The sequence below is a fragment of the Pseudomonas sp. GL_090 genome (assembly GCF_057837765.1).
Map to the genome: position 1 here is coordinate 5,220,179 of NZ_CM174452.1, position 461,373 is coordinate 5,681,551.

The following is a 461,373-nucleotide window of genomic DNA, read 5'->3' on the forward strand; positions in this document are numbered from 1 at the left end:
GCCCCGTTGCCTGACCACCACCGCCAACCGCCGATTCCAGAGCAGGGACAACAGCCCGAACAGGCTGACCACCAACACGCCCCAGCAAACCCACTGGTCGATCCGCTGCCAGAGGCCCGGCGCCTGTGGCACGGCAGCGCCGCCGAACCACTTCCGGCGAAGGTCGCGCAACTCCTGTTCAGGAAACGCCTCAAGCGCTTTGTTGAGGATACTCAGCAGCTGCGGCTGGCCTTTGCGCACCGCCAGATAATCCGCATCCCATTTGCCCGGCACCACGGCGCCGATCTGTAGCCGACCCGACGGAATAAGCTGGGCGCCGATTTCGCTTTCGAGGGTGGCGTAGGCTTCGCCGCTTTCCACCCAGGCACGGGCTTCGGCATAGGTTTTAACCGAACGCAACTCGATGGACGGGTAATTGCGACGCACCATCGCTTCCAGTGCATGCCGGGTCGGCAGCACCAGCACCCGCTTCGCCATATCCTCCAGCGACTGCACCGGCGGTGCCCCGGCCTGCCCGACAAAGACCCATCCTGCACCGCCGAACGCATGGCTGAAATCGAGAAACGCCTTTCGCTCGTCATTCATCGCCAGGGTCGTACTCAAATCCGCGGTGCCGCTTTCCAGATGGGCCAGCATCTGATCGGTGGAAAAAGACTCCTGGTAAACGAACCGCAACCCCGTCATGTCACTGATGCGCTTGAGCAGGTCACTGTTCAAGCCCGTCCATTGGCCATGTTCATCCTTGAACAGGTACAACGGGTATTCCAGTGCCGTGACCACGACCCGTGGATGGCTGGCCATCCATTGCAACTCCTGGTCATTCAGCACGACCTTTGTGCGGGGGGTAGACATCCCGCGTTCCGGAATAGATGCAGGGTTCGCCCCTCCCCATTCGGCGATTCCCAGCATGCCGAATAAAAACAGCCAGCGCACAACTGGCTTGAACACACTTGTAAACAGCATTCCCACGTCCTTGGTGATCCACTCGCCAGTCCCTTCGCGGCGATAACACGACAAGTGTGCATGCAGAAATGAAAAAGCCCGTCAGGAGACGGGCTTCAAAATGTTACAGCGCTGAAGGTTACAGCGGCTTGCCGCGGTTGCCATGCTTGCTGACAAAGGCCTGCACGGCCTTCAGGTCATTTGGCAATACGGTGCAACGTTCGTCTCGCTCAAACAAATCAGAAAGATGTACCGGCAGCTCGAGAGCTTTTCCTACACCGGCTTTTTCCACGGCGTCCGGGAATTTGACCGGGTGGGCGGTGCCCAGGATCACCATTGGAATGTCCAGGCTGCGACGGCATTCCCGCGCAGCTTTCACGCCGATGGCCGTGTGCGGATCCAGCACTTCGCCAGTCTGCTCGTAGACTTCGGCGATGGTTTCGCAGGTTTGCGCGTCATCCACGGCCAGCGAGTCGAACAACTTGCGGGCTTCGGTCCAGCGCTCTTGCTCGACGCTGAAGCCGCCGCCCTGCTTGAACGAGTCCATCAGCCCGGCGATTGCCGCGCCATTGCGACCGTGCAGGTCGAACAGCAGGCGTTCGAAGTTCGACGACACCATGATGTCCATGGACGGCGACAGCGTGGCGTGCAGGGTTTCCTTGACGTACTGGTTGCCGCTCATGAAGCGGTGCAGGATGTCGTTGCGATTGGTGGCGACGATCAACTGGTTGATCGGCAGGCCCATGTTGCGCGCCAGGTAACCGGCGAAGATGTCGCCGAAGTTGCCGGTCGGCACCGAGAACGACACCGAACGCGCCGGGCCGCCCAGTTGCAGGGCCGCGTGGAAGTAGTAAACGATCTGGGCCATGATCCGCGCCCAGTTGATCGAGTTCACGGCGACCAGGCGAGTGCCCTTGAGGAAGCCCTGGTCAGCGAAGCTCGCCTTGACCATTTCCTGGCAGTCATCGAAGTTGCCTTCGATGGCGATGTTGTGGATGTTCTCACCGAAGATGGTGGTCATCTGCCGACGCTGCACTTCGGACACCCGGTTGTGCGGATGCAGGATGAAGATGTCGACGTTTTCGCAGTGCTTGCAGCCTTCGATGGCGGCCGAACCGGTATCACCGGAGGTGGCACCCACGATAACCACGCGCTCGCCGCGCTTTTCCAGCACGTAGTCGAGCAAACGACCGAGCAGTTGCAGGGCGAAGTCCTTGAACGCCAGGGTCGGGCCGTGGAACAGCTCCAGCACCCATTCGTTGCCGTTCAGCTGACGCAGCGGCGCAACGGCGCTGTGGGCGAATACGCCGTAGGTTTCTTCCAGAATCTTCTTGAAATCGGCATCCGGAATGCTGCCGGTGACGAACGGGCGCATGACGCGGAAGGCCAGCTCGTGATACGGCAGGCCGGCCCAGGAAGCGATTTCTTCCTGGGTAAAACGTGGCAGGTTTTCCGGGACGTACAGACCGCCGTCGGTGGCAAGGCCTGCCAGCAGGACGTCTTCGAAATTCAGGGCCGGTGCCTGGCCGCGGGTACTGATGTAACGCATGACTGACTCCAATGGACAGTGTTCGTAGTGCCGGGCCCGCAAGCGAGCCCGGTCAACGATATCGGCTTAGTTCAGGTGCTCGACACGGATCCGTACGACCGGACCGACCACACCCGCCAGGGCTTCCAACGCAGCGATGGCATCGTTGATGTGCTGTTCCAGCACGCGGTGGGTCAGCAGGATCATCGGCACCAGGCCGTCGTGCTCCTCGGCTTCCTTCTGCATGATCGACTCGATGTTGATGCCGCGCTCCGAGAGGATGCTCGCGACCTGAGCCAATACGCCCGGATGGTCCTTGGCCTGGATGCGCAGGTAGTAGGCGCTTTCGCAGGCTTCGATCGGCAGGATCGGGTGAGCCGACAGCGAATCCGGCTGGAACGCCAGGTGTGGCACGCGGTTTTCCGGGTCGGAAGTCATGGCGCGAACCACGTCCACCAAATCGGCGATCACCGACGAAGCGGTCGGCTCCATGCCGGCGCCGGCGCCGTAGAACAGGGTCGAACCGGCAGCATCGCCGTTGACCATCACCGCGTTCATCACGCCGTTGACGTTGGCGATCAGACGATCGGCCGGGATCAGCGTCGGGTGCACGCGCAGTTCGATACCGGCCGCGGTGCTGCGCGCCACGCCCAGGTGCTTGATGCGGTAGCCCAGCGCTTCGGCGTAGTTCACGTCGGCGGTGGTCAGCCTGGTGATGCCTTCGGTGTAGGCCTTGTCGAACTGCAGCGGAATACCGAACGCGATGGACGCCAGGATCGTCAGCTTGTGGGCGGCGTCGATACCCTCGACGTCGAAGGTCGGATCGGCTTCGGCGTAACCCAGTGCCTGGGCTTCGGCCAAAACGTCTTCGAAGGTGCGACCCTTCTCGCGCATTTCCGTCAGGATGAAGTTGCCGGTGCCGTTGATGATGCCGGCCACCCAGTTGATGCGGTTGGCGGACAGGCCTTCGCGGATCGCCTTGATCACCGGGATGCCACCGGCCACCGCCGCTTCGAACGCAACGATCACGCCCTTCTCGCGGGCCTTGGCGAAAATTTCATTACCGTGAACGGCGATAAGCGCCTTGTTCGCGGTGACCACATGCTTGCCATTCTCGATGGCCTTGAGTACCAGCTCGCGGGCAACGGTGTAGCCGCCCATCAGCTCTATAACGATGTCGATCTCAGGGTTCGTGGCCACTTCGAAGACATCGTTGGTAATCGCAATACCGGTCGTTTGGAACTGAGGCTTTGGCGTGCGCATGGCAATTTGTGCCACTTCGATCCCACGCCCGGCACGACGAGCAATTTCCTCGGCGTTACGCTGAAGTACGTTGAAGGTACCGCCACCGACGGTTCCTAACCCACAGATGCCTACTTTGACCGGTTTCACTGTGAACTCCCCATAAAACGGCCGACTCGAGGCCGGCCGTGAAAACAACCGCATGTTCGCGGCTCTCTATTGATGGCCCGGCGAATGTCGCTGCCGGACCATGATCGTCAAGGCTTGCCGTGACGATGCGAATTTACTTCGCGCCCAGCGCCAGTTTGGCGACTTGTGGCGCAGGCTGGTAGCCCGGAATGACCTGACCGTCGGCCAAAACGATGGCCGGTGTGCCGTTCACGCCGATGGACTGACCGAGGGCGAACTGTTTGGAAACCGGGTTATCGCACTTGGCGGCCTTGATTTCCTTGCCGTCGACCATTTTGTCCATGGCCGCTTTCTTGTCTTTCGAGCACCACACCGCTTGCAGTTGCTCGTCACCCGGCGAGCCCAGGCCCTGGCGCGGGAACGCGACGTAGCGCACTTCGATGCCGCGCTTGTTCAGCTCAGGTACTTCGGCGTGCAGCTTGTGGCAATACGGGCAGGTGGTGTCGGTGAATACGGTGATGTGCGACTTGGTTTCGCCAATGGCCGGGTAGACGACGGTTTCGGCAACCGGGATGGCGTTGATCAGCCTGGAGATGCCCAGGCGTTCGGTCTTCTCGGTCAGGTTGACCGGCTTGCCGTCCTTGAGATCGAACAGGTAGCCCTGGACCACGTACTGGCCGTCGGCGCTGGCGTACAGCACACGGCTGCCCTTGAGTTTGACTTCATACAGGCCTGGCAACGGGCTGGCGGTGATGGTCTCTACCGGCACTTCGAGCTGGAGGTTTTCCAGGCTTTTACGAATGGCTTTGTCGGCCGCGTCATCGGCGACGGCAAAGGTGCTGACCAACGCAATGGCTGCGGCGGCGAAAATCTGGGTCAGACGCATGAGAACTCCTGAAGGCGAACATATGGGACGATCAGAACGCCCGTGCCGAAACACCGGGTCATAACCGCCCATCGTGCAAACCGGCCCAGCCTATCACATAAGGTCCGCATGGCCGAATGCACCTGATGCAAGACATTTGTGGCTCCCACAGGTTCTGCATCAACCTCTGGGATGGTGTTTGGCATGCAGGTCCTGCAACCGTGCCCTGGCAACATGGGTATAGATCTGCGTCGTCGACAAATCGCTGTGCCCCAGCAGCATCTGCACCACCCGCAGGTCTGCGCCGTGGTTGAGCAGGTGCGTGGCGAAGGCGTGGCGCAAGGTGTGGGGCGACAGCGACTTGCCGATCCCGGCCACCTTGGCCTGGTGCTTGATCCGGTGCCAGAAGGTCTGGCGGGTCATCTGCTCGCCACGCTGGCTCGGGAACAACACATCGCTGGGACGCCCGCCAAGCAGTTCGCCGCGGGCATCACGCATGTAGCGCTCGACCCAGACAATCGCCTCCTCGCCCATCGGCACCAGCCGCTCCTTGCTGCCCTTGCCCATCACTCGCAACACGCCTTGACGCAAATTGACTTGCTCCAGGGTGAGGCTGATCAGCTCGGTCACCCGCAAGCCACAGGCGTACAGCACTTCAAGCATGGCCCGGTCGCGCTGGCCAATGGGCTCGCTCAAATCAGGTGCCTTCAGCAAGGCTTCCACATCGGTCTCGGACAGGGACTTTGGCAGCGGCCTGCCGAGTTGCGGCATATCAATCCGTAGCGTTGGATCGACGGCAATCATCTTTTCCCGCAACAGATAGCGATAGAAGCCACGCACACCCGAGAGAAATCGCGCCGTGGAACGAGGCTTGTAGTTTTGCTCCAGGCGCCAGGCCAGGTGGTCGAGTATCAACTCGCGCCCGGCATTGACCAACTCCAGTCCTTTGTCCTGTAGCCAGCCGTTGAACAGCGCCAGGTCACTGCGATAGGCATCGCGGGTGTTATCGGAAAGGCCTTTCTCCAGCCACAGGGCGTCGAGGAATTGGTCTATCAGCGGGTGATCGATGGCAGGCATGGGCACTCGAATCACGCAGCCTGGAGGCCGCGCACAAAATTAAAATTGGACATGGAAACGGCCGCTAGTCTTTCATAGGCCGCCAATTCAAGGAACAGGGAGCAGCAATGAGCGAGCAGCAGATTTTATTGGCATTTGGCGGAATAGGCGCGGCGGCGCTGCTTTGCCAATGGCTGGCCTGGCGCTTGAAACTGCCGGCGATTCTTTTTCTGCTGCTGACCGGTATCCTGGCCGGCCCCGTGCTGCACTTGCTCGACCCGCGGGAGATGTTCGGGCCACTGTTGATGCCCCTGGTGTCCCTGGCGGTGGCGCTGATCCTGTTCGAAGGCAGCCTGACACTGCATCTGTCCGAGTGGCGCGAAATCGGCAGCGTCGTCCATCGCCTGGTCACCATTGGCGCCCTCTCTACCTGGGTGGTCATTGCTGTCGCCACTCACTGGCTGCTGGATTTCGACTGGATGCTGGCCATCCTGTTCGGCAGTCTGACCCTGGTGACCGGGCCGACCGTGATCGTACCGATGCTGCGCGTCGTGCGCCCGAAAGCGTCGATTGCCAACATCCTGCGCTGGGAAGGCATTGCCATCGACCCCATCGGGGCCTTGCTGGCGGTGGTCGTCTATAGCTTCATCATCGCCAGCTCCGAAGGTAACGGCCTCAAGGAAAGCCTGCTGACCTTCGGTGGCGTGATCTTGTGCGGCAGCCTGTTCGGTGTTTTTGGTGGCTGGTTGCTCGGCACCCTGATTCGCCGCCAGTGGCTGCCGGAATACCTGCACAACCTGGCAGCGCTCGCGGCAGTACTGGGTATTTTCATTGGCTCCAACGAAGTCACCAACGAATCCGGATTGCTGGCCGTGACCTTGATGGGCATGTGGCTGGCCAACATGAAAGGCGTGGACGTGCGGCACATCCTGCACTTCAAGGAGAACCTCAGCGTGCTGCTGATCTCCGGCCTGTTCATTCTGCTGGCGGCCCGGCTGGACCTGAACGCCATGATCAGCCTCGGGCCACTGGTGCTGATTCTGCTGCTGGTCATTCAGTTCATCGCCCGCCCTTTGAATGTGCTGCTGAGCACGGCGGGCTCCAGCCTGGGTTGGCGCGAGCGAGCGCTGCTGGCATGGATTGCCCCAAGGGGCATCGTGGCAGCGGCGGTGTCGGCCATCTTCGCCATTCGCCTGCATGAGGCCGGTCATCAGGGAGCGTTGCTGCTGGTGCCGCTCACCTTTGCGGTGATCATCGGCACGGTGGTGTTGCAAAGCGCGACGGCACGACCGCTGGCTCGCCTGTTGAAGGTAGCGGAACCGGCACCGAGCGGTTTCCTGATCATCGGCGCCAACGGGCCTGCGCGCACACTGGGCAAGGCACTGCAACAACTGGGCAGCCGGGTGCTGCTGACGGATTCGAGCTGGGAAAACATTAGTGCAGCGCGGATGGAAGGCTTGTCGACCTATTTTGGCAACCCGGCGTCGCAACATGCCGATGCGCACCTGGACCTGGTCGGCCTCGGGCATTTACTGGCGCTGTCACCCTCCGGCGAGATGAACACCCTGGCGCTGATGCGCTTTCGACATGAACTGGGCCATCAGCGCATGTTCGGCCTGGCCAGTGGCCAGGAAAACCGCCGCACCGACAAGCACCGCACCAGCCTGGAACATCGCGGCAATCAATTGGGCAGCGAAGCGCTGACCTACGCCAAACTCGCCAGCCAGCTGAGCCAGGGCGCCGAACTGTACAGCACAACGTTGACGGATGGTTTCAGCTGGGACGACTACCGCGCGCTGCATGGCGAGCGTGCGACCTTGTTGTTCGTGCGCGACGACAGCGGTTGGGTGCATGTAGTGACGCCAGACAGCACGATCAAGCCCGCAGCGGGGTGGACGTTGTTGGCGTTGATTCAGCCAGAGACTCAGCAATCCTGAATCGCTGAAAGATCGCAGCCTCCAGGGCCACGCGTATTTGTGGGAGCGAGCCTGCTCGCGAAAAACGTCTGGATAACGCGGCCATCCAGAAAGGACGCGTTATCGTTGACGTCCATCGCGAGCAGGCTCGCTCCTACAGGGTTTCGCGCAGACCCTGGCCATCATCAAATCGCAGACAACAAAAAAGCAGCCCGCAGGCTGCTTTTTTTTGCATCGGAAGCTGGACTTAAGCCAGTTTTTCCTTGATGCGAGCTGCTTTACCCGACAGGTCACGCAGGTAGTACAGCTTGGCTTTACGTACGTCACCGCGACGCTTGACAGCCATGCTGTCGATTTGCGGGGAGTAGGTCTGGAAAGTACGCTCTACGCCAACACCGTTGGAGATTTTACGAACGGTGAATGCACTGTTTACGCCGCGGTTACGCTTGGCGATAACAACACCTTCGAACGCTTGCAGACGCGAACGGTCGCCTTCCTTCACTTTCACCTGAACGACAATGGTGTCGCCCGGGGCAAAGGTAGGGATCTCTTTGGTCATCTGCTCTGCTTCGAGTGCAAGGATGATTTTGTTAGTCATGCTGTGCTCCTAAGGTAAATCGTCGGATCTACCATCGATACGTTGTTAACTATCGTCCCGCTCGCGGATGTATTCCTCGAGCAGCTTCTTCTCTTCTCCAGAAAGCGAGCGGCTTTCCAGAAGATCGGCGCGTCGTTCAAAGGTCCGACCAAGGGACTGCTGTAAACGCCAACGCCGGATGTGCGCGTGATTGCCACTTAGCAATACGTCGGGAACACGCTGATCCGCATACACCTCCGGTCGGGTGTAGTGCGGGCAATCCAGCAAACCATCCGTAAAGGAATCTTCCTCGGCGGAGTCCGCATGCCCTAAAGCTCCAGGCAGCAGTCGTGTAACCGCATCGATCAGGACCATCGCCGGCAGCTCGCCGCCAGACAGTACATAGTCGCCAATCGACCACTCTTCATCGACATGAGCATCAATAAAACGCTCGTCAATGCCTTCATAGCGGCCGGCAATCAGGATCAATGCATCCAGATTCGCCAACTCGCGTACCGCCGACTGATTCAGTTGACGGCCTTGGGGGGACAGGTAAATTACCTTCGCCGCCTCCCCGGCTGCTGCCTTGGCCTGAACCAGAGCATCTTCCAGGGGCTTGATCTTCATCACCATGCCCGGACCACCGCCAAACGGGCGATCGTCCACAGTGTGATGTCGATCCGTCGTGTAGTCTCGCGGATTCCAACAGGTGAGCTGCAAGAGCCCCTGTTTCACCGCCCGACTGGTGATGCCGTACTCGCTGATGGCGGAGAACATCTCGGGAAACAGACTGATCACTTCTACGCGCAGGTTAGCCACGTTTAGAAATCCGCATCCCATTCCACCTTCATCTCGCCTGCGGCAAGGTCGACAGCCAACACGCATTGCTCCGTATAGGGCAATAGGCGCTCGCGATCATCCAGGCTGCCAGCGCAAGGCTTGACCACCATTACATCATTGGCGCCGGTTTCCAGAAGATGATCGATTTTCCCGAGCAATTGCCCGAGTTGATCAATAACCTTCAGACCTTCCAGCTGGTACCAGTAGTACTCGCCGTCGGTCAATTCAGGGAACAGGTTGCGCGGCACACAGATCTCATAACCAGCCAGAAGACGAGCTTCTTCACGATCATCAAGACCCTTGAGCTTCGCGACCAGGAACTTGTCGTTCCCACGTCCGCTGACCAGCTCGACCTGTTTCACATTGCCTTCGCGCTTGAGCGTCCAGGTTTTGTACTGCAACAGGTTTTCAGTCGGATCAGTAAAGGAATACACCTTCACCTCGCCGCGAACGCCATGAACAGAATAAATTTTGCCAATAACGATCAAATCATCGGCAACAGCTGGCGTCGCGTTCATATTGCTCAGGCCGCAGCCTTGGCAGATTCCTTCAACAACTGAGCAACGCGCTCAGAAGGTTGTGCACCAACGCTCAGCCAGTAGGCTACGCGCTCTTGGTTCACGGACAGACGAACTTCCTGACCACGGGCAACAGGGTTGAAGTAGCCAACCTGTTCCTTGTGCGAACCGTCGCGCGGGTTGCGGCTGTCGGTTACGGTCAAGTGGTAAAACGGGCGCTTTTTGGAGCCGCCAAGGGCAAGACGGATTGTTAGCATGTGAACATCGTTCCTGTAGTCGGTGCTGCAAATCTAAAGGCACAGCGGGCATGGGTGCCCGAAAGGCCGCATATTCTAAGGAATATCCGGACTTTTGCAAATGACTTTTTCCGGCGGTCTATCGGCCGCCATGCAGATTTGCTATAGAGCCGTCGTTGAAAACGGCCGGTCAGCTCCCGCCAAGTGCGGGTTTGCTGTGTATCCCACGTCCGTGTGGGGCAGCGCCGACCTGATGGCCGGCGCGGATTCGTGTGTCCTTTCTCGCCAAAACTGAACAGTATTGGCGTGAAAGGACACTATATTTTCGGCATGCCACCGCCGGGCAACATTCCGCCCATGCCGCGCATCATCTTGGCCATTCCGCCTTTCGCGGAGAATTTCTTCATCATCTTCTGCATCTGCTTGTGCTGCTTGATCAAGCGGCCGATGTCCTGCACCTGGGTGCCGGAACCCATGGCGATCCGGCGCTTGCGCGAACCGCTGATCATCTCAGGGTCGCGGCGCTCGGCCGGGGTCATGGAGTTGATGATGGCTTCCATCTGCTTGAATTGTTTCTCTGCCGCGCCTTGGGCGTTGCCCATCTGCGCCAGATTCACGCCACCCATGTTCGGCAGCTTGTCCATGAGCCCGCCGAGGCCGCCCATGTTCTTCATCTGTTGCAGCTGGTCGCGGAAGTCTTCGAGGTCGAAGCCCTTGCCCTTCTTTAATTTCTTCGCAAGCTTGTCGGCCTTGTCCTTGTCGAGGGTCGCTTCCGCCTGCTCGATCAGGCTGAGCACGTCGCCCATGCCGAGGATGCGCGAGGCGATACGCTCAGGGTGGAACGGATCGAGTGCTTCGCTCTTCTCGCCCATACCGATGAACTTGATCGGCTTGCCGGTGATGGCGCGCACCGAAAGCGCGGCACCGCCACGGGCGTCGCCGTCGACCTTGGTCAGGATCACACCGGTCAGCGGCAATGCATCACCGAAGGCCTTGGCCGTGTTGGCGGCGTCCTGACCGGTCATGGCGTCGACCACGAACAGGGTTTCGACCGGATTGATCGCGGCATGCAGCGCCTTGATCTCGCCCATCATCTCTTCATCGATGTGCAGGCGACCGGCGGTATCGACGATGACCACGTCGATGAATTTGAGTTTCGCTTCCTTGATAGCCGCTTGCGCGATCTCGACCGGCTTCTGGCTCAGGTCGGACGGGAAGAAGGTAACGCCGACTTCACCGGCAAGCATTTCCAACTGTTTGATCGCCGCTGGACGATAAACGTCGGCGGACACGACCATGACCGTCTTCTTCTTGCGCTCTTTAAGGAAGCGCGCAAGCTTGCCGGCGGTGGTGGTTTTACCCGCGCCCTGCAAACCGGCCATCAGGATGACCGCTGGCGGTACGGCGCTCAGGTTCAAATCTTCGTTGGCCGCGCCCATCAGGCTTTCAAGTTCGGCCTGGACGATCTTCACGAAGGCCTGGCCCGGCGTCAGGCTGCGCGACACCTCGGTGCCTACGGCGCGTTCCTTGACCGAATTGACGAAGTCCTTGACCACCGGCAGGGCGACGTCGGCTTCGAGCAACGCCATGCGCACTTCACGCAGGGTGTCTTTGATGTTGTCTTCAGTCAGCTTGGCCTTGCCGGTGACATGGCGCAGCGTCTGCGAGAGACGGTCGGTTAAGTTTTCAAACATTGCGCGATCCTTTCAGGCCCTGTGTAGACCGGGATAATGGCGGCCCGGACCGGACTAAACGTGTGCTCGGCGAGCCTGCGGCGTGGGCAGGTCGCGGATTATAGCGAAGACTGTGGCCGGCGGACACCTCGCTGTCAGGTTGCGCGGTCTTTCGTGCGGTGGGGGTTCTATGCCAAACTCAGCGACTTTCGGGCTTGCCTAACAGGATTTATGCTCCCCTTGTCACCCAGCTTGCTAACTACCCTCGCCGCCGCCTGCTTGTATGCCGCTGCGACCATTTACCAGGGCACTCGCCTGGCGTCCGGCGCCAAGGTCAACAAACGCCTGCTGGTCATGCTCGGCGTGCTCGCCGTATTGGCCCACAGCGTCAGCCTGCTCACCCACCTGCTGACCCCGACCGGCCTGGCCCTGGACTTCTTCAGTGCCGCCAGCCTGATTGCCGTGGCGGTCATCGCACTGACCCTGCTGGCCTGTTCGCGGATTCCCGTAGAGAACCTGCTGGTCCTGCTGCTCCCCCTTGGAGCCCTGACCGTGATGCTGGCGCATTTCGCCCCCGCCGGTACGGTACAGGTCATCGATGAGGAGCCTGGCATCCTCGCCCACATCCTGCTTTCGATCCTGGCCTATGGCATGTTCACCATCGCGGTGTTCCAGTCCTTGCTGCTGCTGATTCAAGACCACCAGCTCAAGCACAAGCACCCCTCCGGGCTGATCAAGAACTTCCCGCCGCTGCAAACCATGGAAAGCCTGCTGTTCGGTTTCCTCTGGGCCGGCTGGACGCTGTTGTCGCTCTCGCTGATTTCCGGCTGGCTGTTCGTCGAAAACCTGTTCGCCCAGCATCTGGTGCACAAAACCCTGCTGGCCTGCCTGGCCTGGATCGTTTTCAGCGTGCTGCTGTGGGGACGCAATCGCCTTGGCTGGCGCGGGCACAAAGCCATTCGCTGGACCCTGGCCGGTTTTTGCCTGTTGATGCTGGCGTATTTCGGCAGCAAGCTGGTTCGTGAATACATCCTGCATATCTGACGGGCGGCATTAATGGACGACTTGCCCATAGGGCCGATGCTCGCGGTACTGACCCTGCTGGTTTTATGGTCGGGGCTGTTTACCGCCATCGAAGCGGCGCACCAGCATTTGCTGGCCCAGCGCACCGCAACGCGTTCCAGCGACAAACCGGTGGCGAAACTCAGCTTTCCCTTGGCCAGCCTGATCTTTTGCAACACCCTGTGCCGTGCGCTGGTGGTGGTCATCAGTACCTTGCTGGCCATTTTCACCTGGGCCGAGAACGGCCCGTGGGTCGCCTGCCTCGGAGCGGGCGCCATGTTGCTGGTGTTTTCCGACTACTTGCCACGTGCCCTCGCCACTCGCTATCCGGATGCGATCCTGGCCCAGGGCAACAACCTGCTGCGGCTACCGCTGAAAATCATCTATCCCGCGGCATGGCTGCTCAATAGCATCAGCCAGTTGCTGACACGGCCATTCGCCCGCAAGGCCAAAGTGGTGCAACAGAGTGAGGACGAAACGCTGACGGAGCGGCATGCGCCCTCTGAAACCGCAAGCCGCCCTCACCCGCTGCCAGGCATCCACGCGCTGGACAACATCACCGTCAATGACATCCTGGTACCGCGCAGCGACGTGGACGGCATCAATCTCGATGACTCCATCGAAGAAATCATCGAACAATTGCGCCACAACAGGCGCACGCGCCTGCCGGTGTTCCACAGTGATATCAACCAGGTCGAAGCCGTCCTCAACACCCGACACATCCTTCACCTGCTGCCCGATGCGAGCCTGACCCGGGAAGCGTTGCTGGCGGCCAGCCACGAGCCGTACTTCGTGCCGGAAAGCACCCCGTTGCAGCTGCAACTGCTCAATTTCCACAAGCAGCAGCGGCGCCTGGGCATGGTAGTCGACGAATACGGCGAAGTGCTGGGCATCGTCACCCTGGAAGACATTCTCGAAGAAATCGTCGGCGAGTTCGAAAGCCAGCAGAGCCTGGACAATCCGCACATTCATCCGCAAGCCGACGGGCGCCTGGTGATCGACGGTGCCGCGTCCATTCGCGAGCTGAACAAGAGCCTCGGCTGGCACCTGCCCAGCGATGGCCCGAAAACCCTGAACGGCCTGGTCACCGAGGCGCTGGAAACCATTCCCGAAAGCGCGGTGTGCCTGAAGATCGGCCGGTATCGCCTGGAAATTCTCGAGACCGAGGACAACCGTGTCACGCGGGTGCTGATCTGGCAGACCAGCTCGATGCCTGTGGTTATCTAACTATCGGGCAAGTCTTTTGTGGCCACTCAAGCCACTTGTTCGATCGTTAGCCACCTTTCTATAATCGTAGCGCTTACCCAAGCCTCGCCGGCCCCCGTGCTTACCCCGCACTTCGCAGCTTCCGGCCCGTCCACCCGCAAAGTCCGTAACAAACCGACGACTGTTCCTACCTTGAACAGCGACCGTGCCTCCACCCACATCCCTGGGTTCTCGACCATAATAATTCGCTCCACTGGAGCACATGACAGTCAGGGATAACCGCATGACGACCAGCACGAGCTACAGCGACTCCACACCTGCGCAACCGACGAACTCCGCCACCCGCGTGGCCACCGCAAGCTTCATCGGCACCGCCATCGAGTTCTACGACTTCTACGTCTACGCCACCGCCGCCGCGCTGGTGATCGGTCCGGTGTTCTTTCCGCAGACATCCGGCACCGCCCAGATGCTTTCTGCGTTTCTCACGTTCGGCATCGCCTTCCTTGCGCGCCCCCTGGGTTCGGCCCTTTTCGGTCACTTCGGCGACCGTATCGGCCGCAAGTCGACCCTGGTCGCCTCGCTGCTGCTGATGGGCGTCTGTACCACGCTGATCGGCGTGTTGCCAGGATACGACAGCATTGGCGCCTGGGCACCGATCCTGCTTTGCGTCCTGCGCTTCGGCCAGGGCCTTGGATTGGGCGGTGAATGGGGTGGCGCGGCATTGCTGGCCACGGAGAACGCGCCCAAAGGCAAGCGTGCGTGGTTCGGCATGTTCCCGCAGCTGGGTCCATCCATCGGTTTTCTGGCGGCCAATGGCCTGTTCCTGACTTTGGCCGTGGCACTGGACGACGAACAGTTCCGCTCATGGGGCTGGCGTATTCCGTTCCTGCTCAGCGCCGCACTGGTGATGGTCGGCCTGTACGTTCGCCTCAAGCTGCATGAGACCCCGGTATTCGCCAACGCCATGGCGCGCCAGGAACGCGTGAAGATCCCGCTGTTCGAACTGTTCGGCCAATACTGGTTGCCCGTCTTGCTGGGTGCCGGCGCGATGGTCGTGTGCTACGCGCTGTTTTACATCTCCACCGTATTTTCCCTGAGTTACGGCGTGGCAACGCTCGGCTACAGCCGCGAAACCTTCCTCGGCCTGCTGTGCTTCGCGGTGCTGTTCATGGCTGCCGCCACCCCGCTGTCGGCCTGGGCCAGCGACCGTTACGGGCGCAAGCCGGTGTTGATCATCGGCGGTGTGCTGGCGATCCTGTCCGGTTTCCTCATGGAGCCATTGCTGACCCAAGGTTCGACCTGGGGTGTGGCGCTGTTCCTGTGCATCGAACTGTTTCTGATGGGCGTGACGTTTGCGCCGATGGGTGCGCTGTTGCCGGAGCTGTTCCCCACCCACGTGCGCTACACCGGCGCCTCGGCGGCCTACAACCTGGGCGGTATCGTCGGTGCTTCGGCGGCACCGTTCTTCGCGCAGAAGCTGGTTGCGATGGGGGGGTTGAGTTATGTCGGCGGGTACGTGTCCGGGGCAGCGGTGTTGAGTTTGATTGCCGTGCTGTGCCTGAAAGAAACTCGACATAACGATTTGAATCGCGTCGCCTGACAGATTGCTATCGCGAGCAGGCTCGCTCCCACAGGGAGATGTATCCCTGTGGGTCGATTTGTCACAACTTTTCCCCCACCCATTGTCACCTCGCTCTACGCGCATCGGCTCATCCCCGCTATACTTCCCGGCTTTTCCTGAATAAATGCCAATAGGGTCCCGCCGCGCATGGATAAGACCTACCAGCCGCACGCCATTGAAACTTCCTGGTACAACACCTGGGAGTCAGAGAATTACTTCGCCCCGCAAGGCGCGGGCGAGTCCTACACCATCATGATCCCGCCGCCGAACGTCACCGGCAGCCTGCACATGGGTCACGGCTTTAACAACGCGATCATGGACGCCCTGATCCGTTTCCGCCGCATGCAGGGTCGCAACACCCTGTGGCAGCCGGGTACCGACCACGCCGGTATCGCCACGCAGATGCTGGTAGAGCGTCAGCTCGAAGCCAAGGGCCAGAGCCGCCATGACCTGGGCCGCGAGAAATTCCTCGAGAAAGTCTGGGAATGGAAAGATGAGTCCGGTGGCAACATCAGCCGCCAGATCCGTCGCCTCGGTTCGTCCGTAGATTGGAGCCGCGAGCGTTTCACCATGGACGACGGCCTCTCGGAAGCCGTTAAAGAAGCTTTCGTACGCCTGCACGAAGACGGCCTGATCTACCGTGGCAAGCGCCTGGTCAACTGGGACACCAAGCTGCACACGGCGATTTCCGACCTCGAAGTGGAGAACCACGACGAGAAAGGTTTCCTGTGGAACCTGAAATACCCGCTGGCCGACGGCGCCAAGACTGCTGAAGGCAACGATTTCCTGATCGTCGCGACCACTCGCCCGGAAACCATGCTCGGCGACTCCGCCGTGGCCGTTAACCCGAACGATGAACGCTACAAAGCCCTGATCGGCCAATTTGTCGAGCTGCCACTGGTTGGCCGCCGCATCCCGATCATCGCCGACGATTACTGCGACCCCGAATTCGGCACCGGCTGCGTGAAAATCACTCCGGCCCACGACTTCAACGACTATGAAGTCGGCAAGCGTCACAACCTGCCGCTGCTGAACATCTTCGACAAGAACGCCGCCGTTCTTCCAGCGTGCCAGGTGTTCAACCTCGACGGCACGCTGAACGAAAGCATCGACGGCAAGATCCCGGCCGAATACGCCGGTCTCGACCGCTTCGAAGCGCGCAAGCAGATCGTGGCCGCGTTCGACTCTATCGGCCTGCTGGTCAGCGTTGACGATCACGCCCTGAAAGTACCGAAAGGCGACCGCTCCGGCACTGTCATCGAGCCTTGGCTGACCGACCAGTGGTACGTGTCCACCAAACCTTTGGCCGAGCCTGCGATCGCCGCCGTTGAAGACGGTCGTATCCAGTTCGTGCCGAAACAGTACGAAAACATGTACTTCTCGTGGATGCGCGACATCCAGGACTGGTGCATCAGCCGTCAGTTGTGGTGGGGCCACCGGATTCCGGCCTGGTACGACGAATCGGGCAAGGTCTATGTCGGTCGCGACGAGGCCGAAGTGCGCGCCAGGCACAACCTCGGCCCGGACGTTGCGCTGCAACAGGACAACGACGTTCTCGACACCTGGTTCAGCTCGGGCCTGTGGACGTTCTCCACTCTCGGCTGGCCGGAAAAAACCGAGTTCCTGAAGAAATTCCACTCCACCGACGTCCTGGTGACCGGCTTCGACATCATTTTCTTCTGGGTTGCCCGGATGATCATGCTCACCATGCATTTGGTGAAAAACGAAGACGGCACGCCGCAGGTTCCGTTCAAGACCGTGTATGTGCACGGCCTGGTGCGTGACGGCCAGGGCCAGAAGATGTCCAAGTCCAAGGGCAACGTCCTGGACCCGCTGGACATCATCGACGGCATCGAACTCGAAGCCCTGGTGCAGAAACGCACCTCCGGCATGATGCAGCCGAAACTGGCGAAGAAGATCGAAAAGCAGACCCGCGACGAGTTCGCCGAAGGCATCGCCAGCTACGGCACCGACGCCCTGCGCTTCACCTTCTGCTCGCTGGCGTCCACCGGCCGCGACATCAAGTTCGACATGGGTCGCGTCGAAGGCTATCGCAACTTCTGCAACAAAATCTGGAACGCGGCGCGCTACGTGCTGGACAAGGGCGAAGACTGCGGCCAGAACGGCGAAGCCTACGAGTTGTCGCTGGCTGACCGCTGGATCATCTCGCAGCTGCAACGCACTGAAGCCGAAGTGACCCGCCAACTCGATCAGTTCCGTTTCGACCTGGCCGCACAGGCCTTGTACGAGTTCATCTGGAACCAGTATTGCGACTGGTACCTGGAACTGTCCAAGCCTGTGCTGTGGGACGAAAACGCACCGGTCGAACGCCAGCGCGGCACCCGTCGCACCCTGGTGCGCGTACTGGAAGTCGCCCTGCGCCTGGCGCACCCGTTCATGCCGTTCATCACCGAAGAAATCTGGCAGCGCATCGCGCCGCTGGCCGGCATCGATGGCAAGACGATCATGCTGCAACCCTGGCCAGTGGCCAACGAAACGCGCATCGATCAGGCGGCCGAAGATGACATCGAATGGCTCAAGGGCCTGATGCTCGGCACTCGCAACATCCGTGGCGAAATGAACATCGGCCCGGGCAAACCCCTGCCGCTGTTCCTGAAGAACGTCAGCGCCGAGGATCAGCGTCGCCTGACCGAGAACGAAGCCCTGCTGAAGAAGCTGGCGCGCCTCGAATCGATCACCGTACTGGCTGCCGGCGAAGAAGCACCGCTGTCCGCCACCGCGCTGGTCGGGGAGATGGAAGTGCTGGTGCCAATGGCCGGCCTGATCGACAAAGGTGCGGAACTGGCGCGTCTGGACAAGGAAATCCAGCGTCTGCAAGGTGAAGTGCAACGAGTCGGCGGCAAGCTGTCCAACGCCGGTTTCGTTGACAAGGCCCCAGCCGAAGTCATCGAGAAAGAACGCGCCAAACTGGCCGAGGCCGAACAGGCCCTGGGCAAGCTGGCCGAGCAGCATGCGCGGATTGCCAGCCTGTAACGGCAGATCGCGATGAAAGAGGGAGGCCAACAATGGTCTCCCTTTTTTATGCCTTTCACTTTCCTGCATCCAATGCAGATCCCCTGTGGGAGCGAGCCTGCTCGCGATGGCGGTGTATCAATCACCGATGATGGCGACTGACCCACCGCATTCGCGAGCAGGCTCGCCCCCACATTTGATCGGTGTTGCCCCACAGATGTGGGACAATGCCCGCCACTTTCAGCCATACCCGAATCGACCACCGCCATGACCGCCCCCCGCTCCCCCAAGCCTGCGCGCAAAAAGCCTGCCCCGAAGACTCCGGCCACGGCCGTCGCCCCGAAGGAAAAGGCCAGCCTGCACCCGCGCAATCGCCATCAGGGTCGCTACGACTTTCCGACGCTGATCAAAAGCGCCCCGGAACTGAAGAAGTTCGTGATCATCAATCCGTACGGCAAGGAAAGCATCGACTTCGCCAGCCCGGAAGCCGTGCGGGTGTTCAATCGGGCGCTGCTCAAGTCATTCTATGGCATCGCTCACTGGGACATTCCGGCCGACTACCTGTGCCCACCGGTGCCAGGCCGTGCCGATTACGTGCACTTCCTCGCCGATCTGCTGGCCAGCAGCAATGACGGTGTGATTCCCCGTGGCGCCTGCGTGAAGGTGCTGGACATCGGAATGGGCGCCAACTGCGTGTATCCGCTGATCGGTTACAGCGACTATCGCTGGCAGTTCCTCGGTTCCGATATCGATGCGACCGCCATCGCCGCGGCGAAGGCCATCATTCAGTCCAATGGCCTGAACAAAGCGATCCAGGTACGCCAGCAGAGCAACCCCAAGCAGATCCTCACAGGCTTGCTGGAGAGCACTGAGCGCTTTGACCTGACCATGTGCAACCCGCCATTCCACGCCTCGCTGGACGAGGCTACGCGGGGTAGTACGCGCAAATGGCGCGCCTTGGGCAAAGCCGATCCGAAACGCAAGCTTCCGGTGTTGAACTTTGGCGGGCAAGCGGCGGAATTGTGGTGTGAGGGCGGGGAGGTGCGTTTCGTCACGCAACTGATCAGCGAGAGCGCGCACGTGGCACAACAGGTGCTGTGGTTCAGTACGCTGGTGTCGAAGGCGTCGAACCTGCCAGCGATCCAGACGGCCTTGAGCAAGGCTGGCGCACTGGACATTCAGGTGGTGGAAATGGGCCAGGGCCAAAAGCAGAGCCGCTTCGTCGCCTGGACCTTCCAGACCAAAGCGCAGCAACAGGCCTGGCGTGAGCGTTGGGCGCTCAAAAACTGAGTTAAATCAATTGTGGGAGCGAGCCTGCTCGCGAAAGCGCTGTGTCAGTCGAATTCGATGATACTGACACACCGTATTCGCGAGCAGGCTCGCTCCCACAATGGTTGCAGGTTGTTTGCGATAAATCGCAGACACAAAAAAACCGTGCCCGGATCGCTCCGGTGCACGGTTTTTTCTTAACAAGTCTTACTTGTTAACAGCGTCGGTCAGGCCTTTGGCCACAACCAGCTTGATCACTTTCTTGGCAGCGATTTCGATGGCAGCGCCAGTCGAAGGGTTACGGCCAGTACGGGCAGGACGCTCAGTCACTTTCAGTTTGCCGATACCTGGCAGAGTGATTTCGCCGCCGTTTTCCAGCTGATCGGCAACGATTTGGCCCAGTTGGTCCAGAGCGTTACGCGCGGTGGTTTTCGGCGCGTCGATAGCTTCAGCGATGTCGGCGATCAGTTGGTCTTTAGTAAGAGCCATTTAGTGTTCCTTCCCTATCAAATTCATATGGATTGCAGAGTGCAATGTCAGCCATCGAGCCCGATCTTCTGGATCTGGCACCCTCGGCCAAATAACCTCGGGATCGGGGTTATAGATACCGAAATCAGGGTTTGGTTCGACCTGACAAATGCTGACTGCACGCTTAACGCAGTGACTTCGCGCAAGACCGGGCAAAGCTAGCACACAGACGTGGAAATATCCGCCTCTAGCTACCCATTTGGTCAGCTTTATTGCGCTAAAACAGGAAAAAAACGCATAAGCGCCGTCGGTCGCCCGTCAATTGCCCTTCGCACCGCGCCAAAACCAGTGGTTGCGGTACACTGGGCGCTTTTTCGGGGGAGCACGCCCTCCTCTCTTCATTCAGCCGAGAAGCCCATGCCGATCCGTCATTGCATCGTCCACCTGATCGACAAAAAACCCGACGGCACACCCGCAGTTCTCCACGCCCGTGACTCTGAACTGGCGGAGTCCGCGGCCATCGAGAACATGCTCGCCGACCTCAACGAAAGCTATAACGCCAAACAGGGTAAAGCCTGGGGCCTGTTCCATCCGGAATCCGGCGCGTTTCCGTTCAGCGGCTGGCTGAAGGAGTACCTCGAGGGCGGCCAGGATTTCACTGCATTCAGCCGTGTGGCGGTCGAGCATCTGCAAAAGCTGATGGAAGAATCGAACCTGTCGGTCGGCGGCCATGTGCTGTTCGCGCACTATCAACAAGGCATGACCGACTATTTGGCCATCGCCCTGCTGCACCACAGCGAAGGCGTGGCCGTGACCGACGAACTGGACGTAACCCCGTCCCGCCACCTCGACCTTGGTCAGTTGCACCTGGCCGCGCGGATCAACGTTTCCGAGTGGCAGAACAACAAACAATCCAAGCAATACATTTCGTTCATCAAAGGCAAGAACGGCAAAAAGGTTTCGGAGTATTTCCGCGACTTCATTGGTTGCCAGGAAGGCGTCGACGGTCCGGGTGAAACCCGCACATTGCTCAAAGCCTTCAGTGATTTCGTTGAAAGCGAAGATCTGCCGGAAGACGACGCCCGCGAGAAGACCAAGACCCTGGTGGATTACGCCAGCAGCCAGGCCAAACTCGGTGAGCCAATGGGCCTGGAAGAGTTGTCGGGGCTGATCGACGAAGAGCGCCCGAAGGCCTTCTACGATCACATCCGCAACAAGGATTACGGCCTCTCGCCGGAAATCCCGGCCGATAAACGCACCCTGAACCAGTTCCGCCGATTCACTGGCCGCGCCGAAGGCCTGTCGATCAGTTTCGAAGCCCACTTGCTGGGCTCGAAGATCGAGTACGACGAAGAAGCCGGCACGTTGATCATAAAGGGCCTGCCCACTTCGCTCACCGATCAGCTGAAGCGTCGCAACTGATGCTCGGCGGCGTACTGAAGAAATTCCTGCTGATCCTGCTGGTGGTCGTGGCCTATCAGAACTGGGGCAAGATCGAGCGGGTGTTCAACCCATCGCAAGTGCTGCCGGAGCAGACCCAGGCCAAGGCCAACGTCGTGCTCTACGCCACCGAATGGTGTGGTTACTGCAAGCTGACCCGGCGCTTCCTCGATCAGAAAGGCATTCCATACAAGGAGTTCGATATCGAGAAGGATGCCGTCGCGCGCGGGGACTATCAGGCGCTGGGCGGTGGCGGCATTCCGATCATCGATGTGAACGGGACGCTGATTCGCGGGTATGACCCGGATGCGATTCTGGCGGCGTTGAAGTAACTCTGTAGGAGCGAGCTCGCGATGAGGCCAACACAGCCAACAATTTTGTTGAATGTCAGTCCGCCATCGCGAGCAAGCTCGCTCCCACAAGGTTTTTGTCAGCTGGCTTCGATCCGGAAACCAAACCGCGGGAAGTGCACATGCACCACCCCGCCACGCTCGTCCTCTCGCCGTACAATCAGCTCCTCGCGGCCGGCAAACAGCAACTCCCCCGCCACCGGATCCACGCCGTAGTCCGTGGCGGCGATCACTACCTGCTGCCCCGCCTTGAATCCATTGGGATCGACAAACTGCTCATCCGGCAAGGCCGCTGGCGTGGACGTACGCGCCACTGCCAGAGCCTCCTCGGAACTCATCTCGCTGGATGCACCATGACCGAAGCCCAATACCCGCGCATGCCATGCATTGACTGCCGGATAAGCTTCGACCAGCGGAGCCGTCACCGGCGTGGCCTTGAGGAACCAGAGGCAATGAGCCAGGGCGAAGTCGGCAATCGACGGCTCACCGAACAGGAAATCCCCCTCTTCGCGCTGCAGTTGCAACTCCAGGCGCGACATGATCGTTGGCCACTGATGCTTCGCCTGTTCGGTAGACAATTTTGTCGCGCTACCACCACTGAACAAACCGGCGCGGTCGGCCAGAAACGCCTTGATCGCTTCCGGCGACAAATTGCCAAAGCGCACCGCGATCGACTCCGGCTGGAACACCAGGCTCACCGCATGCTGGAACACCACCGAATCAGCCCAGGCGGCAAACGATGCGGTGATCATTTCCTGACCTTCCGGGAAGAACGCCGGCAAGGCTTTCTCCTGCTCCAGTCGCCGGGCAATCAATGCCGTGTCGCAATAGATATCGGCACCGACCTGCAACACCGGTGTCTTGCGGTAGCCACCGGTCAACGCCGTGAGATCCGGTTTGGGCATTACTGGCGAAATCTTCACCGAACGCCAGGACAAACCCTTGAAACCCAGCAGCAGGCGGGCCTTCTCGGCAAAAGGGGACGTCGGGTAATGATGCAGAATCAACTCGGACATGCTCGGCTCCGCCGCAAGGATCAGGAGCCAGCAGCTTAGCGCGCAATCACCTGGCAGCCTACAGATCTGCCTGATGGGAACTGATCAGTCAGAGTGATAGGCCAGGGGCTGCGCTCGCCACCAGGCATTCCTTGGCGCTCTTCTTGAGTTTTTTGATCAGCCGCTCCTGACGCAACGCATCGCTTTTGTCGCGACAGCGCTCGGTGTAGACCAGGGCCATGGCAGGACTGGAAAGAAAGAATCGCGCGCCCTTGCCGCTTTGATGCTTGGCGAAGCGACGCACGGGATCATCGCTGATCCCACAATAGAGCGAACCGTTGGCCGCGCGAACGAGGTAGACGAACCAGCTTTTGCTCGTGGGGGTGTCGGTGTCGACAGGGCTTTCGCTTAGGGTGGTCACGTAACGATCAGGGCTTGAAGGGAAACAAGCCGCGATCTTATCAGCGACTGGCCTGGAATGCCTTCAGCCCCTTCAAGGCCTGTGAGCGAACAGCGTTGCGAACAAGTGGCGTCCAGCCCAGCAGCAGGCCTTTGAAACCCAGGGCCTGGCGCGACCATGCCCACAGGTCGAAACTGTCGTGATGCTCGCAGATCTTGCCATCGCGAAAGACAAAGCGTGCCTGGATGTCATTGACCACGGTATTGCCGGTCTGACTGAACAGATAGGTCGCGACCCAATGGGCGCTACCGGTACGATCATCGGCGCGGACGTTGTCGAATGTCAGGGAGAAATCCTTGGCACGGGTGGCGAGCATCCGCCACATGTCGCCGGCATCCCGGCCACGCAGTTCACCGAACGCCGGATCACTGAATACCACGTCATCGGTATAACAGGCGCTCATGGCCTCGGCATCCAGCCGCTGAAACGCTTGATAGAACCGGGTAATCAATGCGCTGTTGGCGTCACTCATGCACAAGCTCCGTAAAATCGAGAATACCTGCACGATAATCCGTAAATGCGCTGAACACTATTGGCATTCGCCACGCAAATATCGGGACTGCCTATCTACCACAGGCCTAGAGCGACATTCCGTTGTCACGGGCATAGGAGAAAAGATCGACATCCGTAGAGAGGCCCAGCCTGAGCATGGCCATGTTTTTTTGCTTGCTGATGGTTGAGACGCTGCGTTTGAAGTGGCTGGCGATTTCGCTGACGGTCATGCCGCTGGCCAGCATCCGGACCACTTCATGCTCTTTGGCCGACAACCGCGACTCGCGCAACGGGTTGCTCGTATTTGCCAACATCGTGCGCAAGCGCTCACTGAGGTAGCGTCGTCCGTTACTCACAGCGCTGATTGCCAGGAGCAGTTCGTTTGCCGAGTCGTCTTTGGTGACGATTCCGGACACCCTTTGAGCCAATGCCGCCCTCGCCGTCGTCGCACTGCTGAACATCGTCACCAAAATGATCGGCAGTTTCGGGTAGCGTCGTTGAATCGTACTCAGCATTTTCAGACCATCGGCATGCTGCCCGCCTGGCATGGCAAAATCGGTAATCAGCAAATCACAGGGCGTTTCTGCGAGCAGGTTCATCAGGCTGTCCGTACCATCAGCCTCTCCCACAATTTCACATTGCCGGCTGGCACTGATGAGCATCCGCAGACCGATGCGAACGACGCAATGGTCATCAGCAATTACGACTCGCACTGTGGGAAACCTCCTATTTGTGGCTGGAAGAGTCGGAAAATAGCGTTGTTCTCCACCCTCCACAACACCCTGAAAAACCCTCGTTTTTACTCTCCTCAATGTATTCAAGGGCCAGGGCTTTTTACCTGTCAAACAACAGAAATAACCTACATCGTTTCGCGCGAAAGGCTACAGAGCTGGCCTAACTCCTGAGCGTCTTCCGAAAGAATACTTTTTTCTCGCAACACTCTTTCATACAGACAGTCGCCCCTTTTCGTATTTGTTGCATTCCTCCCAAACACCCTTCTCGCTAACTTGTGCCTATCGAGCAGCCTGTCTGCACCGGCGTTGTGCCGGACCCAGCGTCACCTCATCCAACCTTTATTCAAGAACGAGTGAATACATGAACAAGACACTGACGACCCTAGGCACTGCATTACTCTTTAGCGTGACTTCGTTCGCTTACGGTAGCTCCAGCACCGACTTGACTGTCACGGGCGTGATTACACCGGCTGCCTGTACACCGAGCCTGTCCGGTGGTGGTGTTGTGGATTATGGAAAAATCTCTTCAAAGGACCTGAATCCGGACACCCACACCCAGTTTCAAGACAGAACCGTCCAACTGACCGTGAGCTGCGATGCACCTGTGAAGTTTGCAATTGTTCCCGTCGACAACAGAGCCGGCACCTCGTCTACTGCCGGTGCCTTCGGGTTAGGCCTGATCAACGGCAACGAAAAGCTCGGACGTTATTTTTTGCACTACGTGAATCCGGTCGCAAATGTTCCTTCGTTGGCGATTCAGTCTCAGGACAACGGCCAAACCTGGTTTGAACCTGATGACTCCGCACTGAAACCTGACAACCTGCTTTCATTCGGCAGCAGTAACGCGGGCGTCACGGCGCCCCACGATGTTCAGGATGTCATTGTGGACATTTTGCTCTTGACCGCCATAGCTCCAACCAGCGGCCTTACGCTGACCGACGAACAGAAAATCGACGGTTCGGCAACCCTGCAAATCACCTACCTGTAATTCGATAGCGTCTTCGGGCAACGGCTGACTCCAGCCGTTGCCCGTGCTCTGAAGGGTTCCCGCCAAAGTCCTCGCTTCTGCCTTTCGCGCTATCGGTGATTCCCGAGTACGGCCCATGTCAGCGATCTTTTTTCGTGACCATCAATAAGGCACGTCATGACGATGTTTTTAAAATTCGCACGCCATTTGATCCCCCTCGGTGTCGGTGCACTTGCATGGTTCCCGCCCCAGCTGGCTCAAGCCGACGGCATGGTTCCCGACACCTCCGTGGTGATCGTCAACGAGGCCAACGGTGAGGCATCCGTATCCGTGACCAATACCGATGACAGCCTGGTATTGCTGCACGTCACCCTTGAAAACATTCCAGAAGACACCGAGCCTCTGGTGTTCGTGACGCCACCGCTGGCACGGGTTGAACCGTCCAGGACCCAGTTGATCCGCTTCATCCTGCAATCGGAAAAGCCCCTGCTCACCCAGCGGTTGAAACGCGTGATCTTTGAAGGCATCCCCCAAGGCAAGCCCGTTGCCGAGGCCGGGCATGCCCGAGTGGGTGTAACGGTGCGCCAGAACCTGCCCGTCATCCTTCACCCGGCCGGCCTGGCGCCTAACCGCACACCGTGGACCGACCTGCGATGGTCGCTGCAAGATGGCCAACTGACCGTGAGCAACCAGACACCTTACGTCGTACGCCTGGCTCAGGAACTACAGATGCTGCCTTCCGGGGACCGCGCACTGCTACCGCGAACCTACCTGTTGCCCGGTGACCGGATCAGCGTGTCCGTGCCAGCAAGAACCGCCACCCAGGTACGCTTTCAACCGGCGACCGTCTACGGCTTTGCAGTGCCGCCCTACGACGCCCCGATCCCCCCTTAGAACCGGAACACCGATAACCCCAACCGGGAAAAGCGGGCGCTGATGTTCCAACGCGAACCTGATGCCGTAGTGGTTCAGGCCAGCGCACAGGTCAACCCAAATGAACCCCATGAACACTGTATTGAAATACCGTGGTGGCGAAGCCATGCCTGCTTTCAGGCGTGCCGACACTCGTCCTCGACTGCCGCCTCTGCGCACCGGCGTGGTGTTGCTGATGACCAACACGCTGATGGTGCTCGATGCCCGCGCCGAAGATCCCGGCAGTGCTTCGTTGCTGACCTCGTTCGACCAGAAGACGCTGCTCCAGCGCGGTATCGATCCGGCGCTGGCGACCCAGCTGCTGAACGCCCCGCGATTCACCGCCGGCCGCCATCCGATCACACTCACAGTTAATGGTCAGCGCCAGGGACGCGTAGACGTTACGTTCAACAATGAGGGCGACTTGTGCTTTGACCATGCCTTGCTTGATGCGGCAAACCTGAGCGAGCCCACCGCTCCCACCAACGACCCTCGTTGTTTTGACGTTCTCGGCACTTGGCCGCAAACACTGATCGAACAGGACCCCGCCAATCTCGGTCTGTCATTGATCGTGCCCACGGACGCCATGCGTGCGAAGGTTCGGGACTTCTCGGGTTATCAAACCGGTGGCGTCGCCGGGTTGCTCAACTATGACGTCAACAGTCTTTACAGCCAATACGGTGACCAATCGAATCGCTACCTGACGGCCAATACCGAAGTCGGTTTCAATGCCGGCGACTGGATCGTCCGCAGCCGCCAGGTGCAGACCTGGCACAATGATGTGTCCCGCACCAGCCACCTGGCGGCGTACGCCCAACGAACCTTCACCGGTCATCAAGCAGTGCTTCAGGCCGGTCAGATCAACCTCTATAACCCGGTACTGGCCACTGCGCAGATTACCGGCGTGCAGCTGATGACCGAGCAGGCGCTGCAGACCGAAAGCCAAGGCAGGCCCATCGAAGGCATTGCCCAGGACCAGGCCCGGATCGAAATTCGGCAGAACGGGTCGCTGATCCACTCGACCGTGGTGCCCGCCGGCCCCTTCTCCCTGAGCAACGTTCAGCGTCTCGACAGCCGTTCCGATGTCGAAGTCGTGGTCAAGGAAACCACTGGCAGCGAGCAGCGCTTTACCGTCCCGGCGTCTCTGCTCGGGATGGACCTCCCGGCGTCTGGCTTTTCGCTGACTGCCGGCCAGCTACGTCACCTCGGCGATTCACAGACCAACGATCCCTGGCTGATCAGCGGGAGCTGGAGCGGGGCATTGAATCCGCACGTCATGCTCAGCACGGGCGCCACGGGTGCCGCCGATTATCGTGCAATGGCCGCAGGCGTGGGCTTGCTGCCCTGGACCGATACGCAGCTGCAGACAAGTCTGCAAACCTCCGAAGTCAGTTCCGGTCACCCCGAAAAAGGCATTCAGGCCGATTTGAACCTTTCGCATCGCTTGGGTGAGCAATGGTCGATGAATGCCGGGATGTCCCACCGAACCTTCGGTTATCGCGAACTGTCGCAAGCGATGCTCGAAACCGAGTCGCCGCGCAACCGGTCCCGTTATCGCGATCAACAAAACCTGGGGCTGTCGTGGTCGCCTCCCGGGACTGGTGCACTCAGCGCCAGCCTCAGCCGCTCAACGTCCTTCGACGGACAAAGCAGCAGCCGCGCCATGGCATCCTGGGGCACCCTCATCGGCGGGGTATCGGTCTCTGCCACGGTGCAATGGCAAGTCAGCGGCACCCGGAACATCGATGACAGTGCCTATCTGAACCTCAGCATTCCTTTGGGTGAAAACCGTCGGGGGCGAACCTGGGTTCGCAGCTCTGCCGGCGAACATCGCAGCGGTGTGGGTTTGAACGAACAACTCAACGATCACTTGAGTTACCGGGTCGGCGTTGAGCATGACAGTCGCGACAGACAAGTGCAGTCTTCCGCCGGTGTTTCTATCCTGCCACGCTACAGCCAACTGGACGTAAGCTACACCCGCACTGATGCCGAGCGCCCCAGTTACCAGGTGGGAGCACGCGGTGGGGCGGTGTTGCATGGCGATGGCCTGACGCTGTCGCCTTATCCCGTGCGCGATACCTTCGCGTTGCTGTCGGTAGGCGATGCCGCCGCCATCAAAGTCTCCACCCCCAGCGGCCCGGTGTGGACCGATTGGCAAGGTCGAGCCGTGGTTCCACACGTGACGGCCTATGGCCGCAACCCGGTGGAAGTCGAAACCCGCTCGCTGCCGCGCAATCTCGATATCAACAACGGTCTGGCGGTGATATCCGCCGGGCGCGGCGCCGTCGACAAGGTCGAGTTCGGGGTCATCCAGACTCGCCGCGCCTTGCTCAAAGTCACCCAGGACAACGGCGCATTGCTGCCCCGTGGCGCGACGGTGAACACTGGCGATGGCGAGTTCGTCACGCTTGTACAGGAAGGCGGGCTGGTATTTCTGCCCAATGTCCTGGCGACTCCCACCCTTTGGATAACCGCACCTGGCCTGGACCGGTGTGAGTTGCACTTCGAGCTGCCGGCCAAGGCAGACTCCAAGGCGTACTTCGAAACCGCCCTCGCCCAATGCCGCACGCCATAAGGATGACTGCATGAAACTGTCCGCACCTTTGATGCTGACCTTCGCCACCCTGACGCTGGGCGGGCTCACGCCCAATGCCCGGGCGTTCGCCGATGAATGCCGGCTGAGCCTGAGCCAGTCGGTACTTGATTACGGTTCGATGCAAAGGGCGATTCGCACTCCCGAACCCCAGGAGCAAACCTTGGGTGAGCGTCGCGTGAGCTTGAACCTGAACTGCCCGCAACCCGCCGACATGAGTGTGTTCTATCGCGCCATCGCTGCGACAGCAGAGCGCTTTCGGCTCGCCGACCACGGCAGCTATACCGTGCACATCAGTGATGCGGTGCTAGATGGACAATCGGTGGACCTGGGTTTGATTTCCACTGCCGGCCAAGCACCGCAGTCCACAGCCTCAGGCCTGCCTTGGCGACCTGGGCAGGCCATCGTTCCAGTGCGCAGTGGCGCCGCCGTGCAAGGGCAAAACCTGTCAGCCCAACTTCAACTGACAGCCTGGACACAGGCGCAGGTGTCGCAGCTGCGTGACGCCGCTGTCTGGGAAACCTCCGGGTTGTTCGAGCCGGTCGCCGCGGGGCGCTCCGCGGAGATAACCCTGCGTGCACGTTTTGCGCCCGCCGCCTGTCACGTGAAACTGTCCAATGGCGGTCGGGTGGATTTCGGTCGGATGTCGAAAAACGATCTTGATCGCGACAACAGCACTCGCCTGCCACCCAAGGGCTTGACCCTACAGGTTGGCTGCGATGCACCGACCCCCTTTGCCCTGCTCATGCACGACAACCGCGCAGGCTCGGCCACCGTCAACAGCGAGATTTACTACGGCCTCGGTCTGGACAACAGCAGCAATAAAATCGGCCTGTATTCACTGAACGTCGACCCCACCGATGCCAGCGCCGACGATTTCGCCCGCCTGTACCGAACCGATTCCACCACCGACGGCGCGGCCTGGAGCCGCGCCAGTTCGAACCCGATACCGATGGCTCAGAGAAGTATTCTGGGATTTACCCATAATGCTGGCAGCCTCTCAGGCCCGGTGCCGATCCAGAACTTCACCACGAAGGTAACGGTAGAGGCGGTCATTGCCCCCACTTCGACCCTGGATCTCACCGACAAAGTGATCCTTGATGGTTCAGCGACACTGGAAGTCCTGTATTTGTAGCGCTTGACCGCTTTTAAGTTCTCTCGCTGACCACCTGCACATACAGCGCTCGCCCGGCTCCGAGGCCGGCGATGATCGCACCGAGGCCAATGACACCGAAAATCCAGCCCACGGCTGCCCAGCCACCGGTCCAGTCATGCACGATACCGACCGCGAACGGCCCCATGGACGCCAAGGTATAACCGAAGCCCTGGGCCATGCTCGACAGATTTGCCGCAACGTGGGAGTCCCGCGAGCGCAGCACGATCAGGGTCAAGGCCAGGCTGAACGTGGCGCCCTGCCCCAACCCCAGCACAATCGCCCAGCCCCACAAGCCATCGATTGGCGCATACAGGCAGCCGAACAAACCGCCGAGGGTCAAGGCCATCACGATCACAATCGCCAGGCGCTGATCCTTGCCGCGTGTCGCCAGCCATGGCGCGGCGAGGGAGCTGACCAGTTGCACGATCACCGAGCCCGACAGCACCAGCCCGGCCTGGGTCGGGGTCAGACCGCGCCCGATCAGGATCGACGGCAACCAGCCGAATACGATGTAGGCCAGGGACGATTGCAGGCCCATGTACAAGGTCACTTGCCAGGCCAGTGGATCGCGTAGCAATCCCCGAACCCGGTAGGCCACGTTGTGCGCGCCGTGTTTCTGGCCGACTTGCGGCAACCAGAACAGCGCGGCCGCCAATGCCGGAATCACCCAGAAGCCGAGGCCCATCGCCCAATTCTTGTCAAAGTGTTCGCTCAACGGCACGGTCGCACCCGCCGCCATCGCCGCGCCCAGGCACAGGGCCATGGTGTAGACACCGGTCATGGTCCCGGCCTGTTTCGGGAAATCGCGCTTGACGATGCCCGGTAGCAACACGCCGATCACGCCGATGCTGGCACCGGCCAGCACACTGCCGGCAAACAGGCCGATCTCACCGAACGAACTGCGCAGGATGATCCCGCCCGCCAGGGTCAGAAGAATGCCCAGCACCACCCGCTCCGCACCAAATCGCCGCGCCAGCACGGGTGCCAACGGCGCAAACAAGCCCAGGCAAAGCACCGGCAACGTGGTCAGCAATCCCGCCGCGGACGCCGACAAACCAAGGGACTTCGAGACCTCGCTGAGCATCGGCGCCATGCTCGACAACGCCGGGCGCAGGTTCAGCGCCACCAGAATCAGGCCCAGCAGCAACAGCCAGGGCCGGCGCAGAACCGGGTGGGTTTGCTGGACCTGTTCGTCATCGGCCTCGGCATCGATCAGCAGCTCCTCCAGCTCGGCCGAACGTTTGGAGGCTGTGGATAACTCACTGCGGTGCATGGACTTCTCGGTTTCAAGGTTCATTGATCAACTGCCTCGACAGGGCTTTGGCCCGTTCCGGGTCGCGTTGCTCGACGGCATCGAGCAACGCGATGTGCAGGTCGAACACTTCCTGACGGCGCGGGACGATGCTCAGGGTCTGGCGCAATTGCGCGCCGACGATGCTGGAGAAATAGCGATACAGCTCGCTGAGGGTCGGGTTGTGCGCGGCGTCCACCAGACGGCGGTGAAACACCAGGTCGCAGGCGATGTAGGTGTCGAGGTCTCCGTGATAGTGGCTGCCGCTGACGCCCAGGGCCTCGCGCAATGCCACCAGGTCTTCATCGGTACGGCGCATGGCTGCCAGGCCGATGGCCTCGACTTCGAGGATGTGCCGGGTTTCCCGGGCCTGCTCAAGGGAACAACGGGACAGCGCCTTCAAGGTATCGAGCGGATCGACCACCGCCCGCAGGTAACTGCCGTCGCCCTGCCGGATCTCGATCAACCCGGAAAACGCCAACACCCGCATGGCTTCGCGCACGGTGTTGCGGCTGATGCCCAGCTCGGCGGACAACTCAGGCTCGGTGGGCAAACGCTGGCCCACGGTCCAGTTGCCCTGATTGATGCGCAGACGCAACTGATCCAGAGCCTGATCGACCAGGGATCGCTTCACCAATGGAGAAATTTCTGACATGGAATTCGCCCTCTCATCCAATCATAGGATGAATTACCTGACATGTTAGTCAGCTTCATCCGAGAGAGCAACATGCCCCCCTGTAGGAGCGAGCCTGCTCGCGATGGACGTGAACGATGACGCTGGTTTTCAGTTACCCCCGCGGCGCTCTCAAGTCCATCGCGAGCAGGCTCGCTCCTACAGGGACGTGGTTTTCCTCACGCAAAAATAAACCCGGAACTCAGTCCGGGTTTATTTCAGTGCCTGGGGTCGATCAATGCAGGATCTGACTCAGGAACAGCTTGGTGCGATCATTCTGCGGGTTGTCGAAGAAGTCGTTCGGCGCAGCCTGTTCGACGATTTCACCCTTGTCCATGAAGATCACGCGGTTGGCCACGGTGCGGGCGAAGCCCATTTCGTGGGTCACGCAGAGCATGGTCATGCCGTCCTCGGCCAGGCCGATCATGGTGTCCAGTACCTCTTTCACCATCTCCGGGTCAAGTGCCGACGTCGGTTCGTCGAACAGCATGATTTTCGGCTTCATGCACAGCGCACGGGCGATCGCCACACGCTGTTGTTGACCGCCGGACAGTTGCCCCGGGTACTTGTGCGCCTGCTCCGGAATGCGTACGCGCTCCAGATAGTGCATGGCAATTTCCTCGGCCTTGCGCTTGGGCATCTTGCGTACCCACATCGGCGCCAGGGTGCAGTTCTGCAGGATGGTCAGGTGCGGGAACAGGTTGAAGTGCTGAAACACCATGCCGACTTCACGACGGATCGCTTCGATCTGCTTGAGGTCGTTGGTCAGCTCCACGCCATCGACCACGATGCGGCCCTGCTGGTGTTCTTCCAGACGGTTGAGGCAGCGGATGGTGGTGGACTTGCCGGAACCCGACGGCCCGCACAGCACGATACGCTCGCCCTGCTTGACGTTGAGGTTGATGTCCTTGAGTACGTGAAATTGACCGTACCACTTGTTCACGCCCTGCATCTGAATAATGCCTTCAGGGCTCACAGGCTGTTTGATTGCTTCGCTCATCACAAAACTTCCTAAATTAGGTAGCGACTTAGCGCTTGTGGCCAGTGTCGAGCTTGCGTTCCAGATGCATGGAATAGCGCGACATACCAAAACAGAAAATCCAGAACACCAGGGCGGCGAACACGTAGCCTTCGGTGGCCATGCCCAGCCATTTCGGGTCGGCGGCGGCTTGCTTGACGCTGTTGAGCAGGTCGAACAGGCCGATGATGATCACCAGGCTCGTGTCCTTGAACAGCGCGATGAAGGTGTTGACGATGCCGGGGATCACCAGCTTCAGGGCTTGCGGCAGAATCACCAGGCCCATGCTGCGCCAGTAACCCAGGCCCATCGCCGCCGCTGCTTCGTACTGACCTTTTGGAATCGCTTGCAGACCGCCGCGCACCACTTCGGCCACGTAGGCCGACTGGAACAGGATCACGCCGATCAGTGCCCGCAGCAGCTTGTCGAAGTTCATGCCTTCAGGCAGGAACAACGGCAGCATCACCGAGGACATGAACAGCACCGTGATCAACGGCACGCCGCGCCAGAATTCGATGAAGGTCACGCAGACCACGCGAATCGCCGGCATGTTCGAACGACGGCCCAGCGCCAGGACGATGCCCAGTGGCAACGCGCCGGCGATACCGACGGTAGCGATCACCAGGGTCAGCATCAGGCCGCCCCACTGGCTGGTCGCCACGGCGTCCAGCCCCAATACGCCGCCATGCAGCAGGCACCAGGCAATGATCGGGTACAGCACCAGGAAGCTCAGCCCGTACACCGCCTTGTGGTGAAAGCGCGAGATGAACAACGGCGCCACGCCGACAATCGCCAGCCACACCGTCAGGTCCACGCGCCAGCGCAGTACCGGCGGATAATAGCCGTACATGAACTGGCCGAAGCGCTGCTGGATGAACACCCAGCAGGCGCCCTCCTTGGTGCAGTCGGCCTGGCTGGTGCCGACCCAGTTGGCGTCAAGGATCGCCCACTGCAGGATCGGCGGTACCACCAGGTAGATGAGGTAGAACGCGAACAGGGTCAGCAGGGTGTTGAGCCAGCTGGAGAACATGTTCGCGCGCATCCACGCCACCGCACCGATGCTGCGGTTCGGTGGCGGCATGTCAGGTTTGAAAGTATGAGTACTCATGCGCTTTTCCTTACCGCTCGATCAGCGCAATGCGCTTGTTGTACCAGTTCATCAGCAGGGAAATGCTGATACTGATCGCCAGGTACACGCTCATGGTGATGGCAATCACCTCGATCGCCTGGCCGGTCTGGTTGAGCACGGTCCCGGCAAACAGCGAGACCATCTCCGGATAACCGATACCGGCCGCCAGCGAGGAGTTCTTCGCCAGGTTCAGGTATTGGCTGGTCAGCGGTGGAATGATCACGCGCAGGGCTTGCGGGATGATCACCTTGCGCAGGGTCGGACCGTTGCGCAGGCCGAGGGAATGCGCCGCCTCGGTCTGGCCATGGCTGACCGACTTGATGCCCGAACGCACGATCTCGGCGATGAACGCCGCGGTGTACACGGTGAGGGCCAGGGTCAGCGCCAGCAGTTCCGGGATCAACACCCAGCCACCGACGAAGTTGAAGCCTTGCAGCTTCGGCATTTCCCAGTGCACCGGTGCGCCGAAAACCAGCGCACACAGCGCAGGGATGACCAGGAACATCGCCAGGCCGACCCAGAACTTGTGGAATGGCACACCGGTGGCTTCAAAGCGCTTGGTCGCCCAGCGGCTCATCAGCACAATGGCGACGATGGCGACTACAACGCTGATCACAAACGGCCAGAAACCATCCGCCATCAACGCCGCCGGCATGTTCAGGCCACGGCTGCTGACAAAGAAGGTGTCGCCGAAGTTATGACTGTTGCGCGGCCCCGGCATGGTCAGGAACACCGCGAAGTACCAGAACAGGATCTGCAGCAGCGGCGGAATGTTGCGGAAGACTTCCACATACACCGTCGCCACTTTGGCGATGATCCAGTTCTTCGACAGCCGCGCCACACCGACGATGAAACCCAGGATCGTCGCCAGGATCACGCCGATGAAGGTCACCAACAGGGTGTTGAGCAGGCCGATGACAAACACCCGGGCGTATGTGTCCGCTTCGGTGTAGTCGATCAGGTGTTGAGCGATGCCGAAACCGGCACTGCGCTCCAGAAAGTCGAAACCGGAAGTAATGCCCCGGTGTTGCAGGTTGGTCTGGGTGTTATCGAACAGATACCAGCCCAGCGAGACCACCGCGATAATCGTGATGATCTGGAATACCCAAGCACGCACGCGTGGATCGCTGAGGCTGAGCCTCTGCTTTGGTGCGCCGATTGAATTTTGCATGAAGTGCCCCGGAAATAATGGAACAGAACATCACCCGGTGGTTGGCCCACCGGGTGATAGAACCATCAGCGCACTGGTGGTGCGTATTGAATGCCGCCAGCGTTCCACAGAGCGTTCAGCCCGCGGTCGATTTCCAGCGGAGTGCTCTTGCCGAGGTTTTTCTCGAACACTTCGCCGTAGTTACCCACTTGCTTGACGATCTGCACGACCCAGTCTTTCTTCACTTTCAGGTCTTTGCCGTATTCACCGTCGGTACCCAGCAGACGGGCAACGTCAGGGTTCTTGGTGCCCTTGGCTTCGGCTTCGACGTTCTTCGAAGTGATGCCGGCTTCTTCAGCGTTGAGCATGGCGTAGCCAGTCCAGCGCACGATGGCCAGCCACTCGTCGTCGCCATTACGCACGACCGGGCCCAGAGGCTCCTTGGAAATGGTTTCCGGCAGAACCACGTAATCCTTCGGCGAAGCCAGCTTGCTGCGCTGGGCGAACAGCTGGGATTTGTCGGAGGTCAGTACGTCGCAACGACCGGATTCCAGCGACTTGGCGCTTTCGTCGGAGGTGTCGAAGGTGATCGGGGTGTATTTCAGGCCGTTGCCGCGGAAGTAGTCGGAAACGTTCAGTTCGGTGGTGGTACCGGCCTGGATGCAGATGGTTGCACCGTCCAGTTCCTTGGCGCTCTTGACGCCCAGCTTGTTGTTTACCAGGAAGCCGATGCCGTCGTAGTAGGTAATGAAGCCCGGGAATTTCAGGCCCATGCCCGCGTCACGGGAGCTGGTCATGGTGGTGTTGCGCGACAGGATGTCGATTTCGCCGGATTGCAGCGCGGTGAAGCGCTCCTTGGCGTTCAACTGGCTGAACTTGACCTTGGTCGCGTCGCCGAAGACAGCCGCCGCTACTGCACGGCAGTAGTCAGCATCGATACCTACGATCTTGCCGGTGGAATCCGGAACCGAGAAGCCTGGCAAGCCATCGCTGACGCCACACTGCACGAAACCTTTCTTCATCACTGCATCCAGGGTTGCGCCCGCCTGGGCAAACCCGCTGACACCGAGTACCGCGGCTGCAGTCACGATCGCCAGGGTGGATTTCAACATCTTCATTCAAACCTCCAGTTTTGCTCTTGTTGTGTCGGAGCGTGAGTCCTGTCGCACCCTTTTGAGGCGTAGTCGACCCGTGTTGGCTTTTTTTGGGGTCAACCGACGTAAGACATTAGCTATGAGTCTAGTAGGAGAAAATCCAAGTCATGGAAAACTCGCTCTCACCAGTCGGCCGAACGGGGCTGTAGCCCTTTCACGTTCGCGAAGCCCCGTAGCGGCCCTTGGCGAACATCCATCACCGGATTCATTGCTATCCCACAGTCGGCAGTACACTGATAGTGTTACCGCCGGGCGCGAGATGTGTTGCACCGTTTCTCCATAGCAAAGCCCGTACCACACCGCTCGCCGAAGCTGTTCGGCTGCAGGTCAATAGCAAAACTTGTACGCTTGCGACACTTTCTTAACGGATCAACCTGACGCGCACTTTGATCACGCACTTATATGTGCGCGCACGCACAACATTGGAGCAGATATGACCGAGCCCTTGATTCTTCAGCCCGTGAAGACCGCAGACGCCTGCGTTATATGGCTGCACGGCCTGGGCGCCGATCGCTACGACTTCCTTCCGGTGGCCGAAGCGCTGCAGGAAACCTTGCTGAGTACCCGCTTCGTTCTCCCCCAGGCACCTCATCGTCCTGTCACTATCAACGGCGGCTACGAGATGCCGAGCTGGTACGACATCCTGGCCATGAGCCCGGCGCGCGCGATCAACCGCGAGCAACTGGAAGAGTCGGCGAATCGCGTCATTGAATTGATCGAAGTGCAGCGAGCCAGCGGAATAGACGCCTCGCGGATTTTCCTGGCAGGTTTTTCCCAGGGCGGCGCCGTGGTTTTCCACACCGCGTTTCTGAAATGGCAGGGCCCGTTGGGTGGTGTCGTTGCCCTTTCTACTTATGCACCGACCTTCAGCGACGAACTGCAACTGTCCGCCAGCCAGCAGCGGATTCCGGTGCTGTCGATGCACGGCCAGTACGACGATGTGGTGCAAAACTCGATGGGGCGCAGCGCCTACGAACATTTGAAGCTACGTGGTGTCACCGTGACATGGCAGGAGTACCCAATGGGTCACGAAGTGTTACCCGAAGAAATTCGCGACATCGGCGTCTGGCTCGCCGAGCGCTTGCGTTAAGCATTTCTGTTTAAAAGCGCCCTTTGATCCATCCCACTACGCCGCGCCCGATTCTTGCATTACACTGGCCGGCGTACATTCCTTAATCAATTGATGAGATGACCGTGCTCAAAGCACTCAAGAAAATGTTCGGTAAAAGCGAGACTGAGCAACTCGCGCCAGTTCCCAGCCCTGCGTCTCACGCTCCCGGCCACCGCACCGACGGTATTCAGTCTGAACGAGCCACCGCCACGGCGGCACCCAAGCATGAGCCGATGACCGCAATAGCTGACCAGCCGGCGGCGACAACAGCCACGGAGCAGCCGCTCGGCGAAACGCCGAAACCCGCCAGACCGCGCCGCGAACCCAAGCCCAAGGCCCCGGTCATCCCATGGAAACTCGAAGACTTCGTCGTCGAGCCCCAGGAAGGCAAGACCCGCTTCCACGATTTCAAACTCGCCCCGGAACTGATGCACGCCATCCAGGATCTGGGCTTCCCGTATTGCACACCGATCCAGGCCCAGGTGCTGGGCTTCACCCTCGCGGGCAAAGACGCCATCGGCCGCGCCCAGACCGGTACCGGCAAGACCGCCGCGTTCCTGGTCTCGATCATCACCCAGTTGCTGCAAACCCCGCCGCCGAAAGAGCGCTACATGGGTGAGCCACGGGCACTGATCATCGCGCCGACCCGCGAACTGGTGGTGCAGATCGCCAAGGACGCCGCCGACCTGACCAAATACACCGGCCTCAACGTCATGACGTTCGTCGGTGGCATGGACTTCGACAAGCAGCTCAAGCACCTCGAAGCCCGCCACTGCGACATCCTCGTGGCCACGCCGGGCCGCCTGCTGGACTTCAACCAGCGCGGCGACGTGCATCTGGACATGGTCGAAGTGATGGTGCTGGACGAAGCCGACCGCATGCTCGACATGGGCTTCATCCCGCAAGTGCGCCAGATCATTCGCCAGACGCCGCCGAAGTCCGAGCGTCAGACGCTGCTGTTCTCCGCGACCTTTACCGAAGACGTGATGAACCTGGCCAAGCAATGGACCACCGACCCGTCGATCGTCGAGATCGAGTCACAGAACGTGGCCAACGAAAACGTCGAGCAGCACATCTACGCGGTGGCCGCTGCCGACAAGTACAAACTGCTCTACAACCTGGTCAACGACAATGGTTGGGAGCGGGTCATCGTGTTCGCCAACCGCAAGGATGAAGTGCGGCGCATCGAAGAACGCCTGGTGCGTGACGGTATCAACGCCGCGCAACTGTCCGGCGACGTGCCGCAGCACAAGCGCATCAAGACCCTCGAAGGCTTCCGCGAAGGCAAGATCCGCGTACTGGTCGCCACCGACGTGGCCGGTCGCGGCATCCACATCGACGGCATCAGCCACGTGATCAACTTCACCCTGCCGGAAGTGCCGGACGACTACGTGCACCGCATCGGTCGCACTGGCCGCGCCGGTGCCGACGGTGTGTCCATCAGCTTTGCCGGTGAAGACGACTCCTACCAGCTACCGTCCATCGAGGAAAAGCTGGGGCGCAAGATCAGCTGTGAAACGCCACCGACGCATCTGTTGCGGGCCGTTGAACGCAAGCGTCCTCATTAAGCGACGCTGAAAAGACAAGCGCAGCCGGAAACGGACTGCGCTTTTTTTTGCTTTGGATATTGCTAGCGATAACTAAAAGTCCATAATGGACAAATTAGTTTACTTTCAATTCCGGAGCCGACCATGTCCAGTACGCCCCAAGTGATCAACCAGAATCAGGCTCGCGAGTTGCTGGCGCAGGTCGACGTACCGCAGATCCTGCGCAAAATGTTCCGTGACCTGGCGACCGGGCAAGCAGTGCAACCGGCGCAGCAACTGGTGGAGTTCCCACAGGGTGCCGGCGACTTCATCAACTACTTGGGTGTGCTGGCCGAAGACGGCGTGTACGGAATCAAGACTTCGCCGTACATCGTCCGTGATCAGGGACCATTGGTGACCGCGTGGACTCTGCTGATGTCGACGCAGACCGGTCAGCCGCTGTTGCTGTGCGACGCCGGTGAACTGACCACCGCACGCACCGCCGCGACCACCGCCGTAGCGGTCGACGCCCTCGCGCCGCTCACAGCCAATCGCCTGGCCATCATCGGCAGTGGCAAAGTGGCCCAGGCGCACCTGCACTACGTGAAAGGCCTGCGTGACTGGCAGAGCATCAACCTGTACGCGCCGAACCTGAGCGACGATCCTGACACCGCCGGTCTGCTGAAAAACATCGAGCCACGCCTGAACATCCTCGACAGTCGCGAAGCCGCCGTTGAGGACGCCGACGTGATCATGCTCTGCACCTCGTCCCCCGGCCCGGTGATCGACCCGTCTCACTTACGCAAACCGGCACTGATCACCTCCATCAGCACCAACGCGCCGCGCGCCCACGAAGTGCCGCCGCAGAGCCTCAACGACATGCAGGTGTTCTGCGACTATCGCCTGACCACCCCGGGCTCGGCCGGTGAAATGCTGATCGCCGCCGAACGGCACGGCTGGGACAAGAGCACGATTGTCGGCGACCTGCCCGACCTGATCAGTGAAAAAGTACAGCGTCCGGACTATGACCGACACGTATTCTTCCGCTCGATCGGCCTGGGCCTGGAAGACATTGCGCTGGCCAATGCAATCTATCGCCTGCAGCCCTGACACCGCGATCAACTGTAGGAGCGAGCCTGCTCGCGATGGTGTATCTGACACATTGATGTCGACTGACACACCATCGCGAGCAGGCTCGCTCCTACAGGGAGATCTCTTCAGTTTTGAGAATTACGCCCCAACAGGAGACGTTCATGAGCCAGGCAGATTTCATCATCATCGGCGGCGGGATTGCCGGTGCTTCCACGGGTTTCTGGCTGTCGCAGCACGGCCGCGTGATCGTGCTCGAACGCGAATCCCATCCGGCCTATCACTCCACCGGCCGTTCGGCTGCGCTGTACACCGCAGCCTACGGCACCCCGCAAGTGCGGGCATTGACCCTGGCCAGCCGCGATTTTTTCGACAACCCGCCCGCTGGCTTCTGCGAACACCCGCTGCTGACCCCGCGCGGCGAAATAACCGTGGATTTCACCGGTGACCCGGACGAACTGAACAGGCAGTACCAGAGCGCAAAAACCACGGTGCCGGAAATGCAATTGCTCGACGCCGACGCGGCCTGCGCGTTGGTGCCGGTCCTGCGCCGGGAAAAGGTCCACGGCGCCATCTACGACCCGACCGCCAGCGACATCGACACCGATGCCCTGCACCAGGGCTATTTGCGCGGCATCCGCCGCAACCAGGGCGAAGTGCATACCGACAGCGAAGTCGTGAACCTGAGTCGCGACGACAAAGGTGTATGGCAGGTTCAGACCAACAGCCAGACCTTCAGCGCGCCGATCGTCATCAACGCCGCTGGCGCCTGGGCCGACAAGATCAGCGAACTGGCCGGCGCCAAGCCCCTGGGCCTGCAACCCAAACGCCGTGCCGCGTTCATCTTCGCCGGCCCCGAAGGCGTGGACATCCACCATTGGCCAATGCTGGTCAGCCTCGACGAATCCTTCTACATGAAACCCGACGCCGGGATGTTCCTCGGTTCGCCGGCCAACGCCGACCCGGTGGACCCCCACGATGTGCAGCCCGAAGAACTGGACATCGCCATGGGCATTTACCAGATCGAAGAAGCCACAACCCTGACCATTCGCCGCCCGACCCGCACCTGGGCCGGCCTGCGCAGCTTTGTCAGCGACGGCGACTTGCTGTCCGGTTTCGATCCGCAGGTACCGGGGCTGTTCTGGGTCGCGGCACAAGGCGGTTATGGCATCCAGACCTCGCCGGCCATGGGCCAGGCCAGCGCGGCACTGGTGCGCGGCGCCGCGTTGCCCGAGTCGCTCGGCCATTTTGGCCTGAATGCCGAAATGCTTTCCCCTGCCCGCCTCGGCTGATCCTGATCCTCAGGTGACGTGCCCACACGATTACGGCACACTTTCAGCGCCCCTTTGATGGGGCGCTGACGCTGCCTGGAGTTCCACTGTATGAACGCCCCCGAAAAAGACTCGGCCCCGAACACCACGTCGCTGGATAACTTCCGGGCGATCGCCGATGCCATCGCCACGCTGTTCTTTCCCCACGCCGAAGTGGTGCTGCACGACCTGCGCACGCAAAAGGTCGACTACATCGCCAACAACCTGTCCAAGCGGGAAATCGGCGACGACTCGGCGCTGGAAGACATGCTCAGCGACGATGTCAGCGAACGAAACATCGGGCCGTACGAAAAGCTCAACTGGGATGGTCAGAAGATTCGCAGCCTCAGCACGGTGCTACGGGACAGCGAAGGTCACCCGCTGGCGGTGCTGTGCATCAACCTGAATATTTCGTTGTTCGAAAATGCCAAGGCCGCCCTGGACCTGTTCCTGTCGCCGACCAAGCTGATCCCGCAACCGGATGCACTGTTCCGCGATGACTGGCAGGAGCGGATCAACACCTTCCTCCACGCCTGGCTGCGCGAGCGCCAACTGAGCCTGAATCTGCTGACTCGCGACCACAAGCGTGAACTGGTGCTGGCGTTGCACGCCGAAGGCGCGTTCAAGGGCAAAAGCGCATCGAACTACGTGGCCAATGTGCTGAACATGGGCCGGGCGACGGTGTACAAGCATTTGAAGGAATTGAAGGGCTGAAGATTTGCCGTGGTCCCATCGCCAGCAGGCTGGCTCCCACATGGATTTGCGGTATAAACAAAACCTGTGGGAGCCAGCCTGCTGGCGATGGCGGTAGATCAGTCGCCGTAAATGTCGGACTTGAAATACTTGTCCGAAATCTTCTGGTACTCACCATTGGCACGAATGCCATCAATGGCCGTGTTCAGCTCGCTGACCAGTTCGGTGTTGCCCTTGCGCACGGCAATCCCGGCACCCTCGCCCACATATTTCGGATCTTTCAGCTCCGGCCCGACAAAGGCGTAACCCTTGCCACGGGGCATCGACAGGAAGTCATTGAGCGGAATGGTGTCGGCAAAAATCGCGTCGAGGCGACCGGCGGCCAGGTCCATGTAGATTTCTTCGTTGTTGCTGTAGCGCTTGACGTTGATGCCCTTGGGCTCGAACACCTCGGTGGCATAACGGTCGGTGGTGGTGGCGCGCTGCACGCCGACGTTCTTGCCCTTGAGGCTGGCGTACTGGTCATCCACCACCGCGCCATCCTTCATCACCAGGCGCGACGAGGTGAAATAGTACTTGTGGGTGAAGTCCACCGACTTCTTGCGGTCTTCATTGATGGTCATGGACGACAGCGCCATGTCGATTTTCTTCACCTTCAGGGAAGGAATCAGACCGTCGAACTCGCCTTCGACCCACACACACTTGGCCTTCATCTGTGCGCACAGGGCATTGCCGATGTCATAGTCGAAACCGACGATTTCGCCTTTGTCGGTTTTCGAGGCGAACGGTGGGTAAGCGGCCTCAATGCCAATGCGCAGGGTTTTCTCGGCGGCGAATACAGAACTGCACGCCAACAGGCTCAAGGCCAGACCGGTGATGAGGGGGAACTTCTTCATGTTCGTTTTCTCGCGGTTGTTGTTGGTTTGGCAAGACAGAAGAAAAAGCTGAAACGGGTGGAAACCTTTTTTGTACTTATAATTCCATCTTGGACTTTTATGTATTGGCCGTCAATCAGGCAAATGCAGCCCATGCCGGCCGATGGTCGGGTGGTGAATCATCAAGACTTTTAGTGATGCAGATGACGCCATCGCGAGCAGGCTCGCTCCTACATTGGTCCTGCGAACACAGATCCAGTGTGGGAGCGAGCCTGCTCGCGATGAGGCCCGAAGAGACAACAAAAAACTATAGGTTTACTGCTTCCAGCGATCCGCCGCCGCATGATCACTGTCACGCCCCTCGACCCAACGCGGCCCGTCACTGGTGTTTTCTTTCTTCCAGAACGGCGCACGGGTTTTCAGGTAGTCCATGACAAAGGCGCAGGCGTCGAATGCCGCCTGACGATGGGCGCTGGCCGCGCCGACGAAGACAATCGGCTCGCCCGGTTCCAGGGCGCCGATGCGGTGCAGCACTTCCAGCTTGAGCAACGGCCAGCGCTGCTCGGCCTCGATGGCAATCTTGCCGAGGGCCTTTTCGGTCATGCCGGGATAGTGTTCGAGGAACATCCCGGCGACGTCGAGGCCGTCATTGAAGTCGCGCACATAGCCGACAAAACTCACCACCGCACCCACGCCGACATTGGCATCGTGCATGGCATTGACTTCGGCACCCGGGTCGAACGCGGTGGACTGCACGCGAATCGCCATGGCTCAGCCTCCGGTCACAGTCGGAAAGAACGCCACTTCATCGCCCTCGCTGACCGGTTCGTCGAGCTGGCACAGGTCTTCATTACGGGCGCACATCAAGTTCTGTTCGCTCAACACCTCGGCACCGTCACGTTGGGCCAACAGCGCGCGGACGTCGTCGACGGTGGCGAAGTTGCCTTCCACTTTCACCGAGTCCACACCCAAAGCTTCACGATAACGGGCGAAAAACCTCACGGTAACGTTCATGGCTGCTCCGCCTGGAAATGTCCGCTCTTGCCGCCGACCTTCTCCAGCAGACGCACGCTTTCGATGGTCATGCCACGGTCCACGGCCTTGCACATGTCGTAGATCGTCAGCGCGGCGACACTGGCGGCGGTCAGGGCCTCCATCTCGACGCCGGTCTGCCCGGACAGCTTGCAGCGCGCCACGATGCGCACCGAATCGTCGCCTTCGGCACTGAGCTCGACCTTGACGCCGGTCAGCATCAGTGGATGGCACAGCGGAATCAAATCGCTGGTTTTCTTCGCCGCCTGAATGCCGGCAATGCGCGCCACGGCAAACACATCACCCTTGGGGTGGCCGCCGCTGACAATCATCTGCAGGGTTTCGGGCAGCATGCGCACCAGCGCTTGAGCGGTCGCCTCACGGAACGTCACGGCTTTTTCAGTGACGTCGACCATGTTGGCGCGACCTTGGGAATCGAGATGAGTCAGCACGGGATTACTCCTGATCAGGAGCGTCGATTGTAAACCTGCGGGTCAATTATTCGCACGCACGATTGTCGGCCCACCACAAACCAATATGGGAGCGGGCTTGCTCGCGATAGCGGCCCACCATTCACCTGAGATGTCGACTGATACACCGTCATCGCGAGCAAGCTCGCTCCCACAGGTTTTTCATACGCCCATAAAAAACCGGGCGACCTTGCGGCCGCCCGGTTCCGATGGACAGTTACAAATGCGATTCGGCGTATTCGGCCAGGATCGAGCGTGGTACCCCTTGCAGGGTGATGTGCACCCCGTTCGGGAAGTCCTTGAAGCGTTCAGTGAGGTAGGTCAGCCCGGAGCTGGTCGCGGACAGGTAAGGGGTGTCGATCTGCGCCAGGTTGCCCAGGCACACCACTTTGGAACCGGCGCCGGCGCGGGTGATGATGGTTTTCATCTGGTGCGGCGTGAGGTTCTGGCATTCGTCGATCAGAATCAGGCTCTGCTGGAAACTGCGGCCCCGGATGTAGTTGAGGGATTTGAACTGCAACGGCACTTTGCTGAGGATGTAGTCGACGCTGCCATGGGTGCTTTCGTCATCCATGTGCAAGGCTTCGAGGTTGTCGGTGATGGCGCCCAGCCACGGCTCCATTTTTTCCGCCTCGGTGCCGGGCAGGAAGCCGATTTCCTGGTCCAGGCCCTGCACGCTGCGGGTGGCGATGATGCGGCGATAACGTTTGCTGACCATGGTCTGCTCGATCGCAGCGGCCAGCGCCAGGATGGTTTTACCGGAACCGGCGGCACCCGACAGGTTGACCAGGTGGATGTCCGGATCGAGCAAGGCGTACAACGCCAGGCTCTGATAGATATCACGCGGCTTGAGGCCCCAGGCTTCCTGGTGCAGCAGCGGTTCCTGGTGCAGGTCGAGGATCAGCAAGCGGTCTTCTTCAATCTCCTTGATCCAGCCGACAAAGCCCTGTTCATCAATGATGAACTCGTTGATGTGCACCGCCGGCAGGTTGTCGATCAATTGCACCTGATGCCAGGTGCGGCCGTGGTCCTGACGGGTTTCGACCTTGCTCACGCGGTCCCAGAAAGAGCCGGTCATGTTGTGGTAGCCGTTGGGCAGCAAGGACACGTCATCGACCAGTTGGTCGGTGCTGTAGTCCTCGGCCGCGATCCCGCAGGCGCGCGCCTTGAGGCGCATATTGATGTCTTTGGTGACCAGCACCACGGGCTTTTTCGGGTCGCGCGCGTGCAGGTCGATCAGTTGGTTGATGATTTTGTTGTCGTTCAGATGCTCGGGCAGAATCAGGTTCGGCTCGGCATGCTTGCTCATCAGAATTGACAGCAAACCCTTGGGTCCGCTTTTACCACGCTGGATCGGCACACCCTGCTCGACGTCCTCGGGTGAGGCATCGCCCAGGGTCTTGTCGATCAGGCGGATGGCCTGGCGGCATTCGGCGGCTACGCTGTGATGCCCGCTCTTGAGCTTGTCGAGCTCTTCAAGCACGGTCATCGGGATCGCGACGTGGTGTTCTTCGAAGTTGAGCAGCGCGTTTGGATCGTGAATCAATACGTTGGTATCGAGTACATAAAGGATTGGCTGGTTGGAAGAAGAGCTACGTCCGTGATCATCCATACTCGGTCACCTTTGTGGGAGCCATTCGACGCAATACCTTGACGGTGCTGCGCCTCGAAGTGACTGCCGAATACACCTGCGGGGACTCAAGTGTTCTGCATACATGCGGGGTCTTGGAAGACGCCACCTGTGTTGCAGGTTTCGGCGGTCTGTCTTCGTAATACTCCAAAACGTGTGACAGAAAAAAGTACTTTGACGCTTTTTTGAAGTTTATTTTGCAGATTGACCAATAGCACTTGGCGGACTGCCATCACCCGTTTAAAGTCGGAAGTCCACCTGCAACGAATCCCCTTCCAGAATCGCCAAAAACCCAATGTTCACGGGGTTTTGTCGTTTTCAGCGAAACGCCTCCTGGCAATCCTCCCAGCCGATCCCGACAGGCGCCGTTTGCGTGACCAGCCACGGCAACGCCGTTTTCACTGCATCCTGTTTCACATTGAAATTGATCACGCCGTGCCGCCACAGCAACATCAGGGTCAGCACCCGTTGTGCACTTGGGTTGCCCTTGAGTTTGCCGGCACCGTCCTGGGCATCGATGTCCCACAACGCTACCTGCAACCCCTGAGTCTTGAAGAAACCTTCGGCATCGGAACGGCGCTGGCCATCGGGAGGACGGAACAGCGGCACGTAGTTCTCCGGCAGCTTGCTCTTGACCAGTTCAGCGCTGCGGCGCACCGAGTCCTGCCAGTCCTGCCAGTGGCTGTGGGAACGGAACTCCCAGCCTTGTACGCCGATGCACTGGCTCGAGTAGGTCCCTTGCAGGTTACTCACCGAATGCTCGGCCAAACGGGCCTGGATGTCCTTGCCAAGGACGAAGAACGTCCCGCTCAGGTTCGACTTGCGCAGGTACTCGGTGACCCAGTCAGTGTTATCCGGCGCGGCGTTGGCGGCGCTGTCGAACGTCAGCAGAAACAGCCGGTCATGCATCCCGTCGCCGCTGCGCTCATAGTCGCCAAAACGATCGACTTCGCTGCTGGTTTGCGGGAACAAGGCGGCCTTGCGCAACTGTTCGTCCAGGTACTGGGTGTGGAACACACGGCTCGGTTCGGCCCACTTGATGTAGTAGCTGTCTGTGCCGACCTGAAACTTGGCGGCCTGTTCGCGCAGAGTGGGCAGGTCTTCGACCAGAAAACAGAAGGAGGCATCCTGGTCGCAACTCTGTTGGGCGAAGTTGTAGTTGACCAGCAGCCGCTGCCACATACGCTGGCGAACCCGGTTGATCGACTCCAGATTGATCGTGCGCAGGCCCAGGCGCTGGGCCAGGGCGGGTTCATCCAGCGACTCGCTGGCCAGCAGGACACTGGAAAACATGAGGATCTCGGCCCTCGACGCCACGTCGAACAGCGTCGGGTTGCCGAGTTTTTCCGGCCAGGTGCTGCGGTCGAGCGTCGCCACCTCGCCCGGTGCCGCGATGGCGCCGAAGCTCAGTAGCCAGATCAAGATGAGAAAAGCGATACGCAATGGGATGTCTCCATAACAAAACCCGCGCGGCACTATAGCTGATCCAGACTCGACTCCCGCAGCAACACAGCCTCCTTGTAGGAGCGAGCCTGCTCGCGATAGCAATATTTCAGGCACCGCCTTTGGTGAATGTCATACCGCAATCGCGAGCAGGCTCGCTCCTACAGGTTTTGTGCAAGGCCACCGGCCATCACCTATGGACGCCATAGCTGGAGTCAACGAGGACAACCCCCTAGAATCGCCGCCACGATTAAAGGAGACGACTTCATGCTGATGGTGATTTCACCCGCCAAGACCCTCGACTATGAAACACCGCCCGCGACCCAGCGCTTCACCCAGCCGCAGTACCTCGACCACTCTCAGGAGTTGATCCTGCAATTGCGCGAGCTGACGCCCGCGCAAATCAGCGAGTTGATGCACGTCTCCGACAAGATCGGCGGGCTCAACGCCGCGCGTTTCGGCAGCTGGACGCCTGCGTTCACCCCGGAAAACGCCAAGCAGGCGCTGCTGGCCTTCAAGGGTGATGTGTACACCGGCATGAATGCGCAAACCCTCAGCGAAGCCGATTTCGACTACGCCCAAAAACACCTGCGCATGCTCTCGGGCCTCTACGGCCTGCTGCGCCCGCTGGACCTGATGCAACCCTATCGCCTGGAAATGGGCACCAAACTGGCCAACGCCCGGGGCAAGGATCTGTATGCCTTCTGGGGCACGCGCATCAGCGAATGGCTGAACGAAGCCTTGGTCGATCAGGGCGATGACGTGCTGCTCAACCTGGCATCCAACGAGTATTTCTCGGCGGTCAAGCGCAGCGCCTTGAACGCGCGCATCGTCAATACCGAATTCAAGGACCTGAAGAACGGCCAGTACAAGATCATCAGCTTCTACGCAAAAAAGGCCCGCGGCTTGATGAGCCGCTTCGTCATCGAAGAACGCATCAACGACCCGGCCACCCTCAAGCAGTTCGACGCTCAGGGCTATCGCTACAGCGCCGAACAGTCCAAGCCGGACAATCTGGTGTTTCTGCGCGACCACGCACCAGAGTGATGCATCCGGTCGGCGCACGACCTCCACCAACCCTCGTGCGCCGACCCTTGACTCACTTCAGCCTTCCCTGCCTTTTCGCCATTTTTATGGCGCCATAAAAATACCGTACGGTTTTCTAACTTTAGTTTCACTCGACTTCAATCATTTTTTTGCGTAGTGGCACTGACTTTTTTTAACAGTAGTGGCAAAAAAATATCCCCTCCGTTGAGCCGCCTATATATAAAGGGCGAAACGGCAAGTGCTATCAATTTGAAAGCAGTGCCATCTTTCTCAATATTTCAAAAAATTTCAGATTTCGCGATGAGCGGACTGGAACTATGTCCAAACGCGCCGCTCATACCACCGGTAACGATTCTCGCCGAACGTGTACGAGATAACTTACGCAGATAAGCGATTCATGTTGCGAAGTTGAAACACTAACTTGCGCTGACTAATCACTGATTTGGACAACAGCAACCGGACAGGAGATAACGCGGTATGACTATCCCCTACAAGGCCACGACAGCGCCCCTATAAACGTGCTCACCCGAGCACCCAACCGCTTGATCCACGGGCTTTCGGCCTGACATCAAGCGTGCAAGGCCGTTGCACCTGCATCCTTCCGACAGGAGGATCGGCTGCATAACAGGGCAAATCATAACAACAAGGCCTAGTTGCGCACACCTTGAGTGCATTTATTTAGACACTCGTAACTTATATGCCAGCACAGGGCATCGTTGTGCCTGTAAGGCACACTTGCGAGTGCACTAAAACACGCTGAACACCATTAACTCCGGCCATCTAATGGCTTGATGTATACAGGCTTGATAACAGAGAGGTAATTGCGATGCGCATCAGCATTTTTGGTTTGGGTTACGTCGGCGCAGTCTGTGCCGGTTGCCTGTCTGCACGGGGCCATGACGTCGTTGGCGTCGATGTGGCCAAAGACAAGATCGATATGATCAATGCCGGCAAATCGCCGATCGTTGAACCGGGCCTGGGTGAGCTTCTGGCCCAAGGCATCCAGACAGGTCGTCTGCGTGGCACCACCAACTTCGCCGAGGCGATTCGCGACACCGACCTGTCGATGATCTGCGTGGGTACGCCGAGCAAGAAGAACGGCGACCTGGAGCTGAACTACATCGAGGCAGTATGCCGCGAAATCGGTTTTGTTCTGCGTGACAAGGCCACCCGCCACACCATCGTCGTACGCAGCACCGTACTGCCGGGCACCGTGGCCAACGTGGTCATCCCGATTCTCGAAGACTGCTCCGGCAAGAAGGCCGGCGTTGATTTCGGTGTGGCCGTGAACCCTGAGTTCCTGCGCGAAAGCACCGCGATCGCCGACTACGACCTGCCGCCAATGACCGTCATCGGTGAATTCGACAAGGCGTCCGGCGACGTTCTGCAATCGCTGTACGAAGAGCTCGACGCACCGATCATCCGCAAGGACATCGCGGTCGCCGAGATGATCAAGTACACCTGCAACGTGTGGCACGCCACCAAGGTCACCTTCGCCAACGAAATCGGCAACATCGCCAAGGCGGTCGGTGTCGACGGTCGCGAAGTGATGGACGTGGTCTGCCAGGACAAGACCCTCAACCTGTCCCAGTACTACATGCGCCCAGGCTTCGCCTTCGGCGGCTCGTGCCTGCCAAAAGACGTGCGTGCCCTGACCTACCGCGCCGGTTCCCTGGACGTGGAAGCCCCGTTGCTCAACTCGCTGATGCGCAGCAACGAATCCCAGGTGCAGAACGCTTTCGACATCGTCTCCAGCCACGACAAACGCAAAGTCGCCCTGCTGGGCTTGAGCTTCAAGGCCGGCACCGACGACCTGCGCGAAAGCCCGCTGGTCGACCTGGCGGAAATGCTGATCGGCAAAGGCTATGACCTGAGCATCTACGACAGCAACGTCGAGTACGCCCGCGTTCACGGTGCGAACAAGGACTACATCGAGTCGAAGATCCCTCACGTCTCGTCCTTGCTGAACTCCGATTTCGACGCGGTGATCAACAACTCCGACGTGATCATCCTGGGCAATCGTGACGAGAAATTCCGCGCTCTGGTGCAGGAAGTTCCACACGGCAAGCAGGTGATCGACCTGGTGGGCTTCATGTCCAAGGCCACCAGCACAACTGCCCGTACTGAAGGCATTTGCTGGTAACCACGGTTCCGTAGGAGCTGGCGAAGCCTGCGATCCTTTGGCGCCTTCACGGGCGCCAAAGGTCCCTGGATCGCAGCCTGCGGCAGCTCCTACGGGCTGCTTTCTACGCCTGCCTAAACCCCATCGGGCCACCCCAAAGGCTCGCCCGAGATCGAGACGGATGCAGATTATGCACAGGCTAAAGCACGGCCTACTCCAGGCCGCCGGTTGGCTGTTCTACCTGAGTTTACTGATGGGCCTCGCCATGGCGTTGCCCGTGTCCACGTTCGACTCCGAGTCGAAGGACTTCATTTTCCTGATTGGCGCCGTGGGTATCTGGCGCTACTCGATGGGTGCCACTCACTTTGTGCGCGGCATGATTTTTCTCTACATCGTCTACCCGTACCTGCGGCGCAAAGTGCGCAAGCTGGGCAAAGCGGCTGACCCGTCCCACGTGTTCCTGATGGTCACCAGTTTCCGCATTGATGCCCTGACCACCGCGCAGGTCTACAGCTCGGTGATCCGCGAAGCCATCGACTGCGGCCTGCCGACCACCGTGGTCTGCTCCATCGTGGAAATGTCCGATGAGCTGCTGGTCAAAAGCCTGTGGAACCGGATGAACCCGCCGGCCCGGGTGAAACTCGACTTCGTGCGCATTCCCGGCACCGGCAAGCGCGATGGCCTGGCCTACGGCTTCCGCGCCATCTCCCGGCACCTGCCGGATGACCGCGCGGTGGTTGCGGTGATCGATGGCGACACGGTGCTGGCCGAAGGCGTGGTGCTCAAGACCGTGCCGTGGTTCCAGATGTTCGGCAACGTCGGTGGCCTGACCACCAACGAATTCTGCGAAGTGCGCGGCGGCTACATCATGAGCGAATGGCACAAGCTGCGTTTCGCCCAGCGCCACATCAACATGTGCTCGATGGCCTTGTCCAAGCGCGTGCTGACCATGACCGGCCGCATGTCGGTGTTCCGCGCCACCGTGGTCACCAACCCGGACTTCATCGCCGACGTGGAAAGCGACTCGCTGCAACACTGGCGCCTGGGTCGCTTCAAGTTCCTTACCGGCGATGACAAGTCGAGCTGGTTCAGCCTGATGCGCCTGGGCTACGACACGTTCTACGTGCCCGACGCGGCGATCAACACCGTTGAACACCCGCCGGAAAAGAGCTTCATCAAGGCCAGTCGCAAACTGATGTTCCGCTGGTACGGCAACAACCTGCGGCAGAACTCCCGTGCCCTTGGCCTTGGGATCAAACGCCTCGGCGTGTTCACCTCGGTGGTGCTGTTCGACCAGCGCGTGTCGATGTGGACCTCGCTGCTGGGCCTGACCGTGGCATTGATTGCCAGCTTCAAGTACGGCACCGCGTTCATCCTGGTGTACCTGCTGTGGATCGGCATCACCCGGTTCATCCTGACCTTGTTGCTGTCGTGCTCCGGACACCGGATCGGCCCGGCCTACCCGGCGATTCTCTATTACAACCAGATCGTCGGCGCGCTGGTGAAGATCTACGTGTTCTTCCGCCTCGACCAACAGTCCTGGACCCGCCAACCCACGTCTCTGACCCGTGATCTCGCCAGCTTTCAACGTTGGTTCAACACCTGGTCGTCTCGGACCATGACCTTCTCTGCCGGCAGCATTTTTGTCGCCGTGCTGCTGTTGATGGTCTGACCGAACTCGCCTGAATTAACTAGGAAAACGCCCCCTATGAATACCGCCGTCAACGCCAACGTAGTGCATGAATCCGAAGCCCAGCGCCAACACGCCCGCGTGAAAATCCCGGCCAAGCTGCGTTTCTTCGGCCCTGACCGGACACCGGTCGAAGCCCGGGTGATCGACCTGTCCGCCGGTGGCCTGGCGTTCAACGCCGGTCAATTGCCGCTGAAGATCGGTGACGTGTACAAGGCCCGCCTGCAATTCCTCATCGACAACCTCGGCCTGGCCATGGACGTCGAATTGCAGGTTCGCTCCTTCGACCGCCAGACCGGACGCGCCGGCTGCCAGTTCCAGAACCTGGAACCACGGGACATCTCGACCCTGCGCCACCTGATCACTTCGCACCTGGCTGGCGACATCGTCAGCGTGGGGGAAATGCTGGCGACCCTGCAGCGCGACAACTTCACCAAGGCGCGCAAGATGAAGGACGGCGGCCACGGCATGACCGCGTTCGGCCGCCTGAAAGCCGTGACCTTCAGCCTGGGGATCTTCGTTGTCGGCCTGGCTGCATTCGGTTTCATTTTCAAATCGGTGTACGGCATGTACTTCGTCAGCCACGCCCAGGCCGGTCTGGTCAGCGTGCCGGGCGTGAACATCACCATGCCCCGCGACGGCACCGTGCAGAGCCTGGTGAAAGCCGACGGCGTGGCCGCCAAGGGCGCACCGCTGGCAAGCTTCAGCACCAGCATGCTCGACGTGCTCAAGGGCCATCTGGACGAAGACCAACTGGCCCCGGCCAAGGTCGCAGAACTGTTCGGCAAGCAGATGACCGGCACCCTGACCTCGCCTTGCGACTGCACCGTGGCCCAGCAAATGGTCGCCAATGGTCAGTACGCCAGCAAGGGCGACGTGATCTTCCAACTGGTCCCGCGTAACAGCGAAGCCAATGTTGAAGCGCGCTTCTCCTATCGCCAGTTCGGCGACGTGCGTCCGGGTACTTCGGTGCGCTTCCAGGTCGCCGGCGAGGACAAGAGCCGCACCGGCAAGATCGTCAGCAGCACCAGCCTGAAAAGCGCCGATCTGTCTTCGGACATCCGCGTGCTGATCCAGCCGGACGAAACCCTGGACAGCTCCCTCGCCGGCCGCCCGGTGGAAGTGAACAGCGACCGTGGCCCGAACCTGAACTGGCTGGTCGACAAAGCCATGGCTGTCGGTCTTTAAGTCGAGGACATGCCTGTGACTATCACAAAAATCTCGAACACACCGCAATCCCTGTGGGAGCGAGCCTGCTCGCGATGGGATCGACGCGGTTTGTCTGAAGAACCGAGTCGCCTGCATCGCGAGCAGGCTCACTCCTACATGGGAACACTGTGTGCCGTTGCATTGGCGGTCAGCCTGGCCGGTTGCGCCGGCCTGCCCGACCAACGCCTGGCCAACGAAGCGCTCAAACGTGGCGATACCGCCACCGCCGCGCAGAATTACCGGCAATTGGCAGACCTGGGCTACAGCGAAGCGCAGGTCGGCCTGGCCGATATCCAGGTCGACAGCCATGACCCGGCGCAGATGAAACAGGCCGAGGCGACTTACCGCGCCGCGGCCAGCGTTTCGCCGCGCGCCCAGGCACGCCTCGGTCGTCTGCTGGTGGCCAAGCCCGGTTCCACCGAAGCGGAACAACACGAAGCCGAAACCCTGTTGAAAAAAGCCGCTGCGGCAGGCGAAGGCAACACGCTGATCCCGTTGGCGATGCTGTACCTGCAATACCCGCACAGCTTCCCCAACATGAACGCTCAGCAGCAGATCAGCCAATGGCGCGCCGAAGGCAAGCCGGAAGCAGGTCTGGCACAGGTGCTGCTCTATCGCACTCAGGGCACCTATGACCAGCATCTGGATGACGTGGAAAAAATCTGCAAGGCCGCGCTCAACATCAGCGATATCTGCTACGTCGAACTGGCCACGGTCTATCAGAAACAGGCCAAGCCAGAGCAACAGGCCGAGCTGATCAAGCAGATGCAAGCCGCGCACGCCCAAGGCACCGTTTCGGCGCAGCGCGTCGACAGCGTCGCCCGCGTGCTCGCCGATGCGTCCCTGGGCAAGACCGACGAGAAAACCGCGCAGTCGCTGCTTGAACCGATCGCACCGGGCTACCCGGCGTCGTGGGTCAGCCTCGCACAATTGCTCTACGACTTCCCGGAACTCGGCGACGTCGACCAGATGATGAAGTACCTGGACAACGGCCGCGCCGCCGACCAGCCCCGCGCCGAGCTGTTGCTGGGCAAGCTCTACTTCGAAGGCAAACTGGTGCCGGCCGACGCCAAGGTCGCCGAAGCACACTTCCAGAAAGCCGTCGGCCGTGAAGTCGCCGCCGATTACTACCTCGGCCAGATCTATCGCCGTGGCTACCTGGGCAAGGTCTATCCGCAGAAGGCCCTCGACCATCTGTTGACCGCTGCGCGAAACGGCCAGAACAGCGCCGACTTCGCCATCGCCCAACTGTTTTCCCAAGGCAAGGGCACCAAGCCTGATCCGCTGAACGCCTACGTCTTCAGCCAACTGGCTCTGGCCCAGAACACTCCGCAAGCCACCGAGCTTGCGCAAACAATCCAAACGCAATTGCCGCCCGACCGGTTGGCCGAAGCCCAACGCCTGTTGAAACAAGAACAGGCCGTGCGCGGTGCCCTGAGCCCGAACACGCCGGAACTGCACACCCTGCAAGAAGAAGTCAGCGAGGAATCGAAATGAAGTTAAATCCATTCATGAAGGCCGGCATCGGTCTGACATTCGCGCTGATCTGGTCTTGCCCGACGCTCGCTGCGATGACTGAAACCAAGAACTTCGGCCTGGACGTGAAAATCACCGGCCAGTCCGAAGACGACCGTGACCTCGGCACCGCGCCCGGCGGCGACGTCAACGGCGTCGGCCTGGACCTGCGTCCGTGGGTCTACGGCGAAAGCGGCGCGTGGAGCGCCTACGCCATGGGGCAGGCGGTGACGTCCACCGACATCATCGAGACCGACACCCTGCAACAATCCGATGGCGCCGAAAACACCGCCAACAATGATCGCCAGACCAAGAAAAACTACCTGGCCATGCGTGAGTTCTGGGTCGGCTACAGCGGCTTCACGCCTTACCCTGGCGAGATCCTGAAGTTCGGTCGCCAGCGCCTGCGCAACGACGACGGCCAATGGCGCGACACCAACATCGAAGCGCTGAACTGGACCTTCGACACCACCCTGCTGCGCGCCAACGTCGGTATCGCCGAACGTTTCAGCGAGTACCGCACCGACCTCAAGGAGCTGTCACCGCAAGACAAGGATCGCCTGCACGCCTACGCCGATGCCGCGTATCAGTGGACACCGGGCAACTGGGTCGGCATTCGTGGTCATCACACCCATGACAACGGCAAGCTCGACTACCCGGAGCCGGGTGTACCGACGGATTCGCTGGACAAGAAACAGAACGGCGACATCAGCTGGCTCGGCCTCACCGCCGACAGCGACGCCTACAACTGGCGCAATACCAATACCGTCAATTACTGGGGCAGCATCACCGGCATGAGCGGCGACATCGACAAGGTCAACCCGCTGAACGCCGATGGCACGCCGCCGACTGAAGCCAAGCGCGGTGAAAACCTCAACGGCTGGGCCACCGATGTCGGTGTGCGTTTGCGCCTCGATCCGCAATGGCAAGTCGGTGCCGCCTATGCCCGCGCCAGCGCCGATTACGAACAGAACGGTCTGGAAAGCAACCGCTCGAACTACACTGGCACCCGCTCGCGCGTGCACCGTTTCGGCGAAGCGTTCCGTGGCGAAATGAACAACATGCAGAGCGCCACCCTGTTCGGTTCGTGGATGCTCAACGACGAATACGACGCCAGCCTGATCTACCACAAGTTCTGGCGCGTCGACGGCAACAAGCCGGTCGGCAGCAATGGCATCAACGCCGTCGAGAACAACACCGACGATGTGACCGGCGCGATCCTCTCCAGCACTTCGCTGCCGCTGAACGATGGCGAGAAAGACCTCGGTCAGGAAATGGACCTGGTGGTGACCAAGTACTTCAAGCAAGGCTTGTTGCCGGCGTCGATGAGTCAGGCGATCGATGAACCTTCGGCCCTGGTGCGCTTCCGCGGTGGCGTGTTCAAGCCGGGCGATGCGTACGGCAAGGAAGTCGATTCGTACATGCACCGCGCGTTCATCGACGTGATCTGGCGCTTCTGATGCACATTGCGAAGGGAGTCTCCCAGATGAATCATCCAGCCCGAAAAGGCTCGATCAGCCTGTTGGCCGGCGCGATGCTGCTGGCCAGCACGACTGCCTTCGCCAATGTGGAGCCGGCCAAGCCGGCAACCGTGGCCAAGGAACTGCAACAGGCCAAGACCTATACCGTCAGCAGCGCACCGACCGCGCCGCTGGAACTGGCCAAGCCGAAACTGCCGGACGTTTCCGGCTACACAGCCGAGGCTATCGCCGCGAAAATCGTGCGCAGCAAGGCCGGCAAGATCAGCGTGCGCCGGATGATGCAGGAAGACGCCCTCAAGGACTTCATCGGTGGCGACAACAAGATGGCCGAGTGGGTGGTGCGTCAGCACGGCATCCCCCAGGCGATCTTCGTCGACGACGGCTACATGAACCTCAAGGACCTGGCGAAGAAGGTCCCCAAGCAGTACTTCAGCGAAACCTCGCCGGGTGTGTTCCTGGCGAAGTTGCCGATCGTGGTCGGTCGTCACGGCATCCTGGAAATCGACAAGCAGACCCAGGAACTGCGCCTGTCCCAGGAGGCCGGTGCGTTCCTGGTCAACGACGGCCAGCTGTTCGTTCGCGATACCAAAATCACTGGCTGGCGCGAGAAGGACAACGGCCCGGCGACGTTCAACTCGCCGAAGGAATTCCGTCCGTTCCTGCTGTCCTGGGGCGGCACCGAGACCTACATCGCCAACAGCAAGATCGCCAGCTTCGGCTACGCCAACAGTAAGTCCTACGGCGTGAGTATTTCCCAGTACACGCCGAACATGGCCAAGGTGCTCAAGCGTCCCGAGCCGACCGGCTGGATCGTCGGCTCCGAATTCTCGGACATGTGGTACGGCTTCTACTGCTACGAAACCCGCGACTTCGTGGTCAAGGGCAACACCTACAAAGACAACATCGTCTACGGCATCGACCCACACGACCGTTCCCACGGTCTGATCATTGCCGACAACACGGTGTTTGGTACGAAGAAGAAGCACGGGATCATTATTTCCCGAGAGGTCAACGACAGCTTCATCTTCAATAACCGCAGCTACGACAACAAGTTGTCAGGCCTGGTGATCGACCGGAACAGCGTCAACAACCTGATCGCCCACAACGAGATCTACCAGAACCACACCGACGGCATCACTCTCTATGAGAGTGCCGACAACCTGCTGTGGGGCAACCGCGTGTTGAGCAACAGGCGCCACGGCATCCGCATTCGTAACAGCGTGAACATTCGCCTGTACGAAAACGTCGCCATGGCCAACGGTCTGACTGGTGTCTACGGGCACATCAAGGACCTGAGCAACACCGACCGAGACATCAAGCTCGACCCGTTCGACGCCCAAGTGTCGCTGATCGTGGTCGGCGGTGAGCTGGCGGCCAACGGCAGCGGCCCGCTGTCCATCGACTCGCCGTTGAGTGTCGAGTTGTATCGCGTGTCCATGCTCGCACCGACCAAATCCAGCGGCATCAGCTTCACCGGCATTCTTGGCGAGCGCCAGGATGAAATTCTCGACCTGCTGGTGCGCCAGCAGAAAGCCGTGCTGATCGACCCCGTCGAACGCCAGACCGAAATGCGGGACTGAGGACAATCTTATGCACCCACACTTGATCAAATTACTCAGCCTGTCGGCCCTGACCGCCGGCATTCTCGCGGCCAGCGGCGGCGCGCGTGCCGACGAGGTCCAGGCACCGAAGTTCACCGCCGAACCCTGCTGCAGCCTGTGTCCTGCCGCCCACGATCCGAAGAACTACACCACCCGTTACCAGCAGAACTTCACCACGCTGGTACAGGCCCAGGGTGACTGGCTGTTCCGTACGCAAGAAGACTTGCGCACCGAATTCGACACCACGCCCGCCGGCTACAAACGCATGAAACAACTGCACGATGCGTTCAAGAGCAAAGGCGTGGAACTGGTTGTCGTGTACCAGCCGACCCGTGGTCTGGTGAACCGCAACAAGCTCAACCCGGCGGAGAAAGCCAGCTACGACTTCGACAAGGCGTTGAGGAACTACAAGTCCATGCTCGGTCGTTTCGCGCAGATGGGCTACGTCGTTCCGGACCTGTCGCCGCTGACCAACGAGTCGTTGCCCGACACCCTGCCCGCCCACGATTTCTACTTCCGCGGCGACCAGCACTGGACGCCGTACGGTGCCCAGCGCACGGCGAAAATCGTCGCCGAGAAGGTCAAGCAATTGCCTGAATTCGCCGACATTCCCAAGCGCGAATTCGAGACCAAAAAATCGGGTCGCATGGGCAAGACCGGAACATTGCACAACATGGCCGGTCAACTCTGTGGCACCAGCTACGCGATCCAGTACATGGATCAGTTCACCACCGAGCCGAAGGGCGAAGCGGGCGATGGCGACTTGTTCGGCGAGTCCGGTAACCCGCAAATCACCCTCGTGGGGACCTCCCACAGTGGCAAGAACTACAACTTCGCCGGTTTCCTCGAAGAGGCCATCGGCGCCGACATCCTCAACGTAGCGTTCCCCGGCGGCGGCCTGGAAGGTTCGATGCTGCAGTACCTGGGCAGCGACGAGTTCCAGAAGAACCCACCGAAGATTCTCATCTGGGAATTCTCGCCGCTGTACCGCCTCGACCAGGAAACCATCTACCGCCAGATGATGGCGTTGCTGGACAACGGTTGCGAAGGCAAGGATGCGCAGATGGCCGGCAGCGCCACGCTCAAGCCGGGCAAAAACGAATTGATGGTCAACAGCAAGAACCTGGACCTGCGCAATGGTAGCCACCAGGTCGACATCCGCTTCGCCGACACGTCGGTGAAAACCTTGCAAGCCACCCTCTGGTACATGAACGGTCGCCACGAGGACATCAAGATCGAAAAACCGGAAACCTCCGAGACTGACGGGCGTTTCGCCTTCGAGTTGCGCACGGACGAAGACTGGGCCTCGCAGAACCTGCTGGCCGTCGAAGTCCAGGGCCCGGAACAAGCGGGTGCCGCGCCACAGAAAGTCGAAGCGAAAATCTGCAAACGCAACGTATTCCCGGGCGCCGAACAGCGTACTGCTTCGGCCGGGCAATGAGGTCCGCCATGCGCAATCCGAAATTTTCAACACTGTTGGCACCGACGCTCTTGAGCCTGGCGATGTTCGCCGGGGCCACGCAAGCGGCTGCGCCACTGCGTCCACCCCAGGGCTATTTTGCGCCTGTGGATAAATTCAAGACGGGCGACAAGAGCGAAGGCTGCGATGCGATGCCGACGCCGTACACCGGCTCGTTGCAATTTCGCAGCAAGTACGAAGGTTCGGACAAAGCCCGCGCGACCCTGAACAAGCAGTCGGAAAAAGCCTTCCGCGAAAGCACCGCCGACATCACCAGGATCGAGCGCGGCACCAGCAAGCGCGTGATGCAGTTCATGCGTGACGGTCGCCCGGAACAGCTGGAATGCACGTTGAACTGGCTGACGACCTGGGCCCAGGCCGATGCATTGATGTCCAAGGACTTCAACCACACCGGCAAATCGATGCGCAAATGGGCGCTGGGCAGCATGGCTTCGGCGTATATCCGCCTGAAGTTTTCCGACTCTCACCCGCTGGCCACCCATCAACAGGAAGCCCGGTTGATCGAAGCCTGGTTCAGCAAGATGGCCGACCAGGTGGTCAGCGACTGGGACAACCTGCCGCTCGAGCAGACCAACAACCACTCGTACTGGGCCGCCTGGTCGGTGATGGCCACTTCCGTCGCCACCAACCGTCGCGACCTGTTCGACTGGGCCGTGAAGGAATACAAGGTCGGCGCCAACCAAATCGACGCCGATGGCTACCTGCCCAACGAACTCAAGCGTCAGCAACGGGCCCTGGCCTACCACAACTACGCCCTGCCGCCACTGGCGATGATCGCCAGTTTCGCCCAGGTCAACGGCGTGGACTTGCGCCAGGAAAACAATGGCGCACTCAAACGCCTGGGTGACCGGGTACTGGCCGGGGTGAAAGACCCGGATGAGTTCGAGGAAAAGAACGGCAAGGAACAGGACATGACCGACCTGAAAGAGGACATGAAATTCGCCTGGCTCGAACCGTTCTGCTCGCTCTACGTCTGTACGCCGGACGTGCTGGAGAAGAAGCACAAGATGCAACCGTTCAAGAACTTCCGCCTCGGCGGTGACCTGACCAAGGTCTACGACCCGGCCAATGAAAAGGGCAAGGGTTCCTAGGACAAACACAGATCCCTGTAGGAGCGAGCCTGCTCGCGAAGCGGTGTATCAGTCGACATCAACGTTGAATGTCAGACCGCAATCGCGAGCAGGCTCACTCCTACAGGTTCAGTGTCGAGTTTGAGATTTGTGAGTTAGCCCCCCGGATTTCCGTGGGGGGTTTGGGGGGGCCGTTGGCCCTTGACTGTTGGTTCAAACAAGGAGAGACCGGGATGGTTTTTTCATCCAACGTGTTCCTGTTTTTGTTCTTGCCGATCTTCCTCGGCTTGTACTACCTGAGCGGGCAACGCTATCGCAATCTGCTGCTGCTGATTGCCAGTTACGTGTTCTACGCCTGGTGGCGTGTGGACTTCCTCGCACTGTTCGCCGGCGTCACGCTGTGGAACTACTGGATCGGCCTGAAAGTCGGGGCCGCCGGGGTCAGGACCAAACCGGCACAGCGCTGGCTGCTGCTCGGCGTGGCCGTCGACCTGTGCATCCTCGGCTACTTCAAGTACGCCAACTTCGGCGTCGACAGCATCAACGCGATGATGACGTCGGTGGGTCTTTCGCCGTTCATCCTGACTCACGTGCTGCTGCCGATCGGGATCTCGTTCTACGTCTTCGAGTCCATCAGCTACATCATCGACGTCTACCGTGGCGACACCCCGGCGACCCGCAACCTGATCGACTTCGCGGCGTTCGTGGCGATTTTCCCGCACTTGATCGCCGGCCCCGTATTGCGTTTCCGCGACCTGGCCGATCAGTTCAACAACCGCACCCACACCCTCGACAAGTTCTCCGAGGGCTGCACGCGGTTCATGCAGGGTTTCATCAAGAAAGTCTTCATCGCCGATACCCTGGCGGTGGTGGCCGACCATTGCTTCGCCCTGCAAAACCCGACCACGGGCGATGCCTGGCTCGGCGCCCTGGCGTACACCGCGCAGTTGTATTTCGACTTCTCCGGTTACAGCGACATGGCTATCGGCCTGGGCCTGATGATGGGTTTCCGCTTCATGGAAAACTTCAAGCAGCCGTATGTCAGCCAGTCGATCACCGAGTTCTGGCGGCGCTGGCACATCAGCCTGTCGACCTGGCTGCGTGACTATCTGTACATCACCCTCGGCGGTAACCGCAAAGGCACGCTGATGACCTATCGCAACCTGTTCCTGACCATGTTGCTCGGTGGTCTGTGGCACGGCGCGAACATCACCTACATCGTCTGGGGTGCGTGGCACGGCATGTGGCTGGCGATCGAGAAAGCCATCGGCCTGAACACCTCGCCACGCAGCTTCAACCCGATCCGCTGGGCACTGACCTTCCTGCTGGTGGTGATGGGCTGGGTGATCTTCCGCGCGGAAAACCTGCACGTTGCCGGGCGCATGTATGGCGCGATGTTCAGCTTCGGCGACTGGTCGCTGTCGGAACTCAACCAGGCCAGCCTCACCGGTCTGCAAGTAGCAACGCTGATCGTGGCCTACGTGACCCTGGCGTTCTTCGGCCTGCGGGATTTCTACACCAATCAGCCTCCGGTCAAGACCAAGCCAGTCGTGAACGTCGACGCCGACGGCCCTGCCGCTGCAACACCGGGAACGATCAAGGCCGTGCCTGGGGATAACCCGGCGAGCATCCATCAGCCTGGCTACACCGTCGGCGTTGAAGCCCAGGTGCAGCCGGCCTACTGGACCGCTGACTGGTCGCGCTACGTGATGCGCGCCCTGGTGCTGCTGCTGTTCATTGCCTCGATTCTCAAACTCTCGGCGCAAAGCTTCTCGCCGTTCCTTTACTTCCAGTTCTGAGGGATCTGACCATGACCCGCTCATTACGCATCTTCTACATCGCGCTGTTCCTGGTGACCCTGCTGGTGCTCGGTCTGTGGTCGGTGCGCAGCTTCTTCGGCTTCAGCACCAACGCCGATGCGACAGTGCTCAACGGTCGCTGGACCAAGGCTGTGGAAACGCACTACGACGACGAGTTCCCGATCAAGCGCCTGGGCACCAACCTCTGGGCCGCGCTGGATTTCAAACTATTCAACGAAGGTCGTCCGGGCGTGGTGCTCGGTCGCGACCAGTGGTTGTACAGCGATGAAGAATTCCACCCGGTGGTCAACGAAGAGCTGAACCTGCAAGGCAACTACGCGCTGGTCGAAGGCGTGCGCCAAACGCTGAAAGCCAAAGGCGTGCAACTGGTGATGGCGGTGGTGCCGGCCAAGGTGCGCCTGTACCCGGAACACCTGGGTGAAGTGAAACCGGCGAGCATCCACGCCAACCTCTACAAGGACTTCCACCAGCGCCTGGCCGCCGCCCGGATTCCGGCCCCTGACCTGCTTGGCCCACTGCAACAGGCCAAGCAGGATGGCCAGCAAGTGTTCCTGCGCACCGACACCCACTGGACGCCGCAAGGCGCCGAGATCGCCGCCAACCGTCTGGCCAGGACCATTGCCGACAAGTACCCGCTGAGCGGCGAACCGCAGCGCTTCGTCACTGAACCGGCGGAGACCATCACCCACAAGGGCGACCTGCGTCTGTTCCTGCCACTGGACCCGCTGTTCGAAAGCCTGATGCCTAAGCAGGAGCAATTGCAAAAGCGCAATACGGTCGCGGCGCAAGATCAGCCAGCCGGCGACGACGCGCTGTTCGCCAACAACGAAGTGCCGGTGGCCCTGATCGGCACCAGCTACAGCGCCAACCCCAGCTGGAATTTTGTGGGTGCGCTCAAGCAAGCACTGAACAGCGACGTGGTCAATTACGCCGAAGACGGTCACGGCCCGATTCTGCCGATGCTCAGCTACCTCAAGAGCGATGCCTTCAAGAACAGCCCGCCACAGGTGCTGATCTGGGAGTTCCCTGAACGATATCTGCCTGTGAATAACGAAATCGGCGACGCCGACCCGCAGTGGGTCGCAGAGCTTAAACAAGCCGGCGCCCGCCAACAAAACGTAGCTGCAAACACTAAATCCGAGACGCCCGACCGGGCGCAAAACTGAAAGAGAGGTACACCATGACTTTCACTACAACTCCTCGTCGTCTCGCTAAAAGCTTTGCCCTGGTTGCCGGCCTCAGCGTGCTGTCGGTACAGGCTTTCGCCGCTGGCGACGCCGCCCTGTACGGCCCGGTCGCGCCGAAAGGCTCGACCTTCGTGCGCATCTACAACGCCAGCAACGCCGAAGTCAGCGCCACCGTCGGCAGCACCAACCTGAGCGATGTCGCGCCACTGTCGAGCACTGACTTCAGCTTCATGCCGGGCGGCGACTACAGCGCCAAGGTCGGTAGCCAGAACCTGCCGGTGAAACTGGCCGGCGACCACTATTACACCCTGGTCAACAACGCCAGCGGCGCACCGCAACTGATCGAAGAGCCGCCGTTCAAGAACAAACAGAAGTCCCTGGTACGTGTGCAAAACCTCAGCGACAAGGCGCTGACCCTGAAGACCGCCGACGGCAAGACCGACGTGGTTCCGAACGTTGCGCCCAAGGGTCGCGGCGAGCGTGAAATCAACCCGGTGAAGGTCAGCCTGGCCTTGTACGACGGCACCACCAAAGTCGGCGACGTGAAACCGGTCGCCCTGGAACGCGGTGAAGCCGCGGTGCTGTACGTCACCGGCAGCGGCAGCAGCCTGTCGCCGGTCTGGGTGAAACGCCCGGTGTCGACGCGCTAACAAATTATCCGGACTGGCGCATGTCCCCCCTGTAGGAGCGAGCCTGCTCGCGAAAAACGTCAGGGCAACGCGTTTAGCCAGACAGAACGCGTTTTCGTTGACGTCCATCGCGAGCAAGCTCGCTCCTACAAAGGCCAGCCGGACACGGAACAAAAACAAGAGTGAAACGACAGAACGCAGTAGCTCTAACCAATCGATATTCAAGGAGTAACAACATGATTCCGGTGATCTTGTCAGGTGGTAGTGGCTCACGTCTTTGGCCGCTTTCCCGCAAACAATTCCCTAAGCAGTTCCTGGCCCTGACGGGCGAACACACCCTGTTCCAGCAAACCCTGGAACGCCTCGTGTTCGAAGGCATGGACACGCCGATCGTGGTCTGCAACAAGGACCACCGCTTCATCGTCAACGAGCAATTGGCAGCGCGCAAACTGGAATCCCAGCGCATCCTGATGGAGCCGTTCGGTCGCAACACTGCGCCGGCCGTGGCCCTGACCGCGATGATGCTGGTCAATGAAGGTCGCGACGAGCTGATGCTGGTGCTGCCGGCCGACCACGTACTGGAAGACCAGAAAGCCCTGCAACGCGCCCTGGCCCTGGCCACTGTTGCCGCCGAAAACGGTGAAATGGTGCTGTTCGGTGTGCCGGCCACCAAGCCGGAAACCGGTTATGGCTACATCAAGTCGACCAACGACTCGCTGCTGCCTGAAGGCGTCAGCCGCGTCTCGCACTTCGTCGAAAAACCCGACGTGAAGCGCGCCACCGAGTTCGTCCAGTCCGGCGGTTACTTCTGGAACAGCGGCATGTTCCTGTTCCGCGCCAGCCGCTTCCTCGAAGAGTTGAAAAAGCACGATCCGGACATCTACGACACCTGCCTGCTGACCCTGGAACGCAGCCATCAGGATGCCGACACCATCACCTTCGACGAAGCCACCTTCGCCTGCTGCCCGGACAATTCCATCGACTACTCGGTGATGGAAAAAACCCAACGCGCCTGCGTCGTGCCGCTGACCGCTGGCTGGAGCGATGTCGGCTGCTGGTCGTCGCTGTGGGAGGTCAATGAAAAGGACGCCAACGGCAACGTCACCAAAGGCGACGTGGTGATCCAGGACAGCAAAAACTGCATGATCCACGGCAACGGCAAACTGGTGTCGGTGATCGGCCTGGAAAACATCGTCGTGGTCGAAACCAAGGACGCCATGATGATCGCCCACAAGGACAAGGTCCAAGGCGTGAAGCAGATGGTCAATACCCTCAACGAACAGGGCCGCACTGAAACCCAGAACCACTGCGAGGTCTACCGTCCGTGGGGCTCCTACGACTCGGTGGACATGGGCGGTCGTTTCCAGGTCAAGCACATCTCGGTCAAGCCGGGCGCTTGCCTGTCGCTGCAGATGCACCACCACCGCGCCGAGCACTGGATCGTGGTCAGCGGCACCGCCGAGGTGACCTGTGACGAGAACGTGTTCCTGCTGACCGAGAACCAGTCGACCTACATTCCGATCGCTTCGGTTCACCGTTTGCGCAACCCCGGCAAGATTCCGTTGGAGATCATCGAAGTTCAATCGGGCAGCTACCTGGGCGAAGACGATATCGAGCGGTTTGAAGATATCTACGGGCGCTCGACGCCGGTTGAGCGTGGCGTGTCGGTGAAAACCATCGCGCAGTAAGCATCTGTAAACTTAAGCCCCCGCTCAACTCGCTGCGTTCCCTATCCGCAGCGGGTTGGCCGGGGGATTTTTTTGCACTGAGTTTTTTAGTGCCTTGGCTGGCCCCTTCGCGAGCAGGCTCGCTCCTACAGTTGACCGAGTTCTACCTGGAGAAACGCAATCAAATGTGGGAGCGAGCCTGCTCGCGATGAGGCCATCACAGGCTCCACAAAAATCTCCCCCATCGCCAACCCCACCTACGCTTAGGTAGGATGACCCTCTCTACTCCCGAGATTTCACGTCATGTTCATCGGCGTCCTGCTGGTCATCACCTGGCTGGTCCTGTTGCTGCGCTATCCGGCCAAGGCCTTGCCCGTATCCGTGGCCGCCGCCGTGGGGCTGGGCATCGTCGCCACCTGGGTCATCTGGATGGACCACCGCGAGCTCAAGCAACTGCAACGCCTGGAGTTGCGCATCAGTTACGCGCCTCAACAATGCCCCGCCGACCGCCCGTTGCAATTGACCCTGAACAACGGCAATGACGTGCCGCTCACTGAGTTGCGCTGGCGGGTCACGGCTTATGCACCGGGCGATACGGTGAACCTGGCCGACAATCAATACACCGCCCCGCGCTATCGTGGCCCCGGGGAACTGCAGGCCGGTGGCAACTGGGAAGATTGCTTGCCGATGCCACCACTGCGCCCCGGCTACCGTCCGGAAACCCTGGAGTTTCGCGCCGAGCGATTGCAGGGTAGTTTTTCCGACTGACCCCTCCCCCATTTTTTGCACAAGGAATGCGCCATGCCCGTTGCGTTGATTACCGGTTGCTCCAGCGGCATTGGCCGTGCCCTTGCCGACGCATTCAAGGTCGCCGGCTATGAAGTCTGGGCCAGTGCGCGCAAGGCTGAAGATGTCGCCATGCTGAGTGCTGCCGGATTTACCGCCGTGCAACTTGACGTAAACGACGGTGTTGCCCTTGAGCAGTTGAGCGACCGCATCAACCAGGAGCGTGGTGGTCTCGACGTGCTGATCAACAACGCCGGTTATGGCGCCATGGGACCGCTGCTCGATGGCGGCGTGCCGGCCATGCAACGTCAGTTCGAAACCAATGTGTTCGCCATCGTCGGCGTCACTCGCGCAATGTTTCCCGTGCTGCGTCGGACCAAAGGACTGGTCGTGAATATCGGTAGCGTTTCCGGGGTGTTGGTCACACCATTCGCCGGTGCCTACTGCGCCTCGAAAGCCGCCGTGCATGCCTTGAGCGATGCCTTGCGCATGGAACTGGCGCCGTTTGGCGTGCGGGTCATGGAAGTCCAGCCGGGGGCCATCGCTTCCAGCTTCGCCAGGAATGCCGGGCACGAAGCCGAGCAACTGATCAGCGAACAATCCCCATGGTTTCCGCTGCGCGAAGGTATACGCGCCCGGGCCAAAGCCTCTCAGGACAACCCGACCCCGGCCAATGAATTCGCCGCCGGCTTGCTCAAGGCCGTGCAGCAGGACAAGCCACCGCGACTGATTCGCCTGGGCAATGGCAGTCGTGCGTTGCCGCTGCTCGCCGGGTTGTTGCCCAAGGGGCTGCTGGAATCAGGGCTGATGAAGCGGTTCGGGTTGCGTGGGCAGCTCTGAGACCGATTCGGTCGAGCGCGATGGCGCCAGAACAGACACTGCAAATTTTCAGGAATGACTTCCATGACCGACTACACCGAGTACTTCGACGAAGTGATCCAGGCCCACGTGGCCATCGAACAATGGCTGGCCGAAGAGCGCGACGCATCCGAACTCGAAAAACTGCTAATGCGCTTTTCGCCGCAGTTCTCCATGGTCTCGCCGCTCGGTCGGGTGCTGGATTTTGACGCGCTGAACGAATTGTTCACGCTGGCGGGCGGCAAGAAGCTCGGGTTTCGCATCGAGCTGAGCGAGTTACGCGGCATTGCGCTGCACGACGGCGGCGCGACCGTGAGTTACCGCGAGCAACAGACCGATGCGACCGGGCTGCACTCGGATCGGCGCTCGACTGTGGTGTTCGAGAAGGTGGAAGGCAGAATTCTTTGGCGGCATCTGCAAGAGACCTTCTGCTGAACACGACGACGATCAACTGTAGGAGCGAGCCTGCTCGCGATGGACGTCAACGATAACGCGTGCATTCTGAATACACGCGGCGCGCTCTGGTTCATCGCGAGCAGGCTCGCTCCTACAGGGGAATGGGTTATGCACCATCACCTTGCTTGACCACCACCGTACACGTAATCCCCGCCGCCAACAGCACACCCTCCGGCACCTCATCGATGTGAATCCGCACCGGCACCCGCTGTGCCAAACGCACCCAGTTAAACGTCGGGTTCACATCGGCGATCAGTTCACGGCTCTCCGGGTTGTCGCGGTCGTAGATACCGCGCGAGATGCTTTCCACGTGCCCCTTGAGCACTTCGCCGCTCATCAATTGCATGTCGGCCTTATCACCCACGCGCACATGGGGCAGCTTGGTTTCTTCGAAGAAGCCGTAGACCCAGAACGAGTTCATGTCGACCACGGCCATTTTCGCCTCGCCGATGCGTGCGTAGTCGCCGCGATGTACGTTGAGGTTGGTGACGTAGCCGTCCACCGCCGCGCGCACTTCAGTGCGCTTGAGGTTGAGTTCGGCGGCTTCCAGTTGCGCCTGGGCCTGCTGGTAATCGGCCAGGGCCGAATCGGCGAGGTTGCTGGCGTCGTCACGGTTTTCCCGGGAGATCACCAGGTTGTCCATATCGGCGCGACGATGGGCGTTGACCTTGCGCATCTCCCAGGTCGCCTTGCGCGATGCCACCAGACTCTGTGCCTGTTTCACCGCGAGACGGTAGTGCTCAGGGTCGATCTGCATCAGCAAATCGCCCTTCTTCACCAGCTGGTTGTCGCGTACCGGCACGTCCACCACTTCACCGGTGACGTCGGCGGCGACGTTGATGATGTCGGCCCGCACGCGGCCGTCGCGGGTCCAGGGTGTGTTCATGTAGTGCTCCCACAAGGAGCGGCCGATCCACAGCGCGAGGGCCAGCACCAACAAGGTCGCGAACAGGCTGAAAAACTTTTTCATCGGGGCATTCTTCAGAGATAGAGAGTCAGTGATAGAGAGTCAACGGTAGACAGTCAGCGCCAACGCGCCGAACAGACAGGTAAACAGGCTCAGGCGCAGCAACGCCGGATGCCAGAAAAAACGGTACAGGTCGAACCCGGACAGGAACCGGTCCAGCGCCCAGGCAAGCAGAGCCGCGATGAAAAACATCAGGGTCATGGTCGGCATGTACACGCCGTGGAAGGCGATTTCACGAGGCATGTTCAAGTCCTTGGGGCTGGCTGTTTGCGAAGGCGGCCAGCGGTGATTGCGGATCGAGCAGCGAGGTGCGGATGAAGTGCAGGTAGCTCTTCACCCGGCGCAACGCCGAGGTATCGAAGTGCGGGGCGAAGGGTTCGTCGGTGGACTGCACACGGCTGATCGCGTGATCGACGGCAATCAGCGCGCGTTCCAGGTTGCTGCTGTTCGGTTGCAGGAACAGCCGCACCAGCGCCCGCCCCATCACCCGGATCGCCTGGCGCCATGGCTGTGATTCGGCATAGGCCGGATGCACCGGCAGAATCGCCTGTTCCTTGCGCAGCTCGATGATCGAGTGACCGACTTCCAGCACCACGAACATCCAGCGCAGCAAGTCCCGCTGTACCTGCGGTTGACCGGCCGCGAAGCCGTAGGCCTGATGCACCAGATCGCGGGTGCGGCTTTCGAAACTCGACGCCAGCCCCTTGAGCTTGCCGCTGATGGCGTACACCACCTGAGCGCGCAAGTCCTGCTCCAGCCGACGCCACAGCCAGCGGCTGTTGGGCGGCAGAATGATCGCCCCGGCCGCCGCGCACACCAGCATGCCCAGCACCATGGCGATGTAGTCGTTGATGAAGGTGTAGGGGTTGTAGACCGTGAGGTTGTCCGGCACTGAACCGGTGCTGAAGAAGATCAGCAGGCCCAGGCCGACGCCGACGTATTGTGGCCGCGAGGTCAGGAACGAGCCGAGCACGATCACCGGCGCGAGCATCACGCACAGCAACGCAAATCCGTCGATCCACGGAAAAATGAAAAACATCTCGACGAAACCGATCAACGCCCCGAGCAACGTCCCGCACGCCATCTGAAAGGCCATGCGTTTCGGGTTCGGGGTGGCGGCGGACAGGCCCACGGTCGCGGCGGCAATCAGGGTCATGGTCGCGCCGCTCGGCCAGGCGGTTGCCACCCAATAGCTGCCCAATACCACCAGAATGAACGCCGCGCGAATCCCCGATGCTGCCGCTGCCATCCAGTTGGTTTGCGGAGTGAACGGCTCGTCCCAGCGCTCCCGTTCGTGACTGTGATCGGCCAGGGAAGCGTGGGTCTGTGCATAACTGTGCAGGTCGTCGACGAAGCGATAGAGCAGTTCGTACGCCGTATGGAAGTCCAGCAGTTCGTCTTCGCTCGGTTCGCTCTCCTGAAAGATCGCCCGCAGGCTGCGCACCCGTGCCGGCAACCCTGCCTTGTAGGCGCTCAGCGCCGTAACCAGACGCGCTGCATCGGCGCTGGTCAGCGCACGACCGCTGAAACCGTCGAGCAGTTCGGCGAGGTCTTGCAAACCCGGTTTTATCGCCGCCACGGCATGGTCCGTATTGTTGTTGCGCAAGCGTTCGAGCAACTGATGCAGGGCATTGAAGCGCGTGGTGATGCCCATGAACTCACTGTTCAGGCGACTGAGCCGGCCATTGCGCCGACGCATGTGCGGGTCTTCGAACACGGTGACGCTGCGCAAACCTTCCAGGCCCACGGCTTCGGCGATGAAACGCACGTTGCCGACCTCGAACGCGTCGCGCTGACTGCGGCCACGCAAGCCGTCGGTGACGAACAGGGCAAACACGCCGAAGCGCTGATACAGAGCGTTGCGCATGGCGGCACTGGCAGTTTGCGGCAGGATGGCTGCACTGATCAGTGTCGAACAGAGAATGCCCAACGAGATTTCCAGCACCCGCCAGACTGCCGCCATGAATGCGCCGTCCGGGTGGGCCAGCGCGGGCAAGCCGACCATCGCCGCGGTGTATCCGGCGAGTACGAAACCGTAGGCGCGGAAGTTGCGGCAGCGGGCGGCGCCGGCCGTGCAGATACCGACCCAGATCGCCAGCGAACCGAGGAACAGTTCAGTGTTCTGCGCAAACAGGGCGATCAGCGCGACCATCGCCGCCGACCCGGCCAGGGTGCCGAGAAAACGATAGAAACTCTTGGCGAACACCTGGCCGCTCTGCGGCTGCATGACAATGAACACGGTGATCATCGCCGTGCGCGGTTGCGGCAGCTCCAGGCGCATGGCCAGCCACAGTGTCAAGAAAGCCGCGAACAGCACCTTGAAGATATAGACCCAGGTCACGCCGTCGCTGCGTGCCCAGTCGAAGAAACCCCGACGCCATTCCAGGGAGTACAGCCAGCGCAAGGGTGCGGGCAAGGGAGTCATTTATTCCTGCTCAACAAGATTCGATGTAAACCCGGAACCTGTGGGAGCCAGCCTGCTGGCGATAGCGGAGTATCGGTCGACACCAATGTTGAATGTGCCGCCCTCATCGCCAGCAGGCTGGCTCCCACAGGAATTACATTCACCTCAGCAGAACCGGGGTTTTCGGTGCCTGGGTCTGTTCGGCTTTCGGCACGTCGTTGCCCGCCCCCAGGCCACCGCCCAGCGCCGTCACCAGTTCGGCATGGGCACTCAAGCGCGCCGCCTGAACCTGCTGCTGCACTTGCTGCTGCTTGAACAGCAGGGTCTGCGCGTTAAGCACGTTGAGGTAATCGGTCAGGCCACGCTGGTAGGCGATCATCGCGATGTCGTAGGTCTTCTGCGCAGTGGCCACCGACTCGGCGGCGAAAGCCTGCTGCTTGTCCATGGATTCGCGACGGATCAACTGATCGGAAATGTTTTTCAGCGCATTGACCAGGGTCTGGTTGTACTTGGCCACGGCGATGTCATAACCCGCCGAGGCTTCACCCAGCTCCGCACGCAAGCGTCCACCATCGAGGATCGGCAACGAAATCGCCGGACCCACGCTGTAGTTGAGCTTCTTGCCAGTCAAGAACTCCAGGGCCCCGCCCCCGGTGGCCATGTAGCCGAGGCTGCCGACCAGGTCTACGTTCGGGTAGAAACCGGCATGGGCGACATTGATGCCCCGCGCCTGCGCCGCCACTTGCCAGCGGCTGGCGACCACGTCCGGGCGTTGGCCGAGTAATTGCGCCGGCAGCGACGACGGCAGTTTCAGCGGTGCACCCAGCGACAGCGTTGGCCGCTGCAACTGCGCGCCTTCCCCCGGGCCCTTGCCGGCGAGGGCGGCGAGCTGGTTGCGGCTCAAGGCGATTTCTTCGTCGAGGGCGTCGATCTGGCGATGGGTTTCCGGCAGCGGCGTCTCGGCCTGGCTGACTTCGAAATGGGTGCCGATGCCACCGTCCAGGCGTTTTTGCGCCAATTCGAGAATCTGCTGTTGCTGATTCAAGGTCGCTTCGACGATATCCCGCTGGGCGTAATGCAACGACAACTCGATGTAGACCCGTACGATGTTGTCCTGCAATTCGAGCTGCGCCTGGCGCGCTTCGGCGACGCTCATGTGCGCCATGTCCACGGCGCGCTCGGTGGCATTGCTTTCGCGGCCCCAGAGGTCTAGGGCATAGCTGAAACCCAGCGCCGCGTTATTGTCCCAGGTGGTGCTGTTGGCCAGCTCGCCGGGGCCATAGAACTGGTCGGTGGGCCAGTTGTGGCGCTTGAGGGTCGAATCACCATTGATCTGCAGCGACTCGGCCGCTTCGGCCACGCCGGCCATGGACCTGGCCTGACGCACCCGGGCAGCGGCCATGGCCAGGGTCGGGCTGCCTTGCAGGGCGAGGTCGATCCAGCGATTCAACTGCGGGTCACCGTAGGCTTGCCACCATTGCGAGGTGGGCCAGTGCGCATCCTGCGCGGCGCTCTGGATCGCGTCGTCGGTGGCCAGTGAATTAGCCTCCAGCGCCTTGCCCTGCGGGGCAATACCTCCGGTTCCGATGCAGCCGCTGATTGCCAGGGTTAAAACCAAAACACTGAGCGGCTGGAGCGCTCTGCTGATGCGACGCGGCACTGCTGCGATTTCCTGAGGTGGGGAGTTCTTGAGGTGAACGCAATTCTATGGGGCGGCCTGAAAGGCGATAAGCTGGGATTCCTGTGAATCTTTGTTACCGTTAACGAGATAATCCGTTGGTAGATCTTTAGTCGCCTGTAAATAAACAGAAACTTCGTGTCACAATTTGCCATCGCACCCGAGAGCACCCCATGGACACTTTGCAAAACATGCGCGCCTTCAGTTACGTGGCCGAAGCCGGCAGCTTCACCGCCGCCGCCGTGCAACTGGACACCACCACGGCCAACGTCTCGCGCGCGGTCTCCAACCTGGAAGCCCACCTGCAAACCCGCCTGCTCAACCGAACGACCCGCCGCATCGCCCTGACCGAAGCCGGCAAGCGTTATCTGTTGCGCTGCGAACAGATCCTGGCCTACGTCGAAGAAGCCGAAGCCGAGGCCAGCGACGCCCACGCCCGCCCGGCCGGGCAACTGAAAGTGCACACCATGACCGGCATCGGCCAGCACTTCGTGATCGACGCCATCGCCCGCTACCGCAAGACCCACCCGGACGTGACCTTCGACCTGACCATGGCCAACCGCGTGCCAGACCTGCTCGACGAGGGTTACGACGTGTCCATCGTCCTCGCCAGCGAACTGCCGGATTCGGGGTTCGTCTCCCAGCGCCTGGGCATCACCTACAGCATCGTTTGCGCCTCGCCGGCCTACGTCAAAACCAACGGTTGCGCACAAAAACCCAGCGACCTGCTCAACCACGCCTGCCTGCGCCTGGTCAGCCCGGTGATCCCGCTGGAAAAATGGGCCTTCGACGGCCCTGATGGCCAGGAAGTGGTCACCATCAACAGCTCACCGTTCCTGGTGAACTCCGCCGATGCAATGAAATCCGCGATCATCAGCGGCATGGGCGTTGGCGTGCTGCCGCTGTACGCCGCGATCGAAGGCTTGCGCAGCGGCACGTTGGTCCGGGTGATGCCCAAGTACCGCTCGCAGGAGCTGAACCTGTATGCGATCTACCCGTCGCGCCAGTACCTGGATGCGAAGATCAAGACCTGGGTCGAGTATTTGCGCGGATCGTTGCCGGAATTGCTGGCGGCGCACCAAGCGGAACTGGCGGCGTATGAATTGAGCGGAAGCCTGGGTGGAGTTCGGGTGGCGAATTGACGCGCATACCCGTAGGAGCAACAGCAGATCGGCGTGCATCTCCGTAGGAGCGAGCTTGCTCGCGAAAAACCTGAGGGCGCCGGGGTGAATCTGGTTTCCCACGTTATCGTTGTCGTCCATCGCGAGCAGGCTCGCTCCTACAGAGGAGCACCAGCCTTCCAGCCAAACTGACAGCGCCGTCAGTTAGCCGTCACCCTCCTGACCGGCAAACAGGTTTATAAAGGAAAATACCAACCGTCTACCCAGCCCCGGCGCCCCACTCGCATGCGAATCCAGAAAAAACCCGCCCTGCTCGCCGCCCTTCTGATCGTTCTGGCAGCGCTGGGCCTGTGGTACGCCAACAAACCGGTCAAGGCCAAACTCGCCACCCCCACCGCCATCCCGGTACGCGTGGTCGCCGTCGCCGAAAAAGACGTGCCGCGCTACCTCAGTGGCATCGGTTCGGTGCTGTCCCTGCACAGCGTCGTGGTCCGCCCGCAAATCGACGGTATCCTCACCAGACTGCTGGTCAAGGAAGGCCAACTGGTGAAAAAAGGTGACCTGCTGGCCACCATCGACGACCGGTCGATCCGCGCCAGCCTCGACCAGGCCCGGGCACAACTGGGCGAAAGCCAGGCGCAACTGCAAGTGGCGCAGGTCAACCTCAAGCGCTACAAGCTGTTGAGTGTCGACGACGGCGTGTCCAAGCAGACTTACGACCAGCAACAGGCCCTGGTGAACCAGCTCAAGGCCACCGCCCAAGGCAACCAGGCCTCGATTGATTCCGCCGAGGTGCAGCTTTCCTACACACAAATTCGCTCACCGGTCAGCGGCCGGGTCGGTATTCGCACGGTGGACGAAGGCAACTTCCTGCGCATGACCGACACCAAGGGCCTGTTCACTGTCACCCAGATCGACCCGATCGCCGTGGAGTTTTCCCTGCCGCAGCAAATGCTGCCGACCCTGCAAGGCCTGATCAACGACCCACGGCACGCCCGGGTCAAGGCCTACATCGGGGCCGACACCGACGGCGAAACCGGCAACCTGCTCGGCGAGGGTCACCTGACCCTGATCGACAACCAGATCAACGCCAGCACCGGCACCATCCGCGCCAAGGCCGAGTTCGACAATCCGGGGCAGAAGCTCTGGCCGGGCCTGCTGGTGACGGTAAAGATTCAGACAGCCCTGGATAAAGATGCGCTGGTGGTGCCGCCGACAGTCGTACAACGCGGCCTCGACCAGCACTTCGTGTACCGGGTCAATGGCGACAAGGTCGAGGCCGTGCAGGTGCAGATGGTCTATCAAGGCAGCGGCCAGGACATCATCAAGGGTGTGAAGCCGGGTGATGTACTGGTCAGCGATGGTCAATCGCGGCTCAAGCCCGGCGCGACTGTGCAAGTGCTGACCGAGCCGCCGCAAGTGGTGCGATCGGAGGGCGCGCAATGAAGGGCCATGGTTCGATTTCAGCCTGGTGCATCGACCACCCGGTGGCCACGGTCCTGCTGACGTTCGCCCTGGTGCTGCTGGGTGTCATCGCGTTTGCGCGCCTGCCGGTAGCGCCGTTGCCGGAGGCCGAATTCCCGACCATCCAGGTGGCCGCGCAACTGCCCGGCGCCAGCCCGGAAACCATGGCTTCCTCGGTGGCCACGCCCCTTGAAGTGCAATTCAGCGCCATTCCCGGCGTATCCCAGATGACCTCGAGCAGTGCACTGGGCTCGACCAACCTGACCCTGCAATTCACCCTCGACAAGAGCATCGACACCGCGGCCCAGGAAGTCCAGGCAGCGATCAACACCGCCGCGGGCAAACTGCCCAAGGACATGCCGAACCTGCCGACCTGGCGCAAGGTCAACCCGGCCGACAGCCCGGTGCTGATCCTCAGCGTCAACTCGTCGCTGATGCCAGGCCCTGAGCTCAGCGACCTGACGGAAACCCTGTTGTCCCGTCAGCTCAGTCAGGTCGACGGTGTAGGCCAGGTCGTCATCACCGGTCAGCAGCGTCCGGCGATTCGCGTCCAGGTATCGGCGGACAAGCTTGCGGCCATCGGCCTGACCCTCGCCGACATCCGCCTGGCGATCCAGCAGACCAGCCTCAATCTGGCCAAAGGGGCGCTGTACGGCGAATCGAGCATCTCGACCCTGTCGACCAACGACCAGTTGTTCCACCCCGCCGAATACAGCCAGCTGATCGTTTCCTACAAGGACGGTGCACCGGTTCATCTGCGTGATGTCGCCAAAGTCGTCAACGGTTCGGAAGATGCCTACATCCAGGCTTGGGCGGGCTCACAACCGGGGGTCAACCTGGTGATCTTCCGCCAACCAGGCGCCAACATCGTCGAGACCGTGGATCGCATTCAGGCCGCCTTGCCGGCACTGGAGGCGATGCTCCCCGCCTCGGTGCAGGTCAAGACGCTGATCGACCGCACCCAGACCATCCGTGCCTCGCTGCATGAGGTGGAAATCACCCTGCTGATTGCAATCATGTTGGTGGTGGCCGTGATGGCGCTGTTCCTGCGCCAACTGTCGGCCACACTGATCGTGTCGGCAGTGCTCGGCGTGTCACTGATCGCCAGTTTCGCGCTGATGTATGTGATGGGCTTCAGCCTGAACAACCTGACCCTGGTGGCGATCGTGGTCGCCGTGGGCTTTGTGGTGGACGACGCGATCGTGGTGGTGGAGAACATCCACCGGCATCTCGAGGCCGGTGACGGCATGCGCGAAGCGGCGATCAAGGGCGCCGGGGAGATCGGCTTCACCGTGGTGTCGATCAGTTTCTCGCTGGTGGCGGCGTTCATTCCGCTGCTGTTCATGGGCGGTGTGGTCGGGCGACTTTTCAAGGAGTTCGCCCTGACCGCCACCTCCACCATTTTGATTTCGGTGGTGGTTTCTCTGACATTGGCGCCAACGCTGGCAGCGCTGTTCATGCGGGCACCGGTGCATCACGCTCATAGCAAACCGGGCTTTGGTGAACGCCTGTTGGCCTGGTACGAAAAAGGCCTGCGCCGCGCCCTCGCCCACCAGAAAATGATGATCGGCGTGTTCACTTTGTCACTGGGGCTGGCTGTTGCCGGCTACATCTTGATTCCCAAAGGTTTCTTCCCGATCCAGGACACCGGTTTCGTCCTTGGCACCACCGAAGCCGCTGCCGATATTTCCTATGGCGACATGGTGAAAAAACACCTGGCGATGGCCGAAATCGTCGCTGCCGATCCCGCAGTCGAAACGTTTTCACATTCCGTCGGCGTCTCGGGCAGCAACCAGACCATTGCCAACGGCCGCTTCTGGATCACCCTGAAAAAACGCGGTGATCGCGATGTCTCGGCCAGCCAGTTCATCGACCGGATTCGCCCGCAACTGATGAAAGTCCCGGGCATCGTGCTGTACCTGCGTGCAGGGCAAGACATCAACCTCAGCTCCGGCCCGAGCCGCGCCCAGTACCAATACGTGCTCAAGAGCAACGACGGTGCGACCCTCAGCACCTGGACCCAACGCCTGACGGAAAAACTGCGCGCCAACCCGGCCTTCCGCGACATTTCCAACGACCTGCAACTGGGCGGCAGCATCACCCACATCAGCATCGATCGCAGCGCCGCGGCACGTTTCGGCCTCACCGCCAGCGATGTCGACGAAGCCCTTTACGATGCCTTCGGCCAGCGCCAGGTCAATGAATTCCAGACCCAGATCAACCAGTACAACGTGATCCTGGAACTGGATACCAAACAGCGCGGCAAGGCCGAAAGCCTCAACTATTTCTACCTGCGCTCGCCCCTGAGCGGGGAAATGGTGCCGCTGTCGGCCCTGGCCAGGTTCGATGCGCCGACCATCGGCCCGCTGTCCATCGCCCATGACGGGATGTTTCCCGCCGCCAACCTGTCGTTCAACCTCGCCCCCGGCGTGGCGTTGGGCGATGCGGTGATCATGCTCAACCAGGCCAAGGCCGACATCGGCATGCCAAGCGCCATCAGCGGCAACTTCCAGGGCGCTGCCCAGGCGTTCCAGAGTTCGCTGGCCAGCCAGCCGTGGCTGATCCTGGCGGCGCTGTTGGCGGTGTACATCATTCTCGGTGTGCTCTACGAGAGCTTCGTGCATCCGCTGACGATCATTTCGACTTTGCCTTCAGCGGGCCTCGGCGCGGTGATCATGCTGTGGATCTGCGGCCAGGACTTTTCGATCATGGCGCTGATCGGGCTGGTGCTGCTGATCGGTATCGTCAAGAAAAACGGCATCCTGATGATCGACTTCGCCCTCGAAGCGCAGCGCAATGGCGGGCTGTCGCCTGAGGAAGCGATCTTCAAGGCCTGCATCACGCGGTTCCGGCCGATCATCATGACCACCCTCGCCGCCCTGCTCGGCGCCCTGCCGCTGATGCTCGGCTACGGCACCGGCGCCGAATTGCGCCAGCCCCTGGGGATCGCGGTGGTCGGCGGTTTGCTGGTGAGCCAGGCGCTGACGCTGTTCACCACGCCGGTCATATACTTGTGGCTGGAGCGTCTGTTCCATCGGCCTAAACCTGCGCCAGAACCGGTGCTGGCGACCACAGACTGAGGCGGGTCATGCGCGTTCTGATTATCGAAGACGAAGAAAAAACCGCGGACTATCTGCATCGCGGCCTGACGGAACAGGGTTTCACCGTGGATCTGGCCCGCGATGGTGTGGAAGGTCTGCATCTGGCGCTGGAAAGCGACTACGCGGTGATCGTCCTCGACGTCATGTTGCCGAGCCTTGACGGCTTCGGCGTGCTGCGTGCGTTGCGTGCACGCAAGCAAACCCCGGTAATCATGCTCACCGCCCGCGAGCGTGTGGAGGATCGCATCAAGGGCCTGCGCGAAGGCGCCGATGACTATCTGGGCAAACCGTTTTCCTTCCTTGAACTGGTGGCGCGCCTGCAAGCGCTGACCCGCCGTAGCGGCGGCCATGAACCGGTGCAGGTGAGCATCGCCGACCTGTGGATAGATTTGATCAGCCGCAAGGCCACCCGCGGCGGTACACGTCTGGACCTGACTGCCAAGGAGTTCTCGCTGCTTAGCGTGCTGGCCCGGCGCCAGGGTGAAATCCTCTCGAAAACCGCCATTGCCGAGATGGTCTGGGACATCAATTTCGACAGCGACGCCAACGTCGTCGAAGTCGCGATCAAACGCCTGCGGGCCAAGCTCGACGGGCCGTTCGAAGAGAAGCTGCTGCACACCATTCGTGGTATGGGTTACGTGCTGGAGAGCCGTGGTGTCCAGTAACAGCATTGCCCTGCGCCTGAGCGGCATGTTTACGCTGGTGGCGCTGTTGGTGTTTTTGTTGATCGGTTGGGCACTGTACCAGCAGGTCGACAAAGGCCTGGGCCTGTTGCCCGAAGCCGAACTCGATGCGCGCTACAGCGTGCTCGAATCCATGGTCGGCCGTTACGGCACGCCCGAGCACTGGGTGAGGATCAACAACAAGCTCAACCTGCTGAGCGAAGAAGACAAGCGCATCAGTTTCTGGATCATCAGCGGCGATCCACACTACGAATACGGCAACCTGACACCGCATATCCGCACCTTTGCCCAAGGCCCGCTGGGCACGCGCGACATGCATCTGCCGGAGCACCCGTATCCGCTGAAAGTGCTGGTCAGCGAGTTCCCGGCCAAGGACCAGCGCCCACCGCTGCGCTTCATGATCGCCATCGACACCGAAACGTTTTTCCATACCCAGCATCACCTGCTGGTCGCGCTGATCAGCCTGGCGATTGTCGGTGTATTGTTGGCCTCGGCACTGGGTTATTGGGTGGCGCGGATCGGCCTCAAGCCGCTGATCAAACTGTCCCAGGAGGCCCAGCGCCTGGCCCCGCCGTTGCGCTCGGGGCGCTTGCGATTGTCACCCTTGCCGCCAGAACTCGATCAGTTCGTCAGTTCGTTCAACTCGACCCTGGAGCGGGTCGAGCAGGCCTACTCGCGCCTTGAGTCGTTCAACGCCGATGTCGCCCACGAACTGCGCTCGCCACTGACCAATCTGATCGGCCAGACCCAGGTCGCATTGACTCGCGGACGCTCCGCCGAACATTACTTCGAAGTGCTTCAATCGAACCTCGAAGAGCTTGAGCGACTGCGTTCGATCATCAACGACATGCTGTTCCTCGCCAGCGCCGATCAGGGCAGCAAGGCGACCAAACTCACCTCGACCTCGCTGGCCGATGAGGTGGCCACGACCCTGGAATATCTGGACTTCATTCTCGAAGACGCCCAGGTCCAGGTCGAGGTCAGTGGTGACGCACAAGTGTGCATCGAGATCGCCCATCTGCGCCGGGCGTTGATCAACTTGTTGAATAACGCGGTGCAGCACACCGCGCCCGGGCAGGTGATTCAAGTGCGGATCGAAGCCCGGGAGCATCAAGTCAGCATCGGCGTCGCCAACCCCGGCTCGCCGATTGCCAGTGAGCATCTGCCGCGCCTGTTCGAGCGTTTCTACCGGGTCGATGCGTCACGCAGCAACAGCGGCCACAACCACGGTCTGGGGCTGGCCATCGTCAAGGCGATTGCGTTGATGCATGGTGGGGATGTGTTCGTGCGCAGTGACCATGGGATGAATACGTTCGGCATTCACCTCCCGGTATGAAACCCTATTCCCTTGTGGGAGCGAGCCTGCTCGCGATGCAGGCAACGCGGTGCAACCCAAGGACCGAGGTGCTGCTATCGCGAGCAGGCTCGCTCCCGCATTGGATCCGGGATGAACACATTTAGGCGGCCAACCCACTATTGCCATAACAGCAACAGTCCTTTCATGAATCCGCTCTTTTTCCCCTCGCCTCATATCCTTATCTTTGCCCGCACCAAACAGCACTTGCCAAGCAAGAAGGTTTTCAAGATGTCCAACAGTATGGGTATTGCCAGCGCTTTCGTTTTGTCCTCTTTGTTCCTGTCGCCGTTGGCGATGGCGGAAGAATCGCAGACGTTCGTCGCGCATAACGCCGCGCGCGCTGCGACGTTCGAAGAGCATCGGATCGAGATGACGGCCAAGGCTGTACAAGACTCTCAGGCCCCGCAGGCATCCAGTATCCAGACCCAGCCACTGGTCGAGAAGGACAGCTGACCGGCACCGATCACTCCCGTTTCCCTCGACACTTTTCATCGGCTCTTCCCATTGAAAAGTTGTCTCCAAAGCCGCTGTTGTCAGCGGCTTTTTTTATAGTGGCGACTCGGCCTTCATTGCAATTTCCGCAACGAAAGTCACTGACGCCCACGCCATTGATCAATCGCTCGAGCAACAGGAAGGATTCACTCGGCTGCTACGTTTATGCAACTACGCTTAGAGCGTCCCTTAAGCAGACGTCAGCCCTATGACCGCAAGCCGCACCGCACTTTTTCAAGGCCCGACCGGGCGACCCGAGATCATGGTGATCTTCGGCAGCACCCTGACCGTCATCTCGATCCTGTGCATCGTCACCTTTCTGCTGATCCGCGAACACGCCAACGCCCAGCAGACCGCCACCCGCAGCGCGACCACCATCGCGCAACTGATCGATGCCGATGTCCTGCGTACGGTCGAACTCTATGACTTGACCTTGCAGGGCCTGATCGCCGCCGCCCAACGGGACGACCTTAAACAGGTCGCACCGCAGATCCGTCATCTGGTGCTGTTCGACCGCTCCACCACTGCGCGCTACAAGGGCGATATCCTGCTGCTGGACAAGCACGGCGACGTGCTGGCCGACTCCTCATTGATCGAACCGAAACCGGGCAACTTCGCTGACCGCGATTATTTCCTGGCCCATGTCTTCAATCGCGACACCGGCATGTTTATCAGCCGGCCCTTCAAGCCACGCTGCGACTGCGATGACAGCGACGAATGGCGCATCAGTTTCAGCCGGCGCATTTCATCGCCCACGGGCGAGTTTCTGGGGGTTGCGGTGGCGTCGATGCGCATGAGTTACTTCGATCAGCTATTCAACAGCCTCGACATCGGCAACGGCAGTACGCTGGGCATCATCAATGATGACGGGATTCTCCTGGCACAGAAACCGTACCGTGAGCAAAACGCCATTGGCAAAAGCTTGTCCAGCCGTCCCAACGTCGCACGCATGCTGCACGAGCGCAGTGGTACCTTTGAAAGCGTGTCGAGTGTCGACCATCAACGGCGCCTGTACACCTTTACCCGGGTCGGCAATCTGCCGCTGACCGTCATCGTGGCCCTTTCCATCGACGAAGTGTTCGCTGCCTGGAACCGCACGGCCTATGCGATCAGTGGTGCAACAGGGGTTTTGTGCATCGGCCTGTTGTGGCTGACCTGGATGCTCTGCCGCGAGCTGCGACGGCGCCAAAGTGCCGAGCAGGAACTGGCGCAACTGGCGGCCACCGATGCCTTGACCGGCGTGGCCAACCGTCGCTCCCTTGATCTGACCCTGCGCCATGAATGGTTTCGCGCGCAACGCAGTGGCAAGCCGTTGTCGTTGCTGATGATCGATGCCGATCACTTCAAGGCCTTCAACGACCGGCACGGGCATCAGGCCGGCGACGACGCCTTGCGGGCATTGGCCGAGGTCATCCGCACCAATGTCCATCGCCCGGCGGATCTGGTGGCTCGTTATGGTGGTGAAGAGTTTTCGGTGGTCCTGGCCGAAACTGAAAGTGAAGGCGCGAAGCAGATCGCCGAGCACATCCGCGAGGCGGTGCAGAAACTGCCACTGGTGGACGCCGGTGAGCCGCCGATGAGCGTAAGTATCGGCATTGCCACCTGGACGTCGGGCAGCGATATCAATCTGGAACAATTGCTGTTCAGCGCCGACAAGGCGTTGTATCAGGCCAAGGAAGGGGGGCGTAACCGGGTGGTGACGGCCTGACCAACTGGCCCTATCGCGAGCAGGCTCGCTCCCACATTTTCACCGCGTTCCTCTGTGGGAGCGAGCCTGCTCGCGAAAGCGATCTGTCAGGCAACACATAAATTCGGGATATAAAAAAAGGCCACCCGAAGGCAGCCTTTAAAAAACTAGAGAGGTTTTTTGCTTACACGGCCGCAACCGGACGCATGTAAGAGATTGGTGCAGTACTGGCGTCTTCGAACGTCACGACTTCCCAGGCATCTGTCTGCTCAATCAACTTGCGCAGCAGCTGGTTGTTCAGTGCATGGCCGGACTTGAAGCCCTTGAACTCACCAATCAGGCTATTGCCCAGCAGGTACAGGTCGCCAATTGCATCGAGGATCTTGTGCTTCACGAATTCGTCTTCATAGCGAAGGCCGTCTTCGTTCAGTACGCCATCGGCGTCGACCACGATTGCGTTTTCAACGCTGCCGCCGAGTGCGAGGTTGTGCTTGCGCAGGTACTCGATGTCACTCATGAAGCCAAAGGTACGGGCGCGGCTGACTTCTTTTACGAACGAAGTGCTGGAAAAATCCACGCTTGCACTTTGGGTGCGGTCCCGGAAAACCGGGTGATCGAAATCGATCTCGAAGCTCACCTTGAACCCTTCGAAAGGGACGAAAGTGGCGCGCTTGTCGCCGTCTTCCACTGTCACTTCACGCAGGATGCGGATGAATTTCTTGGCGGCGTCCTGTTCTTCCAGGCCTGCCGATTGAATCAGGAATACGAAAGGTCCAGCGCTGCCATCCATGATCGGGACTTCGGACGCGGAGAGCTCGACGTAGGCGTTATCGATGCCCAGGCCAGCCATGGCCGAGAGCAAGTGCTCTACCGTGTCCACTTTGACGTCGCCATTGATCAGCGTGGTCGACATAGTGGTTTCACCGACGTTTTCCGCGCGGGCAGGAATCTGCACCACAGGGTCGAGGTCAGCGCGACAAAACACAATGCCAGTGTCGACAGGCGCAGGCTTGAGGGTCAGGTAGACCTTCTCCCCGGAGTGCAGGCCTACACCTGTGGCACGGATAATATTTTTCAGTGTGCGTTGTTTAATCATGGCTTGGGCCGCTTCAGCGCAAATTGCGAACTGGTATCAACAAAGGCTGGCGATGATAGCAGACCGAGCCTTTGCTGAACACCAATCACCTTCATAGCCCTGATACATTCCATCAATCGGCCTGACGACGCAGGAAAGCCGGGATGTCCAGGTAGTCCAGGTCATCTTGCGGATTCATCTTCGCGGCAGTCGCAGCCCCGGCCTGGGCCTGGTTGCGCATGACGGTCGGACGGTCCAGGTCACGGTAGTTCACCGCTGGAGCTTCCTGACGAACAGGGGCCTGTTGTGGCTGTGCTGCCATCGACGTGTGGACGGTGTTGTCGATGACCTTCACAGGCTTCTCGATTTTAGCGCCCAGACCGGTGGCAACGACAGTCACGTGCAGCTCATCGCGCATGTCCGGATCGATAACGGTACCGACCTTGACCATCGCGTGCTCGGAAGCGAATGCCTCGATGATGCTACCCACGTCGGAGTACTCACCCAGGGACAGGTCAGGACCGGCAGTGATGTTCACCAGGATGCCGCGTGCGCCTTGCAGGTTCACGTCTTCGAGCAGCGGGTTGCGGATGGCCGCTTCGGTCGCTTCACGTGCACGGTTCGGACCGCTGGCGCAGCCAGTGCCCATCATCGCCATGCCCATTTCGCTCATCACGGTACGCACGTCGGCGAAGTCGACGTTGATCATGCCCGGACGCTTGATGATGTCGGAGATACCGCGAACGGCACCGGCCAGTACATCGTCGGCCTTGGCGAAAGCCGACAGCAGGCTTGCGTCTTTACCGAGGATGGTCAGCAGCTTCTCGTTGGGAATGGTGATCAACGAGTCGACGCTTTCGGAAAGCATGCGGATGCCTTCGTCGGCGATCTGCATACGCTTGCGGCCTTCGAACGGGAACGGACGGGTCACGACCGCAACGGTCAGGATGCCCATTTCCTTGGCCACTTCGGCGATGATCGGCGCAGCACCGGTACCGGTACCACCGCCCATGCCAGTGGTGATGAACACCATGTTGGTGCCCTGCAGGACTTCGGCAATACGCTCACGATCTTCCAGAGCGGCCTGACGGCCGACTTCAGGGTTGGCGCCAGCGCCCAGGCCCTTGGTCACGCCCGTGCCCAGTTGCAGGATGGTCCGCGCGCCGATGTTTTTCAGCGCTTGAGCATCGGTGTTGGCGCAGATGAACTCGACGCCTTCAATGTTGCTCTTGACCATGTGGTTGACAGCGTTGCCGCCGCCACCGCCGACACCGATAACTTTGATTACCGGGCTTGCGGGGATGTTGTCTACGAGTTCGAACATTTTCCCTCTCCTTTACATTCTCTAGTTTTTTCGCCTACTGCGTGCTTCGGTGTAACGGTATTGCGGTAAATCTTCAGAAATTGCCCTGAACCCACTTCTTCAGGCGGTCCAGCAGCGGAGCCTGTGGTTCTTCGTTGCTATAGCTGTCGCGGCTGCCGATGCCCGAGAACGAGATGCCGTCGGACTGCTTCTGCAGGCCGTACATCAACAGGCCGACGCCGGTGGAATAGATCGGGTTGCGCACCACGTCATCCAGACCTTTCACGCCGTGAGGCACGCCCAGGCGCACCGGCATGTGGAAGATTTCCTCGGCCAGTTCGGTAGCGCCTTCCATCTTCGACGTACCGCCGGTCAGCACGATGCCGGCCGGGATCAGGTCTTCGTAGCCGCTGCGGCGCAGTTCGGCCTGGATCAGCGTGAACAGTTCGTCGTAGCGCGGCTCGACCACTTCGGCCAGGGCCTGGCGGGACAGCTCGCGCGGTGGACGGTCGCCAACGCTTGGCACCTTGATGGTTTCACCGGCACCGGCCAGTTTGGCCAGGGCGCAGGCGTAGCGGATCTTGATTTCTTCGGCGTACTGGGTCGGAGTGCGCAACGCCATGGCGATGTCGTTGGTCACCTGGTCGCCGGCAATCGGGATCACCGCGGTGTGACGGATCGCGCCTTCGGTGAAGATCGCGATGTCGGTGGTACCGCCACCGATGTCCACCAGGCACACGCCCAGCTCTTTCTCGTCATCGGTCAGTACCGAGTACGCGGAAGCCAGTTGCTCGAGAATGATGTCGTCGATTTCCAGACCGCAGCGGCGCACACATTTTTCAATGTTCTGTGCGGCGTTGACGGCGCAGGTGACCACGTGGACCTTGGCTTCCAGACGCACGCCGGACATGCCCAGCGGCTCGCGGACACCCTCCTGGTTATCGATCACGTAATCCTGCGGCAGGGTGTGCAGCACGCGCTGGTCCGCCGGGATCGCCACGGCCTGGGCGGCGTCGAGAACGCGCTCGAGGTCCGCCGAGCTGACTTCGCGATCACGAATCGCCACGATGCCGTGGGAGTTCAGGCTGCGGATGTGATTGCCGGCCACGCCGACGAACGCCGAGTGAATGCGGCAACCAGCCATCAGCTGCGCTTCTTCGATGGCGCGCTGGATCGATTGCACGGTGGACTCGATGTTCACCACCACGCCTTTTTTCAGGCCACGGGACGGATGAGTACCGATCCCGACGATTTCCAGCGTGCCGTCGTCCGCGACCTCGCCCACCAGCGCCACCACCTTGGAGGTGCCGATATCGAGACCGACGATCATTTTGCCGCTTTGCACGTTTGCCATGGGTCCTGCCTCTTCTTAATTCTTCGCGACAGCGGGTTGGGCTGCCGTGGGCGCTACAGGTTCCCGCCAGCCAACAGCGAGGCCGTTGGCGTAGCGCAGATCGATGCGCGCAATGTTCGTAATCTGTTCTTTGAGCGTCTTGTCATAGATGGCGATAAAACGGCGCATCTTTTCCACCTGGTTGCCGCGTCCCAGCAGCAGTTCGATCCCGGGACCCGCACTGCCTGGGCCGGTGGTCAGGAACCAGCTGCCGCGATCACGCAGCTCCAGGCGTGCAATCGAGAAGCCCAGCGGCCTGAGCATCTGGCTCAGCACCTGGTATTGCTGCATCACTTGCTGCTGGGCCCGCTGTGGGCCGAACAGCTGTGGCAGGTGTTCATAGTTCGCCAGCTCGCGCGGAGTGAAGGCCTGGCCCTGGTTGTTCAACAGCGACTCGTCGCCCCAGCGGGCCACCGGCAGTTGTTCTTCCAGGCGGATCACCACTTGATCCGGCCACACCCGGCGCACTTCGGCGTGGGCAATCCATGGCATCGTTTCCAGCTCGGTGCGCATGCTCGCCAGGTCAATGGTGAAGAAGCTCGACGCCACGTACGGGGCGATCCGCTGCTGCACCGCTTGCTGACTGATGTAACTGAGGTCGCCCTGCACGTTGACTTTGGTGATCGGTCTGTCGGCATACGGCAACAACCGCGTCGCGCCTTCATAAGTACCGACCCCCAAAGCCACCAGCAGTACCGGCCAGAACAACGCTTTGAGAAAACCGAAATTGGCTTTCGGCAGGCGCGCGGACATCGGCTCTTTGGCCACCATTCGGCTGGCGCCCCGCGGTACCGGCTTGCGGCCGGTCGGTGCGGTGGGCTGATGTCTGAGCTGAGCGCCTTGCATGGCCTTAACCTCTCGTCGACTCTTGGTTACCGGCAGTGTTGCCGACAACGCTCTCGGCCAGAATGGCCAGAACCAGTTGCTGGAAATCCAGACCGGCGGCACGGGCCGCCATCGGCACCAGGCTGTGATCGGTCATGCCCGGTGCGGTGTTGACTTCCAGGAACCAGAACTGCCCGTCGGCGTCTTGCATCACGTCTGCCCTGCCCCAACCGGCGATCCCCAGCGCTTCACAGGCTTTCGCCGTGAGGTCCATGAGTTCCTTTTCCTTGGCGCTGTCCAGACCGCACGGAATGCGGTACTGGGTATCGTTGGCGATGTACTTGGCGTCGTAGTCGTAGAAGCTGTGCGTCGTGCCCAGGGCAATCGGTGGCAACACCTGGTCACGCAGGGTGGCGATGGTGAACTCCGGACCGTGAATCCATTGCTCGACCAACACTTGCGAATCGTAGGTACTGGCCGCTTTCCATGCGTCGATCAACGCAGGAGAGGAACTCACTTTGGCCATCCCGATACTTGAACCTTCATGGGCCGGTTTGACGATCAAAGGGAAGCCCAGTTCCGTCGCCGCCGAAATACAATCGGCCTCGCTGCAAAGGACCGCGTGACGTGGGGTCGGAATGCCCAGGCTGTGCCAGACCTGCTTGGTACGCAGTTTGTCCATGGCCAGGGCCGACGCCAGGATGCCACTGCCGGTGTACGGAATGCCCAGGCATTCGAGCAGGCCCTGCATGCTGCCGTCTTCACCGCCACGACCGTGGAGGATGATGAAGGCGCGGTCGATCTTTTCGCTCTGCAGACGCTGCAGCAGGTCATCGCCCACGTCGAGGCCGAACGCGTCCACACCGGCGCTTTGCAGTGCGTCGAGAACGGCGTTGCCGGACTTCAGGGACACTTCTCGCTCGGCGCTCTTGCCGCCGAACAGCACGGCGACGCGGCCGAAGTCTTTCGGCGCGATCGTGGAGACCAGGTTGGCGTAGGCAGCACTCATTTCAACTTCCCCTTCTCCGGTGCGGCAACGGCACCGGCGAACAACTCACTTTTCAACAGTTTTGGTGCGAGACCGCCGATATCGCCGGCGCCCTGGCACAGCAGGATGTCGCCGGCACGCAGCAGCGGCTTGACCACTGGCGCGAGGTCGACACCACGCTCGATGTAGATCGGGTCCAGCTGGCCACGCTGACGGATGCTGTTGCACAGCTTGCGGCTGTCGGCCCCCGGGATCGGCTCCTCACCGGCCGGATAGACTTCCATCAGCAGCAGGACGTTGGCGTCCGCCAGCACATTGACGAAATCGTCGTACAGGTCACGGGTGCGGCTGTAACGGTGCGGCTGGTAGACCATCACCAGGCGGCGCTCCGGCCAGCCACCGCGTACGGCCTTGATCACGGCCGCGACTTCCGTCGGGTGGTGACCGTAGTCATCGACCAGCATCACATTGCCGCCGTCCACCGGCAGTTCGCCGTAGACCTGGAAGCGCCGGCCGACACCCTGGAACCCGGACAGACCCTGGACGATGGCTTCATCGCTGACGCCTTCGTCAGTGGCGATGCAGATGGTCGCCAGTGCGTTCAATACGTTGTGGTTGCCCGGCATGTTGACCGAAACATCCAGCGGCTCGCGGTCAGGGCGCAGCACGGTGAAGAAGGTCTGCATGCCTTGCTGGCGCACGTTGATGGCGCGCACGTCGCAGTCTTCGCCGAAGCCATAGGTGACCGTCGGGCGTTTGACCTGCGGGAGGATTTCACGCACCACCGGATCGTCCAGGCACACCACCGCCAGACCGTAGAACGGCAGGTTATGGAGGAACTCGACGAAGGTTTTCTTCAGCTTGTTGAAGTCGCCGTCGTAGGTCGCCATGTGATCGGCGTCGATGTTGGTGACCACGGCCACCAGCGGCTGCAAGTGCAGGAAGCTGGCGTCGCTTTCGTCGGCTTCGGCGATCAGGTAGCGGCTGGTGCCGAGCTGGGCATTGGTGCCCGCGGCATTCAGGCGTCCACCGATCACGAATGTCGGGTCCAGGCCACCGGCGGCGAACACCGAAGCGATCAGGCTGGTGGTGGTGGTTTTGCCATGGGTACCGGCAACGGCAATGCCGTGGCGATAACGCATCAGCTCAGCCAGCATCTCAGCACGCGGCACCACCGGGATACGGCGTTCCAGCGCGGTAGCGACTTCCGGGTTGGAGGTGTTCACGGCGCTCGACACCACCAGCACGTCAGCGGCCGCGGCGTTCTCGGCGCGATGGCCGATGAAGATCTGCGCCCCGAAGGACTCCAGACGCTCGGTCACCGGCGAAGCCTTCAGGTCGGAACCGGACACGGCATAACCCAGGTTCAGCAGCACTTCGGCAATCCCGCACATGCCTACACCGCCGATGCCGACGAAGTGGATACGGCGGATGCGGCGCATTTCCGGTTGCGGCATGGCTTTCTGACTCTCAACCATGGGCCACCTCCAGGCAGCTATCGACCACGTTACGGGTGGCATCGGGTTTGGCCAGGCGGCGTGCCGCGGTAGCCATTTCGTTGAGTCGTTGTGGTTGCATCAGGACCTCTGTCAGGCGAGCGGCAAGATCCGCTGCGCCAGTCGTTCTTTGTGGCATCAGGAAGGCTGCGCCTTCACGGGCCAAATATTCGGCGTTGCGGGTCTGGTGATCGTCGATGGCGTGAGGCAAAGGCACCAGCATCGAGGGCAGACCGGCGGCGGCCAGTTCACTGATGGTCAGCGCGCCTGCGCGACATACCACCAGGTCGGCCCAGCCGTAGGCTTGGGCCATGTCTTTGATGAAGGGCTGCACTTGCGCCTCGACGCCAGCCGCGCGATAGCGCTCTGCAGTCACTTCATCGTGGTTTTTGCCGGCCTGATGGAACACTTCCGGACGCAAGTCGGCAGCGACTTGCGACAGGGCTTCAGGCAGCAACTTGTTCAACGGCTCTGCGCCCAGGCTTCCGCCCAGGATCAGCAAACGCGCCTTGCGACCGGCCAGGGCAGGTCGCGATGTCTCGAGGAACAGCTCAGTGCGCACCGGATTACCGGTGGTCCGGCGGCTGTCCGACAGGGTAAAGGTGTCGGGGAACGCTTCACAGACTCGGGCGGCAAACGGCACCAGCAACCGATTGGCGGTACCGGCCACGGCGTTCTGTTCGTGAACGATCACCGGCACGCCGGCCAGTTTGGCCGCGACACCGCCAGGACCGGTCACAAAGCCACCAAAGCCCACGACACAGACCGGTTGCAGACGACGAATGATCGCCCGCGCCTGCCAAACCGACTTGAGCAACATGAACGGTGCCTTGAGCAGGGACAATTTGCCCTTGCCCCGCAGACCGCTGGCGTTGATCCGATGCAACTCGATACCGGCCATCGGCACCAGATCGTTCTCGATCCCTCGGGGTGTGCCGAGCCAGTGCACGGTATAGCCGCGCGCCTGGAATTCGCGGGCACAGGCCAGCGCCGGGAACACGTGGCCACCGGTGCCGCCGGCCATGATCATGACGTTAGCGCCCATGGTTCGGCTCCTCGGCGAAGTCGCTTTCATGGAACTCCATCTCTTCACTGCCCAGGTGGGTACGACTTTCCCACTCGATGCGCAGCAACAAGCCGAGACAGGCACAGCAGATCACCAACGAACTGCCGCCATAACTGAGGAACGGCAGGGTCAGACCCTTGGTCGGCAGCAGACCGACGTTCACGCCGATGTTGATCAGGAATTGACCGATCCACAGGAACGACAGACCGTATGCCACGTAAGCTGCAAAAAACTGCTTGGCCTTTTCAGCCCACAGTCCGATGTACATGCCACGAATACACACGAAGACGAACAATGCCACGGTGCACAACGAACCCACCGCACCCAGCTCTTCGGCCAGGACCGAGAACACGAAGTCGGTGTGGGCTTCCGGCAGGTAGAACTGTTTTTGCACGCTGTTGCCCAGGCCGACGCCCAGCCATTCTCCGCGACCGAAGGCGATCAACGCCTGGGACAGCTGATAGCCGGCGCCGAACTGGTCGGCCCACGGGTCGGCAAAGTTGGTCAGGCGCGCCATTCGATAGGGCTGCATCTGAATCAACAGCACCACCGCGCCGACAGCCAGCACCACCATCAGGGAAAAACGGAACAGCCCGACGCCGCCCAGGAACAGCATCGCCGCAGCGGCCCCCATCATCACGACGGTGGCACCGAAGTCCGGCTCCATCAGCAGCAGACCCGCCATCGGCAGCAGCACGATGAACGGCTTGAAGAAGCCCATCCAGCTTTCACGCACTTCTTTCTGGCGGCGCACCAGATAACCGGCGAGGTAGATCACCACGAACACCTTGGCGATCTCGGAAGGCTGAACGTTGAAGAAACTGAAGCCGATCCAGCGCATCGAGCCGTTAACTTCACGGCCGATCCCCGGAATGATCACCATCACCAGCAAGCCGAACGCCCCCAGCAGCATCAGCCAGCCCAGGCGTTGCCAGGTGGCGATCGGGATCATCATGGTGACGATGCAGGCACCCAGGCCCAGCACCACGTAAATAAGGTGGCGAATCATGTAATACAGGGCGCTGCCCGACTGCACGGCCGCCACTTCGGTCGATGCCGAGGCGATCATGATCAGCCCCAGGCCGAGCAGCGTCAGGCAACCGGCGAGCATCGGGAAATCAAGGTCGATACCGCGCCCGGTGATGAGTGGCGATGGATACGGCTTGATGATGCCTTTGAGGCTCATGCCAGATCCTCCACGGCTTGGACGAACTGGTGACCACGGTCTTCGTAGTTCTTGAACATGTCGAAACTGGCGCAGGCTGGCGACAGCAGCACTACGTCGCCCGGTTGGGCTGCGGCACGGCATTGCTCGACGGCTTCGACCAGGGAGCCGGCGCGGATCAGCGGTACGGCATCGCCGATGGCCTCGCCGATCTTGTCGGAGTCGCGGCCCATCAGGACCACGGCGCGGCAGTTGGCCGCCACCGGATCGCGCAGGTCCTTGAACTCGGCACCCTTGCCGTCGCCACCGGCGATCAGCACGACCTTGCCGTCGATGTCTGCACCCAAACCTTCGATGGCCGCCAGTGCGGCGCCGACGTTGGTGGCTTTGGAATCGTTGTAGTAGCCCACGCCGTCGAGGTCGCGGACCCACTGGCAGCGGTGCTCGAGACCGGCGAAGGTGCGCAGGCTCGACAGCATGGCGTCGAACGGCAGGCCGACCGCATGGCCCAGGGCCAGGGCCGCCAGGGCGTTGGACTGGTTGTGGGCGCCGCGAATCTTCAATTCGCGCACCGGCATCAGGTTCTGGAATTCGAAGGCCAGGTATTTCTCGCTGCCTTCTTCACGGATACCAAAGGCCTTGAAATCAGGTTTGCTCAGGCCGAAGGTCCAGCAAGGCTGACCTTCGCCCATCAACGGACGACTCAGGGCATCCTGGCGATTGACCACGAACTGCCTGGCGCCCCGGAAGATCCGGTGCTTGGCCAGGTGATAGGCCGGCAGACCGCTGTAACGGTCCATGTGGTCTTCGCTGATATTGAGCACGGTCGCCACTTCGGCGTTGAGCTGATCGGTGGTTTCCAGCTGAAAGCTCGACAGCTCCATCACGTACAACTCGATGTCGTCACTGAGCAAGTCCAGCGCCGGGGTACCGAGGTTGCCACCGACGGCAACTCGCTTGCCGGCCGCAGCCGCCATCTCGCCGACCAGGGTGGTCACGGTACTTTTCGCGTTGGAGCCGCTGATGGCCACGATCGGCGCCTTCGCGTTACGCGCGAACAGCTCGATGTCGCCGGACAACTTCACGCCACGGGCGGCGGCAGCCTGCAGGGCCGGGGTCGCCAGCGCCAGACCGGGGCTCACGTAGAGCTCGTCGGCACGGCACAGGAATTCGACGTCCAGCTCGCCACAACGCACTTCCACGTGGGGATAGTCACGCTTGAGCGTGGCCAGTTCCGGTGGATTTTCCCGCGTATCGGCCACGGCAAACGCCACGCCCTGGTTCGCCAGGAAGCGAACCAGGGACATGCCGCTCTTGCCGAGGCCGACAACGATGCGGAAGTGGTCAGAAGCGATCAGAGACACGTGTTTCTACCTCAGCTTCAGGGTGGCAAGGCCGATCAGCACGAGAATCACGGTGATGATCCAGAAACGGACGATCACGCGCGGCTCGGGCCAGCCCTTGAGTTCAAAGTGGTGGTGAATGGGCGCCATGCGGAAAACACGGCGACCGGTCAGTTTAAAAGAGGCAACCTGAATGACGACTGACAGGGTTTCCATCACGAACACGCCGCCCATGATGAACAGGACGATTTCCTGACGGACGATCACCGCGATGGTGCCCAGGGCCGCGCCCAGCGCCAGTGCGCCGACGTCACCCATGAAGACCTGTGCCGGATAGGTGTTGAACCAGAGGAAGCCCAGGCCTGCTCCGATCAGTGCGCCACAGAACACGATCAACTCACCGGCGCCCGGTACATAAGGAATCAGCAGGTATTCGGCGAATTTCACGTTACCCGACAGGTAGCAGAAAATGCCTAGGCCACCACCAACCATCACGGTCGGCATGATCGCCAGGCCGTCGAGGCCGTCGGTCAGGTTGACCGCGTTGCTCGAACCGACGATCACGAAATAGGTCAGGACGATGAAACCGGCGCCCAGCGCAATGCTGTAGTCCTTGAGCATCGGCAGGATCAGGGTGGTTTCCACCGGCGTGGCGGCAGTCATATAAAGGAAGATCGCCGCGCCCAGACCGAACACCGATTGCCAGAAATATTTCCAGCGGCTCGGCAAGCCACGGGAGTTTTTCTCGATGACCTTGCGGTAGTCGTCGACCCAGCCGATGGCGCCGAACAGCAGGGTCACCAGCAGTACGACCCAGACGTAGCGATTGCTCAGGTCAGCCCACAGCAGGGTGCTGACACCGATGGACGACAGAATCAGCGCGCCGCCCATGGTCGGCGTACCCGACTTGGACAGGTGCGACTGCGGGCCGTCGTTGCGCACGGATTGACCGATCTGCCGGTTCTGCAAGGTGCGGATCATCCATGGGCCATAGCACAGCGACAAGACCAGCGCGGTCAGTACACCGAGAATCCCGCGCAGGGTCAGGTACTGGAAGACCGCGAAGCCTTTGTAGAACTGTTGCAGATACTCCGCTAGCAGCAGCAGCATTAATGTTTCTCCAGACTGGACCCGCACAAGGCGGCGACGACGTTTTCCATCGCAGCGCTGCGCGATCCCTTGATCAAAATGGTGGTGTTTGTGTCTTGCTCGGCCCCCAGGGCCTTGATCAGTTCAGCCTGCGTGCTGAAGTGAAGAGCCTGTGGACCGAATGCGTTCACGGCGTGAGCCATCATTGGCCCGACGGCGTACAGCGCAGAAACCTTGCCACGGGCGTACTCGCCCACGTCGCGGTGCCCCTGCTCCGCCCATTCGCCCAACTCGCCGATATCCCCGAGCACCAGGACGGTGCGACCGGAAAAGCCGGCCAGTATATCAACGGCAGCGCACATGGAGGTGGGGTTGGCGTTATAAGTGTCATCGATCACGCGCATACCGTTGGTGGCCAGCTGCGCAACGGTGCGACCCTTGACCGGCTGCACCGCGCCAAGGCCGGTGGCGATACCGAACAGCGACACGCCCAGGGCATGGGCGGCAGCGGCGGCGGCCATGGCATTGGCGACGTTATGGGTGCCGAGCAGGTTCAGTTGCACGCGCTCCACACCTTCAGGGCAGTGCAGGTTGAACGCCGGGCAGCCGCGGGCATCGGTGGCCAGGTCACTGGCATGGAAATCGGCGCTCGAATTGCTCAACGCAAACGTCAGCACTTTGCGGTCACCGGCGCGGGCCTTCCAGATACCGAATGCCTTGTCGTCGAGATTGAGAACGGCGACGCCATCGGCATCCAGCCCTTCGATGATCTCGCCCTTGGCTTCGACGATTTTTTCCGGACCGCCGAACTCGCCGACGTGGGCGGTCCCGGCATTGTTGAGAATGGCCACGTGCGGCCTGGTAAGGCCGACGGTGTAGGCAATTTCACCCAGGCGCGAAGCACCCAGTTCGATCACGGCAGCGGAGTGTTCCGGCGCCAGTTCGAGCAAGGTCAAAGGCACGCCGAGATCGTTGTTCAGGTTGCCACGGGTGGCGAGTACTGCGCCGCGCGTACGCAGGATGCTCGCAAGCATCTCCTTGACCGTGGTCTTGCCGCTGGAGCCGGTGACGGCCGCGACCGGATGGGTGTAGGCGGCGCGATTCAGTGCGCCCAACTGGCCCAGGGCCTGGCGGGTGTCGCTGACCAGCAACTGCGGCAGCGTGCTGCCGGCGACTTCACGCTCGACCAGCGCAGCCACGGCGCCCTTGGCGGCGACTTCATTGAGATAATCATGACCATCGAAGCGCGGACCGGCCAACGCGATAAACAGTTGACCCGGCTTGATTGCACGACTGTCGATGCTGACACCGTCAAAGCTGGCATCGGCGGACAGCAGGCGAGCATTCAGCGCACCGGTCAGTTCACTCAGTTTCAATGCCTTAAGCATGGGCCACCTCCCACGCAGTCAAGGCATGATCGGCCTCGACCAGATCGGAAAAGGCATGGCGTTCGCCGTTGATTTCCTGATAGTCCTCATGACCTTTACCGGCCAGGACAATCACGTCATCCACCGAGGCACTGGCGATCAACCGGGCAATCGCCTGACCACGGCCGGCAATGAATTCCACTTTATCCACAGCCGTGAAACCGGCACGGATGTCATCGAAAATCACTGCTGGGTCCTCAGTACGCGGGTTGTCGTCGGTGACCAGCACGCCATCGGCCAGGCGCTCGACCACTTCGGCCATCAATGGTCGCTTGCCGCGATCGCGGTCGCCGCCACAGCCGAACAGGCACAGCAACCGGCCCTTGGCGTGTGGACGCAGGGCCAGCAGTACTTTTTCCAGGGCATCCGGGGTGTGGGCGTAATCGACCACCACCAGCGGCTGCGAGCCTCCGCCCAGACGCTGCATGCGACCGGCAGGGCCTTCCAGCTTCGGCAGCACCTCGAGAATTTCGTCCAGGGCGTAATCCAGACCGAGCAACGCGCCGACCGCCGCCAGGACATTGCTCAGGTTGAAGCGACCGAGCAAGGTGCTGCGCAAGTGGTGCTCGCCCTGTGGCGTGACCAGCGTGGCGCGCACGCCTTCGTCGTCGAATTGCGCCTGGCGGCAATACAGATAAGCACTGGAGTCTTCCAGGCTGTAGGTGATCAATCGCGATTCAAGCTTGTCGGCAGCCAGTTGCCGGCCAAACTCGTCGTCGAGGTTGACCACACGACATTTCAAGTCATTCCAGGCAAACAGCTTGCCCTTGGCTTCGCCGTAAGCCCGCATGGTGCCGTGGTAATCCAGATGATCGCGGGACAGGTTGGTCATCACTGCCACATCGAACGCCAGTGCAGTCACGCGACCCTGGTCCAGACCATGGGAAGACACTTCCATCGCCACGGCTTTGGCCCCGGCCTTTTTCAGGTCTGCCAGGGTCGCTTGCACGGCAATCGGATTCGGCGTGGTATGCAGGCCGCTTTCCAGCGCGCCGTAGAAACCGGAACCGAGCGTGCCGACCAGGCCGCAGTGCTGGCCGAGCAGGTCCAGTGCCTGGGCAACCAATTGAGTCACGCTGGTCTTGCCGTTGGTGCCGGTCACGCCCACCAGGTTCAGGTGATGGCTTGGCTCGCCATAAAAACGCCCGGCGATGTCCGACAGCTGAGCCGCCAGACCTTTGACCGGAATCAGCGGCACTTCAGTGATCGGCAGGACCGTGGCGCCTTCTACTTCATAGGCCACCGCGGCAGCTCCGCGCTGCAAAGCGTCGGCAATATGCGCGCGTCCATCGAACTTCCCGCCCGGCACGGCGAGGAACAGATCGCCCGCGCGCACTTTGCGGCTGTCCAGGGCGAGCTCGCGAATCAGCAGATCGTGACCGGCGTGAGGGAAAATCTTGTTCAGGCTCAGAGACATCAGCCGCGCCCTCCATTGGCTTTCAGCGGAACGACCGGTGTTGCGTTCGCTTGTTGAGTAGGTGGCAGGTTGTCCGGTGTAATGTTCATCAGACGCAGGGTGCCCGACATCACACGGCTGAACACCGGCGCGGAAACCAGGCCGCCGAAGTAACCGGCCTTGGTCGGCTCGTCGATTACCACCACTATGGCGTAACGCGGATCGCTCATCGGACCGAAACCGGCGAACAACGAACGGTAGGAGTTCTCGGCATAACCCTTGGTGCCGACCGAGGTTTTACGCGCAGTTCCCGACTTGCCACCCACGTGATACGCCGGCACCTGCGCACGGAATACACCGCGCGGGGCTTCGATCACTTGTTGCAGCATGCCTTGCATGGTTTTCGCGACGGCTTCCGGCAGCACCTGGGTGGTCTGCGGCGCCTTGTCGGTTTTGATCAGCGTCAGCGGTGCAAGGCGACCGTTGTTGGCCAGGGCCGAGAAGGCGTGGACCAACTGGATCGCCGTCACGGAAACACCGTAGCCGTAGGACAGCGTGGCGGTTTCAGCCTTGCGCCAATCGCGGTAGTTCGGCAGGTTGCCGACACGCTCACCCGGGAAGCCGAGGCCGGTATCCTGGCCAAGACCGACTTTCTGGGCGAGGCGGAAAATCGTCTCGCCGCCGATATCGAACGCGATCTTGCTCATGCCGACGTTACTGGAATTGATCAGGATGCCGGCCAGGTCGAGCACTGGACCTTCGCTCTTGGATACGTCCTTGATGGTGTACTTGCCAATCTGCAAGGAGCCCGGATACACCTCGACGGTATCGGTCGGTTTCCAGCGCCCGGTTTCGATGGCCGCGGCCATCGAGATCGCCTTCATGGTCGAACCCGGCTCGAACACGTCGATCATCGCGCGGTTACGCATCATCGCCGGCTGCAGGTTGCGACGGTTGTTCGGGTTGTAGGTCGGCTGGTTGACCATGGCGAGAATCTCGCCGGTCTTCACATCCATGATCACCAGGCTACCGGCCTTGGCACCGTTCTCGATGATCGCGTTGCGCAGTTCGCGGTTGGCCAGGTATTGCAGGCGCAGGTCAATGGACAACGCCAAGGGCTTACCGGCCTTGGCGTTTTTGGTGACCTGCACATCCTTGATCAGCCGGCCGCGCCGGTCCTTGATCACCTGACGCTTGCCGGGGACCCCGGCCAGCCATTCGTCGTAAGCCAGTTCGACGCCTTCACGACCATGATCGTCGATGTCGGTAAACCCGACCATATGGGCAGTGACTTCACCGGCAGGATAAAACCGCCGGAACTCTTCGATGCCATAGACACCCGGCACCTTCAGGTCGAGCACAGCCTGGCCCTGCTCCGGGGTCAACCCGCGCACCAGGTAAATGAATTCTTTGTTGGCCTGGGCTTCGAGACGTTCGGCCAGGGCTTTCGGGTCCTGCCCCAAGGCTGCCGCCAGTGCCGGCCACTTCTCTTTGGCCGTTTGCATTTCCTTGGCATTGGCCCAAAGGGTGGTGACCGGCGTACTCACGGCCAAAGGCTCGCCGTTTCGGTCGGTGATCAGACCACGGTGAGCCGGAATTGGAATATGACGAACACTGCGGGCATCGCCCTGACCTTTGAGGAAGGCACGGTCGACCACTTGCAAATCGATGATGCGCCAGGCAATCGCAGCCACCATGATGCCGAGCAAACCCAGCACCACGCGGAACCGCCAGGGAAAGAGTGCACCTTCGAGTTTCATCATGGCGCCACCATCTTCACGTCAGCGGCACCGGGGATGTGCATTTTCAATTGCTCGGTGGCCAGCACTTCGATACGGCTGTGAGCGGTCCAGGTGCTCTGCTCCAGAATCAACCGCCCCCACTCCGCCTGCGCCTTGTCGCGCACGCTCAATTCGTTGTACAGCGAATTCAATAGCTGACGGTTCCAGTGGGCACTGTAGGACACGCCGATGGCCGAAATGAGCACGCCGACAAACAGCAGCAGCATGAAGAAGCTTCCGCCGGGCAATGGCTTGGCGAAAAGCCTGCTCACCGCAGCTTCTCCGCCACACGCATGACAGCGCTACGGGAACGTGGGTTGGCTTTGAGTTCGGCGTCGGAGGCCGTCTGCGCTTTGCCATGGATTTTGATTTTCGGTTCGAAGGCGACATGCCGAACCGGCAGGTTGCGCGGCAGGTTGTCGGCTTCGCCTTTGACCAGCTTGCGCATGAACAGTTTGACGATACGGTCTTCCAGCGAATGGAAGCTGATCACCACCAGGCGACCGCCCACTTCCAGGCATTCCAGCGCGGCTTCGAGGCCGGTTTCCAGGTCACCCAGTTCGTTGTTGACGTGAATACGCAACCCCTGGAAGGCGCGGGTTGCAGGGTTCTTGCCCTTTTCCCACGCCGGGTTGGCGACCTTCAGGACTTCTGCCAGGTCACCGGTGCGTTCGAATGGCTTGATGTCGCGGCGCTCGGCCACGGCACGGGCCATGCGGCCGGAGAAACGCTCTTCGCCGTATTCCTTGAACACCCGGGCGATTTCTTCCACGGGCGCGGTGTTGACGAATTCGGCGGCGCTGATGCCACGGGACGGATCCATGCGCATGTCCAGCGGACCGTCGTTGAGGAAACTGAAGCCGCGCTCAGGGTCGTCGAGCTGTGGCGAAGACACGCCCAGATCCAGCAGAACGCCGCTGACCTTGCCGGCCAGACCGCGTTCGGCGACTTCCGAACCGAGCTCGGCAAAGCTGCGCTGCACAACGACAAAGCGGCCGTCTTCGGCCGCTAGCGTCTGCCCGGTGGCAATCGCTTGTGGATCTTTATCGAATCCGAGCAACCGACCATCGGGACCGAGCTGGCTGAGGATCAACCGGCTGTGTCCGCCGCGCCCGAACGTGCCGTCCAGATAGCAGCCATCAGGACGTACGGCGAGAGCCTCGACAGCTTCGTCAAGCAGTACGGTGATGTGGTTAAAGCCGCTATCAATAGTCACAGGATCAAATCACGCAGTTCATCAGGCATAGCGCCCGGTTGTTGAATGGCAGCCAGGTCAGCGGCAGAAACCGCGTTCCAGGCATCTTCGTCCCACAGTTGGAACTTGTTCAGTTGGCCTACCAACATCGCGCGCTTATCCAACTTGGCATATTCACGAAGACGCGGCGGAACCAGAAAACGACCACTGCCATCGAGCTCGAGGTCGACGGCATTACCAATCAGTAAACGTTGCAGGCGGCGGTTCTCTTCGCGAAGCGAAGGCAATGCGCGCAGTTTGGTTTCAATAATTTCCCACTCATCGAGCGGGTAAACACATAAACAAGGATCAACGGCATCAATTGTCACGATCAACTGACCGGAGCTGCGCGAATCGAGCTCGTCACGGTACCGGCTCGGCATTGCGAGACGGCCCTTTGCATCGAGACTGATAGCGTTGGCTCCGCGAAACACGTCAGCGTTTCTCCAAATTCTAGCGTTTTGAGTTCAAAAAACCCACTTCATGCCACTTTCCGCCACTTGTGCACACTATAGGAATGCGCCCACCACACCGTCAAGGCGCGGATTAAAGGAAAACCCTTACAGAACTGAGATTTAGGAGCATTAACGGAGGGGTAACGAGAATCTGGCAGATGAAACTGACCGATAACTTGAATCAGCACAGAAGGCTGCGTTCGAAAGTTAAAGTAATTTATTAAGAGTAAGATTTTTTTGGTATTACAAAAGAGGTTCTGCGGATGAATGTGTAAGGAGGGAAATTGCTATCACCCACCCCCTGCCCGATGATTCAAGCAGAGGAAAGAAAAAGGTGGAGAGTCGATCTGTAAGCCGGGTTCTGTCTTGAACAGTCATTCGTCTACGATGGCCATCACTGGACATCTTTAGCAACCTACCCGGTCCCAGCGCGGGCCACGCCTTGGGACCCTATTTGGTCTTGCTCCAAGTGGGGTTTACCTAGCCACGAACTGTTGCCAGACGTGCGGTGCGCTCTTACCGCACCTTTTCACCCTTACCGGCGCCGAAGCGCTTAGGCGGTTATTTTCTGTGGCACTTTCCGTAGGCTCGCGCCTCCCAGGCATTACCTGGCACTTCGCCCTATGGAGCCCGGACTTTCCTCCCCCCCCTAATTTTCATAGAGGGCAGCGACTGTCCGATCGACTCTCCGCCGCGAAGGTTACCGGCACAGCGCCCGAAGAACAAGCGCCAAGCGCCATTGAGCACGCCTGTGCGTCGGGTTTTACTCGCCCTTTTGCTGATCCAGCGCGATCTGGTACAGCACATTCTTTCGCTCGCCGGTGATTTGCGCCGCCAACGCCGCCGCACGCTTGAGCGGCATTTCTTCGAGCAACAGGTTGAGGATGCGCATCGCTTCGCTGCTGACGGCCCCCTCTTCCTCGGGCGCGGACCAGCCAGCCACCAGTACCACGCACTCGCCGCGCTGCTGGTTGCTGTCCGACTCGACGAACTCGCGCAACTCAGCCAGCGGCAGCCCCTTGAGGGTCTCAAACGTCTTGGTCAGCTCACGGGCAAGCAGCGCCGGACGCTCGGGGCCGAACACCAGCTCCATGTCTTGCAGGCATTCCAGAATTCGATGCGGAGCCTCATAGAAGATCAAAGTACGAGGTTCTTCCTTTACCTGCTCCAGACGCGCACGCCGCCCCACTGCCTTGGCCGGCAGAAAACCTTCGAAAATGAAACGATCGGAAGGCAGCCCCGCCGCCGACAGCGCTGCAATCAATGCGCAGGCACCCGGAACCGGTACTACATTAATGCCCGCTGCCCGGGCCTGCCGCACCAGGTGATAACCCGGATCGGAAATCAGCGGCGTCCCGGCATCGGAAATCAACGCCACGTTGTCACCGGCAAGCAGGCGCGTGATAAAGCGACTACCTTCATCCCGCTCGTTGTGCTCATGGCAGGCCGCCAATGGCGTCGAGATGCCGAAGTGCTGCATCAAGCGCTGGGAATGACGGGTGTCTTCCGCAGCGACCAGGGCCACTTCACGCAGAATCTTCAGCGCCCGCGCACTGATGTCATCCAGGTTGCCGATGGGCGTCGCCACCACATAAAGCGAGCCAGCAGCGGAATTCAAAGCACCTGGAGCAGTCAAAGCGCACACCTCATGATCGGTAAAAGTCGCCATTGTAGCGCGTAGCGAGACTCACGATACCCGCAAGCAAACGAGGTATCGGCGACTGTTTGTGCGCTGGAGCAACATTTACACCAGCTAAATTGATCGATTCACGCCAGTAACATCGCGCCCCGGCCAGTGCTTGGGTACAATTCCACGCTAATTTGATCGAGTATCAGGAACGCTTACATGATCGCTTGCCTGCGGCTGTTATCTGCCCTCTGCCTCGCTGCCTTGTTGACGGCTTGCGCCAGCTCGCCCTCCTCCAGCCTTGGCGAGCTTCCACGGACACCGGACGCCAGTATCGAGCAACTGCTCGAGAAGGCCTCCCAAAGCAAATCACCGGAAGATGCCGCCCTGCTGCGCTTGAGCGCTGCCGACCTGGCCTATCGCCAGGGCAATGCCGGCCAGTCCGCGCAAATCCTGCAACAGGTTCCTGTCGAACAACTCAAGCCGGGCCCGCAGGTTTTCGCCAACACCCTGGCGGCTGAACTGGCCATGACCCGCAATCAGCCCAAGGCTGCATTGGCCGCCTTGAGCCACCCAAGCCTGCAATACTTGAGCGAACTGCCCGACGAACAACAGGTCCGCACCGGCACCGTTCACGCCCGCGCACTTGAAGCCGATGGCCAGACCCTCGCCGCCGCTCGCCAGCGCATTTTCATCGCCCCGATGCTCGAAGGCGAAGCCGCGGGCAAAAACCACGAAGCCATCTGGACTCTGATCGCTTCGCTGCCGACCGATCAGTTGCAACCAAACACCACCGACGATCTCGGCGGCTGGATGGCCTTGGCGCTGGCCGTGAAATCCGCCGGCACCCTGGAGCAGCAACAGGCGGCCATCGACAACTGGCGCGCACAGAACCCGAAGCACCCGGCAGCCGTTCAATTGCCGCAGCCACTGACCCAACTCAAGGAGCTGGCCAGCCAGCCCCTGAGCAAGATCGCCCTGCTGCTGCCTCAGGACGGCCAGCTGGCCTCGGTTGGCAAAGCACTGCGCGACGGCTTCATGGCCGCTCACTACCAGGCCCAACAGGCCGGGCAGAAACCACCGGCCATCGAGTTCTATGACAGCTCGCGCCTGACTTCCATGGACGAGTTCTACCGCAAGGCCCAGGCCGATGGCGTGCAACTGGTCGTCGGCCCGCTGGAGAAGCCGCTGGTCAAACAGCTGAGCACTCGCCCGCAGCTGCCGATCACTACCCTGGCACTCAATTACAGCGAGGGCGATCAAGGCCCGGCGCAGCTGTTCCAGTTCGGCCTCGCCGCTGAAGACGAAGCCCGCGAAGTGTCGCGCCGCGCTCGCGCCGACGGCCTGCATCGCGCAGCCATCATGGTGCCGAAAGGTGAATGGGGCGACCGCGTGCTCAAGGCGTTCAGCCAGGATTGGCAAGCCAATGGCGGCACCATCGTCGCTACCGAGCGCGTCGACCAGCCGGTCCAGTTGGCCCAGCAGATTGCCGACATGTTCCAGTTGCGCCAGAGCGAAGGTCGCGCCAAGAGCCTGCAAAGCACCGTTGGCTCGCAAGTCGCTGCCCAGCCATCGCGCCGCCAGGACATCGAGTTCATTTTCCTCGCCGCAACACCGCAACAGGCCCAACAGATCAAACCGACCCTGAACTTCCAGTACGCAGGCGATGTTCCGGTCTACGCCACCTCCCACGTGTTCAGCGCCAGCGGTGACGTCAACCAGTACAACGACATGAATGGCATTCGCTTCTGCGAGACACCATGGTTGCTGGACGCCAATGACCCACTGCGCCGCCAGGTCACTGCTCAATGGCCACAAGCCGCCGGCAGTCTGGGGCGCCTGTATGCCATGGGCGTGGACGCCTATCGACTGGCGCCTCGCCTGGGCCAGCTCAAGTCCCTGCCGGACAGCCGCATCGACGGCGAGTCGGGCAGCCTTGGCATGTCTCAGAGCCAACGGGTCGTGCGCCAGTTGCCATGGGCCGAGTTCGCCAACGGCCAGGTTCAGCGCCTGCCGGACACCGCTCGCTGATGCCCGACAGGTCACGCCAGCAAAGCGGCAAGGATGCCGAGCGCCATGCGCTCGAGCATCTTCAACAACAGGGTCTGCGCCTGCTGGCGCAGAACTGGTTGTGTAAACGCGGCGAGCTTGATCTGGTCATGTTAGATGGCGATACAGTAGTATTCGTTGAAGTCCGCTACAGAAAAAACACTCAATGGGGTGGCGCGCTCGATAGCATCGATGAGCGCAAACGGCAAAAACTGATTTTCGCCGCGCAATATTTTCTTCAGCGCGAGCCGCGCTGGGCCAATTCCCCTTGCCGCTTCGACGTGATTGCCATCGACAGCAACCTCGATCAATTGAACTGGCTACAGAATGCCTTCGACGGCTGATCGCCGGCATTGCGAACCGGACACTATCACTCAACACTTTTGCTCTTTGCTTTGCGGGCTGCACATTCACGTGCCGAACAGCCGCGCTACTTAAGGTCACACAGATGGACATGCAATCGCGAATTCGCCAGCTTTTTCAGGCCAGTATCGACACCAAGCAACAGGCGATGGAAGTACTTGCACCGCACATCGAGCAAGCCAGCCAGGTCATGGTCAATGCCCTGCTCAACGAAGGCAAAATGCTTTCCTGCGGCAACGGTGGCTCTGCCGGCGACGCCCAGCATTTCTCGTCTGAACTGCTCAATCGCTTCGAGCGCGAGCGTCCGAGCCTGCCGGCCATCGCCCTGACGACCGACAGCTCGACGATCACCTCGATCGCCAACGACTACAGCTACAACGAAATCTTCTCCAAACAGATCCGTGCACTCGGCCAACCGGGCGATGTGTTGCTGGCTATCTCCACCAGCGGCAACTCGGCCAACATAATTCAAGCGATCCAGGCCGCACATGATCGCGAAATGATTGTCGTAGCATTGACGGGACGTGATGGCGGCGGCATGGCGTCGCTGCTATTGCCCGAGGACGTCGAGATTCGCGTACCGGCCAACGTCACCGCTCGTATTCAGGAAGTCCACCTGCTGGCGATCCACTGCCTTTGCGACTTGATCGACAGCCAATTGTTCGGGAGTGAAGAATGACCCCTAATCGCCTTGGCCTACTGGCCTTGACCCTGTGCCTCGGCATCAGTGGCTGCACCTCGGTGGTGACTGCCAGCCGTGAAGCACCGATTGAAGATGACCGCGGCACTCGCACACTGGGCAGCAAGATCGACGACTCCCTGATCGACACCAAGGTCGGCGTGAACATCGCCAAGGCCGACCCGGCCCTGGACAAGGATTCGCACATCGTCGTCACCAGCTTCAACGGTGTCGTGCTGCTCGCCGGGCAAACGCCACGCGCAGACCTCAAGGCCAAGGCCGAACAGGCCGCCGCCGCTGTCCAGCGCGTGAAACAGGTGCACAACGAACTGCAAATCCTGCCACCCTCCTCGTTGCTGGCACGCCAGAACGACACTTGGCTGACCACCAAGATCAAGGCCCAGATGCTCGCCGATGCGAACATCCCTGGTTCGCGCATCAAGGTTGTCACTGAAAACGGCATCGTCTACTTGCTGGGCCTGCTGACCAAGCAGGAAGCAGCGCAGGCGACCAACCTGGTACAGGGCGTTTCCGGCGTACAGAAGATTGTGAAGCTGTTCGAGTACATCGACTGAACCCCATCCTGTAGGAGCGAGCCTGCTCGCGAAAAACGTCCGGTGAATGCGCTCATTCAGACAACCCGCGTCATCGTTCACGCCCATCGCGAGCAGGCTCGCTCCTACATCGTTTGAAGGTGATGAAAAAAAAGGGTGATCCTTGCGGATCACCCTTTTTTATTTCACCACTTTCAGACTGGGGCGACCGCTTGGACGCGGTGGCTCACTGTCGGGTGGCGGAAGATCGTCATCCGGTTCGATCTCGTCGTCCTCGCCCATGGGCGACTCCAGATCGAACACCATGCCCTGGCCATTCTCCCGGGCGTAGATACCCAGGATCGAAGCAATGGGCACGTACAAGGTGTGCGGCACGCCACCAAAGCGCCCCTCGAAACTGACCGCCTCGTTATCCATGTGCAAGTGACGCACGGCTTGTGGCGATACGTTCAGGACGATCTGTCCGTCACTGGCAAACCCTTGAGGCACCTGCACCGACGGATACTCGGAATTGACCAGCATGTGCGGGGTGCAATCGTTGTCCACAATCCACTCATAGAGCGCGCGGACCAGATAAGGTCGACTGGAGTTCATAGCGGCTCCTTAAGCCTTAGCGCATGTCGCGTTCGACACCAGACAGACTCGCCTGGAAAGCCTCACGCGCAAACTGACGCTCCATATAATCAAGCAGCGGCTTGGCCGGCCGCGGCAGTTCTATACCCAGAATCGGCAATCGCCAGAGTATTGGCAATAGGCAGCAATCCACCAGACTTTGTTCCTCACTGAGGAAAAACGGTTTGTCGGCAAACAGCGGCGACACACCCGTCAGGCTTTCGCGCAACTCTTTTCGAGCCACGGCACGGGCCGCTTCCTTGGTCCGCGAATCCAGAATCAGGTCCACCAGACCACACCAGTCGCGCTGAATGCGGTGAATCAGCAGACGACTGTTGGCACGCGCCACGGGATAAACCGGCAGTAGCGGCGGGTGCGGGTAACGCTCATCCAGATATTCCATCACCACTGTCGACTCCCACAACGCCAGGTCGCGATCGACCAGCGTGGGCAGACTGCCGTAAGGGTTCACTTCAATCAGTTTAGGCGGCTGGCGACCAGCCTCCACGTAAATGATCTCGGCGCTGACACCCTTCTCTGCCAGTACGATGCGCACTCGGTGGGAATAGTGGTCGGCGGGGTCGGAGTAACAGGCCAACCGATTGGTCACGCCCATGGCGATCCTCCTCGCTTGTAGAAATTATCGAAAGCTCAAAAACGAGCGCGCCCAGAGGGCGCCTCCCGTAACGACTGGATCACCAGTTTCGCTACATATTCAGAGGCGCCCTTGGGCGCGCGCGATTAACAGCAATAGCTTGAAGCTTTATCAGTGCACGTCTTTCCAGTATTCGCGCTTGAGCAGGTAAGCGAATACGAAGAAGAACGCCAGGTACAACAATACGTATGTACCGATGCGCTGATGTTGCAGCTTAACCGGGTTAGCCGAGTAAGCCAGGAAGGTTACCAGATTCTTGACCTTCTCATCGAACTGCTCTGCAGTCAGGGCACCGCTTTTCGGCACGATGGTCAACTGATCGCACGCTTCGTGAGTCAATGGCGTGCCGGTCAACGGATCGAATTGCTTCTTGCCGTCTTCGACGATCTGAACCTGTTTGCAACCAACCACCTGGCGACCTTGCAGGCCGGCCAGGACGTTAGGCATGCCCACGTTCGGGAAGACCTTGTTGTTCACGCCCCATGGGCGCGCAGGATCTTCGTAGAACGACCTCAGGTAACCGTAGAGCCAATCGGTGCCGCGAACACGGGCAACCAGGGTCAGGTCCGGCGGCGCTGCGCCAAACCAGGCCTTGGCGTCCGCCGGCTGCATGCCGATGCTCATGTGGTCGCCGATCTTGGCGCCAGTGAACACCAGATTTTCCAGCATCAACTCATGGGGAATGCCCAGGTCGTCGGCGACACGCTCATAGCGTTGGAACTTGGCACTGTGGCAACCCATGCAGTAGTTGGCGAACGTACGCGCGCCGTCCTGCATGGCCGCTTTATCGGAAACGTCGATGTCGACTTTTTCCAGCTCGGGGCCACCGTGTTCGGCTGCGAAAGCAAACACTGGCAGTGCAGCAAGCATCAATACAGCAAATAGTTTTTTCATCAGCCAGTCACCCTTTCCGGAACCGGTTTGGTCTTCTCGAGCCTGGTGTAGAACGGCATCAGAATGAAGTAGGCGAAGTACAGGAAGGTACATACCTGCGACAGCAACGTACGCTCAGGGGTTGGGGCCAATACGCCCAGCACGCCCAGGATCACGAACGAGATGCAGAACACCCAGAGCCAGATCTTGCTCAGCCAGCCCTTGTAGCGCATCGACTTGACCGGGCTACGGTCCAGCCACGGCAGGACGAACAGCACAGCAATGGCCGCGCCCATGGCGATCACGCCCAGGAGCTTGTCCGGAATCGCACGCAAGATGGCGTAGAACGGGGTGAAGTACCAGACCGGAGCGATGTGCTCTGGGGTCTTGAAGGCGTTCGCCACTTCAAAGTTCGGCTTCTCGAGGAAGTAGCCGCCCATTTCCGGGAAGAAGAACACGATCGAGCAGAAGATGAACAGGAACACCACCACGCCGACGATATCTTTCACGGTGTAGTACGGGTGGAAGGCAATGCCGTCCAGCGGTATGCCGTTTTCGTCCTTGTGCTTCTTGATGTCCACGCCGTCCGGGTTGTTCGAACCGACTTCGTGCAACGCCAGGATGTGCAGCACCACCAGACCCAGAATAACGATCGGCAGAGCAACCACGTGCAGGGCGAAGAAGCGGTTCAGGGTAATACCGGAAATCAGGTAGTCACCACGAATCCACTGGGTCAGGTCGTTGCCGATGACCGGGATCGCACCGAACAGCGAGATGATCACCTGGGCACCCCAGTAGGACATCTGACCCCACGGCAGCAGGTAACCCATGAAGGCTTCAGCCATCAGCGCCAGATAGATCAGCATGCCGAAGACCCACACCAGCTCACGCGGCTTCTGGTACGAACCGTAGAGCAAGCCACGGAACATGTGCAGATAGACCACGATGAAGAACGCCGAGGCGCCGGTAGAGTGCAGCAGACGCAGGATCGAGCCGTACTCGACGTCACGCATGATGTATTCGACGGAAGCGAACGCCTCTTCCGCCGACGGGTTGTAGCTCATGGTCAGCCAGACACCGGTAACGATCTGGTTGACCAGAACGAGCAATGCCAGGGAACCAAAGAAGTAGAAGAAGTTGAAGTTCTTCGGAGCGTAATACTTGCTGAGATGGTCTTCCCACATCTTGGTGGCGGGAAAGCGTGCATCAACCCAATCCATGAACTTGCTCATCACGCTTTCTCCGTATCGACGCCAATGATAATAATTTCATCGGTCTCATAGGAATGCGGGGGAACTGGCAGGTTCAAAGGCGCAGGCTGCGACTTGTAGACGCGACCAGCCAGATCGTAGTGAGAACCGTGGCAAGGACAGAAATAGCCGCCTACCCAGTCTTTACCCAGATCCGCGGGTGCCACTTCGGGACGGAAGGTCGGCGAGCAACCCAGGTGCGTGCAGATACCGATCAGCAGCAGGACCTCGGGTTTGATCGAACGGGTTTCCGGATCAACATAAGTCGGTTGTGTCGAGTTCTTGGAGGTCGGGTCAGCGAGCTGGCCTTCGATCTTCTTCAGATTCCCCAGGATTTCCGGTGTACGGCGGACGATGAACACCGGCTGGCCGCGCCACTCAGCAATCATCTGCTGGCCTGGCTCGATCTTGCTGACATTCACTTTCACCGGTGCACCTGCGGCTTTCGCCTTGGCACTGGGAAACCATGACCCCACGAACGGGACCGCAGCCCCCACCGCTCCTGCAGCACCCACCACGGATGTGGCTGCTACCAAGAAGCGACGCCGGCCTGCATTCACGCCGTCATTGCTCATTCAGTCCTCTCCCATCAGCTTTGTGGCCTGTTAAATCAGGCGTCTACTAAGTAAAACTATGTACTTATAAAAATTTTGCCGAATGGTAATGAAAAGCCCCAATTCTGACAAGGTAATTACCGGAGCCCATCACCCCCAAGCCTTGTAGTATAGGGCGTCTGCGGATGTGGCAAGTTGTCACAGCGCAATTCTTTGATAAATCGCAGACATAAAAAAACGCCCAGCTCCGCGAGGAAACTGGGCGTTCTTTTTTGAACGTGAAAGCGAATTAACGCTTCGAGTACTGCGGACGCTTACGCGCTTTACGCAGACCGACTTTCTTACGTTCAACTTCACGAGCATCGCGGGTTACGAAGCCGGCTTTACGCAGGGCGCTGCGCAGAGTCTCGTCGTAGTCCATCAGAGCACGAGTGATGCCGTGGCGGATTGCGCCAGCCTGACCACTCACACCACCGCCGATCACGGTGACGTAGATGTCGAACTTCTCGACAGTCTCAGTCAGCTCCAGCGGCTGACGAACTACCATGCGGGCAGTTTCGCGGCCGAAGAAGTTATCCAGCGAACGGTTGTTGATGGAGATGTTACCAGTACCCGGACGCAGGAAAACGCGTGCGGTTGCGGTCTTGCGACGGCCAGTGCCGTAATTTTGAGTCGCCGACATAATGTACTATTCCGTTAAAACTTCAGTTCTTGGGGCTGCTGAGCAGTATGTGGGTGTGCAGCGCCCGCATAGACTTTCAGCTTACGGTACATGTCGCGACCCAGTGGGTTTTTAGGCAGCATGCCTTTAACCGCGGTCTCGATCACGCGCTCAGGGGCCTTGGCGATCAGCTTTTCAAAGTTGATCGACTTGATGCCGCCCGGGAAACCGGAGTGGGAGTAGTACATTTTGTCAGTGGTTTTAGCACCGGTAACACGGATCTGCTCAGCGTTGATTACGACGATGTAGTCGCCGGTGTCAACGTGAGGAGTGTACTCAGGCTTGTGCTTGCCACGCAGACGGCTCGCGATTTCGGTGGCCAGACGACCCAGGGTCTGACCAGCAGCGTCGACGACAAACCAGTCGCGCTTTACTGTTTCTGGTTTAGCAGTAAAAGTTTTCATTCTTTATAGCCTCAGGGGCCGCCCTGTAAATTAGACGGCGGATCTTACTGAATAGTGCGTACTTTGACAAGTCAAAGGCAGCCGGATACAGACGCTTTCGGGGGCTCGGGTCGGCGCGTCCGTTCAACGGCAAGATTCTTCGGCGGCGGCGCATCACTTCCACTGCAGAAAGAGGTGCGCAATTATGCAGATTGCGAAAAATAATTCAACCTGCTTTTATGATTGTTTTGCCCAAGGAGCACCCGATGGACTATCGCCAGCTAGGCCGGACCAATCTGAACGTGAGTGCCCTCTGCCTCGGAACCATGACCTGGGGCGAGCAAAACAGCGAGGCAGACGCTTTCGCCCAGATTGAGCGGGCCAAGCGTGCCGGGATCAATTTCATCGACACCGCCGAAATGTACCCGGTGCCGCCCAAGGCCGAAACCTACGCCACCACCGAACGCTACATCGGCAATTACTTTAAAAGCCGCGGCGATCGCGCCGACTGGATCCTGGCCAGCAAGATCGCCGGCCCCGGTAACACCATCGACTACATCCGCGATAGAAACCTGCGCCACAACCGCCAGCACATCACCGAGGCGGTGGATGCCAGCCTCCAGCGCCTGCAGACCGATTACATCGACCTGTATCAATTGCACTGGCCGGAGCGCAGCACCAACTTTTTCGGACAGCTGGGCTACAAGCACAAGATCGAAGCCAACCTGACCCCGCTCGAAGACACCCTCGAAGCACTGGACGAGCAGGTCCGCGCCGGCAAAATCCGCCACATCGGTCTGTCCAACGAAACGCCGTGGGGCACCATGCGCTTCCTGGCCCTGGCCGAAGCCCGAGGCTGGCCGCGCGCCGTGTCGATCCAGAACCCGTATAACCTGCTCAACCGCAGCTTCGAAGTCGGCCTGGCGGAAATCGCCATCCGCGAGCAATGCGGCCTGCTCGCCTATTCGCCGCTGGCGTTCGGTTTCCTGTCAGGCAAGTACGAAGGTGGCGCCCGCCCGCCAAAAGGTCGCCTGAGCCTCTACAGCCGTTTCAGCCGCTATTTCAACCCGCAGTCGGAAGCTGCCTGCAGCCGTTACGTGGCCCTGGCTCGCGAGCACGGCCTGGACCCGGCACAAATGGCCCTGGCGTTCGTGACGCAGCAGCCTTTCGTGACCAGCAACATCATTGGCGCGACGACGATGGAGCAACTGGAGAGCAACATCGCCAGTTTTGACTTGAAGCTGTCGGAGGAAGTACTGGAAGGGATCGAGGCGATTCACAAGGATCATCCGAATCCGGCGCCTTGATTGATTCATAGACCCAGTCGCGAGCAAGCTCGCTCCCACAGGTACAGCGCAATCCCTGTAGGAGCGAGCCTGCTCGCGATGACGGACGATCAGTCGCCGCAAATCAAAGCGACCGCGCAATAATCTCCTTCATGATTTCATTGGTCCCGGCATAGATCCGCTGCACCCGCGCATCCGCCCATGCCCGTGCGATCGGGTACTCCCACATGAACCCATAGCCACCGTGCAACTGCACACACTCGTCGAGCACCTTGCATTGCAGATCGGTGCCCCAGTACTTGGCCATCGCCGCCGTCGGCACGTCGAGCTTGCCTTGCAGGTGCAGTTCCAGACAGCGGTCGACGAAGACACGGCCGATCTGGATTTCCGTGGCCATCTCCGCCAGCTTGAACCGGGTATTCTGGAAATCCGCGATCGACTTGCCGAACGCCTTGCGCTCGCGGGTGTAGTCCAGCGTCCATTGCAGCGCCGCTTGCGCTGAAGCCAGCCCGCCAATGGCCACCGTGAGGCGCTCCTGAGGCAACTCCTGCATCAGGTAGGCAAAGCCCATCCCGGCCTGGCCCAACAGGTTTTCCTTGGGCACACGCACGTCCTGAAAGAACAGCTCCGAGGTGTCCTGGGCTTTCATCCCGACCTTCTCCAGGCGCTTGCCCTTGTCGAAGCCCGGCGTATCGGCTTCCACCAGAAACAGACTGGTGCCCTTCGCGCCAGCCTTCGGATCGGTCTTGGCAACGACGATTACCAGGTCGGCCAGGTAGCCGTTAGTGATAAAGGTCTTGGAGCCGTTGATCACATACTCATCGCCGTCGAGCACCGCCGTGGTTTTCACCCCTTGCAGATCGGAACCGGCACCCGGTTCGGTCATGGCGATCGCGGTAACCATCTCGCCGGACACCAGTTTCGGCAGGTACTTTTGTTTCAGCGCTTCACTGCCGTAATGCAGGATGTACGGCGCCACGATATCCGAGTGCAGGGAAAAACCGATGCCGGTCAGACCCAGTCGCCCCACTTCTTCGATCACCACCGCACTGTAGAGAAAGTCCGCCCCCAGACCGCCGTACTCTTCCGGCAAGTGCGAGCAAAGCATCCCCGCCTCCCCTGCCTTGTTCCACAGTTTGCGGTCGATATAGCCTTGTTTTTCCCACTGCCCATGGAACGGCACCGCCTCCTTTTCGAGGAACGTTCGCACGCTGTCGCGGAATAGCTCGTGCTCGGAACTGAACAGGGTTCTGGGGATCATGCGGCACCTTTTCTTTGTTTTTAGAAGGAGTTGACCTTCAGAGACTATGCCTCGCTTCCGATACAGGACACTGGACACATCCGACAAAAAATAAGACGATCCAGCCGTCTGGTGACCACTTCCCCCTATAAAAATAAAGTTGAATTATGTCTAACCAAGCCTCCACGCCCCTGCGGCGCGTCAGCATCCTGGCCATCGACCGGGTTTTCGCTTCCACCCTCATGCAAGCCAAGGATTTCTTCCACCTCGCCAGCCTGCGCTACGGCAAACAGCTGGGCCAGGGCCTGACACCGGCGTTCGAAACCCGTCTGGTCAGCCCCGATGGCAAACCGGTCAACACCTTCAGTGATGTGATGATTCCGGTAGATGGCGGGCTGGAAAACGCCGACATCATCATTCTTCCCGCGTTCTGGGACGATTTCGACAGCCTCTGCAAGCGTTACCCGCAAGTCCTGCCCTGGCTGCGCCAGCAACATGCACGCGGTGCCGTACTGTGCGGCGAGGCCACCGGTGTTTTCTGGCTGGCCGAAGCCGGGCTGCTCAATGGCAAGGAAGCGACCACCTACTGGCGCTTCTTCAATGCCTTCGCCGAACGTTTCCCCCAAGTCCAGCTCAATCAGGACAAGCACCTGACCGACGCCGACAACCTGTACTGCGCCGGCGGCACCACCTCGGCCTGTGACCTGTACATTTACCTGATCGAGCGCTTCTGCGGCGCCAACGTGTCCCAGGCCGTAGCCCGAGACATCCTCTATGAGGTGCAGCGAAGTTATTCGCCAGGACGGATTGGTTTTGGTGGGCAGAAGCTGCACCAGGACGTGATCATCCTGCAGATCCAGCACTGGCTCGAAGAACACTTCGCCGACAAGTTCCGCTTCGAAGACGTCGCCCGCGAACACGGCATGAGCATCCGCAACTTCATGCGCCGCTTCCAGACCGCCACCGGCGACAAACCCCTGCATTACCTGCAACGCCTGCGCATCGAAACCGCCAAGGGCCTGCTGTCCGGCAGCCGCAAGAGCATCAAGACCATCAGCTATGAAGTCGGCTATGACGATGCGAGCTTCTTCGCCCGACTGTTCCGACAGCACACGGAGTTGTCGCCGAATCAGTATCGGCAGCAGTTTCAGCAGGCGGCGTAGGCCTCAAGCCTCAAACAAACCCCATGTGGGAGTGAGCCTGCTCGCGATGACGTCGGCACATCCAGCATCAATGTGACTGACCCACCGCCTTCGCGAGCAGGCTCGCTCCCACAGGGATCCTGGTGAACCTATAACGCATAAAAAAGGCCTGCAATCGCAGGCCTTTTTTTATTTTCCGAATCGTCCTACGGCTTGTGCGCCCGGGCCAGGAATTCGTGGGATTGCATTTCCAGCAGTCGGCTGAGGGTACGCTGGAACTCGAAGTTCAGGCGGCCACCTGTGTACAGGTCTTTAAGCTCGACTTCGGCGGAAATGATCAGCTTCACGTTACGGTCGTAGAACTCGTCGACCATGTTGATGAAGCGTCGGGCGATGTCGTCGGTGGTGACGCTCATCTGCTCGACATCGCTGAGCAATACGGCGTGGAAGATCTTGCCCAGTTCGATGTAGTCGTTCTGGCTGCGCGGGCCGTCGCACAGTTCACGGAAGTTGAACCAGGCCACGTCATCGCAGGTGCGCAGGGCACGGATTTCACGGTTTTCGATCATCAGCACGTCATTTTCGACCGCTGCCGTGCATTCCGGCGTCAGCGCACGGAAGCTCTTGCGCAGGCTTTCGTTGGCGGCTTCGTCGAGCGGATAGTGGAACAGCTCGGCTTGCTCGAGGTGACGCAGACGATAGTCGACGCCGCTGTCGACGTTGACGATCTCGGTGTTCTGCTTGATCAGCGCAATGGCCGGCAGGAAGCGCGCGCGTTGCAGACCGTCCTTGTACAGGCCGTCCGGCACGATGTTCGACGTTGCGACCAGGGTCACGCCGTTCTTGAACAGCTCTTCCATCAGGGTGCCAAGGATCATGGCGTCGGTGATGTCGGAAACGAAGAATTCATCGAAGCAGATGACCCGGGCTTCGGTGGCGAAGCGCTTGGCGATGATGGTCAGCGGGTTTTTCTCGCCGCCCAGGGTTTTCATCTCTTCGTGCACGCGCTTCATGAAGCGGTGGAAGTGCGTACGGGTCTTTTCCTTGAAGGGCAGCGCTTCGAAGAAGGTGTCCACCAGGTAAGTCTTGCCGCGACCTACGCCGCCCCAGAAATACAGGCCCTTGACCGGGGTCTGATCCTTCTTGCCAAACAACTTGCCCAGCAGGCCCGGCTTGTTTTGCTCGGCCGCGACCAGGTCATCGTACAGGCGCTGCAAATGACGCACGGCAGTTTCCTGTGCGGCGTCATGGAAGAATTCCGGGCGTTTCAGATCAGCTTGATATCGTTCTAGGGGCGTCATAATTCGTTAGCAAGGCAACAAAAACGGGCCGACACTGTAGCGACGGCCCCGAGGAATGGCAATCGGCCCTTGGTCGGGCCGAACCGTTGTTTATTCCTGAACAGGCGTCAGGGCGATACGCAAGGCTTCAATAGCCGCGTCGCGTGCGGCGCTGTCGGCGAAGGCCGGGCTGTCGGCAACGCACTGGCCTTCCAGCCAGACGCTGAAGCCCAGTTCTTCACTGCGCACGTCCAGATCCTGGCCCGCTTGCAGCTGCTTGGTCACTTGCCCCGCGGTTTTACCGTCGGCGAAGTTGCGCGACAGCAGCAGTTGTTCGCCATCGGCCGCCAGCAGACGGAAGCGGAAACTGCCGTCGTCTTCACGGAAACTGACAAAACGTGCAGCCTTCACGGCTTTCTTCCTCGTGGTCGCCGCCACTTGAGCCTGGGCAACGAAGGAGCGCAGGCCCACCGCTTCACGCAGTTCGTTGAGGAAGGGTGTCGCTACCGAACGGGCCTTTTTCGCGCCGTGTTGCAGGATGTCTTCCAGATCCGCCGGACGCTCGATCAGCTGGTTATAACGCTCGCGGGATTCGCCCAGTTCGCTGTCCAGCAGCTGGAACAGGCGACTCTTCGCCTCGCCCCAACCCAGGCCCTGCAACAGTTCGCTGCGGAACTCGTCGGCTTGCGCCGGGGTGGCGAACGCCTGGAACAGGGTGAACAGGTGCGAGTTGTCCGGATCCTTGGCTTCGCCCGGCGCGCGGGAGTCGGTGACGATCCGCGAAATCGCGTCCTTCATCTCTTTGGCGCTGCTGAACAGCGGGATGGTGTTGTCGTAGCTCTTCGACATCTTGCGGCCATCCAGGTCCGGCAACGTGGCGACGCTCTCTTCGATCAATGCCTCGGGCATGGTGAAGAACTCTTTGCCCTGGCCAAACAGATGATTGAAGCGCTGGCCGATGTCCCGCGCCATTTCCACGTGCTGGATCTGGTCACGACCGACCGGCACCTTGTGCGCGTTGAACATCAGGATGTCCGCGGCCATCAGCACCGGGTAGCTGTACAGGCCCATGGTGATGCCGGCGTCCGGGTCTTCACCGGTCTCGACGTTCTTGTCCACCGAAGCCTTGTAGGCGTGGGCGCGGTTGAGCAGACCCTTGGCGGCAACGCAGGTCAGCAACCAGGTCAGCTCGGGGATTTCCGGGATGTCGGACTGGCGGTAGAAGGTCACGCGCTCGACATCCAGGCCACCGGCCAGCCAGGTCGCGGCGATTTCCAGACGCGAGCGCTGGATGCGCAGCGGGTCATCGCACTTGATCAGGGCGTGGTAGTCGGCCAGGAAGTAGAACGAATCGGCATTACTGTCACGGCTGGCGACGATCGCCGGGCGAATAGCGCCAGCGTAGTTGCCCAGGTGCGGCGTGCCGGTGGTGGTGATGCCGGTGAGGATACGGGTACGAGTCGTCATGGGTAATCGCTTGTCAGACTGCAATCAATTCGAGAGACGCGGCAGGATCAGATCCTTGAGATCGGTCAGCTTGCCATGAAAAAAGTGTCCGCATTCTGCCACTTTCAGCAGCTCATGGGGGCGTTCGAGCTTGTCGGACCATTCGTAAACAAGCTGCGGATCGATCACTTCGTCGGTTTCCGGCTGGATCAGGGTCAGTTCGCCCTGTTGCGGCAGCTGATCCTGAGCGCCCAGGCGCATGACCGCCGGCGCAACCATGAACAGGTGCTTGAGCGGCTCGCCCTGCGCTTCCAGACGCCCGCCGAGACTTGCTGCAACAAATCCACCGAAGGAGAAACCGAAAAGAGTCAGCGGCAATTGCGGGTGTCTGGCCCGGAACCATTCGGCGACCGCCTGGGCATCATCGACTTCGCCTGTGCCCATATCATGTGTACCTTCGCTGGCGCCGACGCCACGATAGTTGAAGCGCAGGGTGATCAAACCGGCATCACGCGCAGTGCGCTGCAGGGTCGAGACCACTTTGTTGAGCATGGTGCCGCCCTGCACCGGGTTCGGATGGCAGATGAGCGCCAGGCCACGCGGCTGCTCGTTGTCCAGGTACAGTGCTTCCAGTCGACCCGCCGGGCCATCAATCACTACAGGGGTTTCACGCATCAGCAAGGAAGGAACTCCGTGACCTCGGATCAGGTCGGCTCGTCTAGCAAATTGTCTGTGGCTGTCCATTGCGAGTGAATCGCGGTATACAGCGCAGGTTCGAGCCGTTAACGTAAAGCAAAGCCGTTTATAGAGGAAGGACTCGTGGAACACTCGCTCTTAGTTTGGTTGTTACCGACTCTTGCCCTGGTTGTGGGTGTCGCCATTGGGTTCCTGATCGCTCGCGTTGCGCCGAACGCCGCGCCCAGCCGCACGCAGCGTCAGCTGGACGATATTCAGGAACGTTTCGACAGTTATCAGAACGAGGTGGTGACCCACTTCAACAGCACCGCGACACTGGTCAAGAAACTGACTCAGAGCTATCAGGAAGTGCAAGACCATCTCGCCGAGGGCGCCAACCGACTGGCCCTGGACGAACAGACTCGCCAACGCCTGCTGGCCTCCCTGCACGCCGACGCGGCGCAGGCACCCCGTGAACGCCTGACGCCACCGCGCGATCAGGAGCCGCCACGCGACTACGCACCAAAAGCCCCGAACTCGCCGGGCATGCTCGATGAGCATTATGGCCTGAAGAAGTAAGCAGCTTTCGCGCATTGCAAAAAGCCCCCGGACAATCACTTGTCCGGGGGCTTTTTTATTTCTGATCCAGTATTTCTGGTGCCTGTCAGGTCCTCATCGCGAGCAGGGCTCGCTCCTACAGGGGAGTGCATTTCAAATGTGGGAGCGAGCCTGCTCGCGATGGGGCCGGGACAGGCAACACAAGATGATCAGCCCAAAACCTCACTGGCCACCTGATCGATCGCGTCCTTGGTGATGCCAACAATCAGGTCCGCCTCTGCTTCGGTGAGAACCAGCGGCGGCGCGAAGCCAAGAATGTCGCCATGGGGCATCGCTCGGGCAATCATGCCGCGTTCAAGGCAAGCCGCCGAGACTTTCGGGCCGACTTTCAGTGCTGCATCGAACGGTGTGCGCTGTTCGCGATCAGCCATGAACTCAACCGCTGCGAGCATGCCGTCGCCGCGCACTTCGCCCACCAGCGGATGCCCTTCCAGGCTTTCGCGCAACCGACGGTTGAGATAGCCGCCGACCTTCTCGGCATTGGCCGTGAGGTTTTCCCGTTCCAGAATATCGAGGTTGGCCAGCGCCGCCGCGGCACAGATCGGGTGCCCGGAATAGGTCCAGCCATGGCCCATGGCACCTTGGGATTCGGAGGCCTTTTCGATGACATCCCAGACTTTTTCGCCGACGATCACTGCCGACAATGGTGCATAGGCACTGGTCAGGCCTTTGGCGGTGGTAATCAGGTCCGGGCGCATGCCGTATCGTTGACTGCCCATCTTCGAGCCGAGGCGACCAAAAGCGCAGACCACTTCGTCAGCGATCAGCAACACATCGTATTTGTTCAGTACTGCTTGAATGGCAGCCCAGTACCCCGCCGGAGGCACGATGATGCCGCCCGTGCCCATCAACGGCTCGCCGATAAACGCCGCCACGGTGTCGGGGCCTTCGGCGAGGATCATTTTCTCCAGTTCGTCGGCGCAATAGCGCACGAATGCGGTTTCATCCATGCCGGCCGGCGCCTTGCGGTACCAGTGGGGGCACACGGTGTGCTTGATGCCTTCGGCCGGCAGATCGAAATGCTGATGGAAGCTCGGCAGGCCGGTCAGGCTGCCGGTCATGATGCCCGAGCCGTGATACCCCCGATCGCGGGAGATGATTTTCTTCTTCTGCGGGCGCCCCAGTACGTTGTTGTAGTAGCGGACCAGTTTGATCTGGGTTTCGTTGGCGTCGGAACCGGAGAGGCCGTAGTAGACCTTCTTCATGCCTTCCGGCGCCCAGTCGATAATGCGGCTCGACAGTTCGATGATCGCTTCGGTCGAATGCCCCATGTAGGTGTGGTAATAGGCCAGTTCCTTGGCCTGCTTGTAGATCGCGTCGGCGACTTCGGTGCGACCATAGCCGATGTTCACGCAATACAGGCCGGCGAAGGCGTCGATGAGTTCGCGGCCTTCGTGGTCGCGAATGCGGATGCCCGATGCGCCCTTGATGATGCGCCCCTTGAGTGCCCCGCTGGCGTGATCATGGGCGTGGGTCGAAGGGTGCATGAAATGCGCACGGTCTTGCTCGAACAGGGTGTCGAATTCTTGGCTCATGGTAGATCTCCTCAGAATTGGCCTTGATGGTGCAGGCAGAAGTATTTGGTTTCGACAAAGGCTTCGAAGCCCTCGGTGCCGCCTTCACGGCCCAGCCCCGAGGCTTTCATGCCACCGAACGGGATCGGATGGCCGGTGAACTTGACGCCGTTGACCGCGACCATCGCGTGGTCGAGACGACGAATCAGTGGGTAGATCAGGTCCAGGCGATTGGAACAAATGTAGGCGGCCAGACCGTATTCGGTGTCGTTGGCCATCTCGACGGCATGATCGAGGCTGTCGAACGGCATCACCCCGGCAATCGGTGCGAAGTTCTCTTCGCGGTAGATGCGCATTTGCGGCGTGACGTCGGCCAGCACCGTCGGCTGATAGAACAGGCCGCCGAGCGCATGGGCTTCGCCCCCCACCAGTCGTTGCGCCCCTTGTTGCAAGGCATCGGCCACGCGCTCGGCGGTAATATCGAATGCCGCCTGATGCATCAACGGGCCAATATCGACGTTCTGCTCCCGATCGCCCAGCATTGCCGGGCCGACCCGCAGCTCCCGCACCGCCGCGGCAAATCCCTTGAGAAATTCCGGGTAGATCGAGCGGTCGACCATGATGCGGTTGGCCGCGCAGCAATCCTGGCCGGAGGTCTGAAACTTGGCGGCAACCGCGACTTTTACCGCCAGCCCGAGATCGGCATCCGCACAGACAATGAACGGTGCGTTGCCGCCCAGTTCCAGCGAGACCTTCTTCACATCCGCGGCCGCCGCTTGCAGCACCAACTTACCCACGCGAGTCGAGCCGGTGAAACTCACCGAGCGCACGCGACTGTCCTGCACCAGGGTTTGCATGGCCATTTGCGGCTCGCCCAGCACCACATTGAATACGCCGGCCGGGAAACCCGCTTCCTCGGCGAGTTGCGCCAAAGCGAACGCCGAGTACGGCGTTTCATGGGCGGGTTTGATCACCACGGTGCAGCCGGCAGCCAGGGCGGCGGCGGCTTTGCGGGTGATCATCGCCGAGGGGAAGTTCCATGGGGTCAGCAAGGCGCAGACGCCGACCGGTTCCTTGACCGTGCCCAGGTGCGCGCCGGGTATGTGGCTGGGAATGTTCTGCCCATAAAGGCGCCGCGCCTCCTCGGCGAACCAGGGAATGAAGCTGGCCGCATAGGCGATTTCACCGCGGGACTCGGCCAGGGACTTGCCCTGCTCCAGGCTGAGAATCCGCGCCAGGTCTTCCTGATGCTCAAGAATCAATGCCGCCCAGCGCCGCAGAATCACCCCGCGCGCCTCCAGGCTTTGTTCGCGCCAATCGGCGAACGCGCGGTGCGCGGCACCGACGGCGGCGACAATTTGCGGCTGATCGAGCATCGGTACATGGCCGATGAGTTTTTGATCGGCCGGGTTATGCACGGCGATACTGTGACCGCTGTCGCTGTGGACCCAATGGCCATCAACGTAGCAAAGTGCCTTGAACAGCAGTGGATGTTTGTAAGTCATGGCGTTCACTCCAATCCGTGTGCGTGGAACCATGCTAGGTCAGCCGGGCGTTGAGAATTTGGCGTTTGAACGGGGTGCGGCAGGTGGTTTTTTCTGATTGAGCGGGGGTGAACAGCGGATTTTTCGGTTGGAGCAAAACCATTGTGGGAGCTAGCCTGCTAGCGATGGCGCCCTTTCAGTCACATCAATGTTGGATGTGCCGACGTCATCGCTAGCAGGCTAGCTCCCACAGGGGTTTTCAGTGTGCTCAGGAATCTTGAGAGAGTTCGGACGGCAACGCGCCGCTGGTCTTGATGGTTTTGGTGACGATGTAGGTGAAATAGCGTTCTATGCCCAGGTCGTCGAGCAGCAGTTGGTCGATGAAGCGCTGGTAATGATCGATGTCCGGTGCCTGGATCATCGCCATGTAATCGACGCCACCACCGGTGGCGTAGCAGAACGCCACTTCGGCAGCCTCGTTCATGCGCTGTTCAAAACGCCGCATGTCCTGCGCGGTGTGCCGGGCCAGGGTGATTTCCACCAGTACTTGCTGACTTTTGAACACTGCGTTCCAGTCGATCTGCGCGCGGTAGCCCTTGATCAGGCCAAGGGTTTCAAGCTTGCGCACACGCTCCCAGGCCGGGGTCACTGACAGATTGATCGCCTCAGCCAGGCTCGATTTGGTGATACGCCCGTCTTCAGCGAGGATTCGCAGGATTTTCAGGTCATAGCGATCGAGTTTGTGCATGGGCCGAGAATCTCCTGAATGTACGGGGAACCCTGCGGGAGCGAGCCTGCTCGCGATGGCGGTATGTCAGTCACGGCTCTATTGAATGTGCTGGCACTATCGCGAGCAGGCTCGCTCCCACAGGGGGTTTGGGTCAGGTCAACACATCGGCGATGACTGCAATGGTATCGCCACACCCCACCAGCCCCGGAAAATGCCGCGCCGCCAGCAGACCGCTGCGCGCCGCACGGTATTCCACCGGAGCAACGCCGCTGCGGGTAGCGTCGTAGACGCGGGCGATCACGTCGCCCTTGTTCACGTTATCGCCCAGATCCCGGCACATTTCCAACAAGCCGTCGTGCTCGCTGGCGATGAAGCAATCGCCGTCGGGCATGTCGAGCATGATCGAGGGCGCTGTCTGAACCTCGCCCTCAAGAATCCCGGAATGCACCAGCAGATTGCGCACGCCACGCTCGGCAATCGCCACGCTGCGCGCCGTCGACGAACCGCCGCCGCCCAACTCCGTCGTGACGAAGATTTTGCCTTGAGACTCAGCGGCGGTGTCGTACATCGCCCCGGCATCGAGCTCCAGCATGCGCATGCTGTATGGCGCATTGAAGGCACGCATTCCGGCCTCGCATTGCGCCTGCTGCTGTTTGTCCGGCAGCACATGACAAGCGGCGAACGGCAGGAAATCCAGGGTGCGACCGCCGGAGTGAATGTCCAGCACGATGTCGGCCAACGGCAGCAAGGTACGCGTGAAGTAATCGGCGATTTTCTCGGTCACCGTGCCGTCCGGCTTGCCGGGAAAGCTGCGGTTGAGGTTGCCCTTGTCGATCGGAGACGTGCGCCGCCCGGCATGAAACGCCGGGGTGTTCATGAACGGCACAATGATCACCCGCCCACTGACCTCGGCGGCGCTCAGCCCCTGGGCCAGCTTGCTCAGCGCCACCGGCCCTTCGTATTCGTCGCCATGGTTGCCACCGGTGAGCAACGCAGTCGGCCCCTCACCGCGTTGAATCACCGTAAGCGGAATCATCACCGCCCCCCAGGCCGAGTCGTCCCGGGAATACGGCAGTTTGAGAAAACCGTGCTGCACGCCTTCACGGGTAAAATCCACCGTGGCGCTGATCGGGTTGTCAGGCAATTCGCTCATGGTTCATTCCTTCACGAACAGTTGGCGTGGCACGTTGCACAAGGTTTCGACGCCGGTTTCGGTGATCAGAATGCTCTCGGTGATCTCCAGCCCCCAGTCGTCCATCCACAGGCCCGGCATGAAGTGGAACGTCATGCCCGGTTGCAACACGCTGGTGTCGCCGGGACGCAGGCTCATGGTGCGCTCGCCCCAATCCGGCGGGTAGCTGATACCGATCGGGTAGCCGCAACGGCTGTCCTTGTGGATGCCGAATTTCTCCAGCACCTTGAAGAACGCCACCGCGATGTCGCCGGTGGTGTTGCCTGGCTTGGCCGCTTCAAGCCCGGCGGCGATGCCTTCGACCACGGCTTTTTCACCATCGAGAAAATGCTGCGGCGGCTTGCCCAGGTAGATCGTGCGCGACAACGGGCAGTGGTAACGCTTATAGCAACCGGCGATTTCAAAGAAGGTACCGGCGCCCTTTTCGAACGGCGTATCGTCCCAGGTCAGGTGCGGCGCGCTGGCATCGGCACCGGTGGGCAACAGAGGCACGATGGCCGGGTAATCACCGCCATGACCGTCGGCGCCGAGGATGCCGCTGCTGTAGATCTCGGCCACCAATTCATTCTTGCGCATGCCTGGCTCGATCCGCTCGAGGATTCGACCGTGCATGTTTTCAACGATGCGCGCGGCGATGCGCATGTAGGCGATTTCCTGCGGCGACTTGATCGCCCGCTGCCAGTTCACCAACCCGACCGAGTCGATCAATTTAGCCTTTGGCAGGTTTTTCTGCAGCGACAGGAACGCGGCGGCGCTGAAGTAATAGTTGTCCATCTCCACGCCAATGGTCAACGCATCCCAACCCCGGGCGCTGATCACTTCCCGCGACAGGTAATCCATCGGGTGACGTTCCCGGGACTGCACATAGATGTCCGGATAACCGACGATATTTTCTTGCTGCATGAACACCGTGCGCCTGGCGCCGTTGGCATCCTGCCCGCGACCGAACCACACGGGCTCGCCGTCGAGCGCCAGCAGCACGCATTGATGAACGTAGAACGACCAACCGTCATAGCCGGTCAGCCAGGCCATGTTCGACGGATCGGTGACCAGCAACAGCTCGATGCCCTGCGCCTGCATGGCCACTCGCACCTTGGCCAGACGCTGGGCGTATTCCTCCCGCTGGAACGGAAGATTGACGACTATCTGAGACATGCGCATGCCCTCTGATAAATGACGCACGGATGAAAAAAGCGGTTTAACTGCCGAACTGAAAACCTTTGCCCGCCGAGCGCGCACGCTCGAAGGCCAGGTTGGCCATGGCCGTGTCCTGGGCGCCGGTGCCCGTGAGATCGCACAAGGTGATCTGCGTTGCGTCCGTGCGACCGGGCCGTTGGCCGGCCAGCACCTGGCCGAGCTCTGCGAAGCCCGATTCGTCGCTGACGACGCCCGCAGCGAGGGCGTGATGCAACTCGCCGAGGATGCGCGTCTGGCTCAAACGATCGGCCACGTAGCAGTCGACTTGCGCCAGCGCATGGGGGGAAATTTCGTTTTTGTGCTCGGCATCCGAACCCATGGCGGTGATGTGCAGGCCAGGGTGCAAATGGTGCACGTCAATCAACGGCTCGCGGCTCGGCGTGCAGGTGATCGCGATGTCGACATCGGCCATGGCCTCATCGATGCTCGCGCACGGTTTGACTGCCAGGCCACTGTCCCGAGCCAGCTCGACGCTAAAGGCCTGAGCCTTGGCGGAGTCCCGCGCCCAGACACGTACGCTGTCGATCGGCCGCACCAGGCGCAGGGCTTGCAGCTGCAACGCGGCCTGCTCACCGGCACCGATCAGCGCCACACTGCGGCTGTCCTCTCGCGACAGCGCCCGCGCCGCCACGGCCCCGGCCGCCGCTGTACGCACGGCGGTCAGGTAACCGTTGTCCAGCAGCAGGGCATCCAGCAGACCGGTGCGAGCGGACAGCAACATCATCATGCCGTTAAGGCTGGGCAAACCGAGTTTCGGATTGTCGAAAAAACCCGGGCTGACCTTGATCGCAAAGCGTTCCAGGCCCGGCAAGTAGGCGGTTTTCACGTCCACTTCGCCGTTATGTTCAGGAATGTCCAGGCGCAGGATCGGCGGCATGGCCACGGCAGCGGTGGCCAGCAGCACGAAGGCTTGCTCGATGGCTTCAATGCTTGGCAAATCCAGCGCCACGCAGGCACGCAGATCCGCTTCGCTCAACAAGGTTATTTCACTCATCAACGCGGCACTCCATTGAGTCGTTATTGTGGGAATTCATGCATCGGCACCTGTCAGCACGCGTAGATGCTGATCGATATCGACGTTGCGTCCGCTGACCACCACCACGACCGGCCCACGGGGCTCGATCAGGCCTTCAAGCAACGCGCCGATCCCCACCGCAGCCGCGCCTTCGAGCACCAGGCGCTCTTCGCGGTAGGCATGACGGATGGCGTTGGCAATGGAGGCTTCGCTGAGCAGATGCAGGTGGTCGCAGGTATCGCGGGTCATGGAAAAGGTGTAACGGTTGTCCAGGCCGATGCCGCCACCGAGCGAGTCGGCCAAGGTCGGCAGCTCTTCGACTTCCACCGGACGCCCGGCCGCGAGGCTGGCGTGCATGGCCGCGCCGCGCTGCATGCTGATGCCGTGGGTGACGATCTGCGGATTGGCACTTTTGAGTGCCAGCGCCACGCCGGCGAACAGACCGCCGCCGGACAACGGCACCAGCACCTGGGCGACGTCTGGTTGCTGCTCAAGGATCTCCAGCCCCAGCGTGCCCTGCCCGGCGATGATCGCCGGATGATCGAACGGCGGCAGCAGCGTCGCGCCATGTTCACAGGCAATCCGCTCGGCCTCACGCTGGGCATCATCCTGGGACTGGCCGACGATACAGACTTCGGCGCCTAGATCGCGAATGGCCTGTACCTTGTTGCCCGGCACCAGATGCGACAGGCAAATCGTCGCCTTCACGCCTTGGCGCGATGCGGCGTAAGCGAGCGCCCGCCCATGATTGCCGGTCGACGCGGCGACGACGCCACGCACCCTTTGCTCGGCACTGAGCTGTGCCACGGCATTGCTCGCGCCGCGTAACTTGAAGCTGCCGGTGATTTGCTGGGATTCAAGCTTGAGGTACACCGGCACGCCCAGCCGCCGGGACAGGCTGGGCGAATGCTCCATGGACGTACACCGGACCAGTGCTGCGATGCGCTGGCGGGCGAGGTAAATATCGTTGAGCTGTAGCGCTGACATGACCGCATCCCAATGAGGTATTGGGCGCAGTCTAAGAGGGCTGGATTGTCACGATGAATGTACTAGGGCAATTTAGTCGACAAACTTTTTTGCACCGATTACCCGCTCAGAAATCATGGATCTGCGGGTACTGACCGAAGATTTCGCGCATGCCCATCAGCGCATCGCGCATTTCGTCGTCGCTGCATTCGGCACCGACACACACCCGAACGGCCCGGGGCCTGGGCGTGCCACGCACCGTAAACGGGTCGGGCGAAGTGACCGCAATGTGCTTGTGCCGCAGCGCCCGCACCAGGCTGTCGACTTCCCAATGAGGAGGAATGCCGACCCAGGCACTCAACGCATAGGGATGCTGGCCGAGCAGGTACTCGCCCAGGTACTCGCTGACCATCGCTTGCCGACCGGACAAGAGTTGGCGTTGCAGGTCCACCAGGGTGTCGGCGCGCCCGTCGCGAATCCAGCGCGTGGCAATCTCCGCGACCATGGGCGTGGCCATCCAGCTGTTGACCCGCAAGATACTTTCGGTGCGCAACGCCAGCCGCTTTGGCATCACCAGATAACCGACGCGCAAACCGGTGAGCACCGATTTGGTCATGCTGGTGCAATAGAACGACAGTTCCGGCAAATAGTGGCTGATCGGCGGCGCACGGCGCTCGTCCAGCAGAGGGCCGTACACATCGTCCTCGATAATGTGCACGCCAAACCGCCGGGCGATCTCGGCAATTTCCCGTCGACGACTGTCCGGCATCAGGCTGGTGGTCGGGTTGTTCAGGTTTGGCGTACAGACCAGCGCGGTGATGCGCTCGTTGCTGCACATGTCCTCGAAATGCTCGGGATCGATGCCATATCGATCCATCTCCAGCCCCTTGAGGGTAAACCCGAGCACTTGGGAGTTGCCGATCACACCGTGGTCGGTCAGCCCTTCGCAAAGCACCACATCATCCGGGCCGGCAAGGGATGCCAAGGCCAGAAAGATTGCGTGGGCAGCGCCGTTGGTGATCAGGATGTCGTCGCGTTCGACCCGCAGGCCCTGCCGTGCGATCCAGTGCATCGCCGCTTCACGGTGCGACTCGAAACCGGCAATCGGGCGAAACGCGTGAATCCAGGGCTGATCCTCTTCGGTGCTGAGTTCGCGACAGGTTTCGCGCCAGAATTGGTCATGCTCTCGAGTGTGCATGATCCGAGTGATGGAAAAATCCACCAGCGCCCGTTCAGGGCTGTCGAGAATATAAGTGGCGACCCGGTCGCTCATTCGCCGCGAGACAAAACTGCCGCGCCCGACCTCGCACCTGACCAGGCCCTGGCGCTCGAGCTCCTTGTAGGCATTGGTGACGGTTTGCACACTGATGCCCATGGCATCGGCGACATTACGTTGCGGTGGCAGCCGCTGATCATTGGCCAGCACACCCTGCTCGATATCGTCGGCAATCGCCTGGACCAGGATCTTGTATTTCGACTCGCCGCTGCGGGCGATTTCCAATGCTGCCTTCCACTTGTCCATCGGCGCCGAACCCACGTGTTTGCCAGTGCCGACAGCATCCCGCGAGAAACCATGCAAAGCAATTGTCCTAGTGCAATGCAATCCTGCACAGTGCTTTTGTATGCTCGGTACAAGGTCGATGCACAGGCTGGGGAACCCGCCGCCAACAACAATCAATCGATCTGTACCGGAACTGTCTCTCCACGCTTTGGCTCAACAGGTGGACCAGCCCTCGTACGCTTTGCTCTTGTCACACTGCCTCCTACCACAGAGCCGTCAAAGACGGGTCCACAAGAAACAGGAGATTTTATCGATGAGCAATTCCATTCCCCGCACTCCCCATGTCTTGCGTCACCTGTTCGTGGCTTGTGCGATATTCGGCCTGGCCACCAGCGCCCACGCCACGACGCTGGAAACCATTACGAAAAACAGCAGCATCCGCATCGGCTACGCCAACGAAACCCCGTTCGCCTTTACCGAGACCGATGGCCGGGTCACCGGTGAATCGCCGGAAATCGCCAAGGTCATCTTCGCCAAAATGGGCATCAAGCAAGTCGATGGCGTGCTGACCGAGTGGGGCTCGTTGATCCCGGGCCTGCGCGCCAGTCGTTTCGACGTGATTGCCGCGGGCATGTACATCACGCCCGAACGCTGCAAGCAAGTCATCTTCACCGATCCGCAATACCAGTTGCCCGACGCCCTCCTGACCGCCAAAGGCAACCCGAAAAACCTGCACAGCTATGAAGACATCGCCAGGAACCCGGATGTGAAACTGGCGATCATGGCCGGCACGGTCAACCTGAAATATGCGCGGGACTCCGGGGTGAAGGACGCACAAATCCTCCAGGTGCCCGACACCACCGCGCAGTTGCAAGCCGTGCGCGCCGGTCGCGCCGATGCCGCCGTAGGCACCCAACTGACCATGAAAGGCCTGGCCGCCAAGGGTGGTGAAAAGGTCGAAGCGGTCACCGAATTCAAGGATGACCCGTCGCATACCGGTTACGGCGCCCTCGCCTTCCGCCCGGAAGACAAGGACCTGCGGGATGCGGTCAACGCCGAACTGAAAAAGTGGCTGGGCTCCGAAGAGCATCTCAAGACGGTCGCCCCGTTCGGCTTTGACAAATCCAACGTGACCAGCAAAACGGCTGCCGAGCTCTGCGCTCAATAGCCGAAACAGGCATGGCGCTTTGGCGCGGTGCCTATTTTCCTGCTGACTCCGGATGTTGAACCACGCAGGTGTGAACAATGGGTGAATTACTTCCGCTTTTGATACAAGGCGCCTGGGTCACGCTCCAGGTGACCTTCTTCGGCTCGATCCTGGCGATTGTCGCGGCCATTCTGGCGGCGCTGGGGCGCATGTCGCCGTGGCGGCCGCTGAGCTGGTTCTCGGTCGCCTACATTGAAGTGTTCCGCGGCACGTCGCTGCTGGTGCAATTGTTCTGGCTGTTTTTCGTGTTGCCGCTACCACCGTTCAATCTCGAACTGAGCCCCTACAGCGTCGCCATTGTCGGCCTCGGCCTGCACATCGGCGCTTACGGCGCGGAGGTGATGCGCGGTGCGATCAGTTCCGTTGCCAAAGGTCAGTACGAAGCGGCGACCGCATTGAACTTCAGCGGCTACAAGCGCTTTCGGCGAATCATTTTGCCCCAGGCGTTGCTGGCGGCCATTCCACCGGGCACCAACCTGCTGATCGAGTTGCTGAAAAATACTTCGCTGGTCTCGCTGATCACCCTGTCGGACCTCAGCTTCCGGGCCCGGCAACTGGACCAGGCCACTTTCCAGACCCTGGAAATCTTCAGCCTGGCGCTGGTGATGTACTTCGTTCTGGCTCAAGCGATCAACCTCGGCATGCGCAGCGTTGAGCGACGTTTGGCTCGCGGCCGGATGCGTGGAGGTCTGTCATGACCCTGTTCGATTGGACATATGCCTGGCAGATCCTGCCCGATTTGCTGCGGGCATCGCTGAACACCGTGGGCATTACCCTGCTCGGCTTCATGATCGCCATTGTGCTGGGATTGTTTCTGGCCATCGGCCGACGCAGTCGCCTGTTCTGGTTATCGTGGCCGACCGCCGGGGTGATCGAATTCATCCGCAGCACGCCGCTGCTGATCCAGGTGTATTTCCTCTACTACGTGCTGCCCAATTACGGCGTGAGCATGACAGCCATGCAGGTGGGGGTGATCGGCATCGGTGTGCACTACGCCTGCTACATCGCCGAGGTTTACCGCGGCGGCCTCGACGCCGTGCCGCGGGCGCAGTGGGAGGCCGTTACGGCGCTGAACATCGCGCCGTACAGCGCCTACCGCAACATCATCCTGCCCCAGGCCCTGCGGCCGATCCTGCCGCCATTGGGAAATTACCTGGTGGCCATGCTCAAGGACACGCCGGTGCTGTCGGCCATTACCGTGGTCGAGATCATGCAGCAAGCCAAGAACATTGGTTCCGAAAACTTCCGTTATCTGGAGCCGATCACCATGGTCGGTCTGTTTTTCCTCGCCCTGAGCATCGCTTTGGCTTATCTGGTACGGCGCCTCGAACTGCGCCTGGAGCTACGCTAATGATTTCTCCACTCTCGACCTCCAACAACCTTTCCCGGCGCGGCGACCTGACATCGCTGCATCCGCAAGGGGCCTGTGCCATGCCTGAATCGAATCCGGTCAAGCCGATTGTCAGCTTCCAGGACGTCACCAAGAGCTACGGCAATTTCACCGTGCTCGACCACTTGAACCTGGATGTCACTCCAGGCGAAAAAGTCGCGATCATCGGCCCCAGCGGCTCGGGAAAATCCACGCTGCTGCGGGTGTTGATGACGCTTGAGGGCATCGATGACGGACTGATCCGCATCGAGGATGATTTGTTGACGCACATGCCCAATCGCAACGGCGTGCTGGTGCCTGCCAACGACAGGCATATCCGTCGCGTTCGCGGCAAGATCGGCATGGTGTTCCAGAGCTTCAACCTGTTTCCGCACATGACGGCCTTGCAAAACGTCATTGAGGCGCCGGTGCAAGTGCTGGGCATGAAGCCGGCCGAAGCACGCGAACGAGCGGCGGACCTTCTGGAACTGGTGGGCCTGGGCAGCAAGCTGGGGCATTACCCTTCACAGCTGTCCGGTGGTCAGCAACAACGGGTGGCCATTGCCCGGGCGTTGGCCATGCGTCCCAAAGTCATGCTCTTCGACGAAGTGACCTCAGCGCTCGATCCGGAACTGTGCGGCGAAGTGCTCAACGTTATCCGCAAGCTCGGCGCCGAACACAACCTGACCATGCTGATGGTCACGCACCAGATGGGGTTTGCCCGGGAGTTCGCCGATCGTGTGTGCTTCTTCTACAAGGGTCAGATTCACGAGCAGGGCACGCCGGAGCAGATCTTCGAACATCCACAGCAGGAACGGACCTGCGCGTTTCTCAGCGCCGTGAAAGAAGCCAACTAACAGGCGTAACACCCAAAAACCAATGTGGGAGCGAGCCTGCTCGCGATAGGACCGTCACATTCAACAGTGATGTTGACTGACCGTCCGCTATCGCGAGCAGGCTCACTCCCACATTTTTTGTTTTGCGGTGTTATGGGTATTGCTGAACGGTACCCTGCTGTTGCTGGCCACCATACTGCTGGCCAGGAATCGCCTTGAGGTTGACCTCTACACGACGGTTCTGCGCACGGCCATTGACGTCAGCGTTGCTGGCCACCGGGCTATCCGGGCCGGCGCCGCGAGCGCTCAGGTTGGCACCGCTGACACCTTGCGAGGTCAGGTAGGTTGCCACGCTCTGGGCACGACGCTGGGACAGGTCCATGTTGTGCTGGCGGCTGCCGGTGCTGTCGGTATAGCCGACGATCTCGATCTGGTTCTGGTTGAACTCTTTCAGCGAGCCCGCCAGGTTGTTCAGCGGCTGATAGAAACCTGGGGCAATGTTCGCCGAATCGGTGGCGAACGTGATATTGCCCGGCATGATCAGCTTGATCTGGTCGCCCTGGCGCTGCACTTCAACACCGGTGTTGGCCATGCTGGCGCGCAGCTTTTTCTCTTGCTGATCGGCGTAGTAGCCGTAGCCGGCGGCGGAAGCACCGACCACCGCTGCACCGATCAGTGCGCCCTTGCCACGGTTATCGTGGTTGATCGCAGCACCGGCCAGCGCACCGGCCAGAGCGCCGAGGCCACCGTATTTCGCGGTCTTGCTCATGCCTTCGGAGCCGCTATCCGTCTGGCCCTGAGTCTGACCCTGACCGCCGTAAGGGTTAGGCGAGGCACAACCGGACAAAACGGCCACAGCTGTAGCGACAATCATCAAACGACGCGTGGTGAACATGTAAAGCTCCTACTTTTTTTTGCATTCTGTGGTGCAACGTTGGCAAGGCATCAGCCTTTGCGGGCGTTGGATCATGTTAATCAGTAAAAATTCCGAATGTTACAAATCAGCCCCGAACAAAGGGGTTCTCGCGCATTTCGTCGCCCAGAAGGGTATCCGGACCATGCCCGGTCACCACGGTCGCGTCTTCGTCGAGGGTGTACAGCCGCTGCTTGATCGAACGCACGATGGTCGCCTGGTCGCCGCCCCACAAATCCGTGCGCCCGACGCCGCGACGAAACAGCGTATCACCGGCAATCAGTAGCTTGGCCTCGGAAAACCAGAAGCTCATGGAGCCCGGCGTATGACCTGGCGTGTGCAGCGCCACGCCACAGCCGCAGGCCAGTTCTTCGTCATCGGCCAGCCAGCGATCCGGGGACGGCACCGGGGTATAAGGAACGCCGAACATCTGGCACTGCATTTCCAGGTTGTCCCACAGAAACTGGTCTTCCTTGTGCAAATGCAGGGTCGCGCCGGTTTTTTCCTTGAGTTGGCCGGAAGCCAGGAAATGATCGAGGTGCGCATGGGTGTGAATGATGCTGACCACTTTCAGCCCCAATGCATCGAGACGCGCCAGGATCAGCTCATGATTGCCACCCGGATCGACGACGATGGCCTTTTTCGTTATCGGATCGCCGATGATCGTGCAGTTGCACTGCAAAGGGCCGACGGGGAAGGTTTCGCGGATAAGCGCAGGTTTGACAGCGTCCATGGGTGTTCCTGGAAAAATGGATGGTCTATTTTGGCACAGCCCACCGACATCGCCGATGCCGTCCGCCGCTTATCATCTGCCTGATTGCAGAATCTACCTACATCATTGAAGGAAACGTCTGATTTAACTCCCGTGCCGCCTAGCCTAGCGTGCTCGCCCCTGCAATCAACACAAGGGCTGAATCATGGGAAGAGGAACAGCTAACGGGTTAGGTCAAGGATTGCACGGCGACCTGACCACCACAGGAGCCGTGTGTATCAGTAGCTTGCCCTGTGCGACGCATGGAGGGCGTGCTGTGCTACGACTCGGGGACAAGACCACTGCGTGTAAGAAATGCGGGAAAGACGGCGTTATCGTTGACAGCCTACCCGCCATGAAATGGCATGGGGTTCCAACTGTACTCGACGGAGCAGAAGTTCACTGCGGCTGCCCACCAGGTACCAATCGACTGATTGCTCCTGCACCTTCGCCTCGCGCTACACGCTCCGGACACATTCAAGGTGTTGCTCATCCGACAAGGCATTCTGACCAACCATCGACGACAGAATCTCTACAAAGCGATCAGATACTAGCTGAGAGGAAAACACGACCTGTCGTTTGCAATGACCCTGACATGATGGAAGAAGTAGCGAGCTACATTGCCGGGGAAATGAACCGCAATGTTACTCATCCGTCCGTGATGAAGATGAAGAGCCTCAACAATTTTGACGCTGATGCTGAACAAAAGAGGTTCAGAAAACTACCTTGGTACGCACGCCTTTCCCCACCCAACTTCAAAGCAATTGAGTCAGGAAATAAGGTGGCAGCTATGGCTCTTTGGGCAGAGCGTGTAGGTCAAAACAGACCCGGGGATCACAAGGTCATGATAGGGCTACAGTTTGGCGGACCTTGGCAAAAGCAAGGCATGTTCGACTACTTCTACGACATATGGTCAAACGTGCACTATGGGTACGTAGGGATGGCGGGAGGACTTTCCGAAAGTCTCCTTTTGGATGGAGCTGGAGTCGAACAAATTGCCTCAGATTCCATCCGTAAAATACAAAAGTGGGATAAAAGACCGGGTCCCCGTCGGTCGGAGGACATCGAAGGGATGCGAGCGTGGGACGACATCGGAGACAGGGTATCTATCAGCATTGGCATCAACCTTTACAGACTTCAACCGAACGGCGGGATAACCGTGAAGATGCTGATGGATGAAGTCTTAGGCTTACCACGCAGAAGCTGGGGGGATGGTATTCGTGACCATATCTGTAAGTAAGCCCCATTCCAGGATTACATGGTGTGGCTTGGTCATTCTACTGCTCGCACCCATCCTCTTTTGGTACTTCGCCGCACCTCAGGTGAACTTCTACTTTTCTGAAAAAGGCCAAGGGCGCCTAGGCTACATCCTGAATGTTCAGCACGAGATCTCAAAGGGAGAACTTTACCCCGGTGAAGTGACTGGAGGCCCCGGTCATATCTTCCCTGACGCGAAATTTTTTATGGAGTTTTACTGGAGCAACGGAGGTAAATCACACTGCATACGGATCAAACCGAAATGGCCAAACACAGATATCTACATTGGGCCAGACGGAGAAATTGAGAGTCGCACCGAGAGTGGCCGCATTGAACAGTGCGGGGCGCTCCCGGGCTGATTGCAGCCAATGTTTTCAAACCTGGCCCGTTTTTTGATCACAACTCCCCTCCTGCAACACAGAGCCACTAATACCAGCCCCCCCACAATAGAAGATCTGCTGCACGTTACACCAACACCCCCAATTCCTTGGCCCGCGCCACCGCCTGCGTACGCCGCTCGACCCCGAGCTTGCTGTTGATGTGGCTGGCGTGGGTCTTGACCGTGTGCAGCGAAATAAACAGCTGATCGCTGATTTCCTGGTTCGAACAGCCCTGGGCGATCAATCGCAGGACCGCCATTTCCCGCGTGCTGAGCTGTTCCGCCGCCGCGCAGGACTCCAGTCCGGGACGGGCGGCCAATGCCGGCAGTTTTTCACTGAGGCTCAGGGAAACGGGGGTCGGCGGACAGTTTTGAAGCTGCCCTCGCAGCCAGTCCGGCTGCTCGGCCAACAAACCTTCGAAGGGTTGCAGCACCCCTCCGCCGGCGGCGTCCAGCGCCTGGGCCAGCGCCTTGCGTGCTTCCGGTTCCCGTCCGCTGCCCAACAACAACGCCACTTTCTGGGTCAGCGCCATGACACTGAGCATCTGACGACCGCTTTGCTGGCCATGTTCGAGCAGCGCATTCAAACGCCCTTCGGCCAGCATCGGCTGGCCCTGGATGATGTCGAGCAAGGCTTGTTGCAATTCTATATGCAGCGGCAATTGCGGGTGGAACTCTGGTGGTGCGGCCGCGTTTTCGCCGTTATAGGTCTGCCCCAAGCGCGCCAGCCAGGCTTCGGCCAGATCGGTGCGCCCCTGGGCCAGCCAGAGCTCACATTTGACCAGGGTGATCATGGCCAGGTAGTAGATCGGCGGCACGTCCCAGATGTGCATCAGCCGTTCGGCTTCGGCCAGTTCGGCAAAGGCTTTGGCAAACTCGCCGCTGCTGCCTTCCAGCCTGGCAATCACGCAGTGGCCGATCAGCACGCTGATGTCACGACAGGCGCGCGCCTCGCTCAAACCGGTCTGCAATCGCACCCGCGCCAATTGCGGCTGCATGCGCAGGGCCAGCAAAAAGCCTTCGTACAAGGTCAGTCGGGCGCGAACCGCATACAGCCGTTGCGCAGACAAGCTCTGCAAACGCTGCATTCCCTGACGGACCTCTTCCAGCGCCCGACAGATTTCTCCGCGCGCTTGCAGCACCCGGGCGCGATCGTAGTGCGCCAGTGCTTCGAACAAGGGGTTGCCGACCCGTTGTGCCAGCTCCAGCGATTCGCGGTTAAGCCCTCGTGCCCGCCACAAATCACCGTCGGCAATGGCCAGGTTGGACAGGGTCGAGAGGCACATCAGGCGCTGGCCGTAACGCTTGGGCGGAAGACTTTCCAATGCTTCGCCGCAGTACTGCAGCGTCAGTTCGCGGTTGCCGCGCCCACGGGCAATGATGCCGCTCAACGCCAGCCATTGGGCCAGCATGGACTTCTGGGCGGTGGCCGACGGAGCAGGCAGGAAGCGGCTCAAATGGCTGGCCAGCTCCTCGGCGGCATCCAGTTGGCAAGCCATCCCCAGCGCCCAGCTATACAACACAATCAGTCGCGGCGTGCTGATCAGCAAGCTGTCAGGCAAGTCCATTTTCCAGCGCAGCAACATGCCGACGTTCTGCTCGGCCAGCAGTTGTTCTTCGGAAAGGTTCTGCACCAGGTTCGCCGCGACATCCAGGTGACCGGCACGCAAGGCCTGTTCCACGGCCTCATCGAGCAGGCCCTGGGCATTGAACCAGCGGCAGGCGCGCAGGTGCAGGCTGGCGGCCGGCACCATCGACTGGGAGGTCGGGCGCGTGCGCAACAGATCGGAAAACAGGTGGTGGTAACGATACCAGTGGCCATGTTCGTCCAGCGGCACCAGGAACACTTGGTGGGCGAGCAGGAAGCGCAGGATCTCCCCGCTGTCATGGGCATCGCGAACGGCGTCGCACAGTTCACTGCAAAAGCGTTCCTGGGGCGCCGTGTCATAGAGGAACGACTGGACCTCGGCGGGCAGGCAATCGATGACCTCTTCGAGCAGGTAATCGCGGATCAGCCCTTCCCCGCCGTGCAACGATTGCGGCAGCGCGCCGTCGGTACCCGCCTCCGAGGCGGCCAGCAGCCAGAAGCGCAACCCCGCGACCCAACCTTCGCTGCGCTGGATCAGGTTTTCCAGCGCCTCGCCGCGCAAGGAACTGCTGTGCCGGTCGAGCAGGCTCAAGGCCTCGTCGTGAGTCAGGCGCAGATCCTGTTCATGCAACTCAAGCAGTTGTCGCGACAGCCGCAGCCGTGCCAGATGCCAGTCGGGGCGCTGGCGACTGGTGACCATCACCAGCAAGCCATCGGGAAGATGATTGAGGAAAAATTGCAGGCAACGGTCCAGCACCGGCCCTTGGGCCAGATGGTAATCATCCAGCACCAGCAGCAATGGCGTCGCGGTGGACAGGTGCTCGGCCAACTCGTCAAGCAGTCCGTCGAGCCATTCTTCGAACGCGAACGGCTGATGGCGCTGGCGCATTTTCAACAGTCCGAGGGATTGTCTGCCCAAGTGCGGAAAGTAGTCCTGGAGGCCTTCCAGCAGGCGTTCGAGAAAACGCCCCGGGTCACTGTCTCTCGGGCTCAAGCCCAGCCAGAGACTTTGCCAGTGCGCCGGCAACCCCTGACAGAATTCCACCGCCAACGAACTCTTGCCGAACCCTGCCGGTGCGCTGACCAGCAATAACCTGCCACCGAGCCCGGCACTCAGGCGCTCGCACAAACGTGGACGCAGCACATGGCCGTCGGGCAACGGCGGGCGGAAGAAGCGCCCGTCGAGTGTCGCGACGGCAATGTTTGCAGAACCTGGGGATGTAGACAAATCAGTCATAGCCGGCTCTTGTTTGAAATGCGGGTGGCGGCGTTGCAGATGTCCGCAGACTAGCCGTAAACGGATAGGGAATGAAGGCAATTGCTACAAATGGCTACAAAAAGTCTACAAACAAAAAAAAACGCCCCGAACCAGTCGGGGCGTTTTCAGAGGGTGCGGCCTCTACTCAGCTCACCTTAGCGAACACCATCCTGACGCAGGGCGGCCGGGGTGAAGTCGCTGGTGGTGGCAGTGAAGCCGAAGTCATAAGCCGACTTCTCTTCGTTCTTCATGCCCAGCGCCAGGTAACGACCCGATTGCAGGTCATACAGAGCTTCCAGGGCATACCACGGCACTTGTTTGTCGTAATAGTTCTCGGCATGTGCCTCCCCTACGCGCCACAGTTGGCCACGACCGTCGTAATGGTCGATGACCGCTGCCTGCCAGGTATCTTCGTCGATGTAGAAGTCACGCTTGGCGTAGATGTGACGCTGACCCTCCTTCAAGGTGGCAACCACATGCCACACCCGGCGCAGCTCGTAACGAGCCAGGTCCTGGTTGATGTGACCGGCCTTGATGATGTCAGTGTACTTGAGGCTCGGGTCGTCGAGCTTGTAGGCGTCGGAGGCGATGTACATCTCTTTCTTGCCTTCGAGCTTCCAGTCGTAACGATCCGGTGCACCGTTGAACATGTCCAGGTTATCGGAGGTACGCAGGCCATCGGCCGCGGTACCCGGGCCGTCATAGGACACTTGTGGCGCACGACGCACACGACGCTGGCCGGCGTTGTAGACCCACGCCGAACGCGGCTCTTTCACCTGGTCGAGGGTTTCGTGCACCAGCAGCACACCACCGGCCAGACGTGCCGGGGCAGTCACTTTCTGCTTGAAGTAGAACAGGATGTTGCCCGGGTTCGCCGGATCGTAATCCTTCATCTTGTCGCGGAACACGAACTGGTCCTGGAAGTACACCAGGCTGAACGAGCCGTTCGGCTGTGGCGTGGCCTGAGTTACCAGGCGAGTCACGCTACCACCGCGATAACGGGTGATGTGGTTCCAGATGACTTCAACGCCGCTTTTCGGAATCGGGAACGGAATGGCGGTTTCAAAGTTCTCCAGGCCGTTGCCGCCGGACACCAGCTTGGTGTTGGTTGCGTTCTTCTTGATAGCGGCGAACACGTCATCCGGCACGGTGGCACCGCGATGGGACGGATAGACCGGCATCTTGTAGGTTTCCGGATAGCGCTTGAACATCGCGTACTGGCCCGGGGCGAGCTTGTCCTTGTACTGGTCGACGTTCTGCGCCGTGATGGTGAACAGCGGTTTTTCGCTGGCGAACGGATTGGACAGGAAACCTTTGCTGTCGACCGTACCGGCGTTTTTCGCCATCGGCTTCCAGGCCGGGATCGAACCGTCGGCGTTACCCGCCATTTCGGCGCCCATCGGGGTCAGGCTCTTGCCCAGCTTGTCGGCCTCGGCCTGGGGTACCGCTGCGATGACGCTGGTCGCCAGCAGCGAAAGGCCCAGAACACCGGCGTGGAACAGACTCTTTGTTATTTTCATATGTGTGTTCGTCCTGAAAATACTGTGCTTAGAAGTTCACGCCGAGGCTGAGCGCAACGAAGTCACGGTCATCCACGGTGGTGTACTTGCCGTCGAAGAAATTGGTGTAGGCCAGGCTTGCGGTGTAGGTGTTCTGGTATTCGGCGTCGACACCCAGGCTCACCGCCTTGCGGCCTTCCTCGAAGTTGCCGCCAGGACCAGGAGAGTAACCACTCACGTCATGGGACCAGGCAACGTTCGGCTTGAGGTTCACACCGGCAAACACGTCGTTGTATTCCCAGATGGCACGACCGCGGTAGCCCCACGAAGTCGCGGTGGTGAAGCCTTCGTCGGTGCAGTTGCGGCTGAGGTTGTTGGTCGGAGTACCCGGGCCGGCCCCGCCGATAGTGCTGGCGTTGAGCGCCACGCAGGTATTCTGGCCACCAGTAGCTGGCAACTCACCTGGACCGTAGACCGGGTCACGGCCATAACGGACATCGGAGGAACTTTCCAGCCCGCCGACGTGGGTCACGCCCACTTCGCCCACCAGGGTCAGGCGGCTGGCGCCCATGACCTGATCGAAGAAATGTGTCAGGGTGGTCTGGAACTGGGTGATTTCCTTGCGGTTATACCCGTGCAAGTCCTGACCAGGTACACCGTTGAGCAGCGAAGCGTTGCTCAGAGCGCCGCCCAACGGACGTACACCAGCGAACAGGATATCGGTGGAGTTGAGCTGCACCGGAGCGTTCGGACGGTAACTGATCTCACCGCTCCACGCCGTACCGGTAGGCAGGGTGGTGGAGAAGCTCAGGCCGTAGAGGCGGATGTCTTCCGGGTATTCGATGAAGTACTGCGAATTACCCGCCACCAGCAATGGCGCCAGTCGAGCGATCTGGCCACCCAGTTGCTGGAGTCCCGCTGCCGTATTGTAGACCGACTGCGGCGCACCGGTGGCGCTGAAGATCGGCGCACGGCTGTGGTAGTTCATGAAGTAGGCGCCGAACTCGGTGTCCAGCGGATCGAACATGTACTTGAAGGACGCGCCCCACTGGCCACTGTCACGAGCATCACGATCGGGGCCACGACGCACCAGAACACCTTCTTCGTTGACGTCGACGCCGTTGGCGGCCAAAGGCACCAGGGCAGCGGCCGGAATTTGCGAGCGCTTTGCCAGCACACGCAGGTTGTCGTCGCAGCCGTCGGCGACGATGTCCGGCTGGGAGAAGAACGTACCGCAGTTGTCGACGACGGTCTGGTCCCATTCAATTTGGTAGAACGCTTCGGCCGAGAGGTTTTCGGTCAGGCTCTGGGACACATAGAACATGTTGACCGGGATCAGGCCTTCCTTGATCTCGGCACCTGGACGGCGGAACGCGGAGACGTCGATCGGGTTGATCGAGTTGATGCCACCACCGATGAAGGTACTTTCACCCCAGCTCACGACCTGCTTGCCCAGACGCACGGAGCCTGGCTGATCGGCAATGGCGTAGTTGTGGTAGACGAAGGCGTCGAGGATCTGGCCGCCGGCGGACTTGGCGCCTTCCTTGCGGCCCTCGTCGCTGATGTCCTTGAACGGACGGCTTTCGTCCTTCAGTTCGAAGTCGTACCAGTATTTGCCACGGACGAAAACACCGGTATCGCCGTATTTCAGTTCAAGGTCATGGATGCCCTTGAAGATCTTCGAGAAGGTTTCCCCGCTCTTGAAGTTCAGGTGACCGTCATCAGAAGTCTGGGACAGGCCCTTGCCGCCGTTGTTGACACCGATGAGGTTCTTGTTGGCACTTTCGGTAGACCAACTGGCACCGATCGACAGGGATGAGTCGAATTGACCTTCGATTTCACCGACGTTGAAACTGACGCCGAATGCTGGCCCGGCGAGCGTAGAGGCAAGACTGACAGCCAGGGGCAGTTTCGCCCGGCGCCAGAACTGATTAACTGATGTCATCGACGCTACTCCATGTGCATTTTATTTTTATGGCAAGAGCACTTCTAAAAACGTTGTGGATAACCGGGAGCCATGGCATCCCAAAGTCATTCCAAAGTTGCATCGCCCCTGTTCGTGCGGTTGCCCCGTTCTTAAAAATCCTTGAGCAGACTATAGCCAGCAGGTAGTAGCGCTTGATCCCTCTAAAGTGTGATTTGCAGTTGCCAGCCACTCTGGAACAGTCCTTTCGCCAGTCCGACACCCGTCGGCACGGCAAGGATGGCTGAAAAATTCGATTTGACAAGCCAAGCGCTTGCTTGGTGGGGCCGGCGTGCCCTTTCGGGCACGCCAGGAGACGCTTAAAGCGTCGAGAGGAAGGTACTGTTGGTGGCTTGCCATTCGCTGATGTCGACACGAATGCGCTTCTTGTCGAGTTTGCCAACGCTGGTCTTGGGAATTTCAGTAACAAGGGCGATCTGGCTCGGAATCGCCCACTTGCTCAGGTGTCCCAGCTCCACAAACGGCTTGAGGTGTTCCTTGAGTTCCCGCGCCCCGATTACGTGTCCCTCACGGATCACCAGCAGGGCAAACGGCCGCTCGCCCCACTGCGGATCGGGGATCCCCACCACTGCTACTTCGCGTACCGCCGCATGACGGCTGATCAGGTCCTCCAGGTCCAGGGAGGAGATCCACTCGCCACCGGTCTTGATCACGTCCTTGATCCGGTCACGAATGTCGATCACGCCCATGCTGTCCAGGGTCGCCACGTCACCGGTGTGCAGCCAGCCTCCGGCCCAGAGCTCGGCGCCCTTCTGCGGTTCATTGAGATACCCCTCGGTCAGCCATGGCGCGCGTAACACCAGCTCGCCTTGGGTCTCACCGTCGGCGGGCAGGAAGTTGCCCTCGGTGTCGACGATCGCCGCCTCCACCAGTGGCCCCGGCACACCGGCCTTGATCCGGTAAGTGGTGCGTTCGTCTTCGGTACCCGCCATCAATTCGTCGTTCAAATGCGCGCACGACACCAGTGGCCCGGTTTCCGACATGCCGTAGGCGGCGGTCAACTGAATGCCTTTGGCCTTGGCCGCCTCGTACAGCGTGCGGTTCAGGGCGCTGCCGCCGATGACGATTTTCCAGCCGCCGAAGTCGACGTTCTGCGCGGCCTTGGCATTGAGGACCATCTGCAAAATGGTCGGTACGCAATGGGAGAACGTGACCTTCTCCTTGCGCCACAACTCCACCAGGTACTCCGGGTCATAGCGGCCGGGATACACCTGCTTGAGCCCGAGCATGGTCGCCACATACGGCAAGCCCCAGGCGTGGACGTGGAACATCGGGGTGATCGGCATGTACACGTCGTTGGTGCCCAGCAGGCGCACGCTGTCGATCGCGCCCATGATGGTCGACACGCCCATGGTGTGCAGCACCAGTTGCCGATGGGTGAAGTACACGCCCTTGGGATTGCCGGTGGTGCCGGTGGTATAGAACGTGGTCGCGACCGAGTTTTCGTCGAAATCCTCAAAGTCGTACTGCGGGCTCGCCGCGGCCAGCAGCTGTTCGTATTCGCCGACGAGGTTCGGCAGGTCCGCGGTTTTTTCCGGCAGGTCAGTCAGCAACAGGGTTTTGTCGACCGTGGTCAGATGCCCTTCGATGCCCTTGTAAAGGCCGACGAACTCGCTGTTGACCAGCACAAAGCGGTCCTCGGCGTGGTTCATGGTGTAGAGGATCTGTTCCGGCGACAGGCGCACGTTGATGGTGTGGATCACCGCGCCGATCATTGGGATGGCGAACATGCATTCCAGGTAACGATGGCTGTCCCAGTCCATCACACCCACGGCATCCCCGGGCTTGACCCCGGCCGCAGTCAGCACGTTGGCCAGGCGGGCTACCCGTTCGATCAGGGTCGGGTAGCTATAGCGCAACTTGTCGCGGTAAATGATCTCGCGGGTTTTCTCATAACGGGCACCGGACATCAGCAGCCGTTTGATCAACAGCGGGTACTGGTAAGCGCCTTCGGCCGGGGGGATAACGCGAGTCTGCAACATAATAATCCCTTTAATCTGACTGCACGGTCGTGACTGAAAGTACGCACTGTAGTGCCCTTGAAGGTCAGCCAAATCAGCCAAAGGAATGATTTGCAGAACCCTACGAATGCTAGCGTTGCGCCATCACCCACAGGGATTCTCGGCCTGCAGTCACTACGCAATCAATGCATCTCGGTAAAAGCCAGCTTCACGCCAATTGCAATCAGCACCGCGCCCATGGTCCGGTCGAACCAGTGACCCATGCGGGCGAAACCGGCGCGTACGCGCTGCTGGCTGAACAGCATCGCCACCAGGCAGAACCAGATCGCTGTCGCCACCGCCAGGTAAACCCCGTAACCGGCCTGCACGGCCAGTGGCGTTTGCGGATTGATGACCACAGTGAACAACGACAGGAAGAACAGGGTGGCTTTCGGGTTGAGACCATTGGTGACGAACCCCGAAGTGAAGGCACCACGGGCGGTGCGCTCCCCGGCTTCCTTGTGCAGATCGTCTGCCACAGGCTTGGCCGGTTGCGCGCGCAACGCCTTGTAACCGATGTACAGCAGGTAAGCGGCGGCCGCCCACTTCAAGGCATTGAACAGCACGATCGACTGGGACACGATCAGGCCGATACCCAACAGCGAGTAACCCACGTGCAGGAAAATCGCCGTACCCACACCCAACGCGGTCCAGGTGCCAGCGCGACGACCGTGGGTAACACTTTCGCGCACCACCACGGCAAAGTCCGGGCCGGGGCTGGCCACGGCCAGCAGGTGAATCAGGGCAACGGTCAAGAACTCGGTCCAGTACATGGGGGCTCCTTCAGGCCAAGCGTAACTATTTATTTCATCTGGTAGGCTGGCAGATTACGCCTTCAGTTCATTGCACAAAAGGTACAGTTGATGACGAACACTCGCCGCGCCGTATTCCTCGACCACCCGTCCCTGGACCTCGGCGACCTTGACCTTGCCCCGCTGCGCAACTGTTTCAGCGATTTGCAGCTGTTCGCCCAGACCTCGCCCGATCAAGTCATCGACCATCTCAAGGGCGCCACCGTCGCCATCAGTAACAAGATCCTGATCGATGCCGCCACCATGGCCGCCAGCCCTGATCTCAAACTGATCCTGATCACCGCCACCGGCACCAACAATGTCGACCTCGCCGCCGCCCGCGCCCACGGAATTACCGTGTGTAACTGCCAGGGTTACGGCACGCCATCGGTGGCGCAGCACACGATCATGCTGCTGCTCAATCTGGCCACGCGCCTGGCCGATTATCAAAAAGCCGTCGGCGAAGGCCGCTGGCAGCAGGCCAGACAGTTCTGCTTGCTGGATTACCCGATCGTCGAACTCGAAGGCAAAACCCTTGGCCTGCTCGGTCATGGCGAATTGGGCGGCGCGGTCGCACGGCTGGCTGAAGCCTTCGGCATGCGTGTTCTGCTGGGGCAAATTCCCGGACGCCCTGCCCGGCCGGACCGCTTGCCGCTGGATGAACTGTTACCGCAAATCGACGCACTGACTCTGCACTGCCCGCTCAACGAACATACCCGCCACTTCATCGGTGCCCGCGAACTGGCCTCAATGAAATCCGGCGCGTTCGTGGTCAACACCGCACGCGGTGGATTGATTGATGAACAGGCACTGGCCGACGCCTTGCGCAATGGACATCTGGGGGGCGCCGCCACTGACGTGCTGAGCGTCGAGCCTCCCGTCAATGGCAATCCGCTGCTGGCCCACGACATCCCGCGCCTGATCGTCACCCCGCACAACGCCTGGGGCAGCCGCGAAGCGCGCCAGCGAATCGTTGGCCAAGTGACCGAAAACGCACTGGGATACTTCAGCGGTAAGGCGCTGCGGGTCGTCAGTTGATAAACTGCGGCACTTTTTTCCACGGGAGCAGTTATGGATCCGCGCAGTGAAGTACTGCTTCGTCAGGCCGAGTTATTCCAGGGTTCGGTGTTGTTGGCCGGTTTGCCCGCCGACGACTTGCTGGGCCGCCTGCCCGACGCTCATGGCTGGTGCTGGCACGCCGGCGATCAGGCCGCGCTGGACGCCCGCTTCGCCGAGCGCAGCCATTTTGGTGTGAACGCGCCCGAGCGCGAGTTCGATACAGCGGTGGTCTTCCTGCCCAAGGCCAAGGACCTGACCGACTACATCCTCAACGCCCTCGCCTCGCGGCTGGCTGGTCGCGAGCTGTACCTGGTCGGAGAGAAAAAAAGCGGCATCGAAGGTGCCGCCAAACAACTCAATCCGTTCGGCAAGCCACGCAAACTCGACAGCGCGCGTCACTGCCAGCTCTGGCTGGTCACCGTGGCCAACGCGCCGCAAGCCAAACCGCTGGAAAGCCTGGCGCAGACCTACGAACTGCCGCTGGCCGAAGGCCCGTTGAAGGTCATCAGCCTGCCGGGGGTGTTCAGCCATGGCCGCCTCGATCGCGGCAGTGCGCTGTTGCTGGAGCATCTGGACAAACTGCCCAGCGGTCACCTGCTCGATTTCGGCTGCGGCGCAGGGGTTTTGGGTGCGGCGGTGAAGCGTCGTTACCCGCACAATCAGGTCACTTTGCTGGACGTGGATGCCTTTGCCGCTGCCAGCAGTCGTCTGACCCTGGCCGCCAATGGTCTGGAAGCCGAGGTGATTACCGGTGACGGCATCGATGCCGCGCCGATGGGTTTGAGTGCGATCCTGAGCAACCCGCCGTTCCATGTCGGCGTGCACACCGACTATTTCGCAACGGAAAACTTGCTGCGAAAAGCGGCAAAACATCTGAAAAACGGTGGCGAACTGCGCTTGGTCGCCAACAGCTTCCTGAAGTATCAACCGCTGATCGAAGAGCACCTTGGCGTGTGTGCGATCAAGGCCGAAGGACAGGGCTTTCGGATCTACCGGGCCAAGCGCGGATAGAACTTCTTTTGAAAAAGAAGGCTTGCCGAATGGATTCTGCCTAGGCAGAATCCGCTCCGTCCTAGGGGAGTAGTCTCCCACGAGCGCCACGCTCGTCCGGCATGCGTCAACATACTTGGTCAAAAGACCATGGCGCATGCGACCCAAGCATCCACATCAGATGGATCGCAGGGTTTGACAAGACCTATGACACGAACACCTTACCCGGGGCGGGAAGGCTGTACGTGTCATAGCCGTGTCGACCCGCCCCTTAGGAAAACCCTGATGCTGGATTCACTACTCGTACCTACCGCAATCGTTGCCTTGGCCGAAATCGGCGACAAGACGCAACTGCTCGCGCTCATTCTCGCTGCCCGTTTCCGCAAGCCCTGGCCGATCATCGCCGGTATCGTCGCCGCGACCCTGGCCAACCACGCGGCCGCCGGTGCGGTCGGTGCCTGGGTCGGGAGTTTCTTCTCGGACACGATGCTGCACTGGATCCTCGCCGCGAGCTTCGCCGCCACGGCGCTGTGGACCCTGGTCCCTGACAAGATGGATGACGACGAGGCCAGCACCGCCCGCAAGTTCGGGCCGTTCCTGACCACGCTGATCGCGTTCTTCCTGGCGGAAATCGGCGACAAGACGCAGATCGCGACCGTGATGCTGGCTGCGCAGTATCCGGAATTGTGGCTGGTGATCATCGGCACCACCCTCGGCATGCTGATTGCCAACGTGCCCGTGGTATTGGCCGGTAACTTTGCCGCGGACAAATTGCCACTGACCCTGATCCGTCGACTGGCGGCGTCGGCGTTCTTCGTCCTGGCGATTGTCGCGGTGTACAAGGCGATGCAGAGCAGCGGGTGGGTTTGACCCGATAGGTCGTTAGACCGCGTTATCGTTCATCTCGAGCAGGCTTGCTCCCACAGTTGGAATGCATTTCCCTGTGGGAGCGAGCCTGCTCGCGAAGAGGCCAGCAGCCTCAGCACATGACTATCAGGACTTCTTGGCCTGCTCATACAAAGGCATGACCTTCGGAATCGCCGCCTGCAACGCCGCAATACGGCTCGACGACGCCGGGTGAGTGCTCATGAACTCCGGTGGCGAACCTTCCGAAGCCTTGGTCATCTTGTTCCACAAGGTAATCGCGGCATTCGGGTTGTAACCGGCGCGGGCGGCCAGTTCCAGACCGATCAGGTCCGCTTCGTTTTCATTGGCGCGGCTGTTGGGCAAGGTCATGCCATAGTTGGCCACTGTATCGGCCAGAGCCAGTGTGTCCTGCCCCAACCCGAACAACGCACCCGCGCCCTGCTTCGCCATTTCCATGCCGTACGCCTTGGACATCGCTTCACGACCGTGCTCGCGCAGGGCGTGGGCGATTTCATGGCCCATAATCGCGGCGATTTCATCGTCGGTCAGATGCAGGCTGTCGATCAGCCCGGTGTAAAAGATGATCTTGCCGCCAGGACCGCAGTTCGCGTTGAGTTCATCGCTCTTGATCAGGTTGACTTCCCACTTCCACTGGGCCGCGTCCGGACGGAAGTTCGGCGCCTGGGCAATCAGCCGGTCGGCAATCAGCTGAACCCGCCGGGCTTCATTGCTGGTCTTGTCCAGCACACCTTTGCTCGACGCCTCGCCCACTGTCTTCTGATAGGACTGGGCGTACATCTGGTCGACCTCTTGCGCGGACAACATGCTGAACATGTACTGCTTGCGCTCCACACCCACGGCGCCGCCACTGGTGGTATTGACCGACTGGCAACCGGTGAGCAATAGCGCCGCGCTCAGTACACTGACAACCAAAATCTTGTTCATCAAAAAACTCCCTGAAAACATGCCGCGTATCCTAGGCGTGGAAATGTATCGACGCCAGATACGATGGACGTAAGACGCACAATTCAGACAAAGCTCACATCGTCGTTCAGCCACCCAATAACTCAACCCGGAGTGAGACACTCCGGCCCATTGAGCTTCGGATCATTCACCATGTTGGCCAAAACCCGTTCGCGCAATGCGGCAGGCTCACTGGCCAGCAAGGCTTGCAAAGCATGCAACGGCGTCTCGGGGTCCAGCCACACGGCCTGCCCCGCCTCATCAAGAATCAACGGCCGCCGCTGGCTCGCCGCCGGTTGGGTGATCACCGCGGTACTCAGCCACACCTGCTCCTGTACCGGGTAGGCCTCCCAGATCGCCGCAAAAAATAATGACGAGCCCTCCCCCGGCGTCAGCCAGTACGGGCGCTTGCGCGTCGTGCCGCGCCATTCGTAGAAACCATTGGCCGGCAACAGGCAACGGCGCTCGCGCAAGGCCTGGCGAAACATTGGCTGTTCGGCAACGGTTTCGGCGCGGGCGTGGGCCGGCGTGCGGGACAAATCGGTCAGCCAGGGTGGCGTCAGGCCCCAGCGCGCGCGTGCCAGCGTGCGCTGGCCGTCAGGCCCGGCCCGCAGCATCAACACCGAATCATTGGGGGAAATGTTCCACTGCGCCTGCTGGTCGGCGGGAAAACCGGGCAGCGCCGCGAAGGCGGGGTTCCAGCGAAACAGGGCATAACGTCCACACATGGGGCAACACGGCTCTTGATCAAACGAACGCCAGCCTAACAGACCAGCGTGCCGGGAAAGCTGTCCGGTTCATCGCCGGACAGCGGCAGCGCGGCATTGTACGCAGTGATCAGCTCGCGGGCGTATTCGGCCTGGTCGTTATCGACCGACAGCCCGAGCAGGCCATAGATCGGCAACTCGCCGCTGCCCCCGAGCAAATCACGGCCCACCAGATGCGCCTCGATGCCTTCGCTGGCGAGCATGCCCTGCAGCAACTCGCCTTCCATCAGGTTTTCCGGATCGTAGATGCGCTGCATACACGCTCCTCACTCGTTTTCGCTGAACACGTCGAGATGCCATTCCTCTTCATGAACCTGCAACACGAAGGTTATCGGCCGGCAGCACACCTGACAGTCTTCAATATAGGTCTGATCGCCACCGGACAAATCCAGCGTCGTCTCGACTTCCTCACCACAATACGGACATTCATATTGCGCAGTTTCCAGCATCGCGGTCTCCCAGGTGACTTGTGCGTATAATCGCCGGTCTATTTGCAGGGCTATTTTTGTCTGGCTACTTTTTCAGACCGTGCCCCGCCGGTTTTTCGATCAAAACCTTTACTTACCCTAGCCGTTTCTAACAAGAGAGCATGATGGGCGAATTCGATGCCATCCGACCTTACGACGACAGCGAAGTCCCGGCAGTGCTGGCACGGCTGCTTGGCGACAAGGCGTTTCTAGATATCCTCACCCACTTCCGCTTCCCGCGTTTCGCCGGCGCTTTAGGCTGGGCACTCAAACCTCTTATAGCCCATCGGCTGCGCCGTGAGTTTGCCGGCATTAACTCCGTGGCCACGTTACAGGACAAAGTCGAGGTTTACGTCGACCATACCATCGAGCGCGCCACCGACGGTGTCACCTATACCGGTGTGGAGCAATTCAAGTCCGGCAGCGCCTACCTGTTCATCGCCAATCACCGCGACATCGTGATGGACCCGGCCTTCGTCAACTATGCCGTGTACCACGCCGGCCTGCCGACGCCACGCATCGCCATTGGCGACAACCTGCTGCAAAAGCCTTTCGTCAGCGACCTGATGCGCCTGAACAAGAGCTTTATCGTGCACCGCTCGATCAGCGGACGCCGGGAGAAAATGGCGGCTTATCAATTACTGTCGGCGTACATCAACCATTCGATCCGCAACGATTGCGCCTCGATCTGGATCGCCCAGGCCGAAGGCCGCGCCAAGGACGGTGACGACCGTACCGAATCGGCAATCCTCAAGATGTTCCACATGAGCCGCAAGGACGAGCCGTTCGGCGAAGTCATCCGGTCGCTGAACCTGACCCCGGTGTCGATCAGCTACGAATACGACCCATGCGATCAGGCCAAGGCCCGCGAGCTTTACATTCGCGCCACCACCGGCAGTTACACCAAGGTGCCGGGCGAGGATGACGTGAGCATCGCCAAGGGCATCACCGGCTACAAGGGCCGAGTGCACGTGAACTTTGCCGCGCCGATCAGCGAACTGTTCGAAGACACCAAGCAATTGGCGATCGAGATGGACAGGCAAATCCTCAGTGGATACCGCTTGTTCCCCGTGCATTACCTGGCTTATGCACAGTGGAAAGACGCCGATCCGCAGTTGCAGGTGCCGAAAGCCGCCGAAATGTTCCCGGCGGAGGAACTGGCCAAGGCCCAGGAAGAATGGCAACGCCGCCTGGACGCCTGCCCTGAAGAGCATCGTCCATACCTGGTGCTTCAATATGCGACGCCGGTACGCAATCAGTACCGGGTGAAGGCAGGATTGCCGCTGTAAGCGGTTTCGGCCGAATGTGAAAACGGCGCCCTCGAGGCGCCGCTTTTGTATCTGTTCACCACAGGTTTTGCGATTACTCAGACCTGAGTGCTGATCCACGACACCAGCAGCGCCATCCCCATGCACGCAAAGCCGCAGATGTAAAAAAACCGGTTCATGCGCAAGGTCGCCCAGTCCAGCGTGGGCTCTACCTTGGGGCTGCTCTGGCGCTGCGCCTGCAAACTGGCCATCGCACGCAGTTCGCGGCGACGGGTGGCGTGCAGCAACCAGCCGCCCGGGAAGGCAAAGAGCAAGGCCAGCAGATTGATCAATTTGGCGGGATGGGCGGTAAACAGCGTCATCAAGTGCAGCGACATCACAAACCTCAAGTAAAACAGATGGCAGGTGCCGGGCCGGCGACCGCGGCGCGGATTCTACCGAAAGCGTCGGCACCTGCCCTCTGTTTCCGACAAATAACGAAGCATTTGATCAACGGCTGTCCTGAGTCACGGCTTCGTCATCTGTATCGGCGAACATGCGCGCCTCGAAACCGACACGGATCACGTCATGCTCCACGCCGAAAACCAGGATCGTCTTTACCTCATCACCCCCAGCGAAGAACAACAAGCCCTCGTCGGCAGCCTCGCCTTCAACGTTCAGGATCGTCATTGGCTGGTGTATTGCGCACTCGGTGGCCACCAGCATGCGGATTTGCCAGAGGCGGATTTGCTGACGGGCGTGAGCGTGCTGGACTTTTACTCGCAAGCCGCCTGACACCCCAGATCTCCTGTGGGAGCGAGCCTGCTCGCGATAGACTTGAAGACGCCGCGGGGTATCAGATTCCCGCGTAATCGTTAACGACCATCGCGAGCAGGCTCGCTCCTACAGGGGCTCGCATTACTCGCCGAGCACCTGACCCACGGTCGGGTCCTTGAACAGGCGGGTCAATGCATCACTGAGCACATCGCTGACCAGCTTGGTGTTGGTTTCCTGGTTCGGCGCCATACCGAAGCGCTGGTCCAGGGACGCACCATAACGGCCGCTGTAGCGACGGTTGGCGTTCTGCACATCGGAGCGGAAGGTCGCGCCGATGGTCGCTTCGGTCACGTACATGCCTTCTTTAGGCGACTGATACTTCAGCTCGGCCAGGGTCACGGTGATTTGCGGTGCGTTCGCCGCATTGGCGGTCGGGGTGAAGCCCAACAGGCGCACGGCAGCTTCGGCCTGAGCCTGCAGTTTCGGCAGGATCTGCGCGCCTTGTACGGTAATCGCGCTGGTCTCCGGGTACAGGCCACCACGGGTGCCGAGCGTTGGCGATGGACGTCCGTCCACCACACGCACCACTACAGGCTGACCGTGGCCGACGGGCGCCAGTTGAGCCGTCAGCTTGGGTTCCGGGCTCAGTTGTTGCGGGCTGTGGGCGCAGCCAACCAGGGTCAAACTGGTCACAGTGATCAAACCGAACAACAGGCGTTGCAACATGCTCTTCTCTCCAGAATCAGGCACAAACAGGCCGGCAGTATAGCGGTGCGCCACTGCGGGGAACCAGCACCGCACAGTGTTTGATGAAATCTCTGACAAACCCTTTGACCATGCGGTTCCTGTCACACAGATGTCACCCCCCATACACTTGCACGTAATGGCCTACAGGCAACCTTCTGGGCAGTCACCCAAACGGTACTTCGCCATGCGCCATCTGATCTCTCTGTTCGCGCCACGCCCACTGCATCGCTGCTTCGCCCTGCTCGACCGCAACGGCCACTGCCAGGCCTTCAAGCAATGCAGTCTCCAGCCCATGGGCGACGGCTGGGTTGAAATCGAAGAGATCCGCCTGAACTGGCTGAATCAGCCGCTGCCCGCCGGTGTCCGTGTCGTTTCGCAGCAGCACCGACCACGGTCTCGCGCACAGCAACTGCTGACGACCTGACCAAACACCTAATAAAAGTCATTAAACACGACCATTTCCCTGCGTTTCTTAGATACAATCTCCCCCCGATTATAAGGACGTCTCCTGATCGGGCCTCGCAGCATCGTCAATGCGCTTGTATTGACACCCCGCACCGCCCACAGAGAGCCGCCCACACAGATCGAGTGAAGCTGGCGCGCTTGCTGTTTTGTTGAGCAAAACCTCCACTTTTCGCGAATCTGCAGAGCTGTCATTACGCTCGGTCACTGAGCTGTTTGCCCGTTTTGCCTGCCCTGTATCCCACGGCGGCAATCCACCCGGGCACGGTGCCAGGCTGGGACAGCCCTTTTTGAGGTTCACGTCTTCAAAAGAGCGTGAAAAAAACGGGTTTTCACAACTTCACAAGAGTGTGGCGAGCAAATGAATAGTTTTGCGTCTGAACATGCACCATTAGCGTCTACAACAGCCCAACGACACAGGACCGAGTATTCCTCGAACACCGGAGCCTGAAGCCTGTCCGCTACGGATTTGGTTGCACAAACGGATGTATCGACCATAAGTCGAATTGCCTCCCGCGCGCTGAAATGAGTTCATATGGCTCATAGGCCCGGCAGGTAGCGTCCGTCGAAGTTGCGATAAATTGCGAAGATTCGGACATGGCGATCCTGCCATGAGATCCAGGGGCATCACTGACTCGCCCCGGAACGCCTGGCAGCCATGCCGACAATTTGGTGCTGCAGATTTTGGAGACGCGTTAAATGGCGCATAACGAAGCAGTCGACGTAGTACTGGTTGGGGCCGGCATCATGAGTGCCACCCTTGCAGTACTGCTCAAAGAGCTCGACCCCGCGATCAAGCTGGAAGTCGTCGAGCTGATGGATTCCGGTGCCGCGGAGAGTTCCAACCCGTGGAACAACGCCGGTACCGGTCACGCCGGGCTGTGTGAGCTCAACTACACGCCACAGGCCGCCGATGGCACCGTCGACATCAAGAAAGCCGTGCACATCAACACCCAGTTCGAGGTGTCGAAGCAGTTCTGGTCGTATTTGACCAGGAAAGGCACGTTCGGCTCGTGCAAATCGTTTATCAGCCCGGTGCCACACCTGAGTTTCGTACAGGGCGACAGCGGCGTGTCCTTCCTCAAGGAACGCTTCAAGGTGCTGAGCAAGCACCACGCCTTCGCCGACATGGAATACACCGAAGACAAGGCCAAAATGGCCGAGTGGATGCCGCTGATGATGCCTGGCCGCGATCCTGGTGAAACCCTCGCCGCGACCCGCGTGATCAATGGTACCGACGTCAACTTCGGCGCTCTGACCAACCAGTTGCTCAAGCACCTGACCAGCGCACCCGATGCCCAGGTCAAGTACTGCAAGCGCGTGACCGGCCTCAAGCGCAACAACGGCGGCTGGACCGTCAGCATCAAGGACGTCAACAGCGGCAACACCCGTGAAGTCGACGCCAAATTCGTCTTCCTCGGCGCTGGCGGTGCGGCACTGCCGCTGCTGCAGGCTTCGGGCATCGAAGAAAGCAAAGGCTTCGGCGGCTTCCCGATCAGCGGCCAGTGGCTGCGTTGCGACAACCCGGAAGTGGTCAAGCACCACCAGGCCAAGGTCTACAGCCAGGCTGCCGTAGGTTCGCCGCCCATGTCCGTGCCGCACCTGGACACCCGCGTGGTCGAAGGCAAGAAGTCCCTGCTGTTCGGACCTTATGCCGGCTTCACCACCAAGTTCCTCAAGCACGGTTCCTTCATGGACCTGCCAATGTCGGTTCGCGCCGGCAACATCGGCCCGATGCTGTCCGTGGCGAAAAACAACATGGACCTGACCAAGTACCTGGTCAGCGAAGTGATGCAATCGATGGAGCAGCGCCTGGAATCCCTGCGCCGCTTCTACCCTGAGGCGAAAGCCGAAGACTGGCGCCTGGAAGTGGCCGGCCAACGGGTGCAGATCATCAAGAAAGACCCGAAGAAAGGCGGCATCCTGCAATTCGGTACCGAACTGGTCGCGGCCAAGGACGGTTCCCTGGCGGCACTGCTCGGCGCTTCGCCAGGTGCCTCGGTGACCGTTTCGATCATGCTTGAGCTGATCGAAAAATGCTTCCCGGGCAAAACCAAGGGCGAATGGGCCAGCAAACTGGCAGAGATCTTCCCTGCCAGGGAAAAGGTCCTGGAAACCGACGCTGCGCTGTATCGCAAGATCAACACGCAGAACAACGTTGCCCTGGAACTGGTTGAAGCCAGCAGCGAGACCGAAAGCTACGCTTGATTCGGCCTTATGAAAAACGCCCCGTTCTCACTGAGAGCGGGGCGTTTTTTTATGGCTGAAATTTACTCAGCCGCGAGCTTTTTCGATCAGCTCGATGTAATCCGGCGCGTTGCGCTGATCCTGGATCAGTTCAACGAAGGTTTTGCCGTGTTCATCCTTGCCATCAACGTCGTAACCCGCTTCGACGAAGAACGTCAGGAAACGCGCGAAATCGTCAATGCGCAGGCCACGGTAGGCTTTGACCAGTTTGTGCAGGGACGGAGAAGTCGCGTCGACCGGTTCGAAATCGAGGAACAACTTGATCTGCTCATCACCGATCTCGTCACCAATCACTTGTTTTTTATCTTTACGCATTACCGACTCCAGCTTGCAGACATATCACGGGGCGGGCAGTTTACCCCTGCGCGGGCTCAAGGCTCAACGCGGACGAGTGCTGCCGGTGTGCAGATCGGCCCAGACATGGCCATTGGCGTAGCTGAGAAACTGGCAATACACCGTGTCGTTGCGCAACAAATCGATCACCACCCGGTATTGCGCCAGCGGGTAATAAAGGGTCAGGGTCTTGCTCTTATCGTCGAAGACCGGCTTCTTCAGGCTTTTGCTTTCACCATCGAAGTTGACCAGCACCTGACTGATGGTGGCACCCTTGTTCAGGGATTTGCCCTTGAGCCGAATCATCAGCGGTGAAGTGACCGGAATCGGCTGTTGACTGGATTGACGCTGGCTGCCTACCACCACCGAGTAATCGGTGACCTGCATCAGTTGCTGCTGCTCAGGCTCGCTGTCACGCAGGGTCAGGTCATCGGGCGGCAGGAACTGCGCATGCATGGGCGCCGGCGCGGCGGCCAGGGGCAGGCTGAGGGTCAGCAACAGAGCGGCGCAGCAGCGGATCAACAGGTTCATGACGGGCTCCAGGGGTGAACGCGTCCCCCTGTAGGAGCGAGCATGCTCGCGATGGTCGTCAACGTTAACGCGGAAAACCAGATGCCCCGCGGTGTCCTTGGGCTCATCGCGAGCAAGCTCGCTCCTACAGGGGGGTAGAAGATCAATCGAACTGCGCGCGCATCCACGCCTGATACTCGGCAACACCGGGCTCGCCCTCGCGCGGCGCCCAATGCGCCAGCTCACCCTCACCGACCGGGCGGTAAGGACCGGCCTTGCATTCGAACATCAGGCTGTCGGCCTCCAGCACCACCAAACCGTGGAACACACCGGTTGGCAGGTCCACGCCAACACAGTCGCCACCGGCCTGCAGCACGGTCTTGCTCAGCACCGCGCCGGTCTCGTCAAAGATCAACACGCCCAGCCGCCCCTTGAGGACCAACAGGGTTTCGGCCTTGTTGTCGCCCAGATGCCGGTGAGGCGGGACATAGGTGGACGGCTGCAACCCCACTGCCATGCGATGGCAAGCGTCTTCCATCTGATGGAAATTGTGATGCTGGCGCCCACGAGGATTGGCCGCGGCTTTCCCGGCCAGCTCGGTAAACAAGGTCTGATCCAGAAAGCTCGGCACGCTCATGTTCTTACATTCCTTTAACCGCAAAGATCCCGTTAGCATTACGCCAGTAACCTTTGTAGTCCATGCCGTAACCGAAGATGTAGCGGTCGATGCACGGCAGACCGACGAAATCGGCCTTGAGGTCTGGACGGGCCTTGCGGTCGTGGTCTTTGTCGATCAGCACGGCAGTGTGCACTTTGCGGGCACCGGCGTGTTTGCAGAAGTCGATGATCGCGCCCAGGGTGTGACCTTCATCAAGGATGTCGTCGATGATCAGCACGTCACGGTCGATGAAGGAAACTTCCGGCTTGGCTTTCCAGAACAGCTCGCCGCCGCTGGTTTCGTTGCGATAACGGGTGGCGTGCAGATAGGACGCCTCCAGCGGGAACTGCAAATGGGTCAGCAGTTTGCCGGCGAAAATCAGCCCGCCGTTCATCACGCAGAACACCACCGGGTTGCTGTCCGCCAGTTCTTCATTGATGTGTGCACCGACGCGGGCGATGGCCGCCTCGACTTCAGCTTCGGTGTACAGGCAGTCAGCCTCTCGCATGATTTGACGGATATGCTCGAGATCAGCGGACATGGCGCTCTCCAAGGGGGGACGGATTCGGAAAAGCGGGCAAAGGTACGCATCAAGCGAGGCCAGATCAAGCGTTTGTGGACTAACGTACTGTATGTCTATAGGACAACACCCTCGGATAGATTAATCTAGGCCGGTTTTTTTGCCCGCCGCCGGAGCCTTTCCCATGCCCATCCTCGAGATCCGCCACCCGCTGATCCGTCATAAACTTGGCCTGATGCGCCGCGCAGACATCAGCACCAAGAATTTCCGTGAACTCGCTCAGGAAGTCGGCGCCCTGCTGACCTATGAAGCCACCAAAGACCTGCCGCTGGAATCCTACGATATCGAAGGCTGGTGCGGCACTGTGTCGGTGGAGAAAATCGCCGGCAAGAAGATTACTGTCGTGCCTATCCTGCGTGCCGGCATCGGCATGCTTGAGGGCGTGCTCAGCCTGATCCCGGGCGCCAAAGTCAGCGCCGTGGGCGTGGCCCGCAACGAGGAAACCCTCGAAGCCCACACCTACCTGGAAAAACTGGTCCCGGAGATCGACGAACGCCTGGCCATGATCATCGACCCGATGCTCGCCACCGGCGGCTCGATGGTCGCCACTATCGACCTGCTGAAAAAGGCCGGTTGCAAGGACATCCGCGCCATGGTGCTGGTTGCCGCGCCGGAAGGCATTGCCGTGGTCGAGAAAGCTCACCCGGACGTGACCATCTACACCGCGTCCATTGATCAAAAACTGAACGAACACGGTTACATCATCCCGGGCCTGGGCGATGCTGGCGACAAGATCTTCGGCACCAAGCAGAAGGACGCGTGAGCATGCAGCAAGAGTTCAACGATCCGCTCTGGCGCACGGTGCTGTCCGGCGCACAGATGCTGTTCGTGGCTTTCGGCGCCCTGGTGTTGATGCCGCTGATTACCGGCCTCGACCCGAACGTGGCACTGTTTACCGCAGGCCTGGGGACGATCCTGTTCCAGATCGTCACCGGACGTCAGGTGCCGGTGTTCCTGGCATCGAGCTTTGCCTTTATCACCCCTATCATTCTCGCCAAAGGTCAGTTCGGCCTGGCCGCGACCATGGGCGGCGTGATGGCGGCAGGTTTCGTCTACACCTTCCTCGGCCTCGCGGTGAAGATCAAAGGCACCGGCTTCATCGATCGCCTGCTGCCTCCGGTGGTGATTGGTCCGGTGATCATCTCCATTGGCCTGGCCATGGCGCCGATTGCCGCCAACATGGCCATGGGCAAGGCCGGCGACGGCAGTGAATTGATTCATTACCAGACGGCGATGATGATCTCGATGCCCGCGCTGCTGACCACACTGATCGTCGCGGTATTCGGCAAGGGCATCTTCCGCCTGGTGCCGATCATCTCCGGCGTGCTGGTGGGCTTTGGCATGGCGTTCTACTTCGGCGTGGTCGATACCGCGAAGATTGCGGCGGCGCCGTGGTTCGCCATCCCGCACTTCACCGCGCCGGAATTCAACTGGCAGGCGATTCTGTTCATCGTTCCGGTAGCCCTGGCCCCGGCCATCGAGCACATCGGCGGCGTGATTGCCGTGGGTAGCGTGACCGGTCGCGATTACCTGAAGAAGCCCGGCCTGCACCGTACCCTGCTCGGCGATGGCATTGCCACCACGGCGGCCGGTCTGTTCGGCGGCCCGCCCAACACCACCTACGCCGAAGTGACCGGTGCGGTCATGCTGACCAAGAACTACAACCCGAAGATCATGACCTGGGCAGCGATCTTCGCCATCAGCCTGGCGTTCATCGGCAAGTTCGGCGCACTGCTGCAAAGCATTCCGGTGCCAGTGATGGGCGGGATTCTGTGCCTGTTGTTCGGTTCGATTGCGGCGGTGGGGATGAACACGCTGATCCGCCACAAGATCGATCTGGGCGAGGCGCGCAATCTGGTGATTGTGTCGGTGACTCTGGTATTCGGGATCGGCGGCGTGCTGATCGGCACCGGCACCGGGCCGGACGATTTCGGCCTCAAGGGCATCGCGCTGTGCGCGGTGGTGGCGATTGGCTTGAACCTGATCCTGCCGGGCAATGACAGCTGGAAGCACAAGAAGGCGCAGGAGCCGCTGATCTAACTGCTTGAGATACTTGTAGCGCCAGATAGCTATCGCGAGCAGGCTCGCTCCCACAGGGGAATGCATTCCAACCGTGGGAGCGAGCCTGCTCCGGGCGGCGTTCCGACGAAGCTTTTAAAGCACCACCGGTGCTCGCTCGCACAACGCACTCAACGCCCGCGCCCAATGCGGGTCATCGTTGAGGCACGGCACCAGCACCAGGTCTTCTCCCCCCGCTGCGCGGAATTGCTCCTTACCGCGATCACCGATTTCTTCCAGTGTTTCGATGCAATCGGCAACGAACGCCGGGCACATCACCAAAACCTTTTTCACGCCGCTCTTGGCCAACTCATCGAGGCGCGCTTCGGTGTAGGGTTCGATCCATTTGGCGCGCCCCAGACGCGACTGGAACGACACCGACCACTTGCCCTCCGGCAGCCCCATGCGCTTGGCAAACTCTGCCGCCGTACGCAGGCACTGGCCGCGATAACAGGTAGCGACCACCTCCGGCGGTGCCCCGGCGCAGCAATCACCGCCGCCCTCGAAGCTGTGACCGGGATTGAGCTTCTTCAGATGCCGTTCCGGCAACCCGTGAAAACTCATCAGCAAGTGATCGAAATCCTGCTGCAAATGCGGCCGGGTCGTGGCCACCAGCGCATCGAGGTATTCCGGTTGGTCGTAGAACGGCTGGAGTACCGCCAACTGCACGTCGAGATTTTTCTCGCGCACCACGCGCCTGGCCTCTTCGATGACCGTAGTCGTGGTGCTGTCGGCGAACTGTGGATATAGCGGCGCCAGGGTGATTCGCTTGTGCCCCGCCGCGACCAGGCGCACCAGCATCGACTCAATCGACGGCTCGCCATAACGCATCGCCAGTTCGACCGGGCCGTGCTGCCATTGACGGGTCATCGCTTGTTGCAAGCGACGACTGAGCACCACCAGCGGCGAGCCCTCGTCCCACCAGATCGAGGCATAGGCATGGGCCGACTGCTCGGGACGCTTGATCAGGATCAGCGACACCAGCAGCCGTCGAACCGGCCATGGCAGGTCGATCACGTACGGGTCCATCAGAAATTGATTGAGGTAACTGCGCACATCCGCCACCGAGGTGGAGGCAGGTGAACCCAGGTTGACCAGAAGCAACGCGTGATCGGTCATGCAACGTCCTATTTCAAAGGCGACCGGACAGATCGTCCAGAGCCGCGCGCAAATCCGTGAACTTAAAAGTGAAACCAGCCTGTAACAAGCGCACCGGAGTGGCGCGCTGACCGCCCAGCAACAACAGCGACAACTCGCCCAGCCCCACCTTCAATGCGAAGGCCGGCATCGGCATGAACGTCGGGCGATTCAGTACGCTGCCCAGCGCCTCGGCAAACTCGCGGTTGCGCACCGGCTTCGGCGCGCACGCATTATAGGGACCGCCGGCCTCGTTGCGATGCAGAAGAAAATCAATCAGGGCGATTTGATCGTCGATATGAATCCATGGCATCCACTGCCGGCCGTTGCCGATCGGGCCTCCCAGGCCCAGCTTGAACGGCAGTAACAGCCGCGACAAAAAGCCGCCCTCGGCCGATAGAACCAGCCCGGTACGAACAAGGATGACGCGAATACCCAACGCTTCAGCCCGCTGGGCGGTCTCTTCCCAAGCGATGCATAACTGACTGGCGAAATCATCGATGACCGGTGGCGACTCTTCGGTCAACTCACGTTCGCCACCGTCGCCATACCAACCGACAGCGGAACCGGAGATCAGCACCCGGGGTTTCTGATCGCGACTTTCCAGCCACGCCAGCAGGGTTTCAGTCAGCGAGATGCGACTGCTCCACAACAGGGCTTTACGTTTGTGCGTCCAGGGCCGGGCGGCAATCGGCGCACCGGCAAGATTGATAATTGCATCGACAGGCTCCTGCCCGAGATCCTCCAGCCGGGCAATTCCACGCACTTGGGCACCACATATTTTCGCGACATTTTCAGGTTGGCGACTCCAGACTGTCAGACGATGACCCTGGCCCAACCAGTGCCGGCAGAGCTGACGTCCTATCAAACCAGTACCGCCGGTCAGCAATATGTGCATGACTTCTTCCTCGCGTGGCGTTTTACCTTGTCCATTAGTCTATTTTTATAAGCAGGGATCTTTGGTATCGAGCAGGCTCTATGTTTAACAATAGGCCAAGCTATCAAATCAAGAACGCTAAAAGTTATACCATCAAACAATATTGTACAGGTTTTAACCCCGGCGTAGTCTGTACAGAAAGGTAAACGAGGCCCCTATGACTGTACCTATCGCAATCATCGGCACCGGCATTGCCGGACTCTCCGCCGCCCAGGCCCTGACGGCCCTTGGGTATGTGGTTCAACTTTTCGATAAAAGTCGCGGCAGCGGCGGGCGCATGTCGAGCAAGCGCAGCGATGCGGGTGCCCTGGACATGGGCGCGCAATACTTCACCGCCCGCGACCGCCGCTTTGTCACGGAAGTTCAGCGTTGGCAGGCCGAAGGCTGGGTCGCCGAATGGGCGCCGCAGCTGTACACCTACCATGGCGGCCAGCTCAACCTGTCGCCGGACGAGCAGACTCGCTGGGTCGGCACGCCCCGCATGAGCGCCATCACCCGCGCCCTGCTCGGTGACCTCGAAGTGCATTTCGCCTGTCGGATCACCGAGGTCTATCGCGGTGAAGAACACTGGCACCTGCAGGACGCCGAAGGCTTCACCCACGGTCCGTTCAGCCACGTGGTCATCGCCACGCCGGCCCCACAGGCCACGGCTCTGCTGGCATCGGCGCCGAAACTCGCCGGGGCCGCCGCCGGGGTGAAAATGGACCCGACCTGGGCCATCGCTCTGGCGTTCGAAACGCCGCTGGATACGCCCATGGAAGGCTGCTTCGTCCAGGACAGCCCACTCGACTGGCTGGCCCGCAACCGCAGCAAACCCGGGCGCGACAACACCCTCGACACTTGGGTGCTGCACGCCACCAGCGCCTGGAGTCGCCAGCACATCGATTTGTCCAAGGAAGCGGTGATCGAACAGTTACACGGCGCGTTTGCCGAACTGCTGCACGATTCCATGCCCGCGCCGAGCTTCAGCCTCGCCCACCGCTGGCTCTACGCCCGCCCCGCCAGCAGTCACGAATGGGGCACCCTGGCCGATGCCGACCTGGGGCTGTACGCCTGTGGCGACTGGTGCCTGTCCGGACGCGTCGAAGGAGCCTGGCTCAGCGGTCAGGAAGCCGCCCGCCGTTTGCATGCGCACCTGCAGTAAAGAGCATCGATCCGAGTAAATCGCTGCTGTCGTCCTGGCAGCAGCCCGCCAGAAAATCTATACAAAAACATTGACTTGTATAACTTCGAATCTATGATGAAGTTATCTTGTACAGATCCTAATTTTTGTACAAGTTTAGATTCGAGGTGCTCTGATGCTCCACTCTTCCGCCAAACCGAAAATCGCCATCAGTGCCTGCCTGATGGGGCTCGACGTGCGCTACAACGGTGGGCACAAGGAGTCGCGGCTGTGCAGCCGCACCCTCACTGATTACTTCGATTTCATCCCGATCTGCCCGGAAGTGGCCATCGGCCTGGGCGTACCCCGTCAACCGATTCGGCTGGTGGGCAGTGCGGATCAACCCGAAGCCGTGGGCAGCCTCGACCACGGGCTAAACGTGACGCAACCGCTGGCCGCCTACGGCCGGGACATGGCAGCGCAACTGGGGGATATTTGCGGCTACATCTTCATGCAAAACTCCCCGTCCTGCGGGCTGGAGCGGGTCAAGGTCTACCACGTCAGCGGCGCACGGGCCGACAGAGACGGGCGCGGGATCTACGCCAGGGCCTTCTGCCTGCGGCACCCGGACCTGCCGGTGGAGGAAGACGGTCGGCTCAACGATCCGGTGCTGCGGGAAAACTTCCTCACCCGTGTGTTCGCCTACAGCGCCTGGCAGCAGCTGCGCCAGGAGGGCATGACCCGGCGCGGTCTCACGGACTTTCACTCGCGCTACAAATACCTGCTGATGGCCCATAACCCGGTGCAATACAAAACGCTGGGTCACCTGTTGGGCAACATGGGTAAAAACGATCCGCGGGAGGTGGGCCCCCGCTATTTCAGCGAACTGATGGTGGCACTGAAAAAATGCGCCACCCGCCGTACTCACGCCAACGTCCTGCAACACCTCAGTGGCTACTTGAAACAGGCCATCAACAGCGAAGACAAGCAGGAAGTGCAGCACGTGATCAGCCAGTACCGCCTGGGCATCGTGCCGCTGGTGGTGCCGCTGACACTGCTCAAGCATCACTTTCGCCAACACCCCGACCCGTACATCGCACAGCAGATTTACCTGCAACCGCACCCGGAAAACCTCAGCCTGCGAAACGCCATCTGATGAAAAAAGCACTCGACACCAGCGCCCGCGAAGACCTCGGCGATGACTTTAAAAAGGCGTTGGACGAAGGCTGGCTGCCGATCCGTGAAGTGGCGCGGCAAACCGGGGTCAATGCCGTGACCTTGCGCGCCTGGGAGCGACGCTACGGCCTGATCGTGCCGCTACGCACACCCAAGGGCCACCGGTTGTTCTCGGCCGACCACGTACAACGCATCCAGACCATCCTCACCTGGCTCAACCGTGGCGTTGCCGTCAGCCAGGTCAAGCCATTGCTCGACACGCCGCAAGCCTTCAGCGAGTCCGTCGACAACGATTGGCACGCCTTGCTGCAAACGTTGCAGCAGGCGGTCAGCCGATTGCAGGAGCGCGCCCTGGATGACGGCGTCAATCAGGCCATGGCGCTATATCCGCCGCGAACCCTGTGCGAGCACTTGCTGATGCCCTTGCTGGCCGCTCTGGAGCAACGCTGGCAAGGCCAGTTCGGAGCGCAGATGGAGCGAGGCTTTTTTTGTGCCTGGTTGCGCAGCAAGTTCGGTGCGCGTATCTACCACAACAATCGTCAGTTGCGCACCGCGCCGATGCTGCTGGTCAACCACTCGGACCGGCCCATGGAGCCGCATCTGTGGCTCACGGCCTGGCTGATCAGCAGCGCGGATTGCCCGGTGGAGGTCTTCGACGGACCGCTGCCTGTCGGAGAATTGGCATTGGCGGTCGAACTTCTGCAACCCCGTGGGGTTCTGCTGTACTCAAGCAAAGCCTTGAACCTGATGCAACTGCCGAAACTATTGAAAGGAATCAGTTGCCCAAAAATGATTGCCGGACCAACGGTATGCATCCACCACGCCGAGTTGTCCGTCAATGTTGCCGAGATCGCTGACTTGTACCTGGCCGAAGATCCGTTGTCGGCACATCAGGCACTCGTTCAGCACCGGCTGATTTAAATGAATAGCGTGGACACCAAAATGCAATTGATCTGGCTGCGCAGTGACTTGCGCCTACATGACAACACCGCCCTCTCGGCCGCCGCGGCTCGCGGCCCGTGCGTGGCGGTGTATCTGCTGAGTCCGGAACATTGGCTGGAACACGACGATGCGCCCTGCAAAGTGGACTTCTGGCTGCGTAACCTGCGCGAGTTGAGCCGCGAACTGGGTGAACTGAACATTCCCCTGCTGATCCGCCAGGCATCGCGTTGGGATGACGCACCCAGCGTATTGCTGAACCTGTGCCGAGAGTGGCAGGTCGACGCGTTGCACCTTAACGAGGAATACGGCATCCATGAGTCCCGTCGTGATGCAGCAGTTGCCCGGACGCTACAGGCCGAAGGCATCGAAGTTCGCCGCTACCTCGATCAATTGCTGTTCAAGCCCGGGAGCGTGCTGACCCGGACCGGCACTTACTTTCAGGTCTTCAGCCAGTTCCGAAAAGTCTGCTACGAACGACTGCATCACTCGCTGCCCAACCTGGTCCGCGCACCGCACAAACAAGCGCCGCTGAACATTGCCGGCGATACGATCCCCGCAAGTATCGAGGGTTTCGCAACGCCCGATGACAACCTGCGCAGCCTGTGGCCGGCTGGCGAGACCGAAGCCCGGCATCGCCTCGACCATTTTGCCGATGCGCAGATCGATCACTATCAAAGCGAACGCGATTTCCCGGCAAAAACCGGCACCAGTCAGCTTTCGGCCTATCTGGCCGCCGGAGTGATTTCTCCCCGCCAATGCCTGCACGCCGCCTTGAACAACAATCAGGGTGAATTCGAAAGCGGCAAGACCGGCGCCGTCACCTGGATCAACGAACTGCTGTGGCGCGAGTTCTACAAACACATCCTGGTGGGCTACCCACGGGTTTCCCGGCACCGCGCGTTTCGTCCGGAAACCGAAGCGCTGGCCTGGCGCAACGCCCCCGAAGAACTGGCCGCCTGGCAACAGGCGCGTACAGGCTTGCCGATCATCGACGCCGCCATGCGCCAACTGCTGGCAACCGGCTGGATGCACAACCGCCTGCGCATGGTGGTGGCGATGTTCCTGACCAAGAACCTGCTGATCGACTGGCGCGAAGGCGAACGCTTTTTCATGCGTCACCTGATCGATGGCGACCTGGCGGCGAACAATGGTGGCTGGCAGTGGAGTTCCTCCACCGGCACCGACTCGGCGCCTTACTTCCGGATTTTCAACCCGCTGAGCCAGTCGGAAAAATTCGACCCCGAAGGCGTGTTCATCAAGCAATGGCTGCCGGAACTGGCCGGCTTGAATAAAAAAGACGTGCACAACCCCGCCAATCTCGGCGGCCTTTTCGGTGTTGTGGATTACCCTTCACCGATCGTCGACTTGAGTACTTCCCGTACGCGTGCGTTGATGGCATTCAAAAACCTGCCCTCGCGGCAATACGCCGCCGTTGGGTCATAAATTACCGCCACCGGGATGACTTCGATGCGGGGGCTTTGCATTATGAACATTTACCCGAATTGGGCCGGGCAATTACCCGGCTGAAAAGGAGATTGGGATGAGTCGTACACTCGCACGACGATACTGGCTGACCGGTGCAAGCAGCGGCATCGGTGCTGCCCTGGCCGAAGAAATCCTGAAAACCGGTGCGCACCTGGCCGTCAGTTCGCGCAACGTGGCCCCCCTGAAAGACTTGTCGCTCCGTTACCCGGGGCAAGTGCTTGTGGTTGCCGGAGACCTGACCAACAGCCAGACCGTACGCGAGATCGGCGAGCGGATTGCCGAAGACTGGGGCTCGCTGGACACCGTGATACTCAACGCCGGCACCTGCGAGTACGTGGATGCCAAGCAGTTCGATGCGTCGATTGTGGAGCATGTGGTGCGTACCAACCTGCTGGCCAGCAGCTATTGTATCGACGCCGCTGTGCCTTTGCTGCGGGCCGGCACCGCACCGCATATGATCGCCATGGCCAGTACGGTGACTTACCTGCCGCTGCCCAAGACAGAAGCCTATGGCACCTCAAAGGCCGGACTGCGTTACCTGTTGGAATCCCTGCGCATCGACCTGGCCCCTGAAGGCATAGAGCTCACAGTGATCAACCCCGGGTTTGTCGAAACGACGCTGACGGCGAAGAACGAGTTTTCCATGCCCTTGAGCTGGCCGGTGGAGAAAGCTGCTCGGCACATCTTCGAAAAACTCAAGGAGCGCCCGCTGGAAATCGCTTTCCCGGCAGCGTTCATGGCCACCCTCTGGCCACTCGCCAAATGGCCGGACCAAGTGAAACTGGAGATCGGCAAACCCATGGTGCGCGGCCAGCCACCGATCAAGGATCAACCCTGAAAATCTCCATTATCGGTAGCGGCATCCGGGACGTTCCGATACTTGAGCGTCCGTCAGACCTTTCACACAGCACCCGGTGACTGCCTTACACTGCGCGCCATGAAAACCATCCCCCATACGCAAATCGCGGAACCCGCGGTCACCTGCTCGACCTGCGCAGCCTGCTGCTGCCAGCTCGAAGTCATGCTGATCACCGATACGGGTGTGCCTGAACGGTTCATCGATACCGATGACTGGGGCGGGGAAGTGATGCTGCGCCTGGATGACGGCTGGTGTGCCGCACTGGATCGCAACACGATGATGTGCACCATCTACGAAAAACGCCCACTGATCTGCCGGGAGTTCGAAATGGGCGCACCGGAGTGCATCGACGAACGCCAGGGGATTTCGACGGCGTATCGCTGAACGGGAAAACAACACAGCTCCTGTAGGAGCGAGCCTGCTCGCGATTGCGGACTGTCAGCCAACTAAGCTGGCAACTGACACACCGTCATCGCGAGTAGGCTCGCTCCTACAGGGGGATGCAATTACAACGGCAACGTGTAATGCAGCGAATAGCTTTCTACACCGTCGTTGGAACTGGCGAGCCCGGCGTTGGAATAGTGCGTCGCGCGGACCCCGACTTCGTGGCCGCCATTGAAGCGCAGACCAAAACCGAACCGGTCTTCAAACTGGAAAGAACTGCCCAGGTTGTTGTCTTCGATCCGCGTATTGGAGAACGCCGCCACACCAATGCCTGCTTCAACGTAGGGCTTGACGTTCTGGCCGGCAAACTCGTAAACGAATACCGGGGAGAAAGACAGACTGTTATTGCTGGAGGTCTTGTCGCCTTCCCAGTAGGTGTAGGCGCCGCTCCAGTAACCGGTCAGACGACCAACGTCACTCTGCCACCAGCTCTGGTCCCAATCGAATTGCATGCCCAGTCGATACGTCATGGTCGAATCGCTGGTCTGACCAACCGCGAACTCCACACCTGCCGCCTGCGCGGTAAAAGTGTGCCCCATCAGTGCGGCCGCAATCGCGGCCAAGCAGAATAGTCGCTTCACTTGAAACTTCCTTTTGTGAACGATTTCGTATGGTTTTTTTGTTGCCAAACCCTGCAAAACTATAGAAGTCAGCGATTTATCAGAAGTTCACCCGACTCTTCGTATTCCCCCCGGACAGCCTTCTACCTGTTGAAGCTTCGCACAACACCAGAGGTATTCCACAGTATCGGCAAGATATTTCTGAAATGTAGCGGATCAGCGCTGGTCCAGAACTGCGCTTCACGGACCGGGCCCTCGGCGAGCAGCTCGCCTTCGGCCAGCAGACGTTGAAGTTGCCGTGCGACGGCGGCACCGGTGTCGATCAGGCTGATGTCATCGGGGATCATCTGCCGCAGCAACGGCTTGAGAAAGGGGTAATGGGTACAGCCGAGAATCAGAGTGTCCGCGCCGGCGGCCAGCAGTGGCCGAACATACCCGGCCAACAGCTGGCGCAACTCGGAGCTGCCCAGGTCGCCGCTTTCAATCAGCTCCACCAGCCCGGGACAGGGCTGGGTGATCACTTTTACGTCCGTGGCGAAGCGGTCGAGCAATGCGGCGAACTTGGCGCTCTGCAAGGTACCGGTGGTGGCCAGCACCCCTACCACGCCAGAGCGGGTTGCGGCGGCGGCCGGCTTGACTGCCGGCTCCATGCCGACGATAGGCCATTCTGGATAGTCGCGACGCAAGTCGGCGACACCGGCCACCGTCGCCGTGTTACACGCCAGCACCAGGGCTTTGGCGCCCTGTTGCCGAAAGAAGTCGGCCATCACGCTGCAACGGTGCTGGATAAATTCCGGAGTTTTTTCGCCGTAGGGAATATTCCCGCAGTCGGCGACATACAACAGAGACTCATTGGGTAGCAATCGCTGGATCTCGGCCAGTACCGAGAGCCCGCCGACACCGGAGTCGAACACGCCAATCGGCGCTTCACGCATGTTTCGACCCACAGACGCTGCAACCCGGATCGCGCTTGACCCGCAACTCACGGAAGCGCGTGCCCAAGGCATCGATCAACAACAGGCGCCCCACCAGCGGCTCGCCGAATCCGGCCAGCAGCTTCAACGCTTCAAGCGCTTGCAGACTGCCGACCAGCCCCACCAGCGGACCGACCACACCGGCCTCGCTACAGGTCAATTCGGCTTCGCTGCCGTGCCCGTATAAACAGTGGTAGCACGGACTCTCCGGCCGACGCGGATCGAACACCGACAGTTGCCCTTCGAGGCGAATCGCCGCGCCGCTGACCAGCGGTTTGCCGGCCAACACGCACGCGGCATTGACCGCTTCACGGGTGGAAAAGTTGTCAGAACAGTCGAGGACCAGATCCACCCCGGCCACCCCGGCCACCACGGCGGCCAGGGAGTCTTCGTCCAGCGCCGCACGATGGGCGATCAGCTGGATCTCGGGGTTGATCGCGCTCAGACGCTTGATTGCCGAATCGACCTTGGTCATGCCGACGCTGTCGGTGTCGTGAATGATCTGGCGTTGCAGGTTCGTCAGGTCGACCGTGTCGAAGTCCGCCAGGTGCAGCTCGCCAACGCCGGCTGCCGCCAGATACAGCGCCACTGGCGCGCCAAGGCCGCCAAGACCGACGATCAATACGCGGCTTTCCTTGAGCCGCAACTGGCCGTCGATATCAATGTGTTGCAGCAGAATCTGCCGGCTGTAACGCAGCAACTCCTGATCATTCAGCACGGCAGGCGCCCCAGACTGATGCGTTGGTGACCGCCCAGATCGGTGCGGCTGTGGACTTCTTCAAACCCCCGGGTCAGCAGCAAATCGCGGACCGCCTCGGCCTGATCATAGCCGTGTTCGAGCATCAGCCACCCACCCGCCTCCAGATGATCCGGCGCCTGGGCGACGATCAAGCGCAGATCGTCGAGCCCGTCGACACCCGCCACCAGGGCGCTGGCCGGTTCGAAGCGCACATCGCCCTCGACCAGATGCGGATCGGCCGCTGCGATGTAGGGCGGATTGCTGATGATCAATTGAAAACGCTGGCCTTCCAGGGCGCTGAACCAATGGCTGCTCAGCACGGTGGCGTTGTTCAGGTGCAGACGCTGGCGATTGCGCTTGGCCAGAGCCACGGCTTCCAGCACGCGATCCACGGCAGTGACGTTCCAGGCCGGACGCTCGCTGGCCAGGGCCAGAGCGATGGCGCCGCTGCCGGTGCCAAGGTCGAGCACTTTGGCGGGAGTGGCCGGCAACAGTTCCAGCGCGGCTTCCACCAGCAGCTCGGTGTCCGGGCGCGGGATCAACGTATGCGGCGCCACTTCCAGGTCCAGCTTCCAGAAGCCCTGCTGGCCGAGGATATAGGCCACCGGCTCACCGCCGCGGCGGCGCTGCAAATATTCGGCGAACGTCAGTGCCGCTTCACTCGGCACGATGCGCTCCGGCCAGGTGTGCAGGAAACTGCGGGACTTGCCCAAGGCCGCCGCCAGCAGCAGTTCAGCATCCAGACGCGCCGTCGGCGAGTCAGGTAAATCGGCGGCGCGCAACAAACTGGCAATGATCGTCATTTACTCACCTATCGCTGCCAGTTGATCGGCCTGGTACTCGGCCAGCAACGGCTCGATCACCGCCTCGACGCCGCCGGCGAGAATCTCGTCGAGGGAATACAAGGTCAGGTTGACCCGGTGGTCGGTGACCCGGCCCTGGGCAAAATTATAGGTGCGGATGCGCTCGGAACGGTCGCCGGAGCCGACCAGCAACTTGCGCTCGCTGGCGATGGCGTTGGCTGCGGCGCTGGTCTGCTGATCGTTCAGCTTGGCCGACAACCAGGACATCGCCCGGGCGCGGTTCTTGTGCTGCGAACGCTCTTCCTGGCACTCGACCACGATGCCGGACGGCAAGTGCGTGATACGGATCGCCGAGTCGGTCTTGTTGACGTGCTGGCCACCGGCGCCGGAGGAGCGATAGGTGTCGACGCGCAGGTCGGCCGGGTTGATCTCGATGGCTTCCTGTTCGTCCGGCTCGGGCAGTACCGCCACGGTGCAGGCCGAGGTGTGGATGCGCCCCTGGGATTCGGTCGCCGGAACCCGCTGCACGCGGTGCGCGCCGGATTCGAACTTCAGCTTGCCGTAGACGTTGTCGCCCTCGACCCGGGCAATCACCTCTTTATAGCCGCCGTGTTCACCCTCGTTTTCCGAGAGAATTTCCACCCGCCAGCCACGACGCTCGGCGTAACGCGAATACATGCGGAACAGATCGCCGGAGAAAATCGCCGCCTCGTCGCCGCCGGTACCGGCACGGATCTCGAGGAACACGTTGCGCCCGTCGTTCGGGTCCTTGGGCAGCAGCATGCGTTGCAGGTCGGCTTCGAGCGTGACCAGGCGTTCCTTGGCCTCGCGGACTTCTTCCACGGCCATTTCACGCATGTCCGGGTCGCTGTCCTTGAGCAGTGCCTGGGCGCCTTCGAGGTCGTCCTGCACTTTCAGCAGTTCTTTATAGACGCCCACGATCGGTTCAACTTCCGCGTACTCCTTGGAATAGGTGCGGAACTTGTTCTGATCGGAAATGACCTCGCCGTCGCCCAGCAGGGCAGTCAATTCCTCGAAACGGTCCTGGAGGATATCCAGCTTATTGAGCAGTGACGCTTTCATTGCGGTTTTTTATCCGAAAAGCTATCCGATGAGCCCTCACCGAGGGCAAAGAGTTCCTGGGCCATCGCCAGCGCATCCAGGCGACCTTCGGCAGAGAGCTTTTTCAACTGCACGCTCGGTGCGTGCAACAGTTTGTTGGTCAGCCCGCGGGCCAGTTGCACCAGCACCTCTTCGGCACTGGTGCCGTTGGCCAGCATGCGCTGGGCCTTTTGCAATTCCTCGTCACGCAGGCGTTCGCTCTGTTGACGATAGGCCTTGAGCACGTCCACCGCCGCCAACTCGCGCAGGCGGACCATGAAATCTTCGGCGCCGACCGAGACCATCTCTTCGGCGGCCTGGGCTGCGCCCTGACGGCTCTTGAGGTTCTCGGCGACCACTTCGTGGAGGTCGTCGACGCTATAGAGGTAAACGTCGTCCAGCTCGCCGACTTCTGGCTCGATGTCGCGGGGAACAGCGATATCTACCATGAAGATCGGTTTGTGCTTGCGCAGTTTCAAGGCGCTTTCCACTGCACCCTTGCCCAGAATCGGCAACTGGCTGGCGGTGGAACTGATGACGATATCGCTGCGCACCAGTTCTGCCGGAATATCCGACAACAACACCGCATGGGCACCGAACTGTTCGGCCAGGATGCTCGCGCGCTCCAGGGTACGGTTGGCGACGACGATGCGCTTTACACCCAGGTCATGCAGATGGCGGGCGACCAGGGTGATGGTCTCGCCGGCGCCGATCAACAAGGCCTGGCTGCGTTGCAGGTCGCTGAAAATCTGTTTGGCCAGGCTCACCGCGGCAAACGCCACCGACACCGGGTTCTCGCCGATGGCCGTGTCGGTGCGCACCTGCTTGGCCGCATTGAACGTGGCCTGGAACAAGCGCCCGAGCAATGGCCCGATAGTCCCGGCCTCGCGGGCCACGGCATAGGCGGATTTCATCTGGCCGAGAATCTGCGGTTCGCCCAACACCAGCGAGTCGAGCCCGGAAGCCACCCGCATCATGTGACGAACTGCCGCATCATCTTCATGCACATAGGCGCTTTCGCGCAGCTCGTCGTAGCTCAAATGATGATATTCGGCCAGCCAGCGCAGCACGATCTCCGCCGACAGGTGATCCTGTTCTATATAGAGTTCACTGCGATTGCAGGTGGAGAGGATCGCAGCTTCGCGGCTGTCGGTGAGTCGGCAGAGCTGCTGCAAGGCCTCAACCAGCTGCTCAGGGGTAAAAGCCACGCGCTCGCGGACGTCTACTGAAGCAGTCTTGTGGTTAATACCGAGTGCAAGGAAGGCCATTCAAAGTCGCTGATTGTGACGTGAAGCCGGTAATTGTCCTACTTCGACGGAATCAGAACAACTACTCGATATCTATTGCGCCATCAGGCGCTGCCGCGGGTTGCGAGCAGTTCTCGTTTACACGACCATCAGGGTGATCCGGATCGGGTTGGCAGGTAAATTGCCGGGCCGGTTATGTTTGGCCGAAAGCTTGTGTCATGATGATCCGACCGCAGGTTAGTCGTCCTCTTCCTATATGAATAGATCCTCCGCGTTGCTCCTCGCTCTTGTCTTCCTCAGCGGCTGCCAGGCCTTGGCACCCGTTTCGTCGGACGGTGCGCCGCCGGTTGAAGACAGCACCCCGGCCCCTGAAAAGCCCAAGGTCTACAGCTCATTCAGCGAGGAAACCATCTATAGCCTGTTGAGCGCCGAACTGGCTGGCCAGCGCAATCGTTTCGACATTGCCCTGGACAACTATGTGACCCAGGCCATCAATACTCAGGATCCGGGCATCTCCGAGCGGGCATTTCGTATCGCCGAATATCTGGGCGCCGATCAGGCAGCCCTGGATACCGCGCTGATCTGGGCCAGGAACGCCCCCGACGACCTCGAAGCGCAACGCGCCGCCGCCGTGCAACTGGCTCGCGCCGGGCGTTATGACGACTCCATGGTCTATATGGAGAAAGTCCTGCAAGGCAAGGGCGACACCCATTTCGACTTCCTTGCGCTGTCCGCGGCCGACACCGACCAGGACACCCGCAATGGCTTGATGCAAAGCTTCGATCGTTTGTTGCAGCGTCATCCGGACAACAGCCAGCTGATTTTCGGCAAGGCCTTGCTGATGCAACAGGACGGCGACGCCAAAGGCGCGTTGAAGCTACTGGAAGACAATCCGCCGGAGGACGGCGAAATCGCGCCGATCCTGCTGCGCGCGCGGCTGTTGCAAACCCTGAATCGCGGTGACGAGGCCTTGCCGCTGCTGCAAAAAAGCATCAAGAAATACCCGGACGACAAGCGCCTGCGCCTGACTTACGCGCGGATGCTGGTTGAACAGGACCGCATGGACGACGCCAAGGCCGAGTTTTCGAGCCTGGTCCAGCAATACCCGGAAGACGACGAATTGCGTTACTCCCTGGCACTGGTCTGCCTGGAAGCCAAGGCCTGGAACGAGGCCAAGGGTTATCTTGAAGACCTGATCGCCCGCGAAAGCCACGTCGACTCGGCGCACCTGAACCTCGGCCGCATCGCCGAAGAACAGAACGACCCGCAAGGCGCGCTGATCGAGTACGCCAAGGTTGGCCCGGGCAGCGACTACCTGCCGGCGCAATTGCGTCAGGCCGACATCCTGATCGACAACGGCAGGACCGCCGAAGCCCAACGCAAACTGGCGGCAGAGCGCGACGAGCAACCGGATTACGCGATCCAGTTGTACCTCATCGAAGCCGAAACCCTGTCCGCCAACAATCAGGGCGACAAGGCATGGAACGTTCTGCAACAAGCCTTGCAGCAATATCCGGACGATTTGAACCTGCTCTACACCCGCGCCATGCAGGCGGAAAAACGCAATGACCTGGCGCAGATGGAAAAAGACCTGCGCACGATCATCAAGCGCGACCCGGACAACGCCATGGCATTGAACGCCCTCGGCTACACCCTGTCCGACCGCACCACGCGCTACGCCGAAGCCAAGGCCCTCATAGAACAGGCGCACCAGATCAGTCCGGAAGACCCGGCGGTACTCGACAGCCTTGGCTGGGTGAATTACCGCCTGGGCAATCTCGACGAAGCCGAGCGCCTGCTGCGCCAGGCCCTGGAACGCTTCCCCGACCAGGAAGTCGCCGCTCACCTGGGCGAAGTCCTGTGGGCCAATGGCAAACAGCGCGAAGCGAAACAAGTCTGGGGCAAGTTCCTCAAGGAACAGCCTGACAGCCCGACCTTGCGCGGCACCATCAAACGCCTGACCGGATCAGAGACTCTTTAAGATTATGTTTTTGCGCCATTTCATCGTTTTCAGTTTTATCGCCCTGCTCGCCGGTTGCGCAGGCCAGGGTCCCCGCGAATCGGTCGTGGGTCATGGCAACGCCACCCAATGGCGTGAGCACAAACAACAGCTTGCGGGCCTTGATGGCTGGCAGATCGACGGCAAAATCGGCATTCGCGCACCGAAAGATTCGGGCAGCGGCACGCTGTTCTGGTTGCAGCGCCAGGATTACTACGACATTCGCCTGTCCGGACCACTGGGCCGCGGTGCCGCTCGCCTGACCGGACGTCCGGGCAAGGTGTCGCTGGAAGTCGCCAACCAGGGGCGCTACGACGCGCCGAACCCGGAAGTGCTGCTCGAAGAACAGCTGGGCTGGAAATTGCCGGTGTCCAACCTGGCCTGGTGGGTGCGCGGGCTCCCGGCTCCGGACAGCAAAAGCCGTCTGACGCTGGACGGCGACAGTCGTTTGGCCAGTCTCGAACAGGACGGTTGGCAGGTCGAATACACCGAATATACCCAACTGAACGGTTACTGGCTGCCCGAACGGATCAAACTGCATGGCACCGACCTGGATGTCACGCTGGTGATCAAGACTTGGCAACCGCGCAAATTGGGGCAGTGAAATGCCAGACAATCGCCTGACGCTGCCCTCGCCGGCCAAACTCAATTTGATGCTGCACATTCTGGGTCGCCGTGAAGACGGCTACCACGAACTGCAAACGATGTTTCAGTTTCTCGATTACGGCGACGAAATCACCTATGCCCTGCGCGACGACGGTGTCATTCAATTGCACACCGAATTCCCGGGCGTCCCCCACGACAGTAACCTGATCGTCAAGGCCGCCAGAAAACTTCAGGAGCAATCCGCTTGCTCGCTGGGCGTCGATATCTGGATCGAAAAGATCCTGCCCATGGGTGGTGGCATCGGTGGCGGCAGCTCGAATGCGGCAACGACATTGCTGGGTTTGAACCATCTGTGGCAATTGGGCTGGGATGAGGATCGCCTGGCCGGGCTGGGGTTGACGCTGGGCGCAGACGTCCCGGTTTTCGTACGTGGCCACGCGGCTTTCGCCGAGGGCGTGGGGGAGAAACTGACCCCTGTCGACCCGGAAGAACCGTGGTATCTGGTGCTGGTGCCGCAAGTCTCTGTAAGTACGGCAGAAATTTTTTCAGATCCGTTGTTGACACGTAACACTCCTCCCATTAAAGTGCGCCCCGTTCCCAAGGGAAACAGTCGAAATGACTGCTTGCCGGTGGTAACAAGGCGTTATCCAGAGGTACGTAACGCTTTGAATTTGTTAGGTAAATTTACCGAAGCAAAACTCACCGGAACTGGAAGTTGTGTGTTTGGGGGCTTCCCAAGCAAAGCTGAAGCTGATAAAGTCTCGGCCCTTCTTACAGAGACCCTTACAGGGTTTGTAGCAAAAGGAAGCAACGTTTCGATGTTGCATCGCAAGCTGCAAAGTCTGCTCTAAAGGAACCGATTACTGGGTAATCGTTGCAACAGATACAGGGGCGTCGCCAAGCGGTAAGGCAGCAGGTTTTGATCCTGCCATGCGTTGGTTCGAATCCAGCCGCCCCTGCCATTTTCCTATACTCATCCAGGTTACCCTCAGCCTTCAGGTACTGCGCGTGTCCAAGATGATGGTCTTTACGGGGAACGCTAACCCCGATCTGGCTCGGCGTGTCGTACGTCAGCTGCATATCCCTCTCGGTGACATCTCTGTCGGTAAATTTTCCGACGGCGAAATTACCGCCGAGATCAATGAAAACGTCCGCGGTAAAGACGTCTTCATTATTCAGCCGACTTGCGCTCCGACCAACGATAACCTGATGGAACTGGTAGTGATGGCTGATGCCTTCCGCCGCTCCTCGGCTACTCGTATCACTGCTGTTATTCCTTACTTTGGTTATGCCCGTCAGGATCGCCGTCCGCGTTCCGCACGTGTGGCTATCAGCGCGAAAGTCGTCGCTGACATGCTTACCGTAGTCGGCATCGACCGTGTTCTCACGGTTGATCTGCATGCTGACCAAATCCAGGGCTTCTTCGATATTCCGGTAGATAACATCTACGGCTCCCCGGTTCTGGTGGATGACATCGAAGATCAGCGCTTCGAAAACCTGATGATCGTGTCCCCGGACATTGGCGGCGTCGTGCGTGCACGTGCCGTTGCCAAATCCCTGGGCGTGGATCTCGGGATCATCGACAAACGCCGTGAGAAAGCCAATCACTCTGAAGTGATGCATATCATCGGTGATGTCGAAGGGCGTACCTGTATTCTGGTCGATGACATGGTCGATACCGCCGGCACCCTGTGCCACGCGGCCAAGGCCCTGAAAGAGCATGGCGCTGCCAAGGTTTTCGCCTACTGCACACACCCTGTGCTGTCAGGTCGGGCGATCGAAAACATCGAAAATTCCATGCTGGACGAACTGGTGGTGACTAACACCATCCCGTTGTCCGCTGCTGCACAAGCCTGCTCGCGTATCCGTCAACTGGATATCGCGCCGGTAGTTGCCGAGGCGGTTCGCCGCATCAGCAATGAAGAATCGATCAGTGCGATGTTCCGCTAAGGGCCCTGCCCTTCTCGAAATGTCTCGTTGACGAAAAGCGCCCCGCCCCGGCATTCCTGTCGGGGCGGGGCTTTTTTGCCCATATCGCCTTTAGCGCTGGTCGCAAACGCTGGGGCGAATGTGGTTATTTTGGAGATACAACATGAACGATTTTACCCTGAATGCTGAAGTGCGTTCCGACCTGGGGAAAGGTGCGAGCCGCCGCCTGCGTCGTCTCGCCGCCCTGGTTCCAGCTGTAGTTTACGGTGGCGAAAAAGCCCCTGAATCCATCAGCATGCTGGCCAAAGAAGTTGCCAAACTGCTCGAAAACGAAGCGGCTTACAGCCACATCATCGAGCTGAACATTGGTGGCACCAAGCAGAACGTCGTGATCAAAGCCCTGCAACGTCACCCGGCCAAAGGCCACGTGATGCACGCTGACTTCGTACGCGTAGTCGCTGGCCAGAAACTGACCGCTATCGTTCCAGTGCACTTCATCAACGAAGAAGCACCGACCAAGAAAGGCGGCGAAATCTCGCACGTTGTTGCCGAGATCGAAGTTTCCTGCCTGCCGAAAGATCTGCCTGAGTTCATCGAAGTCGACCTGGCTAACGCTGAAATCGGTTCGATCATTCACCTGTCGGACCTCAAGGCTCCTAAAGGCGTTGAGTTCGTGGCCCTGGCACACGGCGATGACAAGGCTGTTGCCAACGTCCACGCTCCACGTGTTGCTCCAGAAGCTGCAGAAGGCGCTGCAGAGTAATATTACTCTGTACGCCGGAGTGACCGGAAACATCGCGGACTAGAGCATAGCGAGAAAGCGGGCGAGAACGCGGAGTTTACATCATGGTAAATGAGCTATTTTCGTCCACTTTCGCCGCTTTCCCTGATTGCGGCGATGTTATCCACCACTCCAAGGAAGGGCCCCTATCGTGACTGCCATCAAACTGATCGTTGGCCTGGGAAATCCAGGCGCTGAATACGAACAGACCCGGCATAACGCAGGGGCCCTTTTTGTTGAGCGCATCGCGAACGCACAAGGCGTGAACCTTGTGGCGGACCGCAAATATTTCGGCCTGACCGGGCGCTATTCGCATCAGGGTCAGGATGTTCGTCTGCTGATTCCCACCACGTACATGAACCGCAGCGGCCAGGCCGTAGCGGCACTCGCCGGGTTCTTCCGCATCAAGCCTGAAGAAATCCTCGTGGCGCACGACGAACTCGACCTGCCACCGGGCGTTGCCAAACTCAAACAGGGCGGCGGCCATGGCGGTCACAACGGGTTGCGCGACATCATCGCGCAACTGGGCAATCAGAATACCTTCTACCGCTTGCGGCTTGGCATTGGCCACCCGGGCGTTGCCAGTATGGTTTCAAATTTCGTCCTGAGTCGTGCGCCACGCGCCGAACAGGAAAAACTCGATGCCAGCATCGACTTTGCCCTCGGCGTGCTGCCGGATATCCTCGCCGGGGAATGGAACCGCGCGATGAAAAACCTGCACAGCCAGAAGGCCTGACTTTTACCCGAGGGGAAACACCATGGGATTCAATTGCGGCATCGTCGGCCTGCCTAACGTCGGCAAGTCCACCCTGTTCAACGCCCTGACCAAATCCGGTATCGCGGCCGAAAACTTCCCCTTCTGCACCATCGAGCCGAACAGCGGTATCGTGCCGATGCCGGATCCGCGCCTGGATGCCCTGGCGGTCATCGTCAATCCAAAGCGTATCCTGCCGACCACCATGGAATTCGTCGACATCGCGGGCCTGGTTGCCGGCGCGTCGAAAGGTGAAGGCCTGGGCAACAAGTTTTTGGCCAACATCCGTGAAACCGATGCCATCGCCCACGTGGTCCGCTGCTTCGAAGACGAGAACGTGATTCACGTCTCCAACAGCGTCGACCCGAAACGCGACATCGAAATCATCGACCTGGAACTGATCTTCGCCGACCTCGACAGCTGCGAGAAGCAACTGCAGAAAGTCGCGCGCAACGCCAAGGGCGGTGACAAGGACGCAGTGGTCCAGAAAGGCCTGCTGGAGCAGCTGATCGCTCACTTCACCGAAGGCAAGCCGGCGCGCACTCTGATGAAGAACATGGGCGCCGACGAAAAAGCGGTGATCAAGGGCTTCCACCTGCTGACCACCAAGCCGGTCATGTACATCGCCAACGTCGCAGAAGACGGTTTCGAGAACAACCCGCTGCTGGACATCGTCAAAGCCATCGCCGAAGAAGAAGGCGCTGTGGTTGTACCGGTATGCAACAAGATCGAAGCGGAAATCGCCGAGCTCGATGACGGCGAAGAGAAAGACATGTTCCTCGAAGCTCTGGGCCTCGAAGAGCCTGGCCTGAACCGCGTGATCCGCGCCGGCTATGAAATGCTGCACCTGCAGACCTACTTCACCGCCGGTGTCGAAGAAGTCCGCGCCTGGACCGTGCGCGTCGGTGCCACCGCACCACAAGCCGCTGGCGTGATCCACACCGACTTCGAAAAAGGCTTCATCCGCGCCGAAGTGATCGCCTACAACGACTTCATCCAGTACAAGGGCGAAGCCGGTACCAAGGAAGCCGGTAAATGGCGCCTGGAAGGCAAGGACTACATCGTCAAAGACGGCGACGTGATGCACTTCCGCTTCAACGTGTAAGCCACACCGCCCAAAAAACAGCCGCGCTTGATACGCGGCTTTTTTGTGCCTGAGATTTTCACCGTTCAACTGTAGGAGCGAGCAGGCTCACTCCTACACTGGGAAATGTGTTGGATCAGGACTTCTTCGTACGCGGCAGGAAGATCGCCAACACCCCGAACAACGGCAGGAACGAACACAGGTAGTACACATATTCGATGCCGTGTGTGTCCGCCAGATGCCCGAGCAACGCCGCGCCAATCCCGCCAAAGCCGAACATCAGACCGAAGAACACCCCGGCGATCATCCCGACATTGCCTGGCACCAGTTCCTGGGCATACACAACGATGGCCGAGAATGCCGAGGCGAGGATGAAGCCGATGACTACGCTGAGGATGCTGGTCCAGAACAGGTCGACATGGGGTAGCAGCAATGTGAAGGGTGCAACGCCGAGGATCGAGAACCAGATCACCGCCTTGCGCCCGATCCTGTCGCCGATCGGTCCGCCAAAGAATGTCCCCGCCGCGACCGCGCCCAGAAACAGGAACAGGTGCAACTGCGAACTGGCCACCGACAGGTCGAACTTCTCGATCAGGTAGAAGGTGAAGTAGCTGGTGAGGCTCGACATGTAGAAATACTTGGAGAACACCAGCAACCCGAGCACCACCAGCGCACTGGTGACTCGGCCCTTGGACAGGCCGTGAGTCGCCGCCTGGCCTTGCTTGAGCTTGAACAGGTTCAAGTGGTTGGCGTACCAGCGGCTGATCCGATAAAGCACGAACAGCGCAAACACCGCGAACAGGCCGAACCAGGCCACGTGCCCTTGACCGTAGGGAATGATGATCGCCGCCGCCAGCAACGGGCCGAATGCCGAGCCTGCGTTACCGCCGACCTGGAAGGTTGATTGCGCCAGCCCGAAGCGCCCGCCCGAAGCCAGGCGCGCCACGCGGGACGCTTCCGGGTGGAAGGTCGATGAACCGATGCCGATCAGCCCCGCCGCCAACAGGATTAGCGGGAAACTGGCGACCACCGACATCATCAGAATGCCGACGAGGGTGCAGACCGTCCCCGCCGGCAACAACCACGGCTTGGGATGGCGGTCGGTGTAGTAACCGACCCACGGCTGCAGCAGCGAGGCCGTCAATTGGAACGTCAGAGTGATCAGGCCGACCTGGGTGAAGGTCAGGCCATAGTTGGCCTTGAGCATCGGATAGATCGACGGCAGCACCGACTGGATCAGGTCGTTGATCAAATGCGCCAGCGCTACCGCGCCAATGATGCGCATCACCAGGGGACTGCTTTGGGGCGTAGCGGACGCCGGCACTGAGCCGATCTGGGTGTTGCTGATAGCCATGGGAGTTTCCAAACCACAGGACGTACAAACGTGCAGGTGCGTCAATGTGCCATTTTTCAGTGCGACAACGCCATCCCCTTAGCCTGCTAACGACTTCGATTTTCATCGCCACAACCTTGATGGCGCAAGGCCATGGTCTGAATCTTGCCTTCCTTGTCGGCTTGAACGCGGATTCCTTACAAAGGAGACCGACAATGGGAAGTTTCGCTACAGAGTCGGCCTACAGAGCGGACAAGGGTGAACTTTCGAGGCCTTTTTAGAGGGCACGAGTCGGGGGGGCGACAACCTCCGACGCACGCCAAGAGTGCGTGGTGTCCAGAGGAGTCTTGGGGCATGCAGGCTTTTTTATCACCGGGGATCGGGCTGCTGGGGCGTTTTGGCTTCGCACGTAAATTCCAGCTGTTGTTTCTGCTGTTTATCCTGCCGCTGGCCGGCAGCCTGTGGATGATCGGCCAGGACTATCGCGACAAACTCAACCTGATCGCCGGCGAACGCGCCGGGGTGCGGCAACTGCTTGCGCTCGATGCGCTGGATGACCTGCTCGCCGCCCAGCGCGATCGCGCCGCCCGATGGCGCGCCACGGAAACCAATCGCCAGCCAACGCCGGCCACACTCGCCGCGATGGCCGCCTTCGATGCGGTTCAACCCGCCGTCAGCCAGGCCACTGCCGAACTGGGCAATGCCCTGCAAAAAGAAAACGTCGAGGGCGAAACCCTGACGCGCTACCAGGCCCTGCAAACCGCCCTCGGTGGCCTCGACTCAAAAAGCCTGAGCAATGTCGGCTGGTGGCCGGACGGCTATGATCGCTTCACCAACGCCTTGAGCACCCTGCAAGCCTTGCGCGAGCAGATCGCCATGGACAATCGCCTGACGCTGGCGCCGTGGCTGGAAACCTACTTGCTGACGCAGATCTCCACCCAGCATGCGCCAGACCTGATCGAACGGGTCGGTCGGCTCGCGGCGGTGGGTCAGGCGTCGGTAGTGTCCGGGCAGTTCACCCTGCAAAGCCGTCTGCAACTGCGCGACTTGCGCAGCCGCATCGGCGATGCGCGCGAGCAGCTGGTGAAAACCGCAGGCCTGCTCGAAGCGCGTCTGCCCAGCGCCCTGCAAACCTGGGCCGGGCAATACCATGCCAGCCTCAAGCGCCTCGATGCAGGCCTGAAGGTGCTGGATGACGGCGTGTTCGGCGGTAGCATCAACCTCAAGCCGGAGGACTTCGAACGCAGTCTCGATGCCCTGCTCTCCGACCTCGCCTCGTTGCGCCAGCAGTCGCTGGTGTCGCTGGATCAACGCCTGGATTACTACCACGACTCAGCGATCCGCCAGTTCATTGTGGTGGCCGCCGTGTTGGGTTGCCTGTTGCTGGCCGCCCTGTATCTGTTCATCTGTTTACAGGCCTCGATCCGCCGTAGCGCCAGCGGCATCACGGTGCTGGCCGAGGCCTTGCGCGACGGCAATCTGAGCCTGCAAGTGCCGGTTCAAGGCCGGGACGAGCTGGCAGTCATCAGTACCGCGCTGAACGTCGCCGTGGTGCAACTGCGCACCAGCCTGCAAGGGGTGGATCACGAAACCCTGCAACTGAGCAACGCGGTAAAAGCCCTCAACCATCACTCCAGCGACGCCCTGGGCGAAGTCGAAGCCCAGCAGTTGCAGATCAGCCAGATTGCCGCGGCGGCGACGCAACTGGCCGCCACCTCACAAGGGGTGGCCCACAGTTGCGAACAGGCGTCCGGCAGCGCCCAGCACACCCGGCGCATTGCCGCCGACAGCAGCCGTGACAGCCAGCGCACCACCGCGAGCATCCAGCAACTCAATCAACGCCTGAACGAGACCGCTGCGGCGCTGGGCCGGGTCAGTGAACAAGGGCAGCAGATTCAACTGGTGGTCGACACCATTCGCGGCGTCGCCGAGCAGACCAACCTGTTGGCACTCAACGCCGCCATTGAGGCAGCTCGAGCGGGCGAGCAAGGGCGTGGCTTTGCGGTGGTCGCCGATGAGGTGCGCAGCCTGTCGCAACGCACGCAATCGTCGACCGCACAGATTGCCGGCACGGTCGACAGCCTGCGCAACACCGTGAATGAGGCCGTCAGCCTGATGCAAGTCGCGTGCAGTCAGGCAGAGTCCGATGCACAAGCGGTCACCGGTCTCGGTGAACGGCTTGGGGAAATCGCCAGCGCGGTGCAGAGCGTCACCGATACCCTGGCGCAAATCGCCACGGCGGTGGAGGAACAGGCCAGTACCGCCGATGAAGTCAGCGGCAATATCCAGCAGGTCGATCAAGCGGCGGTGCGCTTGCTCGAAGGAGCCCGCGCAGTGAACCAGGCCGCGGACACCCTGAGCCACGGCAGCAAGGCCCTCAGCGACAACACCGGGCGTTTCCGTTTGAGTTGAGTCCGTCAGGACTTCTCAGGCGCGGATCACCGCCTCCGGGAAGTCCTGCTCCAGTTCGCTCTTGAGCCAGTCGATAAACCACGTCACGTCCGCCGAGAGCTCGGCGGACGGCGTCAGCACCCGATGGCTTTCCAGCTTCACTTGCGCGCCCACCACCCGCACCAGCTTGCCGCTATGGAGTTCTTCGCGCACCAGCACTTCGTTAGCCAGCGCAATGCCCTGCCCGCTTTCGACCAGGCCGACTTCGCTATCCTGCAATTGGCCCACGCATACGAACAGGCCAGCCGCTGGTTCCAGCGCTGCCCTTCACCGCTGCTCGGAAGGCTCGAATTTGCTAAAGAATTGATAAACGGTTGAAAGCGCAGAGAAATATTTTAGATTTGTGCTTGACGCATCCTCGTTACCGGTGAATAATGCGCGCCACTTGGCTACATAGCTCAGTTGGTTAGAGCATAGCATTCATAATGCTGGGGTCCGGGGTTCAAGTCCCTGTGTAGCCACCAAGTACTAAAAACGGCTTACCGCAAGGTAGGCCGTTTTTTTATGCCTGTAGGAACGAGCTTGCTCGCGATGGTCGTTAACGATAACGCGTGTTTACAGGTTAAACGCGGCGCTCTTGAGTCCATCGCGAGCAAGCTCGCTCCTACACCTACACCGTCGGCAATGCAGACAACGCCCGCTCCCAGATCTGCCACGTCCGTAACCAGACCATCGCCTGCCAATCGCTGTCGGCGGGATAGAACTGCTCAAGCAGATTCAGCTTGATCCCGCGCCCTGTTGCGTCATTCGGGTTGCCGTGCAGATGCAGCCAGTGATCATCGCGCAGATGACGGTGAACCTCCGGCCCCGGATAAGTCCCGCACTCAATGACAAACGGCATCAGCCGCACCTGCGGCAGCGCATCGATCAATGCCTGCGAGGTGTAGCCGGTGGCCGTTGCCGCCACGCCGGTTTCGCTCAGGGTGTCGGCACCGGTTTGCAGGCTGTAGAGCCACGGGCCATAAATCGCCTGCGCGTCCGCGAGCGCCGGGTAGGCAGACTCGGTGATGGTCAACAACATCGGATGACCGTACTCGCCAGCGCCCGTGTGCAAGTCGAAACACATGGCGACCTCGGCATGGGCCACGTGCGTTTGCACGATCCTGTGCAGCGTGAGGTTCGACCAGCTCGGCGCCAGCCCGCCGAAAAACAGGCCGTCGGGATGAGCATGCTGACCGCCCTCGACAATCGACATGACTGCCGGCCAGCCGTGCAGGCGAATCTGCTCGTCGAGCAAGGCATCGGCACGATCACGCTGCGGACCGTGCAACTGCGGGCAGGCATAGATTTCATGCAAGGCGTTGTAGGCCTGGTTGTCCGGCAGCGGGCGCTGGAAATCCAGGTGATTGCGGTTCAGGTCGATGTTGTCTTCATTGACCCGGCGCAACCACGCCATGCCCCAGGGGTTGATGGCATGGATCATGACCACGGCGACCTCCGCCGGCAGGGAGCGCTTGCCCAACTCCTGCAGCCATTTGATCTGGCAGCCCGAGCCATAGAAGCCTTCGACCCCGTGAGTGCCGCTCAACGCGATCAGCAGCCGCTTGGCGCCCGGATCACCCAGCACCGCCACATCGGTACTCAGAGGCTCGCCGAGCGGCCCTTTGAGCGGGTGTGGATACTCCGTCAGCGTTGCGCCTGCCGTGGTGGCTGCGGCCCGGAACTGTTCACGCTGGGAGCGATAGCTGGACTGGGTGGGGAACTCGGTTTGCATATCTGCCTCTTGTTGATTTTCCGGCCTGCCTGTTGGCCACGACCCTACAGAAAATCCCGCCATTGATGAAGGACAAAAACATCGGTGCCGCAGGCCCCGGTTTGCTTCCCTCCCGGTCGGCCGATAAAGTCGGCTGATCGTAGATCCAACGGACGGAGTACCCCACGTGTTCTCAACCTTTTCATTGCGCCGCTATCGCCTGCCCGCCCTGGCTCTGCTCGCCAGCGCCTTGACCCTTACCGCGTGCAACAACGCTTCGGTGCCGACGCTGCCACTCGCACCGGAAAGCGCTTCCGGTTTCCGCACCCACCTGCAAACTCAACACGCCGAGAAATACATGGCCGCGGCGGCCAACCCGCTGGCGGCCGAAGCCGGGCGGGCGATGTTGCGCCGGGGTGGCTCGGCCATCGATGCCGCGATTGCGATGCAAGCGGTGTTGACGCTGGTCGAGCCACAGTCTTCGGGCATCGGTGGCGGCGCATTGATCGTACTCTGGGATGGCAAGGCCGTGCGCACCTACGACGGGCGTGAAACCGCCCCGGCCGGCGCCACCGAGAAGCTTTTCCTGCAAGCCAACGGACAGCCGATGGCGTTCACCCAGGCGCAGATTGGCGGCCGCTCGGTGGGCACGCCCGGCGTATTGCGCGCCCTGGAGCTGGCCCATCAAAAACACGGACGCCTGCCCTGGGCGCAGCTGTTTGAACCGGCCATCCAGCTCGCCGAGCAAGGCTTCGCCATTTCGCCACGCCTGCACCAGTTGATCGCCGCGGATTCGTCCATGCCACGCTCAGCGGAAATGATGGCTTACTTTCGCAATGCCGATGGCAGCCCGAAAGCCATCGGTACAAACCTGAAGAACCCGGCATTGGCCGCCGTGTTCAAACGCATCGCCCATGAAGGCCCGGATGCCCTGTACAAAGGCCCGGTCGCCGAGGAAATCGCGGCCAAAGTGCAAGGCCACGCCAACCCCGGCAGCCTGTCCCTGACCGATCTCGCCAACTACCAGGCCAAGGAGCGCGCGCCGCTGTGCACCGACTACAAGCACTGGCAAGTCTGCGGCATGCCGCCGCCATCGTCGGGGGGAATCGCCGTGGCGCAGATCCTCGGCACGTTGCAAGCCCTTGAGACTCGCGACAAGCGTCTGGCGCTGGCACCGCTGAAACCTGTCAAGACCACGACCCCGGCCGGCATCGAACCCGCCCCGCAAGCCGTACACCTGATCTCTGAAGCCGAACGCCTGGCCTACGCCGACCGCGCTCAGTACGTCGCCGATACCGACTTCGTGCCCGTGCCGGTCAAGGGCCTGGTCGACCCGACCTACCTCGCCAGCCGCGCAGCCCTGATTGGCGAACGCAGCATGGGCACGGCCAAACCCGGCACCCCACCGGGCATCCGGGTGGCCTATGCGCCGGACCGTTCGCCGCTGCGGATTTCCACCTCGCAAGTGGTGGCCGTCGATGACGCAGGCGGTGCCGTGTCGATGACCACCACCATCGAGTCAGCGTTCGGCTCGCACATCATGGTTCAGGGTTTCATGCTCAACAACGAGATGACCGACTTCTCGTTCATCCCCGAGGAAAACGGGCAAAAAGTCGCCAATCGCGTCGAACCCGGCAAACGCCCGCGCTCCTCCATGGCCCCGACCCTGATCTTCGACCGCCAGAGCGGCGAATTCCTCGCCACCGTCGGCTCCCCCGGCGGCTCGCAAATCATCGAATACGTGGCCAAATCCACCATCGGCCTGCTCGACTGGAACCTCGATGCCCAAGCCGCCATCAACCTGCCCAACTTCGGCAGCCGCAACGGGCCGACCGAACTGGAACAGGGACAGTTCAGCCCGACGCTGATTCAAGCGCTGAAAGACAAAGGGCACAGCGTGAGCGAGATCGACATGACCAGCGGGACCCAGGCGATTGTTCGGGTCAAGGACGCCCAAGGCAAAGCGTCGCTGACAGGCGGGGCCGATCCGCGGCGTGAAGGGCAAGCGCTGGGGGATTGAGTCGTACGCGGGAATGAGAAAGGGCTTACCGGTGGGTAGGCCCTTTTTATTGGTAAAGCATCCAGGTCGCCTCGATCCCGCTGCTTTTTCCTACCCACAAACAATTGAGTCCTGGTTAGAATTTCCGCGCCGCGTACCTAAAATTTGTCGGCACTCACAAGCAGTACGACACGGTCGACGCTGATAACGTCGAAATGGAGTAACCCATGAACATTCATCCGATTCACACCGAAGAGGATTACCGCGCCGCTCTCAAGAGTGTCTCTGCACTGTTTGAGAATGAACCAGAAATTGGCACTCCCGAGGGAGATTACTTTGACATCATGATTACGCTGATCGAGTCGTATGAGTCGAAGCACTTCCCGGTCGACTTACCCAATCCTATCGATGCGATCAAGTTCAGAATGGAGCAGTCCGGGTTGTCCGCCGCCGATCTTGCGCCCGCCATCGGCCGCACAAATCGTGTTTATGAAGTACTCAATGGCAAGCGAGCGTTGACGCTTCCGATGATATGGAAACTGCACGAGCTGTTCGGGATACCCGCCCAGAGCCTGATCAAACCGGTCAAACACGCTTGATCAGGGTCGGCTCTTGTAATCATACCCACCGATAATACGGACGATGCAGAACTCCGCTTATCGACTGATCTTCAACCCCTGCCGAACATGGTGCTTTTCCAGCGCCAGCTCGATCAGTCGCGTCACCAGTTCGCTGTAGGTCATGCCGGTGGCCTGCCACAGTTTCGGGTACATGCTGATGCGGGTGAAGCCGGGCAGCGAGTTGATTTCGTTGATCAGCACTTCGCCGCTGTCGGTCAGGAACACATCGACACGGGCCAGGCCGGAGCAGCCCAGTACCTGGAACGCTTCGACGGCCAGGGCGCGAATCCGCTCGCTGGCCTCGACGCTGATTTTGGCCGGCACCACCACTTCAGCAGCCGTGTCATCGATGTATTTGCTGTCGTAGGAATAGAACCCGCTGCGCACCACGATCTCGCCGCAACCACTGGCGATGGCGTCTTCATTGCCGAGCACCGCGCATTCAATCTCACGGCCGCTGACGGCGGATTCGACCAACACCTTGGTATCGAAACTCAAGGCCAGTTCCACCGCTGCGGTGTATTCGGCCTCGTCGGCGACCTTGCTAACGCCCACGGAGGAGCCCTGGTTTGCCGGTTTGACGAACAGCGGCAAACCGAGCCGGGACTGAACCTCGGCAAACCCGGTGCGGGTCGCCGTGGCGCGGGTCAACGTCACGAACGGCGTGACGGCCAGGCCGGCATCGCGCAACAGGCGCTTGCTGATGTCCTTATCCATGCACACGGCCGAGCCGAGCACATCGGAGCCGACAAACGGCAGATCGGCCATGCGCAGCAGACCTTGCAGGCAACCGTCTTCTCCGAGGGTGCCGTGGACAATCGGGAAGATCACATCAACGTGACCGAGCATTTCCTGGCTGGAGGTTTCCACCAGTTGCTGACTGGCCTTGCCCGGCACCACGGCCAGTTCGCGGTTGGACTGGTTGAGGGCGATCAGCGCCGGGTTTTCCTGGTTCAGCAAAAAGTTGGAAGGGTCGTTGAGGTGCCAGTGGCCTTGTTTGTCGATGCCGATCAGCACCGGTTCGAAGCGTGAACGATCCAGCGCATCGACGATGTTTTTCGCCGACTGCAACGACACCTCATGCTCGGCCGAACGGCCGCCAAAGATTATCCCTACACGCAGTTTTTTCATCGCCCGGCCTCTTGGTGAATGTGCTTACAACTTGAATAGTCGAAACCTTACGGCTGCAAGGTCTTGCCGTCCACCGGCTCGCCAATGGTCAGGAAGTGCCCGCCCGCCACGTGGTGCAAGGTGCGCAAGGCATCTTGCCCTTCGAAGTGCCAGCGCCCTTCGCTGAACACGCGTTCGTCAGCCTGGGCGGCAATCACTTCGGCCAGGAACAGATCGTACTGCTGGTGATTGTTCGGCTCCGGCAACAGGCGACATTCCAGCCAGGCCACGCAGCCTTCGAGCATCGGCGCATCGACCGATTCGCCAATGAAGGTCTGCAAGTCGTAGGTTTCGAACTTGTCGCGCCCCTGGTCCCGGGTCAACTCCAGGCCGGAGGTCGAACCGACGGTTTGCACAATGTCGGCCTGGGCGGCGCAAGGAACGTTCAGCACAAAAGTGCCCGAGGCTTCCAGCAACTGGCGAGTCCAGGTGGACTTGTCCAGCACCACGGCAATTTTCGGTGGTTCGAAATCCAGCGGCATGGCCCAGGCTGCCGCCATGATATTGCGCTGGCCACCGTGGGCTGCGCTGACCAGCACGGTCGGGCCATGATTGAGCAGACGATAGGCCTTGGACAAGGGAACCGGACGGCGGTGGGAAACGCTCATGAATGTCTGCTCCTGGGGAAAGAGCAGATTGTAACGGGATAAAAACGCTGAAATGAAAGATCGCCAGTGGCGACCTTTTCATTCTGCGGGCACAACGCAGGACTCAACTCACCAACTGATTGGCAAACTGCCCCACCGCATTGACCACTTTCTGCGCGCCGTCCTGGATCTCGACAATCACCGTCCCCGCTTCCGCCGCCAGCGCCAGGCCCTGCTCGGCCTGTAGCTTGCCGTCGGTCATCAGGGCCACGGCGTTGCGCGCCATGTCCTGGTTCTGCCGCACCACGAGGACAATTTCGTCGGTAGCCTGGCTGGTGCGCGACGCCAGTTGCCGGACTTCATCCGCCACCACGGCGAAACCCCGACCCTGCTCGCCGGCACGCGCCGCTTCGATGGCCGCGTTGAGCGCCAGCAGGTTGGTCTGCTCGGCAATGCCGCTAATGGTTTTGACGATGGTACCGATCACCAGCGATTGCTCGTTCAGAGCTTCGATGCCATCACCGGCGGTTTGCATATGCCTGGCCAGGTCACGCATTACGTCCACGGCCTGGGTCACAACGGCGTTTCCGCGCTGGGCGCTTTGGTCGGTTTGCTGCGAGGTGCTGTAGGCAATGTTGGCGGCCTCGGCGACGGCTTGTTCCTGATTGACTTGATCGGTAATCACCGTGGCGAACTTCACCACCTTGTACAGCTTGTTGTTGGCATCGGCCACCGGGTTGTAGGACGCCTCCAGCCAGACCGTACGACCTTGGCTGTCGACACGTTTGAAACGGTCGGCCACGTACTCGCCCGCGTTCAGACGACGCCAGAAGTTCTGATACTCGGCGCTGTTGTACTCCTCCGGCAGGCAGAAGGTGCGGTGATGCTTGCCCTTGATCTGCGCCAGGCTGTAACCCATGCCACCGAGGAAGCGGTCGTTGGCGGTCAGCACGTTGCCATTGAGGTCGAATTCGATCACCGCCGTGGAGCGCACCAGCGCACCGATAAGGTTCTCGTGTTCGCGGGAGGCCTCGATGGTGCGAGTCAGATCACTGGAGATAATCGAGAAATGCCTGATCTTGCCGTCTGTCGAGCGCACGGGTTGGACGATCGAGCGCAACCAGGCTTCCTGGTCCGTGCCGCGCAACAGGCGCACAGCGCCGGCGAAGTGCTCACCACGAATCAGCGCGTTTTTGAAACGTTGCTGGAATTCGTCGTGTTTGACGTGATCCGGGACGATCTCTTCGATATGCCGGCCAATCAGCTCGTTGCTCTTGTAGTGCATTTCGCCAAGGAAGTTCTGGTTGACCGATTGCACCCGCCCGTCCATATCGAGGGTGAGCACCAGCATCTCGCTTTCCAGGCTTTCCTTCACTTGCTGGAGGCTGGAGAGTTCTTCACGAAGAGCTGACAGCTCCTGCTTCAAGCGTTTATTGAACATGGGAAAGCACCGACGGACAGGGGTAGAAAGCGATATGCAGCCTAACCATCGGCCTTGGAAACATTTACTTAAGCGTGTTTCAGGTTTGTCCTACAAAAATAGTTGTGATGCGCACAATCAATGCGCGCCAGCAGTGGAACAGCCTGCGATTCTCGGCATCCGCGCACCGAAATAAGCCGCGCTGCCCACGCCCACCGCCCCCATCACCGCACTGAACATCACGCAGATCCATGGACTCCACGGCATCAGACCGATCAACAGCAGCGGTGTGACACTCGCCCATACGGCGTAGGCAATGTTGTAGGTGAACGAGATGCCCGAGACGCGAATCCGCGCCGGGAACAGGCCGACCATGACCGATGGCACCGCGCCGACCACCCCACAGGACAGCCCTGCCACGGCGTAGGCCAGGCCGATCCAGTCGCCGCCCATGATCAGGCAGGCATACAGCACGCCGATGCCCAGCGGCAGCAGCAGGCTATAGAGCATCACCGTGCGCCAGGCGCCGATGCGGTCGACCAGCAGCCCGGCGAGCACGCAGCCGATGTTCAGGAACACGATGCCCAGTGCACTCAAGGCGAAGGTATAGCTGGCGGTCATGCCAAAGGTTTTCTGCATCATGGTCGGGGTGATGACCACGAACACCACCACGGCCGAAGTCAGCACGCAGGTGAGAATCATCGCCGGCAAAATGGCCAGGCGATGCTCGCGCAAGACCGTGCGCAGCGGCAGTTCGCCGGCCGCCTCGCGTTGCGCCTGCATGGCCATGAACACCGGGGTTTCGCTGAGCCAACGACGCAGCCAGACGCCAATCACCCCAAACACACCGCCCAGCAGGAAGGGGTAACGCCAGGCGTAATCGAGGATTTCCGTTGGACTGAACGCCTGCGCCAGAAAGGTCGCGGTCAATGCGCCGATCAAATAACCGAAGGTCAGCCCCGCCTGCAAGAAACCCAGGGCATAGCCGCGATGGGCGATGGGTGCGTGCTCGGCGACGAATACCCAGGCACTGGGCACCTCACCGCCCACCGCCGCGCCCTGGAGGATGCGCAGTGCCAACAGCAACAAGGGTGCGAAATAGCCGATTTGCGCGTAGGTCGGCATGATCCCTATAAGCAGGCAGGGCAAAGCCATCATCAGGATGCTCAGGCTGAAGACCTTCTTGCGCCCCAGACGGTCGGCGAAGTGCGCCATCAGGATGCCGCCCAGCGGTCGCGCCAGGTAACCGGTGGCGAAAATTCCGAAGCTTTGCAGCAGGCGCAGCCAATCGGGCATTTCCGGCGGGAAGAACAGCTGGCTGAGGGTCAGGGCGAAAAACACGAAAATGATGAAGTCGTAGATTTCCAGCGCCCCGCCGAGCGCGGCGAGCCCAAGGGTCTTGTAGTCCGAGCGGCTGAACGGCGCCGGGCGCGAATCGGTGTTGGCAGTCATGAAAAGAACTCTGGCACAGGCAAAAACCAAGGCGCCCATGGTCTACGCAAACGCATCGGCGGACAACCCGTTAGACCAAAGTCCCATGGCCACGAAACAGCCCCGCAAAAAACCTCGGTTTGAATTAATGTTGGCGTCTGTCCAGACGGGCGGTTACTGCCCCGAAGACCAAAACAAACATAAAAATCCGAGGTACCCCCCGTGGCCGCTGATATCGAAGATAGCCGCTCCGCCCGCTTTGCCCTGCGCTGCTCAAGTTTTGCCGAACGTTGGTTCCCCGACTCCTGGGTGTTTGCTGCCCTGGCGGTGATTGTCGTGGCGTTGGCCACCATGGCGATGGGTGCCAAGCCCACCGATGCCGCGATGGCGTTCGGCGATGGTTTCTGGAGCCTGATCCCCTTCACCATGCAGATGGCCTTCGTGGTGATCGGCGGTTATGTGGTCGCCAGTTCGCCGCCGGCGGTGAAGTTGATTGACCGTCTGGCCAAACTGCCGAAGAACGGCCGCTCCGCGGTGGCCTGGGTCGCACTGATCTCGATGGTCGCCTCGTTGCTGAACTGGGGCCTGTCCCTGGTGTTCGGTGGTTTGCTGGTGCGCGCCCTCGCCCGCCGCACCGATCTGAAAATGGACTATCGCGCCGCCGGTGCCGCCGCCTATCTGGGGCTTGGCGCGGTGTGGGCCTTGGGCCTGTCGTCGTCGGCAGCACAATTGCAGGCCAATCCGGCGAGCCTGCCGCCGTCGATTCTGTCGATCACCGGGGTGATTCCATTCACTCAGACGATCTTTCTCTGGCAGTCCGGCGTGATGTTGCTGGCCTTGATCGTCATCTCGCTGATCATTGCCTACGCCACGGCCCCTGGTCCGAACTCGGCGCGTGATGCCAAGGCCTGCGGCGTCGATCCGAGTTTCAACCTGCCGCCGCTGCAACCGCGCACCCGTCCCGGCGAATGGCTGGAATACAGCCCGCTGCTGATGATCCTGCTGGTGCTGCTGGCTGGTGGCTGGCTGTTCCACGAGTTCTCGACCAAGCCGGCCATCAGCGCGATTTCCGGGCTGAACACCTACAACTTCCTGTTCATCATGCTCGGCGCGCTGCTGCACTGGCGTCCGCGCAGCTTTCTGGACGCCGTGTCCCGCGCGGTGCCGACCACCACCGGCGTGTTGATCCAGTTCCCGCTGTACGGCTCGATCGCCGCTCTGATGACCACGGTCAAGGGCGCCGATGCGCAGACCCTGGCGCACCACATCTCGACCTTTTTCGTCAGCATTGCCTCCCACGACACCTATGCCCTGCTGATGGGCGTGTACTCGGCGATCCTCGGCTTCTTCATTCCGTCCGGCGGCGGCAAGTGGATCATCGAAGCGCCGTACGTGATGCAGGTGGCCAATGACCTGAACTATCACCTGGGCTGGGCGGTACAGATCTACAACGCCGCCGAAGCCTTGCCGAACCTGATCAACCCGTTCTACATGCTGCCGTTGCTGGGCGTACTGGGCTTGAAGGCGCGGGACCTGATCGGCTTCTCGTTCGTGCAGTTGCTGGTGCACACGCCACTGGTGCTAGTGTTGTTGTGGGCACTGGGGACGACGCTGGCGTATTTACCGCCGGTAATGCCGTAACCAAAAAAAGGGCCGGTATTGATATCGGCCCTTTTTGTTTCGCCCTGTCTGTTTCAATATCCGCTGGTCTTATACGCTGAAAAGGATCTGAGCATGTTCAAACTCGCGGCACTCACCCTCGCAGCCCTCACCCTGAGCACTACCGTCCACGCCGATGTCAATTTGAAGCTGGGCACTACCGAACGTGTTACCCGCCTCTTCGCCTACCCCAACAACTGCAACGTGATCTGCTTTCGCAACTGGACGCTCGAGCAAACCGTCGAGCATTACCTGACCCAAAGCGTGCAGCGTGATGGCTACACCGAGGCGAAGGTTCTGATCAAGACCGATAACAATCAGCTTTATGCCGAAATCAGCGGCGTACCCGCCGGTTATGAAAAGCCCTTGGCCGCGCTGCTCGACGCCGGTGACCTGGCCTATAACGGCGCCAGCAAACTGAATGCCGATGGCAAGTGGGCGTACAGTTGGTATCTGTTCCTGCCGTTGGGTATGGCCCTGGAAAACCGCAAAAGCGTCGAACTGCTGCACTTCCCGCCAGACTATTCGCTGACCCAGGCCCAGGATTACCTGAGGTCCGCCACCACGGATCGCTGGGCCACGCTGCTGACTGTCAACGGCATTCCGGCCGGGCAGACGCCGGGCTACCAGACGATCATCGACATCGCCCCGATTGCCGCGCCGTCCAACGCGGGCAAGGACCTCGAAGGCGTCTACGACTACTTCAAGGATTACCAGACCACCATGGTCAAGGAAGTCAGCCTGAGCGCCAGCGGCGCAGCGCTGCCGATGGTCGCCTTCGGCGCGCCGGTACGTAACTGGATCAAAGAGCAATACGGGCAGACGGTGAACGTGTTGAGTCTGGCCCTGATCACCCCGGACAACGGCGTGAAAGTCCCCGTGTTGGGCTCCAACCACCCGAGCTACATTTGGTATGCCGCCGATCCGGCAAGCTATACCGGCAGTGACGCCCAGGCCAAGGCCGATGCCGCAGGCCTGAAAGTCATGGGCCAGGACTTGAGTGCTGCGTGCTGGCAGGCCGCCATGGGCCGCCAACCGGACAGCAATCCGGACGTTGAGCTCAATACCTGCAGACAAACCTGGCAAGTGGCCCAGAAAGAAAAAACCTGCGAACTGTTCTACACCTCGATCCGTAACCTGTCGCCCCAACAGGCTGTGGGTAAATGCGCGACAGCTTCGATCGTGTCCCAGCTCAAACAACTCAAGGCCCCGGCGCCAACCACGGCAAAACCTGCTCCGCCGTTGTAATCCGATGAACGGCGGTCAAATCTGTCACTTATGACAGTAGACCGCCCGTAGTATCTGCGAGAGGCTTGAGCTGAACTCATGTGCCGCTGTGCTGACAGGAACGTCGGCACAAGGAAGTCGCAGCACTCAGCAGACAGGGATCGTTATGAAAGCTCACGCCCCTCAACGAAAACGCCCGCAACCGCCGCAAGGTATTTACCCCTTTTCGGAGCTGCCCGTTCACCTGGGATTTCCGTCCCTGGCCGACTTCGAAATCATTGAAAACGCCAAGGGCGAAGCCACGGCTGTTGCCGCACGGCGCGAGTTCCCGCGAATCACCCGTCTTTGCCGGGCGTCGGGGCACTTACTGCCCTATCGCTGCCGGCATACCCGTCAACTCGCCCCGGGCGTGCACGTCTACGACCCGCGCTTCTGCGGACTGTTGCGACACTCCTGCGACCCCAATGTCTTTCTCGACTTGAGCGAGTTGTGGTTATGGACGCTGAAGGACATCGGCCAGGGTGACTGGCTGACCATGGACTTCGCCGCCAGCGAAGACAAACTGCAACGCCAGTTCGCCTGCCAGTGCGGCTCATACGAGTGCCGAGGCTGGATCACCGGCTACGATGAGGAGCCGAACGCCGACGGCCAGCTGTTTTTGCAACAGTGGCGTCGGCGAAGTCGGTATTGAAGGGTTTCACAGAGGTTCGAACGGACGCAGGCGGTACTGCGGCGGCAGTTGCTCGAAACCGCTGATGGTCGCGTTCAGGCTCTTCCAGCGACCATCCTTGATACCGTAGATGCAGCCGTGGATCGACAGGCTCTGCCCACGGTGCCAGGCGTTTTGCACAATGCTGGTGTGCCCGACGTTGGCTACCTGCTGGATCACGTTGAGTTCGCAGAGGCGGTCGACGCGCTCTTCTTCGGTGGCGTATTTGGCCAGTTCTTCGCGTTTTTCATAATAGAGATCGCGAATCGAACGCAGCCATCCGTCGATCAGGCCGAACTGGCGATCCTGCATCGAAGCCCGCACACCGCCACAGCCATAGTGGCCGGTGACCAGAATGTGTTTGACCTTGAGTACATCGACGGCGTACTGAATCACCGACAGGCAGTTGAGGTCGGTGTGCAGCACGACATTGGCCACATTACGGTGTACGAACAGATCGCCCGGCAGCATGCCGACGATCTCGTTGGCCGGTACACGGGCGTCGGAACAACCGATCCACAGGAACTCAGGGGTCTGTTGGCGAGCCAGCTTGGCGAAGAAGTCAGGATCTTCCTCCTTGATCGCAGCGGCCCAACGCTCGTTGTTATCAATCAGATCTTGTAATTCGTTCATGCTTTGAAGCCTCAAGAATGATGCGCATCTTTGACTGACAACCGTCTGTCGGGGTCACGCGCGAAATGCAGATGCTCTCCTGATCCGGAACACGGGGCTCCATGCCGGTGGAATTCTCGGTAGCCAAGTAGGTCAACCGTAGTAAGGCCTACAGTATGAGGAATTACCATGAATGATTCACGACGTCCGTACGATGCGGCGCAACCGGAACCCGTCGATGACAACGAAGACCGCATGGGCTCGGTGCGCGAGCTGGACTTCGATGAAGAAGCGCCCGGCGCCAGAATCGGTGACGAACTGCCGGAAAGGGAGCGCGAGCAACTGATGCCTCGTCGGCGCGGACGTGAAGCGGACCTGACCGGTGACCATCAACCGACCGACGACGACCTGAGCCCGGAAACCCTGATCCGTGAAGACGGCGCCCGGGATGCCCATGAAGCGGGCAATGATAGCCGCGCCGATTGGGACCTGAGCATCGTCGATGAGGACGATATTGGCGGCGGCGATGGCCTGGATGAGGCTGAACTGGCGCGGCGCGATCCGATGGACGGCAAGCGCTGATCTTTGGTGTCTGTCAGGCCCTCATCGCGAGCAGGCTCGCTCCCACAGGTTTTATGTACGACACAAATCGCTGTGGGAGCGAGCCTGCTCGCGAAGCTTTTGAGGCTCAATCCACCAAAGTACAGGCCATGACCACCGCATCTTCGCGCCCGCCCACCGCCGGGTAGTAATCCCGACGCCGTCCGATCTCGTTGAAACCATAACGCTCATACAGCTTGAACGCCGCGGTATTGCTGTCGCGCACTTCCAGGAAGCACTCCCGGGCGTCGGCCTTGTAAGCGATCGACATCAAATGCTCAAGCAAGGTCAGCCCCAGGCCGCGGCCCTGGTTTTCCGGCTTGACCGTGATGTTCAGCAGGTGCGCCTCGTCGAGGATGATCTGCACCACACCGTGGCCGACCTGCTGCTGACCTTCGAACATCAGCCAGATCTGATACTTGCCCAGGCCATCGAGGAAAATCCCGCGGGTCCAGGGGTGGCTGTAGGCCGCGTATTCGATTTTCAGTACGGTTTCCAGGTCCGCCTCGGTCATCGGGCGAAACGATACAGCGTCACTCATTCGATTCTTTCCAGCGCGCCATCAGCCGACGCATGGCTTGCCAGACATCAGCTTTACGCTGTGGCTCTTCCATTAATAATTCCAGGCCCGGCACTGCCCAGGCCGAGCCCAGGCCTTCGATCTGCAACTCGCGATTGAACGCCTCGGCATCCGCCTCGCCGGCAAATCGCACCGCAGGCAGGCCGATCAGCCACAAGCAGGCGCAGGGCGTTTCTTCCATGCGCACCGAGAGAAAACCTTGCACGAAGTCGCGGGCCGCTTCCGGGCCCTGATCCATCGTGCCACGCACCAACAGCGGCCAACGCACCGGCTCACCGACGATCTGCGGGCTGTCCGGCAGACCGGCGGCGCGCAGCATGTCCTTGAGCAGCAGGTAGGCCGGATCGCGAGTCTGGAAGGATTCGCCTGTGGGTAACTCCACCAGCAGCAGGCAACGCCCGGCCCGCAGCAATTGCAGGGCGAAACGCGGCGGCGGCACGACCGGCGCCTTGACCACGACCGGAGCCTCTTCGGCCTCTTCCACCGGTTTGGCCCCGGTGCGCGTGCTCGCCAACGATGGTCGCGGTACTTCGATCTTCGCCCGCTCGGCCGGCTTGACCACAGGCGCCACGGGCGCCTGAGCCACAACAGCGGGCACGACAGGCGCGACTACCACCGGCTCGGGGATCTCCAGCAGCTCGGGCCGCGACGGCGCGGCAAAGGGCAATTCGGTGCGCGGCAGCCAGTTGACCACCTGCATGGCGGCCAGATAAGCGCGACGACGGGACTCGATAAGCAAAGGTCGGCCACTTGTGGATAACTAAAGTGCGCTGATTCTACCGCCGTTCGCTCAAGATCGCCCGCAGTTGATCGATGCACTTTACCGAAAAGAAGGCGACAGTCCGTCCCGGGATTGAATCGCATTGCCCCCGATGCAGTACAATCGCGGCTTTTAATCGCCAACCAGCCGGCCATTCCGATGATCGAACCCAAGCGCGTCTTGCGCGCCCTCGCTGAACACTGGGCACTTCTGGAGCCACTGTGCGAGCACTTCGACCAAGGCACACTGAGCCTGAACGAACTGCGCACGCAACTGGCCGCCCAGCAACTCGACAGTACGCCGCAGGACATCACCAGCCTGCTGGATGTGTGGATTCGCCTCGATATCCTGGTTCCCGTGGCCAAAAGCCCGAACCGTTTCGAGCTCAACGCGCAGATTCACGACTTCCTCGCCTACCTGCGTCGTGAACACCGCCTGGGCCTGTGCCTGGAAATCGAAGCCTACCTGCGTCACCTCGAGCGCCTGGCCGGTTATATCCAGGACGCGTTCGATATTCGCGACGGCAATGACCTGGCCCGCCAGTTGCGCCTGCTCGACATGCGCGTGCGTGACGTGCTGAAAAAACTCGATAACGACGAACAGGCCCTGGTGGCCGTCGCCGAACGGGCGAAAACCAGCGACCGGCAGATTCCGTTGCGCCAGCGTTACGCTGAAGTGCTGGCGACCTGGGACGAATACGTCGAGCCGATGATTGATCTGGTGAACGCCGACGGCGCCTTCGAACAAGGCGTGCGCAAGGTCGAAACCGTACTGCTGAAGATGCTCAGCGAACAGCAGCGTCTCGGCCACCTGGTCGACGACGACATGCTGCTGCGCACCCACGCGCGCATCCTCGAAATGCAGACCAGCGCCCAACTGACCCTGCGTCACGCCCGCGAGCTGCTGCTGCCGCTGCGTGAAGAAGCGCGCCGGCACAACGCCGTGACCCGTGGCGCCGCATTGGCCTTGTCGATGATCCGCCGCAAGGGCATCGACGCCGTGCCACAGGCGGCGATGCCGATGTTCACCCGTCCGCAGAGTACCTTCCTCGGCAGCGCCAGCCAGGTCGAAGCCTACGTCTACGCCTTGGCCCGCTTCGAGCCCAAACCTGCACGCTTCCCCAAGGCGCACAAGACCCAGAAAGGCGAAGCGCCACGAGCGCCACGCACCGTTCGGGAAATGCTCGAACGCTGCGAAGACGCCCTGCCGATGCCGGACCTGATGACCTGGCTGCTGGAGCAGGAGCCGGACGGCGCCACCGACGAATTGCTGTACTGGTTCTCGCGCCTGTCGCGGGAGAAACGCTTCAAGCGCGAGCGTCTGGAACGTCGCCAATACCATACTCACGAGCACCAGGTCAGCCTGCGCTCCTTCGCCCTGCTCTCGGTCAGTAACACCGCCGCCGAGGATTCTGCGAGCACTCCTTATGCATCTTGATCTATCCGAACTGTCCCATCTGGCACCGATCTTTCGCGAGCTGTTCAAGGGTTACCACGTCAGCCGCCGCGATCCGGAACTGTACGCACAGTTGTCGAACTTTCAGGACCAATACCGCACGCTGTTCAAGGCCCTGGGCTTTGAACTGGTCTGCGATACCCGCGGTTTCTACTACTTCGTACCAGACCTCGCGGCGGCGGCGGTGAACAAGACCGCCCAGCGTCTGGCGCTGTTCACCTTCATCCTCGTCGAGCACCTGGCCGACCAGGGCCGCGACCCGATCTCCGTGCTCGATGGCGGCAGCCTCGGCCGCGATGAGCTGCCGTCGTTGCTGGAAAAGTACCGCGACCTGTTCATCCAGGCCGAAGTGCAGACCCAGGACGAGCTGGAAGAAAAGATCATGCGCCGCATGACGCAACTCGGTTTCGCCAGCGAAGAAAACGGTGTCTACCGCTTCCTGCCGCCAATGCACCGCTTCCTTGATGTGTGCCTGTCGGTGCAACAGGACCGCGACCTGGCCGCCAGCCTGCACAGCGTCCTGCCGTTGCCGGTGCCGGTACTGATCGACGAAGACAGCGACGAAAAACTGCTGCAGACCGACGATCCGCTCGACCTCGCAGAATTTGAAGACGAAAGCGAAGAAGACGCCCTGGCCCGCGCCATCGCCGAAGAACAGGAGCTCGACGCATGAGCAAGGAACGTTACGGCATCCGCCGCTTTGCCCTTTTGAACACCGCCGGCTACAGCCTCGGCCTGTTTCCGCTGGAAGAGCCGCTGTCGGTATACGGCGCGAACAACCTCGGTAAATCCGCCTCGATCAACGCCTTGCAGTTCCCGATCCTGGCGCGCATGTCGGACATGAGTTTCGGCAAGTACAGCCTGGAACAATCCCGGCGCTTCTACTTCGCCTCGGACACCAGTTACATCCTGGTGGAAGTGAACCTGCCCCACGGCCCCCACGTGATCGGTGTGGTCGGCCGCGGCCCGGGTGGCGGCTTCGGTCATCAGTTCTTTGCCTATGCCGGCAAACTGGACCTGGCCCACTACCAGAAAAACGACACCTGCCTGCGCCAGAAAGAACTGTTCACCAACCTTGAGCGCGAAGGCCTGAAAGCCTACGAACTCAAGCCGGACGAATTGCGCCGTTTGCTGGTCGGTGGTCACACCTCGATCCCGCTGGACCTGACGCTGATTCCATTGCGTTCCACCAGCGAGCAGAGCCTGAAGACCTTCCGCGCCCTGTTCATCAACCTGCTGCACATGCGCGAAATCACCGCGGCCAAGCTCAAGCAGCTGTTCCTCGATGCCTTCGAGCACAGCCTGCGTTCCGGCAGCGTCGATTACATTGCCGCGTGCGAAGAGGCGTTCCGCGATGTACGACGCATGGAGCAGGACTACAACTCGCTGGTCGCCGCCGGCCCGCTGGTCGAAGCTCTGGCCAACGGTGTGAAACAACGCGACATCCTGCGCGGCAAGCTGCACCGGATCTCGCCCCTGCTCGATTCGCTGCTGGGCACCTGGTCGGACTACGCCAGTGCGCGCAAGGAAGAGCTGACCATTCAGGCCGAGCACTACCGCAACGAACAGGACGCCCTGCAAAACGATCAGCGTGGTGGCACTCAGGAACTGATGCGCCTGGAGCGGGAAATCACCGGCATCCAGCGTTGGCTCGGCGAATTGTCGGTGCTCAAGCATCGCTTTGCCCTGGTCGATGACGTCAAGGTGCTGGAGCAACAGCTGCTCGCCGCCAAGGATGCCCATGACGAACTGGCCGGTGCATTGGCCCAGTCCCGTCAGTTCAGCGCCGAAGATCTGGAAGAGCGTCTGCGCGATCTGGAAAAACGCCTGAAGTCGGTCAGGCAGCAACTCGATCACGCCGACAACAACAGCTACGCCCGTCTGCGCGAAGAATTCTCGCAGCAGGACGTCGAGCGCCTGATGCGCCTGTTCAACAGCGCCCTGTTCAGTCTGCCGCTTGGCGAACACGGTATCACCCTCGACGAGAACGGCGACTGGGTGAAGTCCGTGGAACTGATCCTCGACGGCTTCAAAGGCGAACGCTTCGAAGTGCCGGGCCTGTCCATCGACATCTCCCACATCGAGCCGCCAGCGTTGCAGGCCCTGGCTGACCGCGCGGCGTTGCGCGACCAGAAGGAACGCCTGGACAAAGAACTCAAGCAACTGAAGACCCAGCAGGCCGTGGCCGCCGACCGCGCCGCGAGCAAGACCCAGACCGAAGCGCTGTACCAGCAAGTGCTGGATGCGCAGAAAGCCCTGGAAGACTTCCGCCGCGCGCAAACCCTGAGCGCCGAGGAAGGCGACAAACTGGAACAGTTGGCGCAGATGGAAGCCGCTCAGGACGAATTGAAGCGTTCCAGCGATGCCTTCACCGAGCGCGTCCAGCAACTGTCGGCCAAGCTGCAACTGGTCGGCCGCCAGATCGGCGACATGGAAGCCAAGCAACGCACTCTCGACGACGCCCTGCGCCGCCGTCAGTTGTTGCCGACAGACCTGCCATTCGGCACGCCGTTCATGGACCCGATCGACGATTCCATGGACAACCTGCTGCCGCTGCTCAATGACTATCAGGACAGCTGGCAAGGCCTGCTGCGCGCCGATGGTCAGATCGAAGCGCTGTACGCTCAGGTGCGCCTCAAGGGCGTGGCCAAGTTCGACAGCGAAGACGATATGGAGCGCCGCCTGTCACTGCTGATCAATGCGTACGCGCACCGCACCGACGAAGCTCTGACGCTGGGCAAGGCCCGTCGTGCAGCCGTGACCGACATCGCCCGGACCTTGCGCAACATCCGCAGCGACTACGACAGCCTCGAACACCAGCTGGCACTGTTCAACCGAGAGATCAACAAACGTCAGGTCTCCAACCTGCAAAGCTTCCGCATCGTGCTCGCGCCGAACAAGGAAGCGCTCAAGCACATCGACCAGATCATCCACAGCGCCGGTCAGTACGAAGAAGGCGAAACCCTGTCGGTCTTCGACCTCAGCCAAAGCGCCGAGCAGGACAACAAAAACGAAGAGGCCAAGGAATACCTGGCACGGCTGGTGGCGGCCAACCACAACCAGCTCGGCCTCAAGGACCTGTTCGAACTGGCGTTCGAGATCACCAAGGTCAACGGCCAACCGGTGATCCACACCGACATCGACGGCGCCGCTTCCAACGGCACCACCATGACCATCAAAGCGCTGACCAACATGTACTTGTTGCTGCACTTGATGGACCGTGACCAGGCCGGTCGTGTGCGCCTGCCGTACTACCTCGACGAAGCGGCGGACATCGATGAGAAGAACCAGGCCGCCTTGCTGGAAACCAGCCTGCAACTGGGCTTCGTGCCGATCCTGGCCAGCGTGAAGCCGCAGGTCTGCGCCAGTGTCGCCATCGACCTGGAAGGCGGCAGCGGCCCGGCCGGCATCTACATCGATGAGGCGGACTGGAAGTACATCCGTCGTCACGATCAGGTGAAGGCGACGGTCAACGAACAAGCGGATGAACCGGAGCTGGATGCGGTCTGAGGCTTGAATCGAAGGTAATGAAAAAGGCCGCGGTCCATTGGATCGCGGCCTTTTTTATCAACTTGTTTTTAGCCTTTCAGTGCGTTTGAAGGCCCCTTCGCGAGCAGGCTCCCACTTTAGATCGGCGTAAACGCAATCCATTGTGGGAGCGAGCCTGCTCGCGAAGACGGCAGCACAAGCACCATCAAACTATTTGCCGAGCGAAATCTTCGGCGCCCAGCCCAGCCATTCCTCTTCGAACTTGTCGAACAGCGCGAACGTCTGCTCGGGTCGCGCCGGGCTGCCCATGCGATCGCCGTCCGGCGTGGCAAAGGCGACACCGCCCTGAATCATCGTTTCCAGGGATTCAGTGCGCACCGTTGCACCTTTGAACAGACCGACATCGAAGTCGAAACCGCTGGTGTTCCAGAACCTTGTACCGCTGCGTACCAGTGGCGCGTACTTCGGCTCGATCAGGATATGGATCAGGACGCGATCAGCGGTCTGGCCCAGCTCATAACCGGTCACCTTGCCCACGGTGATTTCACGATACGTCACTGGCACGCCGGCCTTGAGCGAACCACGACGGGCCGCGCTCAACACCAGACTCAATCCCGCTTCCTGCTTTGCAGTTTCGGGAGCTGCGGCCAAAGCGACAAAGTTCTTCTGCGGTCCCAGGTTCTTCGGCGCCGGTTGCACCTCGATGTATTGCCCGGTCACCAGGGTTTCGAGGTTAGACGTCTTGATCAGGCCCAGCTCAGGCTTGACCACCCAGAACTGACTGCCGACCCGGGCGATGCGCTCCGGCACTTCGGTAATCCGCGCGGTCAGCAGCACCGATTGCAGATCGTCACTCAGGTCAACGTCCTCGATCTTGCCGACATCCAGGCCCTTGAAGCGAATCGGCGTACCCGTGCGCAAACCATCGGCGCGGTCGACCTTGATGGTGATCACCTCGCCCTTTTGCGTGGCGTCGTCACGGCTGGCGAACAAGCGGAAACGCGGAATACGTTTCTGTAGCGGCGCCTTGGCTTCCGGTGTTTCAAACGCAATACCACCGGCCATCAAGCTTTGCAGCGATTCACTTTTGACTTGAACCCCACCGGTCAGTCCGCCCGTGAGCGTGATCCCGCTGGCATTCCAGAAGCGCGTCGAGGCGTTGACCAGATCCTCGTATTCCTTCTCAATGTGCACACCGATGATCAACTGCTTTTTGGTGCGCGAGAACTGATAGCTCTGTACCGAACCGACCTTGACCTGCTTGTACAGAACCGGGCTGCCGACTTCCAGCGAACCGAGATTTTCCGTGAACAACACCAGGTGCAGGCCGGGTGCACGCAGATCCAGCGGCGGCGCCTTGGCCCGTGCCGCAAACTCCCGTTGTGGTGCCGAACCCTTGTCGCCAGGCCGCACAGCGATGTAGTTGCCTTTGACCAACGCTTCGAGGCCGGTAATACCCGCCAGGGAAATAGACGGTTTGACCACCCAGAACTGTGTGCCCTCGACCAGATAATCCTCGGCCAGCGGATCCATCGTCAATTCGGCGGTGGCGCCGGACAGATCTGGATCGACCTTCAGCGCCTTGAGATTGCCGACCTGAATGCCTTTGTACATCACCGGCGTACGTCCAGCCTGCAAGCCTTCGAAGTCGCTGAGTTTGACCTTGACCCGGATACCGGCCGCCGCTGCATCGAAGTCTTCATACAGCCTGAATGGCAGGCTCGGGTCGGTAGGCGGGCTGTCCTTGCGGTTTTCCGGGGTGGCAAACGCAATACCACCGGCGACAATGCTGGCCAGGGATTCACTGCGAACCTTCACACCCGACAGATTAGCGTCGATGCTGATGCCACTGGCGTTCCAGAAACGCGTGTGTTTGCGCACCAGCTTGGCGTAGGTCGGCTCAATGAAGACCTTGAGCTCGACGGTGCTCTGGTCCTCGGACAACACATAGCTTTTGATCTGGCCCACTTTGATCTGTTTGTAGAACACCGGACTGCCACGGTTCAGCGAGCCCAGGCGGTCGGCCTTGATGGTCAAGTGCAGACCGGGCTGGGCATCGGAGAGCGGCGGTTCCTCGGCCAGGGCCTTGAACTTGCGCACGGGCTCGCCTTCCCCCGGGCTGATGGCGACATAGTTGCCTGAAACCAGCGTCTCAAGACCGGTAATCCCTGCCAGCGTCACGCTCGGCTTGACCAGCCAGAAACGTGTGCTGGTTCGCAAGTATTGCTCAACGTCCTTGTTCATTTCGATGCTGGCGATCACGCCTTTGGAGCTGCCTTCGTCATCGAGCTTGAGGCTTTTGACCTTGCCGACCGACATGCCTTTATAGACAACTTCGGTCTTGTTGGCCTGAATGCCCTCGCCGCTCTCAAATCGTACCTGAATCTGGATACCGGTCTCGCTATAGGCACGCCAGCCGAGCCAGCCGCCGATGATCAAGGCGATCAGGGGCAACACCCAAATGGCAGACCAGTTCGAAGCCGGTCGGGTTTTCGCTACAGGCAAATCAGTCATGGTCGTCGTCCGACTCCGTGTTATCCCAAATCAGTCGGGGATCAAAAGTTACCGCGGCAAGCATCGTCAGAATCACCACCGTGGCGAAAGCGATGGCGCCAAGATTGGCTTCGATGCTGGCAAGCCGTCCAAAATTCACGACCGCCACGAGGATGGCGATCACAAAGATATCGAGCATCGACCAGCGGCCGATGAATTCAATGAAACGGTACATCCAGATGCGCTGGCGAGCCGAAAGGGGCTGACGGCGCTGCACGGAAAACAGCAGCAGGGCGATGCCCACCAGCTTGAAGGTGGGCACCAGGATACTGGCGATAAACACCACGGCCGCTATGGGGAACATGCCGTAGTGCACCAACTCGATCACTCCCGCCATGATCGTGCTGGGCGCACCTTTGCCCAGGGAGTTCACGGTCATGATCGGCAACAAGTTGGCCGGTATGTAAAGAATGGCGGCGGTAATCAGCAATGCCCAGGTGCGCACCAGGCTATTCGGGCTGCGGGCATGCACCAGCGCACCGCAGCGCGTACAGACTTGCTCATCGGTATCAGCTTCCTGTCTGTTCAATTCATGACATTCCTTGCAAATCAGAATGCCTGCATCAATCGCCCGCATGCGCATCTTCTCCTGATAACGCTTGCCAGATCTGGTGAGGCGACATTACGACCTCCAGCCAGACTTGAATCAGCAACAAACCAATGAAGCACGCCAGGCCGAGGCCTACGGTGATGGCTGCCATATCTGCCAGTTTTACGATCGCCACCAGTACGCCCATGAAGTAAACCTCGAGCATCCCCCATTCGCGTATATGGTGATAAATGCGATAGAGCAACAAGCCGTAGCTGCGTCCGACATCGAAACGGATACTCAACAATACGGCCAGTTGGCACAGCAGTTTGAGCAGCGGGATCCCCATGCTGCACAGGAACACAATCACTGAAACGCTTTGCATGCCCGTGTCAAAAAGGGCGACAACGCCGCTCCAGACCGTGTCTTGCGAAGATTGGCCGAGTAGATGGAGCTGCATGATGGGTAAAAAGTTCGCCGGAATAAACAACAACAAGGCGGCGATGACCAGGGCAAGACTGCGCTGTACGACGTTGTACCGATTGGCATAAAGCTCGTAGCCACAGCGCGGGCACAGGGCTTTTTCGCCATGGGCGAGTTCTGGTTTACGCATGAGCAAGTCGCACTCATGACAGGCAACCAGATTTTCTAGTGGTAATTCTGACAGCCCTTGGGCGTCAACCGGCTCCGGCATAAGCGCTCTGACTCTGAAAAAGTTGGACCTATTCTAGTGTCCCGGGACAAAAATAACTGCGCCAATTTGTGCTTGATTGATCGTGCTTTTTTCTACGCCAAAAACAAAACCCCTACCTGCATACGCAGATAGGGGTTTCGGAATTTAATCTTGACGATGACCTACTCTCACATGGGGAAACCCCACACTACCATCGGCGATGCATCGTTTCACTGCTGAGTTCGGGATGGGATCAGGTGGTTCCAACGCTCTATGGTCGTCAAGAAATTCGGGTACCGAGTCGTGGCCGGTTGGCCGCGCTTCAGCAAATTGGGTATGTGACAGCTAGGTGTTTTGTGAGCATCTCGAACTTTCGGTTCGTTTCGTCTTCACACACCGCAATCTGATGCTTCCTTCGAAGTAAGCAAATTGCTTGGGTGTTATATGGTCAAGCCTCACGGGCAATTAGTATTGGTTAGCTCAACGCCTCACAGCGCTTACACACCCAACCTATCAACGTCGTAGTCTTCGACGGCCCTTCAGGGGACTCAAGGTCCCAGTGAGATCTCATCTTGAGGCAAGTTTCCCGCTTAGATGCTTTCAGCGGTTATCTTTTCCGAACATAGCTACCCGGCAATGCCACTGGCGTGACAACCGGAACACCAGAGGTTCGTCCACTCCGGTCCTCTCGTACTAGGAGCAGCCCCTCTCAAATCTCAAACGTCCACGGCAGATAGGGACCGAACTGTCTCACGACGTTCTAAACCCAGCTCGCGTACCACTTTAAATGGCGAACAGCCATACCCTTGGGACCGGCTTCAGCCCCAGGATGTGATGAGCCGACATCGAGGTGCCAAACACCGCCGTCGATATGAACTCTTGGGCGGTATCAGCCTGTTATCCCCGGAGTACCTTTTATCCGTTGAGCGATGGCCCTTCCATACAGAACCACCGGATCACTAAGACCTACTTTCGTACCTGCTCGACGTGTCTGTCTCGCAGTCAAGCGCGCTTTTGCCTTTATACTCTACGACCGATTTCCGACCGGTCTGAGCGCACCTTCGTACTCCTCCGTTACTCTTTAGGAGGAGACCGCCCCAGTCAAACTACCCACCATACACTGTCCTCGATCCGGATAACGGACCTGAGTTAGAACCTCAAAGTTGCCAGGGTGGTATTTCAAGGTTGGCTCCACGCGAACTGGCGTCCACGCTTCAAAGCCTCCCACCTATCCTACACAAGCAAATTCAAAGTCCAGTGCAAAGCTATAGTAAAGGTTCACGGGGTCTTTCCGTCTAGCCGCGGATACACTGCATCTTCACAGCGATTTCAATTTCACTGAGTCTCGGGTGGAGACAGCGCCGCCATCGTTACGCCATTCGTGCAGGTCGGAACTTACCCGACAAGGAATTTCGCTACCTTAGGACCGTTATAGTTACGGCCGCCGTTTACCGGGGCTTCGATCAAGAGCTTCGCGTTAGCTAACCCCATCAATTAACCTTCCGGCACCGGGCAGGCGTCACACCCTATACGTCCACTTTCGTGTTTGCAGAGTGCTGTGTTTTTAATAAACAGTCGCAGCGGCCTGGTATCTTCGACCGGCGTGGGCTTACGGAGCAAGTCCTTCACCCTCACCGGCGCACCTTCTCCCGAAGTTACGGTGCCATTTTGCCTAGTTCCTTCACCCGAGTTCTCTCAAGCGCCTTGGTATTCTCTACCCAACCACCTGTGTCGGTTTGGGGTACGGTTCCTGGTTACCTGAAGCTTAGAAGCTTTTCTTGGAAGCATGGCATCAACCACTTCGTGTTCCAAAGGAACACTCGTCATCAGCTCTCGGCCTTAGAATCCCGGATTTACCTAAGATTCCAGCCTACCACCTTAAACTTGGACAACCAACGCCAAGCTGGCCTAGCCTTCTCCGTCCCTCCATCGCAATAACCAGAAGTACAGGAATATTAACCTGTTTTCCATCGACTACGCTTTTCAGCCTCGCCTTAGGGACCGACTAACCCTGCGTCGATTAACGTTGCGCAGGAAACCTTGGTCTTTCGGCGTGGGTGTTTTTCACACCCATTGTCGTTACTCATGTCAGCATTCGCACTTCTGATACCTCCAGCAAGCTTCTCAACTCACCTTCACAGGCTTACAGAACGCTCCTCTACCGCATCATCCGAAGATGATACCCGTAGCTTCGGTGTATGGTTTGAGCCCCGTTACATCTTCCGCGCAGGCCGACTCGACTAGTGAGCTATTACGCTTTCTTTAAAGGGTGGCTGCTTCTAAGCCAACCTCCTAGCTGTCTAAGCCTTCCCACATCGTTTCCCACTTAACCATAACTTTGGGACCTTAGCTGACGGTCTGGGTTGTTTCCCTTTTCACGACGGACGTTAGCACCCGCCGTGTGTCTCCCATGCTCGGCACTTGTAGGTATTCGGAGTTTGCATCGGTTTGGTAAGTCGGGATGACCCCCTAGCCGAAACAGTGCTCTACCCCCTACAGTGATACATGAGGCGCTACCTAAATAGCTTTCGAGGAGAACCAGCTATCTCCGAGCTTGATTAGCCTTTCACTCCGATCCACAGGTCATCCGCTAACTTTTCAACGGTAGTCGGTTCGGTCCTCCAGTCAGTGTTACCTAACCTTCAACCTGCCCATGGATAGATCGCCCGGTTTCGGGTCTATTCCCAGCGACTAGACGCCCTATTAAGACTCGCTTTCGCTACGCCTCCCCTATTCGGTTAAGCTCGCCACTGAAAATAAGTCGCTGACCCATTATACAAAAGGTACGCAGTCACCCAACAAAGTGGGCTCCCACTGCTTGTACGCATACGGTTTCAGGATCTATTTCACTCCCCTCTCCGGGGTTCTTTTCGCCTTTCCCTCACGGTACTAGTTCACTATCGGTCAGTCAGTAGTATTTAGCCTTGGAGGATGGTCCCCCCATATTCAGACAAAGTTTCTCGTGCTCCGTCCTACTCGATTTCATTGATAAGAGATTTTCGCGTACAGGGCTATCACCCACTATGGCCGCACTTTCCAGAGCGTTCCGCTAATCTCAAATCAACTTAAGGGCTAGTCCCCGTTCGCTCGCCACTACTAAGGGAATCTCGGTTGATTTCTTTTCCTCAGGGTACTTAGATGTTTCAGTTCCCCTGGTTCGCCTCTTGCACCTATGTATTCAGTACAAGATAACCATCTTATGATGGCTGGGTTCCCCCATTCAGACATCTCCGGATCAAAGTCTGTTTGCCGACTCCCCGAAGCTTTTCGCAGGCTACCACGTCTTTCATCGCCTCTGACTGCCAAGGCATCCACCGTATGCGCTTCTTCACTTGACCATATAACCCCAAGCAATCTGGTTATACTATGAAGACGACATTCGCCGAAAATTCGATTGAGCTCCTAAGAGCAACTCACAAATTTTACCTTAGCCTGATCCGTTACCAGTGAAAGTAACGTTCAGTCTATCTTTCTATCACATACCCAAATTTTTAAAGAACGATCTAATCAAAAGACTAGAAATCAATATTCACGCTGGAATATTCATTTCTAAACTCTCAAACGCTTCGAAGCAGTTAATGGTGGAGCCAAACGGGATCGAACCGTTGACCTCCTGCGTGCAAGGCAGGCGCTCTCCCAGCTGAGCTATGGCCCCATACAAAATTGGTGGGTCTGGGCAGATTCGAACTGCCGACCTCACCCTTATCAGGGGTGCGCTCTAACCAACTGAGCTACAGACCCAATTTCGAGCGCGTAACTGTTAGCTTGGAGCTATCAGCTTGGAGCTTAAAGCTGCTTCTATCGTCTTCTTCAATGAATCAAGCAATTCGTGTGGGAACTTATGGAGCAGCTGAGTCGTCGATTAAGGAGGTGATCCAGCCGCAGGTTCCCCTACGGCTACCTTGTTACGACTTCACCCCAGTCATGAATCACACCGTGGTAACCGTCCTCCCGAAGGTTAGACTAGCTACTTCTGGTGCAACCCACTCCCATGGTGTGACGGGCGGTGTGTACAAGGCCCGGGAACGTATTCACCGCGACATTCTGATTCGCGATTACTAGCGATTCCGACTTCACGCAGTCGAGTTGCAGACTGCGATCCGGACTACGATCGGTTTTATGGGATTAGCTCCACCTCGCGGCTTGGCAACCCTCTGTACCGACCATTGTAGCACGTGTGTAGCCCAGGCCGTAAGGGCCATGATGACTTGACGTCATCCCCACCTTCCTCCGGTTTGTCACCGGCAGTCTCCTTAGAGTGCCCACCATTACGTGCTGGTAACTAAGGACAAGGGTTGCGCTCGTTACGGGACTTAACCCAACATCTCACGACACGAGCTGACGACAGCCATGCAGCACCTGTCTCAATGCTCCCGAAGGCACCAATCCATCTCTGGAAAGTTCATTGGATGTCAAGGCCTGGTAAGGTTCTTCGCGTTGCTTCGAATTAAACCACATGCTCCACCGCTTGTGCGGGCCCCCGTCAATTCATTTGAGTTTTAACCTTGCGGCCGTACTCCCCAGGCGGTCAACTTAATGCGTTAGCTGCGCCACTAAGAGCTCAAGGCTCCCAACGGCTAGTTGACATCGTTTACGGCGTGGACTACCAGGGTATCTAATCCTGTTTGCTCCCCACGCTTTCGCACCTCAGTGTCAGTATCAGTCCAGGTGGTCGCCTTCGCCACTGGTGTTCCTTCCTATATCTACGCATTTCACCGCTACACAGGAAATTCCACCACCCTCTACCATACTCTAGCTTGTCAGTTTTGAATGCAGTTCCCAGGTTGAGCCCGGGGCTTTCACATCCAACTTAACAAACCACCTACGCGCGCTTTACGCCCAGTAATTCCGATTAACGCTTGCACCCTCTGTATTACCGCGGCTGCTGGCACAGAGTTAGCCGGTGCTTATTCTGTCGGTAACGTCAAAACACTAACGTATTAGGTTAATGCCCTTCCTCCCAACTTAAAGTGCTTTACAATCCGAAGACCTTCTTCACACACGCGGCATGGCTGGATCAGGCTTTCGCCCATTGTCCAATATTCCCCACTGCTGCCTCCCGTAGGAGTCTGGACCGTGTCTCAGTTCCAGTGTGACTGATCATCCTCTCAGACCAGTTACGGATCGTCGCCTTGGTGAGCCATTACCTCACCAACTAGCTAATCCGACCTAGGCTCATCTGATAGCGCAAGGCCCGAAGGTCCCCTGCTTTCTCCCGTAGGACGTATGCGGTATTAGCGTTCCTTTCGAAACGTTGTCCCCCACTACCAGGCAGATTCCTAGGCATTACTCACCCGTCCGCCGCTGAATTCAGGAGCAAGCTCCTGTCATCCGCTCGACTTGCATGTGTTAGGCCTGCCGCCAGCGTTCAATCTGAGCCATGATCAAACTCTTCAGTTCAAACATCTTTGGGTTTTGAGAAAACCCTAAACTTGGCTCAGCAATCGTTGGTTACATCTTTGATTTCTCGCGGAGTAACTTGTGATGCTGATAATCTGTTGACTAGCAGTCTGACTCCACAAGCACCCACACGAATTGCTTGATTCAGTTGTTAAAGAGCGGTTGGTTAAGATCTTTCGTCTCAACCGAGGCGCGCATTCTACAGCAGCCTCATTTGCTGTCAAGTGATTATTTTCAGAAGTTTTCAAAGTTTCGCTTGGAAATCCTTAACAACTTCAACCACTTGCGCTTCAGATCTCTCGTCAGCGGGAGGCGAATTCTACAGCGTTACACGCTGCTGTCAACACCTCTTTTTCAACTCCCTTTCGGCTTCGATGAACTGAAGCAACCTGCTGCCGAAAACTGCGTAACTCGTTGTTTACCAAGGAGTTTTCCGTTTCGACTGCGCCGGAAGTGGGGCGAATTATAGACATCTGAAATCTGCCGTCAACAGCTATTTACGCCTTTTTGGCAGAAGAGCCCTTTTTAGCCATCAGACGCGGGATTCGACGAGCCAAAGGCGGTAGCCGCAGCACTAACAGCAACGCACCTATAGAGGCATAGATCACCCACTCCTTCAGGTCGGCGCGCACAATCCAGAGCATATGCAGCAATCCAAGCCCGAGAATGACATACGCCAGGCGATGCAACTTCTTCCAGCCGGCCCTCAATCGTCGCTGACTGTATCGATTGGAAGTCACCGCCAATGCCAGCAAACCAAGAAAACCCAACACCCCGACAATAATGTAAGGCCGCTTGCGCAACTCGACACCCAACTGCGACCAGTCAAAGCCAAGTATGAATGCGCAATAACTACCGAGATGGAGCAGCACATAGGTAAAGCACCACAACCCCAACTGTCGCCGCACGGCATTCCACCCCGCCCAACCGGTGAGTTTCTGCAAAGGGGTCATGCTCAAGGTTACAAGCAGCAGAACAAGCGCCCCCAAACCCAGTCGATCAACCAGCACCTTGCCCGGATCCGGCCCAAGGACATCCTCCCAGGCCTGGTACAACCACAGCAGCGGCCACACCAGCACCACGACAAAGAGACCGATACGCCAAAACGGATAGCGCATCAGTAGTTCTTCCTCAAGTCGAGCCCCGTATATAGAGAGGCGACTTCCTCTGAATAGCCATTGAACATCTGCGTGTCACGCACATTCGGCTTGAACAGACCACTGGGCAGGCGGCGTTCACGCGCCTGAGTCCAGCGAGGATGATCAACGGCGGGATTCACGTTCGCATAAAAACCATATTCATCCGCAGCGATGCTCTGCCAGGTGGTTTTCGGCTGCTCGCTGACCAGACTGATGCGCACGATGGACTTGATGCTCTTGAAGCCATATTTCCAGGGCACCACCAAACGCAACGGCGCGCCGTTTTGATTAGGCAACTCACGCCCGTACATGCCCACCGCAAGAATCGCCAACGGGTTCATCGCCTCATCCAGACGCAGCCCCTCTATATATGGCCAGTCGATCAAGGCAAAACCGGAGCGTTGACCCGGCATGCTCTTGGGATCCTGCAGGGTTTCGAAGCGGATGAATCTGGCTTTAGAGGTTGGCTCGACTTCCTTGAGCAAGGCCGAGAGGGGAAAACCGATCCAGGGAATGACCATCGACCAGGCCTCCACGCAGCGCAGTCGGTAGATTCGCTCCTCCAGCTGATACGGTTTCATGAAGTCTTCCAGCGCATACCGACCGGGCTTGCCCACCTCCCCGTCCACCACCACCGACCACGGTTCCGTCTTCAGCGTGCCGGCATTGGCGGCCGGATCACCTTTTTCGGTGCCGAACTCGTAAAAGTTGTTGTAGTGGGTCGCATCCTTGAACGGGGTGATCGCCTCATCCTTGACGACAACCGCCCCCCACTTGACCGAGGAAAGCTTTTCGCTGAACCAGGAAGGCGCCTTGCCAGGCTCGACGCCCGCATAACGCGCCACATCGTCGGCAGCCGCCCACCGAGGAAGGCCGCTCACGGCCAAACCGGCAACAGCAACACCCAATACATTGCGTCGAGAAAGGTAGATGGATTCAGGCGTGACATCCGACTCATGGCAGTCGGATGCTTTAGGGACTTTGATCAGCATGGCTACTCCGCAGCATTGGAGAACAGATGCACCAACAGACTGCGGAGTATGAGGGAAATTACATCACTCGACGCTTTTACGCCGACGAAGATGTAACAGGTATTGAACCGGGCCGGACGCGGCATAGGCGAGGAAGACCAGCAGCAGAATGCGTGGCGGATCACTGAAAACAACCGCAAACACCAACACTACCGCGAGAATCGCCACGAAAGGCACTCGCCCCTTCAGGTCCAGCTCCTTGAAGCTGTTGTACTTGATGTTGCTGACCATCAGCATGCCGGCCGCCGCCACCATCAGCGCAACCAGGAAAGACATCTTGGAACCCTGGATGCCGTAGTCGCTGAACGCCCAGACGATACCTGCAACCACACCCGCAGCGGCGGGACTGGCCAGACCGATGAAGTAGCGCTTGTCAGCGGTGCCGACCTGGGTGTTGAAGCGCGCGAGACGCAATGCCGCGCCCGCCACATAGATGAAGGCGACCATCCAGCCAACCTTGCCCATGTCACCCAAGGCCCAGCCGAAGGCCAGCAATGCCGGGGCAACACCAAAGGCAACCATGTCCGACAGCGAGTCGTACTCGGCACCAAAGGCGCTCTGGGTATTGGTCATGCGGGCCACGCGCCCGTCAAGACCATCGAGCACCATGGCGACGAAGATCGCGATGGCCGCGAATGCGAAATACTTGCTCGCATTGGCCGAGTCACCGGCACTCAAGGCCGCCTGAGCGCTCATCGAGTTGATGATGGAATAGAACCCTGCGAACAGGTTCGCAGTGGTGAACAGATTCGGCAGAAGATAGATACCACGATGCCGGACTTTACGACCTTCGGCGTCATGCCCTTCTTCGACATGCTCATCGATGGGCAGCAGGCTTTCGGCGTCAGAAGGCTGGTTTGGCTCTTCGGGGCGTTCGCTCATGGACATTACCTTGCAACGGGTGGAAAGTTTGGACAGGTGTCTGGGACGAGGGTTCGGCCGCAAACGATGCAGCTTTATACCAGAACCGGCCCCCAAACGAAAAAACGCGGCCTAAGCCGCGTTTTTCGTACAAGCACGTGACTTAGTTTTTGGCTTTGTCGACGATCTTGTTGGCACCGATCCACGGCATCATGGAGCGCAGTTGCTCGCCGATGATTTCGATACCGTGAGCGGCGTTGTTACGACGCTTGGCGGTCATCGAAGGATAGCCGGTAGCGCCTTCGCTGATGAACATCTTGGCGTATTCGCCGTCCTGAATACGTTTCAGGGCGTTGCGCATTGCCTGACGGGATTCGGCGTTGATGACTTCAGGGCCGGTCACGTACTCGCCGTATTCGGCGTTGTTGGAGATCGAGTAGTTCATGTTGGCGATACCGCCTTCGTACATGAGGTCAACGATCAGCTTCAGTTCGTGCAGGCACTCGAAGTAGGCCATTTCCGGCGCATAGCCAGCTTCAACCAGGGTTTCGAAACCGGCCTTGACCAGTTCAACGGTACCGCCACACAGAACGGCTTGTTCACCGAACAGGTCGGTTTCGGTCTCGTCCTTGAAGGTGGTTTCGATGATGCCGGTACGACCGCCGCCAACACCGGCAGCGTAGGACAGAGCGACGTTCTTGGCGTTGCCCGAGGCGTCCTGGTAGATAGCGATCAGGTCAGGGATACCGCCGCCCTTCACGAACTCGGAACGTACGGTGTGGCCTGGAGCCTTCGGCGCGATCATGATCACGTCGAGGTCAGCGCGCGGTACAACCTGGTTGTAGTGAATCGCGAAACCGTGGGAGAAGGCCAGGGTGGCGCCCTTCTTGATGTTCGGCTCGATTTCGTTCTTGTACAGGGAGGACTGGAACTCGTCCGGGGTCAGGATCATGACCAGGTCGGCAGCTGCAACGGCAGAAGCAACGTCGGTCACTTTCAGGCCATGGGCTTCAGCCTTGGCAACGGTAGCCGAACCTTTACGCAGGCCGACAGTCACGTCAACGCCGGAGTCTTTCAGGTTGCACGCTTGAGCGTGGCCCTGGGAACCGTAACCGATGATGGCTACTTTCTTGCCCTGGATGATCGACAGGTCGCAGTCTTTATCGTAGAAAACTTTCATGAATTTCCCCTATATCAGGCCGTTCAGGCCGTTCGCTAATTTGGTTTAGATGCTGAGTACTTTGTCGCCGCGGGCAATGCCGGTCACGCCGCTACGGACGGTTTCCAGAATCGAGGCGGTGCCGATGGACTGAATGAAGCTGTCGAGCTTGTCGCTGGTACCGGTCAGCTGAACGGTATACACGCTGGCGCTGACATCGACGATCTGTCCACGGTAAATATCGGTAGTGCGCTTGATCTCGGCACGCTGGGCGCCGGTGGCCTTGACCTTGACCAGCATCAGTTCGCGCTCGATGTGAGCACTCTCCGACAGGTCGACCAGTTTTACCACTTCGATCAGCTTGTTCAGGTTCTTGGTGATCTGCTCGATGACCTCATCGTGACCAACCGTGGTCAGCGTCAGACGCGACAGGGTCGGGTCTTCGGTCGGGGCCACGGTCAGGCTTTCGATGTTGTAGTTGCGCTGCGAGAACAGGCCAACCACACGAGACAGAGCGCCGGGTTCGTTTTCCAGAAGCAAGGAAATAATGTGCCGCATGATTAGGTACGCTCCGTCTTGCTCAGCCACATATCGCGCATGGAGCCGTCTTTGATCTGCATCGGGTAGACGTGCTCGCTGGTATCGACCGAAATATCGATCACCACCAGGCGATCTTTCATGGCGAACGCTTCTTCCATCTTCGACTTCAAATCTTTCGATTCAGTGATGCGCACGCCAACGTGGCCATAGGCCTCTGCCAGCTTGACGAAGTCAGGCAACGACTCCATGTAGGAGTGCGAGTGACGGCTGCCGTAGCTCATGTCCTGCCACTGACGAACCATACCCAGAACGCCGTTGTTCAGAATGACGATTTTTACCGGCAAACCGTATTGCAGGCAGGTGGACAGTTCCTGGATGTTCATCTGGATACTGCCTTCGCCCGTTACACAGGCGACGTCCGCATCCGGATAGCTCAACTGAATGCCCATGGCCGCCGGAAAACCGAAGCCCATGGTGCCCAGGCCACCGGAGTTGATCCAACGGTTCGGCTTGTTGAACTTGTAGTACTGCGCCGCGAACATCTGGTGCTGACCCACGTCGGAGGTCACAAAGGCGTCGCCCTTGGTCACTTCGCACAGGGTTTCGATCACGGTCTGCGGCTTGATGACGCTGCCGTCGCCCTTGTCGTAAGGGAACAGACCGCGATCACCACGCCACTCGTCAACCTGCTTCCACCAACTGGCAACGGACTCCTTGTTCGGGGTCTCGCCGATTTCCTTGAGGATCGCGACCATTTCGGTCAGGACGCTCTCGACCGGACCGACGATAGGCACGTCGGCCTTGATGGTCTTGGAGATCGAAGCCGGGTCGATGTCGATGTGAATGATCTTGGCGTTCGGGCAGAACTTGGCCGGGCCGTTGATCACGCGGTCATCGAAGCGCGCGCCGACGGCGAGGATCACATCAGCATGATGCATCGCCAGGTTGGCGGTGTAGCTGCCGTGCATGCCGAGCATGCCGATGAACTGACGGTCGGTGCCAGGGAAGCCACCGAGGCCCATCAGGGTATTGGTCACTGGCAGGTTGAGCATCTTCGCCAGTTCGGTCAGTGGTGCGGAACCACCGCCGAGAATCACACCGCCGCCCGAGTACAACACTGGGCGCTTGGCCGCCAGGAGCATTTCTGCCGCCTTGCGGATTTGACCGGAGTGACCGCGAACAGCCGGGCTGTAGGAGCGCAACTTGGCTTTTTTCGGGAAGACGTATTCGAACTTCTCGGCCGGATTGGTCATGTCTTTCGGAATATCGACGACGACCGGACCAGGACGACCGGATTGCGCCAGGTAGAACGCCTTCTTCATGACTTCCGGGATTTCCGACGCATGCTTGATCATGAAGCTGTGCTTCACGATCGGCCGGGAGATACCGATCATGTCGGTTTCCTGGAACGCATCGGTGCCGACCATGGTGCTAGGCACCTGACCGGAGATGATCACCATTGGAATGGAGTCCATGTAGGCGGTCGCGATACCGGTAATGGCGTTTGTTGCGCCAGGACCGGAAGTCACCAGTACCACACCGGCTTTACCGGTGGCACGGGCGTAGCCGTCAGCCATATGGGTAGCCGCTTGTTCGTGACGAACCAGGATGTGGGTCACTTCCGGTTCTTTGAACAGGGCATCGTAGACATGAAGAAGAGCACCACCCGGGTACCCGTAGATATATTTGACGCCTTCGTCACGCAAGAAGCGGACGAGCATCTCACCGCCAGATAAAAGCTCCACGTTGCTCACCTCTAAAACGCCAGAATACCGCCCACGAAAAATGGGACGGGTCTTAATAGGTTTACTTCTCGGCAGAGCATGAGCGACGGTGGTCGCCGACTACGTCAGCACTGACTGAGCAAGTATTGGGATCGTCCCAAGTGTTGCGGGGCTTTCCCACCCAGCGCGAGGTAACGCGTTGCGGGTGTAACAGGTCGACGCGGATATGCGCCTCATGATCTGCTGAGAGGGTCTGCTTCTGGCAGTCCCTGTACAGCGGACTTTGGATTCTTCTGTTTCGTCCTTCGCAAGTCAAGTCGTCTATGTGCTTTATTCTACTAAGCACATGAGAACGCAAGAAAAAACCCGTAAATCAGCCCTGTGTTAGCTTCGATTGCGCAACTTTTGGCAAAAAATTGGCACTCGAATGCACTTCCCCTGCAGCGGCTGACAAAATAGAGAGATATTGTGAACAACTGCCAGCGGATGCTGGCAGCTTCTGGCTCAGCGGGACGCTGTGATCAACTGATCAAACTGCTTGAGCAATACCTGCAACTGCCGATCCTTGCCCTGGACATTGCGCCCGGCAAAAACCATTTCAGCCATTTCCTGAATGCCTGAAGCGTTGGGTAGCGGCAAATCCTGCTCGAGGATCATCTTCATGCGTGGCAGGAAGATCCATTGCAGCCATTGCTCGAAATCCAGTGTATCGACCGAAAACGGCTCGACACTGGAAAGCGCTTCGGCAGAGGGCGAAACTTCATCCCACCACCCTTGCATCCGCAACTCGCGCTCGATCAACAACAGTTGATCGGCGATTTTCAGAAAGCGCGCATCCATCACAGCGTTACCTTGGCCTTCTGGCGAGCCAATGCAGCACCCTGGGAGTCACCCTGCTTTTCGCGCGCCTGGGCAATCAGCTCCCACAAGTTGGCCTGAAGGGCTGGACGGCCGTTGGCGAAGGTCAGCCCACGGCGAGCGAACTGTTCGGCCTGGGCGGCATCACCTTGAGCCATGCGCACCTGCGCCAGACGGTAAAGCACCTGCGGCTCACGCGGGGCAACGCGTTGTGCGCGTTCGAGGCTGGAGGAGGCACCGTTGAGATCACCGCTCGCCTGTTGCTGTTGAGCGGTGGTCAGCAAAGCCAATACCGGGCTGTCCAGTTGCTCGTCGGCGGAAAGTCCGCCCGAACTGGCCGATGGAATCCCGCTTGGCGACGACGGCATGCTGTAGCTGCCCTGATTGATCGGCGCCGATTGGACCGGCGACGTGTCAATCGGCCCCGGGGTGATCGGACCCGGGGTGATCGGACCCGGGGTGATCGGCGTGGTGCTGATCGGCGTCGACGTCGTTGCCGCGCCTGGCACCATCACCACAACGCCGGTGTCGCCCTGCGGAATCGCCTGGGTCTGCGACTGACCTTGCGCAGGACGCTTGACGGTCGTCTGGCGGAAACCGCCATTGGCCGAGATCCGCTCACTGTTGGATACGGCGGTGCCGGAATCCACGACCGGAATCGAGCCACGTTGTACGCTGGAACAGCCGCTGAGCAAAGCTACGGCGGCAACCGCTGGAATCAACCACTTGTTCACTTGAAACCCTCTTTGCTTAATTCATCCAGCCCTTGACCCAGTCCATCACCGACTCAGCAGGGTTTTCACCACCGCAAGCGGCGCCGGGAGGCGGTTCGCTGCCGCGAATATACGGCATCTGCACGGCACCCGGGCAACCGGCGTCAGAACCTTGCCCGGTTCGCGAGTCCACCCAGGCCTGAACGATATTATCCGGCTGCGGCATGTCCAGCGGCAACGGGTCGGCCTTGCGCATGAAGCTGGTCCAGACCTGCAAGGCCCCGGTGGCGCCGGTGAATGGCGTCTTGCCATTGTCGTCGCGACCCAGCCAGACCACCGCCAGCAAATCCTGGCTAAAACCGGCAAACCAGCTGTCCCGCGAGTCGTTACTGGTACCGGTCTTGCCCGCCAGGGTCAGGGTCCTTGGCAGCACGTTATAGACCGAGCTGCCCGTACCTTCACGCATCACCCGCTGCATGGCGCTCTGGATCAGGTAAATGGAGGCCGGATCGAAACGCTGCTGAATCTGGAACGGATAACGCTTGAGCGGTTCGCCCTCGGCAGTCAGCACGCTACGAATCCCGCGCATCGGCGTATTGAAACCGCCGTTGGCGAGGGTCTGGTACATGGTCGCCACTTCGATCGGCGTCATGCCGCCAGCGCCAAGCAACATCGACGGGAAGGCAGGGAATTCACGGGTCACACCCAGGCGCTCCACCGTCTTCAGGACGTTCGGCACACCGACCGCCAAACCGAGACGCGCGGTCGACAGGTTGTAGGAATGCGCCAGACCTTGATAGAGGAACACCGTACCGTGAGACCGACGATCATAGTTCTGCGGTTTCCAGACCTGACCGTCCGCGCCTTTGACCGAGAAGGATTCGTCCGACAGCCAGCTGGTCAACGTGTACTGGCTCGGTTTCTCCAGTGCGGTCAGATAAACCGCCGGCTTGATCAGCGAGCCGATCGGCCGTACCGCATCCAGCGCCCGGTTGAACCCGGCAAAGCTGGCCTGGCGACTGCCGATCATGGCCTGCACTTCCCCGGTCTCCGGGTTGGTCACGACCATTGCCGCCTCGACGTCATCGGAACCCTTGCGCCCCGCCAGACGCTTGAAGGTGTCGTTGACCGAGGCTTCAGCCTTCATCTGCAGGATCGGGTCGAAGCTGGTGAAGATCCGCAGACCTTCCTCGGTCAAGTCTTCGTCGCGATAGTCTTCGCGCAACTGACGCTTGACCAGATCGAGGAAGCCGGGGAACGAGCTGTCCGCCAGACTGCCGCGCTTGGTCACGCCCAGCGGCATTTTCTTCGCCGCCTCAACCTGCTCGGCAGTCGCAACGCCCTGCTCTTGCAGCACATCGAGTACCAGGTTGCGCCGCTCGAGGGCACGCTCTGGATAACGACGAGGGTTATAGGAAGAAGGCCCCTTGACCATGCCCACCAGCAGCGCGACTTGATGCAGCTTGAGCTCGGCCAGCGGCTGACTGAAAAAGAACTGGCTGGCCAGACCGAAACCGTGCACCGCGCGCTGACCGTCCTGCCCGATAAACACTTCGTTGAGGTAAGCCTCAAGAATTTCGGACTTGTCGTAATGCAGTTCAAGCAGCAGCGCCATCATCGCTTCGGTGAGTTTGCGGCTCAGGCTGCGCTCGTTGGTCAGGTAGAAGTTTTTGACCAACTGCTGAGTCAGGGTACTGCCGCCCTGACGCATGCGCCCGGACGAACCGTTGACCCAGATTGCACGGGCGATCGACTTCGGCGACACACCAAAGTGATGATAGAAATCACGGTCCTCGACCGCCACCAGGGTTTCAAGCAGGTACGGTGGCACCTGATCGATCTTGATCAGAATCCGGTCTTCGAGGTTTTTCGGGTACAGGCCGCCGATCAGCAGTGGCTCCAGGCGCACCACCGACAGTTTCGAGCCTTTTGCCCCCGCCAACTCGGCTACGTAATCGCCGGAGAAACGCACCCGCACCGGTTGCGCTTGCTCCATGCCTTCATAGAACTGGAAGCCACGGGTGTTCAGATCAACGGTATTGCCGTTGACCGACGCCGCTCCCGGACCATTGGCCACGCTTTCACGGCGATAGCCCAGGGCATCGAGTTCGGTCAGGAAATCATCCCTGCTCAGTTTCTGTCCGACGAACAGTTCGAGCGGGCGCGCGTAAACCTTGGCCGGAATGGTCCAGCGCTTGCCGGAGAACTTCTCCTGGACGATTGCATCAAGGTAAACGGCGAATCCGGCCAGCACCACAAGGGCGACCAGACTGAGTTTAATGGCCCAGCCCAGCCACGGGCGCAGGCCCCTGGAGGGTGGTTTTTTCGGGGTGCGGGGAGTTCGAGTACGAGTCATGGCGGCGGATTATACGCACTTTATTCATCCTCAACAGGAGCGCTCCGAGGTTTGCGTCAAGCGGACTTGCGGCCATAATGACGGCCTTGAATTTTCCAGACTCTGAAGGATCGCCTGTGAGCCAGTCCCTGATCGCTGCCCTGCAAAACCCTGCCCTCTACCCGCATCCTGTAGAGGGATTCCAGGTCATCGAGACCCATATTTCCTGGGTACTGCTCACCGGCCCCTATGCCTATAAAGTGAAGAAGCCGGTCAATTTCGGTTTTCTCGACTTCACCAGCCTTGAGGCTCGCGAACACTTTTGCGCTGAAGAGCTGCGCCTGAACCAGCGCCTGACCGACGATTTGTACCTTGAAGTGCTGCCCGTCACCGGCAGCGCCGAGGCTCCGCAACTGGGCGGCGAAGGCCCGGCCATCGAATATGTACTGAAGATGCGCCAGTTCTCGCAAACCGGCTTGCTCAGCACCCTGCAAGCCAATGGCGAACTGACCACCGCGCACATCGACGAGATGGCCGAGCAAATCGCCCGCTTCCACCTCAACGCACCGAAAGTGCCGGCCGGGCACGAAGCCGGCACCCCGGACAGCGTCATGGCGCCAGTGCGGCAGAACTTCGAACAGATCCGTCCGTTCCTCAGCGACAAGGCCGACCTGTTGCAACTCGACGCCCTGCAAGCCTGGGCCGAAAGCAGTTTCGAACGTCTCAAGCCGCTGCTCGCCCAGCGCAAGGCCGAAGGTTTCATTCGTGAATGCCACGGTGACATCCACTTGGGCAACGCCACCGTGATCAACGGCAAGGTCGTGATCTTCGACTGCATCGAATTCAACGAACCGTTTCGCTTTACCGACGTTTACGCCGACACCGGCTTCCTGGCGATGGACCTGGAAGATCGCGGCCTGAAGTGCCTGGCGCGTCGCTTCATCAGCCAGTACCTGGAACTGACCGGCGACTATCGCGGCCTCGAACTGCTGAACTTCTATAAAGCCTACCGCGCACTGGTTCGTGCCAAGGTTGCCCTGTTCAGCATGCCGGCCGACGCTACTGCTGTGCAGCGCGCCACGACCCTGCGCCAGTATCGCAATTACGCCAACCTGGCGGAAAGCTACAGCACCATTCCTTCACGCTTCATGGCCATTACCCACGGTGTTTCCGCTGTCGGCAAGAGCCATGTCGCCATGCGTCTGGTCGAAGCCCTGGGCGCGATTCGCCTGCGTTCCGATGTCGAGCGCAAGCGCCTGTTCGGCGAGCAAACCGTCGAGAACGACGTACAGGCCGGCATCTATAGCGCCGACGCCAGCGCGGCAACCTATGCCCGCCTGCACGAAATCGCCGACGCCATTCTGCGTGCGGGCTTCCCGGTGGTGGTCGACGCCACTTACCTCAAGCAAGATCAGCGTGACAGTGCAGCGAAGGTTGCCGAAGCCACCGGCGCACCCTTCCTGATCCTCGACTGCAATGCGCCACAGGCCGTGATCGAAAGCTGGCTGGCCATGCGCCAGGCGGACAAGAAAGACCCGTCCGACGCCACCCTGGCTGTTATCGCAGCGCAGCAAGCCAGCCGTGAAGCGCTGACACCCGCGGAAATCCTCTGCAGCAAGCGCGTCCAGACCAATGAAAGCGGGACGCTCGATACCGTTGTCGCGCAAATTCGTCAGCGCCTTCCGGGCCTGTAAGGAAGTTTTTCAGCCGTGAAGCCTCCGCTGGCTTCACGGCCGTCAAATAGTGGCACTATACTGGCGTCATAAAACCAACAGGTGATGCGACATGAGCCAGCCGAAACTTCTCGACACACCGCTGTATGCCCTGCTGCACAAAGACGACATCAAAGGCTTCAACAGTGAACGCCCCAAGGGTGGCCCCATCGACATGGTGGGTGGAGATTTCCGGGGGCTGGACCTGCGCGAGTTGAATGCCGACGGCGTGGATTTCAGCGACGCCTACTTCCGCTCCGCCGACTTGCGTGGCATCGATTTTCGCAAAGCTAACCTGGAAGGCGCGAGCCTGGCTCACGCGCAAATCTCCGGTACTTACTTTCCGGTGGAACTCAGTGCCGACGAAATCCTGATGTCGATGAACTTCGGCACGCGATTGCGCTATCGCACCCGCTGATCATCGTCGCTGACTGAAACCTCCAGCGTCTCTCGTTGCGCTGGGCTGCGGGGATGTTCGCCCTTGATTCCCATACTCTGCCCCGCCTCTTTCTCCTGCACTCACAGTCTTATGAGCCCACTGCCAATACTCGTTTCTTAGAAGCTTTTGCGTCGTAAACGAGCAAACAATCACGCTTTTCCTACTGATGGCTACACTCCTCAGAAGATTGCCCACGCTCTCCATTCGGCCATCGCAAGGAGGCTTGATGAATGATGAACTGCAACACCTGAAGAATCTTGGCAAGACGTCAGCGCAATGGCTGCATGCCGTGGGCATCCATAGCGCTTCGGACTTGCGTCGCCTCGGGGCGGTGGATGCCTATCGGGCCGTGCGCACGCGCGGTTTTCGGGCGTCCAAGGTGTTGCTGTACGCAATTGAAGGCGCCCTGATGGACGTTCACTGGAATGATATTCCAGCCGAGCGCAAGGAAGCCCTGAACAAACAACTGGAAGCCATTTCTACACGCCACAAGAATTGATCCGACAAATATTTCTGAAGCTTTGCAACCTGAAACCCAATGATTACGAGGCCGGCAGGTACAATTGCGGCGAATCGCAAAGAAATCGAAAAACAGCGGTTGACTTGGTAATGAGAATCGATATGATTATCACAACTGGTCGCGAGACTGGTCGATATTCTGAAAAGCCCTTGGTTCGGACTCTCGGATTATCTCCTCATCAGGCTAATCACGGTTATTTGACCCGGCTCTTGCCGGGTCTTTTTTTGCCTGTGGAAAAGTACTGACAGGGTCAGGTGTAGCGTCCTTCCAAGGATTCCACGGGCAAGTCCGCCATTTGATAGCATTCAACACTCAAGCTCGGACATATCCGGTCACGAGCCGCGGGACCGAGGACAGACATGAAGTTGCTTTGCGCAGGTGCCGAGCTGGTCAATGACAGCAGCCGCGGGTTCGACATCGATGGTCAAAAGTTTTTTGCAGTGCGCCGCAGTGGCCAGGTTTACGTCTACATCAATCGCTGCCCGCACCGGGGCGTTGCCCTGGAGTGGCATCCCGACCAGTTTCTCGACCCCAGCAACAGCCTGATCCAGTGCGCCACCCATGGCGCACTGTTCCTGATCGAAGACGGTGAATGCGTCGCCGGCCCTTGCGCGGGGCAAACCTTGACCAGCGTGGCCTGCCGCGAGGATGAACAAGGAATCTGGATCAGCCGTTAGCCACCCGGCAACACGTCCAGCCGCCGCTCGACCAGCATTTCTTCATGGCTCAACCGCACACCGTAGGCCAACACCTCGACCCCACAGGCAATCGCCTCACTCAGGGCCCGCGCATAAACCGCATCGATTTCCTGTGCCGGGCGCACAGCCTCGATGTCGGTGAGGCAAACACAGTACAACTGCACCGCGCGAATACCGTCCCTGGCCAGGTGCGCCAGCTCCCGCAGATGCTTGGCGCCACGCAGGGTGACCGCATCGGGAAACGCCGCCACCGCCGTACCATCGAAGCCCAGGGTCACGCTTTTGACTTCGACGTAGGCCGGCCCTTCGGGGTAATCGAGGCGAAAATCGATACGACTGTTTTCCTGACCATAAGCCACTTCGCGTTTGAGCCCGGTAAACCCGTTCAGCTCGGTGATGACGCCCGCTCGCAGCGCCTCTTCGATCAAACCATTGGCACGGGCGGTGTTCACGCAAAACAGCCGCCCTTGCGGGGTTTCACCGACCTCCCAGGTACCGGGCAACTTGCGTTTCGGATCGTTGGAGCGACTGAACCAGACCTGCCCGCCTTCGACCTGACAATTGAGCATCGAGCCTGTGTTCGGACAGTGAATGGTCAGCAATTCGCCGCCAACGGTTTCGATATCGGCGAGAAAACGCTTGTAACGTCGGATCAGGCGCCCTTCTTCGAGGGGAGGATGAAAACGCATCAGCCTTGCCAGCTCCGCAACCCACGGGCAATGCGCTCGACCGCCTCCTGCAAACGCTCGAGATTTTGCGTGTAGGCGAACCGCACATGATGTCCGGCCTGATAACGCCCGAAGTCCAGCCCCGGGGTGAATGCCACATGTTCGGTCTCGAGAAAATGCTTACAGAACGCGAAGGCATCGCCGCCGAACTTGCTGATATCGGCGTACAAATAGAAAGCCCCTTCGGGCTCCACGGCAATGCCGAAGCCCAATTCACGCAAGGCCGGCAGCAGGTAATCCCGACGCCGGCCAAATTCGGCGCGACGCTCTTCGAGAATGCTGATGGTTGCCGGCTCGAAACAGGCCAGCGCAGCGTGCTGTGCCATGCTTGGAGCACTGATATAGAGATTTTGGGCGAGTTTTTCCAGCTCACCGACGGCCGCGTCGGGGGCCACCAGCCATCCGAGCCGCCAACCGGTCATTCCGAAGTACTTCGAGAAACTGTTCAGAACGAACGCACTGTCGTCGACTTCCAGCACGCTGGCCGCATCGGTGCCGTAGGTCAGGCCGTGATAAATCTCGTCGACCACCAGATGACCGTGGCGCTCCCTGATCGCGACAGACAGCTTCGCCAGCTCGTCGCGGGTCAGGATCGTGCCGGTCGGATTGGCTGGCGACGCCACCAATGCGCCGACGCTGTCGTGGTCCCAATGACGCTCGATCAGGCCCGGCGTCAATTGATAACGCACATCCGGGCCGACCGGCACCAGTTGTGCCGCGCCTTCGACCAGTCGCAGGAAGTGCCGGTTACACGGGTAGCCCGGGTCCGCCAGCAGCCAGTGTTTACCGGGGTCGACCAGCAAAGCGCTGGCCAGCAGCAATGCGCCGGACCCGCCAGGCGTGATGAGGATGCGCCGCGGGTCGATGTTCAAGCCATAACGCTGCTGATAAAAGCCCGAAATGGCCTCACGCAGCTGCGGAATGCCGCGCGCGGCAGTGTACCGGGTCTTCCCCGCTGCAAGCGCAGCCTGGCCGGCCTGGATGATCGGTTCGGCGGTGGTGAAGTCCGGCTCGCCGATTTCCAGGTGAATCACATCGTGACCGGCCGCCTGCAATTCATTGGCCCGCGCCAACAGCGCCATGACATGGAAAGGTTCGATCGCGCGACTGCGGGCACTGTAGGACTGAGCCATTGGCCTTCCTTCAACGGAAAAAAAACCGATTCTACCCAAGCGCAGGAACGAGCGAGAACCTAAAGCGGTCAGAGGCCTTGTAACACCGATCACAAACGACTCAAGCGCGCGCGCAAGGTTTGACTAAAATCAATAATTGAGCACGGTTCCAGAGCCACCAGACAACGGTTTGTCATCATTTGCAAGCACCCTGTGCCGCGAGCTCGACATCCGGGAGTAGCGCGGCCCGAGTTGATCTGGTAAGTTCGCCCGCTTGCAGCCGCAGGGCCGGCAGGTGTCGGTGATGGAGCAATCCTGCGCAGATGGATTACAAGAGTAGAGGCGGTCTATTTCATGTCCACCCAAGCAAAGCAGCAAAACCAGACGATCAGCGGCTTCGAGCCCTATGTTCAGAAAACCGGCGAAGAGTACATGGGCGAGCCCATGCGCAAGCACTTCACCAAGGTCCTGAATCAGTGGAAAAAAGAGCTGATGGAAGGTGTCGACAAGACCGTGGACCACATGAAGGACGAAGCGGCCAACTTTCCTGATCCGGCAGACCGTGCCAGCCAGGAAGAGGAATTCGCCCTCGAACTGCGTGCCCGCGACCGTGAACGCAAGTTGATCAAGAAGATCGACAAGACACTTCAGTTGATCGAAGACGAAGAGTACGGCTGGTGTGAATCCTGCGGCATCGAGATTGGCGTCAAGCGTCTCGAAGCGCGCCCTACCGCCGACCTGTGCATCGACTGCAAGACCCTGGCGGAAATCAAGGAAAAGCAAGTCGGCAAATAATGGCGACTTGAACGAAGAACGGAGCGTGCGAACGCTCCGTTTTTGTTTCCAGAATTCGCCTCGGCAATACACTGTGGGAGCGAGCCTGCTCGCGAAGGGGCCATCAACTTCAACATCGATGCTGGCTGATACACCGCATTCGCGAGCAAGCTCGCTCCCACAGGTGCCTGGCGCAAGCCCGAAACAAGTGACATTGTATTCATGACCGCCACCTCCCCCACTTACATCGGGCGCTTCGCCCCCACCCCTAGCGGCCATCTGCACTTCGGTTCGCTGGTCGCCGCACTGGCCTCCTACCTCGACGCGCGCTCGGTGGGCGGACGCTGGCTGATGCGCATGGAAGACCTTGATCCACCCCGCGAGGAACCCGGCGCCCAGGCGGCCATTCTCAAGGCCCTGGAAAGCTATGGCTTCGAATGGGATGGCGACCTGGTTCGCCAAAGCGATCGGCACGATGCCTACGCCGAGGTGCTCGATCGCCTGTTCAATCAAGGCCTGGCCTACGCCTGCACCTGCTCGCGCAAACAGCTGGAGCCGTATCACGGGATTTATCCGGGGCTGTGCCGAAATGCCGGCCATGGCACTGAGGATGCAGCCATCCGCCTGCGCGTACCGGAACTGGAATACCACTTCATCGACCGGGTGCAGGGCCAATACCGCCAGCATCTGGGGCGGGAAGTCGGCGATTTCGTGATCCGCCGCCGCGACGGGCTCTACGCCTATCAATTGGCCGTGGTCCTGGACGACGCCTGGCAGGGCATCACCGATATCGTTCGCGGTGCCGACCTGCTGGACTCCACGCCCCGCCAGCTCTACCTGCAAGAACTGCTCGGCCTGCCGCAACCGCGTTATCTGCATATCCCGCTGATTACCCAGCCGGATGGCAACAAACTCGGCAAGTCCTACCGCTCGCCACCGTTGACCGAGGATCAGGCTACGCCCCTGCTGCTGCGGGCGTTGCGGGCGCTGGGACAGAACCCTGGAACCGAACTGACGTACGCCACGCCATGGGAAGTGCTGAATTGGGGCATTGCCCACTGGGATGCCTCGCTGATCCCGCGCACTCTGAGCCTGCCCGAGGCACAGCTATTGTGATCGCACTTGCAGTGGCGCGCCCATCCGTTACCATCGCCGCACGTTATCGGGCACACGCATAAAAAAGAGAGGCCGGGATGTACATCTATCGCTTGGTCCTGCTTTTGGTAGTGGGCATTTACCTGTTTTCCCCGGCCATCATGGATTGGTGGATCGACGCCACTGGCGCCTGGTATCGCCCTTATCTGCTCTGGCTGATTCTGATCGTCGTGACCTTCATCCTGCAGAGCCAAAAAGATGCCGATGAGCTTTAGCCTGACCCAGATGATCCTGATCAGCGCCGCGTACCTGGCGGTGCTGTTCGGCGTTGCCTGGATCAGCGAACGGGGCATGATTCCCCGGGCGATCATTCGCCACCCGCTGACTTACACCCTGTCACTGGGCGTCTACGCCAGCGCCTGGGCGTTTTACGGCACCGTGGGCCTGGCCTATCAGTACGGCTACGGCTTTTTGTCCAGCTACCTGGGGGTTTCCGGGGCATTCCTGCTGGCGCCGGTGCTGCTCTACCCGATCCTGAAGATCACCCGCACCTATCAACTGTCGTCGCTGGCGGACCTGTTTGCCTTCCGCTTCCGCAGTACCTGGGCCGGCGCGCTGACCACGATTTTCATGCTGGTCGGCGTACTGCCGCTGCTGGCCTTGCAGATTCAGGCGGTCGCCGACTCCATCGGTATCCTCACCCAAGAGCCTGTACAACATCGCGTGGCCCTGAGCTTCTGCGCCTTGATTACGCTGTTCACGATTTTCTTCGGCTCCCGCCACATCGCCACCCGCGAAAAGCATGAAGGCCTGGTGTTCGCGATTGCCTTCGAGTCGGTGATCAAGCTGATCGCCCTCGGCGGTGTCGGGCTGTATGCGCTGTACGGCGTGTTCGACGGCCCGCAACAGCTTGAACTGTGGCTGTTGCAAAACCAGACCGCTCTTGCTGCCCTGCACACGCCCTTGCAGGAAGGCCCGTGGCGTACATTGCTGCTGGTGTTCTTCGCCTCGGCGATCGTGATGCCGCACATGTATCACATGACCTTTACCGAGAACCTCAACCCGCGCTCGCTGGTCAGTGCGAGCTGGGGCCTGCCGCTGTTCCTGTTGCTGATGAGCCTGGCGGTGCCGCTGATTCTCTGGGCCGGCCTGAAGCTCGGCGCCACCACCAACCCGGAATACTTCACCCTGGGCATCGGCATTGCCGCCAACAGCAAGGCTTTGGCGTTGCTGGCCTATGTCGGCGGACTGTCCGCCGCCAGTGGCCTGATCATCGTCACCACGCTGGCGCTGTCCGGGATGGCCTTGAACCACCTGGTGCTGCCGCTGTATCAACCACCGGCCGAAGGCAACATCTACCGCTGGCTGAAGTGGACCCGCCGGGCGCTGATTGTCGCCATCATCATGGCCGGCTACGGCTTCTACCTGATGCTCGGTGCCGAGCAGGACCTGGCCAACCTCGGCATTGTCGCTTTCGTCGCCACGCTGCAGTTCCTGCCGGGCGTGCTCTCGGTCCTGTATTGGCCGACCGCCAACCGTCGCGGCTTCATCGCCGGCTTGCTGGCGGGGATCCTGGTGTGGCTGGTGACCATGCTGTTACCGCTGGTCGGCAACCTGCAAGGCTTCTACATTCCGCTGCTGAACATGATCTACGTGCTGGACGACACCAGCTGGCACATGGCGGCGATTGCCTCGCTGGCGGCCAACGTGCTGATGTTCACCCTGATCTCGCTGTTTACCAACGCCAGCACCGAAGAGGCCAGCGCTGCCGAAGCCTGCGCCGTGGATAACGTGCGCCGTCCGCAACGCCGGGAACTGCACGCCGCCTCGCCCCAGGAATTCGCCACGCAACTGGCCAAGCCACTGGGTGCGAAAGCGGCGCAGAAAGAGGTGGAACAGGCACTACGCGACCTCTATCTGCCTTTCGACGAACGCCGACCCTATGCCCTGCGCCGCCTGCGTGACCGCATCGAGGCCAACCTCTCCGGCCTGATGGGCCCGAGCGTGGCCCAGGACATGGTCGAGACGTTCCTGCCGTACAAGGCTGGCGGCGAAAACTACGTCACCGAAGACATTCACTTCATCGAAAGCCGGCTCGAGGATTACCACTCGCGATTGACCGGCCTGGCCGCCGAACTCGATGCCCTGCGCCGCTATCACCGCCAGACCCTGCAGGAATTGCCGATGGGCGTTTGCTCGCTGGCCAAGGATCAGGAAATCCTCATGTGGAACAAGGCCATGGAGGAACTGACCGGCATCGCCGCGCAGCGCGTGGTCGGTTCGCGCCTGAGTACCATTGCCGACCCATGGAAAGAACTGCTGCAAGGATTCATCAATCTGCCGGACGAACACTTGCACAAACAGCACCTGGCCCTAGACGGCCAGACACGCTGGCTGAACCTGCACAAAGCGGCGATCGACGAACCCCTAGCGCCGGGTAACAGCGGCTTGGTGTTGCTGGTGGAAGATTTGACCGAAACCCAGATGCTCGAGGATAAACTGGTGCACTCCGAGCGTCTGGCCAGCATCGGTCGACTGGCGGCCGGCGTGGCCCATGAAATCGGCAACCCGATCACCGGTATCGCGTGCCTGGCGCAGAACCTGCGCGAAGAACGTGAAGAAGACGGCGAGTTGAAGGAAATCAGCGGCCAGATCCTCGAGCAGACCAAACGCGTGTCGCGCATCGTCCAATCGCTGATGAGTTTTGCCCATGCCGGCAGCCATCAGCACAGCGACGAGCCCGTCTGTCTGGCCGAAGTGGCTCAGGATGCCATCGGCCTGCTGGCCCTGAACCGACGCAATTTCGAAGTGCAGTTCTACAACCTGTGCGACCCCGAACACTGGGTCGAAGGCGACCCGCAACGGCTGGCCCAGGTATTGATCAACCTGCTGTCAAACGCCCGTGACGCCTCGCCTCCCGGCAGTGCGGTACGAGTCAAGAGCGAAGCCGGCGAACACACGGTCGATCTGATCGTGGAAGACGAAGGCAGCGGTATTCCGTCGAACATCATGGACCGATTGTTCGAACCTTTCTTCACCACCAAGGACCCTGGCGAAGGCACCGGTCTGGGCCTTGCACTGGTCTATTCCATCGTTGAAGAGCATTATGGACAAATCACCATCGACAGCCCGGCTGATGTTCAAAGCCAACGCGGCACCCGAATCAGGGTTACCTTGCCGCGTCATGTCGAAGCGACGTCCGCTGTGAACTGAGACCGTCGAGAGTATCGAATCAATGCCGCACATTTTGATCGTCGAAGACGAAACCATTATCCGCTCTGCCTTACGCCGCCTGCTGGAACGTAACCAGTACCAGGTCAGCGAAGCCGGATCAGTGCAGGAAGCACAAGAACGCTTCACCATTCCCTCGTTCGACCTGATCATCAGTGACCTGCGCCTGCCGGGCGCGCCTGGCACGGAGTTGATCAAGCTCGCCCAGGGCACGCCGGTGCTGATCATGACCAGCTATGCCAGCCTGCGCTCGGCGGTCGACTCGATGAAAATGGGTGCGGTGGACTACATTGCCAAGCCATTCGACCATGACGAAATGCTGCAAGCCGCCGCACGCATCCTGCGTGACCGACAAACGGTACAAGCCGGCGGCGAAGCGGTTACCGGCAAAGCCGCCAACGGCGCGGCGAAATCCGGGACCGACAACAGCAACGGTGAAATCGGCATTATCGGCTCGTGCCCACCGATGCAGGACCTGTACGGCAAGATCCGCAAAGTGGCACCGACCGACTCCAACGTTCTGATCCAGGGCGAATCGGGTACTGGTAAAGAACTGGTGGCGCGCGCCCTGCACAACCTGTCCAAACGCGCCAAGGCACCGATGATTTCGGTGAACTGCGCGGCGATTCCGGAAAGCCTGATCGAATCCGAACTGTTCGGCCACGAAAAAGGCGCATTCACCGGCGCCAGCGCCGGACGCGCCGGCCTGGTGGAAGCGGCGGACGGCGGCACCTTGTTCCTCGACGAAATCGGCGAACTGCCACTGGAAGCCCAGGCTCGCCTGCTGCGCGTATTGCAGGAAGGCGAAATTCGTCGCGTGGGCTCGGTGCAGTCGCAGAAAGTCGATGTGCGCCTGATCGCCGCGACTCACCGCGACCTCAAGAGCCTGGCGAAGATCGGCCAGTTCCGCGAAGACTTGTATTACCGCCTCCACGTTATCGCGCTGAAGCTTCCAGCCCTGCGCGAACGCGGTGCGGACGTCAACGAAATCGCCAATGCGTTCCTGGCGCGGCAAAGCGCGCGAATCAACCGCACCGACCTGAAGTTCGCCGCGGATGCCGAGCAAGCCATTCGTCACTACTCCTGGCCGGGTAACGTTCGCGAACTGGAAAACGCCGTCGAGCGCGCCGTTATCCTGTGCGAAAGCCCGGAAATTTCCGCCGAGCTGCTGGGCATCGACATCGAACTGGGCGACCTGGAAGACGACGAGTTCATTGGCCTGGCGCCCCAACAAGGCAACGGCAACACCGGTAACAGCAACCACGAACCGACCGAAGACCTCTCCCTGGAAGACTACTTCCAGCATTTCGTCCTCGAACATCAGGACCACATGACCGAAACCGAGCTGGCCCGCAAGCTCGGAGTCAGCCGCAAATGCCTGTGGGAGCGCCGTCAGCGCCTGGGCATCCCGCGGCGCAAGACCGGGGTGGCCAGCGAAAGCTGAACCGCACCTGTCTCATGTGCGGGGTAACACGTGACTTTGTGAAAAAACTGTTACCTCAGCTTTTTCACGTAACAAAAGCCGGGGCTTACGGTAACGAAGCCCCGGCTTTTTTTGGCCATCGAAATACCTGCAGACCGGCCTAACCCCTTGTTTTATTGGGTTTCGCAAAAGTTGGCACGCACCCTGCTATATGTTTGGTACAAGAACAATAACAAGCAATGCACAAGACAATAAAAATAAGACGAATCGACTCACGCACAATAAAAACAAGACGGCGAGAGGCGCAGCTAACTGATTCTTTTGGAGAGGCGTTGTATTTGGGGCTTGCCCCACGACCAGGCCGAGAACAACAAAAAACTGTCTTAAGACAGAGCCTGTACTGGTTGGATCGAAAGATCACTGCAATTCAGCGACCAAAGCAATCCGTTTGCTCTTGGCTCCCGATTGGGAGGGTCATGAAGGAAAGCTTCATGGCGAGGGCGCTCAACAAAAACAAGAAGCCCGAAACCAAAAATAAAAATAGAGCATGCAACTACTTCTTGGGGAGCTTCGGCTCCCCTTGTGGTTTCTGCGATTCGGAAAACCCCTGTGGGAGCGGGCCTGCTAGCGAAAAACCCATTGGCGCCGCTGGACACCTGATTCCCGCATTATCGTTAACGACCATCGCGAGCGTGCTCGCTCCTACAAGGTCAATTTGCGCCGTCCTACACCATCCCCCGACTAAATGCTAGAATCCCCGCCCATCATGCGGTCATTCTTCTGTTATGGCCGAATATTCCTTCAAACAGTGCATCCCATGCTGAAGAAGCTGTTCCAGTCATTCCGTACTCCCAAGCGTCCTACGCAACACATTCGCAGCACGCCTGAAGTGCTCAACAGCGGCCAACACTCGCTGCAGAAGGCGCAATTCAGCCGCTACGCGGTGAACATCGTTGAACGCCTGCAGAGCGCCGGTTATCAGGCCTACCTGGTGGGCGGTTGCGTGCGCGACATGCTGTTGGGTATCACACCGAAAGATTTCGACGTAGCCACCAGCGCCACACCCGAGCAGGTACGGGCCGAATTCCGTAACGCGCGAATCATCGGGCGCCGGTTCAAACTGGTGCACATCCACTTCGGCCGCGAAATCATCGAAGTCGCGACCTTCCGCGCCAATCACCCGCAAAACGAAGACGAGGAAGACAGCAACCAGTCTTCGCGCAACGAAAGCGGGCGCATCCTGCGCGATAACGTCTATGGCACCCTGGAAGAAGACGCGCAACGTCGCGACTTCACTATCAATGCCTTGTATTACGATCCGGTCAGCGAACGCATCCTCGATTACGCCAACGGCGTACACGACATCCGCAATCACCTGGTCCGCCTGATCGGCGATCCGACGCAACGCTACCAGGAAGACCCGGTACGGATGCTGCGGGCCGTGCGCTTCGCCGCCAAGCTGAACTTCGGCATCGAAAAACACAGCGCCCTGCCGATCCGCGGCCTGGCGCCGATGCTGCGCGAGATCCCGTCGGCCCGCCTGTTCGAAGAGGTGCTCAAGCTGTTCCTCTCCGGCCATGCCGCCGATACGTTTGAAATGCTGGTCGACCTGCAGTTGTTCGATCCACTGTTCCCGGCCAGCGCCGAAGCACTGGAATACAACCCGACGTACACCCATACCCTGATCAGCGAAGCCCTGATCAATACCGACCTGCGGATCAAGCAGAACAAACCGGTAACCCCGGCGTTCCTGTTTGCAGCCCTGCTCTGGCCTGCCCTGCCGGCCCGCGTCCTGCGTCTGCAGGAGCGTGGCATGCCGCCGATTCCGGCGATGCAGGAAGCGGCACACGAGCTGATCGCCGAGCAGTGCCAGCGCATCGCGATTCCGAAACGTTTCACCATGCCGATCCGCGAGATCTGGGACATGCAGGAACGCCTGCCCCGCCGCAGCGGCAAGCGTGCCGATCTGCTGCTGGACAATCCGCGCTTCCGTGCCGGCTACGACTTCCTGCTGCTACGCGAAAGCGCCGGCGAGCAGACCGATGGCCTGGGCGAATGGTGGACGGACTATCAGGACGCCAACGAAAGCGAGCGTCGCGACATGATTCGCGACCTCAGCGGCAAGGACGAAGGCACCGGCGCCCCGCGCAAGCGTCGCCGCAGCGGGGGATCCAAGCGAAAACGCACCGCCGGCGCGTCGAGCACCACGGGCGAGTAATCCATGGAACGCATCTACATCGGCATGGGCAGCAATCTGGCTGACCCCGCCGAACAATTACGCAGCGCCGTCGAGGCGCTGGCGCAGTTGCCGCAATCGGAGCTGGTCGGGGTATCCGCGTTTTATCAAAGCGACTCGCTGCTACCCGGACAACCGCGCTACACCAACGCGGTGGCCGCTCTCGACAGCACGCTGGCGCCGCTCGACCTTCTGGATGCCTTGCAGGCTATCGAAAACGGCCAGGGTCGCGAGCGCCTTGAGCGCTGGGGACCGCGCACACTGGATCTCGACATCTTGCTGTTCGGTGATCGCCTGATCGACGAACCGCGCCTCAAGGTTCCCCATTACCACATGCAGGAACGGGCCTTCGTGCTGTATCCGCTGGCGGAACTGACCCCTGCGGATCTGCGCCTGGCCGATGGCCGGATCTTGGCCGAACTGCTCAAGGCATGCCCGTTCGTCGGCCTGGAACGCCTCCCCCAGATTTGACGAAGATCCCCTGTGAGCGAGCCTGCTCGCGATAGCGGTAGTACATTCAATATTGATATGGACTGACACACCGCCATCGCGAGCAGGCTCGCTCCCACATTGGTTTGTGACGAACACAAAAGTGCAGCCAACCGCCGAATCGAACAAACCTGCTGAATCGCATCAGTTACCCCGGTAACACCCCACCCGTAACAATGCGGTAACACACGCAATTGACTTCCCTCGTTCTCCTCACGACTATAGGCGTCCCGCTGCCGCCTACACGGCGTTCAAGGGCGCAATCCAGGCCTTAAAAGCACGACGAAAGAGCGTGCGCCTGTATTCAACGAAGAATCACGCGCGTTACTCGCAGTAGTTTCCACAGCGCCTGAATGAGGAACTTTTCATGCCAGCCATCACCCTGACCACCCTGCAAGGTCTGAAGCAAAAAGGTGAAAAGATCACCATGCTGACCTGCTACGACGCGACCTTCGCCCACACCTGCAACCAGGCCGGTGTCGAAGTGCTGCTGGTGGGCGACTCCCTCGGCATGGTTTTGCAGGGCCACGACAGCACCTTGCCTGTCACCACTTCCGAAATGGCTTACCACGTGGCCGCCGTCAAACGCGGTAACAGCGATGCCCTGATCCTCGCCGACCTGCCTTTCATGGCCTACGCCACCACCGAGCAAGCCATGACCAACAGCGCCCTGTTGATGCAGGCCGGCGCGCACATGGTCAAGGTCGAAGGAGCGTTGTGGCTGGCCGATTCGATCCGCCTGCTGGCCGAGCGCGGCATCCCTGTCTGCGCGCACATGGGCCTGACGCCGCAGTCGGTGAACATCCTGGGCGGCTACAAGGTCCAGGGTCGCAATGAAAACCAGGCGCGGCAGATGCGTGCCGACGCGATCGCCCTGGAACAGGCTGGCGCGGCAATGCTGCTGCTCGAGTGCGTCCCGAGCGAACTGGCGGAAGAAATCACCCAGGCGGTGAAGATTCCGGTGATCGGTATTGGCGCCGGCAATCGCACCGATGGCCAGGTGCTGGTTCTGCACGACATGCTGGGCCTGTCCATTACCGGGCGCATGCCGAAATTCGTGAAAAACTTCATGACCGGCCAGACCAGCATTGAAGCTGCATTGAATGCCTACGTGACTGAAGTCAAAGCGGCGACTTTCCCTGGAATCGAACACGGATTCTCTGCATGAACACCGTAAAAACCGTACGCGAACTGCGGGCCGCCGTGGCCCGAGCCCGTAGCGAAAGCAAGCGCATCGCCTTTGTGCCAACCATGGGCAACCTGCACAGCGGCCACGTGGCGCTGGTGACCAAAGCCTCCCAACGGGCGGACTTCGTGGTGGCGAGCGTTTTCGTCAACCCGCTGCAATTCGGTGCTGGCGAAGACCTCGACAAGTACCCGCGCACCCTCGCCGCCGACCAGGAAAAACTGCTCCAGGCCGGTTGCCATCTGCTGTTTGCCCCGACCGTTGAAGAGATGTATCCCGACGGCATGGCCGGCCAGACCCGCGTCAGCGTCCCGCAATTGTCCGAAGGCTTGTGCGGCGCCAGCCGTCCGGGGCACTTCGAAGGCGTGGCGACTGTGGTCAGCAAGCTGTTCAACATGGTCCAGCCGGACCTGGCGATTTTCGGCGAGAAAGACTTCCAGCAACTGGCGGTGATTCGCGCACTGGTTCATGACCTGAACATGCCGATCCAGATCATCGGTGAGCCTACTGTTCGCGCAAGCGATGGCCTGGCGCTGTCGTCGCGCAACGGTTTCCTCAGCGAAGAGCAACGCGCTGTGGCACCGGTGGTCTACCGCACGCTGAATGCGATCGGCGAAGCGATCAAGCAGGGCGAACGCGACTACCCGACGCTGATCGGCACCCAGATCAAACAGCTCGAAGCAGCAGGCCTGCGTCCTGATTATCTGGAAATCCGCCACGCCCTGACCTTGCGCCCGGCAACGGCGCAGGATCGTGACCTGGTGATTCTGGTGGCGGCGTTCCTCGGTACGACGCGGTTGATCGACAACCTGCACCTGAACCTCGACGCGCCAAACTAATCACCGAAATTCACCTGTAGGAGCGAGCCTGCTCGCGATGAACTCCGACGCGCCGCGTACATTCAGGAAACACGCGTAATCGTTAACGTCCATCGCGAGCAGGCTCGCTCCCACAGGGGCGCTTCTGCGTCCAAAAAGACTGTATTGCCGCCCACAACCCCTTCGGGCAAACTGCCCGCCGTTCGATTCCGACCTGGGAAATACTCATGCACGCCATCATGCTCAAAGCCAAGCTGCATCGCGCCGAAGTCACCCACGCTGTACTCGATTACGAAGGCTCCTGCGCCATCGACGGTGAATGGCTGGACCTGTCCGGCATTCGTGAGTACGAACAGATCCAGATCTACAACGTCGACAACGGCGAGCGTTTCACCACCTACGCCATCCGTGGCGAGGAAGGTTCGCGCATGATCTCGGTCAACGGCGCCGCCGCGCACAAGGCCAAGGTTGGCGATCGCGTGATCATCTGCGCTTACGCCCATTACAGCGAAGCCGAACTGCTCAACTTCAAACCGCGCATGCTCTACATGGCACCGGGCAATGAACTGAGCCACACCAGCAACGCCATTCCGGTCCAGGTCGCCTGACCCGAGCCTGTCTCTTCCGTTTGTCGGACCATTCCTAACTTCGATGTTAAAAAAGTACCGGAAACAGGTCAGACAAAGTCAAGACAGATCATTGCGCGGGGTTTACTGTAGTCGCCCTGCGCCATGAAATCGTGTCGACGCAGTTGACCGGAACGCCCACCCACAGCGCTCCGGGATTTTTAGTGTTCAAAAGGCCGTTCAAGTAATAAGGAAACCCGCAGCGATGGCGTATTACCGCACTCCTCATGACGTTACCGCTCTGCCTGCCTGGCAAGCGTTGAATGACCACCGCCAAGCCATGCAGGATTTCAGCATGCGCGAAGCCTTCAATGCCGATCCGCAGCGTTTTACCCAATTCACCCTCAGCAGCTGCGGCCTGTTTCTCGACTATTCGAAAAACCTGATCAACGCCGAGACCCGCAATCTGCTGGTGGACCTGGCCAACGAAGTCGACCTCAAGGGCGCGATCAAGTCACTGTTCGATGGCGAAATCGTCAACGCATCCGAAGGCCGTCCGGCCCTGCACACGGCCCTGCGCCGCCCGGTCGGCGACAAGCTGTCGGTCAACGGCGTCAATGTGATGCCCGAAGTGCACAAGGTGCTGAACCAGATCACCGACCTCGTCGGCCGTATCCACGACGGTCTGTGGCGCGGTTACACCGAAAAACCGATCACCGACGTGGTGAACATCGGCATCGGTGGTTCCTTCCTCGGCCCTGAGCTGGTGTCCGAAGCGCTGCTGTCCTACGCCCAGAAAGGCGTGCGTTGCCACTATCTGGCAAACATCGACGGCAGCGAATTCCACGAACTGGCCATGAAGCTGCGCGCCGAGACCACGCTGTTCATCGTCTCGTCGAAATCCTTCAACACCCTCGAAACCCTGAAGAACGCCCAGGCCGCCCGTGCCTGGTATCTGGCCCAGGGTGGTTCGGAAGCCGAGCTGTATCGCCACTTCATCGCGGTATCGAGCAACAACGCCGCCGCTGTGGCGTTCGGCATCCGCGAAGAAAACATCTTCCCGATGTGGGACTGGGTCGGCGGGCGCTACTCGCTGTGGTCGGCCATCGGATTGCCGATTGCCCTGGCCATCGGCATGTCGAACTTCAAGGAATTGCTGTCCGGTGCCTACACCATGGACCAGCACTTCCAGACCGCGCCGTTCGAACAGAACATGCCGGTGCTGCTGGCCCTGCTCGGCGTGTGGTACGGCAACTTCTGGGGCGCGCAAAGCCACGCGATCCTGCCATACGATCACTACCTGCGTAACATCACCAAGCACCTGCAACAGCTGGACATGGAGTCCAACGGCAAGAGCGTGCGCCAGGACGGCAAGCCGGTTTCCACCGACACCGGGCCGGTGATCTGGGGCGGCGTCGGCTGCAACGGTCAGCACGCCTACCACCAGTTGCTGCACCAGGGCACCCAACTGATCCCGGCCGACTTCATCGTGCCGATCGTCAGCTTCAACCCGGTGTCCGACCACCACCAGTGGCTGTACGCCAACTGCCTGTCGCAGAGCCAGGCGCTGATGCTCGGCAAGACCCTGCCTGAGGCCGAAGCCGAACTGCGCGACAAAGGCATGAGCGAAGACGATGTGCAGAAGCTCGCGCCGCACAAGGTGATCCCGGGCAACCGTCCGAGCAACACCCTGGTAGTCGAACGCATCAGCCCCCGTCGCCTCGGCGCTCTGGTGGCGATGTACGAACACAAAGTCTTCGTGCAAAGCGTGATCTGGGGCATCAATGCCTTCGACCAGTGGGGTGTGGAGCTGGGCAAAGAGCTGGGCAAAGGCGTCTACAACCGCCTGGTCGGCAGCGAAGAAACCCCGGCCGAGGACGCCTCGACCCAGGGGCTGATCAATTACTTCCGTGGTCGTCACCGCGGGTGATTTGAAGCCTGCCCACAGAGTGTGTATTGAGTACAAACTCTGTGGGCAACGAATATCCAATGTGGGAGCGGGCTTGCTCGCGAAGGCGGTGGTTCAGTCAACAAGAATGTTGAATGTACCGGCCTCTTCGCGAGCAAGCCCGCTCCCACAGTTGTTTTGTGTACGGCTTGAACCCATTGACCTCTCGGCGCATCTTAATCTTTGTCGCAAAACAAGATTAAGGAACCGTCATGTTCGATATCAGCACGTTCCCCAAAGCCGATGCCGTCCGCCGGGCCGCACAATTGAGTCAAGACGACTATCAGCGCCTGTACCGCCAATCCGTTGAACACCCCAGCACCTTCTGGGCCGAACAGGCCACGCGTTTTCTCGACTGGAGCGCGCCCTGGGAAACCGTCCAGCGCTACAACCTGAAAACCGGTGAAGCCAGCTGGTTTGCCGGTGCGCAATTGAACGTCAGCTACAACTGCATCGACCGGCACCTGGAGAAACGTGGCAATCAGGTCGCCATCATTTGGGAAGGCGACGACCCTGCCGACTCGACATCGATCACCTACAAAAAACTGCATGAAAACGTCTGCCGCCTGGCCAATGTGCTGAAAAGCCGTGGTGTGAAAAAAGGCGACCGCGTGTGCATCTACATGCCGATGATTCCCGAGGCGGCCTACGCCATGCTGGCCTGTACCCGCATCGGTGCGGTGCACTCGGTGGTGTTCGGCGGCTTCTCCCCGGACTCGTTGCGCGATCGCATTCTCGACGCCGACTGCCGCACCGTGATCACTGCCAATGAAGGCGTGCGCGGCGGCAAGGTCGTGCCACTCAAGCAGAACGTCGACAAGGCGCTGCAAAGCTGCCCGGACGTGAGCACCGTGCTGGTGGTCGAGCGCAGCAAGGGGCAGGTGAACCGAGTCGAAGGACGGGACATCACGTATCAGCAGGCCCTGAGCGAAGCCAGCGCCGATTGCCCGCCCGAGCCGATGGACGCCGAAGACCCGCTGTTTATCCTCTACACCTCCGGCAGCACCGGCAAGCCCAAGGGCGTACTGCACACCACCGCAGGCTACCTGCTGCAAGCCGCGATGACCTTCAAGTACGTGCTGGACTACCGCGACGGCGAAGTCTTCTGGTGCACCGCCGACGTCGGCTGGGTCACCGGCCACAGCTACATCGTCTACGGTCCGCTGGCCAACGGCGCGACCACGCTGATCTTCGAAGGCGTGCCGAACTACCCGAGTACCTCGCGCTTCTGGCAGGTGATCGACAAGCACAAGGTGAACATTTTCTACACCGCCCCGACGGCCCTGCGCGCACTGATGCGCGAAGGCCCGGAACCGTTGAAGCAAACATCCCGCGCCAGCGTCAGGCTACTCGGCACGGTTGGCGAGCCGATCAACCCGGAAGCCTGGGAGTGGTATTTCCATGAGGTCGGCGAAGAGCGTTGCCCGATCGTCGATACCTGGTGGCAGACCGAAACCGGCGGCATCATGCTCAGCCCGCTGGTCAGCGCCCAGCGGATCAAGCCTGGTTGTGCGACACAGCCGATGTTCGGCGTGCAACCGGTGCTGCTCGACGAGCAAGGCAGGGAAATCAAAGGTGCCGGCAGCGGCGTACTGGCCATAAAGTCGAGCTGGCCGGCGCAGATCCGCAGTGTCTATCGCGACCCGCAACGCATGGTCGACACCTACTTCAAGCCCTACCCCGGCTACTACTTCACCGGCGACGGCGCGCGGCGCGATGAGGATGGCGACTACTGGATCACCGGGCGCATCGACGATGTGATCAACGTATCCGGCCACCGTATCGGCACCGCCGAAGTGGAAAGCGCCCTGGTGCTGCACGAGAGCATCGCCGAGGCTGCCGCGGTCGGTTACCCCCACGACATCAAGGGCCAGGGCATCTATGTCTTCGTCACGCCCATGAACGGCGTCGATACCAACGATGAACTGAAGAAGGAATTGCTGGCCCTGGTCAGCAAGGAAATCGGCAGTTTCGCCAAACCGGACTTGATCCAGTGGGCGCCGGCCTTGCCGAAAACCCGCTCAGGCAAGATCATGCGGCGCATTCTGCGCAAGATCGCCTGCAACGAACTGGACAGTCTGGGTGATACTTCGACCCTGGCCGATCCGAGCGTGGTGCAAGGCTTGATCGATAAACGCCTGAATCAATGACGTATTGTGCCCTGTAGGAGCGAGCTTGCTCGCGATGAACGCCGACGCGCCGCGTATATTCAGGAAGCACGCGTTATTGTTAACGTCCATCGCGAGCAAGCTCGCTCCTACAGGTTCACCATGGAATTCATCCGCACCCGCATCGAAACCCAGATCATGAGCCTGACCGGTTTGTCCCTGGGCAAACTCGACCTGGAAAATCCCAAGGGCGACCCCGGGCTGTTCGGGCCGGACTCGGTGAGCTGGCAAGTCCATGGCGATTTCAGCAGCATGCTGATCGGCGGCATCAGCGCCCTGATGCTGCAGGCGCTGCACCCGCTGGCATTAGCCGGGGTCTGGGACCATTCGAACTTTCGTGAAGACATGCTCGGTCGCTTGCGCCGCACCGGGCAGTTCATCTCCGGCACCACCTTCGGCTCACGCCAGGACGCCGACTGGCTGATCGAGAAAGTCCGCACCATTCACCTGCAAGTGACCGGTACGGCGCCGGATGGGCGCCCTTACGCAGCCAGCGATCCTGATCTGCTGACCTGGGTGCACGTCGCGGAGGTCAGCAACTTCCTCGCTGCGCACCTGCGCTATCGCAATCCACATTTGTCCCTCGCGGATCAGGATCGTTATTACGCCGAGATCGCCCTGGTTGCCGAACGTCTTGGGGCGCGTGATGTGCCCCGTTCACGGCAGGAAATATCCGATTACCTTGAGCGCGTTCGCCCACAATTGTTGTGCGACGAACGCAGTCGGGAAGTTCTGCGCCTGTTGCTGAACGCCCCCTCCCCCAGTCGTCTGGCCAAGCCTTTCGGCGGTCTGATGATGCAGGCCGGGATCGACCTGCTGCCGGACTGGGCCAGCGACATGCTCGGCGTCAGCCAGAACCCGCTGCAACGCAAGCTGATCCGCGCCAGCGTCAATCGCAGTGCGCCGATGCTGCGCTGGGCGGTGCGGAATGGGTCGGTGCAGCGGGCCAGACGGCGGATGGGGTTGCTGAGTTAGAAACCACTGAAAAACATCGCGAGCAAGCTCGCTCCCACAGGGGACTTTTGTTGTTCGAAAATCCCGCGTACGACACGAATCCAGTGTGGGAGCGAGCCTGCTCGCGAAGGCAGCGCCTCGATCCCGAGCCAAAACTGTTAAACTCCCGCGCCCAATTCCCTCCTGCAAGGCGCCCAGCATGTCTTCCTTGAATCAGGCGCTGCGCGCCGCCCTCGATCAACGCCAGGACCTGCTCGCCGAACTGCACCAGCAAGGTACCGATTGCTATCGCCTGTTCCACGGCAGCCAGGAAGGCGCCGGTGGCTTGACCATCGACCGCTACGGCCCGCAACTGCTGGTGCAAAGTTTCCACCAGGCACTGGAACGCGAGACACTGCTGCAACTGCACGAAGCAATCAATCAACACTTGGGTTTTGAAACCCTGCTGGTCTACAACGACCGCTCCCGTGGCAATTCGCGCATCGATCGCGAAGACATCGTCTACCGCGCCGACGAAGCCGCCCTGCAAGACCTGGTCGGCCACGAATGGGGCCTGAACTATCGGGTGCGCGGTCGCCATGCCGGACAGGACCCGCTGCTGTTCCTCGACCTGCGCAACACTCGCGGCTGGGTCAAGGACCACAGCAAGAACAAAAGCGTGCTGAACCTGTTCGCCTACACCTGCGGTGTCGGCCTCAGTGCCGCCGCCGGTGGCGCGCGGGAGGTGTGCAACCTGGACTTCGCCGAAGGCAACCTGGCGGTCGGTCGGGAGAACGGCCAACTCAACCCGCAGTTGCCGACCATGGAATTTATCCAGTCCGACTACTTCCCGGCCATTCGCCAACTGGCCGGCCTGCCGATCAGCCAGCGCCGCGGGCAAAAACTGCCGAGCTATCAGCGCCTGGAACAGCGCCAGTACGATCTGGTGCTGCTCGACCCTCCGGCGTGGGCCAAGAGCGCATTCGGCACCGTCGACCTGCTGCGCGACTACCAGAGCCTGCTCAAACCGGCCTTGTTGACCACCGCCGACAATGGCGTACTGATCTGCTGCAACAACCTGGCAAAAGTCAGCATGGATGACTGGCGCGAGCAGGTTTTGCGTTGCGCAGAGAAGGCCGGACGGCCGGTGCGTGAATGGACCGTGATGAAACCGGGCGCCGACTTCCCGTCGATGGATCAGCAACCACCGCTGAAAACCCTGATTCTGCAGCTTTGACCGCTGTGGGAAAAATCTGAAACTTACTGATCAGGCCAATCACTTGGGAACCGGAAACGCGTGCCATACTCCAAGGCACTCCGACCCAGACAGATGAAGCCGCACATGTACAAAGGATTGATTCGCGCCATTGGCGCCTTGTTGACTGCTCTGGCCCTCTACAGCTTGCTGGGTTTTCTGATTTTACCGGGTGTCGCGTTACGCGTTGCCAACCAGCAACTGGCTAACTACGCCACCACACCCGCGACCATCCAGCGGATCGAATTCAATCCGTTCAGCCTTGAACTGACCCTTTGGGGCTTGAACATCGGCGAGCCCGGCAAAGAGCAGGTCGGTTTCGAACGCCTGTATGCCAATCTGCAACTCGACAGCCTGTGGACCAGGGCGGTGCACCTGTCCAATGTCGAACTGGACAAGCCCAAGACCGAAATCCTGTTCAGCAAGGATGGCAAACTCAATCTGCTCGGGCTGTTCAAACTGCCAGCGAGCGAGCCCACACCCGCCGACCCGGATGCCAAGCCGTTTCCGCTACGCATCGAGCGGATCAAACTGGCGGGCGGCGCCGTGCACTTTGAAGATGCCCGGCCCAGCGAGCCCATCGAGTTTCTCTACGACACACTCGATTTCGAGCTGAAGAACCTCAGCACCCTGCCCGATGACAGCGCCGACATGACCTTGGTGGCCGTCGGCCCCAATGGCGGACAAATCGACTGGACCGGCAACTTCAGCCTGATCCCGATCGCCTCCGAAGGTAAGCTGAAAATCACCGATGGCAAGATGAAAGCCTTTTGGCCCTATGTGCGCGACGCCGTGCCACTGGACCTCGAAAACGGCGTCATGAGCATCAGTACCGACTACAAATTCAGCCTGGCCAAGGAAACCGAGCTGTTGCTGAGCAATGTAGCGGTCAACATTGCACCCTTCGCGATCAAGGCCCCGGATGGCCGGCCGCTGGTGAAGCTCGAGCGCCTGGACGTCAGCGAAACCACCGTGGACCTGGCCAAACAGCAAGTGGTGGTCGGCAAGATCCGCAGCCACAAACTGGAAACCTGGGCCGCGCTGGAATCGGACGGCCAACTCGACTGGCAGAAACTGTTCGCCAGCCAACCGTCAAAACCCACCGCCAAAGCCAAGGCAGATGCCGAACCGGCCCGCACTCCGGCGGCGGCAGACTCACCGAAGCCCGAACCGGCCGCCCCAGGCAAACCCTGGCAGGTGCTGCTCAAGGACGTACAGTTGCGCGATTACCAGGTGCATCTGGCTGACCGAAAGGCACAGCCTCCCGTCGCCCTGGATCTGGCTCCGCTGAACCTCGACCTGCAAAACTTCGACAGCCTCAACGGTTCTCCCTTTACCCTCAAGCTCGATACCGGCGTGGGCAAGCAAGGCAAGATCATGGCCGACGGCGAGGTCAACCTGGCCCCGGTCAGCGCCAGGCTGAAGGTACAGACCAGGGACATCGACCTGCGGGTTGCCCAGTCCTACATCACGCCATTCATTCGCCTGGAATTGCGCAGCGGCATGCTCGGCAGCGATCTGGCGGTCGACCTGAAAAGCACCGAGCCCCTGGCGTTCAACGTCACCGGCCGCGCCCAGGTCGATCAGTTGCATACCCTGGACACCCTGAAAACCCGCGACTTCCTCAAGTGGCAACAGGTCGTGGTCGAAGGTCTGAACTATCAGCATGGGGACAGCCTGTCGATCGACAAGATCAACCTGTTCCAGCCCTACGCGCGCTTCATGATCAACGATGATCGCACCACCAACATCGATGACCTGCTGATTCCCCAACCGGCGGACTCCGGGGCAAAACAGGCGGTAAGCAAATCCGCCGGCAACGAGAAACCGCTGGGCATCCACATCGGTGGCATTTTCATCAATGACGGTTCGGCCAACTTCGCCGACTTCAGCCTGACGCCGAACTTCGCCACCGCCATCCAGCAACTCAACGGGCAGATCGGCACCATCGACAGCCGTCAGCAGAAACCGGCCGGTGTCGACGTCAAGGGCAAGGTCGATCGCTACGCACCGGTGACCATCAAGGGCTCGGTCAATCCGTTCGACCCGATGGCCAGCCTCGACATCGCCACCAGCTTCAAACGTGTGGAACTGACCACGTTGACGCCCTATTCCGGCAAGTTCGCCGGCTACCGTATCCGCAAGGGCCGGCTCAATCTCGACTTGCACTACCAGATCACCAAGGGTCAGCTCAAAGCCGAAAACAAAGTGGTGGTGGAACAACTGCAACTGGGTGAAAAAGTCGACAGCCCGGATGCCGTGAGCCTGCCGCTGAAACTGGCCATTGCCTTGCTCAAGGACGTCGACGGCAAGATCTCCATCGAACTGCCGGTCACCGGCGACCTGAACAACCCTCAGTTCAGCGTCATGCCGATTATCTGGCAGACCCTGCGTAACCTGGTCGTCAAAGCCGCGGCAGCACCGTTCAAACTCATTGGCGGGTTGGTCAACGGTGGTGGTTCGGAAGACCTGGGCAGCGTTTCATTCGCTGCGGGCTCCAGCGACCTGAGCAAGGACGCCGAAGGTGCCTTGGACAAACTGTCCAAGGCGCTCAAGGAACGCCCGGCCCTGCGCCTGGAAATCGAAGGCACCGCCGCCCAGAGCAGCGATGGCCCGCTGATCGCCGAACAACGCCTGGAACGTGAATACCAATACAACTACTACAAAATGCTCCAGCGCCGCGGTGACAAGGTCCCGGCCCAGGCTTCGTTACTGGAAGTGCCTGACGACGAAAAAGGCCCCCTGCTTGAAGGTATCTACCGCACTCGCCTGAAAACCCAACCCCCTGCCGAATGGAAGGATCTGGGCAAGGAAGAACGCACAGCGAAAATGCGCGCCGAGGTGATCAAGTTCTGGAGCACCAGCGACGTGCTGTTGCGTCAACTGGGCCAGGAACGCGCCAGCAGTATCAAGGATTACCTGGTCGACAAGGCCCAACTGGAAGATGACCGGGTGTACTTCATCGACGCCAATCTGGGCGAGGCGCAAAGTGATGGCCGCGTGGTAACACAGATGCATCTGGATGCCGAGTGATGAATCGCCGGCTGGAGTCTGCTCGCGATGGCGACAAAACAGTCGACATCGATGTCGCCTGAAAGGCTGTCATCGTCGGAACGCCGCCCGGAGCAGGCTCACTCCTGCAAATTGATTTTCAGCGCTACACATAGAACAGGCCCCGGCAAAAATGCACGGGGCCTGTGACGGCCACATCCTTATGGCCCTTCGCATGAACACTCAGGTGGCAACAGACGTAAGACTCGGCCCGTCTGTCGCGCCTTCTCCCGGTCCAGGCGAGAAGTCTTGCCTTACTCGGCTTTGAGGCCGTCAGCGGAGACCGCCTTGACCCCTTTGATTTTCTTGGTGATGGCCACAGCCATCTCTTTTTGCGAATCGGTCACAGCGGTGGTCGACGACAGCGATACCACGCCTTTGTTTGTTTCAACCTTGATGTCGCTACCTGGAATGCCTTTTTCGGTCATCAGGTCAGCTTTGACTTTGGTGGTGATCCAGGTATCGGAAGTAGCTTCTTTCGCTTCGGTCATTTCACCGGCAGCCAGCACCATTGGCGACTGGGTTGCCTGGGTGGTTTGAGCAAACGCAACGTTGGCCATGGTCAGGGTCAGCGCGGTAGCAGCAGCGGCAGTGATAGCGAACTTCTTCATACGAGTAACTCCTGTTTTTCGGAAAGTTACCTGGAATATTGCGAACGCTGTGCCAACTCTGAAACAGAGAGTAAATACATATTAATCAACAAGTTATAAAATCAGCCAATTTTCGGAATCATGCAAAATGCACGAGAAGCACAATCACTGCATGCAAGTTGCGGGTTTGTGGAAAGTTCCTAAGATGCTGAATTTCCGAGCTTTATCTGCGGCATTTGACGACAGGTCGACAAACAGGAAAATCCCCGCAAAAGCGGGGACTTGATTCAGCAATTCATGCCGCAGAACCGGTACACCCTTTAGGCAAGTAGTCCTGGGAAACGCTGCTCTTACATGACCAGCCTTTGTCTTCGTCCCGTGTCAGGGTGACGGTTTTGCCCTGGACCACCCCAGGGGCATTGTGCAACGTACAAACGATTGATCCCCCTCCCGCCTGCGTTGTACCCGTCACAGACAGGGCGCAATGGTTAGTCGATGTCTCGCCGGCGGGCGCCACGTTGGCAATTGTCGGGGTTTCCCCCTGGCTGATCACATCCTCGAACGGCACCTTCATTGCAGTCAGCTCGGCCATCGCCGCCGTGACCTTGGCCCGCGCCTGGTACTTGGAATACATCGGCAGGCCCAGTGTTGCCAGGATCCCGATGATCGCCACTACGACGAGCAACTCGATCAGGGTAAAACCTTTCTGATTGTTCATGTACAAGCTCCATGCATGAGTCGAAGGCTCATGACCTGCCCCATGGCAGCACAGCCTGTGCCAAGGCCAGAAGCCCCTGTTGGCAGGAGATATGGTGACAGCAAAGCCCTCACCTACTACCTGGATCAGCACTATCTGACGTTTTTTGTCACCTCACCCTTCCGGGTTTGGCCCCGTCCCCTGACTAGGCTATAAGAGCAATTCAATCGGAATACCCAGGACTGAACATGGCGGTCAAGGCAGCGAAAATCAGCGTGTATGCATGGGAAGGCATCGACCGCAAAGGCACAAAAGTGACCGGCGAACTCAGCGCTCAAAACCCGGCGCTGATCAAGGCGAAGCTGCGCAAGCAAGGCATCACTCCCGGCAAAGTCCGCAAAAAAAACCATTCGGTTTTCAACATGGGCAAGCGCATCAAGGCCCAGGACATTGCCCTGTTCACCCGGCAAATAGCGACGATGATGAAGGCTGGCGTGCCGTTGTTGCAGTCCTTCGACATCATCGGCGAAGGCTTCGACAATCCGGCCATGCGCAAACTGGTGGACGAACTGAAACAGGAAGTTGCAGCAGGCAGCAGCTTCGCCGCCGCCCTGCGCAAGAAGCCCCGGTATTTCGATGAGCTGTATTGCAACCTGGTGGATGCCGGCGAACAGGCCGGTGCCCTCGACACCCTTTTGGAGCGGGTCGCGACCTACAAGGAAAAGAGCGAAAGTCTCAAGGCCAGGATCAGGAAAGCCATGACCTACCCGCTGGTGGTGGTGTTCGTCGCGGCGATTGTCACCGGGATTCTGCTGGTCAATGTCGTGCCGCAGTTCGAATCGGTGTTCAAAGGCTTTGGTGCCGAACTGCCGGCCTTCACCGTGATGGTCATTGGCCTGTCGCAATTCATGCAGGCCTGGTGGTGGGTGGTCCTTGGCGCGCTGATCACAACGGCCTTCGGCGTGCGCCACGCCCTCAGGACATCCCCGGCCCTTCGCGACCGGATGGACACCTGGCTGCTGAAACTGCCGCTGGTGGGCACCCTGATGCACAAGTCCGCCGTGGCCCGGTTCGCCCGTACACTGTCGACCACTTTCGCTGCCGGCGTGCCGCTGGTGGAGGCCCTGGAATCAGTGGCCGGAGCGACCGGCAATAGCGTGTTCAAGCGCGCGGTATTGCGCATCCGGCAGGACATCTCGACCGGCATGCAATTGCATTTCGCCATGCGCACCTGCGGCGTCTTTCCGAACATGGCGATACAAATGACCGCCATCGGCGAAGAGTCCGGCACCCTGGACGCTATGCTCGATAAAGTCGCGGGGTTCTACGAAGACAACGTCGATAACATGGTCGATAACCTCACCAGCCTGATGGAGCCGTTCATCATGGTGGTGCTGGGTGTTATCGTCGGTGGACTGGTAGTTGCCATGTACCTGCCCATCTTCCAACTTGGCTCAGCGATCTGACATGCCCTTGAATGAAATCCTGATTCACTCTGCGCTGGCCTTTGTCCTTCTCGCAGGCATCACTGGCCTGCTGGTCGGCAGTTTCCTCAATGTCGTGATCTGGCGCCTGCCGAAAATGCTCGAACGCGACTGGCGTGAGCAGGCCCATGACATTCTCGGGCTGCCTGGCGAAACGCCGCTGCCGACCTACAACCTGTTGCTACCCCACTCCCAGTGCCCGCACTGCGGTCACCGAATCCGCGCCTGGGAAAACATCCCGTTGCTCAGTTATGTGTTTTTGCGCGGCCGCTGCTCAGCCTGTGCGGCAGCGATCAGCCCGCGCTATCCGTTGACCGAACTGGCCTGCGGGCTGTTGTCGGCGTTTGTTGCCTGGCACTTCGACTTCGGTTGGCCGGCCGGCCTGATGCTGATCCTTAGCTGGGGGTTGCTGGCGATGAGCCTGATCGACGCCGAACATCAGATATTGCCCGATGTACTGGTGCTGCCGCTGATATGGCTGGGGTTGATCGTCAACAGTTTCGGCCTGTTCGTGTCGTTGCACGAGGCGCTTTGGGGGGCGATCGCCGGCTACGGCCTGCTGTGGTCGGTGTTCTGGCTGTTCAAACTGATCACGGGCAAGGAGGGCATGGGCTACGGTGATTTCAAGCTGCTGGCGATGCTGGGGGCCTGGGGTGGCTGGCAGATTTTGCCGCTGACTATCCTGCTGTCCTCGCTGGTGGGTGCCATTATCGGGCTGGTGCTGCTGCGCTGGCGCAATGCAAAAACCTCGACACCGATCCCTTTCGGCCCCTATCTGGCCATTGCCGGCTGGATTGCGTTGCTCTGGGGTGGTCAAATAACCGACCTCTATTGGCAGCTTGTCGGTTTGAAATGAATAGCCCTGTGGAAAAACCCTGGATTCTCGGCCTGACCGGCGGCATTGGCAGCGGCAAAAGTGCGGCCGCCCAACACTTCATCGACCTGGGTGTGCATGTGGTCGACGCCGATCATGCTGCTCGCTGGGTAGTGGAACCCGGTCGCCCGGCACTGGCACAAATCGCCGAACACTTCGGCCCTGGCGTGTTGCAGGCCGACGGGCAACTGGACCGCGCCGCGCTACGCAAATTGATCTTCGAGGTACCTGAAGAACGCCGCTGGCTGGAGGCCCTCCTGCATCCGCTGATCGGCGAGGAGATCGCTCACCACCTGGCGCTGGCAAAATCGCCTTATGCGATTCTGGTTTCGCCGCTGCTGATCGAGTCCGGGCAATACGCCATGACCCAACGGGTATTGGTGATCGATGCCCCCGAACAATTGCAGATCGAACGTACCCTGCAACGTGACCAGACCAGCGAGCAGCAAGTCCAGGCGATCCTCAAGGCTCAGTCCAGCCGCCAGGATCGCGTGAGCCATGCCGACGACGTCGTGGTCAATGACCGCGACCTTACCTGGCTGCACAGCGAGGTCGAGCGCCTGCATCACTTTTATCTTTCATTGCGTGGAGGCCAGTCATGAGCCAACCAACAACCGTCGAATGCCCAACCTGTGGCGCCCCTGTGGAATGGACCGCCGAGAGCAAATTCCGGCCATTCTGCTCCGACCGCTGCAAACTGATCGACCTGGGTGCCTGGGCGTCCGAAGAGCACAAGATTCCAGTGGCTCCCGATGCCGAGGACGAAATGTTCAGCGGTGACTTCGACCCGCGTCACTGATCCATCGAATGGGCGATTCCAGGTCTTGATGCGGATCAGGACTTGGGATCGTCGTCCTTCCAGGGAGCCGAGAGATAGCGGGTGCGGTTGAACGTCTCAAGCCACTCCGGACAAAACACCACCAGCGCACTGACGATCATGCCGTTGATAAACGCTTCGGGAAAAATGATCAGCCACAGATATCCGACAAAATCTTCCAGCCAGTACGGCATCTCGAAACGCTCGTCGAACCATAGCAACCATAGCGCCAGCAGCAGACACAGCAACGCCGACAGCGCGGCGGCAAAGAATCCGGAAACGAAGATATACACAAAGGGATTTCGTGGCTGCGCCCGCTCCACCAGGATCGCGCAGCACTCGGTGACCAGCACCGGCAGCGCAATCAACAGCGCGCCATTGACCCCGACAGCCGCCAGGTCCTGTCGGTCGAGTAACACCAGCCCCGTTTGCGCAACCAACCCGCCGACCAGCGCCAGCGGCCAGTCCAGCAGTAGCGTCACCGCTGTCATGCCGATGAAGTGGTAAGACACGCCGGTATCAAAGTCGCGCCGCACCAGCCACAACAGAAACAGCGCAAACACCGTTCCAAACAGCAGATGCTGACGACGGCTGTCGGTGAACAGTTCAACCCACGGCGCGCGACAGATCGCCCAGATCAACACCGGCACATAGATCAGCCAGCCGACCGCAAGGGTTTGCGATGACAGCAACTCGGCACCGATCATGGCTACGCGCGCCTCCCAGGCGAAGAACAACAGGCACTCAGTCTACACCGCCGCTCTCCCGCCCTTCGACTTCAGGCCCAATGCCGCGGATCGTTCACCACTGCATCATGCTCGGCGAATAGTTTCGGTAGCTCAGACTTGAGAAAGTCCACCCAGGTGCGGACCTTGGCATCGAGAAAGCGTCGCGAAGGATACAGCGCGTACACATTGCGTTCGCGCAGACGCCATGCCGGTAACACGCGTAGCAAAGTGCCGTCGCTCAAGGGCCGCATCGCGGTGTAGAACGGCAGCAGGCTGATACCCATGCCCGCCTCCGAAGCCTTGACCATCGACTCGGCAACATTGCACTGAAAGGTCTTGGCCGGGCTGACGGCGTGCTTGCCGTGCTCGTCCTGGAAAAGCCATTGATCGCTGTACAGCGGGTCGAGCATGCGCAGGCATTGATGATCGTTCAGCGCCAGCGGCTGCTGCGGCACACCCCGGCGTTGCAGGTAAGCCGGGGAGGCACAGGGCACGCTGTAGATCTGCCCGACGGCCTGCGCAACCATTTGCGAGTCGGCCAGTTCAGGAGCGATCGAAATCACCACATCGTGCCCCTCCTCCAGCGGGTCTGGATTGCGTTGCGACAAGGTCAGTTCGAACACCACATCGGGATAAAGCTCGCTGTAGCGGGCGATCAACGGCGTGAGCAGCACACCCAGGCCGTTCATGCTGTGCACCCGCAGGCGTCCGGCCGGATTGGTATGAGCGCCACGGGCCTCGGCCGTCGCCTCATCCATGGCATCGACGATTTGCCGGCTGCGCAGCAGGAAGCGCTCGCCAGCGTCGGTCAGGCTCAAGCGCCGCGTGGTGCGTTGCAGCAGACGCGCCTGTACATGCTCCTCCAGATCCGCCACCAATCGGGATACCTGCGCGGTCGACAGATCCAGCGCATCGGCAGCCCCGGTGAAACTGGCGCAGTCCACCACCCGGATGAACACACGCAAGTTGTTAAGCACATCCATAAGCCCCCCTCGGGCGATGACTGTTACGTTTTATGTAAGGCTGCATCCGCCGTTCGCCCCTTTATCCGTCGGTGGCAAAGACTAAAATTCAGACATCAGAACCGACACGGAGCACGCCAACATGAAAACGTTGATCAGCCTCTTGCTGACCGTTATCGCCACCTCGGCCATGGCCGCCGACAACGAACCCCTCGCGGTCCTGTATAACCCGGCGCAGCCACTGGACATCGCCAGCGTGGTTTCTGTGTCGGACACCGCGACCGCATGCGGGGTTGTACCGGCGACCATGGAGTATGTCGATCATCAGGGCCAGACCCACCGTGTGACCTACAACGTCATCGGTGATTGCACCAACAACCTGTGATCAATGGCTCACAACAAGGTCCACGTGTAGCTGAGGATCAAGCGGTTCTCGTCGATATCACTTCGGTAATTGGAACGCGCCATCGCGTTGCGCACACGGATGCCAAGGCCTTTGAGGCTGCCGCTCTGCAATACATAGCCGATATCCAGGTCACGCTCGCGGTCCTTGCCTTCATAGCCCTTGCCGGTATCGACGTTATTGCCGCTGATGTAGCGCACGGTGCTGGTCAGCCCCGGTACGCCGAGCGCCGCGAAGTCGTAGTCGTAGCGCGCCTGCCAGGAACGCTCATCGGTGAAGGCGAACTCGTAGGTCGGCACTTCGTTGCCCAGTGGTGAGATGTTGGCAAACACCCGTGGGAACGCACTGTCTCCGAACATGCCCTGATAGCCGACGTAAAACGTATGGCCGCCACGCTTGGCCGACAGCAACGAGAAGAACGCCTGGTTGTCGATGTTGCCCAGCAGTTTTTTGCCGTCTTCGCGCGAATCGTAGTAACCGAGGTTGGCGCCGAGGATCCAGTCACCCATCGGCTCACTGTGCTTCAAACCCAGAAAACGCTGGTTGTAGATATCTTCCAGTTGCCCGTACCAGGCGCTGACCGAGCTGCGCTTGTCGTTGAAGACATAATCGGCGCCGGCAAAATTGAAACCGTCACTGCTGACCTGGCGCTGCGGCACGTGCCCCAGCATCGCTTGCATCTTTTCGTCGCCAGCCTCGTTGCGCAGGCTGGTTGAACTCAAGTGACCACCCTGCAGCGTCAGGCCGTTGATCTCGTTGGAGGTGATGCTTGCGCCCTGATAACTCGGTGGCAGCAGGCGAATATCGCTGAAGGCCAACACCGGCAGATTGGGTTGCAGCTCACCGACTTTCAGCTCGGTTTTTGAGTAGCGCATCTTCAACGCGCCTTCCAGACGGCTGTAGTTGTCCGCCGCGCGGCCGTCGCTCTGCACCGGCAGCAAACCGGTATTGGTCCGGTCCGGGGCGCTGTCGAGCTTGAGGCCGAGCAAGCCGATGACGTCCACCCCAAACCCGACGGTGCCCTGGGTGTAACCGGACTTCACGTTGAGAATGAAACCCTGGGCCCACTCTTCAGCCTTCGATTGCTGATTGGCGCCGACGATGTCGGAATAGTCGCGGCTGAAGTAGTAATTGCGCGCCTGCAACGTCGCGGTGGTGTCTTCGACAAAGCCTTTTTCAGCGGCCATCGCGCCTGTGGAAAAACCCGAGACGACAGCCAGGGACAACGCCGAACCGGTGGTTGGGAGAATCTGTTTCATCGTTTTTCTCTTATTGTTATTGATCGACGGGTTGAAGGACTTCAGTTGCAGTGGATTTTCGACGGGGAACGGAACGACGGGCGCTCAACAGCACATGGGTGACCATGCCGAAAATCAGCCCCCAGAACGCCGCGGACAAACCGAACAACGACATGCCCGAAGCCGTGACCAGAAAGGTCACCAGCGCGGCTTCGCGATCGCTCGGCACCGCCATCGCGCCCGTTAACGCGCCGGCAATGGCGGCGAACAGGGCCAGCCCGGCCAGCGCCGCGATCAACTCTTTGGGGAACGCTGAAAACAGCGAGACCAGCGTGGCGCCGAAGATCCCCAGCAGCAGGTAACACAGCCCGCCGACGACCCCGGCCACGTAGCGTTTGCGAGGATCTTCGTGGGCTTCGCGGCCGGTGCAGATCGCTGCGGTGATCGCCGCCAGATTCAGTCCATGGCAACCAAACGGCGCCAGCAATGCCGTGCCCAGCGCGCTGCTGGCGATGATCGGGCTCGCCGGCGTTGGATATCCACTGGCGCGCAGCACCGCCATGCCGGGCACGAACTGACCGGTCAACGCCACCATCACCAGCGGCAAGGCGATGTTCAGGATCGCGCCCAGGCTGAACTCGGGCGTGATCCACACCGGCGTGGCCAGGCCGATCACCAGCGCTTCACGGTGCAAATCACCGGTGAACGCGGCAATCGAACAGCCCACCAGCAGCACCATCATCACTGCATAACGCGGCATCACCCGCTTGCAGATCAGGTACGTGGCAAACATCGCCAGGACCAGCAACGGCTTGCGCTGCATCGACACGAACAACCCGGTGCCGAAACTGAACAGGATGCCCGCCAGCATTGCCGCCGCGATGGCTGCCGGCAGTTTGCTGATGATCCGGTCAAACGCCCCCGAGATCCCGACCACGAAAATAATCAGGCTGCTGACCAGGTAAGCGCCCACCGCCTCTGCCATGGAAATCTCCGGCAACAGCGCCACCAGCAGCGCCGAGCCCGGCGCCGACCAGGCGATGATCACCGGAACTCGGTAGCGCAGGCTCAAACCGATCCCGAGCACGGCGCTGCCAATGGAGATCGCCCAGATCCAGGACGACAACACTTCCCGCGAAAGCTGTGCCGCTTCTGCCGCCTGAAAGATGATCACCAACGGCCCGGCGTAAGAAATCACCGTGGCAATGAATCCAGCCACGGCGGCCGACAATGAGAAGTCCTGGAAAAACGCTTTCATGATTCAGGCACCGGTCGCTGACAACACGGGGTTGACGCCAGCAGCGCTGCGTCGGCTGCTGATGGCGAACACGGTCATGGCCAGGGCCGCTACCGCGCCGGGCAAGGCAAACGCCATGAAGTTCAGTTGCAGGGGCAGGCTGATCCCGAGCAAGGCACCGCCCAGCAGCGGACCGACGATGGCCCCGTTGCGCCCGATGCCCGAGGCCCAGCCCAGGCCGGTCGAACGAATCGTCATGGAGTAGAACTGCGCGGCGCAGGCGTACAAGAGAATCTGCGAGCCAATGGTGGTGGCACCCGCAATCGCGATCAGCAAGTACAACACCGGCATCGGGCTATTGAAGCCCAACAGGGTGATCGACACCGCCGCCATGGCGAAAAACACCGACAGCACTCTCGGCAGATTGAGTTTGTCGCCCAGCACCCCGCCACCGACCGCGCCGAAGATCGCTCCGAAGTTCAACACCAGCAGGAACGACAGGCTCGAACCCAGGCTGTAACCGGCGTTGGCCATCAGTTTCGGCAGCCAGGAACTCAGCGCGTACACCATCAACAGGCAGCAGAAAAACGCCAGCCACAACATCAGCGTGCGCAGCGCACGGCCTTCACGGAACAACTGCAACACCGGGGTGCCCGTACCTTTCACTTCGGCCATGTGCAATTGATCGGACGTTTGCGCGACGTAGGCCGGATCGATGCGTTCAAGAATGTTGCGCGCCTCTTCATTACGCCCCTGACGCAACATGAAGCCCACCGATTCAGGCAGGAAATACATGATCAGCGGCAACAGCAGCAATGGCAGGATCGCCACGTAAAACACCGACTGCCAGCCGAAACTCGGGATCAGCACGATGCCCAGCCCAGCAGACAGCATGCCGCCCACCGAGTAACCGCTGAACATGATCGCGACCAGCGTGCTGCGGATTTTTTTCGGTGCGTACTCGTTCATCAGTGCCACGACGTTAGGCATCACGCCGCCAATGCCGAGCCCGGCAATGAAGCGACAGAGGCCGAACTCGGTGGGGTTGCGGGCAAAACCGTTGAGCACGGTGAAGCCGCTGAAGAGCATCACGCAGATCGTGATGGCTTTCTTGCGGCCGATCCTGTCCGACAACGGACCGAAGAACAGCGCGCCGAACATCATGCCGAACAGTGCATAACTGCCCAGTGCACCGGCTTGCAGAGGACTGAGCCCCCACTCTTTCATCAGCATCGGCAAGACCACGCCGTAGATCACCAGATCGTAACCGTCGAAGATGATGATCAGGGCACACCAGAACAGCACCATCCAGTGAAAGCGGTTGAAACGAGCGTTGTCGATAACCTCATGTACGTCGATCTTGCGCATGGCATATATCTCTTGTTGTTGTTTTTTTAGAGCGTCGGTAACACGGCTTACGTCCGTACAGCCGAGGGTAGAGCTGCCCGATACGTGGCAATAGCCAGTGAGCGCAGATCACTATCCGTTTTGTGCAGAGCCCTGGAACGGGCGTGGGAACGGGAGGCGATGGGCCTCGCCGATAAATTGTCTTCTTTGCGAACACATTTGAACGCTAAGCTTGGGCCTATGGATGACTCAGATTATTTACGCCTGCTGACCATCGCGGCCGAGCAAGCCAACGCATTCCTGTCCAATGCCCGCAAATGGGAGCGTGAGCGTTGGGTGTGCCAGCGCCTGCTGCAAGGCTTGAACATTCCCTATCGCGCCGACGAGTTCGCCCCCGCCGGGGAGCCGCCGGATGTGTTGTTTCGCGATGCCAGTTTCGAGGTGTTCTTCGTGCTCGACGAGGGTCGGCGCCTCAACGATGAATGGCGCGATGAACTGCAACGTCGGCGCAGCGCGTTTTCCCTGAGCCAACTGGTACGCCGCGAGGCCAAGCCACGGCGCATCCCCGCCAACGAGTTCTTGCTGCGATTGGCGCCGACTTTGCGCAAAAAAGCGCACAACTACAAAGAACGCGGTATGGATCTGGGTGAGCTGGACATCATTGCCTTCGCCAGCCTCAAACGCGAAGTGCTGGACCTCAACAGCCATTTCCCGCCACCGACCGAATACCTGCGCCAGGGCTGGCGCTCGCTGTCGCTGGTCGGGCCGACCTTCGCCCGTGTACTGTTCGCTCACCCGGATGCTCCGGACTTTTTGCGCAGCAACCTGGGGCGCAGCATTGTTTTTGATGTCGGGATCAGTCTGTGAGACTCGAGCCTTTCTCCGCTCAGCAGCTAAGCTCCGTTCACAGCTGAATAATTTCCCTGTAGCTTCCAGACATTCAGCAACGTCTACTCCTGACGAGGCCCGATATGACCAGCCGCCTGAACCCCGACGACCAAAAGCATGTCGAAGAGTACCTGCAGTTGTCCCAGCATCAAGTCGAGCGCCGGCCTTTTCGGCCGTGGATGCTCCTTGTACTGGTATTGGCAGTGACCATTGGTCTGGGCCTGCTGAGCCGACTTATCAGTTATCTGACGCTATGAGCTGCCTTGCGCTCGCTTGGGTAACCGTACCGATTTCTTTTAGCCTTGCGAGTTATCCCCATGTCCCATCGTATTGTCATTGTCGGCGGCGGCGCCGGCGGTCTGGAGTTGGCTACCCGTCTGGGTAAGACTCTGGGCAAGCGCGGCACAGCCAGTGTGATGCTGGTCGACGCGAACCTGACCCACATCTGGAAACCGTTGTTGCACGAAGTGGCGGCCGGCTCCCTGAATTCTTCCGAAGACGAACTCAACTATGTCGCCCAGGCCAAATGGAACCACTTCGAGTTCCAGCTGGGACGCATGAGCGGTCTCGATCGTGCGAGCAAGAAAATCCAGCTGGCCGCCACCTATGACGAAGCCGGTCTGGAGCTGGTGCCGGCCCGTGAAGTGCCTTACGACTCGCTGGTGATCTCCGTCGGCAGTACCACCAACGATTTCGGCACCCAGGGCGCGGCGCAACACTGCCTGTTCCTCGACACCCGCAAACAGGCCGAGCGTTTCCACCAGCAATTGCTCAATCACTATTTGCGCGCTCACGCCGGTCAGACCGACACGATCGAGCAAATCAGCGTAGCCATCGTCGGCGCCGGTGCCACCGGGGTCGAACTGGCCGCCGAACTGCACAACGCCGCCCACGAATTGGCAGCCTATGGCCTGGACCGGATCAAACCGGAAAACATGCACATCACCCTGATCGAAGCCGGTCCACGGGTGCTGCCGGCGCTGCCGGAGCGGATTGGCGGGCCTGTGCATAAAACCCTGGAGAAACTCGGGGTCAACGTGATGACCAATGCAGCGGTCAGCGAAGTGACCGCCGACAGCCTGATTACCGCGGACGGTAACGTGATCAACGCCAGCCTGAAAGTCTGGGCCGCAGGGATTCGTGCACCGGGTTTCCTCAAGGACATCGATGGCCTGGAAACCAACCGCATCAATCAGCTGCAAGTGCTGCCAACCCTGCAAACCACCCGCGACGAGAACATCTTCGCGTTCGGTGACTGCGCCGCCTGCCCGCAACCGGGCAGCGACCGCAACGTGCCGCCACGCGCCCAGGCCGCTCACCAACAGGCTTCGTTGCTGGCCAAATCACTGAAACTGCGCATCGAAGGCAAGGCCCTGCCAGAGTACAAGTACACCGACTACGGCTCGCTGATCTCGCTGTCGCGTTTTTCGGCTGTGGGTAACTTGATGGGCAACCTCACCGGCAGCGTGATGCTCGAAGGCTGGCTCGCGCGGATGTTCTACGTGTCGCTGTACCGCATGCACCAGATGGCGCTGTACGGGCCGTTCCGCACGGCGATGCTGATGCTGGGCAGCAAGATCGGACGTGGTACCGAGCCACGGCTCAAGTTGCACTAACACCTGTAGGAGCGAGCTTGCTCGCGAAGAACCTGAGAGCGCCGCGTTAAACCAGAAACGCTGCGTTTTCGTTAACGATCTTCGCGAGCAAGCTCGCTCCTACAATTGATCCGCGGCAAGCAATTAACAGACAAAAAAAATCCCCGTATCTTTCGATACGAGGATTTTTAATATGGTCGGGGTAAGGGGATTCGAACTCCTGACATCCTGCTCCCAAAGCAGGCGCGCTACCGGACTGCGCTATACCCCGGTAAAAAAAAGGCACCCTTGAAGGCGCCTTCCTCGATCAGCGCTTTTGGCCTCTGATCTTAAGATTCGATTCCAGCGCTAACTGGTTTCAAAAATGGTGGGTCGTGTGGGATTCGAACCTACGACCAATTGGTTAAAAGCCAACTGCTCTACCAACTGAGCTAACGACCCAAAAATGGTCGGGGTAAGGGGATTCGAACTCCTGACATCCTGCTCCCAAAGCAGGCGCGCTACCGGACTGCGCTATACCCCGGTTTGAAATTGGCTCCGTGACCAGGACTCGAACCTGGGACCCAATGATTAACAGTCATTTGCTCTACCGACTGAGCTATCACGGAACTACACATTTCAATTTACAACTTTGAAGCTTTACTGCGTTCTCTTCAACCCGTTCGCATCGCTGCGTTCGTGTGTCTGAGGCGCGCTATTCTACAATCTTCAGCACCTCTGTCAACCCCCTAAATTGCTTTCAAGTTAATGATTTGCAACTTATTTTGGATTCCTGCTTGGGGAGCGGAAACCCTGGTGGGTGACTGACTGCGGGGCGCACTTTACAAGCCTTTTCCTTTGAGTTCAACAGCCTAACGAAAAAAAGGCCTCGTTATGCGAGGCCTTTTCGATTTTGCCGCGGTTATGGATCAGACGAATACGATTTCGTCGTTCTCCACCACGCCGTGAGCGGTATCGCCCGGCATGAATCGACCGGACAGAATCAACTGCGCCAGCGGGTTCTCGATCCAGCGCTGGATAGCGCGCTTGAGCGGCCGAGCGCCATACACCGGGTCGTAACCGACCGCGATCAGCTTGTCCATCGCCTCAGGGCTGAGCTCAAGCTTCAGCTCGCGCTCGGTCAGGCGGCTGCGCAGACGACCCAACTGGATCTCGGTAATGCCGGCGATCTGATCCCGCGCCAACGGCTCGAAGATCACCACTTCGTCGACCCGATTGATGAACTCCGGCCGGAAGTGGGTGGAAATCGCATCCATCACCGCTGCACGCTGCGCCTCACGATCACCGACCAGTTCCTGGATCTGCACCGACCCCAGGTTGGAGGTCATGACAATCACGGTGTTCTTGAAATCCACCGTGCGGCCATGGCTGTCGGTCAGACGACCATCCTCGAGCACTTGCAGCAAAATGTTGAACACATCCGGGTGCGCCTTCTCGACTTCGTCCATGAGGATCACCGAATACGGCTTGCGACGTACGGCCTCGGTCAGATAACCGCCCTCTTCATAGCCCACGTAGCCTGGTGGCGCACCGATCAAGCGCGCCACGGAATGTTTCTCCATGAACTCGGACATGTCGATCCGCACCATCGCTTCTTCAGTGTCGAAGAGGAACTCGGCCAGCGCCTTGCACAGCTCGGTTTTACCGACACCGGTCGGGCCGAGGAACATGAACGAGCCGCTTGGGCGATTCGGGTCGGACAATCCGGCGCGGGAACGCCGCACTGCGTTGGACACCGCGACCACCGCCTCTTCCTGGCCGATCACACGCTGGTGCAACAGGCTTTCCATCTTCATCAGTTTTTCGCGCTCGCCCTCGAGCATCTTCGACACCGGGATACCGGTCCACTTCGACACGACTTCGGCGATCTCTTCTTCAGTCACCTTGCTGCGCAGCAACTGGTTTTCGGCTTTGCCGTGCTGGTCGACCATTTGCAGGCTGCGCTCCAGGTCCGGGATCACCCCGTACTGCAACTCCGCCATGCGGTTCAGGTCGCCTTTGCGGCGGGCCGCTTCCAGTTCCTGACGGGATTGCTCGATTTTCTGCTGGATCTGCGCCGAACCCTGGACTTCGGCTTTCTCCGAGTTCCAGATTTCTTCGAGATCCGAGTACTCACGCTCATGCCGAGCGATTTCTTCCTGCAATTTCTCCAGACGCTTCTTCGCTGCGTCATCGCTTTCTTTCTTCAGCGCCTGGGATTCCACCTTCAGCTGAATCAGGCGACGCTCCAGACGGTCCAGCACTTCCGGCTTGGAGTCAATCTCCATGCGGATGCGGCTGGCGGCTTCGTCGATCAGGTCGATGGCCTTGTCGGGCAACTGCCGGTCAGTGATGTAACGATGACTGAGCTTGGCCGCGGCAATGATCGCGCCGTCGGTGATCGCCACCTTGTGGTGAACCTCATAACGCTCCTTGAGGCCACGCAGGATGGCGATGGTGTCTTCTTCGCTCGGCTCGTCCACCAGCACTTTCTGGAAGCGTCGCTCGAGGGCGGCGTCCTTCTCGATATATTGGCGGTACTCGTTGAGCGTTGTGGCACCTACACAGTGCAGCTCACCGCGGGCCAGGGCCGGCTTGAGCATGTTGCCCGCATCCATCGAGCCCTCACCTTTACCGGCGCCGACCATGGTGTGCAGTTCGTCGATGAACAGAATGATCTGCCCTTCCTGCTTCGACAGTTCATTGAGCAGGGATTTCAGGCGTTCTTCGAACTCGCCGCGATACTTGGCACCGGCAATCAGCGCCCCCATGTCCAGGGACAACAGGCGCTTGCCCTTGAGGCCGTCCGGCACTTCGCCATTGATGATGCGCTGGGCCAGGCCTTCGGCGATGGCGGTTTTACCCACGCCAGGCTCACCGATCAGCACAGGATTGTTCTTGGTACGACGTTGCAGCACCTGGATTGTGCGGCGAATTTCGTCGTCTCGGCCGATCACCGGGTCAAGCTTGCCGTCTTCGGCGCGCTTGGTCAGGTCGACGGTGTATTTATCCAGCGCCTGTCGCGCTTCTTCGTGGTTCGGGTCATTGACGGCCTCGCCACCACGCAGGTTGTTGATCGCGTTTTCCAGGGCTTTCTTGCTCACGCCCTGGCCGAGCAACAGCTTGCCGAGCTTGCTGTTCTCGTCCATGGCGGCGAGCAGCACCAGTTCGCTTGAGATGAACTGGTCGCCCTTTTGCTGGGCCAGACGGTCGGCCTGGTTGAGCAGGCGTGCCAGATCCTGCGACATGTTCACGTCGCCGGTCGGGTTCTGTATTTTCGGTAGCTGGTCGAGCTCTTTGGTCAGCTCTTTACGCAGGCTGTTGACGTCGAAGCCCACCTGCATCAGCAGGGGCTTGATCGAGCCACCCTGCTGTTCGAGCAAGGCTTGCATCAAGTGCGCCGGCTCGATGGCCGGATGATCGTGGCCGACAGCCAGGGATTGGGCATCGGACAACGCTAACTGCAATTTGCTGGTTAAACGGTCTATACGCATGGGTCACCTTCCTTTTGAGCAGGCCGGACCTATAAAACATCCTGAATGATGAAACCTGCCAGATACCGTTATAGATGCGGTCGATTCTGGGAGTTTCAAGCATCAAGACATTGATACAGATCAGAGAAGCTTAGCGGGCGAGCCAGATCAGGGAGGCAAAGCGACCGGTGCGAGGGGCACGGCGGTAAGAAAAGAAACGTGGGTCGGTCACGGTGCAGAAACCGCCACCGTAGACAGCGGTGACGCCGCGAGCGGCCAGGCGCAGACGCGCAAGCTTATAGATGTCGGCCATGAACTTGCCGGGGTTTTGGCTCGGTACAAAGGCTTCTGCCGCTTGCGGCAACTGCTGCACAAAGATTTCGCGTACTTCCGGGCCGACTTCAAAGGCTTGCGGGCCAATGGCCGGGCCAAGCCAGACCAATACCTCGGCAGGTGGCACGGCCAGACTGTCGAGAGTGGCTTCCAGCACGCCAGCAGCCAACCCGCGCCAACCGGCATGGGCCGCCGCTACGCGAGTGCCGGCACGGTCGCAAAACAGCGCAGGCAGACAATCGGCGGTCATCGCCGCGCAGGCGACGCCCGGCGTTGATGTCCAACTGGCATCAGCCGTATCCACCCGGCCAGGATCGGCATGGGCCACGACAATGCCGTGGACCTGCTGCAGCCAGGCCGGTTGAATGGAGAAATGATCGGTAAGACGCCGGCGATTCTCGGCAACAGCTTCAGGGCTGTCGTCGACGTGATCGCCGAGGTTGAGGCTATCGAACGGCGCCAGACTGACGCCGCCCGCACGGGTGGTGACGCAGGCTTTGACCCCGGCCGGCGCGGGCCAGTCAGGAATCAGCCAGTCACTCATCCGATGAACGCCTCACGGTCTTGCTTGAGCAGGGTCAGCAACCAGACGAAATCTTCCGGCAACGGCGATTCCCAGCTCATGCGCTGACCGGTGGTCGGATGATCCAGTTCCAGGAAACGCGCATGCAGCGCCTGACGCGGGAAGTTTTTCAGCGACTCGACCATGGTCGGGTTGGCGGCCGGCGGAATACGGAAACGACCGCCGTAGGCAGGATCTCCGAGCAACGGGTAGTTGATGTGCGCCATATGCACGCGAATCTGGTGCGTACGACCGGTTTCCAGCTTCACCCGCACGTGAGTGTGGGAGCGGAAGCGCTCGAGCACGCGGTAATGGCTGACGGCTTGCTTGCCACCTTCCATCACGGCCATGCGCTGGCGTTGCTGGCCGTGACGACCGATCGGCGCGTTGATCTTGCCACCAGCTGTCACCACACCGATCACGATGCACTCGTAGATCCGGCTGACGCTGCGGCTCTGCAACTGTGTAACCAGCTGCGTCTGCGCTTGAATGGTCTTGGCCACCACCATCAGACCGGTGGTGTCCTTGTCCAGGCGATGCACGATACCGGCGCGGGGCACATTGATGATGTCCGGCACGTGGTGCAGCAAGGCGTTGAGCAAGGTGCCGTCGGCATGACCGGCAGCCGGGTGCACCACCAGGCCCGCAGGCTTGTTGATCACCAGGATATCGTCGTCTTCGTAGACGATATCCAGGGCAATGTCTTGAGCGACCCATTCGCCCTGAGCTTCCTGCTCGGCAGTCAACTCAAGGATGGCGCCGCCGTGGACGATGTCTCGCGGGCGGATAATCGCCCCATCCACAGTCAGGCGGCCGTCTTTGATCCAGGCGGAAAGGCGCGAGCGCGAGTGCTCAGCGAATAATTGTGCGGCGACTTGATCGAGGCGTTGGCCGCCCAATTCGGACGGCACCTCTGCGCGAAGTTCAATTTTATCGGACATGCTCAGACTAGGCGTCGGCACAGCCTTTGGTTTCGGCTGCGCGCTTGTGGTTAAATACGGCGTCTTTTGCCCCGAGGCTATTCAACGGGGCGCTCATCATAACAGGACGGCCACGCCCAAGACAGCGGCCGTCATAGGGACGCAAGCCGCCATGCAAGTGAAACACCTGCTGCTGATCGCCATCCTCGCATTGACCGCTGCTTGCTCATCGAAGGAAGTCGTAGACGAAAACCTCAGTGAAGTCGAGCTGTACCAACAGGCTCAAAATGACCTGGACAACAGTAGCTACACCAGCGCCATCGCCAAGCTGAAGGCTCTGGAATCGCGTTATCCGTTCGGCCGCTATGCCGACCAGGCGCAACTCGAGCTCATCTACGCCAACTACAAGAACACCGAGCCAGAAGCGGCCAAGTCCGCTGCGGAACGCTTCATTCGCCTGCACCCACAGCATCCGAACGTCGATTATGCCTACTACCTCAAGGGCCTGACTTCTTTCGACCAGGACGTCGGCCTGCTGGCGCGTTTCCTGCCGCTGGACATGACCAAGCGTGACCCGGGCGCCGCCCGCGACTCCTATAACGAGTTCGCCCAACTGACCAGCCGCTTCCCGAACAGCCGCTACGCGCCGGACGCCAAGCAGCGCATGATCTATCTGCGCAACCTGCTGGCCGCCTACGAAATTCACGTGGCCGACTACTACCTGACCCGTCAGGCCTATGTTGCCGCCGCGAACCGCGGTCGTTACGTGGTGGAAAACTTCCAGGAAACCCCTTCGGTCGGCGATGGCCTGGCGGTGATGACCGAGGCCTACCAGCGCCTGCACCTGGACGAACTGGCTGCCACCAGCCTGGAAACCCTGAAGCTCAACTACCCGAACCACCCGACGCTGGTAGACGGTCAGTTCGTACCGACCGTGGCCGAAGCTGACAACCGTTCGTGGCTGAGCAAGGTGACCCTGGGCTTTATCGAGTCCCGTCCGCCACTGCCACCGGGCGAAACCCGCGCCAACCAGGACGTGCAGAAGCAATTCCAGGACGCCAAGGACGCGATCCCGAGCGAGCTCAAGCCTAAAGACGACAATGGCGACGCGGTCGAAGAAGAAAATCACGAAGCGCAAGGCAACAACAGCGACCGTTCGTGGTTCAGCTACATGACTTTCGGCGTGTTCGACTGACACCCCGGGTTGTGCAAAAGGGAGACTTGTAGGAGCGAGCTTGCTCGCGATGGACGTTAACGTTAACGCGCTTTGTCTGAATAAACGCGTCGTCCTTGAGACCATCGCGAGCAAGCTCTCTCCTACATAAGCTATTGGGCTGTGCGCCGGCCATGTCCTTGGCTAAACTGCCGGATCATCAGTCGAAAAGCAGCTCACCATGCTTCGTTTATTGTTCTGGATTGCCCTGATTGCCGCTGCAGTGTGGTTCTGGCGCAAGTTCAAGGGTCAGGCCTCCCCCCCCAGATCCCCTGCCGAGCGGGAAGCCGCGCCCATGGTCCGTTGCGCCCATTGCGGCGTTCACCTGCCGCGTGACCGCGCGCTGAGCCTCGACCAGCAATGGTATTGCAGCCAGGCTCATCTCGAGCAAGGCAAGGGCTCCAGTGGCCACTGACACCTCAGCAGAAATGGCAGCCGTTTAGGGACTATCGCGCGCGCCCAAGGAACTGAAAGCTGTTGATCGACGTCTGACGCAGATTATTCAAGACCTCTCTCTGCGAATGAACCGGGTAATCGAAAACGTATTGCATCTGCAACGCCGCGAGCTAATGCCGCCATTACGGCTCGACCTGAAATCACTGGAAATACTCGATAATGAAGCCCCAGCCCCCCATATCATGGGCCTGGGGCTTTATCTGTCCGGCCAGCCGGGCGAAAGCATTCCGTCCCGCCTAGACTTCAAGGCACGCCAGGAAAGCGGCTGCTTTTGCATGACCTATGCACACGGACGGGACCCACGTTGAACACGAGACCACGACAAAAAGTCCTGATCGTCGATGACGAACCGGACATTCGAGAACTCCTGGAAATCACCCTGGGAAGGATGAAGCTGGAGACGTTCAATGCCCGCAACGTCGGCGAAGCGCAATCCCTGCTCAAACGCGAAACCTTCGATCTATGCCTGACCGACATGCAATTGTCGGACGGTACCGGCCTTGAGCTGGTCCAGCACATCCAGCAGCGCCACCCTCAGGTCCAGGTGGCGATGATCACTGCCTATGACAGCCTCGAAAACGCGATCAATGTGCTCAAGGCCGGGGCATTCGACTTCCTGACCAAACCGGTGGACCTTACGCGCTTGCGTGAACTGGTCACCAGCGCCCTGCTGGTTCCTGCCCGCGGGGTCGGCATCAATCGACGCTTGCTGGGCGACTCATTGCCCATGCGCAACCTGCGCAAGCACATCACCAAGCTGGCCAGCAGCCATGCGACGGTATACATCAGCGGAGAGTCCGGCAGCGGCAAGGAGTTGGTCGCGCGCCTGATCCATGATCAAAGCCCCCGCGCCAATCAGCCGTTCATCGCGATCAACTGCGCGGCGATTCCCTCGGAGCTGCTGGAGAGTGAGTTTTTCGGCCATCGCAAAGGCAGTTTCAGCGGTGCCATCGAAGACAAACCCGGCCTGTTCCAGGCAGCTCACGGCGGCACCCTGCTCCTCGACGAAGTGGCCGACCTGCCGCTGGCCATGCAGGTCAAACTGCTGCGCGCGATTCAGGAGAAATCCGTACGCTGCGTCGGCGGGCAGCAGGAAGTGGCGGTGGATGTGCGTATTCTCTGCGCCACACACAAGGACCTTGGCGCCGAAGTCGCCGCCGGACGATTTCGTCACGACCTTTACTACCGTTTGAACGTGATCGAACTCCGGGTGCCGCCCTTGCGCGAGCGTCGCGACGATATCGAAATGCTTGCCAGCCACATACTCAAGCGCCTGGCCGCCGATAGCGGTCAGCCTGCCGCAAGTCTCCACTCCCAAGCCCTTGAGGCGCTCAAAAGCTATCGCTTCCCGGGCAATGTGCGGGAACTGGAAAACACGCTCGAACGGGCGCACACCTTGTGTGAGAACAATCAGATCGAAGCCGGCGACCTGCGCCTGGCTGAAAGCAACCGTGGGGCTGAGGGGGGCGTGCCGGACCTGACCCGGATCGACAATCTGGAAGCCTATCTGGAAAACATCGAACGCCAACTGCTGCTCCAGGCCTTGGAGGAAACCCGCTGGAACCGTACGGCGGCGGCTCAGCGGTTGAACCTGTCATTCAGGTCGATGCGTTACCGGCTCAAGAAGCTGGGACTGGATTGAGGCTTTAAAGTCTTCCGGCAGGCGCATAAGGCGCCGGATCGATAATCGGCGCCCGGCCCAGCATCACATCGGCAAACAGCTGGCATGACGCCGGCGCCAGCACCAGCCCGTTTCGGTAATGCCCGCAGTTGAGCCAGAGCCCGTCAACCCCTGGCACCGGGCCGATGTAAGGAATGCCCTCGGGTGATCCCGGGCGCAATCCGGCCCAATGCCCCACTACTTCGGCATCGGCCAGCGCCGGGATCAACTCCACCGCGGACGCCTTCAGGCTTTCCAGTGCCGACCCGGTCGGCGTCTTGTCATAGCCCTCATGCTCCAGCGTACTGCCGATCAATATGTGCCCGTCGCGCCGGGGAATCGCATAACGGCCCTTGGCCAGGACCATGCTCGGCAGGAAATCCGCCGCACACTTGTAGAGAATCATCTGCCCTTTCACCGGCTCGACCGGCAGCGTCAGATCAAGAAGCTTGAGCAAATCACCGCTCCAGGCCCCCGCCGTCAGGACAACTTGATCACCCGAGACAATACCTGTGGAGGTCTGTACGCCGACCACTTTGGTGCCGTCACAAACAAACCCGCTGACTTCGCACTGCTCATGGATCGTCACGTTCGGCAGCGCCAGCAACGCGGCCTTGAGTGACTTCACCAGTCGAGGATTGCGCACGTTGGCAACGTCGGCCATGTAGATCGCCCGGGAAAAACCACTGCCCAGCACCGGCACGGCATCGTGTGCCGCCGAAATATCCACCGCGCTGAGCGGGCGATTTTCCCGGGCGGCCCATGCCAGGGCATCAGCCTCGTCATCCAGGTCCAGCCAGTACAGACCGGTGGTGTGCACTTGCGGATCAACACCAGTGGTGGCAAACAAGCGCTCGCCCAGCTGTGGATAAAAATCCTGGGACCAGTGAGCCAACGCGGTGACCGCCGGGCTGTAGCGCCACGGGTAAAGCGGCGAAACGATGCCGCCACCGGCCCAGGACGACTCCTGGCCGACGCTCGAGCGATCCAGCAGCACAACGCTTTGCACTTCGGAGGCGAGATTGAAGGCCGTCAGCAATCCAATCACCCCACCGCCGACAATCACCACTTGCTGTTGCCTGGTCATGTTCTGATCCCATCGTTAAATAGACAGAGGGTACAAAAGGCACCCGAAAAAGAAACTCAGCGCCCCCAGCAGTCTTTGCTGGTCAGGCCGGATTTCGCGTTGACCATACCGAGCACACCGGTATTGGTGATAGTCAGATCACCGCACTTGTCAGTGGCCATGCTCGAGTCAGCCCTGCGCACCGCCGTCAGCAGAAAGGCCTGGTCGGTCAGGGTCGGCGTGATGCTGTAGTAATCATTGCCGGCACTGAGGCCCGTCGCATCGGTGTAGGCATTTTTCTGCGAGTAGAAGCGCTCCAGTAGTTGCGCCTGCTCCGAGAGCAGACCGGCTACTTCTGCGCGACGGCCCTTGTTCAGGTATTCGGTGAGACTCGGGGCGGCAATGGTCATGACAATACCGATGATCGCAATCACGATCATGATTTCGATCAGGGTAAAACCGCGGTTGGAACTACGCATGCATCAATTCTCAGTCACTGTATTTGTCGCCACATGATGCGACGGCTACCGCCGGATTTTTCCATCCCCGCAGTACCGTCGCCAGTGGAATCGTTCACGGCCCCGCCATTGTCGCTGGCGTCCTGGGTCGAATGCTCACCGATAAAGATCACGCCATCGGATAGCGTGTCGCTGTTGTCGACCACTCCATCGGCGTTGCTGTCGAGCATCTTAACGCTGATCGCCTCGGGCAGCTTCAGGCAGACGGCCTTCAACCCCAGATTGCCGTGATAAAAACCGTACCAGTTGCCATTGGCCAGACAGGTTGGCCGGTTCAGCGCTGGCGCATCCGCTGATGTGGCAGCGTGCGCCGACACCGACAGGCCAAGCGCGACGACGACACCGAACAGTTGTGACCATAACCTGACAGCTCGCTCAGTACTTCGCATAGATGCTCTCCACAACACTGCGCGAATGCCCCGCGATGCCGACTGCCGTAACCCGATATAACGTCGCTGGGGTATTGATTGGCACATTCACCGCATTTTGGCTGACACCGATGTTTTGCACGCCATAAAAGCCCTTGCCCGATGCAATCCAGGTCACACCGGAAGAGGCGTTGAAACCGGCAGCGGTAATAGTCGAAGACTCGGACGGTGGCGCACATTGAACGATGGCGCTGCAAACAGGTAGCGCATAACTGTCCCGCTGCACTGTACCCTCACCCACCCGCAATGCGGCTTCGGCACTCTGGAACGACTGGTTGCGCAGGGCAACGCTACCGGCCATTTTTTCCTGCAGGGTCGCGCTCTGCATCGATGAAAGACCAATCAACGTGAGTAAGAGCAAGAACACCAGACTGACCAGCAGCGCCATGCCGCGTTGGGCGTCATACGTCTTGGGAGCACGGTTCATTGGCGCTCCCTCATGGCAGGCGGTTGCGCAGAGCGGCAACCACGTTGAAGGTTTGATCGGCCACCCGGTGGTGCGGATCGAAGAGAGTCAGGCTCAGGCGAACGCTTCGAATCAGCGCGGGGTCCGGCGGGTTGCTGCTGTAGCGCGAAGCAGCCAGATCAGTGGCGGTGCTGGCCAGGCCGAAGCTCACGTCGAAAGCGCTGACGCTGTCCACCAGTACCTGGTCTGGTGCGGCCCCGCCTTTCATCAGCAGTTGGTTGTTGCTGAAGCTGTAAATCAGCCGCCGGACCGGAAAGGCCAGTTGCCCTGTCACTGGCATCCGCCCTTCACTGTAGGCCGTCGAATGGGTTCGACAATCGGACAGCACAGTCCAGTCCGGCTGGCCGCCATTACCACCGACATCCGTCGTAACCAGCGTCAACTTGCGGCCACCGTTGTCCCAGCGGATCGGTACTAGCTGACTGGCATGAAAATCACCTTTCTTACTTGAATCGGTGATCTTTTCCAGACAACCGAACATCCCGACCATGCGAACTTCCTGAATCATTTTGCTCAACACGAAACGTGCGTCCTCCTGCATGTTCGCGGCGGCATTCTGGCTGAGATAGGTGTTCTTGGCCGCGATGAAAACCTGCACCACGCCCAGCACCACGATCAGGCTCAATGACAGGGCGATCAGCAATTCGACCAGGCTAAAACCTCTACTTAGGCGGCTCACGGGATCACCGTCGGATCAATGGCCGCGCGACTGTTCAGGACGAAGCTGCGTCGCGAGTCGGCAGTATTCGTAGCCCGTGAGTCATCCCAGGTAATCGTGATGGTGTACACCTTCTGGTTGACGGCAACACTGCCCGTCGCGGAGGCACCGAGGGAACTGACAATGTTGGCGTTAAAGTCAAACAGGTCCTGATCCCGGGTAACGTCCGGATTGCCCGAAGCCGGCGGCGCAACGGTGTAGTCCGCAGCAGCGTTGGCGCGAATGCGGTCCATCAGGTCGTAGGCGATAAAACTGGCCTGACTGGTCATGCGCGCGCTGTCCGTGTACTTCAGCGCATTGAGCTGAAACGCCGCCGCCCCCAGCAGGCCCACGCCCAGAATGACTAACGCCACCAGGACTTCGACCAGCGTCATGCCATTCTGCTTGCCTTGCCTCCCTGCCCTCATCCGCAATTTCCACCCAATTGAATTCGTCCGTTCAAACACACAGTCAGCGTCCTGCTTTGTGCGCCCCGCTCATAGCTGATCACCACCTCTGAGGACGGTGATGACAATCCGCCCATACTGTTGAAATCGATGGCGGTGACGCCAGAGGTTAGCGCCAGAGTTGCGCCGCTGCTCATCGCCGGAACAACCCGTAATACATTGGCCAAAGCGCCAGTACCGCCGTAAATCGCCAGTTCCCCACTCCAGACATCCCCACCGGCCGTCGGGCGCACCCGTGTGGTATTGCCCCGATCGATGGCTTCGAGTCGGGCAAAATTCAGGGTTCGTCGCAGGTCAGCGATCTCAGTATCAGCCCTGGTTGTTTGCGTCGAGCGGGTGAACGCCGGGACACCCAGAGTCAGCAGCATCAGAAGGATCGCGATCGCGACCAGCAACTCGATCAGCGTGAAACCTTTTGTAGGATGATCCATCGGGGCCTTCTGATTCCTTCGGCTATACCTGCTCTTGCGCGGCACCACATTCGAACGATGCGGTGCGTTTGCGTTGCCATTTCTCGCGCAGGGATTGCGCGAGCCACAGCACGCCACGGAGGGAAATGTCATGCGGCAACAAGGCTTCAGCCTGATCGAACTGCTCATGGGACTGGCAATTACCGCAATTGTTCTGCATTTGGTCAGTCCGGCGTTCGAAACGCTGGTCGAGTCGAACCAAAGACAACAAGCGGCAGAGGCTCTTTCCAGCAGTATTCGCACTGCCCGCAGCGAAGCCATCGTCCGCAACCAGGCCGTGGTGATTCACGGCATCAATGGCGATTGGAGCCAAGGCTGGAGGATCATTCTGGATATCAGCGGCAAGGGGGAGATGGACAGCGACAATCCACTGCTGGCCGAACGCCAGAGCAGAGCACGCCTGTCGATTGTGGGGAACAGTACGGTCGAAAACTCAATACGCTTCAGAGGTCAGGGCGAGTCACTGTTTGGAGGGACGTTACACGTTTGCGCTGTTCGCGAACCAGTCAGCCAACATCAAGTGGTGTTGGCCCGGACCGGTCGCGTCAGCCTGCGTAGCGACAAGGCTGAGCATCCGTTATGCAAAAAAAGGAGACAACTCAGGTCAACGAGCGAACGCGCAGTTCTTTAGGCATCGAGAACGTAATGTTCTCCTCGCGACCGGCCAGCTCATCGGCACCGGTGGCACCCCAGGCCTGCAACTGCTGGATCACACCGCGCACCAGGACTTCCGGGGCGGATGCACCCGCGGTGATGCCGATACGCTCAACGCCGTCGAACCAGCTCTTTTGCAGGTCTTCAGCACCGTCGATCAGGTAGGCAGGAGTGGACATGCGTTCTGCCAATTCGCGCAAGCGATTGGAGTTGGAGCTGTTCGGGCTGCCGACCACAAGCACCACGTCGCACTCGTCGGCCAGTTGCTTGACCGCGTCCTGACGGTTTTGCGTGGCGTAGCAAATATCGTCCTTGCGCGGTCCACCGATGGCCGGGAAGCGCGAACGCAGGGCATCGATAACGCGGCTGGTATCGTCCATCGACAGTGTGGTCTGGGTCACGAAGGCGAGCTTTTCAGGGTTGTTCACCTGCAGTGCGGCGACATCCTTCTCGTCTTCGACCAGATAGATCGCGCCGCCATTACCAGCATCGTACTGGCCCATGGTGCCTTCGACTTCCGGGTGACCGGCGTGGCCGATGAGAATGCACTCTCGGCCGTCACGGCTGTAGCGCGCCACTTCGATGTGGACCTTGGTCACCAGCGGGCACGTAGCGTCGAACACTTTCAGCCCACGGCCAGCCGCTTCGCTGCGCACGGCCTGGGAAACGCCGTGGGCACTGAAGATCACGATGACGTCGTCCGGCACCTGATCCAGCTCTTCGACGAAGATCGCACCACGGGAGCGCAAGTCTTCGACGACAAATTTGTTGTGAACCACTTCGTGGCGCACATAGATCGGCGGCCCGAAGACTTCCAGGGCGCGGTTGACGATTTCGATCGCCCGGTCCACGCCGGCGCAGAAGCCACGGGGGTTGGCGAGTTTGATTTGCATGCTGAGCCTCGTGTCTTGCGCGCGAAAACAATGAAAAACACTGTAGGAGCGAGCCTGCTCGCGATAGCAGAGTGTCAGCCGCCATCAATGTTGATGACAGGCCCTCATCCCGAGCAGGCTCGCTCCCACAAGTTACAGCGCTTTGACGGAAATGATTTCCACGTCAAAGGTCAACGTCTTGCCCGCCAGCGGGTGGTTGAAGTCGATGGTCACTTGCGCGTCATCGAACTCTTTGACCACGCCCGGCAATTCAGTATTGGCCGCATCGTTGAAGATCACCAGCAAGCCAGGCGACAGTTCCATGTCCTGGAACTGGGAGCGCGGGATGATCTGCACGTTTTGCGGGTTGGGCTGGCCGAAAGCGTTTTCCGGCTCGATGCTCAGCGTCCGCTTGTCACCGGCCTTGAAACCGAACAGCGCGGCTTCGAAGCCTGGCAACAGGTTGCCGTCACCGACCTTGAAGGTCGCCGGGGCCTTGTCGAAGGTGCTGTCCACCGTGTCGCCGTTCTCCAGGCGCAATGCAAAATGCAAGGTGACTTCCGTGTTCTGGCCGATGCGTTGCTCAGCCAATACCTGTTCAGTCATGAACGGTTTCTCCGGTCTTTTTACTTTTGAACATATCCAGTGCCAGCATGATGGCACCGACAGTGATGGCACTGTCGGCAAAGTTGAACGCCGGGAAATACCAGCGGTTCTGCCAATGCACCAGGATGAAATCGATCACATGGCCCAAGGCAATGCGGTCATACAGATTGCCCAGCGCGCCGCCGAGCACCAGTGCCAGCGCAATCGCCAGCCAGGTCTCGTTGCGCCCCAGACGCTTGAGCCACACCACCAGCACCGCACTGACCACGACCGCGATCAACGCAAACAGCCAGCGCTGCCAGCCGGAGCTGTCAGCCAGGAAGCTGAACGCCGCACCCGTGTTGTAAGCCAGGGTCCAGCTGAAGTAATCGGGGATGATTACGATCTGCTGGTACATCTGGAGCTTGCCTTCGAAGTAGAACTTGCTGGCCTGGTCGATGACCAGGACCAGCAAACTCAACCAGAGCCAGCTCAGCCGTCCGAAACGGCCAACGGCATTAGGCATAGTGACGGACCTCGCCAGCGCCGCTGATGTTGTCGACGCAACGGCCGCAGATTTCCGGATGCTCCGGGTTCACGCCGACGTCTTCACGGCAGTGCCAGCAACGGGCGCACTTGGCATGGCTCGACTTGACGATCTTCAGCTTCAGGCCGCTGACTTCGGTGACCACGGCATCGGCCGGCGCCTGCACCAATGGTGCAACACTGGCGGTCGACGTGATCAGTACGAAACGCAGTTCGTTGCTCAACCTGGCCAGGTCGGCGGTCAGCGCATCTTCGGCGAACAGCGTCACTTCGGCCTGCAGATTGCCACCGACAGCCTTGGCTGCGCGCTGGATCTCCATTTCCTTGTTGACCGCGACCTTGACCGCCATGATCCGGTCCCAGTAAGCGCGATCCAGCTCGATGCCTTCCGGCAGTTCGCTCAGGCCTTCGTACCAGGTGTTGAGCATGACGGACTCGTTACGCTCGCCCGGCAGGTATTGCCACAGTTCGTCGGCGGTGAACGCCAGGATCGGCGCGATCCAGCGCACCAGCGCCTCGGAGATGTGGAACAGCGCGGTCTGGCACGAACGGCGGGCCTTGCTGTCGGCGCCAGTGGTGTACTGACGGTCCTTGATGATGTCGAGGTAGAAGCCGCCCAGCTCCTGCACGCAGAAGTTGTGGATCTTCGAGTACACGTTCCAGAAGCGGTATTCGCCGTAGTGCTCTTGTAGCTCGCGTTGCAGCAGCAGGGTGCGATCCACGGCCCAACGGTCCAGAGCCAGCATTTCTTCGGCCGGCAGCAGGTCGGTGGCCGGGTTGAAGCCGGTCAGGTTGGAAAGCAGGAAACGCGCGGTGTTACGGATACGCCGGTAGGCGTCCGCGCTGCGCTGCAGGATCTGCTCGGAAACAGCCATTTCGCCGGAGTAGTCGGTCGAAGCGACCCACAGACGCATGATGTCGGCGCCCAGGGTGTCGTTGACTTTCTGCGGCGCGATCACGTTGCCCAACGACTTGGACATCTTGCGGCCGGACTCGTCCACAGTGAAACCGTGGGTCAGCAGCTCGCGGTACGGCGCGTGGTTGTCGATGGCGCAACCGGTCAGCAGCGACGAGTGGAACCAGCCACGGTGTTGGTCCGAGCCTTCCAGGTACAGGTCGGCGCGCGGGCCGGTTTCGTGGCCCATCGGGTGCGAACCGCGCAGGACGTGCCAGTGCGTGGTGCCCGAATCGAACCAGACGTCCAGGGTGTCGCTGATCTTGTCATACAGCGGGGCTTCATCGCCCAGCAGCTCGGCGGCGTCCAGCTTGAACCAGGCCTCGATGCCCTCACCTTCAACGCGCTTGGCAACTTCTTCCATCAGCTCGACGGTGCGTGGGTGCAGCTCGCCGCTTTCCTTGTTCAGGAAGAACGGGATCGGCACGCCCCAGTTGCGCTGACGGGAAATGCACCAGTCGGGACGGTTGGCGATCATCGAATGCAGGCGCGCCTGGCCCCAGGCCGGAACGAACTGGGTCTCTTCGATGGCTTTGAGCGAGCGCTGACGCAGGGTGTCGCCGGTGGTCGGCTGCTTGTCCATGCCGATGAACCACTGCGCGGTGGCACGGTAGATCAGCGGGGTTTTGTGGCGCCAGCAGTGCATGTAGCTGTGTTCGATGATGGTGGTATGCAGCAGCGCGCCGACTTCGGTCAGCTTGTCGACGATGGCCGGGTTGGCCTTCCAGATGAACTGGCCGCCGAAGAATTCCAGCGAGGTTGCATACACGCCGTTGCTTTGAACCGGATTGAGGATGTCGTCGTTGACCATGCCGTATTTCTTGCAGGTCACGAAGTCGTCCACGCCATAGGCCGGAGCGGAGTGAACCACACCGGTACCGGCGCCCAGTTCAACGTAGTCGGCCAGGTAAACCGGCGACAGACGGTCGTAGAACGGGTGACGGAAGTTGATCAGCTCCAGTGCTTTACCGGTGGTGGTCGCAATGACTGAACCTTCCAGCGAGTAGCGCGCCAGGCACGACTCGACCAGCTCTTCAGCCAGTACCAGCAGCTTGTCGCCGACGTCGACCAGGGCGTAGTTGAATTCCGGGTGGACGTTCAGCGCCTGGTTGGCCGGGATGGTCCACGGGGTGGTGGTCCAGATCACGATCGAAGCAGGCTTGGCCAGGGTTGGCAGTCCGAAGGCGGCAGCCAGTTGGGCTTCATCGGCAATCGGGAACGCCACGTCGATGGTCGAGGACTTCTTGTTCTCGTACTCGACTTCCGCCTCGGCCAGCGCCGAACCACAGTCGAAGCACCAGTTCACAGGCTTCAGGCCCTTGAACACGAAACCGCCCTTGACGATTTCGGCCAAGGCACGGATTTCACCGGCCTCGTTCTTGAAGTCCATGGTCTTGTACGGGTTGGCGAAGTCGCCCAGCACACCGAGGCGAATGAACTCGGACTTCTGCCCTTCGATCTGCTCGGTGGCATAGGCCCGGCACAGTTCGCGGGTCTTGTCCGCGCCCAGGTTCTTGCCGTGGGTTACTTCGACCTTGTGCTCGATCGGCAGGCCGTGGCAGTCCCAGCCAGGAACATAAGGCGCGTCGAAGCCCGACAGGGTCTTCGAACGGATGATCATGTCCTTGAGAATCTTGTTCAGCGCATGACCGATGTGAATCGAGCCGTTGGCGTACGGAGGGCCGTCGTGCAACACGAACTTCGGACGATCCTTGCCAATCTCGCGCAACTTTCCGTACAGGCCAATACTGTCCCAGCGCTGCAGGATCTGCGGTTCGCGCTGTGGCAGGCCGGCCTTCATTGGGAAGGCGGTGTCCGGAAGGTTTAGCGTGGCTTTATAGTCGGTCATTTAAGGCTCTTCATTAGCGATGGGCGCTAGGTGCGGCTAGTGCACGGGCGGCGGCGACATCCGCGTTGATCGCCGTTTTCAACGCCTCCAGAGAGGCGAAACGCTGCTCTTCACGCAGCTTGTGGTGGAAAACCACCGTTAAACGCCGGTCATACAGATCGCCGGCAAAATCTAAAAGATGCACTTCCAGGTGGGCTTTGCCATCACCTTGAACCGTGGGCCGCACGCCGATATTGGCGACGCCGGGCCAGGTCTTGCCGTCGATCTTGACGTCCACCAGGTAAACCCCGGAAAGCGGAACGCGACGGCGCTTGAGTTGTATGTTGGCCGTGGGCGTGCCCAACTGGCGAGCCAGCTTCTGGCCGTGCAGCACCCGCCCGGTAATCTGGAACGGCCGACCCAGCAGTCGCTCGGCCAAGGCAAAATCAGCTGCGGCCAGGGCATTGCGGACCTGAGTGCTGCTGACGCGAATACCGTCCAGCTCAACGGTTTGCGCCGCCTCGACGGTAAAGCCCTGAACGATGCCGGCCTGTTGCAGGAAATCGAAATCCCCTACGCGGTCGCAGCCGAACCGGAAGTCGTCTCCGACTTCAAGGTGCTGCACGCCAAGGCCATCCACCAGAATGGTATCGACGAACTCACTGGCGCTGAGCTTGCTCAGGCGCTGGTTGAAAGCCAGGCACAGAACACGGTCGACGCCTTCGGCGGCCAACAATTGCAGCTTGTCCCGCAGGCGTGCCAGACGAGCCGGCGCGGTGTCCGGAGCGAAAAACTCCCGCGGCTGCGGCTCGAAAATCACCACGCAGCTGGGCACGCCCAACTCGAGCGCACGCTCACGCAGGCGCGCCAGAATAGCCTGGTGGCCGCGGTGTACACCGTCAAAGTTGCCAATAGTGGCGACACAGCCCCGATGCTGGGGGCGCAGATTGTGGAGGCCTCGAACCAGCTGCATAACGCGCTTCTTGCTCATAAAGTGGTCGATTATAACCACACCCGGCGGCCGACGACAGGCAACACCGTAACCCAAAGTGATCGAGCCGACAAAACCGCCGACTCGCCCGTGTTTATCGAGGCCAGAACCTCAGCCCAGCGTCTTGCGATTGAAGTCGCGCAAACGGAAGCCCATCAACACTAACATGCCGAAATAAGCCACCACACCGGCAACCACCAAGGCACCCAGACGCAGGAAACGCTCAAGCATCTGCCTCTCACCCCAGGCCGGCATGAAATGCATCCCTGCCAGCAACACGCCAGACATCACCCCGACCGCAATCACCAGCTTGAAGCCGAACTTTGCCCAGCCCGGTTGCGGCTGGTACATCTGCTGTTTCCGCAGCTGATAGAAGAGCAACCCTGCATTGAGGCAGGCGCCGGCGCTGATGGCGAGCGCCAGCCCCGCGTGAGCCAGCGGACCGATCAGCATCAGGTTGAACAGCTGGGTGACCACCAGGGTGAAAATCGCGATTTTTACCGGCGTGCGGATGTTTTGTTGCGCATAAAAGCCCGGTGCCAACACTTTGATCACGATAATCCCGAGCAAGCCGACAGAATAAGCGATCAACGCGCGCTGGGTCATGGCCGCGTCATGGGCATCGAACTGGCCGTACTGGAACAGCGAAACCGTCAGCGGCTCGGCCAGAATCCCCAGCGCCAGGGCGCAAGGCAGCACCAGTACGAAGCACAGGCGCAGGCCCCAGTCGAGGATGCGCGAATACTCGTGACGATCCTTGTTGGCGTAGGTCTTGGCCAGGGTCGGCAGCAGAATCGTCCCCAGTGCCACACCCAACACGCCGGACGGCAGCTCCATCAAGCGGTCGGCGTAATACATCCACGACACGGAACCTGCGACCAGGAACGAAGCGAAGATGGTGTTGATGATCAGCGAAATCTGGCTCACCGAAACACCGAGAATGGCCGGCAACATTTGCTTCATGACGCGCCACACACCACTGTCACGCAGGCTCAGGCGCGGCAACACCAGCATGCCGATCTTTTTCAGGTGCGGCAGCTGGTAGAGCAACTGCGCCAGCCCGCCCACCAGAACCGCCCAGCCGAGCGCCATTACGGGCGGATCGAAGTACGGTGTCAGGAACAACGCAAAAATAATCATGCTGACGTTGAGCAGCGTCGGCACGAATGCCGGGACCGAAAAACGGTTCCAGGTGTTGAGGATCGCGCCCGCCAGCGACGACAGGGAAATCAGCAATATGTAAGGAAAGGTCACCCGCAACAGGTTGGAAGTGAGCTCGAATTTTTCCGGGGTATCGGTGAAACCCGGCGCCGTCACCCAGATGACCCAGGGTGCGGCCAGCATGCCCAACACCGTGACCAGCGCCAGCACCAGCGTCAGCAGGCCCGAGACGTAGGCGATAAATGTGCGGGTCGCCTCTTCACCCTGCTGGCTTTTGTATTCGGCAAGAATCGGCACGAATGCCTGGGAAAACGCCCCCTCGGCAAAGATCCGCCGCAGCAGATTGGGCAGTTTGAAGGCGATAAAGAAGGCGTCGGTCGCCATTCCCGCGCCAAATGTGCGCGCAATGAGGGTGTCACGAACAAACCCCAGAACCCGGGAAAGCATCGTGATAGAGCTGACGGCGGCCAACGATTTGAGCAGATTCATTGAAAGAGTTTGTGCCTGTCGATAAACAGCAGGCGAACTACGCGCCTACTTATGCGATACTCCGCGCCGCAACAGCACAGAGCCAAAGCTCGCGAGTTTACAGGTCACACGCCGGAAAGAAATATCCCGTCGCGCTACCCCTACCACTTAGCGGAACGTTTCAAGCGCCCTTGACAAGACTTCAACTCATCGGCATGATTCGCGGCCTATTTTGTTTGCTATTTCCTAAAAAGTCTTTCGAGGAGCTCGACGGTGGCCAACTCACCTTCCGCCAAAAAACGTGCAAAACAGGCTGAGAAGCGTCGCAGCCACAACGCCAGCCTGCGTTCCATGGTTCGTACCTACATCAAGAATGTAGTTAAGGCCATCGACGCAAAAGACGCTGCCAAAGCTCAAGCTGCTTACGTTCTGGCTGTGCCAGTTATCGACCGCATGGCCGATAAAGGCATCATCCACAAGAACAAGGCCGCTCGTCATAAGAGCCGCCTGAATGGCCACGTTAAGGCCCTGAACGTTGCCGCTGCTGCCTAAGCGACTCGTTCATTAAAAAACCGACCTCAGGGTCGGTTTTTTATTGCCTGCGATTTAGCGGACACACAAAAACTGTGGGAGCGAGCCTGCTCGCGATGACGGATTAACATTCAGCATTTGTGCTGGCTGGATATCCGCTATCGCGAGCAGGCTCGCTCCCACAGTTTGATTTGCGTGAAATTATTGAGCGTGCGCCCACGGCAAAATCGGAATCGCCGTCACCGCATTCTGCGGACTGCCCTCGATCAAGCGATCGCTGTACACCAGATACACCAGTGTATTGCGCTTCTTGTCGAGGAAGCGCACCACCTGCATGGTCTTGAACACCAGGGACGTGCGCTCCTTGAACACCTCGTCGCCATCCTTGAGCTCACCCTTGAAGCTGATGGGTCCGACCTGCCGGCAAGCGATAGACGCTTCAGCACGATCCTCGGCCAAACCAAGACCACCTTTCACCCCACCGGTCTTGGCGCGCGACAGATAGCAGGTCACACCATCGACCTTGGGATCATCAAAGGCCTCGACCACGATCCGGTCATTTGGCCCGACGAACTTGAACACCGTCGACACCTGACCGATCTCTTCGGCCGAAGCCAGCAGCGGCATCACCACCAGCAATCCCAACAATCCTTTTGCCACGCGCATTCAGGTATTCCTTCAGACCAGGATCAGGTTATCGCGGTGAACCAGTTCCGGTTCCGCCATGTAACCCAACAGACCGACAATCGCCTCGGACGACTGACCGATGATTTTTTGCGCCTCCAGCGCACTGTAGTTGGCCAGGTCACGGGCAATCTCGCGACCGTCCGGCGCCACGCACACGACCATTTCGCCGCGACGGAAACTGCCCTGAACCAATTTGACGCCAACCGGCAGCAAACTTTTGTTGCCTTGAGACAACGCCGCCACCGCACCCGCATCCAGCACCAGAGTGCCGCGGGTTTGCAGATGACCGGCCAGCCACTGCTTGCGCGCCGCCAGCATGCCGCGCTCCGGCGACAGCAACGTGCCGATGCGCTCGCCCGCCTTGAGGCGATCCAGCACGCGATCAATGCGCCCGCCAACGATGATGGTATGAGCACCGGAACGCGCAGCAAGTCGCGCAGCACGCAATTTGGTCTGCATGCCACCACGCCCCAGAGCCCCACCGGTGCCGCCTGCCACTGCGTCGAGGGCCGGATCATCGGCACGCGCCTCGTAAATCAGCTGAGCATCCGGATTGTTGCGCGGATCGGCATCGTACATGCCGTCGCGATCCGTGAGGATCACCAGCAAGTCAGCCTCGACCAGGTTGGCCACCAGCGCCGCCAGGGTGTCGTTGTCGCCAAAACGGATTTCGTCGGTGACCACGGTGTCATTCTCGTTGATCACCGGAATGACTTTCAGTTCGACCAGTGCGCGCAAGGTACTGCGAGCATTCAGGTAGCGCTTGCGATCGGACAAGTCGTCGTGAGTCAGGAGAATCTGCGCGGTATGCCGGCCATGCTCGGCAAAGCTCGACTCCCAGGCCTGCACCAACCCCATCTGACCGATTGCGGCGGCAGCCTGAAGTTCGTGCATCGCACTGGGTCGCGAGGTCCAGCCCAAACGGCTCATACCGGCCGCCACCGCCCCGGAGGACACCAACACCAGCTCGACACCCGCCTCATGCAAGGCCACCATCTGCTCAACCCAGACACCCATTGCCGCGCGATCCAGGCCTTTGCCGTCCGCCGTCAGCAAAGCGCTGCCGATCTTCACGACCCAACGCTGCGCACCTGTCACCTTGCTCCGCATCATCTTCAACCTTAGCTTGAGGGCACCGCGACCTGGCACTGCCCGTGACGTTATTCGTGGTTATTCGTGACCAACGATCGATTTCCAGATACCAAAACGCCGCTCGATTGAGCGGCGCTTAAGTTTATCGCAACGAATCAGTCACGCACGTAAATGATTTCCGGACCGTCTTCGTCATCCACATCTTCTTCGTCCCAATCATCGTCACCGATGTCGTGGACCGACTTCACGCCACTGCGACGCAGGGCACGCTTGTCATCCAGCGCCTGCAGTTGCGCGCGGGCTTCGTCTTCGATGCGCTGATCGAGATCGGCCAACTCTTCCTTGTAGGCCGGGTCATTGGCCAGGCGATCAGCACGGTCTTCCATGTAACGCATGATGTCGTGGCACAGACGCTCGGTACCGAGCTTGGAGATGGCCGAGATCACGTAGACCGGGCCTGTCCATTCCAGGCGATCAACGATTTCCTTGACGCGAGCATCGTGCTCTTCATCAAGGATCTGGTCGCACTTGTTCAGGACCAGCCAGCGATCACGCTCCGCCAGGGACGGGCTGAACTTGATCAGCTCGTTGACGATCACTTCAGCGGCATCCGGTGCGCTGGCGTCATCCAGCGGCGCCATGTCCACGAGGTGCAGCAGCAGACGCGTACGCGCCAAGTGCTTGAGGAAGCGAATACCCAGACCAGCGCCTTCGGAAGCGCCCTCGATCAGACCCGGAATATCGGCAATGACGAAGCTTTTCCAGCGATCGACACTGACCACACCCAGGTTCGGCACCAGCGTGGTGAACGGGTAGTCGGCAACTTTCGGCTTGGCAGCCGAAACCGAACGGATAAAGGTGCTTTTGCCGGCGTTCGGCAAACCCAGCAAACCGACGTCAGCCAGTACTTTCATTTCCAGCTTCAGGTCGCGCTGCTCACCCGGCTTGCCCGGAGTGGTCTGGCGCGGCGCACGGTTGGTACTGGATTTGAAACGGGTGTTGCCCAGACCGTGCCAGCCGCCCTGGACCACCATCAGTTTCTGACCGGCCTTGGTCAGGTCGCCGATGACTTCCTGAGTCGCGGAGTCGATCACCGTGGTGCCGACCGGAACGCGCAGGATCAGGTCTTCACCCTTCTTGCCGGTGCAGTCGGTGCTGCCGCCGTTGGAGCCACGCTCGGCATCGAAGTGCCGGGTGTAGCGGTAGTCCACCAGGGTGTTGAGGTTTTCGTCGGCCATCATGTAGATGGAACCGCCGTCACCGCCATCACCGCCGTTCGGGCCACCGTTCTCGATAAATTTTTCCCGACGGAAACTCATGGCGCCATTGCCGCCGTCACCAGCCTTTACGCGAATCGATACTTCATCAACAAACTTCATAACAAACGCCTCTCGCCATACGGACGAGCCGAAAAACAATCAAGACATAAGACTCTTGCAAAAATGAGCGCAGCGACCCTAAACCACGACACCTACATCGTACGCCGACAGCCCATACAAACAGCTTTGCAAGAGACTCACCCCACAAACGAAAAAGCCCCGTCGCGAGACAGGGCTTTTCCAGCGATCGCGCAATTAAGCTGCGACTACGCTCACGTAACGACGACCGAAGGCGCCTTTTACTTCGAACTTGATCACGCCTTCGACTTTAGCGAAGAGGGTGTGATCTTTACCCATGCCAACGCCGTAGCCAGCGTGGAATTGGGTGCCGCGCTGACGCACGATGATGTTGCCTGCTTTGATAGCCTGGCCGCCATACATCTTCACGCCAAGGCGTTTGGCTTCTGAGTCGCGACCGTTACGGGTACTACCACCAGCTTTTTTGTGTGCCATGAGTTCAATTCTCCTAGTGAGGAATTAGGCTGTAATTAAGCCTGAATACCGGTGATTTTGATCTCGGTGTACCACTGGCGGTGGCCCATACGCTTCATGTGGTGCTTACGGCGACGGAACTTGATGATGCGGACTTTATCGTGACGACCTTGGGAGATCACTTCAGCCACAACGGTAGCGCCAGCAACAACTGGAGCGCCGATATTCACGTCGTCACCGTTGGCAACCAACAGAACGCGATCAAAGGTAACGGATTCGCCGGTAGCGACTTCCAGTTTTTCGATCTTCAGGTATTCACCTGGGGCGACTTTGTACTGCTTGCCGCCAGTAACGATTACTGCATAAGACATGGTATTTCTCCGATAATCCTGCTCACCCAGCTCTTTATAAGAAGAGGTATTGGCTGGCATGGCTGCATGGGGCTGGAGGCCCGCTTGCAATTGCGTAAGGCAGGTGCTGCCCAGGAAGTTCAGGGTGCGCGATTGTACGCAAGGCACGAGCGCCTTGCAAGGGGCCGTCCATCGCGCCTTGACACCTGCAAGCGTGGGTCCTAGCATGCCGCGCAACCCTTCTGGAGCGACTGTCGCTGATGCAACCCCAAGCTTTCTACCGCGCGGTGGCGGACGATTTTAGCGCCGTCGACGGCATCATCAAGAAGCAGCTGACTTCTCGAGTGCCGCTGGTATCGAAAATCGGCGATTACATTACCTCGGCCGGCGGCAAACGCCTGCGTCCTTTATTAGTGTTGCTGTGTGGCAAGGCCCTGGGGCGCGAAGGCGACGAATTGCGTCTGCTGGCCGCCACCATCGAGTTCCTGCACACCGCTACCCTACTGCATGACGACGTGGTCGACATGTCCGGCATGCGCCGTGGCCGCTCGACCGCCAACGCCATGTGGGGCAACGCGCCAAGCGTACTGGTCGGCGACTTCCTGTATTCGCGCTCATTTGAAATGATGGTCGAACTGGGCTCGATGCCGGTGATGAAGATCCTTTCGCAAGCCACGCGCATCATCGCCGAGGGCGAAGTGTTGCAGCTGTCGAAGGTTCGTGACGCCAGCACCACCGAAGAAACCTACATGGAAGTCATCCGCGGCAAGACCGCGATGCTCTTCGAAGCCTCGACCCACAGCGCCGCCGCCCTGTGCCAGGCCTCGCCGGAACAGGCCGAAGCCTTGCGTACTTTCGGTGATCACCTGGGCGTGGCCTTCCAGTTGGTCGACGACCTGCTCGACTACAAAGGCGACGCCGAAACCCTGGGCAAGAACGTCGGTGACGACCTGGCCGAAGGCAAGCCGACCCTGCCGCTGATCTACACCATGCGCGAAGGTACGCCGGAACAGGCCGCCCTGGTGCGCAAGGCAATCCAGAAAGGCGGAATCGAAGACCTGGAAAGCATCCGCGAAGCCGTGGAAGCCTCGGGCTCGCTGGAGTACACCGCGCAACTGGCCCGAGATTACGTGGCCCGCGCAATCAAGTGCCTCGAAGCGCTGCCTGCCAGCGAATACCGCGATGCGCTGGTTGAACTGAGTGAGTTCGCGGTAGCCCGCACGCACTGACAGCACTGCAAAACCCTGTGGGAGCGAGCTTGCTCCCACAGGTTTGTTCCCCACAGGTTTATCTGCGTTGTGCCCTCTCCCGCCTAAAACCCTATACAATGTGCGCTTTTTAGCGATCCTGAATCCAAGGAGCCTTAGTGAGCACGTTGCCACCCTGCCCAAAATGCAATTCCGAATACACCTATGAAGACGGCGCGCAGCTGATCTGCCCCGAGTGCGCCCACGAATGGTCCGCCAGCGGCGAAACCGAAGCAGTGTCCGATGACGCCGTGAAAAAGGATTCGGTCGGCAACGTCCTGCAGGACGGAGACACCATCACCGTGATCAAGGACCTCAAGGTCAAGGGCACGTCTTTGGTGGTCAAGGTCGGCACCAAGGTCAAGAACATCCGCCTGTGCGATGGCGATCACGACATCGATTGCAAGATCGACGGCATCGGCCCGATGAAGCTCAAGTCCGAGTTCGTCAGAAAAGTCTGAGCCTGCTGTTATCCATCCCGCGCCCGGCGTGGGATGGCGCCTCACCCTCCCCGCATCACCCAGTAAATTCTCGCAATAGCCAAACGCCAGTCGATTTGACCTGACGCAATCTTTACCCGAAAAACAACGCAAACCACCAATAGACCCTTGCTATTTGATGAATAAGAATTATTCTCATCAAACCTTCAATGGAGATGAGAACCATGACTTATTTGATCGATGCCTGGCTGGACCGCCCACACCCTTACCTTCGGATCCTGCATCGGGAAACCGGGGAAGTCTGTGCGGTGCTTGAAGAAGAAGCCTTGAGCGAACTGCAGGACCAGGGTGATCTTGACCTCAATGGCCTGAGTTCCAGCGAGCCGGTGGTGCTCAAGGAACTGGTGCGTAATCTGTTTCTGTTCTGCTATGCCCGGGCGTTGCGCCCGCACAGTGAATTGCACAATAAGATCGAACTATGAGCGACACCCAAAAAACTGTGGGAGCCAGCCTGCTGGCGATGGTATCAACGCGGTCTTGAAGAAAAAACCGGTCGCCCCTATCGCCAGCAGGCTGGCTCCCACATCAGTCTGTCATGCAGACAGGCCGGGCCTTACAGAACGTCAAGCAGTTCGACGTCGAACACCAGTACGCTGTGCGGCGGGATGCTGCCAACGCCTTGAGCGCCGTAAGCCAGTTCGCTCGGCACGTACAGACGCCATTTGCTGCCGGCGTTCATCAGTTGCAGGGCTTCGGTCCAGCCGGCGATCACGCCGCCAACCGGGAATTCCGCAGGCTCGCCGCGCTCGTAGGAGCTGTCGAACACAGTGCCGTCGATCAGAGTGCCGTGGTAGTGAGTACGCACGGAGTCTTCACGGGATGGCTTGGCGCCTTCGCCAGCGGTCAGGACTTCGAACTGCAGGCCGGAAGCCAGAGTGGTGATGCCGTCACGCTTGGCGTTTTCAGCCAGGAAGGCCAGGCCTTCGCCAGCAGCCGCTTCAGCCTTGGCTGCAGCTTCGGCCTGCATGATTTCACGGATGACTTTGAAGCTGGCGGACATTTCTTCCTGACCCACACGGCTTGGCTTGCCGGCGAATGCGTCGGTCAGACCTGCCAGGATCGCGTCCAGGCTTACGCCCGGTGGCGGGTTGTCGCGCAGTTGGTCGCCCAGCTGACGGCCAATACCGTAGCTGACGCGGGTTTCGTCGGTGGACAGATTTACTTCGGACATGACACTGCTCCGCTGTGCGGACGGCTCGGGAACTTGCCATGCATGCACAGCGCGTCCCGGAGCGCCCGGAACCAAAAGGGCCCGCAGACTAGCACAGATGTCATGCCATTGATGAGGGACCTCAGGCGATCGGCACCTTCAGGTTTTCCTCCACATCGGCAACCAGACCGCACATTTCGTCATGCACGACCGTGTGCACGAGGTTGAAGTGCAACTTGGGAAAGGAGCGCAGCACATCACGGGCATGCTCCACCGAACGCAGGCTCATCATATGCCCGTGCGTATCGCTCAAGGGGTACGCCGTGCCGTGCATCCGCGCCTCCAGCAGGTAGATGCCGCCCTCCATCGAGATCAGGTTCAGCTCATCGACCTTCCCGGCGACGGCATACGCATTCAACTCTTGCAGGTTCATGAGCGCACCTCACGCAGTAACGAGCCTCTTTACAGGGATAGGCTTCGGCGCATCAAAGCACAAGCCACAAACGACGCCGCCCGTCTGTTTTGCAACAGACGGGCGGCGTGTTTCATGGGGCCGGCAATGGATCAGTGCTTGGTGACTTTATCCAGGTAACCCATGGCAAATGCCGAGACCACGAAGGTCATGTGGATGATCACGTACCACTGCAAATGTTCAGGATCGACGTTCTTGGCGTCCATGAAGATGCGCAGCAGGTGAATGGACGAGATCGCCACGATCGATGCGGCTACCTTCATCTTCAGCGACGAAGAGTCCATGGTGCCCAGCCAGTTGAGCTTTTCCTTGCTGTCGTCGATGTCCAGTTGCGAGACGAAGTTCTCGTAGCCGGAAATCATCACCATCACCAGCAGACCGCCCACCAGGGCCATGTCGATCAGAGACAGCAGTACCAGGATCAAGTCCGATTCGGCCATCGAAAACACGTTCGGGATGACGTGGAAGACTTCCTGAAAGAATTTCAGTGCCAGCGCCAACAGCCCGAGAGACAGACCGAAATAGATCGGCGCCAACAGCCAGCGCGAGGCGTACATTGCATTTTCGATAAAGCGTTCCATTGAATCTCACATGTTGGGCTGAAAACGGCGCGAGTATACCAGCCACCCGTCTATAGCCAGAAGCTGCCAGAAACCGTCGAAAAATCCATCACCTGCGCCGGTGTATCAAAGTTTTTCTGCTAGTGTCCAAATCATTGGCTGCTCAGTGATGTCGGACAGGAAGACTGGAAATGGATGTGCGATTGCCTTTGACGAGTGCCGGAATTTGCCTGGCGCTGCTGCTGAGCGGCTGCTCGCCCAGCGACGAAAAACGCCAGGTCAGTCTCGAAGAAAAAACCGCGCAGTTCGAAAAGTCGCTGGACGCCATCCAGGATCCGAAACTCAAGGATGCCGTGTCGGAGCTGGGCGGCTCACTGCTGCTGCTCGAACGCGCGCAACTCAAGCTCGACAGCAAGCCGGTGGAAACCGAATACGGCGAAGACGCCCTCGCCATGCTCAAGCACTACCCGAGCCCGCAGGCCTTGGTCGACACCTACATCAACGGGTTATTCGTGTTGCAAAAGGACTCCGGTTCCGACTACCTGACCGATTTGCAGCCAGTGTTCCCTTTCACTTTCAGCGTTCCTGCCGCTTTTTTGTTTCCCCATGGCCTGGAATGGCAGTCGGTCACGCTAAGCAACAAACGGGTGATCCCCTTCCAGCCGGAGTGGTCGGAAACCGACCCCGGCATTCAGCTCAGCCCATCGAGCTCCAACCTGACCAACCCCGATGACCTGACCGTGGCCTACCCCTTCATCGAAGGCCTCGACATCGACAGGACGCAGCAACCGCAACCGGTAAGCCTGCAAGGCAAAGTCGAAGTCATCGCGCCACGCCGTCTCTACAGCTTCGACCTGACGAAAAAGGACGTAGGCCAGACCCGCACCAATGACAACCTGAGCGTCACCCTGCTCTCATTGACGAACAACTACGCGGAAATCGAATACAACAACAGCGCGCCGCTGGCCCCCGAGCTCAGTGAAACGCCGCTCAACCCGCTGATCGTCCAGGCCAGGGACAGCACCGGGCAATTCATTGCGCGCGCCGGCTCAATCAACGAAACCTCGGTACAAATTGCCTTCTATCAGCAACAGCTGGCCAAGATGCAGCAGCAAAAAAGCTGGAGCGAGGCCCTGGAAAAACAACTCGACGAAGAACAACGCAACTTTGAGAAACAGCAGGCTCGGCATTATTCGAAGGTGTACTTCAACGGGACGATCGAAACCCTCGAAGTCAGCCTGCTGGATTTTTCCGCCGTCACGGTCACCCGAAAGGACCTCGACCTGCCGATCCGGCGCTTCGATGCCAATACCACGGACAAGTCCATCCAGCCCTTGAACCTGTCCGTGGTGGTCTACGACGACCAGGCGGTGGGCTGGCTGAAAGGGGCAACGCTGAGCGAGGATCAGCTGAAAAAGAACGTCAGCATCAGTCAGTCGGTCGACGACCCCAGCGCTGCGCGAATCGAATTCACTCACCTGCGCACCTTCAACGATGAACTGCTCGGCACATCGTTCAACCCCGGTGAAAGTCCGGTGAGCTTCTTTACCGAAGACACGCTTGGCAAACGCGACGAGCCGATCGAACTGCCGTCCGAGGCGTACCAGATCGATCCCCTGCGCGGCATCATCACTTACGACCTGAATCTGTTTCCGCAAACCCCGGCCTATGCGGTGGGCTCGATGCCGCTGTTCCTGGCCACGGTCGACAAGCAAACCGTCGAAGCCCGTCAACTGCCCAAGGGCCTCGCGCTCAAAGACAATGCACTGGTGGTGGACCTGAAGGCATTTCCCGCCCAGGACTGGCGCTTTTTCGCCAAGGACGACAGCGGGAATTACTTGAAGGAGATTCTATCGGTCAGCCATGGCGCGAGCGCACAGGGTCCGGCGCAGTTTGCCGTGCATTACTTCTACGGGCAGCCTACGCGCCTGGAAACCTACCAGCGCACTGACCTCGCCACCGTGCAATATGGTTTCGAAGTCAAACTCGACAAGGCCGACATGACACGCCTTGATCAATAGTGCCACTCAGTGCTCGGGGTGGAACTCGAAGCCGCCCATGTTCCGGCAGCGACCGCCGTTGATTTCCCGCAGTTGGGCTTGCAGGTGCAGGCACCAGATTTGCGGATCGTCGGCCAACTCGTAGCCATGCAGGGTCAGGCTTTCAACGATGGTGTCGAGGATTGATTCAGCGACGAACGGACCATGAAACGGGCCTTGGGCCTTGATGGCCGAAGGTTGTTCACCGGCCATTCCGGCGGCGAACAGCAGAGTCCACATGCCCGTATCTCCCGCCAATGGACGGATGGCACATTCGATACGGGTCACAAGGCCCAGGCATTGACGGGTGAGGCAGAGGTTGCGCGACATGGCGGCGACCCTCGGTAGATCCGGTATTCAGCCCCCATGGGAAGGCTGTTTCGATCCTGTGATTACTGTCGACATCCTTGAGCAGAGAATAGAAGAAAAGTCTGGCTTGCAGACCGGAGCAGGACCGAAAGGCGCCGAATGGTCATAGTGTGAATATTGACGTCATTTCGACGACGCTTTTCCAGTAATCCATACATAAAAATGTGGGAGCGAGCCTGCTCGCGAAAGCGGACCGTCATTCAACACATGGGTTGAATGTCAGTCCCTCATCGCGAGCAGGCTCGCTCCCACAGTAGAGCGGTGTGAGTTAGCTCAAGTGTGCATCAAGCCGGTTTGGTTTCCGCCAAAGCCTCTTGCGCCAACTCCTTCTCGGCTTCCTTCAGATCATCTTCGCTGATCATTTCCGCGATAACCCGCAGACGCTCCACGACCCGCGCGTTCACGCTGCCTTCAGGGAACTCGCCATTCTCGTCCGGCTCGCCGGCCGGCTCACCGACCAACAAGCTCAAGGCTTCGTCGGCCTGACGGACCGCGTAGACATGGAACTGCCCCGCACGCACAGCCGCCAGCACCTTCTCGTCAAGCATCAGCGTGGCGACGTTGGCATGAGGAATGATTGCTCCCTGCTCACCGGTCAACCCGCGGGCTTCGCACAGCCGGAAGAAGCCCTCGATCTTCTCGTTGACCCCGCCGACCGCCTGCACTTCGCCGAACTGGTTGATGGAACCTGTGATGGCAAAGCACTGCTTGAGCGGGGTTTTCGACAAGGCCGAAATCAGGGTGCAAGCCTCGCCAAGGGAAGCACTGTCGCCATCGACATAACCGTAGGATTGCTCCAGGGCGATGCTCGCGGAAATCGCCAGGGGAAACTCCTGGGCGTAGCGGCTGCCCAGATAACCGGTAAGGATCATCACGCCTTTGGAGTGGATTGGCTGGCCGAGGTTGACCTCGCGCTCGATATCGACGATACCGCTGCCACCCGGGTACACCGTGGCGGAAATCCGCGCCGGCACACCGAAAGCCGAGTCGCCGACTTCCAGCACGGTCAAGCCGTTGCACTTGCCGACCGCTGCGCCAGCGGTGTCGATCAGGATGATCCCGGCCAGCATGTCGTCGAGAATCCGCGCCGACACCCGCCCGGTCCGCGTGGCCTTGGCCTTGAGCGCGCGCTCGATGTGCCCCGCGTCGGTCATTTCATCGCCAGCCAGGTGACGAATGAAATCCGCCTCGCTGACCAGCTGGAACAAATCACCGATACGCGCCGACAAGCGCCCCTGGTGCTCCGCCAGACGCGCACTATAGGTCGCCAGGCGTGCCACCGCATCGGCGGTCAGAGGTGCCATGCCTTCTTCGGAAGTGCGGGTCTTGAGCAACTGGGCGAACTGCTCCAGGCTCTCGTCGACCATCGGGATGTCTTCGTCGAAATCCACCAGGACGCGGAACATCTCCTGGAAGTCCGGATCGAGGTCTTGCAGCGTGTAATACAGCTGACGGACCCCGATGATGACGACCTTGACCTGCAACGGAATGTGTTGCGGGGTCAGGGTGACGGTGGCCAGACGACCCAGCTCACCGAGTGGCGATTCCATTTTCAGCTTGCGCGATTGCAGGGCTCGTTTCAGCGCATCCCACACGAATGGCTCGCTGAGCATTTTGTCCGCTTCAAGGATCAGGAAACCGCCGTTGGCCCGGTGCAAGGCACCCGGCCGCAGTTGGCGATAGGTGGTGTACAGCGCGCCCTGATCGGTACTGTATTCGATGCGCCCGAAAAGGTTTTCGTAGGTCGGGTGCGGCTCGAACACCACCGGCGCACCGCCGCTGGCCGAGTGACCGACCACCAGGCTCGGCGCGTATTGTTCTTCCAGCAATTTGCGGGCGACTGCGTCGGTCTTGCTGTCATCTACCAACTGCTCGACCACGGTCTTGAGCAAGTACACCTGCATCGCTTGCAGATAACCGCATACCGCCGCGTTCTCGGCGTACTTCTCCGACAATGGCGACAACAATGGCTGCAAGGCCAGGGTGATGGTTTCTTCGTTCAGATGACGCAGCTGATTGCTCGACTCGCGCTTCCATTGTGGCAGGCTGGCGAGTTCTTCGTTCAGGCGCTCCTCCAGTGCCGAAATATCCTCGTGAAAGCGGTCGCGCTCGGCTTCCGGCAACTGGGCGAACTCAGCTTCGTCCAACGCCTTGCCGTCGCCCATTGGGGTGAAGGCGATATTGCTGGCGTCGCGGTACAGCGCGACGTCCTTTTCCAGGGCCAGACGCTCGATGACGTCCAGGGCCTTGTCGTAGCGCTGGTTGAAGGCGCGGTCGATGCCGCTTTTCTTCTGCTGGTAGGACGGATGCTCGAAGACTGCCGGAAATGTCGCCAGCAGGTTGTCGATCAACACGTTGATATCACCAATGAAGTTACCGGCAGTGCCCGACGGCAACTCCAGGGCACGTGGTTCGCGCGGCTCATCGAAGTTGTTGACGTAGACCCAGTCCGCCGGGGTCTGCAGGCGCTTGCCTTCGGCCTTGAGGTAGCGTTTGACGAACGAGAACCGGCCAGTGCCGGGCTCGCCCATGACGAATACGTTGTAACCGGGGCGTGGCATGGCCACACCGAACTGCAAGGCTTCGACCGCGCGTTCCTGGCCAAGCACACCGCGAAAGGGCTCCAGATCATTGGTGGTAGAGAAGCTGAACTGTTCAGCGGAAAACGGACGGGTCAGCGCTTCGGGCGCTAGACGCAAGCTGGCAGCAACAGGATCAGGCATCGGGCTTCCTTACAATCAGGCGGGGCAGATGGCAGCATTCTGGCGCTGCCCATGCCCGACTGGCAAGGAGCGCCGCAGGCCTGAGCATCGTCAATCGGCCAACCCCAGGCGGGCCGGGCTTGCGCCGGTGTTTCCCATGAATGTTTTGCAAAAAATCACGGAACCCCGTGATCGCGCCTAAACTCCAAACTGCGCGGCTGGGCTAATGCCCGGCCCACTGGCACCGGAAGGGTCTGCAGGAAAACTCGCCGAGCGGCGATCAGGCAAGGCGAAAGCAGGCGAGGAAGCGGAGTGTAGGGACCTACATGAGCATTCCGAGCCTGCTTTCAACGCAGTATGATCGTCGCGCAGGCAGTTTGCGTGCAGAGCTGGGGCCAGAATCCCTTGTCTATTGGTATGCACACAAAGAGAACAAAGCTATGAAACGGATTCTTCTTGGTACTCTCTTCACCGCTGTATCCATCAATGCCATGGCGCAAGCGCCAGGCGGCCCGGATTGCGGTTGGGGCAACATGCTGTTCGAAGGCCAGCGTGGTACTCCGGCTCACTTCCTGGCATCCACCACCAACGGCACCTCCGGCAACGCAACCTTCGGCATGACCTCCGGCACCAACGGTTGCGCAACCAATTCGGCGCTGACCTATGGCGGCAAATCCTGGTTTGCCATGAATGGCATGATGAACGAACTGTCCGAAGACATGGCCAAGGGGCAGGGCGAAGCGCTGACCACCTATGCCGTGGTACTGGGCGTGGCACCGGAAGACCGTGCGCACTTCGCCGCCGTCACTCACGAGCACTTCCAGCAGATCTTCAGCAAAGCTGACGTGACCGCAGAAGACGTGCATACCAATACCCTGGCCGTGCTCAAAGCCGACCCTCGTCTGGCCAAGTACGCGACTCAAGCTTAAGCTCGACCCGCCCCCGCTTCTTTCGGGAAGCGGGTTTTATTTTTTGGACCTGCCCCTCTTTGGGTGATGCCTGCGTACTGTAGGAGCTGGCTTGCCAGCGATGGTCGTTAACGATGACGCGTGTCTGCTGGATAAACACGGCGCCTTAGAGACCATCGCTGGCAAGCCAGCTCCTACAGGGGAAAGCATCAACCGCGCCGGGTCTTTATTTATTTCGAGTTAAGTTGCCTTCTATGCTCAAACGCCTTGCCTGGCTGGCGCTGTGTGTCTGCGCCCCGCTGTCCGCCTCGCCTAACATCGACCCACAACGTTTGCAGCAACTGGCCAACGACCCTTTCTGGATATCCCTGGGCCATTACGAAACCGCCAAGCTCGGCGGCTGGCGCAGCTATGTCAGTGACCGCAGGTTCTTCCTCGCCCCTGACGGCAATGAACACCCGGACCATGAACTGGCGGCGACTGTACAAGCGTTGTACGCACCGGCCAGTACCGGTGAAACACACGCTCAATGCGTCTACCCGGCCCGCACCCGCTGGCTGAAAGAACAACTCGGCCTGACCGGCCTGCCAACGCCGGACTGCGCCGGGTTCAAGCAATGGTTCAAGGACGTCTCGCCCGACAGCGCGGTGATGATCTTCCCGGCGGCTTACCTGAACAGCCCGTCCTCGATGTTCGGCCATACCCTGTTGCGCATCGACCAGGCCGAAGTGAAGAGCGACAAGACTTCTCTGCTCAGTTACGCGATCAATTTCGGTGCCTACATCGAGGGCTCCGACAACAGCATCATCTATGCCTGGAAAGGCCTGATGGGCGGCTATCCCGGCCTGTTCGCGATGGTGCCCTATCAGGAAAAGCTCTCGGAATACCGCAGCCTGGAAAACCGCGACCTGTGGGAGTACCGCCTGAACCTGACCCAACAGGAAACCGCGCGCATGGTCGAGCATGTCTGGGAGCTGAAACAGATCAAGTTCGACTATTTCTTCTTCGACGAAAACTGCTCATACCGCTTGCTGGAACTGCTGCAAGTGGCCCGCCCGGGCCTGCGCCTGACCGAGCAATTCCCGCTCACGGCCATCCCGACCGACACCGTCAAAGCCGTGAAAAATGCCGGACTGGTGGAGTCCATCCAGTATCGTCCGTCCCGTGAGCGCGAACTGCTCAGCCGCGCCGAGCCGTTGAATCCTGAAGAACAGCAATGGGTGCTGAAAGTCAGCGCCGATCAGAAACAATTGCAAGACCCGGCGTTCAAGGCGCAACCCCGCGACCGTCAGGCGCTGATCATCGATGCGGCCTATCGTCTGGAGCGTTACCGCGCCAACGGCCAGGAACGCGATCCCGCGCGCGCCCAGCGCAGCTTTGAACTGCTGCGGGCAATCAACCAGAACCCGGCGCCGGAACTGGATATCCCGCAACCGGGCCTGCCTGAGGACGGTCACGAGTCGCGCACCTGGCAGCTCGGCCTCGGCACCCGTGGCGATAAAGCCTTTGGCGAATATGGCTTGCGCATGGCTTATCACGACCTCAATGACAACAATGAAAGCTTTCCCCTCGGCGCGCAGATCGAAATCCTCCAATTGAAACTGCGCCAGTACGAAGGCAATGACTGGCAAGTGCAGCAACTGGACCTGGCCACCATTCGCTCCATGACTCCGCGTAACGAGCTGCTGCAACCGCTGTCATGGCAAGTCACCGGCGGTCTGGAGCGAGTGCCGGGCAAGCACGATGACCAGACCCTGGTCAGCCACGTCAACGGTGGTGGTGGTGGCACATGGCAACTGGGCGATGACATGCTCGGCTTTGCCTTGGGCACGGTGCGTATCGAGCACAACAACGACTTCGCCGCGTTCATTGTTCCGGCCGCTGGCTTCAACACGGGTGTGCTGTGGAAAAACCCGCTGGGCAACCTGAGCCTGGAAGCCAAGGGCGACTTTTTCGCCAATGGTGAAGTGCGCCGTAGCCTGAGCCTGAATCAGCAATGGGAAATATCCCGCAACCTCGGCCTGCGCCTGAGCGCCCAGCGCGAGTTCAGCCATTTGGCGACGGCCGAGAACGAAGTGATGCTTGAGCTGAAGTGGTATCACTACTGACCTGACACACCACTCGCTCCCACAGGGGTTATGTGGCGTTCAACAAAATGCATGCACACCTTTCACCCCCCCGACGAATCCACTTCTAGACTTTATCTATGAGTCGCGTATCGGCTTGGGAGAGTGAGACGTGGTGGTATGTGGGATGGCTTGCTTTAAAGCCTGGCAGCAGCAGAAGGATCAGGCCGCCGCCCGGGCCTGTCACTCGCCATAAGTCGCTTTCAGACATCCAGTGAAACCAAATGCCTGCGACCATGGCCCAAATCCTATACCGGGAGAATTCCATGAGCCGTGCCTTCGTCAATGAAGATAACGCCGCCGCGCAAGCCGATCAGCCAGTCGAACGGCAGATCAGCGCGCAGCCCAATTACGTCACGCCGCAAGGCCTGAACCTGTTGCAGGGAAAAGTCACCGAACTGCAAACCCTGCACGCCGAACAATCGGCAAAAGGCGAGCAGGCCGACAAGCAGCGCCTGGCGGATCTCGAACGTGATCTGCGTTACTTCAAGCAGCGCCTGGGCAGCGCTCAGGTAGTACCCACCGCGACGTCGACCGAGAAAGTGCAGATCGGCAGTTGGGTGACCTACGCCGATGAGCACGCCACCGAGCGCCGGGTACAACTGGTGGGCGAAGATCAGGCCGATGCCGCCCACGGCCTGATCAATTGGGGTTCACCACTGGGACGGGCACTGCTCGGTGCGCGACTCAACGATGAAGTGCTGTGGCAGCGCCCTGCCGGGGATCAACTGATTGAGGTGATCCGTATCGAACCGGCTTAGACAACGCCCTGGGCCAGCATGGCATCGGCGACCTTGACGAAGCCGGCAATGTTTGCGCCCTTGACGTAGTTGACCCGGCCGTCCTTCTCACCGTAATGCACGCAAGCGTGGTGAATCGACTGCATGATCGCGTGCAGCTTGCTGTCCACTTCGCCGCCGGTCCATGCCAAACGCATGGCGTTCTGCGACATTTCCAGCCCGCTCACCGCTACACCACCGGCGTTGGACGCCTTGCCCGGCGCGAACAGAATGTCGGCTTCGATGAACAGGTCCACCGCCTCGAGGGTGGTCGGCATGTTCGCGCCTTCGGCCACGCAGATGCAGCCGTTGCGCAGCAAGGTGCGAGCGGCTTCGGCATCCAGTTCGTTTTGCGTCGCGCACGGCAGCGCGATGTCGCAGCTCAGACTCCATGGCAGCTCACCGGCGCGGAACTCCAGGCCAAAGCGACCGGCCAGTTCACGGATGCGCCCGCGCTGTACATTTTTCAGTTCCAGTACCGCCAGCCATTGCTCCTCGGTCAAACCGCTTTCGCAATACAAGGTGCCTTCGGAGTCGGACAGCGAAATCACTTTACCGCCCAGATCCATGACCTTGCGCGCTGCGTATTGCGCAACGTTGCCGGAGCCGGAGATCGCTACGCGTTTACCTTCAACGGCCAGGCCGCGACGCTTGAGCATTTCTTCGGCGAAGTACACGCAACCGAAACCGGTGGCTTCCGGGCGAATCAGGCTGCCGCCGTAGCTTGGGCCTTTGCCGGTCAGCACGCTGGTGAACTGGTTGCTCAGGCGCTTGTACTGGCCAAACAGGAAACCGATTTCCCGCGCGCCGACACCGATATCACCGGCCGGTACGTCGACGTCAGCACCGATGTGGCGGTACAACTCGCTCATGAAGGCCTGGCAGAAGCGCATGACTTCCGCGTCGCTTTTGCCTTTGGGGTCGAAGTCCGAACCGCCCTTGCCGCCGCCCATGGGCAATGACGTCAGGGAGTTTTTGAAGGTCTGCTCGAAGGCGAGGAATTTCAGGACGCCCATGTTCACCGACGGATGGAAACGCAGGCCACCCTTGTACGGCCCGATCGCGCTGTTCATCTGGATGCGGAAGCCGCGATTGACCTGGACCTTGCCCTGATCGTCGACCCACGACACGCGAAACACCACCGCCCGCTCCGGCTCGCAGATGCGTTCCAGGATGCCGGAGGTCAGGTAATGCGGATTGGCTTCAAGAAACGGCCACAGGGTACGCAGGACTTCTTCGACAGCCTGGTGAAATTCGGGTTGGTCCGGGTCGCGTTTTTTCAAGCGCGCAAGGAAGGATTCGACGGATTCGATCATGGAAAAGTCTCGGCAAATTTATTGTCGTTGGAGGTGATTGAGCCGGACTGTAACAAACGATTCGCGCACAAGAACAGCGCAAAATGTCGCGATTATGAAATTAAATGGTGCACAGGATATAAATTAACCTGGTTTTTTGACCATTCTTGCACCTGAATGGGGATTCACAATTCAAGTCTTGCACCATCAGGTACACCGCCATCGCGAGCAGGCTCGCTCCCACAAGGGATGTATGCTGGATTGGGATTTGTGGCCTCCACAAAACCCTGTGGGAGCGAGCTTGCTCGCGATGAATGCGCCGCGGTATCGTTGAAAAAAAGCACAAAAAAACGGAGCCCGAAGGCTCCGCTCTTTATGCAACCAACCCGAAATCAGGCCAGTTTCTTGTGCCGTACACGGTGCGGCTGTGCAGCGGCTTCGCCGAGGCGCTTTCTACGATCGGCTTCGTACTCGGTGTAGTTGCCTTCGAAGAACACCGCTTGCGAGTCGTCTTCGTACGCCAGGATGTGAGTCGCGACGCGGTCCAGGAACCACCGGTCGTGGGAGATCACAATGGCGGCGCCCGGGAAGTCCAGCAGGGCTTCTTCCAGGGAACGCAGAGTTTCGACGTCGAGGTCGTTGGACGGTTCGTCGAGCAGCAGGACGTTGCCGCCCTCCTTCAGGGTCAGGGCCAGGTGCAAGCGACCGCGCTCACCACCGGACAGGTCCTTGACGAACTTCTGCTGGTCGCCGCCCTTGAAGTTGAAGCGACCGACATAGGTACGCGACGGGATCTCGTAGTTGCCGATGCGAATCTGGTCGGAACCGTCGGAGATCTGCTGGAACACGGTCTTGCTGCCGTCCAGGTCCTCGCGGCTCTGATCCACACAAGCAAGCTGCACGGTTTCACCGACTTCGATGCTGCCCGAATCCGGCGTTTCCTTGCCCATCAGCATGCGGAACAGTGTCGACTTACCGGCACCGTTACCGCCGATCACGCCAACGATGGCGCCTTTAGGCATGGAGAACGACAGGTTGTCGATCAGCACGCGGTCGCCATAGCCCTTGGTGACGTTCTTGAATTCGATGACCTTGTCGCCCAGGCGCGGACCGGCCGGGATGTAGATCTCGTTGGTTTCGCTGCGTTTCTGGAATTCCTGCGACTGCATTTCTTCGAAGCGTTGCAGACGAGCCTTGGATTTCGACTGGCGGGCCTTGGCGCCTTTGCGCACCCACTCCAGTTCTTCCTTCATGGCTTTTTCGTGGGCCGACTGCTGCTTGGATTCGGCAGCCAGACGATCGGACTTGGCTTCCAGCCAACCCGAATAGTTACCCTCGTAAGGAATGCCCGCGCCGCGGTCGAGTTCCAGGATCCAGCCGGCAACGTTGTCCAGGAAGTAACGGTCGTGCGTGATCGCGACCACGGTGCCCGGGAAGTCGTGCAGGAAGTGCTCAAGCCACGCAACGGAGTCGGCGTCCAGGTGGTTGGTCGGTTCGTCGAGCAGCAGCATGTCCGGGGCGGACAGCAGCAGGCGGCACAGGGCCACACGACGCTTCTCACCACCGGACAGGACTTCAACCTTGGCGTCCCAGGCCGGCAGACGCAGCGCGTCGGCGGCGACTTCCAGTTGACGATCGAGGTTGTGACCGTCACTGGCCTGCAGGATCGCTTCGAGCTTGGCCTGTTCGGCAGCCAGTTTGTCGAAGTCGGCGTCTTCTTCAGCGTAAGCCGCGTAGACCTCATCCAGGCGAGCCTGGGCGTTCTTGATCACGCTGACCGCTTCCTCGACCACTTCACGCACGGTCTTGGTCGGGTCCAGGATCGGCTCTTGCGGCAGATAACCGATATTCAGCTCCGGCATCGGACGGGCTTCGCCCTCGAACTCGGTGTCGACGCCGGCCATGATTTTCAGCAGCGTGGACTTACCCGAACCGTTGAGGCCGAGTACGCCGATCTTGGCGCCGGGGAAGAACGACAGAGAAATGTTTTTCAGGATTTCCCGCTTCGGCGGAACAACTTTGCCCAGCCGATGCATGGTGAATACGTATTGAGCCATGGAGAACCTTGGGTCAGTGACAGATGAATGATTGGAGCGCAGGCGATGCCCGGGCCAGACCGTGCGCGTCGTCCATAAGAGGCGACGCTGAAAAAGTCTGAGTCTAGGAGCTGGTCCAGACGCTGTTAAAATGTAACGAGCGAAGGAAAGACAAGGCGAAAACAGGCGAGGACGCGGAGTTTACGAGTTGTAAATGAGCAGTCCGAGCCTGTTTTCAACGCAGTATTTCCGAGAGCAGTAGTTTTAGCAGTGTCTGGGCTCCCGCGTAACCGGCAAAGCTACCTGAATGACCGGTGGCAGTCCAGCCGACGGGCAGGGGCTGGCACTTCGCCACAACTCAAGGCATGCTAGCCGCCCTTCGGGCGTCCGGCTTATAGTGCACGTCGCGCCAGTCCAGCCATACCGCAGGATTACAGCTTGTCCATTGTCCCTCCGCCTCTGACTTCCAGTGCGCCGGCCACAGCGCCCGGCTCCCCCCTGCGCGGAACCTTGAAGGGCACCTTGGCGACACTCGTATTGTTGCTGCTGGCCCTGCTGTTCTGGCAGTTGCTCGACCAACTGCGGGAAACCCAGAAGAACCAGCGCCAGTACACCATCGACTACACCGCCGATCTGGCCGCGCAGGTCAGCCTGAACATGGCGCTCAACGCACAGATCGCCCTCAACCTGTTACCGATCGTCGAGCAACCGCGGGACGCCGATGAACTGCAGGCCCTGTTGCGCAAGTTGCAACAGTCGCTGCCTGATCTGCGCAGCCTGGCGTTGCTCAGCCCCTCGGGAAGAGTCATCAGCGACAGCGCTCCCGTCAGCGATGACAGCGACTACCTGGGTGAACTGGTACGCCGCAGCCACGCCCAGGCGCACTATTTCAGCAACGCCACCGACGGTTCCGTGGTGCATTTATTGTTGCATCAGGCCAGCGGCAGTTCCCGAGGCTATTGGGTCTTGCGCCTGACACCCACCTTCTTTTCGTCCCTGACCAAGCAACGCGAGGCCGGCGGCCGCCCGTTGTGGCTGGTGGAGAACCGCATCAATCATCAGATCATCAGCCGTGACGAAGCGCTGCCCTCGGTCAATCCGGGCACGCTGACCGCGGACGATGTCGCCAACAGCGTGCTGACCGTTGCGCTGAGCAGCAGCGATTGGCAACTGCGCGGCTTGTTCGACCGCCAGCGCGTGCTGGAAGAGCTGCTGCCGGCATTCATCGGCAAATGCCTGCTGGGCCTGGCGTTTTCCATGCTGCCGTTCCTCGCCTTGCTCAACACGCGCCGGCGTCAACGCCAGCTGAATGAAGGCCGCCGGCGCTACCAGGACATTTTCGAAGGCACCGGCGTGGCCTTGTGCGTCCTCGACATGTCCGGGCTCAAGGTCTTTTTCGACAAGGCACAGCTGCAGGGCAGCGAGCAACTGCAAGCGTGGCTGGCGATCCCGGAGCAACGCCGGCCATTGCTCAAGGAACTGCGGATCACAGAGGTCAACCAGGTAGCGCTGCAACTGCTTAATGTCGATAGCGCCGACAAAGCCTGGAAACTGCTGATCGACGGTAATCCACAGGACGGCACCACCATCGGCGACCAGGTGCTCGATGCGATGCTCAACCAGCAGCAACAGCTCGAGCTGGAAATCAAGCTCCAGGACGCCAGTGGTCGCGACCAGCACCTGTGGCTGGTGCTGCGCCTGCCGCAAACCCCGGACGACTATAAAGCAGTGATCCTGAGCATCACCGACATCACTAGCCGCAAGCTCATCGAACTGTCGCTGCAGGAGCGCGAAGGTTTCTGGTCGGACGTGGTGCGCACTGTGCCGGATCACCTGTATGTGCAGGATGTGATCAGCCAGCGCATGATCTACAGCAACCATCACCTGGGCCAGACCCTGGGTTACAACCGCACCGAACTGCACCAGATGGGCGAGTACTTCTGGGAAATCCTCCTGCATCCCGAAGACGCCGACTACTACCATCGCTCCCGCCAGATCCAGCGTCAGGCCGGTTATCGCCAATTGATGCAGTGCCAGTTGCGCTTCCGCCATCGGGACGGCCAGTGGCGACGCTTCGAGATTCGCGAGCAGGCACTGGCCCGGGACAAGAACGACCAGGTCACGCGGATCATCGGCGTGGCCAAGGACATCACCGACCAGATCGAAGCCAGCGAGTCCCTGCGCGACAGCGAGCAGCGCTACCGGATGCTCGCCGAAAGCATCAGCGACGTGATCTTCTCCACCGACAGCCGCCTCAACCTCAATTACGTCAGCCCTTCGGTGCAAGCGGTGCTGGGTTACGACGCCGAGTGGATTTTCCAGAACGGCTGGCAATCGACCATCGCCAACCCGCAACAACTGACCGGCATCTACCACCTGATGGACCGGGTCAGCAAAGCGCTGGATCAACCGGACCAACTGGCGTTGCTGCGCAGCCAGGTGCAAACCCAGCTGTTCCTGTTCGATTGCCTGCGGGCCGACGGGCGCAAGATCCCGATCGAACTGCGCCTGGTATTGGTCTGGGACGAACACGGCACGTTCGAAGGCGTGCTCGGCGTCGGCCGCGACATCAGCCAGCAACGCCGGGCCGAAAAAGACCTGCGCATGGCCGCCACGGTATTCGAACACTCGACCTCGGCGATCCTGATCACCGACCCGGCCGGCTACATCGTCCAGGCCAACGAAGCCTTCAGTCGTGTCAGCGGTTACGCCATGGAGCAGGTCCTCGACCAGTTGCCGAACATGCTGACGGTCGACGACCAGCAGGAAGCCCATCTGCGTTACGTGCTCAAGCAATTGGGCCAGCACAGCACCTGGGAAGGCGAAGTCTGGCTCAAGCGCCGTAATGGCGAGCATTACCCGGCCTGGGTCGGGATCACCGCCGTGCTCGACGATGAAGGCGACCTGGCCAGTTATGTGTGTTTCTTCAGCGACATCAGTGAGCGCAAGGCCAGCGAGCAGCGGATTCACCGCCTCGCCTACTACGATGCCCTGACCCACCTGCCCAACCGTTCGCTGTTCCAGGATCGCCTGCACACGGCACTGCAATCGGCCGAACGGCAGAAGTCGTGGGTGGTGCTGATGTTCCTCGACCTCGACCGCTTCAAGCCGATCAACGACTCCCTGGGCCACGCCGCCGGCGACCGCATGCTCAAGGAAATGGCCACGCGCCTGCTCGGTTGCGTCGCCGATGACGACACCGTGGCGCGCATGGGCGGTGACGAATTCACCTTGCTCCTGCAACCGCGAGCCAACCGTGAAATCGCCCTGAACCGGGCGATCCATGTGGCCGAACAGATTCTTGCCAGCCTGGTGAAACCCTTCGTACTCGAAGGTCGCGAGTTCTTCGTCACGGCCAGTATCGGCATCGCCCTGAGTCCGCAGGACGGCAACGAACTCAGCCAGTTGATGAAGAACGCCGACACCGCGATGTACCACGCCAAGGAGCGTGGCAAGAACAACTTCCAGTTCTATCAGGCGGACATGAACGCCAGTGCGCTGGAGCGACTGGAGCTGGAAAGCGACTTGCGCCATGCCCTGGAACAGAACGAATTCGTGCTGTATTACCAGCCGCAGTTCAGCGGTGACGGCAAGCGCCTGACCGGCGCCGAGGCGCTGTTGCGCTGGCGTCATCCACGCCGCGGGCTGGTGCCGCCAGGGGATTTCATCCCGGTGCTCGAAGAGCTCGGGCTGGTGGTGGATGTCGGCGACTGGGTGATCAGCGAAGCCTGCCGCCAACTCAAGGCCTGGCATCAGGCCAGGGTACGGGTGCCGAAGGTGTCGGTGAACATCTCGGCGCGGCAGTTCTCCGATGGTCAGCTCGGCACGCGAATTGCCACCATCCTCAAGGAAACCGGCCTGCCGCCGGCATGCCTGGAACTGGAACTGACCGAAAGTATCCTGATGCGCGAAGTCAGCGAGGCGATGCAGATCCTCGACGGCCTGAAAAACCTCGGCCTGAGCATTGCAGTCGACGATTTCGGTACCGGTTATTCATCGCTCAATTACCTCAAGCAATTCCCGATCGACGTTCTGAAGATCGACCGCACCTTTGTCGATGGCCTGCCCAGCGGCGAGCAGGACGCACAAATTGCCCGGGCAATCATTGCCATGGCCCACAGCCTCAACCTGGCGGTGATCGCTGAAGGCGTGGAAACCCATGAGCAGCTGGATTTCCTGAGGGAACACGGTTGCGACGAGGTGCAGGGTTACCTGTTCGGACGGCCGATGCCGGCCAATCGGTTCGAGGCCCAATACAGTAACGATGCATTGTTCATGTTTGATTAAGCGCTTCCCAACCAGCTCAACGCGCCTTGAACACCGTACTCATTTCATGCACTCGCACCGGTTGCCCAGGTTCTTCGACACGGGCAGAGAGCGCAGGCAGCGTCGTACCTTGCGCCACCATCGGCCCGCTGCTGAAGTTCACGGTGATGCGCGTTCCATCCGCATAGCTTGATTGCTGGAGCGCGCGATCTGTCGACAACACCTTGAAGTCCGCCATCGCCACTCTGAACAGTCGCTCGTGCAGCGGGCGGAAGATTCGGTCATAGGCTGCGATCACCGGCAGATCACGATCGAGCACTTCATCGGCGAGGTGATAAAGCGGCGGCACCATGTACAACAATTGCAGGAGCGCCGTCGCCTCCCAGTCATTGCTGAACTTCAATGAGCCGTACTCCCAGTGATGGGTTGTCACGACGCTGTCATGCAAGGCGATCTGATAAAGCGGCAGGCGAAACCGTGGCGAGCGCACATAACGGGCGATCGAAGGCTTGAGCGGTACAGGCTTGAAGTAAAGACTGGGCGTTTCGTCGGGCCAGTAACGGCCTCGATAGTACGGCGAGCGTGAATCCTTCATATCAGGATCCATCCAGGCGAAGGGCTGCGTCGTCATGCCCTGGGCAAACGCGAACTGCGGGGCGTACCAGGACAACCCGCCTTCCGTTCCGGTCACCAGGCCAAATGCCCGGGCAGGATAAGCGAGCCTCTGGCGCACGCTCTGACTGTCCTGCGATTCACTGGTCTCGCGGCCGGGCGTATAGTCCTCGCGCGGTGGGCCGGCGCCATCCACATCCAGGAAATAGCTGTTGAGCCCAGCGTTTTCTGCAATCGCATCGATGCGTTTTCGAGCATAGTCATGGGCTGCACGAGCGCTGACATACACCCCACGTCCGGCAAAACCGATGGCGGGTTGGCCGTTTTGATCCCGGTAACCGGCATTCGCCAACTCATCGCCCATCTGCGCGGTAGACCAGGTTGCCGTAAGTTTTGAGGGGTGGGCGCTGCCATAGCTATCGTAGACGCCGACCAGGTAACCCGCCGCCTTGGCTTGTTCAATGGCTTCAGGGTGCCAAAGCGCCGTTCGCCACTCACTGACACCCAGCCAGGCACGGCGCAATCCAGCCGATTGCAGCGCGCTGACCAGGTCGGTCGACAGACCGCCTCCCCAACGTCGGGCGGGGGCCAACAGCGGACCGAAGGCCTGCTCCATGGCGACGCTCATATCCCGTGCCCACGCCACTTCACCACCTGGGTCATGCCCGCCCGACAGCGGTGTCACTTCGGGACGGGCAATCACCTTCAACAGTGCCGCGTTGAGCGCTCGAACCACCTCTCTTTTCAGCCATGGCTCAATATCACCCGGGTTCCTGGCAGCCGCCTTGAACGCCTTCTCGACGGCTTTGCGCTTTTCATCATCAAGCGCCTTCCACAGACGCCCCGCCAGTTGCGTGTCATCGCCTTGCTGACGCTGGAACTGTTCCAGAAACGCTCGCCATTGAACGATGTCCGCGACTTTCAGCGGATCGTTGCCCCATAGATAGATATGGGACGCCCCTCCTAACCGGGCGACCTCGGGCGTCGCGGCAATCTTGTCGTTCAAGGAGACAAACTGGCCGTTTGCCTGCAGCCACTGCCGGTATCCACGCGCCCCCGCCAACGGGTCCGGCGGGCCGGGCACAAATCGCAGGGTATAAGCGGCATCAGGGGATAGAGAGGAGAAACGGTGAGTAAAGCCAGGTCGTGCCCGATCAGCCCTGCGTTCGACATCAAACGTTGTATCCAGGGGTGTCTCCAACAGCCAGGTCACGGAAAGCCCCTCTCGCAGCTCCGTCCAGAACGGCATGGAAAGAATACTCAGCACACTTTCCGGCTCGTAACGACGCACCATCCAGTCAAGCCACCCGGGGTCGTCCGCCGGCACATAACTGCCCTCGCCAAAAGGAAATGCGTAGGCCTTGATGGCCCCGGGATCCGCAGTCCGAGGCCAGTTCAAGACCGATGGACCTCGTGACCGGACTGACACCCGCAACGCACCAAGCTCGATACTGGCCGTGACCTTGTACCGGGCCGCACCTGCAATCACTTGCCATTCGCGATCCGACAGCCGCTCCACCGTGCCGCCGCTGAACGCCGGGGACGCCAGCGCCAGGCGCTTGCCTTGTGAAGTCGTGAGCGAAATGGCCAACGTGGCCGGCTCAATTGCAAACTGCCCGACGGAACTGTCCAGCAGCACAGGGGCATTAGCCAAGGCGTACGTCGAGCCGGGCATCATGCAAGCCAACACGATGGCCCATACAAGGGCTATCCAACGACATGGGCAAGCCTGCGCGGAAACAGGCGTGGTAGGCATCTGATCGGTCACGGGCATCATCCATCGGCCTCCTGTCCAGCGTTCAGGGGCAAGACGTTCGTCAGCTCAAGTCTTCATCCAGGCTTCCAGAACAGGGTGTGCCCCGCAAAAAAACAAGGATGCCCATCTCGGCTCCGCGCTTCAGGGATAATTTGTGTCCGAATATTCAGCCGCGCACCGTGAATGCCACTTGTCTGCGACATGATGCCGTTTCATATGCCATCTAAAACCCATTGGGTTAGAATGCCTCCCTTTTCCGCCCCCGATCCTTGAGGACCGCCATGTTCAGCCGTGATTTGACTATTGCCAAGTACGACGCCGACCTTTTTGCCGCCATGGAGCAAGAAGCTCAGCGTCAGGAAGAACACATCGAGCTGATCGCTTCGGAAAACTACACCAGCCCAGCGGTGATGGAAGCTCAAGGCTCGGTACTGACCAACAAGTACGCCGAAGGCTACCCGGGCAAGCGCTACTACGGTGGTTGCGAGTACGTCGACGTCGTCGAGCAGCTTGCAATTGATCGAGCAAAAGAGCTGTTCGGTGCCGACTACGCCAACGTTCAGCCGCACGCCGGTTCGCAAGCCAACAGCGCCGTTTACCTGGCCCTGCTGTCGGCTGGCGACACCATCCTGGGCATGAGCCTGGCCCACGGTGGTCACCTGACCCACGGTGCCAGCGTTTCGTCTTCGGGCAAGCTGTACAACGCCATCCAGTACGGCATCGACGCCAACGGCCTGATCGACTACGACGAAGTCGAGCGCCTGGCCGTTGAGCACAAGCCGAAAATGATCGTGGCCGGTTTCTCTGCCTACTCGCAGATCCTCGACTTCCCGCGCTTCCGTGCAATCGCCGACAAGGTAGGTGCCTACCTGTTCGTCGACATGGCCCACGTGGCCGGCCTGGTCGCCGCTGGTGTCTACCCGAACCCGGTTCCATTCGCTGACGTCGTGACCACCACCACCCACAAGACCCTGCGCGGTCCACGTGGCGGCCTGATCCTGGCTCGCGCCAACGCCGACATCGAGAAGAAGCTGAACTCCGCCGTATTCCCGGGCGCCCAGGGCGGCCCGCTGGAGCACGTGATCGCGGCCAAGGCGATCTGCTTCAAGGAAGCGCTGCAGCCTGAGTTCAAGGCTTACCAGCAACAAGTGGTGAAGAACGCCCAGGCCATGGCCAGCGTGTTCATCGAGCGCGGTTTCGACGTGGTTTCCGGTGGTACTCAGAACCACCTGTTCCTGCTGTCGCTGATCAAGCAGGAAATCTCCGGTAAAGACGCCGATGCCGCGCTGGGCAAAGCGTTCATCACCGTGAACAAGAACTCCGTGCCAAACGATCCACGCTCCCCGTTCGTCACCTCCGGCCTGCGCTTCGGCACCCCGGCAGTGACCACTCGTGGCTTCAAGGAAGCAGAGTGCAAGGAACTGGCCGGCTGGATCTGCGACATCCTGGCTGACCTGAATAACGAAGCGGTGATCGATGCCGTTCGTGAGAAGGTCAAGGCCATCTGCAAGAAGCTGCCGGTATACGGCGCTTAATCAGCCCCGCTAAATCCGCAGCATGAAAAACCGGCCAATTGATTGGCCGGTTTTTTTTCGTCTGCACTAATGTCCTCACACGCCGGAAATATATCTGGTGCCGTTGTTCTGCGTTCAACACTCAAAACCTGAAACAATAACCCCCTCCAAAAAACTGCCTGAAACAGATAATTAACTGTTACTGTTAGCTCACAAAAACAACAACAAAATAACCAACCAACTATATTTGCCAGCCAGCACTTTCTGACTCACAACTTCCCACACGCACCTGGTTGCACTGACAACATCGAAAGCAACACCCCACGCTAAAAAACAACTCATAAAATTCAAGGATGAATTAATGACTACAAACAGACAAAAGTCTTTCATAGCAACATTGGAACTGGACAATCAACATGTTGACTTCCTAGGTTCATTACATGGCACGCCCGCCATACGCAACGACTCATTGTTCTCTGGCGGTTTTTACACCGGAGCACCAACACCACGGGACGATTCTCATCTGCTAGGCCGTCGTCCTGTACAGGAAGTCCACAACGCTGTGCCGATCACGATTTACTTTCGTTGTACAGATGATTACTACCACCTTTATATCCGCTCCCATACCACTTACACAGGGCATTGCGTGAGCAAGGATTTTGCCGGGGTTCTAGGTGCATTTCTTCCCGCTGGCAGCGACACCACATCGTTCAACCTCCTGAACCTGGAAAACCGGATCATCACCCTGGAAGACATGGGCAGTGATATCCAGCGACTCCGGCTCAAGGTTCGTCACTCGAAGCAAATCGGCAGCATCCGTCGCAGGGGTGCGCCTTATAGCTATCTGGCCGAAATTGATGATAAAGGCATGGTATTCAAGTTGCGAATCATCGAGCGCAATGCATCGTTCCTGAGTGATCCGAACGAAGTCTGACACACAGCACAAACATCGCTCGCACGTTATTCCCGCTGCAGGAACAGCGCCTATCCACCAATACTCAAAACCTTCAGGTACAAACATGAGCACTGACCAGGAAAAATCATTCATTGCAACTCTCAGCACTCGCTATGGCCGCCCTCATTTTCCAAAGTTGACGTACCGCAAAAAAATCACAACTCCACGCCCTGACTACGAAGCGTTTACGTTCTCTCATTATATCGATGTTTCCAACTACCTCTTCTTGAAGCCTGACATCCCCAGCGACGCACTGAAATTTTACTTCAGGTGTCTCGACGACTATTACACCCTCTATATATTCACTCCAGGCGAGTATTACTACATGACAGTAAGTAGAGAGGAGAAAGATTTCTTGAATGCTTATGCAACGAACGATGGCGACCAGACGACTTTCAACTTGCTGGATGCAAGAGGCAAAATCATCACGCTGGATCAACTCGATAACGACACACCCACCATCAGGATACAGACGCGAGGGGGTCACCTTCTGCGGGCGGGTCTGAGCCGCAATAAATATGACCCCAAGGTCGGGACATTCATTCGGACCAACGCAACCCGCAGCTCGAGCATCCTGGACTTCAAACTGAACATCCTTCAACGCAATGTGCCTTATTAGGGGAAGTCGCTGCGCGAATACCGCCTGCGCATCATGGTTAACCAGTCTGCCCGTAGCACGAGAAAGCCTGGCCAGTAATGGCTGGGCTTTTTTCATCCGTATTTTTCACTGGATCGTGATGCATCGCGCAACTGGTCAGACCGGTCATGCCAATTTTTAGATTTTCACTTGTATTTCGGAAAAAACCGAGCGTAGACTGCGCCTGCACTGGACATACCGGTAAGACCACAATAATTAAGTCCTGAATCTGATGTGTTCCGCACACGGCAGCCAGGACACCGACCAGGATTCCTCCCATGCTCAGATGGTGCTCGCGTTCAATCTTCCTCCAAGTGGTTCTCGGACTGGTGCTCGGCATCGTCTGCGGGCTGACCCTTCCCGAATACTCCGCTCAGCTCAAACCGCTCGGTGACGGTTTTATCAAGCTGATCAAAATGCTCATTGGCTTGATTGTGTTTTGCGTAGTGGTCAGCGGCATCAGCGGTGCCGGCGACCTGAAGAAGGTCGGCCGTATCGGCCTCAAATCGGTGATCTACTTCGAAGTGTTGACCACCATCGCCCTGGTGATCGGCCTGGTGTTCGCCTTCAGCACCGGCATCGGAAGCGGCGCGAACATTCACCTGGAGCAGCTTTCCGCAGCCGACATGGGCGACATTGCCCAGCGCGGCCAGCACATGCACACCACCACGCAGTTCCTGATGGACCTGATACCGACGTCGGTGATCGGTGCCTTTGCCGATAACAACATCCTGCAGGTCCTGCTGTTCTCCGTGCTGTTCGGCAGTGCGCTGAATCTGGTGGGCGAGGCGGCATCGGGTATTTCGCGGCTGATCAATGAACTCAGCCACGTGATTTTCCGCATCATGGGCATGATCGTGCGCCTGGCGCCGATCGGTGTGTTCGGTGCGATCGCCTTCACCACCAGCAAATATGGCCTGGACTCACTGCAGCACCTGGGCAGCCTGGTCGGCCTCTTCTACCTGACCTGCGTAGCTTTCGTGACGCTGATTCTCGGCCTGGTGATGCGCCTCTCCGGCCTGAAAATGTGGCCATTGCTCAAATACCTGCGCGAAGAACTGCTGATCGTCATGGGCACCGCTTCGTCCGACGCCGTGCTGCCACAAATCATGCGCAAGCTTGAGCATCTGGGCATCGGCAGCTCGACGGTCGGTCTGGTGATTCCAACGGGTTACTCGTTCAACCTCGACGGTTTCTCGATCTACCTGACCCTGGCCATCGTGTTCATCGCCAATGCCACCGGCACGCCGCTGGCAATGACCGACCTGCTGACGATTCTGTTGGTATCGTTGATCACCTCCAAGGGGGCCCACGGTATTCCGGGCTCGGCGCTGGTGATTCTGGCGGCCACCCTGACGGCCATTCCGGCCATTCCGGTGGTGGGTCTGGTGCTGGTACTGGCCGTGGACTGGTTCATGGGCATCGGCCGGGCGCTGACCAACCTGATCGGCAACTGTGTGGCGACCGTCGCCATTGCGCGGTGGGAAAAGGACATCGATGTGCAGCGGGCGAACAAGGTACTTTCGGGCCAGGCGGGTTATACCTTCCAGCCGAGAAAACCGGTCGCACCGGCGCATCAGCAGGAATTCTGAATCAACGGTGTGCCGGCCTCGCCTTGGCCGGCACACCTTCACCCCTTTTAGATGCTCATGGAGCGAACAGTGATTACCTCGTCGACCGTTGTAACTTCAGTCGTGGAAAAACTTCGGGCCGCTTTGGCCCGAGGTCAGTGGCGCTCCGGCGAAATGCTGCCGGGGCAACGTGAACTGGCCGAACAACTGGGTATCAGCCGCCCGAGCCTGCGTGAGGCGGTCATCGTCCTGGAAACCCTTGGCCTGGTGCGTTCGATGCCGGGCAAAGGCGTCGTCGTGCTCGAGGCCAGCCTCAGCGATGGCCAGTCCCACGACAGCGCGGTGGCCGCAGCGAGCCTGGAAGACGTGCTGCAACTGCGCTACACCCTGGAGCCGTTCATAGTCGGTCTCGTGGCCCAGTCCATCAGCAGCAAGGAAGTCGGGCAACTGCGCCTGACCCTGATGGACATGCGCGAAGCCCTGGAGGCCAATGACAGTGAAGCCGGCGTCAGCGCCTACATCGCGTTCCACGAGGAGCTGTTCACGCTGACGTCGAACCCGATCTTCCAGAGCGTGGTCCAGCAAACCAGCAATGCCCTCAAGCAAAGCGCCGAAGTGTTGCGCAACTCCCCGGAGCATCTGGCTGAACGCCTAGAAGAAAACGAAGCCGTGGTGCGGGCGATCCGCAGCAAGAACAGCGCCCAGGCCAGCGTCGAGATGCGTCGGCACATTTTGCGCGAAGGCCAGCGCATGGGCATCGAACTGAACATTCCGGAAGACAACCTCGGCAGTTGAAACCTCTTCGAACTGGAGATTGGCCATGAACAACTACGCCTCGCCACAAACGCTCGCTACCCTGCCCGTCCGCCCTTCGGTGGATGATCTGTATTCGCGGGTCCTGGACGCCATTTTCGAACAGCGCATCCATTCGGCCAGCCGCTTTACCGAAGAAAGCCTGGCGCAGATGTTCGGTGCAAGGCGCAGCGACATGCGTGACGTGCTGACGCGACTGTCCCATCAGCAGGTCATCATCCTTCGCGTCAACCATCGTCCCCGCGTCGCTGAACTTGATGTCGAGCAGACCCGGCAAACACTGCATGCCCGGCGTCTGGCCGAGGTCATGCTGGTGCGGCTGGCCTGCCAGCGACCCTGCGCGCAAGGCTTGAAGCGCCTGCGGACACTGGTCGACAACGAGCGTCAATGCGCCGAACATGGCCGGGCGATTCGCTTGTCGGTAGAGTTTCATTTGCAGTTGGCACAAATGGCGGGAAATGCACCACTAGCGCATTTTCTTGAGAGCCTGGTACCGCTGACTTCGTTGGCGATTGCGCAGTTTGACCTGCAGCAGAAGGATTATTACGTGGAGCACATGGAGATGCTGGATGCGCTGGAGCGAGGAGATGCCGCGACGGCGCAAGTCGTGCTCAATCGGCATCTGGATTATCTGGAAGATTTGTTGTTGAACCCTGCATCGGCACTGGGCCAAAACTGTGCCGCAGGTTAAACCGCTTTCGCGAGCAGGATCGCCCCCATAGGGAACTGCACTTCAAATGTGGGAGCGAGCCTGCTCGCGATGCGACTCAAGGCTCACTGCAATGTCTGACTTTAATCCGCCGCCACCCGAGCAAAACCCGCGCGAATCTTCTCTTCCGGCAAATCATCGGCAATGAACACGATCACACTCTCGCGCACGTCGTCTTCCGCCCACTCGGTATCCCAGTCGAAACCATAAAGTTTCAGCACCCCCTGAAACACCATGCGACGCGATTCGCCGAGGATATTCAACACGCCTTTGTAGCGCAGCAGTTGCTTGCCATGGTCTTCCAGCAGTTCATTCATGAACTCGCTGAGCCTGTCGATATCCAGCGGCTTTTCAGTGCGCAGCACCAGGCTGGAAATGCGGTCGATGGATGGGGCCCGGCTGACCGGGCGCAAACTCACGCCGCCACCGAGGTCGGCGTTGAGGTTGAAGCCGCGCACATCGAGTAACTCGGCCAGGTCGATCTTGCCGTGGTCGACCACGCGGATCGGCGCACGGCGGTTGATACGGGTCAGGCGTTCGCTCAACGCGGTGAAGGTCGGCTCGTCCACCAGGTCGCGTTTGCTCACCAGCAAGCGGTCGGCGAATCCGACCTGCGCCTGGGCGATGGTCTGGGTCAGGTGCAAGTCGGCATGTGCCGCGTCCACCAGGGTGATGATGCCGTCGAGGATATAGCGCTCACGCAGCTCTTCGTCGATGAAAAAGGTTTGTGCCACCGGTGCCGGATCGGCCAGGCCGGTGCATTCGATCACCAGGCGGTCGAAGGCGATGTCGCCCTGGTCCAGACGCTCGAGCAACAGATAAAGCGCTTTGGTCAGGTCCGTGTGGATGGTGCAACAGACACAGCCATTGGACAGTGTCATCACTTGTACCGGCTCATCGCCCAACAGCTGGGTATCGATACCGGCATCGCTGAATTCGTTCTCGATCACCGCAATTTTCAGACCGTGCTCGGCCTTGAGCAGATGACGCAACAGGGTGGTCTTGCCGGCGCCGAGGAAGCCGCTGAGGATCGTGACCGGGATGGGAGAGGACAAAATTGATCTCCTGTTTCACAAAACTGATAAACAACACAAAACAAATGTGGGAGCGAGCTTGCTCGCGATAGCGGCTTAACATTCAACATCACTGTTGATTGACAGTCCGCCATCGCGAGCAAGCTCGCTCCCACAGGTATTGCTGTTAATCCGACAACCGGATCAACAGCACTTGGGCCCACCCTTGCCACCGTAACGGGCTTCCTGACGCTCGCGGAAGAACGCCTCGTAGTCCATCACCGGTTTGTCCGGGTGTTTGGTCTGCATATGCTCGACGTAGTTGTCGTAGTCGGGCATGCCGACCATCAGGCGCGCGGCCTGACCGAGGTATTTACCGAGGCGACTCAGGTCATTGAACATGCTGCAATCCTCTGATTACGCATCCGGCAGCGCCTGGAATGGCGATTCTTTATCCGTACGCTCTTTTTTACCCCAGGCGGCAATACCGACCTTGAGTGCATAGAACAGGATGCTGAACACCACGAACAGGAACAGCGCGGTCAGCGTCGCGTTGGTGTAGGCGTTGAAGATCACGTGCTGCATCTGGGTGATGTCCTTGGCCGGGGCGAGGATCTGGCCGTTGGCCAGGGCATCGCTGTATTTCTTCGCAAGGGCCAGGAAGCCGATCGCCGGGTTGGCGTCGAACAGCTTGATGAAGCCCGCTGTCGTGGTGCAGATCAACAGCCACACCGCCGGCAACATGGTGACCCAGACATACCGCTGGCGCTTCATCTTGATCAGCACGACGGTGCCGAGCATCAACGCGATACCGGCCAGCATCTGGTTAGAGATACCGAACAGCGGCCACAGGGTGTTGATGCCACCCAATGGATCGATCACGCCCTGGTACAGCAACCAGCCCCACATGGCCACACAACCGGCGGTGGCAATCAGGTTGGCGGTCCAGGATTCGGTACGTTTCAGCGCCGGGACGAAGGAGCCGAGCAAGTCCTGCAGCATGAAACGCCCGGCACGTGTACCGGCGTCGACCGCGGTCAGGATGAACAGCGCTTCGAACAGGATCGCGAAGTGGTACCAGAACGCCATGGTGTTCTCGCCCGGCAGAACGCTGTGCAGGATCTGCGCGATACCGACTGCCAGGGTCGGCGCACCACCGGCACGGGCCAGAATGGTGGTTTCACCGATGTCGTGGGCCACCGCTTGCAGCGCTTCCGGGGTAATGGCGAAGCCCCAGTTGCTGACGGCTGTCGCAACCGCCACCACATCACCGCCGACCACGGCCGCCGGGCTGTTCATGGCGAAGTACACGCCAGGCTCAATCACCGAAGCGGCAACCATGGCCATGATCGCCACGAAGGACTCCATCAGCATGCCGCCGTAACCGATGTAGCGGGCGTTGGTTTCGTTATCCAGCAGTTTCGGCGTGGTCCCGGAGGAGATCAGCGCATGGAAACCCGATACCGCGCCACAGGCGATGGTGATGAACAGGAACGGGAACAGACCGCCCTTCCATACCGGACCGGTGCCGTCGACGAACTGGGTCAGGGCCGGCATTTTCAGCTCGGGCATGGTCACCAGGATGCCGATGGCCAGGGCGACGATGGTGCCGATTTTCAGGAAGGTGGAGAGGTAGTCACGGGGCGCCAGGATCAGCCACACCGGCAACACCGCTGCAACAAAACCGTAACCGATCAACATCCAGGTGATCTGGATACCGGTAAAGCTGAACGCCTTGGCCCACACCGGATCCGCGGCAATCTGCCCGCCGAGCCAGATCGAACCAAGCAGCAACAGCACGCCGATCACCGAAATTTCGCCGATGCGGCCCGGGCGGATGTAGCGCATGTAGATGCCCATGAACATCGCGATCGGGATGGTCGCCATCACCGTGAAAATCCCCCACGGGCTCTCGGCCAGGGCTTTCACCACGATCAGCGCCAGCACCGCAAGGATGATGATCATGATCAGGAAGCAGCCGAACAGCGCGATGGTGCCGGGGATGCGGCCCATTTCTTCGCGGACCATGTCGCCCAGGGAACGACCGTTGCGGCGGGTGGACATGAACAGGACCATGAAGTCCTGAACGGCACCGGCCAGCACCACGCCGGCAATCAGCCACAGCGTGCCGGGCAGGTAGCCCATCTGCGCTGCCAACACCGGACCGACCAAAGGCCCCGCGCCGGCGATGGCCGCGAAGTGGTGACCGAACAGGATGTGCTTGTTGGTTGGAACGTAGTCCAGACCGTCATTATTGAGCACAGCGGGAGTGGCCCGCCGCGCATCGAGTTGCATGACATTGTTAGCGATGAACAGACTGTAGTAGCGGTAGGCGACCAGATAGATGGCCACGGCAGCGACCACAATCCACAAGGCGTTGATTGCCTCGCCTCGGCGCAATGCCACTACACCCAGGGCGCACGCACCTACGATTGCCAGCACCAGCCAAGGCAAATGGCGTAGCGGGCTATTATTATTTTTCATTTTATTATTCCAGCCAGAGTGGACAAGAAAGACAGCCACCCCGAGTTTAGCGCTCCTGACGGCAAAGACCATACCCCGACATTGGTCTAGACACCTGCACGCGCTGGCAGCCTCTGATCATGCGGGTCTATAGTCAGCGTACATTTCCGAGGATCGCGCCATGAGCGAGCACCCTGCCGAACGTCGCCGCTTCAAACGTATTGCGTTCGATGCCCGAACCGAGCTGAGTCAGGGCGAGTCCACTTGGACGGTGAAGTTGATTGATCTGTCGCTAAAGGGCTTGCTGATCGAGCGACCCGATCCGTGGCGGAGCAATCCGCAGCAGGATTTCCTGGTCGACATTCATCTGAGCGAAGAGGCCGACATCACCATGGATGTGCAACTGGCCCACGACGACCATGGTCAACTCGGGTTTGTCTGCCTGCACATCAGCCTGGAGTCCATCGAGCGCCTGCGGCGATTGATCGAGCTCAACCTGGCGGATGAGGCTGAGCTCGAGCGAGAGCTGGGCGCCCTGATCGAAATCTAGCCATCATCGGATTCCCCTGTAGGAGCGAGCCTGCTCGCGATTGCAATCTGACAGTCACATTACTGCTGGCTGACACACCGAAATCGCGAGCAGGCTCACTCCTACAGGGTTTGTGTTTCGTCTGTTAGTCACTCGAATAGCGCGTCCAGTGCCTGCTCCAGACGCGTGACAGCAATGATCTGCAACCCCGCCGGCGCCTCCTTCGGCGCATTGCCCTTGGGCACGATGGCCCGCTTGAAGCCGTGCTTGGCAGCTTCTTTCAAGCGTTCCTGACCGCTCGGCACCGGGCGCACCTCGCCGGAAAGTCCGACCTCTCCGAATACCAGCAGATCGTGGGGTAACGGCCGGTTGCGCAAACTGGACATCACCGCCGCCATCAACGCCAGGTCGGACGCCGTTTCCAGCACCTTGACCCCGCCGACCACGTTGAGAAACACGTCCTGGTCATGGGTCGGAATGCCGCCGTGACGGTGCAGCACCGCCAGCAACATCGCCAGCCGGTTCTGATCCAGCCCCAGTGTGACCCGACGGGGGTTGGCCAGGTGACTGTCGTCCACCAGCGCCTGTACCTCCACCAGCATCGGCCGCGTGCCTTCCCAGGTTGCCATCACTACGCTACCCGGGACTTCTTCCTGGGCACGGGTCAGAAAAATCGCCGAAGGGTTGGAGACTTCTTTAAGGCCCTTGTCGGTCATGCCGAACACGCCCAGTTCATTGACTGCACCGAAACGGTTCTTCACCGCTCGCAGCAGGCGCAGGCGCCCGTCGGACTCGCCTTCGAAATACAGCACGGTATCGACCATGTGCTCCAGCACCCGAGGGCCAGCCAGCGCGCCTTCCTTGGTGACGTGGCCCACCAGGAAAATCGCCGTGCCGCTCTGTTTGGCATAACGCACCAGCAACGCCGCGCTTTCTCGAACCTGGGATACACCGCCCGGTGCCGATTGCAGTTGCTCGGTAAAGATCGTCTGGATCGAGTCGATCACCATCACCTTGGGCTTTTCCTGACGGGCCGTGGCGATGATGGCTTCGATGCAGGTTTCAGTCATGACCCGCAGTTGATCCTGAGGCAACCCCAGGCGCCGCGCACGCATGGCCACTTGCTGCTGGGATTCCTCACCGGTGACGTACAGCGCCGGCATGCTCTTGGCGAGGTTGCACAAGGTTTGCAACAGAATGGTCGACTTGCCAATGCCGGGGTCGCCACCGATCAGCACCACCGAGCCATCCACCAGACCGCCCCCCAGAACCCGGTCGAGCTCGCTGGAAGCGGTGGAGAAGCGTGGAATTTCTTCGACGCTGACTTCGGCCAGGGTCTTGATCTGCGCCTGCTGGCCGGCCCAGCCGGTACGACCGCTGGGGGCGGCTGCCCCGCCGCTTTCCACCATGGTTTCGGTGAGCGTGTTCCAGGCCCCGCACTCACCGCACTGGCCGGCCCATTTGGGGAAGGTTGAGCCGCACTCGGTGCAGCCGTACATGCGCTTGGCCTTGGCCATCGGAACTCCCGGAAAAAAAACGCGATGATAGCTCAGCTGAAGCGCACGAGTGCAGCCAGATACTTCTCAACCCTTTTTGATGACTTCAAATACCCCCAACAAAAACATGTATATTGATATTCACCCACCAAACAAAACCTTGTATAAGTTTTCCGCTCAACATAACCAACAAACTCCAAAGACATGCCTGACTGAAACCCTGAAAACTTATACAAACTTTGTTCATTTACATACTTAATGCACAACTCCGAAAACACGTACACACAGCACAGTGATTAATTCAGGGAAACTCGGCACCTGTTAGACACCCCAAAAAATTAACGAAACAGTTCATGTCGCTACAACTGCCTGACCAACTTTAACGTCCCCGACCGCAACCTTGGCTCGCTCACACAAACAAAGCCATTTCGCTGAAAAAACATCGCATGCAAAACACTGCGCAAGGCCTGACTGCCCACAGACGGGATCAATCGGTGAATTTTTCGACACCATCCGCTGGCGATTGCAGGCAAGCACGGCAGGCCCGTTGATTCGAGCAAAATGCGACTTGCTGATTTACACTGCGTTCATCAACCTCATCTGTAACAAGGAAATAACCTATGGGCGTGCTAAATGAGTTCAAGGCCTTCGCGGTCAAAGGCAACGTGGTCGACATGGCTGTCGGCATCATCATCGGCGCGGCCTTCGGCAAGATCGTCACCTCGTTAGTCGGTGACCTGGTCATGCCTCCCATCGGGATGCTGATCGGTGGCGTGGACTTCAGTGATCTGGCCATAACGCTCAAGGCAGCGGAGGGCGCCGCTCCGGCGGTGGTGCTGGCCTATGGCAAATTCATCCAGACCATCATCGACTTTGTCATTGTCGCCTTCGCGATCTTCATGGGCGTCAAGGCCATTAACCGCCTGAAGCGCGAAGAGGCCGTGGCCCCTAGCCTGCCGCCGGTTCCAACCAAGGAAGAAGAGTTGCTGGGCGAAATCCGCGACTTGCTCAAGGCCCAGAACAACCGGCCTTGACGGCATTAGCAAAAAAACGGCGCCTACGAGGCGCCGTTTTTCTTACCAGAAGTTTTCCACCGCCACCTGACCGGGCCGCCGGCTGAGGCTCAAGTGCATGTCCCGCTGCTTAAGCAGCTTGCGCGTGTCATCGATCATCTGCGGATTGCCGCACAGCATGACCCGTGAGTGCTCGGGCGTCAGCGCAACACCCGCGGTGCGCTCCAGCTCGCCGTTCTCAATCAGCGTGGTAATCCGCCCGTTCAACGAGCCGGGATGCCGTTCACGAGTGACCGTGGTGATCAACCGCAGTTTATGGGCGTACTCCGCCAGATACTCACGCTTGGCCAGCCCAGCGATCAGCTCCTGATAAGCCAGTTCCCGGGCTTCGCGAACGCTGTAGACCAGGATGATCCGCTCGAATCGCTCCCAGACTTCGAAATCCTGAAGTATCGACAGGAACGGCGCGATGCCCGTGCCTGTGGATAACAACCACAGATCGCGCCCATCGACAAACCGGTCCAGCGTCAGGTAACCGAAGGCCTGGCGGTCGACCAGCAATGCATCATCAACCCCTAGCCGACTCAGCTCGCTGGTGAACTCACCGCCCGGTACGACAATGGAAAAGAACTCGAGGAACTCGTCAAAGGGCGAGGACACCATGGAGTAGGCGCGCCATACCGTGCTGCCGTCAGCCTTGGTGACGCCCAGCCGGGCAAACTGCCCCGCCCGAAAACGAAACCCTGCATCCCGGGTGGCACGCAAGGTAAACAGGTTCGGGGTCAGCGGATGAACCTCGAACAAGGTCTGACGGGTAAATTTTTCTTCACTGACGGACATGGAAGGCTCCAATCGAAAGACACCCCAGTGTCCCGCAAAGAAAGCAGCGTAACCACCGACAAATTGTAGTGGTATTAACAAGCACTACTGATCGTTTATTAGATGCGGCATACAACCATGATTATAAAATGACATATGGCATTTCATAACTCATCTATCGCCTAAGAACCTGAACCACACTTTTTCAACAGCCAAAAGAACAAAATTGTCGAACCCCTAGCGTAGGAACTGTCCTACACTTCGTGACGTGTCGGATTTCGGATCCAATATTGCACAAGGACAACAAGCATATGGAGATCACCGTATGGAGATCTGGAAAGAGTCACAGCTCAAACACTTGGCGCACACGCAAGAGATCAATACGGCCTATCGAATCGCGCTCAACTTCGCTAGAAACCTTGGGTATAAATTTTGTGGCTTTTCAATTACTTCGAACTCAGTCGGGGCCCGCGCCAGTTCAGTGAACCTGAACAATTTTCCCCATGAGTGGAACGATCAATATGAAAAAAACAACGCTACGCAAATAGACCCGATAGTAGCGCATTGCAATCACTCAACATTGCCTGTTCTCTGGAGTGAAGAGCTTTTTGCCAGGACGCCATGGCTATGGCAGTTGCTGCGGCAACAAGGTTTGCAGCATGGCTGGTCCCAGGCGGTACACGATGAGGAAACCGGTCTGTGCAGTATCCTCAGCCTGGCCAGAAGCCACTGCCCGATTTCAGCCTATGAGTTGTACGAGCATCTTGGGTTCTCGGTGTTCATCAGCCGCCATTTGCACGCTCTGGCGCTCGGGATGCAACCGAAAAAAACGGTCCGCCCCCAAGCGCCCCCCTTGTCACGACGGGAACTCGAAGTATTGAAACTGTCGGCCGATGGCAAGACGGCCTATGAAATTGCCAGGATCCTCAATTTGAGTGAGCGCACGGTCAATTTTCATGTGCACAGGGCTATCGAGAAGTTCGGCGTCAACAACAAGATTGCGGCAGTCATCGCCGCGGCCCGGTCCGGAGCCATCTGAGAGCGCCCGACTGCGGGAAAACCCGCGGGTAATCCAGGCAAAAAAAACGTACCATTTGCGGTCCCTCCTGAGTGATGGCGTGTAGACCTTCACGACGCAGTACACTCGGACGGCTCCGCCCGCTCCAACGCCTTCGGGCAGCGGGACATCCGTTGATTACCCAGAGCCCCGCCCCATGCCATTGCTCGAAACACCCTTCGCCAGCCTTGACCTGATCCGCCAGCCCGAACAGCAGAACGAACCGCTGCAAGCTTTCGATGCAGCCGATGAATACCTGCTCAATCATCTGGCCGAACAGCAGCCGGCATCGGGCACCCGGGTATTGGTGCTCAATGACAGTTTCGGCGCATTGGCGGCCAGCCTCGCGGGCAAGGTGCGGGTGGTCAGCAGCGGTGATTCGTTCCTGGCCTTGCAGGGTCTGGAAAAGAACCTGGTGCGCAACGGCCTGGCGTTTGATGCGGTGCCGGGCGTACCCGCCAGCGAAACCCCAGCCGGGCCGTTCGACTGCGTACTCATCCGTGTACCGAAAACCCTGGCACTGCTGGAAGAGCAACTGATCCGCCTGCAAGGCCAACTGGCTCCCGGCGCCCAAGTGGTTGCCGCCGCCATGATCAAGCATCTGCCCCGGGCGGCGGGCGACTTGCTGGAGCGTTACATCGGCCCCGTGCAAGCCTCGTTGGCGGTGAAGAAGGCGCGGCTGTTGATTGCCACGGCTCAGGACAAAACGCCAGCGGTGTCGCCTTACCCAACGCGATACAGACTCGACGAACCGGCTATCGAACTGCTCAACCACGCCAATGTGTTTTGCCGCGAAGGCCTGGACATCGGCACCCGGGCATTTTTGCCACACCTGCCGAAAAACCTCGGCTCGGCGCGGGTCGCCGACCTCGGTTGCGGCAACGGCGTCCTGGCCATCGCCAGCGCCCTGCAAAACCCCGAGGCCCACTACACGCTGGTGGACGAGTCGTTCATGGCCGTGCAATCGGCGTCCGAGAACTGGCGCGCAGCCTTGGGTGAACGGGAAGTGATCGTACGCGCCGGTGACGGCCTGGCCGGCCAGGAACCGCAATCGCTTGACGTCGTGCTGTGCAATCCACCGTTTCACCAACAACAGGTGGTGGGCGACTTCCTGGCCTGGCGGATGTTCCAGCAGGCCCGCGAAGCGCTGGTCGTGGGCGGCGCGCTGTACATCGTCGGCAATCGTCACCTGGGTTACCACAGCAAGCTGGCGCGGTTGTTCCGTGGCGTCGAGCAAGTGGCGGCCAATCCGAAATTCGTGATCCTCAAGGCACGCAAGTAACAGAAAAAAAACCCTCCGGTCGGAGGGTCGTAAATCCGTGCCCTGAGGCCACGGGAGAGATGTCAGTGCGTGGTCAGGCCGGCCGCGTTCATGAACAGGCGCATCAGGCTGGCGACGATGAACAGGGCGCCCACGCTGCCGACCCAGATCAAGGCCAACCAGCCGAGCCGCTGCCATAGCGGCTTTTTTTCGGCTTCTTCAATGTCGTGCAGGGTGTGTTTACCGGACATGGCTCATTACTCCGTTTAAGGTGGATGGCGTCTGTGAGGACGCCATCGCGAGCAGGCTCGCTCCTACAAAGGTTCGTGGTGCACAGGACTAGTGATAGCCGTCTTCATGGGTGACCTTGCCGCGGAACACGTAGTAGCTCCAGAAGGTGTAGCCCAGGATGAACGGGATGATGAACAGCGTGCCCACCAGCATGAAGCCCTGGCTTTGCGGCGGCGCGGCGGCATCCCAGATCGAGATCGACGGCGGGATGATGTTCGGCCACAGGCTGATGCCCAATCCGCTGTAACCGAGGAAGATCAGCACCAGGGTCAGCAGGAACGGCGTGTAGTGCGCGTTGCGGGCCACGGCACGGATCAGGCCGTACATCGTCACCAGCACCAGAATCGGCACCGGCATGAACCAGAACAGGTTCGGCATGGTGAACCAGCGAGCGGCGATATCCGTGTGGGCCAACGGGGTCCAGATGCTGACGATGCCGATCACCGCCAGCAGCACGAAAGCCAATGGCCGTGCCAGATCATGCATCTGTTCCTGTAACTTGCCTTCGGTCTTCATGATCAGCCAGGTGCAACCGAGCAAGGCATACGCCACCACCAGCGCCGCACCACAGAACATCGTGAACGGTGTCAGCCAGTCCAGTGAACCACCGGCGAACTGCCGGTTGACCACCGGCAGCCCGTCGATGAACGCGCCAAGCGCAACGCCCTGGAAGAATGTCGCGGTGACCGAGCCACCGATGAACGCCTTGTCCCACAGGTGACGCTTGTCGTCCCTGGCCTTGAAGCGGAACTCGAAGGCCACGCCGCGGAAGATCAGCCCGATCAACATCAGGATCAGCGGCAGGTACAGCGCCGAGAGCACCACCGAATAGGCCAGCGGAAACGCGCCGAACAACGCCGCACCACCCAACACCAGCCAGGTCTCGTTGCCGTCCCACACCGGGGCGACGGTGTTCATCATCACATCGCGATCGGTCTTGCCCGGAATGAACGGGAAGAGAATGCCGATGCCCAGGTCGAAACCGTCCATGACCACGTACATCATGATGCCGAAGATGATGATCACGGCCCAGATCAGCGGAAGATCAATACCCATGATTCAAATCTCCTTGGTCAGGCTGTGATCGGCGTCGGTGTGATCGTCGTCGGCTGCGGAAAACGGCCGGGCCGGCGTGCGTTTCTGGCCGGGGCCACCGTCGTTGGTTTCCTTGCCTTCGTCGGTCTTCGGCCCCTTGCGCACCAGGCGCATCATGTAGCCAAGACCGGCACCAAACAGAGCGAAATAAACCACGACAAACAGGATCAGGGTGATGCTCATCTGCATGAAGCTGTGATTGGACGAGGCATCCGCCGTACGCATCAGGCCATAGACCACCCATGGCTGACGGCCGATTTCCGTGGTGAACCAGCCGGCGAGGATCGCGATCAGGCCGGACGGCCCCATCCACAGCGCCAGGTACAGGAACGGCCGCGAAGTGTAGAGGGTGTCGCGCTTGCGCAGCCACAGGCTCCACAAACCGGTGAAGATCATCAGCATGCCCAGGCCCACCATGATCCGGAACGACCAGAACACGATGGTCGAATTCGGCCGGTCTTCAGGTGGGAACTCCTTGAGTGCCGGCACCTGCTTGTCCAGTGAGTGCGTGAGGATCAGGCTGCCCAGATACGGGATCTCGACGGCGAATCTGGTTTTTTCTTCCTTCATGTCCGGCCAGCCGAACAGGATCAGCGGGGTCGCCTCGTCGCCCTTGTTTTCCCAGTGGCCTTCGATAGCGGCGATTTTCGCCGGCTGATGCTTGAGCGTATTGAGACCGTGGAAATCACCGATGACCGCCTGGATCGGCGCAACGATCAATGCCATCCACATGGCCATCGAGAGCATTTTGCGAATCGCCGGGTTGTCCTTGCCGCGCAGCAAATGCCAGGCCGCGGAAGAACCGACGAAGAAGGCCGTGGCGACGAACGCCGCCGTAGCCATGTGCATCAGGCGATACGGGAACGACGGGTTGAAGATAACCGCCAGCCAGTCGGTGGGTATGACCTGACCGTTGACGATCTCGAAGCCCTGCGGGGTCTGCATCCAGCTATTGGAAGCGAGAATCCAGAACGTGGAGATCAACGTGCCGATGGCCACCATCACGGTGGCGAAGAAGTGCAGGCCACGCCCGACCTTGTTCCAGCCAAACAGCATGACGCCCAGGAACCCGGCTTCGAGGAAGAATGCCGTGAGTACTTCATAGGTCAGCAACGGCCCGGTCACGGAACCGGCGAAGTCCGAGAAACGGCTCCAGTTGGTGCCGAACTGATAGGCCATTACCAGACCGGAAACCACCCCCATGCCGAAGTTGACGGCAAAGATCTTCGACCAGAAATGGTAGAGGTCACGGTAGGTGTCGTTATGGGTTTTCAGCCACAGGCCTTCGAGTACCGCCAGGTAACTCGCCAGGCCGATGGTGATGGCCGGAAACAGGATGTGGAACGAGATGGTGAATGCGAACTGAATTCGGGCGAGATCAAGTGCCTCTAAACCGAACATAAGTCTTCCTCTGTCAGGTAGTACGGCTGCCGGCTTAAGGCCTGCACCCACGGCCCCCACGGATATGGAGTGTGGCGAATCTCTGTTTGTTCTTTTTTTTTGCACGCATCGCAACGCAGGGAGTCTGGCCTTGCGGCCGCCGGATCAAATCCTTTTGTGGGTTTTGACCTGGATCAATCAACGTTGAAAGAGTAGTCCCAATTTCGGGGATGAACCGCGTGGTCTTTTGCCGCGTGACAAGTTGCCTCACGGCTTTTGTCATCCTCAGCAACACATTCCCTGTGGGAACCTGGAGAAAATCGATGTCTGGCTAACTAAAATTTTTGTCACGGCAACTTTCTGTTACAGGTTGGTGATAATCTCGCCGTTCCCCTCTCCCCCAGACTTCCCCGCAGATGCCCAGCCAAGAGCCCTTGCTGTTACGTCACCATCGCCCTTTTCTCGCGTTCTGGCTGGCCCGGGTATTTACCGCCAGCGGCTTCCAGATGCTCACCGTGGCCATCGGCTGGAACCTGTACCAATTGACCGGCAACGTGCTCGACCTGGGTCTGGTCGGCCTGGTCGAGTTCGCCCCGCGTGTACTGTTCATGCTGCACACAGGGCACGTCGCCGACCGCTATGACAGGCGCAAGGTCGCGGCGATCTGCCAGTCTTTGCAGGCATTGATCGCCCTGTCGTTGGCCATCGGCAGCGCGACTGATCATGTCACCCGGGAAATGATCTTTATCCTGGCCTTCCTGCTCGGTGCCGCTCGCTCCTTTGAAATGCCCACCACCCAGGCCCTGCTGCCCAGTATCGTGCCCAGCGCGCTGTTTCCCCGTGCGGTCGCCGCCGCGCAATCGGCCCAGCAATCGGCCACCATCGTCGCCCCGGCCCTCGGCGGTTTGCTCTACGCCTTCGGCAGCGTCTGGGTGTATGGCCCGACGGTACTGCTGTATGTCATCGCCTGTTCGCTGATGCTCAATCTGCCGGCCCGGCAAACCCCGTTGAACAAGGGCAAGGCCACTCTGGATTCGCTTCTGGCGGGCATTCGCTTCATCCGCAGTCGTCCGGACATTCTCGGGGCGATTTCCCTCGATCTGTTTGCGGTGCTATTGGGTGGCGCCACGGCGCTGCTGCCGGTGTTCGCCAAGGACATTCTGCTGACCGGCCCGTGGGGGCTTGGCCTGCTGCGTTCGGCACCGGCGGTGGGCGCGCTGCTGATGTCGCTGTTCCTGGCGCAGTTTGCCGTGGAGCGCAACGTCGGGCGAGTGATGTTCACCGCCGTGGGCATCTTCGGTGTGGCAACCATCGCCTTCGGCCTGTCGACCTCGTTCTGGTTTTCCCTGGCAGTGTTGGTGGTGCTGGGCGCGGCAGACATGATCAGCATGGTGATCCGCGCCTCGTTCGTGCAACTGGAAACCCCGGACGAAATGCGTGGCCGGGTCAGCGCCGTGAATGGTCTGTTCATCGGTGCCTCGAACCAGTTGGGCGAATTCGAATCGGGTCTGACCGCCCACTGGTTCGGCACCGTGCCAGCCGTGGTCATGGGCGGGATCGGCACGCTGGTGGTGACCGGGGTGTGGGTCAAACTGTTCCCGACACTGGCGCGCCGCGATCGCATGCACATGGCTAAAGATGAAGAGACGGAAGAGGCGAAAGTCTAAGCAATCTAAACCAACAACTCCCCCGCCACCGCCGCACGTGTGGGTTTTCCGCAGAGTTGTTCCACCAGCGCCAGGGCAAATGCCAACGCGGCAGCCGAGCCTTGGGCGGTGATGCAGTTGCCATCGACCACTACCGGTTGATCGACGAAGTTACAGCCCAACAGTTGATGGCTGGCCGATGGCAGACAGGTCATGCGTCGTTGACGCAATACGCCAAAGGCCTGCAGCGCCACGGCAGGCGCTTCGGCGATGCCGGCGAACAGACGACCGGCCGCCGCCTGATCCTTGATCAATTGTTGCAGGGGTTGGTGGGCTGCCAGGTGCTGCGAACCCACCGCGCCACCGGGCAAGGCAATCAGGTCGAAGGGTTGCGCCAACAGGTCCACCAGCATCGCATCGGACGTCAGGCGAGTGCCGCGGGCGCAGGTGAGCATGCGTCGCCCTTCGATGCTGGCCACCACCACTTCCACTTTGGCGCGGCGCAGTACGTCTATCAGGGTGACGGTTTGCAGGTCATCGGTACCCTCGGCGAGGGCAATCAAGGCTCTAAAGGTCATCAGGGACTGTCCACGGAATGATCTTTTAAGCGTAGTCAGCTTTCCCGACCCTTGTTCGAGAGCCGTGGTTACTTGATGTAAAGCTGCGTCGACATCGTGTTGCCGGGCGCATTGATCGAGGTGTTGCTGAAGGTCAGCGTTCCTTCCTGCTTGCCCGCCAGATCGAGGGCATACACGTAGCCGACGGTTTTTTCCCCGGGGGTGCAACTGGTCAGGTTGCCGTTCTTGAACGCGCAAACCGGCGTCCGTGTACCGTTCACTTCGAAACCGTCCAGGGCGACATGGGCCTCACGCCCGTAACCCACTTCCAGCACGTACACCATGATGTTCGGGCCATTGTGATCGCAGCGCGTCCGGGCTTGCCCCTCGTCGATATTCTCGACACCACAGGACGGCGACGCGACCTTGAGCACTTTCAATTGCGTCAGCGGTGGAGCCGAGGCCGCCACGGCCGTTTGAGCCCCGAGAAACAACGCCATCCCTACTCCGAAGGCGGCAACCAGACGCTTTTTCATGCAGTACTCATCCCCCCAAAAAACCAGCGCGCAGTATGGCGCACTTGGCTTTGTCGCAAAACATCGACGACGATCACCGCCAAAGCAGCCATATTCCCAAGCTACTGGTATGATGCGCGGCTTTTTCCGGCCCACAGTAATTTCCAGGCGCGTTCTGCTGCCTGTGCTTTGCTGTTGAGGTCGATACATTCACGGCGCCCGGCGCGCCACGGGGAGCAGACATGCTGGAAAGGCTGTTTCAACTCAAGGCACACAACACCAACGTGCGGACCGAGATTCTGGCGGGCGTCACGACCTTCCTGGCCATGGCCTACATTCTGTTCGTCAACCCGAGCATCCTCGGCGAGACCGGCATGGACAAGGGCGCGGTGTTCGTCGCCACCTGCCTGGCCGCCGCCATCGGCTCGACAACCATGGGCCTGATCGCCAACTACCCGATCGCCCTCGCACCGGGCATGGGCCTGAACGCCTTCTTTACCTACACCGTGGTCCTGCACATGGGCCATACCTGGCAAGTGGCGCTGGGCGCGGTGTTCATCTCGGCGGTGTGTTTCTTCCTGCTGTCGATCTTCCGCATCCGTGAATGGATCATCAACAGCATCCCGCTGCCGCTGCGCTCGGCGATTGCCGCCGGCATCGGCCTGTTCCTGGCACTGATCGCCCTGCACAACGCCGGCATCGTGGTCAGCAACCCGGCGACCATGGTCGGCCTCGGTGACCTGAAACAACCGGCCCCGATCCTCGCTACCCTCGGTTTTGCCCTGATCGTCGCCCTCGAAGCCCTTGCCGTGCGCGGTGCGGTGCTGATCGGCATTCTGGTGGTGACCATCATTTCCATCGTGATGGGCTTCACCCCGTTCGGCGGCGTGATGTCGATGCCGCCGTCCCTGGCCCCGACTTTCCTGCAACTGGACATCAAGGGTGCGCTGGACATCGGTCTGGTCAGCGTGATCTTCGCCTTCCTGTTCGTCGATCTGTTCGACAACTCCGGCACTCTGATCGGTGTGGCGAAGCGCGCCGGTCTGATGCGCAAAGACGGCCACATGCCGAAAATGGGCCGCGCGCTGATCGCCGACAGCACCGCCGCCATGGCCGGTTCCCTGCTGGGCACTTCGACCACCACCAGCTACATCGAATCCGCCGCCGGCGTGAGTGCCGGTGGCCGCACCGGCCTGACCGCCATCGTAGTGGCGTTCCTGTTCCTGCTGGCGCTGTTCTTCTCGCCCCTGGCCGCCAGCGTTCCGGCCTTCGCCACCGCACCGGCACTGCTGTTCGTCGCCGTGCTGATGACATCCGGCCTGGCCGAAATAGACTGGGACGACATTACCGTCGCCGCGCCGGTGGTGATCACCGCGCTGGCAATGCCGTTCACTTACTCCATCGCCAATGGCATCGCCTTCGGTTTCATTTCCTGGACCGCCATCAAGCTGATGTCCGGTCGCGGCCGTGAACTGAACCCGGCGCTGGTGATCCTGTCGATTCTGTTCGTGATCAAGCTGGGTTGGTTCAACGCATGACTTTTGATTCCCAGGCCTACGCCGTTCAGCTCGAAGAAAAGGTCACGCGTCTGCGTGACCTGCTGGCTCCGTTCGATGCACCGGAGCCAGCCGTTTTCGATTCGCCACTGAAAAACTTCCGCCTGCGCGCCGAGTTCCGCCTGTGGCGCGAGGCCGGCGAGCGTCACTACGCGATGTTTTCCCAGGAAGACAAACGCACGCCAATCCTGATCGAAGAGTTCCCGATTGCCAGCCTGCGCATCAACCAGTTGATGCCGCAGCTGAAGGCAGCATGGCAAGCCAGTGCGCCCCTGAGCCACAAGTTGTTCCAGGTGGAGTTCCTGACCACTCTGGCCGGCGACGCGATGATCACCCTGTGCTATCACCGCCCGCTGGACGAGCACTGGCATGCGGCGGCGTCGAAACTGGCAGCCGAGCTGAACGTCAGCATCATCGGCCGCTCCAAGGGCAAACGCGAAGTTATCGGTCACGATTATGTGGTCGAGAAGCTGGAAGTCGGCGGTCGCACCTTCAGCTATCGCCAACCTGAAGGCGCGTTCACCCAGCCCAACGGCACGGTGAACCAGAAGATGCTCAACTGGGCATACGATGCGCTTGGCGATCGCTCCGATGATTTGCTGGAGCTGTATTGCGGCAACGGCAACTTCACCCTGCCCCTCGCCACCCGCGTGCGCAAGGTGCTGGCCACCGAAATCAGCAAGACCTCGGTCAACGCGGCGCTGAGCAATCTCAGCGAAAACGCTGTGGATAACGTCACCCTGGTGCGCTTGTCCGCCGAAGAGCTGACCGAAGCCCTGAACGAGGTGCGTCCGTTCCGTCGCCTGCACGGCATTGACCTCAAGAGCTACGAGTTTGGTAGCGTGTTCGTCGATCCGCCCCGCGCCGGCATGGACCCGGACACCTGCGAGCTGACCCGACGCTTCGACAACATCCTGTACATCTCCTGCAATCCGGAGACCCTGGCAGCCAACATCGCCCAACTGCACGACACCCACCGCATCTCCCGATGCGCGATGTTCGACCAGTTCCCGTGGACCCATCACATGGAATCCGGGGTGATGCTGACTCGGCGTTGATTGCAAACGCCACCACAAAAAAACCGTCCTCGTGACGGTTTTTTTGTATTCGTGCGCGGGAGACTGATAAATACTGGGTCGGGTACTTCATCTGATCCCCGGTGTAATCAATCATGCAGCGACAATTCGACGATCTTCAGTTGGGCAGCATCGAGCTGTTTTGCCTGGCCGCCGAGGCCGGCAGTTTTACTGCCGCGGCGCTGGTGGCGGGTGTCACTCCCGCTGCCGTGAGCCGTTCGGTGTCGCGCATGGAAGAACGCCTGGGCGTGCGTCTGTTTGCACGCACCACCCGCAGCGTGAAGCTGACCGACAGTGGCCGCCGCTATTACGAGGAGTGTCGCCTGGCCCTGGCACAACTGATCGAGGCCCAGCGTGAGGTGATGGGCCAGCAGCAAGTGCCATCCGGTACCTTGCGCATCAGTATTCCGACCACCTACGCACATCATCGAATCTTGCCGTTGCTGCCAGAATTTCGGGCGCGCTATCCGGCGGTGAAGGTCGAGTCGCACATCAGCAATCGCAACATCGATTTCGTCGGCGAAGGCTACGACATGGCGATTCGCGTGCGAGCCATCCCGGATTCCGGCCTGATCGCCCGACCGCTGGAAGATGCCGCCCTGGTAATGATCGCCAGCCCTGATTACCTGAAACAGGCCGGTACTCCGCAAACCCTCGACGATCTCGAAAAGCACGAGTGCATTCAGTACGAACTGCCCAGCAGCGGCCGGCGCATTGCCTGGTTGTTCAACGATGAAGGCGTGCCCAGGGAGATTCTGGCCGAGGGCAGCCTAAGCTGTTCCGACGATGTGCTGGGCGGTGTCACCTTGGCCAAACATGGGGCGGGGTTGTTTCAGACCTATCGTTTTATCGTGGAAAAGGAACTGGTCGACGGCTCGCTGGTGGAAGTGCTCAAACCCTATGGCGGGCGCTCGCGGCCGTTTACCTTGCTGTATCCGCAAAGTCGGCATGTACCACTGCGCTTGAGGGCGTTCATTGATTTTCTGGTGGAGCATTTGCCGCGCTGAACTGCAAAAGTGTCCGATCACCGCACACAAACCGCCAGTGTGCCTTCACTTCAATTGACCAAATTAACCAGTTAGTACAATTTATCTCCACAGGCCGGGATCCTCGGCCGATTCCAAAAATAATAAGTGGAGAGATTCCGATGTCCCCTATCGTTCTGGTGCTCAACGGCCCGAACCTGAACCTGCTCGGCACCCGTGAACCAGCGACTTACGGCCACGAAACCCTGGCAGACATCTCGGCCTTGTGCGCACGTACCGCCGAAGAGTTCGGCCTGGCAGTTGAGTTTCGCCAGACCAACCATGAAGGCGAATTGCTCGACTGGATTCACGCCGCCCGCGGTCGCTGCGCCGGGATCGTCATCAATCCTGCCGCGTGGACCCACACCTCGGTCGCCATCCGCGACGCCCTGATCGCCAGCGAATTGCCGGTGATCGAAGTCCACCTGTCCAACGTGCACGCCCGCGAGCCCTTTCGCCACCACTCGTTCGTCTCCGCCATTGCAACGGCGGTGATGGCCGGTTTTGGCAGTCATGGCTATCGCCTGGCGCTGGAACACTTCAGTCATCGTTTGAAGGGGTGATCGCCTTGACTCAGAACCACGTGATACTGGCCGGGCTGATTGGCGCCGGCATCCAGGCGTCCCGCACACCGGCCATGCACGAGCATGAAGGCGATGCCCAGGGGCTGCGCTACCTGTATCGCCTGATTGATCTTGATCAGTTGAAGCTCGACATCAACGCCCTGCCCGACCTGTTGATGGCCGCCGAGCGCATGAACTACACCGGGTTGAACATCACCTTTCCCTGCAAGCAGGCGATCATCCCGCTGCTCGACGAACTCTCGCCGGAGGCCCGCGGTATCGGTGCGGTCAACACGGTGGTGCTCAAGGACGGCAAACGCATCGGCCACAACACCGATTGCCTGGGCTTTGCCGAGGGTTTTCGCCGGGGTTTGAAAGGCGTTGCCGTTGAGCGTGTCGTACAAATGGGTGCCGGCGGCGCAGGTGCGGCGGTGGCCCACGCGTTGCTGAGCGAAGGCGTACAACAGCTAAGCATTTTTGACGTGGACATCCGCCGCGCCCAGGATCTGGCTGACAATCTCAATCAGCATTTCGGCGTCAGTCGGGCGGTAGCCGGGTATGACCTGCCCAGCGCCATGGCCCAGGCTGACGGCCTGGTGAACACCACGCCGATGGGCATGAAAAAGCTGCCGGGCATGCCGGTGCCGGTGGAGTTGCTGCGGGCCGAAATGTGGGTGGCGGAGATCGTCTACTTCCCGCTGGAAACCGAACTGCTGCGCAACGCCCGCGCCCTCGGTTGCCGGACGCTGGACGGCGGCAACATGGCGGTGTTTCAGGCAGTGAAGGCATTCGAGTTGTTCAGCGGCGTGGTGCCGGATGCCCAGCGGATGCTCGAGCATTTCCAGAGCATGAATGACTGAAAAGCTTCGCGGGCAAGCCACGCTCCCACAGGATCGGTGTTTGCCCGCGATGGATTCAGGCTTGCAGGTACCGCAGGACCGACTCGCAAATCATCTCCCGATGACGCTGCTTGATGCGTTCGTCCGGCAGGTCGATCTGGAAAATCTCACCAAAGGTGTGGCGGTTCGAGACGCGATAGAAGCAGAACGAACTGATCAGCAGATGCACATCCAGCGGATCAAGACCGGTACGGAACAGCCCCTGCTCGGCGCCGCGACGCAGAATCTCGCCCAGTGAATCGAGGATCGTGTTGTTCATCGCCTTGATCGCATCGGAGCGCTTCACGAACTCGGCGTTGTGAATGTTCTCGATACTGACGATGCGCACGAAATCGACGTTGCGATCATGGTGATCGAAGGTGAACTCCACCAGCCGTCGAATGGCTTCGACCGGCGCCAGCTCCGCCAGGTGCAGGCGACTTTCGGTGTTGCGAATATCGCCGTAGAGCTTCTCCAGCACCTCGACGTAGAGCTGCTCCTTACTGCCGAAGTAGTAATAGATCATGCGCTTGGAGGTGTGTATGCGCTCGGCGATGGCATCGACGCGAGCCCCGGAAAGCCCCTGCTGGACGAATTCGACAATCGCCTCCTGCAAGATGTTTTCGCGGGTCTTTTCCGGGTTGTTCTTGCGACTCTTGCGCGGCTCGGCACCAGGTTCTACGGAGGCTGCGGGGAGTTCTGAAGTCATTGTCATTGCGGGCTCACGGCCATCACTGCACAGGCTGGCGATTATGGGCTGCGCGGCACGGTGAAGGAAGCCGCGCGGCCCACGTTTAATCCCGCGTTTACGAATTACCTACAACTTCGCCTGGCGCAATGCGCCGCTACGGGATTTGGCCATGGCCGCCAGGCGCACCGCGACGTTGGCCGCGCCGTAGCCGGCATAACCGTTTTTACGCTGGATGATTTCGAAGAAGAATCGCCCCTCGAACGGCTCGGTGTACACATGAAACAGTTCACCGCCCTGGGCGTCGCGATCGTACAACACATTGTAGTAGGCCAGTTCGCTCAGGAACTCGTCGTCGAAATCGAACCGCGCCGCTAGGTCATCGTAGTAGTTGAGCGGGATATCCAGCAGCGGCACGCCCGCCTCCTTGGCACGGCTGACCTGGGCAAAGATGTCATCGCAATCAAACGCGATGTGATGCACACCGGAGCCGCGATAACTCGACAGCGCGTGTGAGATCGCGGTGTTGCGGTTCTCGGAAATGTTCAGTGGCAGGCGGATCGAACTGTCGCGACTGCGCAAGGCACGGCTCTTCACCAGACCATAAGGATCCGGCAGCACGACTTCATCGTCCGCCTCGAAATCCAGCAGGCTCTTATAGAACAGCACCCAGCTGTCGAGGCTGTCGGCCGGCAGCGCCATAGCCATGTGGTCGATGCGCTTGAGGCCACCGCTGACCGGCGCATCCGCCAACAGATTGAAGTCGGTGCCGTAGACGTCGGCATCCTGGTCCACCAGATAGATCAGGCTGCCATCCGGCGCACGCACCGCCGCCAGTTCCAATTCATTGGGGCCCACCAGCCCGCGATAGGGCTGGCCCTTGTAGGCCACGGCTCGGGCCAGCGCACTGGCGCTGTCCTTGACCCGCACGGCGGTCGCGCATAACGAAGGGCCGTGGGCTTCGAAAAAGCTGTGGCCGAAGGAGTAAGGCTCTGAGTTGAGGATCAGGTTGATATCGCCCTGACGCATCAGGCTGACGCTCTTGGAGCGATGCTGCCCGGCCTTGACGAAACCCAGTCGCGCCAGCCAATGGGCGAGCTTGGCGCCGAGGCTTTCGTCCACGGCGAATTCAAGAAACTCGATGCCGTCGTACTCGCTGGCCTTGGGCGTTTCGAACAGAATCCCGGGGTTGGCCGCAGGCTTGGCTTCCTGCGCCAGACGCTCGCGGGTTTTCTCTTCCAGGTACAACAACGAGCGCAAGCCGTCGGCGGCGTTGGCCCGTGGAGGCGCGGCGCGGAAACCATCGTTGAAGATTTCCAGTGACAAAGGCCCGGTGTACCCACTCTTGATGATCGGCGCGAGGAACCCCGGCAAATCGAATTCACCCTGGCCCGGGAAGCAGCGAAAATGCCGGCTCCACTCCAGCACGTCCATGGCCAGGATCGGCGCGTCGGCCATTTGCACGAAGAAAATCTTGTCGCCTGGAATCTCGGCGATAGCGCTCGGATCGCCCTTGAGCGACAAGGTGTGAAAGCTGTCCAGCAACACGCCGAGGCTTGGGTGATCGGCCTGCCGCACGATGTTCCACACCTGTTGATATGTGTTCACATGCCGACCCCAGGCCAGCGCTTCATAACCGATGCGCAGGTCGCGTGCCCCAGCATGTTCAGCCAGCAGCCGCAAATCGTCGACCAGAATCTGTTCATCACCGATGGACTCGGCCGAGGCGTTGCTGCACACCAGCACCAGGTCAGTGCCCAGCTCCTGCATCAGGTCGAATTTGCGCTCGGCGCGTTCCAGATTGCGCGACAATCGATCACGCCGACAGCCTTCGAAATCACGGAACGGTTGAAACAGGGTGATGGCGATCCCGAGATCGACGCACATCTGTTTAATTTCCCGCGGACTACCGTCGTAGTAGAGAAGGTCGTTCTCGAAAATCTCGACGCCGTCGAAACCGGCGGCGGCAATGGCTTCGAGCTTTTCCGGCAGGGTACCGCTCAAGGATACGGTGGCAATGGAACGCTGCATGTTTCGGCTCCCGGTGGAGGCTTCGGCTACAGGGAATTTGCGCCGCTTTTAAAAGAGTGAGGGGATTATTGAGGCGGTTGGTGCATTGAGCAATTTAAAGTGTACTACCCAGTTAGTTTTGTGTTCGATTATCGAACATAATGGTGATTAGCGAATTGACGATTTTTTGTCCACTGCCCAACATCGTCCTCACATTAAGTCCGGACACGCAACACCGGTCGCGATGTCCAAAACACCAAATAACAAATTCAAAAAACGGGTGGTACACATGATTCCTTCCCAAAGCTCACGCATGGCTCCGGCCATGAACGTCACTGCCGGTGGCATCGGCGACAAAATTCGCGGCGCCATGGCTGTCGGCAAAACCCGTTGGGGGATGCTGGCACTGGTGTTTTTCGCCACCACCCTGAACTACATCGACCGCGCCGCCCTGGGCGTGATGCAGCCGATCCTGGCCAAGGAAATGAGTTGGACGGCGATGGACTACGCCAACATCAACTTCTGGTTCCAGGTCGGTTACGCCATCGGCTTCGTGCTGCAAGGCCGCTTGATCGACCGGGTCGGCGTCAAGCGCGTGTTCTTCTGCGCGGTATTGCTCTGGAGCCTGGCGACCGGCGCCCATGGCCTGGCCACTTCGGCGGTCGGCTTCATGGTTTGCCGATTCATCCTCGGCCTCACCGAAGCTGCCAACTACCCGGCCTGCGTGAAAACCACCCGCCTGTGGTTCCCGGCCGGCGAGCGCGCCGTGGCTACTGGCATTTTCAACGCTGGCACCAACGTCGGCGCGATGTTCACCCCGATGCTGCTGCCGCTGATCCTGCACGTTTGGGGCTGGCAGGCCGCGTTCCTGTGCATGTCGGCACTGGGCGGGATCTGGCTGCTGTTCTGGGGCCTGAAGTACTTCAACCCGGAAGATCACCCGAGCGTCAAACAGTCGGAGCTGGACTACATCCAGAACGAAGTCGAACCGGAACAAACCCGCGTACCGTTCTCGAAAATCCTGCGCATGCGTGGCACCTGGGCCTTCGCCCTCGCCTACTCGATCACAGCGCCAGTGTTTTGGTTCTACCTGTACTGGCTGCCGCCGTTCCTCAACCAGCAATACAACCTGGGCATCAATGTCACCCAGATGGGTATCCCGCTGATCATCATCTACCTCACTGCCGACTTCGGCAGCGTTGGCGGCGGCATCCTCTCCTCGTTCCTGATCGGTCGCGGCGTCAACCCGATCAAGGCGCGACTGATGTCCATGTTCCTCTTCGCCTGCTGCATCATCGGCGTGATCATGGCGGCCGGCTCCAGCAACCTGTGGGTCGCGGTGGCCGCCATCTCCCTGGCCATCGGCGCACACCAGGCCTGGACCGCGAACATCTGGAGCCTGGTGATGGACTACACGCCCAAGCACATGATGAGTACGGTGTTCGGCTTCGGCGGCATGTGTGCGGCGATTGGCGGGATGTTCATGACCCAGCTGGTCGGCCACATCCTGACCATCACCAACAACAACTACACCGTGCTGTTCACCATGATTCCGGCGATGTACTTCATTGCGCTGACCTGGATGTACTTCATGGCACCGCGCAAGATTCCGACCGTCACTGACTAAAGATCGCCGCACTACCCCCTGTAGGAGCGAGCATGCTCGCGAAAAACCTGAGAGCGACGCGGGTATCCAGACAACCCGTGTCATCGTTGACGAACACCGCGAGCAGGCTCGCTCCTACAGGTCGTTTCTCTTTGGGCTTTTACCGGCGGCTTTGTTGCCACGCGGCCGCCAACCCGCTGCAGCAGATCACGGCAATGCCGAGCACGGTGGTCAGTGTCGGTGTATGGGAAAACAGCAGCCAGCCCAAGAGGCCGGCGAAGATGATCTGGCAATAGCTGAACGGTGCCAGCAGTGCCGGTGCCGCGAGGCGGAACGCCTGGGTCAGGAACAGGTGTGCCGTCATCCCGCAGGCCCCCAGCGCCAGCATCATCGCGCCATGCACCAGGTTCGGCGTCTGCCAGAAGAACGGCACCAGCGCACTCATCACCAGCGTATTGCACAAGCCTGCAAAGAAGTTGCTGGTGGTCGGGCTGTCGATCTCGCTGAGCTTGCGCGTCAGCAGTTGATAGAAGCAGAAAAACAGCGCCGAGCAGAACGGCAGCAACACCGCCGGGGTAAACAGATCACCACCGGGGTGAACGATGATCAGCACCCCGCTGAAACCGAAAATCACCGCCAGCCATTGCCCCCGGGTCACCCGCTCGCCAAGCAGCGGTACCGACAGCGCGGTGACCAGTACCGGCGCGAGGAAGTTGACCGACGTCGCCTCGGCCAGCGGGATGTACATCAGCCCCGTGGTGAAAAACAGACTGGTGCCCAGCAGGCACAGCGCCCGGATCACCTGCAGCAATGGCCGCTTGGTACGCAACACCCGCAGCCCGGACTGCGGCAGGAAAATCCCGGCCATCAGCAAGGTGTGAACCACGTAACGCGCCCAGACCACCATGACGATGGGATAGAAACCGGAGAGGTATTTGGAAAAGGCGTCGTGGCTGGAAAACAGGAAGGTTGCGACAACGATCAGCAGGATCCCTTTGAAGGGCTGATTGACGCCGGAAAGCGGGGTGCTGACGGTCATGGGGTTTCCTTACTGAAGTCAAAAGCATCACATGCAGGAGCGAGCTTGCTCGCGATGGTCGTCAACGATGATGATGGCCGCCTGGATAAACACGGCGCCCTCACGTCCCTCGCGAGCAAGCTCGCTCCTACAAGCGAAAGGTGCGCAGCACCGATTACAGCCGCGCCAACAATTCCCGGGTTTTATCCAGCGCCATCTGCGCCCGGTCCAATCCACTCACGCCCTGCTCCAGCAACTGCACGGTGGGAATCTCCAGACTCAATGGAATGTCAGCCGGCAAACCGCGCAACAACCCCTGCAGGTCACAATCGCCATCGCCGGGGAAGCGCCGTTCGTTACGCGCCTGACGCAAGATCTCCGCCATATCGGCCGGCCGTGGTCCTGCGACGTCACACAACTGTGCATACCGTAACCGTGAGGGGGCAACTTTGGCCAGATCTTCCAGCCGCGATCCTGAGCGGTCAAAGTGAAAGGCGTCCACCAGTACGCCGCCGTTTTCACGCCCGGCGTTTTCCACGATACGCGCGGCTTGTTGAAGATTGCGCGCATCGGTCCAGGGCATGAACTCCAGATGCGGGTGCAGCCCATAGGCTGCCGCCAGATCACAGAGTTCGGCAAAATGCTGCGTCAGCCGCTGTTCGTCAGGATCGTTACCGGCCACCAGCAACTCACTGGCGCCGAACTCGGCACCCACGGCGAGGGTACTCTCGAAGTCGGCGACGACGGTCTCGGGCTTGAGACGCAGGATTTCAACGTCCAGCACCCGAATACCGGTATCGCGCAGACGCACCAGGGTCTGGCGCCGCAATTGGTGGTCGCCCACCAGGGAAAAATGGTGCTCCTCAGGAGTCGCCGGCACCAAGCGCAAGCCGACATGGCTGTAGCCGGCCCGCGCGGCGACCTCGACCATATCGGGCGGCGACAACTCCAGCACGGTCAGGCTGGCCAGGGAGAAAATACGCTCGCTCATGCTCAACCCTCGATCAAGGATGGCGCGCAGGCACGCCCGGTTTCGGCGGCTTCGCGGATGGCTTCGATCAGCGCCAACGTACGCGCGGCATCGGCGGCACTCACCAGCGGCTCGACCTCCCGACGCACAACACGCGCGAAGTGCTGCAACTGCAAACGCAGGGCCTCATCAGTACTGAAGCTTTCCTGGGTTGCCAGCAACGGTTGATGCCAGCCGCCGTCGACTTCGTTGTAGTGCCAGTGTTTAAGCTGCGGAATGCTCAGCGCCCCACCTGTCCCGGCCAGCAAATAACACGGTTGATCAGGATGGCGCGGATACACCGGGTTCTCCCCCGAATCCAGCTCCCAGCTCCAAGGCGCGGCCACCGCATCGGAGCCGGTCAGGCTGCCCAGTGCGCCGTTGTCGAATTGCAGCAACACCGCCGCGCAATCCTCGTTGGCAAACCCGCGAATGGCATTGCTGGTGATGGCCTGAACCTGACGCACTTCACCGCACAAGTGCCGCAGAAGATCGAGGTCGTGGATCAGGTTGGTCAACAGCATCCCGGCACCGGCCTCGCGACGCCAGGGTGTTTCAAAATAACTGTCGGGCTTGCGCAACTGCCAGAGCGCCGTGACCGTGGTCAACCGACCCAATGCGCCGCTGTGGACAAGTTCGTGGGCGCGGACGATCAGCGGATTGTGCCGGCGGTGATGTCCGACCAGTACCGGAACGCCACTCACCTTCGAGGCAGCCACCAGCTCCCGGGCTTCATCCAGGTGCACGCCCACCGGTTTTTCCAGCAGCACCGGCACACCGGCCGCGAGGCAATCGAGGGCCGTGTTGACGTGCTGCGTGTTCGGGTTGGCGACTATCACGGCGTCCGGCTTCGCCTGCTCCAGCATCTGACGATGATCGGCGAAACAGGCTACGCCCCATTGAGCCGCAAGGCTGGCCGCCTGCGGTCCCGGATCGGCCACGGCACATAACGTCGCTTCAGTCAGGGATTGCAGATGCTGGTAATGCTGCTGGCCCATGTTGCCAGCACCGATCAGGGCGATGCGAAGTGGCGAATTCAAGGTGCGGTCCTCTTGTGAATATTATTGGAGCGATGAATCTCCAATAATTTAGAACCCAGTTCCAGATTCTTACACAGACCTGTCCTGAAAGTGTTCGAACAGCGCACAGCTTCTCAAGTTGAACGCAGTTCAAAATGTGGGAGCGAGCCTGCTCGCGAAGAGGGTGTGTCAGTCGCCATCCAGATCGCATGACACACCGCATTCGCGAGCAGGCTCGCTCCCACAAGGGATTTGCAGTGGCCTTAACTGAACAACTCCGACGCCAGGCTCGCGGCACTCAACTCCTCGGTGTACGCCAGCAACAACGGCGCCAGCTCATGCAGCCGCACCCCCGGCATCCGCGCGCTAGGCCCGGCGATGCTGAGCACGCCGATCACCCGCCCATCGGCGGGATGGCGCACCACGGCCGCAATCGCCGAAGTGCCTACCGCCGAGCTCTCCTCGACCCAGGCGTAGCCCTGCTCCCGCGCCAGACGCAGGCGTTCGAGCAATTCGATGTTCGAGCGCGGCGCGTTCGGCCCCACATGTTCCGGCACCTGCGCACCCTGCCGTTCCACCAGCGACAAGGCTTCGGCATCGCTCATGCACGCCAGCCACGCATGCCCCGAGGCGGTGTAGAACAACGGCGCATCGCGGCCCATGTCCGGGTCGTAACGCAGACCGGAACGCGCGCCCTGGGATTTGGCGATCCAGGTCTGACGCTCACCGTCGATCACCCCGAGACGCACCAGTTCGCCGGTTTCCTGAGCCAGGCGGTCAAGCACCGGCTGCACGATATCGGCACCGCTGCTCGACAGGTAACGGAAGCCCATCGCCACCAGTTTGGTCGAGAGGTGATAACGCAAATTATCCGGATTCTGCCGCACGTAACCGAGGCGAATCAGCTCGGCCAGTAGGCGATGGGTCGCGCTCTTGGGGATGTCCAGTTGCTCCGCCAGGGTCTGCATCGGCAGGCCACGGGGATCGCTGGTGAGGCTTTCGAGCACACTGAAAACACGTTCGATCTGACTGCCGGCCATGGTCGCTTCCACGCAAAATTTGCTCGATTCTAGAAGACAACCGCACGAATGCGAAATCTGGAACTGAGCGTTCGATAACCGCCCGCTTTACGCCCTCCAGACTTGTACGGCTCCACTTGATTCTTATATTTTTTGGAACCAGATTCCAAAACAATAAAACACCGGAGCTCAAACAATGCCTGCCCAAGCGCACGTTCTTCCCGACATCGACTGCGATGTGCTGATCGTAGGCTCCGGTGCGGCGGGACTGTCGGCGGCCGTGACCGCCGCGTGGCACGGGCTGAAAGTCATAGTGGTGGAAAAGGACCCGGTGTTCGGCGGTGCCACGGCCTGGTCCGGTGGCTGGGCCTGGGTGCCTTGCAACCCGCTGGCCCGGCGCGCGGGCATCGTCGAAGACGTTGAACTGCCCCGCACTTACCTGAAACACGAACTGGGCGAGCGCTTTGATCCGGCGATGATCGACGCATTCCTGGAAGCCGGCCCGCGGATGGTGTCGTTCTTCGAGCAGCACACCTCGCTGCAATTCGCCGACGGCAACGCCATTGCCGACATTCATGGCGACACGCCCGGGGCAGGCACCGGTGGACGCTCGGTGATCGCCGCCCCTTACGACGCACGAAAAGTCGGAACACTGCTCAAGCGTCTGCGCAAAACCATGCGGGAAACTTCGTTCATGGGCATGCCGATCATGGCGGGGGCGGACCTCACGGCATTCCTCAACCTGACCCGCTCGCTGTCGGCGGCCTGGCACGTTACGCGGCGTTTCAGCCGTCATCTGTTAGACCTCGCCATGCATGGCCGGGCGATGCAACTGGTCAACGGTGTGGCCTTGGTGGCGCGCCTGGCGAAATCCGCCGATGACCTCGGCGTGTTGCTCTGGGAATCAGCGCCCGTGACCCGATTGCTGCGCGAGAATGATCAGGTACGAGGTGCGGTGATCAGCACCGCCAAAGGCTCTGTGCGCATCCATGCACGCAAGGCCGTGGTGCTCGCCGCAGGTGGTTTCGCCAATGACGTCCAACGCCGCAAGGCACTGTTCCCCCGCACACCGACCGGGCATGAGCATCTGGCCCTGCCGCCCCTCGGCGTTTGCGGCGATGGCCTGCGCCTGGGCGAAAGTGCCGGCGCCCGGATCAATAGCGACATGGCGTCCGCCGTCGCCTGGGCGCCGGTCTCGCAGGTGCCGCACAGCGACGGCAGCACGGGACACTTCCCGCACATCATCGAGCGGGGCAAACCCGGCATCATCGGTGTGCTGAGCAACGGCCAGCGTTTCGTCAATGAAGCCAACGGCTACTACGACTACGTCACAGCCATGGTCGCCGCTGCCCCGCCGGGTGAAGAAGTAGTGTCGTGGCTGATCTGCACCCATGGCTTTCAACGTCGTTATGGCTTGGGCATCTCTCGGCCATTTCCGGTGCCACTGTCATCCTTCATCCGAAGCGGCTATCTGAAAACCGGCAACACTCTTGAGGAATTGGCGGCAGCCTGCGGCATCGACCCGATTGGCTTGCTCAGCACCGTATCGGACTACAACCGCCACGCGCGCAACGGCGAGGATCCGCAGTTCGGTCGTGGCTCCACGCCCTACAACCGCAAGCAGGGTGACGCACTGCAACGACCCAACCCATGCGTCGCGCCGATCGACCAGGGCCCCTTCTATGCCGTGAAAGTCCAGCCGGGCTGCTTCGGCACCTTCGCCGGGCTCAAGGTCAACCAACATGCCCAGGTCCTGGATGGCGCGGCGCAACCCATCGCCGGCCTGTACGCCGCGGGCGGTGACATGGCCAGCATCATGGGCGGCCACTACCCCGCTGGCGGCATCAATCTCGGCCCGGCGCTGACCTTCGGCTACATCGCCGCGCGCCATATCGCAGGCGTCACCGCTTATGAATAATCCGCGAGACCGGCGATCGCCCTCACGATAAAAAACCATCACCCGACGGAATTCGATGGGTTATCCGTGTTCAATACAAGCCTGAAAGCTTCTCGGCAGCCCTTCACGGGTAGCCGGGAATCAACCTGTGCGCGGAAAAAAGACGGACGGCCGGACTGGCGCCGCTCCCACTTGGCAGCAACACTCATCGCACGGAGCTTTACCCGGAACAGAAGAGGATTCCCACATGCTATGGAAAAAAGGCCGACGCAGCGACAACGTGGTCGACGCCCGTGGCGATGATGTTGGCGGCGGTGGCGGCGGCATGCGTTTTGGCGGTGGCAAGGGCCTGAGCCTGACGGCGATCCTCCTGATCGTCGGCATCGGCTGGATCACCGGCCAGGATCCGCTGCAGATCCTCGGACAACTGGCCGGGCAAATGGACCAGCAATCGGCGCCCGCCACCCACCAGAGTCGCAAGGCACCGCCGGTCAATGATGAAAGCGCGGAGTTCGTGCGTTCAATCCTTGGCGATACCGAGGACACTTGGGGTGCGATTTTCCAGCAGGTCGGCCGCCAATATAAGGACCCGACCCTGGTGCTGTTCAGCAACCGCGTGAATTCGGCCTGCGGTCTGGCCACCTCGGCGACCGGCCCCTTCTATTGCCCGGCCGACCAGAAGGTCTACCTGGACATGGCGTTCTTCCAGGAGATGTCCCAACGTTTTTCCGCCGCGGGCGACTTCGCCCAGGCCTACGTGATCGCCCACGAAGTCGGACACCATGTGCAGACCCTGCTTGGGGTGTCCGCAAAAATTCAGGCAGCGCGCCAGCAGGGTCGGCAGATGGAGGGCGACGGTGGTTTGCTGGTTCGCCAGGAACTTCAGGCCGACTGCCTGGCCGGTGTCTGGGCCAACAATGCGCAGAAGCGTCTGAACTGGCTGGAACCGGGCGACATCGAAGAAGCATTGAACGCAGCGAACGCCATCGGCGACGATCGTTTGCAGCAACAGGGTCAGGGCCGTGTGGTCCCGGACTCGTTCACCCATGGTACGTCGGCGCAACGGGTGCGCTGGTTCAAAACCGGTTTCGCCCAAGGCCAGGTTGGCCAGTGCGATACCTTTGCGGCGAAAAATCTGTAAATGAAGAAGTGGTTGTTGGTTGTTCTGTTTACTTGCGCAACGTCCCAGGCCGCCGAGCAGGGGGTCAAAGACCTCAGCTCGGGGCGCCTGCTGTTGAAATCAGGTGAAATCGCGGTGGGCATCAGCCCCGCCCCGGCAAAAATCGAACGGGTGCTGATCATCCTCCACGGTCGCTTGCGCAATGCGCAAACCTATCTGCAGAGCGGTGAGCACGCGGCCGAACTGGCCGGGCAAAGCGCAACGACCCTGGTGATCGCCCCGCAATTTCTCAATGAAACCGATGTTGCGGTCCATCCGGTGGCCGACACCGTTTTGCGCTGGCAAGGCAATGAATGGATGGCCGGCGGAGAATCCACGGCACCGTTTCGGCTGAGTTCCTACGCGGCGCTCGACGAAATCATCGCCCGCGTGGGTGACCGTCAGCAGTTTCCGGAGGTGAAGCAAATCGTCATCGCCGGGCATTCCGGTGGCGCGCAGGTGGTTCAGCGCTATGCATTGCTCGGTCACGCGCAGTCAGAGCTCGATGCGGCCGGCGTGCAGGTGCGCTATGTGATTGCCAATCCGTCCTCCTACGCTTATTTCGATGAGCGCCGGCCCGTGGCGTTCAGCCACGCCGGTTGCCCGCAATTCAATCGCTGGAAGTACGGGCTGGCAGATTTACCGACCTATGCCGAAGGACAAACCGCAGCGCAGTTGCAGGAAAGTTACCTAAAGCGTGAAGTCGTTTATCTGCTGGGGCAGCAGGATACTGACCCGAATCATCCGGCGCTGGACAAGAGTTGTGAGGCCAGGGCGCAAGGGCCGTCTCGATTGACCCGTGGGCGTTTTTACTTCGATTATCTGAAGCGGCTGCAACCGCAAGGGTTGAAGCAGCAGCTGATAGAAGTACCCGGGGTCGGGCATGACGGGGATGGGATGTTTACATCGCCGGAGGGGCAGAAGGCTTTGTTTGGGCAGTAAGATTTTCGGGGCTTGAACTGACGCCATCGCGAGCAGGCTCGCTCCCACAAGGATTTTGCGGTGAACACATCATTTGTGGACACCAGAGATCACATGTGGGAGCGAGCCTGCTCGCGATGGCGGTTGACCAGGCAACGAAGCACTCAAGCCAACAGCATCTGCCGCAACTCAACACAATCCGCCGCATGCCAATCGGTCAATTCCGGCCATGGATTATCCGGCAAATTCACCAACACAGTCCGCGCCCCCGCCGCTCGCCCGCAATCGAGATCGAAGCGGTAATCACCGACCATCACCATCTCGCTCGCCGGCACCTTCCACGCTTCGGCCAGTTTCAGCAACCCGCCCGGATGCGGTTTGGGCGGCGCATCATCGCGACCCAGCACATCCTCCAGCGCAAAGCAGTCGGCCAGGCCAATGGCCTCCAGCGTGACATGTGCCAGCTCCCGGGCATTGCGCGTGAGAATGCCCAGGCGATAACCGCGCCCGGCCAGCTCGCGCACCAGTTCCACCGCACCCGGTGCCGGTTGCGAACCGAGGGCCAGGTCCCGCTCATGCTCCAGCAGCCAGGCATGTTTGGCTGCGGCCTCATCGGCTGGCAGCGCGGCGAGGTGGGTCAGGATGTCGTGTTCGGCAGGGATCGCCAACGCCACGCGAATCGCCGCGAAGTCGTGCACAGCCACCGTCAGGGTGCCGTCCATGTCGAACACCCAGTGACGCACGTCGGCCAGGCTCATGCCCAATCCTTGCGGTGACGGATCAAGCCTTCCTGGGTGACCGAGGCCACCAGTTGCCCCGCGCGGTTGAACACGCTGCCACGGGAGAATCCACGGGAGTTGCCGGCCCACGGACTGTCCATCGCGTAGAGCAACCAGTCATCGGCACGCAGGTCCTGATGGAACCACAGCGCGTGATCGAGGCTGGCCACCTGCATGTCCTTGTTCCAGACCGTTTTGCCGTGGGGCTGCATCGAGGTGACCAGCAGACCGAAGTCCGAGGCGTAGGCCAGCAGATATTTATGCAGCGCCGGCGAATCGGCCAACGCCCCGTCGGCGCGGAACCAGACGTACTTGACCGGATCGGAGGGCAGCGGGTTGTAAGGATCCTTCTCGGTCACCGGTCGAAATTCGATCGGCTTCGGGCACAGCAGTTTTTCGCGCATTTTCTCAGGGATCAGGTGCGCGCGCTGCTGGGTGATCTCCAGCTCCGATGGCAGGTTTTCCGGACCGACCACTTGCGGCATTTCGGTCTGGTGCTGAAAGCCTTCTTCGTCGTACTGGAACGACGCACTGCAGGTGAAGATCGGGTGGCCCTTCTGGATCGCCGTCACCCGGCGCGTGCTGAAACTGCCACCGTCACGCACCCGGTCAACCTGATACACCACCGGTAATCCGGCATCGCCCGGACGCAGGAAATAGCCGTGCATCGAATGCACATGGCGCGCCTCTTCAACCGTCTGACTGGCCGCCGACAGCGACTGGCCGAGCACCTGACCACCGAACAGCTGACGAAACCCCAGGTCCTGGCTACGACCACGGAACAGGTTTTCTTCGATCGGTTCCAGGGTCAGCAGGTCGACCAGATCATCCAACACTTGGCTCATTCAGATGCTCCTCAGGCAAAACATGGCCGCGCAGCCTTGGCTGCTACGGTCGATTCAGTTTCGGGACTCTGCCCATGAGGGCCATTGTAAACGTCCGTGTCAGGTTATCCATGCAAGGTTTGCAGCCATTGCTCGCGGCTGATGCGATACAACACATGCCGACGCAACGGGTGATCGGCCTCGAGTCGCGGGTGATCGAAGTCATTTTCCGGATCATGGTGCATGCCGATGGCCTGCATGACTTTCTCTGACGGCAGATTGGTTTGCGTCGTGAAGGCCACGACCTCTTGCAGCAACAAGCGGTCGAACCCGCAGCGCAGAACGGTCCACGCCGCTTCGCTGGCGTAACCCAAGCCCCAGTGCTCGCGGGCCAGGCGCCAGCCGATTTCCGTGGCCGGGGTAAAGGGTGCGTCGAAACCGACCACGCCAAGCCCGGTAAACCCGATGAACTGGCCAGAATCCTTGCGCTGCAAAGCCCAGAGACCATAACCATGCTCGGCGAAATGACCACGGATTCGCCCGATCAATGATGCGCTTTCCAGCCGGCTCAAGGTTGCCGGGAAATAGCGCATCACCTGCGGATCGGCACACATCGCGGCAAAGTCCGCTAAATCTTCATCGCGCCACTGGCGCAACAGCAGCCGAGCGCTTTCAAGTTCCAGTATTGGCTCCATTGCTCACCGCCCCTCCGTTTGCATGCTGCAAGTCTACAACGCTGGTAGGATCCCTCTCTCATTCCTACATGAAATGACCATGCCACTGCCGCTGATTTATCACGAAGATTACAGCCCCGAGTTTCCGGCGGATCACCGCTTTCCCATGGACAAGTTCCGCCTGTTGCGCGATCACCTGGTGGACAGCGGTCTGACCCGCGACGTCGACTTGCTGCGCCCGGATCTGTGTCCGGCAGATATTCTCGCCCTCGCCCATGACCCTTCGTACATCGAGCGCTACATGAGTGGCGAATTATCCCGCGAAGACCAGCGCCGCCTCGGCCTGCCCTGGAACGAAGCCCTGGCCCGACGTACGGTGCGGGCGGTCGGCGGTTCGTTGCTGGCGGCCGAAAAGGCGCTGGAGTATGGCCTGGCCTGTCACCTGGCGGGCGGTACCCACCACGCGCACTACGACTATCCGGCCGGATTTTGCATCTTCAATGACCTGGCGGTGATCAGCCATTACCTGCTGGAAAGTGGAAGGGTGAACCGGGTGCTGATCTTCGATTGCGACGTGCATCAGGGCGACGGGACTGCACGAATACTGCACAACACCCCGGAAGCAGTGACCGTTTCCCTGCACTGCGAAAAGAATTTTCCCGCACGCAAGGCCGAAAGCGACTGGGACATTCCACTGCCCAACGGCATGGGCGATGCCGATTACCTGAAGGTCGTGGACGATGCACTCAACTACCTGCTGCCGCTCTACCAACCGGACCTGGTGCTGTATGACGCCGGGGTCGATGTGCATAAGGACGACGCCCTGGGTTATCTGCAACTGACAGACGAAGGCGTCGCTGCCCGCGATGAAAGCGTGATGCGCCATTGCCTGGGCCGTGACATTCCGCTCGTCGGGGTAATCGGCGGCGGCTACAGCAAGGACCGCCAGGCCCTGGCCCGCCGTCACGGCATCCTCCATCACAGCGCGCAGCGCGTCTGGCAGTCATCAGGTTGTCACTGAACTGTGGATGCTTTACCCACAATGCCTGTGGAACTGCCTGTGGATAACCTGAGTGAAAGGGCCTACAGCCCACACGGCGTATAGGCTACAGAACACTGACTGTTTTTTAACCACCCTTCAAAGACACCTCTAAACCCTGTAGGAGTGAGCCTGCTCGCGATAGCGGTCTGTCAGGCCCACAGATGTTGAATGTACCGCCGCCATCGCGAGCAGGCTCGCTCCTACAGGGGGCGGGGCTGGTAGAATGCCCGGCTTATCCCGCCAGACCACAGCGCATCCCATGACCCAATCTTCGCCAGCCCTTCCCCCTCACGTCGCCATCATCGGCGGCGGCCCCGCCGGACTGATGGCGGCCGAAGTGTTGAGCCAGGCCGGGATCAAGGTCGACCTGTACGACGGCATGCCCTCGGTCGGACGAAAATTCCTCCTGGCCGGCGTCGGCGGCATGAACATCACGCACTCCGAAGCCTATCCGGCGTTTCTCTCGCGCTACGCCGAACGCGCCCCGCAGATCGCCCCGCTGCTGCGCGGCTTCGGCGCCGAAGCGTTGTGCCGGTGGATTCATGACCTGGACATCGATACCTTCGTCGGCAGCTCCGGCCGGGTATTCCCCACCGACATGAAGGCCGCGCCATTGCTGCGCGCCTGGCTCAAGCGCCTGCGCGACAGCGGCGTAGTTATCCACACCCGCCACCGCTGGCTCGGCTGGGACGAGCGTGGCGATTTGCGCATCGACAGTCCGGAAGGCGAAAAGACCGTGCAAGCCGATGCCACCCTGCTCGCCCTCGGTGGCGGCAGTTGGTCGCGACTGGGTTCGGATGGCGCGTGGATGCTGCCACTGGAGCAGCACGGTGTAGGACTGGCGCCGTTGCAACCCAGTAATTGCGGCTTCGAGGTGCAGGCCTGGAGCGAATTGATGGTCAGCAAATTCGCCGGCGCCCCGCTGAAAAATATCGCCATCGGTCTTAATGATGACGTTCCGCGACTAGGCGAATGTGTGATTACTGCCACCGGAATCGAAGGCAGTTTGATCTACGCCCTGTCGGCACCGATCCGCGAGGCGATCAACCGGCACGGCTCGGCAACCATTCATCTGGACCTGTTGCCCGGCCGGCCTGTGGATAAAATTCAAGCGGCGTTGAGCAAGCCACGGGGATCGCGATCCATGGCCAAACACCTGCACAGTCAGTTGGGCATCGATGGCGTAAAAGCGGCGCTATTGCGTGAACTCACGCCTGCCGAAGCGTTTACCGACCCGAGCCTGCTGGCCCAATCGATCAAGGCATTACCACTGACATTGGTGAAAACCCGTCCACTGGACGAGGCCATCAGCAGCGCTGGCGGTGTGTTGTTCGAAGCGATGGATGAGCGATTGATGCTCAAGCAACTGCCTGGCGTGTTTTGCGCCGGGGAAATGCTCGATTGGGAGGCGCCGACCGGCGGCTATCTGCTGACCGCGTGTTTCGCCAGCGGGCGGGCGGCGGGGTTGGGGATGGTGGAGTGGTTGCGGCGCAAGGGTTGATGACCGCGCAGCTCCCATCGCCAGCAGGCTGGCTCCCACACGGGATTTGTGTCGCTCACAAAAAACCTGTGGGAGCCAGCCTGCTGGCGATGACGGCCTAACGGACGCAGTGCGTAATCAAGGCTTGCGCTTACGCGGCCCGGTATTGAACACCGGCACCTTGCGCACAGGCTTGATCGAAGGCTCCGCCGGCGCAACTTCCCCGCTATCCACCCACTTGCCCAGATTGCGTTTACCACCGCCACCACCGGAAGCCTTGGGCTTCTTCGGTTTCTTCGGCTTCTTCACGACCTGGCCGCTGGCATCGGTGTCCGGCACGCGGTGCTCCGGTTCGAAGTCCGGCTCGTTCTGCCGCTTCAAGGTCTGGCGGGTCAGCATCTCGATGGCCGACAGCAGATTCACTTCATCGGCGCAGACCAGGGAAATCGCCTCGCCGGTCGAACCCGCACGGCCAGTACGACCGATACGGTGGATGTAGTCCTCAGCGACTATCGGCAAATCGAAGTTGACCACCATCGGCAGATCTTCGATATCCAGGCCCCGGGCGGCCACGTCGGTAGCGACCAGGATCTGCACTTCACTCGCCTTGAAGCGGTCGAGCGCACGCTGGCGGGTCGCCTGGGGTTTGTCGCCGTGGATGCCGTCGGCATTGATGCCCAGACCCTGAAGTTTATCCACCAGCGCATCCACGCCGTTGCGGGTCTTGGCGAACACCAGCACCTGCTTCCACTTGCCCTTGCGCATCAGGTGAACGAACAGCTCCGGCTTGCGCTTCTTGTCCACCGTCACGATCCATTGCTTGACCGTATTGGCCGCGACGTTGCGCGGGCTGACTTCGATGGTCAGCGGATCGTTGAGCATCTGCCCGGCCAGCAGGCGGATGTCATCGGAGAAGGTTGCGGAGAACAACAGCGTCTGACGTTTCTTAGGGAGCGCGCGGTAAATGTTCGCCAGTTCCTCGGAAAAGCCCAGGTCGAGCATACGGTCGGCTTCGTCCAGCACCAGGGTTTGCAACTGGTTGAACTTCAGCGCGTTCTGGCGGAACAGGTCGAGCAAGCGGCCCGGGGTCGCCACCAACAGGTCGACACCGCTGCGCAGCTTCATCATCTGCGGGTTGATGCTGACGCCGCCATATACCGCGTAGGTGCGCAGCGGCAGGTTTTCGGCGTACTGGCGCACGGCTTCGTGAACCTGCTCGGCCAGCTCGCGGGTCGGTACCAGGATCAGCACGCGGACCGAGTTGGCGGTGACTTTCGGCCCTTCCATGGCCAGCAGTTGCAACAGCGGCAGGGCGAAACCGGCGGTCTTGCCGGTGCCGGTCTGGGCGGCGGCCATCAGGTCACGACCGGCCAGCACCGCCGGAATGGCTTGCGCCTGAACCGGCGTCGGAGTCTGGTAGCCGAGCGTCTCGAGGGAGCGCAGCAAGGGTTCGATCAGGCCAAGGGTGGCGAAAGTCATGGGAGTACCGTAGGAAAATTCAGCGCGGGTTGTTCAAAACAAGTGTGCAATACAAGATGCAATGCCGCGCAGTTTACCCTAATTCACACGGGATTCTGTCGGTACTGCCGTCGTTACCACTGGCCGCTCTGGCGTGCGGCGCCATTGTGGCAAGCCGATCAACACCACGGCACTGATGATCACCGCCATCGCCAGGGCTTCCTCGATACCGATGGTTTCGCCGACGAACACGATCCCCAGCAACACCGCCACCGCCGGGTTGACGTAGGCATAGCTCGTGGCAGCAGCCGGACGCACGTGCTTCAACAAGTACATGTAGGCGTTGAAGGCGATGATCGAACCGAACACGGTCAGATACGCCAACGCGGCCCAGCCTTCGATTGGTGGCACCTTTTCCAGATGCTCACCGCTGACTGCGCTGGCAATCAGCAACACCACACCGCCCACCAGCATTTCCACAGCGCTGGCCATCGCGCCCTGAGGCAACGGCAGGTGTTTGCTCCAAACAGAGCCAAAGGCCCAGGTCGCCGCTGCAAAAATCAGCAACGCCGCACCCAGCGGGCTCGATTGCAGGTTGGAACCGAGGTTGAACATGCCGATGCCGATCAGCCCGAGCACGATCCCGGCCCATTCGAGACGGGTATTACGCGCGCCCCAGAAATAGCCGCAGAGCAAGGTAAACAGCGGCACCGTCGCCACCGCCAACGCCGCCACCCCGGAGGCCACGCCCGTGTGCTCGGCCACGCTCACCGCGCCGTTGCCGCACGCCAACAGCAGAATCCCGATGATCCCGGCGGCTTTCCACTGCGCCCAGGTCGGCGCCGGCGCTCCGCGCCAGCGCAGGAAGGCATACATCAAGGTTCCGGCGATCACGAAGCGAATGCCGGCAAGCAGCAACGGCGGCCAGGACTCCACGCCGATGCGGATCACCAGGTAAGTCGAGCCCCAAATCACGTACAAGGCAAAGAAGGCAGCGATCAAGGGTAAGGGAAAGCGACGAAGGCCGGACATGGGGGCAGCTCACAGGCAAGGACAAGTGAACGGCTATTCTAGAAAGGCTGGCGTCGGAAAATAAGTTACAAAACCTGTTTAAAGCGCCAGTACACTTTTCAAAACACGGAGTTCAGCGCTATAAACCGTGTTTTCGAAAGTCGGCCATTTTCAGGAGTCACCCCGATGGACAAGTATGACCGCATGCTGCTCAGCGCCCTGCTGGAAAACGGTCGCGCGTCCTACGCGGACCTGGCGCGCAAGGTCAACCTGTCTGCCCCGGCCGTGGCCGAGCGCGTGGCCAAGCTCGAAGCCAGCGGCGTGATCACCGGTTATCAGGCGAAGGTCGACATGGCCAAGCTCGGCCTGCCGATCCAGTGCGTGATCGAATTGCGCCTGAACCAGCACGGCAACCAGAAAGCCTACGACGACCTGATCAAAATCCCGCAATTGACCGAATGCCATCGGGTGACCGGCGACCCGTGCGTGATCATGCAAGCGGCGGTGGGCTCGATGCCGGAACTGGAAGAACTGATCAACCGGATCGCCGCGTTCGGCTTCAGCAAGACGTCGATTGTGTTGTCCAGCGCCATCGAGAAGCGGGTGCCGTTGGGACATATCGAAGGCAACGGCAAGCTTTGATCGAACGCGGAACCTGTAGGAGCGAGCCTGCTCGCGATGGTCGCCAACGATAACGCGAGAAACCTGACACCCCGCACCGTTCTCGGGTTCATCGCGAGCAGGCTCGCTCCTACAGGGGACTTGTGGTGTTTTCGGGATCAGCGATAGCGCTTTAGGTGTTCGCCCACTTTCGCCGCAGGCACTTTCTGCAACTTGCACAACAAGTCATGGGACAACTCGTGCAAGCCATGCTTCTGCCGCAGTTCGTCAGCGAGGTGCGCGGTCAGGTTGGCCGCCATCTCGGCATCGGCCATGGCCCGGTGGGCCTTGCCGGTGTGGGGCAGGTTGGCAAACGTGGTGAGGGTGCCGAGCTTGTGGTTCGGTGCGGCGGGCATCAGGCGGCGGGCCAGTAGCAGCGAGCAGGCAAAATTCTGCAAGCGGGTGCGTTTGATTCGCCCCAGTTCGAAGTCCCAGAACTTCTGGTCGAACGCGGCGTTATGCGCCAGCAATGGCGTGGTGCCGACGAATTCGTTGACCTCGTTCATCACCTGCTCGGCCGACGGCGCGGTGCGCAGCATGGCGTTGCTGATGCCGGTGAGTTGTTCGATGAAGGCCGGGACACGTACGCCGGCGTTCATCAAGCTCTGGTAACGCTCGACGATGCGCCCCTGCTCAAGGATCACCACGGCGATTTCCGTGGCCCGGCAGTTGCTGCTCGGGGAGATCCCGGTGGTTTCAAAGTCGATGACTGCTATGCGTTCCAAACCTGGTTCAACTCCGTAAAAATCAATTCTTGAGCAGCAACGCGCCTTCGATCGGCACGTAGCGGCTGGAGGCGCGGATCAGCGAGTTGGCGGTCAGGCCCGGCACGCCGTAGGCCACCGCCTGTACCCCGTGTTTGCTGATGATGCGCTCGAGCAACATGTCGAAATCGCCATCGCCGGAGGCCAGGACGATTTCATCGACATGGTCGGCGGCGTCCATGATGTCGAGGGTAATGCCCACGTCCCAGTCGCCCTTGGCCGAACCATCGCTGCGCTGGATGTACGGCTTGAGTTTCACGGTGAAACCGAGGTTGCGCAGGATCTGCTGGAACTGCTGCTGTTTGCTGTCGCCACGGTCGATGGCGTAGGCGTAGGCTTCGACGATCTCGCCCTGTTTGCTGATGTCAGCCCACAGTGCGGCGTAGTTGAAGTGGCAACCATAGGCCTGACGCACGGTGTAGTAGAGGTTCTGGACATCGGCGAACACTGCGATTTTTTTCACCGGCTTTCCTCAAGGCTGAATCAGGCACCAGGCCCGAAAAGTCGCCCAGTATGCCAGCCCGAAGGATTGTTCCGCGAATAATCGGCCCGGAGCGCGGTTGCGCTCCGGACGAATGGCGTATCAGACGAAGGAATCGTCGTCGCCGAAGAACGATGAGTTGTCATCGCTGTAGTCGGCGTCGCTGATCCCGCCCTGATCGTTGCTGTAGGTATCGTTACCGGCCATGCGCTGGTCATCGCCCCAGCCATTGTTGCTCTGGTCGTTGACCTGGGCCGGCTCTTCCTTGATGACTTCGACGACTTCCGGTTGCTGATTGTGATGGAACAGGCTGCTGATGCCCTGTGCCAGCATTACGCCACCCGCCACGCCGGCGGCGGTTTTCAGCGCACCACCAAGGAAACTGCTGCCAGCCGCTGCCGGAGCCTGTTGTTGCGGCGCATAGCCTTGCTGTGGAAAGTTCTGTTGCGGGGCACCGAAGCTCTGCTGTGGCGGCTGCGAACCGAACGACGAGCGTCCCGGCTCACGCCAGCCACCGTTCGACGGCGGTGCGCTCTGGGTTGGCGCGGGCTGTGGCTCGCGGGAGTTGCCGCCAAAGATGCTCGACAAAAAGCCACCGCCACTCGGCGCAGGAGCCGGGGTCGCCTGGGCCTTGGCCTGTTGCAGTTCAGCCTGCAATTGCTGGACTTGCTGGGTCAGTTGTTTGTTCTGCTCATCGAGGCTCTTGATCGCCGCCTCTTGCACCAGAATCGCCTGGGTCATGAAATAACCTGCCGCGGGCTGGCGCGTCAGGTGTTCCTTGATCCGCGCCTCGGCCTGGGCGTCGCGCGGGGCTGAGTCCGTTTCGGCCTGCTGCAGCCGGGAAAACAGTCCATCGATCAGGGTTTGTTCTTCGCTGTTCATGGCGACCTCGTAGATTGCCGGGGAAATCGTTGCCTTTATCCAATGAGGATAAGGCGCTCAACCTTAATGGAGGCTGAAACAAGATGTTTCAATGTCCTTTACCGAACGTTTACGTTTGCTTCCCCCTGCGCTTGATCGGTTAAAGTGAGCCACTGCTTCCAACCTGCGATACCCACTGATGAATCCGTTAGATGTGCTGCGTGACTCCCTGTATTTCTTCAAGCGCAATCTGAGCCAGATCGTGCAGCTGTGCCTGCCGCTGGTGATGTTTGAGGCACTGCTGCAACAAGTGGTCGACCACTCCACGGAGCCGGACAGTTTCCCCGGCATCAGCGTGATTGTCGGCTTGCTGGTGTACCCGCTGTATACCGCCGCGCTGATTCTGTTTCTCGATGCTCGCAGCCGCGGAGAATCGCCGAGCAACCGCGAACTGCTGTCCAGGTCCGCCTACCTGTGGCCGCGCTTCGCCCTGCTGACGGTGCTCAATACCGTGCTGATCCTGCTGGGCCTGTCGCTGTATTTCCTGCCGGGCATCTACCTGATGGTGACGCTGGCGTTTGGCGAATACCTGTTGGTGTTGCGCGGCCTGGCGCCGCTGGCGGCCATGAAGGAAAGCCTGCGCCTGACCAGCGGTCATTTCCTGCGCATCCTGCTGTGCATTCTGAGTGTGATGGGGCCGTTGTGGCTGCTCAAAGGCGTGACACTGGCGGCGTACCCGGAACCGCAGAACCCGGTGATCTCACTATTGATCGACAGTGCCCACAGCTTCCTTCAGCTGTTTACCAGCGTGGTGCTGTTCCGGCTGTTCATGCTGATCAACCCGCTGCCTGAGAGAAATGACAACTCGCTCTGACGTTGGGCGCGACCATCGCTCTCGGGTATCCTCGGGAACAATCCTGTAACGCTAATAAGCCGAGCCATGACCCGTCTACTGCGCTACACCCTGCTGGGCCTGCTGATCGTGATCGGCCTGATCACCGTAATGATCTACAGCCTGACCTGGCGCCCCGATGCCAAAGAAGTATTGCCCGTCAGTTGCAGTGCCCAGGCCCCCTCCCTGGTCCCCGGGCAGGCGTTGAAAGTGATGACCTGGAACGTCCAATACCTGGCCGGCAAGCGTTACGTATTCTGGAATGACCTGGCCGCTGGTACCGACGAACGTCCCACAGCGGAAGACATGGCTTTCAGCCTCGACGAAGTGGCGCGGGTGATTCGCGACGAACAACCGGACATCGTGCTGTTGCAGGAACTGGACGACGGCGCCAAGGCCAGCGATTACCAGCACCAGTTCAAACTGCTGCAAGAACGGCTCGCCGACTTGTATCCGTGTGGCACCAGCGCGTTCGACTGGAAGGCTGACTTCGTGCCGAACCCGCACATCTTCGGCAGTGTCGGCCGGCAACTGGCGACCCTGAGCCGTTACCAGATCGAACATGCCGAACGGCTGCAACTGCCCATCACCTCGGGCAATCCACTCAGCCGCCAATTCAAACCCAGAGATGCCTTGCTGGTGAGCTACTTGCCGTTGAGTGATGGCGGGCAAATAGCGGTGCTCAATACCCATCTGGACCGCGCCAATCGAGCCGACAACACCTTGCAAAACCAGGTGAACGCCGTGGCCAGGACCCTCGATAAACTCGAAAGCCGTGGCACGCCGTGGCTGATCGGTGGGGATTTCAACCTGTTGCCGCTGGGCCAGTATCGACGCCTGTCCGACGCACAACGCGCGCCCTACTCTGCCGACAGCCCGTTGCACCTGCTGTGGGACAAGTACCCGATGATCCCGACCAACAACGAAGCCAGTGGTATCGACCGCGAACGCTGGCTGACCCATTACCCGAACGATCCCGGGCTGAACGGTCCGGACCGGACTGTCGACTACCTGTTCTACAGCCCGCGGATCAAACGGGTCGAGGCGATGGTGCGGCAGGATGATACGTTGCGTATCTCCGATCACCTGCCGGTGATTGCGCGGTTCCTGTTGCCGGCTGCGCCTTAGTTCCGAATCCACATAAAACCTGTGGGAGCGAGCCTGCTCGCGATTGCGGTGTGTCAGACAGATCAATATTGACTGACACTACGCCTTCGCGAGCAGGCTCGCTCCCACAGGGGTCATGCATGGGCTGAAATCAGGTTTAATGCACCTCCTCCAGATCATCATGCAACAACCCGAAGATCTCGCGCTTCATCTCGATGAACGAGCGCTCCATGACCATATCGAGGTTGCGTGGACGTTCGATCGGCACATCCAGAATCTGCTTGATCCGCCCAGGCCGGGCGCCCATGACGTAGACCCGGTCGCCGAGCAGGATCGCCTCGTCAATGTCGTGGGTCACGAACAACACGGTCTTCTTGCTGTTGCCCCACACCCGCAGCAACAGCTGCTGCATTTGCAGGCGCGTCTGGCTGTCGAGGGCGCCGAAGGGCTCGTCCATCAGCAGGATCTGTGGATCGTTGGCCAACGCCCGGGCGATGGCGACACGCTGCATCATGCCGCCGGACAACTGCTTGGCGTAGTTGTCGGCAAAGCCGCTCAGGCCCACTTCGTTGACGTAGTAATCGACGATGTCCTTGCGTTGCGCCGCCGGCATGCCGCGCCGCTTGAGGCCGAACTCGACGTTCTGGCGCACCGTCAGCCACGGGAACAGCGTGTAGCTCTGGAACACCATGCCGCGACCCGCACCGGGGCCTTCGACCTGCTGGCCGCCGACGTAAATCTCGCCCGAGGTCGGTTCGGCCAGGCCGGCGGTGAGGTACAGCAGGCTCGACTTGCCGCAACCCGAAGGCCCCACCAATACAGCAAATTGCTGGTCCGGCACCTCGAACGACACTTCCTCCAACGCGGTAAAGGTTCCGCCATCGGGTTTCCTGTAACGCAGGCTGACCTTGTCCACTTGCAGCCGAGGCGCATTCACCGGGGCAGTCTGAGGGGCGACAAAACGATGAGTGGCGGCGGTTACTGAGCCCATGCGGTGATCCTCAGACGTAGGAAACGGAACAGTTGATCGGTGACCAGGCCCAGCAGGCCGATGATCGCGATGGCGAGGAAAATCACATCCACCTGGAAGCCACGCATGGCCTTGAGGCTCAGGTAACCCAGGCCACTGGAAGCGGCGACCAGTTCAGCCACCACCAGGTAAGTCCAGGCCCAGCCCATGGTCACCCGCAAAGTGTCGAGCACGCCCGGCAGGGACGCCGGGGCGATGACGTGCAGCACCGCATCACGACGGTTTGAACCGAGGGTGTAGGAGGCGTTGATCAGGTCCTTGGAGATGCCTTTGGACACGTCCGCGATCATCACCAGTTGCTGGAAGAACACGCCGAAGATGATCACCGACACCCGCTGCTCCAGACCGATGCCGATCCACAGGATGAACAGCGGCACGAACGAGGTCACCGGCAGATAACGAATGAAATTCACCAGCGGCTCAAGAAAGGCCTGGACGATGCGGAAACTGCCCATCAACAGTCCCAGCGGCACCGCCACCAGGGACGACACGATGAAACCGACCATCACCACTTCGACACTGGCCCACACATGCTGGCCGAGGGTGCCGTCGCGACCCAGGCGCACGGCGGCCTCGACCACCGCGCCCGGCGTCGGCAGGAACATGCCCGGCACCACGCCACCGTAGGACAAGCCGGCCCACAGGCCGACCAACAGCACCCAGGCCAGGCCGCTTGCGCTCCAGATCACCGAGACCGGTAAACCGGTCTTGGGCGTGATGCAGCGGCTCAGCCATGAATTGCGCTTGAACATGCAGCCTCCTAGAGCGGGGTGACGAAACGGTTGTCGATCAGGTCGTCATTGCTGACGTTGTAGGGCTTGCCTTGCAGCTCGCTGGCGGTCTCGTTGGCCAGTTTGATCAGCGGTGCGCTGTCACCCGGCTTGCCCGGTGAGCCCAGCAGTTTTTCGCTCATGGCCTGATCGTAGAAGCGCACGCCTTGTGCTGCGGCCTCCATTTCCTTCGGATCGGCCAGGTAACCGCCAACACCATTGGCCATGATTTTGTAGGCTTCCTGCGGATGATCCTTGGTGTACTGCACGGCTTTGTACAAACCGGCCACCAGGGCCTTGACGTCTTCCGGCTGCTTTTCGATCACGCTGCAGTTCAGTGCGACCACGTCGACGATCACCCCCGGTGTGCTACTGCTGTCGATCAGTACCTTGCCCTGTTTCTTGTCGCGAACCATCGACAAGTGCGGCTCCCAGGTCACGGCGGCCGGTACTCGGCCGGCGATGAACGCAGTGGCGGCGTCGTCGGCCGTCATGTTCTGCACGGTGATGTCGCTCATGCTCATGCCGTGTTTTTTCAGCAGATACGACAGCCAGAACTGCGAAGTCGAACCTTCGTTGACCGCAACGGCCTTGCCCTTGAGTTCCTGCAGGCTCTTGACATCCTTGCCCACCAGCACGCCGTCGCCTCCATGGCTGTCGTCCAATGCTGCAACAGCCTTGAAGCAGAATTGCGGACGGTACTTGAGCACTTCGTCGATGGTCGACGCCGAGCCGGACAACTCGCCGGACGCTTGTGCGGCCATGTACATCGCCGCTTCTTCGACCACCGGCAATTCGACGGTCAAACCGTTTTCCTTGAAGTAGCCAAGGTCCTGGGCCAGGTACAGGGTGCCGTAGCCGACCCAGGTGGTATGACCGATGGACAGGGTGCCGGCCTGGGCGCTGGTGGCGACCGTCGCGGCGATGGCGGTGACCGCCAGTGGATGGGCAACGCGGGTAAGCAAGGACTTGATCATGGAGCACTCCCAAAGCTGTTGATTTAGTTTTGTCATGGGCAGTACGGCGAGCCCTGAATCGGCTGCGACCTGTGGTCTCTCGGGGACCCTTCGGCGGGCAGCATTCGGCGGGCTGGCGAGATCGATGTTGGCCCAAGGGCGGGATCAGGAAAACGAGGAAATATGTGGATGCGAGTGATGAAAAAGCTGGTTAGTGAGCACTGTGAAAGGGCGTTGTGGGCGGGGATGCCCGACATGGGTGCAAGACTTGAGAGGTCTGTTGAATCGACAAAAGCAATCGCGAGCAGGCTCGCTCCTACAGGGATCTATGTCGACCTCGTTTCCGATGATCGACACAAATCCAATGTGGGAGCGAGCCTGCTCGCGATAAGCCGCAGGACCTTCAGGCGATATCAGAGCCGGCCGTATTCCTGCGCCGTGCGATCCACCGATTTCAAGGTCTTACTGATCAGCTCATCAATCTCTTCACGGCTGGCAATCAGCGCCGGCGCCATGATCATCCGCCCCAACGTCGAGCGAATGATCACCCCCTCCTCGAAGCCAATCGTGCGGCAGCGCCAGGCGATGTCGTTTTCGTTGGCAAAGCGCTTGCGAGTGGATTTGTCTTCGGCCAGTTGCAGCGCCGCGACCATGCCGGTGCCCTGGATGTCACCCACCAGCGGGTGCTTGCCGAACACTTCGCGCAGACACTGTTGCAGGTACGGGCCGATGTCGTCCTTGACCCGCGTCACCACGCCTTCATCACGCAGCGCCTTAAGGTTGGCAATCGCCACCGCCGCCGCCACCGGGTGCCCGGAATAGGTCAGGCCGTGGGCAAACACGCCGCCCTGTTCCACCAGCACCGAGGCCATTTTCTTCGACAGGATCAAGCCGCCCATGGGGATGTAGCCCGAGGTCAGGCCCTTGGCGATGGACAGGGTGTCCGGCTCGAACCCGAAATACTCGTGGGCGAACCATTCGCCGGTACGACCGAAGCCGCCGATCACTTCATCGGCGCACAGCAGCACGTCGTACTTGCGGCAGATGCGCTGGATTTCCGGCCAGTAGCTTTCCGGCGGGAAGATCATGCCGCCGGCGCCCTGGAAAGGTTCGGCGATGAAGCCCGCGACCTTGTCCGCCCCCAGTTCGAGAATCTTCGTTTCCAGTTGCTGTGCCGCGCGCAGACCGAATTCGGCCGGGGTCAGGTTGCCTTCGTGGGCGAAGAAGTACGGCTCGTCGATGTGCTCGATGTCCGGAATCATGCCGCCCATTTCGTGCATGAATTTCATGCCGCCCAGCGCCGTCGCGGCCAGGGTCGAACCGTGGTAACCGTTCCAGCGGCCGATCATGATTTTCTTCTCGGGCTTGCCGAGTACCTGCCAGTAACGACGCACCGTGCGGATCAACACCTCGTTGGCTTCAGAGCCGGAGTTGGTGTAGATCGCGTGGCTGTAGTGAGCCGGCAGCAAGCTGAACAACAGCTCGGACAGCTCGATCACCTGCGGGTGGGTGGTGTGGAAAAACATGTTGTAGTACGGCAGCTGTTCCAGCTGCTGGCTCGCAGCAAGGGCAAGGTCCTTGCGCCCGTAACCGAGGTTGGTACACCACAACCCGGACATGCCGTCGAGGTAACGCCGGCCATCGTTGTCCCACAGGTGCAGGCGCTCGCCACGGACCATCACCCGTGGCCCCTCGTCGTTGAGGGCTTTCTGATCGACGAACGCATGGATGTGGTGCGCAGCGTCGGCGGCCTGGTAGTCGCGGGTATCACGTGGTGTGGTCATCGCCAGTTCTCCGTTTTGTTATCAGCGCAATTGAAACCAGGTGGTCTTCAACTGGGTGTATTTATCGAATGAATGCAGGGACAGGTCGCGGCCGAAACCCGACTGCTTGCCACCGCCAAAAGGCACGGTCACGTCCAGCGCATCGACGCTGTTGACCGACACCGTACCGGCCCGCAATTGTCGCGCCACACGGTGGGCGCGGTTGAGGTCGTCGGTCCACAGCGAAGCCGCCAGACCGTAGACGCTGTCGTTGGCCAACTGCAAGGCGTGGGCCTCGTCGTCGAATGGCGTGATCGCCAACACCGGGCCGAACACTTCATCGCGAAACAGCGGCATGTCCGGGGTCACGCCGGTAAAAATCGTCGGCTGGATGAAGTTGTCCGAACCGTTGAAAATCGACTGCCGACCGCCACAGACTTTGGTCGCGCCTTGCTGTTCGGCCTGCTGGATGAACTTCATGATGCGCGCGGTCTGACGGCTGTCGACGATGGCTCCGGCGGCGCTCGACGGGTCCAGCGGATCGCCCGGCAACCAGCGTTCGGCCTGGGCCTTGAGGCGTTCGACGAACTCGTCATGGATCGAACGCTGCACCAGCAACCGCGAGTTGGCCGAGCACACTTCACCCTGATTGAAGAAGATGCCGAACGCGGCTTTTTCCGCTGCCAGATCGAGGTCCTGACAATCGGCGAACACCAGGTTCGCACTCTTGCCGCCGCACTCCAGCCACACCTGTTTCAGGTTCGATTGCGCCGAGTACTGCATGAAATATTTGCCGACTTCGGTGGAGCCGGTGAACACCAGGCAATCGACGTCCGGGTGCAGACCGAGGGCCTTGCCGGTTTGTTCGCCGAGGCCCGGCAGTACGTTGAGCACGCCTGCCGGAACCCCCGCCTCCAGCGCCAGCTCAGCCAGGCGCAGGGCGGAAAACGGCGACTGCTCGGCCGGTTTGAGTATCACCGAGTTACCGGCGGCCAGCGCCGGGGCGAGTTTCCACGCCGCCATGTCCAGAGGGAAATTCCACGGCACCACGGCAGCCACCACGCCCAGGGCTTCACGAGTAATGGTTGCCAGCACGTTCTGCGCGCTGGGGGCGATCTGGTCGTAGAGTTTGTCGAGGCTTTCGGCGTACCAGCGGAACACGCCTGCGGCACCCGGCACGTCGATGTTGTAGGCGTCCGTGACGGGCTTGCCCATGTTCAGCGAATCGAGCAGCGCCAGCTCTTCACGGTTTACGAGGATCAAGTCGGCCAGGCGCAACAGCACTTGCTTGCGTTCGGTCGGCGAGCGCGCAGCCCAGGTGCCAGCCTCAAAGACCTGCCGCGCATTGTGCACCGCCGCGTTCACGTCTTCTTCGCCACAGGCGGCAACGTTGGCCAGGCATTGCCCGGTGGCAGGGTTGATCGCGGCGAAAGTCTGCCCCGACTGCGCCGCGCGGCGCTGGCCGTCGATCACGGCCTGATCGGGAAACCGCAGGGAAGCGGCCTTGCGTTGCCAATACTCAAGCTCGAACACGTTCAGATGCTCCAGAGGACATTCTTGTGTATTGGATAGTCGCTCAGGCCCGGGCGGTGGAAAACCAGTAAAAATGTGTTCGCAGGCCAAGAAAAAACTACGTAGCCAATCTCCCTTATGGCGCAGCATGTGGTTATTGTTCAAACACAACAAATCGCTACCCGAGCGGATAGGGGTGGCGCGCAAAATTGCCAGGATGCCTGATCCGTTCTCCCCCGAGGTTTGCTGTGGCTGCCTACAATCTGCGTCAACTGAAATACTTCATCACCACCGTGGAGTGCGGCAGCGTCGCCGAGGCCTCGCGCAAGCTGTACATCGCCCAGCCTTCGATCTCCACGGCCATCAAAGGCCTGGAAGACAGCTTCGGCGTGCAATTGCTGATCCGCCACCACGCACAGGGCGTGTCGTTGACCCCCAGCGGTGCGCGTTTCTATCGCAAGGCCCAGGAACTGCTGCGCATGGCCAGGGAGTTCGAGCAGAACGCCCTGGCCGACAACGATGTGGTGTCCGGGCAGATCGATATCGGCTGTTTCGAAACCGTTGCGCCGCTGTACCTGCCGCAATTGATCGCCGGTTTTTCGGCGTTGTATCCAGGGGTGGAAATCCGCATCCGTGACGGCGAGCAGCAGGAATTGGTGCAGGGCCTGACCTCCGGCGCCTTCGATCTGGCGATCCTCTACGAGCACGACCTCGACGGCACCATCCAGACCGAACCGCTGATGCCGGCGCAACGACCTTACGCGCTGCTGCCGGCGGATCACCGCTTTGCCCAGCAGGCGCAGGTATCGCTGCGGGATTTGTGCCTGGAGCCGATGATTCTTCTGGATGTGCAGCCGAGCCGGACCTACTTCGTCAGCCTGTTCGATGAGCTGGGTCTGACCCCACGCATCGCCTTCAGCTCGCCATCGATCGAGATGGTGCGCGGCATGGTCGGCCAGGGCTTCGGGTTCTCGATCCTGGTGACCAAACCGCATTCGGAGTGCACCTACGACGGGCAGAAAGTGGTGTGCGTGGACATCGCCGAAGACGTCACTGGGTCCGGGTTGGTGGCGGCATGGCTCAAGCGCGGGCAACTGACTAAACCGGCTCAGATGTTTGCTGACTATTGTCGCGAACAACTGACCGCCAAGGCTGAAAGACCTACCTCATAACTACTTTCGCGGCTTTATCCGCGCGGTGGCTTCGGCCACCAGCGGATCATCCGGCCAGTAATGCTTGGGATAGCGTCCCTTCAAATCCTTCTTCACCTCCGCATAGGTGCTGCGCCAGAAGTTGGCCAGGTCCTGAGTCACCTGCACCGGCCGGCGCGCCGGGGACAACAGGTGCAGCTTGACCACCTGCCGGCCGCCGGCGATGCGCGGGGTTTCGGCCAGACCGAATAACTCCTGCAATCGCACCGCCAGAATCGGCGGCTGTTCGCTGTAGTCCAGACGAATCGAGGAGCCCGACGGCACGCTCAAATGATGTGGCGCGAGTTCGTCCAGCCGTTGCGGCAACGGCCACGGCAGCAGATTGCGCACGATGCTCGACAGGTCGAGATTGGCGAAGTGACTGAGCCGCGAAACCTTGCCCAGATACGGCATCAGCCAATGCTCCAGACTCTTGATCAATGCCGCGTCGCTGACATCCGGCCACTCGCTCTCGCCTTTGCCGGCGAGGTCCAGCTGCCGCAACAACGCGACCCGCGCCTGCCACTGACGCAGCTCCAGGGTCCACGGCAACAGTTCCAGGCCTTTGCGCCGCACCAGGTTCACCAGCGCCTGGCTGCGAGCGGTTTCGTCGAGGCCGGTCAGTGGCTCGCGACTGAGGATCAGTTCGCCCACCTTACGTTGACGCTCGGCCCGCAGCACGCCTTCACGTTCATCCCAATCCAGTTGATCGACACAGCGAACCTGCTCGGCCAGCACTGAATCGAAGAGCGCCGGGTCGAAGTCCGTCGCCAGATAAATCCGCTCCTCGCGCTGGCCCTGGCGACTCCCCAGATCGGCGATCACCAGCCACGCTTGCTTCATCAGGCTGTCGGCCTCGGCGAACAGCGCGGCACGACCGTTGGCCAAGCGATATTCCGCACCACCGGCGCGCCGTTGCTGGGCGACCCGGTCGGGATAGGCCAGTGCCAGCAACGCGCCGAGCCAGCGCGGATGATCCGGATCGCTGACCGGCTCCGCCGCTTTGCCCCGCAGATAACCACGATACTGCCGCGCCAGTTGCCGTGCGCGCTGCACCCCGCCTTGGGCACCCCGTGCGGCGCGCTCTTCGCCAGACAGCAATACCAGTCGGCTGTGCAAGTCCGCCCCGGCACCGCGCAAGATATCGCGCTCGCCGAGCAGTGCCGCGACGTCGCAGGCCATGTCCGCCAGCCCCAGCGCCTGGCCGCGCAACAGTAAATGCGCGATACGCGGATGCGCCGGCAGTTCGGCCATGGCCTGACCGTGACGGGTCAGCGCTTCACCTTCCAGAGCCCCCAGACGTTCAAGCAGATCCTGAGCCTGTGCATAAGCGGCGGCCGGGGGTACGTCAAGCCATACCAGTTGCCCGGGCGTCACACCCCAGCGCCCCAGTTGCAAGGCCAGCCCGGCGAGGTCCGCCGAAAGGATTTCCGCACTGCCATAGGCCGCCAGTTGCTCGTGCTGGTCCTGGGACCACAAGCGATAACACACGCCGGGTTCCAGTCGCCCGGCCCGGTCCGCGCGCTGGGTGGCGCTGGCCTTGGAAATGCGCTGGGTGTCGAGGCGGGTCATGCCGCTGCCGGGGTCAAAACGCGGCACCCGTGCCAGCCCGGCATCGATCACCACGCGCACGCCGTTGATGGTCAGGCTGGTTTCGGCGATGTTGGTGGCCAGCACCACTTTGCGTTTGCCCGCCGGTGCCGGATCGATTGCCGCCCGTTGCGCGGCGAGGTCCAGTTCGCCGTGCAACGGGCACAGTAGAACCTGAGTGTTTTCGCCCAAGGCATCGGCCAGTTGCTGATGCACGCGACGGATTTCAGCCTGCCCCGGCAGGAACACCAGCACGCTGCCGGTCTCGTCGTTCAAGGCTTCGAGGATGGTCTGCACCAGACGCGGTTCGATGAACTCACCGGACTGGAACGGCCGCCCCCAGCGCATCGCCACCGGGTACATGCGCCCTTCGCTGCGCAGGATCGGCGCGTCGTCGAGCAACCCGGCCAAGCGTTCGCCTTCGAGCGTGGCGGACATCAAGAGTATTTTCAGCGGCTGATCGTCACGGAACAGTTCGCGGCCATTGAGACTCAGGGCCAGCGCCAGATCAGCGTCGAGACTGCGTTCGTGAAATTCGTCGAAGATCAGCAGGCCCACGCCTTCCAAAGCCGGGTCGTCCTGCAAACGCCGGGTGAGGATGCCTTCGGTGACCACTTCGATACGAGTGTTGGGGCCGACCTTGCTGTCGAGCCGAATGCGATAGCCCACGGTTTCGCCGACCTTCTCCCCCAGCTCGCTGGCCAGCCGTTCCGCCGCTGCACGTGCGGCCAACCGGCGGGGCTCGAGCATCAGGATGGTCTGCCCGGCCAGCCACGGTTCGTTGAGCAAGGCCAAAGGCACCCGGGTGGTTTTACCGGCGCCGGGCGGCGCTTCGAGCACGGCTTCGTGGCGTGTAGCGAGGGCTTCACGCAGGGCGGGTAAAACTTCATCGATCGGCAAAAAAATCATGCTGGCTCCCAAACAGAGCGGCGAGTATAACGGCGAACTGTTTGGCGTAGTCTGGGCTCTAACCAGTAACGTTATTGGCGTTCTACTCAGGAGATTTCATATGCGTGCTCCCTTTCGCCTGATTGGCGGTGTTCTGGTCGCAACCTTGCTGACTCAAGTAACCGCCTGCGGGTCGATCTTCTACCCGGATCGCCGGGGCCAGATCGAAGGCAAGATCGACCCGGCCATCGCCGCGCTCGACGCCGTGGGCCTGCTGTTCTACATCATCCCCGGCCTGATCGCGTTTGCCGTGGACTTCGCCACCGGTGCGATTTACTACGCGCCAGGAGAGACCGCCCAGGTCGACCCGCAAAAACTCAAGGACGCCATCGGTCCCGACGGCAAAGTCGATAACCGCAAGTTGCAGACTATTCTGGAAAGCGAACTGGGCCGCAGCTTCCCGCTGGACGATCCACGCTTGATCCAGAGCAAAGGCAGCGCCCGGCAACTGGCGATGTTCGGCCTGCAACCAGCGGCGTAATCCCTACGCGCGAAAGGACTCTTCAAGGAATGATGGCCCCTATGACCTCCAGCTCCGAACACGCCCGCCTGCTGCGGCTGGCGACCCGTGCCTCGGTGGCGGTGGCGTGCATCCTGATCGTCGCCAAGGCCATCGCCTGGTGGCTGAGCGGCTCGGTGAGCATGCTTGCCGGGCTCACCGACTCGACACTCGACGGCGTCACGTCATTGCTCAACCTGCTGGCGGTGCATTACGCCCTGCGCCCCGCCGACAATGATCATCGCTACGGGCACGGCAAGGCCGAGTCATTGGCGGGCATGGCCCAGGCGTTGTTCATTGGTGGCAGTGCGGTGCTGATCGCGTTGCAGGCCTATGATCGGCTCAAACATCCCGAACCGGTCGGCGCGCCGTGGATCAGTATCGGCGTGATTGTGTTCTCCCTCGCACTGACCCTGGCGTTGTTGATGTTTCAACATAAGGTGGTCATGGCCACCGGCTCCAACGCGGTGCGCGCCGACTCCCTGCACTACCGCTCGGACATGCTGCTCAACGGCAGCATTCTGATCGCACTGGTGTTGGCCGGGTTTGGACTGCATCAGGTCGACCCCTGGTTTGGCCTGGGGATCGCCGCCTACATTCTCTGGAGCGCAGTACAGATCGCCCGGGAGAGCTTTGCGGTGTTGATGGATGAAGAACTGCCGCCGGAGGTCAGCCAGCACATGCTGGAATTGGCATGCAGCGTGCCCGGTGTGCTGGGTGCCCATGACCTGCGCACGCGGGTCTCCGGCAACCAGTGGTTTGTGCAGTTGCATCTGGAGCTGCCGGGGGAGCTGACGTTATCCGTTGCCCACGGCATCAGCGATCAGGCAGCCGCAGCCATTCATACCGCCTACCCGCGAGCCGAAGTGCTGGTGCACGCCGACCCGCAGGAAGTGGTGAAAGCCGCCAAGGATCAGTAAGTCACCTGATAACCGCGACTGCTCAGGCAGTTGCCCTGGGCCTGTCGGTAGGTTTGCACCACCGACGGGTCTGGCTGGTAGGTGGCGGTTCGTGGATCGAAACCACTCTGCTGCACCGCGTATTGATAGCACTCGTAGCCATCCCGACTGACCTGCTCCGGCGACTGACCATTGGCTGGATACGCCACCACGTCATAACCATTGTTGCCGGCGGGCGGTTGCGGTTGGCCAACCGGCGGTTCGACCACGACATAGTCCTGAGTGCTTTCCTGATAGGCGTAATAGGAACCCGCCGCCAGGAACAGCAATACCCCGCCGATCCACACTTGCTGGGCGTAATCGGGCAGGTATCTGACGCGAATCCCGCGCGGTGGCTCTACCACCTCATAACGAGGGCCCAGCGGTCGATACCAGTAGCCACCGGAATAGTAGTAATCCATGCCACGGTAAGGCACGCGATAGTTGCGCTCGGGGAAGCGGTCGATCACCTGGCCGGGGCGATACCTGGGGCCTGGCCCCCAGCCATTACCATGGTCACTCGGGTGCCCTTGCCTGTGATTATCATAGGACGGTGCGATTGTGTAGCCATTCCAGCGCTGGTTGTAATCGTTGCGACGCGGCTGATCCTGGTAGTAACCGCGCTGCGGCTGCTGGGTCTGGCGCACGGTGTCGGGCCGGGGCTGGATTGGCATGTCAGTGGCCGGCATCTGTGGCATTGGCAGCGGCGAGCGCACCTGGCTGTTGAAATCCGGCGCTGGACGGCTCTGCCTCTGGTCATTGTTTTGACGTTGATCCTGGCCGCGGTGCTCGTATTGGCGATTGTCGTTGTTCTGCGCCCGGGGTTGATTCTGCTGCTGGCCGTTTTGCGGATGCGGCTGGTTGCCGCCGCCATGGCCCTGGTTATCGCCCTGATGACCATCCTGGCCGTGTTGCCCGCCATCATGGCCACGGTTTTGCTGCTCATCGGCCATCGTTTGCGCGCAGACACTGACACACAGCAAACCAACGCCGGCCAAACGCCAGATGCGCGATTTCATGCTTTACCTCATTGCGGGTAAGGGCCTGTACGTAAGACTGGGAAAGCAGTGGCCGGTTCTGCGACAGGTTATCTGTCACGCAACTTATTTTTTGAGGCCGGCTCTTCAATTCACGGCAGCAAATTCCACACGCAAGAAAAAGGGGAGACCCGTCGGCCTCCCCTTGGAGAACTTCGTCCTGGCTCGACACTTGTGGCGTCGGCTCACCTCACGCCGTCTTCTGGACAGTGTGTAGCTCGGGGGCCGGCACATCCCCGGTGGGGGTGGCGACCGCGGCGGGCCTGATTCGGCGAGCCGCACTGGACTGTTTGTCCGAGCAGTGATTCTGGTGATAAGAATAGGCCGGGAGCGTCGGCAGAGGATTGCGAAGATTGCTTAATTAAACATCACTTGCGCAATTTTTAACCCAAGATACATAATCCTCCGCAATAGTTACGACAAAGGACCGTTTGATGAGCAAGCTCGACCGTTACGACCTGAGTATTTTGGCGGAATTGCAGCGCGACGCACGCATCTCCAACCAGGAGCTGGCCGAGCGCATTGGCCTGTCGCCTTCGCCGTGCTCGCGGCGGGTCAAGCAACTGGAAGACGACGGCTACATTTCCCGCCAGGTAGCCCTGCTCGACCGCAAGATGCTCGGCCTGAGCCTGACCGCTTACGTGCTGATCGGCATGGACCGTCACACGCCGGAGCGTTTCGAGAATTTCGAAGCGGCCATCCGCACCCTGCCCCAAGTGCTCGAATGCAGCCTGGTGACCGGGATGGATGCCGACTATCAACTCAAGGTCGTGGTGCCGGACATGGACCACTACCAGAAACTGCTGCTGGGGCATCTGACGCGGATTGAGGGGGTGACCAGCGTGCGCTCGAGTTTTGTGTTGAACCAGGTGTTGAACAGCACCGAACTGCCGTTGACTCATCTGCGTAGCTGAGGGCGCCATCGCGAGCAGGCTCGCTCCCACAATGAATCTCCAGCGCATGTGAGATCCCTGTGGGAACGAGCCTGCTCGCGAAGAGGCCTGCACAGGCGACGAATGACTGCGACACACCGACGCAGGTCAATACAGCGCGAACCCGCGCAGGCGTATACTCCCCGCGCCCTTTTAGCCACGCCCGCGCTGGAGATGTTCGATGGATCCTGCCGTTTTCGAAGAATGGATGATGACCGGTCTGGTCAGCATCCTGATCATTTTCATGGGTTTCATCGTCTGGGATCTGGCGAAGAAGTCCAAGGCCGGGCGCTTTGGCTCGTTCATTCTGTTCTTCGTACTGGGCCTGGGCGTGGCGGCGTTCGTGATCAAGAGCGTGGTAATCGGCCTGATCGAATCCGGCACGTTATAAGCGGGCCGGCACTTCCTTCCACTGGCCCTGATCGAGCCCCTCGATCGTCCAGTCACCGATCCTGACCCGCACCAGACGCAAGGTCGGTAACCCGACCGCCGCCGTCATGCGCCGCACCTGCCGGTTGCGCCCTTCGCGAATCACCAACTCCAGCCAACTGGTTGGCACGCTTTTACGAAAGCGCACCGGCGGATTGCGCGGCCACAGCTCGGGCTCGTCCAGTTGCCGCACCTCGGCGGGCAAGGTCATGCCGTCATTCAATTCGACGCCGTCACGCAAGCGCTGCAACTGCTCAGTGCTCGGCTCGCCCTCGACCTGCACCCAATAGGTCTTGGCCAGCTTGTGTTTCGGGTCGGCGATCCGCGCCTGAAGCTGGCCGTCGTTGGTCAGCAGCAACAAGCCTTCACTGTCGCGGTCCAGCCGTCCGGCCGGATAGATTCCCGGTACATCGATGTAATCCTTGAGGGTCGCGCGCCCTTCGCCATCACTGAATTGCGTCAGCACATCGAAAGGTTTGTTGAACAGGATCAGCTTCGGCTCGGCCGGTGGTGCCTTGGCGACACGGCGAGGGGCTGAAGGTGAAGGTTTCGCGCCAGGGCGACGGGAAACGGGACGTTGCGGACGGGACATGGCGAAAAAAATCTAGCGATCAGGGCTGACAATGCTAGTGCCCCGACCGCTAAATAACCATCGCGAATCAGCGGAACGGCGGCTCGTCGAAGCTGCGCAGTTTGCGCGAGTGCAGCGAGTTGAGTTCGGTGCGCAACAAATCCACCGCCTCGATGCCGATCTTCAAGTGCTGGCTGACCGCGCGTTCATAGAAGGCGTTGGCCGAGCCCGGCAACTTGATTTCGCTGTGCAGTGGTTTGTCCGAGACGCATAGCAACGTGCCGTACGGCACCCGCAAACGATAACCCTGGGCTGCGATGGTGCCACTTTCCATGTCCACCGCTACGGCGCGGGACAGGTTGATCAGCGGCCGCTCCTGCGCCCAGCGCAGCTCCCAGTTACGGTCGTCGTAGGTCAGCACGGTGCCGGTACGCAGGCGTTTCTTCAGTTCGTCGCCCTTCTCGCCGGTGACGTTGGCCGCCGCTTGCTGAAGCGCGAGCTGTACTTCGGCCAACGCTGGAATCGGAATGTTCGGCGGCACTACCCGGTCGAGAATCCCGTCGCGACGCATGTAGGCGTGGGCCAGCACGTAATCGCCAATGGTCTGCGACTGACGCAGGCCGCCACAGTGACCGATCATCAACCAGCAATGCGGGCGCAGAACGGCGAGGTGGTCGGTGATGTTCTTGGCGTTGGACGGGCCGACACCGATGTTGATCAGGGTCACGCCGTGGCCATCGCTGGCGATCAGGTGATAGGCCGGCATCTGGTAGCGGTGCCAGACCACCCCGGCGGCAATCGCCGAGGCTTCGCCGTGGTCCATGCTCTTGTCGATGATCACGTTGCCCGGCAGCACCATGCGCACGAAACGCGGATCGCTGCGCAGTTGCTCCAGGCCATGGACGATGAATTGATCGACGTAGCGGTGATAGTTGGTCAGCAGGATCCACGGCTGCACGTGCCGCCAGTCGCTGCCGGTGTAATGCACCAGCCGGCGCAGGGAAAAATCCACCCGGGCGGCATCGAACAGGGCCAGCGGCAATGGATCGGTGTTTTCCCAATCGTACAGACCGTCGGCAATGCCATCGGTCGCCGCCGACAGGTCGGTACTCGGGAACACCCGCGCCAGCACGGCGGCGGTGACACCGGAACCGGCCAGCTCATCGCCCTGCTCGACCACATACGGATACGGGATGTTCTGCTGGCTGACACCGACTTCCACGGTCACGGTGAAGTCGTGCATCAACGGAACGAGCTGTTCCAGCAGGTATTTACGGAAAGCCGACGGATGGGTGACGGTGACGCTGTAGGTGCCCGGCAACTGAACCTTGGCGTATGCGCGAGTGGTCTGCGGGACTTCGCCCTGGCAGTGGTAGGTCAGGCGCAATTCGGGATAGCGGAACATCGAGCGCTGTTCGGCATCGGGCTCGACACGATCCTTGAGGTAACGCTTGAGCGCCTGGCTCAGCGCGGTGGTTGCACGATTGTGCAAGTGAGCAAGCCGGTCCACGGCTTGCTCGGCGGTTTGAACGACAATAAAAGCTTCGGTCACGATCAGCATCCTGTGTTCTGACTTGCAGACCTTCATCTTGCCTGCATCGACGCTTCACGGGAACAGTAGCGTGCTGGCAATGCATCATTGAGGTATACACAGAACAACTGTAGGAGCGAGCCTGCTCGCGATAGCGGTGTATCAGCCAACACAAATGTTGAATGTCACTCCGTCATCGCGAGCAGGCTCGCTCCTACAGGTTCTTTACAGTGCTTGCGGAGTCGAGCGGGCGACAATGGCTTCCACGTCCAGGCCGCGCGGCAATGCGCCGTACACCCGGCCGCCGCCATCCAGACGACTGGTAATAAACGCATCACTGACCACCGCATTCCCGGCTTCCAGCAACAGCTTGGCCTGCAACCCCAGCGCAATGTCCTCGGTCAACTGCCGGGCACGGTACTGAATGTCGCTGGTGTCCTTGAAGGCCGCCTGCAACTGATTGATGTGCGCAGCCAGACGCTTGTCGCCATGGCCATCGCCCAACTCGCTGAACAGTGCATCGAGCACACCCGGTTCTTTCGACAGGGCACGCAGCACATCCAGGCATTGCACGTTGCCGGAGCCTTCCCAGGTCGAATTCACCGGCGCTTCACGGTAGAGGCGCGGCAGGATGCTGTCTTCGACATAACCTGCGCCGCCCATGCATTCGGCCGCTTCGTTGATCATGGCCGGCGCCCGCTTGCAGATCCAGTATTTGCCCACCGCCGTCACCAGCCGAGCGAATTTGGCTTCCTGCGAATCGTCCAGATGATCAAGCGCCCGGCCCATGCGCAGGCTCAAGGCCAAGGCGGCTTCGCTTTCCAGCGCCAGATCCGCCAGCACGTTCTGCATCAACGGCTGTTCGCTGAGCAGTTTGCCGCCCACCGAACGGTGAGCGCAGTGATGGCTGGCCTGGGTCAGCGCCTGACGCATCAGCGAACTGGAGCCGACCATGCAATCGAAGCGGGTCATGGCGACCATCTCGATGATCGTCGGAACGCCACGGCCCTCTTCACCGACCATCCATGCCAGTGCGCCACGGAACTCCACTTCACTGGAGGCGTTGGAGCAATTGCCGAGCTTGTTCTTCAGGCGCTGGATGTAGAACTGATTGCGCGTATCGTCCGGACGATGGCGCGGCAGCAGGAAACAGGTCAGGCCCTTGTCGGTCTGCGCCAGGGTCAGGAAGGCGTCGCACATCGGCGCCGAGCAAAACCATTTGTGCCCCACCAGTTCATAAGCCTGGCCCGGACCGCTGGCACCGACCGGATACGCCTTGGTGGTATTGGCCCGCACATCGGTACCGCCCTGCTTCTCGGTCATGGCCATGCCGATGGTGACCCCGGCCTTGTGGGCCATGCCGACATTGCGCGGGTCGTATTCGGTGGCGAGGATTTTCGGCAGCCACTTTTCCGCCAGGTCTGGTTGCAGCCGCATGGCCGGAACGCTGGCGAAGGTCATGGTCAGCGGGCAGCCGCTGCCGGCTTCGGCCTGGCTGTGCAAGTACGTCATGGAAGCGCGGGCCACGTGGGCGCCGGACTGCGGATGAGCCCAGGGCAATGAGGTCAAGCCGTGCTCAACCGCCGTGCGCATCAGCTCGTGATAGGCCGGATGAAATTCCACCAGGTCGATGCGATGACCAAACCGGTCATGGCTGTTGAACACCGGCTTGTTCTGATTGGCCAGGAACCCGGCCTCCATCAACGGGCCACCGGCCAGCGCGCCATAGGCGTCGATCCGCGATTCGGCCCAACCGGCCCCGAACCGCCGCGACCACTCCTGCAACGGCAAGTCGATGCGGTACAGGTTGGCGCCGTCCAGTGACGGAGGCTGGTTGGTGACTTCGTGGGTTTCGGCGAACTGATGCAGGTTCATGACAGGGCTCCTTTGGTCGGCCAAGGGACTTCAGTTAAGCACCGCCCCTCGGCCGATCAAAGTGTCATATCCGCCTAACTGTCGGCGCTTTCGCCCTGTTGTGAGCAGAGCACGCGGCGGTAGAGGGCGGCCTGCAAGTCTTCGAATTTCACCGGTTTGTTCAAGTGATCTATCACCGCGCCGGTCGGGCAGCGCTCACGGTCACCGCCCAGGGCGATCAGGAACAACGGCAGTTCGGCATAACCGGGTAACGCGCGGATCCGGCAGCACACCGACTCACCGTCCTGCTGTGGCAACTGACAATCGACCAGCACCGCGTCAAACACTTCGCGCCGCAAGAGACCGAGCGCGGCATCGACGCTGTCGGCCGTACGTACGCGAAAGCCCAGCTTGAGCAACATGCCGCGCATCACCAACTGGCTGATGCCGTTGTCATCCACCAACAGCACGGCACAATCCTGAGGCAAGCGCAGGCGCGGAAAATCCCTGGTCATCAACGGCGTCACCGGACGCTCGGCCAGCGACAGCCCGACTTCCACATCCAGCTGAAACCGGCTGCCGCGTCCTGGCTCGGAGCGATGAGTCAGGCGTCCACCGAGCAATTCGACCAACTGTCGGCAGATCGCCAGGCCAACCCCCAGGCCACCGTATTCACGGGTCATCGAGCCGTCGAGCTGGAAGAAGCGTTGATACATCGTGGCCTCCCCCAAATCGGTGAAGCCAATGCCCGTGTCGATCACTGCAAAGGTCAAGGCCAGACGGTCGGGCTCAATGGCCTTGCCGCTCACCCGCAGGGCCAGGCCGCCGACCCTGGTGAACTTGATGGCGTTATCCAGCAGGCATTCCAGGCACTGCGCAATCTTGACGTTATCGCCGAGCAAGCGATCCGGCACACCTGGCGCGACATCGACCTTGAAGTCCAGCGACTTGCTCGACGCGTTGCCCTCGAACTGCGTGCGCAGAGCCTCGACCACGCCACGCAAGCTGAAGGTGTCGGCCGAGGCCTTGAGTTTGCCGGCCTGCAATTCGGTGAGGGTGAGGATGCCGTTGACCATGCGCATCATGTCCCGGGCCGATCCAGACGCCGTCTGCTGATACTGCTCAAGCTCCGGGTCCATCTCGACCGTCTGCATCAGTTCCAGCGAACCGATCACACCGTTCATGGGCGTGCGCAATTCGTGGGTCAGGGTGGCAAGGAACTCGTCCTTGAGCTTGTTACTGCGGGCCAGTTGCTGGTTGAGGACTTCAAGCTTCTGGCTGGCGTCGAACAGGGTTTGAGCCTGCTGTTCGCGCATGGCGTTGATGCGGTCGGCCAGCGCCAGGGACAGCAGCGCCACTTCGATGGCCGAGCCGATCTGGCTGGAATACATGGTCAGGAACACGTTCGGCAAGTACCCCAGCACCATCAGCGTATTGATGATGCCGCCGAGCAAAAACGCCGACCAGGCAATGATGAAATACCGCGCCACCCGCAGCCCTCGCAGCCAGGCAAAGATCCCGGCGGCAAAAATCACCACGGTGAACGTCAGCGCCAGGGCCGTGGCCAGGCGCAGGGCCAGGGCGTAGCTGGTCATCAATGACAGGCCGACCACCAGCGCACTGAAGGCAACCAGCGCCAGCAACAGGCGGTCAAGCCAGCGACTGTGGGTAGCCATTTGCAGGAAACTGCGGGCGAACTGACTGCCGAACAGCCCCGCACAGCCGATGAAAAACGGCGTAGCGGCGTTGGCCCACCATGGATTGTCCGGCCAGAAATACTGCACCGCCGCACCGTTTACCGACAGCTGATACAAGCCGAACGAGGCGATATAGAAGATGTAGTAGAGGTAACTGGTGTCGCGCACGCTGAGGTAGATGAACAGGTTGTAGACCAGCATTCCCAACAGCACCCCGTAGATCAGCCCCAGTACGTAGAGGCGCACGGGCTGCTCTTCGAGGTAGGCGGTGCTCGACCACAAGGTGACGGGCGCCTGGATCGAGCCTTCGCTTTGCAAGCGCATGAAAACGGTTTCGGCCTGGTCCGGCTTGAACGTCAGGTCGAACAGATAGTTATTCTGACGAATCTCGCGGCTGGCGAAGGGCAAGGCATCGCCGGTCTGACTGACCAACTGATAGTTGCCCGCCGCATCCGGCAAATAGAGATCGAGACGATCGAGGGGCGGATAGGCCAGTTCCAGCAGCCAGGTCCTTTGCGCCGCCGGATTGGCCGGACGGTAATGCAGGTCGATTTTCAGCCAGAACACCGAACGTGAGTACCCGGCGTTGAGCGTGTCCTTGTGGTGCGGTTTGAAGTTGCCGGCCGCCGCATGCGCACGGATATCCGCGATGGTCGCCTGACCACCTGCATCCTCATAGACCTGCAGGGTTCGGCCCAAGGGGAGGCTTTGAGTGAACTCGTCGAACTCGACGGCGTTTGCCAGGAGGGGCAAACACAACAGCAACATCAGCAAATAGCGCATTGAAGCCCCAGCGTGGCCTGTCCGGTTCTGTCAGGAAGCCCCCCATTCCTTTTGAGCAGACGTAAAACCGGCATCACCTGTTATTGGTTTGGATCCACTCTAGCATAGCCGCTGATGGCCATTGAATACCATTGAAATTTTTCATGAAAAGGCTCTAGGACGGGCATTTCAGCGACACCACTGAACGATTATCAATGGCAAAAAAATCACCATGGCGAGGGGGCAAGTCCCCCCACCACAATGTATCGACCAAACACACCGCCACAACACCCGAAAAACAGGTTTGGTGGTAAGCTCGCGCACCATGAATATCTACAGCTCTCGCCCCGTTGTCCTCTGTCTCTCCGGCCACGACCCAAGTGGTGGCGCCGGCTTGCAGGCAGATATCGAAGCCCTGCTCGCTCAGGGTTGCCATGCGGCTCCGGCCGTCACCGCCCTGACCGTGCAAGACACCGTCAATGTCACGGACTTCCGCGTCCTGGACCGTGAGTGGGTACTGGCCCAGGCCAATGCCGTGCTCAACGATTCCGAAGTCGCGGCGGTCAAGCTGGGCATGCTCGGTTCTCTGGAAATGGTCGACACCGTGGTCGAACTGCTTTCGGCGCACCCGCACTTGCCGGTGGTCTGCGACCCGGTGCTGCGCGCCGGCGGCGGCGGACGCCTGGGCAAGGATGAAGTCGGCTACGCCATGCGCGAACGCCTGCTGCCCCTGTCGATCATAGCGACCCCCAACCTTCCCGAAGCCCGTATCCTCGCCGAACTGCCCGACGGCACCGCGGACGAGTGCGCTGAAAAACTCCTGCCGTTCGTCAAACACCTGCTGATCACCGGCGGCCATGGCGACGAAACTGAAATCCACAATCGCCTGTACAGCCGCGATGGCCTGCGCGAAACCTATACCTGCCAGCGTTTGCCGGGCAGTTATCACGGTTCCGGATGCACCCTGGCCAGTGCCCTGGCCGGTCGTCTGGCCCAGGGCGAAAACCTCGCCAGTGCCGTGCAGACCGCGCTTAACTACACATGGCGCACCCTGCGTGATGCCGAGCAACTGGGCAAAGGCCAGTTCGTGCCGCGCCGCTTGCCACTGGATTTCTGTTCGTAACTTCTCTTTGTAATGCGGTGAGGCTTGTCCGATGAAACTACGTGGCCTGTACGCCATTACCGACAGCCATTTGCTGGACGGTAAGTTGCTCAAGTACGTGGAGGCGGCGCTCGAAGGCGGCGTCACCTTGCTGCAATACCGCGACAAGAGCAGCGACGACGCCCGTCGCCTGCGTGAGGCCGAAGCCTTGCGCGGGTTGTGCGAACGCTACAAGACGCAGTTGATCATCAACGACGACGCCGAGTTGGCGGCACGCCTGAACGTGGGCGTGCACCTGGGCCAGACCGACGGCCCGCTGACTCCGGCCCGCGCACTGCTCGGGCGCCAGGCGATCATCGGTTCAACCTGTCATGCGCAGCTCGAACTGGCCGAGCAGGCCGCCAAGGAAGGTGCCAGCTATGTCGCCTTTGGCCGCTTCTTCAACTCCAACACCAAGCCCGGCGCCCCGACCTGCAGCCTCGACCTGCTCGACCAGGTCCGCAAGCAGTTGCACTTGCCGATCTGCGCGATCGGCGGCATCACCCTGGATAACGCCGCCCCGCTGGTGGCCCATGGCGTCGATCTGTTGGCGGTGGTGCATGGCCTGTTTGGCGCCGAGAGCACGGCTGAGGTCACCCGCCGCGCCCGCGCCTTCAACGAATTGTTTTCTATTTAAGCTTTAAATCTGATTTGAGAGCCCGATCATGTCTCGTTCCGAAACCCTGTTTGCCAATGCCCAGAAACACATTCCCGGTGGCGTGAACTCGCCGGTTCGCGCGTTCAAAAGTGTCGGCGGCACTCCGCTGTTCTTCAAACACGCCGAAGGCGCCTACGTCACCGACGAAGACGACAAGCGCTATGTGGATTACGTCGGTTCCTGGGGTCCGATGATTCTCGGCCACAGCCACCCGGACGTACTGGACGCCGTGCGCAAGCAGCTTGAGCACGGCCTGTCCTACGGCGCCCCGACCGAGATGGAAACCCAGATGGCCGACCTGGTCTGCTCTCTGGTGCCGTCGATGGAAATGGTGCGCATGGTCAGCTCCGGCACTGAAGCGACCATGAGCGCCATTCGCCTGGCCCGTGGCTTCACAGGCCGCGACAGCATCATCAAATTCGAAGGCTGCTACCACGGTCACTCCGACAGCCTGCTGGTCAAGGCCGGTTCCGGCGCACTGACCCAGGGCGTACCGAGCTCGGCCGGTGTACCGGCGGCATTCGCCAAACACACCCTGACCCTGCCGTTCAACGACATCGACGCGGTAGAAACCATGCTCGCCGAAGTCGGCCAGGACGTGGCCTGCATCATCGTCGAGCCAGTAGCCGGCAACATGAACTGCGTGCCGCCGGCACCGGGTTTCCTCGAAGGCCTGCGGACCCTGTGCGACAAGCACGGCGTGGTGCTGATTTTCGACGAAGTGATGACCGGTTTCCGTGTCGCCCTCGGCGGCGCCCAGGCGTACTACGGCGTGACGCCGGACCTGACCACCTTCGGCAAGATCATCGGTGGCGGCATGCCGGTCGGCTGCTTCGGCGGCAAGCGTGAAATCATGCAGCGCATCGCCCCACTGGGCCCGGTCTACCAGGCAGGCACGCTGTCCGGCAACCCGCTGGCGATGGCCGCCGGCCTGACCACACTGCGCCTGATCAGCCGCCCGGGCTTCCACGCCGAGCTGACCGACTACACCACTCGCCTGCTCGACGGCCTGCAACAGCGCGCCGATGCGGCCGGCATTCCGTTCGTGACCACCCAGGCCGGCGGCATGTTCGGCCTGTACTTCAGCGGTGCCGACGATATCGTCACCTTCGATGACGTCATGGCCAGCGACGCAGCCCTGTTCGGTCGTTTCTTCCACCTGATGCTCGAAGGTGGCGTGTACCTGGCACCGAGTGCATTCGAAGCCGGTTTCACTTCGATCGCCCACGGCGAAGCTGAACTGAAGCTGACCCTGGACGCCGCCGAGCGCGCCTTCGCGGCCTTGAAGTAACGCTCAAATGCTGACGTTGGCCCTTGCCAGCGTCAGCTTTCGCCTGCATTCCCACGTTTTTTCCTGCTCCTCTGCTGATAATCCCCCGCAAAGTGGGTGATAAATTTCCCGCGCAGCAGAAAAACGAGTAAAGACTTTGTAAGGTTGGCCCTGCTTATTTCATAATGCGCGCTTATTGGATCCCCTCGATGGGTCCGCGCGCCCTTCAGAGGTAAGTCGATTCCCATGAACCGCACCGGCCGCACCCTTGCACTGGGCTGCCTGTTGCTTCTTCAGCCCCTGCTCGCGCACGCACAAGCAGGCGGCAACTCGTTGTTAATCCCAGCGATGGGTCGCTGCACCCTCAATACCCAGCCGCAAGACCTGGAACAGGCGCTCACCGCCTGCCAGAAAGCGTCGGAAGAAGGGGATGCGCAAGCGCAATACGAGTTGGGTGAGTTCTACTACGAAGGCAAAAACACGCCGCGCGACCTCAATCAAGCCCTGAGCTATTTCGAAAAAGCCTCGCTGCAAGGCCACGCCCAGGCACAATTCAAACTCGGCACCATGTTCTTCCACGGCGAAGGCGTGCCGGCCAATAACGTTCAGGCGTACATCCTGCTGAAGATGGCGGCGGTCAATGGCGCCGAAGAGGCCCTGGACACCGCCGACGAAGTCACCGAAAAGATGCCCCGCGAAGAGCTGGAGCTTGCTACCCAGGTGCTCGGGCAAATCTTCCGTAAATACTTGATGGAACTGCAGAGCGCTGACGGGCGTACGCCGTTCGCGCCACTGCCCTGATTCTTGGCTTGATCTGACTGGCCCCATCGCGAGCAGGCTCGCTCCTACACTGGAACCTCCAAACACTGAAGACCAACTGTAGGAGCGAGCCTGCTCGCGATTGGGGGTGACTAGGTCTCGCGACTTACTTCTCAGGCATCGGCATCGGAAACGGCATGACATTGCCGACCGCGCCACGGGCTTCGCTGATTTTCGGTGTTCCCATACGCTCGACTTCGTCGATACGCACGATCGAATGCATCGGCACAAAACTGCGCACCACGCCTTCGAACTGAGCCTTGAGTTTTTCTTCGCTCGGATCGACGACCACTTGCGTGCGCTCGCCAAAGACGAACTCTTCCACTTCCAGAAAGCCCCACAGATCACTTTGATAGATCTGCTTGGCGTACATTTCGAACACCTGGCCCTGGTTGAGGAAAATCACCTTGTAGATTGGAGCTTCACGTTTGGTCATGGCGGGCGAGCAACACATCGGGGGATAAAAATGAGGGCGCGAACTATAGCATAGCCATTGGACGCGCAGCGGTAGGAACCTGGGTACATGTTCCCTATAATGCGCGGTTCTTTGAATCACGTGATGACTCTATTCCATGGCCAAGAAGCTTTACATCGAAACCCACGGTTGCCAGATGAACGAGTACGACAGCTCGCGCATGGTCGATCTGCTGGGCGAACATCAGGCCCTGGAAGTCACCGCCCGCGCTGAAGACGCCGATGTGATCCTGCTCAACACCTGCTCGATCCGCGAACGTGCACAGGACCGTGTCTATTCCCAGCTCGGCCGCTGGCGCGAACTGAAGCTGGCCAACCCTGACATGGTGATCGCCGTCGGCGGTTGCGTGGCCAGCCAGGAAGGCGCCGCCATCCGCGATCGCGCGCCGTACGTCGACGTGGTCTTCGGCCCGCAGACTCTGCACCGCCTGCCGGAAATGATCGACGCCGCGCGCATCACCAAGCTGCCGCAAGTCGACGTCTCGTTCCCGGAAATCGAAAAATTCGACCATTTGCCCGAGCCCCGCATCGACGGCCCGAGCGCTTACGTGTCGGTGATGGAAGGCTGCAGCAAATACTGCACCTTCTGCGTGGTGCCCTACACCCGTGGCGAGGAGGTCAGCCGGCCGTTCGACGATGTGCTTGCCGAGATCATTCACCTGGCCGAAAACGGCGTGCGGGAAGTGACGCTACTGGGGCAAAACGTCAATGGCTATCGCGGGACTACTCACGATGGGCGCCTGGCCGACCTGGCCGAGCTGATCCGCGTGGTCGCTGCGGTCGAGGGCATCGACCGCATCCGTTACACCACGTCGCACCCGCTGGAATTCTCCGACAGCCTGATCCAGGCCCACGCCGACGTGCCGGAACTGGTCAAGCACCTGCACTTGCCGGTGCAATCGGGCTCGGACCGCATCCTCGCCGCGATGAAGCGCAACCACACCGCGCTGGAATACAAATCCAAGCTGCGCAAGCTGCGCGCCGCCGTGCCGGGAATCTGTATCAGCTCGGACTTCATCGTCGGCTTCCCCGGCGAGACCGAGAAAGATTTCGAACAAACCATGAAGCTGATTGCCGACGTCGGCTTCGACTTCTCCTACTCGTTCGTCTACAGCCAGCGCCCGGGCACTCCGGCCGCCGACCTGGCGGACGACACCCCGGAAGAGCTGAAGAAAGAACGCCTGAACGCACTGCAACATCGCTTGAACCAGCAAGGTTTCGAGATCAGCCGACAAATGGTCGGTTCGATCCAGCGGATCCTGGTGACCGATTACTCGAAAAAAGACCCGGGCGAGCTGCAAGGCCGGACCGAGAATAATCGTATCGTCAATTTCCGCTGCGACAATCCGACCCTGATCGGCCAGTTCGCGGATGTGCACATCGATGCCGCGCAGCCGCACTCGTTACGGGGTTCGCTGATCCAATAACACCGAAGATCCCTGTGGGAGCGAGCTTGCTCGCGATAGCGTCAGGCCAGACAACTCATTTATTGAATGTCAGGCCGTCATCGCGAGCAAGCTCGCTCCCACAGGGGCCGCGCCAGACGCAAGGATCGGATTGCAATATTTAAGAGCTTTCGCACCCACGCCACTGGCGCTATCCTTGATTCATCACTATTGCCCCAGGGCGGCTAAATACGACCTTGAACGCACCCATAGAACCACATCGTTTCATCCTCGAGCCTTTTGAAGCTCGTCGCTTCGCCAATCTGTGCGGGCAATTCGACGAGCACCTGCGCTTGATCGAACAGCGCCTGACCATTGAGATCCGCAATCGCGGAAACCAGTTCGAGCTGATCGGCGAACCCAAACACACCACCTCCGCGGAAAACCTCCTGCGCCGCCTGTACCGGGAAACCAAGGGTACCGAGCTGTCGCCGGACATGGTGCACCTGTTCCTGCAGGAATCGGCCGTCGAGCAGCTGGACAACCACTCCCCCGCCGAACCGTCCGTGGCCTTGCGCACCAAGAAAGGCATGATTCGCCCACGCGGCTTGAATCAAGTGCGCTACGTGAAGGAAATCCTCGGTAACGATATCAACTTCGGCATCGGCCCGGCCGGTACCGGCAAGACCTACCTGGCCGTGGCCTGCGCGGTGGATGCACTGGAGCGCGAGCAGATTCGCCGCATCCTGCTGGTTCGTCCGGCGGTCGAAGCGGGTGAAAAACTCGGCTTCCTGCCCGGCGACCTGTCGCAAAAAATCGACCCGTACCTGCGCCCGCTCTACGACGCGCTTTACGAAATGCTCGGCTTCGAATACGTCGCCAAGCTGATCGAGCGCCAGGTGATCGAAGTCGCGCCGCTGGCCTACATGCGCGGCCGTACGCTGAACAACAGCTTCATCATTCTCGACGAAAGCCAGAACACCACGGTCGAACAAATGAAGATGTTCCTGACCCGGATCGGCTTCGGTTCCACGGCCGTCATCACCGGGGACATCACCCAGGTCGACCTGCCACGCGGCACCAAGTCCGGCCTGCATCACGTGATTGAAGTGCTCAAGGATGTACCGGGGATCAGCTTCACCCATTTCCAGCCCAAGGACGTCGTGCGCCATCCACTGGTGCAGCGCATCGTCGAAGCCTATGAGCGCTTCGAAACCAAAGCGGCCGAAGATGCCGCCGCCAAGGATAGCCGCCGCGATGCTTGAGCTTGACCTGCAAATCGCTACCGAAGCCTGCGCCCCCGGCGAAGCGGAGTTCCGCCAGTGGTGCGAACTGGCCCTGCGCCAGCGCACCGCCGACTCGGAGATGACCATTCGTCTGGTCGACGAAGCCGAAGGGCGCGAGCTGAATCACACCTGGCGGCAAAAGGACTACGCAACCAACGTCTTGTCATTCCCGGCCGACGTGCCGGATGAGTTCCTCGACATCCCGCTGCTGGGCGATCTGGTGATCTGCGTAGCCGTGGTCGAGCGCGAAGCCGCTGAACAGGGCAAGGCACTCAAGGCCCATTGGGCGCATCTGGTGATTCACGGCTGCTTGCATCTGCTTGGTTACGACCATATTGATGACGAGGAAGCCGAAGAAATGGAAGCACTGGAACGAACGTTGCTTGCAGAACTGGGCTTTCCCGATCCGTACGCGGACGACGAAACCGACGCACTCCCTACCGAAACAACAAAGGATTCAGAGTAATCGCTATGAGCGAAGATCGATCGAGCAACGGGCAGAAGTCATGGCTGGGTAAGCTCACCCAGGCTTTTGCCCACGAGCCGAAAAACCGCCAGGAGCTGCTGGAGCTGCTGCGCGATGCACACCAGAACAAACTGCTGGACAGCGAAGCGCTGGCCATTGTCGAAGGCGCCATCCAGGTGGCTGACTTGCAGGTCCGGGACATCATGGTCCCGCGCTCGCAAATGGTCAGCATCAAGGCGACCCAGACACCCCGCGAGTTCCTGCCTGCCGTGGTCGACTCGGCCCACTCCCGCTACCCGGTGATCGGCGAAAGCCACGATGACGTGATGGGCGTGTTGCTGGCCAAGGACTTGCTGCCGTTGATCCTCAAGGAGAACGGCGACAATTTCAACATCAAGGACCTGCTGCGCCCGGCCACCTTCGTGCCGGAATCCAAGCGCCTTAACGTGCTGCTGCGCGAATTTCGCGCCAACCACAACCACATGGCCATCGTCATCGACGAGTACGGTGGCGTGGCAGGCCTGGTGACCATCGAAGACGTGCTGGAACAGATCGTCGGCGATATCGAAGACGAACACGACGTCGAAGAAGACAGCTACATCAAGCCGCTGCCCAGCGGTGATTTCCTGATCAAGGCCCTGACACCGATCGAGAACTTCAACGAGTTTTTCGACAGCGAGTTCTCCGACGACGAATTCGACACCGTTGGCGGCCTGGTGATGAGCGCGTTCGGGCATTTGCCAAAACGTAACGAAATCACTGAAATCGGCCCGTACCGCTTCCGCATCCTGAACGCCGACAGCCGTCGGATTCACTTGCTTCGCCTGACGCCCATTGCTCGCTAAGGATTGAAATGCGCTGGACAACCCGCCCCGGCTGGCCCGGTAACCTGCTGGCCGTGGCGGCCGGTGCAATCACCACACTGGCCCTGGCGCCGTTCGATATCTGGCCACTGGCACTGCTCGCCGTCGGGCTGTTCTATGCGGGCCTGCGCGAGCTGAGCCCGCGTCAGGCACTGGGTCGAGGCTGGTGTTTCGGTTTCGGCCTGTTCGGTGCCGGCACCAGCTGGATCTACTACAGCATTCACCACTTCGGCGGCGCCTCGGTCTTGCTGGCCGGCTTCCTGATGCTGCTCTTCACCGCGGCGATTGCCTGGTTCTTTGCCCTGCCCGCCTGGATCTGGGCGCGCTGGCTGCGCCGAAATGAAGCGCCGCTGGCCGACGCCCTGGCCTTCGCGGCACTGTGGGTCGACCAGGAAGCCTTCCGCGGCTGGTTCCTGACAGGGTTCCCGTGGCTGTATTCCGGTTACAGCCAGCTCGATGGTCCGCTGGCCGGGCTCGCGCCTATCGGCGGGATGTGGCTGATTTCCTTCACCCTGGCCCTGACGGCCGCGCTGATCTACAACGGCTTGCGCCTGGTTCGCACGGGGCGCAAAGGCTTCATCGCCGCCGGCGCATTGCTGCTGGTCGGGCCATGGCTGGTCGGCATGACCCTCAAACATCATGCCTGGACCAGCCCATCGGGCCCGCCACTGAGCGTCGCCGCCATTCAGGGCAACATCGAACAAAGCATGAAGTGGGACCCGGCGCAGCTCAACGCGCAACTGGCGTTGTACCGCGACATGAGTTTCAGCTCCAGGCGAGTCGACCTTCTCATTTGGCCGGAAACGGCGATCCCGGTGCTCAAGGAGTCCGCCGAGGGCTACCTGAACATGATGGGCAGCTTCGCGGCCGAGCGTAAATCGGCGCTGATTACCGGCGTCCCGGTCCGCATGGAGGTCCACCACGAGAAGCGCTTCTTCAATGGCATCACCGTTGTCGGCGAAGGCGACGGCACCTACCTCAAGCAAAAACTGGTGCCGTTTGGCGAGTATGTTCCGCTGCAGGAGGTGTTGCGCGGGCTGATCGCCTTCTTCGACCTGCCAATGTCGGACTTCGCTCGCGGCCCGGCTGACCAGCCGCTGCTGCAAGCCAAGGGTTATCAGATCGCGCCATACATCTGTTATGAGGTGGTTTACCCGGAATTCGCCGCCAGCCTTGCCGCCCGCAGCGACCTGTTGCTGACCATCAGCAACGACACCTGGTTCGGCACCTCCATCGGCCCGCTGCAACACCTGCAGATGGCGCAGATGCGTGCGCTGGAGGCTGGCCGCTGGATGATCCGCGCCACCAACAACGGCGTGTCCGGCCTGATCAACCCGTTTGGTCAGATTACCGATCAGATCCCGCAGTTCGAACGCGGCATCCTGTATGGCGAAGTGGTGCCGATGCACAACCTCACGCCGTACCTGGAATGGCGTTCGTGGCCATTGCTCATTCTCTGCGTGTTGTTGTTTGGCTGGGCGCTGATTGCGAGCCGGATGGCCAAGACCGTCTGAACTGACACCGCATAAAAACTGTAGGAGCGAGCTTGCTCGCGAAGGTGTATCAGGCGCCGCTGTGTTGACTGACACACCATCGCGAGCAAGCTCGCTCCTACAGGACGTGGGTAACCGTTCGGTTATCGGTAGAACAACGAATAACCGATCTGCCCCACCGCCTCGTTCATCAACTGTCCGTTCTGCCAGATCGCCTTGTACTCCGGCATCCAGCCACCCAGTGGCCGCGCATTGTCGCCGCCCAGAAACCCTACCGGCGCCGGTACCACCTCGAACCCGGCCTTGCGGAAACTCCAGACCGCCCGTGGCATATGCCCGGCATGAGTCACGAGCACCACGCGCTTGATACCCTGTGGCAGCAACACCTGGGCGCTGAACTGCGCATTTTCCCAGGTCGTGCGGCTGCGTCCTTCCTGCCAGCGCACGGTCACGCCAAAATCGTCACGCAAGGAGTCAGCCATCATCTGCGCCTCGCTTGGCGGAGTGCCGTAATGCAAGCCGCCGCTGGTCAGTACCGGCAGGCCGGAAGCCTTGGCCAGCCGAGCGGCAAAGCGCTGGCGTTCCAGGCCGATACCCGTTGGCTGGTCGGCACCCCAGGCCACATCACCACGCTCGCGCCCGGAACCAAGAACAACGATGGCGTCCGCGCGCTGCCCCAGCACCGCCCATTCGTCGCGAGCCAGCGGTGGTTCACGTTCGAGCAGGCCGGCACTCCACTGCACCACCACCGGCAGGCTCATCAGCCAAAGACCACCCAGCCCCAGTGCAAAGCACACACCGGCAAGCCTTGGCCTTGAGCGGCGCAACCACCAGGCAAGCAAAAGCAGCAGCAATAGAATGCCGGGGGGCAATAGAAGTTGTTTTACAAAGTAACGAAAAGGCATCGAGCATCTCCTGGAGATGCCCGAAGCCTAAGTGGGTTAGCGCAATGCGACAATCAATACAGAAGGACTATGCTTCAAAAAACCATGGAGCACGGCTCTGCGTCTTATTTGAACTGCAAAGACCGGACCTTTACCGCGTCTCTGCCGGGAACCTTGTCCTTGAGCCAGATGATCTTGGCGGAGCGTGGTGCGTCGAGTTGCTTTACCGCCTCTGACAAGCATCCGTGCGTCTCACGCTCACTGCGATCCAGATACGCCTTGACCAGTGCAAACTCTGCGAGGCTGAGGCCACGCAGTTCCAGCTCCAGAGGGCGTACGTCACGCAACCGGCCAGCAGTTCTTGCCGCTTCCAGGGCCAGGGCCAAACGATCGATCAGTCTTTCGTACAGCTCCGGTTTCGTAGCTTTTTGCTGTGACTCAACCATCCCTCACCTCATTGGAAGATAAGACCTACTCCCCAGTTAGAGCTTAGCCTCCATGAACAAACCGGCTGAGCGCCGCGACCAACGGCCCTCGCGGCGGCTTTCGCGAGACGCGCGGCAGCAATCAGGGTTTCCCTCGGTAGAGCGCGGTCATGTATGCTACGGCGCTTCCTGTAACTCCACTTCCAGCTCGGCTGGACATCGAAAACGCCAATGTGGCGAGATCAGCGTCCAGCGTTGCATTGAAGAGGATTAGGCCACCCCTATTCAGTTCAAAAGTAGCCATGCACGAACAATATCAGCCCCGTGAAATCGAAGCCGCCGCCCAGTCGTTCTGGGACGAGCAAAAGTCCTTTGAAGTCAGTGAACAGCCAGGCAAGGAGACTTACTACTGCCTGTCGATGTTCCCTTACCCCAGCGGCAAGCTACACATGGGGCACGTGCGCAACTACACCATCGGCGACGTGATCTCCCGCTACCAGCGCATGCAAGGCAAGAACGTTCTGCAACCCATGGGTTGGGACGCCTTCGGCATGCCGGCGGAAAACGCCGCGATGAAGAACAACGTGGCGCCCGCCAAGTGGACCTACGAAAACATCGCCTACATGAAGTCCCAGCTGCGCAGCCTGGGCCTGGCGGTGGACTGGTCCCGCGAAGTGACCACCTGCAAGCCCGATTACTACCGCTGGGAACAATGGCTGTTCACTCGCCTGTTCGAAAAAGGCGTGATTTACAAAAAAAGCGGCACCGTGAACTGGGACCCGGTCGACCAGACCGTTCTGGCCAACGAGCAAGTGATCGACGGCCGTGGCTGGCGTTCCGGCGCGCTGATCGAAAAGCGCGAAATCCCGATGTACTACTTCAAGATCACCGCCTACGCGGATGAGCTGCTGGAGAGCCTCGACGAACTGACTGGCTGGCCTGAACAGGTCAAGACCATGCAGCGCAACTGGATCGGCAAATCCCGCGGCATGGAAGTGCAGTTCCCGTACAACGTCGACTCCATCGGCGAAGCCGGCGCGCTGAAAGTCTTCACCACCCGTCCGGACACTCTCATGGGAGCGACTTATGTCGCCGTGGCCGCCGAGCACCACCTGGCCGCCCTCGCCGCCAAGAACAATCCCGAGCTGCAGGCATTCATCGCTGAATGCAAGGGCGGCAGCGTGACCGAAGCCGACGTTGCCACCCAGGAGAAAAAAGGCCTGCCGACCGGCCTGTTCGTCGAGCACCCGCTGACTGGCGAAAAACTGCCGGTCTGGGTCGCCAACTATGTGCTGATGCACTACGGCGACGGCGCGGTGATGGCGGTTCCGGCCCACGACGAGCGCGATTTCGAATTCGCCCACAAGTACAACCTGCCGGTCAAATCGGTCGTGCGCACCAGTTCCGGTGACAGCAACCCGGCGCCATGGCAAGACGCCTACGGCGAGTACGGCACGCTGATCAATTCCGGCGAGTTCGACGGCCTCGACTTCGCAGGCGCCTTCGACGCCATCGAAGTCGCGCTGATCAAGAAAGAGCTGGGCACCTCGCGTACCCAGTTCCGCCTGCGCGACTGGGGCATCAGCCGCCAGCGTTACTGGGGCTGCCCGATCCCGATCATCCACTGCAACACATGCGGTGACGTGCCGGTACCGGAAGATCAACTGCCTGTCGTGCTGCCGGAAGACGTCGTACCCGACGGCGCCGGTTCGCCACTGGCGCGCATGCCCGAGTTCTACGAGTGCAGCTGCCCTAAATGCGGCCAGCCAGCCAAGCGTGAAACCGACACCATGGACACCTTCGTCGAGTCCTCGTGGTACTACGCCCGCTACGCCTCGCCGCACTTTGAAGGCGGCCTGGTGGAAAAATCGGCGGCCGACCACTGGCTGCCGGTGGATCAGTACATCGGCGGTATCGAACACGCGATCCTTCACCTGCTCTACGCGCGCTTCTTCCACAAGCTGATGCGCGACGAAGGTCTGGTGAGTTCCAACGAGCCGTTCAAGAACCTGCTGACCCAGGGCATGGTGATTGCCGAGACTTACTATCGCCGCGAAGCCAATGGCGCTTACACCTGGTTCAACCCGGCGGACGTCGAGCTTGAGCGTGACAGCAAGGCCAAGGTCATCAGCGCCAAGTTGAAATCTGACGGCCTGCCGGTGGAAATCGGCGGCACCGAGAAGATGGCCAAGTCGAAGAACAACGGCGTCGACCCTCAGTCGATGATCGACCAGTTCGGCGCAGATACCTGCCGCCTGTTCATGATGTTCGCTTCGCCACCCGACATGAGTGCGGAATGGTCCGACTCCGGCGTCGAAGGCTCGCACCGTTTCCTCAAGCGCGTCTGGCGCCTGGCTCAAGCCCACGTCACCCAGGGTCTGCCGGGCAAACTGGACGTCGCTGGCCTGAATGACGAGCAAAAAGCCGTTCGTCGCTCGATCCACCTGGCCATCAAGCAGGCCAGCCAGGACGTCGGCCAGAACCACAAATTCAACACCGCCATCGCCCAGGTGATGACGCTGATGAACGTACTGGAAAAAGCCGCGCAAGGCACCGAACAGGATCGCGCTCTGGTTCAGGAAGGCCTGGAAGCCGTGACCCTGCTGCTGGCTCCGATCACGCCGCACATCAGCCACGAGCTGTGGAATCAACTGGGTCACGCTGAACCCGTGATCGACGCCGGTTGGCCGGTGGTGGATGACAGCGCTTTGGTACAGGACAGCCTGCAACTGGTGATTCAGGTCAACGGCAAGCTGCGTGGCCACATCGAAATGCCGGCCAGCGCCAGCCGTGAAGAAGTCGAAGCCGCCGCCCGTGCCAACGAGAACGTGCTGCGCTTCGTCGACGGTCTGACCATTCGTAAAGTGATCGTAGTGCCCGGGAAACTGGTCAATATCGTCGCCAGCTAATTGGATCAGGCGCCAGGTGAGCCTGGCGCCGAGTAAAACCTTTCGGGCCGCTTGATCGGCCCACATGGTTTCAAGGGGAGCAACAAGATGATCAAACGCAATCTGCTGGTGATGGGCCTCGCGGTTCTGCTGAGCGCCTGCGGTTTCCAGCTGCGCGGCACCGGCACCAATGAACTGGCGATCAAGGAACTCGACCTGAGCGCACGTAACGCTTATGGCCCAACCGTTACCCAGTTGCGTCAGGTACTGACTGGCAGCGGCGTCAAGGTCTATAACGGCGCTCCTTACAAGCTGGTGCTGACCAATGAACAGGAAACCCAGCGCATCCTCAGTTACGCAGGGGCCGGTCATGCCGGCGAGTACCAGATCACCACCGTGCTGAACTACGACATCCTTGGTCGCGGTGATCTGGCACTGCTGAGCGACAAAATCGAAGTGCAGAAAATCTACATGCACGACGGCAACAACCTGGTGGGCTCTGACCAGGAAGCTGAAACAGCCCGGACAGAAGGTCGCCGGGAGATGGTCCAGCGCATGATGCTGCGCCTGGAACAACTGAGCCCGACCCAACTGAACAAGTTGCAACAGACCGCCGAAGCCAGAGCCAAGGCTGATGCCGCGGCACTGGAAGCGGCAAAGAAGGCTGAAGCGGATACCCCGCGTCAGTCGCCTGTCGAACTGCCGCAGCAGTAAGACTTACGGGGCGCCCGGGCGCCCCGTTCGCCCCCTCTTATGAAGCTCGCCCCCGCCCAACTCGCCAAACACCTGCAAGGCGCCCTTGCGCCGGTCTATATCATCAGCGGCGATGACCCGTTGTTGTGCCAGGAGGCGGCCGACGCTGTTCGCGCTGCCGCCCGTCAGCAGGGATTCGATGAACGCCAGGTGTTTGCCGCCGACGCCAGTTTCGACTGGGGGACGCTGCTGCAAGCCGGTGCCAGCATGTCGCTGTTCGCCGAAAAGCGCCTGCTGGAACTGCGCCTGCCTTCCGGAAAACCCGGCGACAAGGGCGCCGCCGCGCTGATCGAGTACTGCTCGCGTCCGGCCGACGACACCATACTGCTGATCAACTTGCCGAAACTCGATGGCAGCGCGCAGAAAACCAAGTGGGGCAAAGCGCTGGTCGAAGGACAGCAGACCCAGTTCGTGCAGATCTGGCCGGTCGATGTTGCCCAGTTGCCAAGCTGGATCCGCCAACGTTTGTCCCAGGCCGGGCTTTCCGCCAGCCAGGACGCCGTTGAGCTGATCGCGGCGCGGGTAGAGGGCAATTTGCTGGCCGCCGCCCAGGAAATCGAAAAGCTCAAACTGATGGCCGAAGGCGGCCAGATCACTGTTGAAACCGTGCAGGCCGCGGTGGCTGACAGTGCGCGCTTCGACGTCTTTGGCCTGACCGATGCGGTGCTCAATGGTGAAGCGGCCCACGCGTTGCGCATGCTCGAAGGGTTGCGCGGTGAAGGCGTCGAGCCGCCGGTGATTCTCTGGGCCCTGGCCCGGGAGTTGCGCCTGCTGGCCAATATTTCCCTGCAATACAGCCAGGGTACGCCATTGGACAAGGCCTTCAGTCAGGCCAAACCGCCGGTCTGGGACAAACGTAAACCGTTGGTGAGCAAAGCCCTGCAGCGCTACTCGGCACAACGCTGGGCACAACTGCTGCTCGAAGCGCAACGCATTGATGCGCAGATCAAGGGCCAGGCGGCCGGTTCGCCGTGGATGAGTTTGAGCCGGTTGACGTTGCTGATGGCTGGGCAGCGCCTGACCCTGCCCGCTGAGTAACCCCGCTCCTTGTAGGAGCGAGCTTGCTCGCGAAGGTCGTTAACGATAACGCAGACGTTCTGATTTAACGCGGCGCCCTCAAGTGCTTCGCGAGCAAGCTCGCTCCTACAAAGAGCGGCGCTTTTTCAGACAGACATCGGGACTGGACAGCCTTTCAACTTCGGCCGATGATTCGCCTCGCAAAATCCATTCACTTGCGAGAAGTCACCATGAGCAAAAAGCCGTCGAAACACGGCCCAAACAAGGCCAAATCCATCATCGCCCAGCCATTGTTCCGCAGCCGCCTGGAACGCCCGGCCAAGGGCAAAGGCAGTTACCGCCGCGAAGCCTTCCAGTCTGACAGCTGGGAGGCTTCTTACTTTCTGGCTGCATAAAGCAGAACACCCCTTCGACATGTTAAGGTCTGTACCTGATTCGTATTCCCTGGACCCGTGCATGCCCTTTTGTCTTTCCCGTCGTTGGCACTTACGCCAATTGATCGCTGCCTCCAGCCTTGTTTTGCTTGTCGCCTGTGCGGAAAAACCGACCGCAGCCGACGCTCAGCCGCTTCCTGTCGCTACCGCCCCGGCGGTTGTTCCGCCAGTGGTTCCGACCGGTGAGAACCTCGACATCCAGCCGACCCAGACCTTCGCCGAATGGCAGGCGGGTTTCCGCAAGGATGCCCTGGCCGCCGGTATCCGCGCCGATCTGTTTGATCGCGCTTTCGCCAATGTCAGCTTCGACCCCAGCGTGATTCGCGCCGACCGCAGCCAACCGGAATTCGCAAAACCGGTGTGGGAATACCTGGACGGTGCCTTGTCGCCGCTGCGGGTACGCAAAGGCCAGTCGCTGGTCGACCAGTACGCTGACGTCCTGCAAAGTATCGAGCAGCGCTATGGCGTCGATCGCCAGGCACTGGTGGCGGTCTGGGGAATGGAAAGTAACTTCGGGCAATTCCAGGGCAGCAAGTCGGTGATCAACTCGCTGGCGACCCTGGCCTACGAAGGCCGCCGTCCCGGCTTCGCCCACGCGCAATTGATCGCGGCCCTGCAAATCCTGCAACAAGGCGACATCGAACCCGAGAAGATGCTGGGTTCCTGGGCCGGCGCCATGGGCCAGACCCAGTTCATCCCGACCACCTACAACACCCACGCCGTCGACTTCGATGGCGACGGCCGTCGCGATATCTGGGGCAGTTCGGCTGACGCCCTGGCCTCGACCGCGCATTACCTGCAAAGCTCCGGCTGGCAGAGAGGACAGCCGTGGGGCTTTGAAGTCCAGCTGCCGAGCGGTTTCAATTACCTGCTGGCCGATGGCACGATTCGCAAGAGTGTCGCCGAATGGCGCCAACTGGGCGTTACGCTGCCCGACGGCGGCCAGGTCCCGGCAGGCTCGGAGCAGTTGTCCGCCGCACTGTTGCTGCCGGCCGGTTACCGCGGCCCGGCCTTCCTGGTGCTCGACAACTTCCGTGCGATTCTCAAGTACAACAACTCGTCGTCCTACGCCCTGGGGGTGAGCCTGTTATCGGAACGCTTCAACGGCACGGGCCTGATCAGCGGTACGTGGCCAAAGGATGACCTGCCTCTGAGCCGTACCGAGCGGATCGAGCTGCAGAACCTGCTGAGCGCGCAAAACTATGACGCCGGCACCGCCGACGGGATCATCGGCGCCAACACCCGCAAGGCGATCCGCAGCGCCCAGCAGTCGTTTGGCTGGCCGGCGGACGGGTATCCGACGCACAAGTTGCTGGAAGGCTTGCGTAACCGCTAAAAGCTTCGCGGGCAAGCCCGCTCCCATATTAACGACACAAATCAATGTGGGAGCGAGCCTGCTCGCGATGACTGACTAACAGGCGATAAAAATCTAGCGCCTGACCACCACATCCTGCTCCAGCACCAATTCCTTGCTCCCCGCATCCAGCCTGACCAACGCCCCCATGGGCAGCGTCAGGTTCGGGTCGCAATGCCCGCTGCGCCACCCGGACAGCACCGGAATCTTCAATGGCTCGAAGGTCTGCTTGAGCAACCTGTCCAGCGCTGCCACCTCAACCCCCGCCACATCCCCGACCAACACACCGCGCAGCTTGTGCAACGTGCCTGCCAGACGCAGATGGGTGAGCAACCGATCGATGCGATACAGCGGCTCGTTGATGTCCTCGATCAACAGAATGACGCCCTCGGCGTCAATCTCGTAAGGCGTGCCCATGGTCGCGGCGATCATGGCCAGATTGCCTCCGAGCAAACGCCCATGAGCCACGCCCGGTTCGATCGTGGTCAGCGGGTAAGCCACCGGATGAGCCAGCACCGTGCCCGCCCTCACCTGCCCGCGCAGCATGTTGAAGAACGAAGACTCCGTAGGTATTTGCTTGTCACCCAACAGGTCGGCATTGAGCATCGGACCATGAAAGGTCACGAAGCCGGCATAACGACTGATCGCCAAATGCAGCGCAGTGATGTCGCTGTAGCCGACGAACGGCTTGGCGTTGTCACGCAGCAAATCAAAATCGATGCGGTCGAGCAGTCGCGGCGTGCCGTAACCCCCACGCAGGCAGATGATGGCATCCACCTCCCTATCGGCGAACGCTGCATGCAGATCGCCGAGTCGCACCTCGTCGCTACCGGCCAGGTAGCCGTTTTTTTCGTAGACCCCGGGATACACTTTCAGTGAATAACCCCGGGCGCGCATCCATTGCACCGCCTTGTCGGTGTCCAGCGGCGCGGGACCGGCAGGTGCGATGACGCCGATCATGCCTTCCGACGGCAATGCCGGGACGGGAGCATGAGGGCAAAGGGTGTGGGTCGGTCGAGCGGTCATCCGTGAATCTCCCTGCGTGAAATCTTCAGCACACAGTAGTCAGGAACGGGGACAAACAGAAGAGGAACCGTTGCCCCGCAGGTTGCAGGAAAAAACAGCCATTGCCACCGGCCAGGCAAAAAAACGCCCGCGAGGCTGGGTGCCGTGCGGGCGCTTTTCATTTCATTGCGTCGATCAGGACGACATCAGCTCGGCCTTGACCAGCTTGGCCTGCTCGTCGGCGTGATACGAGGAACGTACCAATGGACCGGAGGCAACGTTCTTGAAGCCCATCTTGTAGCCTTCCTCGGCGAACCAGGCGAAGGTATCCGGGTGCACGAAACGCTGCACCGGCAAGTGACTGCGGGACGGTTGCAGGTACTGGCCGAGGGTCAGCATGTCGATGTCGTGCTCGCGCATGCGCTTCATGACTTCGATGACTTCTTCGTCGGTCTCGCCCAGGCCCAGCATCAGACCGGACTTGGTCGGAATGTGCGGCATCATCTGCTTGAAGCGTTGCAGCAGGGTCAGCGACCACTGGTAGTCCGAACCCGGACGCGCAGCCTTGTACAGGCGCGGCACGGTTTCCAGGTTGTGGTTGAACACATCCGGTGGCTCGGCGGCAGTGATTTCCAGCGCGATATCCATGCGGCCACGGTAGTCCGGGACCAGGGTTTCGAGCTGCACATTCGGCGACAGCTTGCGGATTTCACGGATGCAATCGGCAAAGTGCTGAGCACCGCCGTCACGCAGGTCGTCGCGGTCCACCGAGGTGATCACCACGTACTTCAGGCGCAGGTCAGCGATGGCAATGGCCAGGCTTTCAGGCTCGTTGACGTCCAGTGGCTTCGGACGACCGTGGCCGACGTCGCAGAACGGGCAGCGACGGGTGCAGATGTCACCCATGATCATGAAAGTCGCGGTGCCACCGGAGAAACACTCGCCCAGGTTCGGGCAGGAGGCTTCTTCGCACACACTGTGCAGCTTGTGTTTGCGCAGCAGGGCCTTGATGCGGTCGACCTCCGGCGAAACCGGGATGCGTACGCGAATCCAGTCCGGCTTCTTCGGCAGTTCGGTGGTCGGAATGATCTTCACCGGGATGCGTGCAACCTTTTCGGCGCCGCGCAGCTTGACGCCGGCTTCAACCTTGGGACGCGGGGCCGGGCGCTCGGTGACATCGAGCGTCGGGATCATGGTTTGCACTGCATCAGTAGTCATATCAGTCGATTCCGCCCGTGAGGGTCGTCTGCTCAGCATAGTCGAGGTGTTTGACGAGCTGCGCACGCAGCCGGGCACTTACCTCGGCAAATTCAATCGATCCTGCGTGATCGCTCAGCTGGGTCATCGCCAGCCCGGCGTAGCCGCAGGGATTAATCCGTCGAAACGGTTCCAGGTTCATGTCCACATTCAAGGCCAGGCCGTGAAAGGAACAACCATGGCGGATCCGTAGACCCAGGGAGGCGATTTTCGCCCCGTCGACGTAGACACCCGGTGCATCGGGCTTGGCCACGGCGGTGACACCGTAACTGGCCAGCAGCTCGATCAGGCATTGCTCCATCCGGCTGACCAGATCGCGCACGCCAAACCCGAGCTTGCGCACGTCCAGCAGCAGATAAGCCACCAGCTGGCCTGGGCCGTGATAGGTCACCTGACCACCACGGTCGACCTGCACCACCGGAATATCACCTGGAAGCAGCAGATGCTCGGCCTTGCCGGCCTGGCCCTGGGTGAACACCGCAGGATGCTCAACCAGCCAGACCTCGTCGGCGGCATCGTTGCCGCGTTCGTTGGTGAAGCGTTGCATGGCATGCCAGACAGGCTCGTAAGCCATCTGGCCGAGCTCGCGAAAGCCCAGCACACCGGACATCACAGCACCATGTGCACGAAACCGGTTGCCCGCAGTTCGCTGTTGATGTTGTACAGCTGGTCCTGGTCGGTCGCGACGATGTGCAACTGAATGGTGGTGTATTTACCGTTGCTGCTCTGGCGCTCGTCAACACGCTCATCGTTGATCGTTGCATGTTTGCGAACGATGTCGATGATCCTGTCCTTGTTGCCCACGCCGGTGTCGCTGATCACCTTAACCGGGTAATCATTGGCAGGGAATTCGATCTTTGGCGCCTTTACTTCGGTATCGGTCATGGCGTAACGGCCTCGTAAGCGTAAGCCGTGGCGACGGCAAAGCCCCGCGCCGGATCAGCGCAGGGCCATGCAGGTGCACACTATCAGTTGAACAAGCCGTAGAAGAATAGACGGATGCTATCCCACATGCGGCGGAAGATACCACCCTCTTCGACAGCGTCCAGAGCGATCAGATCGGCGCTGTGCACCACCTTGTCGTCCAGTTTCACTTCGACTTTACCGATTACGTCGCCCTTGGCGATTGGCGCGATCAGCTGCGGGTTCATGGTCATGCTGGCAGCGAGCTTTTTCAACTGGCCTTTTGGCAGGGTCATGGTCAGGTCTTGCGCCAGGCCGGCCTTGACCTGGTTGGTCGAGCCTTTCCAGACCGGAGCCTGAGCCAGCTCGGTGCCCTTCTGGTAGAAGGTCTGGGTTTCGAAGAAGCGGAAACCGTAGGTCAGCAGCTTCTGGGTTTCGGCGGCACGGGCCACTTCGCTGTTGGTGCCGAAGACCACGGCGATCAGGCGCATGCCATCACGTACGGCCGAGGACACCATGCAGTAGCCGGCTTCGTCGGTGTGGCCGGTTTTCAGACCGTCGACAGTCTTGTCGCGCCACAGCAGCAGGTTACGGTTCGGTTGCTTGATGCCGTTCCAGAAGAACTCTTTCTGCGAGTAGATCGCGTAATGAGCCGGGTCTTCGTGGATGATCGCGCGAGCCAGCACAGCCATGTCGTGAGCCGACGAATAGTGCTCAGGGTTCGGCAGGCCGGTCGGGTTCATGAAGTGGGTGTTGGTCATGCCCAGGTCGGCGACGGTCTTGTTCATCAGGTCGGCAAAGGCGTCTTCGCTACCGGCAATGTGCTCGGAGAGCGCGACACTGGCGTCGTTGCCCGACTGGATGATGATGCCGTGCAGCAGGTCGCTGACAGTGACTTGCGAGCCGACCTTGATGAACATCCGCGAACCGCCGGTACGCCAGGCATTCTCGCTGACGGTCACCGGATCGTTTTCGCCGATCTGGCCACGACGGATTTCCAGGGTAGCGATGTACGCCGTCATCAGCTTGGTCAGGCTGGCCGGCGGCAGACGCTGGTCACCGTTGTTCTCGACCAGCACGTTGCCGCTGCTGGCATCCATGAGCACATAGGCCTTGGCAGCCAGTTGTGGTGGCGAAGGCATCATCTCGACCGCGAATGCGGCGGGTGAGAGGAGCAGCGGGACTAGCAGGAACAGGCGTTTGGCAAAGGTGGTGATGTTCATCCGTCTCTCGAAATCGCTAATGGAAACTGCCCAAGGGCAAAACTAATCAGATGACTTTCTAACGAGTCATCGCGTGTTCAGTTGCTCACTCCAATCACCCTTTGCCGGGCTTTTGTTCTTCGAAGAGCCAACAACCTGGTTCACCCCCCAAAACCGCAGATGAACCGTCAATCAAGTCCTACGTATTACTCAGTTACAACGCTTGGCGAACCGAGATTGGCCAGCCGCACACTATTCTGCACCTGCTGGATTTCACCCGGCGATCCGATCGGGCCCAGGCGAACCCGATGCAGGGTCTGCTGATTGCGCACGATCGAGCTGATGAACACCGGAGCGCTCACCATCCCGCTGAGCTTCGATCTCAGGAGTTCTGCAGCGTCCGGGTTGGCGAACGCGCCCACCTGCAGATACTGGCCAGACGCTTGTGCAGAAGCGTTTTTTTTTGCGTCGGCAAGTTGAACAGGAACGACGGCGGCGGCGTGCTGCTGCGGCGGTGGCGTCCATTGCTCGACAGTGCCGGCCGACGCCGTGATCACCGGGGCGCTATTCTGCGCGACTTTCGGTTCATTGAGCATTAATGGTGCCGGACGGCCCTTGGCAGCCCACCATTGCTGCGGGTCGATGCCTTCGACCTTGACCCGCGCGGTGCCAGTTTCGGCGTAACCGAGTTTCTTGGCGGCAGCGTAGGACAAGTCGATGATCCGGTCCGAATAGAACGGACCGCGGTCGTTAACTCGCAGGATCACGGTCTTGTTGTTGTCCAGGTTGGTCACCCGGACATAACTCGGCAGCGGTAAAGTCTTGTGTGCGGCACTCATGCCGTACAGGTCATACACTTCGCCGTTGGCGGTGTTCTGACCGTGAAATTTGGTGCCGTACCAGGACGCCGTACCCGACTGCACGTAAGTCTTGGACTCTTGCAGCGGAAAGTAGGTTTTACCTAGCACTGAGTATGGAGCGGCCTTGTACGGGCCGGTATGCAGGGTCGGCGTGGCGTCCGGGATACGCGAAACATCGACATCCCACCATGGCGCGCCATCCTTGTGGGCGCGGTTGATGTCCAGCCCCGGCGTCGTGCGCACGGCGGTGCTGCTGGCCTTCTGGGCCGGCGCGCGGCTGGTCGAACAACTGGCGACCAGCATTGCCAGCGCGGCGAATGCCATCAGCTTCAGGGGTTTATTGATAGGCAATGCCCGCATTACTTGACGCCCCGTGCTTGGACCAGCTGTTCAGACAGTTGATGTACGGCCATGGCGTACATCACGCTGCGGTTATATCGCGTGATCGCGTAAAAATTCTTCAGGCCCATCCAGTACTCGGAGCCATTGTCGCCTTCCAGGCGGAACGCAGTAACCGGCATATCATCGCGCAGCGCATCATGACTTGACCACCCCAGGGCTCGCAACTCCCCGACGGTTTTCGTCGGCTCGATTCCCGTGGTCAAGCCTTCGTCGACATGATCGCCACGGACATCGGCGCGGCTGACCACCGGTTCGCCGGCGACCCAGCCATGACGCTTGAAGTAACTGGCGACACTGCCGATGGCATCGTCCGGGTTGGTCCAGATGTTGATATGGCCATCACCGTCGAAATCCACCGCATAGGCGCGGAAACTGCTCGGCATGAATTGCGGCAATCCCATGGCGCCGGCGTAGGAGCCTTTGAGCGTCAACGGATCGACCTGCTCTTCACGGGCCAGCAGCAGGAACTCACGCAACTCCTTGCGGAAAAACTCGGCACGGGGAGGATAGTCGAAACCCAGGGTCGACAAGGCATCGATCACCCGGAAATTTCCGGTATTACGGCCGAAAAAGGTTTCAACGCCGATGATCGAGACAATCACCTGGGCCGGCACGCCGTATTCCTGCTCGGCACGGGCCAACACCGCTTCGTGCTGACGCCAGAAATCCACACCCCGGGCAATGCGCGCATCGGTGATGAACATCGGGCGATACTCGCTCCACTGCTTGACCCGTTCGGCGGGCTTCGAGATGGCGTCCAGAATCGACTGCTTGCGCTCGGCTTCGCGGAACACGCCCATCAATTGTTCACCGGCGAAACCGTAGTCGCGGGTCATTTCACCGACGAACTCAGCCACCTGGGGTGAGCCTTCGTAGTCGCCGGCCAACGCTTCCTGCATGGTGCCTAGGATGCTTACCAGGCCGACCCATGGCGCGTATCGAGTCGCCCAGCCACGCATTACCTGCATTGAAAATTTCACCTTATTCAAACCTGCGCGATCCACTTGCGATGGGTATGGATCGACATCAAAACCCCAAACGCTGACAGTAGCGTCACCAGCGAAGTTCCTCCGTAGCTAATGAACGGCAACGGCACCCCCACCACCGGCAACAGGCCACTGACCATACCGATGTTGACGAAAACATAAACAAAAAACGTCATGGTCAGGCTGCCCGCGAGCAACTTGCCGAACAATGTCTGCGCCTGGGCGGTAATCACCAGGCCGCGGCCGATCAACAGCAGGTAGATCAGCAACAGCGCGCAGATCCCCACCAGGCCGAACTCTTCGCCCAATACGGCAATGATGAAGTCGGTATGGCTTTCCGGCAGGAAGTCCAGGTGCGACTGAGTGCCCAGCAACCAACCCTTGCCGAACACACCACCGGAGCCGATGGCTGCCTTGGACTGGATGATGTTCCATCCCGTACCGAGCGGATCGCTCTCCGGGTCGAGGAACGTCAGGATCCGCTGTTTCTGGTAGTCATGCATGATGAAGAACCACATGGCAATCGCCACGGGAACGGCGGCGGCCAGCACGCTGAGGATCCAGCGCCAGCGCAGGCCACCCATGAACAGCACGAAAGCGCCGCCGGCCAGGATCAGCAGCGAAGTGCCGAGGTCCGGTTGGCGCACGATCAGAATGAACGGCACGCCGATCAGCATCAGGCTGACGCCCACATGCTTGAGCTGGGGCGGCAAGGTGCGTTTGGACAAGTACCAGGCAATAGTCGCCGGCATCAGGATCTTCATGAATTCCGAGGGCTGGAAGCGGATCACCCCGGGAATGTTGATCCAGCGGGTAGCGCCCATGGCGTTGTGGCCCATGATGTCCACCACCAGCAACAGCATCACTCCGACCACGTAGCCCAGCGGCACCCAGCGCGCCATGAATCGCGGCTCGAACTGGGCAATGACGATCATCGACACCAGGCCGATGCCGAACGAAGTGGCTTGCTTGCCCAGCAGATCCCAGCTCTTGCCGCTGGCCGAATACAGCACGAACAGGCTGCCGGCGGCGAGGGTCAACAGCAGGATCAGCAGCGGGCCGTCAATGTGCAGGCGTTGCAGCAGCGTCGCACGGCGACGCATCACATCCTCACTGGAGAGCATGCGATCGAAGTTATTCATCACGGGCGGTAGCCTCTGCACTGATAGGGCTGGCGTATTCGGGCTTCAACCGACCGTCCTGGTCCAGGAGCCAGGCGTCCATGACCTGACGCACCACCGGCGCGGCCACGCCGGAGCCGGACTCGCCGTTCTCGACCATCACCGATACTACGATTTTCGGGTCGTCGGCCGGCGCGAAGCCGACGAACAAGGCGTGGTCGCGATGGCGTTCCTGAACCTTGGAACGGTCATACTTCTCACCCTGTTTGATCGCGACCACCTGGGCCGTACCCGACTTGCCGGCGATCCGGTATTGCGCGCCGATCGAGGCTTTGCGCGCCGTACCACGGGCACCGTGCATAACCTGCTGCATGCCGTGATTGACCTTGGTCCAGTCCGACGGGTCGCGCAGGATGATGTCCGGCATCGGATTCTCATCCACCGGTTTCACGCCCTCGATGGTCTTGGCCAGGTGCGGACGATTCCAGATGCCTTTGTTGGCCACCAACGCAGTGGCCTGGGCCAACTGCAACGGAGTCGACTGCATGTAGCCCTGGCCGATCCCCAGAATCAGCGTCTCGCCCGGGAACCATGCCTGGCGACGGGTCGCACGCTTCCACTCGCGGGACGGCATCAGCCCCGGCGACTCTTCGAACATGTCCAGGGAGACCTTCTGGCCAATACCGAACTTGGTCATGTATGCCGACAGCCGATCGATCCCCAGCTTGTGGGCCAGGTCGTAGAAGTAGGTGTCGTTGGAACGCATGATCGCCGTATCGAGGTCGACAAAACCGTCGCCGGTACGGTTCCAGTTACGGTATTTGTGATCGTAGTTGGGCAGCATGTAGTAACCGGGGTCGAACACTCGGGTCGACGCCGTCACCACGCCGGCATCCAGGCCGGCAATCGCTACCGCCGGCTTGATGGTCGAGCCTGGTGGATACAGACCGCGCAGCACGCGATTGAACAGCGGCCGGTCGATGGAATCGCGCAGCTCGGAATAGGCCTTGAAGCTGATGCCGGTGACGAACAGGTTCGGGTCGAAACTCGGTTGGCTGACCATCGCCAGCACTTCGCCGGTTTTCGGGTCCAGCGCTACCACCGCGCCACGACGACCACCGAGCGCAGCTTCGGCGGCTTCCTGCAATTTGATGTCCAGGCTCAGGACGATGTCCTTGCCGGGAATCGGATCGGTACGCTTGAGCACCCGCAGTACGCGGCCCCGGGCGTTGGTCTCGACTTCCTCGTAACCCACCTGGCCGTGCAACTCCGGCTCGTAGAAACGCTCGATGCCGGTTTTGCCAATTTGATGGGTGCCGCTGTAACTCACCGGATCCAGAGTCTTCAGCTCTTTCTCGTTGATCCGCCCCATGTAACCCACCGAGTGCGCAAAATGCGCACCCTGCGGATAGTGACGGACCAGTTGCGCGACCACTTCCACGCCTGGCAGGCGGAACTGGTTCACGGCAATTCGCGCGATCTGCTCTTCGGTCAACTCGAACAGGATCGGCACCGGCTCGAACGGCCGACGCCCCTGGCGCATGCGCTTCTCGAAAACCACCCGATCTTCAGGCGTCAGCTCCAGCACCTGGACGATTACATCGAGCACTTGCTGCCAATCGCCAGAGCGCTCGCGGGTCATGCTCAGGCTGAAGCTGGGCCGGTTATCGGCAATGACGACACCGTTGCGGTCGAAAATCAGCCCACGGGGCGGCGGAATCGGCTGCACATGGACGCGGTTGTTTTCCGAGAGTGTCGAGTGATACTCGTACTGAATCACCTGGAGGAAATACAGGCGCGCGATCAGCACCCCAATCAGCGCCACCACTGCAATGGCCCCGAACACGACGCGGCCACGCACCAGACGGGCGTCTTTTTCGTGGTCCTTGATGCGGATCGGCTGGGACATGAGGGCAGAGCTACTTGTGGTAAGGGTGACCGGACAGCACGGTCCAGGCACGGTACATCTGTTCGCCGATCAGGATACGCACCAGCGGGTGCGGCAAGGTCAGCGGCGACAACGACCAGCGCTGGTCAGCCCGGGCACAGACTTCCGGCGCCAGCCCTTCGGGGCCGCCGACCATGAAGTTGACCGTGCGCGAGTCCAGCCGCCAGCGATCGAGTTCGACCGCCAGTTGCTCGGTGCTCCAGGGCTTGCCATGGACTTCGAGAGTGACAATCCGCTCGTTCGGTCCGACCTTGGCCAGCATGGCTTCGCCTTCCTGACGGATGAAACGGGCCACGTCGGCGTTCTTGCCACGGGTATTGAGCGGAATTTCCACCAGTTCCAGCGCCAGTTCGGACGGAAGACGCTTGGCATATTCATGCCAGCCTTCTTCCACCCATTTGGGCATGCGTGAACCGACGGCGATCAGTCGCAGTCGCACAGCGGTCCCTTATTCCTGGTCTTTGTTGAGCTTGTTGAAGTGCTCGTGACCCACTTCAGGGCTGTGGTGCTTGCCATCGGCCGCACGGCTCTGCTCGGCACCTTTCCACAGGCGCTCCAGGTCGTAGAACTGACGGGCGTTGGAGGTCATCATGTGGACGATCACGTCGTCCATGTCCAACAGCACCCAGTCGCTGTCGCCCTTGCCTTCTTCACCCAGCGGCTTGATGCCCAGGGCTTTGACAGCCTCGCGAACCTTGTCCAGCATCGCGCCGATCTGGCGGTTGGAGGTACCGGTGGCAATGATCATGTAGTCAGTGATGCTCTGCTTGTCGCGAACATCGATCACCAGCACGTCCTGGGCCTTGACGTCTTCCAGGGCGGCTACGGCGATCTTGACCAGCTCGTCGCCTTTAGGCGGCTCGGCAGCGAAGACCTTTTCCGGCAGCGGGGCACTCTTGAATGTGCCTTTGCGTTTTACTTTGCTTTCGTTGTTGCTCGTCATATAAAACTCGTTTTGCTCGTTTGTTCGGGCGCTTCAATACACGTTGTTGCCACGTGCCTTGAGGCACTCCTATTCAGTTCGACGCACGGTAGAGTCCGTGCGCATCGATGTAGACCAGGACCGCGTCGGGCACCAGGAAACGTACCGACTTACCGCTGGCCAGCAGTTGACGGATCTGGGTGGCGGATACCGCGAGCGGTGTCTGCCAGACGAATGCAATCTGTCCGCTCGGCCCTTTGAGGGCCAGCGGGTCGCTCACCGAGCGCGCTGCCAGCAGGTTGCGCAAGGCATCCGGCGGTTCGCTGTCGGCATCCGGGCGTTGCAACACCAGGATATGGCAATGCTGGAGCAACTCTTCCCAGCGGTGCCAAGTGGGCAGGCCGCAAAAAGCGTCCCAGCCCAAAAGCAGAAAAACCTGGTCATCCGCGGCCAGTTCGGCGCGCATCAGTTCCAGGGTATCGATGGTGTAGGACGGTTTGTCCCGCTGCAATTCGCGGGCGTCCACCACCAACGGCGCCACACCGGCCACCGCGCACTCGACCATCGCCAGACGGTCTTTTGCCGACACCTGCGGTTTGTCTCGATGGGGTGGCCTGGCACTGGGTGTCAGGCGCAACTCATCGAGCGCCAGGGTTTCGGCGACTTCCAGTGCACCGCGCAAATGGCCGATGTGCACCGGGTCGAACGTTCCGCCCAGCACGCCAATGCGGCGAGGGACTGGCTCGCTGACGGTGACCGGGGCTGACGGGTCGAAGTCGCCCAAGTCAGGCCGGCTCCTGTCCGCGCAACTGCCCGTCACCGACCACGATGTACTTCTCGCAGGTCAGTCCCTCGAGGCCTACCGGGCCACGGGCGTGCAGCTTATCAGTAGAAATGCCGATCTCGGCACCCAATCCGTATTCGAAACCATCGGCGAAGCAGGTCGGGGTATTGATCATCACCGACGAGGAGTCGACTTCAGCCACGAAACGCCGGGTGTCGCCCTGGTGTTCGCTGACAATCGAATCGGTGTGATGGGAGCCGTAATGATTGATGTGCTCGATGGCCTGGTCCAGTCCGTCCACCACGCGGATAGACAGAATTGCCGCCAGGTACTCGGTGCTCCAGTCTTCCTCGGTGGCCGGCACGGCATTGATGATCGCCCGGGTACGCTCGCAACCACGCAGCTCGACGCCTTTTTCGCGGAACTGTGCCGCCATCGTCGGCAGGAAATCCTTGGCAACGGCTTGATCCACCAGCAGCGTTTCCATGGCACCGCAGATGCCATAACGGTAAGTCTTGGCGTTGAACGCAATGCGCTGGGCCTTGGCCAGGTCGGCGTGCTCGCTCACGTAAACGTGGCAGATGCCGTCCAGGTGCTTGATCACCGGGACGCGGGCGTCACGGCTGACGCGTTCGATCAGGCCACGGCCGCCGCGCGGCACGATGACATCAACGTACTCAGGCATGGTGATCAGCGCGCCGACGGCAGCGCGATCGGTGGTTTCGACCACTTGCACCACCGCGGCCGGCAGATCGGCCTCGGCCAGGCCGCGCTGAATGCAGGCGGCGATGGCGCGATTGGAATGAATCGCCTCGGAACCGCCACGCAGGATAGTCGCGTTACCGGACTTCAGGCACAGGCTCGCGGCATCGATGGTCACATTCGGCCGCGACTCGTAAATGATTCCGATCACGCCCAATGGCACGCGCATCTTGCCGACCTGAATACCGGACGGACGGAAGCTCATGTCGCGGATCGCGCCGACCGGGTCCGGCAGCGCTGCTACCTGACGCAGGCCGACGATCATGCCGTCGATACGCGCCGGGGTCAGCGCCAGGCGTTCGAGCAGGGCCGGCTCAAGACCATTGGCGCGACCGGCAGCCAAATCCTGCTCATTAGCCGCCGTCAGCTCGGCGCGGGCAGCGTCCAGCGCGTTGGCGGCGGCCTGCAGGGCGCGGTTCTTCTGCGCGGTACTGGCACGGCCGATCACGCGGGAAGCTTCGCGGGCAGCGCGACCCAAGCGGGTCATGTAGTCAAGAACGGACTCAGTCATGGTCTGGCGTGGTCTTTGATTAGGTCTTGGTAAAGAGTAAAGCGACAGATTATAGCTGTCGCGCCCACCGACTAACAGCGGTGACGGGCGGATGGTCGAAATGAGGGCAATTTGCCGATGTTCAGCCGGGATTAAGCTGCAAATTGTTATCATCACGACTCATTCAGCCCTGACAAATGCCGGTCATCATGTCCAACCTGACTGTTCGAGCGTCCGCCGCGAGCCTGCCTACGGGCCTCCCGGACGCGTTTTTCGACCGTGACGCGCAAATTCTGGCCCGGGATTTACTGGGCAAAGTCATTCGCCATCGGGTTGGTGATCTGTGGCTCAGCGCCCGAATCATAGAAACCGAGGCCTATTACTGCGCAGAAAAGGGTAGCCACGCGTCCCTCGGCTACACAGAAAAGCGTAAGGCTTTGTTTCTGGATGGCGGCCACATCTATATGTATTACGCCCGGGGCGGCGATTCACTGAATTTCAGCGCCCAAGGGCCGGGTAACGCTGTGCTGATCAAATCCGCCTACCCGTGGGTCGATCAATTGAGCGGGCCGGGCAGCCTGGCACAGATGCTATTGAACAACCCCGATGCCCAGGGCCGCCCTCGCCCGTCACAAAAACTCTGCGCCGGGCAAACCCTGCTGTGCAAGGCACTGGGCCTGAAAGTACCGGTGTGGGACGCCAAACGCTTCGATCATGAAGTGCTGCTGGTAGAACACGTCGGCCAGACGCCTGCCCACATCATCCAGACCACTCGGCTGGGCATTCCCCACGGGCGCGATGAGCACCTGATGTACCGCTTTGTCGACGCTGCCTATGTGGCTTATTGCACGCGCAACCCGCTACGACGGGGCCAGATCGAAGGTCGCGATTATTTTGTGCTGTCCTGAGATTGATCCGGATTTTGAAACTGAAGGAATCCCCTGTGGGAGCGAGCCTGCTCGCGATGAGGTCAGCACAATCAACATCACTGTTGACTCAAAGTGCGCTATCGCGAGCAGGCTCGCTCCCACAAGTAGAAAATTGAACATTTGATGGAGTGGTTTTTATGGGCCCATGGCTCGATAGCGTGACCGGATGGCTGGCGGTCAACCCGCAATGGCTGGCAGCAGCGGTATTCATCGTGGCCTTTGTGGAATGCCTGGCGATTGCCGGGCTGATCGTTCCTGGCACGGTGTTGCTGTTCGCCGTGGCGGTACTGGCAGGCAGTGGCGCGCTGACGCTCAGTGAGACACTCTTGCTGGGTTTCGTCGCCGGGGTGCTGGGCGACGTCATTTCGTATTTTCTGGGGCGGCACTTCCATCAGAACATCCGGCGCCTGCCGGGCTTGCGCCATCATCCGGAATGGATCGCCGGGGCCGAGTCATACTTCCAGCGCTACGGCATCGCCAGCCTGCTGGTCGGGCGCTTTATCGGGCCCCTGCGGCCAATGCTGCCGATGGTGGCCGGCATGTGCGACATGCCTTTCCCGCGCTTCTTCGCTGTCAGCCTGCTGGCCGGCGCGGGTTGGTCGGTGGCTTATCTGCTGCCTGGCTGGGCCACGGGCGCGGCCATTCGCTTGCCGCTGCCTGAAGGTTTCTGGCTCCAGGCCGGGGTTGTTGCCGGTAGCATCGCGGTGATGGTCGGCTTGAGTGCGACCAGCAGCCTGCGTCGGCATCGCCACGCGACGTTGTTCATTACCGGGATGAGTCTGCTGATTCTGGCGGGGCTGTTTATCGGTTACTCGCACCTGTCTGCACTCGATCAAGGGGTCATGACACTGGTGCAGGAACATCGTAACCCGATGCTGGATGAAGTGGCGGCGGTCTTCACGCTGATCGGCGAATTCCGCAACATGTTGCTGTTCAGTGCGCTGCTGACCGGTTTGCTGCTGCTGATGCGGCAATGGCGGCACGCGATTTTCGCGGGCGGCACGCTGCTCTTCACGGCACTGGCCAATACCGCGACCAAGTACTTTTTCGCCCGCGTGCGCCCCGAAGTGTTGAGCGACCCGCTGACCAGCTACAGCATGCCCAGCGGCCATGCTTCAGGATCTTTCGCGCTGTTCCTGACCCTCGCCGTCCTGGCCGGCCGTGGGCAACCACCCCGGATGCGCCTGACCTGGTTGTTGGTGGGCTGCCTGCCCGCAATGGCGATTTCGCTTTCGCGGGTTTACCTCGGAGCGCATTGGCCGACGGATGTATTGGCCGGCGCGATGCTGGCGGCGTGTGTCTGTGCGGCGAGCCTGTGGCTGATCCAGCGCAAGGAACCGCTCAACGCCTTGCCTCCCAAGGTCTGGTGGCTGGTATTGCCGGCGTTGCTGGCATTGTTCGGATTCTTCGTGCTGAGGCATTTACCGCATACGATGTTGCGGTATGCGTACTGACAGCAGTCAGGCAAACAGTTCGCCCTGCAACTCATCCAGCAACGCCTGAATCGCATCCAGTCGTTGCTGCGGGTCATCGAGTTGCAGCAGGTCGATCTTGTCCACTTCAGCGAAGGGCAACAGGTACGCCAACTGATTGGCCAGCGACTGCTGGCCGGTCGCTTCGGTGCCCATGTTCAAGGCTTCAACCATCGGGTGTTCCGCCAGGGCCTTGAGCAAGGCCACCAGGTCGGCGTCCTCATCCTGCAGTGGCTGCTCCGGTTCGTCTTCCAGCCACTCGACCTCGGCGACGGTCAACTGATCGCGCTGAACTTCCGTTCGCAATACATGGAAACGTCGTCCCCCCTGAACCCGAATTCCCAGCAGGCCGTTGTCCTGCTGCTTGAAATCGGTGATCAGCGCCTCGCACCCGACCAGGGCGTAACCCGCCGGGGCGATCCCGACTTCTTCGCCTTCGAGGATGCACACCACGCCGAACCCGCCGCCCTGCTTCATGCAGCGGCCGATCATGTCCAGATAGCGCGCCTCGAAAATCTGCAAATCGAGGATGCAGCCTGGAAACAGCACTGTATTGAGCGGAAAAAGCGGCAGACTCATAGACATTTCCTTACACCACCATCGACACCGCCAACGGCAGCAACACCGCCGTGGCCACACCCATCAGGCTCATCGCCAGCGCCGCAAAGGCGCCGCACTCTTCACTTTCCTGCATCGCCACCGCCGTGCCGACCGCGTGGGCGGTCATGCCCAGCGCCATGCCTCGGGCTTCCGGGCTGTGCACGCCGAGACGGCTCAACAGGGCCGGACCGAAAATCGCGCCGATCACACCCGTAATCAAGACGAACACCGCTGCCAGCGCCGCGACACCACCGATCTGCTCGGCCACCAACATGGCGATAGGCGAAGTCACCGATTTTGGCGCCATGGTCATCAGGATCATGTGCTCGGCACCGAACGACCAACCCAGCAACACGCCCATCCCCGTGGCCACCACCCCGCCTATCACCAGCGTAGTAAATATCGGCCAGAACAACTGCCGAATCCGTCGCAGATTGAGATAAAGCGGCACCGCCAGCGCAACAGTGGCCGGGCCGAGCAAAATGCTGAGAATCTCGGTGCTCTTGCGGTACTCGGCGTAGGTCAGGCCGCAGCCCACCAGTACGCCGATCACCAGCAACATGGAGACAAGCACCGGCTGCAAAAAGATCCATCGGGTTTTCTCGAATGCCGCCAGGACGAGTTGATAGGCGCCAAGGGTAATGCCGATACCAAACAAGGGATGATGAATTACCGACACCCAGGCGCCGTGCCAGTCGAAGATCATTGGCCGTCCTCGGAGTGAGCGTGACGCTTGACCATGCGCTGCATCAGCACCCCGGCGAAGGCCATGGAAAGCAGCAGCGACAACACCAGCGCGCCGACAATGGCCCAGAAGTCCGCCGCGATGTCAGCGGCGTAGACCATCACGCCCACGGCCGGCGGCACCAGCAACAGCGGCAGGTAGCGCAGCAGGCTGCTGGCCGCCAGGTTCAGCGGCTCGCCGACCTGTCCGCGACAGATGAGGTACACCAGCAACAGCAGCAACCCCACAATCGGTCCCGGCAGCACCGGCAAGAACAAATGATTGATCGCGGTGCCGAGCAATTGGAACAGCACCAGCCACGTCAGGCCCCGTAACAACATCAAAGATCTCCCGCAAAATCCGTCACCCGCATTGGCCAGACATTATAAGCATGCTCGCGCTATAGACCGGCATTCGCCAAAAACATGGTCAGTTGACCGGAGCGTTTGGCCATGTTGATCTAACGTGGTAAGTCGGGAGGTCAGATCCCCGCAAGCCAAAAACATAAAACCGATGAACCCAAGGAGAGTCTCAATGCCCTATGTTCCAGTTGCAGAGCTCAAAGATTATGTCGGCAAGGAACTCGGACGTTCCGAATGGCTCACCATCGATCAGGACCGCATCAACCTGTTCGCCGAAGCCACAGGGGATTTTCAGTTCATCCACGTCGACCCGGTCAAGGCCGCGCAAACGCCATTTGGCAGCACCATCGCTCACGGCTTTCTGACGCTGTCGCTGATCCCGAAACTGATGGAAGACATCCTCGTCATGCCCGAAGGCTTGAAGATGGTGGTCAACTACGGCCTCGACAGCGTGCGTTTCATCCAGCCGGTCAAGGTCAATTCGAGAGTGCGCCTGAAGGTCGACCTGACCGAAGTCATCGAGAAGAAACCCGGCCAATGGCTGCTCAAGGCCACCACCACCCTGGAAATCGAAGGTTCGGACAAACCGGCGTACATCGCCGAACCTCTGTCCCTGTGCTTCGTCTAAACCGTCCTGGATGCGAAGCAGCTCATGCTGTTTCGCGCCCTCACGCGGTACCTCACCCTATATATGGACACATAGCTGCGGCATACTCCCTCGCCTAATTGCCCGGAATCCGCTATGCGCCCACTTGCACTCCTTGCCTTGACCCTGATGCTCACCGCTTGCGGCGACGGCGAATCGCCTTTGCCTCCCGACGCCCGCCTGCCGGACGGCGGACGCTATCGCGGTGACCTGGTCAATGGCTTGCTGCAAGGCAAGGGGCGCATCGACTACCCGAACGGCAGCTGGTACGCCGGCGAATTCGACAAGGGCCAGTGGCAGGGCCAGGGCGAATGGCATGGCAGCAATGGCGAAGTCTATCGCGGGCAGTTCAATCAGGGACTGTTCGACGGCCAGGGGGCACTGACCACCAACGCCAGCAGCTACAGCGGCGGCTTCAAGGCCGGCCGGCGCAACGGCGAAGGCACCCTCAAAGAAAACGGCATGAGCTATCGCGGAGAGTTCAAGGCCGATCAATACGCCGGCCTGGGTCGCCTCGAACTCGAAGACGGCAGCTCCTACCAGGGTCAGTTCGCCCACGGCAAACCCAATGGCGAAGGCCAGCGCGGCGACGGCAACGGCAATCAGTTCACCGGGCACTTCGTCGACGGCCAGCTGGAAGGTAACGGGACTTTCAACAGCGCCGATGGCGACATCTATGTCGGCAGCTTCAAGAACAATCAACTGCACGGGAAGGGCCGCTACGAGAACGCCGACGGCGATGTCTGGCTGGGCCAGTTCAAGGAAGGCTCGCTTAACGGCAAGGGCGAGTTGATCGGCACAGACGGCAGCCACTACATCGGCCAGTTCAATGACTGGCGCTTTTCCGGCCAGGGCCGCCTGAACCTGTCCGACGGCAGCTTTTACACCGGCCAGTTCGACAACGACAGTTACCAGGGGCGTGGCACATTGGTGTTGACCGACGGCACCGTGCTCAGCGGCACCTGGATCAACGGCCAGCGCGTACGCGATTCCGAGGGCAAATTATTGCCCGACACCCTGGAGCTCGGCCTGCTGGCCCAGGGGCGCTTGCTCGACGCCGCGTTGGCCAATGTTCCACCCTCGACCCCGGCGGTGGAGCTGTATTCATTGACCCTGGGTGGCGATGGCAAGCAAAGCGTGTTTCTGCGCGAATCCGACTACGTCGCCAACATGCTCAGCACCCGTTTCGGCACCTTTGGCCAGATCCGCCTGGTGAACCATCGCGACCACCTCGCCGACCGCCCGATGGCTACCCGGGAAAACCTGCGCCGCGCCGCCCTGACGCTGGCCGAACGCAGCGGTCCGGAAGACCTGATTTTCATCTACCTGACCAGCCACGGCAGCAGCGAACACGAACTGGTGCTAGACCAGCCGCGCATGGAGCTGGCCGATCTGCCAGCCGACGAGTTGGCCGCTGTTCTCGCCCCCCTGAAAAACCGCGACAAGATCATCGTGATTTCGTCCTGCTACTCCGGCGGTTTCATTCCCGCCCTCAAGGATGAACGGACCCTGATCATGACGGCCTCGCGAGCCGACCGGGTATCCTTCGGCTGCTCGGAGGAAGCCAACTTCACTTACTTCGGCGATGCCCTGTTCGCTCAGGCCCTGAACCAGACCGATGACCTGGAACAAGCCTTCAAACTGACCAAGGCCAGCGTCGCCGAACGTGAGCTGGCGGACGGTTTCGAAGCGTCCGAACCACAGATCTGGGCACCGAAAACCGTCCTCTCGCATTGGCAACTACTACGTAAACAGCAGGCACGAAAAGCCCTGCAAAGTGCGTCCAACGAAAGCAAGGATGCAAACAGCAACTAAGCTGAATAGTATCAAGGGAGAAACACTATGTACTTGACGCCTCAGCACGTATTGCTTGCCGGAGCCACCGGGCTGACCGGTGAACATCTGCTTGATCGCTTGCTCAACGAGCCAACGATTTCACGGGTATTGGCCCCCTCACGCAGGCCATTGGCCGAGCATCCGCACCTTGAAAACCCCGTCGGCGACCCGGTGGAGTTTCTGCCGCAGCTGAACGGCCGTGTCGATATCGCCTACTGCTGCCTGGGCACCACCATCAAACAGGCGGGCTCGGAACAGGCGTTCCGCGCGGTAGACCTGGACATGGTCGTGGCCTTTGCCAAACGCGCACGGGAGATGGGCGCACGGCACCTGATCGTGATCAGCGCTCTGGGAGCCGATCGCAGATCCTCGATTTTCTACAACCGGGTCAAAGGCGAGATGGAGTACGCATTGCGCGCGCAGGACTGGCCGCAGCTGACCATCTGCCGCCCTTCGCTTTTGCTGGGTGATCGCACCGAACCGCGACTGGGCGAGAAAGTCGCTGGTCCGTTGTCTCGGCTGATCCCTGGCAAATACCATGGTATCGAAGCCTGCCAACTGGCACGCGCGATGTGGCGTCTGGCGCTGGAAGAGCAGGACGGGATCAGGATTGTCGAGTCGGATGAACTGAGGAAGTTGGGCAAGTAATTTTATGGTGCCTGAGCGGGCCTCATCGCGGGCAAGCCCGCTCCCACAGGATTTTCAGCGATTACAAAATTTGTGTACGACACACAATCCTGTGGGAGCGAGCTTGCTCGCGATAGAGCGCGAAGCGCTCTCTTACAATCCACCCGTCGCCTGAAAACTCACCCCTATCACTGTCAGCAACGACAATGGCAACAGCAGCGTGTCGAGCAATGCACTGGCCGGCAGATCAACGCCCGGATAGCTCGGCGCTTCGGCGCCGAATCGGTCCATCGCACAGCACCCACCGTTCAACGCGTACACATCCAGGCGAGTCCCCGAGTACACCACCGGTGCCCCCGGCTTGGCCGCATCGAGGGTGCGCACAGTGGCGCACCCGGCCAATTGCAGCGCCAGCACTATCACCAGCAGCTTATTCATCGCTGGTCAGATGATGCTCGCCCCAGCGCGGCAACATATCCTGAGGAATATTGAGCAGGTTAAGGATCCGCGCCACGACGAAATCGATCAGGTCGTCGATGGTTTGTGGCTGATGATAGAAGCCCGGTGATGCCGGCAGGATTGTCACGCCCATGTTCGACAACTTGAGCATGTTCTCCAGGTGAATGCTCGAATATGGCGCTTCACGGGGCACCAGAATCAACTGCCGACGCTCTTTCAGCGTCACGTCGGCGGCCCGTTCGATCAGGTTGTTGCAGGCGCCCGTGGCGATGGCCGACAACGTACCCGTGGAACACGGCACTACCACCATTGCCGCAGGGGAGCCGGAGCCCGAAGCCACCGGCGACATCCAGTCCTCCTTGCCGTACACCCGAATCTGCCCGGCGGCAGCCCCCGTGTATTCGGTGAGGAACGCCTGCATCATCTGCGGCTTGGCCGGCAGAGTGACGTCGGTTTCGGTGGCCATCACCAACTGCGCGGCCTTGGAAATCAGGAAATGCACTTCACGATCTTCCCGCACCAGGCAGTCGAGCAGACGCAAACCGTACTGGGCGCCTGAAGCGCCGGTCATTGCCAGGGTGATGCGGTCCGGGCCGTTGTTCATTTGAGTGCCTCGGCCAGTTTTCCATGCAGGCCGCCGAAGCCGCCGTTGCTCATGATCACTACGTGGGTACCGGGCTGGACCTGGCTCTTCACGCGCTCGATGATGCCTTCCAGGGAATCGCTGACAATCGACGGCACGGTGCACAGCGCCGCGGTGCCCGCCAGATCCCAGCCGAGGTTGGCCGGCGCGTACCAGATCACCTGATCGGCATCGACCACGCTTTCCGGCAATCCGTCACGGTGCGCGCCAAGCTTCATGGAGTTGGAACGCGGCTCGATGATCGCAATCAACGGAGCATCGCCGATGCGCTTGCGCAGCCCGTCGAGGGTGGTGGCGATGGCGGTCGGGTGGTGAGCGAAGTCGTCATAAATGGTGATACCACCCACTTCCGCGACTTTTTCCATCCGGCGCTTCACGCTTTTGAAAGCGCTCAACGCAGCGATGCCCATGGACGGCACCACACCGACGTGGCGTGCGGCAGCCAGGGTCGCCAGTGCGTTCGCGACGTTGTGCTGGCCAGTCATGTCCCACTCGACCACGCCCTGGGCGACGCCTTCGAACATCACTTCGAACTTCGAGCCGTCTTCACTGAGCAGCTTGACCTGCCACTGACCGCCAGCACCGGTGGTTTGCACCGGCGTCCAGCAGCCCATCTCGATAACACGCTGCAAGGCCGGCTCAGTGGTCGGATGAATCACCAGGCCTTCACTCGGGATGGTCCGCACCAAGTGATGGAACTGCCGCTCGATGGCCGGCAGGTCCGGGAAAATGTCCGCGTGATCGAATTCCAGGTTGTTCAGGATGGCCGTGCGCGGACGGTAGTGAACGAACTTGGAGCGTTTGTCGAAGAACGCGCTGTCGTACTCGTCGGCTTCGATGACGAAGAACGGCGTATCGCCCAGGCGCGCCGACACCGAGAAGTTTTGCGGCACGCCGCCGATCAGGAAACCCGGGGCCATGCCCGCGTGCTCCAGCACCCAGGCCAGCATGCTGCTGGTGGTGGTCTTGCCGTGCGTACCGGCAACCGCCAGTACCCAGCGACCTTGCAGCACATGATCGGCCAGCCATTGCGGGCCGGAGACGTAGGGCAGGCCTTTGTTCAGCACGTACTCCACAGCCGGGTTGCCCCGGGACATGGCGTTGCCGATCACCACCAGATCAGGGGCCGGATCGAGTTGCGCCGGATCGTAGCCTTGGGTCAATTCAATGCCCTGGGCTTGCAGCTGAGTGCTCATCGGCGGATAGACGTTGGCATCGGAACCCGTCACGTGATGGCCCAGCTCCTTGGCCAGAACCGCCATTGACCCCATGAAAGTGCCGCAGATACCAAGAATATGAATGTGCATAGTCGACCTCGTAAAACATGGCCGCAGGTTAGCTTAGGGAGGGGAAAATCGCACCTTGTGTTTCAGATCTGAAGGCGTCTTCGCGAGCAGACTCGCCCTCACAAGGACTGCGCAGCCCCTGTGGGAGCGAGCCTGCTCGCGAAGGACGCGACGCGGTCTACCGGGCAATACCGTGTTTACGCAGCTTCCTGTAAAGCGTATTGCGGCTGACCCCCAACTGCTCCGCCGTGTTGGTCATGTGCCAGCGCGTCTGCTCCAGTACCGCAAGTAACGCCAGCCGCTCGGCATCTTCCAGCGGATGCTCCGATACCTCTTCAATCGTCGACACCACCGGCCGCGCCTGACGAATCATCGCTGGCAAATCCTCCAGGCCAATCCGCCCGTCCTCACACAGGGCGGTCAACGTACGCAGCACATTTCGCAACTGCCGCACGTTGCCCGGCCAGGCGAACCCCAATAAAGCCTCCCGCGCCGGCCCGTCGATCAACACGGTTTCTGCGCCCGCCTCCTCGGCCAGCAAAAAATCGAGCAATCGGGATTTGTCGCTACGATCACGCAAGGCCGGCAACGCGACTTCCAGCCCGTTGAGCCGGTAATACAAATCCTCACGGAAGCTGCCGTCCTGCACACGATCGAGCAAGTTACGGTGAGTGGCACTGATGATCCGCACGTTAACCGATTCCGGCTCGCCACCGATCGGCACCACTTGCCGGTCTTCCAGCACCCTCAGCAAGCGCGTCTGCATGGCCAGTGGCATGTCACCGATTTCATCGAGGAACAACGTCCCGCCATCGGCCTGTTGCAACTTGCCGCGCATGCCCTCCTTGCGCGCACCGGTAAAGCTGCCGCCGCGATATCCGAACAGCTCGCTTTCGATCAGGCTTTCGGGAATGGCCGCGCAATTGAGGGCGACAAAGGCTTTCTCTGCCCGCTGGCTGGCGTGGTGCACCGCTTTGGCAAAGGCCTCCTTGCCAGACCCGGTTTCGCCGTTGATCAGCAGCGGCACGTCGCGCTCATAGACGCGCAAGGCTTTGCGGAAATCCGCCTGCAACGTCGCGTCATCCAGGCAAATGCCCGACAGGCGTGGTGCTTGTGCAACCTTGGGCGCTGGCACCATCGGAGTCGGCAGCGATCGCCGTGCCTCACCACGCAATACCGCGAACAGCTTGCGACCATCACGGGTGCGCAACGGCCAACTGGCGGCGGCATTGGTGCTCGCGCGACCGAGCAACTCATCGAGCGAGCAATCGAAAAACGCCTCCACCGGTTTACCCAGCAAGCCGCCGCGAATATGTCCCAGCAGGTTCAGCGCACTCTGGTTGACCGCACAAATGCGCCCTTCCCCGTCGAACGCCAGCAACCCTTCGCTGAACAAACCGACGGACTCGGCCTGCAAGTGAAAACGCAGCAACCATTGATTGTCGAAGCAACGCAGGAAGTAGCAGCTCTCGATCATCTTCGCCGACAGATTGACCAGGGCCATGGTGTGGAACTGACTTTGCCGCGACACATCGCGCCGCGCCGACGACACGTCGAGTACCGCCAGCAATTCGCCATGGGGATCGAAGACCGGGCTCGCCGAGCAGGTCAGGCCGGTGTGGCGACCGCGAAAGTGTTCGTCCTGATGGATGGTCAGCGACTGACGCTCCACCAGGCAGGTGCCGATGCCGTTGGTGCCTTCACAGGCTTCGCTCCAGTCGGCACCGAGCCAGAGGCCGGCGCGTTCGAAAATCTGCCGTTCGGCGGGCGCGGTAACGCAGTTGAGGATCACGCCGCGGGCGTCGGTCAGCAGCACCGCATGGCCGGCGCCGGAGAGTTGTTGATGCAGGCTGGTCATTTCATTGCCGGCGATGTGCAGAACCTGCTGCAAGCGTTCGCGGCTTTCCAGGACACGGCCATGTTCCAGCACCGTTGGCGCAATGCTCAGGGCCGGATCGAGGTGATAGTCCTCAAGGCAGCGCAGCCAGGAACGGGCGATGGACGGATCGCTGCCAGGACCGTGCAGGTGGGTCTTGCCCTGGGTCACCGTCAATACTTGCTGGGCATGGCGACTCAAATGGTTGTCGTGCATTTCTTATTATTCTCCCCGGGGCTCGGCGTCCCGTGCATGAGGTGATGCCGAGCATCCTCCAGCCCGGCCCGCATTGCAATGCCTGCAAGACCGGTTGGTCACAAGCTGTGCCAAAAAGGGTACAAAGTGTCACCAGAGCTGTACCGAAAGCGTCACAGGCGCTGCCCGCCCGTCCGACAAAAAACTCGCAAGGCCTTGATTTACCTGACATGCAAGGCACTGGCCCGGCCCTTGCTCTACGCTTAAAGCAAGCGCACATGCGCGACTCCCTATAAGCACAAAAGCAAGGAGAGACCACCATGCGTTACGCTCACCCCGGTACTGAAGGCGCTATCGTTTCGTTCAAAGCCAAATACGGTAACTACATCGGCGGCGAGTTCGTCGCGCCTGTCAAAGGTCAGTACTTCACCAATACCTCGCCAGTGAATGGCCAACCCATTGCCGAATTCCCCCGCTCCACGGCCGAAGACATCGACAAGGCCCTGGACGCTGCCCACGCGGCCGCCGATGCCTGGGGCGCCACGTCCGCCCAGGCGCGCTCACTGGTGCTGCTGAAAATCGCCGACCGCATCGAACAGAACCTCGAACTGCTGGCAATCACCGAATCCTGGGACAACGGCAAAGCCGTGCGTGAAACCCTCAACGCCGACATCCCGCTGGCCGCCGACCACTTCCGCTACTTCGCCGGTTGCATCCGTGCCCAGGAAGGCAGCGCCGCCGAGATTGATGGCAACACCGTGGCCTATCACATCCATGAACCGCTGGGCGTGGTCGGGCAGATCATTCCTTGGAACTTCCCGATCCTGATGGCCGCCTGGAAACTCGCCCCAGCCCTGGCCGCCGGTAACTGCGTGGTGCTCAAGCCTGCCGAGCAAACCCCGCTGGGCATCACCGTGCTGCTCGAACTGATCGGCGACCTGCTGCCACCGGGCGTGCTGAACATCGTGCAGGGTTTCGGCCGCGAAGCCGGCGAGGCCCTGGCCACCAGCAAACGCATCGCCAAGATTGCCTTCACCGGATCGACTCCGGTGGGCTCGCACATCATGAAATGCGCGGCGGAAAACATCATTCCGTCCACCGTGGAGCTGGGCGGCAAGTCGCCGAACATCTTCTTCGAAGACATCATGAAGGCCGAACCGTCGTTCATCGAGAAGGCCGCCGAAGGCCTGGTGCTGGCGTTCTTCAACCAGGGCGAAGTCTGCACCTGCCCTTCCCGCGCGCTGGTGCAAGAGTCGATCTACGACGAATTCATGCAAGTGGTGATGAAGAAGGTCCTGCAAATCAAACGTGGCGACCCGCTGGACACCGACACCATGGTCGGCGCCCAGGCGTCCGAACAGCAATTCGACAAAATCCTTTCGTACCTGGAAATCGCCAAGGGCGAAGGCGCCGAATTGCTGACCGGCGGCAAGGTGGAAAAACTCGAGGGCAACCTGGCGAGCGGGTATTACATCCAGCCGACGCTGCTCAAGGGCACCAACAAAATGCGCGTGTTCCAGGAAGAAATCTTTGGCCCGGTGGTGAGCATCACCACCTTCAAGGACGAAGCCGAAGCCCTGGCCATCGCCAACGACACCGAGTTCGGCCTGGGTGCCGGCCTCTGGACCCGCGACATCAACCGCGCCTACCGCATGGGCCGGGCGATCAAGGCCGGTCGTGTGTGGACCAACTGCTACCACCTGTACCCGGCGCATGCCGCGTTCGGTGGCTACAAGAAGTCCGGCGTCGGCCGTGAAACCCACAAGATGATGCTCGACCACTATCAGCAGACCAAAAACCTGCTGGTGAGTTACGACATCAATCCGCTGGGCTTCTTCTAAAAACCGGGGGCGACACAGGTAACTCTGTGTCGCCCTTCAAGCAGCCATCGCGAGCAAGTTCGCTCCCACAGTGGATTTGCAACCCACCAGAGATCCCTGTGGGAGCGAGCTTGCTCGCGATGGCGTCCTAAATGACTCAACACCCAACGTCTGGCCGCTCTGGCACGGGCCTTGCGTACCCGTTATTCAGGAATTTCACCCACCCGTCAGACCCGAAAGTCCAAAAAGATCGAACAATAAAAATTAGAGAGGACTTATGACTACTTCTTCCACACAGCTCAAACCCACACTCGGCACCCTGCATTTATGGGGCATTGCCGTCGGCCTGGTGATTTCCGGCGAGTACTTCGGCTGGAGTTACGGCTGGGGCACCGCAGGCACACTGGGTTTTCTCGTCACCGCGTTGATGGTGGCGACGATGTACACCTGCTTCATCTTCAGTTTTACCGAACTGACGACGGCGATTCCTCATGCTGGCGGGCCGTTTGCCTACAGCCGCCGGGCCTTTGGCGAGAAAGGCGGGTTGATCGCCGGCATCGCCACCCTGATCGAATTCGTCTTTGCGCCACCAGCCATTGCCATGGCCATCGGCGCCTACCTCAACGTGCAATACCCGGAACTGGACCCGAAGATCGCCGCCGTTGGCGCCTATTTCGTGTTCATGGGCCTGAACATCCTCGGCGTCAGCATCGCGGCCACCTTCGAACTGGTGGTCACCGTGCTGGCAGTCGCTGAATTGCTGGTGTTCATGGGCGTGGTCGCCCCGGGCTTCAGCTTCAGCAACTTCGTACTCAATGGCTGGTCGGGTTCGAACGAGTTCACGATGGACTCGATTCCCGGGATCTTTGCGGCGATCCCCTTTGCGATCTGGTTCTTCCTCGCCATCGAAGGCGCGGCCATGGCCGCCGAGGAAGCCAAGGACCCGAAACGCACGATCCCCAGGGCCTACGTCAGCGGCATTCTGACCCTGGTGTTCCTGGCCATCGGCGTGATGGTGATGGCGGGCGGCGTCGGCGACTGGCGTCAGCTGTCGAACATCAACGATCCACTGCCCCAGGCGATGAAAGCCGTGGTCGGCAATAACTCGACCTGGATGCACATGCTGGTATGGATCGGCCTGTTCGGCCTGGTGGCGAGTTTCCACGGGATCATTCTTGGCTATTCACGGCAGTTCTTCGCCCTGGCTCGCGCCGGATACCTGCCCAAGGGGCTGGCCAAACTCTCGCGCTTCCAGACCCCGCATCGGGCGATCCTGGCCGGCGGCGTGATCGGCATCGCGGCGATCTACAGCGACGGCCTGGTCAACCTGCAAGGCATGACCCTGACGGCGGCGATGATCACCATGTCGGTATTCGGTGCCATCGTGATGTACATCATCAGTATGCTGAGCCTGTTCAAGCTGCGTAAGACCGAACCGAACCTGGAGCGCACCTTCCGCGCGCCGGGCTATCCGATCGTGCCGGGGATCGCGCTGTTCCTGGCGGTGGTGTGCCTGGTGGCGATGGCCTGGTTCAACACCGTGATCGGCCTGGTTTTCCTCGGTTTCATGGTTGCCGGTTACCTGTACTTCCAGTTGACCGCCAAGCAACGTTCCGAGGCTCCGGCAGACGCTATGCTCGAAGGTATATGAATGCACCGGTGCCGGGCCACGAGCCTGGCGCCTGCATTATTGAAGTGCACACCGATTCCCTGTGGGAGCGAGCCTGCTCGCGATTGCATCACCGCAGTGTAAATACCAGACCGAGTCGCCCGTATCGCGAGCAGGCTCGCTCCCACAAGGGTCGGTCGTGAACTGAAGACTTGTACATAACAGGAGGCCCCGCCCCATGGCCGTATATGCCCATTCCGTCGGCGCCCAGACCTATCGCTTCGACAGCCTCAAGGATGTGATGGCCAAGGCCAGCCCGGCGCGCTCCGGGGATTTTCTGGCGGGCGTCGCGGCCCTCAATGACGGCGAGCGCGTCGCGGCCCAGATGACTTTGGCCGACATTCCGCTATCCCACTTCCTGCAAGAAGTGTTGATTCCCTATGAGTCCGATGAAGTCACCCGACTGATCATCGATACCCACGACAAACAAGCCTTTGCGGTCGTCAGCCACCTCACCGTTGGCGGCTTTCGCGACTGGTTGCTCAGTGATGCCGCCGACGAACAGGTCCTGCGCGCCCTCGCCCCCGGCCTGACCCCGGAAATGGCCGCCGCCGTGTCGAAGATCATGCGTGTGCAGGATCTGGTGCTGGTGGCGCAAAAAATCCGCGTGGTTACACAGTTTCGAGGCACCCTGGGTCTGCGCGGTCGACTGTCCACTCGCCTGCAACCGAATCACCCCACCGACGAACCGGCCGGCATCGCCGCGAGCATTCTCGACGGCCTGCTGCACGGCAACGGCGATGCCATGATCGGCATCAACCCGGCCACCGACAGCATCGCCTCGATCTGCGCGATGCTGGAAATGCTCGACGCGATCATCCAGCGCTACGAAATCCCGACCCAGGCGTGCGTGCTGACCCATGTCACCACGTCGATCGAAGCGGTCAATCGCGGCGTCCCGCTGGACCTGGTGTTCCAGTCGATCGCGGGCACCGAAGCAGCCAACGCCAGTTTCGGCATCAACCTCAATATATTGCAGGAAGGTTACGACGCAGGATTGAGCCTCAATCGCGGCACACTCGGGCAAAACCTGATGTATTTCGAAACCGGCCAGGGCAGTGCCCTGTCGGCCAACGCCCACCATGGCGTCGATCAACAAACCTGCGAAACCCGCGCCTATGCCGTTGCGCGGCATTTCAAACCGTTCCTGGTGAATACCGTCGTCGGCTTCATCGGCCCGGAATACCTGTACAACGGCAAACAGATCATCCGCGCCGGCCTGGAAGACCATTTCTGTGGCAAATTGCTCGGCGTGCCCATGGGTTGCGACATCTGCTACACCAACCACGCCGAAGCCGACCAGGATGACATGGACACCCTGCTGACCCTGCTGGGCGTCGCCGGAATCAACTTCATCATGGGCATCCCCGGCTCCGACGACATCATGCTCAACTACCAGACCACTTCGTTCCACGATGCGCTCTACGCCCGGCAGACCCTGGGCCTGAAGCCCGCACCGGAATTCGAACAGTGGCTGGCGAGAATGGGCATCTTCACTCAAGCCGATGGCAGGGTTCTCTTCGGCGACAGCCTGCCACCGGCCTTCCGGCAGGCCTTGGCGCAACTGGGATGAGCATTGACATGGACAAACTACCCTTCGATCCACACAACCCATGGCTGGAACTGCGACGCCTGACGCCGGCGCGAATCGCACTGGGTCGCACCGGCACCAGCATTCCCACCCACGCGCAACTGGACTTCCAGTACGCCCACGCTCAGGCGCGGGATGCGGTGCACTTGCCGTTTGAGCATGCCTCCCTCAGCGCGCAATTGGCCGAACGTGATCGCGAGAGTCTTTTGCTGCACAGTGCGGCGCCGGATCGCAACACCTACCTGCAACGCCCCGACCTGGGGCGAAAACTCAGTGATGCCTCGGCGCAGACCCTGCGTGATTACGCGACAGCCCATCCGGGAGGCGTGGATCTGGTGATCGTGGTTGCCGACGGCCTGTCGGCACTGGCCGTTCATCGCCATACCCTGCCGTTTCTGGCGCGTTTCGAAGAGCAAATGGCTGGCGACAGCTGGACTGTTGCGCCAGTCATACTCGTGGAACAGGGCCGGGTGGCCGTCGCCGATGAGATCGGTGAGTTGCTTGGCGCAAAAATGACCGTGATCCTCATCGGCGAACGCCCTGGCCTCAGCTCTCCGGACAGCCTGGGTTTATATTTCACCTACAATCCCAAGGTCGGCCTTACCGATGCCTACCGTAATTGCATCTCCAATGTCCGGCTCGAAGGCCTGAGCTACGGCATGGCGGCACACCGTTTGCTGTACTTGATGCGCGAAGCCTGCCGGCGGCAGTTGTCAGGGGTGAACCTGAAGGACGAAGCGCAGGTTCAGACACTGGAGTCGGACACGGGAGGCGACATGAAAGGAAATTTCCTGCTCGGCCCGCCGAATGCTTGAACCGCTTGCGCATTGCACATTCGTACCAGTTTCAGGCAGGATCGTGGCGCGGCCGCCAAGGGTTTCCCATCGCCGTCAGAGACGTAAGACAGCCACTTGAAGACGAGACCTACCATGCGGATTATTCAAGCGACCCTCGAACACCTGGACCTGCTGACCCCGTTGTTCGTCAAATATCGCGAGTTTTATGGTTCCCTGCCGTATCCGGACTCGTCCCGGGCGTTCCTTGAAAAACGCCTGCGTCGCAAGGAATCGGTGATCTACCTGGCGCTGTCCGATGACGACAGCAACAAACTGATGGGCTTCTGCCAGTTGTACCCGAGCTTCTCTTCGCTTTCGCTCAAGCGTGTATGGATCCTCAACGATATTTATGTCGCCGAGGACGCCCGCCGCCAGTTGGTGGCCGACAATCTAATCCGCACCGCAAAGAAAATGGCCAAGGAAACCAATGCCGTGCGCATGCGCGTTTCCACCAGCAGCAACAACGAAGTCGCGCAGAAAACCTACGAGTCCATCGGATTCAGGGAAGACACCGAATTCAAGAACTATGTGCTGCCGATCAGCGACGAACTCTGAATCAGCTGCACCCTGCTCGCGATGGCATCGATCGGATTACACTGGTCCAACGAAGCGTCGGCATCGCGAGCAGGTTCGCTCCCACCTGTTCGTTATCAAACATCAGCCCCGTGATGACATTCCCCGCTACAATCTCGACGCGAATTTCACCACTCGCCTCGTATAATCCCGATATTCCCGGCTTGTAAGAAAAACTACCCCTATCCGTAGTCTTACGCGAAGTCATCCGCACAGGCCTGCTGAGTCGGGCCGTCACCACAGGTGCTATCCATGGATTTCAACCCGATCGACATTGTCCTGCATCTCGACGTCTACCTCGACATGCTTGTAACCAACTACGGGGCATGGATCTACGCCATTCTGTTCATGGTGATCTTCTGTGAAACCGGCCTTGTGGTCATGCCCTTCCTGCCGGGCGACTCCCTGCTGTTCATTGCCGGCGCCGTGGCGGCCGGTGGCGGCATGGACCCGGTACTGCTCGGCGGCCTGCTGATGCTGGCAGCGATCCTGGGCGACAGTACCAACTACATCATCGGACGAACGGCGGGTGAAAAGCTGTTCAGCAATCCGGACTCGAAGATCTTCCGTCGTGACTACCTGCAACAAACCCACGATTTCTACGACAAGCACGGCGGCAAAACCGTGACCCTGGCGCGCTTCCTGCCGATCATCCGTACCTTTGCACCGTTCGTCGCCGGCGTGGGAAAAATGCCCTATCCGCGTTTCTTTGCATTCAGCGTGCTGGGCACCATCCTGTGGGTCGGCGGCCTGGTGACACTCGGTTACTTCTTCGGCAACGTGCCTTTCATCAAGAAGAACCTGTCACTACTGGTAGTCGGCATCATCCTGATCTCGCTGGTGCCGATGATCATCGGCATGGTGCGTAACCGCCTTGCCGGTTCGAACTCCAAAGCCGAATCGCGCTGACACGATGTGGTCCCTGAGCGCCTGGCGTCGTCGGCGCACCCTGGCAAAACACCCGATTGCCGATGACCTGTGGCAACGGGTGCGCCACCACCTGAGTTTTCTCGACGGCATCAGCGCCGCCGAAGACCAATGGCTGCGCGAAGCCTGTGTGCTGTTCCTCGAAGACAAGCACCTGAGCGCCCTGCCCGGTGTCGAGCTGCATCAGGAACAACGTTTGCTGCTTGCAGCCCAGGCGCAATTGCCGCTGCTGCACCTCGGCGACCTGAACTGGTATCAGGGCTTCCACGAAATCATCCTCTACCCCGACGACTTCCTCAGCCCCCAGCGCTACCGCGATGCCAGCGGTGTCGAGCACGAATGGGACGGTGAACACAGCGGTGAAGCCTGGGAGCAAGGCCCGATCATCCTCGCCTGGCCCGGTGTAATGGCCAGTGGTGGCTGGGAAGGCTACAACCTGGTGATCCACGAATTGGCGCACAAGCTCGACATGCTCAACGGTGTCGCCAACGGCCTGCCGCCGTTGCATGCCGACATGCGCATCAGCGACTGGGCCAACGTCATGCAAGAGGCCTACGACGACCTCGACCGGCAACTGGAACGCAATCCCGACGCCGAAACCGCCATCGACCCCTATGCCGCCGAGAACCCTGCCGAATTCTTCGCCGTCACCAGCGAATACTTCTTCAGCGCCCCGGATTTGCTGCACGAGGCTTATCCACAGGTGTACCAGCAGTTGAAGCTGTTCTATCGCCAGGATCCGCTCGCGAGATTAAAGCAACTTCAGGCGCATGACCCTGTCTATCAGGCACACCAGTAAGCGCCATACGACTTCTGGTCCATGGCGTCGACACAGGAATATGCCTATAATCGCCGCCACTTTTTGGTCAATCCGGCCAAGTGTTTTTGGTCAACTAACGGGGGCAACGCCCAATGAGCTACAGCAAGATTCCGGCTGGCAAAGACCTGCCGAACGACATCTACGTCGCGATCGAGATTCCGGCCAACCACGCGCCGATCAAATACGAAATCGACAAAGACAGCGATTGCCTGTTCGTTGACCGTTTCATGGCCACCCCAATGTTCTACCCGGCCAACTACGGTTACATCCCGAACACCCTGGCTGACGACGGTGATCCCCTCGACGTGCTGGTCGTAACCCCTTACCCGGTTGCTCCAGGTTCGGTTATCCGCGCCCGTCCGGTCGGCATCCTGAACATGACCGACGACGGCGGCGGCGATGCCAAAGTCATCGCAGTCCCACACGACAAGCTGTCCCAGCTGTACGTCGACGTGAAGGAATACACCGACCTGCCACCACTGCTGATCCAGCAGATCGAGCACTTCTTCGCGAACTACAAAGATCTCGAAAAAGGCAAATGGGTGAAGATCGAAGGCTGGGCCGGTGCAGACGCCGCCCGCGAAGCGATCACCAAGTCGGTTGCTGCCTACAAAGGCTAAGCCCGGCTGCAGGCTTTTAGCTGCTAGCGGCAAGAAAAACCCCGGGAGATCCGGGGTTTTTTGTGGGCGCTTGATAAGCACGCCAAACACCCCGTTTAAACACACCATCACATGGTTTTTGCTTGTTTAAAATTCCCCAAGAGCGTCTTACATCCGGTCGTAAATTTCCCGCGAAATTTGAACGAGGCGTTTATTCAAACCCTTGTTAGCCGCCAGTAGACTCGCGTTCATGAAAAAGAACACTAGCGGCTCACGCTTTAAAGCGCTCCTCGAAGCAGCAAACATCACGACCACCGGTTTTGCCGAATTCCTGGATACGGCTCCGCAAAATGTACATAACTGGTACGCCCGCGGTGTGCCCGCCCATTGCATGGAAGAAGTCGCCCGAAAACTCTCGGTCAGCAGCGACTGGCTGAAAACCGGCGAAGGCTCGAAGGATGCCCAGCACCTGCGCCTGCTCGACGAAACCGGCAACACCTTCGATGCCCAGACTATTCGCGGTGTCTATACGGTCATCGAGCCTGTCGACGTCGAACTGCCATTCCTCAAGGAAGCTGTCACAGCCCCCGGTTCCAACAAAACCCACGTCATAGAAGACCCCGAGAAATCCATCCGCCTGCCCCGCAGCCACCTCGATTCCCTGGAAATCAACCACGCCGACGCCATCTGCGCCCTGATGAGCGGCAACAGCATGGGAGAGAAAATCGAAGACGGTTCGACCCTGGCAATTGACCGTGGCCTGACCCAGATTGTCGATGGCGAGATCTACGCCATCGAACATGACGGCATGCTGCGCATCAAGTACCTGCACCGAATGCCGGGCAATTCCCTGCGACTGCGCAGCCACAACCGCGCCGAATACCCGGATGAAATCTTCAGGGCCGCACAAATCGAAGAGCAGAACATCAGGGTGCTGGGCTGGGTGTTCTGGTGGTCGACCCTGAACAAACGACGGCCAACGGTGCCCTTTCTTTAAGCACTCAAGAACACCCATCGGCCGCCCACCCGGGTGGCCAAACGGCTCTGCCCGGCACTTCCCGCTGGGAATTCCCATCAAACCTGCGTATGCTGCGCCCCACATTTGCGCATCGACCCGCCCTGCGGCTCAGATGCACTGGCCTGACAGATGACTTTCTCATCAGGTCCCACAGCCGGACGCAAGATCCGGGTGTACGTTTTGAAGGCTGGCGCGGTTTACCAAAAATGATCCAAGCCAGTCCCCGAGAAGCCGGCCACAAGCCGGCTTTTTAATGCCTGAAGGAAAGTGAACCGCCCAAAACCTGCATTTGTCTCAGCACTGCTGCGACAACTAAAAAACGATTTGTGTCAGCACCGCTGTCACATTTATCCCTCACGGATAACTAAATGACTTCACCAGCGTCAGCTCCCCCACCGCACGCATCGGCACCAGGAACGTCTCCATCTTTTCGCTCGGCGTGCCTTCCTCGGTAATCACCGTCACTTGCGCCGTGGTCAGCGCTTGCACCGCGTCTTCCTGCCCCTCTTCATCACTGCTGTAGCCGCCGCCGAAGTAGTTCACATACACCAGATATTGCCCCTTGATCGGTGCGGGCATGGCGAAGATTTCCGGGCCGTAGCCGGTGGTGACGTCGACGTCGAGCGCGGCGCCGTTGGGGGTGACGCGGTCGCCGTACCAGATGTGCGCGCCGTCGGGGGTGATCAGGTGCAGGTCGAGGTCGGTGTTGTCGCTGTCCCAGGACAACAAAACGCGCAATTTGGCCGGGGTCGCACCGCCGCTGCTGTTGAGAAATTGCGTGCGCTGACGTTGCTGGCCATCGGGGCTGCGAACCTCGACGCTGTTGCTGCCGTTGGGGAATGAGAACGGACGATCGAAGCGGCCAGCCGGGTCGATTTTCAGCGGCATGCTGACCCCGTTGACGATCAGACGGCCGGGCTCTGTGGATTTGGCTGTGGCTTTGATCTGCCCGCTGATGCGCGCGGTGTTGGCCTGCCCTGCCGGGGTATTCACCGACGAGGCCGGGTAGTTGACGGTCTGCCGGAAGTTTTCCCCTTCGCCCTCGGGCGCGCCGGTGCGCCAGCCGCCTGCGGGGGTATCGAGTTTTACGCTGTCAGCCGCCATCACCGACGGCAACGCCAGCAGCGAGCAGAGCAACAGCAAGACCTGTGGATAACGGAGTTTCATGGACTATTCCAGCAAGAGGTGGCGGGCGAGCCCTTCGATGTAGGTTTCATCCTGGCCATTAGGGTGTGCTTCGAAGGCCAGGTGCAGGTATTCGTGGGTCAGGTCGAGGCGGTCTTGCAGTGTCTGCGCGCCACGCACGTAGATACGCTGACGTTCGCGGTCGACATAGGGGCGGCCGAAGGCCAGGCGGCACACGGCGAAGGTGCTGACTTCGTTGTAGCCGGTTTCGCTTTCAAGTTTCTGGCGCCAACCGCGCCGTTGTTTCTGCAGCCATTCGTGCGCGGCGGGCAACGCTTCGCAGGATGCGACCGGGTTGTCCCAGCGACTGAGACTGGCGCGTGGGTAGGCGTGCAGCAGGATGGCGTCGTAGCGCTGGCCGGCACGGGCCTGTTCGACGGCTTGCTGCCAGGACAGTTTGTCCGGGCCGGGTTGATCGGAATGGTAGGTGACGGTGCTGCCGGCCAGCACCAGGTCGCTGGTCCAGGCGGCGATGTCGCGAGCCTCGGACGACGCCGGACGCGGTGCGACCCGCTGACGGCTGCTGCTGTCATCGATGCTCAGGCAGTCACCGCTGCGCGTGGCGTTTTGCAGCAGGTACGTGCGGATGGCCACGGCCAGGGCTTTGGCGGCCTCGACCGGTTCGGCGCTGGCTTCGCGCTGGAGAACACGGGCAACGTATTCTTCGCGATCCAGACGCGCCACGAGTTTGTCGTTCAGCAGAAACAGTTCGCCGTCGCTGTGAATATCCAGCACATTGCCGTTGGCGAATTCGACACGGTAATCACCCTGCAATGCCCCGGAAGTAACTGCGGTGTCCCCTGCCAGCACGCGCCGAAGTGGATAGCGGGAGAACAGGTCGACCTCTACGCACTGCCCTGCATCCACAGGCCATGCAACAGGAGTCACCGTAGACAGTGCCTGCGCGTGATCTCGAAGAACCCGTTGACTGGTGCCCCGCCCGCCGGCCCAGACCGGTGTACCATCCGCTGTCCAACCGGCAAACCCGCCCTGTCGCGATGTTGCGTCCTGATCCGCCAACCAGCTCCAGGTCTTCACCCGCAGGCGGCTTCCGAGTTCGCCAACGACTTGGCCATCGGCGGCATTGAGCACCACATCGAGCAACACTCGCCGGGCTTGACCTTGCGCCGGCAGCACGGCCAACACCGTCAATAATTCCGCCACCGAAACCCGGGTAGCCGGTTGCAACGAAGGCAAATCCAGTAACCATTGCGGCGCCTGTCGCACCTGCCAATAGGCTCGCCAGTCGGCATCGCCGATGCCCAGCCGCGCGGGTTCGAAATACAGACCGCATGACCTGACCAACGCCTGATCACGCTCGATCTTGCCGCCCGCCGTGCAGCAATAAACTTCCTCCTTCGACTGGCCGCGGCATTCATAAGCCGGCTCACGCGCGCCGGTGTCCACCAGCCAGGCGTAGACGAACAACTTCCACACACTGCCCAGCGGCGTCTGCAAGGTCTGCGGCAACGGCTCGTGGGTGATCACCTGCGTTCGGCTGAGCGACAACAGATCGCCCTTGAAGGCCAGGCGCAAAGGTTCGTCCTGCGCCGTTGCCAGCACAGGGATCAAACACAGCAACCCACCTATCAGCAGCCTGTGCACGTCAGTGAACCGTGACCTGGCCAAGGGCTGCCTTTTGTTCCATCGCCTGATGCTGCGGTGCATAAACCTGAGTGAAACGCACCGGCGGCAAGTTGAACTGCCCCTTTTGCGAGAAACGCACCAAGTGCCGCAAGCGCAACTCGCCACTCAAGGCATCGACCGGAACGGCATAAGCCATTTGTCCCGATTCGAAACGCGCCTTTTCCAGCGATGTCGGTTCGGTGCCGGCCTTGCCCATGAGCTTGATGCCCCAGGTGGTGCGCTCGACATCAGCGCCCGGTGGCAGCGGCACCTCCAGCATGCCGTAACGCAACGGTTTGGCAGCTTTGCTGGTGACGATCACTTCATCGAGATAGAGGTTGTCGCTGGACAGCGGCGCGTTGCCGACCGCTTCGAGTTTGAAGGTGAAAGCCTCATCCCCCGGCACCAGTCGCGACAGGCGACGGGTAATGGTCACGGCCATCGGTTCGACCGCCTGCTGTTGGCTCCGGTAGCTCAATGCCGCGCGCAACGGACGCTCTTGCGCGCCGGTCAGCGTCAATACCGCCGGTACTGGCGCAGGCCCCTGCCACGTCCAATACATCTCACCAGAAACCCCGTACCGCTTCTTCCAGCCTTCACCCGGCGCCAACGCAATGGTGGGCGATGCCTGCTCGATGCTGCGTTGCAGCCAGGTCAACGCCAACGCACGTTCCAGGGTCGATTGCTGTGGCAGCAAACGTTGCAGCAAGGCCTGGGCGTGAGCCTGATCGAAGGGTTGCAGCGACAGGTTCAGCGCTTCGGCAAACGGCTGGGAACTGACCGCCAGACGTTGCTGCGCGTCGGCCAGTTGCCGATTGAACGCGTCCGGCAAAGCGACCTTCACCTGCCTGGCCAGCGATGCTGTCAGCACTCGCGCGGCAGCCAGCCCCAAGGCTGAATCCGGATCGCTCATGACGAGGCTGTCTTCGCCGTTCTCCATCAAGTTCGCGGCAGTGCCCTCACCCGCTTTCGCCAGGTCGTCCATCAAGCCACCGAGCAAGGTATTGACCGGTAACTGCATCTGTTTGGCGAACGACAGGATCAGCGCCCGCTGCAACAGCGGTGTGTTCTTCGCCTGCTTGGCGTAGACCTCCAGCACCCGCTGCCAATGTTCCGGCGGCAGGCTCAGTTCCAGCACCTGGCTGGCGTGCCAGTCGGCGTAATAGGCGTAGGCGGTGAGGAACGCATCCGGCTCGCCGTCCATGCCCCACCAGGTGAAGCTCGCCGAAGGGCCGGCCATTTGTACCAGGCGCAGGCGACTGTTTTGCATGATCAGGCGCAGGCGATCGCGGATCTGCGGATTCTCCGCCAGCGTCGGGTAGGCAATGCTCAACGGCAACAGACGGCTGGCGGTCTGCTCGACGCCACCGTAGGGGTAGCTCAGCAGGTCGTCGAGGGCAGAACGGAACAACGCTTGCGGACTGTCATCCAGACGCAGGCGGATATCACTGGCGTCCGCCGGCAACGTCAGCGGCGTATCGCCCTCACCCACATCAAGGCTCTGGGTTTGAGTCACCTGCCAGCCTTCACCGGTCGCGCTCAGGCGCACCGACAGGGCGTCAGCGGCTTTGCCATCCTGCAGCAGTTCGGCGCTCCACTCGCCATTGACCAGTTCAAAGGTCGGCAACGGGATATAGTTGATGCCGCTGTTCAGGGTTACCGGCACGCGCTGTTCGTTGCCCGAGTAACGGGTCACCAGTTCGGCCTTGACCGGTTTCTCGGCCTGACTGAAGGCGAACACACCAAGGTCCGGTTTGTCGCCGGCGCGGAATCGGGTCGGGCCGCTCCACTTCAGGTACAGCGGTTTTTCCGAGCGCACGAATTGCTTCTTCTGCCCGACCTGCCCACCATCGGCAATGGCCCTGGCGGTAATACGCCAGCGGGTCAGGGAGTCGGGCATCTTGAAGGTGAAACGGGTTTTGCCATTGGCATCGGCCAGCAACTCAGGTTGCCACGCCGCTGTGTCGACGTCCTCGCGACGCGGTCGCTCCAACACCTTCACGCCGCGCTCACTGCGATTGGCTTTGCCCGGCGCACCGGGGCTGCCCGGCAAGGCGACGTCATAACTGATGAACGACAAACTGGCGCTGGTGCGCACATTATTGCGCCGTGGGTGATAGAAGAACTGGTCGATGCTCGGCGCGACTTCCGGTTGCAGGGCGTAGACCATTTCATCGACCACACTGACCGTCAGGTGCGCAGGAATCGCTTTGCCGGCGAACTGGGTGGTCAGGTCCACCGAGACGGTTTCTCCCGGCTGATAGGTTTCCTTATCCGTGGTGATGGCCACGTCGATCTGTGGCGTGACCACCTTGATGCCGGCGTTCTGGAAACTGTACTGGCCGCCCTTGGTGTACAGCACCGAGAAGGTCAGGTTCGGCGCGAAACCGTCCTTCACCGGAATGCGCGCGCGGTATTGGGTATCGCTGAGTTTTTCCATCTTCAGCCAGTCGCCGCCCTTGGAGAGCAACGCGGTCGCTTCGACCTTGTCTCGCTCCAGCGACAGCAAGGCATCGCTGACCGGTTCCGGGAAAGTGATCAGCGCCAGCGCTTCATCGCCTGCGATGTACTCGGGCTTGTCGAGGACGATTTCCACGGTGCCGGGTACGGCTTTGACACCTTCGCCGGTAACCGAATGGCCGGTGGCACCGACCACCCGGCCATGATCATCCTTGAGTGTCAGGTTGTAGGTGCCCGGCCGGTCAAAGGCCAGGGTGAAACCTTTGTCGGTTGCCGCAAGTTTGCCTTCGCCGGTGCTCTGGTCCTCCAAACGCACCCAGCCATAGCTGCCCGGCGTAACGGCGTCGACCTGCTCGCCTTCGCGGGCGTAGCTGAAGGCAACCTTGTCACCCACCGCGCTGAAGCGTTGAGGCGCGCTCAAGCGGAAATTCGCCGCGCCACGATCGATGAGGATTTCCTTGGTGGTCTTGACCCGATACGCCGCACCGTCGCTGGCAAACACCGTGAGCATGTAGCGACTCGGTTTGTCCGCTGCCGGCAAGTCGAGGGACGCGTTGCCCTTGGCGTCGGTGGTCAATTCGGTGCTGGTCAGCTCCACCGGAAATTGCCCGAGGTATTGCAGTTCGTTGTCGACCATCGACAGTTGTTGGGCGCGCAGGCTCAGGCTCAATTTCGCATTGGCCACCGGTTTTCCGTCCGGGTACAGCAGCACCAGGTTGCCCTTCACCGGCTCGCCAGTACGGTAATCCTGCTTGGCCAGACTGAGCGAAATCTCGAAGTGCGGCTTGATGTATTCAGCGACGCGAAAGGCGCTGCTGTAGGCCTGATCCTTGTAGTTGAAACGCAGTTCATATCCACCGGCCACGGCGTTATCGGGCAACTGGAATCGGCCCTGGGTGCCGGCCCTGGAATCGAGTTTCAACGCCAGACTTTGCAGTGCCGTTCCCGTCGCATCCAGCACGGTCACATTGACGTCGGCCGCGCTTGGCTGCACCGAGTCCCGCGCGTTCTTGAATTCACGCCCGACGATTTTCAGCGACACCCAATCCCCCGGCCGATACAGCGGCCGGTCGGTGAAGGCATAGAGTTTGGTGTCGTAGATTTCGCTGTCGTAGTAGAAATTCTCGGAGACGAACACCCCGCCCTCTTCGTCCTCGCCGATCACGAACGAACGCTCGGGGCTGACGTGTTTCAGGCGCAGCAAGCCGTCGGTGTCGGTGGCGCCGCTGCTCATGACGCCGAGGCCATCGGTCCACAACACGTTGACCTTCGGCACCGAACTGCCTTCGTGTTTGCGCGCGGCCCACACCAGCAATTCGTCACCGGCGATCTTGCTCACCTCCACGGTGTTGGAGACGAACACCATGGTGGTCGCGCGGTACTTGCCGATCAGCGCTTCCACCAGATACAGACCCGGCTTGAGATTACCCAACGGGATGTAGACGTTGCCCGGCGCGACGCTGACGAACTCGCTGGAAGACCCGGCCAGGTTCACCCCGGCTGGTGGCTGGATCGGCTTGGCCTGCCACAACGGATAACGGAACTGGCTGACTACCGGCAAACCCGGTATCAGTGCGAATTGCGGCTGCGCGTCGTAGGGCGTTGGCGCGGCCATCGCGTTACCCATCTTCAGTTCCGGCACTTCCTCGGTGACTTGTTTACGCGACTCGTAGGAAAACGCCCGCTGCATCACCCGACGGGATTTGCGATACCAGTTGTCCCACAGGTAAGCGAGGGTGTTGGACAGGCCTTCACCCTTGAACTGGCCACTGCTGACCACTCGATGCAGGTTCTTCTGGCGCTTGAGGAAATCCAGCGGTTTGTCGATGCGATACACACGAATATCGGCGCCGCCGTAGGGTTCCATGCGAAACCGGCGATAGTCGCGACCCGGCGCTTCGAGGCGCACCATCGCCGGTTCATCGCTGGCAAAACTGCTGTCGGCCAGCAGGAAAAAACTCTCGCCGGCCATCGGCGCATAACCGCTGGACGGGACCGAGTCTTCGGCGCAAGCCGCCGAGAACGGCAGCACCAATACCAACATCAGAGACAGAAAACGCAGCATGCGGGCACCGGTCATTGGGAAAGAAAATTCAGTCGATAGACGCCGATGAAGTTGGGGTTGGCTGCGTCGGGTATCCATCGGGTGTCCTTCCATGTCATGAGTTGCTGCAGGCTTGCCGAACGCATGCCGTTGTCGGTGGGTGTGCTGGTGCCGGTGTGATAGGCGATGTAGCGGCCCATCCAGATCATCAGGTGCTGGTCGTCGCCCTGATCGAAAAACATCAGGTCGCCAGGGCGTGCCTGAGACACATCGCGGCTGACCAGATGGCTGTTGAACTGGATCAATTTGATCGCATTGACGTATGGCCCGACCTTGCCGCCGCCCTGCTGCCATTGCTGGGCAAGACCGCGCTGGGCGTCGCTCAGTTGCAGCTCCGGCGGCAGGTAACGATTGGACAGGCCATTGCTGCGCAGCCATTTGTCGTCATGGACTTTCAGCGCTTCATTGGCGGCGAAGCGCACCAGTCCGGCGCAGTCTTGCTGATACCAACGCGGGCTCGGGCCCTGGCTCAGTTGCTCCTGGGCGATGCGCACGAACCAGGCGCGAAACACCTGGGATTGCTGTGGATCGAGCGATGGCGCCTCGACAACCCGGGCACCCGCGCTCAGCAACAAGGCTAGCAGGCCGAGACTTCGGATCAATGCCGTCACAGGGCTTTCCACTCCAGCGGCAGCCACTGCCAGTGGCCGTCCGGCTCGCTGCCTTCGGGCAAGGTCAGGGCGTATTTGCCGTAGCCGCCGAGCTTGCGCAGTTTCGGGATCAGGTAGGTTTGCGCGGCGTTGTAGAACACCGGTTCCATGTCCTGGGGCAGGCTGTCGAGGGTTTCCTGCTGCATCAGTTGGGCCATGGAATCTGGGCCGAAATAGACCGGCATCAGCAGGTCCTTGGGCACCACGTCGGCCATCGGCGGGAAGCGTTTGTCGAGGGTGCCGAGGGCCTTATCGACGAGTTTGTCATCGAGGGAAAACAGCAAGGTTGAACCGTGCCGCGCCAGGCTCACACGCATGAACGCCTTGCCGCTGATCGCCTCCGGATTCTCGGCGTCCTTGGCTTTGTACGGGCCGAAACTGGAACTGACTTGCCGCTGCCACTGATGGCTCTGCCCTTCCTGTTTCTCCACCACCGGGAATGCGTGCTCGGCGACATTGCTTTCATAAGCGCCGACCATCGAGCCGAACAGCTTGCCCAGATCGTCATCGAGCGTGCCGCCATCCTCGTCGTTCAGACCGGCCACCAGCAACGGCGTGTACAGACGCGAATCAGCGTACCAGCAGAGCCCCGCCGCGCCGGCCATGTGTTCGGTCAACGCTTGTGCCACGCTATCTTCGGCACCGAGTTTCACCAGCAGCGGTGTCTGCTGTTCGGCAGCCAGCGGCAACGCCACGCAAGCGCTGGCGCCCATGGGCATGGCTTGCCAGATTGGTTTGAAATCGAAATCCGGCTGATTCTCCAGTTCATCCATGGCCAGGAAGCTGTGCCAGCCCTTGTCGTCCATCTCGAAGCGCAGGCCGGCGAAGTTCGGGATGAAACGCTGGTAACCCATGGCCAGCACGCTGGCATTCACCGACAGGCGTTGTTTCACCTCTGGCGCACGAGGCGGCAGGCCGAAGGCTTCAGGAAACAGTTTGTCGCCATTGAGCAGCGCGGCAATGGCTGTGGTCGACACGCTGCCCGACTCTTCCGTTGCGCCACTTTGCGGATCGTAGAGTTTCACCGGGTTGGACAGCACCACCAGTTTGTCGCCATGGGACGCGAACAGCAGCGCCTTGCTGGCGTTGTAACTGAGTTGAAAGAGCGCCACGTCATCGGTACCGACTTTCAAGTCAGCGACCTTGCTCAACTGCGAGTCGTCCAGCGCCACTTTGGCCAGCGGCTCCAGCACCTTGGCCAGCCCGCCGCGATCCATTACCAGCAGGAAATCCTTGAGCCGCCCATCCGCCCCGCGCCACAACGCTACGTCGGCCGGTTGATCGAACAACTGCTCGATCAAGCTGTCCTGCAGTTTCAGGTCATGTTCGTAGATGATCCGCCGCAAGCTGCCGATCAACCCCAGGCGATCGGCGTGGGTTTCGTAATAGAAGACGAAATCTTCGGTCAGGGTTTCCTTGAGGAACGGCACCGCCAGCAAGTCCTTGGGCAACTGGCTCAGGGAATGGGTTTCCAGCAGGCCATCCGGGCGGCTCATGCCCAGTTTGTCACTGGCCAGCACAGGCGCCGGGGCCCTGGGCTTGTGCATGAACCACCCCAATCCGCCAGCCACGCCAACGACCAGGCAAATCCCGATCAGCAGCGTCGGCCAATGCAGGGGAGATTTGGCCGCTGGTGCGCCAGCGGCCGGAGTAACAGTGCTATCACTCATGTTCACAAAACCCGATGTTCATCCGTGGAGCGGGGATGCTTAGTAGTTGAAAGTCTTGACCAGCAGCAGGTCGCCGATTGCGCGCAGAGGCACGATGAACGTCTCGCGTTTTTCATCGACGGTGTTTTCGTTGAGCACCAGGTTGATCTGCGAAGTAATCACCTCGTTCTGGTTGCCGGACTCATCGAAGTTATAGCCGCCGCTGCCGAAGTTGCCCCAATAGTTCACGTAAACCAGATAAGTGCCACGCAGCGGCGCGGTCATGGTGAACATTTCCGGACCCGGGCCATCGACGCCGTCAGGGTCGAGGCCACCGCCATTGGTCAAGGCCGGGTGTGCCCAGAAAGCATGCTGGCCATCGGGCGTGACAATATGCAGGTCGAGTTCGGCCTTCGGATCATCCCAACCCAGCACCACGCGAATCCGCGCCGGAGTGCGCAAGTCGTTGGCTTCATAGAATTGAACACGCTTGAGGGACTGGCCTTCGGCGCTGCGCACTTCGACGCTGTTGGAGCCGGCACCAAACGCATAGGGCCGGGCAAAACGCCCTTGCTCGTCGGTATAGAGATTCAATGGATTGCCGTTGACCGCCAAGGTGTGCGGCCCGCGCTGGGTGCCGAGGGCCTTCAGTTGGCCTTCGATCATCGTGCGATTGCGCTGCACACCCCGGTCAATCGGCGGCGTGGGATAGGCGACTTGCGGGTTTTCGCTACGGTCCAGCAGACCGTTGTAACGCCAGCCGCCCACCGGTTCCGATAACTCGGCATTCGGCGCGGCCAGAATCACGGGCGCGATAACCAACCCGATCAGCAGCAATAGAAATGAGCGCATGCGACGCCTCCTGCCATGCACGACGAAACCTTGCGCCTGATCCTGGGCGCGTTACAGATATGAGTACTGCGTTTCGTCTGAAAGACCCGTGAGAATCGGGTCGTAGATGGGGGCGAAGATTAGCGATTGGGATGTTTTTTAACAATCGGCTGCATGTGAAAATGCGGTGGGATTCACCGTAGTGGCTGGACGATGAGCCGAATAGGCGTCATATTCGGCTCACTAAATGAGCCGAATATGTTTTCTAATCGGCTCACTCAATCCAAGAGCAGCGAATTCATGGCACCTCACTGGATCTGGCAACAGCCTGATTGGCCGAACTTCAGCTGGCATGTCGAACGCTTGACGCCGTTACTGCGCGAATGCGTTCAAGCGCAAGGGCGATTGATGGGCATGGCCAGTTCCGTGGGCAGCTCACTAAGTGCACGAAGTGAACTGGATGCATTGCTGCAGAACATCGTCACCTCGTCGGCGATTGAAGGCGAACAGCTGAATGTCGGCTCAGTTCGTTCTTCATTGGCGCGGCGATTGGGGTTGGAGCTCAATGATGGCGACTACGTCAGCAAGCGCAGTGAAGGGCTCGCGCAATTAATGCTCGATGCGACCCAGCACTTCGCCGAGCCGCTGACACTTGAACGATTGTTGAATTGGCATGAATGGCTGTTTCCGGCACAGGAAATCGGCTTGGCCGCGCAAAGCATTCGTGTAGGTGCTTTGCGTGGCGATGATCCAATGCAAGTGGTTTCCGGTCGTCTCGACAAACCGACCGTGCACTTCGAAGCACCACCTCGCCTGGGCCTTGAGCGCCAACTCGATACCTTCCTCGAATGGTTTGAAGTCAGCCGGAATCAGTCCGAGCTTGATCCTTTGCTACGAGCTGGCATCGCACACTTCTGGTTTGTCACGCTCCACCCGTTTGACGATGGCAACGGTCGCCTGACCAGGACGATCACCGACCTGGCATTGGCTCAAGGCGAGGCTCAGGCGATCCGTTTTTATGCCATGTCGGCGAGTATTCTTGAGGATCGATCTGGTTATTACCGGGTGTTGGAAACCTGCCAGAAATCCAACACGGACATTACGGTTTGGCTCGAATGGTTCCTGCAAACTCTATTGCGCAGCCTGCAACAGGCCATGGCACGGATCGAATCCGTGCTGGGCAAAGCGCGCTTCTGGCAGGCGCACCGGGATTCCGAGCTGTCGACCGAGCAGACCAAAGTACTGAATCGTTTGCTGGACGCAGGGGAGCGTGGATTCGAAGGCGGGATCAGTGCGGCGCAGTATCAGGCCGTGGCGAAAGTCTCCAAAGCGACCGCGACCCGGCATCTGGCCGAACTGCTGGATAAGGATTGCCTGCAACGCCTGCCGGGCGGCGGGCGCAGTACTCGCTACCAGATCAAATATCCCGACCAAGCGCATCCTGAGCGCTGAAACCCTTGCGCCAACCACCCCGCTCATTTGCCCATGAACCCCCTATCTGCTAGTGTCGCGCCGGTTTAACGTCAACCGGAAATCGCCGCCATGGCCCGCAAAAAAGCTGCACTGGATTTCGAACAGTCCCTCGCTGACCTGCAAACGCTGGTAGAGCGTCTGGAGAATGGCGAATTGTCGCTGGAGGATTCGCTGGCTGCTTTCGAGCAAGGCATAGGTCTGACCCGCGATTGCCAGGCGGCGCTGGCCCAGGTCGAGCAAAAGGTTCAGGTGCTGCTCGAGCGTGATGGCGAGTTGGCCGAGGAACCCTTCGACGCGGATCAGCCAGAATGATTGCAGCGTACTCGGCAACCAGCCAGGCCCGCGTCAATGCGGCCCTGGAAACCCTGTTCACTGCACCAAGCCCCGAGCTGGCGCGACTGTACGAAGCCATGCGCTACAGCGTGATGAATGGCGGCAAACGCGTGCGTCCACTGTTGGCCTACGCCGCGTGCGAAGCATTGGGCGGCAAGCCCGAGCAAGCCAACGGCGCAGCCTGTGCCGTGGAGTTGATCCACGCCTATTCGCTGGTGCATGACGATTTGCCGGCGATGGACGATGACGATCTGCGTCGCGGCCAGCCCACCACCCACAAGAAATTCGATGAAGCCTGCGCGATCCTCGCCGGCGACGGCTTGCAGAGCCTGGCCTTCAGCGCCCTGCTCGACCCGCGCCTGAGCACTTTGGACGCAGGGATCCACCTGCAAATGGTCAGCGCCCTGGCACTGGCCGCAGGCCCGGCGGGCATGGTCGGCGGTCAGGCCATCGACCTCGGCTCGGTCGGTCTGAAGCTCGACCAGAAAGCTCTGGAGTACATGCACCGGCACAAGACCGGCGCGTTGATCGAGGTCAGCGTCAAGCTCGGCGCCCTGGCCAGCGGCCGTGCCGAGAAAGACGAACTCAAGTCCCTGCAGACTTATGCACAGGCCATCGGCCTGGCATTCCAGGTGCAGGACGACATTCTCGACGTCGAAAGCGATACCGAAACCCTCGGCAAACGCCAGGGCGCCGACATTGCCCGGGACAAACCGACCTACCCGGCCCTGCTCGGCCTCGACGCCGCCAAGGCCTATGCTCTGGAGCTGCGCGACCAGGCCCTGCACGCACTGCGACCGTTTGACGCGGCGGCCGAGCCGTTGCGTGATCTGGCCCGGTATATCGTCGATCGCCGCAGCTGACGGCGATTGCGCCAAAAAAGACCAACGCGTGGGCAGGGGGCGATGCATCAGGTAAACTGCCGCATCTTTTATACCTATAACGATTCGCCTGATGCCCACGACGTTTCATGAGATTCCCCGCAAGCGCCCGACCACGCCCCTGCTCGACCGCGCGAACACGCCGGACGGCCTGCGCCGGTTAGGCGAAGCCGAGCTGGAAACCCTGGCCGATGAGTTGCGCCTGGAATTGCTCTACACGGTCGGCCAGACCGGTGGGCATTTCGGTGCCGGCTTGGGCGTGATCGAGCTGACCATCGCGCTGCATTACGTCTTCGACACCCCGGACGACCGGCTGGTGTGGGACGTGGGTCATCAGGCTTATCCACACAAGATCCTCACCGGTCGTCGCGAGCGCATGGGCACCCTGCGCCAGAAGGACGGCGTCGCTGCGTTCCCGCGCCGCTCCGAGAGTGAGTACGACACCTTTGGCGTCGGCCACTCGAGTACCTCGATCAGTGCCGCGCTGGGCATGGCGATTGCCGCCCGCCTGCAAAACAGCGAGCGCAAGGCGATCGCGGTGATCGGCGACGGCGCGTTGACCGCGGGCATGGCATTCGAGGCGTTGAACCATGCGCCGGAAGTGGACGCCAACATGCTGGTGATCCTCAACGACAACGACATGTCGATCTCGCGCAACGTCGGTGGCTTGTCGAACTATCTGGCGAAGATCCTTTCCAGCCGCACCTATGCGAGCATGCGCGAAGGCAGCAAGAAAGTGCTGTCGCGCCTGCCCGGGGCCTGGGAAATCGCTCGCCGGACCGAAGAGTATGCCAAAGGCATGCTGGTTCCCGGCACGCTGTTCGAAGAACTGGGCTGGAACTACATCGGCCCGATCGATGGCCACGACCTGCCGACCCTGATCGCCACCCTGCGCAACATGCGCGATCTGAAAGGCCCGCAGTTCCTGCACGTCGTCACCAAGAAAGGCAAAGGCTTCGCCCCGGCGGAAGTCGACCCGATCGGTTACCACGCCATCACCAAACTCGAACCGCTGGACGCCCCGGCCGCCGCGCCGAAGAAGGCCAGCGGGCCGAAGTACTCCGGTGTCTTCGGCGAATGGCTGTGCGACATGGCGGCTGCCGATCCGCGTCTGGTCGGAATTACCCCGGCGATGAAGGAAGGCTCGGACCTGGTCGCGTTCAGCGAACGCTTCCCGCTGCGCTACTTCGACGTCGCCATTGCCGAGCAGCACGCCGTCACCCTCGCGGCCGGCATGGCCTGCGAAGGCGCCAAACCGGTGGTGGCCATCTATTCGACCTTCCTGCAGCGCGGCTACGACCAGTTGGTGCATGACGTCGCGGTGCAGAATCTCGATGTACTGTTCGCTATCGACCGCGCAGGCCTGGTGGGCGAAGACGGCCCGACGCACGCCGGCAGCTTCGATCTGTCGTTCCTGCGCTGCATTCCCGGCATGCTGGTGATGACCCCGAGCGATGAAAACGAGCTGCGCAAGATGCTCACCACCGGCCACCTGTACGAAGGCCCGGCGGCGGTGCGTTACCCACGCGGTAACGGCCCGAACGCGACCATCGAGAAAGACCTCGAACCGATCGAGATCGGCAAGGGTGTGATTCGCCGACAGGGCAGCAAAGTCGCCCTGCTGGTGTTCGGCGTGCAACTGGCCGAAGCCCTGAAAGTCGCCCAGACACTGGACGCGACCGTGGTCGACATGCGTTTCGTCAAACCGCTGGATGAAGCGCTGGTTCGCGAAATCGCCGGCAGCCACGAGCTGCTGGTGACCGTCGAAGAGAACGCGATCATGGGCGGCGCCGGTGGCGCGGTCAGCGAATTCCTCGCTCGCGAGAACATCCTCAAGTCGATGCTGCACCTGGGCTTGCCGGACATTTACGTCGAACACGCCAAGCCTGCGCAAATGCTGGCTGAGTGTGGGCTGGATGAGGCCGGGATCGAGGCTTCGATCCGCGAGCGCCTGCAACTGCTCAACATCTAAATCCCTGGATACATGCAACACCCTGTGGGAGCGAGCCTGCTCGCGATAGCGGACTGTCAGTCGACTCAAATGTTGACTGATACACCGTCATCGCGAGCAGGCTCGCTCCCACATTTGATTTGTGTGCGTCACGAAATACCAACGGAATACCAATGAAGTTCTCCCGCCTCGCCCTGCCTCTGTTTCTGCTGCCCACCGCCAACGCCTATGCCGACACCTTCGAACGCGACCAGGCCTTGAAGCTGCCCGACGTGTTGATCAGCGCCAACCGCCAGATCGAAGCGCGCAACGACAGCAGCGCCGCCAACACCGTATTCACCCGCGACGACATAGATCGCCTGCAACCCGATAGCGTCACTGATCTGCTGCGGCGGGTGCCGGGTGTGCAAGTCTCGCAGGCCGGCGGGCGCGGAAGCATTCCGGGGGTCTACATCCGTGGCACCCAGTCAGCCCAGAGCCTGGTGCTGGTGGACGGCCAACGCATCGGCAGTTCAACCTCCGGCGACAGCAACCTGCAACACATCAATATCGAGCAGGTCGAGCGCGTGGAAGTGCTGCGCGGCTCCCGCTCGGTGATTTATGGCAGCGATGCGATTGGCGGGGTGATCCAGATATTCACCCGTCGTGGTGGCGAACAGGGCCTGCAACCGCGCTTGCACATGGGGTTTGGCAGCAACCAGACCTGGGAGCGCAGCCTTGGCCTGTCCGGAGGTGATGAGCGAACCCGCTTCAACCTTGGCGCCAGCCTCGACGAAACCGCCGGGATCAATCGTACCCACGAGTCGTATCCTAGCGACGGCGACCATGACGAATACCGCAACAAGTCGTTCAGCCTGAGTATGAGTCACGCCCTGACGGAAGACATCGAGGTCGGCGCCAACGTGCTGGATAACCGCGGCAAGAGCGAGTTTGACAACCCGTTCGGGCGCTTCGACATGAATACGTTCGAATCGCTCCAGCAACAGCCCTACAGCGACTTCGATGTGAGCAGCGTCAGTAGCTATGTCGATGCACGGATCAACGATCTCTGGAAAACCCGCGTTGAATTCGGCCACAGCGAAAACCGCGAGAAGACCCTCGACAAGCTCAGCGATGAACGCACCGTGTTCAACACCTATCGCGACTCGGTGACCTGGCAGAACGACCTGACGCTCAACGAGCGCAACAGCCTGATGCTCGGTGGCGACTGGTACGAAGACCGGGTCAACAGCACCACCGCGTTCGACGAAGACAGCCGCTGGAACCGCGCCGCATTCATCCAGCATCGCTATCAGGCCGACAGTTTCTCCACGGAGTTGGGCCTGCGTCACGACGATAACCAGCAGTTCGGCGGCCAGAACACCTGGAGCGGCACCTTCACCCTGCCGCTCACCCCGGACAACGAGCTACTGCTGACCTACAGCGAAGGCTTCCGCGCGCCGACGTTCAACGACCTGTACTACCCCGACTTCAGTAATCCCGACTTGAAGCCTGAAACCTCGAAAAGCTATGAACTGCAATGGCGTAGCCAATTGACCGAGAGCAGTCGCCTGGAGGCTTCGCTCTACCGGACGGACCTCGAAGACGCGATCATCTTCGGCAGCAACTCGCGCCCGGAGAACGTTGCCTCGGCCCGGATCAACGGCTTCGAAGCCGCGCTGAAACAGGAGCTGTTCGCCTGGCAGAGCAACCTTGGTGTGGCGATCATCGACCCGCGAGACCGTGACACGGGCCATACCCTGGCCCGTCGTGCGCGGCGTACCTTGAGCTGGGATCTGGACCGACAGTTCGATCGCCTGGGCCTCGGCGCCAGTTGGCAAGCGGTGAGCAGCAGCTATGACGACTTGAAAAATCAACAGCCGTTGGGTGGTTATGCCCTGTTGGGATTACGCAGCAGCTGGGAGCTCAATCGTGAAATCCAGCTGGAACTGAAGATCGATAACCTGCTGGACAAGGGTTACAGCCGGGCGCTGTACAGCTTTCAAGGTAGCCAGTACGGGTATCGCGAGGAAGGTCGGGCGTGGATGTTCGGGGTGACGTGGACGCCGGAGATCTGATCTGAGGTTTGCAGTGCCTGGAAGGGCCTCATCGCGAGCAGGCTCGCTCCCAAAGTTGATCGCGGCGGCCTACATTTTGTAAACAACATAGATCCATTGTGGGAGCGAGCTTGCTCGCGATGAAGGCACCTCGGTCTCAGCGGTCTGGCGCAATCAATTGGCAAAGCTTGGCGGTTGCCTCAATCATCTGCCCGCTCGGTCGCTCCAGGCCTTTATCTGTCACCCAACGCAATTGGCCCTGCTCCACCGCCGCCACCTGCGGCCAGGCTCTCCACGCATCAAGCTGCGCCTGATCGCTGGCCAGAATCACCTCGGGATTACGCTGCAACACGGCTTCCACGCTGACTTGTGGTGCCGGCAGTTTCAGGTCGGCAAACACGTTTTTCGCACCACAGACTTCCAGCGCATCGCTGATAATCTGCTCGCCGCCGACCGTATACAGCGGCCGATCCCAGACCTGATAAAACACTCGTAACGGCTTGTCCCGGCGATAGCGCAGGCGCAATTCATCCAGCCGCCGGCGTAAATCGCCGGCCAATGAAACTCCGCGTTCAGGCCGACCGAGCTGGGCGGCAATGGTCTCGATCTGTGCGGCGAGCTGGTTCAGGCTGTGGGGTTCGGCGACGTAGGTGGGAATATTCAGGCGCTTGAGCTGGTCACGCTGGGCCGGGCCAACACTACCGGGCCATAGCAGCAACAGATCGGGATTCAGGCTGAGCAACCGCTCCATGTCCAGCTGGCCATAGCGGCCAACGGAGGGCAGGCCCTTGAGTTCGGCAGGCCGTTCACCGGCGTCCAGCACACCGACCAGGAGGTCGGCGGAACCCAGTTCAACGACGATTTCAGAGAGCGACGGGGCGAGGCTGACAACCCGTTCGACCGCGACGGCCGAGCCACTGGCGACCAGCAGCAACACCGCCAGCCAGAGCGCGCGCATCAACCGAGTTGACGTGGAATACGGTAGAGGTAGAACAGCACCGCGGTCGACAGTGCCAGCAGCATCAGCGGCACGGCTTCGAGGCCGACGAACACCGCCAGGGCAGCGATCCAGGCCGGCAGCCCGGCGGCCAGGAATGCCGTGCGCCGCTTGGCTGCCAGACTGATCCAGGCGCCAGGTTCTTCAGGAGTATCGAGGGCTTTCTGGGTAGCGATCAGCGCGTGTTTGTAGGCGCCGAAAAACTTCAGGCTGACAAACATCGAGGCGACTCCGGCGATGAACAACGGCATCGCCAGCACCGGCAGAATGGCTTCGCTCTGGCCGAACAGCGCGTTGATCACAAACAATGGCAACAAGGCCAGTGCCAGATATTGCCACCAGTTGAAGGACAGTCGCCGCCGCACCTGACCGCGGGTCACGCCCGGTCTACCTCGCCCTGATGCTCATTGCCCATCATGTGGTCGAGCTTGCTGGCCTTGGTCGCCAGGTAGAGTCGGTTATGCGGGTTGTGGCCGGTGTGCAGCGGCACGCGCTCGGCGACCACGATACCCATGTCGGTCAAGGCCTTGACCTTGCGCGGGTTGTTGGTCATCAGGCGCAGGGACTTCACGCCCAGGTGCTCCAGCATTGGCAGGCACATGGCGTAGTCACGCTGGTCGGCGGCAAAACCCAGGCGTTCGTTGGCTTCGACGGTATCGGCGCCACCGTCCTGCAGCTCATAGGCTCGGATCTTGTTCAGCAGGCCAATGCCCCGGCCTTCCTGGCGCAGGTAGAGCAAGACGCCACGACCTTCGCGGGCGATGGCCTGCAAGGCGGCCTCCAGTTGCGAGCCACAGTCGCAACGCTGACTGAACAAGGCATCGCCCGTCAGGCATTCGGAGTGCAGCCGGCCGAGTACCGGGGCACCGTCGGCAATCTCACCCAGGCTCAGCACAACGTGCTCGCGGCCGGTGGCTTCATCGAGAAAGCCATGCATGGTGAATTGCGCAAAAGGCGTTGGCAGCTTGGAAGCGGCGACAAAAACGACAGGCACCGGTGTGCTCCTGATCTAAAAGTCTGAAGATTCGCAGAGCCGGCATTGTAACAGCAGGTTCCGGAGGACGCTTAGGCTGAATTATCGGCGATAACTATCAAAATGTTTGATATACACCCCGACACAGACCCTGTGGGAGCGAGCCTGCTCGCGATTGCGTGCTGTCAGCGACATCAATATTGGCTGATACTCCGCCATCGCGAGCAAGCTCGCTCCCACAGGGTGACGTCGGCGTCCCTCCCGGTCAGGCGAAAAACCACACCAGTCCCTGCATCGCCAACCAGGCGAACACCCCGGCCAGGACATCATCGAGCATGATGCCGACACCGCCATGTACGTGCCGGTCAATCCAGCGGATCGGCCATGGCTTGAGAATGTCGAAGAAACGGAACATCAAGAAACCCGCCAGCAGCCACTGCCAGCCTTCCGGCACCAGCCACAGGGTGATCCACATCCCGACCATTTCGTCCCAGACGATGCCTTCATGGTCGTGTACCCGCAAATCGTCGGCCACTTTGCCGCACAGCCAGAAGCCGAACAGCATGGTGATGCCCAGCATCAGCCAGTAACCCCAGTCGGGCAGCATTTGCCACAACGGAATAAAGGGCAGCGCAACCAACGACCCCCAAGTGCCGGGCGCCTTTGGCAAGGTGCCCGAGCCGAAGCCGAACGCCAGGAAATGCCATGGATTGCGCCAGACCGACGGCGGTACGAATTCCGCCGGGACCTGTTTGGGATGATCTGTCACGGTGACTCCCGAAAATGTTGATAACCCCGGGTTTGCGGGGTGATGTCTTTGCCATCGGCGTCCAGCAGCCTCACGCCCTGCCCCGTCACCACCTGCCCGATTACATGGATCGGCCAGCCATCGGCCAGCAACAGCGGCAACTCGACGGACGGTAACGTGAAGGCCAGGACGTAATCGTCGCCGCCGCTCAGGGCCGCAACCTGTGCGTCCGATTGACCGAGAAAGTCGACCAGGCTCCGCGACAGCGGCAAACGATCCCGCTCGACTTCGACACCGACCTTCGAAGCCAGCGCGATATGCCCGCAATCAGCGAGCAGTCCGTCAGAGATATCCATCGCCGAAGTGGCCCTGCCCCGCAGCGCCTGACCCAAGCCGAGCTGCGGTTGCGGCGACCAGTAATGCGCCAGCAACGGCTCGGCGATGCTCGCTGGGGCCGTGCGCTGACCGAGCACCAATGGCAGGGCACCGGCGGCATTGCCCAGGTCACCGCCGACACACAGCAGGTCGCCCGGTTGTGCACCGCTGCGGGTCAACGCCTGGCCACCGGGTACGCGACCGAACACAGTCATGGTCATGCTTAGCGGCCCACGGGTGGTATCGCCCCCGACCAACGCCACACCGCAGCTTTGCGCCATGGCATTCAAACCACGGGCATAGTCCTGCAGCCAATCGGCAGTCACCGTCGGCAAGGTCAGGGCAAGGGTAAAGGCAACGGGGGTGGCGCCCATGGCAGCCAGGTCGCTGACGGCCACGGCCAACGAGCGCTGACCGAGCAGAAACGAATCGCAGGGATCGGCGAAGTGCACGCCGGCCACCAACGTATCGGTAGAAATTGCCAACTGCTCCCCGGGAGGAACAGCCAGCAAGGCGCAGTCATCGCCAATCCCGAGGGCAACGCCTTCGCCGCCCTGCGCACAAGGCGCGGCGGCGAAGAAATTGCGGATCAGCTCAAACTCGCCCATGACTTCGTGTCGACATTCCAAGCGCCAATCAGCGCTTGAACGCCTTCACTTCAGCTTCACGCAGACGCGGGGCCAGCTTGTCGAGCACACCGTTGACGAACTTGTGGCCGTCGGTGGAACCGAAGACCTTGGCCAGTTCGATACCCTCGTTGATCACAACGCGGTACGGCACGTCGACGCGCTTGAGCAGTTCCCAGGTGGACAGGCGCAGAACCGCCAGTTCAACCGGGTCCAGCTCTTCGATGGTCAAATCCAGGCATGGCGTGAGCGCGGTGTCGATTTCGGTCTTGAACTGCGGAACCCCGTGCAGGATTTCTCGGAAGTACGCGCCGTCGACATCGCTGAAATCGTTATCGACCCGGAACTGCGCTTCGATCTCGTTCAGCGATTGCTTGGCCATGTGCCATTGGTACAGCGCCTGGGTCGCGAGCTGACGGGCTTCGCGACGCTTGACGCTTTTCGATGGCTTGCCGGCATCCGCAGGCTTTGGATCGCGCGGGTTGAAACGATCGCTTTCGTCGCTAATCACTTGGCCTCCAACTGCGCCAGCAGGCTGACCATTTCCAGAGCGGACAGGGCAGCTTCAGCACCTTTGTTACCGGCCTTGGTGCCGGAACGTTCAATGGCTTGTTCGATGGAATCAACGGTCAGGACGCCGAAAGCGACCGGAACGCCAAACTCCATGGACACCTGAGCCAGGCCCTTGGTGCATTCGCCAGCCACGTATTCGAAGTGCGGAGTGCCGCCACGAATGACCGCGCCCAGGGCGATGATTGCCGCGAATTCGCCTTTCTGGGCGACTTTCTGCGCAACCAGCGGAATTTCGAAGGCGCCAGGCGCGCGGATGATGGTGATGTCGCTTTCGCTCACGCCGTGGCGAACCAGGGCATCAACTGCACCGCTGACCAGGCTTTCAACGACGAAGCTGTTGAAACGGCCCACTACCAGAGCGTAGCGGCCTTTAGGGGCGATGAAGGTACCTTCGATGGTCTTCAGGGTCATTCGATAGATCTCTTAAAGAGCCGGGACGCGTCTCGTACGCATCCCTCGGTGATATTTGAACCGCGAATTCAAGGCCGGAAACAACCGGTCATTATTCGGAGGGCACGTATTCTACAACTTCCAGATCGAAACCGGATATCGCATTAAATTTCATGGGTGCCGACATCAGGCGCATTTTGCGTACGCCCAGGTCACGCAGGATCTGCGAACCGGCACCGACAGTGCTGTAGGTGGTCGGTTTTTTCACCGCGGCGTGATCGGCGGTTTCGCGGATGTGCGCCAGCAACACATCGCCATCGAGCGGGTGACCGAGCAACAGCACCACGCCGCTGCCGGCCTCGGCAACCTTGGCCATGGCGGCGCGCAGGCTCCAGCGGCCCGGTTGCTTGACCATCAGCAGGTCGCGCAGCGGGTCCATGTTGTGCACGCGAACCAGGGTCGGTTCTTCGGCACACACGTTGCCCAGGGTCAGCGCCATGTGCACGTCGCCTTCCACGGAATCACGATAGGTCACCAGGTTGAATTGGCCCAGTTCGCTGTCCAGCGGCTGCTCGGCAATCCGCTGAACGGTACGTTCGTGGATCATCCGGTAGTGAATCAGGTCGGCAATGGTGCCGATCTTGATGTCGTGTTCGGCGGCAAAAGCTTCCAGTTCGGCGCGACGGGACATGGTGCCGTCGTCGTTCATCACTTCGCAGATCACGCCGCTCGGCTCGAAACCGGCCATGCGCGCCAGGTCGCACGCCGCTTCGGTGTGGCCGGCACGGGCCAGGGTACCGCCGGCCTGGGCCATCAGCGGGAAGATGTGGCCGGGGCTGACGATATCTTCAGCCTTGGCATCACGGGCGGCGGCAGCCTGCACGGTGCGCGCACGGTCGGCGGCGGAAATGCCGGTGGTCACGCCGGTGGCCGCTTCGATCGATACGGTGAACTTGGTGCCGAAACCGGAACCGTTGCGCGGCGCCATCAACGGCAGCTTGAGCAGTTCGCAGCGCTCGCGGCTCATCGGCATGCAGATCAGGCCCCGGGCATGCTTGGCCATAAAGTTGATGTGCTCGGGCTTGCAGCATTCGGCGGCCATGATCAGGTCGCCTTCGTTCTCGCGGTCTTCGTCATCCATGAGGATGACCATCTTGCCTTGGCGGATGTCTTCAACCAGTTCTTCGATGCTATTGAGCGCCACAAGGCACCCCCTTGAGTCAGGATTTGAGGTAGCCGTTGGCGGCCAGAAAGCTTTCGGTGATGTTACTGGAGGCTGGCTCTGCGGCCTTGTCGCCCAGCAGCAAACGCTCCAGGTAACGGGCCAGCAAATCGACCTCAAGATTCACCCGGCGACCTGGCTGATACGACGCCATGATGGTTTCGCTCAGGGTGTGGGGAATGATGGTCAGCAGGAACTCGGCGCCATCGACTGCGTTCACGGTCAGGCTGGTGCCGTCGACGGTGATCGAGCCTTTATGGGCGATGTACCTGGCCAGGTCCTTCGGCGCACGGATGCGGAACTCCACGGCACGCGCGTTTTCGGTACGGGCAACCACTTCGCCCACGCCGTCGACGTGACCGCTGACCAGGTGCCCGCCGAGGCGAGTGGTCGGGGTCAGGGCTTTTTCCAGATTGACCGGGCTGCCGCTTTTCAGGTCATTCATGGCGGTGCAGTCAAGGGTTTCGCGACTGACGTCCGCCGCAAAGCCATTGCCCGGCAACTCGACGGCGGTCAGGCACACGCCGTTGACCGCGATGCTGTCGCCCAGTTTGACGTCGCTCAGGTCGAGCTTGCCGGTTTCGACATGAACCCGCACATCACCGCCCTTTGGGGTCAATGCACGAATACTGCCGATGGATTCGATGATGCCGGTAAACATGAGGTTCTCCTCGAGAACAAAGCCCGCGCTTGCGCGATGGCCGGAAATTATACGCCTGCTGCTGGCAAAGGAATGGCGATGACTCGCCAGTCATCGCCGATCGCACGAATTTCGATGATTTTAAGCTCGGGCGCATCCTTCATTTGCGCGAGCGGCCAGTCCAGCAGCGGCCGCGCCGAGGAACCCAAAAACTTGCCGGCAATGAAGATGTGGAACTCATCCACCAGACCGAGTTGGGCAAAGGCACCCGCCAGACGCGGGCCGGCCTCGACCAAAACCTCGTTGACGCCACGGACGGCGAGTTCAACCAGCAACTGACGCAGATCGACCTGGCCATCGTAGCCCGGCACGATCAGGCATTCCGGACCGTTGGCGTATTGCTCTTCCACCGCCACGCAGGTGGCGACCAGCGCCGGGCCAGCCTTGAAGAACGGTGCATCCAGCGGTACCCGCAGGCGACCGTCAACCAGCACCCGCAGCGGCGGACGGCTCATGGCCAAGGCCGTTTGCTCTGCATCCAGCCCCAGCTCATCGGCGCGCACGGTCAACCGCGCGTTGTCCGCCAGCACTGTGTCGGCACCGGTCAATACCACACTGGCTTGCGCGCGCAGACGCTGAACGGCCGAGCGCGCCGCTGTACCTGTGATCCACTGGCTTTCGCCGCTTTCCATCGCCGTGCGCCCGTCCAGGCTCATGGCCAACTTGACCCGCACGAACGGCAAACCGTGCTCCATGCGTTTCAGAAAGCCCTGATTGAGCTTGCGCGCCTCGCCTTCCAGCACGCCGCTTTCGGTAGCGATGCCCGCCTGTTCCAGGCGTTGCAGACCGCGACCGGCGACTTCCGGGTTCGGGTCCTGCATCGCTGCGACCACGCGGGTCACACCGGCATTGACCAGTGCATCGGCGCAAGGTGGTGTGCGGCCGTGGTGGCTGCAAGGTTCAAGCGTCACATAAGCGGTGGCGCCACGAGCCTGCTCGCCGGCCGCGCGCAGGGCGTGGACTTCAGCGTGGGGCTCGCCGGCGCGCTCGTGCCAGCCTTCACCGACAATCTGCCCGCCCTGCACAATCACGCAACCGACCCGCGGATTGGGGTGCGTCGTGTAATGCCCCTTGCGCGCCAGTTCCAGGGCGCGGGCCATGAAATGAGCATCGAGGATGGCTTGTTCTGCGGGCGTGGTCATTCTTTCACCGGTTCACGGGCCAGGCGATCGATCTCTTCGCGGAACTCGTTGAGGTCCTGGAAGCGGCGATACACCGAAGCGAAGCGGATGTAGGCGACTTCGTCGAGCTTCTGCAGCTCGGCCATCACCAGTTCGCCGACCACGAGGGATTTGACCTCGCGTTCGCCGGTGGCGCGCAATTTGTGTTTGATGTGCACCAGCGACGATTCGAGGCGCTCGACACTCACCGGGCGCTTCTCCAGCGCGCGCTGCATGCCGGCGCGGAGTTTTTCTTCGTCGAACGGCTGGCGACTGCCGTCGGTTTTGATCAGGCGCGGCAACACCAGTTCAGCCGTCTCGAACGTCGTGAAGCGCTCGCCGCAGGCCAGGCATTCACGCCGGCGGCGCACCTGTTCGCCCTCGGCGACCAGACGCGAGTCGATGACCTTGGTGTCGTTGGCACCGCAGAAGGGACAGTGCATGGTGGCAGGCAACAAAAAAAGGGAGGGCCATGGTAGCGCATCCCCGTGGCAAGACAAGCCATAGGCTTTGCGGTATACAGACGGGATGATCACTTGATCCATGGAATTCAGGTTTACGGAGCCACCAATGTCGTTACGTCCACTCATTTTGCTCAGTGTTTTCAGCCTGCTGGTGGCTTGCGGCAGCGATGCTCCCAAGCCTCAGCCGCCAACGCCTGGCCCGGCGCCACAGCAAGCGCAGAAGAAAGCCCGCGAGGCTGCTGAACTCGGCCCGCTACCCGCCCATCAACGCGAACTGAGCGGCACCTTGCAAGGCGTTCCAGCCGGCGCTGAAGTCGAACTGGCGCTGTTGGTGATCGACGATAAGGACCGCCCGCAACAATTGCTCGCCAGTTCCAGCCTGATCGGCAACAACCAGGTGCTGGCGTTTCACCTGCGCTTCAATCCGCAATCCTTCCCGACCGGGGCCCGCGTTGAACTGCGAGGCCGTGCCAGTCAGTCCGGGCAGTTGATCCTGCACTTGCCGTCGCAGTTGATTACCCAGCCGACCACCCAGGCCCTGGGCCAACTGCAATTCGTCAAAGCCCCATGAGTGCACCGCTCGACCTGCAACGGGCCTTGGCTGAATTGCTCGGTGATGCGCAACTGGTGGCCTGCCCGCTGCCGGAAACCGACTTGCAGCTGTGGCTGATCGACGGCGACAACATGGACCGCGCCTTCAGCCCGGAAGAAACCCGGCGCATCCTGCATGAGCCGCCGTACTGGAGTTTCTGCTGGGCCAGCGGCCTGGCCGTGGCCCGTTATCTGGCCGCAAACCCGCATTGGGTCAAAGGCAAGCGGGTGCTGGATTTCGGTGCCGGTTCCGGGGTGGCGGGGATTGCCGCGGCCAAGGCCGGCGCGCTGGAGGTGCTGGCCTGCGACCTAGACCCGCTGGCGATTGCCGCGTGTCGGGCCAATGCCGAGCTCAATGACGTACAGCTCAATTACTCCACTGATTTTTTCGCCGAGGCCGATCGCTTCGATCTGATCCTGGTGGCGGATGTACTGTACGACCGGGCCAACCTGCCGCTGCTCGACCAGTTCCTCAGCCGCGGCCGAGAGGCACTGGTGGCGGATTCCCGAGTACGGGATTTTCGCCATCCGTTGTACCGGCGCATAGAGATGTTGGAGGCCATGACCCTGCCGGATCTGGCCGAGCCCCACGAGTTTCGGCATGTGAGCCTCTACCACGCACAACGCTAGATAAAAGCATCGCGAGCAGGCTCGCTCCTACAGTGGTTAGTGTGAACCACAAGTCTTGTGGCCGACTTCAATCCCTGTGGGAGCGAGCTTGCTCGCGATGACGTCTTGTCAGACGAAACATCTCTAACGGCCACCCCGCTTCCGGCGCGCCCCCACCAAGCCGTATAGTTGCCCCATTCACGCTTTTACGAGATTGCCCATGAGTCAGGAAACGCCGTACATCTTCGACGCCACGACTGCCGATTTCGACCAGTCGGTGATCGAGAACTCTTTCCACAAGCCGGTGCTGGTGGATTTCTGGGCCGAATGGTGCGCGCCCTGCAAAGTCCTGATGCCAATGTTGCAGAGCATTGCCGAGAGCTATCAGGGTGAATTGCTGTTGGCCAAGGTCAATTGCGACCTAGAACAAGACATCGTCGCCCGCTTCGGCATTCGCAGCCTGCCGACCGTGGTGCTGTTCAAGGACGGCCAGCCGGTAGACGGCTTTGCCGGTGCCCAGCCGGAATCCGCTGTGCGCGCCCTGCTCGAACCTCATGTGCAGATGCCGCCACCGGCCGCCGCCGACCCGTTCGAACAGGCCCAGGCGCTGTTCGATGACAGTCGCTTTGCCGATGCCGAAGCGCTGCTCAAAGTGATCCTGGGTGAAGACAACACCAACGCCAAGGCACTGATCCTATACGCCCGCTGCTTGACCGAGCGCGGTGAACTGGGTGAAGCGCAAGCCGTTCTGGATGCGGTCAAGAGTGACGAGCACAAGGCCGCGCTGGCCGGCGCCAAGGCACAGATCAAGTTTCTCGGTTTGGCCAAGGACTTGCCGGATGCCGCCGACCTGAAAGCCCGACTGGCGAAAGACCCGCTGGACGATGAGGCGGTCTATCAACTGGCGATCCAGCAACTGGCCCGTCAGCAATACGACGCCGCGCTGGATGCATTGCTCAAGCTGTTCACCCGTAACCGCAGCTACAGCGAAGGCTTGCCGCACAAGACCTTGCTGCAGGTGTTCGAGTTGCTGGGCAATGATCATCCGCTGGTGAGCACCTACCGCCGCAAGTTGTTTGCGGCACTGTACTGATCACGCCCTTGTAGGAGCGAGCTTGCTCGCGATGGACGCCAACGATAACGATGGCTAGCTGTGTAACCGCGGCGCTTTGGCATCTCTCGCGAGCAAGCTCGCTCCTACAACCAGCTATAGATCGGTGTATCCCCGCCGCTCACCACCTTCACCTCGGGACTATGGCGCAAACGCACCAGCAGGCGCTTGCCCGCCGCCGCACTGCCGGTCAATCCTTCCAACTGATCGAGCAGG

The 461,373-nt window shown here is 60.2% G+C and carries 417 protein-coding genes, 8 tRNA genes, 3 rRNA genes, 1 other RNA gene, 5 pseudogenes and 1 riboswitch (2 of these 435 only partly in view); of the genes and pseudogenes, 195 read left to right on the forward strand and 239 right to left on the reverse strand.

Features of this window, described 5'->3' with window-relative positions; all coding sequences use genetic code 11:
* The 5 genes from AC3ITA_RS23510 to xerD form a co-directional block, all read right to left on the reverse strand.
* Positions 1–963, reverse strand: partial view of a transporter substrate-binding domain-containing protein gene (locus tag AC3ITA_RS23510; RefSeq protein ID WP_414929404.1) — the 5' portion only. The gene continues 393 nt to the left of window position 1, outside the view; 963 of the gene's 1,356 nt are visible here — the first part of the coding sequence; its start codon is at positions 961–963; its stop codon lies off the left edge, out of view.
* Positions 964–1,081: 118 nt separating this feature from the next.
* Positions 1,082–2,491, reverse strand: a complete 1,410-nt coding sequence (gene thrC / locus AC3ITA_RS23515) for a threonine synthase (protein ID WP_056726157.1) — start codon at positions 2,489–2,491, stop codon at positions 1,082–1,084.
* 66 nt (positions 2,492–2,557) lie between these two features.
* Positions 2,558–3,862, reverse strand: coding sequence for a homoserine dehydrogenase (locus tag AC3ITA_RS23520; protein ID WP_053155104.1), 1,305 nt, complete (start codon positions 3,860–3,862; stop codon positions 2,558–2,560).
* A gap of 133 nt (positions 3,863–3,995) precedes the next feature.
* On the reverse strand, positions 3,996–4,727 hold the full coding sequence (gene dsbC, locus AC3ITA_RS23525; RefSeq protein ID WP_095943815.1) for a bifunctional protein-disulfide isomerase/oxidoreductase DsbC: 732 nt from the start codon (positions 4,725–4,727) through the stop codon (positions 3,996–3,998).
* A gap of 159 nt (positions 4,728–4,886) precedes the next feature.
* Positions 4,887–5,783 (reverse strand): site-specific tyrosine recombinase XerD, encoded by an 897-nt coding sequence (xerD, locus tag AC3ITA_RS23530; protein WP_150672391.1) that lies wholly within the window; start codon positions 5,781–5,783, stop codon positions 4,887–4,889.
* Between the two features lie 107 nt (positions 5,784–5,890).
* On the opposite strand from xerD, the gene AC3ITA_RS23535 reads away from it, so the two are divergent.
* On the forward strand, positions 5,891–7,699 hold the full coding sequence (locus AC3ITA_RS23535; RefSeq protein ID WP_489278471.1) for a cation:proton antiporter: 1,809 nt from the start codon (positions 5,891–5,893) through the stop codon (positions 7,697–7,699).
* A gap of 226 nt (positions 7,700–7,925) precedes the next feature.
* Here AC3ITA_RS23535 and rplS read toward each other — a convergent pair whose 3' ends face one another.
* The 5 genes from rplS to ffh form a co-directional block, all read right to left on the reverse strand.
* Positions 7,926–8,276: a 50S ribosomal protein L19 gene (rplS, locus tag AC3ITA_RS23540; protein WP_003175895.1), complete on the reverse strand. Its 351-nt coding sequence runs from the start codon at positions 8,274–8,276 to the stop codon at positions 7,926–7,928.
* Between the two features lie 45 nt (positions 8,277–8,321).
* Positions 8,322–9,095: a tRNA (guanosine(37)-N1)-methyltransferase TrmD gene (gene trmD / locus AC3ITA_RS23545; RefSeq protein ID WP_172435344.1), complete on the reverse strand. Its 774-nt coding sequence runs from the start codon at positions 9,093–9,095 to the stop codon at positions 8,322–8,324.
* The gene (rimM, locus tag AC3ITA_RS23550) at positions 9,077–9,613 is read right to left on the reverse strand and encodes a ribosome maturation factor RimM (RefSeq protein ID WP_008014731.1); all 537 of its coding nucleotides are present in this window, start codon (positions 9,611–9,613) and stop codon (positions 9,077–9,079) included. Before rimM ends, trmD begins: the two co-directional genes overlap by 19 nt.
* 5 nt (positions 9,614–9,618) lie before the next feature.
* A complete protein-coding gene (gene rpsP / locus AC3ITA_RS23555; RefSeq protein ID WP_007972721.1) occupies positions 9,619–9,870 on the reverse strand; it encodes a 30S ribosomal protein S16 in 252 nt (83 codons plus the stop codon).
* A 296-nt stretch (positions 9,871–10,166) separates the two neighbouring features.
* Positions 10,167–11,543 carry a signal recognition particle protein gene (gene ffh / locus AC3ITA_RS23560; protein ID WP_095943812.1) on the reverse strand — a complete coding sequence of 459 codons (1,377 nt, stop codon included), beginning with the start codon at positions 11,541–11,543 and terminating at the stop codon, positions 10,167–10,169.
* Positions 11,544–11,753: 210 nt separating this feature from the next.
* Between ffh and AC3ITA_RS23565 the strand changes: the two genes are divergently transcribed.
* The 5 genes from AC3ITA_RS23565 to rlmF all read left to right on the forward strand — a co-directional run bounded on the left by AC3ITA_RS23565 (position 11,754) and on the right by rlmF (position 19,674).
* On the forward strand, positions 11,754–12,566 hold the full coding sequence (locus tag AC3ITA_RS23565; protein WP_056726163.1) for a cytochrome C assembly family protein: 813 nt from the start codon (positions 11,754–11,756) through the stop codon (positions 12,564–12,566).
* Positions 12,567–12,578: 12 nt separating this feature from the next.
* Positions 12,579–13,811: a transporter associated domain-containing protein gene (locus tag AC3ITA_RS23570; RefSeq protein ID WP_489278475.1), complete on the forward strand. Its 1,233-nt coding sequence runs from the start codon at positions 12,579–12,581 to the stop codon at positions 13,809–13,811.
* 262 nt (positions 13,812–14,073) lie between these two features.
* Positions 14,074–15,390, forward strand: a complete 1,317-nt coding sequence (locus AC3ITA_RS23575; RefSeq protein ID WP_489278477.1) for an MFS transporter — start codon at positions 14,074–14,076, stop codon at positions 15,388–15,390.
* Positions 15,391–15,558: 168 nt separating this feature from the next.
* Positions 15,559–18,405, forward strand: coding sequence for a valine--tRNA ligase (locus tag AC3ITA_RS23580; protein ID WP_150672393.1), 2,847 nt, complete (start codon positions 15,559–15,561; stop codon positions 18,403–18,405).
* Positions 18,406–18,651: 246 nt separating this feature from the next.
* Positions 18,652–19,674, forward strand: a complete 1,023-nt coding sequence (gene rlmF / locus AC3ITA_RS23585; protein WP_414929398.1) for a 23S rRNA (adenine(1618)-N(6))-methyltransferase RlmF — start codon at positions 18,652–18,654, stop codon at positions 19,672–19,674.
* Positions 19,675–19,860: 186 nt separating this feature from the next.
* Here the strand turns inward: rlmF and AC3ITA_RS23590 are convergent, their stop codons facing one another.
* Positions 19,861–20,142 (reverse strand): HU family DNA-binding protein, encoded by a 282-nt coding sequence (locus AC3ITA_RS23590; RefSeq protein ID WP_007905514.1) that lies wholly within the window; start codon positions 20,140–20,142, stop codon positions 19,861–19,863.
* Between the two features lie 396 nt (positions 20,143–20,538).
* On the opposite strand from AC3ITA_RS23590, the gene yejK reads away from it, so the two are divergent.
* Both yejK and AC3ITA_RS23600 read left to right on the forward strand, forming a co-directional pair.
* Entirely contained in the window at positions 20,539–21,543 is a 1,005-nt protein-coding gene (gene yejK, locus AC3ITA_RS23595) for a nucleoid-associated protein YejK (RefSeq protein WP_008018580.1), read from the forward strand.
* Positions 21,543–21,893: a glutaredoxin family protein gene (locus tag AC3ITA_RS23600; protein ID WP_095943807.1), complete on the forward strand. Its 351-nt coding sequence runs from the start codon at positions 21,543–21,545 to the stop codon at positions 21,891–21,893. Before yejK ends, AC3ITA_RS23600 begins: the two co-directional genes overlap by 1 nt.
* 98 nt (positions 21,894–21,991) lie before the next feature.
* Here the strand turns inward: AC3ITA_RS23600 and AC3ITA_RS23605 are convergent, their stop codons facing one another.
* From AC3ITA_RS23605 to AC3ITA_RS23620, 4 genes are all read right to left on the reverse strand, one after another.
* Positions 21,992–22,927, reverse strand: coding sequence for a glutathione S-transferase family protein (locus AC3ITA_RS23605; protein ID WP_095943806.1), 936 nt, complete (start codon positions 22,925–22,927; stop codon positions 21,992–21,994).
* Positions 22,928–23,015: 88 nt separating this feature from the next.
* Entirely contained in the window at positions 23,016–23,327 is a 312-nt protein-coding gene (locus tag AC3ITA_RS23610) for a GIY-YIG nuclease family protein (protein WP_489278479.1), read from the reverse strand.
* Positions 23,328–23,367: 40 nt separating this feature from the next.
* The gene (locus AC3ITA_RS23615; protein ID WP_150672396.1) at positions 23,368–23,838 is read right to left on the reverse strand and encodes a nuclear transport factor 2 family protein; all 471 of its coding nucleotides are present in this window, start codon (positions 23,836–23,838) and stop codon (positions 23,368–23,370) included.
* A gap of 106 nt (positions 23,839–23,944) precedes the next feature.
* The gene (locus tag AC3ITA_RS23620) at positions 23,945–24,571 is read right to left on the reverse strand and encodes a response regulator (RefSeq protein WP_095943803.1); all 627 of its coding nucleotides are present in this window, start codon (positions 24,569–24,571) and stop codon (positions 23,945–23,947) included.
* A gap of 382 nt (positions 24,572–24,953) precedes the next feature.
* On the opposite strand from AC3ITA_RS23620, the gene AC3ITA_RS23625 reads away from it, so the two are divergent.
* The 4 genes from AC3ITA_RS23625 to AC3ITA_RS23640 all read left to right on the forward strand — a co-directional run bounded on the left by AC3ITA_RS23625 (position 24,954) and on the right by AC3ITA_RS23640 (position 30,199).
* Positions 24,954–25,580: a DUF1120 domain-containing protein gene (locus tag AC3ITA_RS23625; protein WP_095943802.1), complete on the forward strand. Its 627-nt coding sequence runs from the start codon at positions 24,954–24,956 to the stop codon at positions 25,578–25,580.
* A 156-nt stretch (positions 25,581–25,736) separates the two neighbouring features.
* Positions 25,737–26,453, forward strand: a complete 717-nt coding sequence (locus AC3ITA_RS23630) for a fimbria/pilus chaperone family protein (RefSeq protein WP_489278482.1) — start codon at positions 25,737–25,739, stop codon at positions 26,451–26,453.
* A 109-nt stretch (positions 26,454–26,562) separates the two neighbouring features.
* Positions 26,563–29,046: a fimbria/pilus outer membrane usher protein gene (locus tag AC3ITA_RS23635; RefSeq protein ID WP_489278484.1), complete on the forward strand. Its 2,484-nt coding sequence runs from the start codon at positions 26,563–26,565 to the stop codon at positions 29,044–29,046.
* A gap of 10 nt (positions 29,047–29,056) precedes the next feature.
* Entirely contained in the window at positions 29,057–30,199 is a 1,143-nt protein-coding gene (locus AC3ITA_RS23640; RefSeq protein WP_489278486.1) for a DUF1120 domain-containing protein, read from the forward strand.
* A gap of 13 nt (positions 30,200–30,212) precedes the next feature.
* Here the strand turns inward: AC3ITA_RS23640 and AC3ITA_RS23645 are convergent, their stop codons facing one another.
* The 6 genes from AC3ITA_RS23645 to AC3ITA_RS23670 form a co-directional block, all read right to left on the reverse strand.
* Positions 30,213–31,517: a CynX/NimT family MFS transporter gene (locus AC3ITA_RS23645; RefSeq protein WP_150672402.1), complete on the reverse strand. Its 1,305-nt coding sequence runs from the start codon at positions 31,515–31,517 to the stop codon at positions 30,213–30,215.
* On the reverse strand, positions 31,507–32,166 hold the full coding sequence (locus tag AC3ITA_RS23650) for a FadR/GntR family transcriptional regulator (RefSeq protein ID WP_489278488.1): 660 nt from the start codon (positions 32,164–32,166) through the stop codon (positions 31,507–31,509). Before AC3ITA_RS23650 ends, AC3ITA_RS23645 begins: the two co-directional genes overlap by 11 nt.
* A gap of 253 nt (positions 32,167–32,419) precedes the next feature.
* On the reverse strand, positions 32,420–33,184 hold the full coding sequence (locus AC3ITA_RS23655; RefSeq protein WP_003178331.1) for an amino acid ABC transporter ATP-binding protein: 765 nt from the start codon (positions 33,182–33,184) through the stop codon (positions 32,420–32,422).
* A gap of 28 nt (positions 33,185–33,212) precedes the next feature.
* The gene (locus tag AC3ITA_RS23660) at positions 33,213–34,310 is read right to left on the reverse strand and encodes an amino acid ABC transporter permease (protein WP_095943796.1); all 1,098 of its coding nucleotides are present in this window, start codon (positions 34,308–34,310) and stop codon (positions 33,213–33,215) included.
* A 10-nt stretch (positions 34,311–34,320) separates the two neighbouring features.
* Complete coding sequence (locus AC3ITA_RS23665; protein WP_095943795.1) at positions 34,321–35,502, reverse strand: amino acid ABC transporter permease; 1,182 nt, start codon at positions 35,500–35,502, stop codon at positions 34,321–34,323.
* Positions 35,503–35,567: 65 nt separating this feature from the next.
* Complete coding sequence (locus AC3ITA_RS23670; RefSeq protein ID WP_007972676.1) at positions 35,568–36,599, reverse strand: amino acid ABC transporter substrate-binding protein; 1,032 nt, start codon at positions 36,597–36,599, stop codon at positions 35,568–35,570.
* A gap of 469 nt (positions 36,600–37,068) precedes the next feature.
* Between AC3ITA_RS23670 and AC3ITA_RS23675 the strand changes: the two genes are divergently transcribed.
* The 5 genes from AC3ITA_RS23675 to AC3ITA_RS23695 all read left to right on the forward strand — a co-directional run bounded on the left by AC3ITA_RS23675 (position 37,069) and on the right by AC3ITA_RS23695 (position 42,385).
* Positions 37,069–37,725 (forward strand): alpha/beta hydrolase, encoded by a 657-nt coding sequence (locus tag AC3ITA_RS23675; RefSeq protein ID WP_095943794.1) that lies wholly within the window; start codon positions 37,069–37,071, stop codon positions 37,723–37,725.
* A 98-nt stretch (positions 37,726–37,823) separates the two neighbouring features.
* Complete coding sequence (gene rhlB, locus AC3ITA_RS23680; RefSeq protein WP_095943793.1) at positions 37,824–39,314, forward strand: ATP-dependent RNA helicase RhlB; 1,491 nt, start codon at positions 37,824–37,826, stop codon at positions 39,312–39,314.
* A gap of 123 nt (positions 39,315–39,437) precedes the next feature.
* A complete protein-coding gene (locus AC3ITA_RS23685; RefSeq protein WP_095943792.1) occupies positions 39,438–40,382 on the forward strand; it encodes an ornithine cyclodeaminase family protein in 945 nt (314 codons plus the stop codon).
* A gap of 143 nt (positions 40,383–40,525) precedes the next feature.
* Positions 40,526–41,653, forward strand: a complete 1,128-nt coding sequence (locus AC3ITA_RS23690; protein ID WP_095943521.1) for an NAD(P)/FAD-dependent oxidoreductase — start codon at positions 40,526–40,528, stop codon at positions 41,651–41,653.
* 90 nt (positions 41,654–41,743) lie between these two features.
* Complete coding sequence (locus AC3ITA_RS23695; RefSeq protein WP_095943520.1) at positions 41,744–42,385, forward strand: helix-turn-helix transcriptional regulator; 642 nt, start codon at positions 41,744–41,746, stop codon at positions 42,383–42,385.
* 98 nt (positions 42,386–42,483) lie between these two features.
* Here the strand turns inward: AC3ITA_RS23695 and AC3ITA_RS23700 are convergent, their stop codons facing one another.
* From AC3ITA_RS23700 to AC3ITA_RS23725, 6 genes are all read right to left on the reverse strand, one after another.
* The gene (locus AC3ITA_RS23700) at positions 42,484–43,260 is read right to left on the reverse strand and encodes an ABC transporter substrate-binding protein (protein ID WP_095943519.1); all 777 of its coding nucleotides are present in this window, start codon (positions 43,258–43,260) and stop codon (positions 42,484–42,486) included.
* A gap of 294 nt (positions 43,261–43,554) precedes the next feature.
* Positions 43,555–44,007: a molybdopterin synthase catalytic subunit MoaE gene (gene moaE, locus AC3ITA_RS23705; RefSeq protein WP_007989960.1), complete on the reverse strand. Its 453-nt coding sequence runs from the start codon at positions 44,005–44,007 to the stop codon at positions 43,555–43,557.
* 3 nt (positions 44,008–44,010) lie between these two features.
* Positions 44,011–44,253 (reverse strand): molybdopterin converting factor subunit 1, encoded by a 243-nt coding sequence (gene moaD / locus AC3ITA_RS23710; protein WP_095943518.1) that lies wholly within the window; start codon positions 44,251–44,253, stop codon positions 44,011–44,013.
* Positions 44,250–44,723, reverse strand: coding sequence for a cyclic pyranopterin monophosphate synthase MoaC (gene moaC, locus AC3ITA_RS23715; protein WP_007972660.1), 474 nt, complete (start codon positions 44,721–44,723; stop codon positions 44,250–44,252). Before moaC ends, moaD begins: the two co-directional genes overlap by 4 nt.
* 235 nt (positions 44,724–44,958) lie before the next feature.
* On the reverse strand, positions 44,959–46,353 hold the full coding sequence (locus AC3ITA_RS23720) for a PhoH family protein (protein ID WP_008050144.1): 1,395 nt from the start codon (positions 46,351–46,353) through the stop codon (positions 44,959–44,961).
* 336 nt (positions 46,354–46,689) lie between these two features.
* Positions 46,690–47,814 (reverse strand): polysaccharide deacetylase family protein, encoded by a 1,125-nt coding sequence (locus AC3ITA_RS23725; RefSeq protein ID WP_489278495.1) that lies wholly within the window; start codon positions 47,812–47,814, stop codon positions 46,690–46,692.
* Between the two features lie 267 nt (positions 47,815–48,081).
* On the opposite strand from AC3ITA_RS23725, the gene yaaA reads away from it, so the two are divergent.
* From yaaA to AC3ITA_RS23805, 16 genes are all read left to right on the forward strand, one after another.
* Positions 48,082–48,861: a peroxide stress protein YaaA gene (gene yaaA / locus AC3ITA_RS23730; protein ID WP_150672410.1), complete on the forward strand. Its 780-nt coding sequence runs from the start codon at positions 48,082–48,084 to the stop codon at positions 48,859–48,861.
* Between the two features lie 826 nt (positions 48,862–49,687).
* Positions 49,688–51,004 carry a nucleotide sugar dehydrogenase gene (locus AC3ITA_RS23735; protein WP_095943515.1) on the forward strand — a complete coding sequence of 439 codons (1,317 nt, stop codon included), beginning with the start codon at positions 49,688–49,690 and terminating at the stop codon, positions 51,002–51,004.
* 169 nt (positions 51,005–51,173) lie between these two features.
* Positions 51,174–52,655, forward strand: coding sequence for a mannuronan synthase (alg8, locus tag AC3ITA_RS23740; RefSeq protein WP_371918241.1), 1,482 nt, complete (start codon positions 51,174–51,176; stop codon positions 52,653–52,655).
* Between the two features lie 36 nt (positions 52,656–52,691).
* Complete coding sequence (locus AC3ITA_RS23745; protein ID WP_095943514.1) at positions 52,692–53,861, forward strand: alginate biosynthesis protein Alg44; 1,170 nt, start codon at positions 52,692–52,694, stop codon at positions 53,859–53,861.
* Between the two features lie 9 nt (positions 53,862–53,870).
* Positions 53,871–55,379 carry an alginate biosynthesis TPR repeat lipoprotein AlgK gene (gene algK / locus AC3ITA_RS23750; protein ID WP_150672411.1) on the forward strand — a complete coding sequence of 503 codons (1,509 nt, stop codon included), beginning with the start codon at positions 53,871–53,873 and terminating at the stop codon, positions 55,377–55,379.
* Positions 55,376–56,857 carry an alginate export family protein gene (locus AC3ITA_RS23755; RefSeq protein ID WP_095943512.1) on the forward strand — a complete coding sequence of 494 codons (1,482 nt, stop codon included), beginning with the start codon at positions 55,376–55,378 and terminating at the stop codon, positions 56,855–56,857. The genes algK and AC3ITA_RS23755 overlap by 4 nt, the downstream gene beginning before the upstream one ends.
* Positions 56,858–56,883: 26 nt before the next feature.
* Positions 56,884–58,458 (forward strand): mannuronan 5-epimerase AlgG, encoded by a 1,575-nt coding sequence (algG, locus tag AC3ITA_RS23760; protein ID WP_150672412.1) that lies wholly within the window; start codon positions 56,884–56,886, stop codon positions 58,456–58,458.
* A gap of 10 nt (positions 58,459–58,468) precedes the next feature.
* On the forward strand, positions 58,469–59,920 hold the full coding sequence (locus AC3ITA_RS23765) for an alginate O-acetyltransferase (RefSeq protein WP_150672413.1): 1,452 nt from the start codon (positions 58,469–58,471) through the stop codon (positions 59,918–59,920).
* Between the two features lie 8 nt (positions 59,921–59,928).
* A complete protein-coding gene (locus AC3ITA_RS23770) occupies positions 59,929–61,050 on the forward strand; it encodes a mannuronate-specific alginate lyase (protein WP_095943509.1) in 1,122 nt (373 codons plus the stop codon).
* A 212-nt stretch (positions 61,051–61,262) separates the two neighbouring features.
* Positions 61,263–62,828: an MBOAT family O-acyltransferase gene (locus AC3ITA_RS23775; RefSeq protein WP_489278499.1), complete on the forward strand. Its 1,566-nt coding sequence runs from the start codon at positions 61,263–61,265 to the stop codon at positions 62,826–62,828.
* A gap of 11 nt (positions 62,829–62,839) precedes the next feature.
* Positions 62,840–64,015, forward strand: a complete 1,176-nt coding sequence (locus tag AC3ITA_RS23780; RefSeq protein WP_489278501.1) for an alginate O-acetyltransferase — start codon at positions 62,840–62,842, stop codon at positions 64,013–64,015.
* Positions 64,016–64,029: 14 nt separating this feature from the next.
* Positions 64,030–64,686 carry an alginate O-acetyltransferase AlgF gene (locus AC3ITA_RS23785; RefSeq protein WP_095943506.1) on the forward strand — a complete coding sequence of 219 codons (657 nt, stop codon included), beginning with the start codon at positions 64,030–64,032 and terminating at the stop codon, positions 64,684–64,686.
* Between the two features lie 215 nt (positions 64,687–64,901).
* A complete protein-coding gene (locus tag AC3ITA_RS23790) occupies positions 64,902–66,353 on the forward strand; it encodes a mannose-1-phosphate guanylyltransferase/mannose-6-phosphate isomerase (protein ID WP_095943505.1) in 1,452 nt (483 codons plus the stop codon).
* A gap of 282 nt (positions 66,354–66,635) precedes the next feature.
* A complete protein-coding gene (locus tag AC3ITA_RS23795) occupies positions 66,636–67,100 on the forward strand; it encodes a multidrug transporter (protein WP_095943504.1) in 465 nt (154 codons plus the stop codon).
* Between the two features lie 33 nt (positions 67,101–67,133).
* A complete protein-coding gene (locus AC3ITA_RS23800; RefSeq protein WP_095943503.1) occupies positions 67,134–67,958 on the forward strand; it encodes an SDR family oxidoreductase in 825 nt (274 codons plus the stop codon).
* 63 nt (positions 67,959–68,021) lie between these two features.
* Positions 68,022–68,411, forward strand: coding sequence for a DUF4440 domain-containing protein (locus AC3ITA_RS23805; RefSeq protein WP_489278504.1), 390 nt, complete (start codon positions 68,022–68,024; stop codon positions 68,409–68,411).
* Positions 68,412–68,538: 127 nt separating this feature from the next.
* On the opposite strand, the gene AC3ITA_RS23810 is transcribed toward AC3ITA_RS23805, so the two are convergent.
* The 4 genes from AC3ITA_RS23810 to AC3ITA_RS23825 form a co-directional block, all read right to left on the reverse strand.
* Positions 68,539–69,402, reverse strand: coding sequence for an efflux RND transporter periplasmic adaptor subunit (locus AC3ITA_RS23810; RefSeq protein ID WP_095943501.1), 864 nt, complete (start codon positions 69,400–69,402; stop codon positions 68,539–68,541).
* Between the two features lie 39 nt (positions 69,403–69,441).
* Positions 69,442–69,642, reverse strand: a complete 201-nt coding sequence (locus AC3ITA_RS23815; protein WP_008050113.1) for a DUF1656 domain-containing protein — start codon at positions 69,640–69,642, stop codon at positions 69,442–69,444.
* Positions 69,632–71,824 (reverse strand): FUSC family protein, encoded by a 2,193-nt coding sequence (locus AC3ITA_RS23820; RefSeq protein ID WP_489278506.1) that lies wholly within the window; start codon positions 71,822–71,824, stop codon positions 69,632–69,634. The genes AC3ITA_RS23815 and AC3ITA_RS23820 overlap by 11 nt, the downstream gene beginning before the upstream one ends.
* A 139-nt stretch (positions 71,825–71,963) precedes the next feature.
* Positions 71,964–73,463: an efflux transporter outer membrane subunit gene (locus AC3ITA_RS23825; RefSeq protein WP_489278508.1), complete on the reverse strand. Its 1,500-nt coding sequence runs from the start codon at positions 73,461–73,463 to the stop codon at positions 71,964–71,966.
* 191 nt (positions 73,464–73,654) lie between these two features.
* Between AC3ITA_RS23825 and AC3ITA_RS23830 the strand changes: the two genes are divergently transcribed.
* From AC3ITA_RS23830 to AC3ITA_RS23860, 7 genes are all read left to right on the forward strand, one after another.
* Complete coding sequence (locus AC3ITA_RS23830; protein ID WP_489278510.1) at positions 73,655–74,623, forward strand: LysR family transcriptional regulator; 969 nt, start codon at positions 73,655–73,657, stop codon at positions 74,621–74,623.
* Between the two features lie 264 nt (positions 74,624–74,887).
* On the forward strand, positions 74,888–76,048 hold the full coding sequence (locus tag AC3ITA_RS23835; protein WP_489278512.1) for an efflux RND transporter periplasmic adaptor subunit: 1,161 nt from the start codon (positions 74,888–74,890) through the stop codon (positions 76,046–76,048).
* Positions 76,045–79,146, forward strand: coding sequence for a multidrug efflux RND transporter permease subunit (locus tag AC3ITA_RS23840; protein ID WP_489278514.1), 3,102 nt, complete (start codon positions 76,045–76,047; stop codon positions 79,144–79,146). The genes AC3ITA_RS23835 and AC3ITA_RS23840 overlap by 4 nt, the downstream gene beginning before the upstream one ends.
* Before the next feature lie 8 nt (positions 79,147–79,154).
* Positions 79,155–79,832, forward strand: coding sequence for a heavy metal response regulator transcription factor (locus tag AC3ITA_RS23845; protein WP_095943495.1), 678 nt, complete (start codon positions 79,155–79,157; stop codon positions 79,830–79,832).
* Entirely contained in the window at positions 79,822–81,186 is a 1,365-nt protein-coding gene (locus tag AC3ITA_RS23850; RefSeq protein ID WP_414929385.1) for a heavy metal sensor histidine kinase, read from the forward strand. Before AC3ITA_RS23845 ends, AC3ITA_RS23850 begins: the two co-directional genes overlap by 11 nt.
* Before the next feature lie 249 nt (positions 81,187–81,435).
* Positions 81,436–81,660, forward strand: a complete 225-nt coding sequence (locus AC3ITA_RS23855; RefSeq protein ID WP_095943526.1) for a hypothetical protein — start codon at positions 81,436–81,438, stop codon at positions 81,658–81,660.
* A gap of 247 nt (positions 81,661–81,907) precedes the next feature.
* Positions 81,908–83,407 carry a sensor domain-containing diguanylate cyclase gene (locus AC3ITA_RS23860; RefSeq protein ID WP_489278516.1) on the forward strand — a complete coding sequence of 500 codons (1,500 nt, stop codon included), beginning with the start codon at positions 81,908–81,910 and terminating at the stop codon, positions 83,405–83,407.
* Between the two features lie 163 nt (positions 83,408–83,570).
* Here AC3ITA_RS23860 and lpxC read toward each other — a convergent pair whose 3' ends face one another.
* The 18 genes from lpxC to rsmI form a co-directional block, all read right to left on the reverse strand.
* On the reverse strand, positions 83,571–84,482 hold the full coding sequence (lpxC, locus tag AC3ITA_RS23865; protein WP_007916984.1) for a UDP-3-O-acyl-N-acetylglucosamine deacetylase: 912 nt from the start codon (positions 84,480–84,482) through the stop codon (positions 83,571–83,573).
* Positions 84,483–84,594: 112 nt separating this feature from the next.
* Positions 84,595–85,785: a cell division protein FtsZ gene (gene ftsZ, locus AC3ITA_RS23870; RefSeq protein WP_095943492.1), complete on the reverse strand. Its 1,191-nt coding sequence runs from the start codon at positions 85,783–85,785 to the stop codon at positions 84,595–84,597.
* A gap of 73 nt (positions 85,786–85,858) precedes the next feature.
* Positions 85,859–87,118, reverse strand: a complete 1,260-nt coding sequence (gene ftsA, locus AC3ITA_RS23875; RefSeq protein WP_007989901.1) for a cell division protein FtsA — start codon at positions 87,116–87,118, stop codon at positions 85,859–85,861.
* A gap of 15 nt (positions 87,119–87,133) precedes the next feature.
* Positions 87,134–88,003, reverse strand: a complete 870-nt coding sequence (locus AC3ITA_RS23880) for a cell division protein FtsQ/DivIB (RefSeq protein WP_095943491.1) — start codon at positions 88,001–88,003, stop codon at positions 87,134–87,136.
* A 4-nt stretch (positions 88,004–88,007) separates the two neighbouring features.
* Entirely contained in the window at positions 88,008–88,991 is a 984-nt protein-coding gene (locus tag AC3ITA_RS23885) for a D-alanine--D-alanine ligase (RefSeq protein WP_414929383.1), read from the reverse strand.
* The gene (gene murC, locus AC3ITA_RS23890; RefSeq protein ID WP_007989894.1) at positions 88,988–90,448 is read right to left on the reverse strand and encodes a UDP-N-acetylmuramate--L-alanine ligase; all 1,461 of its coding nucleotides are present in this window, start codon (positions 90,446–90,448) and stop codon (positions 88,988–88,990) included. The genes AC3ITA_RS23885 and murC overlap by 4 nt, the downstream gene beginning before the upstream one ends.
* On the reverse strand, positions 90,441–91,511 hold the full coding sequence (murG, locus tag AC3ITA_RS23895) for an undecaprenyldiphospho-muramoylpentapeptide beta-N-acetylglucosaminyltransferase (protein ID WP_008045918.1): 1,071 nt from the start codon (positions 91,509–91,511) through the stop codon (positions 90,441–90,443). The genes murC and murG overlap by 8 nt, the downstream gene beginning before the upstream one ends.
* Positions 91,501–92,718, reverse strand: a complete 1,218-nt coding sequence (gene ftsW, locus AC3ITA_RS23900; protein WP_056726220.1) for a putative lipid II flippase FtsW — start codon at positions 92,716–92,718, stop codon at positions 91,501–91,503. Before ftsW ends, murG begins: the two co-directional genes overlap by 11 nt.
* A complete protein-coding gene (gene murD, locus AC3ITA_RS23905; RefSeq protein WP_414929382.1) occupies positions 92,715–94,061 on the reverse strand; it encodes a UDP-N-acetylmuramoyl-L-alanine--D-glutamate ligase in 1,347 nt (448 codons plus the stop codon). The genes ftsW and murD overlap by 4 nt, the downstream gene beginning before the upstream one ends.
* A 6-nt stretch (positions 94,062–94,067) precedes the next feature.
* Positions 94,068–95,150, reverse strand: a complete 1,083-nt coding sequence (mraY, locus tag AC3ITA_RS23910; RefSeq protein ID WP_095943488.1) for a phospho-N-acetylmuramoyl-pentapeptide-transferase — start codon at positions 95,148–95,150, stop codon at positions 94,068–94,070.
* Complete coding sequence (locus tag AC3ITA_RS23915; protein WP_095943487.1) at positions 95,150–96,517, reverse strand: UDP-N-acetylmuramoyl-tripeptide--D-alanyl-D-alanine ligase; 1,368 nt, start codon at positions 96,515–96,517, stop codon at positions 95,150–95,152. Before AC3ITA_RS23915 ends, mraY begins: the two co-directional genes overlap by 1 nt.
* Positions 96,510–97,973 carry a UDP-N-acetylmuramoyl-L-alanyl-D-glutamate--2,6-diaminopimelate ligase gene (locus AC3ITA_RS23920; protein WP_150672419.1) on the reverse strand — a complete coding sequence of 488 codons (1,464 nt, stop codon included), beginning with the start codon at positions 97,971–97,973 and terminating at the stop codon, positions 96,510–96,512. The genes AC3ITA_RS23915 and AC3ITA_RS23920 overlap by 8 nt, the downstream gene beginning before the upstream one ends.
* Complete coding sequence (locus AC3ITA_RS23925; protein WP_191628374.1) at positions 97,973–99,712, reverse strand: peptidoglycan D,D-transpeptidase FtsI family protein; 1,740 nt, start codon at positions 99,710–99,712, stop codon at positions 97,973–97,975. The genes AC3ITA_RS23920 and AC3ITA_RS23925 overlap by 1 nt, the downstream gene beginning before the upstream one ends.
* Positions 99,712–100,005, reverse strand: a complete 294-nt coding sequence (gene ftsL / locus AC3ITA_RS23930) for a cell division protein FtsL (protein ID WP_032829321.1) — start codon at positions 100,003–100,005, stop codon at positions 99,712–99,714. The genes AC3ITA_RS23925 and ftsL overlap by 1 nt, the downstream gene beginning before the upstream one ends.
* Positions 100,002–100,949 (reverse strand): 16S rRNA (cytosine(1402)-N(4))-methyltransferase RsmH, encoded by a 948-nt coding sequence (gene rsmH / locus AC3ITA_RS23935; RefSeq protein ID WP_008045933.1) that lies wholly within the window; start codon positions 100,947–100,949, stop codon positions 100,002–100,004. Before rsmH ends, ftsL begins: the two co-directional genes overlap by 4 nt.
* Positions 100,946–101,401 carry a division/cell wall cluster transcriptional repressor MraZ gene (gene mraZ, locus AC3ITA_RS23940; RefSeq protein ID WP_007917012.1) on the reverse strand — a complete coding sequence of 152 codons (456 nt, stop codon included), beginning with the start codon at positions 101,399–101,401 and terminating at the stop codon, positions 100,946–100,948. The genes rsmH and mraZ overlap by 4 nt, the downstream gene beginning before the upstream one ends.
* Before the next feature lie 355 nt (positions 101,402–101,756).
* Positions 101,757–102,110: RNase P RNA component class A (gene rnpB, locus AC3ITA_RS23945), an RNA gene on the reverse strand.
* Positions 102,111–102,185: 75 nt separating this feature from the next.
* Positions 102,186–103,091, reverse strand: a complete 906-nt coding sequence (rsmI, locus tag AC3ITA_RS23950; protein WP_162130349.1) for a 16S rRNA (cytidine(1402)-2'-O)-methyltransferase — start codon at positions 103,089–103,091, stop codon at positions 102,186–102,188.
* A 177-nt stretch (positions 103,092–103,268) separates the two neighbouring features.
* Between rsmI and AC3ITA_RS23955 the strand changes: the two genes are divergently transcribed.
* The 4 genes from AC3ITA_RS23955 (at position 103,269) to AC3ITA_RS23970 (ending at position 106,715) form a co-directional block, all read left to right on the forward strand.
* Positions 103,269–105,080: a penicillin-binding protein activator gene (locus AC3ITA_RS23955; protein WP_489278524.1), complete on the forward strand. Its 1,812-nt coding sequence runs from the start codon at positions 103,269–103,271 to the stop codon at positions 105,078–105,080.
* Entirely contained in the window at positions 105,080–105,442 is a 363-nt protein-coding gene (locus AC3ITA_RS23960; RefSeq protein WP_008045939.1) for a YraN family protein, read from the forward strand. Before AC3ITA_RS23955 ends, AC3ITA_RS23960 begins: the two co-directional genes overlap by 1 nt.
* A 104-nt stretch (positions 105,443–105,546) precedes the next feature.
* Entirely contained in the window at positions 105,547–106,140 is a 594-nt protein-coding gene (locus AC3ITA_RS23965) for a phosphoheptose isomerase (protein WP_007972584.1), read from the forward strand.
* Positions 106,137–106,715: a BON domain-containing protein gene (locus AC3ITA_RS23970; protein WP_095943483.1), complete on the forward strand. Its 579-nt coding sequence runs from the start codon at positions 106,137–106,139 to the stop codon at positions 106,713–106,715. Before AC3ITA_RS23965 ends, AC3ITA_RS23970 begins: the two co-directional genes overlap by 4 nt.
* Positions 106,716–106,874: 159 nt before the next feature.
* On the opposite strand, the gene AC3ITA_RS23975 is transcribed toward AC3ITA_RS23970, so the two are convergent.
* The 7 genes from AC3ITA_RS23975 to rplM all read right to left on the reverse strand — a co-directional run bounded on the left by AC3ITA_RS23975 (position 106,875) and on the right by rplM (position 111,763).
* Positions 106,875–107,288 carry a ClpXP protease specificity-enhancing factor gene (locus AC3ITA_RS23975; protein ID WP_007998247.1) on the reverse strand — a complete coding sequence of 138 codons (414 nt, stop codon included), beginning with the start codon at positions 107,286–107,288 and terminating at the stop codon, positions 106,875–106,877.
* 16 nt (positions 107,289–107,304) lie between these two features.
* Positions 107,305–107,922, reverse strand: coding sequence for a glutathione S-transferase N-terminal domain-containing protein (locus AC3ITA_RS23980; RefSeq protein WP_007972581.1), 618 nt, complete (start codon positions 107,920–107,922; stop codon positions 107,305–107,307).
* Positions 107,923–108,072: 150 nt separating this feature from the next.
* Positions 108,073–108,855, reverse strand: coding sequence for a cytochrome c1 (locus AC3ITA_RS23985; RefSeq protein WP_489278527.1), 783 nt, complete (start codon positions 108,853–108,855; stop codon positions 108,073–108,075).
* Positions 108,855–110,066 (reverse strand): cytochrome b, encoded by a 1,212-nt coding sequence (locus AC3ITA_RS23990; protein ID WP_008045954.1) that lies wholly within the window; start codon positions 110,064–110,066, stop codon positions 108,855–108,857. The genes AC3ITA_RS23985 and AC3ITA_RS23990 overlap by 1 nt, the downstream gene beginning before the upstream one ends.
* The gene (gene petA, locus AC3ITA_RS23995) at positions 110,066–110,659 is read right to left on the reverse strand and encodes a ubiquinol-cytochrome c reductase iron-sulfur subunit (protein ID WP_095943480.1); all 594 of its coding nucleotides are present in this window, start codon (positions 110,657–110,659) and stop codon (positions 110,066–110,068) included. The genes AC3ITA_RS23990 and petA overlap by 1 nt, the downstream gene beginning before the upstream one ends.
* Before the next feature lie 268 nt (positions 110,660–110,927).
* On the reverse strand, positions 110,928–111,320 hold the full coding sequence (rpsI, locus tag AC3ITA_RS24000) for a 30S ribosomal protein S9 (RefSeq protein ID WP_003228056.1): 393 nt from the start codon (positions 111,318–111,320) through the stop codon (positions 110,928–110,930).
* Between the two features lie 14 nt (positions 111,321–111,334).
* On the reverse strand, positions 111,335–111,763 hold the full coding sequence (gene rplM / locus AC3ITA_RS24005) for a 50S ribosomal protein L13 (RefSeq protein WP_007917032.1): 429 nt from the start codon (positions 111,761–111,763) through the stop codon (positions 111,335–111,337).
* Positions 111,764–112,008: 245 nt separating this feature from the next.
* Here rplM and AC3ITA_RS24010 point away from each other — a divergent pair, with 245 nt between their 5' ends.
* Positions 112,009–113,049, forward strand: coding sequence for an NADP(H)-dependent aldo-keto reductase (locus AC3ITA_RS24010; protein WP_095943479.1), 1,041 nt, complete (start codon positions 112,009–112,011; stop codon positions 113,047–113,049).
* Positions 113,050–113,152: 103 nt separating this feature from the next.
* Here AC3ITA_RS24010 and AC3ITA_RS24015 read toward each other — a convergent pair whose 3' ends face one another.
* Positions 113,153–114,289: an acyl-CoA dehydrogenase family protein gene (locus AC3ITA_RS24015; protein ID WP_095943478.1), complete on the reverse strand. Its 1,137-nt coding sequence runs from the start codon at positions 114,287–114,289 to the stop codon at positions 113,153–113,155.
* Positions 114,290–114,510: 221 nt separating this feature from the next.
* On the opposite strand from AC3ITA_RS24015, the gene AC3ITA_RS24020 reads away from it, so the two are divergent.
* Positions 114,511–115,431: a GlxA family transcriptional regulator gene (locus tag AC3ITA_RS24020; RefSeq protein WP_172435333.1), complete on the forward strand. Its 921-nt coding sequence runs from the start codon at positions 114,511–114,513 to the stop codon at positions 115,429–115,431.
* A gap of 185 nt (positions 115,432–115,616) precedes the next feature.
* Here the strand turns inward: AC3ITA_RS24020 and zapE are convergent, their stop codons facing one another.
* The 3 genes from zapE to AC3ITA_RS24035 all read right to left on the reverse strand — a co-directional run bounded on the left by zapE (position 115,617) and on the right by AC3ITA_RS24035 (position 118,811).
* Complete coding sequence (zapE, locus tag AC3ITA_RS24025) at positions 115,617–116,711, reverse strand: cell division protein ZapE (RefSeq protein ID WP_095943473.1); 1,095 nt, start codon at positions 116,709–116,711, stop codon at positions 115,617–115,619.
* 90 nt (positions 116,712–116,801) lie between these two features.
* A complete protein-coding gene (locus AC3ITA_RS24030) occupies positions 116,802–118,157 on the reverse strand; it encodes a tryptophan--tRNA ligase (protein WP_489278528.1) in 1,356 nt (451 codons plus the stop codon).
* Between the two features lie 24 nt (positions 118,158–118,181).
* Positions 118,182–118,811: an alpha/beta hydrolase gene (locus tag AC3ITA_RS24035; RefSeq protein WP_095943525.1), complete on the reverse strand. Its 630-nt coding sequence runs from the start codon at positions 118,809–118,811 to the stop codon at positions 118,182–118,184.
* Positions 118,812–118,955: 144 nt separating this feature from the next.
* On the opposite strand from AC3ITA_RS24035, the gene AC3ITA_RS24040 reads away from it, so the two are divergent.
* A complete protein-coding gene (locus AC3ITA_RS24040) occupies positions 118,956–119,390 on the forward strand; it encodes a Z-ring associated ZapG family protein (RefSeq protein WP_008045970.1) in 435 nt (144 codons plus the stop codon).
* A 188-nt stretch (positions 119,391–119,578) separates the two neighbouring features.
* Here AC3ITA_RS24040 and AC3ITA_RS24045 read toward each other — a convergent pair whose 3' ends face one another.
* From AC3ITA_RS24045 to ehuR, 8 genes are all read right to left on the reverse strand, one after another.
* A complete protein-coding gene (locus tag AC3ITA_RS24045) occupies positions 119,579–120,964 on the reverse strand; it encodes an aspartate aminotransferase family protein (protein WP_489278530.1) in 1,386 nt (461 codons plus the stop codon).
* A gap of 11 nt (positions 120,965–120,975) precedes the next feature.
* Positions 120,976–122,448, reverse strand: a complete 1,473-nt coding sequence (locus tag AC3ITA_RS24050) for an NAD-dependent succinate-semialdehyde dehydrogenase (protein WP_095943470.1) — start codon at positions 122,446–122,448, stop codon at positions 120,976–120,978.
* A 247-nt stretch (positions 122,449–122,695) separates the two neighbouring features.
* On the reverse strand, positions 122,696–123,175 hold the full coding sequence (locus AC3ITA_RS24055; protein WP_489278532.1) for an Lrp/AsnC family transcriptional regulator: 480 nt from the start codon (positions 123,173–123,175) through the stop codon (positions 122,696–122,698).
* Positions 123,176–123,308: 133 nt separating this feature from the next.
* Entirely contained in the window at positions 123,309–124,310 is a 1,002-nt protein-coding gene (doeB, locus tag AC3ITA_RS24060; RefSeq protein ID WP_095943468.1) for a N(2)-acetyl-L-2,4-diaminobutanoate deacetylase DoeB, read from the reverse strand.
* Positions 124,311–124,313: 3 nt separating this feature from the next.
* Positions 124,314–125,504 (reverse strand): ectoine hydrolase DoeA, encoded by a 1,191-nt coding sequence (gene doeA / locus AC3ITA_RS24065; protein ID WP_414929376.1) that lies wholly within the window; start codon positions 125,502–125,504, stop codon positions 124,314–124,316.
* 43 nt (positions 125,505–125,547) lie between these two features.
* Positions 125,548–126,540, reverse strand: a complete 993-nt coding sequence (eutC, locus tag AC3ITA_RS24070) for an ectoine utilization protein EutC (protein WP_095943466.1) — start codon at positions 126,538–126,540, stop codon at positions 125,548–125,550.
* Between the two features lie 36 nt (positions 126,541–126,576).
* A complete protein-coding gene (eutB, locus tag AC3ITA_RS24075; RefSeq protein ID WP_489278535.1) occupies positions 126,577–127,548 on the reverse strand; it encodes a hydroxyectoine utilization dehydratase EutB in 972 nt (323 codons plus the stop codon).
* Positions 127,549–127,654: 106 nt separating this feature from the next.
* Positions 127,655–129,049: a MocR-like ectoine utilization transcription factor EhuR gene (gene ehuR, locus AC3ITA_RS24080; protein WP_489278537.1), complete on the reverse strand. Its 1,395-nt coding sequence runs from the start codon at positions 129,047–129,049 to the stop codon at positions 127,655–127,657.
* 292 nt (positions 129,050–129,341) lie between these two features.
* Between ehuR and ehuB the strand changes: the two genes are divergently transcribed.
* From ehuB to ehuA, 4 genes are all read left to right on the forward strand, one after another.
* Complete coding sequence (ehuB, locus tag AC3ITA_RS24085) at positions 129,342–130,196, forward strand: ectoine/hydroxyectoine ABC transporter substrate-binding protein EhuB (protein WP_414929373.1); 855 nt, start codon at positions 129,342–129,344, stop codon at positions 130,194–130,196.
* 77 nt (positions 130,197–130,273) lie between these two features.
* Complete coding sequence (gene ehuC / locus AC3ITA_RS24090; protein ID WP_095943463.1) at positions 130,274–130,933, forward strand: ectoine/hydroxyectoine ABC transporter permease subunit EhuC; 660 nt, start codon at positions 130,274–130,276, stop codon at positions 130,931–130,933.
* Positions 130,930–131,586, forward strand: a complete 657-nt coding sequence (gene ehuD, locus AC3ITA_RS24095) for an ectoine/hydroxyectoine ABC transporter permease subunit EhuD (protein ID WP_095943462.1) — start codon at positions 130,930–130,932, stop codon at positions 131,584–131,586. Before ehuC ends, ehuD begins: the two co-directional genes overlap by 4 nt.
* A gap of 80 nt (positions 131,587–131,666) precedes the next feature.
* The gene (gene ehuA / locus AC3ITA_RS24100; protein WP_095943523.1) at positions 131,667–132,461 is read left to right on the forward strand and encodes an ectoine/hydroxyectoine ABC transporter ATP-binding protein EhuA; all 795 of its coding nucleotides are present in this window, start codon (positions 131,667–131,669) and stop codon (positions 132,459–132,461) included.
* Positions 132,462–132,591: 130 nt separating this feature from the next.
* Here the strand turns inward: ehuA and AC3ITA_RS24105 are convergent, their stop codons facing one another.
* On the reverse strand, positions 132,592–133,335 hold the full coding sequence (locus AC3ITA_RS24105; RefSeq protein ID WP_095943461.1) for a YiaD family glycine zipper/OmpA-like lipoprotein: 744 nt from the start codon (positions 133,333–133,335) through the stop codon (positions 132,592–132,594).
* 106 nt (positions 133,336–133,441) lie between these two features.
* Positions 133,442–134,086 carry an MBL fold metallo-hydrolase gene (locus AC3ITA_RS24110; RefSeq protein ID WP_489278539.1) on the reverse strand — a complete coding sequence of 215 codons (645 nt, stop codon included), beginning with the start codon at positions 134,084–134,086 and terminating at the stop codon, positions 133,442–133,444.
* 613 nt (positions 134,087–134,699) lie between these two features.
* Here AC3ITA_RS24110 and AC3ITA_RS24115 point away from each other — a divergent pair.
* Positions 134,700–135,344, forward strand: a complete 645-nt coding sequence (locus AC3ITA_RS24115; RefSeq protein WP_489278541.1) for a polymorphic toxin type 44 domain-containing protein — start codon at positions 134,700–134,702, stop codon at positions 135,342–135,344.
* Positions 135,345–135,826: 482 nt separating this feature from the next.
* Here the strand turns inward: AC3ITA_RS24115 and AC3ITA_RS24120 are convergent, their stop codons facing one another.
* From AC3ITA_RS24120 to AC3ITA_RS24140, 5 genes are all read right to left on the reverse strand, one after another.
* A complete protein-coding gene (locus tag AC3ITA_RS24120) occupies positions 135,827–138,565 on the reverse strand; it encodes a winged helix-turn-helix domain-containing protein (protein WP_489278543.1) in 2,739 nt (912 codons plus the stop codon).
* A gap of 176 nt (positions 138,566–138,741) precedes the next feature.
* On the reverse strand, positions 138,742–140,106 hold the full coding sequence (locus AC3ITA_RS24125) for a DUF1329 domain-containing protein (RefSeq protein ID WP_095943457.1): 1,365 nt from the start codon (positions 140,104–140,106) through the stop codon (positions 138,742–138,744).
* A 28-nt stretch (positions 140,107–140,134) separates the two neighbouring features.
* Positions 140,135–142,030 (reverse strand): DUF1302 domain-containing protein, encoded by a 1,896-nt coding sequence (locus AC3ITA_RS24130; protein WP_095943456.1) that lies wholly within the window; start codon positions 142,028–142,030, stop codon positions 140,135–140,137.
* Positions 142,031–142,368: 338 nt separating this feature from the next.
* Entirely contained in the window at positions 142,369–144,051 is a 1,683-nt protein-coding gene (locus tag AC3ITA_RS24135) for a fatty acid--CoA ligase (RefSeq protein WP_489278545.1), read from the reverse strand.
* 161 nt (positions 144,052–144,212) lie between these two features.
* On the reverse strand, positions 144,213–144,842 hold the full coding sequence (locus tag AC3ITA_RS24140) for a LysE family translocator (protein ID WP_056726246.1): 630 nt from the start codon (positions 144,840–144,842) through the stop codon (positions 144,213–144,215).
* Between the two features lie 90 nt (positions 144,843–144,932).
* Between AC3ITA_RS24140 and AC3ITA_RS24145 the strand changes: the two genes are divergently transcribed.
* The 3 genes from AC3ITA_RS24145 to AC3ITA_RS24155 all read left to right on the forward strand — a co-directional run bounded on the left by AC3ITA_RS24145 (position 144,933) and on the right by AC3ITA_RS24155 (position 147,779).
* The gene (locus AC3ITA_RS24145; protein ID WP_150672432.1) at positions 144,933–145,898 is read left to right on the forward strand and encodes a 2-hydroxyacid dehydrogenase; all 966 of its coding nucleotides are present in this window, start codon (positions 144,933–144,935) and stop codon (positions 145,896–145,898) included.
* A gap of 33 nt (positions 145,899–145,931) precedes the next feature.
* Positions 145,932–146,930 (forward strand): methyltransferase, encoded by a 999-nt coding sequence (locus tag AC3ITA_RS24150; RefSeq protein WP_095943453.1) that lies wholly within the window; start codon positions 145,932–145,934, stop codon positions 146,928–146,930.
* Between the two features lie 51 nt (positions 146,931–146,981).
* Positions 146,982–147,106: riboswitch (yybP-ykoY riboswitch) on the forward strand.
* 88 nt (positions 147,107–147,194) lie between these two features.
* Positions 147,195–147,779, forward strand: a complete 585-nt coding sequence (locus AC3ITA_RS24155) for a TMEM165/GDT1 family protein (protein ID WP_020799770.1) — start codon at positions 147,195–147,197, stop codon at positions 147,777–147,779.
* Between the two features lie 123 nt (positions 147,780–147,902).
* Here the strand turns inward: AC3ITA_RS24155 and AC3ITA_RS24160 are convergent, their stop codons facing one another.
* From AC3ITA_RS24160 to AC3ITA_RS24175, 4 genes are all read right to left on the reverse strand, one after another.
* Positions 147,903–148,721: a M48 family metallopeptidase gene (locus tag AC3ITA_RS24160; RefSeq protein WP_095943451.1), complete on the reverse strand. Its 819-nt coding sequence runs from the start codon at positions 148,719–148,721 to the stop codon at positions 147,903–147,905.
* Positions 148,722–148,843: 122 nt separating this feature from the next.
* Positions 148,844–149,467, reverse strand: coding sequence for an SOS response-associated peptidase (locus AC3ITA_RS24165; RefSeq protein ID WP_489278549.1), 624 nt, complete (start codon positions 149,465–149,467; stop codon positions 148,844–148,846).
* 35 nt (positions 149,468–149,502) lie between these two features.
* Positions 149,503–149,763, reverse strand: a complete 261-nt coding sequence (locus AC3ITA_RS24170) for a putative signal transducing protein (protein ID WP_007997086.1) — start codon at positions 149,761–149,763, stop codon at positions 149,503–149,505.
* A gap of 9 nt (positions 149,764–149,772) precedes the next feature.
* Positions 149,773–149,955 (reverse strand): CPXCG motif-containing cysteine-rich protein, encoded by a 183-nt coding sequence (locus AC3ITA_RS24175; RefSeq protein WP_095943450.1) that lies wholly within the window; start codon positions 149,953–149,955, stop codon positions 149,773–149,775.
* Between the two features lie 140 nt (positions 149,956–150,095).
* On the opposite strand from AC3ITA_RS24175, the gene AC3ITA_RS24180 reads away from it, so the two are divergent.
* Positions 150,096–151,262 carry a 1-acyl-sn-glycerol-3-phosphate acyltransferase gene (locus AC3ITA_RS24180; protein WP_414928613.1) on the forward strand — a complete coding sequence of 389 codons (1,167 nt, stop codon included), beginning with the start codon at positions 150,096–150,098 and terminating at the stop codon, positions 151,260–151,262.
* A 77-nt stretch (positions 151,263–151,339) separates the two neighbouring features.
* Here AC3ITA_RS24180 and AC3ITA_RS24185 read toward each other — a convergent pair whose 3' ends face one another.
* Positions 151,340–151,618: a hypothetical protein gene (locus AC3ITA_RS24185; RefSeq protein WP_095945292.1), complete on the reverse strand. Its 279-nt coding sequence runs from the start codon at positions 151,616–151,618 to the stop codon at positions 151,340–151,342.
* Between the two features lie 190 nt (positions 151,619–151,808).
* Here AC3ITA_RS24185 and AC3ITA_RS24190 point away from each other — a divergent pair, with 190 nt between their 5' ends.
* Positions 151,809–152,015 (forward strand): hypothetical protein, encoded by a 207-nt coding sequence (locus AC3ITA_RS24190; RefSeq protein WP_033052291.1) that lies wholly within the window; start codon positions 151,809–151,811, stop codon positions 152,013–152,015.
* Positions 152,016–152,138: 123 nt separating this feature from the next.
* Here AC3ITA_RS24190 and AC3ITA_RS24195 read toward each other — a convergent pair whose 3' ends face one another.
* Positions 152,139–152,723: a YajG family lipoprotein gene (locus AC3ITA_RS24195; RefSeq protein ID WP_057713333.1), complete on the reverse strand. Its 585-nt coding sequence runs from the start codon at positions 152,721–152,723 to the stop codon at positions 152,139–152,141.
* 205 nt (positions 152,724–152,928) lie between these two features.
* On the opposite strand from AC3ITA_RS24195, the gene AC3ITA_RS24200 reads away from it, so the two are divergent.
* A complete protein-coding gene (locus AC3ITA_RS24200) occupies positions 152,929–153,168 on the forward strand; it encodes a hypothetical protein (protein WP_095945291.1) in 240 nt (79 codons plus the stop codon).
* Positions 153,169–153,905: 737 nt separating this feature from the next.
* The gene (mqo, locus tag AC3ITA_RS24205; RefSeq protein ID WP_095945290.1) at positions 153,906–155,414 is read left to right on the forward strand and encodes a malate dehydrogenase (quinone); all 1,509 of its coding nucleotides are present in this window, start codon (positions 153,906–153,908) and stop codon (positions 155,412–155,414) included.
* 66 nt (positions 155,415–155,480) lie between these two features.
* On the opposite strand, the gene AC3ITA_RS24210 is transcribed toward mqo, so the two are convergent.
* The 4 genes from AC3ITA_RS24210 to AC3ITA_RS24225 all read right to left on the reverse strand — a co-directional run bounded on the left by AC3ITA_RS24210 (position 155,481) and on the right by AC3ITA_RS24225 (position 157,495).
* A complete protein-coding gene (locus AC3ITA_RS24210; protein WP_095945289.1) occupies positions 155,481–155,768 on the reverse strand; it encodes a PA4642 family protein in 288 nt (95 codons plus the stop codon).
* Positions 155,769–155,831: 63 nt separating this feature from the next.
* Positions 155,832–156,317: a hypothetical protein gene (locus AC3ITA_RS24215; protein ID WP_489278553.1), complete on the reverse strand. Its 486-nt coding sequence runs from the start codon at positions 156,315–156,317 to the stop codon at positions 155,832–155,834.
* 142 nt (positions 156,318–156,459) lie between these two features.
* A complete protein-coding gene (locus AC3ITA_RS24220) occupies positions 156,460–156,933 on the reverse strand; it encodes a WbuC family cupin fold metalloprotein (RefSeq protein ID WP_489278555.1) in 474 nt (157 codons plus the stop codon).
* Between the two features lie 4 nt (positions 156,934–156,937).
* Entirely contained in the window at positions 156,938–157,495 is a 558-nt protein-coding gene (locus AC3ITA_RS24225; protein ID WP_056853257.1) for a hypoxanthine-guanine phosphoribosyltransferase, read from the reverse strand.
* A gap of 163 nt (positions 157,496–157,658) precedes the next feature.
* Here AC3ITA_RS24225 and upp point away from each other — a divergent pair, with 163 nt between their 5' ends.
* Together upp and AC3ITA_RS24235 are read left to right on the forward strand one after the other, a co-directional pair.
* Positions 157,659–158,297, forward strand: coding sequence for a uracil phosphoribosyltransferase (upp, locus tag AC3ITA_RS24230; RefSeq protein WP_008045998.1), 639 nt, complete (start codon positions 157,659–157,661; stop codon positions 158,295–158,297).
* Between the two features lie 2 nt (positions 158,298–158,299).
* Complete coding sequence (locus AC3ITA_RS24235; protein WP_095945287.1) at positions 158,300–159,574, forward strand: uracil-xanthine permease family protein; 1,275 nt, start codon at positions 158,300–158,302, stop codon at positions 159,572–159,574.
* A 114-nt stretch (positions 159,575–159,688) separates the two neighbouring features.
* On the opposite strand, the gene hemH is transcribed toward AC3ITA_RS24235, so the two are convergent.
* Together hemH and AC3ITA_RS24245 are read right to left on the reverse strand one after the other, a co-directional pair.
* Positions 159,689–160,711 (reverse strand): ferrochelatase, encoded by a 1,023-nt coding sequence (hemH, locus tag AC3ITA_RS24240; protein WP_414928612.1) that lies wholly within the window; start codon positions 160,709–160,711, stop codon positions 159,689–159,691.
* 13 nt (positions 160,712–160,724) lie between these two features.
* Positions 160,725–161,627, reverse strand: coding sequence for a TIGR01777 family oxidoreductase (locus AC3ITA_RS24245; RefSeq protein WP_095945285.1), 903 nt, complete (start codon positions 161,625–161,627; stop codon positions 160,725–160,727).
* Positions 161,628–161,823: 196 nt separating this feature from the next.
* Here AC3ITA_RS24245 and AC3ITA_RS24250 point away from each other — a divergent pair, with 196 nt between their 5' ends.
* The 7 genes and pseudogenes from AC3ITA_RS24250 to AC3ITA_RS24280 all read left to right on the forward strand — a co-directional run bounded on the left by AC3ITA_RS24250 (position 161,824) and on the right by AC3ITA_RS24280 (position 167,614).
* The gene (locus AC3ITA_RS24250) at positions 161,824–162,810 is read left to right on the forward strand and encodes an NAD(P)/FAD-dependent oxidoreductase (RefSeq protein WP_095945284.1); all 987 of its coding nucleotides are present in this window, start codon (positions 161,824–161,826) and stop codon (positions 162,808–162,810) included.
* 154 nt (positions 162,811–162,964) lie between these two features.
* A complete protein-coding gene (locus AC3ITA_RS24255; protein ID WP_489278558.1) occupies positions 162,965–163,924 on the forward strand; it encodes a YbgA family protein in 960 nt (319 codons plus the stop codon).
* Complete coding sequence (locus AC3ITA_RS24260) at positions 163,924–164,865, forward strand: MerR family transcriptional regulator (RefSeq protein WP_095945282.1); 942 nt, start codon at positions 163,924–163,926, stop codon at positions 164,863–164,865. Before AC3ITA_RS24255 ends, AC3ITA_RS24260 begins: the two co-directional genes overlap by 1 nt.
* 21 nt (positions 164,866–164,886) lie before the next feature.
* Positions 164,887–166,329 carry a deoxyribodipyrimidine photo-lyase gene (gene phrB / locus AC3ITA_RS24265; protein WP_489278560.1) on the forward strand — a complete coding sequence of 481 codons (1,443 nt, stop codon included), beginning with the start codon at positions 164,887–164,889 and terminating at the stop codon, positions 166,327–166,329.
* Between the two features lie 2 nt (positions 166,330–166,331).
* Positions 166,332–166,430, forward strand: a pseudogene (locus AC3ITA_RS24270) (nuclear transport factor 2 family protein); the annotation flags it as partial.
* Positions 166,427–167,209 carry an SDR family NAD(P)-dependent oxidoreductase gene (locus AC3ITA_RS24275; protein WP_095945281.1) on the forward strand — a complete coding sequence of 261 codons (783 nt, stop codon included), beginning with the start codon at positions 166,427–166,429 and terminating at the stop codon, positions 167,207–167,209. The pseudogene AC3ITA_RS24270 and the gene AC3ITA_RS24275, both read left to right, overlap by 4 nt.
* Positions 167,210–167,308: 99 nt before the next feature.
* Entirely contained in the window at positions 167,309–167,614 is a 306-nt protein-coding gene (locus AC3ITA_RS24280; RefSeq protein ID WP_007981864.1) for a YkgJ family cysteine cluster protein, read from the forward strand.
* A 122-nt stretch (positions 167,615–167,736) separates the two neighbouring features.
* Here AC3ITA_RS24280 and AC3ITA_RS24285 read toward each other — a convergent pair whose 3' ends face one another.
* The 6 genes from AC3ITA_RS24285 to hemA form a co-directional block, all read right to left on the reverse strand.
* Positions 167,737–168,255 (reverse strand): acyloxyacyl hydrolase, encoded by a 519-nt coding sequence (locus AC3ITA_RS24285; protein ID WP_095945280.1) that lies wholly within the window; start codon positions 168,253–168,255, stop codon positions 167,737–167,739.
* A gap of 122 nt (positions 168,256–168,377) precedes the next feature.
* Positions 168,378–169,169 carry a glutamate racemase gene (gene murI, locus AC3ITA_RS24290; RefSeq protein WP_095945279.1) on the reverse strand — a complete coding sequence of 264 codons (792 nt, stop codon included), beginning with the start codon at positions 169,167–169,169 and terminating at the stop codon, positions 168,378–168,380.
* Positions 169,162–169,926, reverse strand: a complete 765-nt coding sequence (locus AC3ITA_RS24295; protein WP_489278563.1) for a molybdopterin-synthase adenylyltransferase MoeB — start codon at positions 169,924–169,926, stop codon at positions 169,162–169,164. The genes murI and AC3ITA_RS24295 overlap by 8 nt, the downstream gene beginning before the upstream one ends.
* The gene (gene prmC / locus AC3ITA_RS24300; protein ID WP_489278564.1) at positions 169,920–170,750 is read right to left on the reverse strand and encodes a peptide chain release factor N(5)-glutamine methyltransferase; all 831 of its coding nucleotides are present in this window, start codon (positions 170,748–170,750) and stop codon (positions 169,920–169,922) included. Before prmC ends, AC3ITA_RS24295 begins: the two co-directional genes overlap by 7 nt.
* Entirely contained in the window at positions 170,751–171,833 is a 1,083-nt protein-coding gene (prfA, locus tag AC3ITA_RS24305) for a peptide chain release factor 1 (RefSeq protein ID WP_223461123.1), read from the reverse strand.
* A complete protein-coding gene (hemA, locus tag AC3ITA_RS24310; protein WP_414928607.1) occupies positions 171,830–173,119 on the reverse strand; it encodes a glutamyl-tRNA reductase in 1,290 nt (429 codons plus the stop codon). The genes prfA and hemA overlap by 4 nt, the downstream gene beginning before the upstream one ends.
* A 235-nt stretch (positions 173,120–173,354) precedes the next feature.
* Between hemA and AC3ITA_RS24315 the strand changes: the two genes are divergently transcribed.
* The 8 genes from AC3ITA_RS24315 to ychF all read left to right on the forward strand — a co-directional run bounded on the left by AC3ITA_RS24315 (position 173,355) and on the right by ychF (position 180,272).
* Positions 173,355–175,079 (forward strand): tetratricopeptide repeat protein, encoded by a 1,725-nt coding sequence (locus AC3ITA_RS24315; protein WP_095945274.1) that lies wholly within the window; start codon positions 173,355–173,357, stop codon positions 175,077–175,079.
* A gap of 4 nt (positions 175,080–175,083) precedes the next feature.
* Positions 175,084–175,701 (forward strand): lipoprotein insertase outer membrane protein LolB, encoded by a 618-nt coding sequence (gene lolB / locus AC3ITA_RS24320; protein WP_489278566.1) that lies wholly within the window; start codon positions 175,084–175,086, stop codon positions 175,699–175,701.
* A 1-nt stretch (position 175,702) separates the two neighbouring features.
* Positions 175,703–176,554 carry a 4-(cytidine 5'-diphospho)-2-C-methyl-D-erythritol kinase gene (ispE, locus tag AC3ITA_RS24325; protein WP_095945272.1) on the forward strand — a complete coding sequence of 284 codons (852 nt, stop codon included), beginning with the start codon at positions 175,703–175,705 and terminating at the stop codon, positions 176,552–176,554.
* A gap of 36 nt (positions 176,555–176,590) precedes the next feature.
* Positions 176,591–176,665, forward strand: a tRNA-Gln gene (locus AC3ITA_RS24330).
* Positions 176,666–176,711: 46 nt separating this feature from the next.
* Complete coding sequence (locus AC3ITA_RS24335; RefSeq protein WP_003208392.1) at positions 176,712–177,653, forward strand: ribose-phosphate pyrophosphokinase; 942 nt, start codon at positions 176,712–176,714, stop codon at positions 177,651–177,653.
* 142 nt (positions 177,654–177,795) lie between these two features.
* Complete coding sequence (locus AC3ITA_RS24340; protein ID WP_095945271.1) at positions 177,796–178,395, forward strand: 50S ribosomal protein L25/general stress protein Ctc; 600 nt, start codon at positions 177,796–177,798, stop codon at positions 178,393–178,395.
* Positions 178,396–178,564: 169 nt separating this feature from the next.
* The gene (gene pth / locus AC3ITA_RS24345) at positions 178,565–179,149 is read left to right on the forward strand and encodes an aminoacyl-tRNA hydrolase (protein WP_095945270.1); all 585 of its coding nucleotides are present in this window, start codon (positions 178,565–178,567) and stop codon (positions 179,147–179,149) included.
* A 22-nt stretch (positions 179,150–179,171) separates the two neighbouring features.
* A complete protein-coding gene (gene ychF, locus AC3ITA_RS24350) occupies positions 179,172–180,272 on the forward strand; it encodes a redox-regulated ATPase YchF (RefSeq protein WP_095945269.1) in 1,101 nt (366 codons plus the stop codon).
* A 115-nt stretch (positions 180,273–180,387) separates the two neighbouring features.
* Here the strand turns inward: ychF and AC3ITA_RS24355 are convergent, their stop codons facing one another.
* Positions 180,388–181,605 (reverse strand): MFS transporter, encoded by a 1,218-nt coding sequence (locus AC3ITA_RS24355; protein ID WP_150672438.1) that lies wholly within the window; start codon positions 181,603–181,605, stop codon positions 180,388–180,390.
* Between the two features lie 333 nt (positions 181,606–181,938).
* Between AC3ITA_RS24355 and AC3ITA_RS24360 the strand changes: the two genes are divergently transcribed.
* Complete coding sequence (locus AC3ITA_RS24360) at positions 181,939–183,996, forward strand: methyl-accepting chemotaxis protein (RefSeq protein WP_489278569.1); 2,058 nt, start codon at positions 181,939–181,941, stop codon at positions 183,994–183,996.
* 15 nt (positions 183,997–184,011) lie between these two features.
* Here AC3ITA_RS24360 and AC3ITA_RS24365 read toward each other — a convergent pair.
* Positions 184,012–184,230, reverse strand: a pseudogene (locus tag AC3ITA_RS24365) (LysR substrate-binding domain-containing protein); the annotation flags it as partial.
* Between AC3ITA_RS24365 and AC3ITA_RS24370 the strand changes: the two are divergent.
* Positions 184,231–184,353 (forward strand): annotated as a pseudogene (locus tag AC3ITA_RS24370) (hypothetical protein); the annotation flags it as partial.
* 69 nt (positions 184,354–184,422) lie between these two features.
* Positions 184,423–184,499: transfer RNA gene (locus AC3ITA_RS24375), tRNA-Met, on the forward strand.
* A 146-nt stretch (positions 184,500–184,645) separates the two neighbouring features.
* On the opposite strand, the gene AC3ITA_RS24380 is transcribed toward AC3ITA_RS24375, so the two are convergent.
* Positions 184,646–185,749, reverse strand: a complete 1,104-nt coding sequence (locus AC3ITA_RS24380; RefSeq protein WP_150672439.1) for a DUF2817 domain-containing protein — start codon at positions 185,747–185,749, stop codon at positions 184,646–184,648.
* A gap of 166 nt (positions 185,750–185,915) precedes the next feature.
* On the opposite strand from AC3ITA_RS24380, the gene ggt reads away from it, so the two are divergent.
* Together ggt and AC3ITA_RS24390 are read left to right on the forward strand one after the other, a co-directional pair.
* On the forward strand, positions 185,916–187,748 hold the full coding sequence (gene ggt / locus AC3ITA_RS24385; protein WP_414928606.1) for a gamma-glutamyltransferase: 1,833 nt from the start codon (positions 185,916–185,918) through the stop codon (positions 187,746–187,748).
* A 206-nt stretch (positions 187,749–187,954) separates the two neighbouring features.
* Positions 187,955–188,326: a helix-turn-helix domain-containing protein gene (locus AC3ITA_RS24390; RefSeq protein ID WP_095945264.1), complete on the forward strand. Its 372-nt coding sequence runs from the start codon at positions 187,955–187,957 to the stop codon at positions 188,324–188,326.
* Between the two features lie 57 nt (positions 188,327–188,383).
* Here the strand turns inward: AC3ITA_RS24390 and ddlA are convergent, their stop codons facing one another.
* From ddlA to AC3ITA_RS24415, 5 genes and pseudogenes are all read right to left on the reverse strand, one after another.
* Positions 188,384–189,478, reverse strand: coding sequence for a D-alanine--D-alanine ligase (gene ddlA / locus AC3ITA_RS24395; RefSeq protein ID WP_414928605.1), 1,095 nt, complete (start codon positions 189,476–189,478; stop codon positions 188,384–188,386).
* Positions 189,479–189,525: 47 nt separating this feature from the next.
* The gene (locus AC3ITA_RS24400; RefSeq protein WP_489278571.1) at positions 189,526–190,125 is read right to left on the reverse strand and encodes a flavin reductase family protein; all 600 of its coding nucleotides are present in this window, start codon (positions 190,123–190,125) and stop codon (positions 189,526–189,528) included.
* Positions 190,126–190,228: 103 nt separating this feature from the next.
* Positions 190,229–190,837 carry a methyl-accepting chemotaxis protein gene (locus AC3ITA_RS24405; protein WP_263597164.1) on the reverse strand — a complete coding sequence of 203 codons (609 nt, stop codon included), beginning with the start codon at positions 190,835–190,837 and terminating at the stop codon, positions 190,229–190,231.
* Positions 190,817–191,545, reverse strand: a pseudogene (locus tag AC3ITA_RS24410) (PAS domain-containing protein); the annotation flags it as partial. The pseudogene AC3ITA_RS24410 and the gene AC3ITA_RS24405, both read right to left, overlap by 21 nt.
* A gap of 117 nt (positions 191,546–191,662) precedes the next feature.
* Positions 191,663–192,976 (reverse strand): MFS transporter, encoded by a 1,314-nt coding sequence (locus tag AC3ITA_RS24415; protein WP_489278572.1) that lies wholly within the window; start codon positions 192,974–192,976, stop codon positions 191,663–191,665.
* Between the two features lie 201 nt (positions 192,977–193,177).
* Here AC3ITA_RS24415 and AC3ITA_RS24420 point away from each other — a divergent pair, with 201 nt between their 5' ends.
* The 3 genes from AC3ITA_RS24420 (at position 193,178) to AC3ITA_RS24430 (ending at position 196,532) form a co-directional block, all read left to right on the forward strand.
* Positions 193,178–194,596: a short-chain fatty acid transporter gene (locus AC3ITA_RS24420; RefSeq protein ID WP_489278574.1), complete on the forward strand. Its 1,419-nt coding sequence runs from the start codon at positions 193,178–193,180 to the stop codon at positions 194,594–194,596.
* Between the two features lie 93 nt (positions 194,597–194,689).
* A complete protein-coding gene (locus tag AC3ITA_RS24425) occupies positions 194,690–195,862 on the forward strand; it encodes a hypothetical protein (protein ID WP_095945258.1) in 1,173 nt (390 codons plus the stop codon).
* A 145-nt stretch (positions 195,863–196,007) separates the two neighbouring features.
* Positions 196,008–196,532 (forward strand): SET domain-containing protein, encoded by a 525-nt coding sequence (locus AC3ITA_RS24430; RefSeq protein WP_414928601.1) that lies wholly within the window; start codon positions 196,008–196,010, stop codon positions 196,530–196,532.
* 6 nt (positions 196,533–196,538) lie between these two features.
* On the opposite strand, the gene can is transcribed toward AC3ITA_RS24430, so the two are convergent.
* Positions 196,539–197,183, reverse strand: coding sequence for a carbonate dehydratase (gene can, locus AC3ITA_RS24435; protein ID WP_008046121.1), 645 nt, complete (start codon positions 197,181–197,183; stop codon positions 196,539–196,541).
* Between the two features lie 168 nt (positions 197,184–197,351).
* Between can and AC3ITA_RS24440 the strand changes: the two genes are divergently transcribed.
* Positions 197,352–197,744: a serine kinase/phosphatase gene (locus AC3ITA_RS24440; RefSeq protein ID WP_489278577.1), complete on the forward strand. Its 393-nt coding sequence runs from the start codon at positions 197,352–197,354 to the stop codon at positions 197,742–197,744.
* A 106-nt stretch (positions 197,745–197,850) separates the two neighbouring features.
* On the opposite strand, the gene rimI is transcribed toward AC3ITA_RS24440, so the two are convergent.
* Together rimI and AC3ITA_RS24450 are read right to left on the reverse strand one after the other, a co-directional pair.
* On the reverse strand, positions 197,851–198,303 hold the full coding sequence (gene rimI, locus AC3ITA_RS24445) for a ribosomal protein S18-alanine N-acetyltransferase (protein ID WP_007978046.1): 453 nt from the start codon (positions 198,301–198,303) through the stop codon (positions 197,851–197,853).
* Complete coding sequence (locus AC3ITA_RS24450) at positions 198,296–199,042, reverse strand: energy transducer TonB (protein ID WP_414928626.1); 747 nt, start codon at positions 199,040–199,042, stop codon at positions 198,296–198,298. The genes rimI and AC3ITA_RS24450 overlap by 8 nt, the downstream gene beginning before the upstream one ends.
* Before the next feature lie 219 nt (positions 199,043–199,261).
* Here AC3ITA_RS24450 and mksB point away from each other — a divergent pair, with 219 nt between their 5' ends.
* The 3 genes from mksB to mksF are packed head-to-tail and all read left to right on the forward strand — an operon-like array spanning position 199,262 to position 204,067.
* On the forward strand, positions 199,262–200,539 hold the full coding sequence (gene mksB / locus AC3ITA_RS24455; RefSeq protein WP_172435383.1) for an Mks condensin complex protein MksB: 1,278 nt from the start codon (positions 199,262–199,264) through the stop codon (positions 200,537–200,539).
* Entirely contained in the window at positions 200,529–201,230 is a 702-nt protein-coding gene (gene mksE / locus AC3ITA_RS24460) for an Mks condensin complex protein MksE (RefSeq protein WP_095945253.1), read from the forward strand. Before mksB ends, mksE begins: the two co-directional genes overlap by 11 nt.
* The gene (gene mksF, locus AC3ITA_RS24465; protein WP_095945252.1) at positions 201,227–204,067 is read left to right on the forward strand and encodes an Mks condensin complex protein MksF; all 2,841 of its coding nucleotides are present in this window, start codon (positions 201,227–201,229) and stop codon (positions 204,065–204,067) included. Before mksE ends, mksF begins: the two co-directional genes overlap by 4 nt.
* Before the next feature lie 189 nt (positions 204,068–204,256).
* Here the strand turns inward: mksF and AC3ITA_RS24470 are convergent, their stop codons facing one another.
* From AC3ITA_RS24470 to mrcB, 17 genes are all read right to left on the reverse strand, one after another.
* Positions 204,257–206,560, reverse strand: a complete 2,304-nt coding sequence (locus AC3ITA_RS24470) for a PqiB family protein (protein ID WP_095945251.1) — start codon at positions 206,558–206,560, stop codon at positions 204,257–204,259.
* A complete protein-coding gene (locus AC3ITA_RS24475) occupies positions 206,553–207,176 on the reverse strand; it encodes a paraquat-inducible protein A (RefSeq protein ID WP_095945250.1) in 624 nt (207 codons plus the stop codon). The genes AC3ITA_RS24470 and AC3ITA_RS24475 overlap by 8 nt, the downstream gene beginning before the upstream one ends.
* Positions 207,163–207,822, reverse strand: a complete 660-nt coding sequence (locus AC3ITA_RS24480) for a paraquat-inducible protein A (protein WP_095945249.1) — start codon at positions 207,820–207,822, stop codon at positions 207,163–207,165. The genes AC3ITA_RS24475 and AC3ITA_RS24480 overlap by 14 nt, the downstream gene beginning before the upstream one ends.
* A gap of 148 nt (positions 207,823–207,970) precedes the next feature.
* Positions 207,971–208,086, reverse strand: a 5S ribosomal RNA gene (rrf, locus tag AC3ITA_RS24485).
* A gap of 159 nt (positions 208,087–208,245) precedes the next feature.
* Positions 208,246–211,139, reverse strand: a 23S ribosomal RNA gene (locus tag AC3ITA_RS24490).
* A 241-nt stretch (positions 211,140–211,380) separates the two neighbouring features.
* Positions 211,381–211,456: transfer RNA gene (locus AC3ITA_RS24495), tRNA-Ala, on the reverse strand.
* Positions 211,457–211,465: 9 nt separating this feature from the next.
* A tRNA-Ile gene (locus AC3ITA_RS24500) sits at positions 211,466–211,542 on the reverse strand.
* Positions 211,543–211,664: 122 nt separating this feature from the next.
* Positions 211,665–213,201, reverse strand: a 16S ribosomal RNA gene (locus AC3ITA_RS24505).
* The 16S, 23S and 5S rRNA genes sit together here with 2 tRNA genes alongside, the layout of an rRNA operon.
* Positions 213,202–213,698: 497 nt before the next feature.
* Positions 213,699–214,319 (reverse strand): protein-methionine-sulfoxide reductase heme-binding subunit MsrQ, encoded by a 621-nt coding sequence (gene msrQ / locus AC3ITA_RS24510; RefSeq protein ID WP_095945495.1) that lies wholly within the window; start codon positions 214,317–214,319, stop codon positions 213,699–213,701.
* Complete coding sequence (gene msrP, locus AC3ITA_RS24515; RefSeq protein ID WP_095945496.1) at positions 214,319–215,332, reverse strand: protein-methionine-sulfoxide reductase catalytic subunit MsrP; 1,014 nt, start codon at positions 215,330–215,332, stop codon at positions 214,319–214,321. Before msrP ends, msrQ begins: the two co-directional genes overlap by 1 nt.
* A gap of 63 nt (positions 215,333–215,395) precedes the next feature.
* On the reverse strand, positions 215,396–216,253 hold the full coding sequence (pssA, locus tag AC3ITA_RS24520; RefSeq protein ID WP_150672732.1) for a CDP-diacylglycerol--serine O-phosphatidyltransferase: 858 nt from the start codon (positions 216,251–216,253) through the stop codon (positions 215,396–215,398).
* A 142-nt stretch (positions 216,254–216,395) separates the two neighbouring features.
* Positions 216,396–217,412, reverse strand: coding sequence for a ketol-acid reductoisomerase (gene ilvC / locus AC3ITA_RS24525; protein WP_003228216.1), 1,017 nt, complete (start codon positions 217,410–217,412; stop codon positions 216,396–216,398).
* A 45-nt stretch (positions 217,413–217,457) separates the two neighbouring features.
* A complete protein-coding gene (gene ilvN / locus AC3ITA_RS24530; RefSeq protein ID WP_003176102.1) occupies positions 217,458–217,949 on the reverse strand; it encodes an acetolactate synthase small subunit in 492 nt (163 codons plus the stop codon).
* 2 nt (positions 217,950–217,951) lie between these two features.
* Positions 217,952–219,676: an acetolactate synthase 3 large subunit gene (locus AC3ITA_RS24535; protein WP_095945529.1), complete on the reverse strand. Its 1,725-nt coding sequence runs from the start codon at positions 219,674–219,676 to the stop codon at positions 217,952–217,954.
* Positions 219,677–220,159: 483 nt separating this feature from the next.
* Positions 220,160–220,495: a YqcC family protein gene (locus AC3ITA_RS24540; RefSeq protein ID WP_095945498.1), complete on the reverse strand. Its 336-nt coding sequence runs from the start codon at positions 220,493–220,495 to the stop codon at positions 220,160–220,162.
* Positions 220,495–221,247 carry a tetratricopeptide repeat protein gene (locus AC3ITA_RS24545; protein ID WP_489278582.1) on the reverse strand — a complete coding sequence of 251 codons (753 nt, stop codon included), beginning with the start codon at positions 221,245–221,247 and terminating at the stop codon, positions 220,495–220,497. The genes AC3ITA_RS24540 and AC3ITA_RS24545 overlap by 1 nt, the downstream gene beginning before the upstream one ends.
* Before the next feature lie 16 nt (positions 221,248–221,263).
* Positions 221,264–223,582 carry a penicillin-binding protein 1B gene (mrcB, locus tag AC3ITA_RS24550; RefSeq protein WP_095945500.1) on the reverse strand — a complete coding sequence of 773 codons (2,319 nt, stop codon included), beginning with the start codon at positions 223,580–223,582 and terminating at the stop codon, positions 221,264–221,266.
* Positions 223,583–223,698: 116 nt separating this feature from the next.
* Between mrcB and AC3ITA_RS24555 the strand changes: the two genes are divergently transcribed.
* From AC3ITA_RS24555 to AC3ITA_RS24570, 4 genes are all read left to right on the forward strand, one after another.
* Complete coding sequence (locus AC3ITA_RS24555; protein ID WP_414928723.1) at positions 223,699–225,255, forward strand: bifunctional aminoglycoside phosphotransferase/ATP-binding protein; 1,557 nt, start codon at positions 223,699–223,701, stop codon at positions 225,253–225,255.
* 91 nt (positions 225,256–225,346) lie between these two features.
* Positions 225,347–225,691: a pentapeptide repeat-containing protein gene (locus tag AC3ITA_RS24560; protein WP_414928722.1), complete on the forward strand. Its 345-nt coding sequence runs from the start codon at positions 225,347–225,349 to the stop codon at positions 225,689–225,691.
* 247 nt (positions 225,692–225,938) lie between these two features.
* Positions 225,939–226,211 carry a TfoX/Sxy family protein gene (locus tag AC3ITA_RS24565; protein WP_008053897.1) on the forward strand — a complete coding sequence of 91 codons (273 nt, stop codon included), beginning with the start codon at positions 225,939–225,941 and terminating at the stop codon, positions 226,209–226,211.
* 380 nt (positions 226,212–226,591) lie between these two features.
* A complete protein-coding gene (locus AC3ITA_RS24570) occupies positions 226,592–226,909 on the forward strand; it encodes a Rieske (2Fe-2S) protein (RefSeq protein WP_150672730.1) in 318 nt (105 codons plus the stop codon).
* Here the strand turns inward: AC3ITA_RS24570 and sfsA are convergent.
* Positions 226,906–227,619, reverse strand: a complete 714-nt coding sequence (gene sfsA / locus AC3ITA_RS24575) for a DNA/RNA nuclease SfsA (protein WP_150672729.1) — start codon at positions 227,617–227,619, stop codon at positions 226,906–226,908. The genes AC3ITA_RS24570 and sfsA overlap by 4 nt on opposite strands.
* Entirely contained in the window at positions 227,619–228,791 is a 1,173-nt protein-coding gene (locus AC3ITA_RS24580; protein ID WP_150672728.1) for a pyridoxal phosphate-dependent aminotransferase, read from the reverse strand. The genes sfsA and AC3ITA_RS24580 overlap by 1 nt, the downstream gene beginning before the upstream one ends.
* Positions 228,792–229,124: 333 nt before the next feature.
* On the opposite strand from AC3ITA_RS24580, the gene dksA reads away from it, so the two are divergent.
* The 15 genes from dksA (at position 229,125) to AC3ITA_RS24655 (ending at position 249,925) form a co-directional block, all read left to right on the forward strand.
* Entirely contained in the window at positions 229,125–229,565 is a 441-nt protein-coding gene (gene dksA, locus AC3ITA_RS24585) for an RNA polymerase-binding protein DksA (RefSeq protein WP_008053890.1), read from the forward strand.
* A gap of 201 nt (positions 229,566–229,766) precedes the next feature.
* Positions 229,767–230,660, forward strand: coding sequence for a tRNA glutamyl-Q(34) synthetase GluQRS (gluQRS, locus tag AC3ITA_RS24590; protein WP_414928720.1), 894 nt, complete (start codon positions 229,767–229,769; stop codon positions 230,658–230,660).
* A 77-nt stretch (positions 230,661–230,737) separates the two neighbouring features.
* Positions 230,738–230,914, forward strand: coding sequence for a hypothetical protein (locus AC3ITA_RS24595; RefSeq protein ID WP_003176118.1), 177 nt, complete (start codon positions 230,738–230,740; stop codon positions 230,912–230,914).
* Positions 230,898–233,852, forward strand: coding sequence for a sensor histidine kinase (locus AC3ITA_RS24600; RefSeq protein ID WP_172435390.1), 2,955 nt, complete (start codon positions 230,898–230,900; stop codon positions 233,850–233,852). The genes AC3ITA_RS24595 and AC3ITA_RS24600 overlap by 17 nt, the downstream gene beginning before the upstream one ends.
* A 22-nt stretch (positions 233,853–233,874) precedes the next feature.
* Positions 233,875–235,314: a sigma-54-dependent transcriptional regulator gene (locus AC3ITA_RS24605; RefSeq protein ID WP_095945507.1), complete on the forward strand. Its 1,440-nt coding sequence runs from the start codon at positions 233,875–233,877 to the stop codon at positions 235,312–235,314.
* A gap of 796 nt (positions 235,315–236,110) precedes the next feature.
* On the forward strand, positions 236,111–237,511 hold the full coding sequence (locus AC3ITA_RS24610; protein ID WP_191628388.1) for a polynucleotide adenylyltransferase PcnB: 1,401 nt from the start codon (positions 236,111–236,113) through the stop codon (positions 237,509–237,511).
* A 3-nt stretch (positions 237,512–237,514) separates the two neighbouring features.
* Complete coding sequence (gene folK / locus AC3ITA_RS24615; protein ID WP_095945510.1) at positions 237,515–238,000, forward strand: 2-amino-4-hydroxy-6-hydroxymethyldihydropteridine diphosphokinase; 486 nt, start codon at positions 237,515–237,517, stop codon at positions 237,998–238,000.
* A 385-nt stretch (positions 238,001–238,385) separates the two neighbouring features.
* Positions 238,386–239,186 carry a 3-methyl-2-oxobutanoate hydroxymethyltransferase gene (gene panB / locus AC3ITA_RS24620; RefSeq protein ID WP_095945511.1) on the forward strand — a complete coding sequence of 267 codons (801 nt, stop codon included), beginning with the start codon at positions 238,386–238,388 and terminating at the stop codon, positions 239,184–239,186.
* Complete coding sequence (gene panC, locus AC3ITA_RS24625) at positions 239,183–240,043, forward strand: pantoate--beta-alanine ligase (RefSeq protein ID WP_095945512.1); 861 nt, start codon at positions 239,183–239,185, stop codon at positions 240,041–240,043. The genes panB and panC overlap by 4 nt, the downstream gene beginning before the upstream one ends.
* Before the next feature lie 206 nt (positions 240,044–240,249).
* On the forward strand, positions 240,250–240,630 hold the full coding sequence (panD, locus tag AC3ITA_RS24630; protein ID WP_003228271.1) for an aspartate 1-decarboxylase: 381 nt from the start codon (positions 240,250–240,252) through the stop codon (positions 240,628–240,630).
* Positions 240,631–240,853: 223 nt separating this feature from the next.
* Positions 240,854–242,518 (forward strand): glucose-6-phosphate isomerase, encoded by a 1,665-nt coding sequence (gene pgi / locus AC3ITA_RS24635; protein ID WP_489278587.1) that lies wholly within the window; start codon positions 240,854–240,856, stop codon positions 242,516–242,518.
* Between the two features lie 230 nt (positions 242,519–242,748).
* Positions 242,749–244,686 (forward strand): acetate--CoA ligase, encoded by a 1,938-nt coding sequence (gene acs, locus AC3ITA_RS24640; protein ID WP_095945514.1) that lies wholly within the window; start codon positions 242,749–242,751, stop codon positions 244,684–244,686.
* A 120-nt stretch (positions 244,687–244,806) separates the two neighbouring features.
* Positions 244,807–245,679: an oxygenase MpaB family protein gene (locus tag AC3ITA_RS24645; protein ID WP_414928718.1), complete on the forward strand. Its 873-nt coding sequence runs from the start codon at positions 244,807–244,809 to the stop codon at positions 245,677–245,679.
* A gap of 178 nt (positions 245,680–245,857) precedes the next feature.
* The gene (locus AC3ITA_RS24650) at positions 245,858–246,874 is read left to right on the forward strand and encodes a class I SAM-dependent rRNA methyltransferase (protein WP_414927982.1); all 1,017 of its coding nucleotides are present in this window, start codon (positions 245,858–245,860) and stop codon (positions 246,872–246,874) included.
* Between the two features lie 93 nt (positions 246,875–246,967).
* Positions 246,968–249,925, forward strand: a complete 2,958-nt coding sequence (locus AC3ITA_RS24655; protein ID WP_489278589.1) for a DUF748 domain-containing protein — start codon at positions 246,968–246,970, stop codon at positions 249,923–249,925.
* A 272-nt stretch (positions 249,926–250,197) separates the two neighbouring features.
* On the opposite strand, the gene AC3ITA_RS24660 is transcribed toward AC3ITA_RS24655, so the two are convergent.
* Together AC3ITA_RS24660 and AC3ITA_RS24665 are read right to left on the reverse strand one after the other, a co-directional pair.
* On the reverse strand, positions 250,198–250,554 hold the full coding sequence (locus tag AC3ITA_RS24660; RefSeq protein ID WP_095945518.1) for a BON domain-containing protein: 357 nt from the start codon (positions 250,552–250,554) through the stop codon (positions 250,198–250,200).
* 274 nt (positions 250,555–250,828) lie between these two features.
* A complete protein-coding gene (locus tag AC3ITA_RS24665; protein ID WP_095945519.1) occupies positions 250,829–251,251 on the reverse strand; it encodes a pilin in 423 nt (140 codons plus the stop codon).
* A 227-nt stretch (positions 251,252–251,478) separates the two neighbouring features.
* Here AC3ITA_RS24665 and AC3ITA_RS24670 point away from each other — a divergent pair, with 227 nt between their 5' ends.
* From AC3ITA_RS24670 to yacG, 4 genes are read left to right on the forward strand one after another with little or no spacing between them, the layout of a single operon-like run.
* Positions 251,479–252,696, forward strand: a complete 1,218-nt coding sequence (locus AC3ITA_RS24670) for a type II secretion system F family protein (protein ID WP_489278591.1) — start codon at positions 251,479–251,481, stop codon at positions 252,694–252,696.
* A 1-nt stretch (position 252,697) separates the two neighbouring features.
* Positions 252,698–253,570, forward strand: a complete 873-nt coding sequence (locus AC3ITA_RS24675; RefSeq protein WP_150672723.1) for a prepilin peptidase — start codon at positions 252,698–252,700, stop codon at positions 253,568–253,570.
* Positions 253,567–254,190, forward strand: coding sequence for a dephospho-CoA kinase (coaE, locus tag AC3ITA_RS24680; protein ID WP_095945522.1), 624 nt, complete (start codon positions 253,567–253,569; stop codon positions 254,188–254,190). Before AC3ITA_RS24675 ends, coaE begins: the two co-directional genes overlap by 4 nt.
* Entirely contained in the window at positions 254,187–254,387 is a 201-nt protein-coding gene (gene yacG / locus AC3ITA_RS24685; RefSeq protein ID WP_007970539.1) for a DNA gyrase inhibitor YacG, read from the forward strand. The genes coaE and yacG overlap by 4 nt, the downstream gene beginning before the upstream one ends.
* Before the next feature lie 35 nt (positions 254,388–254,422).
* On the opposite strand, the gene AC3ITA_RS24690 is transcribed toward yacG, so the two are convergent.
* Entirely contained in the window at positions 254,423–255,112 is a 690-nt protein-coding gene (locus tag AC3ITA_RS24690; RefSeq protein WP_095945530.1) for an energy-coupling factor ABC transporter permease, read from the reverse strand.
* 71 nt (positions 255,113–255,183) lie between these two features.
* On the reverse strand, positions 255,184–256,116 hold the full coding sequence (locus AC3ITA_RS24695) for a LysR family transcriptional regulator (RefSeq protein WP_095945523.1): 933 nt from the start codon (positions 256,114–256,116) through the stop codon (positions 255,184–255,186).
* Positions 256,117–256,237: 121 nt separating this feature from the next.
* Between AC3ITA_RS24695 and AC3ITA_RS24700 the strand changes: the two genes are divergently transcribed.
* On the forward strand, positions 256,238–256,480 hold the full coding sequence (locus AC3ITA_RS24700) for a DUF2790 domain-containing protein (RefSeq protein ID WP_095945524.1): 243 nt from the start codon (positions 256,238–256,240) through the stop codon (positions 256,478–256,480).
* Between the two features lie 8 nt (positions 256,481–256,488).
* Here the strand turns inward: AC3ITA_RS24700 and AC3ITA_RS24705 are convergent, their stop codons facing one another.
* Genes AC3ITA_RS24705 through AC3ITA_RS24715 form a run of 3 tightly spaced genes read right to left on the reverse strand, consistent with a single transcriptional unit; the run spans position 256,489 to position 260,341 of the window.
* Complete coding sequence (locus AC3ITA_RS24705) at positions 256,489–257,757, reverse strand: OprD family porin (RefSeq protein WP_095945525.1); 1,269 nt, start codon at positions 257,755–257,757, stop codon at positions 256,489–256,491.
* Positions 257,758–257,773: 16 nt separating this feature from the next.
* Entirely contained in the window at positions 257,774–258,994 is a 1,221-nt protein-coding gene (locus AC3ITA_RS24710) for a benzoate/H(+) symporter BenE family transporter (protein WP_489278593.1), read from the reverse strand.
* Between the two features lie 3 nt (positions 258,995–258,997).
* Complete coding sequence (locus tag AC3ITA_RS24715; RefSeq protein ID WP_095945527.1) at positions 258,998–260,341, reverse strand: aromatic acid/H+ symport family MFS transporter; 1,344 nt, start codon at positions 260,339–260,341, stop codon at positions 258,998–259,000.
* 219 nt (positions 260,342–260,560) lie between these two features.
* Here AC3ITA_RS24715 and AC3ITA_RS24720 point away from each other — a divergent pair, with 219 nt between their 5' ends.
* The 3 genes from AC3ITA_RS24720 to AC3ITA_RS24730 all read left to right on the forward strand — a co-directional run bounded on the left by AC3ITA_RS24720 (position 260,561) and on the right by AC3ITA_RS24730 (position 262,824).
* Positions 260,561–261,187 carry a DUF1780 domain-containing protein gene (locus tag AC3ITA_RS24720; RefSeq protein WP_007970534.1) on the forward strand — a complete coding sequence of 209 codons (627 nt, stop codon included), beginning with the start codon at positions 260,561–260,563 and terminating at the stop codon, positions 261,185–261,187.
* Positions 261,188–261,291: 104 nt separating this feature from the next.
* Positions 261,292–261,465 (forward strand): DUF3094 domain-containing protein, encoded by a 174-nt coding sequence (locus tag AC3ITA_RS24725; protein ID WP_007970531.1) that lies wholly within the window; start codon positions 261,292–261,294, stop codon positions 261,463–261,465.
* 60 nt (positions 261,466–261,525) lie between these two features.
* Complete coding sequence (locus tag AC3ITA_RS24730; RefSeq protein WP_150672722.1) at positions 261,526–262,824, forward strand: NAD(P)/FAD-dependent oxidoreductase; 1,299 nt, start codon at positions 261,526–261,528, stop codon at positions 262,822–262,824.
* Positions 262,825–262,997: 173 nt separating this feature from the next.
* Here the strand turns inward: AC3ITA_RS24730 and AC3ITA_RS24735 are convergent.
* From AC3ITA_RS24735 to rluD, 7 genes are all read right to left on the reverse strand, one after another.
* Positions 262,998–263,074: transfer RNA gene (locus AC3ITA_RS24735), tRNA-Pro, on the reverse strand.
* 94 nt (positions 263,075–263,168) lie between these two features.
* Positions 263,169–263,244: transfer RNA gene (locus AC3ITA_RS24740), tRNA-Lys, on the reverse strand.
* A gap of 5 nt (positions 263,245–263,249) precedes the next feature.
* Positions 263,250–263,326 (reverse strand) — tRNA-Pro (locus AC3ITA_RS24745).
* Positions 263,327–263,335: 9 nt separating this feature from the next.
* Positions 263,336–263,411: transfer RNA gene (locus AC3ITA_RS24750), tRNA-Asn, on the reverse strand.
* A gap of 300 nt (positions 263,412–263,711) precedes the next feature.
* The gene (gene clpB / locus AC3ITA_RS24755; RefSeq protein WP_150672721.1) at positions 263,712–266,276 is read right to left on the reverse strand and encodes an ATP-dependent chaperone ClpB; all 2,565 of its coding nucleotides are present in this window, start codon (positions 266,274–266,276) and stop codon (positions 263,712–263,714) included.
* A 130-nt stretch (positions 266,277–266,406) separates the two neighbouring features.
* Entirely contained in the window at positions 266,407–267,132 is a 726-nt protein-coding gene (gene pgeF, locus AC3ITA_RS24760; RefSeq protein ID WP_489278597.1) for a peptidoglycan editing factor PgeF, read from the reverse strand.
* On the reverse strand, positions 267,129–268,091 hold the full coding sequence (gene rluD / locus AC3ITA_RS24765) for a 23S rRNA pseudouridine(1911/1915/1917) synthase RluD (RefSeq protein WP_489278599.1): 963 nt from the start codon (positions 268,089–268,091) through the stop codon (positions 267,129–267,131). The genes pgeF and rluD overlap by 4 nt, the downstream gene beginning before the upstream one ends.
* A gap of 151 nt (positions 268,092–268,242) precedes the next feature.
* Between rluD and AC3ITA_RS24770 the strand changes: the two genes are divergently transcribed.
* From AC3ITA_RS24770 to AC3ITA_RS24785, 4 genes and pseudogenes are all read left to right on the forward strand, one after another.
* Positions 268,243–269,265, forward strand: a complete 1,023-nt coding sequence (locus tag AC3ITA_RS24770; RefSeq protein ID WP_095946032.1) for an outer membrane protein assembly factor BamD — start codon at positions 268,243–268,245, stop codon at positions 269,263–269,265.
* A 199-nt stretch (positions 269,266–269,464) separates the two neighbouring features.
* Complete coding sequence (locus AC3ITA_RS24775; protein ID WP_080925333.1) at positions 269,465–269,698, forward strand: PP0621 family protein; 234 nt, start codon at positions 269,465–269,467, stop codon at positions 269,696–269,698.
* A gap of 31 nt (positions 269,699–269,729) precedes the next feature.
* Positions 269,730–270,047: pseudogene (locus AC3ITA_RS24780) on the forward strand (hypothetical protein); the annotation flags it as partial.
* Positions 270,044–271,381 (forward strand): sigma-54-dependent transcriptional regulator, encoded by a 1,338-nt coding sequence (locus AC3ITA_RS24785; RefSeq protein ID WP_095946030.1) that lies wholly within the window; start codon positions 270,044–270,046, stop codon positions 271,379–271,381. The pseudogene AC3ITA_RS24780 and the gene AC3ITA_RS24785, both read left to right, overlap by 4 nt.
* Before the next feature lie 4 nt (positions 271,382–271,385).
* Here the strand turns inward: AC3ITA_RS24785 and thiO are convergent, their stop codons facing one another.
* Genes thiO through AC3ITA_RS24820 form a run of 7 tightly spaced genes read right to left on the reverse strand, consistent with a single transcriptional unit; the run spans position 271,386 to position 275,472 of the window.
* Positions 271,386–272,486, reverse strand: a complete 1,101-nt coding sequence (thiO, locus tag AC3ITA_RS24790) for a glycine oxidase ThiO (RefSeq protein ID WP_489278602.1) — start codon at positions 272,484–272,486, stop codon at positions 271,386–271,388.
* A 56-nt stretch (positions 272,487–272,542) separates the two neighbouring features.
* Positions 272,543–272,944, reverse strand: coding sequence for a type IV pilin protein (locus AC3ITA_RS24795; RefSeq protein ID WP_150672720.1), 402 nt, complete (start codon positions 272,942–272,944; stop codon positions 272,543–272,545).
* A gap of 14 nt (positions 272,945–272,958) precedes the next feature.
* Entirely contained in the window at positions 272,959–273,372 is a 414-nt protein-coding gene (locus AC3ITA_RS24800; RefSeq protein ID WP_095946027.1) for a hypothetical protein, read from the reverse strand.
* On the reverse strand, positions 273,359–273,838 hold the full coding sequence (locus AC3ITA_RS24805) for a pilus assembly PilX family protein (protein WP_095946026.1): 480 nt from the start codon (positions 273,836–273,838) through the stop codon (positions 273,359–273,361). The genes AC3ITA_RS24800 and AC3ITA_RS24805 overlap by 14 nt, the downstream gene beginning before the upstream one ends.
* Before the next feature lie 10 nt (positions 273,839–273,848).
* On the reverse strand, positions 273,849–274,556 hold the full coding sequence (locus AC3ITA_RS24810) for a PilW family protein (RefSeq protein ID WP_489278604.1): 708 nt from the start codon (positions 274,554–274,556) through the stop codon (positions 273,849–273,851).
* A complete protein-coding gene (gene pilV / locus AC3ITA_RS24815; protein WP_095946024.1) occupies positions 274,553–275,002 on the reverse strand; it encodes a type IV pilus modification protein PilV in 450 nt (149 codons plus the stop codon). Before pilV ends, AC3ITA_RS24810 begins: the two co-directional genes overlap by 4 nt.
* Positions 274,999–275,472, reverse strand: a complete 474-nt coding sequence (locus AC3ITA_RS24820) for a GspH/FimT family pseudopilin (RefSeq protein ID WP_095946023.1) — start codon at positions 275,470–275,472, stop codon at positions 274,999–275,001. The genes pilV and AC3ITA_RS24820 overlap by 4 nt, the downstream gene beginning before the upstream one ends.
* Positions 275,473–275,602: 130 nt before the next feature.
* Here AC3ITA_RS24820 and AC3ITA_RS24825 point away from each other — a divergent pair, with 130 nt between their 5' ends.
* Positions 275,603–276,142, forward strand: coding sequence for a GspH/FimT family pseudopilin (locus AC3ITA_RS24825; protein WP_095946022.1), 540 nt, complete (start codon positions 275,603–275,605; stop codon positions 276,140–276,142).
* Here the strand turns inward: AC3ITA_RS24825 and ispH are convergent.
* The 6 genes from ispH to murJ all read right to left on the reverse strand — a co-directional run bounded on the left by ispH (position 276,111) and on the right by murJ (position 283,592).
* The gene (gene ispH, locus AC3ITA_RS24830; RefSeq protein ID WP_095946021.1) at positions 276,111–277,058 is read right to left on the reverse strand and encodes a 4-hydroxy-3-methylbut-2-enyl diphosphate reductase; all 948 of its coding nucleotides are present in this window, start codon (positions 277,056–277,058) and stop codon (positions 276,111–276,113) included. The two genes, AC3ITA_RS24825 and ispH, sit on opposite strands and share 32 nt — an antisense overlap.
* Positions 277,059–277,190: 132 nt before the next feature.
* The gene (fkpB, locus tag AC3ITA_RS24835) at positions 277,191–277,628 is read right to left on the reverse strand and encodes an FKBP-type peptidyl-prolyl cis-trans isomerase (protein ID WP_172435403.1); all 438 of its coding nucleotides are present in this window, start codon (positions 277,626–277,628) and stop codon (positions 277,191–277,193) included.
* 7 nt (positions 277,629–277,635) lie between these two features.
* The gene (lspA, locus tag AC3ITA_RS24840; protein ID WP_095946020.1) at positions 277,636–278,148 is read right to left on the reverse strand and encodes a signal peptidase II; all 513 of its coding nucleotides are present in this window, start codon (positions 278,146–278,148) and stop codon (positions 277,636–277,638) included.
* A complete protein-coding gene (gene ileS, locus AC3ITA_RS24845; protein WP_150672717.1) occupies positions 278,141–280,972 on the reverse strand; it encodes an isoleucine--tRNA ligase in 2,832 nt (943 codons plus the stop codon). Before ileS ends, lspA begins: the two co-directional genes overlap by 8 nt.
* A 13-nt stretch (positions 280,973–280,985) precedes the next feature.
* On the reverse strand, positions 280,986–281,924 hold the full coding sequence (gene ribF / locus AC3ITA_RS24850) for a bifunctional riboflavin kinase/FAD synthetase (RefSeq protein WP_172435402.1): 939 nt from the start codon (positions 281,922–281,924) through the stop codon (positions 280,986–280,988).
* Between the two features lie 129 nt (positions 281,925–282,053).
* Positions 282,054–283,592 carry a murein biosynthesis integral membrane protein MurJ gene (gene murJ, locus AC3ITA_RS24855; RefSeq protein WP_489278609.1) on the reverse strand — a complete coding sequence of 513 codons (1,539 nt, stop codon included), beginning with the start codon at positions 283,590–283,592 and terminating at the stop codon, positions 282,054–282,056.
* 252 nt (positions 283,593–283,844) lie between these two features.
* On the opposite strand from murJ, the gene rpsT reads away from it, so the two are divergent.
* Positions 283,845–284,123, forward strand: coding sequence for a 30S ribosomal protein S20 (gene rpsT, locus AC3ITA_RS24860; protein ID WP_007970922.1), 279 nt, complete (start codon positions 283,845–283,847; stop codon positions 284,121–284,123).
* Between the two features lie 180 nt (positions 284,124–284,303).
* Here rpsT and AC3ITA_RS24865 read toward each other — a convergent pair whose 3' ends face one another.
* The 5 genes from AC3ITA_RS24865 to rplU all read right to left on the reverse strand — a co-directional run bounded on the left by AC3ITA_RS24865 (position 284,304) and on the right by rplU (position 288,063).
* Positions 284,304–284,768, reverse strand: coding sequence for a CreA family protein (locus AC3ITA_RS24865; protein ID WP_095946016.1), 465 nt, complete (start codon positions 284,766–284,768; stop codon positions 284,304–284,306).
* 12 nt (positions 284,769–284,780) lie between these two features.
* Positions 284,781–285,899: a glutamate 5-kinase gene (proB, locus tag AC3ITA_RS24870; protein ID WP_489280826.1), complete on the reverse strand. Its 1,119-nt coding sequence runs from the start codon at positions 285,897–285,899 to the stop codon at positions 284,781–284,783.
* 137 nt (positions 285,900–286,036) lie between these two features.
* Positions 286,037–287,260: an Obg family GTPase CgtA gene (gene cgtA, locus AC3ITA_RS24875; RefSeq protein WP_008052064.1), complete on the reverse strand. Its 1,224-nt coding sequence runs from the start codon at positions 287,258–287,260 to the stop codon at positions 286,037–286,039.
* Positions 287,261–287,455: 195 nt separating this feature from the next.
* Positions 287,456–287,713 carry a 50S ribosomal protein L27 gene (gene rpmA, locus AC3ITA_RS24880; protein WP_003281574.1) on the reverse strand — a complete coding sequence of 86 codons (258 nt, stop codon included), beginning with the start codon at positions 287,711–287,713 and terminating at the stop codon, positions 287,456–287,458.
* A gap of 35 nt (positions 287,714–287,748) precedes the next feature.
* A complete protein-coding gene (gene rplU, locus AC3ITA_RS24885; RefSeq protein ID WP_007950961.1) occupies positions 287,749–288,063 on the reverse strand; it encodes a 50S ribosomal protein L21 in 315 nt (104 codons plus the stop codon).
* 239 nt (positions 288,064–288,302) lie between these two features.
* On the opposite strand from rplU, the gene AC3ITA_RS24890 reads away from it, so the two are divergent.
* From AC3ITA_RS24890 to AC3ITA_RS24900, 3 genes are all read left to right on the forward strand, one after another.
* The gene (locus AC3ITA_RS24890; protein WP_008052062.1) at positions 288,303–289,271 is read left to right on the forward strand and encodes a polyprenyl synthetase family protein; all 969 of its coding nucleotides are present in this window, start codon (positions 288,303–288,305) and stop codon (positions 289,269–289,271) included.
* A gap of 137 nt (positions 289,272–289,408) precedes the next feature.
* On the forward strand, positions 289,409–289,750 hold the full coding sequence (locus AC3ITA_RS24895) for a zinc ribbon domain-containing protein YjdM (protein WP_095946014.1): 342 nt from the start codon (positions 289,409–289,411) through the stop codon (positions 289,748–289,750).
* Positions 289,751–289,953: 203 nt separating this feature from the next.
* Positions 289,954–290,211: a PA4570 family protein gene (locus AC3ITA_RS24900; protein WP_095946013.1), complete on the forward strand. Its 258-nt coding sequence runs from the start codon at positions 289,954–289,956 to the stop codon at positions 290,209–290,211.
* Positions 290,212–290,342: 131 nt separating this feature from the next.
* Here AC3ITA_RS24900 and bamJ read toward each other — a convergent pair whose 3' ends face one another.
* The 3 genes from bamJ to AC3ITA_RS24915 all read right to left on the reverse strand — a co-directional run bounded on the left by bamJ (position 290,343) and on the right by AC3ITA_RS24915 (position 291,992).
* Complete coding sequence (gene bamJ / locus AC3ITA_RS24905) at positions 290,343–290,960, reverse strand: BamJ family beta-barrel-assembly machinery protein (RefSeq protein WP_008052058.1); 618 nt, start codon at positions 290,958–290,960, stop codon at positions 290,343–290,345.
* A gap of 121 nt (positions 290,961–291,081) precedes the next feature.
* Positions 291,082–291,372 (reverse strand): DUF6482 family protein, encoded by a 291-nt coding sequence (locus AC3ITA_RS24910; RefSeq protein ID WP_046041769.1) that lies wholly within the window; start codon positions 291,370–291,372, stop codon positions 291,082–291,084.
* A gap of 131 nt (positions 291,373–291,503) precedes the next feature.
* Complete coding sequence (locus AC3ITA_RS24915; protein ID WP_007970904.1) at positions 291,504–291,992, reverse strand: TIGR00645 family protein; 489 nt, start codon at positions 291,990–291,992, stop codon at positions 291,504–291,506.
* Between the two features lie 170 nt (positions 291,993–292,162).
* On the opposite strand from AC3ITA_RS24915, the gene AC3ITA_RS24920 reads away from it, so the two are divergent.
* On the forward strand, positions 292,163–293,992 hold the full coding sequence (locus AC3ITA_RS24920; protein ID WP_489278614.1) for a hypothetical protein: 1,830 nt from the start codon (positions 292,163–292,165) through the stop codon (positions 293,990–293,992).
* Positions 293,993–293,998: 6 nt separating this feature from the next.
* Here the strand turns inward: AC3ITA_RS24920 and AC3ITA_RS24925 are convergent, their stop codons facing one another.
* Complete coding sequence (locus AC3ITA_RS24925) at positions 293,999–294,340, reverse strand: PA4575 family protein (RefSeq protein WP_008052055.1); 342 nt, start codon at positions 294,338–294,340, stop codon at positions 293,999–294,001.
* A gap of 323 nt (positions 294,341–294,663) precedes the next feature.
* Positions 294,664–297,102, reverse strand: coding sequence for a Lon protease family protein (locus AC3ITA_RS24930; RefSeq protein ID WP_489278616.1), 2,439 nt, complete (start codon positions 297,100–297,102; stop codon positions 294,664–294,666).
* 419 nt (positions 297,103–297,521) lie between these two features.
* Between AC3ITA_RS24930 and AC3ITA_RS24935 the strand changes: the two genes are divergently transcribed.
* The 3 genes from AC3ITA_RS24935 to AC3ITA_RS24945 all read left to right on the forward strand — a co-directional run bounded on the left by AC3ITA_RS24935 (position 297,522) and on the right by AC3ITA_RS24945 (position 300,876).
* On the forward strand, positions 297,522–298,010 hold the full coding sequence (locus tag AC3ITA_RS24935; protein ID WP_008052053.1) for a DUF3015 domain-containing protein: 489 nt from the start codon (positions 297,522–297,524) through the stop codon (positions 298,008–298,010).
* Between the two features lie 233 nt (positions 298,011–298,243).
* The gene (locus AC3ITA_RS24940) at positions 298,244–300,097 is read left to right on the forward strand and encodes an Lnb N-terminal periplasmic domain-containing protein (RefSeq protein ID WP_489278618.1); all 1,854 of its coding nucleotides are present in this window, start codon (positions 298,244–298,246) and stop codon (positions 300,095–300,097) included.
* Positions 300,098–300,381: 284 nt separating this feature from the next.
* The gene (locus tag AC3ITA_RS24945) at positions 300,382–300,876 is read left to right on the forward strand and encodes a GreA/GreB family elongation factor (RefSeq protein ID WP_095942060.1); all 495 of its coding nucleotides are present in this window, start codon (positions 300,382–300,384) and stop codon (positions 300,874–300,876) included.
* Here AC3ITA_RS24945 and gdhA read toward each other — a convergent pair.
* Both gdhA and ettA read right to left on the reverse strand, forming a co-directional pair.
* A complete protein-coding gene (gene gdhA / locus AC3ITA_RS24950) occupies positions 300,873–302,210 on the reverse strand; it encodes an NADP-specific glutamate dehydrogenase (protein ID WP_489278621.1) in 1,338 nt (445 codons plus the stop codon). The genes AC3ITA_RS24945 and gdhA overlap by 4 nt on opposite strands.
* A gap of 371 nt (positions 302,211–302,581) precedes the next feature.
* Positions 302,582–304,246, reverse strand: a complete 1,665-nt coding sequence (ettA, locus tag AC3ITA_RS24955) for an energy-dependent translational throttle protein EttA (protein WP_095942058.1) — start codon at positions 304,244–304,246, stop codon at positions 302,582–302,584.
* A gap of 417 nt (positions 304,247–304,663) precedes the next feature.
* On the opposite strand from ettA, the gene AC3ITA_RS24960 reads away from it, so the two are divergent.
* Positions 304,664–308,512, forward strand: coding sequence for a bifunctional diguanylate cyclase/phosphodiesterase (locus AC3ITA_RS24960; RefSeq protein WP_414927996.1), 3,849 nt, complete (start codon positions 304,664–304,666; stop codon positions 308,510–308,512).
* 16 nt (positions 308,513–308,528) lie between these two features.
* On the opposite strand, the gene AC3ITA_RS24965 is transcribed toward AC3ITA_RS24960, so the two are convergent.
* The gene (locus AC3ITA_RS24965; RefSeq protein ID WP_489278623.1) at positions 308,529–310,880 is read right to left on the reverse strand and encodes a glycoside hydrolase; all 2,352 of its coding nucleotides are present in this window, start codon (positions 310,878–310,880) and stop codon (positions 308,529–308,531) included.
* A 260-nt stretch (positions 310,881–311,140) separates the two neighbouring features.
* Between AC3ITA_RS24965 and glyA the strand changes: the two genes are divergently transcribed.
* The 6 genes from glyA (at position 311,141) to AC3ITA_RS24995 (ending at position 317,040) form a co-directional block, all read left to right on the forward strand.
* Positions 311,141–312,394, forward strand: a complete 1,254-nt coding sequence (glyA, locus tag AC3ITA_RS24970; RefSeq protein WP_095942056.1) for a serine hydroxymethyltransferase — start codon at positions 311,141–311,143, stop codon at positions 312,392–312,394.
* A gap of 340 nt (positions 312,395–312,734) precedes the next feature.
* A complete protein-coding gene (locus AC3ITA_RS24975; RefSeq protein WP_150672713.1) occupies positions 312,735–313,307 on the forward strand; it encodes a hypothetical protein in 573 nt (190 codons plus the stop codon).
* Between the two features lie 85 nt (positions 313,308–313,392).
* The gene (locus AC3ITA_RS24980; protein ID WP_489278625.1) at positions 313,393–313,947 is read left to right on the forward strand and encodes a hypothetical protein; all 555 of its coding nucleotides are present in this window, start codon (positions 313,393–313,395) and stop codon (positions 313,945–313,947) included.
* Positions 313,948–314,243: 296 nt separating this feature from the next.
* On the forward strand, positions 314,244–315,557 hold the full coding sequence (locus AC3ITA_RS24985) for a C4-dicarboxylate transporter DctA (RefSeq protein ID WP_095942053.1): 1,314 nt from the start codon (positions 314,244–314,246) through the stop codon (positions 315,555–315,557).
* Between the two features lie 69 nt (positions 315,558–315,626).
* Complete coding sequence (locus AC3ITA_RS24990) at positions 315,627–316,331, forward strand: FadR/GntR family transcriptional regulator (RefSeq protein WP_095942052.1); 705 nt, start codon at positions 315,627–315,629, stop codon at positions 316,329–316,331.
* Positions 316,332–316,356: 25 nt separating this feature from the next.
* Positions 316,357–317,040 (forward strand): GntR family transcriptional regulator, encoded by a 684-nt coding sequence (locus AC3ITA_RS24995; RefSeq protein ID WP_095942051.1) that lies wholly within the window; start codon positions 316,357–316,359, stop codon positions 317,038–317,040.
* 101 nt (positions 317,041–317,141) lie between these two features.
* Here the strand turns inward: AC3ITA_RS24995 and yjiA are convergent, their stop codons facing one another.
* From yjiA to AC3ITA_RS25010, 3 genes are all read right to left on the reverse strand, one after another.
* Positions 317,142–318,113 carry a GTPase gene (gene yjiA / locus AC3ITA_RS25000; protein ID WP_095942050.1) on the reverse strand — a complete coding sequence of 324 codons (972 nt, stop codon included), beginning with the start codon at positions 318,111–318,113 and terminating at the stop codon, positions 317,142–317,144.
* A gap of 162 nt (positions 318,114–318,275) precedes the next feature.
* A complete protein-coding gene (locus AC3ITA_RS25005) occupies positions 318,276–318,473 on the reverse strand; it encodes a YbdD/YjiX family protein (RefSeq protein ID WP_008371622.1) in 198 nt (65 codons plus the stop codon).
* A 15-nt stretch (positions 318,474–318,488) separates the two neighbouring features.
* Positions 318,489–320,555, reverse strand: a complete 2,067-nt coding sequence (locus AC3ITA_RS25010; protein WP_090451508.1) for a carbon starvation CstA family protein — start codon at positions 320,553–320,555, stop codon at positions 318,489–318,491.
* A 160-nt stretch (positions 320,556–320,715) separates the two neighbouring features.
* Here AC3ITA_RS25010 and AC3ITA_RS25015 point away from each other — a divergent pair, with 160 nt between their 5' ends.
* Entirely contained in the window at positions 320,716–321,084 is a 369-nt protein-coding gene (locus AC3ITA_RS25015; RefSeq protein ID WP_095942049.1) for a PilZ domain-containing protein, read from the forward strand.
* A gap of 128 nt (positions 321,085–321,212) precedes the next feature.
* Here AC3ITA_RS25015 and radA read toward each other — a convergent pair whose 3' ends face one another.
* Entirely contained in the window at positions 321,213–322,580 is a 1,368-nt protein-coding gene (radA, locus tag AC3ITA_RS25020) for a DNA repair protein RadA (RefSeq protein WP_008004292.1), read from the reverse strand.
* A 599-nt stretch (positions 322,581–323,179) separates the two neighbouring features.
* Here radA and mscL point away from each other — a divergent pair.
* The gene (gene mscL, locus AC3ITA_RS25025; RefSeq protein WP_489278629.1) at positions 323,180–323,593 is read left to right on the forward strand and encodes a large-conductance mechanosensitive channel protein MscL; all 414 of its coding nucleotides are present in this window, start codon (positions 323,180–323,182) and stop codon (positions 323,591–323,593) included.
* 42 nt (positions 323,594–323,635) lie between these two features.
* On the opposite strand, the gene AC3ITA_RS25030 is transcribed toward mscL, so the two are convergent.
* Entirely contained in the window at positions 323,636–324,412 is a 777-nt protein-coding gene (locus AC3ITA_RS25030; RefSeq protein WP_095942047.1) for a ferredoxin--NADP reductase, read from the reverse strand.
* A gap of 304 nt (positions 324,413–324,716) precedes the next feature.
* Between AC3ITA_RS25030 and AC3ITA_RS25035 the strand changes: the two genes are divergently transcribed.
* Positions 324,717–325,430 (forward strand): autoinducer binding domain-containing protein, encoded by a 714-nt coding sequence (locus AC3ITA_RS25035; protein ID WP_095942046.1) that lies wholly within the window; start codon positions 324,717–324,719, stop codon positions 325,428–325,430.
* Positions 325,431–325,605: 175 nt separating this feature from the next.
* Entirely contained in the window at positions 325,606–326,730 is a 1,125-nt protein-coding gene (locus AC3ITA_RS25040) for a methyltransferase (RefSeq protein WP_095942045.1), read from the forward strand.
* A 62-nt stretch (positions 326,731–326,792) separates the two neighbouring features.
* On the opposite strand, the gene AC3ITA_RS25045 is transcribed toward AC3ITA_RS25040, so the two are convergent.
* The 3 genes from AC3ITA_RS25045 to AC3ITA_RS25055 all read right to left on the reverse strand — a co-directional run bounded on the left by AC3ITA_RS25045 (position 326,793) and on the right by AC3ITA_RS25055 (position 329,496).
* A complete protein-coding gene (locus AC3ITA_RS25045) occupies positions 326,793–326,960 on the reverse strand; it encodes a DUF2474 domain-containing protein (protein WP_095942044.1) in 168 nt (55 codons plus the stop codon).
* Positions 326,961–327,048: 88 nt separating this feature from the next.
* The gene (gene cydB / locus AC3ITA_RS25050) at positions 327,049–328,056 is read right to left on the reverse strand and encodes a cytochrome d ubiquinol oxidase subunit II (protein WP_056728750.1); all 1,008 of its coding nucleotides are present in this window, start codon (positions 328,054–328,056) and stop codon (positions 327,049–327,051) included.
* Between the two features lie 3 nt (positions 328,057–328,059).
* A complete protein-coding gene (locus AC3ITA_RS25055; RefSeq protein WP_095942043.1) occupies positions 328,060–329,496 on the reverse strand; it encodes a cytochrome ubiquinol oxidase subunit I in 1,437 nt (478 codons plus the stop codon).
* A gap of 395 nt (positions 329,497–329,891) precedes the next feature.
* Here AC3ITA_RS25055 and AC3ITA_RS25060 point away from each other — a divergent pair, with 395 nt between their 5' ends.
* On the forward strand, positions 329,892–331,142 hold the full coding sequence (locus tag AC3ITA_RS25060) for an MFS transporter (RefSeq protein WP_489278631.1): 1,251 nt from the start codon (positions 329,892–329,894) through the stop codon (positions 331,140–331,142).
* Between the two features lie 5 nt (positions 331,143–331,147).
* Here the strand turns inward: AC3ITA_RS25060 and AC3ITA_RS25065 are convergent, their stop codons facing one another.
* Both AC3ITA_RS25065 and AC3ITA_RS25070 read right to left on the reverse strand, forming a co-directional pair.
* Positions 331,148–331,699, reverse strand: a complete 552-nt coding sequence (locus AC3ITA_RS25065) for a DJ-1 family glyoxalase III (protein ID WP_095942041.1) — start codon at positions 331,697–331,699, stop codon at positions 331,148–331,150.
* Between the two features lie 68 nt (positions 331,700–331,767).
* Positions 331,768–332,214 carry a DUF4879 domain-containing protein gene (locus tag AC3ITA_RS25070; RefSeq protein ID WP_150672705.1) on the reverse strand — a complete coding sequence of 149 codons (447 nt, stop codon included), beginning with the start codon at positions 332,212–332,214 and terminating at the stop codon, positions 331,768–331,770.
* 221 nt (positions 332,215–332,435) lie between these two features.
* On the opposite strand from AC3ITA_RS25070, the gene AC3ITA_RS25075 reads away from it, so the two are divergent.
* From AC3ITA_RS25075 to AC3ITA_RS25095, 5 genes are all read left to right on the forward strand, one after another.
* Entirely contained in the window at positions 332,436–333,731 is a 1,296-nt protein-coding gene (locus AC3ITA_RS25075; protein WP_008050771.1) for an NCS2 family permease, read from the forward strand.
* Positions 333,728–334,807, forward strand: a complete 1,080-nt coding sequence (trmA, locus tag AC3ITA_RS25080) for a tRNA (uridine(54)-C5)-methyltransferase TrmA (RefSeq protein WP_095942039.1) — start codon at positions 333,728–333,730, stop codon at positions 334,805–334,807. Before AC3ITA_RS25075 ends, trmA begins: the two co-directional genes overlap by 4 nt.
* Before the next feature lie 113 nt (positions 334,808–334,920).
* A complete protein-coding gene (locus AC3ITA_RS25085; RefSeq protein ID WP_095942038.1) occupies positions 334,921–335,832 on the forward strand; it encodes a LysR family transcriptional regulator in 912 nt (303 codons plus the stop codon).
* 140 nt (positions 335,833–335,972) lie between these two features.
* On the forward strand, positions 335,973–336,413 hold the full coding sequence (gene aroQ, locus AC3ITA_RS25090) for a type II 3-dehydroquinate dehydratase (protein ID WP_095942037.1): 441 nt from the start codon (positions 335,973–335,975) through the stop codon (positions 336,411–336,413).
* Positions 336,414–336,418: 5 nt separating this feature from the next.
* Positions 336,419–337,273 carry a shikimate dehydrogenase gene (locus AC3ITA_RS25095; protein ID WP_095942070.1) on the forward strand — a complete coding sequence of 285 codons (855 nt, stop codon included), beginning with the start codon at positions 336,419–336,421 and terminating at the stop codon, positions 337,271–337,273.
* 55 nt (positions 337,274–337,328) lie between these two features.
* Here the strand turns inward: AC3ITA_RS25095 and AC3ITA_RS25100 are convergent, their stop codons facing one another.
* Positions 337,329–338,006 (reverse strand): TetR/AcrR family transcriptional regulator, encoded by a 678-nt coding sequence (locus tag AC3ITA_RS25100; protein WP_150672702.1) that lies wholly within the window; start codon positions 338,004–338,006, stop codon positions 337,329–337,331.
* A 102-nt stretch (positions 338,007–338,108) separates the two neighbouring features.
* Positions 338,109–340,010, reverse strand: a complete 1,902-nt coding sequence (gene quiC, locus AC3ITA_RS25105; protein WP_095942036.1) for a 3-dehydroshikimate dehydratase QuiC — start codon at positions 340,008–340,010, stop codon at positions 338,109–338,111.
* Positions 340,011–340,278: 268 nt separating this feature from the next.
* On the opposite strand from quiC, the gene AC3ITA_RS25110 reads away from it, so the two are divergent.
* Positions 340,279–341,616: an MFS transporter gene (locus AC3ITA_RS25110; protein WP_489278636.1), complete on the forward strand. Its 1,338-nt coding sequence runs from the start codon at positions 340,279–340,281 to the stop codon at positions 341,614–341,616.
* A 139-nt stretch (positions 341,617–341,755) separates the two neighbouring features.
* On the opposite strand, the gene AC3ITA_RS25115 is transcribed toward AC3ITA_RS25110, so the two are convergent.
* The 4 genes from AC3ITA_RS25115 to AC3ITA_RS25130 form a co-directional block, all read right to left on the reverse strand.
* Positions 341,756–342,634 carry a DMT family transporter gene (locus AC3ITA_RS25115; protein WP_008052441.1) on the reverse strand — a complete coding sequence of 293 codons (879 nt, stop codon included), beginning with the start codon at positions 342,632–342,634 and terminating at the stop codon, positions 341,756–341,758.
* A gap of 154 nt (positions 342,635–342,788) precedes the next feature.
* The gene (locus AC3ITA_RS25120; RefSeq protein ID WP_489278638.1) at positions 342,789–343,604 is read right to left on the reverse strand and encodes a sugar phosphate isomerase/epimerase family protein; all 816 of its coding nucleotides are present in this window, start codon (positions 343,602–343,604) and stop codon (positions 342,789–342,791) included.
* A 2-nt stretch (positions 343,605–343,606) separates the two neighbouring features.
* Positions 343,607–344,662, reverse strand: a complete 1,056-nt coding sequence (locus AC3ITA_RS25125) for a Gfo/Idh/MocA family protein (protein WP_095942032.1) — start codon at positions 344,660–344,662, stop codon at positions 343,607–343,609.
* Between the two features lie 242 nt (positions 344,663–344,904).
* Positions 344,905–345,681, reverse strand: a complete 777-nt coding sequence (locus tag AC3ITA_RS25130) for an IclR family transcriptional regulator (RefSeq protein WP_095942031.1) — start codon at positions 345,679–345,681, stop codon at positions 344,905–344,907.
* A gap of 175 nt (positions 345,682–345,856) precedes the next feature.
* On the opposite strand from AC3ITA_RS25130, the gene AC3ITA_RS25135 reads away from it, so the two are divergent.
* The 3 genes from AC3ITA_RS25135 to AC3ITA_RS25145 all read left to right on the forward strand — a co-directional run bounded on the left by AC3ITA_RS25135 (position 345,857) and on the right by AC3ITA_RS25145 (position 349,658).
* On the forward strand, positions 345,857–347,578 hold the full coding sequence (locus AC3ITA_RS25135) for an FAD-dependent oxidoreductase (RefSeq protein WP_095942030.1): 1,722 nt from the start codon (positions 345,857–345,859) through the stop codon (positions 347,576–347,578).
* A 226-nt stretch (positions 347,579–347,804) separates the two neighbouring features.
* A complete protein-coding gene (gene ypfJ, locus AC3ITA_RS25140) occupies positions 347,805–348,698 on the forward strand; it encodes a KPN_02809 family neutral zinc metallopeptidase (protein ID WP_095942029.1) in 894 nt (297 codons plus the stop codon).
* Positions 348,699–349,658, forward strand: coding sequence for an alpha/beta hydrolase (locus tag AC3ITA_RS25145; protein WP_095942028.1), 960 nt, complete (start codon positions 348,699–348,701; stop codon positions 349,656–349,658).
* A 143-nt stretch (positions 349,659–349,801) separates the two neighbouring features.
* On the opposite strand, the gene AC3ITA_RS25150 is transcribed toward AC3ITA_RS25145, so the two are convergent.
* The 3 genes from AC3ITA_RS25150 to AC3ITA_RS25160 all read right to left on the reverse strand — a co-directional run bounded on the left by AC3ITA_RS25150 (position 349,802) and on the right by AC3ITA_RS25160 (position 351,935).
* Positions 349,802–350,395 (reverse strand): HAD family hydrolase, encoded by a 594-nt coding sequence (locus AC3ITA_RS25150; RefSeq protein WP_095942027.1) that lies wholly within the window; start codon positions 350,393–350,395, stop codon positions 349,802–349,804.
* Positions 350,392–351,261, reverse strand: coding sequence for an acyl-CoA thioesterase II (gene tesB / locus AC3ITA_RS25155; protein ID WP_095942026.1), 870 nt, complete (start codon positions 351,259–351,261; stop codon positions 350,392–350,394). Before tesB ends, AC3ITA_RS25150 begins: the two co-directional genes overlap by 4 nt.
* A 104-nt stretch (positions 351,262–351,365) precedes the next feature.
* Positions 351,366–351,935, reverse strand: coding sequence for a GNAT family N-acetyltransferase (locus AC3ITA_RS25160; RefSeq protein WP_150672697.1), 570 nt, complete (start codon positions 351,933–351,935; stop codon positions 351,366–351,368).
* 79 nt (positions 351,936–352,014) lie between these two features.
* Between AC3ITA_RS25160 and AC3ITA_RS25165 the strand changes: the two genes are divergently transcribed.
* Positions 352,015–352,935, forward strand: coding sequence for a histone deacetylase family protein (locus tag AC3ITA_RS25165; RefSeq protein ID WP_414928008.1), 921 nt, complete (start codon positions 352,015–352,017; stop codon positions 352,933–352,935).
* A gap of 280 nt (positions 352,936–353,215) precedes the next feature.
* Positions 353,216–354,457, forward strand: a complete 1,242-nt coding sequence (locus AC3ITA_RS25170; RefSeq protein ID WP_489278643.1) for a TIGR03862 family flavoprotein — start codon at positions 353,216–353,218, stop codon at positions 354,455–354,457.
* A gap of 117 nt (positions 354,458–354,574) precedes the next feature.
* Here the strand turns inward: AC3ITA_RS25170 and rhlE1 are convergent, their stop codons facing one another.
* A complete protein-coding gene (rhlE1, locus tag AC3ITA_RS25175; RefSeq protein WP_414928010.1) occupies positions 354,575–355,915 on the reverse strand; it encodes an RNA helicase RhlE1 in 1,341 nt (446 codons plus the stop codon).
* Positions 355,916–355,993: 78 nt separating this feature from the next.
* Complete coding sequence (yedA, locus tag AC3ITA_RS25180) at positions 355,994–356,926, reverse strand: drug/metabolite exporter YedA (RefSeq protein ID WP_489278645.1); 933 nt, start codon at positions 356,924–356,926, stop codon at positions 355,994–355,996.
* Between the two features lie 165 nt (positions 356,927–357,091).
* Here yedA and AC3ITA_RS25185 point away from each other — a divergent pair, with 165 nt between their 5' ends.
* A complete protein-coding gene (locus AC3ITA_RS25185) occupies positions 357,092–357,547 on the forward strand; it encodes an Lrp/AsnC family transcriptional regulator (RefSeq protein ID WP_489278647.1) in 456 nt (151 codons plus the stop codon).
* 137 nt (positions 357,548–357,684) lie between these two features.
* Here AC3ITA_RS25185 and AC3ITA_RS25190 read toward each other — a convergent pair whose 3' ends face one another.
* From AC3ITA_RS25190 to AC3ITA_RS25200, 3 genes are all read right to left on the reverse strand, one after another.
* Positions 357,685–358,290, reverse strand: a complete 606-nt coding sequence (locus AC3ITA_RS25190) for a 3'-5' exonuclease (RefSeq protein WP_489278648.1) — start codon at positions 358,288–358,290, stop codon at positions 357,685–357,687.
* A 22-nt stretch (positions 358,291–358,312) separates the two neighbouring features.
* Positions 358,313–358,792 carry a LabA-like NYN domain-containing protein gene (locus tag AC3ITA_RS25195; RefSeq protein ID WP_489278650.1) on the reverse strand — a complete coding sequence of 160 codons (480 nt, stop codon included), beginning with the start codon at positions 358,790–358,792 and terminating at the stop codon, positions 358,313–358,315.
* Positions 358,793–358,912: 120 nt separating this feature from the next.
* On the reverse strand, positions 358,913–359,692 hold the full coding sequence (locus AC3ITA_RS25200) for a DUF2076 domain-containing protein (protein WP_095942019.1): 780 nt from the start codon (positions 359,690–359,692) through the stop codon (positions 358,913–358,915).
* 178 nt (positions 359,693–359,870) lie between these two features.
* Here AC3ITA_RS25200 and AC3ITA_RS25205 point away from each other — a divergent pair, with 178 nt between their 5' ends.
* Positions 359,871–360,545 (forward strand): YciC family protein, encoded by a 675-nt coding sequence (locus tag AC3ITA_RS25205; RefSeq protein ID WP_095942018.1) that lies wholly within the window; start codon positions 359,871–359,873, stop codon positions 360,543–360,545.
* Positions 360,546–360,611: 66 nt separating this feature from the next.
* Positions 360,612–361,691, forward strand: coding sequence for an endonuclease/exonuclease/phosphatase family protein (locus AC3ITA_RS25210; RefSeq protein WP_095942017.1), 1,080 nt, complete (start codon positions 360,612–360,614; stop codon positions 361,689–361,691).
* 136 nt (positions 361,692–361,827) lie between these two features.
* On the opposite strand, the gene AC3ITA_RS25215 is transcribed toward AC3ITA_RS25210, so the two are convergent.
* From AC3ITA_RS25215 to AC3ITA_RS25235, 5 genes are all read right to left on the reverse strand, one after another.
* Positions 361,828–362,661 carry an ABC transporter ATP-binding protein gene (locus AC3ITA_RS25215; RefSeq protein ID WP_489278652.1) on the reverse strand — a complete coding sequence of 278 codons (834 nt, stop codon included), beginning with the start codon at positions 362,659–362,661 and terminating at the stop codon, positions 361,828–361,830.
* On the reverse strand, positions 362,649–363,452 hold the full coding sequence (locus AC3ITA_RS25220; protein ID WP_007990681.1) for an ABC transporter permease: 804 nt from the start codon (positions 363,450–363,452) through the stop codon (positions 362,649–362,651). Before AC3ITA_RS25220 ends, AC3ITA_RS25215 begins: the two co-directional genes overlap by 13 nt.
* A gap of 8 nt (positions 363,453–363,460) precedes the next feature.
* Complete coding sequence (locus AC3ITA_RS25225) at positions 363,461–364,447, reverse strand: ABC transporter substrate-binding protein (RefSeq protein ID WP_489278653.1); 987 nt, start codon at positions 364,445–364,447, stop codon at positions 363,461–363,463.
* A 392-nt stretch (positions 364,448–364,839) separates the two neighbouring features.
* Positions 364,840–366,210: an aspartate aminotransferase family protein gene (locus AC3ITA_RS25230; protein WP_095942013.1), complete on the reverse strand. Its 1,371-nt coding sequence runs from the start codon at positions 366,208–366,210 to the stop codon at positions 364,840–364,842.
* Between the two features lie 21 nt (positions 366,211–366,231).
* Positions 366,232–367,722, reverse strand: a complete 1,491-nt coding sequence (locus tag AC3ITA_RS25235) for an aldehyde dehydrogenase (RefSeq protein WP_489278655.1) — start codon at positions 367,720–367,722, stop codon at positions 366,232–366,234.
* A 227-nt stretch (positions 367,723–367,949) separates the two neighbouring features.
* Here AC3ITA_RS25235 and AC3ITA_RS25240 point away from each other — a divergent pair, with 227 nt between their 5' ends.
* Positions 367,950–368,873 (forward strand): LysR family transcriptional regulator, encoded by a 924-nt coding sequence (locus tag AC3ITA_RS25240; protein WP_489278657.1) that lies wholly within the window; start codon positions 367,950–367,952, stop codon positions 368,871–368,873.
* Here the strand turns inward: AC3ITA_RS25240 and hrpB are convergent, their stop codons facing one another.
* Positions 368,874–371,390 carry an ATP-dependent helicase HrpB gene (gene hrpB / locus AC3ITA_RS25245; RefSeq protein WP_489278659.1) on the reverse strand — a complete coding sequence of 839 codons (2,517 nt, stop codon included), beginning with the start codon at positions 371,388–371,390 and terminating at the stop codon, positions 368,874–368,876.
* A gap of 100 nt (positions 371,391–371,490) precedes the next feature.
* Between hrpB and AC3ITA_RS25250 the strand changes: the two genes are divergently transcribed.
* Positions 371,491–371,910: a polyribonucleotide nucleotidyltransferase gene (locus AC3ITA_RS25250; protein WP_095942005.1), complete on the forward strand. Its 420-nt coding sequence runs from the start codon at positions 371,491–371,493 to the stop codon at positions 371,908–371,910.
* Between the two features lie 41 nt (positions 371,911–371,951).
* Positions 371,952–372,848, forward strand: a complete 897-nt coding sequence (locus AC3ITA_RS25255; RefSeq protein WP_489278660.1) for a cation diffusion facilitator family transporter — start codon at positions 371,952–371,954, stop codon at positions 372,846–372,848.
* On the opposite strand, the gene AC3ITA_RS25260 is transcribed toward AC3ITA_RS25255, so the two are convergent.
* Positions 372,842–373,885, reverse strand: coding sequence for a DUF6515 family protein (locus tag AC3ITA_RS25260; protein WP_489278662.1), 1,044 nt, complete (start codon positions 373,883–373,885; stop codon positions 372,842–372,844). The two genes, AC3ITA_RS25255 and AC3ITA_RS25260, sit on opposite strands and share 7 nt — an antisense overlap.
* 452 nt (positions 373,886–374,337) lie before the next feature.
* Between AC3ITA_RS25260 and AC3ITA_RS25265 the strand changes: the two genes are divergently transcribed.
* Positions 374,338–374,817 (forward strand): Lrp/AsnC family transcriptional regulator, encoded by a 480-nt coding sequence (locus AC3ITA_RS25265; RefSeq protein WP_007937367.1) that lies wholly within the window; start codon positions 374,338–374,340, stop codon positions 374,815–374,817.
* Between the two features lie 199 nt (positions 374,818–375,016).
* Entirely contained in the window at positions 375,017–375,226 is a 210-nt protein-coding gene (locus tag AC3ITA_RS25270; RefSeq protein ID WP_007937369.1) for a DUF2788 domain-containing protein, read from the forward strand.
* On the opposite strand, the gene AC3ITA_RS25275 is transcribed toward AC3ITA_RS25270, so the two are convergent.
* The 4 genes from AC3ITA_RS25275 to AC3ITA_RS25290 all read right to left on the reverse strand — a co-directional run bounded on the left by AC3ITA_RS25275 (position 375,221) and on the right by AC3ITA_RS25290 (position 381,700).
* On the reverse strand, positions 375,221–375,856 hold the full coding sequence (locus tag AC3ITA_RS25275) for a pseudouridine synthase (RefSeq protein ID WP_489278664.1): 636 nt from the start codon (positions 375,854–375,856) through the stop codon (positions 375,221–375,223). The genes AC3ITA_RS25270 and AC3ITA_RS25275 overlap by 6 nt on opposite strands.
* 67 nt (positions 375,857–375,923) lie before the next feature.
* Positions 375,924–377,423, reverse strand: a complete 1,500-nt coding sequence (gene amn, locus AC3ITA_RS25280) for an AMP nucleosidase (protein WP_172435290.1) — start codon at positions 377,421–377,423, stop codon at positions 375,924–375,926.
* A 168-nt stretch (positions 377,424–377,591) separates the two neighbouring features.
* Positions 377,592–379,241: an acyl-CoA dehydrogenase family protein gene (locus AC3ITA_RS25285; RefSeq protein ID WP_150672683.1), complete on the reverse strand. Its 1,650-nt coding sequence runs from the start codon at positions 379,239–379,241 to the stop codon at positions 377,592–377,594.
* A 74-nt stretch (positions 379,242–379,315) separates the two neighbouring features.
* Positions 379,316–381,700, reverse strand: coding sequence for a 7TM diverse intracellular signaling domain-containing protein (locus tag AC3ITA_RS25290; RefSeq protein ID WP_489278665.1), 2,385 nt, complete (start codon positions 381,698–381,700; stop codon positions 379,316–379,318).
* A gap of 304 nt (positions 381,701–382,004) precedes the next feature.
* Between AC3ITA_RS25290 and AC3ITA_RS25295 the strand changes: the two genes are divergently transcribed.
* The 4 genes from AC3ITA_RS25295 to AC3ITA_RS25310 all read left to right on the forward strand — a co-directional run bounded on the left by AC3ITA_RS25295 (position 382,005) and on the right by AC3ITA_RS25310 (position 385,549).
* The gene (locus AC3ITA_RS25295; protein ID WP_095941999.1) at positions 382,005–382,802 is read left to right on the forward strand and encodes a hydroxymethylpyrimidine/phosphomethylpyrimidine kinase; all 798 of its coding nucleotides are present in this window, start codon (positions 382,005–382,007) and stop codon (positions 382,800–382,802) included.
* 31 nt (positions 382,803–382,833) lie between these two features.
* Positions 382,834–383,457, forward strand: a complete 624-nt coding sequence (gene thiE / locus AC3ITA_RS25300; protein WP_489278668.1) for a thiamine phosphate synthase — start codon at positions 382,834–382,836, stop codon at positions 383,455–383,457.
* A 28-nt stretch (positions 383,458–383,485) separates the two neighbouring features.
* Positions 383,486–384,769 carry a glutamate-1-semialdehyde 2,1-aminomutase gene (gene hemL / locus AC3ITA_RS25305; protein ID WP_056728829.1) on the forward strand — a complete coding sequence of 428 codons (1,284 nt, stop codon included), beginning with the start codon at positions 383,486–383,488 and terminating at the stop codon, positions 384,767–384,769.
* Positions 384,770–384,994: 225 nt separating this feature from the next.
* Entirely contained in the window at positions 384,995–385,549 is a 555-nt protein-coding gene (locus AC3ITA_RS25310; protein WP_095941997.1) for a tetratricopeptide repeat protein, read from the forward strand.
* 124 nt (positions 385,550–385,673) lie between these two features.
* Here AC3ITA_RS25310 and AC3ITA_RS25315 read toward each other — a convergent pair whose 3' ends face one another.
* On the reverse strand, positions 385,674–386,003 hold the full coding sequence (locus AC3ITA_RS25315; RefSeq protein WP_008052403.1) for a DUF1820 family protein: 330 nt from the start codon (positions 386,001–386,003) through the stop codon (positions 385,674–385,676).
* 136 nt (positions 386,004–386,139) lie between these two features.
* On the opposite strand from AC3ITA_RS25315, the gene miaB reads away from it, so the two are divergent.
* From miaB to lnt, 5 genes are all read left to right on the forward strand, one after another.
* Positions 386,140–387,468 (forward strand): tRNA (N6-isopentenyl adenosine(37)-C2)-methylthiotransferase MiaB, encoded by a 1,329-nt coding sequence (gene miaB, locus AC3ITA_RS25320; RefSeq protein WP_095941996.1) that lies wholly within the window; start codon positions 386,140–386,142, stop codon positions 387,466–387,468.
* A gap of 215 nt (positions 387,469–387,683) precedes the next feature.
* The gene (locus AC3ITA_RS25325) at positions 387,684–388,691 is read left to right on the forward strand and encodes a PhoH family protein (RefSeq protein WP_095941995.1); all 1,008 of its coding nucleotides are present in this window, start codon (positions 387,684–387,686) and stop codon (positions 388,689–388,691) included.
* Positions 388,684–389,178, forward strand: coding sequence for an rRNA maturation RNase YbeY (gene ybeY / locus AC3ITA_RS25330; RefSeq protein WP_095941994.1), 495 nt, complete (start codon positions 388,684–388,686; stop codon positions 389,176–389,178). The genes AC3ITA_RS25325 and ybeY overlap by 8 nt, the downstream gene beginning before the upstream one ends.
* Before the next feature lie 5 nt (positions 389,179–389,183).
* A complete protein-coding gene (locus tag AC3ITA_RS25335) occupies positions 389,184–390,023 on the forward strand; it encodes a CorC family transporter (RefSeq protein ID WP_008022962.1) in 840 nt (279 codons plus the stop codon).
* A gap of 8 nt (positions 390,024–390,031) precedes the next feature.
* Positions 390,032–391,555, forward strand: coding sequence for an apolipoprotein N-acyltransferase (gene lnt / locus AC3ITA_RS25340; protein WP_489278672.1), 1,524 nt, complete (start codon positions 390,032–390,034; stop codon positions 391,553–391,555).
* Positions 391,556–391,677: 122 nt separating this feature from the next.
* Here the strand turns inward: lnt and AC3ITA_RS25345 are convergent, their stop codons facing one another.
* Complete coding sequence (locus AC3ITA_RS25345) at positions 391,678–392,439, reverse strand: YdcF family protein (protein ID WP_489278674.1); 762 nt, start codon at positions 392,437–392,439, stop codon at positions 391,678–391,680.
* 104 nt (positions 392,440–392,543) lie between these two features.
* Positions 392,544–392,864, reverse strand: a complete 321-nt coding sequence (locus AC3ITA_RS25350; RefSeq protein WP_095941991.1) for a hypothetical protein — start codon at positions 392,862–392,864, stop codon at positions 392,544–392,546.
* A gap of 281 nt (positions 392,865–393,145) precedes the next feature.
* Here AC3ITA_RS25350 and leuS point away from each other — a divergent pair, with 281 nt between their 5' ends.
* The 5 genes from leuS to AC3ITA_RS25375 all read left to right on the forward strand — a co-directional run bounded on the left by leuS (position 393,146) and on the right by AC3ITA_RS25375 (position 399,271).
* The gene (gene leuS, locus AC3ITA_RS25355) at positions 393,146–395,752 is read left to right on the forward strand and encodes a leucine--tRNA ligase (protein ID WP_489278675.1); all 2,607 of its coding nucleotides are present in this window, start codon (positions 393,146–393,148) and stop codon (positions 395,750–395,752) included.
* An 87-nt stretch (positions 395,753–395,839) separates the two neighbouring features.
* On the forward strand, positions 395,840–396,445 hold the full coding sequence (locus AC3ITA_RS25360) for an LPS-assembly lipoprotein LptE (protein WP_095941989.1): 606 nt from the start codon (positions 395,840–395,842) through the stop codon (positions 396,443–396,445).
* Between the two features lie 39 nt (positions 396,446–396,484).
* A complete protein-coding gene (holA, locus tag AC3ITA_RS25365; RefSeq protein WP_095941988.1) occupies positions 396,485–397,522 on the forward strand; it encodes a DNA polymerase III subunit delta in 1,038 nt (345 codons plus the stop codon).
* Positions 397,523–397,731: 209 nt separating this feature from the next.
* Entirely contained in the window at positions 397,732–397,896 is a 165-nt protein-coding gene (gene arfA, locus AC3ITA_RS25370) for an alternative ribosome rescue factor ArfA (RefSeq protein WP_095942068.1), read from the forward strand.
* Between the two features lie 61 nt (positions 397,897–397,957).
* On the forward strand, positions 397,958–399,271 hold the full coding sequence (locus AC3ITA_RS25375) for a lytic murein transglycosylase (RefSeq protein WP_489278678.1): 1,314 nt from the start codon (positions 397,958–397,960) through the stop codon (positions 399,269–399,271).
* Between the two features lie 93 nt (positions 399,272–399,364).
* Here AC3ITA_RS25375 and AC3ITA_RS25380 read toward each other — a convergent pair whose 3' ends face one another.
* The 13 genes from AC3ITA_RS25380 to AC3ITA_RS25440 form a co-directional block, all read right to left on the reverse strand.
* Complete coding sequence (locus tag AC3ITA_RS25380; protein WP_095941986.1) at positions 399,365–400,315, reverse strand: S66 peptidase family protein; 951 nt, start codon at positions 400,313–400,315, stop codon at positions 399,365–399,367.
* A gap of 174 nt (positions 400,316–400,489) precedes the next feature.
* Positions 400,490–401,488, reverse strand: a complete 999-nt coding sequence (gene lipA, locus AC3ITA_RS25385) for a lipoyl synthase (RefSeq protein WP_162130289.1) — start codon at positions 401,486–401,488, stop codon at positions 400,490–400,492.
* A gap of 25 nt (positions 401,489–401,513) precedes the next feature.
* Positions 401,514–402,161: a lipoyl(octanoyl) transferase LipB gene (gene lipB / locus AC3ITA_RS25390; protein ID WP_095941985.1), complete on the reverse strand. Its 648-nt coding sequence runs from the start codon at positions 402,159–402,161 to the stop codon at positions 401,514–401,516.
* A complete protein-coding gene (locus AC3ITA_RS25395) occupies positions 402,161–402,436 on the reverse strand; it encodes a DUF493 domain-containing protein (RefSeq protein ID WP_095941984.1) in 276 nt (91 codons plus the stop codon). The genes lipB and AC3ITA_RS25395 overlap by 1 nt, the downstream gene beginning before the upstream one ends.
* Positions 402,437–402,519: 83 nt before the next feature.
* Positions 402,520–403,677: a D-alanyl-D-alanine carboxypeptidase family protein gene (locus tag AC3ITA_RS25400; RefSeq protein WP_095941983.1), complete on the reverse strand. Its 1,158-nt coding sequence runs from the start codon at positions 403,675–403,677 to the stop codon at positions 402,520–402,522.
* Positions 403,678–403,862: 185 nt separating this feature from the next.
* A complete protein-coding gene (locus AC3ITA_RS25405; RefSeq protein WP_095941982.1) occupies positions 403,863–404,876 on the reverse strand; it encodes a septal ring lytic transglycosylase RlpA family protein in 1,014 nt (337 codons plus the stop codon).
* On the reverse strand, positions 404,876–405,886 hold the full coding sequence (mltB, locus tag AC3ITA_RS25410; protein WP_095941981.1) for a lytic murein transglycosylase B: 1,011 nt from the start codon (positions 405,884–405,886) through the stop codon (positions 404,876–404,878). The genes AC3ITA_RS25405 and mltB overlap by 1 nt, the downstream gene beginning before the upstream one ends.
* Positions 405,887–405,903: 17 nt before the next feature.
* Complete coding sequence (gene rodA, locus AC3ITA_RS25415) at positions 405,904–407,007, reverse strand: rod shape-determining protein RodA (RefSeq protein ID WP_056728863.1); 1,104 nt, start codon at positions 407,005–407,007, stop codon at positions 405,904–405,906.
* A 31-nt stretch (positions 407,008–407,038) separates the two neighbouring features.
* Complete coding sequence (gene mrdA, locus AC3ITA_RS25420; RefSeq protein WP_095941980.1) at positions 407,039–408,934, reverse strand: penicillin-binding protein 2; 1,896 nt, start codon at positions 408,932–408,934, stop codon at positions 407,039–407,041.
* Positions 408,935–408,944: 10 nt separating this feature from the next.
* A complete protein-coding gene (gene rlmH, locus AC3ITA_RS25425) occupies positions 408,945–409,412 on the reverse strand; it encodes a 23S rRNA (pseudouridine(1915)-N(3))-methyltransferase RlmH (protein ID WP_008052376.1) in 468 nt (155 codons plus the stop codon).
* 9 nt (positions 409,413–409,421) lie between these two features.
* Positions 409,422–409,916 carry a ribosome silencing factor gene (gene rsfS / locus AC3ITA_RS25430; RefSeq protein ID WP_095941979.1) on the reverse strand — a complete coding sequence of 165 codons (495 nt, stop codon included), beginning with the start codon at positions 409,914–409,916 and terminating at the stop codon, positions 409,422–409,424.
* A gap of 73 nt (positions 409,917–409,989) precedes the next feature.
* Positions 409,990–410,679, reverse strand: a complete 690-nt coding sequence (nadD, locus tag AC3ITA_RS25435; RefSeq protein ID WP_489278683.1) for a nicotinate-nucleotide adenylyltransferase — start codon at positions 410,677–410,679, stop codon at positions 409,990–409,992.
* A gap of 1 nt (position 410,680) precedes the next feature.
* Entirely contained in the window at positions 410,681–411,952 is a 1,272-nt protein-coding gene (locus AC3ITA_RS25440) for a glutamate-5-semialdehyde dehydrogenase (RefSeq protein ID WP_150672676.1), read from the reverse strand.
* A gap of 188 nt (positions 411,953–412,140) precedes the next feature.
* Here AC3ITA_RS25440 and AC3ITA_RS25445 point away from each other — a divergent pair, with 188 nt between their 5' ends.
* Positions 412,141–412,839 (forward strand): DNA-3-methyladenine glycosylase, encoded by a 699-nt coding sequence (locus AC3ITA_RS25445; protein WP_224790005.1) that lies wholly within the window; start codon positions 412,141–412,143, stop codon positions 412,837–412,839.
* A gap of 158 nt (positions 412,840–412,997) precedes the next feature.
* Positions 412,998–414,314: a bifunctional DedA family/phosphatase PAP2 family protein gene (locus AC3ITA_RS25450; RefSeq protein ID WP_489278685.1), complete on the forward strand. Its 1,317-nt coding sequence runs from the start codon at positions 412,998–413,000 to the stop codon at positions 414,312–414,314.
* A 6-nt stretch (positions 414,315–414,320) separates the two neighbouring features.
* On the opposite strand, the gene AC3ITA_RS25455 is transcribed toward AC3ITA_RS25450, so the two are convergent.
* Genes AC3ITA_RS25455 through AC3ITA_RS25465 form a run of 3 tightly spaced genes read right to left on the reverse strand, consistent with a single transcriptional unit; the run spans position 414,321 to position 415,997 of the window.
* Complete coding sequence (locus tag AC3ITA_RS25455; RefSeq protein WP_053162726.1) at positions 414,321–414,911, reverse strand: LON peptidase substrate-binding domain-containing protein; 591 nt, start codon at positions 414,909–414,911, stop codon at positions 414,321–414,323.
* A 10-nt stretch (positions 414,912–414,921) separates the two neighbouring features.
* Positions 414,922–415,638 (reverse strand): LrgB family protein, encoded by a 717-nt coding sequence (locus tag AC3ITA_RS25460; RefSeq protein WP_095941974.1) that lies wholly within the window; start codon positions 415,636–415,638, stop codon positions 414,922–414,924.
* Entirely contained in the window at positions 415,635–415,997 is a 363-nt protein-coding gene (locus AC3ITA_RS25465) for a CidA/LrgA family protein (protein WP_095941973.1), read from the reverse strand. Before AC3ITA_RS25465 ends, AC3ITA_RS25460 begins: the two co-directional genes overlap by 4 nt.
* Before the next feature lie 193 nt (positions 415,998–416,190).
* Between AC3ITA_RS25465 and AC3ITA_RS25470 the strand changes: the two genes are divergently transcribed.
* The 3 genes from AC3ITA_RS25470 to AC3ITA_RS25480 all read left to right on the forward strand — a co-directional run bounded on the left by AC3ITA_RS25470 (position 416,191) and on the right by AC3ITA_RS25480 (position 419,148).
* A complete protein-coding gene (locus AC3ITA_RS25470) occupies positions 416,191–416,646 on the forward strand; it encodes a MaoC family dehydratase (RefSeq protein ID WP_095941972.1) in 456 nt (151 codons plus the stop codon).
* Positions 416,647–416,760: 114 nt separating this feature from the next.
* The gene (locus AC3ITA_RS25475) at positions 416,761–418,479 is read left to right on the forward strand and encodes a C13 family peptidase (protein WP_095941971.1); all 1,719 of its coding nucleotides are present in this window, start codon (positions 416,761–416,763) and stop codon (positions 418,477–418,479) included.
* A 27-nt stretch (positions 418,480–418,506) separates the two neighbouring features.
* Positions 418,507–419,148 carry an oxidoreductase gene (locus AC3ITA_RS25480; RefSeq protein ID WP_095941970.1) on the forward strand — a complete coding sequence of 214 codons (642 nt, stop codon included), beginning with the start codon at positions 418,507–418,509 and terminating at the stop codon, positions 419,146–419,148.
* Positions 419,149–419,280: 132 nt separating this feature from the next.
* Here AC3ITA_RS25480 and AC3ITA_RS25485 read toward each other — a convergent pair whose 3' ends face one another.
* From AC3ITA_RS25485 to AC3ITA_RS25500, 4 genes are all read right to left on the reverse strand, one after another.
* Entirely contained in the window at positions 419,281–419,565 is a 285-nt protein-coding gene (locus AC3ITA_RS25485) for a YceK/YidQ family lipoprotein (RefSeq protein WP_095941969.1), read from the reverse strand.
* Positions 419,558–420,190: a flavin prenyltransferase UbiX gene (gene ubiX, locus AC3ITA_RS25490; protein WP_095941968.1), complete on the reverse strand. Its 633-nt coding sequence runs from the start codon at positions 420,188–420,190 to the stop codon at positions 419,558–419,560. The genes AC3ITA_RS25485 and ubiX overlap by 8 nt, the downstream gene beginning before the upstream one ends.
* Positions 420,187–421,536 carry a UDP-N-acetylmuramate:L-alanyl-gamma-D-glutamyl-meso-diaminopimelate ligase gene (mpl, locus tag AC3ITA_RS25495; RefSeq protein ID WP_489278690.1) on the reverse strand — a complete coding sequence of 450 codons (1,350 nt, stop codon included), beginning with the start codon at positions 421,534–421,536 and terminating at the stop codon, positions 420,187–420,189. The genes ubiX and mpl overlap by 4 nt, the downstream gene beginning before the upstream one ends.
* Before the next feature lie 157 nt (positions 421,537–421,693).
* Entirely contained in the window at positions 421,694–423,607 is a 1,914-nt protein-coding gene (locus AC3ITA_RS25500) for a sigma-54-dependent Fis family transcriptional regulator (RefSeq protein WP_489278692.1), read from the reverse strand.
* A 299-nt stretch (positions 423,608–423,906) separates the two neighbouring features.
* On the opposite strand from AC3ITA_RS25500, the gene exaC reads away from it, so the two are divergent.
* The 9 genes from exaC to AC3ITA_RS25545 all read left to right on the forward strand — a co-directional run bounded on the left by exaC (position 423,907) and on the right by AC3ITA_RS25545 (position 433,418).
* Positions 423,907–425,427: an acetaldehyde dehydrogenase ExaC gene (gene exaC, locus AC3ITA_RS25505; protein WP_150672672.1), complete on the forward strand. Its 1,521-nt coding sequence runs from the start codon at positions 423,907–423,909 to the stop codon at positions 425,425–425,427.
* Between the two features lie 256 nt (positions 425,428–425,683).
* Positions 425,684–427,057 carry an ethanolamine permease gene (gene eat / locus AC3ITA_RS25510; protein WP_095941964.1) on the forward strand — a complete coding sequence of 458 codons (1,374 nt, stop codon included), beginning with the start codon at positions 425,684–425,686 and terminating at the stop codon, positions 427,055–427,057.
* 196 nt (positions 427,058–427,253) lie between these two features.
* Positions 427,254–428,648, forward strand: coding sequence for an ethanolamine ammonia-lyase subunit EutB (locus AC3ITA_RS25515; protein ID WP_095941963.1), 1,395 nt, complete (start codon positions 427,254–427,256; stop codon positions 428,646–428,648).
* Between the two features lie 8 nt (positions 428,649–428,656).
* Entirely contained in the window at positions 428,657–429,481 is an 825-nt protein-coding gene (gene eutC / locus AC3ITA_RS25520) for an ethanolamine ammonia-lyase subunit EutC (protein ID WP_489278694.1), read from the forward strand.
* A gap of 114 nt (positions 429,482–429,595) precedes the next feature.
* The gene (locus AC3ITA_RS25525; protein WP_095941962.1) at positions 429,596–430,057 is read left to right on the forward strand and encodes a GNAT family N-acetyltransferase; all 462 of its coding nucleotides are present in this window, start codon (positions 429,596–429,598) and stop codon (positions 430,055–430,057) included.
* 270 nt (positions 430,058–430,327) lie between these two features.
* Positions 430,328–430,984, forward strand: coding sequence for a DedA family protein (locus AC3ITA_RS25530; RefSeq protein ID WP_008052342.1), 657 nt, complete (start codon positions 430,328–430,330; stop codon positions 430,982–430,984).
* A gap of 4 nt (positions 430,985–430,988) precedes the next feature.
* Entirely contained in the window at positions 430,989–431,801 is an 813-nt protein-coding gene (locus tag AC3ITA_RS25535) for a M90 family metallopeptidase (protein ID WP_095941961.1), read from the forward strand.
* Positions 431,802–431,914: 113 nt separating this feature from the next.
* Complete coding sequence (gene ppa, locus AC3ITA_RS25540) at positions 431,915–432,442, forward strand: inorganic diphosphatase (RefSeq protein WP_003205933.1); 528 nt, start codon at positions 431,915–431,917, stop codon at positions 432,440–432,442.
* A 229-nt stretch (positions 432,443–432,671) separates the two neighbouring features.
* A complete protein-coding gene (locus AC3ITA_RS25545; protein ID WP_489278696.1) occupies positions 432,672–433,418 on the forward strand; it encodes a S24 family peptidase in 747 nt (248 codons plus the stop codon).
* 375 nt (positions 433,419–433,793) lie between these two features.
* Here the strand turns inward: AC3ITA_RS25545 and AC3ITA_RS25550 are convergent, their stop codons facing one another.
* The 6 genes from AC3ITA_RS25550 to AC3ITA_RS25575 are packed head-to-tail and all read right to left on the reverse strand — an operon-like array spanning position 433,794 to position 443,965.
* Complete coding sequence (locus AC3ITA_RS25550) at positions 433,794–434,606, reverse strand: YfaP family protein (protein ID WP_150673797.1); 813 nt, start codon at positions 434,604–434,606, stop codon at positions 433,794–433,796.
* 3 nt (positions 434,607–434,609) lie between these two features.
* Positions 434,610–436,253, reverse strand: a complete 1,644-nt coding sequence (locus tag AC3ITA_RS25555; protein ID WP_412072628.1) for a DUF2300 domain-containing protein — start codon at positions 436,251–436,253, stop codon at positions 434,610–434,612.
* On the reverse strand, positions 436,231–440,790 hold the full coding sequence (locus tag AC3ITA_RS25560; protein ID WP_489278699.1) for an alpha-2-macroglobulin family protein: 4,560 nt from the start codon (positions 440,788–440,790) through the stop codon (positions 436,231–436,233). The genes AC3ITA_RS25555 and AC3ITA_RS25560 overlap by 23 nt, the downstream gene beginning before the upstream one ends.
* Positions 440,787–441,425: a DUF1175 domain-containing protein gene (locus tag AC3ITA_RS25565; RefSeq protein WP_489278701.1), complete on the reverse strand. Its 639-nt coding sequence runs from the start codon at positions 441,423–441,425 to the stop codon at positions 440,787–440,789. The genes AC3ITA_RS25560 and AC3ITA_RS25565 overlap by 4 nt, the downstream gene beginning before the upstream one ends.
* Entirely contained in the window at positions 441,422–443,134 is a 1,713-nt protein-coding gene (locus AC3ITA_RS25570; RefSeq protein WP_489278702.1) for a DUF2138 domain-containing protein, read from the reverse strand. The genes AC3ITA_RS25565 and AC3ITA_RS25570 overlap by 4 nt, the downstream gene beginning before the upstream one ends.
* 39 nt (positions 443,135–443,173) lie before the next feature.
* Entirely contained in the window at positions 443,174–443,965 is a 792-nt protein-coding gene (locus AC3ITA_RS25575) for a YfaP family protein (protein WP_095941949.1), read from the reverse strand.
* 279 nt (positions 443,966–444,244) lie between these two features.
* On the opposite strand from AC3ITA_RS25575, the gene AC3ITA_RS25580 reads away from it, so the two are divergent.
* From AC3ITA_RS25580 to AC3ITA_RS25600, 5 genes are all read left to right on the forward strand, one after another.
* Positions 444,245–445,396, forward strand: coding sequence for a Fic family protein (locus AC3ITA_RS25580; RefSeq protein ID WP_095942065.1), 1,152 nt, complete (start codon positions 444,245–444,247; stop codon positions 445,394–445,396).
* A 90-nt stretch (positions 445,397–445,486) separates the two neighbouring features.
* Positions 445,487–445,729: an exodeoxyribonuclease VII small subunit gene (locus AC3ITA_RS25585; RefSeq protein ID WP_489278704.1), complete on the forward strand. Its 243-nt coding sequence runs from the start codon at positions 445,487–445,489 to the stop codon at positions 445,727–445,729.
* Entirely contained in the window at positions 445,726–446,613 is an 888-nt protein-coding gene (locus AC3ITA_RS25590; RefSeq protein ID WP_095941948.1) for a polyprenyl synthetase family protein, read from the forward strand. Before AC3ITA_RS25585 ends, AC3ITA_RS25590 begins: the two co-directional genes overlap by 4 nt.
* A gap of 91 nt (positions 446,614–446,704) precedes the next feature.
* Positions 446,705–448,603, forward strand: coding sequence for a 1-deoxy-D-xylulose-5-phosphate synthase (dxs, locus tag AC3ITA_RS25595; protein WP_095941947.1), 1,899 nt, complete (start codon positions 446,705–446,707; stop codon positions 448,601–448,603).
* A gap of 152 nt (positions 448,604–448,755) precedes the next feature.
* Complete coding sequence (locus tag AC3ITA_RS25600) at positions 448,756–450,639, forward strand: TonB-dependent receptor domain-containing protein (protein WP_489278706.1); 1,884 nt, start codon at positions 448,756–448,758, stop codon at positions 450,637–450,639.
* A 136-nt stretch (positions 450,640–450,775) separates the two neighbouring features.
* Here AC3ITA_RS25600 and AC3ITA_RS25605 read toward each other — a convergent pair whose 3' ends face one another.
* From AC3ITA_RS25605 to nrdR, 11 genes are all read right to left on the reverse strand, one after another.
* Positions 450,776–451,576, reverse strand: a complete 801-nt coding sequence (locus tag AC3ITA_RS25605) for a cobalamin-binding protein (protein WP_489278708.1) — start codon at positions 451,574–451,576, stop codon at positions 450,776–450,778.
* Positions 451,576–451,995: an MFS transporter gene (locus AC3ITA_RS25610; protein WP_095941944.1), complete on the reverse strand. Its 420-nt coding sequence runs from the start codon at positions 451,993–451,995 to the stop codon at positions 451,576–451,578. The genes AC3ITA_RS25605 and AC3ITA_RS25610 overlap by 1 nt, the downstream gene beginning before the upstream one ends.
* Complete coding sequence (ribA, locus tag AC3ITA_RS25615) at positions 451,992–452,609, reverse strand: GTP cyclohydrolase II (protein ID WP_056728926.1); 618 nt, start codon at positions 452,607–452,609, stop codon at positions 451,992–451,994. The genes AC3ITA_RS25610 and ribA overlap by 4 nt, the downstream gene beginning before the upstream one ends.
* 244 nt (positions 452,610–452,853) lie before the next feature.
* Positions 452,854–453,357: a phosphatidylglycerophosphatase A family protein gene (locus AC3ITA_RS25620; protein ID WP_007970166.1), complete on the reverse strand. Its 504-nt coding sequence runs from the start codon at positions 453,355–453,357 to the stop codon at positions 452,854–452,856.
* Positions 453,354–454,319 carry a thiamine-phosphate kinase gene (thiL, locus tag AC3ITA_RS25625; RefSeq protein WP_489278710.1) on the reverse strand — a complete coding sequence of 322 codons (966 nt, stop codon included), beginning with the start codon at positions 454,317–454,319 and terminating at the stop codon, positions 453,354–453,356. Before thiL ends, AC3ITA_RS25620 begins: the two co-directional genes overlap by 4 nt.
* Positions 454,320–454,347: 28 nt before the next feature.
* Positions 454,348–454,848, reverse strand: a complete 501-nt coding sequence (gene nusB / locus AC3ITA_RS25630; protein ID WP_003185935.1) for a transcription antitermination factor NusB — start codon at positions 454,846–454,848, stop codon at positions 454,348–454,350.
* Entirely contained in the window at positions 454,845–455,321 is a 477-nt protein-coding gene (ribH, locus tag AC3ITA_RS25635) for a 6,7-dimethyl-8-ribityllumazine synthase (RefSeq protein WP_003228649.1), read from the reverse strand. The genes nusB and ribH overlap by 4 nt, the downstream gene beginning before the upstream one ends.
* A 91-nt stretch (positions 455,322–455,412) precedes the next feature.
* Positions 455,413–456,504 (reverse strand): bifunctional 3,4-dihydroxy-2-butanone-4-phosphate synthase/GTP cyclohydrolase II, encoded by a 1,092-nt coding sequence (gene ribBA / locus AC3ITA_RS25640; protein ID WP_095941942.1) that lies wholly within the window; start codon positions 456,502–456,504, stop codon positions 455,413–455,415.
* Positions 456,505–456,520: 16 nt separating this feature from the next.
* Positions 456,521–457,183 carry a riboflavin synthase gene (locus tag AC3ITA_RS25645; protein ID WP_095941941.1) on the reverse strand — a complete coding sequence of 221 codons (663 nt, stop codon included), beginning with the start codon at positions 457,181–457,183 and terminating at the stop codon, positions 456,521–456,523.
* 47 nt (positions 457,184–457,230) lie between these two features.
* On the reverse strand, positions 457,231–458,364 hold the full coding sequence (ribD, locus tag AC3ITA_RS25650) for a bifunctional diaminohydroxyphosphoribosylaminopyrimidine deaminase/5-amino-6-(5-phosphoribosylamino)uracil reductase RibD (RefSeq protein WP_095941940.1): 1,134 nt from the start codon (positions 458,362–458,364) through the stop codon (positions 457,231–457,233).
* Entirely contained in the window at positions 458,361–458,825 is a 465-nt protein-coding gene (gene nrdR, locus AC3ITA_RS25655) for a transcriptional regulator NrdR (RefSeq protein WP_003228656.1), read from the reverse strand. The genes ribD and nrdR overlap by 4 nt, the downstream gene beginning before the upstream one ends.
* Positions 458,826–458,952: 127 nt before the next feature.
* Here nrdR and AC3ITA_RS25660 point away from each other — a divergent pair, with 127 nt between their 5' ends.
* The 3 genes from AC3ITA_RS25660 (at position 458,953) to trxA (ending at position 461,139) form a co-directional block, all read left to right on the forward strand.
* Positions 458,953–459,417 carry a YbaY family lipoprotein gene (locus AC3ITA_RS25660; protein ID WP_095941939.1) on the forward strand — a complete coding sequence of 155 codons (465 nt, stop codon included), beginning with the start codon at positions 458,953–458,955 and terminating at the stop codon, positions 459,415–459,417.
* On the forward strand, positions 459,414–460,067 hold the full coding sequence (locus AC3ITA_RS25665) for a class I SAM-dependent methyltransferase (RefSeq protein WP_095941938.1): 654 nt from the start codon (positions 459,414–459,416) through the stop codon (positions 460,065–460,067). Before AC3ITA_RS25660 ends, AC3ITA_RS25665 begins: the two co-directional genes overlap by 4 nt.
* A 199-nt stretch (positions 460,068–460,266) precedes the next feature.
* Complete coding sequence (gene trxA, locus AC3ITA_RS25670) at positions 460,267–461,139, forward strand: thioredoxin (protein WP_008053844.1); 873 nt, start codon at positions 460,267–460,269, stop codon at positions 461,137–461,139.
* A gap of 104 nt (positions 461,140–461,243) precedes the next feature.
* Here trxA and AC3ITA_RS25675 read toward each other — a convergent pair whose 3' ends face one another.
* Positions 461,244–461,373 carry the end of a hypothetical protein gene (locus AC3ITA_RS25675; RefSeq protein WP_095941937.1) on the reverse strand. It continues 209 nt past the right edge of the window, so 130 of the gene's 339 nt are visible here — the last part of the coding sequence; the start codon falls outside the window, past its right edge; it ends in the stop codon at positions 461,244–461,246.

Bases quoted from the DNA above. Each gene is read 5' to 3' on its own strand.
- tesB (WP_095942026.1), bottom strand. From the start codon at position 351,261: ATGAGCCAAGTGTTGGATGATCTGGTCGACCTGCTGACCCTGGAACCG.
- pssA (WP_150672732.1), bottom strand. From the start codon at position 216,253: ATGAGCGAACGCCCCGAAGAGCCAAACCAGCCTTCTGACGCCGAAAGC.
- AC3ITA_RS23625 (WP_095943802.1), top strand. From the start codon at position 24,954: ATGAACAAGACACTGACGACCCTAGGCACTGCATTACTCTTTAGCGTG.
- AC3ITA_RS23590 (WP_007905514.1), bottom strand. From the start codon at position 20,142: ATGGCTCTTACTAAAGACCAACTGATCGCCGACATCGCTGAAGCTATC.
- thrC (WP_056726157.1), bottom strand. From the start codon at position 2,491: ATGCGTTACATCAGTACCCGCGGCCAGGCACCGGCCCTGAATTTCGAA.
- AC3ITA_RS25475 (WP_095941971.1), top strand. From the start codon at position 416,761: ATGCGCCCACTTGCACTCCTTGCCTTGACCCTGATGCTCACCGCTTGC.
- AC3ITA_RS25205 (WP_095942018.1), top strand. From the start codon at position 359,871: ATGAATCCGTTAGATGTGCTGCGTGACTCCCTGTATTTCTTCAAGCGC.
- alg8 (WP_371918241.1), top strand. From the start codon at position 51,174: ATGCACAGGCTAAAGCACGGCCTACTCCAGGCCGCCGGTTGGCTGTTC.
- yedA (WP_489278645.1), bottom strand. From the start codon at position 356,926: ATGTCCGGCCTTCGTCGCTTTCCCTTACCCTTGATCGCTGCCTTCTTT.
- eutC (WP_489278694.1), top strand. From the start codon at position 428,657: ATGGACAAACTACCCTTCGATCCACACAACCCATGGCTGGAACTGCGA.
- AC3ITA_RS23775 (WP_489278499.1), top strand. From the start codon at position 61,263: ATGGTTTTTTCATCCAACGTGTTCCTGTTTTTGTTCTTGCCGATCTTC.
- AC3ITA_RS25575 (WP_095941949.1), bottom strand. From the start codon at position 443,965: ATGCGCTCATTTCTATTGCTGCTGATCGGGTTGGTTATCGCGCCCGTG.
- dxs (WP_095941947.1), top strand. From the start codon at position 446,705: ATGCCCACGACGTTTCATGAGATTCCCCGCAAGCGCCCGACCACGCCC.
- rlmF (WP_414929398.1), top strand. From the start codon at position 18,652: ATGACCGCCCCCCGCTCCCCCAAGCCTGCGCGCAAAAAGCCTGCCCCG.
- AC3ITA_RS25200 (WP_095942019.1), bottom strand. From the start codon at position 359,692: ATGAACAGCGAAGAACAAACCCTGATCGATGGACTGTTTTCCCGGCTG.
- AC3ITA_RS23805 (WP_489278504.1), top strand. From the start codon at position 68,022: ATGACCGACTACACCGAGTACTTCGACGAAGTGATCCAGGCCCACGTG.
- AC3ITA_RS24645 (WP_414928718.1), top strand. From the start codon at position 244,807: ATGGAATTCATCCGCACCCGCATCGAAACCCAGATCATGAGCCTGACC.
- AC3ITA_RS24185 (WP_095945292.1), bottom strand. From the start codon at position 151,618: ATGTCGCTGCACTTGATGACGCTGTTTACCGCCCATCCCGCCAAATTG.
- AC3ITA_RS25590 (WP_095941948.1), top strand. From the start codon at position 445,726: ATGATTGCAGCGTACTCGGCAACCAGCCAGGCCCGCGTCAATGCGGCC.
- AC3ITA_RS23755 (WP_095943512.1), top strand. From the start codon at position 55,376: ATGAAGTTAAATCCATTCATGAAGGCCGGCATCGGTCTGACATTCGCG.
- AC3ITA_RS24900 (WP_095946013.1), top strand. From the start codon at position 289,954: ATGACTTATTTGATCGATGCCTGGCTGGACCGCCCACACCCTTACCTT.
- AC3ITA_RS25585 (WP_489278704.1), top strand. From the start codon at position 445,487: ATGGCCCGCAAAAAAGCTGCACTGGATTTCGAACAGTCCCTCGCTGAC.
- AC3ITA_RS25215 (WP_489278652.1), bottom strand. From the start codon at position 362,661: ATGGGCTCAGTAACCGCCGCCACTCATCGTTTTGTCGCCCCTCAGACT.
- ypfJ (WP_095942029.1), top strand. From the start codon at position 347,805: ATGCTATGGAAAAAAGGCCGACGCAGCGACAACGTGGTCGACGCCCGT.
- AC3ITA_RS24130 (WP_095943456.1), bottom strand. From the start codon at position 142,030: ATGACATCAGTTAATCAGTTCTGGCGCCGGGCGAAACTGCCCCTGGCT.
- AC3ITA_RS24560 (WP_414928722.1), top strand. From the start codon at position 225,347: ATGAGCCAGCCGAAACTTCTCGACACACCGCTGTATGCCCTGCTGCAC.
- ubiX (WP_095941968.1), bottom strand. From the start codon at position 420,190: ATGAACAACGGCCCGGACCGCATCACCCTGGCAATGACCGGCGCTTCA.
- ehuD (WP_095943462.1), top strand. From the start codon at position 130,930: ATGACCCTGTTCGATTGGACATATGCCTGGCAGATCCTGCCCGATTTG.
- rplU (WP_007950961.1), bottom strand. From the start codon at position 288,063: ATGTCTTATGCAGTAATCGTTACTGGCGGCAAGCAGTACAAAGTCGCC.
- AC3ITA_RS24725 (WP_007970531.1), top strand. From the start codon at position 261,292: ATGACCAGCCGCCTGAACCCCGACGACCAAAAGCATGTCGAAGAGTAC.
- AC3ITA_RS24250 (WP_095945284.1), top strand. From the start codon at position 161,824: ATGACTGTACCTATCGCAATCATCGGCACCGGCATTGCCGGACTCTCC.
- AC3ITA_RS24450 (WP_414928626.1), bottom strand. From the start codon at position 199,042: ATGCAGGTGGTCAACTGGCTGCCGCGCACCGAATTGCCCTTTGCCGCG.
- ftsW (WP_056726220.1), bottom strand. From the start codon at position 92,718: ATGAGCCTCAAAGGCATCATCAAGCCGTATCCATCGCCACTCATCACC.
- murG (WP_008045918.1), bottom strand. From the start codon at position 91,511: ATGGGCGCTAACGTCATGATCATGGCCGGCGGCACCGGTGGCCACGTG.
- sfsA (WP_150672729.1), bottom strand. From the start codon at position 227,619: ATGCGTTTTCATCCTCCCCTCGAAGAAGGGCGCCTGATCCGACGTTAC.
- AC3ITA_RS24360 (WP_489278569.1), top strand. From the start codon at position 181,939: ATGCAGGCTTTTTTATCACCGGGGATCGGGCTGCTGGGGCGTTTTGGC.
- AC3ITA_RS23645 (WP_150672402.1), bottom strand. From the start codon at position 31,517: ATGAACCTTGAAACCGAGAAGTCCATGCACCGCAGTGAGTTATCCACA.
- AC3ITA_RS24020 (WP_172435333.1), top strand. From the start codon at position 114,511: ATGCAAGCCAAGGATTTCTTCCACCTCGCCAGCCTGCGCTACGGCAAA.
- AC3ITA_RS24600 (WP_172435390.1), top strand. From the start codon at position 230,898: ATGCCGATGAGCTTTAGCCTGACCCAGATGATCCTGATCAGCGCCGCG.
- AC3ITA_RS24925 (WP_008052055.1), bottom strand. From the start codon at position 294,340: ATGTCGCGCAACCTCTGCCTCACCCGTCAATGCCTGGGCCTTGTGACC.
- trxA (WP_008053844.1), top strand. From the start codon at position 460,267: ATGAGTCAGGAAACGCCGTACATCTTCGACGCCACGACTGCCGATTTC.
- ehuR (WP_489278537.1), bottom strand. From the start codon at position 129,049: ATGGACAAGTGGAAGGCAGCATTGGAAATCGCCCGCAGCGGCGAGTCG.
- AC3ITA_RS25285 (WP_150672683.1), bottom strand. From the start codon at position 379,241: ATGAACCTGCATCAGTTCGCCGAAACCCACGAAGTCACCAACCAGCCT.
- AC3ITA_RS23570 (WP_489278475.1), top strand. From the start codon at position 12,579: ATGGACGACTTGCCCATAGGGCCGATGCTCGCGGTACTGACCCTGCTG.
- AC3ITA_RS25360 (WP_095941989.1), top strand. From the start codon at position 395,840: ATGATCAAACGCAATCTGCTGGTGATGGGCCTCGCGGTTCTGCTGAGC.
- AC3ITA_RS25515 (WP_095941963.1), top strand. From the start codon at position 427,254: ATGGCCGTATATGCCCATTCCGTCGGCGCCCAGACCTATCGCTTCGAC.
- lolB (WP_489278566.1), top strand. From the start codon at position 175,084: ATGTTTTTGCGCCATTTCATCGTTTTCAGTTTTATCGCCCTGCTCGCC.
- mksB (WP_172435383.1), top strand. From the start codon at position 199,262: ATGATCGAACCCAAGCGCGTCTTGCGCGCCCTCGCTGAACACTGGGCA.
- hemH (WP_414928612.1), bottom strand. From the start codon at position 160,711: ATGACCGATCACGCGTTGCTTCTGGTCAACCTGGGTTCACCTGCCTCC.
- AC3ITA_RS25290 (WP_489278665.1), bottom strand. From the start codon at position 381,700: ATGCGCTATTTGCTGATGTTGCTGTTGTGTTTGCCCCTCCTGGCAAAC.
- AC3ITA_RS23640 (WP_489278486.1), top strand. From the start codon at position 29,057: ATGAAACTGTCCGCACCTTTGATGCTGACCTTCGCCACCCTGACGCTG.
- rimM (WP_008014731.1), bottom strand. From the start codon at position 9,613: ATGAACGCGACGCCAGCTGTTGCCGATGATTTGATCGTTATTGGCAAA.
- AC3ITA_RS25500 (WP_489278692.1), bottom strand. From the start codon at position 423,607: ATGCACGACAACCATTTGAGTCGCCATGCCCAGCAAGTATTGACGGTG.
- panB (WP_095945511.1), top strand. From the start codon at position 238,386: ATGCCAGCCATCACCCTGACCACCCTGCAAGGTCTGAAGCAAAAAGGT.
- AC3ITA_RS25570 (WP_489278702.1), bottom strand. From the start codon at position 443,134: ATGAGTGATAGCACTGTTACTCCGGCCGCTGGCGCACCAGCGGCCAAA.
- AC3ITA_RS24425 (WP_095945258.1), top strand. From the start codon at position 194,690: ATGTTCAAACTCGCGGCACTCACCCTCGCAGCCCTCACCCTGAGCACT.
- AC3ITA_RS24210 (WP_095945289.1), bottom strand. From the start codon at position 155,768: ATGCGTAAAGATAAAAAACAAGTGATTGGTGACGAGATCGGTGATGAG.
- AC3ITA_RS25120 (WP_489278638.1), bottom strand. From the start codon at position 343,604: ATGAGCGAGCGTATTTTCTCCCTGGCCAGCCTGACCGTGCTGGAGTTG.
- AC3ITA_RS24920 (WP_489278614.1), top strand. From the start codon at position 292,163: ATGGATGTGCGATTGCCTTTGACGAGTGCCGGAATTTGCCTGGCGCTG.
- mpl (WP_489278690.1), bottom strand. From the start codon at position 421,536: ATGCACATTCATATTCTTGGTATCTGCGGCACTTTCATGGGGTCAATG.
- AC3ITA_RS24390 (WP_095945264.1), top strand. From the start codon at position 187,955: ATGAACATTCATCCGATTCACACCGAAGAGGATTACCGCGCCGCTCTC.
- AC3ITA_RS23600 (WP_095943807.1), top strand. From the start codon at position 21,543: ATGCTCGGCGGCGTACTGAAGAAATTCCTGCTGATCCTGCTGGTGGTC.
- AC3ITA_RS24105 (WP_095943461.1), bottom strand. From the start codon at position 133,335: ATGTTCACCACGCGTCGTTTGATGATTGTCGCTACAGCTGTGGCCGTT.
- AC3ITA_RS25465 (WP_095941973.1), bottom strand. From the start codon at position 415,997: ATGTTGTTACGGGGCCTGACGTGGCTGGTGCTGTTCCAATTGCTCGGC.
- AC3ITA_RS25480 (WP_095941970.1), top strand. From the start codon at position 418,507: ATGTACTTGACGCCTCAGCACGTATTGCTTGCCGGAGCCACCGGGCTG.
- upp (WP_008045998.1), top strand. From the start codon at position 157,659: ATGCCCATCCTCGAGATCCGCCACCCGCTGATCCGTCATAAACTTGGC.
- AC3ITA_RS24125 (WP_095943457.1), bottom strand. From the start codon at position 140,106: ATGAAAATAACAAAGAGTCTGTTCCACGCCGGTGTTCTGGGCCTTTCG.
- AC3ITA_RS25030 (WP_095942047.1), bottom strand. From the start codon at position 324,412: ATGTCCGTCAGTGAAGAAAAATTTACCCGTCAGACCTTGTTCGAGGTT.
- ftsA (WP_007989901.1), bottom strand. From the start codon at position 87,118: ATGGCAAACGTGCAAAGCGGCAAAATGATCGTCGGTCTCGATATCGGC.
- AC3ITA_RS24480 (WP_095945249.1), bottom strand. From the start codon at position 207,822: ATGCCGGAGCCGGTTGACGCCCAAGGGCTGTCAGAATTACCACTAGAA.
- AC3ITA_RS25035 (WP_095942046.1), top strand. From the start codon at position 324,717: ATGGAGATCTGGAAAGAGTCACAGCTCAAACACTTGGCGCACACGCAA.
- algK (WP_150672411.1), top strand. From the start codon at position 53,871: ATGCCTGTGACTATCACAAAAATCTCGAACACACCGCAATCCCTGTGG.
- AC3ITA_RS24280 (WP_007981864.1), top strand. From the start codon at position 167,309: ATGAAAACCATCCCCCATACGCAAATCGCGGAACCCGCGGTCACCTGC.
- AC3ITA_RS24665 (WP_095945519.1), bottom strand. From the start codon at position 251,251: ATGAACAATCAGAAAGGTTTTACCCTGATCGAGTTGCTCGTCGTAGTG.
- ffh (WP_095943812.1), bottom strand. From the start codon at position 11,543: ATGTTTGAAAACTTAACCGACCGTCTCTCGCAGACGCTGCGCCATGTC.
- holA (WP_095941988.1), top strand. From the start codon at position 396,485: ATGAAGCTCGCCCCCGCCCAACTCGCCAAACACCTGCAAGGCGCCCTT.
- AC3ITA_RS24235 (WP_095945287.1), top strand. From the start codon at position 158,300: ATGCAGCAAGAGTTCAACGATCCGCTCTGGCGCACGGTGCTGTCCGGC.
- AC3ITA_RS24910 (WP_046041769.1), bottom strand. From the start codon at position 291,372: ATGAACCTGCAAGAGTTGAATGCGTATGCCGTCGCCGGGAAGGTCGAT.
- AC3ITA_RS23575 (WP_489278477.1), top strand. From the start codon at position 14,074: ATGACGACCAGCACGAGCTACAGCGACTCCACACCTGCGCAACCGACG.
- ybeY (WP_095941994.1), top strand. From the start codon at position 388,684: ATGCTTGAGCTTGACCTGCAAATCGCTACCGAAGCCTGCGCCCCCGGC.
- AC3ITA_RS23655 (WP_003178331.1), bottom strand. From the start codon at position 33,184: ATGAGCGAAGCAATCAAACAGCCTGTGAGCCCTGAAGGCATTATTCAG.
- AC3ITA_RS25005 (WP_008371622.1), bottom strand. From the start codon at position 318,473: ATGTTCAATGACCTGAGTCGCCTCGGTAAATACCTCGGTCAGGCCGCG.
- ribH (WP_003228649.1), bottom strand. From the start codon at position 455,321: ATGACCCTGAAGACCATCGAAGGTACCTTCATCGCCCCTAAAGGCCGC.
- AC3ITA_RS23965 (WP_007972584.1), top strand. From the start codon at position 105,547: ATGGACATGCAATCGCGAATTCGCCAGCTTTTTCAGGCCAGTATCGAC.
- yejK (WP_008018580.1), top strand. From the start codon at position 20,539: ATGCCGATCCGTCATTGCATCGTCCACCTGATCGACAAAAAACCCGAC.
- AC3ITA_RS24935 (WP_008052053.1), top strand. From the start codon at position 297,522: ATGAAACGGATTCTTCTTGGTACTCTCTTCACCGCTGTATCCATCAAT.
- AC3ITA_RS25255 (WP_489278660.1), top strand. From the start codon at position 371,952: ATGACCTCCAGCTCCGAACACGCCCGCCTGCTGCGGCTGGCGACCCGT.
- AC3ITA_RS23565 (WP_056726163.1), top strand. From the start codon at position 11,754: ATGCTCCCCTTGTCACCCAGCTTGCTAACTACCCTCGCCGCCGCCTGC.
- AC3ITA_RS23675 (WP_095943794.1), top strand. From the start codon at position 37,069: ATGACCGAGCCCTTGATTCTTCAGCCCGTGAAGACCGCAGACGCCTGC.
- AC3ITA_RS24985 (WP_095942053.1), top strand. From the start codon at position 314,244: ATGCTCAGATGGTGCTCGCGTTCAATCTTCCTCCAAGTGGTTCTCGGA.
- AC3ITA_RS24610 (WP_191628388.1), top strand. From the start codon at position 236,111: ATGCTGAAGAAGCTGTTCCAGTCATTCCGTACTCCCAAGCGTCCTACG.
- glyA (WP_095942056.1), top strand. From the start codon at position 311,141: ATGTTCAGCCGTGATTTGACTATTGCCAAGTACGACGCCGACCTTTTT.
- AC3ITA_RS25145 (WP_095942028.1), top strand. From the start codon at position 348,699: ATGAAGAAGTGGTTGTTGGTTGTTCTGTTTACTTGCGCAACGTCCCAG.
- moaE (WP_007989960.1), bottom strand. From the start codon at position 44,007: ATGGCGATTCGCGTGCAGTCCACCGCGTTCGACCCGGGTGCCGAAGTC.
- AC3ITA_RS24705 (WP_095945525.1), bottom strand. From the start codon at position 257,757: ATGAAACAGATTCTCCCAACCACCGGTTCGGCGTTGTCCCTGGCTGTC.
- murI (WP_095945279.1), bottom strand. From the start codon at position 169,169: ATGCGTGAAGCGCCGATTGGCGTGTTCGACTCCGGTGTCGGCGGGCTC.
- miaB (WP_095941996.1), top strand. From the start codon at position 386,140: ATGGCCAAGAAGCTTTACATCGAAACCCACGGTTGCCAGATGAACGAG.
- pgi (WP_489278587.1), top strand. From the start codon at position 240,854: ATGGCGTATTACCGCACTCCTCATGACGTTACCGCTCTGCCTGCCTGG.
- can (WP_008046121.1), bottom strand. From the start codon at position 197,183: ATGAACGAATTACAAGATCTGATTGATAACAACGAGCGTTGGGCCGCT.
- AC3ITA_RS24800 (WP_095946027.1), bottom strand. From the start codon at position 273,372: ATGCGAAGTACTGAGCGAGCTGTCAGGTTATGGTCACAACTGTTCGGT.
- panC (WP_095945512.1), top strand. From the start codon at position 239,183: ATGAACACCGTAAAAACCGTACGCGAACTGCGGGCCGCCGTGGCCCGA.
- AC3ITA_RS24770 (WP_095946032.1), top strand. From the start codon at position 268,243: ATGCAAGTGAAACACCTGCTGCTGATCGCCATCCTCGCATTGACCGCT.
- AC3ITA_RS24225 (WP_056853257.1), bottom strand. From the start codon at position 157,495: ATGTCCGCTGATCTCGAGCATATCCGTCAAATCATGCGAGAGGCTGAC.
- AC3ITA_RS23535 (WP_489278471.1), top strand. From the start codon at position 5,891: ATGAGCGAGCAGCAGATTTTATTGGCATTTGGCGGAATAGGCGCGGCG.
- AC3ITA_RS25605 (WP_489278708.1), bottom strand. From the start codon at position 451,576: ATGCGCGCGCTCTGGCTGGCGGTGTTGCTGCTGGTCGCCAGTGGCTCG.
- AC3ITA_RS25260 (WP_489278662.1), bottom strand. From the start codon at position 373,885: ATGAAATCGCGCATCTGGCGTTTGGCCGGCGTTGGTTTGCTGTGTGTC.
- mksE (WP_095945253.1), top strand. From the start codon at position 200,529: ATGCATCTTGATCTATCCGAACTGTCCCATCTGGCACCGATCTTTCGC.
- AC3ITA_RS24930 (WP_489278616.1), bottom strand. From the start codon at position 297,102: ATGCCTGATCCTGTTGCTGCCAGCTTGCGTCTAGCGCCCGAAGCGCTG.
- AC3ITA_RS24355 (WP_150672438.1), bottom strand. From the start codon at position 181,605: ATGGCTATCAGCAACACCCAGATCGGCTCAGTGCCGGCGTCCGCTACG.
- eutB (WP_489278535.1), bottom strand. From the start codon at position 127,548: ATGTCAGCGCTACAGCTCAACGATATTTACCTCGCCCGCCAGCGCATC.
- AC3ITA_RS25660 (WP_095941939.1), top strand. From the start codon at position 458,953: ATGTCGTTACGTCCACTCATTTTGCTCAGTGTTTTCAGCCTGCTGGTG.
- lpxC (WP_007916984.1), bottom strand. From the start codon at position 84,482: ATGATTAAACAACGCACACTGAAAAATATTATCCGTGCCACAGGTGTA.
- AC3ITA_RS23765 (WP_150672413.1), top strand. From the start codon at position 58,469: ATGCACCCACACTTGATCAAATTACTCAGCCTGTCGGCCCTGACCGCC.
- AC3ITA_RS25405 (WP_095941982.1), bottom strand. From the start codon at position 404,876: ATGCGGGCATTGCCTATCAATAAACCCCTGAAGCTGATGGCATTCGCC.
- AC3ITA_RS25375 (WP_489278678.1), top strand. From the start codon at position 397,958: ATGCCCTTTTGTCTTTCCCGTCGTTGGCACTTACGCCAATTGATCGCT.
- AC3ITA_RS24220 (WP_489278555.1), bottom strand. From the start codon at position 156,933: ATGAGCGTGCCGAGCTTTCTGGATCAGACCTTGTTTACCGAGCTGGCC.
- AC3ITA_RS25110 (WP_489278636.1), top strand. From the start codon at position 340,279: ATGATTCCTTCCCAAAGCTCACGCATGGCTCCGGCCATGAACGTCACT.
- doeB (WP_095943468.1), bottom strand. From the start codon at position 124,310: ATGAGCGAATTGCCTGACAACCCGATCAGCGCCACGGTGGATTTTACC.
- AC3ITA_RS25040 (WP_095942045.1), top strand. From the start codon at position 325,606: ATGCCATTGCTCGAAACACCCTTCGCCAGCCTTGACCTGATCCGCCAG.
- AC3ITA_RS25530 (WP_008052342.1), top strand. From the start codon at position 430,328: ATGGATTTCAACCCGATCGACATTGTCCTGCATCTCGACGTCTACCTC.
- AC3ITA_RS24890 (WP_008052062.1), top strand. From the start codon at position 288,303: ATGCAACCCCAAGCTTTCTACCGCGCGGTGGCGGACGATTTTAGCGCC.
- AC3ITA_RS25270 (WP_007937369.1), top strand. From the start codon at position 375,017: ATGGATCCTGCCGTTTTCGAAGAATGGATGATGACCGGTCTGGTCAGC.
- rhlB (WP_095943793.1), top strand. From the start codon at position 37,824: ATGACCGTGCTCAAAGCACTCAAGAAAATGTTCGGTAAAAGCGAGACT.
- AC3ITA_RS24045 (WP_489278530.1), bottom strand. From the start codon at position 120,964: ATGAGCCAAGAATTCGACACCCTGTTCGAGCAAGACCGTGCGCATTTC.
- AC3ITA_RS25445 (WP_224790005.1), top strand. From the start codon at position 412,141: ATGTCCAACCTGACTGTTCGAGCGTCCGCCGCGAGCCTGCCTACGGGC.
- ileS (WP_150672717.1), bottom strand. From the start codon at position 280,972: ATGACCGACTATAAAGCCACGCTAAACCTTCCGGACACCGCCTTCCCA.
- AC3ITA_RS25525 (WP_095941962.1), top strand. From the start codon at position 429,596: ATGCGGATTATTCAAGCGACCCTCGAACACCTGGACCTGCTGACCCCG.
- mraY (WP_095943488.1), bottom strand. From the start codon at position 95,150: ATGCTGCTGCTGCTAGCGGAGTATCTGCAACAGTTCTACAAAGGCTTC.
- ddlA (WP_414928605.1), bottom strand. From the start codon at position 189,478: ATGAAAAAACTGCGTGTAGGGATAATCTTTGGCGGCCGTTCGGCCGAG.
- AC3ITA_RS25440 (WP_150672676.1), bottom strand. From the start codon at position 411,952: ATGACTGAGTCCGTTCTTGACTACATGACCCGCTTGGGTCGCGCTGCC.
- AC3ITA_RS23860 (WP_489278516.1), top strand. From the start codon at position 81,908: ATGACCGCAAGCCGCACCGCACTTTTTCAAGGCCCGACCGGGCGACCC.
- trmA (WP_095942039.1), top strand. From the start codon at position 333,728: ATGACTTTTGATTCCCAGGCCTACGCCGTTCAGCTCGAAGAAAAGGTC.
- AC3ITA_RS23925 (WP_191628374.1), bottom strand. From the start codon at position 99,712: ATGAAACTCGAAGGTGCACTCTTTCCCTGGCGGTTCCGCGTGGTGCTG.
- AC3ITA_RS23845 (WP_095943495.1), top strand. From the start codon at position 79,155: ATGCGCGTTCTGATTATCGAAGACGAAGAAAAAACCGCGGACTATCTG.
- AC3ITA_RS23785 (WP_095943506.1), top strand. From the start codon at position 64,030: ATGACTTTCACTACAACTCCTCGTCGTCTCGCTAAAAGCTTTGCCCTG.
- AC3ITA_RS24580 (WP_150672728.1), bottom strand. From the start codon at position 228,791: ATGGCTCAGTCCTACAGTGCCCGCAGTCGCGCGATCGAACCTTTCCAT.
- mscL (WP_489278629.1), top strand. From the start codon at position 323,180: ATGGGCGTGCTAAATGAGTTCAAGGCCTTCGCGGTCAAAGGCAACGTG.
- AC3ITA_RS25380 (WP_095941986.1), bottom strand. From the start codon at position 400,315: ATGACCGCTCGACCGACCCACACCCTTTGCCCTCATGCTCCCGTCCCG.
- AC3ITA_RS23635 (WP_489278484.1), top strand. From the start codon at position 26,563: ATGAACACTGTATTGAAATACCGTGGTGGCGAAGCCATGCCTGCTTTC.
- AC3ITA_RS25400 (WP_095941983.1), bottom strand. From the start codon at position 403,677: ATGAACATCACCACCTTTGCCAAACGCCTGTTCCTGCTAGTCCCGCTG.
- AC3ITA_RS24010 (WP_095943479.1), top strand. From the start codon at position 112,009: ATGGACTATCGCCAGCTAGGCCGGACCAATCTGAACGTGAGTGCCCTC.
- panD (WP_003228271.1), top strand. From the start codon at position 240,250: ATGCACGCCATCATGCTCAAAGCCAAGCTGCATCGCGCCGAAGTCACC.
- AC3ITA_RS23960 (WP_008045939.1), top strand. From the start codon at position 105,080: ATGCCCGACAGGTCACGCCAGCAAAGCGGCAAGGATGCCGAGCGCCAT.
- ehuA (WP_095943523.1), top strand. From the start codon at position 131,667: ATGCCTGAATCGAATCCGGTCAAGCCGATTGTCAGCTTCCAGGACGTC.
- thiL (WP_489278710.1), bottom strand. From the start codon at position 454,319: ATGGGCGAGTTTGAGCTGATCCGCAATTTCTTCGCCGCCGCGCCTTGT.
- AC3ITA_RS23985 (WP_489278527.1), bottom strand. From the start codon at position 108,855: ATGAAAAAACTATTTGCTGTATTGATGCTTGCTGCACTGCCAGTGTTT.
- thiE (WP_489278668.1), top strand. From the start codon at position 382,834: ATGAAACTACGTGGCCTGTACGCCATTACCGACAGCCATTTGCTGGAC.
- rplM (WP_007917032.1), bottom strand. From the start codon at position 111,763: ATGAAAACTTTTACTGCTAAACCAGAAACAGTAAAGCGCGACTGGTTT.
- ilvN (WP_003176102.1), bottom strand. From the start codon at position 217,949: ATGCGGCACATTATTTCCTTGCTTCTGGAAAACGAACCCGGCGCTCTG.
- AC3ITA_RS24660 (WP_095945518.1), bottom strand. From the start codon at position 250,554: ATGAAGAAGTTCGCTATCACTGCCGCTGCTGCTACCGCGCTGACCCTG.
- hemA (WP_414928607.1), bottom strand. From the start codon at position 173,119: ATGGCCTTCCTTGCACTCGGTATTAACCACAAGACTGCTTCAGTAGAC.
- AC3ITA_RS23970 (WP_095943483.1), top strand. From the start codon at position 106,137: ATGACCCCTAATCGCCTTGGCCTACTGGCCTTGACCCTGTGCCTCGGC.
- rpsP (WP_007972721.1), bottom strand. From the start codon at position 9,870: ATGCTAACAATCCGTCTTGCCCTTGGCGGCTCCAAAAAGCGCCCGTTT.
- radA (WP_008004292.1), bottom strand. From the start codon at position 322,580: ATGGCCAAGGCCAAGCGCATGTACGGCTGCACCGAGTGCGGCTCAACC.
- AC3ITA_RS24965 (WP_489278623.1), bottom strand. From the start codon at position 310,880: ATGATGCCCGTGACCGATCAGATGCCTACCACGCCTGTTTCCGCGCAG.
- AC3ITA_RS25345 (WP_489278674.1), bottom strand. From the start codon at position 392,439: ATGCCTTTTCGTTACTTTGTAAAACAACTTCTATTGCCCCCCGGCATT.
- AC3ITA_RS24730 (WP_150672722.1), top strand. From the start codon at position 261,526: ATGTCCCATCGTATTGTCATTGTCGGCGGCGGCGCCGGCGGTCTGGAG.
- ribF (WP_172435402.1), bottom strand. From the start codon at position 281,924: ATGCAGCTGGTTCGAGGCCTCCACAATCTGCGCCCCCAGCATCGGGGC.
- AC3ITA_RS25450 (WP_489278685.1), top strand. From the start codon at position 412,998: ATGGGCCCATGGCTCGATAGCGTGACCGGATGGCTGGCGGTCAACCCG.
- rodA (WP_056728863.1), bottom strand. From the start codon at position 407,007: ATGCGTCGCCGTGCGACGCTGCTGCAACGCCTGCACATTGACGGCCCG.
- AC3ITA_RS25535 (WP_095941961.1), top strand. From the start codon at position 430,989: ATGTGGTCCCTGAGCGCCTGGCGTCGTCGGCGCACCCTGGCAAAACAC.
- ehuC (WP_095943463.1), top strand. From the start codon at position 130,274: ATGGGTGAATTACTTCCGCTTTTGATACAAGGCGCCTGGGTCACGCTC.
- AC3ITA_RS24700 (WP_095945524.1), top strand. From the start codon at position 256,238: ATGAAAACGTTGATCAGCCTCTTGCTGACCGTTATCGCCACCTCGGCC.
- gluQRS (WP_414928720.1), top strand. From the start codon at position 229,767: ATGACCGCCACCTCCCCCACTTACATCGGGCGCTTCGCCCCCACCCCT.
- prmC (WP_489278564.1), bottom strand. From the start codon at position 170,750: ATGACGATCATTGCCAGTTTGTTGCGCGCCGCCGATTTACCTGACTCG.
- AC3ITA_RS25165 (WP_414928008.1), top strand. From the start codon at position 352,015: ATGCCACTGCCGCTGATTTATCACGAAGATTACAGCCCCGAGTTTCCG.
- AC3ITA_RS25210 (WP_095942017.1), top strand. From the start codon at position 360,612: ATGACCCGTCTACTGCGCTACACCCTGCTGGGCCTGCTGATCGTGATC.
- AC3ITA_RS24915 (WP_007970904.1), bottom strand. From the start codon at position 291,992: ATGGAACGCTTTATCGAAAATGCAATGTACGCCTCGCGCTGGCTGTTG.
- ppa (WP_003205933.1), top strand. From the start codon at position 431,915: ATGAGCTACAGCAAGATTCCGGCTGGCAAAGACCTGCCGAACGACATC.
- AC3ITA_RS24690 (WP_095945530.1), bottom strand. From the start codon at position 255,112: ATGATCGGTGCCGAGTTGCTGTCATCGCAAACCCTTGCGGTCGGCTGG.
- acs (WP_095945514.1), top strand. From the start codon at position 242,749: ATGTTCGATATCAGCACGTTCCCCAAAGCCGATGCCGTCCGCCGGGCC.
- pgeF (WP_489278597.1), bottom strand. From the start codon at position 267,132: ATGAGTGACTGGCTGATTCCTGACTGGCCCGCGCCGGCCGGGGTCAAA.
- AC3ITA_RS24980 (WP_489278625.1), top strand. From the start codon at position 313,393: ATGAGCACTGACCAGGAAAAATCATTCATTGCAACTCTCAGCACTCGC.
- AC3ITA_RS24605 (WP_095945507.1), top strand. From the start codon at position 233,875: ATGCCGCACATTTTGATCGTCGAAGACGAAACCATTATCCGCTCTGCC.
- AC3ITA_RS23980 (WP_007972581.1), bottom strand. From the start codon at position 107,922: ATGGGCGTGACCAATCGGTTGGCCTGTTACTCCGACCCCGCCGACCAC.
- coaE (WP_095945522.1), top strand. From the start codon at position 253,567: ATGAATAGCCCTGTGGAAAAACCCTGGATTCTCGGCCTGACCGGCGGC.
- AC3ITA_RS23810 (WP_095943501.1), bottom strand. From the start codon at position 69,402: ATGAAAAAGTTTTTCAGCCTGTTCGCGACCTTGTTGGTGCTGGCCCTC.
- arfA (WP_095942068.1), top strand. From the start codon at position 397,732: ATGAGCAAAAAGCCGTCGAAACACGGCCCAAACAAGGCCAAATCCATC.
- AC3ITA_RS23670 (WP_007972676.1), bottom strand. From the start codon at position 36,599: ATGAAGATGTTGAAATCCACCCTGGCGATCGTGACTGCAGCCGCGGTA.
- AC3ITA_RS24675 (WP_150672723.1), top strand. From the start codon at position 252,698: ATGCCCTTGAATGAAATCCTGATTCACTCTGCGCTGGCCTTTGTCCTT.
- AC3ITA_RS23840 (WP_489278514.1), top strand. From the start codon at position 76,045: ATGAAGGGCCATGGTTCGATTTCAGCCTGGTGCATCGACCACCCGGTG.
- AC3ITA_RS23915 (WP_095943487.1), bottom strand. From the start codon at position 96,517: ATGCTTAAGGCATTGAAACTGAGTGAACTGACCGGTGCGCTGAATGCT.
- AC3ITA_RS25065 (WP_095942041.1), bottom strand. From the start codon at position 331,699: ATGACCTTTAGAGCCTTGATTGCCCTCGCCGAGGGTACCGATGACCTG.
- AC3ITA_RS25085 (WP_095942038.1), top strand. From the start codon at position 334,921: ATGCAGCGACAATTCGACGATCTTCAGTTGGGCAGCATCGAGCTGTTT.
- AC3ITA_RS23665 (WP_095943795.1), bottom strand. From the start codon at position 35,502: ATGCAAAATTCAATCGGCGCACCAAAGCAGAGGCTCAGCCTCAGCGAT.
- AC3ITA_RS23685 (WP_095943792.1), top strand. From the start codon at position 39,438: ATGTCCAGTACGCCCCAAGTGATCAACCAGAATCAGGCTCGCGAGTTG.
- AC3ITA_RS23690 (WP_095943521.1), top strand. From the start codon at position 40,526: ATGAGCCAGGCAGATTTCATCATCATCGGCGGCGGGATTGCCGGTGCT.
- bamJ (WP_008052058.1), bottom strand. From the start codon at position 290,960: ATGTCCGAAGTAAATCTGTCCACCGACGAAACCCGCGTCAGCTACGGT.
- AC3ITA_RS23695 (WP_095943520.1), top strand. From the start codon at position 41,744: ATGAACGCCCCCGAAAAAGACTCGGCCCCGAACACCACGTCGCTGGAT.
- exaC (WP_150672672.1), top strand. From the start codon at position 423,907: ATGCGTTACGCTCACCCCGGTACTGAAGGCGCTATCGTTTCGTTCAAA.
- AC3ITA_RS23990 (WP_008045954.1), bottom strand. From the start codon at position 110,066: ATGAGCAAGTTCATGGATTGGGTTGATGCACGCTTTCCCGCCACCAAG.
- rhlE1 (WP_414928010.1), bottom strand. From the start codon at position 355,915: ATGACTTTCGCCACCCTTGGCCTGATCGAACCCTTGCTGCGCTCCCTC.
- petA (WP_095943480.1), bottom strand. From the start codon at position 110,659: ATGAGCAATGACGGCGTGAATGCAGGCCGGCGTCGCTTCTTGGTAGCA.
- lipA (WP_162130289.1), bottom strand. From the start codon at position 401,488: ATGATCCCGACGCTCGATGTCACCGAGCGCCCGGCCCCGCGTCCCAAG.
- ribD (WP_095941940.1), bottom strand. From the start codon at position 458,364: ATGACCACGCCCGCAGAACAAGCCATCCTCGATGCTCATTTCATGGCC.
- AC3ITA_RS25130 (WP_095942031.1), bottom strand. From the start codon at position 345,681: ATGGCCGGCAGTCAGATCGAACGTGTTTTCAGTGTGCTCGAAAGCCTC.
- AC3ITA_RS24150 (WP_095943453.1), top strand. From the start codon at position 145,932: ATGGATCCGCGCAGTGAAGTACTGCTTCGTCAGGCCGAGTTATTCCAG.
- AC3ITA_RS25230 (WP_095942013.1), bottom strand. From the start codon at position 366,210: ATGACCACACCACGTGATACCCGCGACTACCAGGCCGCCGACGCTGCG.
- AC3ITA_RS24315 (WP_095945274.1), top strand. From the start codon at position 173,355: ATGAATAGATCCTCCGCGTTGCTCCTCGCTCTTGTCTTCCTCAGCGGC.
- AC3ITA_RS25455 (WP_053162726.1), bottom strand. From the start codon at position 414,911: ATGAGTCTGCCGCTTTTTCCGCTCAATACAGTGCTGTTTCCAGGCTGC.
- AC3ITA_RS23835 (WP_489278512.1), top strand. From the start codon at position 74,888: ATGCGAATCCAGAAAAAACCCGCCCTGCTCGCCGCCCTTCTGATCGTT.
- dksA (WP_008053890.1), top strand. From the start codon at position 229,125: ATGTCCACCCAAGCAAAGCAGCAAAACCAGACGATCAGCGGCTTCGAG.
- AC3ITA_RS23855 (WP_095943526.1), top strand. From the start codon at position 81,436: ATGTCCAACAGTATGGGTATTGCCAGCGCTTTCGTTTTGTCCTCTTTG.
- rsmI (WP_162130349.1), bottom strand. From the start codon at position 103,091: ATGGCGACTTTTACCGATCATGAGGTGTGCGCTTTGACTGCTCCAGGT.
- AC3ITA_RS23770 (WP_095943509.1), top strand. From the start codon at position 59,929: ATGCGCAATCCGAAATTTTCAACACTGTTGGCACCGACGCTCTTGAGC.
- AC3ITA_RS25550 (WP_150673797.1), bottom strand. From the start codon at position 434,606: ATGAAACTCCGTTATCCACAGGTCTTGCTGTTGCTCTGCTCGCTGCTG.
- AC3ITA_RS24055 (WP_489278532.1), bottom strand. From the start codon at position 123,175: ATGCACAAACTCGATCGCTATGACCTGAAAATCCTGCGAATCCTCGCT.
- AC3ITA_RS25560 (WP_489278699.1), bottom strand. From the start codon at position 440,790: ATGACCGGTGCCCGCATGCTGCGTTTTCTGTCTCTGATGTTGGTATTG.
- AC3ITA_RS24170 (WP_007997086.1), bottom strand. From the start codon at position 149,763: ATGCAGCGCATCTACGATCCGGAAAACCTGATGGAAGGCGAGTTGCTG.
- AC3ITA_RS25060 (WP_489278631.1), top strand. From the start codon at position 329,892: ATGCCCAGCCAAGAGCCCTTGCTGTTACGTCACCATCGCCCTTTTCTC.
- AC3ITA_RS24430 (WP_414928601.1), top strand. From the start codon at position 196,008: ATGAAAGCTCACGCCCCTCAACGAAAACGCCCGCAACCGCCGCAAGGT.
- AC3ITA_RS23800 (WP_095943503.1), top strand. From the start codon at position 67,134: ATGCCCGTTGCGTTGATTACCGGTTGCTCCAGCGGCATTGGCCGTGCC.
- doeA (WP_414929376.1), bottom strand. From the start codon at position 125,504: ATGTCTCAGATAGTCGTCAATCTTCCGTTCCAGCGGGAGGAATACGCC.
- msrQ (WP_095945495.1), bottom strand. From the start codon at position 214,319: ATGCGCTATCCGTTTTGGCGTATCGGTCTCTTTGTCGTGGTGCTGGTG.
- gdhA (WP_489278621.1), bottom strand. From the start codon at position 302,210: ATGATCGAATCCGTCGAATCCTTCCTTGCGCGCTTGAAAAAACGCGAC.
- AC3ITA_RS23830 (WP_489278510.1), top strand. From the start codon at position 73,655: ATGGACACTTTGCAAAACATGCGCGCCTTCAGTTACGTGGCCGAAGCC.
- AC3ITA_RS24945 (WP_095942060.1), top strand. From the start codon at position 300,382: ATGAGCCGTGCCTTCGTCAATGAAGATAACGCCGCCGCGCAAGCCGAT.
- AC3ITA_RS25185 (WP_489278647.1), top strand. From the start codon at position 357,092: ATGGACAAGTATGACCGCATGCTGCTCAGCGCCCTGCTGGAAAACGGT.
- ehuB (WP_414929373.1), top strand. From the start codon at position 129,342: ATGAGCAATTCCATTCCCCGCACTCCCCATGTCTTGCGTCACCTGTTC.
- AC3ITA_RS25315 (WP_008052403.1), bottom strand. From the start codon at position 386,003: ATGACCAAACGTGAAGCTCCAATCTACAAGGTGATTTTCCTCAACCAG.
- dsbC (WP_095943815.1), bottom strand. From the start codon at position 4,727: ATGCGTCTGACCCAGATTTTCGCCGCCGCAGCCATTGCGTTGGTCAGC.
- AC3ITA_RS24670 (WP_489278591.1), top strand. From the start codon at position 251,479: ATGGCGGTCAAGGCAGCGAAAATCAGCGTGTATGCATGGGAAGGCATC.
- AC3ITA_RS24975 (WP_150672713.1), top strand. From the start codon at position 312,735: ATGACTACAAACAGACAAAAGTCTTTCATAGCAACATTGGAACTGGAC.
- AC3ITA_RS24540 (WP_095945498.1), bottom strand. From the start codon at position 220,495: ATGGATGCGCGCTTTCTGAAAATCGCCGATCAACTGTTGTTGATCGAG.
- mrcB (WP_095945500.1), bottom strand. From the start codon at position 223,582: ATGACTCGTACTCGAACTCCCCGCACCCCGAAAAAACCACCCTCCAGG.
- AC3ITA_RS25485 (WP_095941969.1), bottom strand. From the start codon at position 419,565: ATGAATAAGCTGCTGGTGATAGTGCTGGCGCTGCAATTGGCCGGGTGC.
- AC3ITA_RS23605 (WP_095943806.1), bottom strand. From the start codon at position 22,927: ATGTCCGAGTTGATTCTGCATCATTACCCGACGTCCCCTTTTGCCGAG.
- ilvC (WP_003228216.1), bottom strand. From the start codon at position 217,412: ATGAAAGTTTTCTACGATAAAGACTGCGACCTGTCGATCATCCAGGGC.
- AC3ITA_RS25265 (WP_007937367.1), top strand. From the start codon at position 374,338: ATGAGCAAGCTCGACCGTTACGACCTGAGTATTTTGGCGGAATTGCAG.
- cydB (WP_056728750.1), bottom strand. From the start codon at position 328,056: ATGGGTATTGATCTTCCGCTGATCTGGGCCGTGATCATCATCTTCGGC.
- folK (WP_095945510.1), top strand. From the start codon at position 237,515: ATGGAACGCATCTACATCGGCATGGGCAGCAATCTGGCTGACCCCGCC.
- zapE (WP_095943473.1), bottom strand. From the start codon at position 116,711: ATGACGCCCCTAGAACGATATCAAGCTGATCTGAAACGCCCGGAATTC.
- AC3ITA_RS23975 (WP_007998247.1), bottom strand. From the start codon at position 107,288: ATGAACTCCAGTCGACCTTATCTGGTCCGCGCGCTCTATGAGTGGATT.
- AC3ITA_RS23880 (WP_095943491.1), bottom strand. From the start codon at position 88,003: ATGCAAGGCGCTCAGCTCAGACATCAGCCCACCGCACCGACCGGCCGC.
- AC3ITA_RS23955 (WP_489278524.1), top strand. From the start codon at position 103,269: ATGATCGCTTGCCTGCGGCTGTTATCTGCCCTCTGCCTCGCTGCCTTG.
- ftsZ (WP_095943492.1), bottom strand. From the start codon at position 85,785: ATGTTCGAACTCGTAGACAACATCCCCGCAAGCCCGGTAATCAAAGTT.
- hemL (WP_056728829.1), top strand. From the start codon at position 383,486: ATGTCTCGTTCCGAAACCCTGTTTGCCAATGCCCAGAAACACATTCCC.
- AC3ITA_RS24135 (WP_489278545.1), bottom strand. From the start codon at position 144,051: ATGTTGCAGACTCGCGTTATCCCCCCGGCCGAAGGCGCTTACCAGTAC.
- AC3ITA_RS24260 (WP_095945282.1), top strand. From the start codon at position 163,924: ATGAAAAAAGCACTCGACACCAGCGCCCGCGAAGACCTCGGCGATGAC.
- AC3ITA_RS24825 (WP_095946022.1), top strand. From the start codon at position 275,603: ATGCGGCAACAAGGCTTCAGCCTGATCGAACTGCTCATGGGACTGGCA.
- AC3ITA_RS23885 (WP_414929383.1), bottom strand. From the start codon at position 88,991: ATGAGTGCTGCCTACGCCAACCTGGTCTCCACGATCGCGCCGAAAGAC.
- AC3ITA_RS24145 (WP_150672432.1), top strand. From the start codon at position 144,933: ATGACGAACACTCGCCGCGCCGTATTCCTCGACCACCCGTCCCTGGAC.
- rsfS (WP_095941979.1), bottom strand. From the start codon at position 409,916: ATGACGAGCAACAACGAAAGCAAAGTAAAACGCAAAGGCACATTCAAG.
- AC3ITA_RS25055 (WP_095942043.1), bottom strand. From the start codon at position 329,496: ATGTTCGGTTTAGAGGCACTTGATCTCGCCCGAATTCAGTTCGCATTC.
- AC3ITA_RS24015 (WP_095943478.1), bottom strand. From the start codon at position 114,289: ATGATCCCCAGAACCCTGTTCAGTTCCGAGCACGAGCTATTCCGCGAC.
- AC3ITA_RS24570 (WP_150672730.1), top strand. From the start codon at position 226,592: ATGAAGTTGCTTTGCGCAGGTGCCGAGCTGGTCAATGACAGCAGCCGC.
- AC3ITA_RS25100 (WP_150672702.1), bottom strand. From the start codon at position 338,006: ATGACAATGACTTCAGAACTCCCCGCAGCCTCCGTAGAACCTGGTGCC.
- AC3ITA_RS24160 (WP_095943451.1), bottom strand. From the start codon at position 148,721: ATGAACAAGATTTTGGTTGTCAGTGTACTGAGCGCGGCGCTATTGCTC.
- AC3ITA_RS24470 (WP_095945251.1), bottom strand. From the start codon at position 206,560: ATGACTGATTTGCCTGTAGCGAAAACCCGACCGGCTTCGAACTGGTCT.
- AC3ITA_RS24380 (WP_150672439.1), bottom strand. From the start codon at position 185,749: ATGCAAACCGAGTTCCCCACCCAGTCCAGCTATCGCTCCCAGCGTGAA.
- quiC (WP_095942036.1), bottom strand. From the start codon at position 340,010: ATGCAGCGTTCCATTGCCACCGTATCCTTGAGCGGTACCCTGCCGGAA.
- thiO (WP_489278602.1), bottom strand. From the start codon at position 272,486: ATGACCAGGCAACAGCAAGTGGTGATTGTCGGCGGTGGGGTGATTGGA.
- AC3ITA_RS25350 (WP_095941991.1), bottom strand. From the start codon at position 392,864: ATGGTTGAGTCACAGCAAAAAGCTACGAAACCGGAGCTGTACGAAAGA.
- AC3ITA_RS25665 (WP_095941938.1), top strand. From the start codon at position 459,414: ATGAGTGCACCGCTCGACCTGCAACGGGCCTTGGCTGAATTGCTCGGT.
- AC3ITA_RS25335 (WP_008022962.1), top strand. From the start codon at position 389,184: ATGAGCGAAGATCGATCGAGCAACGGGCAGAAGTCATGGCTGGGTAAG.
- msrP (WP_095945496.1), bottom strand. From the start codon at position 215,332: ATGCTGATCAAAGTCCCTAAAGCATCCGACTGCCATGAGTCGGATGTC.
- AC3ITA_RS25460 (WP_095941974.1), bottom strand. From the start codon at position 415,638: ATGATCTTCGACTGGCACGGCGCCTGGGTGTCGGTAATTCATCATCCC.
- AC3ITA_RS25395 (WP_095941984.1), bottom strand. From the start codon at position 402,436: ATGACCGATACCGAAGTAAAGGCGCCAAAGATCGAATTCCCTGCCAAT.
- AC3ITA_RS25580 (WP_095942065.1), top strand. From the start codon at position 444,245: ATGGCACCTCACTGGATCTGGCAACAGCCTGATTGGCCGAACTTCAGC.
- AC3ITA_RS24165 (WP_489278549.1), bottom strand. From the start codon at position 149,467: ATGTGTGGACGTTATGCCCTGTTTCGCTGGAACCCCGCCTTCGCGGCG.
- trmD (WP_172435344.1), bottom strand. From the start codon at position 9,095: ATGGGATGCGGATTTCTAAACGTGGCTAACCTGCGCGTAGAAGTGATC.
- AC3ITA_RS25010 (WP_090451508.1), bottom strand. From the start codon at position 320,555: ATGAAAAATAATAATAGCCCGCTACGCCATTTGCCTTGGCTGGTGCTG.
- AC3ITA_RS25600 (WP_489278706.1), top strand. From the start codon at position 448,756: ATGAAGTTCTCCCGCCTCGCCCTGCCTCTGTTTCTGCTGCCCACCGCC.
- proB (WP_489280826.1), bottom strand. From the start codon at position 285,899: ATGCGGAGCAAGGTGACAGGTGCGCAGCGTTGGGTCGTGAAGATCGGC.
- AC3ITA_RS25160 (WP_150672697.1), bottom strand. From the start codon at position 351,935: ATGGAGCCAATACTGGAACTTGAAAGCGCTCGGCTGCTGTTGCGCCAG.
- eat (WP_095941964.1), top strand. From the start codon at position 425,684: ATGACTACTTCTTCCACACAGCTCAAACCCACACTCGGCACCCTGCAT.
- leuS (WP_489278675.1), top strand. From the start codon at position 393,146: ATGCACGAACAATATCAGCCCCGTGAAATCGAAGCCGCCGCCCAGTCG.
- AC3ITA_RS24155 (WP_020799770.1), top strand. From the start codon at position 147,195: ATGCTGGATTCACTACTCGTACCTACCGCAATCGTTGCCTTGGCCGAA.
- AC3ITA_RS25250 (WP_095942005.1), top strand. From the start codon at position 371,491: ATGCGTGCTCCCTTTCGCCTGATTGGCGGTGTTCTGGTCGCAACCTTG.
- AC3ITA_RS23815 (WP_008050113.1), bottom strand. From the start codon at position 69,642: ATGCCTCGTGAAATCGCCTTCCACGGCGTGTACATGCCGACCATGACC.
- eutC (WP_095943466.1), bottom strand. From the start codon at position 126,540: ATGAGTGAAATAACCTTGTTGAGCGAAGCGGATCTGCGTGCCTGCGTG.
- AC3ITA_RS24940 (WP_489278618.1), top strand. From the start codon at position 298,244: ATGCTCAAACGCCTTGCCTGGCTGGCGCTGTGTGTCTGCGCCCCGCTG.
- AC3ITA_RS24820 (WP_095946023.1), bottom strand. From the start codon at position 275,472: ATGGATCATCCTACAAAAGGTTTCACGCTGATCGAGTTGCTGGTCGCG.
- mqo (WP_095945290.1), top strand. From the start codon at position 153,906: ATGGCGCATAACGAAGCAGTCGACGTAGTACTGGTTGGGGCCGGCATC.
- AC3ITA_RS24035 (WP_095943525.1), bottom strand. From the start codon at position 118,811: ATGCGTGAAACCCCTGTAGTGATTGATGGCCCGGCGGGTCGACTGGAA.
- AC3ITA_RS24650 (WP_414927982.1), top strand. From the start codon at position 245,858: ATGTCTTCCTTGAATCAGGCGCTGCGCGCCGCCCTCGATCAACGCCAG.
- AC3ITA_RS24215 (WP_489278553.1), bottom strand. From the start codon at position 156,317: ATGAACCTGTTGATCCGCTGCTGCGCCGCTCTGTTGCTGACCCTCAGC.
- AC3ITA_RS25310 (WP_095941997.1), top strand. From the start codon at position 384,995: ATGAACCGCACCGGCCGCACCCTTGCACTGGGCTGCCTGTTGCTTCTT.
- AC3ITA_RS24805 (WP_095946026.1), bottom strand. From the start codon at position 273,838: ATGAACCGTGCTCCCAAGACGTATGACGCCCAACGCGGCATGGCGCTG.
- AC3ITA_RS24440 (WP_489278577.1), top strand. From the start codon at position 197,352: ATGAATGATTCACGACGTCCGTACGATGCGGCGCAACCGGAACCCGTC.
- amn (WP_172435290.1), bottom strand. From the start codon at position 377,423: ATGAAGGTCTGCAAGTCAGAACACAGGATGCTGATCGTGACCGAAGCT.
- aroQ (WP_095942037.1), top strand. From the start codon at position 335,973: ATGTCCCCTATCGTTCTGGTGCTCAACGGCCCGAACCTGAACCTGCTC.
- AC3ITA_RS24140 (WP_056726246.1), bottom strand. From the start codon at position 144,842: ATGTACTGGACCGAGTTCTTGACCGTTGCCCTGATTCACCTGCTGGCC.
- AC3ITA_RS25115 (WP_008052441.1), bottom strand. From the start codon at position 342,634: ATGACCGTCAGCACCCCGCTTTCCGGCGTCAATCAGCCCTTCAAAGGG.
- AC3ITA_RS24795 (WP_150672720.1), bottom strand. From the start codon at position 272,944: ATGCGTAGTTCCAACCGCGGTTTTACCCTGATCGAAATCATGATCGTG.
- ychF (WP_095945269.1), top strand. From the start codon at position 179,172: ATGGGATTCAATTGCGGCATCGTCGGCCTGCCTAACGTCGGCAAGTCC.
- lipB (WP_095941985.1), bottom strand. From the start codon at position 402,161: ATGTCCGGTGTGCTGGGCTTTCGCGAGCTCGGCCAGATGGCTTACGAG.
- AC3ITA_RS24655 (WP_489278589.1), top strand. From the start codon at position 246,968: ATGAAGCCGCACATGTACAAAGGATTGATTCGCGCCATTGGCGCCTTG.
- rpsI (WP_003228056.1), bottom strand. From the start codon at position 111,320: ATGTCGGCGACTCAAAATTACGGCACTGGCCGTCGCAAGACCGCAACC.
- AC3ITA_RS23660 (WP_095943796.1), bottom strand. From the start codon at position 34,310: ATGAGTACTCATACTTTCAAACCTGACATGCCGCCACCGAACCGCAGC.
- ettA (WP_095942058.1), bottom strand. From the start codon at position 304,246: ATGGCTCAATACGTATTCACCATGCATCGGCTGGGCAAAGTTGTTCCG.
- AC3ITA_RS23795 (WP_095943504.1), top strand. From the start codon at position 66,636: ATGTTCATCGGCGTCCTGCTGGTCATCACCTGGCTGGTCCTGTTGCTG.
- AC3ITA_RS24415 (WP_489278572.1), bottom strand. From the start codon at position 192,976: ATGACTGCCAACACCGATTCGCGCCCGGCGCCGTTCAGCCGCTCGGAC.
- rplS (WP_003175895.1), bottom strand. From the start codon at position 8,276: ATGACTAACAAAATCATCCTTGCACTCGAAGCAGAGCAGATGACCAAA.
- AC3ITA_RS24115 (WP_489278541.1), top strand. From the start codon at position 134,700: ATGATGGAAGAAGTAGCGAGCTACATTGCCGGGGAAATGAACCGCAAT.
- AC3ITA_RS25075 (WP_008050771.1), top strand. From the start codon at position 332,436: ATGCTGGAAAGGCTGTTTCAACTCAAGGCACACAACACCAACGTGCGG.
- mltB (WP_095941981.1), bottom strand. From the start codon at position 405,886: ATGCAGGTAATGCGTGGCTGGGCGACTCGATACGCGCCATGGGTCGGC.
- AC3ITA_RS23720 (WP_008050144.1), bottom strand. From the start codon at position 46,353: ATGGATGATCACGGACGTAGCTCTTCTTCCAACCAGCCAATCCTTTAT.
- xerD (WP_150672391.1), bottom strand. From the start codon at position 5,783: ATGCCTGCCATCGATCACCCGCTGATAGACCAATTCCTCGACGCCCTG.
- AC3ITA_RS25170 (WP_489278643.1), top strand. From the start codon at position 353,216: ATGACCCAATCTTCGCCAGCCCTTCCCCCTCACGTCGCCATCATCGGC.
- AC3ITA_RS24720 (WP_007970534.1), top strand. From the start codon at position 260,561: ATGGATGACTCAGATTATTTACGCCTGCTGACCATCGCGGCCGAGCAA.
- mrdA (WP_095941980.1), bottom strand. From the start codon at position 408,934: ATGTCCCAGCCGATCCGCATCAAGGACCACGAAAAAGACGCCCGTCTG.
- AC3ITA_RS24475 (WP_095945250.1), bottom strand. From the start codon at position 207,176: ATGCGGGCGATTGATGCAGGCATTCTGATTTGCAAGGAATGTCATGAA.
- AC3ITA_RS23735 (WP_095943515.1), top strand. From the start codon at position 49,688: ATGCGCATCAGCATTTTTGGTTTGGGTTACGTCGGCGCAGTCTGTGCC.
- AC3ITA_RS23700 (WP_095943519.1), bottom strand. From the start codon at position 43,260: ATGAAGAAGTTCCCCCTCATCACCGGTCTGGCCTTGAGCCTGTTGGCG.
- AC3ITA_RS23780 (WP_489278501.1), top strand. From the start codon at position 62,840: ATGACCCGCTCATTACGCATCTTCTACATCGCGCTGTTCCTGGTGACC.
- murJ (WP_489278609.1), bottom strand. From the start codon at position 283,592: ATGAATCTGCTCAAATCGTTGGCCGCCGTCAGCTCTATCACGATGCTT.
- AC3ITA_RS24120 (WP_489278543.1), bottom strand. From the start codon at position 138,565: ATGACTGATTTGTCTACATCCCCAGGTTCTGCAAACATTGCCGTCGCG.
- AC3ITA_RS25015 (WP_095942049.1), top strand. From the start codon at position 320,716: ATGAGCGAGCACCCTGCCGAACGTCGCCGCTTCAAACGTATTGCGTTC.
- AC3ITA_RS24110 (WP_489278539.1), bottom strand. From the start codon at position 134,086: ATGGACGCTGTCAAACCTGCGCTTATCCGCGAAACCTTCCCCGTCGGC.
- ispH (WP_095946021.1), bottom strand. From the start codon at position 277,058: ATGCAAATCAAACTCGCCAACCCCCGTGGCTTCTGCGCCGGCGTGGAC.
- phrB (WP_489278560.1), top strand. From the start codon at position 164,887: ATGCAATTGATCTGGCTGCGCAGTGACTTGCGCCTACATGACAACACC.
- AC3ITA_RS24400 (WP_489278571.1), bottom strand. From the start codon at position 190,125: ATGAGCGTTTCCCACCGCCGTCCGGTTCCCTTGTCCAAGGCCTATCGT.
- AC3ITA_RS24255 (WP_489278558.1), top strand. From the start codon at position 162,965: ATGCTCCACTCTTCCGCCAAACCGAAAATCGCCATCAGTGCCTGCCTG.
- cgtA (WP_008052064.1), bottom strand. From the start codon at position 287,260: ATGAAGTTTGTTGATGAAGTATCGATTCGCGTAAAGGCTGGTGACGGC.
- lspA (WP_095946020.1), bottom strand. From the start codon at position 278,148: ATGCCTAATGCCGTTGGCCGTTTCGGACGGCTGAGCTGGCTCTGGTTG.
- AC3ITA_RS24245 (WP_095945285.1), bottom strand. From the start codon at position 161,627: ATGCACATATTGCTGACCGGCGGTACTGGTTTGATAGGACGTCAGCTC.
- AC3ITA_RS23580 (WP_150672393.1), top strand. From the start codon at position 15,559: ATGGATAAGACCTACCAGCCGCACGCCATTGAAACTTCCTGGTACAAC.
- AC3ITA_RS24180 (WP_414928613.1), top strand. From the start codon at position 150,096: ATGATGGGCGAATTCGATGCCATCCGACCTTACGACGACAGCGAAGTC.
- clpB (WP_150672721.1), bottom strand. From the start codon at position 266,276: ATGCGTATAGACCGTTTAACCAGCAAATTGCAGTTAGCGTTGTCCGAT.
- rpmA (WP_003281574.1), bottom strand. From the start codon at position 287,713: ATGGCACACAAAAAAGCTGGTGGTAGTACCCGTAACGGTCGCGACTCA.
- AC3ITA_RS24195 (WP_057713333.1), bottom strand. From the start codon at position 152,723: ATGTTGCAACGCCTGTTGTTCGGTTTGATCACTGTGACCAGTTTGACC.
- nrdR (WP_003228656.1), bottom strand. From the start codon at position 458,825: ATGCACTGTCCCTTCTGCGGTGCCAACGACACCAAGGTCATCGACTCG.
- AC3ITA_RS23615 (WP_150672396.1), bottom strand. From the start codon at position 23,838: ATGAGTGACGCCAACAGCGCATTGATTACCCGGTTCTATCAAGCGTTT.
- AC3ITA_RS24050 (WP_095943470.1), bottom strand. From the start codon at position 122,448: ATGACTTACAAACATCCACTGCTGTTCAAGGCACTTTGCTACGTTGAT.
- AC3ITA_RS25295 (WP_095941999.1), top strand. From the start codon at position 382,005: ATGAATATCTACAGCTCTCGCCCCGTTGTCCTCTGTCTCTCCGGCCAC.
- AC3ITA_RS24340 (WP_095945271.1), top strand. From the start codon at position 177,796: ATGAACGATTTTACCCTGAATGCTGAAGTGCGTTCCGACCTGGGGAAA.
- mksF (WP_095945252.1), top strand. From the start codon at position 201,227: ATGAGCAAGGAACGTTACGGCATCCGCCGCTTTGCCCTTTTGAACACC.
- AC3ITA_RS25045 (WP_095942044.1), bottom strand. From the start codon at position 326,960: ATGTCCGGTAAACACACCCTGCACGACATTGAAGAAGCCGAAAAAAAG.
- AC3ITA_RS23650 (WP_489278488.1), bottom strand. From the start codon at position 32,166: ATGTCAGAAATTTCTCCATTGGTGAAGCGATCCCTGGTCGATCAGGCT.
- AC3ITA_RS23790 (WP_095943505.1), top strand. From the start codon at position 64,902: ATGATTCCGGTGATCTTGTCAGGTGGTAGTGGCTCACGTCTTTGGCCG.
- lnt (WP_489278672.1), top strand. From the start codon at position 390,032: ATGCGCTGGACAACCCGCCCCGGCTGGCCCGGTAACCTGCTGGCCGTG.
- AC3ITA_RS25275 (WP_489278664.1), bottom strand. From the start codon at position 375,856: ATGTCCCGTCCGCAACGTCCCGTTTCCCGTCGCCCTGGCGCGAAACCT.
- AC3ITA_RS25545 (WP_489278696.1), top strand. From the start codon at position 432,672: ATGAAAAAGAACACTAGCGGCTCACGCTTTAAAGCGCTCCTCGAAGCA.
- AC3ITA_RS25135 (WP_095942030.1), top strand. From the start codon at position 345,857: ATGCCTGCCCAAGCGCACGTTCTTCCCGACATCGACTGCGATGTGCTG.
- AC3ITA_RS25645 (WP_095941941.1), bottom strand. From the start codon at position 457,183: ATGTTTACCGGCATCATCGAATCCATCGGCAGTATTCGTGCATTGACC.
- AC3ITA_RS24200 (WP_095945291.1), top strand. From the start codon at position 152,929: ATGCGCCATCTGATCTCTCTGTTCGCGCCACGCCCACTGCATCGCTGC.
- AC3ITA_RS25470 (WP_095941972.1), top strand. From the start codon at position 416,191: ATGCCCTATGTTCCAGTTGCAGAGCTCAAAGATTATGTCGGCAAGGAA.
- moaD (WP_095943518.1), bottom strand. From the start codon at position 44,253: ATGAACGTTACCGTGAGGTTTTTCGCCCGTTATCGTGAAGCTTTGGGT.
- AC3ITA_RS24775 (WP_080925333.1), top strand. From the start codon at position 269,465: ATGCTTCGTTTATTGTTCTGGATTGCCCTGATTGCCGCTGCAGTGTGG.
- yaaA (WP_150672410.1), top strand. From the start codon at position 48,082: ATGCTGATGGTGATTTCACCCGCCAAGACCCTCGACTATGAAACACCG.
- AC3ITA_RS24275 (WP_095945281.1), top strand. From the start codon at position 166,427: ATGAGTCGTACACTCGCACGACGATACTGGCTGACCGGTGCAAGCAGC.
- AC3ITA_RS25225 (WP_489278653.1), bottom strand. From the start codon at position 364,447: ATGATCAAGTCCTTGCTTACCCGCGTTGCCCATCCACTGGCGGTCACC.
- yacG (WP_007970539.1), top strand. From the start codon at position 254,187: ATGAGCCAACCAACAACCGTCGAATGCCCAACCTGTGGCGCCCCTGTG.
- hrpB (WP_489278659.1), bottom strand. From the start codon at position 371,390: ATGATTTTTTTGCCGATCGATGAAGTTTTACCCGCCCTGCGTGAAGCC.
- AC3ITA_RS24595 (WP_003176118.1), top strand. From the start codon at position 230,738: ATGTACATCTATCGCTTGGTCCTGCTTTTGGTAGTGGGCATTTACCTG.
- AC3ITA_RS23820 (WP_489278506.1), bottom strand. From the start codon at position 71,824: ATGACTCCCTTGCCCGCACCCTTGCGCTGGCTGTACTCCCTGGAATGG.
- AC3ITA_RS24715 (WP_095945527.1), bottom strand. From the start codon at position 260,341: ATGCGCAAGATCGACGTACATGAGGTTATCGACAACGCTCGTTTCAAC.
- AC3ITA_RS24175 (WP_095943450.1), bottom strand. From the start codon at position 149,955: ATGCTGGAAACTGCGCAATATGAATGTCCGTATTGTGGTGAGGAAGTC.
- AC3ITA_RS23745 (WP_095943514.1), top strand. From the start codon at position 52,692: ATGAATACCGCCGTCAACGCCAACGTAGTGCATGAATCCGAAGCCCAG.
- murC (WP_007989894.1), bottom strand. From the start codon at position 90,448: ATGGTTGAGAGTCAGAAAGCCATGCCGCAACCGGAAATGCGCCGCATC.
- rluD (WP_489278599.1), bottom strand. From the start codon at position 268,091: ATGTCCGATAAAATTGAACTTCGCGCAGAGGTGCCGTCCGAATTGGGC.
- AC3ITA_RS24565 (WP_008053897.1), top strand. From the start codon at position 225,939: ATGAATGATGAACTGCAACACCTGAAGAATCTTGGCAAGACGTCAGCG.
- AC3ITA_RS23920 (WP_150672419.1), bottom strand. From the start codon at position 97,973: ATGTCTCTGAGCCTGAACAAGATTTTCCCTCACGCCGGTCACGATCTG.
- AC3ITA_RS24030 (WP_489278528.1), bottom strand. From the start codon at position 118,157: ATGACGACTCGTACCCGTATCCTCACCGGCATCACCACCACCGGCACG.
- AC3ITA_RS24695 (WP_095945523.1), bottom strand. From the start codon at position 256,116: ATGGATGTGCTTAACAACTTGCGTGTGTTCATCCGGGTGGTGGACTGC.
- algG (WP_150672412.1), top strand. From the start codon at position 56,884: ATGAATCATCCAGCCCGAAAAGGCTCGATCAGCCTGTTGGCCGGCGCG.
- AC3ITA_RS25070 (WP_150672705.1), bottom strand. From the start codon at position 332,214: ATGAAAAAGCGTCTGGTTGCCGCCTTCGGAGTAGGGATGGCGTTGTTT.
- AC3ITA_RS24190 (WP_033052291.1), top strand. From the start codon at position 151,809: ATGCTCCACGCCGAAAACCAGGATCGTCTTTACCTCATCACCCCCAGC.
- prfA (WP_223461123.1), bottom strand. From the start codon at position 171,833: ATGAAAGCGTCACTGCTCAATAAGCTGGATATCCTCCAGGACCGTTTC.
- AC3ITA_RS23630 (WP_489278482.1), top strand. From the start codon at position 25,737: ATGACGATGTTTTTAAAATTCGCACGCCATTTGATCCCCCTCGGTGTC.
- AC3ITA_RS24710 (WP_489278593.1), bottom strand. From the start codon at position 258,994: ATGAAAGCGTTTTTCCAGGACTTCTCATTGTCGGCCGCCGTGGCTGGA.
- rimI (WP_007978046.1), bottom strand. From the start codon at position 198,303: ATGAGTGACGCTGTATCGTTTCGCCCGATGACCGAGGCGGACCTGGAA.
- ispE (WP_095945272.1), top strand. From the start codon at position 175,703: ATGCCAGACAATCGCCTGACGCTGCCCTCGCCGGCCAAACTCAATTTG.
- AC3ITA_RS24865 (WP_095946016.1), bottom strand. From the start codon at position 284,768: ATGCGCGTGGCAAAAGGATTGTTGGGATTGCTGGTGGTGATGCCGCTG.
- AC3ITA_RS24995 (WP_095942051.1), top strand. From the start codon at position 316,357: ATGAACAACTACGCCTCGCCACAAACGCTCGCTACCCTGCCCGTCCGC.
- AC3ITA_RS25150 (WP_095942027.1), bottom strand. From the start codon at position 350,395: ATGAGCCTGGCCGACGTGCGTCACTGGGTGTTCGACATGGACGGCACC.
- pilV (WP_095946024.1), bottom strand. From the start codon at position 275,002: ATGAGGGCAGGGAGGCAAGGCAAGCAGAATGGCATGACGCTGGTCGAA.
- AC3ITA_RS25220 (WP_007990681.1), bottom strand. From the start codon at position 363,452: ATGTTCAAGCGCAATTCATGGCTGAGCCGCTGCATCACGCCCAAGACC.